This window comes from Lysinibacillus sp. NPDC056220 (assembly GCF_049315265.1).
GTDB lineage: Bacteria > Bacillota > Bacilli > Bacillales_A > Planococcaceae > Lysinibacillus > Lysinibacillus pinottii.
This window is the reverse complement of record NZ_JBMOXD010000002.1, coordinates 461374-922746: the sequence shown is the minus strand read 5'-3', so window position 1 is coordinate 922746 and position 461373 is coordinate 461374. Positions and strand designations below refer to the sequence as shown.

General features: G+C 37.6%; 443 protein-coding genes, 6 pseudogenes, 6 riboswitches and 3 other annotated features (1 of these 458 only partly in view). Of the genes and pseudogenes, 107 read left to right on the top strand and 342 right to left on the bottom strand.

Features of this window, described 5'->3' with window-relative positions; genetic code table 11:
• Positions 1 to 101 precede the first annotated feature (101 nt).
• Together hutG and gltS are read left to right on the top strand one after the other, a co-directional pair.
• On the top strand, positions 102 to 1070 hold the full coding sequence (hutG, locus tag ACOZBY_RS09530; RefSeq protein ID WP_031417889.1) for a formimidoylglutamase: 969 nt from the start codon (positions 102 to 104) through the stop codon (positions 1068 to 1070).
• Positions 1067 to 2251 carry a sodium/glutamate symporter gene (gene gltS / locus ACOZBY_RS09525; RefSeq protein WP_012294804.1) on the top strand — a complete coding sequence of 395 codons (1185 nt, stop codon included), beginning with the start codon at positions 1067 to 1069 and terminating at the stop codon, positions 2249 to 2251. The genes hutG and gltS overlap by 4 nt, the downstream gene beginning before the upstream one ends.
• A 155-nt stretch (positions 2252 to 2406) precedes the next feature.
• Here the strand turns inward: gltS and ACOZBY_RS09520 are convergent, their stop codons facing one another.
• From ACOZBY_RS09520 to ACOZBY_RS09480, 9 genes are all read right to left on the bottom strand, one after another.
• Positions 2407 to 3675, bottom strand: coding sequence for a polysaccharide deacetylase family protein (locus ACOZBY_RS09520; RefSeq protein ID WP_036161931.1), 1269 nt, complete (start codon positions 3673 to 3675; stop codon positions 2407 to 2409).
• Positions 3676 to 3955: 280 nt separating this feature from the next.
• Complete coding sequence (locus tag ACOZBY_RS09515) at positions 3956 to 4351, bottom strand: VOC family protein (protein ID WP_012294806.1); 396 nt, start codon at positions 4349 to 4351, stop codon at positions 3956 to 3958.
• Between the two features lie 36 nt (positions 4352 to 4387).
• Entirely contained in the window at positions 4388 to 4777 is a 390-nt protein-coding gene (locus ACOZBY_RS09510; RefSeq protein ID WP_206700975.1) for a GNAT family N-acetyltransferase, read from the bottom strand.
• Between the two features lie 154 nt (positions 4778 to 4931).
• On the bottom strand, positions 4932 to 5768 hold the full coding sequence (locus tag ACOZBY_RS09505) for a D-alanyl-D-alanine carboxypeptidase family protein (RefSeq protein WP_036163942.1): 837 nt from the start codon (positions 5766 to 5768) through the stop codon (positions 4932 to 4934).
• 88 nt (positions 5769 to 5856) lie between these two features.
• Positions 5857 to 6471 (bottom strand): histidine phosphatase family protein, encoded by a 615-nt coding sequence (locus ACOZBY_RS09500; protein WP_036163945.1) that lies wholly within the window; start codon positions 6469 to 6471, stop codon positions 5857 to 5859.
• Between the two features lie 55 nt (positions 6472 to 6526).
• Positions 6527 to 6946, bottom strand: coding sequence for a DUF3995 domain-containing protein (locus ACOZBY_RS09495; protein WP_031417895.1), 420 nt, complete (start codon positions 6944 to 6946; stop codon positions 6527 to 6529).
• A 104-nt stretch (positions 6947 to 7050) separates the two neighbouring features.
• Positions 7051 to 7557: a TetR/AcrR family transcriptional regulator gene (locus ACOZBY_RS09490; RefSeq protein WP_036161940.1), complete on the bottom strand. Its 507-nt coding sequence runs from the start codon at positions 7555 to 7557 to the stop codon at positions 7051 to 7053.
• A 273-nt stretch (positions 7558 to 7830) separates the two neighbouring features.
• A complete protein-coding gene (locus tag ACOZBY_RS09485; RefSeq protein ID WP_012294813.1) occupies positions 7831 to 8322 on the bottom strand; it encodes a DinB family protein in 492 nt (163 codons plus the stop codon).
• A gap of 159 nt (positions 8323 to 8481) precedes the next feature.
• Positions 8482 to 10170 (bottom strand): AAA family ATPase, encoded by a 1689-nt coding sequence (locus ACOZBY_RS09480; RefSeq protein ID WP_422762103.1) that lies wholly within the window; start codon positions 10168 to 10170, stop codon positions 8482 to 8484.
• Between the two features lie 93 nt (positions 10171 to 10263).
• Between ACOZBY_RS09480 and ACOZBY_RS09475 the strand changes: the two genes are divergently transcribed.
• The 3 genes and pseudogenes from ACOZBY_RS09475 to ACOZBY_RS09465 form a co-directional block, all read left to right on the top strand.
• A complete protein-coding gene (locus tag ACOZBY_RS09475; protein WP_422762102.1) occupies positions 10264 to 10695 on the top strand; it encodes a hypothetical protein in 432 nt (143 codons plus the stop codon).
• 78 nt (positions 10696 to 10773) lie between these two features.
• A complete protein-coding gene (locus tag ACOZBY_RS09470; protein WP_422762100.1) occupies positions 10774 to 11142 on the top strand; it encodes a hypothetical protein in 369 nt (122 codons plus the stop codon).
• 356 nt (positions 11143 to 11498) lie between these two features.
• Positions 11499 to 11815, top strand: a pseudogene (locus tag ACOZBY_RS09465) (transposase); the annotation flags it as partial.
• Positions 11816 to 11950: 135 nt separating this feature from the next.
• Here ACOZBY_RS09465 and ACOZBY_RS09460 read toward each other — a convergent pair.
• From ACOZBY_RS09460 to ACOZBY_RS09450, 3 genes are read right to left on the bottom strand one after another with little or no spacing between them, the layout of a single operon-like run.
• Positions 11951 to 12265: a YbjQ family protein gene (locus tag ACOZBY_RS09460; RefSeq protein ID WP_025117383.1), complete on the bottom strand. Its 315-nt coding sequence runs from the start codon at positions 12263 to 12265 to the stop codon at positions 11951 to 11953.
• A 17-nt stretch (positions 12266 to 12282) separates the two neighbouring features.
• Positions 12283 to 12756, bottom strand: coding sequence for a nucleoside 2-deoxyribosyltransferase (locus tag ACOZBY_RS09455; RefSeq protein ID WP_031417905.1), 474 nt, complete (start codon positions 12754 to 12756; stop codon positions 12283 to 12285).
• Positions 12757 to 12766: 10 nt separating this feature from the next.
• Positions 12767 to 13201: a GNAT family N-acetyltransferase gene (locus ACOZBY_RS09450; protein WP_012294821.1), complete on the bottom strand. Its 435-nt coding sequence runs from the start codon at positions 13199 to 13201 to the stop codon at positions 12767 to 12769.
• Between the two features lie 241 nt (positions 13202 to 13442).
• On the opposite strand from ACOZBY_RS09450, the gene ACOZBY_RS09445 reads away from it, so the two are divergent.
• The gene (locus tag ACOZBY_RS09445) at positions 13443 to 14477 is read left to right on the top strand and encodes a YdcF family protein (protein ID WP_031417906.1); all 1035 of its coding nucleotides are present in this window, start codon (positions 13443 to 13445) and stop codon (positions 14475 to 14477) included.
• A gap of 182 nt (positions 14478 to 14659) precedes the next feature.
• Here ACOZBY_RS09445 and ACOZBY_RS09440 read toward each other — a convergent pair whose 3' ends face one another.
• The 11 genes and pseudogenes from ACOZBY_RS09440 to ACOZBY_RS09390 form a co-directional block, all read right to left on the bottom strand.
• Positions 14660 to 15133, bottom strand: a complete 474-nt coding sequence (locus tag ACOZBY_RS09440) for a DUF4259 domain-containing protein (protein WP_012294823.1) — start codon at positions 15131 to 15133, stop codon at positions 14660 to 14662.
• Positions 15134 to 15261: 128 nt separating this feature from the next.
• Positions 15262 to 16062 (bottom strand): hypothetical protein, encoded by an 801-nt coding sequence (locus ACOZBY_RS09435; RefSeq protein ID WP_422762190.1) that lies wholly within the window; start codon positions 16060 to 16062, stop codon positions 15262 to 15264.
• Between the two features lie 16 nt (positions 16063 to 16078).
• Positions 16079 to 16774 (bottom strand): DUF4274 domain-containing protein, encoded by a 696-nt coding sequence (locus ACOZBY_RS09430; RefSeq protein ID WP_099806252.1) that lies wholly within the window; start codon positions 16772 to 16774, stop codon positions 16079 to 16081.
• Between the two features lie 13 nt (positions 16775 to 16787).
• A complete protein-coding gene (locus ACOZBY_RS09425; protein ID WP_422762097.1) occupies positions 16788 to 18446 on the bottom strand; it encodes a DUF6138 family protein in 1659 nt (552 codons plus the stop codon).
• 60 nt (positions 18447 to 18506) lie between these two features.
• The gene (locus tag ACOZBY_RS09420) at positions 18507 to 19565 is read right to left on the bottom strand and encodes a suppressor of fused domain protein (RefSeq protein ID WP_422762095.1); all 1059 of its coding nucleotides are present in this window, start codon (positions 19563 to 19565) and stop codon (positions 18507 to 18509) included.
• A gap of 251 nt (positions 19566 to 19816) precedes the next feature.
• Positions 19817 to 20365, bottom strand: coding sequence for a hypothetical protein (locus ACOZBY_RS09415; RefSeq protein ID WP_012294828.1), 549 nt, complete (start codon positions 20363 to 20365; stop codon positions 19817 to 19819).
• A 585-nt stretch (positions 20366 to 20950) separates the two neighbouring features.
• A pseudogene (locus ACOZBY_RS09410) lies at positions 20951 to 21294 on the bottom strand (IS3 family transposase); the annotation flags it as partial.
• A gap of 56 nt (positions 21295 to 21350) precedes the next feature.
• The gene (locus ACOZBY_RS09405) at positions 21351 to 21551 is read right to left on the bottom strand and encodes a transposase (protein ID WP_031417914.1); all 201 of its coding nucleotides are present in this window, start codon (positions 21549 to 21551) and stop codon (positions 21351 to 21353) included.
• Between the two features lie 169 nt (positions 21552 to 21720).
• A complete protein-coding gene (locus tag ACOZBY_RS09400; RefSeq protein ID WP_012294830.1) occupies positions 21721 to 22737 on the bottom strand; it encodes a choloylglycine hydrolase family protein in 1017 nt (338 codons plus the stop codon).
• A gap of 989 nt (positions 22738 to 23726) precedes the next feature.
• Positions 23727 to 24398 (bottom strand): serine/threonine protein kinase, encoded by a 672-nt coding sequence (locus ACOZBY_RS09395; protein WP_012294831.1) that lies wholly within the window; start codon positions 24396 to 24398, stop codon positions 23727 to 23729.
• A 532-nt stretch (positions 24399 to 24930) separates the two neighbouring features.
• On the bottom strand, positions 24931 to 25248 hold the full coding sequence (locus tag ACOZBY_RS09390; protein ID WP_197224314.1) for a hypothetical protein: 318 nt from the start codon (positions 25246 to 25248) through the stop codon (positions 24931 to 24933).
• A gap of 326 nt (positions 25249 to 25574) precedes the next feature.
• Here ACOZBY_RS09390 and speG point away from each other — a divergent pair, with 326 nt between their 5' ends.
• Positions 25575 to 26099: a spermidine N1-acetyltransferase gene (gene speG / locus ACOZBY_RS09385; protein ID WP_036161962.1), complete on the top strand. Its 525-nt coding sequence runs from the start codon at positions 25575 to 25577 to the stop codon at positions 26097 to 26099.
• Between the two features lie 212 nt (positions 26100 to 26311).
• On the opposite strand, the pseudogene ACOZBY_RS09380 reads toward speG, so the two are convergent.
• The 6 genes and pseudogenes from ACOZBY_RS09380 to ACOZBY_RS09355 form a co-directional block, all read right to left on the bottom strand.
• A pseudogene (locus ACOZBY_RS09380) lies at positions 26312 to 26645 on the bottom strand (IS5/IS1182 family transposase); the annotation flags it as partial.
• Positions 26646 to 26879: 234 nt separating this feature from the next.
• Positions 26880 to 27302 carry a GNAT family N-acetyltransferase gene (locus ACOZBY_RS09375; RefSeq protein ID WP_012294834.1) on the bottom strand — a complete coding sequence of 141 codons (423 nt, stop codon included), beginning with the start codon at positions 27300 to 27302 and terminating at the stop codon, positions 26880 to 26882.
• Positions 27303 to 28263: 961 nt separating this feature from the next.
• Positions 28264 to 28983 (bottom strand): YetF domain-containing protein, encoded by a 720-nt coding sequence (locus ACOZBY_RS09370; RefSeq protein WP_012294836.1) that lies wholly within the window; start codon positions 28981 to 28983, stop codon positions 28264 to 28266.
• A 251-nt stretch (positions 28984 to 29234) separates the two neighbouring features.
• Complete coding sequence (locus tag ACOZBY_RS09365; RefSeq protein ID WP_031416146.1) at positions 29235 to 29600, bottom strand: hypothetical protein; 366 nt, start codon at positions 29598 to 29600, stop codon at positions 29235 to 29237.
• A 78-nt stretch (positions 29601 to 29678) separates the two neighbouring features.
• Entirely contained in the window at positions 29679 to 29894 is a 216-nt protein-coding gene (locus ACOZBY_RS09360; RefSeq protein WP_422762188.1) for a hypothetical protein, read from the bottom strand.
• 154 nt (positions 29895 to 30048) lie between these two features.
• On the bottom strand, positions 30049 to 30210 hold the full coding sequence (locus ACOZBY_RS09355) for a hypothetical protein (RefSeq protein WP_012294839.1): 162 nt from the start codon (positions 30208 to 30210) through the stop codon (positions 30049 to 30051).
• 136 nt (positions 30211 to 30346) lie between these two features.
• On the opposite strand from ACOZBY_RS09355, the gene ACOZBY_RS09350 reads away from it, so the two are divergent.
• Both ACOZBY_RS09350 and ACOZBY_RS09345 read left to right on the top strand, forming a co-directional pair.
• Positions 30347 to 31297: an SDR family oxidoreductase gene (locus tag ACOZBY_RS09350; protein WP_207890076.1), complete on the top strand. Its 951-nt coding sequence runs from the start codon at positions 30347 to 30349 to the stop codon at positions 31295 to 31297.
• A gap of 632 nt (positions 31298 to 31929) precedes the next feature.
• A complete protein-coding gene (locus ACOZBY_RS09345) occupies positions 31930 to 32154 on the top strand; it encodes a hypothetical protein (RefSeq protein WP_207889208.1) in 225 nt (74 codons plus the stop codon).
• 120 nt (positions 32155 to 32274) lie between these two features.
• Here ACOZBY_RS09345 and ACOZBY_RS09340 read toward each other — a convergent pair whose 3' ends face one another.
• Positions 32275 to 32598: a transposase gene (locus ACOZBY_RS09340; RefSeq protein WP_422762090.1), complete on the bottom strand. Its 324-nt coding sequence runs from the start codon at positions 32596 to 32598 to the stop codon at positions 32275 to 32277.
• A gap of 321 nt (positions 32599 to 32919) precedes the next feature.
• On the opposite strand from ACOZBY_RS09340, the gene ACOZBY_RS09335 reads away from it, so the two are divergent.
• Together ACOZBY_RS09335 and ACOZBY_RS09330 are read left to right on the top strand one after the other, a co-directional pair.
• Positions 32920 to 33057 carry a YjcZ family sporulation protein gene (locus tag ACOZBY_RS09335; RefSeq protein WP_080695212.1) on the top strand — a complete coding sequence of 46 codons (138 nt, stop codon included), beginning with the start codon at positions 32920 to 32922 and terminating at the stop codon, positions 33055 to 33057.
• A 681-nt stretch (positions 33058 to 33738) separates the two neighbouring features.
• Positions 33739 to 34215: a GNAT family N-acetyltransferase gene (locus ACOZBY_RS09330; protein ID WP_012294844.1), complete on the top strand. Its 477-nt coding sequence runs from the start codon at positions 33739 to 33741 to the stop codon at positions 34213 to 34215.
• A gap of 106 nt (positions 34216 to 34321) precedes the next feature.
• Here the strand turns inward: ACOZBY_RS09330 and ACOZBY_RS09325 are convergent, their stop codons facing one another.
• A complete protein-coding gene (locus ACOZBY_RS09325) occupies positions 34322 to 34663 on the bottom strand; it encodes a YolD-like family protein (protein ID WP_031417090.1) in 342 nt (113 codons plus the stop codon).
• Between the two features lie 249 nt (positions 34664 to 34912).
• Between ACOZBY_RS09325 and ACOZBY_RS09320 the strand changes: the two genes are divergently transcribed.
• The gene (locus tag ACOZBY_RS09320) at positions 34913 to 35611 is read left to right on the top strand and encodes a cupin domain-containing protein (protein ID WP_012294846.1); all 699 of its coding nucleotides are present in this window, start codon (positions 34913 to 34915) and stop codon (positions 35609 to 35611) included.
• Between the two features lie 107 nt (positions 35612 to 35718).
• Positions 35719 to 36195: a DUF3231 family protein gene (locus tag ACOZBY_RS09315; protein WP_012294847.1), complete on the top strand. Its 477-nt coding sequence runs from the start codon at positions 35719 to 35721 to the stop codon at positions 36193 to 36195.
• A 183-nt stretch (positions 36196 to 36378) separates the two neighbouring features.
• Here ACOZBY_RS09315 and ACOZBY_RS09310 read toward each other — a convergent pair whose 3' ends face one another.
• The 6 genes from ACOZBY_RS09310 to ACOZBY_RS09285 all read right to left on the bottom strand — a co-directional run bounded on the left by ACOZBY_RS09310 (position 36379) and on the right by ACOZBY_RS09285 (position 43934).
• A complete protein-coding gene (locus ACOZBY_RS09310) occupies positions 36379 to 38985 on the bottom strand; it encodes a cation-translocating P-type ATPase (RefSeq protein ID WP_036163968.1) in 2607 nt (868 codons plus the stop codon).
• Positions 38986 to 39231: 246 nt separating this feature from the next.
• Positions 39232 to 39519, bottom strand: coding sequence for a hypothetical protein (locus ACOZBY_RS09305; RefSeq protein WP_012294849.1), 288 nt, complete (start codon positions 39517 to 39519; stop codon positions 39232 to 39234).
• A 90-nt stretch (positions 39520 to 39609) separates the two neighbouring features.
• Entirely contained in the window at positions 39610 to 40800 is a 1191-nt protein-coding gene (locus ACOZBY_RS09300) for an MFS transporter (protein ID WP_031417087.1), read from the bottom strand.
• Positions 40801 to 41017: 217 nt separating this feature from the next.
• Positions 41018 to 41117, bottom strand: a riboswitch (purine riboswitch).
• A 698-nt stretch (positions 41118 to 41815) separates the two neighbouring features.
• The gene (gene lepB, locus ACOZBY_RS09295; RefSeq protein WP_031417085.1) at positions 41816 to 42376 is read right to left on the bottom strand and encodes a signal peptidase I; all 561 of its coding nucleotides are present in this window, start codon (positions 42374 to 42376) and stop codon (positions 41816 to 41818) included.
• A gap of 161 nt (positions 42377 to 42537) precedes the next feature.
• Positions 42538 to 42648 carry a hypothetical protein gene (locus ACOZBY_RS09290; protein WP_031417084.1) on the bottom strand — a complete coding sequence of 37 codons (111 nt, stop codon included), beginning with the start codon at positions 42646 to 42648 and terminating at the stop codon, positions 42538 to 42540.
• A 347-nt stretch (positions 42649 to 42995) separates the two neighbouring features.
• Positions 42996 to 43934, bottom strand: coding sequence for an LCP family protein (locus tag ACOZBY_RS09285; RefSeq protein WP_012294853.1), 939 nt, complete (start codon positions 43932 to 43934; stop codon positions 42996 to 42998).
• Between the two features lie 303 nt (positions 43935 to 44237).
• Here ACOZBY_RS09285 and ACOZBY_RS09280 point away from each other — a divergent pair, with 303 nt between their 5' ends.
• Together ACOZBY_RS09280 and ACOZBY_RS09275 are read left to right on the top strand one after the other, a co-directional pair.
• Positions 44238 to 45323 (top strand): M24 family metallopeptidase, encoded by a 1086-nt coding sequence (locus ACOZBY_RS09280; RefSeq protein WP_036216691.1) that lies wholly within the window; start codon positions 44238 to 44240, stop codon positions 45321 to 45323.
• Between the two features lie 14 nt (positions 45324 to 45337).
• Positions 45338 to 46552, top strand: a complete 1215-nt coding sequence (locus tag ACOZBY_RS09275) for an aminotransferase class V-fold PLP-dependent enzyme (protein ID WP_036161980.1) — start codon at positions 45338 to 45340, stop codon at positions 46550 to 46552.
• A gap of 22 nt (positions 46553 to 46574) precedes the next feature.
• On the opposite strand, the gene ACOZBY_RS09270 is transcribed toward ACOZBY_RS09275, so the two are convergent.
• The 3 genes from ACOZBY_RS09270 to ACOZBY_RS09260 all read right to left on the bottom strand — a co-directional run bounded on the left by ACOZBY_RS09270 (position 46575) and on the right by ACOZBY_RS09260 (position 48875).
• Complete coding sequence (locus tag ACOZBY_RS09270) at positions 46575 to 47348, bottom strand: IclR family transcriptional regulator (protein WP_012294856.1); 774 nt, start codon at positions 47346 to 47348, stop codon at positions 46575 to 46577.
• Positions 47349 to 47659: 311 nt separating this feature from the next.
• Entirely contained in the window at positions 47660 to 48094 is a 435-nt protein-coding gene (locus tag ACOZBY_RS09265; RefSeq protein ID WP_031417081.1) for a MarR family winged helix-turn-helix transcriptional regulator, read from the bottom strand.
• Positions 48095 to 48119: 25 nt separating this feature from the next.
• Entirely contained in the window at positions 48120 to 48875 is a 756-nt protein-coding gene (locus ACOZBY_RS09260; protein ID WP_012294858.1) for an SDR family NAD(P)-dependent oxidoreductase, read from the bottom strand.
• A 228-nt stretch (positions 48876 to 49103) separates the two neighbouring features.
• On the opposite strand from ACOZBY_RS09260, the gene ACOZBY_RS09255 reads away from it, so the two are divergent.
• Positions 49104 to 49472: a hypothetical protein gene (locus ACOZBY_RS09255; RefSeq protein WP_031417077.1), complete on the top strand. Its 369-nt coding sequence runs from the start codon at positions 49104 to 49106 to the stop codon at positions 49470 to 49472.
• A gap of 180 nt (positions 49473 to 49652) precedes the next feature.
• Here the strand turns inward: ACOZBY_RS09255 and ACOZBY_RS09250 are convergent, their stop codons facing one another.
• Positions 49653 to 51386: an ABC transporter ATP-binding protein gene (locus tag ACOZBY_RS09250; RefSeq protein ID WP_036163974.1), complete on the bottom strand. Its 1734-nt coding sequence runs from the start codon at positions 51384 to 51386 to the stop codon at positions 49653 to 49655.
• Positions 51383 to 53125, bottom strand: coding sequence for an ABC transporter ATP-binding protein (locus ACOZBY_RS09245; RefSeq protein WP_422762082.1), 1743 nt, complete (start codon positions 53123 to 53125; stop codon positions 51383 to 51385). The genes ACOZBY_RS09250 and ACOZBY_RS09245 overlap by 4 nt, the downstream gene beginning before the upstream one ends.
• 892 nt (positions 53126 to 54017) lie before the next feature.
• Between ACOZBY_RS09245 and crcB the strand changes: the two genes are divergently transcribed.
• The 3 genes from crcB to ACOZBY_RS09230 are packed head-to-tail and all read left to right on the top strand — an operon-like array spanning position 54018 to position 55068.
• Positions 54018 to 54380: a fluoride efflux transporter CrcB gene (crcB, locus tag ACOZBY_RS09240; protein ID WP_036161984.1), complete on the top strand. Its 363-nt coding sequence runs from the start codon at positions 54018 to 54020 to the stop codon at positions 54378 to 54380.
• Positions 54377 to 54706, top strand: a complete 330-nt coding sequence (locus ACOZBY_RS09235; protein ID WP_012294862.1) for a fluoride efflux transporter FluC — start codon at positions 54377 to 54379, stop codon at positions 54704 to 54706. Before crcB ends, ACOZBY_RS09235 begins: the two co-directional genes overlap by 4 nt.
• A 14-nt stretch (positions 54707 to 54720) precedes the next feature.
• On the top strand, positions 54721 to 55068 hold the full coding sequence (locus ACOZBY_RS09230; protein ID WP_012294863.1) for a hypothetical protein: 348 nt from the start codon (positions 54721 to 54723) through the stop codon (positions 55066 to 55068).
• Between the two features lie 324 nt (positions 55069 to 55392).
• Here ACOZBY_RS09230 and ACOZBY_RS09225 read toward each other — a convergent pair whose 3' ends face one another.
• The 13 genes and pseudogenes from ACOZBY_RS09225 to ACOZBY_RS09165 all read right to left on the bottom strand — a co-directional run bounded on the left by ACOZBY_RS09225 (position 55393) and on the right by ACOZBY_RS09165 (position 84913).
• Positions 55393 to 56145 (bottom strand): class I SAM-dependent methyltransferase, encoded by a 753-nt coding sequence (locus tag ACOZBY_RS09225; protein ID WP_031416151.1) that lies wholly within the window; start codon positions 56143 to 56145, stop codon positions 55393 to 55395.
• A gap of 14 nt (positions 56146 to 56159) precedes the next feature.
• Complete coding sequence (gene ablA, locus ACOZBY_RS09220; protein ID WP_012294865.1) at positions 56160 to 57548, bottom strand: lysine 2,3-aminomutase; 1389 nt, start codon at positions 57546 to 57548, stop codon at positions 56160 to 56162.
• Complete coding sequence (locus tag ACOZBY_RS09215; RefSeq protein WP_012294866.1) at positions 57538 to 58326, bottom strand: thioesterase II family protein; 789 nt, start codon at positions 58324 to 58326, stop codon at positions 57538 to 57540. Before ACOZBY_RS09215 ends, ablA begins: the two co-directional genes overlap by 11 nt.
• Before the next feature lie 2 nt (positions 58327 to 58328).
• Positions 58329 to 61526, bottom strand: coding sequence for a condensation domain-containing protein (locus ACOZBY_RS09210; protein WP_031416154.1), 3198 nt, complete (start codon positions 61524 to 61526; stop codon positions 58329 to 58331).
• Positions 61527 to 61548: 22 nt separating this feature from the next.
• Positions 61549 to 66405, bottom strand: a complete 4857-nt coding sequence (locus ACOZBY_RS09205) for a non-ribosomal peptide synthetase (protein WP_099805339.1) — start codon at positions 66403 to 66405, stop codon at positions 61549 to 61551.
• A 22-nt stretch (positions 66406 to 66427) separates the two neighbouring features.
• Positions 66428 to 67681: an ACP S-malonyltransferase gene (gene fabD, locus ACOZBY_RS09200; RefSeq protein WP_051563268.1), complete on the bottom strand. Its 1254-nt coding sequence runs from the start codon at positions 67679 to 67681 to the stop codon at positions 66428 to 66430.
• A gap of 41 nt (positions 67682 to 67722) precedes the next feature.
• Positions 67723 to 71571 carry a beta-ketoacyl synthase N-terminal-like domain-containing protein gene (locus ACOZBY_RS09195; RefSeq protein WP_416277607.1) on the bottom strand — a complete coding sequence of 1283 codons (3849 nt, stop codon included), beginning with the start codon at positions 71569 to 71571 and terminating at the stop codon, positions 67723 to 67725.
• Positions 71549 to 72862 carry an MFS transporter gene (locus tag ACOZBY_RS09190; protein WP_036161991.1) on the bottom strand — a complete coding sequence of 438 codons (1314 nt, stop codon included), beginning with the start codon at positions 72860 to 72862 and terminating at the stop codon, positions 71549 to 71551. Before ACOZBY_RS09190 ends, ACOZBY_RS09195 begins: the two co-directional genes overlap by 23 nt.
• Positions 72859 to 80256: a condensation domain-containing protein gene (locus ACOZBY_RS09185; RefSeq protein WP_422762077.1), complete on the bottom strand. Its 7398-nt coding sequence runs from the start codon at positions 80254 to 80256 to the stop codon at positions 72859 to 72861. Before ACOZBY_RS09185 ends, ACOZBY_RS09190 begins: the two co-directional genes overlap by 4 nt.
• Entirely contained in the window at positions 80249 to 80971 is a 723-nt protein-coding gene (locus ACOZBY_RS09180; protein ID WP_230584443.1) for a 4'-phosphopantetheinyl transferase family protein, read from the bottom strand. The genes ACOZBY_RS09185 and ACOZBY_RS09180 overlap by 8 nt, the downstream gene beginning before the upstream one ends.
• A gap of 477 nt (positions 80972 to 81448) precedes the next feature.
• Positions 81449 to 81698 (bottom strand): annotated as a pseudogene (locus ACOZBY_RS09175) (TRIC cation channel family protein); the annotation flags it as partial.
• A gap of 781 nt (positions 81699 to 82479) precedes the next feature.
• Positions 82480 to 83211 carry a hypothetical protein gene (locus ACOZBY_RS09170; protein WP_012294873.1) on the bottom strand — a complete coding sequence of 244 codons (732 nt, stop codon included), beginning with the start codon at positions 83209 to 83211 and terminating at the stop codon, positions 82480 to 82482.
• Positions 83212 to 83992: 781 nt separating this feature from the next.
• On the bottom strand, positions 83993 to 84913 hold the full coding sequence (locus ACOZBY_RS09165; protein ID WP_036161993.1) for a helix-turn-helix transcriptional regulator: 921 nt from the start codon (positions 84911 to 84913) through the stop codon (positions 83993 to 83995).
• A gap of 158 nt (positions 84914 to 85071) precedes the next feature.
• On the opposite strand from ACOZBY_RS09165, the gene modA reads away from it, so the two are divergent.
• A complete protein-coding gene (modA, locus tag ACOZBY_RS09160) occupies positions 85072 to 85854 on the top strand; it encodes a molybdate ABC transporter substrate-binding protein (RefSeq protein ID WP_031416164.1) in 783 nt (260 codons plus the stop codon).
• A gap of 3 nt (positions 85855 to 85857) precedes the next feature.
• Complete coding sequence (modB, locus tag ACOZBY_RS09155) at positions 85858 to 86514, top strand: molybdate ABC transporter permease subunit (protein WP_012294876.1); 657 nt, start codon at positions 85858 to 85860, stop codon at positions 86512 to 86514.
• Positions 86515 to 86551: 37 nt separating this feature from the next.
• Here modB and moaD read toward each other — a convergent pair whose 3' ends face one another.
• From moaD to ACOZBY_RS09130, 5 genes are read right to left on the bottom strand one after another with little or no spacing between them, the layout of a single operon-like run.
• Positions 86552 to 86785: a molybdopterin converting factor subunit 1 gene (gene moaD, locus ACOZBY_RS09150; RefSeq protein ID WP_012294877.1), complete on the bottom strand. Its 234-nt coding sequence runs from the start codon at positions 86783 to 86785 to the stop codon at positions 86552 to 86554.
• Positions 86778 to 87257 carry a molybdenum cofactor biosynthesis protein MoaE gene (locus ACOZBY_RS09145; protein ID WP_031416166.1) on the bottom strand — a complete coding sequence of 160 codons (480 nt, stop codon included), beginning with the start codon at positions 87255 to 87257 and terminating at the stop codon, positions 86778 to 86780. Before ACOZBY_RS09145 ends, moaD begins: the two co-directional genes overlap by 8 nt.
• Positions 87254 to 87778: a molybdopterin-guanine dinucleotide biosynthesis protein B gene (gene mobB, locus ACOZBY_RS09140; RefSeq protein ID WP_012294879.1), complete on the bottom strand. Its 525-nt coding sequence runs from the start codon at positions 87776 to 87778 to the stop codon at positions 87254 to 87256. The genes ACOZBY_RS09145 and mobB overlap by 4 nt, the downstream gene beginning before the upstream one ends.
• Positions 87742 to 89028 (bottom strand): gephyrin-like molybdotransferase Glp, encoded by a 1287-nt coding sequence (gene glp / locus ACOZBY_RS09135; RefSeq protein ID WP_031416169.1) that lies wholly within the window; start codon positions 89026 to 89028, stop codon positions 87742 to 87744. Before glp ends, mobB begins: the two co-directional genes overlap by 37 nt.
• A gap of 16 nt (positions 89029 to 89044) precedes the next feature.
• The gene (locus ACOZBY_RS09130; RefSeq protein WP_031416171.1) at positions 89045 to 90061 is read right to left on the bottom strand and encodes a thiazole biosynthesis adenylyltransferase ThiF; all 1017 of its coding nucleotides are present in this window, start codon (positions 90059 to 90061) and stop codon (positions 89045 to 89047) included.
• A gap of 175 nt (positions 90062 to 90236) precedes the next feature.
• Between ACOZBY_RS09130 and ACOZBY_RS09125 the strand changes: the two genes are divergently transcribed.
• The 3 genes from ACOZBY_RS09125 to moaC are packed head-to-tail and all read left to right on the top strand — an operon-like array spanning position 90237 to position 91793.
• The gene (locus tag ACOZBY_RS09125) at positions 90237 to 90731 is read left to right on the top strand and encodes a MogA/MoaB family molybdenum cofactor biosynthesis protein (protein ID WP_031416173.1); all 495 of its coding nucleotides are present in this window, start codon (positions 90237 to 90239) and stop codon (positions 90729 to 90731) included.
• A complete protein-coding gene (locus tag ACOZBY_RS09120) occupies positions 90728 to 91318 on the top strand; it encodes a molybdenum cofactor guanylyltransferase (protein ID WP_031416174.1) in 591 nt (196 codons plus the stop codon). The genes ACOZBY_RS09125 and ACOZBY_RS09120 overlap by 4 nt, the downstream gene beginning before the upstream one ends.
• The gene (moaC, locus tag ACOZBY_RS09115; protein WP_012294884.1) at positions 91311 to 91793 is read left to right on the top strand and encodes a cyclic pyranopterin monophosphate synthase MoaC; all 483 of its coding nucleotides are present in this window, start codon (positions 91311 to 91313) and stop codon (positions 91791 to 91793) included. The genes ACOZBY_RS09120 and moaC overlap by 8 nt, the downstream gene beginning before the upstream one ends.
• Positions 91794 to 91838: 45 nt before the next feature.
• Here the strand turns inward: moaC and moaA are convergent, their stop codons facing one another.
• From moaA to ACOZBY_RS09100, 3 genes are read right to left on the bottom strand one after another with little or no spacing between them, the layout of a single operon-like run.
• A complete protein-coding gene (gene moaA / locus ACOZBY_RS09110; protein WP_036163988.1) occupies positions 91839 to 92855 on the bottom strand; it encodes a GTP 3',8-cyclase MoaA in 1017 nt (338 codons plus the stop codon).
• Positions 92856 to 93674: a formate dehydrogenase accessory sulfurtransferase FdhD gene (fdhD, locus tag ACOZBY_RS09105; RefSeq protein ID WP_031416178.1), complete on the bottom strand. Its 819-nt coding sequence runs from the start codon at positions 93672 to 93674 to the stop codon at positions 92856 to 92858.
• Positions 93675 to 93687: 13 nt separating this feature from the next.
• Positions 93688 to 94035: a DUF2294 domain-containing protein gene (locus ACOZBY_RS09100; protein ID WP_031416179.1), complete on the bottom strand. Its 348-nt coding sequence runs from the start codon at positions 94033 to 94035 to the stop codon at positions 93688 to 93690.
• A gap of 583 nt (positions 94036 to 94618) precedes the next feature.
• Here ACOZBY_RS09100 and fdhF point away from each other — a divergent pair.
• From fdhF to ACOZBY_RS09085, 3 genes are read left to right on the top strand one after another with little or no spacing between them, the layout of a single operon-like run.
• A complete protein-coding gene (gene fdhF, locus ACOZBY_RS09095) occupies positions 94619 to 97555 on the top strand; it encodes a formate dehydrogenase subunit alpha (protein ID WP_036216709.1) in 2937 nt (978 codons plus the stop codon).
• 4 nt (positions 97556 to 97559) lie between these two features.
• Entirely contained in the window at positions 97560 to 98039 is a 480-nt protein-coding gene (locus tag ACOZBY_RS09090; protein ID WP_031416181.1) for a DUF1641 domain-containing protein, read from the top strand.
• A gap of 11 nt (positions 98040 to 98050) precedes the next feature.
• Positions 98051 to 99097: an Mrp/NBP35 family ATP-binding protein gene (locus ACOZBY_RS09085; protein ID WP_012294890.1), complete on the top strand. Its 1047-nt coding sequence runs from the start codon at positions 98051 to 98053 to the stop codon at positions 99095 to 99097.
• Positions 99098 to 99225: 128 nt separating this feature from the next.
• On the opposite strand, the gene ACOZBY_RS09080 is transcribed toward ACOZBY_RS09085, so the two are convergent.
• The 4 genes from ACOZBY_RS09080 to ACOZBY_RS09065 all read right to left on the bottom strand — a co-directional run bounded on the left by ACOZBY_RS09080 (position 99226) and on the right by ACOZBY_RS09065 (position 101947).
• Complete coding sequence (locus ACOZBY_RS09080; RefSeq protein WP_281487082.1) at positions 99226 to 99513, bottom strand: hypothetical protein; 288 nt, start codon at positions 99511 to 99513, stop codon at positions 99226 to 99228.
• A gap of 126 nt (positions 99514 to 99639) precedes the next feature.
• On the bottom strand, positions 99640 to 100752 hold the full coding sequence (locus tag ACOZBY_RS09075) for a PA2928 family protein (protein WP_036162004.1): 1113 nt from the start codon (positions 100750 to 100752) through the stop codon (positions 99640 to 99642).
• A 26-nt stretch (positions 100753 to 100778) separates the two neighbouring features.
• On the bottom strand, positions 100779 to 101609 hold the full coding sequence (locus ACOZBY_RS09070; protein WP_012294893.1) for a CbrC family protein: 831 nt from the start codon (positions 101607 to 101609) through the stop codon (positions 100779 to 100781).
• A gap of 35 nt (positions 101610 to 101644) precedes the next feature.
• The gene (locus tag ACOZBY_RS09065) at positions 101645 to 101947 is read right to left on the bottom strand and encodes an antibiotic biosynthesis monooxygenase family protein (RefSeq protein WP_281487081.1); all 303 of its coding nucleotides are present in this window, start codon (positions 101945 to 101947) and stop codon (positions 101645 to 101647) included.
• Between the two features lie 86 nt (positions 101948 to 102033).
• Here ACOZBY_RS09065 and ACOZBY_RS09060 point away from each other — a divergent pair, with 86 nt between their 5' ends.
• Positions 102034 to 102720 carry an ArsR/SmtB family transcription factor gene (locus ACOZBY_RS09060; RefSeq protein ID WP_422762069.1) on the top strand — a complete coding sequence of 229 codons (687 nt, stop codon included), beginning with the start codon at positions 102034 to 102036 and terminating at the stop codon, positions 102718 to 102720.
• Between the two features lie 26 nt (positions 102721 to 102746).
• On the opposite strand, the gene ACOZBY_RS09055 is transcribed toward ACOZBY_RS09060, so the two are convergent.
• From ACOZBY_RS09055 to ACOZBY_RS09040, 4 genes are all read right to left on the bottom strand, one after another.
• Complete coding sequence (locus ACOZBY_RS09055) at positions 102747 to 103622, bottom strand: DMT family transporter (protein WP_036164006.1); 876 nt, start codon at positions 103620 to 103622, stop codon at positions 102747 to 102749.
• 141 nt (positions 103623 to 103763) lie between these two features.
• Entirely contained in the window at positions 103764 to 104744 is a 981-nt protein-coding gene (locus tag ACOZBY_RS09050) for an alpha/beta fold hydrolase (RefSeq protein ID WP_281487080.1), read from the bottom strand.
• Positions 104745 to 104920: 176 nt separating this feature from the next.
• The gene (locus ACOZBY_RS09045; RefSeq protein ID WP_422762067.1) at positions 104921 to 106279 is read right to left on the bottom strand and encodes a HAMP domain-containing sensor histidine kinase; all 1359 of its coding nucleotides are present in this window, start codon (positions 106277 to 106279) and stop codon (positions 104921 to 104923) included.
• Positions 106276 to 106950 carry a response regulator transcription factor gene (locus ACOZBY_RS09040; protein WP_012294898.1) on the bottom strand — a complete coding sequence of 225 codons (675 nt, stop codon included), beginning with the start codon at positions 106948 to 106950 and terminating at the stop codon, positions 106276 to 106278. The genes ACOZBY_RS09045 and ACOZBY_RS09040 overlap by 4 nt, the downstream gene beginning before the upstream one ends.
• Positions 106951 to 107155: 205 nt before the next feature.
• Between ACOZBY_RS09040 and ACOZBY_RS09035 the strand changes: the two genes are divergently transcribed.
• Positions 107156 to 108031 (top strand): hypothetical protein, encoded by an 876-nt coding sequence (locus ACOZBY_RS09035; protein ID WP_281487079.1) that lies wholly within the window; start codon positions 107156 to 107158, stop codon positions 108029 to 108031.
• Positions 108032 to 108139: 108 nt separating this feature from the next.
• On the opposite strand, the gene ACOZBY_RS09030 is transcribed toward ACOZBY_RS09035, so the two are convergent.
• From ACOZBY_RS09030 to ACOZBY_RS08985, 10 genes are all read right to left on the bottom strand, one after another.
• Positions 108140 to 108928 carry a lipid II flippase Amj family protein gene (locus ACOZBY_RS09030; protein ID WP_012294900.1) on the bottom strand — a complete coding sequence of 263 codons (789 nt, stop codon included), beginning with the start codon at positions 108926 to 108928 and terminating at the stop codon, positions 108140 to 108142.
• A 327-nt stretch (positions 108929 to 109255) separates the two neighbouring features.
• On the bottom strand, positions 109256 to 110524 hold the full coding sequence (locus ACOZBY_RS09025; RefSeq protein ID WP_036162013.1) for an MFS transporter: 1269 nt from the start codon (positions 110522 to 110524) through the stop codon (positions 109256 to 109258).
• An 84-nt stretch (positions 110525 to 110608) separates the two neighbouring features.
• Positions 110609 to 111259, bottom strand: coding sequence for an ArsR/SmtB family transcription factor (locus ACOZBY_RS09020; RefSeq protein WP_036164014.1), 651 nt, complete (start codon positions 111257 to 111259; stop codon positions 110609 to 110611).
• 154 nt (positions 111260 to 111413) lie between these two features.
• Positions 111414 to 112601 carry an MFS transporter gene (locus ACOZBY_RS09015; RefSeq protein WP_422762064.1) on the bottom strand — a complete coding sequence of 396 codons (1188 nt, stop codon included), beginning with the start codon at positions 112599 to 112601 and terminating at the stop codon, positions 111414 to 111416.
• 228 nt (positions 112602 to 112829) lie between these two features.
• Positions 112830 to 113699 carry a metal ABC transporter permease gene (locus ACOZBY_RS09010; RefSeq protein WP_031416198.1) on the bottom strand — a complete coding sequence of 290 codons (870 nt, stop codon included), beginning with the start codon at positions 113697 to 113699 and terminating at the stop codon, positions 112830 to 112832.
• On the bottom strand, positions 113696 to 114568 hold the full coding sequence (locus tag ACOZBY_RS09005; RefSeq protein WP_031416199.1) for a metal ABC transporter permease: 873 nt from the start codon (positions 114566 to 114568) through the stop codon (positions 113696 to 113698). Before ACOZBY_RS09005 ends, ACOZBY_RS09010 begins: the two co-directional genes overlap by 4 nt.
• Before the next feature lie 12 nt (positions 114569 to 114580).
• Positions 114581 to 115309 carry a metal ABC transporter ATP-binding protein gene (locus ACOZBY_RS09000; RefSeq protein ID WP_031416200.1) on the bottom strand — a complete coding sequence of 243 codons (729 nt, stop codon included), beginning with the start codon at positions 115307 to 115309 and terminating at the stop codon, positions 114581 to 114583.
• A 9-nt stretch (positions 115310 to 115318) separates the two neighbouring features.
• On the bottom strand, positions 115319 to 116233 hold the full coding sequence (locus ACOZBY_RS08995) for a metal ABC transporter solute-binding protein, Zn/Mn family (RefSeq protein ID WP_012294907.1): 915 nt from the start codon (positions 116231 to 116233) through the stop codon (positions 115319 to 115321).
• Between the two features lie 166 nt (positions 116234 to 116399).
• The gene (locus ACOZBY_RS08990) at positions 116400 to 116555 is read right to left on the bottom strand and encodes a hypothetical protein (protein WP_172799064.1); all 156 of its coding nucleotides are present in this window, start codon (positions 116553 to 116555) and stop codon (positions 116400 to 116402) included.
• A gap of 186 nt (positions 116556 to 116741) precedes the next feature.
• Positions 116742 to 117383: a TetR/AcrR family transcriptional regulator gene (locus tag ACOZBY_RS08985; RefSeq protein WP_012294908.1), complete on the bottom strand. Its 642-nt coding sequence runs from the start codon at positions 117381 to 117383 to the stop codon at positions 116742 to 116744.
• A 135-nt stretch (positions 117384 to 117518) separates the two neighbouring features.
• On the opposite strand from ACOZBY_RS08985, the gene ACOZBY_RS08980 reads away from it, so the two are divergent.
• Both ACOZBY_RS08980 and ACOZBY_RS08975 read left to right on the top strand, forming a co-directional pair.
• Positions 117519 to 118256 carry an SDR family NAD(P)-dependent oxidoreductase gene (locus ACOZBY_RS08980; protein WP_012294909.1) on the top strand — a complete coding sequence of 246 codons (738 nt, stop codon included), beginning with the start codon at positions 117519 to 117521 and terminating at the stop codon, positions 118254 to 118256.
• Positions 118257 to 118381: 125 nt separating this feature from the next.
• Positions 118382 to 119410: an S-layer homology domain-containing protein gene (locus ACOZBY_RS08975; protein WP_422762060.1), complete on the top strand. Its 1029-nt coding sequence runs from the start codon at positions 118382 to 118384 to the stop codon at positions 119408 to 119410.
• A gap of 22 nt (positions 119411 to 119432) precedes the next feature.
• On the opposite strand, the gene ACOZBY_RS08970 is transcribed toward ACOZBY_RS08975, so the two are convergent.
• From ACOZBY_RS08970 to ACOZBY_RS08940, 7 genes are all read right to left on the bottom strand, one after another.
• Positions 119433 to 120332: a LysR family transcriptional regulator gene (locus tag ACOZBY_RS08970; RefSeq protein WP_036162017.1), complete on the bottom strand. Its 900-nt coding sequence runs from the start codon at positions 120330 to 120332 to the stop codon at positions 119433 to 119435.
• Between the two features lie 147 nt (positions 120333 to 120479).
• Complete coding sequence (locus ACOZBY_RS08965; RefSeq protein ID WP_325881595.1) at positions 120480 to 121049, bottom strand: flavodoxin family protein; 570 nt, start codon at positions 121047 to 121049, stop codon at positions 120480 to 120482.
• A gap of 223 nt (positions 121050 to 121272) precedes the next feature.
• Positions 121273 to 122376 carry an alpha/beta hydrolase gene (locus tag ACOZBY_RS08960; protein WP_230586015.1) on the bottom strand — a complete coding sequence of 368 codons (1104 nt, stop codon included), beginning with the start codon at positions 122374 to 122376 and terminating at the stop codon, positions 121273 to 121275.
• Between the two features lie 115 nt (positions 122377 to 122491).
• The gene (locus tag ACOZBY_RS08955; protein ID WP_422762058.1) at positions 122492 to 123889 is read right to left on the bottom strand and encodes a DUF1565 domain-containing protein; all 1398 of its coding nucleotides are present in this window, start codon (positions 123887 to 123889) and stop codon (positions 122492 to 122494) included.
• 32 nt (positions 123890 to 123921) lie between these two features.
• The gene (locus tag ACOZBY_RS08950) at positions 123922 to 124536 is read right to left on the bottom strand and encodes a DUF2306 domain-containing protein (RefSeq protein ID WP_036164028.1); all 615 of its coding nucleotides are present in this window, start codon (positions 124534 to 124536) and stop codon (positions 123922 to 123924) included.
• Positions 124537 to 124797: 261 nt separating this feature from the next.
• Positions 124798 to 126543 carry an adenine deaminase gene (ade, locus tag ACOZBY_RS08945; protein WP_198694990.1) on the bottom strand — a complete coding sequence of 582 codons (1746 nt, stop codon included), beginning with the start codon at positions 126541 to 126543 and terminating at the stop codon, positions 124798 to 124800.
• A gap of 95 nt (positions 126544 to 126638) precedes the next feature.
• Positions 126639 to 127061, bottom strand: a complete 423-nt coding sequence (locus ACOZBY_RS08940) for a pyridoxamine 5'-phosphate oxidase family protein (protein ID WP_012294916.1) — start codon at positions 127059 to 127061, stop codon at positions 126639 to 126641.
• Between the two features lie 163 nt (positions 127062 to 127224).
• On the opposite strand from ACOZBY_RS08940, the gene ACOZBY_RS08935 reads away from it, so the two are divergent.
• Positions 127225 to 127851 (top strand): YczE/YyaS/YitT family protein, encoded by a 627-nt coding sequence (locus ACOZBY_RS08935; RefSeq protein WP_012294917.1) that lies wholly within the window; start codon positions 127225 to 127227, stop codon positions 127849 to 127851.
• A gap of 83 nt (positions 127852 to 127934) precedes the next feature.
• Here ACOZBY_RS08935 and ACOZBY_RS08930 read toward each other — a convergent pair whose 3' ends face one another.
• Complete coding sequence (locus tag ACOZBY_RS08930; protein ID WP_036162019.1) at positions 127935 to 128570, bottom strand: 50S ribosomal protein L25/general stress protein Ctc; 636 nt, start codon at positions 128568 to 128570, stop codon at positions 127935 to 127937.
• A gap of 142 nt (positions 128571 to 128712) precedes the next feature.
• Positions 128713 to 129414: a YjjG family noncanonical pyrimidine nucleotidase gene (locus ACOZBY_RS08925; protein ID WP_036164040.1), complete on the bottom strand. Its 702-nt coding sequence runs from the start codon at positions 129412 to 129414 to the stop codon at positions 128713 to 128715.
• Between the two features lie 274 nt (positions 129415 to 129688).
• On the opposite strand from ACOZBY_RS08925, the gene yfkAB reads away from it, so the two are divergent.
• Positions 129689 to 130801, top strand: a complete 1113-nt coding sequence (gene yfkAB, locus ACOZBY_RS08920; protein ID WP_031416214.1) for a radical SAM/CxCxxxxC motif protein YfkAB — start codon at positions 129689 to 129691, stop codon at positions 130799 to 130801.
• Between the two features lie 401 nt (positions 130802 to 131202).
• On the opposite strand, the gene ACOZBY_RS08915 is transcribed toward yfkAB, so the two are convergent.
• Positions 131203 to 132195 (bottom strand): LLM class flavin-dependent oxidoreductase, encoded by a 993-nt coding sequence (locus ACOZBY_RS08915; RefSeq protein WP_031416215.1) that lies wholly within the window; start codon positions 132193 to 132195, stop codon positions 131203 to 131205.
• A gap of 76 nt (positions 132196 to 132271) precedes the next feature.
• Entirely contained in the window at positions 132272 to 132697 is a 426-nt protein-coding gene (locus tag ACOZBY_RS08910) for a hypothetical protein (RefSeq protein ID WP_036162020.1), read from the bottom strand.
• A 202-nt stretch (positions 132698 to 132899) separates the two neighbouring features.
• Between ACOZBY_RS08910 and ACOZBY_RS08905 the strand changes: the two genes are divergently transcribed.
• The 5 genes from ACOZBY_RS08905 to ACOZBY_RS08885 all read left to right on the top strand — a co-directional run bounded on the left by ACOZBY_RS08905 (position 132900) and on the right by ACOZBY_RS08885 (position 137977).
• Positions 132900 to 133667 (top strand): TSUP family transporter, encoded by a 768-nt coding sequence (locus tag ACOZBY_RS08905; RefSeq protein ID WP_036162021.1) that lies wholly within the window; start codon positions 132900 to 132902, stop codon positions 133665 to 133667.
• A 156-nt stretch (positions 133668 to 133823) separates the two neighbouring features.
• On the top strand, positions 133824 to 134342 hold the full coding sequence (locus ACOZBY_RS08900; RefSeq protein ID WP_012294925.1) for a sigma-70 family RNA polymerase sigma factor: 519 nt from the start codon (positions 133824 to 133826) through the stop codon (positions 134340 to 134342).
• Positions 134335 to 135228 (top strand): RsiV family protein, encoded by an 894-nt coding sequence (locus tag ACOZBY_RS08895; protein ID WP_036216742.1) that lies wholly within the window; start codon positions 134335 to 134337, stop codon positions 135226 to 135228. The genes ACOZBY_RS08900 and ACOZBY_RS08895 overlap by 8 nt, the downstream gene beginning before the upstream one ends.
• Positions 135229 to 135371: 143 nt before the next feature.
• Complete coding sequence (locus tag ACOZBY_RS08890) at positions 135372 to 136496, top strand: endospore germination permease (protein ID WP_422762052.1); 1125 nt, start codon at positions 135372 to 135374, stop codon at positions 136494 to 136496.
• Positions 136496 to 137977, top strand: a complete 1482-nt coding sequence (locus ACOZBY_RS08885; protein WP_198694986.1) for a spore germination protein — start codon at positions 136496 to 136498, stop codon at positions 137975 to 137977. The genes ACOZBY_RS08890 and ACOZBY_RS08885 overlap by 1 nt, the downstream gene beginning before the upstream one ends.
• A gap of 38 nt (positions 137978 to 138015) precedes the next feature.
• Here the strand turns inward: ACOZBY_RS08885 and ACOZBY_RS08880 are convergent, their stop codons facing one another.
• Both ACOZBY_RS08880 and ACOZBY_RS08875 read right to left on the bottom strand, forming a co-directional pair.
• A complete protein-coding gene (locus ACOZBY_RS08880) occupies positions 138016 to 138435 on the bottom strand; it encodes an SRPBCC family protein (RefSeq protein ID WP_422762050.1) in 420 nt (139 codons plus the stop codon).
• 165 nt (positions 138436 to 138600) lie between these two features.
• Complete coding sequence (locus ACOZBY_RS08875) at positions 138601 to 140361, bottom strand: ABC transporter ATP-binding protein (protein ID WP_036162023.1); 1761 nt, start codon at positions 140359 to 140361, stop codon at positions 138601 to 138603.
• 419 nt (positions 140362 to 140780) lie between these two features.
• Between ACOZBY_RS08875 and ACOZBY_RS08870 the strand changes: the two genes are divergently transcribed.
• Both ACOZBY_RS08870 and ACOZBY_RS08865 read left to right on the top strand, forming a co-directional pair.
• Positions 140781 to 141542 carry a TerC family protein gene (locus ACOZBY_RS08870; protein WP_031416224.1) on the top strand — a complete coding sequence of 254 codons (762 nt, stop codon included), beginning with the start codon at positions 140781 to 140783 and terminating at the stop codon, positions 141540 to 141542.
• Positions 141543 to 141857: 315 nt separating this feature from the next.
• Entirely contained in the window at positions 141858 to 142367 is a 510-nt protein-coding gene (locus ACOZBY_RS08865) for a ferritin (protein ID WP_031416225.1), read from the top strand.
• 134 nt (positions 142368 to 142501) lie between these two features.
• On the opposite strand, the gene ACOZBY_RS08860 is transcribed toward ACOZBY_RS08865, so the two are convergent.
• The 17 genes from ACOZBY_RS08860 to ACOZBY_RS08780 form a co-directional block, all read right to left on the bottom strand.
• Positions 142502 to 143683, bottom strand: coding sequence for an iron-containing alcohol dehydrogenase (locus tag ACOZBY_RS08860; RefSeq protein WP_031416226.1), 1182 nt, complete (start codon positions 143681 to 143683; stop codon positions 142502 to 142504).
• Positions 143684 to 143700: 17 nt separating this feature from the next.
• Positions 143701 to 144546 carry an AhlS family quorum-quenching N-acyl homoserine lactonase gene (ahlS, locus tag ACOZBY_RS08855; RefSeq protein WP_373561624.1) on the bottom strand — a complete coding sequence of 282 codons (846 nt, stop codon included), beginning with the start codon at positions 144544 to 144546 and terminating at the stop codon, positions 143701 to 143703.
• Positions 144547 to 144567: 21 nt separating this feature from the next.
• Positions 144568 to 145989 carry an aldehyde dehydrogenase family protein gene (locus ACOZBY_RS08850; RefSeq protein WP_422762046.1) on the bottom strand — a complete coding sequence of 474 codons (1422 nt, stop codon included), beginning with the start codon at positions 145987 to 145989 and terminating at the stop codon, positions 144568 to 144570.
• Positions 145990 to 146095: 106 nt separating this feature from the next.
• The gene (locus tag ACOZBY_RS08845; protein ID WP_012294935.1) at positions 146096 to 147094 is read right to left on the bottom strand and encodes a LacI family DNA-binding transcriptional regulator; all 999 of its coding nucleotides are present in this window, start codon (positions 147092 to 147094) and stop codon (positions 146096 to 146098) included.
• A 64-nt stretch (positions 147095 to 147158) separates the two neighbouring features.
• Complete coding sequence (locus ACOZBY_RS08840; protein WP_422762044.1) at positions 147159 to 148376, bottom strand: RtcB family protein; 1218 nt, start codon at positions 148374 to 148376, stop codon at positions 147159 to 147161.
• 101 nt (positions 148377 to 148477) lie between these two features.
• Positions 148478 to 150328: a dynamin family protein gene (locus ACOZBY_RS08835; RefSeq protein WP_422762042.1), complete on the bottom strand. Its 1851-nt coding sequence runs from the start codon at positions 150326 to 150328 to the stop codon at positions 148478 to 148480.
• A gap of 269 nt (positions 150329 to 150597) precedes the next feature.
• Positions 150598 to 151482 carry a ribokinase gene (gene rbsK / locus ACOZBY_RS08830; protein ID WP_031416235.1) on the bottom strand — a complete coding sequence of 295 codons (885 nt, stop codon included), beginning with the start codon at positions 151480 to 151482 and terminating at the stop codon, positions 150598 to 150600.
• 444 nt (positions 151483 to 151926) lie between these two features.
• On the bottom strand, positions 151927 to 152517 hold the full coding sequence (gene leuD / locus ACOZBY_RS08825; RefSeq protein WP_031416237.1) for a 3-isopropylmalate dehydratase small subunit: 591 nt from the start codon (positions 152515 to 152517) through the stop codon (positions 151927 to 151929).
• A gap of 31 nt (positions 152518 to 152548) precedes the next feature.
• Complete coding sequence (gene leuC, locus ACOZBY_RS08820; protein WP_422762040.1) at positions 152549 to 153958, bottom strand: 3-isopropylmalate dehydratase large subunit; 1410 nt, start codon at positions 153956 to 153958, stop codon at positions 152549 to 152551.
• Positions 153959 to 153975: 17 nt separating this feature from the next.
• Positions 153976 to 155076 carry a 3-isopropylmalate dehydrogenase gene (leuB, locus tag ACOZBY_RS08815; RefSeq protein ID WP_036162816.1) on the bottom strand — a complete coding sequence of 367 codons (1101 nt, stop codon included), beginning with the start codon at positions 155074 to 155076 and terminating at the stop codon, positions 153976 to 153978.
• A gap of 174 nt (positions 155077 to 155250) precedes the next feature.
• Entirely contained in the window at positions 155251 to 156786 is a 1536-nt protein-coding gene (locus tag ACOZBY_RS08810; protein WP_012294942.1) for a 2-isopropylmalate synthase, read from the bottom strand.
• Complete coding sequence (ilvC, locus tag ACOZBY_RS08805) at positions 156773 to 157807, bottom strand: ketol-acid reductoisomerase (protein ID WP_012294943.1); 1035 nt, start codon at positions 157805 to 157807, stop codon at positions 156773 to 156775. The genes ACOZBY_RS08810 and ilvC overlap by 14 nt, the downstream gene beginning before the upstream one ends.
• A gap of 94 nt (positions 157808 to 157901) precedes the next feature.
• Positions 157902 to 158417, bottom strand: a complete 516-nt coding sequence (gene ilvN, locus ACOZBY_RS08800) for an acetolactate synthase small subunit (RefSeq protein ID WP_031416242.1) — start codon at positions 158415 to 158417, stop codon at positions 157902 to 157904.
• Positions 158414 to 160180 (bottom strand): biosynthetic-type acetolactate synthase large subunit, encoded by a 1767-nt coding sequence (ilvB, locus tag ACOZBY_RS08795; RefSeq protein ID WP_036164059.1) that lies wholly within the window; start codon positions 160178 to 160180, stop codon positions 158414 to 158416. Before ilvB ends, ilvN begins: the two co-directional genes overlap by 4 nt.
• 480 nt (positions 160181 to 160660) lie before the next feature.
• Positions 160661 to 162331 (bottom strand): dihydroxy-acid dehydratase, encoded by a 1671-nt coding sequence (ilvD, locus tag ACOZBY_RS08790; RefSeq protein ID WP_031416245.1) that lies wholly within the window; start codon positions 162329 to 162331, stop codon positions 160661 to 160663.
• A gap of 370 nt (positions 162332 to 162701) precedes the next feature.
• Positions 162702 to 164024 (bottom strand): D-arabinono-1,4-lactone oxidase, encoded by a 1323-nt coding sequence (locus ACOZBY_RS08785; RefSeq protein ID WP_012294947.1) that lies wholly within the window; start codon positions 164022 to 164024, stop codon positions 162702 to 162704.
• Positions 164012 to 165187, bottom strand: a complete 1176-nt coding sequence (locus tag ACOZBY_RS08780) for an amino acid deaminase/aldolase (RefSeq protein WP_031416246.1) — start codon at positions 165185 to 165187, stop codon at positions 164012 to 164014. The genes ACOZBY_RS08785 and ACOZBY_RS08780 overlap by 13 nt, the downstream gene beginning before the upstream one ends.
• Before the next feature lie 784 nt (positions 165188 to 165971).
• On the opposite strand from ACOZBY_RS08780, the gene ACOZBY_RS08775 reads away from it, so the two are divergent.
• Positions 165972 to 166229, top strand: a complete 258-nt coding sequence (locus ACOZBY_RS08775) for a GlsB/YeaQ/YmgE family stress response membrane protein (RefSeq protein WP_004231402.1) — start codon at positions 165972 to 165974, stop codon at positions 166227 to 166229.
• A gap of 35 nt (positions 166230 to 166264) precedes the next feature.
• On the opposite strand, the gene ACOZBY_RS08770 is transcribed toward ACOZBY_RS08775, so the two are convergent.
• Positions 166265 to 166963 carry a lytic transglycosylase domain-containing protein gene (locus ACOZBY_RS08770; RefSeq protein WP_031416249.1) on the bottom strand — a complete coding sequence of 233 codons (699 nt, stop codon included), beginning with the start codon at positions 166961 to 166963 and terminating at the stop codon, positions 166265 to 166267.
• A 193-nt stretch (positions 166964 to 167156) separates the two neighbouring features.
• On the opposite strand from ACOZBY_RS08770, the gene mscL reads away from it, so the two are divergent.
• The 3 genes from mscL (at position 167157) to ACOZBY_RS08755 (ending at position 170149) form a co-directional block, all read left to right on the top strand.
• Positions 167157 to 167546 (top strand): large conductance mechanosensitive channel protein MscL, encoded by a 390-nt coding sequence (gene mscL, locus ACOZBY_RS08765; RefSeq protein ID WP_008180473.1) that lies wholly within the window; start codon positions 167157 to 167159, stop codon positions 167544 to 167546.
• Positions 167547 to 167870: 324 nt separating this feature from the next.
• Positions 167871 to 168986, top strand: a complete 1116-nt coding sequence (locus ACOZBY_RS08760; protein ID WP_012294952.1) for a methionine biosynthesis PLP-dependent protein — start codon at positions 167871 to 167873, stop codon at positions 168984 to 168986.
• 2 nt (positions 168987 to 168988) lie between these two features.
• Positions 168989 to 170149 (top strand): aminotransferase class I/II-fold pyridoxal phosphate-dependent enzyme, encoded by a 1161-nt coding sequence (locus ACOZBY_RS08755; RefSeq protein ID WP_422762034.1) that lies wholly within the window; start codon positions 168989 to 168991, stop codon positions 170147 to 170149.
• A 51-nt stretch (positions 170150 to 170200) separates the two neighbouring features.
• On the opposite strand, the gene ACOZBY_RS08750 is transcribed toward ACOZBY_RS08755, so the two are convergent.
• The 13 genes from ACOZBY_RS08750 to ACOZBY_RS08690 all read right to left on the bottom strand — a co-directional run bounded on the left by ACOZBY_RS08750 (position 170201) and on the right by ACOZBY_RS08690 (position 181933).
• Positions 170201 to 170632, bottom strand: coding sequence for an NUDIX hydrolase (locus tag ACOZBY_RS08750; RefSeq protein ID WP_012294954.1), 432 nt, complete (start codon positions 170630 to 170632; stop codon positions 170201 to 170203).
• Positions 170633 to 170918: 286 nt separating this feature from the next.
• Positions 170919 to 171146: a hypothetical protein gene (locus ACOZBY_RS08745; protein ID WP_099805316.1), complete on the bottom strand. Its 228-nt coding sequence runs from the start codon at positions 171144 to 171146 to the stop codon at positions 170919 to 170921.
• A 54-nt stretch (positions 171147 to 171200) separates the two neighbouring features.
• Positions 171201 to 171737 carry a hypothetical protein gene (locus ACOZBY_RS08740; protein WP_031416254.1) on the bottom strand — a complete coding sequence of 179 codons (537 nt, stop codon included), beginning with the start codon at positions 171735 to 171737 and terminating at the stop codon, positions 171201 to 171203.
• 134 nt (positions 171738 to 171871) lie between these two features.
• Positions 171872 to 172024, bottom strand: coding sequence for a YpzG family protein (locus tag ACOZBY_RS08735; RefSeq protein ID WP_004231380.1), 153 nt, complete (start codon positions 172022 to 172024; stop codon positions 171872 to 171874).
• Between the two features lie 266 nt (positions 172025 to 172290).
• Positions 172291 to 172434: a hypothetical protein gene (locus ACOZBY_RS08730; protein WP_012294959.1), complete on the bottom strand. Its 144-nt coding sequence runs from the start codon at positions 172432 to 172434 to the stop codon at positions 172291 to 172293.
• Between the two features lie 244 nt (positions 172435 to 172678).
• Positions 172679 to 172993 (bottom strand): DUF3784 domain-containing protein, encoded by a 315-nt coding sequence (locus ACOZBY_RS08725; protein ID WP_012294961.1) that lies wholly within the window; start codon positions 172991 to 172993, stop codon positions 172679 to 172681.
• An 11-nt stretch (positions 172994 to 173004) separates the two neighbouring features.
• Entirely contained in the window at positions 173005 to 174288 is a 1284-nt protein-coding gene (locus ACOZBY_RS08720) for an alpha/beta hydrolase (RefSeq protein WP_180276564.1), read from the bottom strand.
• Between the two features lie 1126 nt (positions 174289 to 175414).
• Positions 175415 to 176797 carry an argininosuccinate lyase gene (gene argH / locus ACOZBY_RS08715; RefSeq protein WP_031416256.1) on the bottom strand — a complete coding sequence of 461 codons (1383 nt, stop codon included), beginning with the start codon at positions 176795 to 176797 and terminating at the stop codon, positions 175415 to 175417.
• An 80-nt stretch (positions 176798 to 176877) separates the two neighbouring features.
• Positions 176878 to 178071 carry an argininosuccinate synthase gene (locus ACOZBY_RS08710; protein WP_036162036.1) on the bottom strand — a complete coding sequence of 398 codons (1194 nt, stop codon included), beginning with the start codon at positions 178069 to 178071 and terminating at the stop codon, positions 176878 to 176880.
• Between the two features lie 350 nt (positions 178072 to 178421).
• Complete coding sequence (locus ACOZBY_RS08705) at positions 178422 to 179231, bottom strand: CPBP family intramembrane glutamic endopeptidase (RefSeq protein ID WP_099805313.1); 810 nt, start codon at positions 179229 to 179231, stop codon at positions 178422 to 178424.
• Positions 179232 to 179317: 86 nt separating this feature from the next.
• Positions 179318 to 180112 carry a MerR family transcriptional regulator gene (locus ACOZBY_RS08700; RefSeq protein WP_031416259.1) on the bottom strand — a complete coding sequence of 265 codons (795 nt, stop codon included), beginning with the start codon at positions 180110 to 180112 and terminating at the stop codon, positions 179318 to 179320.
• 73 nt (positions 180113 to 180185) lie between these two features.
• Positions 180186 to 180935 carry an SDR family NAD(P)-dependent oxidoreductase gene (locus tag ACOZBY_RS08695; protein WP_012294969.1) on the bottom strand — a complete coding sequence of 250 codons (750 nt, stop codon included), beginning with the start codon at positions 180933 to 180935 and terminating at the stop codon, positions 180186 to 180188.
• A gap of 8 nt (positions 180936 to 180943) precedes the next feature.
• Positions 180944 to 181933: an MBL fold metallo-hydrolase gene (locus ACOZBY_RS08690; RefSeq protein ID WP_051800271.1), complete on the bottom strand. Its 990-nt coding sequence runs from the start codon at positions 181931 to 181933 to the stop codon at positions 180944 to 180946.
• 86 nt (positions 181934 to 182019) lie between these two features.
• Positions 182020 to 182233 (top strand) — a binding site (T-box leader).
• 46 nt (positions 182234 to 182279) lie between these two features.
• On the opposite strand from ACOZBY_RS08690, the gene proC reads away from it, so the two are divergent.
• Both proC and namA read left to right on the top strand, forming a co-directional pair.
• On the top strand, positions 182280 to 183083 hold the full coding sequence (proC, locus tag ACOZBY_RS08685; protein WP_197225259.1) for a pyrroline-5-carboxylate reductase: 804 nt from the start codon (positions 182280 to 182282) through the stop codon (positions 183081 to 183083).
• Positions 183084 to 183131: 48 nt separating this feature from the next.
• Positions 183132 to 184142 carry an NADPH dehydrogenase NamA gene (namA, locus tag ACOZBY_RS08680; RefSeq protein WP_012294973.1) on the top strand — a complete coding sequence of 337 codons (1011 nt, stop codon included), beginning with the start codon at positions 183132 to 183134 and terminating at the stop codon, positions 184140 to 184142.
• Positions 184143 to 184198: 56 nt separating this feature from the next.
• Here the strand turns inward: namA and ACOZBY_RS08675 are convergent, their stop codons facing one another.
• On the bottom strand, positions 184199 to 184483 hold the full coding sequence (locus tag ACOZBY_RS08675) for a DUF1450 domain-containing protein (RefSeq protein WP_197225260.1): 285 nt from the start codon (positions 184481 to 184483) through the stop codon (positions 184199 to 184201).
• Positions 184484 to 184884: 401 nt separating this feature from the next.
• Between ACOZBY_RS08675 and ACOZBY_RS08670 the strand changes: the two genes are divergently transcribed.
• Positions 184885 to 185910: a DUF2332 domain-containing protein gene (locus ACOZBY_RS08670; protein WP_031417511.1), complete on the top strand. Its 1026-nt coding sequence runs from the start codon at positions 184885 to 184887 to the stop codon at positions 185908 to 185910.
• Between the two features lie 109 nt (positions 185911 to 186019).
• Positions 186020 to 186484 carry a DUF2691 family protein gene (locus ACOZBY_RS08665; protein WP_012294976.1) on the top strand — a complete coding sequence of 155 codons (465 nt, stop codon included), beginning with the start codon at positions 186020 to 186022 and terminating at the stop codon, positions 186482 to 186484.
• A gap of 57 nt (positions 186485 to 186541) precedes the next feature.
• Here the strand turns inward: ACOZBY_RS08665 and ACOZBY_RS08660 are convergent, their stop codons facing one another.
• The 24 genes from ACOZBY_RS08660 to ACOZBY_RS08545 form a co-directional block, all read right to left on the bottom strand.
• A complete protein-coding gene (locus tag ACOZBY_RS08660) occupies positions 186542 to 187108 on the bottom strand; it encodes an NADPH-dependent FMN reductase (RefSeq protein WP_031417509.1) in 567 nt (188 codons plus the stop codon).
• Positions 187109 to 187123: 15 nt separating this feature from the next.
• A complete protein-coding gene (locus ACOZBY_RS08655) occupies positions 187124 to 188179 on the bottom strand; it encodes an LLM class flavin-dependent oxidoreductase (RefSeq protein ID WP_012294978.1) in 1056 nt (351 codons plus the stop codon).
• 16 nt (positions 188180 to 188195) lie between these two features.
• The gene (locus tag ACOZBY_RS08650) at positions 188196 to 189137 is read right to left on the bottom strand and encodes a ring-cleaving dioxygenase (RefSeq protein ID WP_012294979.1); all 942 of its coding nucleotides are present in this window, start codon (positions 189135 to 189137) and stop codon (positions 188196 to 188198) included.
• Positions 189138 to 189190: 53 nt separating this feature from the next.
• Positions 189191 to 189595 carry a MarR family winged helix-turn-helix transcriptional regulator gene (locus ACOZBY_RS08645; protein ID WP_206700972.1) on the bottom strand — a complete coding sequence of 135 codons (405 nt, stop codon included), beginning with the start codon at positions 189593 to 189595 and terminating at the stop codon, positions 189191 to 189193.
• Between the two features lie 140 nt (positions 189596 to 189735).
• Positions 189736 to 190356 carry a sporulation-specific diadenylate cyclase CdaS gene (gene cdaS, locus ACOZBY_RS08640; protein ID WP_080695213.1) on the bottom strand — a complete coding sequence of 207 codons (621 nt, stop codon included), beginning with the start codon at positions 190354 to 190356 and terminating at the stop codon, positions 189736 to 189738.
• A gap of 229 nt (positions 190357 to 190585) precedes the next feature.
• On the bottom strand, positions 190586 to 190816 hold the full coding sequence (locus ACOZBY_RS08635; RefSeq protein WP_008178293.1) for a hypothetical protein: 231 nt from the start codon (positions 190814 to 190816) through the stop codon (positions 190586 to 190588).
• A 143-nt stretch (positions 190817 to 190959) separates the two neighbouring features.
• On the bottom strand, positions 190960 to 191892 hold the full coding sequence (rnz, locus tag ACOZBY_RS08630) for a ribonuclease Z (RefSeq protein ID WP_031417506.1): 933 nt from the start codon (positions 191890 to 191892) through the stop codon (positions 190960 to 190962).
• 97 nt (positions 191893 to 191989) lie between these two features.
• On the bottom strand, positions 191990 to 192826 hold the full coding sequence (locus ACOZBY_RS08625; protein ID WP_012294984.1) for a class I SAM-dependent methyltransferase: 837 nt from the start codon (positions 192824 to 192826) through the stop codon (positions 191990 to 191992).
• Entirely contained in the window at positions 192823 to 194322 is a 1500-nt protein-coding gene (locus ACOZBY_RS08620; protein ID WP_422762023.1) for a cobyric acid synthase, read from the bottom strand. The genes ACOZBY_RS08625 and ACOZBY_RS08620 overlap by 4 nt, the downstream gene beginning before the upstream one ends.
• Positions 194323 to 194465: 143 nt before the next feature.
• Positions 194466 to 195002, bottom strand: a complete 537-nt coding sequence (locus tag ACOZBY_RS08615) for a cob(I)yrinic acid a,c-diamide adenosyltransferase (protein WP_012294986.1) — start codon at positions 195000 to 195002, stop codon at positions 194466 to 194468.
• A gap of 13 nt (positions 195003 to 195015) precedes the next feature.
• Positions 195016 to 195576 carry a nitroreductase family protein gene (locus tag ACOZBY_RS08610; protein ID WP_012294987.1) on the bottom strand — a complete coding sequence of 187 codons (561 nt, stop codon included), beginning with the start codon at positions 195574 to 195576 and terminating at the stop codon, positions 195016 to 195018.
• Positions 195577 to 195609: 33 nt separating this feature from the next.
• Entirely contained in the window at positions 195610 to 196377 is a 768-nt protein-coding gene (cobA, locus tag ACOZBY_RS08605; RefSeq protein WP_031417498.1) for a uroporphyrinogen-III C-methyltransferase, read from the bottom strand.
• Complete coding sequence (locus ACOZBY_RS08600) at positions 196374 to 197012, bottom strand: precorrin-2 dehydrogenase/sirohydrochlorin ferrochelatase family protein (RefSeq protein ID WP_012294990.1); 639 nt, start codon at positions 197010 to 197012, stop codon at positions 196374 to 196376. The genes cobA and ACOZBY_RS08600 overlap by 4 nt, the downstream gene beginning before the upstream one ends.
• Entirely contained in the window at positions 197005 to 198372 is a 1368-nt protein-coding gene (locus tag ACOZBY_RS08595) for a cobyrinate a,c-diamide synthase (protein WP_036164068.1), read from the bottom strand. The genes ACOZBY_RS08600 and ACOZBY_RS08595 overlap by 8 nt, the downstream gene beginning before the upstream one ends.
• 11 nt (positions 198373 to 198383) lie before the next feature.
• Positions 198384 to 199505 (bottom strand): cobalt-precorrin 5A hydrolase, encoded by a 1122-nt coding sequence (locus ACOZBY_RS08590; RefSeq protein ID WP_012294992.1) that lies wholly within the window; start codon positions 199503 to 199505, stop codon positions 198384 to 198386.
• Positions 199498 to 200283, bottom strand: a complete 786-nt coding sequence (gene cobM, locus ACOZBY_RS08585; RefSeq protein ID WP_012294993.1) for a precorrin-4 C(11)-methyltransferase — start codon at positions 200281 to 200283, stop codon at positions 199498 to 199500. Before cobM ends, ACOZBY_RS08590 begins: the two co-directional genes overlap by 8 nt.
• A complete protein-coding gene (cobI, locus tag ACOZBY_RS08580) occupies positions 200283 to 200990 on the bottom strand; it encodes a precorrin-2 C(20)-methyltransferase (protein ID WP_012294994.1) in 708 nt (235 codons plus the stop codon). Before cobI ends, cobM begins: the two co-directional genes overlap by 1 nt.
• Positions 200983 to 202203, bottom strand: a complete 1221-nt coding sequence (locus ACOZBY_RS08575) for a bifunctional cobalt-precorrin-7 (C(5))-methyltransferase/cobalt-precorrin-6B (C(15))-methyltransferase (protein ID WP_036164072.1) — start codon at positions 202201 to 202203, stop codon at positions 200983 to 200985. The genes cobI and ACOZBY_RS08575 overlap by 8 nt, the downstream gene beginning before the upstream one ends.
• Positions 202160 to 203293, bottom strand: coding sequence for a cobalt-precorrin-5B (C(1))-methyltransferase (locus ACOZBY_RS08570; RefSeq protein ID WP_012294995.1), 1134 nt, complete (start codon positions 203291 to 203293; stop codon positions 202160 to 202162). The genes ACOZBY_RS08575 and ACOZBY_RS08570 overlap by 44 nt, the downstream gene beginning before the upstream one ends.
• Entirely contained in the window at positions 203293 to 203952 is a 660-nt protein-coding gene (locus tag ACOZBY_RS08565; RefSeq protein WP_012294996.1) for a precorrin-8X methylmutase, read from the bottom strand. The genes ACOZBY_RS08570 and ACOZBY_RS08565 overlap by 1 nt, the downstream gene beginning before the upstream one ends.
• A 12-nt stretch (positions 203953 to 203964) precedes the next feature.
• The gene (gene cobK / locus ACOZBY_RS08560; protein WP_031417486.1) at positions 203965 to 204726 is read right to left on the bottom strand and encodes a precorrin-6A reductase; all 762 of its coding nucleotides are present in this window, start codon (positions 204724 to 204726) and stop codon (positions 203965 to 203967) included.
• Entirely contained in the window at positions 204723 to 205652 is a 930-nt protein-coding gene (locus tag ACOZBY_RS08555) for a sirohydrochlorin chelatase (protein ID WP_422762018.1), read from the bottom strand. The genes cobK and ACOZBY_RS08555 overlap by 4 nt, the downstream gene beginning before the upstream one ends.
• Before the next feature lie 14 nt (positions 205653 to 205666).
• A complete protein-coding gene (cobJ, locus tag ACOZBY_RS08550) occupies positions 205667 to 207334 on the bottom strand; it encodes a precorrin-3B C(17)-methyltransferase (protein ID WP_198694964.1) in 1668 nt (555 codons plus the stop codon).
• A gap of 4 nt (positions 207335 to 207338) precedes the next feature.
• Positions 207339 to 207710, bottom strand: coding sequence for a (2Fe-2S) ferredoxin domain-containing protein (locus ACOZBY_RS08545; protein ID WP_031417481.1), 372 nt, complete (start codon positions 207708 to 207710; stop codon positions 207339 to 207341).
• A 142-nt stretch (positions 207711 to 207852) separates the two neighbouring features.
• Positions 207853 to 208034, bottom strand: a riboswitch (cobalamin riboswitch).
• 258 nt (positions 208035 to 208292) lie between these two features.
• A riboswitch (cobalamin riboswitch) is annotated at positions 208293 to 208477 on the top strand.
• A 145-nt stretch (positions 208478 to 208622) separates the two neighbouring features.
• On the opposite strand from ACOZBY_RS08545, the gene ACOZBY_RS08540 reads away from it, so the two are divergent.
• The 5 genes from ACOZBY_RS08540 to ACOZBY_RS08520 all read left to right on the top strand — a co-directional run bounded on the left by ACOZBY_RS08540 (position 208623) and on the right by ACOZBY_RS08520 (position 214943).
• Positions 208623 to 209369, top strand: coding sequence for an energy-coupling factor ABC transporter permease (locus tag ACOZBY_RS08540; RefSeq protein ID WP_422762015.1), 747 nt, complete (start codon positions 208623 to 208625; stop codon positions 209367 to 209369).
• Position 209370: 1 nt separating this feature from the next.
• On the top strand, positions 209371 to 209643 hold the full coding sequence (locus ACOZBY_RS08535) for an energy-coupling factor ABC transporter substrate-binding protein (RefSeq protein WP_008178258.1): 273 nt from the start codon (positions 209371 to 209373) through the stop codon (positions 209641 to 209643).
• A gap of 2 nt (positions 209644 to 209645) precedes the next feature.
• Positions 209646 to 210422: a cobalt ECF transporter T component CbiQ gene (cbiQ, locus tag ACOZBY_RS08530; protein WP_422762013.1), complete on the top strand. Its 777-nt coding sequence runs from the start codon at positions 209646 to 209648 to the stop codon at positions 210420 to 210422.
• Positions 210419 to 211267 carry an energy-coupling factor ABC transporter ATP-binding protein gene (locus tag ACOZBY_RS08525; RefSeq protein ID WP_422762011.1) on the top strand — a complete coding sequence of 283 codons (849 nt, stop codon included), beginning with the start codon at positions 210419 to 210421 and terminating at the stop codon, positions 211265 to 211267. Before cbiQ ends, ACOZBY_RS08525 begins: the two co-directional genes overlap by 4 nt.
• A gap of 157 nt (positions 211268 to 211424) precedes the next feature.
• The gene (locus ACOZBY_RS08520; protein WP_422762009.1) at positions 211425 to 214943 is read left to right on the top strand and encodes a S8 family serine peptidase; all 3519 of its coding nucleotides are present in this window, start codon (positions 211425 to 211427) and stop codon (positions 214941 to 214943) included.
• A gap of 81 nt (positions 214944 to 215024) precedes the next feature.
• On the opposite strand, the gene ACOZBY_RS08515 is transcribed toward ACOZBY_RS08520, so the two are convergent.
• Positions 215025 to 215465 carry a GNAT family N-acetyltransferase gene (locus ACOZBY_RS08515; RefSeq protein WP_012295006.1) on the bottom strand — a complete coding sequence of 147 codons (441 nt, stop codon included), beginning with the start codon at positions 215463 to 215465 and terminating at the stop codon, positions 215025 to 215027.
• Between the two features lie 113 nt (positions 215466 to 215578).
• The gene (locus ACOZBY_RS08510) at positions 215579 to 216673 is read right to left on the bottom strand and encodes a glycosyltransferase (protein WP_036162046.1); all 1095 of its coding nucleotides are present in this window, start codon (positions 216671 to 216673) and stop codon (positions 215579 to 215581) included.
• A gap of 256 nt (positions 216674 to 216929) precedes the next feature.
• Between ACOZBY_RS08510 and ACOZBY_RS08505 the strand changes: the two genes are divergently transcribed.
• The 3 genes from ACOZBY_RS08505 to ACOZBY_RS08495 are packed head-to-tail and all read left to right on the top strand — an operon-like array spanning position 216930 to position 219455.
• Complete coding sequence (locus ACOZBY_RS08505) at positions 216930 to 217529, top strand: glycosyltransferase family 2 protein (protein WP_012295008.1); 600 nt, start codon at positions 216930 to 216932, stop codon at positions 217527 to 217529.
• A gap of 46 nt (positions 217530 to 217575) precedes the next feature.
• The gene (locus ACOZBY_RS08500; protein WP_036162823.1) at positions 217576 to 218604 is read left to right on the top strand and encodes a polysaccharide biosynthesis protein; all 1029 of its coding nucleotides are present in this window, start codon (positions 217576 to 217578) and stop codon (positions 218602 to 218604) included.
• The gene (locus ACOZBY_RS08495; protein ID WP_422762006.1) at positions 218601 to 219455 is read left to right on the top strand and encodes an SDR family oxidoreductase; all 855 of its coding nucleotides are present in this window, start codon (positions 218601 to 218603) and stop codon (positions 219453 to 219455) included. The genes ACOZBY_RS08500 and ACOZBY_RS08495 overlap by 4 nt, the downstream gene beginning before the upstream one ends.
• A gap of 46 nt (positions 219456 to 219501) precedes the next feature.
• Here the strand turns inward: ACOZBY_RS08495 and ACOZBY_RS08490 are convergent, their stop codons facing one another.
• The 3 genes from ACOZBY_RS08490 to ACOZBY_RS08480 all read right to left on the bottom strand — a co-directional run bounded on the left by ACOZBY_RS08490 (position 219502) and on the right by ACOZBY_RS08480 (position 223290).
• Positions 219502 to 220254, bottom strand: a complete 753-nt coding sequence (locus ACOZBY_RS08490; protein ID WP_197225276.1) for an alpha/beta fold hydrolase — start codon at positions 220252 to 220254, stop codon at positions 219502 to 219504.
• A gap of 170 nt (positions 220255 to 220424) precedes the next feature.
• Positions 220425 to 221660: a DNA polymerase IV gene (locus ACOZBY_RS08485; protein ID WP_012295012.1), complete on the bottom strand. Its 1236-nt coding sequence runs from the start codon at positions 221658 to 221660 to the stop codon at positions 220425 to 220427.
• Positions 221661 to 221892: 232 nt separating this feature from the next.
• Positions 221893 to 223290, bottom strand: a complete 1398-nt coding sequence (locus tag ACOZBY_RS08480) for a PLP-dependent aminotransferase family protein (protein WP_012295013.1) — start codon at positions 223288 to 223290, stop codon at positions 221893 to 221895.
• Between the two features lie 129 nt (positions 223291 to 223419).
• On the opposite strand from ACOZBY_RS08480, the gene ACOZBY_RS08475 reads away from it, so the two are divergent.
• Complete coding sequence (locus ACOZBY_RS08475; RefSeq protein WP_012295014.1) at positions 223420 to 224583, top strand: PLP-dependent aminotransferase family protein; 1164 nt, start codon at positions 223420 to 223422, stop codon at positions 224581 to 224583.
• A 47-nt stretch (positions 224584 to 224630) separates the two neighbouring features.
• Here ACOZBY_RS08475 and ACOZBY_RS08470 read toward each other — a convergent pair whose 3' ends face one another.
• Positions 224631 to 225185 (bottom strand): helix-turn-helix domain-containing protein, encoded by a 555-nt coding sequence (locus ACOZBY_RS08470; RefSeq protein WP_031417460.1) that lies wholly within the window; start codon positions 225183 to 225185, stop codon positions 224631 to 224633.
• Between the two features lie 113 nt (positions 225186 to 225298).
• Between ACOZBY_RS08470 and ACOZBY_RS08465 the strand changes: the two genes are divergently transcribed.
• Positions 225299 to 225886 carry a LysE family transporter gene (locus ACOZBY_RS08465; protein WP_207889234.1) on the top strand — a complete coding sequence of 196 codons (588 nt, stop codon included), beginning with the start codon at positions 225299 to 225301 and terminating at the stop codon, positions 225884 to 225886.
• A 50-nt stretch (positions 225887 to 225936) separates the two neighbouring features.
• On the opposite strand, the gene ACOZBY_RS08460 is transcribed toward ACOZBY_RS08465, so the two are convergent.
• The 5 genes from ACOZBY_RS08460 to bioD form a co-directional block, all read right to left on the bottom strand.
• Positions 225937 to 226059: a hypothetical protein gene (locus tag ACOZBY_RS08460; protein ID WP_008178200.1), complete on the bottom strand. Its 123-nt coding sequence runs from the start codon at positions 226057 to 226059 to the stop codon at positions 225937 to 225939.
• A gap of 370 nt (positions 226060 to 226429) precedes the next feature.
• Positions 226430 to 227425: a biotin synthase BioB gene (gene bioB / locus ACOZBY_RS08455; protein WP_012295017.1), complete on the bottom strand. Its 996-nt coding sequence runs from the start codon at positions 227423 to 227425 to the stop codon at positions 226430 to 226432.
• Complete coding sequence (locus tag ACOZBY_RS08450; protein WP_031417456.1) at positions 227422 to 228015, bottom strand: biotin transporter BioY; 594 nt, start codon at positions 228013 to 228015, stop codon at positions 227422 to 227424. Before ACOZBY_RS08450 ends, bioB begins: the two co-directional genes overlap by 4 nt.
• Positions 228016 to 228017: 2 nt before the next feature.
• Complete coding sequence (gene bioA, locus ACOZBY_RS08445; protein ID WP_422762183.1) at positions 228018 to 229385, bottom strand: adenosylmethionine--8-amino-7-oxononanoate transaminase; 1368 nt, start codon at positions 229383 to 229385, stop codon at positions 228018 to 228020.
• On the bottom strand, positions 229366 to 230070 hold the full coding sequence (gene bioD / locus ACOZBY_RS08440) for a dethiobiotin synthase (RefSeq protein ID WP_012295019.1): 705 nt from the start codon (positions 230068 to 230070) through the stop codon (positions 229366 to 229368). The genes bioA and bioD overlap by 20 nt, the downstream gene beginning before the upstream one ends.
• Positions 230071 to 230333: 263 nt before the next feature.
• On the opposite strand from bioD, the gene ACOZBY_RS08435 reads away from it, so the two are divergent.
• A complete protein-coding gene (locus ACOZBY_RS08435; protein WP_012295020.1) occupies positions 230334 to 230798 on the top strand; it encodes a hypothetical protein in 465 nt (154 codons plus the stop codon).
• Positions 230799 to 230841: 43 nt separating this feature from the next.
• On the opposite strand, the gene ACOZBY_RS08430 is transcribed toward ACOZBY_RS08435, so the two are convergent.
• Complete coding sequence (locus ACOZBY_RS08430) at positions 230842 to 231882, bottom strand: hypothetical protein (protein WP_036216777.1); 1041 nt, start codon at positions 231880 to 231882, stop codon at positions 230842 to 230844.
• A 123-nt stretch (positions 231883 to 232005) separates the two neighbouring features.
• Entirely contained in the window at positions 232006 to 232890 is an 885-nt protein-coding gene (locus ACOZBY_RS08425) for an AraC family transcriptional regulator (RefSeq protein ID WP_243432600.1), read from the bottom strand.
• Positions 232891 to 232991: 101 nt separating this feature from the next.
• Here ACOZBY_RS08425 and ACOZBY_RS08420 point away from each other — a divergent pair, with 101 nt between their 5' ends.
• Entirely contained in the window at positions 232992 to 233909 is a 918-nt protein-coding gene (locus tag ACOZBY_RS08420; RefSeq protein WP_012295023.1) for a DMT family transporter, read from the top strand.
• 165 nt (positions 233910 to 234074) lie between these two features.
• The gene (locus ACOZBY_RS08415) at positions 234075 to 235127 is read left to right on the top strand and encodes a Cj0069 family protein (protein WP_012295024.1); all 1053 of its coding nucleotides are present in this window, start codon (positions 234075 to 234077) and stop codon (positions 235125 to 235127) included.
• Positions 235128 to 235157: 30 nt separating this feature from the next.
• On the opposite strand, the gene ACOZBY_RS08410 is transcribed toward ACOZBY_RS08415, so the two are convergent.
• The 3 genes from ACOZBY_RS08410 to ACOZBY_RS08400 form a co-directional block, all read right to left on the bottom strand.
• Entirely contained in the window at positions 235158 to 235790 is a 633-nt protein-coding gene (locus ACOZBY_RS08410) for a LysE family transporter (RefSeq protein ID WP_031417445.1), read from the bottom strand.
• Positions 235791 to 235906: 116 nt separating this feature from the next.
• Entirely contained in the window at positions 235907 to 236650 is a 744-nt protein-coding gene (locus ACOZBY_RS08405; RefSeq protein WP_036216791.1) for a tetratricopeptide repeat protein, read from the bottom strand.
• An 87-nt stretch (positions 236651 to 236737) separates the two neighbouring features.
• Positions 236738 to 238453, bottom strand: a complete 1716-nt coding sequence (locus tag ACOZBY_RS08400; RefSeq protein ID WP_031417441.1) for a methyl-accepting chemotaxis protein — start codon at positions 238451 to 238453, stop codon at positions 236738 to 236740.
• A 206-nt stretch (positions 238454 to 238659) separates the two neighbouring features.
• On the opposite strand from ACOZBY_RS08400, the gene ACOZBY_RS08395 reads away from it, so the two are divergent.
• The 3 genes from ACOZBY_RS08395 (at position 238660) to nspC (ending at position 241459) form a co-directional block, all read left to right on the top strand.
• Positions 238660 to 238866, top strand: coding sequence for a hypothetical protein (locus tag ACOZBY_RS08395; protein ID WP_012295028.1), 207 nt, complete (start codon positions 238660 to 238662; stop codon positions 238864 to 238866).
• Between the two features lie 227 nt (positions 238867 to 239093).
• Complete coding sequence (locus tag ACOZBY_RS08390) at positions 239094 to 240323, top strand: saccharopine dehydrogenase family protein (RefSeq protein WP_012295029.1); 1230 nt, start codon at positions 239094 to 239096, stop codon at positions 240321 to 240323.
• Positions 240320 to 241459, top strand: coding sequence for a carboxynorspermidine decarboxylase (gene nspC, locus ACOZBY_RS08385; RefSeq protein WP_031417437.1), 1140 nt, complete (start codon positions 240320 to 240322; stop codon positions 241457 to 241459). The genes ACOZBY_RS08390 and nspC overlap by 4 nt, the downstream gene beginning before the upstream one ends.
• 131 nt (positions 241460 to 241590) lie before the next feature.
• Here the strand turns inward: nspC and ACOZBY_RS08380 are convergent, their stop codons facing one another.
• The 5 genes from ACOZBY_RS08380 to mce all read right to left on the bottom strand — a co-directional run bounded on the left by ACOZBY_RS08380 (position 241591) and on the right by mce (position 246408).
• Positions 241591 to 242079: a chemotaxis protein CheW gene (locus tag ACOZBY_RS08380; protein WP_008181662.1), complete on the bottom strand. Its 489-nt coding sequence runs from the start codon at positions 242077 to 242079 to the stop codon at positions 241591 to 241593.
• A gap of 27 nt (positions 242080 to 242106) precedes the next feature.
• Complete coding sequence (locus ACOZBY_RS08375) at positions 242107 to 243222, bottom strand: M20/M25/M40 family metallo-hydrolase (protein ID WP_200990476.1); 1116 nt, start codon at positions 243220 to 243222, stop codon at positions 242107 to 242109.
• Positions 243223 to 243359: 137 nt separating this feature from the next.
• Positions 243360 to 244313: a hypothetical protein gene (locus ACOZBY_RS08370; protein ID WP_012295033.1), complete on the bottom strand. Its 954-nt coding sequence runs from the start codon at positions 244311 to 244313 to the stop codon at positions 243360 to 243362.
• A gap of 128 nt (positions 244314 to 244441) precedes the next feature.
• Entirely contained in the window at positions 244442 to 245989 is a 1548-nt protein-coding gene (locus tag ACOZBY_RS08365; protein WP_200990477.1) for an acyl-CoA carboxylase subunit beta, read from the bottom strand.
• Positions 245990 to 245994: 5 nt separating this feature from the next.
• Positions 245995 to 246408 (bottom strand): methylmalonyl-CoA epimerase, encoded by a 414-nt coding sequence (gene mce / locus ACOZBY_RS08360; RefSeq protein ID WP_012295035.1) that lies wholly within the window; start codon positions 246406 to 246408, stop codon positions 245995 to 245997.
• A gap of 125 nt (positions 246409 to 246533) precedes the next feature.
• Between mce and prli42 the strand changes: the two genes are divergently transcribed.
• A complete protein-coding gene (gene prli42 / locus ACOZBY_RS08355; RefSeq protein WP_150907189.1) occupies positions 246534 to 246629 on the top strand; it encodes a stressosome-associated protein Prli42 in 96 nt (31 codons plus the stop codon).
• Between the two features lie 21 nt (positions 246630 to 246650).
• Here the strand turns inward: prli42 and ACOZBY_RS08350 are convergent, their stop codons facing one another.
• The 10 genes from ACOZBY_RS08350 to ACOZBY_RS08305 all read right to left on the bottom strand — a co-directional run bounded on the left by ACOZBY_RS08350 (position 246651) and on the right by ACOZBY_RS08305 (position 259796).
• Complete coding sequence (locus tag ACOZBY_RS08350; protein WP_332289964.1) at positions 246651 to 247613, bottom strand: aromatic acid exporter family protein; 963 nt, start codon at positions 247611 to 247613, stop codon at positions 246651 to 246653.
• Positions 247614 to 247819: 206 nt separating this feature from the next.
• Entirely contained in the window at positions 247820 to 248260 is a 441-nt protein-coding gene (locus tag ACOZBY_RS08345; protein WP_031417430.1) for a BrxA/BrxB family bacilliredoxin, read from the bottom strand.
• A 165-nt stretch (positions 248261 to 248425) separates the two neighbouring features.
• Positions 248426 to 249511, bottom strand: a complete 1086-nt coding sequence (gene meaB, locus ACOZBY_RS08340; RefSeq protein ID WP_012295038.1) for a methylmalonyl Co-A mutase-associated GTPase MeaB — start codon at positions 249509 to 249511, stop codon at positions 248426 to 248428.
• Entirely contained in the window at positions 249511 to 251664 is a 2154-nt protein-coding gene (gene scpA / locus ACOZBY_RS08335) for a methylmalonyl-CoA mutase (RefSeq protein ID WP_200990478.1), read from the bottom strand. Before scpA ends, meaB begins: the two co-directional genes overlap by 1 nt.
• Positions 251661 to 253364, bottom strand: coding sequence for a methylmalonyl-CoA mutase family protein (locus ACOZBY_RS08330; protein WP_197150125.1), 1704 nt, complete (start codon positions 253362 to 253364; stop codon positions 251661 to 251663). Before ACOZBY_RS08330 ends, scpA begins: the two co-directional genes overlap by 4 nt.
• Before the next feature lie 121 nt (positions 253365 to 253485).
• A complete protein-coding gene (locus tag ACOZBY_RS08325) occupies positions 253486 to 254829 on the bottom strand; it encodes a dihydrolipoamide acetyltransferase family protein (RefSeq protein WP_036164099.1) in 1344 nt (447 codons plus the stop codon).
• Between the two features lie 167 nt (positions 254830 to 254996).
• Positions 254997 to 255980 (bottom strand): alpha-ketoacid dehydrogenase subunit beta, encoded by a 984-nt coding sequence (locus ACOZBY_RS08320; RefSeq protein ID WP_012295042.1) that lies wholly within the window; start codon positions 255978 to 255980, stop codon positions 254997 to 254999.
• A complete protein-coding gene (locus tag ACOZBY_RS08315) occupies positions 255980 to 256996 on the bottom strand; it encodes a thiamine pyrophosphate-dependent dehydrogenase E1 component subunit alpha (RefSeq protein WP_012295043.1) in 1017 nt (338 codons plus the stop codon). Before ACOZBY_RS08315 ends, ACOZBY_RS08320 begins: the two co-directional genes overlap by 1 nt.
• An 87-nt stretch (positions 256997 to 257083) precedes the next feature.
• Positions 257084 to 258511 (bottom strand): dihydrolipoyl dehydrogenase, encoded by a 1428-nt coding sequence (lpdA, locus tag ACOZBY_RS08310; protein WP_207889237.1) that lies wholly within the window; start codon positions 258509 to 258511, stop codon positions 257084 to 257086.
• Between the two features lie 190 nt (positions 258512 to 258701).
• Positions 258702 to 259796, bottom strand: coding sequence for a Leu/Phe/Val dehydrogenase (locus ACOZBY_RS08305; RefSeq protein ID WP_422761993.1), 1095 nt, complete (start codon positions 259794 to 259796; stop codon positions 258702 to 258704).
• A gap of 382 nt (positions 259797 to 260178) precedes the next feature.
• Between ACOZBY_RS08305 and ACOZBY_RS08300 the strand changes: the two genes are divergently transcribed.
• Complete coding sequence (locus ACOZBY_RS08300) at positions 260179 to 260415, top strand: DUF2627 family protein (protein ID WP_008179922.1); 237 nt, start codon at positions 260179 to 260181, stop codon at positions 260413 to 260415.
• A 46-nt stretch (positions 260416 to 260461) separates the two neighbouring features.
• On the opposite strand, the gene ACOZBY_RS08295 is transcribed toward ACOZBY_RS08300, so the two are convergent.
• The 16 genes from ACOZBY_RS08295 to nusB form a co-directional block, all read right to left on the bottom strand.
• The gene (locus tag ACOZBY_RS08295) at positions 260462 to 261190 is read right to left on the bottom strand and encodes a glycerophosphodiester phosphodiesterase (protein ID WP_031417420.1); all 729 of its coding nucleotides are present in this window, start codon (positions 261188 to 261190) and stop codon (positions 260462 to 260464) included.
• Positions 261183 to 262754 carry a DUF342 domain-containing protein gene (locus ACOZBY_RS08290; RefSeq protein ID WP_207889238.1) on the bottom strand — a complete coding sequence of 524 codons (1572 nt, stop codon included), beginning with the start codon at positions 262752 to 262754 and terminating at the stop codon, positions 261183 to 261185. The genes ACOZBY_RS08295 and ACOZBY_RS08290 overlap by 8 nt, the downstream gene beginning before the upstream one ends.
• 332 nt (positions 262755 to 263086) lie before the next feature.
• Positions 263087 to 263272, bottom strand: a complete 186-nt coding sequence (locus ACOZBY_RS08285) for a hypothetical protein (RefSeq protein WP_198695896.1) — start codon at positions 263270 to 263272, stop codon at positions 263087 to 263089.
• An 82-nt stretch (positions 263273 to 263354) separates the two neighbouring features.
• The gene (locus ACOZBY_RS08280; protein WP_031417416.1) at positions 263355 to 264347 is read right to left on the bottom strand and encodes an S-layer homology domain-containing protein; all 993 of its coding nucleotides are present in this window, start codon (positions 264345 to 264347) and stop codon (positions 263355 to 263357) included.
• 262 nt (positions 264348 to 264609) lie between these two features.
• Entirely contained in the window at positions 264610 to 265401 is a 792-nt protein-coding gene (spo0A, locus tag ACOZBY_RS08275) for a sporulation transcription factor Spo0A (RefSeq protein WP_031417414.1), read from the bottom strand.
• 392 nt (positions 265402 to 265793) lie between these two features.
• Positions 265794 to 266741, bottom strand: coding sequence for a SpoIVB peptidase S55 domain-containing protein (locus ACOZBY_RS08270; RefSeq protein ID WP_031417413.1), 948 nt, complete (start codon positions 266739 to 266741; stop codon positions 265794 to 265796).
• 124 nt (positions 266742 to 266865) lie between these two features.
• Complete coding sequence (gene recN, locus ACOZBY_RS08265) at positions 266866 to 268557, bottom strand: DNA repair protein RecN (RefSeq protein ID WP_036164101.1); 1692 nt, start codon at positions 268555 to 268557, stop codon at positions 266866 to 266868.
• A gap of 33 nt (positions 268558 to 268590) precedes the next feature.
• Positions 268591 to 269040 carry a transcriptional regulator AhrC/ArgR gene (ahrC, locus tag ACOZBY_RS08260; protein ID WP_031417410.1) on the bottom strand — a complete coding sequence of 150 codons (450 nt, stop codon included), beginning with the start codon at positions 269038 to 269040 and terminating at the stop codon, positions 268591 to 268593.
• A 100-nt stretch (positions 269041 to 269140) separates the two neighbouring features.
• On the bottom strand, positions 269141 to 269959 hold the full coding sequence (locus ACOZBY_RS08255; RefSeq protein ID WP_012295056.1) for a TlyA family RNA methyltransferase: 819 nt from the start codon (positions 269957 to 269959) through the stop codon (positions 269141 to 269143).
• Positions 269959 to 271860, bottom strand: coding sequence for a 1-deoxy-D-xylulose-5-phosphate synthase (dxs, locus tag ACOZBY_RS08250; RefSeq protein ID WP_012295057.1), 1902 nt, complete (start codon positions 271858 to 271860; stop codon positions 269959 to 269961). Before dxs ends, ACOZBY_RS08255 begins: the two co-directional genes overlap by 1 nt.
• A gap of 161 nt (positions 271861 to 272021) precedes the next feature.
• Entirely contained in the window at positions 272022 to 272903 is an 882-nt protein-coding gene (locus tag ACOZBY_RS08245; protein ID WP_012295058.1) for a polyprenyl synthetase family protein, read from the bottom strand.
• A 3-nt stretch (positions 272904 to 272906) separates the two neighbouring features.
• Positions 272907 to 273140 carry an exodeoxyribonuclease VII small subunit gene (gene xseB / locus ACOZBY_RS08240; RefSeq protein ID WP_008179899.1) on the bottom strand — a complete coding sequence of 78 codons (234 nt, stop codon included), beginning with the start codon at positions 273138 to 273140 and terminating at the stop codon, positions 272907 to 272909.
• A complete protein-coding gene (gene xseA / locus ACOZBY_RS08235; protein ID WP_031417408.1) occupies positions 273137 to 274495 on the bottom strand; it encodes an exodeoxyribonuclease VII large subunit in 1359 nt (452 codons plus the stop codon). Before xseA ends, xseB begins: the two co-directional genes overlap by 4 nt.
• Before the next feature lie 231 nt (positions 274496 to 274726).
• Positions 274727 to 275542 (bottom strand): undecaprenyl-diphosphate phosphatase, encoded by an 816-nt coding sequence (locus tag ACOZBY_RS08230; RefSeq protein ID WP_012295060.1) that lies wholly within the window; start codon positions 275540 to 275542, stop codon positions 274727 to 274729.
• A gap of 131 nt (positions 275543 to 275673) precedes the next feature.
• Positions 275674 to 276528 carry a bifunctional methylenetetrahydrofolate dehydrogenase/methenyltetrahydrofolate cyclohydrolase FolD gene (folD, locus tag ACOZBY_RS08225; RefSeq protein WP_012295061.1) on the bottom strand — a complete coding sequence of 285 codons (855 nt, stop codon included), beginning with the start codon at positions 276526 to 276528 and terminating at the stop codon, positions 275674 to 275676.
• A 31-nt stretch (positions 276529 to 276559) separates the two neighbouring features.
• Positions 276560 to 276943 carry a transcription antitermination factor NusB gene (nusB, locus tag ACOZBY_RS08220; protein ID WP_012295062.1) on the bottom strand — a complete coding sequence of 128 codons (384 nt, stop codon included), beginning with the start codon at positions 276941 to 276943 and terminating at the stop codon, positions 276560 to 276562.
• A gap of 211 nt (positions 276944 to 277154) precedes the next feature.
• Here nusB and ACOZBY_RS08215 point away from each other — a divergent pair, with 211 nt between their 5' ends.
• The 3 genes from ACOZBY_RS08215 (at position 277155) to ACOZBY_RS08205 (ending at position 279517) form a co-directional block, all read left to right on the top strand.
• A complete protein-coding gene (locus ACOZBY_RS08215; RefSeq protein WP_012295063.1) occupies positions 277155 to 277319 on the top strand; it encodes a DUF2197 domain-containing protein in 165 nt (54 codons plus the stop codon).
• A gap of 15 nt (positions 277320 to 277334) precedes the next feature.
• A complete protein-coding gene (locus tag ACOZBY_RS08210) occupies positions 277335 to 278171 on the top strand; it encodes a MerR family transcriptional regulator (RefSeq protein ID WP_036164103.1) in 837 nt (278 codons plus the stop codon).
• Positions 278172 to 278347: 176 nt separating this feature from the next.
• Positions 278348 to 279517 carry an MFS transporter gene (locus ACOZBY_RS08205; RefSeq protein WP_031417405.1) on the top strand — a complete coding sequence of 390 codons (1170 nt, stop codon included), beginning with the start codon at positions 278348 to 278350 and terminating at the stop codon, positions 279515 to 279517.
• 91 nt (positions 279518 to 279608) lie between these two features.
• On the opposite strand, the gene ACOZBY_RS08200 is transcribed toward ACOZBY_RS08205, so the two are convergent.
• The gene (locus ACOZBY_RS08200; RefSeq protein WP_031417403.1) at positions 279609 to 280019 is read right to left on the bottom strand and encodes an Asp23/Gls24 family envelope stress response protein; all 411 of its coding nucleotides are present in this window, start codon (positions 280017 to 280019) and stop codon (positions 279609 to 279611) included.
• A 330-nt stretch (positions 280020 to 280349) separates the two neighbouring features.
• Here ACOZBY_RS08200 and ACOZBY_RS08195 point away from each other — a divergent pair, with 330 nt between their 5' ends.
• Complete coding sequence (locus ACOZBY_RS08195; protein WP_346728906.1) at positions 280350 to 280517, top strand: DUF4181 domain-containing protein; 168 nt, start codon at positions 280350 to 280352, stop codon at positions 280515 to 280517.
• A gap of 367 nt (positions 280518 to 280884) precedes the next feature.
• Here ACOZBY_RS08195 and ACOZBY_RS08190 read toward each other — a convergent pair whose 3' ends face one another.
• The 14 genes from ACOZBY_RS08190 to ACOZBY_RS08125 all read right to left on the bottom strand — a co-directional run bounded on the left by ACOZBY_RS08190 (position 280885) and on the right by ACOZBY_RS08125 (position 290972).
• Positions 280885 to 281802, bottom strand: a complete 918-nt coding sequence (locus ACOZBY_RS08190; RefSeq protein WP_332289685.1) for an HNH endonuclease — start codon at positions 281800 to 281802, stop codon at positions 280885 to 280887.
• A gap of 219 nt (positions 281803 to 282021) precedes the next feature.
• Positions 282022 to 282240, bottom strand: coding sequence for a hypothetical protein (locus ACOZBY_RS08185; protein ID WP_332289683.1), 219 nt, complete (start codon positions 282238 to 282240; stop codon positions 282022 to 282024).
• 97 nt (positions 282241 to 282337) lie between these two features.
• The gene (gene accC, locus ACOZBY_RS08180) at positions 282338 to 283696 is read right to left on the bottom strand and encodes an acetyl-CoA carboxylase biotin carboxylase subunit (protein ID WP_012295083.1); all 1359 of its coding nucleotides are present in this window, start codon (positions 283694 to 283696) and stop codon (positions 282338 to 282340) included.
• A 13-nt stretch (positions 283697 to 283709) separates the two neighbouring features.
• Positions 283710 to 284207, bottom strand: coding sequence for an acetyl-CoA carboxylase biotin carboxyl carrier protein (accB, locus tag ACOZBY_RS08175; RefSeq protein ID WP_012295084.1), 498 nt, complete (start codon positions 284205 to 284207; stop codon positions 283710 to 283712).
• Between the two features lie 199 nt (positions 284208 to 284406).
• The gene (locus ACOZBY_RS08170; RefSeq protein WP_008179871.1) at positions 284407 to 284961 is read right to left on the bottom strand and encodes a SpoIIIAH-like family protein; all 555 of its coding nucleotides are present in this window, start codon (positions 284959 to 284961) and stop codon (positions 284407 to 284409) included.
• Complete coding sequence (locus ACOZBY_RS08165; RefSeq protein WP_422761983.1) at positions 284962 to 285381, bottom strand: hypothetical protein; 420 nt, start codon at positions 285379 to 285381, stop codon at positions 284962 to 284964.
• A 207-nt stretch (positions 285382 to 285588) separates the two neighbouring features.
• Positions 285589 to 286500, bottom strand: coding sequence for a stage III sporulation protein AE (locus ACOZBY_RS08160; RefSeq protein ID WP_031417399.1), 912 nt, complete (start codon positions 286498 to 286500; stop codon positions 285589 to 285591).
• A 12-nt stretch (positions 286501 to 286512) separates the two neighbouring features.
• Positions 286513 to 286890, bottom strand: a complete 378-nt coding sequence (locus ACOZBY_RS08155; protein ID WP_012295088.1) for a hypothetical protein — start codon at positions 286888 to 286890, stop codon at positions 286513 to 286515.
• Between the two features lie 5 nt (positions 286891 to 286895).
• Entirely contained in the window at positions 286896 to 287105 is a 210-nt protein-coding gene (locus tag ACOZBY_RS08150; protein WP_012295089.1) for a hypothetical protein, read from the bottom strand.
• Between the two features lie 90 nt (positions 287106 to 287195).
• Entirely contained in the window at positions 287196 to 288203 is a 1008-nt protein-coding gene (locus tag ACOZBY_RS08145; RefSeq protein WP_012295090.1) for an NAD(P)H-dependent flavin oxidoreductase, read from the bottom strand.
• Positions 288204 to 288409: 206 nt separating this feature from the next.
• Positions 288410 to 288967: an elongation factor P gene (gene efp / locus ACOZBY_RS08140; RefSeq protein ID WP_031417398.1), complete on the bottom strand. Its 558-nt coding sequence runs from the start codon at positions 288965 to 288967 to the stop codon at positions 288410 to 288412.
• Between the two features lie 17 nt (positions 288968 to 288984).
• Positions 288985 to 290046, bottom strand: coding sequence for a M24 family metallopeptidase (locus ACOZBY_RS08135; RefSeq protein WP_012295093.1), 1062 nt, complete (start codon positions 290044 to 290046; stop codon positions 288985 to 288987).
• A 2-nt stretch (positions 290047 to 290048) separates the two neighbouring features.
• On the bottom strand, positions 290049 to 290483 hold the full coding sequence (gene aroQ / locus ACOZBY_RS08130) for a type II 3-dehydroquinate dehydratase (RefSeq protein WP_031417397.1): 435 nt from the start codon (positions 290481 to 290483) through the stop codon (positions 290049 to 290051).
• A 63-nt stretch (positions 290484 to 290546) separates the two neighbouring features.
• Positions 290547 to 290972 (bottom strand): hypothetical protein, encoded by a 426-nt coding sequence (locus ACOZBY_RS08125; protein ID WP_012295095.1) that lies wholly within the window; start codon positions 290970 to 290972, stop codon positions 290547 to 290549.
• Positions 290973 to 291081: 109 nt separating this feature from the next.
• Between ACOZBY_RS08125 and ACOZBY_RS08120 the strand changes: the two genes are divergently transcribed.
• Entirely contained in the window at positions 291082 to 292053 is a 972-nt protein-coding gene (locus ACOZBY_RS08120; RefSeq protein ID WP_012295096.1) for a DUF1385 domain-containing protein, read from the top strand.
• Positions 292054 to 292184: 131 nt separating this feature from the next.
• Here the strand turns inward: ACOZBY_RS08120 and ACOZBY_RS08115 are convergent, their stop codons facing one another.
• The 6 genes from ACOZBY_RS08115 to ACOZBY_RS08090 all read right to left on the bottom strand — a co-directional run bounded on the left by ACOZBY_RS08115 (position 292185) and on the right by ACOZBY_RS08090 (position 299112).
• Positions 292185 to 292667, bottom strand: a complete 483-nt coding sequence (locus ACOZBY_RS08115; protein ID WP_281487057.1) for a hypothetical protein — start codon at positions 292665 to 292667, stop codon at positions 292185 to 292187.
• Positions 292667 to 292873 carry a helix-turn-helix transcriptional regulator gene (locus ACOZBY_RS08110; RefSeq protein ID WP_012295098.1) on the bottom strand — a complete coding sequence of 69 codons (207 nt, stop codon included), beginning with the start codon at positions 292871 to 292873 and terminating at the stop codon, positions 292667 to 292669. The genes ACOZBY_RS08115 and ACOZBY_RS08110 overlap by 1 nt, the downstream gene beginning before the upstream one ends.
• A 246-nt stretch (positions 292874 to 293119) precedes the next feature.
• On the bottom strand, positions 293120 to 294058 hold the full coding sequence (locus tag ACOZBY_RS08105; RefSeq protein WP_422761978.1) for an alpha/beta hydrolase fold domain-containing protein: 939 nt from the start codon (positions 294056 to 294058) through the stop codon (positions 293120 to 293122).
• Positions 294059 to 294537: 479 nt separating this feature from the next.
• A complete protein-coding gene (locus tag ACOZBY_RS08100; RefSeq protein WP_031417391.1) occupies positions 294538 to 294822 on the bottom strand; it encodes a hypothetical protein in 285 nt (94 codons plus the stop codon).
• A 700-nt stretch (positions 294823 to 295522) separates the two neighbouring features.
• A complete protein-coding gene (locus ACOZBY_RS08095; protein WP_031417389.1) occupies positions 295523 to 298093 on the bottom strand; it encodes a vitamin B12-dependent ribonucleotide reductase in 2571 nt (856 codons plus the stop codon).
• Positions 298094 to 298281: 188 nt separating this feature from the next.
• Positions 298282 to 299112, bottom strand: coding sequence for a lipoate--protein ligase family protein (locus ACOZBY_RS08090; RefSeq protein WP_031417388.1), 831 nt, complete (start codon positions 299110 to 299112; stop codon positions 298282 to 298284).
• A 204-nt stretch (positions 299113 to 299316) separates the two neighbouring features.
• Between ACOZBY_RS08090 and ACOZBY_RS08085 the strand changes: the two genes are divergently transcribed.
• Together ACOZBY_RS08085 and ACOZBY_RS08080 are read left to right on the top strand one after the other, a co-directional pair.
• Complete coding sequence (locus ACOZBY_RS08085; protein WP_031417387.1) at positions 299317 to 299703, top strand: rhodanese-like domain-containing protein; 387 nt, start codon at positions 299317 to 299319, stop codon at positions 299701 to 299703.
• Positions 299704 to 300127: 424 nt separating this feature from the next.
• A riboswitch (glycine riboswitch) is annotated at positions 300128 to 300203 on the top strand.
• 163 nt (positions 300204 to 300366) lie between these two features.
• Entirely contained in the window at positions 300367 to 301704 is a 1338-nt protein-coding gene (locus ACOZBY_RS08080) for an amino acid permease (protein ID WP_031417385.1), read from the top strand.
• A gap of 34 nt (positions 301705 to 301738) precedes the next feature.
• Here the strand turns inward: ACOZBY_RS08080 and ACOZBY_RS08075 are convergent, their stop codons facing one another.
• The 50 genes from ACOZBY_RS08075 to comGA all read right to left on the bottom strand — a co-directional run bounded on the left by ACOZBY_RS08075 (position 301739) and on the right by comGA (position 354001).
• On the bottom strand, positions 301739 to 302701 hold the full coding sequence (locus ACOZBY_RS08075; protein ID WP_207889262.1) for a glutaminase: 963 nt from the start codon (positions 302699 to 302701) through the stop codon (positions 301739 to 301741).
• An 84-nt stretch (positions 302702 to 302785) separates the two neighbouring features.
• A complete protein-coding gene (locus ACOZBY_RS08070; RefSeq protein WP_012295108.1) occupies positions 302786 to 304201 on the bottom strand; it encodes a M20 family metallopeptidase in 1416 nt (471 codons plus the stop codon).
• A 22-nt stretch (positions 304202 to 304223) separates the two neighbouring features.
• The gene (locus ACOZBY_RS08065) at positions 304224 to 305447 is read right to left on the bottom strand and encodes an MFS transporter (RefSeq protein WP_012295109.1); all 1224 of its coding nucleotides are present in this window, start codon (positions 305445 to 305447) and stop codon (positions 304224 to 304226) included.
• Between the two features lie 324 nt (positions 305448 to 305771).
• Positions 305772 to 307073: a hypothetical protein gene (locus ACOZBY_RS08060; protein WP_012295110.1), complete on the bottom strand. Its 1302-nt coding sequence runs from the start codon at positions 307071 to 307073 to the stop codon at positions 305772 to 305774.
• Between the two features lie 144 nt (positions 307074 to 307217).
• Positions 307218 to 310088 (bottom strand): hypothetical protein, encoded by a 2871-nt coding sequence (locus ACOZBY_RS08055; protein ID WP_012295111.1) that lies wholly within the window; start codon positions 310086 to 310088, stop codon positions 307218 to 307220.
• A 241-nt stretch (positions 310089 to 310329) separates the two neighbouring features.
• Positions 310330 to 312684: an ATP-binding protein gene (locus ACOZBY_RS08050; protein ID WP_200990494.1), complete on the bottom strand. Its 2355-nt coding sequence runs from the start codon at positions 312682 to 312684 to the stop codon at positions 310330 to 310332.
• Complete coding sequence (comX, locus tag ACOZBY_RS08045) at positions 312657 to 312815, bottom strand: competence pheromone ComX (RefSeq protein WP_031417376.1); 159 nt, start codon at positions 312813 to 312815, stop codon at positions 312657 to 312659. The genes ACOZBY_RS08050 and comX overlap by 28 nt, the downstream gene beginning before the upstream one ends.
• 261 nt (positions 312816 to 313076) lie before the next feature.
• Entirely contained in the window at positions 313077 to 313451 is a 375-nt protein-coding gene (locus ACOZBY_RS08040; protein WP_422761973.1) for an SMI1/KNR4 family protein, read from the bottom strand.
• Positions 313452 to 313477: 26 nt separating this feature from the next.
• Positions 313478 to 314425 carry an ADP-ribosylglycohydrolase family protein gene (locus tag ACOZBY_RS08035; protein ID WP_422761971.1) on the bottom strand — a complete coding sequence of 316 codons (948 nt, stop codon included), beginning with the start codon at positions 314423 to 314425 and terminating at the stop codon, positions 313478 to 313480.
• A gap of 169 nt (positions 314426 to 314594) precedes the next feature.
• A complete protein-coding gene (locus ACOZBY_RS08030) occupies positions 314595 to 315179 on the bottom strand; it encodes a replication initiation protein (protein ID WP_422761969.1) in 585 nt (194 codons plus the stop codon).
• Between the two features lie 684 nt (positions 315180 to 315863).
• A complete protein-coding gene (gene cdiI, locus ACOZBY_RS08025) occupies positions 315864 to 316223 on the bottom strand; it encodes a ribonuclease toxin immunity protein CdiI (RefSeq protein ID WP_422761967.1) in 360 nt (119 codons plus the stop codon).
• Positions 316224 to 316242: 19 nt separating this feature from the next.
• Complete coding sequence (locus ACOZBY_RS08020; protein ID WP_249659484.1) at positions 316243 to 316368, bottom strand: CdiA family toxin C-terminal domain-containing protein; 126 nt, start codon at positions 316366 to 316368, stop codon at positions 316243 to 316245.
• Positions 316369 to 317175: 807 nt separating this feature from the next.
• Complete coding sequence (gene cdiI / locus ACOZBY_RS08015; protein ID WP_422761965.1) at positions 317176 to 317559, bottom strand: ribonuclease toxin immunity protein CdiI; 384 nt, start codon at positions 317557 to 317559, stop codon at positions 317176 to 317178.
• Between the two features lie 20 nt (positions 317560 to 317579).
• Positions 317580 to 318431: a CdiA family toxin C-terminal domain-containing protein gene (locus ACOZBY_RS08010; RefSeq protein ID WP_422761963.1), complete on the bottom strand. Its 852-nt coding sequence runs from the start codon at positions 318429 to 318431 to the stop codon at positions 317580 to 317582.
• Between the two features lie 624 nt (positions 318432 to 319055).
• On the bottom strand, positions 319056 to 319364 hold the full coding sequence (locus ACOZBY_RS08005) for a hypothetical protein (protein WP_048016398.1): 309 nt from the start codon (positions 319362 to 319364) through the stop codon (positions 319056 to 319058).
• An 8-nt stretch (positions 319365 to 319372) separates the two neighbouring features.
• Positions 319373 to 319720 carry a hypothetical protein gene (locus ACOZBY_RS08000; RefSeq protein WP_422761961.1) on the bottom strand — a complete coding sequence of 116 codons (348 nt, stop codon included), beginning with the start codon at positions 319718 to 319720 and terminating at the stop codon, positions 319373 to 319375.
• A 159-nt stretch (positions 319721 to 319879) separates the two neighbouring features.
• The gene (locus ACOZBY_RS07995; RefSeq protein WP_422761959.1) at positions 319880 to 320071 is read right to left on the bottom strand and encodes a hypothetical protein; all 192 of its coding nucleotides are present in this window, start codon (positions 320069 to 320071) and stop codon (positions 319880 to 319882) included.
• Positions 320072 to 320447: 376 nt separating this feature from the next.
• Positions 320448 to 320861 carry a hypothetical protein gene (locus ACOZBY_RS07990; RefSeq protein WP_422761957.1) on the bottom strand — a complete coding sequence of 138 codons (414 nt, stop codon included), beginning with the start codon at positions 320859 to 320861 and terminating at the stop codon, positions 320448 to 320450.
• Positions 320862 to 320878: 17 nt separating this feature from the next.
• A complete protein-coding gene (locus ACOZBY_RS07985; protein WP_422761955.1) occupies positions 320879 to 321751 on the bottom strand; it encodes a hypothetical protein in 873 nt (290 codons plus the stop codon).
• 394 nt (positions 321752 to 322145) lie between these two features.
• On the bottom strand, positions 322146 to 322598 hold the full coding sequence (locus ACOZBY_RS07980; protein ID WP_197148322.1) for a hypothetical protein: 453 nt from the start codon (positions 322596 to 322598) through the stop codon (positions 322146 to 322148).
• Between the two features lie 24 nt (positions 322599 to 322622).
• Complete coding sequence (locus tag ACOZBY_RS07975; RefSeq protein ID WP_422761953.1) at positions 322623 to 323600, bottom strand: hypothetical protein; 978 nt, start codon at positions 323598 to 323600, stop codon at positions 322623 to 322625.
• Between the two features lie 14 nt (positions 323601 to 323614).
• Positions 323615 to 325177: a hypothetical protein gene (locus ACOZBY_RS07970; RefSeq protein ID WP_422761951.1), complete on the bottom strand. Its 1563-nt coding sequence runs from the start codon at positions 325175 to 325177 to the stop codon at positions 323615 to 323617.
• Positions 325177 to 326706: a contractile injection system protein, VgrG/Pvc8 family gene (locus ACOZBY_RS07965; RefSeq protein ID WP_422761949.1), complete on the bottom strand. Its 1530-nt coding sequence runs from the start codon at positions 326704 to 326706 to the stop codon at positions 325177 to 325179. Before ACOZBY_RS07965 ends, ACOZBY_RS07970 begins: the two co-directional genes overlap by 1 nt.
• Positions 326707 to 326739: 33 nt before the next feature.
• Complete coding sequence (locus ACOZBY_RS07960) at positions 326740 to 327147, bottom strand: DUF4280 domain-containing protein (RefSeq protein WP_012295135.1); 408 nt, start codon at positions 327145 to 327147, stop codon at positions 326740 to 326742.
• Positions 327148 to 327252: 105 nt separating this feature from the next.
• Positions 327253 to 327810 (bottom strand): hypothetical protein, encoded by a 558-nt coding sequence (locus tag ACOZBY_RS07955; protein WP_012295136.1) that lies wholly within the window; start codon positions 327808 to 327810, stop codon positions 327253 to 327255.
• A 24-nt stretch (positions 327811 to 327834) separates the two neighbouring features.
• Complete coding sequence (locus ACOZBY_RS07950; protein ID WP_332289991.1) at positions 327835 to 328965, bottom strand: pentapeptide repeat-containing protein; 1131 nt, start codon at positions 328963 to 328965, stop codon at positions 327835 to 327837.
• Positions 328966 to 328996: 31 nt separating this feature from the next.
• Complete coding sequence (locus ACOZBY_RS07945; RefSeq protein ID WP_332289993.1) at positions 328997 to 330421, bottom strand: hypothetical protein; 1425 nt, start codon at positions 330419 to 330421, stop codon at positions 328997 to 328999.
• Complete coding sequence (locus tag ACOZBY_RS07940) at positions 330418 to 331095, bottom strand: hypothetical protein (protein WP_236249555.1); 678 nt, start codon at positions 331093 to 331095, stop codon at positions 330418 to 330420. Before ACOZBY_RS07940 ends, ACOZBY_RS07945 begins: the two co-directional genes overlap by 4 nt.
• Before the next feature lie 49 nt (positions 331096 to 331144).
• A complete protein-coding gene (locus ACOZBY_RS07935) occupies positions 331145 to 331930 on the bottom strand; it encodes a hypothetical protein (protein ID WP_036216870.1) in 786 nt (261 codons plus the stop codon).
• A 38-nt stretch (positions 331931 to 331968) separates the two neighbouring features.
• Positions 331969 to 334587, bottom strand: a complete 2619-nt coding sequence (locus ACOZBY_RS07930; protein WP_036165572.1) for a molecular chaperone — start codon at positions 334585 to 334587, stop codon at positions 331969 to 331971.
• Positions 334588 to 334639: 52 nt separating this feature from the next.
• A complete protein-coding gene (locus ACOZBY_RS07925; protein WP_012295142.1) occupies positions 334640 to 335335 on the bottom strand; it encodes a hypothetical protein in 696 nt (231 codons plus the stop codon).
• Positions 335326 to 336603 (bottom strand): normocyte-binding protein, encoded by a 1278-nt coding sequence (locus ACOZBY_RS07920; protein ID WP_422761946.1) that lies wholly within the window; start codon positions 336601 to 336603, stop codon positions 335326 to 335328. The genes ACOZBY_RS07925 and ACOZBY_RS07920 overlap by 10 nt, the downstream gene beginning before the upstream one ends.
• A 37-nt stretch (positions 336604 to 336640) precedes the next feature.
• The gene (locus ACOZBY_RS07915) at positions 336641 to 338251 is read right to left on the bottom strand and encodes a serine/threonine protein phosphatase (protein ID WP_230591317.1); all 1611 of its coding nucleotides are present in this window, start codon (positions 338249 to 338251) and stop codon (positions 336641 to 336643) included.
• Between the two features lie 26 nt (positions 338252 to 338277).
• A complete protein-coding gene (locus ACOZBY_RS07910; RefSeq protein WP_012295145.1) occupies positions 338278 to 339117 on the bottom strand; it encodes a PP2C family protein-serine/threonine phosphatase in 840 nt (279 codons plus the stop codon).
• A 6-nt stretch (positions 339118 to 339123) separates the two neighbouring features.
• Complete coding sequence (locus ACOZBY_RS07905) at positions 339124 to 339651, bottom strand: FHA domain-containing protein (protein ID WP_031416938.1); 528 nt, start codon at positions 339649 to 339651, stop codon at positions 339124 to 339126.
• A 36-nt stretch (positions 339652 to 339687) separates the two neighbouring features.
• Positions 339688 to 340263, bottom strand: coding sequence for an FHA domain-containing protein (locus ACOZBY_RS07900; protein WP_031416939.1), 576 nt, complete (start codon positions 340261 to 340263; stop codon positions 339688 to 339690).
• A 32-nt stretch (positions 340264 to 340295) separates the two neighbouring features.
• Complete coding sequence (locus ACOZBY_RS07895; RefSeq protein ID WP_422761943.1) at positions 340296 to 340733, bottom strand: J domain-containing protein; 438 nt, start codon at positions 340731 to 340733, stop codon at positions 340296 to 340298.
• Positions 340734 to 340821: 88 nt separating this feature from the next.
• A complete protein-coding gene (locus ACOZBY_RS07890; protein ID WP_012295149.1) occupies positions 340822 to 341247 on the bottom strand; it encodes a hypothetical protein in 426 nt (141 codons plus the stop codon).
• Between the two features lie 226 nt (positions 341248 to 341473).
• A complete protein-coding gene (locus ACOZBY_RS07885; RefSeq protein WP_012295150.1) occupies positions 341474 to 343642 on the bottom strand; it encodes a hypothetical protein in 2169 nt (722 codons plus the stop codon).
• A gap of 575 nt (positions 343643 to 344217) precedes the next feature.
• The gene (locus tag ACOZBY_RS07880; protein WP_031416942.1) at positions 344218 to 345141 is read right to left on the bottom strand and encodes a serine/threonine protein kinase; all 924 of its coding nucleotides are present in this window, start codon (positions 345139 to 345141) and stop codon (positions 344218 to 344220) included.
• Between the two features lie 130 nt (positions 345142 to 345271).
• On the bottom strand, positions 345272 to 346735 hold the full coding sequence (gene gcvPB, locus ACOZBY_RS07875) for an aminomethyl-transferring glycine dehydrogenase subunit GcvPB (RefSeq protein WP_012295152.1): 1464 nt from the start codon (positions 346733 to 346735) through the stop codon (positions 345272 to 345274).
• Positions 346728 to 348074: an aminomethyl-transferring glycine dehydrogenase subunit GcvPA gene (gene gcvPA, locus ACOZBY_RS07870; protein WP_012295153.1), complete on the bottom strand. Its 1347-nt coding sequence runs from the start codon at positions 348072 to 348074 to the stop codon at positions 346728 to 346730. The genes gcvPB and gcvPA overlap by 8 nt, the downstream gene beginning before the upstream one ends.
• Before the next feature lie 25 nt (positions 348075 to 348099).
• Positions 348100 to 349203 carry a glycine cleavage system aminomethyltransferase GcvT gene (gene gcvT / locus ACOZBY_RS07865; RefSeq protein WP_031416946.1) on the bottom strand — a complete coding sequence of 368 codons (1104 nt, stop codon included), beginning with the start codon at positions 349201 to 349203 and terminating at the stop codon, positions 348100 to 348102.
• A gap of 264 nt (positions 349204 to 349467) precedes the next feature.
• A riboswitch (glycine riboswitch) is annotated at positions 349468 to 349561 on the bottom strand.
• A gap of 144 nt (positions 349562 to 349705) precedes the next feature.
• Complete coding sequence (locus tag ACOZBY_RS07860) at positions 349706 to 350221, bottom strand: shikimate kinase (RefSeq protein ID WP_031416947.1); 516 nt, start codon at positions 350219 to 350221, stop codon at positions 349706 to 349708.
• 198 nt (positions 350222 to 350419) lie between these two features.
• Complete coding sequence (gene comGF, locus ACOZBY_RS07855) at positions 350420 to 350848, bottom strand: competence type IV pilus minor pilin ComGF (protein WP_289449583.1); 429 nt, start codon at positions 350846 to 350848, stop codon at positions 350420 to 350422.
• On the bottom strand, positions 350841 to 351158 hold the full coding sequence (locus ACOZBY_RS07850) for a hypothetical protein (RefSeq protein WP_012295157.1): 318 nt from the start codon (positions 351156 to 351158) through the stop codon (positions 350841 to 350843). The genes comGF and ACOZBY_RS07850 overlap by 8 nt, the downstream gene beginning before the upstream one ends.
• Positions 351151 to 351591 (bottom strand): competence type IV pilus minor pilin ComGD, encoded by a 441-nt coding sequence (gene comGD / locus ACOZBY_RS07845; protein ID WP_012295158.1) that lies wholly within the window; start codon positions 351589 to 351591, stop codon positions 351151 to 351153. Before comGD ends, ACOZBY_RS07850 begins: the two co-directional genes overlap by 8 nt.
• Positions 351591 to 351923, bottom strand: a complete 333-nt coding sequence (gene comGC / locus ACOZBY_RS07840; protein WP_289449584.1) for a competence type IV pilus major pilin ComGC — start codon at positions 351921 to 351923, stop codon at positions 351591 to 351593. Before comGC ends, comGD begins: the two co-directional genes overlap by 1 nt.
• A 10-nt stretch (positions 351924 to 351933) precedes the next feature.
• Positions 351934 to 353007: a competence type IV pilus assembly protein ComGB gene (gene comGB, locus ACOZBY_RS07835; RefSeq protein ID WP_012295160.1), complete on the bottom strand. Its 1074-nt coding sequence runs from the start codon at positions 353005 to 353007 to the stop codon at positions 351934 to 351936.
• Positions 352982 to 354001, bottom strand: coding sequence for a competence type IV pilus ATPase ComGA (gene comGA / locus ACOZBY_RS07830; protein ID WP_012295161.1), 1020 nt, complete (start codon positions 353999 to 354001; stop codon positions 352982 to 352984). Before comGA ends, comGB begins: the two co-directional genes overlap by 26 nt.
• 327 nt (positions 354002 to 354328) lie before the next feature.
• Between comGA and ACOZBY_RS07825 the strand changes: the two genes are divergently transcribed.
• On the top strand, positions 354329 to 355039 hold the full coding sequence (locus ACOZBY_RS07825; RefSeq protein WP_012295162.1) for a helix-turn-helix transcriptional regulator: 711 nt from the start codon (positions 354329 to 354331) through the stop codon (positions 355037 to 355039).
• 117 nt (positions 355040 to 355156) lie between these two features.
• Positions 355157 to 355399: a DUF2626 family protein gene (locus ACOZBY_RS07820; protein ID WP_004231035.1), complete on the top strand. Its 243-nt coding sequence runs from the start codon at positions 355157 to 355159 to the stop codon at positions 355397 to 355399.
• Between the two features lie 59 nt (positions 355400 to 355458).
• On the opposite strand, the gene ACOZBY_RS07815 is transcribed toward ACOZBY_RS07820, so the two are convergent.
• Complete coding sequence (locus tag ACOZBY_RS07815; RefSeq protein WP_289449586.1) at positions 355459 to 356103, bottom strand: MBL fold metallo-hydrolase; 645 nt, start codon at positions 356101 to 356103, stop codon at positions 355459 to 355461.
• A 168-nt stretch (positions 356104 to 356271) separates the two neighbouring features.
• On the opposite strand from ACOZBY_RS07815, the gene ACOZBY_RS07810 reads away from it, so the two are divergent.
• Positions 356272 to 356451, top strand: coding sequence for a DUF2759 domain-containing protein (locus tag ACOZBY_RS07810; protein WP_031416957.1), 180 nt, complete (start codon positions 356272 to 356274; stop codon positions 356449 to 356451).
• A gap of 67 nt (positions 356452 to 356518) precedes the next feature.
• On the opposite strand, the gene tyrS is transcribed toward ACOZBY_RS07810, so the two are convergent.
• From tyrS to rpmG, 5 genes are all read right to left on the bottom strand, one after another.
• Positions 356519 to 357733 carry a tyrosine--tRNA ligase gene (gene tyrS / locus ACOZBY_RS07805; RefSeq protein WP_289449587.1) on the bottom strand — a complete coding sequence of 405 codons (1215 nt, stop codon included), beginning with the start codon at positions 357731 to 357733 and terminating at the stop codon, positions 356519 to 356521.
• A gap of 126 nt (positions 357734 to 357859) precedes the next feature.
• Positions 357860 to 358100, bottom strand: a binding site (T-box leader).
• A gap of 129 nt (positions 358101 to 358229) precedes the next feature.
• On the bottom strand, positions 358230 to 360125 hold the full coding sequence (locus tag ACOZBY_RS07800; RefSeq protein WP_036162118.1) for an LTA synthase family protein: 1896 nt from the start codon (positions 360123 to 360125) through the stop codon (positions 358230 to 358232).
• A 279-nt stretch (positions 360126 to 360404) separates the two neighbouring features.
• On the bottom strand, positions 360405 to 360614 hold the full coding sequence (locus ACOZBY_RS07795; RefSeq protein WP_036162123.1) for a YqgQ family protein: 210 nt from the start codon (positions 360612 to 360614) through the stop codon (positions 360405 to 360407).
• Positions 360607 to 361200, bottom strand: coding sequence for a 5-formyltetrahydrofolate cyclo-ligase (locus tag ACOZBY_RS07790; protein WP_012295168.1), 594 nt, complete (start codon positions 361198 to 361200; stop codon positions 360607 to 360609). The genes ACOZBY_RS07795 and ACOZBY_RS07790 overlap by 8 nt, the downstream gene beginning before the upstream one ends.
• Before the next feature lie 86 nt (positions 361201 to 361286).
• The gene (gene rpmG / locus ACOZBY_RS07785; protein ID WP_008408521.1) at positions 361287 to 361436 is read right to left on the bottom strand and encodes a 50S ribosomal protein L33; all 150 of its coding nucleotides are present in this window, start codon (positions 361434 to 361436) and stop codon (positions 361287 to 361289) included.
• A 150-nt stretch (positions 361437 to 361586) separates the two neighbouring features.
• Between rpmG and ACOZBY_RS07780 the strand changes: the two genes are divergently transcribed.
• Both ACOZBY_RS07780 and ACOZBY_RS07775 read left to right on the top strand, forming a co-directional pair.
• Positions 361587 to 362045 (top strand): hypothetical protein, encoded by a 459-nt coding sequence (locus ACOZBY_RS07780; protein WP_289450035.1) that lies wholly within the window; start codon positions 361587 to 361589, stop codon positions 362043 to 362045.
• Positions 362046 to 362048: 3 nt separating this feature from the next.
• Positions 362049 to 362534, top strand: coding sequence for a hypothetical protein (locus ACOZBY_RS07775; RefSeq protein ID WP_036162126.1), 486 nt, complete (start codon positions 362049 to 362051; stop codon positions 362532 to 362534).
• Positions 362535 to 362582: 48 nt separating this feature from the next.
• Here the strand turns inward: ACOZBY_RS07775 and ACOZBY_RS07770 are convergent, their stop codons facing one another.
• From ACOZBY_RS07770 to ACOZBY_RS07725, 10 genes and pseudogenes are all read right to left on the bottom strand, one after another.
• Positions 362583 to 363155 (bottom strand): anthranilate synthase component II, encoded by a 573-nt coding sequence (locus ACOZBY_RS07770; protein ID WP_012295171.1) that lies wholly within the window; start codon positions 363153 to 363155, stop codon positions 362583 to 362585.
• Positions 363152 to 364537, bottom strand: a complete 1386-nt coding sequence (gene trpE, locus ACOZBY_RS07765; RefSeq protein ID WP_031416965.1) for an anthranilate synthase component I — start codon at positions 364535 to 364537, stop codon at positions 363152 to 363154. Before trpE ends, ACOZBY_RS07770 begins: the two co-directional genes overlap by 4 nt.
• A gap of 67 nt (positions 364538 to 364604) precedes the next feature.
• Positions 364605 to 364813 (bottom strand) — a binding site (T-box leader).
• Positions 364814 to 364852: 39 nt separating this feature from the next.
• Entirely contained in the window at positions 364853 to 365923 is a 1071-nt protein-coding gene (locus ACOZBY_RS07760; protein WP_031416966.1) for a mechanosensitive ion channel family protein, read from the bottom strand.
• Positions 365924 to 365997: 74 nt separating this feature from the next.
• Positions 365998 to 366870, bottom strand: a complete 873-nt coding sequence (locus ACOZBY_RS07755) for a hypothetical protein (RefSeq protein WP_031416967.1) — start codon at positions 366868 to 366870, stop codon at positions 365998 to 366000.
• 366 nt (positions 366871 to 367236) lie between these two features.
• Positions 367237 to 367521 (bottom strand): annotated as a pseudogene (locus ACOZBY_RS07750) (IS5/IS1182 family transposase); the annotation flags it as partial.
• A 280-nt stretch (positions 367522 to 367801) separates the two neighbouring features.
• Complete coding sequence (gene phoU / locus ACOZBY_RS07745; protein ID WP_012295176.1) at positions 367802 to 368461, bottom strand: phosphate signaling complex protein PhoU; 660 nt, start codon at positions 368459 to 368461, stop codon at positions 367802 to 367804.
• A 13-nt stretch (positions 368462 to 368474) separates the two neighbouring features.
• A complete protein-coding gene (gene pstB, locus ACOZBY_RS07740; protein WP_012295177.1) occupies positions 368475 to 369308 on the bottom strand; it encodes a phosphate ABC transporter ATP-binding protein PstB in 834 nt (277 codons plus the stop codon).
• A 12-nt stretch (positions 369309 to 369320) separates the two neighbouring features.
• A complete protein-coding gene (pstA, locus tag ACOZBY_RS07735; protein ID WP_036216886.1) occupies positions 369321 to 370199 on the bottom strand; it encodes a phosphate ABC transporter permease PstA in 879 nt (292 codons plus the stop codon).
• Complete coding sequence (gene pstC / locus ACOZBY_RS07730) at positions 370200 to 371147, bottom strand: phosphate ABC transporter permease subunit PstC (RefSeq protein ID WP_025116033.1); 948 nt, start codon at positions 371145 to 371147, stop codon at positions 370200 to 370202.
• Positions 371148 to 371211: 64 nt separating this feature from the next.
• The gene (locus ACOZBY_RS07725; RefSeq protein ID WP_031416968.1) at positions 371212 to 372186 is read right to left on the bottom strand and encodes a PstS family phosphate ABC transporter substrate-binding protein; all 975 of its coding nucleotides are present in this window, start codon (positions 372184 to 372186) and stop codon (positions 371212 to 371214) included.
• A gap of 563 nt (positions 372187 to 372749) precedes the next feature.
• Here ACOZBY_RS07725 and ACOZBY_RS07720 point away from each other — a divergent pair.
• The gene (locus tag ACOZBY_RS07720; protein WP_031416969.1) at positions 372750 to 372941 is read left to right on the top strand and encodes a hypothetical protein; all 192 of its coding nucleotides are present in this window, start codon (positions 372750 to 372752) and stop codon (positions 372939 to 372941) included.
• A 56-nt stretch (positions 372942 to 372997) separates the two neighbouring features.
• Here ACOZBY_RS07720 and ACOZBY_RS07715 read toward each other — a convergent pair whose 3' ends face one another.
• From ACOZBY_RS07715 to ACOZBY_RS07700, 4 genes are all read right to left on the bottom strand, one after another.
• Positions 372998 to 375202: a peptidoglycan D,D-transpeptidase FtsI family protein gene (locus tag ACOZBY_RS07715; RefSeq protein ID WP_036162131.1), complete on the bottom strand. Its 2205-nt coding sequence runs from the start codon at positions 375200 to 375202 to the stop codon at positions 372998 to 373000.
• 238 nt (positions 375203 to 375440) lie between these two features.
• Positions 375441 to 376046: a superoxide dismutase gene (locus ACOZBY_RS07710; protein ID WP_012295184.1), complete on the bottom strand. Its 606-nt coding sequence runs from the start codon at positions 376044 to 376046 to the stop codon at positions 375441 to 375443.
• 174 nt (positions 376047 to 376220) lie between these two features.
• The gene (locus ACOZBY_RS07705) at positions 376221 to 376700 is read right to left on the bottom strand and encodes a DUF456 domain-containing protein (protein ID WP_422761931.1); all 480 of its coding nucleotides are present in this window, start codon (positions 376698 to 376700) and stop codon (positions 376221 to 376223) included.
• Positions 376701 to 376767: 67 nt separating this feature from the next.
• A complete protein-coding gene (locus tag ACOZBY_RS07700; RefSeq protein ID WP_031416973.1) occupies positions 376768 to 378399 on the bottom strand; it encodes a Na/Pi cotransporter family protein in 1632 nt (543 codons plus the stop codon).
• Positions 378400 to 378593: 194 nt separating this feature from the next.
• Between ACOZBY_RS07700 and ACOZBY_RS07695 the strand changes: the two genes are divergently transcribed.
• The 4 genes from ACOZBY_RS07695 to ACOZBY_RS07680 all read left to right on the top strand — a co-directional run bounded on the left by ACOZBY_RS07695 (position 378594) and on the right by ACOZBY_RS07680 (position 381304).
• Entirely contained in the window at positions 378594 to 379112 is a 519-nt protein-coding gene (locus tag ACOZBY_RS07695; RefSeq protein WP_008178344.1) for a DUF1189 family protein, read from the top strand.
• A 52-nt stretch (positions 379113 to 379164) separates the two neighbouring features.
• Entirely contained in the window at positions 379165 to 379506 is a 342-nt protein-coding gene (locus tag ACOZBY_RS07690; RefSeq protein ID WP_012295188.1) for a hypothetical protein, read from the top strand.
• Between the two features lie 97 nt (positions 379507 to 379603).
• On the top strand, positions 379604 to 380719 hold the full coding sequence (gene ispG, locus ACOZBY_RS07685) for a flavodoxin-dependent (E)-4-hydroxy-3-methylbut-2-enyl-diphosphate synthase (protein WP_012295189.1): 1116 nt from the start codon (positions 379604 to 379606) through the stop codon (positions 380717 to 380719).
• A gap of 12 nt (positions 380720 to 380731) precedes the next feature.
• A complete protein-coding gene (locus tag ACOZBY_RS07680) occupies positions 380732 to 381304 on the top strand; it encodes a 5' nucleotidase, NT5C type (protein ID WP_012295190.1) in 573 nt (190 codons plus the stop codon).
• A 123-nt stretch (positions 381305 to 381427) separates the two neighbouring features.
• On the opposite strand, the gene ACOZBY_RS07675 is transcribed toward ACOZBY_RS07680, so the two are convergent.
• The gene (locus tag ACOZBY_RS07675; RefSeq protein ID WP_012295191.1) at positions 381428 to 381556 is read right to left on the bottom strand and encodes a hypothetical protein; all 129 of its coding nucleotides are present in this window, start codon (positions 381554 to 381556) and stop codon (positions 381428 to 381430) included.
• Positions 381557 to 381754: 198 nt separating this feature from the next.
• Here ACOZBY_RS07675 and ACOZBY_RS07670 point away from each other — a divergent pair, with 198 nt between their 5' ends.
• From ACOZBY_RS07670 to ACOZBY_RS07645, 6 genes are all read left to right on the top strand, one after another.
• Complete coding sequence (locus ACOZBY_RS07670; RefSeq protein WP_206700956.1) at positions 381755 to 382246, top strand: hypothetical protein; 492 nt, start codon at positions 381755 to 381757, stop codon at positions 382244 to 382246.
• Positions 382247 to 382388: 142 nt separating this feature from the next.
• Positions 382389 to 382793, top strand: coding sequence for a MerR family transcriptional regulator (locus ACOZBY_RS07665; RefSeq protein WP_306552461.1), 405 nt, complete (start codon positions 382389 to 382391; stop codon positions 382791 to 382793).
• 32 nt (positions 382794 to 382825) lie between these two features.
• Positions 382826 to 384166 (top strand): hemolysin family protein, encoded by a 1341-nt coding sequence (locus ACOZBY_RS07660; RefSeq protein ID WP_036162133.1) that lies wholly within the window; start codon positions 382826 to 382828, stop codon positions 384164 to 384166.
• A gap of 99 nt (positions 384167 to 384265) precedes the next feature.
• Complete coding sequence (locus tag ACOZBY_RS07655; protein ID WP_008178358.1) at positions 384266 to 384670, top strand: hypothetical protein; 405 nt, start codon at positions 384266 to 384268, stop codon at positions 384668 to 384670.
• A gap of 128 nt (positions 384671 to 384798) precedes the next feature.
• Positions 384799 to 385248, top strand: a complete 450-nt coding sequence (locus ACOZBY_RS07650) for a helix-turn-helix transcriptional regulator (protein ID WP_031416980.1) — start codon at positions 384799 to 384801, stop codon at positions 385246 to 385248.
• Between the two features lie 269 nt (positions 385249 to 385517).
• Positions 385518 to 386252: a metallophosphoesterase gene (locus ACOZBY_RS07645; protein WP_281487046.1), complete on the top strand. Its 735-nt coding sequence runs from the start codon at positions 385518 to 385520 to the stop codon at positions 386250 to 386252.
• A 16-nt stretch (positions 386253 to 386268) separates the two neighbouring features.
• Here the strand turns inward: ACOZBY_RS07645 and cyoE are convergent, their stop codons facing one another.
• The 5 genes from cyoE to ACOZBY_RS07620 all read right to left on the bottom strand — a co-directional run bounded on the left by cyoE (position 386269) and on the right by ACOZBY_RS07620 (position 390170).
• The gene (cyoE, locus tag ACOZBY_RS07640; RefSeq protein ID WP_036162134.1) at positions 386269 to 387219 is read right to left on the bottom strand and encodes a heme o synthase; all 951 of its coding nucleotides are present in this window, start codon (positions 387217 to 387219) and stop codon (positions 386269 to 386271) included.
• Positions 387220 to 387497: 278 nt separating this feature from the next.
• On the bottom strand, positions 387498 to 388151 hold the full coding sequence (locus tag ACOZBY_RS07635; RefSeq protein ID WP_012295197.1) for an alpha/beta hydrolase: 654 nt from the start codon (positions 388149 to 388151) through the stop codon (positions 387498 to 387500).
• 42 nt (positions 388152 to 388193) lie between these two features.
• A complete protein-coding gene (locus ACOZBY_RS07630) occupies positions 388194 to 388751 on the bottom strand; it encodes a hypothetical protein (RefSeq protein WP_031416987.1) in 558 nt (185 codons plus the stop codon).
• 140 nt (positions 388752 to 388891) lie between these two features.
• The gene (locus ACOZBY_RS07625) at positions 388892 to 389593 is read right to left on the bottom strand and encodes a tetratricopeptide repeat protein (protein WP_197149955.1); all 702 of its coding nucleotides are present in this window, start codon (positions 389591 to 389593) and stop codon (positions 388892 to 388894) included.
• 97 nt (positions 389594 to 389690) lie between these two features.
• The gene (locus ACOZBY_RS07620; protein WP_012295200.1) at positions 389691 to 390170 is read right to left on the bottom strand and encodes a thioredoxin family protein; all 480 of its coding nucleotides are present in this window, start codon (positions 390168 to 390170) and stop codon (positions 389691 to 389693) included.
• A 193-nt stretch (positions 390171 to 390363) separates the two neighbouring features.
• On the opposite strand from ACOZBY_RS07620, the gene ACOZBY_RS07615 reads away from it, so the two are divergent.
• Positions 390364 to 392658, top strand: coding sequence for a YhgE/Pip family protein (locus ACOZBY_RS07615; RefSeq protein ID WP_422761927.1), 2295 nt, complete (start codon positions 390364 to 390366; stop codon positions 392656 to 392658).
• Between the two features lie 80 nt (positions 392659 to 392738).
• A complete protein-coding gene (locus tag ACOZBY_RS07610) occupies positions 392739 to 393251 on the top strand; it encodes a PCYCGC motif-containing (lipo)protein (RefSeq protein ID WP_012295202.1) in 513 nt (170 codons plus the stop codon).
• Between the two features lie 546 nt (positions 393252 to 393797).
• On the opposite strand, the gene ACOZBY_RS07605 is transcribed toward ACOZBY_RS07610, so the two are convergent.
• The 6 genes from ACOZBY_RS07605 to ACOZBY_RS07580 all read right to left on the bottom strand — a co-directional run bounded on the left by ACOZBY_RS07605 (position 393798) and on the right by ACOZBY_RS07580 (position 401243).
• On the bottom strand, positions 393798 to 395837 hold the full coding sequence (locus tag ACOZBY_RS07605) for a cellulose biosynthesis cyclic di-GMP-binding regulatory protein BcsB (protein WP_281487044.1): 2040 nt from the start codon (positions 395835 to 395837) through the stop codon (positions 393798 to 393800).
• Positions 395837 to 397108 (bottom strand): glycosyltransferase family 2 protein, encoded by a 1272-nt coding sequence (locus ACOZBY_RS07600; protein ID WP_036162843.1) that lies wholly within the window; start codon positions 397106 to 397108, stop codon positions 395837 to 395839. Before ACOZBY_RS07600 ends, ACOZBY_RS07605 begins: the two co-directional genes overlap by 1 nt.
• Positions 397101 to 398543 carry a hypothetical protein gene (locus ACOZBY_RS07595; protein ID WP_422761924.1) on the bottom strand — a complete coding sequence of 481 codons (1443 nt, stop codon included), beginning with the start codon at positions 398541 to 398543 and terminating at the stop codon, positions 397101 to 397103. Before ACOZBY_RS07595 ends, ACOZBY_RS07600 begins: the two co-directional genes overlap by 8 nt.
• Positions 398533 to 399390, bottom strand: coding sequence for a diguanylate cyclase domain-containing protein (locus tag ACOZBY_RS07590; protein WP_031416996.1), 858 nt, complete (start codon positions 399388 to 399390; stop codon positions 398533 to 398535). Before ACOZBY_RS07590 ends, ACOZBY_RS07595 begins: the two co-directional genes overlap by 11 nt.
• Positions 399371 to 400432, bottom strand: a complete 1062-nt coding sequence (locus tag ACOZBY_RS07585) for a hypothetical protein (RefSeq protein ID WP_422761922.1) — start codon at positions 400430 to 400432, stop codon at positions 399371 to 399373. The genes ACOZBY_RS07590 and ACOZBY_RS07585 overlap by 20 nt, the downstream gene beginning before the upstream one ends.
• 274 nt (positions 400433 to 400706) lie before the next feature.
• A complete protein-coding gene (locus tag ACOZBY_RS07580; RefSeq protein WP_031416998.1) occupies positions 400707 to 401243 on the bottom strand; it encodes a hydrolase in 537 nt (178 codons plus the stop codon).
• A gap of 513 nt (positions 401244 to 401756) precedes the next feature.
• On the opposite strand from ACOZBY_RS07580, the gene serC reads away from it, so the two are divergent.
• Together serC and ACOZBY_RS07570 are read left to right on the top strand one after the other, a co-directional pair.
• Positions 401757 to 402845: a 3-phosphoserine/phosphohydroxythreonine transaminase gene (serC, locus tag ACOZBY_RS07575; protein WP_012295210.1), complete on the top strand. Its 1089-nt coding sequence runs from the start codon at positions 401757 to 401759 to the stop codon at positions 402843 to 402845.
• A 268-nt stretch (positions 402846 to 403113) separates the two neighbouring features.
• Complete coding sequence (locus tag ACOZBY_RS07570; protein WP_031417000.1) at positions 403114 to 403473, top strand: hypothetical protein; 360 nt, start codon at positions 403114 to 403116, stop codon at positions 403471 to 403473.
• Between the two features lie 70 nt (positions 403474 to 403543).
• Here the strand turns inward: ACOZBY_RS07570 and ACOZBY_RS07565 are convergent, their stop codons facing one another.
• Genes ACOZBY_RS07565 through ACOZBY_RS07555 form a run of 3 tightly spaced genes read right to left on the bottom strand, consistent with a single transcriptional unit; the run spans position 403544 to position 405593 of the window.
• The gene (locus tag ACOZBY_RS07565; RefSeq protein WP_012295212.1) at positions 403544 to 403972 is read right to left on the bottom strand and encodes a Fur family transcriptional regulator; all 429 of its coding nucleotides are present in this window, start codon (positions 403970 to 403972) and stop codon (positions 403544 to 403546) included.
• Positions 403969 to 404832 carry a metal ABC transporter permease gene (locus ACOZBY_RS07560; RefSeq protein WP_031417001.1) on the bottom strand — a complete coding sequence of 288 codons (864 nt, stop codon included), beginning with the start codon at positions 404830 to 404832 and terminating at the stop codon, positions 403969 to 403971. Before ACOZBY_RS07560 ends, ACOZBY_RS07565 begins: the two co-directional genes overlap by 4 nt.
• A 14-nt stretch (positions 404833 to 404846) precedes the next feature.
• Positions 404847 to 405593, bottom strand: a complete 747-nt coding sequence (locus tag ACOZBY_RS07555) for a metal ABC transporter ATP-binding protein (RefSeq protein ID WP_012295214.1) — start codon at positions 405591 to 405593, stop codon at positions 404847 to 404849.
• 164 nt (positions 405594 to 405757) lie between these two features.
• Between ACOZBY_RS07555 and ACOZBY_RS07550 the strand changes: the two genes are divergently transcribed.
• A complete protein-coding gene (locus tag ACOZBY_RS07550; RefSeq protein WP_012295215.1) occupies positions 405758 to 405994 on the top strand; it encodes a Nif11 family protein in 237 nt (78 codons plus the stop codon).
• A 49-nt stretch (positions 405995 to 406043) separates the two neighbouring features.
• On the opposite strand, the gene ACOZBY_RS07545 is transcribed toward ACOZBY_RS07550, so the two are convergent.
• Positions 406044 to 406937 (bottom strand): deoxyribonuclease IV, encoded by an 894-nt coding sequence (locus tag ACOZBY_RS07545; RefSeq protein WP_031417006.1) that lies wholly within the window; start codon positions 406935 to 406937, stop codon positions 406044 to 406046.
• A 12-nt stretch (positions 406938 to 406949) separates the two neighbouring features.
• The gene (locus tag ACOZBY_RS07540; RefSeq protein WP_031417008.1) at positions 406950 to 408251 is read right to left on the bottom strand and encodes a DEAD/DEAH box helicase; all 1302 of its coding nucleotides are present in this window, start codon (positions 408249 to 408251) and stop codon (positions 406950 to 406952) included.
• Between the two features lie 293 nt (positions 408252 to 408544).
• Here ACOZBY_RS07540 and ACOZBY_RS07535 point away from each other — a divergent pair, with 293 nt between their 5' ends.
• The gene (locus ACOZBY_RS07535; RefSeq protein WP_036216916.1) at positions 408545 to 409600 is read left to right on the top strand and encodes a 2,3-butanediol dehydrogenase; all 1056 of its coding nucleotides are present in this window, start codon (positions 408545 to 408547) and stop codon (positions 409598 to 409600) included.
• 49 nt (positions 409601 to 409649) lie between these two features.
• On the opposite strand, the gene kdpC is transcribed toward ACOZBY_RS07535, so the two are convergent.
• Genes kdpC through kdpA form a run of 3 tightly spaced genes read right to left on the bottom strand, consistent with a single transcriptional unit; the run spans position 409650 to position 414080 of the window.
• Positions 409650 to 410294 (bottom strand): potassium-transporting ATPase subunit KdpC, encoded by a 645-nt coding sequence (kdpC, locus tag ACOZBY_RS07530; RefSeq protein ID WP_031417011.1) that lies wholly within the window; start codon positions 410292 to 410294, stop codon positions 409650 to 409652.
• A 12-nt stretch (positions 410295 to 410306) separates the two neighbouring features.
• On the bottom strand, positions 410307 to 412370 hold the full coding sequence (kdpB, locus tag ACOZBY_RS07525) for a potassium-transporting ATPase subunit KdpB (RefSeq protein ID WP_099806042.1): 2064 nt from the start codon (positions 412368 to 412370) through the stop codon (positions 410307 to 410309).
• A 15-nt stretch (positions 412371 to 412385) separates the two neighbouring features.
• Positions 412386 to 414080, bottom strand: coding sequence for a potassium-transporting ATPase subunit KdpA (kdpA, locus tag ACOZBY_RS07520; protein ID WP_031417013.1), 1695 nt, complete (start codon positions 414078 to 414080; stop codon positions 412386 to 412388).
• 367 nt (positions 414081 to 414447) lie between these two features.
• Here kdpA and ACOZBY_RS07515 point away from each other — a divergent pair, with 367 nt between their 5' ends.
• The 4 genes from ACOZBY_RS07515 (at position 414448) to ACOZBY_RS07500 (ending at position 419551) form a co-directional block, all read left to right on the top strand.
• Positions 414448 to 417135, top strand: a complete 2688-nt coding sequence (locus ACOZBY_RS07515) for a DUF4118 domain-containing protein (RefSeq protein ID WP_422761916.1) — start codon at positions 414448 to 414450, stop codon at positions 417133 to 417135.
• Positions 417136 to 417143: 8 nt separating this feature from the next.
• Entirely contained in the window at positions 417144 to 417848 is a 705-nt protein-coding gene (locus tag ACOZBY_RS07510) for a response regulator (protein ID WP_012295223.1), read from the top strand.
• 153 nt (positions 417849 to 418001) lie between these two features.
• Entirely contained in the window at positions 418002 to 418505 is a 504-nt protein-coding gene (vrrA, locus tag ACOZBY_RS07505; protein ID WP_036162144.1) for a VrrA/YqfQ family protein, read from the top strand.
• A gap of 74 nt (positions 418506 to 418579) precedes the next feature.
• Entirely contained in the window at positions 418580 to 419551 is a 972-nt protein-coding gene (locus tag ACOZBY_RS07500) for a 4-hydroxy-3-methylbut-2-enyl diphosphate reductase (RefSeq protein WP_012295225.1), read from the top strand.
• A 46-nt stretch (positions 419552 to 419597) separates the two neighbouring features.
• Here ACOZBY_RS07500 and ACOZBY_RS07495 read toward each other — a convergent pair whose 3' ends face one another.
• Both ACOZBY_RS07495 and ACOZBY_RS07490 read right to left on the bottom strand, forming a co-directional pair.
• The gene (locus ACOZBY_RS07495) at positions 419598 to 420299 is read right to left on the bottom strand and encodes a response regulator (RefSeq protein WP_012295226.1); all 702 of its coding nucleotides are present in this window, start codon (positions 420297 to 420299) and stop codon (positions 419598 to 419600) included.
• 27 nt (positions 420300 to 420326) lie between these two features.
• Positions 420327 to 421907, bottom strand: coding sequence for a sensor histidine kinase (locus tag ACOZBY_RS07490; protein ID WP_031417016.1), 1581 nt, complete (start codon positions 421905 to 421907; stop codon positions 420327 to 420329).
• A 112-nt stretch (positions 421908 to 422019) separates the two neighbouring features.
• On the opposite strand from ACOZBY_RS07490, the gene ACOZBY_RS07485 reads away from it, so the two are divergent.
• Together ACOZBY_RS07485 and ACOZBY_RS07480 are read left to right on the top strand one after the other, a co-directional pair.
• On the top strand, positions 422020 to 423069 hold the full coding sequence (locus ACOZBY_RS07485) for a TRAP transporter substrate-binding protein (RefSeq protein ID WP_012295228.1): 1050 nt from the start codon (positions 422020 to 422022) through the stop codon (positions 423067 to 423069).
• A 264-nt stretch (positions 423070 to 423333) separates the two neighbouring features.
• A complete protein-coding gene (locus tag ACOZBY_RS07480; RefSeq protein WP_012295229.1) occupies positions 423334 to 424593 on the top strand; it encodes a dicarboxylate/amino acid:cation symporter in 1260 nt (419 codons plus the stop codon).
• A 66-nt stretch (positions 424594 to 424659) separates the two neighbouring features.
• On the opposite strand, the gene ACOZBY_RS07475 is transcribed toward ACOZBY_RS07480, so the two are convergent.
• Complete coding sequence (locus ACOZBY_RS07475) at positions 424660 to 424923, bottom strand: hypothetical protein (protein WP_051890904.1); 264 nt, start codon at positions 424921 to 424923, stop codon at positions 424660 to 424662.
• 54 nt (positions 424924 to 424977) lie between these two features.
• On the opposite strand from ACOZBY_RS07475, the gene ACOZBY_RS07470 reads away from it, so the two are divergent.
• A complete protein-coding gene (locus tag ACOZBY_RS07470) occupies positions 424978 to 425514 on the top strand; it encodes a tubby C-terminal domain-like protein (RefSeq protein WP_012295231.1) in 537 nt (178 codons plus the stop codon).
• Between the two features lie 66 nt (positions 425515 to 425580).
• Here ACOZBY_RS07470 and ACOZBY_RS07465 read toward each other — a convergent pair whose 3' ends face one another.
• Positions 425581 to 426204 (bottom strand): hypothetical protein, encoded by a 624-nt coding sequence (locus tag ACOZBY_RS07465; protein WP_012295232.1) that lies wholly within the window; start codon positions 426202 to 426204, stop codon positions 425581 to 425583.
• Between the two features lie 229 nt (positions 426205 to 426433).
• On the opposite strand from ACOZBY_RS07465, the gene ACOZBY_RS07460 reads away from it, so the two are divergent.
• On the top strand, positions 426434 to 426613 hold the full coding sequence (locus tag ACOZBY_RS07460; protein ID WP_012295233.1) for a hypothetical protein: 180 nt from the start codon (positions 426434 to 426436) through the stop codon (positions 426611 to 426613).
• Between the two features lie 137 nt (positions 426614 to 426750).
• Here ACOZBY_RS07460 and ACOZBY_RS07455 read toward each other — a convergent pair whose 3' ends face one another.
• The 7 genes from ACOZBY_RS07455 to ACOZBY_RS07425 all read right to left on the bottom strand — a co-directional run bounded on the left by ACOZBY_RS07455 (position 426751) and on the right by ACOZBY_RS07425 (position 434089).
• A complete protein-coding gene (locus tag ACOZBY_RS07455) occupies positions 426751 to 428076 on the bottom strand; it encodes a purine-cytosine permease family protein (protein WP_036216906.1) in 1326 nt (441 codons plus the stop codon).
• A gap of 58 nt (positions 428077 to 428134) precedes the next feature.
• Complete coding sequence (locus ACOZBY_RS07450) at positions 428135 to 428452, bottom strand: cupin domain-containing protein (protein ID WP_036216908.1); 318 nt, start codon at positions 428450 to 428452, stop codon at positions 428135 to 428137.
• A gap of 3 nt (positions 428453 to 428455) precedes the next feature.
• Positions 428456 to 430210, bottom strand: a complete 1755-nt coding sequence (locus ACOZBY_RS07445) for a hydantoinase B/oxoprolinase family protein (protein WP_198695408.1) — start codon at positions 430208 to 430210, stop codon at positions 428456 to 428458.
• Positions 430210 to 432252 (bottom strand): hydantoinase/oxoprolinase family protein, encoded by a 2043-nt coding sequence (locus ACOZBY_RS07440; protein ID WP_036216920.1) that lies wholly within the window; start codon positions 432250 to 432252, stop codon positions 430210 to 430212. The genes ACOZBY_RS07445 and ACOZBY_RS07440 overlap by 1 nt, the downstream gene beginning before the upstream one ends.
• Before the next feature lie 26 nt (positions 432253 to 432278).
• The gene (locus tag ACOZBY_RS07435; protein ID WP_422761911.1) at positions 432279 to 432824 is read right to left on the bottom strand and encodes a helix-turn-helix domain-containing protein; all 546 of its coding nucleotides are present in this window, start codon (positions 432822 to 432824) and stop codon (positions 432279 to 432281) included.
• Positions 432825 to 433075: 251 nt separating this feature from the next.
• Positions 433076 to 433615, bottom strand: a complete 540-nt coding sequence (locus ACOZBY_RS07430; protein WP_422761909.1) for an NADPH-dependent FMN reductase — start codon at positions 433613 to 433615, stop codon at positions 433076 to 433078.
• 225 nt (positions 433616 to 433840) lie between these two features.
• Positions 433841 to 434089 carry a DUF2164 domain-containing protein gene (locus tag ACOZBY_RS07425; RefSeq protein ID WP_012295235.1) on the bottom strand — a complete coding sequence of 83 codons (249 nt, stop codon included), beginning with the start codon at positions 434087 to 434089 and terminating at the stop codon, positions 433841 to 433843.
• Positions 434090 to 434215: 126 nt separating this feature from the next.
• Here ACOZBY_RS07425 and ACOZBY_RS07420 point away from each other — a divergent pair.
• Positions 434216 to 434495: pseudogene (locus ACOZBY_RS07420) on the top strand (IS3 family transposase); the annotation flags it as partial.
• A 59-nt stretch (positions 434496 to 434554) separates the two neighbouring features.
• Here ACOZBY_RS07420 and ACOZBY_RS07415 read toward each other — a convergent pair.
• The 9 genes from ACOZBY_RS07415 to ACOZBY_RS07375 form a co-directional block, all read right to left on the bottom strand.
• Entirely contained in the window at positions 434555 to 434779 is a 225-nt protein-coding gene (locus tag ACOZBY_RS07415; protein WP_012295236.1) for a hypothetical protein, read from the bottom strand.
• Positions 434780 to 434794: 15 nt separating this feature from the next.
• Positions 434795 to 435916 carry a Nif3-like dinuclear metal center hexameric protein gene (locus ACOZBY_RS07410; protein WP_031417021.1) on the bottom strand — a complete coding sequence of 374 codons (1122 nt, stop codon included), beginning with the start codon at positions 435914 to 435916 and terminating at the stop codon, positions 434795 to 434797.
• Positions 435917 to 436609 (bottom strand): tRNA (adenine(22)-N(1))-methyltransferase, encoded by a 693-nt coding sequence (locus ACOZBY_RS07405; RefSeq protein WP_031417022.1) that lies wholly within the window; start codon positions 436607 to 436609, stop codon positions 435917 to 435919. It lies immediately after the preceding gene.
• Positions 436610 to 436773: 164 nt separating this feature from the next.
• Positions 436774 to 437133, bottom strand: a complete 360-nt coding sequence (gene cccA / locus ACOZBY_RS07400) for a cytochrome c550 (RefSeq protein WP_012295240.1) — start codon at positions 437131 to 437133, stop codon at positions 436774 to 436776.
• A 313-nt stretch (positions 437134 to 437446) separates the two neighbouring features.
• The gene (locus ACOZBY_RS07395) at positions 437447 to 438010 is read right to left on the bottom strand and encodes a hypothetical protein (protein ID WP_036162150.1); all 564 of its coding nucleotides are present in this window, start codon (positions 438008 to 438010) and stop codon (positions 437447 to 437449) included.
• Between the two features lie 232 nt (positions 438011 to 438242).
• Positions 438243 to 439370: an RNA polymerase sigma factor RpoD gene (rpoD, locus tag ACOZBY_RS07390; RefSeq protein WP_012295242.1), complete on the bottom strand. Its 1128-nt coding sequence runs from the start codon at positions 439368 to 439370 to the stop codon at positions 438243 to 438245.
• Positions 439371 to 439402: 32 nt separating this feature from the next.
• On the bottom strand, positions 439403 to 441235 hold the full coding sequence (dnaG, locus tag ACOZBY_RS07385; RefSeq protein WP_012295243.1) for a DNA primase: 1833 nt from the start codon (positions 441233 to 441235) through the stop codon (positions 439403 to 439405).
• Positions 441236 to 441442: 207 nt separating this feature from the next.
• On the bottom strand, positions 441443 to 442255 hold the full coding sequence (locus ACOZBY_RS07380; protein WP_422761904.1) for a pyruvate, water dikinase regulatory protein: 813 nt from the start codon (positions 442253 to 442255) through the stop codon (positions 441443 to 441445).
• Positions 442256 to 442272: 17 nt separating this feature from the next.
• Positions 442273 to 442905, bottom strand: coding sequence for a helix-turn-helix transcriptional regulator (locus ACOZBY_RS07375; protein WP_008178461.1), 633 nt, complete (start codon positions 442903 to 442905; stop codon positions 442273 to 442275).
• A 679-nt stretch (positions 442906 to 443584) separates the two neighbouring features.
• Here ACOZBY_RS07375 and ACOZBY_RS07370 point away from each other — a divergent pair.
• Positions 443585 to 444970, top strand: a complete 1386-nt coding sequence (locus ACOZBY_RS07370; protein WP_012295244.1) for a glycine--tRNA ligase — start codon at positions 443585 to 443587, stop codon at positions 444968 to 444970.
• A gap of 50 nt (positions 444971 to 445020) precedes the next feature.
• On the opposite strand, the gene ACOZBY_RS07365 is transcribed toward ACOZBY_RS07370, so the two are convergent.
• Positions 445021 to 446739, bottom strand: a complete 1719-nt coding sequence (locus ACOZBY_RS07365; RefSeq protein ID WP_031417025.1) for an HD-GYP domain-containing protein — start codon at positions 446737 to 446739, stop codon at positions 445021 to 445023.
• Between the two features lie 749 nt (positions 446740 to 447488).
• Between ACOZBY_RS07365 and ACOZBY_RS07360 the strand changes: the two genes are divergently transcribed.
• Positions 447489 to 448892: an S-layer homology domain-containing protein gene (locus ACOZBY_RS07360; protein WP_036162156.1), complete on the top strand. Its 1404-nt coding sequence runs from the start codon at positions 447489 to 447491 to the stop codon at positions 448890 to 448892.
• A gap of 24 nt (positions 448893 to 448916) precedes the next feature.
• On the opposite strand, the gene recO is transcribed toward ACOZBY_RS07360, so the two are convergent.
• From recO to rpsU, 13 genes are all read right to left on the bottom strand, one after another.
• Complete coding sequence (gene recO, locus ACOZBY_RS07355) at positions 448917 to 449705, bottom strand: DNA repair protein RecO (protein ID WP_036162158.1); 789 nt, start codon at positions 449703 to 449705, stop codon at positions 448917 to 448919.
• 191 nt (positions 449706 to 449896) lie between these two features.
• Positions 449897 to 450814 (bottom strand): GTPase Era, encoded by a 918-nt coding sequence (era, locus tag ACOZBY_RS07350; protein WP_036162160.1) that lies wholly within the window; start codon positions 450812 to 450814, stop codon positions 449897 to 449899.
• Entirely contained in the window at positions 450801 to 451214 is a 414-nt protein-coding gene (locus tag ACOZBY_RS07345) for a cytidine deaminase (RefSeq protein ID WP_008179431.1), read from the bottom strand. Before ACOZBY_RS07345 ends, era begins: the two co-directional genes overlap by 14 nt.
• A gap of 65 nt (positions 451215 to 451279) precedes the next feature.
• On the bottom strand, positions 451280 to 451630 hold the full coding sequence (locus ACOZBY_RS07340; protein WP_012295251.1) for a diacylglycerol kinase family protein: 351 nt from the start codon (positions 451628 to 451630) through the stop codon (positions 451280 to 451282).
• Positions 451631 to 452104 carry an rRNA maturation RNase YbeY gene (gene ybeY, locus ACOZBY_RS07335; protein WP_012295252.1) on the bottom strand — a complete coding sequence of 158 codons (474 nt, stop codon included), beginning with the start codon at positions 452102 to 452104 and terminating at the stop codon, positions 451631 to 451633.
• An 8-nt stretch (positions 452105 to 452112) separates the two neighbouring features.
• Complete coding sequence (locus tag ACOZBY_RS07330) at positions 452113 to 454233, bottom strand: HD family phosphohydrolase (protein ID WP_012295253.1); 2121 nt, start codon at positions 454231 to 454233, stop codon at positions 452113 to 452115.
• A 268-nt stretch (positions 454234 to 454501) separates the two neighbouring features.
• A complete protein-coding gene (locus tag ACOZBY_RS07325) occupies positions 454502 to 455458 on the bottom strand; it encodes a PhoH family protein (protein ID WP_031417032.1) in 957 nt (318 codons plus the stop codon).
• A gap of 2 nt (positions 455459 to 455460) precedes the next feature.
• Positions 455461 to 456573 (bottom strand): sporulation protein YqfD, encoded by a 1113-nt coding sequence (locus ACOZBY_RS07320; RefSeq protein WP_422761899.1) that lies wholly within the window; start codon positions 456571 to 456573, stop codon positions 455461 to 455463.
• Between the two features lies 1 nt (position 456574).
• Positions 456575 to 456823, bottom strand: a complete 249-nt coding sequence (locus ACOZBY_RS07315; protein WP_012295256.1) for a hypothetical protein — start codon at positions 456821 to 456823, stop codon at positions 456575 to 456577.
• 55 nt (positions 456824 to 456878) lie between these two features.
• The gene (locus ACOZBY_RS07310; protein ID WP_422761897.1) at positions 456879 to 457358 is read right to left on the bottom strand and encodes a hypothetical protein; all 480 of its coding nucleotides are present in this window, start codon (positions 457356 to 457358) and stop codon (positions 456879 to 456881) included.
• A 25-nt stretch (positions 457359 to 457383) separates the two neighbouring features.
• The gene (gene floA / locus ACOZBY_RS07305; protein WP_008179446.1) at positions 457384 to 458388 is read right to left on the bottom strand and encodes a flotillin-like protein FloA; all 1005 of its coding nucleotides are present in this window, start codon (positions 458386 to 458388) and stop codon (positions 457384 to 457386) included.
• Positions 458389 to 458391: 3 nt separating this feature from the next.
• The gene (locus ACOZBY_RS07300; protein ID WP_422761895.1) at positions 458392 to 459720 is read right to left on the bottom strand and encodes an NfeD family protein; all 1329 of its coding nucleotides are present in this window, start codon (positions 459718 to 459720) and stop codon (positions 458392 to 458394) included.
• A gap of 301 nt (positions 459721 to 460021) precedes the next feature.
• The gene (gene rpsU, locus ACOZBY_RS07295; protein WP_004227078.1) at positions 460022 to 460195 is read right to left on the bottom strand and encodes a 30S ribosomal protein S21; all 174 of its coding nucleotides are present in this window, start codon (positions 460193 to 460195) and stop codon (positions 460022 to 460024) included.
• Between the two features lie 256 nt (positions 460196 to 460451).
• A riboswitch (cyclic di-AMP (ydaO/yuaA leader) is annotated at positions 460452 to 460591 on the top strand.
• A 113-nt stretch (positions 460592 to 460704) separates the two neighbouring features.
• Here rpsU and ACOZBY_RS07290 point away from each other — a divergent pair.
• Positions 460705 to 461373: the 5' portion of a TrkH family potassium uptake protein gene (locus ACOZBY_RS07290; protein ID WP_036164226.1), read on the top strand. It continues 669 nt past the right edge of the window; only the first 669 of its 1338 coding nucleotides appear in the window; it begins with the start codon at positions 460705 to 460707; the stop codon falls past the right edge of the window.

Below are 461373 nucleotides of genomic sequence, written 5' to 3'. Positions count from 1 at the left end.
TTGATATTAATTATATATTAGTAATTATAATTATGTGAATATATAATGAATTACAACAATATTTTTTCTACAATAATATTTGCAATGGGGATGATAAGATTATGTACACAATGACAGATCAAAAACAATGGAAAGGCCGTATAGATTCTACAACAAATAGAAGCAGTTTCCGTTTACATCAACAAGTCAAACGAATCGCGATGAATGATGTAAGCGCTTCAGATAAGAAAGGTGCTGCAATAATTGGCTTTATTTGCGATGAGGGTGTACGTCGAAATCAAGGTCGAGTAGGAGCAGCAAATGGACCAAACGCACTACGTGAAGGACTATCTAGTTTACCGTGGACGTTTGAGGAGGAGCAACAAATCATTGATGTAGGGAACATCATTTGTCTCAATCACGCACTAGAGGAGGCACAGCGAGAGCTTGGTGATGTTGTTAGCACTCTCCTACAAAAGAAATTACAATGTGTTGTGCTCGGTGGTGGTCACGAAACACTGTACGGTCATTATTTAGGTGTTCGTGCGGCATTACCAAAGGACGCAAAAATCGGCATTATCAATATCGATGCTCATTTTGATTTACGACCATATGACGAGCAGCCTTCTTCTGGTACAATGTTCCGTCAAATTTTAGAGCAAGATCCACATGTCGATTATTTTGTTGTTGGCATACAACGCTATGGCAATACAAAAGAGCTATTCGAAAAAGCAGATGAGCTACAAGTGAAGTATGTAATAGAAGATGACATGACATCAGCGGCCAATATTCAGCCGTTAATGGATGATTTACAGCATTATATGGATCAACACGATTATGTGCTTTTAACATTATGTATGGATGTTTTAAACGCAGCAGCAGCACCAGGCGTAAGTGCACCTTCACCGTTTGGACTTGAACCGACAACTGTGCGTACGATTCTTCAAAAAGTGACTTCGCATCCACATACACACTCTTTTGATATTTGCGAGGTTAATCCATCATTAGATGAAAACGGACGAACGGTTAAATTAGGTGCCTATTTTGTCTATGAAGCACTGAACAACTTACTTGGGGGGCAAGGTTCATGATCGAAATTAATCAAATTACAACGGTGTTTCTAGCCGTAGCACTCTTTGCATTAGGCGGCTTTCTCATTAATAAAATTGGTTTTTTAAAACGATTTTGTATTCCAGCACCAGTGGTCGGTGGCTTACTGTTTGCTGCACTAGCGACCATTTTAAAGACTACTGGAACTTTAGAAATTTCACTGGATACATCATTACAAAGCTTGTTTATGATCACGTTTTTCACAACCATCGGCTTAGGAGCAAGCTTTAAGCTCGTTAAGCTTGGCGGAAAATTACTTATTATATACTGGCTAGCGTGTGGCTTCCTTGCCCTCATGCAAAATGTAATTGGTGTTTCTCTGGCATCATTAATGGGGATTCATCCTCTGATTGGTATGATGGCTGGTGCCGTGTCTATGGAAGGCGGTCATGGTGCCGCAGCTGCATTTGGACAAACATTAGAAGATTTAGGCATTTCCTCAGCGATGACAATTGGTGCTGCAGCTGCAACTTGTGGTTTAGTGGCTGGTGGTTTAATTGGTGGTCCAATCGTTAAATATTTAGTTGGAAAATACAATTTAACACCCGATGAACAAGAAGCTGAAGAAATCGAATATGAAAATAAACATGAACAAATTACATCCGATTCATTCTTTACTCAAGTTTTATTAATTACGTTCTGTATGGCTGTCGGTACTTATGTTGGAACATTATTCTCAGAAGCGACAGGCTTCGTTCTGCCAGGCTATGTAGGGGCTATGTTTGTAGCTGTCTTAGTCCGCAATATTATGGACAAATTTAAACCTGAAGCAATCAATATGAAGAGTATCTCATTAATTGGCGATGTGACATTAGGTGTTTTCCTTTCAATGGCACTGATGAGTATTAAATTATGGGAAATTGCTGATTTAGCGCTTCCATTATTTATCATCGTCTTTGCGCAAGTATTCTTTATTGTTGTATTCAGTACCTTCGTCTTGTTTAAATTACTCGGCAAAAACTACGATGCGGCCGTGATGGTTGCCGGTTTCGCAGGGCATGGACTAGGCGCAACACCGAATGCCATGGCCAATATGTCAGCCGTTGTCTCACGCTTCGGTCCTTCTAAAAAAGCATTTCTCGTTGTACCAATTGTAGGCGCCTTTTTAATCGACGTGTTTGGTATTCCTATTATTATTACAACTATTAATTTATTTAAATAAATAAAAGCCGTGCTTTGTCTCTAAAAGACTAGTACGGCTTTTTCCATTATGGTAAGGTCACTACTCCAGTTCCACTCAAAATTCATTGAAAGAATTCACCCAACAAAAAAATCTAAATCCTGAAAAATGATCGGATTTAGATTTTAGATCGTATATTATTGTAAAATTTCACTAACAGTAACAAACTCATAGCCTTGCTTTTGTAAATAAAGAAGGACATTATCTAAACCATTGGCAGTCGTTTGATGGATATCATGCATTAAAATAATACTGCCATCTTTTACAGATGCTTTCACATACGCTAAAATTTTATCTGGATTATGATGCTTCCAATCAAGCGTATCAATGGACCACAAGATTGAAGGAATTGTCATTACCGAACGAACTTGTTCATTTGTCGCCCCATATGGTGGACGGAAAACAGTTGGATACTGACCAATCGCTGCATAGATGGCATTGCTTGTGCCATTTACTTCTTGTCTGACACCCGAGATAGATAAAGCAGTTAATTTTTTATGGTTTGATGTATGATTGCCAATTTCATGCCCAGCGTCATAGATTTGCTTGACGATTGTAGCGTTTTTTGGAACATTTCTCCCAACCATAAAAAATGTTGCTTTTGCATCGTATTTTTGTAAAGTAGCTAATATTTGCGGTGTTACTTTGGCGTCTGGCCCATCATCAAAGGTTAAAGCTACACGTTTTTTTGAACCCTTTGGTGCTGGCACACCTTTATTATAAACTTTATTATTAGTAAGCTGGATATTGGCTAATTCAGAAGCTTTGACATACCCTTTTTGGTCGCCCGCTTCTACATAAGCCCAGCCCGCAAGCGTTATGTAATGCTGTACAGTCAACTTATTTGACAACGTTCCTAAAACTTCTCCACTTGGACTAGCCGTCAAGCGTAAAACAGCACCATTTGGAGCATAGATTTGCTTCTTTGTTGGTACAGGTTTCTTGAGAGCATTTGTTGCTACATAGCCTATATCTTCACCGTATTGGGCGAAAGACCAGCCTCCCGGTGCTGTGCCATATACATATACCATACGTCCTTCGTATAGTTGACCAACATGCCGAGCATTTTGACTTGGCTCCGTAAATAAAGAAGTGCCACCCTTCTGAATGACTAAATATCCCTCCGATTTTACCTTAACTAAAACGTCGGTTGTCACATAGCCGGCCTGTTCGGGCGTTTGAATATGTGTCCACCCTTTACTTGCTTGGGTTACTTGGATGAAGCTGCCCTTCACCACTTCTCCGATTGGCGTGCTATTTATGGATGGCTCCTCGAAAATAACCGCATCTTTATTAACCTTTTGAATCTTTACTGATCCTTCAGCACTTGCTGTCAGCTGCCCCATCATTAAGCCTAGTAAAAACGTCAAACAAAAAGCATAAGCATAAGGTAAAAATTTTTTCATTATTTACACCGCCCTTGATGTCTTTCCATGTCTGTAAAATTGCTAAGATTTAACTTTCATTATAGAGTAATCGTCTATACCAGAAAATAGTTATAATCAACTAGATTCCAAATTCAAGTTTTTTAGAAAGTCATGGATACAGTACTCCTACCCTATTTTCTATAAAACTATGCATCCATCATGTTGATTTCTGCACCAACATTTCTTGCTTCAAGTGATTCCCAATATTAGAAGCGTTTTAACAATACGAACAACGTATGCCATGCTGTAAGCATAAAATTTATGGTGCTACTAATTCAACCTTTATTCTATCAGGGTCCTCAAAATATACAGCGTAATGCTCTTCTCCCCCTCCAAAAGGATGCTTATTGGCATAAAGAATAGTAACACCCCTTTCTCTTAGTTTCTTTGTCATATCATCCACCTGTTGACGGGAACTTGCATGAAACGCTAAATGATTTAAACCTACACGACTTCGATGATAAGCGATATCCATAAACCTTTCTTTCGTTTGGACAAAAACAATATAGGTGTCGTCTATTTTCCAGCTCCGACCACTTTCCCATTCCTGAAAAGGTTGATAACCTAATTCCTCTAAAAACCATCCCCAAAAATGAATAGTGTTGTGCAAATTAGAAACATTTATTTCTATATGGTGAATAAGTCCTTGTGACAAATGGATAAGCTCCTTTTCAACAAATTTTTTACCTATTCATTTATTTATCCATTCATATTGAATATCCGGTAAATTCTCTTCATTTTTATACCCTCTTCCAATAATAGTAAATCCATTCTTTTCATAAAACCGTTGTGCGTTTTTATTTACTTCAAACGTAAATAGTGTTAATCTCCCATTCGACTGTTTTTTTACTTTGTCTAGTAATGTTTGGCCTACCCCTAATCCTTGATAATCAATATGAATATATAGCTGACTAATTTCACTTTCATTATAAGCAATTATTCCAATGACTTGATTATCCATTAGCGCTATATCTATTTGAAATTCTTCAAGTAATATATGGTTTAAAAAATAAATATGGCTTTCCATGCTATGCCTTTCTTCCTGGCCAATAGCCTGCTTCTTGCTGTCTCGCCACATCATCACGGTTTGTTCCGCATATGTGGGGTTATACGGGATAATTTTAAATGGGTGTTGGTTCACTATTCCTCTACCTCCATGGTATTTGGCAACTGTTATTTATTTATTTCTTTCATTCCCTCACAAACATTTATAGTTTAACATAAATAACCAACCATTATAGAGCATCGTAGGCTGTCAAAGCATCTTCGATATGCGGGGGTGGTGTCCAAGCATAGCCTGGAGCATTTGTCGTAATAAACAGAAATTTCCGCCCATCTTTTTCCATTAAAGATGCTAGACATAACCCTGCCTCTGGCGTATATCCCGTTTTTCCGCCCAAGATTGTTCCATCCATGCCAGGCATTCTCGTAAATAATGAATTAGATATTAGCAATGCTGTAGGAACATGTGTCGTGTATGTTTTCGAAGTAAATATTCGATAAAAAGTAGGGTTTTCTAACGCATAACGGAGAAGCTTACTAATATCCTGTAAGCTTGATACATGTGCCTCATCATGTAGGCCACTTGTATTGACAAAATGCGTAGTGTCCATGCCAAGTTCCTGCGCTTTATTATTCATGTAAGTGACGAATTCATCCTCACTGCCAGCGATGGCTTCAGCAAGAGTACCCGATGCATCTGCTCCTGATGCAAGCAATGTGCCATATAATAAATCTTCAATCGTGACAAAATCACCTGCATGAAAGCCAGCCATAGAGGCATTTTGAGCTGTATATTTGGCAATTGTTTGTGGTTTGACAATTGTTTGCATTTGTAAATCATCCGTCATTTCAATCGCAACAATTGCAGTCATAATCTTAGTTAATGAAGCAGGATAAATAATGGCATCCGCATTTTTTTCAAATAATACCTCGCCCTGTTCATTCAGTAGCAAAGCATTTTTACTATGTAAGGATGGTAGCTCCAGCTGTGCAAACTCTTGTGTTTTGTTTGTATAATAGAAAACGAAAATCACGATAATTATACAGCAAAATAAGACCGATTTTTTCATAAAAAACGCCTCCTACACATTATAATAGGCGGCAATTTTGAATATTCCTTAAGTTTAGAAGAAAAAAGCTCCAATACGCTTTTATCCGTTAATAATCATCTTCGAAATTAGAACAAATTCTTGTCACTTCTTGATTAGCTAATTTAAAAAACACATCTTGAGAAACCTCTAATTTAAGTGCATCTTCTTTATGAAGTCCTGCATAAATCCCTCGTAAAATACGTCCCGTTAGACCGTGTGAGACAACAATCACTTTTGGATGATGCTGCTGAATCTCTTTAAGCCAAGAGGACAATCTGTTTACTACCTGTTCATAGCTTTCCCCATCTGGCGCATGGAAATACCAATTAAAGGCATCTGTGTTCAACAATAAATTAGGCCAAGTTTGCTGAATCTCTGACATTTTTAATCCAGCCCATTGCCCAACTGCCACTTCTGTTAATCGTTGATCAAACTCCACATTATTCTTATCGTAATCAATCGTTTCACAAAGTATTTCTGTGCTCTCCACGGCTCTTCCGAGTGGGCTTGATATAATTTTCCAATCATGAGCATGACCGATGAAGGCTTTCAGCATCCGAGCATTTTGTTGCACTTGCTCTCGACCAAGCTCCGTAAGAGGTGAATCTAGTTGTCCTTGATATCTTCCCTCCGAATTATATTCAGTCTCCCCATGACGAAGTAAGTAAATCAATTGCTGCATTAATTGGTTCCCCCTATCAATAGCTTACTCTCATCATGTTAGAGGATTCATACTTTTAAAGCAATAACATGATATAAACGAAGCCCAAAAACAAACATAAGGGACTGTATAACTTCGTATCATGTTTAGCAAATTGAGAATGCTTGATGGTTTTAAAAAAACCAACATATTTGAAATCACCAATTGCTCGTATACTAAAAACAATAGCACAGATGATACATCCCACTTTTGAATAGGTGGAGGCAGGGATGGCAGTTATATACCCCCCTTGGACAAGAATGAGAACACTCGCTGTTAGAACGAGCATCGCCACACTGAGAGTTCCCCATCTTCTAGGACTGAAAACTGCTTGTTGACTGCCTTCTTTCATGGGAATAACAGCTCCAGCCCCCCAGCCCCCGCCGAATGCCCAATATACATGAATAATACTTATCAACGATAATAGACACACTGAAACTAGTGATAAAATAAACATAGTCGTTCCTCCCTTTCTAGTAACAACATACGCCATCGTATGTTTAGAGGATAAATATAGTCCCTAGAAATTTGTTATTTACCTTCTTAGGGACTCATCAATTGCTATAACAGCAGCTTCACCATTTTCTCTAAATCAAAATGAGGGTTGGCTTCATATCGAGTCATCCAGCCAACATAGGTTAAATAAGCAAGCCTTGCTCGATCGATTGATTGTTCTCCATCCATACCCTTTTTTTGATAAAGCTTGGCAACACAGTCAATTCGTTGTTCCTCAATTTGAACAATGCGAGTAGCGACATGGGCATCATATTTAGACCAAGCATAGATGCCCATTTCTATTTTCTTATCTTTATGAAAACTTATACGCAAGAGCTCTTCTAATGTAGCTCCTTCCTGCTTCATACTTTCAATAATGGCCTTTGTTGCATGTGTTTCCCAATAATCGAGCATGGCCTCTAATAGTTGCTGATGATCACGAAAATAATGATAAAAGCTGCCTTTACTAATGTTTAAGGATCGAGCTAGTGCCTCGATACGTACTTTATGTATACCGTCTTCTGCTAATTGTTGTAGGCCAGCTTTTATCCAATCATCTCTCGTTACTTGCATGATCATCCTCCTGTAAAATACGATAGCGTATGTTTTGTCTTATATTACCACTTTAGTTATGACTCTTCAACTTTTCTCGCCTTTATGATGAACATTGATATGGTTATTCACTGTAAAATTGATGGTGAGCACACGTGGTAAAATAGCACAAACTAGAATAAAGGCTATGAGCTTTTTCATTCGCTTCCCCCTTTTCTTTCGGCATTGTCATTGCTCTGGTATAAAATATAGGAACATCCGAGTTGGACGTTCCTATGCTCTACAGAATCCTTTTTAACAGTCGCGTTGCCCTGGCCAGCCCCCTAGCATTTTACTTAGACAGACGATTTGTCCAATATGATAGGCGTCATGCATGGCTATACTCTTCAGTTCAAGTACTAATGTTCGTTCTCCACGGACCTCCCTCTCCAATTCCTCTTGTGTTGATTTTGCTAATATGTTTTCAAGTTCACGATGTACATACAAATATTCCTCTTTTGTATCCTTCCAATTTTGCAACGTCAAAGTTGGTAAACGGAAAGTAGCGTCATTATTTTCTGCCTGCGGTTCATTCTCTGTTTCACCAAAATATCGCATGAGGAGTCGCTTTTTATAGAAAAGTAAATGACAAACGATTTCCCAAATGGAATTCGTTGTCCCCTCAATCGGTTTCCAGATTGCCTGTTCAAGCGTAATATCCTCTAGCACTTTTTCAAGCGGTGGAAACCAGTCTTCCTGATCTAAGCAGCTAGTCCATTGTTGTAATAAAAGTGTCTTTACATCCATTTTCTTTTCCCTCCCATTTGGTGAATACCCTTCCTATGTTGAGAACTATTAGACTAGTTGTTTTCTTTTGCTTATTTCGCTCTTTATTCCAGCTAAGGCTTTTAATTTAATTATCGACTAGCCGACTCACACTAGAGCAGACCCACAACCATATTATTTTTAAAAAGTATTATCAAATAAATTTTCCGCCATGCCCAATAAGATGTCATGCTCCTCAAATGTCATCAGCTGTTCCTTTGTAATCGTTGCCTGTTGGATTAGCCGGTTTGACTGAATGGTTACTAGTTTTTCAAATAAGTTTCGAATATAACGACCGTTCGAGAAATTAGAGATGTTTTCTATTGGTATTTGATTCAGCTGCCTTTTCATATGATGGGCAAAGGATTCACCATAATGATAGTCATTCGTTTGACAAAGCATAGCAAAAATCTCATAGAGTTCCTGCGTACTAAAGTTATCAAACTGTACAAAATGATTAAAACGTGATTTAAAGCCTGGATTTGATTGTAAAAATTCATCCATAAGCTCTGTATAACCGGCTACGATGATCACTAAGTCATCTCGTAAATCCTCCATCGCTTTTAATAAACTATCAATGGCTTCCTTGCCAAACGCATCTTGTTTATCATTGATCAAGGAATAAGCTTCATCAATGAAAAGAACACCTCCTTTTGCTTTATGGACCACTTCTTGAACCTTTAATGCTGTCTGTCCCACATATCCTGCTACAAGTCCTGCACGATCAGTTTCCACAAAATGACCGCTAGATAGTACACCTAGATACTTATAAATTTGACCGATAATACGTGCCACTGTTGTTTTTCCTGTGCCCGGATTGCCAGAAAACACAAGATGATAGGTAATAGGAAAACTTGTTAAGCCATGGTCCACCCGCAAACTTTGAATTTTTATAAAGTTAATTAAATTATGTAGTTCCTTTTTGGCATTTGGCAGACCTACAAGGCTATCCAGCTGCATTTGTAGTTTCTCTATCTCTTGCTCGATTTCAGGCGTAATCCGCAACCGTTCATCATCGATAAATTCGCCACTGTAAATAAGCTTTCCTTCTTCATTATAAAAGTCACCACGTCCATGCTTTTTGCCCTGCACTAGCTCCCCTATATAAGAGGCCTGTCCATTTGCATAATAAAGTACTCCTTGTCCTGTCATCGCATCCTCTTTAAACTGGCCTTCAGCTTGTAGGACCCCTTGTCGAGAATAGATTTTTCCTTTACCATGCTTCATATCTTCAAAGAAGTAGCCTTCATATTGGAGCGTTGTCACACCAAGAGAAAGCTCCTCAGCTGTCGGTGATTCCGTAGAATAATAGAGCTTCCCCGCCCCCTGCATATGATGCCAAATAAAATCACCTTCGTACTGTAAAAAACCATTTGGATAGTATTGTTTGCCTTTACCCTTTTTCATGCCATGAACAAAATCACCCTCATACTGTGGCTGATTTAAATGAGGATATTGTTCTCGCAAAGAATGATAAGGGGCAATGAGATCTTCTTTATAATATAAAACGCCATAACCATCCATTAAATCGTTCCGAAAATGCCCTTCATAATGAATGAAACCATTCTTATATAAAATGCCATGACCTTGTTTTTTATTTTGAATAAATTCGCCCTGATAAATAAGTTGCCCTTTTAAATACATCCTGCCATTTCCTTGTTTCATATGATTGACGAATTCACCCTCGAATAATCGTTCACCATCTTGGTCAAATAATATGCCTTTGCCGTCATAAATATCGTGACCAAAATCATTCTTTTTGACACCACCTTGATACATGATCGTTCCATCTGGATAAAAAAGTTCTTTTTCTACATGATTATGTGTCATTTTATTGCCTTCCTTTATCATTTCAGTATATGCTCAATTATAGCGTGGATAAGAATACATATGTGCGAATTTTTAGAATTTAAGGAGAAGAGCATGAAAAAAAGATATAAAATAGTTCTAGGCATTTTACTACCACTACTTATTCTGTATATCTCTACAATGCTGTTAACACGTGACACGGATTTTTCAACGGAGGTTACGGAACGACTTGATGTAGAGGAAATTAAGTCGATTGAAATTATTCGTGCCTCAGATGAAAAGACAATAACGATAACAGATGCAACAGAAATGAATCAAATCATGCAGCAACTGAACGAGCAACCATTAAAAAAAGTATGGTTTACTAAATCTAATTTTACAGAGGCTTATTGGATAACATTGGAAATTAACAGCGACCGTGAAGTTGGCTTACGTTTAGATGATGCCGAACATTTATTTGTTTATTTATATAAAGAAAACTATATGAAGGATTACAAACTTACAAGTGATTTCGATATGTCATTCATAGAAAAGCTTTTTCAGTAAAAAAACATAGACACACTCCATGCTAATGGATATTCCTATCCGTGATATAAGTTCCCATACCTTTTGAAGGGGGTAAAGATGAGGATTAAACTTTTTATTAGTTCCCTTTGTATGTTGTTCTTATTTGGTTGTATACCAAAGGCTTTGACTTTTTCAGGTGAAAATGAGAACTGGGAAGTACAGTTTGAGGTAACCTATCACAAAATGAAACAAGAACATTGTGGTGCTACAAGTGGTACTATTCGGTATATAGGCGATAAACCTCTTCCTAAGCAAATTGACTATACACTCCAGCATGAAACAGAAACTTCTGGTTCAGATTCATTGGATAAAAATGGTGTTTTCATAATGGCTAACGGATGCTCCAATGCAGTTGAAAGTACAGAGGTTGAAATCACCATAAACTGGGATAACCAAACAGAAACGATACCTTTAACAGTTAGATAAAATAGAATGGTTTGTCCATAACAAGAAAAAGAGAAATCGAAGTCCGATTCCTCTTTTTTATCTGCTAATGATCATTTTGTTGCATAGACTGAAACAAAATTTTATATTCAAAAATGGAGACTCGAAAAAAGGACATTCATTCATTTGATTAAATAAAGTAAAGCCGTTGATTTCCACTATGGGCGGACGCTTTCCGCGGGCGGGGTCGAGCTGCTTCCCTCGCTTCGCTCAGTCCAGGATCTCGACTTTCCCGCTTTTCCCACTGGAGTCACCGCCCTTCGTTCCCATCAACTTCTACATAAAGTACCCCATCTACATAGGTAAATTTTTGAGAAACATCGAAACTTTTGAATGGTGCGAAGTGTCCAAGCCTTTCCCAATGTATAGAAAGTAAGAATCACAAAAAGCTCATTCAACGCCATATTGGGGAACTGTATGTGGAGGAAGCTGAACATTTACGCCATTCCTATGACATCAAACAAATTTATGCAAGCGTAAAGAAACGATTGAGCATGTCTTTGCCGATGCAAAGGAAAAGCATGGTATGCGATGGACAACCTAGAGGTCTGAAAAAATTGTCCATGTAGGCGATGCTTACTCTCTTGCTACCATGAATTTAAAGAAACTAGCTACTTGGACGTGGCAGGCGGCTTCAAAGAGTTGTTATACTTGAAGAGTCTGTTTTATTGGATATCAAATTACCATTTTTAAACATAATGAAAGAGAAAAAAATGACAAAAGGAATTGAGTGTGAACTTCTCAATTCCTTTTGTCGACAGTCTGAAAGGACTTTAATTCATTTACTATATTATTTTAATCTGACAGCTGTGCCATATACTAATACTTCTGATGTACCATCCATCACGGAAGACGTTGCATAACGAACGCCAACAACAGCATCTGCGCCTAATTGTTTGGCCTCTTCCTCCATTGCCTGTGTGGCTATTTCACGGGAGCGCACTAACATTTCAGCATACTCTTTCATCTCTCCGCCCACAATATTTCGAAGTCCAGCCATCATATCACGCCCAATGTTTCTTGACTGCACAGAATTCCCCTTCACTAAACCTAATGTTTCAATCACTTCTTTTCCAGCTACAACATCTGACGTTGCTAATAGCATCATTATTCCTCCTCGTGTTACAATTTTTGTATAGCTTCCACAGCCTCTTCAATAGAAGATGTAATAACCCCGTTACGTTTAATTAAACCAATTACAAATAAATTACGGTAGACAAACTGATTCTCAAGCCCATCTCGTACCAATGCCTCTATTTTTTGCATATTATCTCGTCCTTGTTGGCGAACATCTGTCAGTACACCAATAATAGGACGATTCAGCATGGAGAACGCCCCAATTTCCGCAGCCACACCAGAATCAATCTCAACCCCATCTAATACGGCAATTAATACATCACTATTTTGTAGCATCTCTAAGTCTGCCTGAGCAATTGCTAAACTATCCGCGTAAGCCGATTTATCATTGATGGCATCATTCTCCTGCGGAACATATAAGGCAATGTCTGGTACTGCTTCACGAATTGCTGCTGCTAGTTGTTCATTTACTAAACGATCTCCTAAAGAAAATAATCCATTTGCTAAATATGCTTTCATGTTGAACTCCTCAATCTATTGTTTTTTCGAAAATGATTTTATGTCTTCCCTTTTTATCCACAAATGTTGAAGTAATATCAAAACCATGCTTAAGATTGGCAATGAGCATAGCTTTGCGAGTATTCCTGCCATATGTACGAACCTTGTCAAAGCCTAATGCTTTAATATGTTCATGCTGTTTTTTCATTAATTTTCCAGCAATCCCCTGACCTCTCTTTGTGAAATGAACACCACCCAACCAGCTATAAAATACACCATCGGGATGTGGATATCCTAGTTTAAAGCCGATTACATGTGCATCCTCTACCGCCAGGAGGCAAAGAAGGCCATTTTTCATCGCTAGCTTTTCAGCAGTTAGTATAGCACCATCAAAGACATGGGCATGTAGTTCTTGCAAGGACTCGAGCCAATCATAGGGTAGACCTTCTATCGCTACAATATACATGTTCATCACCTCTATCTGTTTGATAGTATAACAGAAATATTTTATCTTCGTGATGCTTGAACAAATAGTGTGAGAGCAAGAATGGTTTGATCTCTATGTATTTAACGCAAATCGATACTATTCGATTCCTTATTTGAAGGTCTATGTTATTGCTCTTGCTGGAAGTTAGTTGATTTCAGCTAATAATTCCTTATAATAGAAAGATATCATCCATCCACAACATCACTAGAGGTGTATTTTTATGTATTTTGGCATTATTCCACTAATTCTATTTTTCATTTTTCTCTTTTCTTATTGGAAAGATCCGAGAAAGATGATCAACGGACTACTATTTAATATGTTTGTCTGTTCATTTCTGTTATTCTGCTTTATTGTTTCCTTTTCATCTGATTTTTACTTTTTAAGAATGGCTGTCGTTATTCCACTAATTGCCCTATTTCTTCTCATCCCCTTTGCAATTATTGCTTTAATGTTCGGTCTGTTTTTAAATGCTAGAGTATTAATGAAACGGGAAGGTAGACGCTTGGCTAATTCTTTAACCTTGCTAGTGGCTCTTGGTATTTTATTATTTATCCTGCTACCGATTATCTATCCTGCTAGCTTGTTTTCAAGCCATCTCCAACCGATATTTGCTGGAGTATCCCTTATTACGTTTTATTTCTTTATCCATTTATCTAATTTCTTATCAGCTTATTTTCTATACCAATTTAATCGCCCCAAGTATAATCAAGATTTTATCATTGTGCTGGGGAGTGGCTTAATTAATGACAAGGTGCCGCCCCTGTTAGCTAGCCGCATTCAAAAAGCAATCGATTTCTATCATAAACAAGCAACAGTGAGCACCCCTCCTACCATCATCTTTTCTGGTGGTCAAGGATCTGATGAAAATTTACCAGAGGCAGAGGCCATGCAAAGGTATGCAATTGAAAAAGGCATTCCTATTGAGCATACGCTACAAGAAAATCGTTCTGTTAATACGTATCAAAACATGTTATTTTCGAAACAAATCATGGACGATATCAAACAAGGCGAAGCATATAACAGTATCTTTACAACAAATAATTTTCACTTGTTCCGTGCAGGAATTTATGCCAGACTTGCTGGCTTAAACAGTCAGGGCATTGGATCGAAAACAGCCTTTTACTATTGGCCAAATGCCATGATTCGTGAATATGTGGCAATTGTTGTTTTAGAACGGAAACGACATATGAAATTGATCGCCCCAATTATTATTATTTCCATCTTATTTGCCCTATTCAGCTTTTTCTTTGTCTAATCTGTTGAAAGGATTCCATACACTATCGTGTTCGAATCCTTTCATGGTGTTTTCATACTAAGCACCTCTGCACGTTGTGAAAAAACAATGTATATGTGTAGGACAGAGCCTAAAAAGTAGAGTCATCATTGTCCTCCATAGCCTATATCTTAATAGAAATTACAAGTAAAAGGCATTTACTATCATTCCTTTTGTTGCAAACGGCTAATATCGAGCTCGATTCTCTGTATGAGATAGGCAAGATTAGATGACCATTCAAGCCAATTCTCAGACTCACGCCATAGTTCTATCATTTCTCTCTCTCCGTATTGATCTGGCATCTCATCCCGAATGTCTTTTAAATAGTTTAAAATAAATGCCAAGGAGTCTTCGTCTGCCATCAGTTGTTTTTGTGAATGGATGCTTTTATGACCACAAAATTCCCCATTATCAAGATAATCTATATACAACTCGGCTAACGCCATTGCACTAACATCATAGAAAAAGTCAACATCCTCTATGGTCTCCCCAAAAAATCCTTTACTTTTCATTTTCTGTACAATGTTCGATAATGGAATATACGTTAATTCTTGATGATGTTCTATATAATCCCGTACCATGCCAACTACATCTAATCCTTCATCACTTTCCAATGCTTTATAGCCCCATGCGCCCATCCTGTCGCACCTCGCCCTTCATATAGGATTTTAGTGCTTGTTAAGCTAATGAAGCCGTCATGAAAAAGAGCCACGGCAAACAATCAACTTCTGAGCACTCTATAATCATTGCAAAAAAAAGCTTCTTTTTATAGATAAGAGCCAAAATAAAATTTCACTTTTTCCTCTGAATAACCGTCCTGTCCTCTCCAAGTTGCCATAGCCAAAAAATCTGTTCCCCGTCCGCGTTCCTTGCGATAATCATCTGTCGATACTAATAGGCCAGCATACCCCCATATTTCCATAACTGCATCTCTTTCATATTGGTTGGACTTAAAAACATCCTTCCAACGCTTTTCTAATTGTCTGGCAGCATCCGTATCTTTACAGGACTTTATAGCCTCTAGCATCTGTTTGACAATCTCTATATCTGCCGCACAAACTATCAATGACTCTTGTTCTTTGATTAAACATTCTAGATCGAGCAAACAATACACTAGCCAATTTAAGCGAACACCTCCCCACTTCACTCGTTCAAAATTAAGGACATTGACATCTTCGTTAATATAATCTTCATTCGACATTAATTTATGTTCGTTACAAAAGCCACAGGCACTATAGGATACCAGCTCTTCCGGCCGCTCATGATACGTATGGATCGGTAGTTGTGCAGTTAGAGCCCAGCTTGATAACGCACTCCGTAAATATACTTTACGTGTTGAGAGACTGTGCAAAAATGCCTTCACTACAAGATCCTTAGTTATCACTTCATCATGAAGCTGCCGGAGTCTTTGTATACACTCATCATGGGAAATCGTTAAGCGATCAAACATTAGCCCCATCCTTTTCGCATACTGAAAATCTCCCTCTGTATACGTGTATTCCCCGTCTCTCCATCTACCAGATTGCCAATATGTTTGCATTAAAATTTTCTTTGCCTTTTGATCCATCAAAAATCTCCTCCTACTAAAGACCTAACTTAACCTTTAGTTTTTCCGCCATCTCTCTCCACGGCTGCTTCCAAGGTGAACCCTCAAGTTCATCTTCTGTTTGCGCCAGCCAATAATCACCCTCCATTAGCTCAAATATTTCCATAAAGGTGATCACCGTACATACTGGATTGTTGAATGCCGCTATCATCGGCTCTGGCCCATCATCCCAGTTGTAACGATTGACTATGGCATGCAAAATAATAGACGATGAAACTTCGCTAATGTGTTGACACATCTTATTGAGATTTTCTTCATATAGGATGGTATCTACTTGTCGCTGCTCTTCCGAATTCAAGGTCAATCTGATGGCACCAGGTGTATCCAACAGTAAATCGGCTATTTCGCTATGCGCTCTTGCAGCATACCAGGCAGTCGCTGTCATTCCTTCTGGATCCTGTAAAGGAACCCCTCTGGTAAGCAGTAATGAAATAACTTCTTTTTGCTTAAATTTCACAGCTTTTTTGAGTGCTGTATCACCCAGCCTATCTTGTACCTCCAAGTCAATATTTTGCGCTAGCAGGAGCTCAATCCCTTCCGTTGTCATTCGGTTTGTGATAAATAGCATTAACGGTGTTCTTCCTCGCGCGTCGCGTTCATTTACATCAAGCTTGTTCACAGCATCTCGCACCATCTCCAGATTGTTGGATTTGCTAACCTCCGCCCATCCCATTTGGTTTTCCCTCCTAAGTGATCCATTTTTGTAATTTCTCAAGCTCCTCCTTCCTATCAGAGGTTTCTTGTTTAATATGCTGAGCAAGCTTCTTAGCACCGCCAAATAATTGGTACAAAACAAATTCACGCTCATAGCTTTCTTTATTTTCTAATTCCTGAACGAGCGCCTTTAGCAGGTCTACTTTCATCATTTCAATCCCTTTTAGCGGTTTTGCTGATTCATTGGCACCAAGAAGAATGGCCACGAGCACAGGAATAAACTCAACCGATAAGCCATGAGCTTCAATAAAAGCCTCCCCATAGGAATCCTGCACGGACTGATGTTCAGAATCGACGAGGGTCATGTAGCTTTGCACAAGCTGAAAATAATCCTTACTGTATAGCCCTAATCCCAAAATCGCATAAGTTCCAGGCATAGCTGATTTTTCACTTGGCTCTACATCCTGGTACCATGCATATTCCTCCATCGCCACTTGTGCATAGTCTGCTAATAAAGGAAAAAGGCTAGGATAGGATAGGCAATTAGCAAAAAACTGATGGAGCTTTGATTTGGCTAGCTTTTTTAGTGGAAGAAAATTTTTCACTTTTGTTTTTAACATCATTTTATAGCCCTTTGGAAAGCCTTCCTGTAAAAGATGAATGATATAATGAAGTGCTTCACGATAAGCCGCTTCTTCTTCCTTTTTTATTCGTATATCTATAGTTTGCAAAATATCATTTGCTGCGCCCTCAAAAAAATCACTTTTGCGCTTACTTTCAAAACGTCCGCTTCCTTTTTGTAAATACTCCGTTGCCTGCTGTGAGCCAAGCTGTTTAGCAAGGTGGAGGTATTCTAAACGAGTAGCTGGTTCTTTATAACCGATTTTGACCGCCACATAAAGAAAGAAATCTAGCTTTTTCTTCTCCATATAAGGTTCTATTTCTTCATTTTTAAGTATCCACTCATTGCTATAATCACTTGTTTGCTGAAAATAGCCCTTTAAAAAGTGGTCTTCTGCCCATTGTTTAAAAGCATTTGTAAAATAATAGTTCCACTTTTCTAAACGCTCTTTATTCGCCAGATGTTTTTCCTGTAGCTGACGAATAATTGGTTCGATTTCCTCTGCTGTTTGTTGAAAAAAATGGGGATTGACTAAATGCTGTGCTAAGAAAAACTCATCATTGTCACTTGGACGCACAGGAAGCGCTGCCATCACCTTCTTTTCAAGAAAAGATGCTAACTCTTGTTTCATTAACGCTAGTTTCTGATGATTAAGAAGCTCCTTTTGAAACCGCCACTTAGTCTCACCAAACTCACTTTCAAGCATCACTTGAAAGTGGTAATCAAAAAATCGGGGTCCATATGGCTGTGCCTGAAACATTTGCTCCATTTTTGTACATAAAGCCGAAAAAAGATCCTCAGCATAGTTATGTTCTATAATTTCCTGTATGTATGTCCCTGCATTTACCTTATAAGCACTATCACTCCAGCTAAATGGTTCATAGATATCTATACAAATAGTCCCATATTGACTTTTTCCTTTTTTCCATGTGACTTTTAAATAATTAAAGATACCTGCTTGTAATCGGCTTTGATGTTGAATGCCTTCAAGACGCTGACTTTCTTGCTGATAGACGGTGGTAAGTTGATCCCACACATCCGCTAAAAAATATTCTATAGATGGCTGCATATGCTTCACCCTTTCTTAGAGAAAAATCTCTCGCCAAAAATTATTTAGCGAGAGATTACCTTATCCGATTGTTTTCACAACCGCTCCTTCTTGATCTTTTATATATGTTTTCATAATTTCAAAACTGACATCTTTTAAAGAAGATATGGCAAATTGTTTTTCTAGCGGTACTAACTGTTGACTTAACTCCTCAACCGCCTCTTTATTCAAGGTAATGGTAATTTCCTGTTCATTTTGCTGATAGTCTACTAGATTATCTGGTTTAAATACGATAGTTAACTCTTGACCGACTAAGCTAAGATTCCTGTCCTTTAAAATCCGTCCACGTAATAATTTGCCAATGACATCCGCCTGTTTCGCTCCTAATTGAACAACATTGGATTGTTTGTTAAACCAGCCCTTTTTCCCTGCTTGCCAAGCCAGTTGATCAACAAATAAAAAACCTGTACTTGAACCATCTTCCATCATTCCTTGCTCAACCGCCTCTACAATTTCAGGGTTTCCTAAAAGTGAGGAGCGTGTTAAGTCAGTAACATAGCTTGGAATGTGGTTGATGCCCGCCTGTAGCACACCGAGTGTTTTCCATGTCTGCATCGCTTCTAGTTCATCCTCTGTAATACCGACCATTTGGATAAACTCCACCCTGCCATTCGGCGTATCCATTTCAGCAAGTTCAGGATCATGCGTAAAGGCTAGCGCTGTTAATTGTGTATCAGCATCCAGACAGATGGGACCATTAGCATCCAAATAATCACCTGCTCTAAAAACATTCCCACTATTAAAAACATATTTCCCCATATTCTGTAATAAATTCAACGCCCACGCTGGGGGCTCCTCTTCATCTTCACTGCGCACTAAGCGAAACGTCAATTCAAATCCATAGCCACTATAGTCTTTATTCTCAAGCTCTTTTTCATATAACTCCGAGAATCCATATGTGACAAAGTGCCAATGTGGAACCGGTGTTTCACTTTTATAGGCACTTATACCATCCAAAGGATCTTGTCCACCTAAAGAATAAGGAATCATGGTGCCGTAATGCTTTGGCCCCTGTTCCCCATACACCTGTGATACTGCTTCATCAATCGCATCCCAGCCTACCGTAACCTCTTCACTCATCTACGTATCCTCCTTGCAGCTGCCACTATCAGCTCTACTAACCTAATTATTATGATACCAATTTTATGGTAGCCAATTAACAGCAATAGGACTCATTTTCACCTTCCGTGCAACTAGGTTTATTTTCATTCCGTACGAGGAAAATATTACTAACGCAAAAAATCAGGCCATCTTCTCGATACCCAAAAAGATTGCCTGAATAACCTACTATTCTGACATTTTAATATATACGTTCTATCAATCGAAAGATGTTAGCCATACATCATAACTGGCTCACGTACAACATGTAAATAGTCTGCCAGTTTCCCAGCAAATACTTGCTCTAAGTATGGTAATTGAGCTAGGCAGTGAGGTGTCATTAATGCTGGATTTTGGTAAATCTTTAAACCTCCAACTTTTAATAGCGTGGCTACAAACTGGGAACAAAAATAGGCGCGTTCTCTTCTTACTTCCTTCTGCATCATCACACCAAAAAGCCCGATAAAGTTGTATTTATAACGATCTCGATTCCAATACATATAACGCACGATTTTAGCCATTTCTAAATATTGATAATGAGAAATTCTACAACGATAAATGACACAATCCGCTGACTCAAATAGCCCTCTTTCAGCATCCTCTCGCAAAAAACCACCACTTAAAGGATTGTTTAATTGCCTACGTCCAAAGCTAAACATTTCGTATAGCCCCTCATCAAATGCAATTGATGCATGATTCATCTCTCTACCAGTATACATACCTATTGCTTTCGATAATAATGTCCCTGTTTTAGTTAATACTATGTAAATCGTATGTGCCATTTCTTCACCTACTCCAATATTCTTTCTACAACTACCAATACGTTTTAAAACTTCAAATGGTTTCGTGAATTTCCTTTTTTTATAAGTATATACTATTAATCTTAAATATTTCCTTAGCAGAACCTGAAGAATTTCTTAAGATTTAGGTTTGTTTGCTAGTAAGTTGAGGAACTATGATGATATCAACGTTCTAAGAAATCAACTTTTGGACTACCTTTATATATATGCCTTTAATTGTATTCTTATGTGGGGTACAAATGGGGTACAGAAGATTTTTTGCTGGGGTTACTTGGAGTACTGAAAAATAGACGGACAGGTAACTAAGAACAATAAAAACATAATATCTAATTTCTTTATGTACTTATTACCAACTAACAGCTTAGAAGCTGCCGTACCTATTTTATACATTAACTTAAGCTTATATAAGGCTATTAAAATAACAGTTTTGATTACTTCAGTATTTAAATTTGTTTGTGTTATCTACTTATCTAGTTTTATATCAACTTGGGCAAATAGTAATGTCTTGCTGACAACACCTATCAGTATTGATACAATTTTATTGTATTGCCACCATGTAATGGAAAAGAGGAAAGCAGTCTCACACTTCAGTGTGCCCCAAAATGATTCGGTTGGTCCGTTATCAATACATCGACCAACACGGGACATACTTTGTGCCATATTGGCTGTTTCCACAATTCGCTTAAATTCCTTCGATATATATTGAAAACCTCGATCATTATGTATTAATGGCTGATTGTCATGATTGAATAGCTGATTTTATTGTTTTGAAAACAAGGGAATTATTATTCGAATGACCGAACACAAAACTCACAATTAAACGTGAATGCTCGATTTAATACGTTCTCAGCCACATGATGTACAGGGGATTTATGATAAGGCTTGCGCTTTCTACGAATAACAGACTTCAATACTCATTCCTTCTGTGAATAATTTCGTTGAATGTAGTCCTCCACAGCTGCTAATTTTAACTCTTTTGAATAGAACTTACATGAAGTAGCTTCTTGTAATCCTTCACGTCCACCTCCTCAAATTTCATTTTCCATCTATGAAAAGTTTGATGATTTAATGAAAATTTTTCACACAATTCGTTGATAGAATAGTGACCTTCTTCAAACAATTGAAGGTTATGTAGTTTTAACTCGAGTGGATGTTTGCTTCGCCCCATAAAAAATACTCCCCTTAGATAAACAGATTTTATTTTTTCATCTGTCTACCTAATAGGGAGCATATCACAATTGAGCGCCTGGTCTTTATTTTGGTGACTTATTAATAATTCTGTAGCTACTTAATGAAAACAATAGAAATGGAGCTCACCTATACAACAGGTGCAGATATCAACTCATAACATTTGCTTGGTTTAACTGTTTTATATCTTGTTTACGATCCCACTCGAAGGTAATTAGCTCTTTGCCATTCAAATCTTCATTCATTAAAGAAACAGCTGAGATTCGGCTATTATCATAAAGCTTGAAGTAATAGTTTTTACTTTGTGCACACATAGTAGCCGTGTAAATCGTATAGTCTGTTTTCCCTTCTTTTGTCATGACAACTCCTTTCGGGATATTAACAGAAGATAGAATGTGGAACAAGTTTGTCACACCTTCTGTTTCATTTTTCGCTTGTTGCGTATATTTCTTCCAATAAGCCACGCGAAGAAAGCGTGCAGATGGTGTGAAATCACCTGGTAATCCCAATCCACCTGCCCCTTGTCCAAACGGTGTTAATTCAAACTCTCCCATTGTAATGTCTTCTGGTGGATTAGGAGTGACACCGATGTAAGCTCTTAAGTTTGTCTGATGCCATTCATAACCAGGGCTATTTGTCATGACCCCAATCGTTGGTCGATGAATGGTAATTCCTGTTTTATCTGGTTCAATCACAATCGATTCACCAGTAGAGTCTGTAAATGTATAATGAAGGGGTGGTGCAAAGCCAAGTATTTCGTTTGGTTCATTTAATAATGTAAATGAGGCTAATTTCTCTACGACATCATTGATTGTTGCGCAGCTTCCTAATACTTGTGAAACGACGTAAACCGGATTAATGCCTCTTGAGCCTTCTTTCGGTTCGTCCGCATAGGTCGCAAAAGTTGCATAGTATAGCATAGCACCCATCAATCCTTTTTCGTTCACCCCATCATAGAGAACTGGTGATGAGATGTCAGTACTTCCCATTCCGACAAATGCATATGGATTTTTGATTACCTTATTATCTTTCTCTAACAATCGAATTCCATAATTACGTGGCACAATAATCACTTTACTATCTGGTTCCATTGTAAAATCCATTGTACGAGCGAATAAACTTTTCTCATCAGTTGTGTGAATTGATAAACTACTGCAGCCTAACATAAAAACACTCCTTTGAAAAAAATAATTTAATCTAACGGAATCATTTTTAGATTAACTAGTAAATCTTCATCTAAACAATTAGCATCGCTAGAAGTTACAAAGTACATTTTTACTATAGTATTTGGAACATATTCAACTTTTGTTGCTATTCCGTTTCTAGATCAATTACATCCTATCATTACCATCTATGGTATATCAAGGTAAAATTAACGCCGGTTTTTTGGCGTTCTTCCCGTCATTTTTTGGCGTGTTTTTACAACACCTTTACAATCACCGCCACATAATGCCGTTTGTTACGCCATATTTTGGCGGTTCTTATATAAGAAAGCGATACTAAAGTTACATTATCAACGTTTATTAAACATATTGTTTGACCTTCATTACATTGTAGTAACTGTTCATTTTGTAATCATAAATTTACAATTTGTACTTAAATATCTATTGACATTATATTGACTTTCAGAAAATTAGAAAAAGGCGATTTATAAATTATACCGAGCCATGAGGTTAAGATACCTTATGTAACTATCAACAAAAATTGGGAAATGACTGCTGAAGAAACTTCTTTCTGAAGTGTAGGCATTCTTTCAAAAGACACTTTTAAAGGTTTTATTAAAAGAAATGCTGCTAGGGGTCTTAGTGGTTAAGCAATGAAACAAAACGAGGAGAATTAACTATAAAATTAGAAAACAAAGACTTTTAACCAAGATACTTCTACATTAAAAGGCGACATTTGCTACATATTAAACATGTATAAGGACCACCATTCATCCCCTGCCGATAGAAAAACAGAAAGAAACAACCAGACACAAAAAAACATAACAGCATTTATAACACAAAGGATTATTTTTATTATATCTTTCATGTTGCTCTCCTTATTTTTGCAACTTTACTTTGAAATTTAACACCCTTCTTCAAATAACTTGCTTCGTTTGTTTAAGTAGAAAAGGCTCTACTCCATGCATGAAGTAAGGCCTCGATTAGTTCAATTATTTTTTATACAGAAATTTAGAAATATTTTTTGTAAGCTCTTCATATGAAGAATTCTTTCCCCGCTGGTTATACCACTTTCGAATCGTTTCTACTAACCAAAACGGCACAGAATTTCCATCTATTAAATGATAGTATTGCTCATATCCTTTTTTTAAATGCTCCCATCGAAAATCATTACCTTTTAGTGTGTATTCAGAAACATCAATTATTTTTGCTCTTCCATTTTGTAGTAAAATATTTTTCAAATGGATATCACGAGGGTTAAGGCCCTTATTCCGAACATATTCTCTTGCATCCTCCACTTCATTTACAACCTGTTCTGGAATGTGAATACCTAGTAATATGCAGTCAAAGAGAGTTTTTCCTTCTTCGTAACTTAAAACAAGGAACTCGTCATATGAAGCAAAACACGTTGGAAAGAAAGGTGAATTTTGTAATATTCGGTAAACATCAGCTTCAACTTTTACTTTGTGTACTTTGTCCTTGGCATATATTTTAAATGCATAAGCTGGGGAGGAAAGGGACTGAAAAACAGCCGCATCTGTTCCGACACCTATACACTTCAAATCATTAGCTTCACCACTTATAGTTACTGGCTCGTTATTTGGATTTGAAAAAACTTTAATTTTAGAAAGAGAATCTATAGCTTTGTCCCAGTCGTTTTCCATATAATCTCCCCTTCATTAACATTGAAGAAAATTACAATACCCAATTACTTTAATAGTGGCTAAATGCTCAAGGGATATCATTTTCATCATTATTTTGAATACATATTCTTAGACTTTATTAGATTACTGACCATCAAACTTTGCTAATTCCTTTAAAGTGTAACATCCATTTGTTCTTTTACTAATTCGTTAGTTAAAGTACATTTCTTCACAATATTCAAATTAATTTCAAATAAACATTCAACAATAAAATCAGCTCTAAGAAAAACTAATGAGGTGATTTATATCAAACTTTATTATAAACGTTTATCTTTTTTTACAAAACTACATATGATTCAAATGTTACATATAGTATTTTCATTATATTCCGTCCTTTCTTAGGCTTACTAAATACGATGCAGTCCAATTCAGTGTCTCCTACAACTTTCTTATTTAAATTTTTAACAGCAGCCTTAAGAGCATCACCAAGTCTTGAAATATCTACGCTTTTAAACCTAGGAGCATTGGAATGATATCCCTTTTCTAATGACCGTTAAAAAAACTTAGTTGCTGCCTCAGTAATCTCACACAACGCTAGGTCTGTTTGTTGTGGGCTTTTAGCACAAAAACTTATCTCTACATTGACTGTAGAAAATCCGTGGTATTGAACCTTAGATTCGTTGGCTGTTAAACCTAACCATTCTACATGCTTCCAATCTGCTCTGCCTCGTCTATACTCTGGTAGCTTGCCATTCACCCTATAAATCGTATGGCAACGACCCTGAATATCCATTGATGCAATGCCCCAAAGCCTCGGTGCTTTTGATTTCCAAGTTCCGTAATGATAGTAGCCATCTTGAATCATCTTCATCCATTCCCATTCCTCGATTATCGCGAAACGCATGTTATTGAACATTTTAAAATGACTTTATGGAGAAAAATAGCGAAGGTAAGCTAAATGACTTTGTATTTGACTACTTCCAAAACATGAAATATACATAACGTGGTGTCGATACAGTAGAAAGTGAAATCGTAAAATAAGTTGAAGAACAAATGAATAAAGCTCTTTTAAAGAAATATATGATTAGCCACTAAACGAGTGGCCTTTTTAATAGAAACAACTATATAATTACTTGACTATATAGTTACTATACAGTCTAAAATTCTTGAGAAATCTATTTTTAGGAGAGAAAAAGAATGCTAGATAGTATAAAATTAAGACCTTTAGAACGAGAAGATTTAAAATATGTTCATAAATTAAACAATGATTCTAAGATAATGTCTTATTGGTTTGAAGAGCCCTATGAATCTTTTGTAGAGCTGCAAGATTTATTTGATAAACATATTCATAAACAAAGTGAAAGACGCTTTATTGTGGAAGATGAAAAGAAAATTATCGGGCTAGTTGAGCTAGTAGAGATTGACCTAATCCATCGTAACGCGGAATTCCAGATTATTATTGATCCTAACTTTCAAGGAAAAGGGTATGCTTTCACTGTTACTACACTCGCTATGAAATATGCTTTTAATAATTTAAATCTACACAAAGTTTATTTATTAGTCGATAAACAAAACGAAAAAGCTATTCATATTTATAAAAAAGCTGGATTTAGTATAGAGGGAGAACTTAGGGAGGAGTTTTTTACTGGTGGTTCTTATAGAGATGCTCTTCGTATGTGCATTTTTCAAAACGAGTTTCATAATAAAAAATCGTATGCTTAACTTATACATGTAAGATACTTTTATTATTTTAAATTTTAAAAAAGCCCAAGCTATTCTGAACTGAACACGATAAAGTAGACAGTTGAATAAGAGACCATTCTCTTCATTAAACAGCGATTAAATGACTACGGTTGCTGCGGGGGCACTGAAAAACTTACATTCCTATGACGGCTTAACTTTTTTAGATAAAAGTAAGGTACATTTTGGTTCAATCAAATAGATGTACCTTGTTTTTTGTCTATTCCTTCTTTTTCACATAGAAGTTTCAATATTCGTTTCAGATTGACGGCGAATATTGTTGCTCCTTGTATTTCTATGCCAAATAAGCCCGCTGTTTTAGCCGTATTATAGCCCTGTAAATTTTTAAATTCATTATTTTTCGCTTCAATTATATCGTTCTTTCGCAAGTATTTTAAATTCATCCATTTCTTAAAAAATAATTGGTCTTTATGTTCCATAAATTTAATTCTGATAGAGTATGTTTTACTTTTGGCTTCTTCTTTATAGCACCTTCCACTTACATTTTTCTATGTCAAAGGAGTATGTTTCTGCTCTGCTTGATTAGCACCCTGATTTCATATCATCTTTCTATTTTAGACACAGGAAAAATCACTCATTATTTTGAGTAACTTTCATTTTTCACTTAATATTGTTTAGGTTCTTCTTTTGAAATAATTTTTATTCCTTCAGAATAATTTTTATTTCCCCCCCATCTATTGCACTGATACAAATGTTTATAGAAGATATTAGCCCCTACGATCTATGCCCACCTTTTATCCATCATTCTAAATACTCTTGAGCTAGTTTCTGGTTTTTATAGATTGCCATACCTGTTTTTAATTTTTTAAAACCCAATTTTTCATAAAAAGAATCATTTCCTGTTGTTGCGATTAATTGAATGCAAGAAACATCTTCTAACTGTTTAATGATGTCATTTAATAGAATTCGTGCAATGCCTCTTCCTTGGTAATCTTTATGAACAACAACATCGTAAATAGCAGCATTAAATACACCGTCAGAAAGGGCTCTACAAACACCAACAATTTTGTTGTCTTTTAATCCAATTACCATATGAGTACTGGCGTTGAAAACTTTTTTTATTATACCTTCGTCATGCTTCATCCATCCAACCGATTGATAAATATCTTTTAACATTGGTAGATCACTTTCTTCTAATTCATATTTAAGTTTAAGCAAAACCATTTTGATTCCCACATCCTCTTTGTATCTATTATTTTCATACCATTTAACATATAATACCATAATATAGAATGATATTTTTTAATGGTTGCATTCAGCAACTCTTTCATGCCACGTCCTTTTTACGATATTTTCCTTACCGCGCTTAATAGTTGATGCTGATAAAGCGATGTGTGAGGCTATCCAATGCTGTTTTTTCCATCTAATCACCCAGTTTAGAATTTGAACCTCTCTATCACCAGCAACCCTTTCTGAATCCTAAAGCATCTGCTGTATTCATTAGTATGCTTTCTTTTACGATAGGTTTAACATCCTAAATTAGGAAATGCTAATGACAAAGTCATTATCCAAAGGGCAAAACCCATTTCGAGCAGTAGCATTTGTACAACGGCGGCTATAATTAATAAGACTTTCCAAAATGAATTATAATGGAATATCTACTATATGGCCCTTTATCTTTTTTCTAAGTACCACACCCCTTTACTTTAGATAGCCAATAAAAATAATTTCCCGTATAAATATTAAATTAAAAGCCACTATAAAGTTGCGTAGTGCGCCACTACTTAAAGGAGCTACAGAGTTATTCATCCTCTGTGGCTTTTTTGTTTTATAATGTTAATCGCTCAGCTAAATGCTCGTTTGAGACACAAATAATAGGAACCACTTTACGTATGGGTGGCTCCTTTTTTCAGCTTGATCATTTTCTAAACAGAAAGTGGTCCTGTAAATTTTTCATTTTTTCAAATTCTCCTTAAGCCATTTCCTCCTTTGGAAATGGCTCATTTTTTAAAGTTCCACCTATACATCAGACCGTATCTTCATGCTATTCACCAGAATCATCTACCTAAAATGATATGGATTATAGCGAGTTATTTTTCTTCATCCTCCAGCGACTAATAATGAGGTCATTTCTCATGTTTCGAAACTTTATGCTCTAACTAAATGAACAGCTAGGAAAAATGTATTAAAGGTCTGCTTGTCTCTTGTTATCTTTCAGGCTAATATACAATGAGCCATTTGTTTGAATCTGGGCAAAATAAACATCCTCAATATTATGAACTTTTTGTTTTTTCAGCTTCTTCATAAGCCACTCTTCTGTTAATTCAAGTTCAACTATATTCTCATAAATAAGCTGGCCATCTGAAATAACCTCTGTTGGCAAGTATGTTGGAGGTGCAATGTTTGCATGTACATCTTGCTTAGTAGCTGCTTGTGCTGAAGTCTTTTGTAAAACGCTCAACTTACCATCAGTCTCCAGTATTGCAAATTGTATATCCTGGACAGAGAAAATTGCTTGCTCCCTTAACATCATTGTAAGTTCGTCCATATGCAACCGATTTTTCTTTAAAGCGAATTCTAGAATTCGGCCATTTTGAATGACAATCGTTGGTTTGTCATCAAATAGTACACGTGCTTTTTTAGATTTCAAAGAAATGATGGTTACTACAAATGTTAAAAAAGCCCACCAAATTAACGATATCATTCCATTCAAAAAAGGTGTTTCAGCTACTGCAGCAACCTGAGATGCTATTGAACCAATCGAAATACCGGTTATATAGTGGAAAAAAGTAAGTTGCCCAAGTTGTTTTTTTCCAAGGATTCGCGCCAAAATAAGTAGTGCAAAAAAAGAAAACAATGTTCTAACAGTCATTTCACCAAAATTAAGTGCAAAAAAGTGGTCCATACAATACTTAGCTCCTTAAAACGTTGTTGAATAATAGCATGTACAAGAAACTCCTTCTAATGCTAAATTTCCGACAATTTGTTTAATTCGAACTGTAGCGTGTGTGAGATGCTGCGGCTTTTAAATGTATAGGTAACTTTAATGTGTACAGATTAATATAAAGTAATAACAATCCTCAGCTGTCCACAATTTACAAAAAGTTACACCTTAATGTACATAAAAAGACATTCCTTCAAGGAATGTCTAAGCATTTATCTATAGATATCTAATAAATTTAATAGGTACATTTCAGTTTCATTGATCGAAAGCATTATTTCTTTATGCAGTTGATCCTCCATATTTTCCTCAGAAATAAACTGTAAGTATTTATTTACTTCCAAAAAGAATTTTTCAAACTCTTGTAAGAACTCATCAATTTTTTGATCGCCAGGTGTGACTGATAAATAAATAGTTTTGAATAAATTAAAGTCACTATATGCATTACTTAAAAAATAGATGGCCAATATTTTATCGCTCGTGACATATGATTTTACAAAGGTCAGATTTTGTTTTAATTTTTTCAATGAATTTATAAGATTTGTAGTTTGTTTTAGCATATTAGCAGTATTACTATACATCTAATAAACACCTCCAATTTAATAATAAGCAAAAAATCACCAAATTGGAATAATATTCTACATTTTTCATCTTTTAAATTACAAGATCTGCCATTTGATGATGGCATCTGTCCAAACACCAATGATCAGTAATACAAATACCCAGCCTACAAACTGAATGTAGACTTTTAATACTGGGCTATCTGCAAATCCTCTTGAAAAGGGGCTCACCTTTAAAACATCATGAGGATATTTCAACAATATATATGAAAAACTGCCAAAAATGAACGTTACCCATATAGCGGTCATGAACATGTCCAAGTTTCACTCCTAAACATCAATATTCAACTATCGCATACTTATTATATTTATCCCCCTACTCTCTTGTGCCATCATTGCTGTAATGCCTGCATCCTCATTTAAAACAAAATAAAATGAGCTCGATCAAAACTTGAGCTCATAGATTCTTTTATCCTAATGGATAATAAGGTTCATAAATTGGATGCCAATAATATGGGGGTCTAACACCAATACTCGGTGTAAACCAGCTGTCATTTACATAATGAATGTTTAATGGATTTACGTTATTTTCTAGTAACCGTGTCACTTCTGGGAAAAATTCAATCTCCATGCTAACAATCCCCCTGCGATTATAGTCGTTTCCTTGCTTTAACATACGAAGGTAATCAATCATAGTATATGTTGAAAAGGAGGGATTGGTTATTAACAATCCAAGTGGCGGGCAAGCTAAAGATAACCAAGATTTAATGGAACAAATTCGTTTTTATCAAAAATGGTTTGAGGACAATAAAAAAGAAGATCCATACCCTCAATATCCTGTCTATGGAAAAATTACGCAATATAAAGAAGTACCCCTTACCCAACCCGAACAAAGGCAGCTTCGTCAACCTGGTCTCGAAAGCTTAATGGTGCCGAAGCCTATCATTGAAAACCCTCATTATAAAGGTAGTGGAAAATTAAAAGGGAAAGTTGCCCTTATTACTGGAGGTGATAGTGGTATGGGTGCAGCTGCTGCGATTGCCTTTGCGAAAGAGGGGGCTGATGTAGCAATTGCTTATTTAGATGAGCATGAGGACGCTACTCGAACTAAAAATAGAATTGAGGAACTAGGAAAAAAATGTTTACTCCTTCCAGGGGATCTCCGTGAAAAAAAACAATGCGAAGATATTGTTTTTGAAACCATTCATACGCTTGGACGCTTAGATATATTATGTAACCATGTTGGCATTCAGTTTCAACAAAATGACCTGACTGACATTACAGATGAACAATTCGATGAAACGTTTAAACTTAATATTTATTCACATTTTTATACGACAAGAGCAGCCCTCCCTTATTTACAAGCTGGTAGCTCCATTATTGGTACCGCTTCAGTTGTAGCTTATGCTGGGGAGTCTTTATTAATCGATTACTCTGCAACAAAAGCAGCTATCGTCGGCTGGACTCGTTCTTTAGCAAAAAGCATTGCTAAAAAGCAGATTCGCGTCAATGCTATTGCCCCTGGTCGTATTTGGACACCACTGATCCCCTCCAGTTTTTCCTCTGACGAAAACGCATTACATGGAGGAAATCTTTTTAACCGAATGGCACAGCCCTTTGAGGTGGCCCCTACATTCGTTTATTTAGCATCGGATGATTCTAGACATGTAACGGGGCAAGTTTTACATGTGGATGGTGGAGAATCCACCCATTCGTAGCTCTGAAAGAAAACTCAGGCAACAATTAATCGTATGCTGAGTTTTTTTAATTTCTCTCTTCAAAGGTTTAAAAAAATATTTTAACAACTTTTCCTCTTTATTTCATTTACTTTTCAATTTATTGACAGTGGTTATGTTCATAACTACGACAACATACATTAATTGCGGGATAGCAACTTTAACATCGCCCCCAAGATGTTTTTGTACAACGCTATCCCACCTTTACAGCGTGTATTTGCTTTTTTAACCCGTTCTCTTCGTTGTTATCCCTTCCATAGTAAAGAATAGCTCAACATATCTCTACATTCGCCAGTCACACTTGGACATACATATTGTCTTAAATAGCTCTCTTCTTTAAAATTGAATTTGGTTAGTAACTGCTATGTTTTCTTCAGCAACAATGGCTTGTATCCTCACCAGTCCTAACGATAGCCATTGCTATGCAAACATCATATATTCCCTCACTACTATCACCTCTCCGTTAACCAATAAATCAATTATTCCCATATCATATACACTAATTGATACAGGCGTAATTGATAGTCCGCTCTTAAAGTCATCCCTACCTAGGCATTACCCTATGCACCATCGACCATTACATTCATATAATTGTACTGAAGGGAGTGGCAATAGTGCCTTGGCAACATAAAATTTACTATTTAATTGGGCAACCGGTCGGTATTTCGTTGACGAATGGGCAAGGGACATCTGGTGTTCTTTGTGGCGTTTCAGGTGGGAAGCTTCTTGTTCTCGAATATTTGTATCAAAGCCAATTTGCTTTAAAGCAATATGATTTTCATATGATTCAAGATGTTAATGGTTTTCCGCCTTGTCAAATGCGGCAGCCGTTATATTAAAAGTATGTTTCAGACTGTCGACAAAAGGAATTGAGAAGTTCACACTCGATTCCTTTTGTCATTTTTTTCTCTTTCATTATGTTTAAAAATGGTAATTTGATATCCAATAAAACAGACTCTTCAAGTATAAGAACTCTTTGAAGCCGCCTGCCACGTCCAAGTAGCTAGTTTCTTTAAATTCATGGTAGCAAAAGTAAGTATCGCCTGCATGGATAATTTTTTCAGACCTCTAGGTTGTCCATCACATTCCATGCTTTTCCTTTGCATCGGCAAAGACATGCTCAATCGTTTCTTTACGCTTGCATAAATTTGTTTGATGTCATAGGAATGGCATAAATGTTCAGCTTCCTCCACATACAGTTCCCCAATATGGCGTTGAATGAGCTTTTTGTGATTCTTACTTTCTGTACATTGGGAAAGGCTTGGACACTTCGCACCATTCAAAGGTTTCGATGTTTCTCAAAAATTTACCTATGTAGATGGGGTACTTTATGTAGAAGTTGATGGGAACGAAGGGCGGTGACTCCAGCGGGAAAGCGGGAAAGACGAAATCTTGGACTGAGCGAAGCGAGGGAAGCAGCTCGACCCCGCCCGTAGTGGAAATCAACGGCTTTACTTTATTTCATTGAGTTTGTCTACAGTCTGAAACATTCGTGTAGGATGTTTGTTTGATGGCACCATTTTAATACTAGTTACTTGGATGATGATCGCTCCTCCATTTGAATCTTATACATACAATAGATAGGGAGAGAGGGGGTGTCCTTTGTGGGATACTGTGGAAATATAGGTAATTTTAATAACTATTGTGGCGGAAATGACGGCAATGGTAACAGTTCAACTTTCGTGCTAATCGTTGTACTATTTATTCTACTTATTATTGTTGGCGCAAGTTTCATTTGCTAATGGTCATCTTAAGGCTTTAGCTTCTGGTCATTTCTAATGATGAAGAAGCTCAAAGCCTTTTTTATTTCCCTCCCTCTCATGATATACCTATCATGAGATAAGCAAATTATATTTCTTATGCCATTGAAGATAGATAACTATATCCAATTGATAACTTAACATAATAATAGTATTGTAAAGTTCTTTCTACTTTACATGACACTCCTTTATTGGTTCTAGGGGTCACTTACATCCAAGTGGCCTCTTTTTGCATCCTTTACTCTATTATAGATTTTATAGAAATATCGTTTTAGTAGAGAGGAGGAAACAAATGGGAATTAATTTAAATTTCTGGTCCTTTATTTTATCTTTAGGTTGCATCTTATTATTTTTTCTGTCCGGTTCCTTAAAAGACTTTTTTGTTACCTATGTCCATCTTCACCCATTGACACTGACATTGTTATTGTCAATCGTATGTTTCTACCTAAGTGTTGTAGGAATGAAAGATGTCAGAAATTTAGCGACCTTGCTGAGAGGTATAGTGACAATGGCTTTAACACTGATTCTAATTGTGAGTGTTTCTTTTATTTTATTTTTTGGTAATTTATAGTGTAAAAGAACTCTGGCTCGCATGATGATTAAACAAGCTCCCTTGACGAACGTTTGTTCTATATATACAATAATAAAAAAGGAGGCTTGTTTATGCAAGACACAATTAACATTGAATTAGTACATTTTTCAGAAGACTATGTAGAGCAGTTAAATGAGTTTGAATTGCCTGCAGAACAGCACCGATTTACTGCCTTACCAAAAGAGATTACAATCGAAAAAGTTGGACAGTACCCTATTGTGATTTTAAGTAATACAATACCTGTTGGTTTTTTCGTACTTCATGCCACTGAAAGAGTACAGGAATATTCTAGTAATCCTCAGGCGATGTTACTTACTGCTTTATCTATGGACCATAAACAGCAAGGAAAGGGTTATGCAAAAAAAGCAATGCTGTTACTGGCTGACTTTGTCAAACATGAATTTAAAGAATTTAACGAAGTAGTGTTAGTGGTAAATCACAAGAACATCGCTGCGCAGAATTTGTATACCAACGTAGGTTTTGAAGATAATGGTGAAAGACGAATGGGACCAATTGGTGAGCAAATAGTGATGCAATTGCACCTATAAGGAGACAGTCACTCATTTGCGATGTTCAAATGAGTGACTTTGTCATCCGCTGGAATCGTACCATTCATACGATGATCTGCACGAATATCATTTACTTGATTTTGCATTAAATACCGTTATTGCCATCCACTTCTATATATGCAGCATAAATATGTTTCAATGCGATATGCTTCGTTGTTGTAATTGTTTCTAGCAGAAGCTCCAACTCGTTCATCCCTTTAATTATGCCACCATATTGTACAAAATTAGCCTCTTCCCAAATAGTTAACATAATATAGTTACGTTGCGATAATGCATGCGTGATGGTTTGCTGTAATTCCTCCAGTTCCCATTCTGCACGTTCCCTTGGCGGTTCTGTCAGTACCTCTTGTTTCCACTTTTTCAAAAGCATTAAATGCTCTGGAAGCATCATCGATGTCCATTTCATGGCTCCTCGATCTTTGATCAAATTGTCTCATCCTTTCTACTATGTTTCGGGGGACGTTTGCGAGAAAACTTCAACATTGAAAGTCATGGCTACTATGCTAAAATTTCCATTCCCCACAAAACAAAACATACGTTCCTTTTAGTATACGCACATACGTTCTTTAATAGCAGTGGTAATATCATACAATTTCTCTAGCATGTGCTTGCGAGGAGTTCTAGACAAACGCTAGGCATTTGTATAAGTCTATAAACATTTCAATCATAATCTGTGATGATGATGAATATCACAATTTTAGTGAGAAAGGATGTAAGTATTAACACAAATGTCGATTATACATCGCCTTCTGCAGAGTTCACCTTTGATGTCAACAAAAGTACGCTTTTTAAAAAAGATGCACGAAATTACATTAATATTCTTGGTGTTGAGCAATTAAATACGTTAGAAAATACCTCTTTACTGGATATTTTTTTAAGCAAAGATAATGTTATTGAGCCACACTATCACCAAAATGCAGCTGAGCTTGTCTATTGTATTTCTGGTGCAGCAACGGTTTCCCTATTAAATCCCTTTACAAAAAAACTTCAAAACTACCCGATTAAGCCTGGCCAAGTAGCCAATATCCCACAGGGCTGGTGGCATTATGAGATTGCCACAGAAGATAACACCCATTTACTAGCTATTTTTGACGCTCCAACACCAGAGGTTATTTTAGGCTCCGATATATTGAAATTTACACCAGCGAATATAATGGCGCACACCTATTGTTTAGATGAGGAACAATGGAAGAAAACTATTGCACCGATTGTTCCATCTACTTACATTGGACCACCAAAAAGCTGTAATCGTGTAGAATCAGCAACTGATAATTCTTCGTGCAAGCAAAAGAAGCCGAAACCATGCCAATACCCTTATCCATATCCATACCATTACCCTTCCCCACATATGTATCCGTATGGCACGTATTATTAAAATGCCCCTTGTATTAAACTTTTATTGTAAAAGATGAATAGAATGTCATAAACTGTTCCATCCTAATCTTAGATAAATACTAGGAGTTAGGAAGTGTCACAATAACGATGATAAATGACAATCTAGCATCATTACAGTTTAAGGAAATGTTTAGACTTTGGTCGCAGCTCGGTGTCAATCAAAGCTATATTGCCTCAAGCCATGGATTTTTTAATCATACCCGGGATAAAAAATTAAAGATTATGATTTTGGAATTTATTCAATGTTTAAAAGAGGAAAATAAACAGCTGACATTGTTATTAAAGGAAAATGGCGTGCTTGCCCCCACTCCAACTTTGGCATTCAGTAAAATGAAAATAACGGATATCCGTGGAAAATCCATCATTCATGATAGCGAAATTAGTGCCATTATATCTATGAATATTGCTTCCTCTTTAGTTGCTGTAAGCCAAGCATTGGAATTGTCAGTGAAGCAAAAGCACCTTGCCAAATATGGTGAACTCCATATGCGCTATGCTATACTTGGGTCTAAATTGATTGAACTCAGTAAGAATAAAGGCTGGCTACTAGCGCCAGCCCAATAAAAATGGCATGATGGATGATGCTAACCATCCATTACGTTGCACATTATTAAATCAATTTTTAATAGTGTGTTTTTTTTTGTACATTTTAAGCTTGTGCATCTCACTTAACATCTCCGATCTCATTAAACAATAGCAAAACCACCTACTCGTTATATGTAGGTGGTTTTAACATCCAATCTTCTTCTATCGACTTCTTACAAACAGGAGCTTATACCATTGATTTACGAGGAACGGTAACACGGATAGACTATAAATAAAGCCTAATTGGGCCATTGTTAATGGAGCCACTTCAAAGACCGTTGTTAGCATTGGCATAAACAATACAATATGCAAGCTTAGGACACCGATTAAAAATGCAATCCATGCATATTTATTCGAAAATACACCAATCGTAAAGATCGATTGTTTGGCTCTGGAGTTAAAGCCATGCACTAATCTTGATAAACAAAGTGTTGTAAACGCCATTGTACTTGCCGTTAATGTATCGCCAGTTGATAATCCAATTTGAAAAGCAATGATGGTGGAGATGGCAATTAAAATTCCTTCAAGCACCACCTGTGTCGTAAATGATTTATTTAATAGAGGGGTATGAACATTTCTAGGCTTGTCCTTCATCGTTTTCTTATTATTCGGCTCTAATCCGATTGCGATTGCTGGAAGGCTATCTGTTAATAGGTTAATGAATAATAGATGGACGGGCGCAAAAGGAACTGGTAAGCCAAGGACTGTGGCATACAACACTACAAAAATAGCTCCCGCATTTCCTGATAATAAGAACAAAATGGCATTTTTAATATTTGTATAAATGCTACGACCATTGGCAATAGCCTTGACAATCGTTGAAAAATTATCATCAGTTAAAATCATAGACGAGGCATCTTTTGCTACCTCTGTACCAGTCACTCCCATTGCCACCCCGATATCTGCTTGTTTTAATGCAGGTCCATCATTGACGCCATCCCCCGTCATTGCGACAACATGTCCCTTATCCTGCCACGCCTTGACGATACGGATCTTTTGAGCAGGTGTCACACGGGCATATACAGAGTAATCATCTACTTTTTCCTGTAGTTCTTGATCTGTGAATCTTTCGAGAGCATGTCCTTCAATGGCTTCATCTGGATTTTTTAATATCCCAATTTGTTGGGCAATCGCTGTGGCCGTAATTTTATGGTCACCCGTAATCATAACTGGCTTAATGCCTGCCTTAATACAATTTTCCACTGCCTCTTTGGACTCTTTTCTTGGAGGGTCCATCATAGCCACTAGGCCGACAAATATTAAATCCTTTTCCACTCTTGTATCAATTGTTTGCTGTGGTAAAACATCTTTATAGGCAATGGCTATCACCCGTAAACCATTCCTCGAAAAATCATGATTGACCGCTTCGATTTTTTGACGATGCTGAGCTGTCATCTCAAAAATGCCTGCTGCCGTTTTTATTCTAGTCACTTTAGGTAAGAGAACATCTAATGCCCCTTTGGTAATCAGAACAGGCCGTTTATCTATTTGATTTACAGTACTCATAAGCTTTCGCGCCGAATCAAATGGAATTTCAGCCAGTCTTGGATATTGCTCGCGAATCATCAATTCATCTAAGCCGTACTGCTTCCCTAATTTTACAAGCGCTATTTCTGTCGGATCACCAATTTCCTTCTGATCACGCTCAACAGCATCACTACATAAAAGTGCCTTAACCATCAGCTCTTTTTCCACTGGATTTGTTGGGTTTAGCCAATCATGAGGAATTTTTTTCTGATCGACAAAGACTTCCTGTACAACCATTTTATTTTCTGTTAAAGTACCCGTTTTATCAGAACAAATAACAGATACACTTCCTAAGCTTTCAACCGCATAGAGCTTACGAATAATCGCATTTTCCTTGGCCATCTTCTGTGTGCCGAATGCTAAAACGATTGTAACGATGGAACTCAAAGCCTCAGGAATAGCTGCGACAGCTAGAGATACTGCAAACATAAAGGATTCTACTAAAGCTCGTCCGCGAATAAGGTCAATTGTAAAAATGGCTAAGCAAATGATTGTAATACCTAATGCTAATTTTTCACCAAATTGGTCCAAGCTAATTTGTAAGGGTGTTTTCTTTTCCTTTGCTGTATCGAGTAAATTTGCGATTTTCCCTATTTCAGTCTGCATCCCGATAGCTGTAACCATTACAATCCCTCGTCCATTGGTGACGAAGCTACCTGAATACACCATATTTTTCTTATCTGCAATCGTAACATTGTTTTTTCGAATAGGCTCAGTACTTTTGGCAACGGCAATTGATTCTCCGGTTAGAGAGCTTTCATTGATGTGCAAATTATGACTTTCCAATAGTCTGCCATCCGCATTGATGTAATCGCCAGCCTCCAAAATAAGAAGATCCCCCACCACAATCTCCTCAGAAGGAATTTCCATAAGCTGATTATTCCTCATTACTTTGGCAATAGGTGAGGTTAGTGCCTTCAGATTGTCTAAAGATTGCTCTGCTTTAACATGCTGTACCGTGCCTAAAATAGCATTTAGAAAGACAACAATCATAATGACAATTGTACTTTCTACCTCTCCTAGTAGAAAGGAAACGAAGGCAGCAACTAGTAAAATAATGACTAATAAATCTTTAAATTGGCCCATAAAAACTGCCCATGTACTAATCTTTTTACCTTCCTCTAATACATTATAGCCATAGACTTGTTGTCTTTTTTGAACGTCCCCATCGGACAAGCCTTCTGTGGTGACATTCAATATCTTCATGACTTCAGTAGACGATTGTTGATGATATTCAGTCATAGGGTTCTCCTTCCATTCACAAGATTTAAAGGTGGTATACTATTTTCTGGAAAATAATAGGCACCTTATAATCTCAAACTTCTTAAGTCTGTGTGAAATTCATTAACTACAACAATCTATTCCATAGATAACTAGAGTATGATAATAAACTAGTGAGAAATTAATTTTTAAAGAGAACACTCAAATAGATTCATTTAAACAAAAAAAGCACCGGGAATGGCTTTCCCAATGCTTTTATAAAAGCAGTTATGATTGTATGGGTCTCTCTTTATGGGCCACTAATAAGTAATCCAAGGCACTCATGCGTGTAAGTTTGTGCGTGAACTTAATGGCATCAGCATGAGAGGCAAACGTAAAGTGTTCGAGTTCGTCTGTTGGTATATATTGATCGACTGTTTTTCGTGTCAATTTTCGTACAGATAATGTGTGTGAATCCTCCTCATATAGTATGATAGCACCAACATTTCTATAAAAAGTTTGATCAATCGTTGCGATGACTTTGACATGTTGAAAATCGGTTAAATCTACTTGCATCTATTACCAACCTCCTCTATCCTTATATTCGCTATCAAACCGCTATTGTCCTGCTATAGCAGAATCATTTTTGGATAATTCCACCATTTATTATGAAGGGTGCTGCGCTGACGGATATTCCGCAGAATGCTCTTGTGAGACTGGCGCTCTTTTAATGGAGAAGATAGCACATCCTAAAGCACAGAGAACTAATAGAGTTCCGAAACTTGCTAAATGCATGACAGATCCAGTAAAGGCAAATACGGCACCACCTAGCGCTGAGCCAATGGAAATCCCAATTTGGAGCGCTGCTGTATTTAAGCTTTGCTGTATATCGGATGATTGAGGATCTGCTTGAATTAAATAATTTTGTAATGGTGGTGTTAAAGCCCAACTTAATGCCCCCCATAAAACGGTAAAAAGTAAAAAGACCGGTAAGGCAATGACTGTGTAAGGAATACTGAACAGGACAACCGCAAATGTAGAGACGATTAAAATAAGGGCTTTACTTGTCCCGATTTTATCGCTCACCCAGCCACCTACAGCATTACCACTGACAGAGGCAATACCAAAGATTAAGTAACAAATACTAATCCATGAAGCATTCATATCAAAGGCTTCGACTAAAAATGGTGTTAAATATGCGTAGAGCATATAATGACCTGCTAGCATAAACAAAGTCGTTAATTGTGCTGTAAGAATTTTTAAATTCGCCAATGATTTCATTTGCTTCTTCAGTGGTACGACTTCTCCGATTGGCATTTTGTCTAATAACAAAGCTATTAAAACCATTGAGATTGTCGAAAGAATGCTAATGCCTAAAAATACGGCTCTCCAACCGAAAGCTTCCGTAATAAATATCCCCATTGGCACACCGATAACAAGTGCAGAGCTTACGCCCATAAAAACAAGCCCCAGTGCTTTTGCACGATGTCTTGGCTCTACAATTCTCGTTGTAATGGTTAATGATAGCACGATGACCAAGGCTGTACTCATCGCTGTAAAAATTCGTGCAATTAAGACAACGGTGAACGTTGTGCTAAAGAAGGTCATTAAATTACCTAATGTGAAAATAAATAAAGATATAAGAAATAAGCGTTTCCGTTCTATCTTGGCTGTCAAAGATAGTAGGACAGGCGCAGAAATCGCATAAACAAGTGCAAAAATAGTGATTAATTGCCCTGCAGTTGCTAACGAAACGTGCAAATCCTCTGCAATATTGGGTAGGATTCCACCTACGATTAATTCAACTAAACCTACCGCAAAGGTAGTCACTGCAAGAATATAAACTCTCCAATTCATTGTAATCTCCCTTTCGTTACATTTTCATTTTTATAGGAGATTTTTTTAATAGCCTTGATACCTCTACATCATAGGAATCCAAATTTTGCATAGGGACTTGCCACAATAAGCTCCTTTGTAAAATCTATTTCCTATGTCCGAGGCTGCATAAGCCTGATACCGAAGACGTTTCTTTATCAACATCATAGGCTCAATCAAATAAAAAAATCCTGACTACAAAAATGAAACAAAGTTTTGTAGTCAGGATTTTATGGTTCCTGGTAGAGACCCTCAATCCATATTATTGAGGTTATACAGTTCAAATATTTACTTTAGCTATAGTAGCACACCAAAATTTCATTGACAATACTTTTTTTCATAGAATCAGTCTCATAAAAATTTCGATTGCTAGAGAGAAAATTTTGATTTTTTGCTTATATTTTGATGAATTTGACCATACATAATAACATACAATATCTATTTTACGAGGTGATTGTTTGCGAATAGTAGGATTTTTATGCTATTTTTTATTACTATTTTATGGTGTTGAATTAGTAGCAGAAGAGCTCACAATCGAAGAACCCGCTCTCAGTTCTCCTATAAAAAATAATCAACCCCCTATTAAAGAAACCGTTGAAAATTCAATGATATGTGTCTATTATCCTTCTGACAAAATATGTAAAGATGTACTATCAAATAAAGAAAGAGGCCACTATTAAGTAACCCCTTAGACTGTAGACTAGCCATCGAGACGTTACTCTCAATGGCTTCTGTTTTTTCCTTCATTTCCATTATTGAGAAAATTACGGCTGAATTCAACATACTCTTTGAGCATAGCTTCTCTCTTCATCTACTTGCCATGTCCAAGTAGTTGTCACTCAATGATTTTTAGGAACTAATGGATTTCGCCTGTAGTGTATAGCAACGGATTACTTTAATTCATGGTAAAAGAAAAAGACTATAGGCAAGCTCAACATTCATTGAGCGTTTGTCTATAGTCTGAGAGACCACTATGAAGTGGCCACTTACTTATTTCTTATTTTGAGCCAACGTGAAAATGCTTAAATGGATAGACGATTAGCTTTGACTCACCATAAACAGCATCCTCTGAAATTAAACCGTAATGGCGACTATCACTACTTTTTAGGCGATTGTCTCCAAGCACAAAATACATGCCCTTTGGCACCTCTTTTTCATTCACTAATTGCTCTAATGTAAAGTTTTCCGTAATGCGTAATTGGTTAGGATCATCTGTTTCACGATTGACGTAATCTTCATTGTAGGCTTTGCCATTCACATACAATACATCATCTTTCATTTCCACCTTATCACCTGGTAAACCGATGACACGTTTAATATATAGCTCATCTTCTACAGGTGATTGGAAAACAATTTGATCGAAACGCTCGATTTTACTTGTTTTACTGACAATTATAATATCTTTATCATGGTAGGTTGGGTACATCGATGCCCCCTGTACTTTAATGGGCGCAAATAAAAATTGCTTACAGCCTAATACGACAATTGCTGTAATAACAATAATTTTGATGTAGGATAGTATTTCTTTTTTAAAGTTTGTTGTTTTTTCCTCTTGCATGTTCATTCCCCGATACTGTTTTTTTAATAGTATAACATTTTCTATACTTCATTGACGAATGAATCACAGAAATTGTTTCATTCGCCATAAAAAATAGACAAGGCTACTAAGTAGCCTTGTCTATTAATATCTAATTGTATCTAATTCTGTTCATTTGACAATTAAGAATGGCTAGATTGTGAAGCAACCTGTTGCTGCTCGTTCAATAAATCTACTGCTAATATGATACCCACTGGTAATGCAAATGCTAACAATATTGTGCCTATAATCATCACAATCACTCCTTTTAACCACTTCTAATGTCAGTATACAACGAATTTTCAGATATTTCAAGAAATATAGATAAATGATTGATGTCAAAAAAAATCATTCAACTAGGCATGCACCCTACATGAATGATTTTTTAATGCACTACATAAACAATTTTAAACATAATACTTGTAGGCCTCTGATAGTTGATCGGACTGGATTTCTTCGCATTTTGCGTTTAGGTACATAGCTTTGCATGCAATGATTAAGAGCTGTATACCTAAGGACCTGGGTCCTCCCATTCATTCATCTCCCTCCCTTCATGGCCAAAAATTTTACATGTATGTTATCACTTGTTGTAAGCAAAAGCTTACTTGCTTTGTAAATGGTTTTTTAGATCGGCTTGTATTTTTTGTAGCTCTTCCTCGTTCGGAATGTAGTACCAAATGCGGTTAATTCTTTCACCATCACCCTTTTCAAACGATAATTGCTCAATATCCTTATCCATTTTCTTATAAATACCTTGAAGCTGAATAAGCTCTTTTACAGAGAAGTTCATGCGAACATTATCACCTAAAACCGTCAGCATATCTGTTGCCTTTAATAAGGTAGACGGAGTTGAAGCCTTTTTCATAACCGCTTCAATAATTTGACGTTGTCGAATTTGACGTCCAAAATCTCCTCGTGGATCCTCATAACGAATACGTGAAAAAATAAGTGCTTCATTACCATCTAATGTAATTTCTCCCTTTGGGTAATGATATTCGTCATAGGTTAAATCCATATCATTATTAATGGTTACGCCACCAAGCGTATCTATAATTTGTAAAAAACCTTCCATATTAATAAACACATAATAATCAATCGGTATATTTAGAAAATTTTCTACCGTATCTACAGCCATTGGAACACCGCCAAAAGCATAGGCATGATTAATTTTATCAACGGTATCATGACCGACAATTTCTGTACGAGTATCACGGGGAATACTAAGCATTTTCATGGTTTGCTTTTCAGGATTCACAGTAATCACAATCATCGTATCTGAACGTCCACTATCATCCTTTCGTTCATCTACACCGAGCATCAGAACCGAGAAAGGTTCTTTTTTAATCACTGTTTTTTCTTCTAGCTGTGCTGCATCTGTTGTTTGTAAAAGTGGTGTATTTATTTTGTTCATAGTTTTTTGGATGGTAAAGTAGGCAGTTCCTATAAAAATTAAAAAAATAGTTAGTAGGCTACCAACAATCCACAGCCATAATTTTTTCTTGCTCTTTTTCTCTTTAGAGCGTTTCATATTTTTTTCCATACGTTAGTCCTCTCTTGCTTAACAATTTTGCCCCTCTTTTTGACGTATTAAGTTGGAAAAAAGTTTATCTAGTCTACTTATATGCATATTCGACGAAAAAAAGACGTACACTAGTATTTACTTTATTTACTCCAATCTATTCCCACATTTGTTATTTCATTTCCTTCTTCATTATATGTTTCGCCATTTTAATAAATTGAAAATTCATTATTGTTGATTTATACTGTTTTTAAGGTACAACGTCTCTATAATAGAAACGATTTACTATAGATTTTATTGCTTACTTTTTTAGGAGGAATCACTATGTTCCAAACAAGAAGAGAGAAGTTAGTTTCCCGTATGCAGCAGGACGTGGATTTAGCTATTTTAGTACCCGGGCCAAACATGCATTATTTTACCGGTCTTCATCTCAAGCAAAGTGAACGTCTAACATTCGCTGTCATAACAGCTCATAATGATTTATATTTTCTTTTGCCACAAGTAGAACTAAATAAAATTGATCCTAGCTATGGTGGTGTTATTTTTTCCTATTCTGATGAGGAAGGGCCCAAACAGGCGATTCAGCAGCTAAAAAAAGAATTGGGACCATTGCAGACCATTGGTGTAGAATTTGACATTATGCATGTGCATGAGCAGAAATCGATTGAAATGCTTACATATGAAAATTTATACGATATTGGTGAGAGTATACGCGAATTACGCATGAAAAAAGAACTGCAGGAAATAGCCTTTATGCGACAGGCTGTACAAATTGTTGAGGAAAGTCTTGCAGCTACTTTACCAACGATTCAAGCCGGTGTGACAGAAATGGAAGTCGCAGCCCAATTAGAATATGAAATGAGACGTCGTGGCTCAGAAGGAACACCTTTTGGTACGATCGTTGCTTCAGGCTATCGTGGTGCACTCCCACACGGCAGAGCAAGTACTAAAAAAATTGAGGCGGGCGAATTCATTGTCATTGATTTTGGTGCTATTTATAAGGGCTATGTGGCTGATATGACTAGAACGGTAGCTTTAGGAGATGTATCACCAACGTTACAAAACATTTATAGCCTTGTTAAACAAGCCAATGAAGCAGCCATAGACGCTATTAAACCAGGGATGACTGCCCAAGACCTAGATGGTATTGCAAGAGGAATTATCCGGAATGGTGGTTATGGTGACTATTTCACACATCGACTTGGTCATGGCATTGGTTTAAGCGCACATGAAGAACCTTATTTAATGCAACGTAATTTAATAGTGTTAGAAGAAGGCATGGCATTTACTGTGGAGCCAGGGATCTATCTACCGAATGTTGGTGGAGTTCGTATCGAGGATAACCTACTAGTTACTGACAATAGTTATGAGAATTTAATGACCTTTTCAAAAGAGTTAATCATTTTATAAGGCTGGTGCATGCAATGATAAATATGAGGACCATTCAAAAGGATATGCCCCTTCTAGCGCAATATATTTATTTGAATACAGCTGCCGCTTCTGCCATGCCTCAGCCTGTAGTGAATGTGATGACAAGTTACCTTCAAAAACAGGCAAGTATCGGCCCCTATTTACCTTCTTTTCGGAAAGAAACGTATGAACAGGTGGAGCAAATTCGGGAAAAAACAGCTTTATTTATCGGTGCAAGAAAAGAAGAAATTGCCTTTGTACCAAATGGTTCAATGGCGATTAATTATATTTCAGGAGGCTTAGATTGGAAAATAGATGATGAGGTGATTGTACTTGATACTGAAATGTTAAGTAACCATGTACCTTGGCTTGCCCTTCAGCAACGAGGGGTTCGCTTAAAAGTTTTGAAAACGAATACGGACTATATGGTGGACTTACAAGAGCTTAAACAGCTCATCACGCCTCATACAAGATTAATAGCCTTTGCCCACATGTCAAACGCGGCTGGTGCTCTTCAGCCAGCAAAGGAAATCTGTGAGCTTGCCCAGCAATACAGTGTGCTTACCTTAATTAATGCCAATCAAACAGTGGGTTTACTCCCTATCGATGTGGCAGAGCTAGGCTGTGATTTTTTAGTTGCTAGTGGGCGAAAATGGCTACGTGGTCCAGAAGGCTCTGGTCTTTTATATGTAAGACAAGCTCTGATTTCAACCATTGATCCCATTATAATCGGCTGGGGTAGCACTAACTGGGATTATGAAAACAACGATTATTCATTTGTTGAAACAGCTAAACGTTTTGAGCCAGGCTGCCCTGTTATTCCAAGTATATTAGGGTTAGGGGCGGCCATCGATTACGCAAATGCCATTGGTTTACAACTGATCTATCAGCGTGTTCAACAGCTGACGAAGTATTTAATAGAGCAGCTTAAAACGATTCCAGGCATTGTCCTCTATGGCCCTCAAAATAGTGAATATCGATTATCGGTTACACCGTTTAATATTGAGGGAATATCTCCAGATGATGTGACAAATTTTTTAGCGGATCGAGGCATCATTATAGAAGCTGGGACATTTATGGCTAATACCATCATGGAGCGCAATCATATTCGTAAAATGGCTCGCTTATCTCCTCATTATTTTAATACGTTTGAAGAAATCGATAGCGCCGTATCCAGCATCAAGGAATTTATAGAACTAACCAAAACAAAGGCCCAAGATAGTCATTAACTATCTCGGGCTCTTTTTCACCCTATTCTTGGTACAATTTAAAGCTATATTGATCAAAATATCGCTGAATATTCATCGCGCCATACTGCAGAACATTAATCATTTCAGGTAGTTTTTCCTCCGTTGGTTTTCGATAAATAGGACCTGCAATAGTTAGTGAAGCAATCACCTCTTTTTTGCTATTAAAAAGAGGGACCCCTACCCCAAATACCGAGTGAGAATATTCTCCCGTCGTAAAGCACCAGCCTTGCTGTTGAATTTTCTCTAAGTCCGCTAACATTTGATCTGGATCTGTAATTGTTTCCGGTGTTACTTTTTTCATGCCATGATCCATTATCTCTTTTTTCTTCTCATCTGGAAGAAAAGCCATGATTGTTTTACAGGATGCTCCGATATGTAAAGGTGTGCGTGTGCCAATCGACACAGAAAACTTAATAGTTTGAGAACTTTCTGCAATCTCTACCGTCACACCATCTGTGCCATCTAGCCATGTTAAAAATACGGATTCCTTAATGGCTTCAGCTAGATTTTTCATAATCGGTAACACAAAATCAGAAAGATTTAATTTATCCTTTACCATTTGACCGTACTCTAGAAAACGAAGTCCAAGTTCATACTTCTTTGTTTCAGGGTGTTGAATTAGAAAACCCTGATGTTCAAATGTTGCTAATATCCTATAAATAATAGAGTGGCTAATGTTCATTTCTTTCGCTAATTCTCGAACACCCCAAGTAGGATTTTCTTTATTAAAATATTTTAGAACCTCTAATGAGTTATCTAATGTTTTTAATGTCATTTTACACCTCATATGTCTCTATAATAGAACCGTAATTGTATTATAAAATGAAGGCGGACAATTTTCAATAAATTCAACTATTTTACAATTAGATGTAAAACGGTGACCGGTTGAACTTCTAGCTGGCTTACTTTCATTCTAATTGGCTGTCTTGAGCGTATGCCTTCATCTTCATATGGGACCCCCATTAATAAACAAAATATTACCTACTATTTTTAGTATAAATAACCAATAAAAAAATCAACCCACCTCCATAAAATTAATCGAGGTGAGTTGATCTGGATAGATCTTCTTACATGAAACAACTTTTTCTATTCATTTTTATTTTGAATGCCCTGTACTAGCTTCTCTTGAATCTGTAAATACTGGGCAATTTCTGTATCATCTAATACTTCAAATAGTTGAACAAAGACTTCTTTCCCTATGGATTGAGCCTTTGATAAGGCTATTTTTCCCTCATCGGTAATATCAAGGCGAATAGTGCGGCGATCAGATGGATCATACAGCCTTTCTGCTAAGCCAAGTTTGACTAATTTTTCAGCAATGCTTGTCATTGCTCCTTTTGTATAGCCAATGGTTTCAGCTAGTTCAGCCTGTTTTTGAGGGCCTTTTACATGTAGCTCATTTAATACTAAAATTGGTGAAATTCCTAATGGATAAGGAAACGCTTTTGTAAAACGAATAATATTGGCGTTATTCACCTGTTCAATCATATGAATCAATTTAAAAATACTTGTCTGTTTCAAAAAATTCCTCCTCAAACGCCTAGGATTAATGAAGCATTAATGAACCACCATCTACCATAATCGTTTGACCTGTAATGTATTGTGAATCGTCGGAAGCTAAGAAGACAGCTACTCGTCCAATATCCTGTTCAATATGACCAAAACGACCTAGTGGGATTTTACTTCTCACTGCTTCATAATACTCTGGCTGTGCTTTTGCCCATGCTTGTACACCTGGTGAATCTGCAAGTGGGCTAATGATATTGACGTTAATACCAAATCTGCCCCATTCATTTGCAGCAACTCGAGAAATGCCTCGGATCGCTTCCTTAGCAGCAGCATAGGCTGCCTGTGTCTCATGGCCTTGAATACCTGCCCCAGATGCAAAATTAATAATATTACCTTGTGTTTCTTTTAAATGTGGTAATGCCGCTTGCATTAAATAGAATGTCGGATAGAAACCTGTTCCAAAAGATAAGTCAAGATCCGCTTGTGTTGTTTCTTCTATTGTAACTTGTTTCGCAGCATGAGCGTTATTAACTAGCACATCTAGTTTACCGTATTTTTCTACAACTGTATCAATAATTTTTGGTAATTGATCCCGTTCCATTAAATTTGCTTGCAAAAACATAGACTTCGGAGAAATTTGTTGTAACTCTTTCTCCATTGCTTCGCCTGCTTCTGCATTTAAGTCAACAATCGTGACAATGGCACCTTCCTTTGCCATTGCTTTAGCCATACCACTACCAATACCACCTGCACCACCAGTAATAATGACTACTTTGTTATCTAATTTACCCATTCATAACACATCTCCTTCATGTCTATTTAAATATAGTTTAACATTAAACTATTTATTTTTAAACCAATTTGTTCGCTCCGTTCTCTTCGTCATAGGGCCTATTCCACTCCTGTAAAAAAACAGCAAACAACATTTATTTTCAAATACATCCAAGCATCATTTTTATTTGACACGAATATACTGTAGCAGCTAGCTAAGTTCACTTTCAGGAAGGGAGTTGTTAAAAAAATGGGTGCTAAATGGATTAAGCTCTCAGTCTTGTATTTATTGATTGTTTTTGCTTTTGGACTGTTTATGCATTATACTGTTCAACTTCAATGGAAAACGACACATGCTCATATTGGTGTGGTAGGTTGGCTGACTACTGGATTCATAGGTTTCATTTATTCGACTTATAAAGATGCTGCGGAAACAGGTCTCGCCAAAGCACAGTTCTGGCTATACAATATTGGCCTACCATTCCTATTAGTTGGCATGATGATGGTCTATCTAGATGTGCCAAGGTGGTTATTTGAGCTATTCGTTTCTGGTGGTGGCATTGCCGTAGCCCTTTCCGTCTTATTATTTTTTATCAATGTCTTGAAATATGTGAAATGAATAAAATACCCTAATTTAATAGAAGTTAGACTATAGATCAAACCTAAAACGTTTGAGCTGCCTATAGTCTTTCTTTTTTCTTTTCCATGAGCGTCTTGAGAGAAAATGACAAAAGCCATCGAGAATGCATTCTCGATGGCTCCTATCTACGGTCTGACCCGCAAGATTTTATTATTTAAATTATTGTAAGGAATTGGCTTGCATTTGATACATCTTTTCATAAATACCGCCAAGCTCAAGCAATTCATCATGTGTGCCATTCTCGACAATTCTCCCTCGATCTAGCACTAGGATTCGATCTGCGTTTTTAATCGTAGAAAGTCGGTGGGCAATAATAAACGTTGTCCGTCCTTTTTTCAGGACATCCATTGCATGCTGAATAATTTCCTCTGTCTCTGTATCAATATTGGATGTTGCTTCATCCAGTATTAAAATAGCAGGATCGAAGGCAAGTGCTCTTGCAAAGGAAATGAGCTGACGTTGTCCTGAAGATAATGTGCTTCCTTTCTCGATTACAGGCTCATCATATCCGTTTGGCAAATTCGCTAAAACCCGTTCTCCTCCAACAGCATTCAAAGAATCTTTAATCTTCTGTGGAGAAATGTTTGGATTATTTAAGCTCACATTGGAGGCAATGGTTCCTGTGAATAAATAAGGGTCTTGAAGCACAATTCCCATATGCTCCCGCATTGTTTGTCGAGGAACAGATGTAATATCAATGCCATCAATGGAAATCTTACCTTTCGATGGATCATAGAAGCGGAACAATAAATTCATAATCGAACTTTTCCCTGAGCCTGTATGACCAACTAAGGCAATAGTTTCGCCTTGATGTGCCTCGAATGATAGGTTCTTAAGTACATATTCATTATCTTTATAAGCAAATGAAACATCCTCGAAAAGGACATTGCCCTTATATCTTGGTAAACTTTTTTCTGAGACAGGCTCACCATCTGTATCTAGCACCTCAAACACCCGTTTCCCTGCAATAAGGGATCGTTCAAGCTGAGAAAATTGGTTCACGATATTCGTAATAGGATTAAATAGCTTTGTTAAATAATCGACAAACGCATATAATGTCCCCGCTGAAATGATTTCTGTGGCTGTGTATGATTGTGTACCAAAATAGACAATAAAGACAGTAAACATAATAAGCCTTAAAGTATTGACAAGGTTAAAGGAAGTAGCGGAATCAAGAACTAACAGCTTTCGCTCATATGCGTAATGCTCGTTATTCATATCATCAAATTCCTTTGTCATTTGTTGCTCACGTCGGAATGCTTGAATAATTGTCATCCCCTGGATAGATTCATTGATCATGGCATTAATATCAGCAATTTTCGTACGGATAACATCATTATATTTGGAAGCAACTTTTCGATATAAAATCATCCATAAATACACAATAGGAATCATCGTTAAAGCAAGCATTGCCATTTTCCAATTTAAAATAAAGAGTGCTATATAAACGCCAAAAATGGATATGAAACTCGTCACAAAATTGGAGAGTACCTGTACATATAAATTTCGAACCGCCTCTGTATCATTTGTAACACGCGCAACAATTTTGCCAGCTGGTAGATTGTCAAAGTACTGGATCGGTAAAGTTTGTATATGCTCAAAAACATCTTTACGTAATTTTTGAACAACCCGATTTGCACCAATTTGTAAATAAATATACATAAAATAGCGTAATATCGCCGTAGCAATGGCTAATAGTAAATAAACAATTAGTAACCACGTAATCGGTTTGATTTCAATATGACCAATCGTCATGTAATTATCAATAATATGTTTAGCAATAAATGGCCCAACAAGCTCCGTAAAAACGGCGATTGTCAGGAAGAATAAGCCTAGAAAAATAGGCTTTTTAAAATACATTGCATAGCGCATTAAACGTTGACTCGTACTCATGAGGCACCTCCTTCTAGCTGCTGACGGTCAAATTGCTCCTTGTACCATCCTTGTCGTGAAAGAAGTTCCTCATGTGTTCCTTGCTCAACAACTTGCCCATCATCCAACACGATAATAATATCAGCATGTTGAATACCCGATAATCGGTGTGTGGTAATAATCGTTGTTTTTCCATCACGCTCTCGCTGAATATTTTCAATAATTCTTGCCTCTGTCTTCGCATCAACAGCAGACAGTGAATCATCAAGCATTAAAATTTCAGGGTCCTTAATTAGCGCACGAGCAATAGATACACGTTGCTTTTGACCGCCTGAAAGAGATACACCTTTTTCGCCTACAAGCGTTTCAAGACCCATTGGTAGATTTTCTAAATCCTTTTCAAAATATGCAGCCCGTATCGCCTGCTGTAATTCTGCCTGCGTCGCATCTTCTTTCCCGAATAATATATTTTCACGAATGGTACGGGAGAATAACACATGATCTTGTGGAACATAGCCAATCCAATCAAGAATTTGCTCCTTCGTTTGAGCAGTAATATCAATACCGTCAATGGAAAGCTGTCCCTGACCGATTGGATATTCTCGTAATAATTGACGGAGGAAGGTAGTTTTCCCGGCGCCAGTTTTTCCAACAATTCCAAGTGTTTGCCCTTTTTTCAATGACAGTGAAATTTGTTGTAGGTTTTTCACTTGGCTCATAGGATATTGGAAAGTTAAATCATCAAAGCCAATTGCTTTAGGTGTCGCAATCATTTGTGGATTCGGAATATTTCGAACATCCACCTCGTAGTTTAACGTTTCCTGCACACGATCGAGTGATGCATTCCCTTGTTGCATGACATTGATCAGCTCGCCAATGGCAAATATTGGCCAAACCGCTAATCCTAAATAGACATTAAAGGTTACAAGTTGCCCTACTGTCATGGCCTCTGTCGCTACTAAATGAGCACCATACCCAAGCGCAACAACATAACTGATTCCTGTACCCACTTTAGTAATAGGGCCAAATAAAGCGTTAATTTTAGCTGTATGAATATTTTTTGCATAAACGATTTCACTCATATCCGCAAAATTAGCCTCATCCTTTTTTTCCTGCACATAGGCACGCACTACTCGCACACCTGCTACTGATTCAAGGACACTATCGTTCAATTCCCCAAAAGAATCCTGAGCCTTCATATAACGTTCATGTACAATTTTCCCTAAATATTGAATGAGGATGGCCATAATAGGAACTGGTAGCATGGCAAATAGTGTTAACTTCCAAGAAATCATATAGCCCATCGCAAAAATGATAAACCCCATATAAATCGTTGAGTCAATCAACGTCATGATCCCAAATCCAGCAGTAGTGGAAACGGCATTTAAGTCATTTGTTGCCCGAGCCATTAAATCCCCTGTGCGATTTTTTTCATAAAAGGTTGGAGTCATACGTAAAAAATGCTGCATCAAATTTCGACGTAAAATTTTTTCAAGGTTAATAGCCCCTTCAAATAGTCGGAATTGCCACACAAAATTCAGCAGATAGCCCCCAATAATGATCCCGATAAAAATAAACACATACTTTGTTAAAATTGCTGGCGTCATTTCACCTGCTGTCAAAATATCAATAATTGAGCCCAGTAAATATGGAGGAACAACCTCTAACCCACTAGCAATCATCAATAGCACAATCGCGACTGTATATTGTTTCCAATAGCGTTTAAAGAACCAGCCTAATTTACTTAAAACATCAAACATACATAATTACCTTCTTTCTTCCGTGCTGTTGTGGCATTGCTACCCACTTTCTAGAAATTCCTTTTTGAAAATCATTCGACGTACAGTGTTTCGCATAAACATACACTCCTTTTTTGATTTTTACTATAACCTTTTTAGGCACCAAAAAAGACACATACCCCTCAAAAGAGCATGTGTCTCTTATAAAAGGCCGGATGAAATCCATACCTTTGTGTGCAATCTTAAATAAGCGTTAGGCATGGACAATGTATGTAGCTGTGATTAAATATGATACTGATAAAATTAACATTGTCATGCCCTCCTTTAGTTTATTTGTTATAGTGTTCTTGAAGATTATCACACTATAGAAATAATTGTCAACTATCACACTGTTATTTTTTATCATTTCCGGAAAATAGTTAACGCTTTAAAGCACTAAAATACAATTTTACACCTATGCTCAAAAGGAAAGCATGTTCGACATTTATTACTTTTAACATTACATCATTTTTTTAAAGCTGACATTAACCTAAAGTCTGAAATGAGCAGCCCCAAAAATGCTGCTACGCGCTCAGCATTCGGATAAACCGTAAGCGATGTTTTATGATGTATTTCCTATCACTTTTTTTAGCTAGAATCTCGACTACACTTTCTCTCAAAACCTGCTGTAAATCTATTTTTATATACTATATTTATATATTATTTTGTTACAACAAAATCGTTCACCCTACTAATAGTACTAGCTATAAACTAGCTAAGTAATTAAATAATAATTAGAGACATATTCGTTCATTTGTTAGCATTGAAAGTTGAAAACTCGATTTAATAATATTCCCAACATCGAAATATTTCTAAAATTTTCTTCTCGTGATACACTTTTTAATAATAGTCATTTTAGTAAGGGGTCTTTACGTTGAAATCATTTTTCACTGTTGGGATTGGTGGCATTCTTGGAGCCATTTGCCGGTATGGGCTGAGTCTTGCCATTCCAAACTCGGAAGGATTTCCATCCACAACATTATTGATAAATTTACTTGGCTGCTTTTGCCTAGCATGGCTTTTCACTACTTTTACAAAGCGCACACCTATTGTCCTTGGGATTGGCACTGGTTTTTGTGGGGCCTTTACAACCTATTCGACATTTTCCTTAGAGACATTATTACTCGTTCAACAAAATGAGTGGCTCCTAGCAGTTCTCTATGTTGTCATAAGTATTGCTGGTGGTTTATTCTGCGCCTGGCTGGGTATACGACTAGCAAGGGGGCGACTGGCATGATTCTTGTTGGAATTGGAGGATTTTTAGGCGCCATTTCAAGGTTTTATTTAGGTAAATTATTGGCCCATCCTTATCCGTGGGCAACTTTTATCATCAATTGTACAGGTTCCTTTGCACTCGGTCTTGTTTTTGCCCTCCATCTCCATGATTGGTTATGGCAGCTGATCGGCATTGGTTTTTTAGGAGCCTATACGACATTTTCAACTTTTGGATTTGAATCATTACAGCTAATTGAACAGCAAAAATGGGGGCAAGTTATAGGCTATATAGCTAGTACCCTGTTGTTTGGCATACTATTTGCCACTATTGGTTTTATAGCCGTGTAAAAGAGGTGATATGGATGACACAGCTATCCAAAGAGCTACTACTAGAATTGGAACTTGAAATTGAACAAGCACTATATTCCCTAATCGACCTAGAATTAGCAGAAAATTATGCAGCTATGAATAGACAATTTGCTCAATTACTGGCAAAGGTTCAGGCAGCACAGCTAATCGATTATAAGCTTGATGTTCTCGTAGAGCCTCAAGCCTTTGCAACGGAGACTTGTATTCTACTACAAAGCTTAATAGAAGCGAAGGCAAGGCCTAATAAGCGACATAGATTATTAACACATCGGATGATATTAAAAATATGGTTACGTAAAAATCAACGATTCATGAGGGAATTTTTACCTCAAATGTTTTAGGCGTCTCTTAGTTTTATAAGGGCGCCTCTTTTAAATGTATAGGTTCTTTTATTTTCCTATCCACTGTCGAATCAAATACAGTTGTCTATTGTGAATCTTAGCCTTTTTCCTTCTGTCATCATGTGCAGTTGAATGACGTGATTTACCTCAAAACTTGACCCAATGTATTCTTTTGCCCTTGACCTACTGAAAATTGGTCTCATACTACTTTCAACAAAAAAAGAAAAAGTTCGATTTGGTAAACAAATCGTTTACCAATCGAACTTTTAAGGACTTGAAGAACAAACACTTTTTATTGCGGGGTTCTTTCATTATTAAGTGCTATTATTTTATTGCTTCATACGTAAATACCTGTGAACCATCTGTTGGATATTTATTATACTCATAATCTGAAGAAATTGTTACATCCTTAAATCCAATATCTTGTAAAATTCCTCTAAACTCTTCTACTCCATACCACTTTAACGGGAAGATCTCTAACTCAGTATCAATTAGTTTAGTGTTTTCCCATTTCTGATATTTATTGTGAGTAATCGTAAATTGATTAATGTAATCCACATCTACCAATACTTCTTCCAATGTTATAGAGTCACCGTCTTGATTCTTAAATACTCTAGTTGAAACATACCCCTTCTCAAACGAATCAGGAAGGAAAGTGTCTACTATTAAACGGCCTCCATCCTCTAAATGATCATAAAAACACTTTAAGGCTTTTAAAGAATCTTCTCTTTGATGTAATAATAGGAATGAACCAGTCGGAATAATAATCGCCTCATATTTTTGTTCCAAAGAAAAATTGCACATATTTAATGAATATAGATTTGGTGTAAGCTCACTTTCTGCACAATTTTTTTTGCATAATTGTAACATGTCATCAGAAAGATCAAAACCTTCAATATTTAGTCCTTTATGCAATAAAGGTATTAGGATACGACCATTACCAACGGCAGGCTCTAATATCTTTCCCTTTACACCTTCTAACCTTTTTGAATAATACTCTACATCTCCAAATGATTTACCAATATATTTATCTATATCATATAATTCTGTAGATAAACTACCATAAAAGCTTACCATCACGATTCCCCTATCTAACATTTATTTGTTTTCTGTGCTTGTAATATTTTCTTTTGTTTTAACACATCTCTATTTTCTCTTTTATCCTTTAATGTCTCCGCTCCCTCTTCTTTATATCTTTCTCTTAATTTATATCGTCGAAGATTTGTAGGAACTAAGCTTTTCGAAGGTTCAGTCTCTAAAAGCTTTGAAACGCCTGTTGAGTCATATGATTTTAAATCATAAACCTCAGAAAAATAACTATCGGCTGTACCTGATTCATAGTGCTTTATCTCTGGATAAGAAGAAATAACGCCTTCATAATTTCTTAAAACTACTTTCTCAGGACTCTGGGAAATTATATAATTTGGCTGTAACGCTATCTTCCCACCTCCGTTTGGTGCATCTACCACGAATGTTGGCACAGCATAACCAGAAGTATGTCCTCTTAAAGATTCAATTATTTCCAATCCTTTAGAAATAGGTGCTCTAAAATGGCTAATCCCCTCAGACAGGTCACACTGATAAATATAATATGGTCTAACTCGGATTTTCACTAAATCATGCACTAATTTTTTCATTATTGGCACACTATCATTTATCCCTGTCAGTATAACAGACTGATTCCCCACTGGAACCCCCGCATTGACTAACTTCTCGCAGGCTTCTTTCGCCTCATCAGTTAACTCGATCGACGTATTAAAGTGTGTATTTAGCCATACAGGATGATATTTTTTTAGAATCGAACACAACTCAGTCGTTATTCTTTGAGGAAATACGACTGGTGCTCTAGTACCAATTCGAATTATTTCAACATGCGGTATATCTCTTAAACTGCTTAAAATATATTCAAGAATTTTATCGTTAATTAATAAGGCATCTCCGCCAGACAATAAAACGTCTCTAATTTCTTCATTATTCCTAATGTAATCAATAGCTCTATCAAGCTGCTTTTTAGGTACTGCCATTCCCACCTGTCCAGAAAATCTTCTTCTTGTACAATATCGACAATACATGGAGCATTGGTTGGTAACTAGGAACAATACTCTATCAGGATACCTGTGAGTTATACCTGGTACAGGGGAATCTTCATCTTCATCCAATGGATCCTCTAGATCATAGTGACTCTTCATAATTTCAGCAGATAATGGCACTGACTGCATACGTATTGGACATCGTACATCATCAGGATTCATTAAAGATGCATAATAAGGAGTTATATTTAAAGGAATCGTTTGTAGAGAAATTTTGACTCCTTCTTCTTCTTCCTCAGTTAAGTTTACAACTTTCTTTAAATCATCTAAAGTTTTAATAGTGTTCGTTAATTGCCAATGCCAATCATCCCATTGCTCTTTGGTAATATCTTTCCAAAGTTCAATTTCCCTATAATGTCTTCTTTCCCCTGGTTTAAGTTTAGTTTGCATGAATCACCCCTCCTTTGATGTTGGTATAAATATTCATGAGTTCCTGTCTCAATTCTTGAGCAGGCTCCTCACTCTCATTCAAGTAAAAATGACCACCATTAAAATACTTACACTTATAGTCATTGAGCGCCATTTTCTCCCACAGTTTAACTTCCCCATCAGGAACTGCTGAATCTTGTGTACCTAACCAAAGTTCCATTGGATAGTTGACCAATGCTTTATCATCGAATTTAAATGTATCGAGCAAATGAAAATCTCTGCCTGTAACATCCACTATTGAATTGAATAGCCTCGAATCAGACTCAAGCTCATTTGGCACTCCACCTAGCCTTCTAATATCTGCTATAATACTTTCCCTCGTTCGCCTCGTAAACGGAGCTTCAGGATGCGTCGCATGATTAGCTACAGTTATGGGGGACCTAGCAGCTGAAATAATTAATTTTTTAATATATTGACTTTTCTCATCCAATAAACTTGATAAAGCATAGACAAATAGTCCTCCCAAACTATGACCAAATAAAACGGCTGGGCGATCAATATAATGAAATACTGTTTTAAATAGATATTCTTTTGCCTCACAAAATGTTGATAGGAAAGGTAAATCATTTGTCATTCCTCTACCAGGTAATTCAAACAAACATACTTCTACATCTTCAGATAAATCTCTCACTAAAGGAACCATTGAAAGTGCTGAACCTCCAGCATGATGAAAACATAGCAATTTTAATTTTGCATGTGGATTTGGGTTATATACTAAATAGCCTTTTTCTTGTTTCATCTTCACAATCTATGACCACCTATTATTTTCATAGCTTCCTCTACTGTAAGCTCGCCTTGTTTCACTTTTTCAAGTACTTCAATTTTGCTGTAAGATGGTATAGTACTTTCTGCAATAGGCTCTGCCTCTTTTCTAGCCGTAATTTCTTCTACAAACCGATTGATAGTTGGATATCGGAAAAGATCACCCACTACAAACTCATAAGAAGGTAACACTTTTCGAAGTAAGTTATATAATTTCAGTACAATTAAAGAGTGGCCACCTTGATCGAATAGACTCCGATTCAACTGTACTTTCTTTCCTAAAACTACTTCCCATGTCTCTCTTACCATATCAACCATATCGCCTGACATTGAGATAGTCGACGTAGCGGTTAATTGATTCAGTAATTCTTCAGCTTGTTTCCTTAGCGACACTCTATCAATCTTGCCATTCGTATTGCGAGGTAGCTTTTCTAATGGAACGATTACATTCGGAATCGCAAAATCCGGAAGTATCTTAGAAATCCTACTATTAATGGTCTCAATACTTTGGTCTGTCCCACTAACAAAGGCAATTAAAGTATTTTCACCGTTATTACTTGGAAGACAGCTAACAAAGCATTCCATGCCAGGTTGAAGTGATAATAACGCGTTCTCTACTTCACCTAATTCTAATCGATAGCCTCGAATTTTTACTTGCTGATCACTGCGTCCATAAAATTCAATCACTCCATTAGCATTTAATCTTACTAAATCACCAGTCCGGAAGTAGCTAACACCATCCAGAGTATAACAAGTGGAGGTAACGAAACCATCCTCGGTTACATAGCCTTTTGTTACTTGTTTCCCTCCAATGTGTAGTTCGCCTATCATGCCAGGGGCTACAGAATTACCTGATTTATCAACAATTCTCAGCATGGTTCCCGGTAATGGTTTACCTATTGGGCAAAGTCCTGATTTAGAACTATCCTGATTGTTATTACACTTATAAACTAGAGACTCAATTGTACATTCACTTAGACCATAGCCATTATAAAAATTGATACCTTCCCAAAGCATGTCACATATTTCATTCTTTTCTTCAAGTCTGAACGTATCAGCACCTACTACGATTGTTTTTAAATCTTTTAAGACCCTATTTTCTTCATTTAAAAAGTGGATAAATTCCCTTACTAAAACAGGGGTTGACTCTAAAAATGAAATATTATATTTAGCTGCCATTTCTGCTAAATAGGCCATATCAATTCTTTTTTCTTCCTCGCAAATAAACAAATATCCATTCGTTGACCATGCCTTCAGCAAATCACCTAAAAAAACATCCGATGTCCAGCTCCCTAGTTGAAGAACATACTGTTCACTATCAAGGTGATAAAATTGTTTCCAGCTTTGTATGATTTGTAACAACCCTTCTGCTTTTAATGAAACGATTTTAGGTTCTCCTGTACTACCAGAAGTAGAAATATAATATGCCACATCTCCTGGGTTAAACTTGTAGGCCTCACTTATTATTTCTTTCTCATCCGTACTACGTTCAATAATAGCTGGAATGTTATCTAGGAATAATAATGTTTTTGGCTGCAATATCTCTAATGTACGTTTAGTTCTTGCTTCAGGTATACTCGTATCAATAGCACACCATGCAGCGCCTATTGTCCAAGCAGCAAAAATACCGATTGCTGTTTCAATACCTTTTTTTCCTACCAATGCAACAGTATCCCCACTCTGTACTCCTTCTTTGAGTAGTTCATTAGCCACAATATTGATATATCTTTTCACATCTTGATAGCTTAAATTTCTTTGATCATCTGAAATGGCTAAAGAATCTTCCCTGTAGTCTCCTAAAATAGAGTGAATCGAAAAGTTTTCAGACGTTGCAGAAACATCTGTCGTTAAAACATTTTTTAAATATAGCTCTTCGATTTGTGTTAAGTTAATATTTTTAACCAACATATTATTATAGTTATCTATATTTTCAAATATATACTCAAGAGAATCTAGAAGTCTCAGAAGCTCTGTTTGCTCATAACGTTGTTGATCCCAACCTAATCGTAAGCATATAGAGCCTTGTGTAATATCAAATGTTACTGATAAAGGATCAGAGCTTGTTCCATACTGGTGAACCAAATCACCATTCTTTTTATTAGTTAAGCTTCCCTTGAAATTTTGGAAAATGACAGAGGTTTTAAAGATTTCTGTATTTCCAGATACACCACCAAACTGTAATAATTTAGAATACGGAATTCCGCTATTTTCAGAAACATCTTGCAGATGATCCATTGTCTGGAGGCATACTTCTTTTAATGTTAGTTCATCTTCTATACCTATTTTGACTGGTAATGTGTTTATGAGCATCCCGTTCATATCACTCGACTCTAGTAATTGATACGGCCTTAATGCAAAAGTCGAACCTACGTATAGATTATTCGTATGTTGATATCGATTAATCAACACGCCCCATATTGTTAAAGCGACACTTGAAGTAGTCACTCTGTTCTTTATGCTATAGGCATGAAGATTTTCTGCCGCTCTCTTACTTAACTCTTTATCCAAATACTTAAATAATGGTTTTTGACCCATATGTTGCGATTTTTCTATCGCTAATGTTTCTGCTTCAGCTAAATCACTTAACACATTTCCCCAATATTTTTCCAGCCCTTTTTGATACATTGGATCATTAATATAATGTAAATATGGTTCGATATCTGGACGAATTGCTAATGAAGTGACATCCTTATTTAACAGCTTAAAGAAATCCTCAAGTGTCTGAGCAATTGACCAACCATCCATAATAATATGATGATGCACCCATACTAATAGGTTTTTAGAAGGTTTCCAGTTTTGAATAAGGTAAAATTGTTGTGTCTTATTTAGCAACGTTCGCTGTAGCCTACCAATCTCACTTTTAAACCAATTCTCTATATTCATAAATTCATCTTGAATCCATAAATAATTAACCTCTAATACATTAATTTCTTCTACATTGCTTTGAATAATTTGGATTGGTTCTATCTCTTGCTCCCACTCAAATTTTGTTCTTAATGCTGGATTAGCTCTGGCAGTATTTAACCAAGCTTCTTGAATCTCTTTGAATGTAAATGAGTTAGGAATTTCATAAGACAAAATTTGCCAATAAGCTTCTGACGCTGGGTCTTTTAATGTTTCCATTAACATAACTAATTGCAATGGTGTTAACGGGAGTTTTTTTTCATTTTGTACCATTCTACGCTAACCTCCTTCCACATTATTTAAGTATGAGAGACATCTCTGATACCGTAGGGTGCTTCAAAAAGTCTTTCGGAGTAATATCAATACCATTGGTACGCAATTTAGATACTATTTGAAGTGATTTAATGGAATCTCCACCGATTTCAAAAAAGTTATCATCGATACCTATTTCGTTAACCTTTAGCACTTCAGCCCAAACCTCTACAATTGATTTTTCCAGTTCAGTCGTTGGCTCCCTAAATGTATTTTGAGCACCGTCTGCAAGGTATTGTGAAGCTTCTAAGCTAAGTAGTTTTCTGTCTCTTTTTCCGCTAGATGTTAATGGTAATTTTTCTAACTCAACGAACATCGATGGGATATACGTTACTGGTAAGTCTTTAGACACTGCTTTTTTCAAATCATCTCTACTCAGACTATCTTTCACATTTAAAGTGTAGAAGCAGACTAGGCATGGTTTGTTATTTTGATCATGCCCTAATACGACTGCTGTATCGTTAACTTGTGGTTGCTGTATAACACAAGCTTCAATTTCTTCTATCTCAATCCTTACACCGTTTACCTTAACTTGTGAATCTTTTCTTCCTAGAAAATCTATACTGCCATTCGCTGAAATTTTTACCAAATCGCCAGACTTGTAAAAGGTTTTTCCATTTCGCTTTACAAAAACTTTGTTCGTTTCGATTTCATTCTTGAAATAACCTTTTGCTAAAGAAGGTCCTCCAATCATTAATTCACCTGGAAAACCTTTTGGAACTGGTAGCCCGGCTTCATCGACCACTTCCATTTCTACATACGGTAATGGAAAACCAATATTATAATGATCTTTTGTTACCTGTTGAACAGTAACTTCAATTCCCGCCTCAGTTGGACCATATAAATTGAATGCTTCGACTTGTGGTAACAACTCATTTATTTTTTTAGCTAATGGAGCTGGTAGTGCTTCCCCACTTAAATGAAGATACTTTAATGGCAATTTGTAATCTTTTTGAGAGTCCATTTCATTAAGCATTAATTGCAACACAGAAGGGACAAAATGACACAAATCAATTGACTCATTACAAATAAATTTCAATAAACCTAAAGGATCACGATGCAAGTCTTTAGGAGCAACAATTAACGTAGCACCCGTACAAAGGGTATAAAATATTTCCCAAACAGATACATCAAATGTATATGGCGTTTTAAACAATGTTTTATTACCAGGTTTAAGTTTATTTTGGTTTTTTTGCCATTCTATACGTAAAGAAGCCCCTAAATGTGGACATACTACACCTTTCGGCTCACCCGTCGAGCCAGAAGTAAACATAAGATATGCTGGATCATCGACAGAGACAGGTCCCATTGCTTTTACATTATTTTTAACTATATTTTTTTCTAGAGTATTTACAACTTCCCATTCTCCATATGGTATTTCATCTATTGTATTTACCATTAAAACCTTTGGATTTAATCGCTCTAATAATTTCTGTGTTCTTGCTATAGGATGCTCCGTATCTAAAGGAACATATACTGCGCCTGCTTTTAGAGCACCTAGTATTACTGCAATGGCATCTATTCCTCTGTCCATATACATAGGCACGTAATCGCCTTTTTCAATACCCATTGATAGCAGTAATGAAGAATATTTTTCTGCTTCTTGATTGAGTTGTTCATATGTTAATGCTCTATCCAGCTCTTGAATGGCAATATAATCCTTATATTTTTTCGCTGCCTCTTCAAATTGACAGTGGAGTGGCTTAGCCTTTTGTAATAGTTTCCCATTATCATTGGAGGATATAATAGAACCTTTAGTAAATGCAGTACCCCATAATTGATCTGGTTCATTAATTAATGAGGCTAGTAAACTCAAATAATTCTTCGCCAGCAATTGAATCTCTACTTCAGTAAAATGGGCAAATGAATATTCTATATGTCCTTTTACTTCTCCATTTTCTACATTGAAGAAACAACTTAAAGGAAATCTTGATCCACCAGTATCTTGCTCGATAAAGCTTGTGTTGATATTCTTTAAATCCATTTCAAGATTCACTTTAAGACTGAATGTATTATTTACTACATCAAGATACTCTCTTTTATCAATGTTAGCCGCAATATCAACAATTGAGAAATCTCCATGAGCAATATTTTCATGAACAGTGTTACTAATTTCAAGCAGGAGCTCTTTAAAAGAGGCCTTTTTATTTAAGGAAAGCGTTAAAGGAACTAAATTAACAAACATTCCAACATCATTTAAATTTTCATTAGTTCTGCCATGATAAGGAATTCCTATCGTTATTGTATCTTGCATGCAATATTTTGCTAAATTTAGTGCCCAAGCAGTTAGTAATATTGTAAACTGACTCAATTTCATTTCCTGTGAAAATTGATCAATTTTTTTACCTAGCTCTCTATGGCTTTCAATCTCTAAAATCTTTCCAATTCTTATATATTCTTCGGATTTCTCTTGAATAGGTAGTTGGGCAAGTTTAAATGCCTTAGATTGCTCAAACCAAAAATCCTTCAAATTTTGATCCTCTGATTTATTAACCAATTTATTGATGTTATTATATAGATTTTCAGAACTACTTGATTTTATGTCATCTATAGTAATTTCCTCATTATAAACTTTAGCTATATTTTGCAGTATATTTTTTAAAGATAAGCCATCACATACAATATGATGAGATACAAGTACAAAAACAGCTCCTGCATTCTCTGTATGAATGATTGCCCCTCTAAACAATAAATCGCTCTCTAACTGGAAAGGCTGATTATAAATTGTCTTTGCAAGAGTGTGAGCCTCCTCCATATTTTTCACCTGTAGGATTTGTATGTGATGATCTACATGCTCTCCTATTTCATCTATATTTCTAATTTTTTGTTCAATTCCATAGGAAGTATTTTCTCTAAAATTCACAAAAAAGGCGGCATTTTTCTTTATGATATTGACAAAGGCGCTATAAAACTTATGTTCATCAAAAAGACCGTTAATCTGAAAAGTAGCGCCTACATTATAAAATGGATTTCCTTCATTTGTTTTCCACAAATACCAAAGACCTTTCTGCATACTCGTTGCAGGAAACCACTCGTTTTGATCAAACATAGTAGGTTCATTATTTGATGATAAGGCTGGTAAAGTAGAAAGAATATCCAATAAATTACAAGGTTTTCTCTGCTGCTGTACTTGCCATGGTAAACAATCAACATTAAACGCTTTTGAAACGTTCATAGCAATTTGTGCTGCGTCTAAGGAATTTCCTCCAACTTCAAATAAATCTGTTTGTGATGAGCATTTTAAGTTTAAGGTAGAAGAAAAAATATCAATAATCTTTTGCAAAGATTCACTTATATTCGTTGAAGATTCAAGTAATTGTTTACTATTAAAATATTCTATATGCTGTTTGTTCAACAATTCACGATCTATTTTACCGTTTCTAGTCAACGGTAAATGTTGATGAAAAATAAGTTGAACGGGTATCATATTTTTAGGCAGCTTCTCTTTCAAATAGCTAAATAGTTCAAGTTCTGAAATCGAGGATTCCTCTTCTAATACAATGGATGCTGTCAATAGCGTATTTGAAGCTATATGTAATGGTAGTGCTATAGCTTGACTTACTCTATTATGTTTTTGAAGAGTACTCTCAATATCCCCTAATTCAATTCTCACTCCATTAATGCTTAATTGAAAATCTTCTCTACCATGGAAATTAAAATTTCCTTGAATATCTCTACTTACAACATCTCCGGTGTTGTAGGCTCTTACATTTTCACCGTCAATTTCTAACTGTTTAAATTTTTCATTTGTCTCATGCGGCAAATTAATATACTCTCGTGCTAATCCATCACCAGATATCCACAGTGTTCCTTTTCTATCTATCTCATGAATGATTTGTAAATTTCGATCTAAAATAAAACACTTTACATAAGGTAAAGCGGAACCAATATGAGGTAGCTTTTTCACCTTGCCATCTGCTCTCTCTACAATCCCAGAAGTACTTACAACAGTCCCTTCACTTGGTCCATAATTGTTTACCACATGAAAAGGTAAATCTTTTGAAGGGTATTTTGTTAGTTTATCTCCCCCTACTAAAAGATATTTTAAAGCTACGTGACTATTATCCCAGTCCAGTTCCATTAGTCGCTCAGCAATAGGGGTAGATACAAATGAATGCGTTACTTGGTGCTTTATCCACGTATTTTTTAGAAGCTCTGGATTAAGTCTTTCATCTAATGTCGTCATATATATAGACGCTCTTGAAGCTATTGCACCCCAAATCTCCCAAATGGAAGCGTCAAATCCAGGTGAAGAGGTTAAAGATACTATTGAATCTTTGGTCACATCAAACGTTTTTGTATGCCAATCGATTAAGCGATTTAAAGAATTCCATTCAACGACTACACCCTTAGGTTTGCCTGTAGTACCTGATGTAAAAACTATATAAGCAGCTGATTTCAAAGAAAAATGAATATTTATGTTAATTTCCTTATGATCCAGATTAAAATGCTGAAGAACATCATCAAGCTTAAAAATGATCTGATCTTGAAAAGCATTTGCCTCATAAATATCTGGATGCGTAATGATGATGCTAGGTTTGATATCGTCAATGATGTTGTCGATTCTGTCCCTTGGTGTTTCTGGATCAATACAAACAATAACCCCACCAGCAATAAATGTTGATAAATGTGCAACAAGAAGAGCAGGTGACCTCCTAAGAACAATTAAAACCTTTTGTTCACAGCCCGGTATAATCCCATTTTCTTGCATAGCGGTTGCTAACTTAAACGATTTATGAGTCAATTGTTTTAAACTGTATTTTTTTTGATTGAACCATAAGCTTTGTCCATCATAGTAATCGATTTCTTCACTAAAAAAACTTTCATAGAAATTTGACATTCTATTACCCCAATCTAACAAATTATTTAAAACTATTAATTTTTAGATATTTAGAATATAAATTCGGATTTGCGATTGATAATTTTAAAATTTCCAATGTTTCATTTTTATGAAATCCTTTATGCGTTAAAATAGAGAAAAATTGTTGAGATAAACTTGCCACTCTATGAGAATCTACTGTAATCTGTTTGCTCTCTTTCATCTCTTTCAATTCCTGTTTAATAAGCTGATAAGGAGAATGGATTTCTCTTTCAAAGTCTTGCTTATCGATTTTCGCTTTAAAAGGTGTTCCAATAATAACTCTTAAACAGGCTTGTAAAAAGTGGATAGTCTCTTCTACTTTTAACATATTCTCATTAAGATTATTTAAAATAGAATGGATGCCATTTTTCTCGTTAACCGGTATCGCTCGATAATCAGGATATTCCATCTTTATAATATCCGTTAGAATTGTTTTAGGACCCATCTCAATAAATGTGTCAACATCTTTATTAATGAGAACGTCCATAACTTTTGGCCATCTAACACTTTCGGTAAGTTGTTTACTTAATTGATCTGCTATTTCGTCAGCCTTACTGTATAGTTGACCTGTAGCGCAGGAAAATATAGGATATTGACAATCATTCATCTGTGTTTGTTGTAGAGCTGCTTGAAATCTTATTTCTGCAGGCTTCATGAGTCTACTATGAGCAGGAACACTAACAGGTAGTATCTTTGTAACGGCTCCCTTTTTCTGTAACTCAATGGATGCCAGCTCCAATGCGTTTTTATGACCACTTAGCACAATTTGATTTGTCGAATTAAAGTTTGCAACAGTTACATGATTATCGTCCGTATCTAATCTTCGACATACTTCCTCTACTTCTTCTCCACTAAGTCCAAAGCAAACAACCATACCGCCTTCTTGAGTACATTCACTCATAGCAGTTGCACGAAGCTTTACTAATTCAACGGACTTTGCAAAAGGGATACCGTCGGCAGCAACTACTGCCGACAGTTCACCTAGACTATGTCCAGTTAAATAGAGTTGTTTTACATCGTTATTCTTTTTAAATATCTCCCAGCAGGCAATACTATAAACTAGAATTGCAGGCTGAACTATGACCGTATTACGAAGCTCTCCATTTTTGTTTTCACATGCTTTCAATAAATCGTAGCCCAAAATATCGCTAGCCTCATTATACAAATCGCGAGCTATTTGGTAATTCTCGCATAATTCTTGTCCCATAGAATCATATTGTGAACCTTGACCTGGAAATACAATTGCAGTGTTCAAACGATATCCCTCCAAATGTTAATAGTCATTTCCCTTTCAACTCAATGCTTATTCAATAATAGAGACAGTGCCTCTTCTGATGAAATATCATCACTTTCAAATGCATCTAGAATATCGCTTAATTCATCTTTTGCGTTATAAAAATGATCACAGTATACAATTTGGTCTTGGAATGTAGGATTGCTATATAAATCAGAGATTTCAAATTTTAAACCAATGAATTTATTTTTAAATAAATGAACAAATCTTAGAGCACTTAAAGAACTTCCTCCTAAACTAAAGAAATTATCAATTTCTTTAATAGTTGAAATGCCTAAAACTGTTTTCCAAATTTCACGTATACTTGCTTCAATCTCAGATAGTGTAAACTCACTTTTCACTACTTCTTCTTCCATCGAAATACTTTCGTTTTGATTATTTTTTGAATGATTAAAGTGTTCTACTTCGCTCCAGAAACTCTCGCCAAATGGGATTTTAATGACTGGTTTAAGATAATGGACTTGCTCTAAATCAAAACGTGAAATTAGACTCCATTCATAGCCCTTATTGAAGAATAAGTTCAATGAATTTTGGAAATCTACAAAATCAATCGGAGGTATGGCCGTATCACTTCCAAAATCTTTTTTATCATCTAGTATTAACGTAAAGTTCATCGTTTTACCTTTTATTCCTTTTTGATTCAAATACCCAGCCATTGAGTCTAAATATTGATTCACAGCGCAGCATTCACTTGCAGATTTCGTCCCCATTAAAGAAGAGATTGAAGAAAATAGGATAAAGAAATCTAATGGTTCTGGATTTAATTCTTTTTCTACTAAATAGGTGCCGATTACTCTGTTATGAATGCCTTTTTTGAATTGACTAAGCTTTAACTCTTTTATCCATAGATGGTAAAGTTGTTTGACCAACATAAACGCACCATTGATTTCACCGAAATCCTGTCTAATTTTCGCAAATGTTTCTTTAACAGCGTGTTCCTCAGTCACATCACACTCCATGATTGTAACTGTAGAACCTCGACTTTCAATTTCCATAATTGATGTCAGCTTATAAATTAACATGTCATCTTTTTCTTGATTATTCTCAATAATTTTTTCCCATTCCATTCGGTCTGGTAATAAATTTCTAGCCAATAAAATGATATTGACGTTTTGCTTTTCACTTAAAAACTTTCCTAATTGAACACCTAAATATCCTGTACCACCGGCAATAACATAATTGCCATTCTCTCTTACTATAATTTCATTGCCATTAAAGTCATCGCTTTGTCTTTCAATAACTTTTGTATATCTTTTTGATTGTCTAAATGCCACTAATTCTGGTCTATGATCTTTATCTTGTTGTAACTCTTTTAATAATTGGGAAGCAATGTCTTGAGAGCTTCCGTCCAAATCATGATCGATAGAGTAGGATGAAATAGTCGGTTGTTCCTGCGAGATAACTTTCGCTAAGCCAAAGGTTGTTACCCTAGCAGGAATTATTTTTTCATTGTCCTTAACTTGCTCCGTTAATGATGATATGACATTTAATTGAATTGGATGTGTAACCTCAAACTCTAATAACATTTTTGTTATATTGAATAGTGAGAAAATACCTTCTTCTTGGGATTTTTCCATATTTTCTTTTGATTCCATTGTTTCATCTAAATGCTTAAATGTGTAAGAGTGGATAATCCCTTTTAAATTTCTTAATTCTTCCACACCTATGTGTTCAAACAACTTATACATATCTTTTTCAGAATTGATGTCAATACCATATTGTTCAGATGTATATTGCACAAATTTATCTGCTTCAAGTACTTCAATTATTTTTATACCTAAAGCAGTCATTCTATTCTTTAGTGCAACGATATTTTCATCATCTTTATTCATAAAGTATAGCCAAGTCGTTCCTTCTTTTAATGCTTCATGTGTAGTCTCATTATCATGTGGATAATGTAGCCATTTCTTTTCAAAGAACAGCTCTTTCGTCTGATTTTGGAATGTCTCTTTACTAGATGGCCATATTCTTTTTGTATTAAAAATACTGACTGGTAACGGTAGTAATTTCCCATTATTAAATAATTCGCGACACTCCTCCATAATATTGTTACCTTCTAGGTATCGCTTAATAAGTGCTTTATTTGCTGGAGATGTAGCGGTAAATTCATCTAAATTTTTAATACTATCAACTTTCGTTTCATGTTCATCAGCTAAAAATATACCTTGTGTATAAAAATTACTCGGTACCTTTTCAAATGTTCTTACATTTAATAATCTTTCGACTTTTCGAAGTAGTTCATGACAATTGCTTGCAAAAATACATACTCTAGACTGCTCATGACTTCTTCTATTATTGAATGTATAGGCTAAATCTTGAATACTGTAATTTTCATTATTTTTAAGGTGAATAGCTAAGGTTTTTATTTGATCCCATAGCGCTCTACGAGTTTTACTTGAAATAAACAATGGTGTCAATTTTTCAGTTAATTGCTCCTGTTTATTGTGTCGATACTCCTCTAGTATGACATGAACATTCGTACCACTTATGCCTATAGAATTCACACCTGCGCTTAAAATTTTATGTTCATCAAACGTTTTATTTTCTGAGCTAACTTTGAACGGCGTTTCTTTGAAGTTTATTTTAGGATTTTCTGCTGCAAAATGATTAAGACCTGGAACTGTTCTTTTCTCTATGGATAGTACAGCTTTTATTAATCCTGCAATACCTGCTGCATCACCCATATGGCCAAAATTCGACTTAATTGAGCCTAATTGACATTCCGTTGTCTTAGTTGATTTTTGTAGATAGGCCTTTTTAAGCCCCTCTACTTCGAGTAAATCACCTACTTGAGTACCTGCGCCATGCGCCTCAACAAAATCAATATCATTAAATGATAACTTTGCATCGTCCAGAGCATCCATTATTGCTTTAGATTGAGCGTCAGGATTAGGGACTTGCATGCCATTTGATGCACCATCACTACTAATACTCGAACCCTTTAACACAGCATGAATGTGATTGTTGTCCTTTATAGCATCCGATAATCTCTTTACAACAATAGCAGCAACCCCTTCACCTCCGATAATCCCATCTGCACTTTCATCGAATGGTGAACATCTATATTTTGTGCTCCTTACAACATAATCAGGTGCTTCCTCTTCCCAATACGGAAATAAATTCAAATTCACTCCCGCAACTACTGCTAAGTTACAATCCCCCTGCTTAAGCGCATTTTTAGCAACATGAACAGCAGCTAAAGAAGAGGAACAACTCGTATTAATGGTCATAACTGGACCTTTAAGATCAAATGCATATGATAAATGATAGCCCAGATTAGCAGGTATGTTTGAAATAAAAGCTCGTTCATCTTTTTCTTCAAATAAATTTAAATAATCAAATGCAGGATGAGGTGTATGTGCTATAAATACGCCAGTATTTGAATCCTTTAGATCATTTTCCTTGTAACCTGCCATGTATAAGGACTCTAATGCCACCTGTAAAAACAGACGCTCTGCTGGTCCCATAAATTGAGCTTCATGTTCATTCAATCCGAATTGTTCAGGATCAAACTGTTCAATGCTAGATAGCCACGAGCCATACGATCTTGGATCATTCGTTATATTATTTTTTAAATGGCTATACATTTCTTGCAATTTAGGATTAGAATTAACAATCAATTCAAAACGCTCTTTCGAAAATTCAGTCACAAAATCCTTTTTATTTATGAGACCTGTCCATAAATCATCCAGATTTGAGACATTAGGAAATCTTAAAGACATACCAACAATTGCAAGTGGTTCACTTGTTTCTTTTTCTATTTCATCTAGTAAATTTAATGCTAAATTTGTATCCAATTTATTTTCTTCTACTAAACTTAATATTTTTTTAGACATTGTGCTGTACATCATTTTCTTCTCTCCTATCCAATTCTTTAATGTATTTTAGTTGAGCGAAAATTGCCACAGTTAATATAATTAAACCTCCAGCTAGTAAGAGTAGCGTCCCATACACTCCTCGTTCTCCACTACCTAAATAAGGGATAATATTTACGTTTGAGGCAACTAATTTATCAGCAAGTATTCCTCCTATAATATAAGCGAGGGGTAATGAAATCCAAGCGAATGTTCTAGCAATTGAAAAAACTCTTCCTAGTAATTTGGGTTCTGTATGGAGTTGAATTAAAGTAAGTGTACCTGTATTAACCACTGGCAGTAATAACCCTAAACCACCCCAAAAAACTGCAATGAGTAGCATATTATTGAATAACCCTGTGAGCGTTATAAATACACCAATACCAAAATTTGAAATCAGTACTAACCATATTATGTGCTTCTTCAGCTTGATGAATGACATTAGTACCCCACCTAATACCATTCCTCCTCCATATATAGAGCTTAGTAAGCCAAATTGTTCAACAGTTCCAAAGCTCAATATATATGGCTGTCCAACTACTTGATTGAACCCTAGTGCAAAATTTAAAACCGTGAATAATAGCACTAAAGTTAGAAGAGATTTATGCTCGATTAAATAATTGAAACCATATTTTAGATCACCTAAAATGGAGTTATTTTCATGGCTATCTTCATTGTCATTGTTCACTTTTACACTTAATTTTGTCCAAAGTATTAAGAGAATAGGAATGGCAATACAATAAGTAACTAGCTCTGCACCAATGATATAAACAATACTTCCAAACCCCATTATTACTCCACCAATTACAGGACCCAGAACATCACTAGTCGATGATGCCATAGAAAATACACCATTTGCTCTTGATAACATTTCTTTAGGCACTAGATTAGGTGCTAATGTTTGTAATGCTGGCGTTTGCATTGAGCTCACTATCGAAAGCGATATAGCACCTGCAATTACATGAACCATACTTATATTCCCTAATAAAAGGGAGGAGAAAATTATTGAAGAAATAATTAGTCCAATAATATCTCCTAATAATATTAATAATCGAGGACCTTTCCTATCTATCCATATTCCTATAAAAGGCGATAACACAATTGCCGGAAGAAATCCTGCAACTAAAACGACCGCAAAACTAGATACTTGACCTGTACTTTGGTAAGCCCAGACACCAAGTCCAAACCTTGCAACAGAAGAACCTAATAAAGATATAAAGTGAGTAGCTACAACCATTAAAAAGATTGTAAATCCTCTGTTTGTTGGTTTGCTAAAAGAAGTTATCATGTATTTTGGGGCTCCTTTGCATTTCCACTACATTCAACCAAAGCTTCTTCAAATTTTGATAAGAGGAGTTGAGCTTTTTCATTACTAATCACTTGTGTATCTACCTCTAAGCTTAGATTAAGTTTTCCATCCAAAATAAAGATGTTTATTTCCAAAATATTAGAAAGCTCATTATCTGGATGAATAGCAGGAGCCTGAGGAAGATTTGAGGAGTATTGTAGCACCCCGTTCCCTCCATTTTTACTATTTGTAGAAGTACTAATATCGTTATCAAAATCTCCTAAATAATTGACCAATATGGATGGTTGAATATGCGTAATGTTGTTATTTTCTTTGATCCATCTTGCTATCATAAAGTCCAATCCACTGCCTATTTCGCTCAATGATTGTCCAACTGTGTAAAGCATTTCTTCTAGCGTACTAATTGTCACCTGTAGTGGATACATCGTAGTAAACCAACCTATTGTTCTACTAAGATCTATCGCTGATTGGCGACTATCTCGTCCATGCCCTTCAAAGTTAAATAACACATCTTGTTGACCGAATAGTTGACTAAACGCTTGAGCAAATGTTACTGCAATAAGAACATCAGGTTTATAAATTTCTGAATGTTCTCTAGCATGTAAAAATTGCTTTGTACTTTCCTCACTCAGAGTTTTGGTTACATGATATCGATCCTTAAATAAATAATCTTTTCTGACAGGCTGCATGCATAATGGATGTACATTTTTCACATCTATATTTTCCCAATATGAATGATTCGTGTGTAATTCTTTGTTATACAATTCTCCTATCCAATCAGAAAACTGCGTCATAGGGAAGCTGATTTTATCTTCACCATTTACTATAGCTAAATAATTATTTTCTAATTCCTCTAATAAAACCCTCCATGAAACCCCATCAACAACTAGATGATGAATAAAGAATGTCAAAATAGGCTTCTTAGCTGTTAGGAACACTACTGCTCCTATTGGTAATACCTTTCCAAAATTAAAGTTATTTTGTAATTGGAATTGAATGTTCTCAATTTCCTCTTTTATCCTACCCGGAGGTGTTAATTTTAGATCCTTCACAATGAGCTTAAATGTGTTAACTAAGCTTGGTTCAACAAAAGCCTTTGGTTTGCTCTCATTCACATCGAACCATGTCATCAAGCTCTCATTAACCGAAATAATTGATTGGAAAGACTTTTCTAAAGCAGCTACATCCACTTTCTCAGGCAGCTCTACTGACATTAATAAGTTCCAATAGTGGGCATGTTTAAATGTTTGTTGGAAGAACCATCTTTGCATTGGAGCAAGTTGAATCTCCTTAGAACTTAATTCCTGCCATTCTTTTTGAGTGTCCATTTCTTTAGTAGTGTTCATAGCTATTTTTCGAATACTTCTACAATTAAAGATATGGTCAATTTTCAAATTAATATTTTTTTCCTTTGCCTTTGAGATAAACTTTAATGCCTTGATGGAGTCCCCTCCAATTTTAAAGAAATCAGAATCAATGTTAAATTGACGGTCACTTAAAATTCCTTTTAGTATGGACAGCAATTCTCTTTCAATCTCTGTCAAACTACTAATATCATCTGTCTGAACTTTTCTATCGTCGTATAATTCAGGACTTGGCAGTGAAAGTCTATCTACTTTCCCACTATTAGACATTGGAATTTGTTCTATTTTTTGGTAATACGTTGGAATTAATGATTCTGGTAAATATCGTAAAAGATGTTTTTCAATATCCCTTTGATTAATATCTTGTTGACTGACTAAGTAAGCACAAAGCTGTTCACCATCTTCATTTTTATATAGTTTAACTACGGCATCTTTAATACTTGGAATTTCTCGTAAATATCTTTCGATTTCTTCCAGTTCCACTCTGTGGCCGCGAATTTTAACCATATTATCTTTCCGTCCATAACAAACAATTTTACCGTTCGGCAATACTTGTCCTAAATCCCCTGTCTTATATAAATATCCTGATTGTAAATGATTAATATGGTTAGCTATAAACTTATTTCTAGTTAAATTAGGCTCTCCCAAATAGCCTAGGGCAACACTCTCACCACTTAATACGATTTCTCCAACCCCGTATGAAGGGACTAGCTGATTCTGATTATTCAAAATGTAAACAGACGTGTTATGAATTGGTAATCCGATTGGCGCATGACTATAATCTGATTGTAAATCTTCCTCTGTTACTTCATGATAAATCGTTCCAACAGTTGCCTCAGTTGGCCCATATTCATTAATGATACGAGCATGAGGGAATCGATCTCTCAACGTTTTACATAAAGTTATATCTAAAGCTTCTCCCCCTAGGATGAAGCATTCTACATTTGGTGCAAATCTCTCATCCTCAACTAAATATTGGATCTGTTTAGGTGTACCCTTTATCGTTATGGTTTCTTTTATCTTGGCTACACTTTCAAAAGCCTGATCAATTTCCCCTTCACAGCAAATGATTTTTCCGCCCGTTATCAATGGAATAAACATTGAAGTAATCGTTAAATCGACAGATATGGAAGTGAAAAATGGCATATCTAGCGATGTTCCAGTAGGTGAATAGTATGCAGTAGCCCAGTTTAAATAATTATTAAGATTTTTACCTGAAACAACTACACCTTTTGGTTTTCCAGTACTTCCAGATGTAAAGAGAATATATGCAGGGGAAGTTTTAGCAAAAGAATTTAACTCAATTTCCACATGCTCATCTAGATGAATACCTTCACTTAGCATATTTTTAGAGCTGCTTCGTTTATATTTTTCGCCCTTATCTTTAACAATGATCACAGCATCAAATCTATATTGATTGAGTTCATTGCTTACAGTGTATGTCTTCTCAGAACATTCAATTTGTATATCTGCTCCTACATCACTGAGAAGCTCTTTTAAAATTTCTTCATTAATAAATAAATCTGTATCCCAATCTAATTTAGTATTTTTATCCATATTTTCTTCTTTAAATGCTTGTAAAGAAGAAACAAATTCATCTTTTTTATCAATATTTAATAAATCCCCCAAGAAAATTATTCCGCCCTCTTTTAAAGAGTCAATAGCTTTTTTAAGGACTACCTTTAAATAGCCATAGCTTGGGAAACAATGAATAACACTATTAATGACAACTGCATCTAATGCTGTTTCAAACTTCTTAAAGGCATGAGCCTTCGAAATGTCAAATTTAATATTGCTAAAGTTAGATTTCTGAGCAATCTGTTTATTCCTCTCGATAATAGAGGAAGATAAATCCATAGCTGTATACGTTTTTGTATATGGAGCAAGTGCAAATGTTGTCAAACCTGAGCCACAGCCAAGCTCTAATACATTTGAATCTTGAGGTAGGTACTTTCTGATTTTGTTTACTGCGTTTTCCGCATATTCCTGCATTTCTAAGGCACTGAAAGCTTCACCTGTATAACTACTATTCCAACCACTAGCCTCTATTTCTGTTTTCTGTCCTTCTGCAAAATAGTTCCACAATGATTCGTTCATTAAATCACTTGAATCTACAACAGCACACTGATCTAAATCTGTTTCTCCTAACACCATAACCGTTTGAATATTCTTATTTTCAAATAACAGCCTATTACATAAGGAATAGAATTTCTTTTCCGAAATAATAAAGTTAGCTTGACTTTGTTTGATAATAGATTCAATTCTAGCTCTTGGGTTTTTAGGTGATACAGGTATAAATGTGACATTACTCATTAAACAAGATAAAATACCTAAAATAGCCGTTCTATTATTGTCAGAAATAATGACAGCATTTTTAACTTCACTGTTGCTGTTCAACAATTTTTCTGCTATTGATTTACTTCTATCTACTAACTCTTGATATGTTAATGAACCTGCGCTATCTTCCAATGCTGTTTTTTGTGGGTTCTTTTCTGCCATCATTAATATAGTAGTTAAAAAGTTTTTGCCATCCTCGACAAATTGACCATTTATAGCACTTTTACTTTTTTCTACATCAATATTAGTTAATTCATGCTCATGTAAAATCATATCTAGTATTTTTAAATACGTTTCAATTAATGAATCAATAAATCTTGATGAATAGACACCGTCGTAGTACTCAAGATTACAGAATAGCTCTCCATTTGGTAATTCAACAAATTCGAATTCAAGATCCCATTTACTCGTTTTGTGTTCAGAAAGAATAGGTGTTAATTCTGCTTCATCAAAAGCTGATGTCGTATTTTTAAATTTAAAGTTTTGAAGTGCCACGTTTATATTAAATAAAGGAGAACGACTAGTATCCCGAGGTAAATCTAATTTCTCCACTAATAAATCGAAAGGATATTCTTGATGTTTAAAGCTATCCAATAACATGGTCTTAACATTTCTTAATAAAGTAAGGAAATTATCATGTTCTTCATAATTAACCCTTAATGGGATAGTATTCGTAAATAAACCAATGATTTTTTCTAGTTCTTCATTTACTCTTCCAGATACCGGTGTACCGATTACCATATCTGTATCACCAGTCATCTGATTAATTAGTTTAAATACACTCGACACTAAAACCATGTATAATGTACTTTCATTTGTATTTGCAAAAGCTCTTAATTTATCTGCTAAGCTAGCACTAATATCAAATCTTTTAAGCCTTCCAGTATATCGGAAAGTGCTTGGTCTTAATTTATCGCCCGTTATTTCTGTAATAGGTAGACTTCCTCTTAATGTTTCAAGCCAGTAATCTTCATGTTGTTTAAACCTACCACCTTCTATATTTTCACGTTGCCATGCAGCAAAATCTACATACGTATTTTCTATTTCGGGCAAGGCTTCATTATTACTACTATTGTACAAAGTGAAAAGTTCATCCGATAATAGTGATAATGACCAGCCATCTACAATAATATGGTGCATCATTAAAGCAAACAGACTTTTATTTTTTTCTGTTTTATACACAAATACTCTTAAAAGTGGTCCCGCTTCTAAATCATACGGAGTTTCTTTCCAACGATTGAGTTGATCCATTGCTTTTGCTTCTGCGTTATCTTCTATACTAAAATCTTTGTATTCAAATAAATAGTTTGGTTTTTGCAGTATTTTCTGTTTATTTCCATCCTCATGCTTTACAAATACTGTTCTTAAAGATTCATGTCTTTGTGAAAGTACATCAAATGTTTGGCGTAACCTCTCAATGTCAACTAACCCGTTAACTTTAAAAATAAACGGAGTATTGTAAACCATTTTTTGGTCTGTTAATTGTTCTATAATGCTCAATCTGTTTTGACCATATGATAATGGAAATTCATGGTTTTCTACACTAATTTGAGGTATGACTTCTGTCGATTCTGAATGATCATTGTTTACTTGTTTACTTAGTTGTTCAAATGTAAGAAATACATCATCTAAGACAAAGTCTCTATTAAATTGTTTTTTCAAACGGGTAATAAATTGTAGTCCTGAAAGAGAGTTTCCACCTACAGAAATAAAACTATCCGTTTGCTTAATATTCTCAGTTTCTAAGATTATTTCTGCTAAACTAATGATTTCTTCAAGAGCTGTTTTTCCTTTTACCTCTATAGCTTTTACGCTAGCATCACTCTGTAACCAATAAGATTTTTCATCAAAGTAGTATGTAGGTAAAGAAATTTTATGATTATTCTCATCCTGAAATTGTTTATGCCAACTACATTTTTCACCTGTAATAAAATTTTCTGCTAAGTTCTTGATAGTGTTATCGTCATCGGTTGTCATATCAATAATTTTTTCCCAATTAGTCATATCAAGATTGACTAAATTTTTACAGGCACCTATTAGATCGTCCATTGTCTCAGCTATAATAGCTAATCTTATTTCATGATGCTCCCTACCTGTACACATCGTATATGCTAAATTACTTAGATTAATCGTATCCCCAGATAAATTAGAGAAATGTTCAATCGTACCTCGCAAAGATAATTCAGATTTTGCTGAAAAAGGAATGACATATGCTTTTCTTTTATGATCTTTCTTATGAATTTCAGCCTTCGTTGGTGCTCCCTCTAATAATAAATGAACATTCGTACCATTAAAGCCAAAGCAACTTACACCAGCTATAATAGGTTCGTTTTCTTTTTTATTCTCTTTAATATTAAATGGTACTGTCGGAATAAAAACTGGAGAATTTACAAAATCAATATGTGTATTTGGTTCAACTAAATTTATTGTAGGTGGAACTATTCCCTTTTTTATTACATGTAGTGCTTTGATTACACCCGATAAACCTGCAGCTCCATCAAGTAAATGGCCAATATTACCCTTCACAGAACCAATTGGTAAAAATTGTTTATCGTTATTACTTCGTTCAACTGCTTCTTGAATGCCTTTTATTTCAATAGGATCACCTAAATGAGTACCTGTGCCATGCGCTTCAATGTAGTCAATTTGCTCAGGCTTAATGCCCGCTAAATCCCATGTTTCAGCTAATAAATCTGCATGTGCTTTAGGATTTGGCGCCGTAATACCCGCTGAAGTCCCATCATTATTTACCTTAGAGGCAATTATAACAGCGTGGATATTATCATTATCTTCTATTGCTTGATCTAAAGGTTTTAATAACAGGGCTACTGCCCCTTCTCCTCTTCCAATCCCACTAGCTGAGTCGTCAAAAGGTTTACACTTTTGTTGCTCAGACATAATACCCGCAGCATTCATAAACAGTTTTTCACTATTTATTGGATAAGGGAAAATATTAACACCGCCGACTAATGCCGTTTCACAATCATTATTCATTAAACCCACACAGGCCTCATGAATTGCCAACATGGAGGAGGCACAGGTAGCATTCACAACATAAGACGGTCCTTTTAAATTAAAAATATAAGAAATTCTTGAGGCCGTAAAAGCAGGAATATTTCCTGGAACACTTAATGGTGTGAATTCAGCCAATCCTTCAGAGTAATTGGTCATTGCTGCTGAAATGTAAACACCGGTATTTGAATTTTTTATTCGACTCCCTGCGTAACCAGCATCTTCAAAACATTGATATGCGATTTGAAGAAATCTACGCTGTTGTGGATCCATTACTTTTGCTTCAGCAGCTGAAATATTAAAAAATCCAGCATCAAATTTATCAACTTCATCTAGCCACGCTGCATCCCAAAACGGCTTCTCTTTTGAAATTTTAAGTTTTTCCATATTATTAACAAGGAATCCCTCACACAACGATCTCCTACTATCACTTAATTCTGTTATTTTGTCCTGTTCATTGCTTAAAACATTCCAAAATTCATCAAAATTTTTAGCACCGGGTAATTCTGCAGAAATGCCGATTATGGCAATTTTTTTATCAACTTTCGGTTTAGACTCACTTTTAATTTCATTCACCGATTCAATGATTTGCTTCGCTGCGTCTTTTGTTAGTTCCTTATTTTTAAGAAGATTTAAAACTTGAGGTATTAATTTACTCATAATATTTATCCTCCTCTAATATTAGATTATTCAAAAAAATTTTTTCTAAGGCCGAAAACTCTTTTATCTTTAGTTGTTGCTCTGATGGAAATTCATTCATTTTACTACATACGGAAATTTTATAACCATTAACCAAGTTATATTGCTTGAAATAATAAGGATACGGACTAATATCTTGTACAATTGAAATTTCATTATGACTAGTCTCGATGGAGAAAGAATCTAAAGGAATGCTTAAACCTAGTCCAATATTTTTCACAAAAGCTTCCTTCAAAGTCCATAAGTCATAAAAACGTTCTTTTTTCATTTCAGTTGGTGTTTGATTGTACGAAGTGTATTCTATACTCGAAAAATAATTTTTAATTATTTCATCTTCGTAATTATCTTTCATTTCTTCAATATCAATTCCTACATCACAATTGCCAATGACACCTATAACCCATTCACCTGAATGAGAAATGTTAAATTCATAATCCCCATTGATACAATATGGCTTCCCATATGTATTCGTTTGGATATTTATGTCGGAAGGATGACATTTCAAATGCTTCATCAATAAATATTTCATCAACAATTCGGATAGTAAGGACCTATATGCATCTATTTTATTTAAGTAAGCTTCTATTCTTCTTGCTTTTTTTGTACATACAAAATTCATTAGTTCAGAATAATTTGAAATATGTACAGGTACTTTAATTAAACAAATTTCTATCACATATCACGCCCCCAAAATTTTCTTTATAACCTCAGAGTATAAATCCCTTTAAATTACATTAAAGGATATTAACTTGAAAAAATAAACCTATTTTCCATTTATAATATTAAACACCATGGAATAAATAGTCAATAAATAACCTACCATAATTTATAAAAAATACCAATTCAGTTATATTTACCATTCATTACTCTTAGTCTACGAGTATTTCCATAGAGTCATGTTAAAACTCTAAAAAATCACAAAAAAAAAGGATTCTACTCATATAGAATTCCTTTTAAAACAAAATTGTACTATGTTGAAAGTGATAAGCATGTTTGTTTATTGGACAAATATTCGAATGTTCGATGACTAAAATCAATTACCAATCCAACTCCAGCAGAGAAGTATCCTTGATGATGAAAAACAACATCATAAATTAAAAGTTTACACCTCCCTTCTTAAAACCATTTGTACTAGATGCAGCAAACCATTCTTTCATTTAAAGCCACAAGAAAATTTAGGCTCATGCAAAAATGTCCAAGGAAGCTTCCATTTATTATTCACAAATAACATCGGAGGACCACAATCAAGATAACAATAGCTGACAATTCAAACGGGCTTTCCACCCTACCCAGATGGAAAGCCCACAAAAAAATGTCAAAACAGCATGGATTTCTTCTCTTAGTGCGAGCGGCGTTCTACCTGCTAACAAATTTCGGATCATGCCACCACCAACACCGGTAAAACGTGGAAGCTAGAATAAGAGAATATAAAAACGCTTGATAACATTTTATTTTTCTATTCAATTGTCATCCATTTTAAAGCGTATAAATTTAGTTTTGAATAGAGATTGATTAAAAATGATAGACGAGTTGTTTTCTCACAAATAACAACAACTATTTTTATTCCAAATAAGCACCCACAGTTTGCCAATGTGGAACATAAATAGTGTGAGGAAATGAGTAAAAAGAATTGAAAGTATTGTGCTTTACCATGCAGAAGAGTTTGAAACCAATAAAATATCCAACAGAAGAAAGACCTGCTATTCTACTGGATCCAAATAATTCTAACAATCGAGAAAGGTATGAAAATGCTGAAGATTATGTTGGGTAAAATTTCAAGGGCTTATCGTGAAAGTGACGAAGGAATAGATAGAAAATAGCCATTATTAGTGGTTCATAGTTAGTTTGCGAAATACATAAACTTGTACCACTTCTATTTAGAATACAAATTACTTTTTCAAGGTATAGAAATATCCCCTTTCGGTAGAATGTTATCTACAGCGTACTGTAGTTTTAAAACATTTACTACTTAAAAGGGGATACTGAATACTGTTACTCTTTACATTTTGGTATTGTCTTTTGGGGTGAATAATTTATATATAATTATTATACCGCTAAAAACGATAATTAATGAATAAATTAAGTAAAAAATATCTTTTTCAACACCTATTTTATTCATGAAATAAATGTATATAAATACCCAGAAAAGGATTACTAACGTTCTCGTCAGAATCTACCTCCTATTTAAAACTCATAAATCTCAATCCAACCATTATTAGGTTTAGAGTCTTTACTATCTAAATATTCTGCGATTTTAGCCCCTATATCACTATAGTCTAAAGCGATGGCTACTGCTGCACCTACAAAAATAGCAAGCTTAGGAGCTCCCCATTCTGTAAGTTTACTTGTAACTGTCTTAGTGAAGATTCTTTGTGCCTCTTTTTTACCTTTAGCGACAATAAAACCTTGAATTGCACCAACTCCACCACCAACAGCAACACCAATCGCCACATTTAAAATAGAGCCTGCTAAATTAGTGCCAATTTTAATATCTGGAATCCAGTCCCAACCCATTGTTGAAATGTCATTATTTATTAGCGTCTTATTTTCAAGAACATTAGCCGCATAATTTAAATCTCCTGCATGACCTGAAGATTCATCGAAAAAATCTGTTAATACTTGCTTGTACAGTTCAGGATTAGCTTGTCCATGTTTTCCTACTTCCTCGTTCACTAATTCGTCAAATAATTTCTTTTCTTCCACTGTCATTTCATGTACAGATGGCAAAGAGTCGATTTCTTTTTCTAAATCAAAATCTGTAAAATCTATCCTATCATTTTGTTGTATATTTTCTAATACTAAAGTATTTTGTGTAACTTGAATAGTATCATTTTCATTAGCGAAAGTAATATTACCTGGAATAGTATATCCTAATAATACTGCACCAACAATAAACGTTATAATATGTTTTTTCATACATCCCAATCCCCTTTTAATTTAATTTAATTTAATTTGAAAATTGTACTTTGTTATAAATCAAATCTGTTCCATCTAAAATTTGTGAAACAATCATCCCTCGAATAATTTTCTAAAGATTAAAAATTTTATAATTAATTAGTATGCACTAATTAATTACGTACGGTTTATTTACCCTCCTTTCCTCAATCTCAAATTAATAATAATCCAGAAGTTTAATGTAGAACTCACGAAATCTAACACTCTTGTCTCACCCCCCTAATCTTTATATTTCTGCTTCATTTTGTTGTAAAATATTTACATGGTTAATATAACCAATTAAATAGTACCATTGTTAAACTTATTTGTAAATATATAGGATATTTAAAGATCGATTTTGAGGAATAAAACATATGCTAGGTGATCGAAAAGTTTGGAAAGTGTAGATTTAAAATAAAGTTGCGATATTTATAAAAAGTATAAAAGAATACTTGGCCTGTAAGGTACAAATGCGCCGCTAATAGCGTAGGCAATACTACCAATAATGTGTAATACTGTCCATGTCACGTTATCCAACTCCTTTTTATAAACGAAAAAAGGCCCGCCATCAAATAGTTGCGCGTTATTACGCAAACTATTTGATGGCGGGCTAATATCTTAGCAGTTGTTTTACCTACTAAATTATCCATCTCACCAATTCTACATTCAAAATTTCATAGATGTTCTGCAATGTTTAGATAACACAACAACCATAAAATTTCCAAAAATTATAAATCCTTTTATTTTAGAAATACAGTTTGAATTACAGTGTTTCATAGATAACCTGTCCCATTTGGGAGACATCATAATCTCCTAATGCGATCACTTCGGATTGGAAGTCTGTTGATGTCAAAATTCCCTTTACCGCTTCAATTAACCGTTGATTGTCAGGTGTTTTTAATAGCACAATATCATAGCGCTCTCTCATAACAGGAATAAAATCAACGTTGACAAGCTTGGCGGTTTTCTCAATCCCTATCCCAACATCTGCATGCCCATTTGCTACAGCTGATGCGACATCGAGATGGCTCATCTCTTCTTTGTCATACCCATTAATTGTAGACGGAGCTATGTGATGAATACGCAATTGTTCATCTAATAAGGTGCGTGTACCTGAGCCTTTCTCACGATTGATGAATGTAAATGACTTTGTTTGAAAATCCTCAAATGAATGGATCTGTAACGGATTACCCTTTTGAACATAGAAACCCGCCCTACGTGATATCACATTGATGAGAACAAAAGGAAGGCTCACAAAAATCTTTTTTACATAAGGTGTATTGTAATCCCCTGTATCCCCATCAAACATATGTAAACTCGCAATGTCACAGTCTCCATGGTACAACGCCATGACCCCATTAAAACTACCCTCATGTGAACGTAATACTTTTATTAATTGCCTTTTCTCTAGATATTTTGCCATTAAATCCAATACGAAATCTTGCCCACTAATAATAATTTTTGAATGATTTTTAGGTGAAATAGCCACGGGTGACATAGCAGGAGTGGTACCTGTCTTCCGTTTTTGTATATAGCCTTGTAAATCAGTACGGTCCACCCGCATTTGGCGTCCTACTCGGAAAACGGGCAAATCCCCTTTTTTCACTAAATCATAGACCGTTAATTTCGATACCTTTAATAATTGTGCAACCTCTTCAATTGTATAGGATTGTTCTTGTGACATCTCTTTCCCCTCCTATAAGCCTCTTCTTACATGGTAACTTATTTGTTTACATGTGAACATCTTGAAATTTTCTACCAATTCCAGGTTTCTTTTTCACTTATAACTTATTATAATTAGTTATGTCTTGTTATAACGAGTTATAAAAGGAGAAAAACGAAGTGAAAAAATTTTATCGTTTCTTTGCATCCATGCTTCTAGTTGGCCTATTAGCTGCTTGTGGTAATGAAGATAAAGATCCGCACGTAAATGAGCCGATTGAATTAACCATTTCTGCGGCTGCTAGTTTACAAGATGCCTTAGAAGAACTAAAAACAACTTATGAAAAAGAACACAATACCATTAAAATCCTCTATAACTTTGGTGGTTCTGGTGCATTGCAGCAACAAATTTTACAAGGGGCCCCTGCAGATCTTTTCTTTTCGGCAGCCGAGGATAAATTCGATGCTCTTGTAAAAAACGAGATTATTGATCCAAAATTGGGGATGGATCTTTTAGCAAATGAATTAGTATTAATTGTTCCAAAAAATAATGAAAAACAAATCCAATCCTTTGAAGATTTAAAACAAGCAGGGAAAATTGCACTTGGTACACCTGAAACAGTCCCTGCTGGACAATATGGGGTGGAAACGTTAAAAAATAGCCAACTATGGGAGTCACTTGAGTCCAAGGTAGTGTATACAAAAGATGTACGTCAAGTCCTTACTTATAGTGAAACAGAAAATGTAGATGCAGGAATTGTTTATAAAACAGATGCTCTTGTATCTACTAAGGTCGAAGTTGTTGCAACTGCAGATGAACATACACACACGCCGATTATCTATCCGGTTGGAGTCATAAAAAATAGTAAGTATGTACAAGAGGCTGAAGATTTTTATCACTTCTTACAAAGTGATGAGGCGATGGATGTCTTTAAAAAGTATGGGTTTAAAGGAGCACAATAAAGGATGGGTACCGATTTTTGGTCTCCTCTTAGGCTTTCGATAGAAATTGCCTTTGTTGCGGGTATCATTGCTATATTGACAGGTATTTTAATGGGTAAATGGATGGCGACACATCACTTTAAGGGGAAGCTATTACTGGAAACGTTATTGCTAATGCCCCTAGTATTACCTCCGACTGTAGTAGGTTTCCTGCTTATCGTTCTATTTGGGAAGAATAGTATATTAGGGAATCTGATTATCTGGCTTTTTGATCAGCCTGTCATGTTTACTTGGTGGGCCGCCGTCATCGCCTCAACCATTGTTGCCTTTCCATTAATGTATCAATCCGCCAAAACGGGCTTTGCCTCGATTGATCGAGATATCGAACATGCAGCACGTGTAGATGGGGCTAACGAATGGCAAGTCTTTATGTTCGTTTCCATTCCATTGGCACTAAAGGCTCTTGTTTCGGGAGCAATATTGAGCTTTACTCGTGCATTAGGTGAGTTTGGGGCTACGCTGATGTTTGCGGGTAATATTCCAGGGAAAACACAAACAACCCCTTTAGCGATTTATATGGCCATCGATTCGGGGAACATGACCCTTGCCTGGACATGGGTCTTGTGCATGATCACTATTTCATTTCTGATGCTTCTTAGCATTCATGTCCTAAAAGTATAAAAGAGGTAGCTAGTTTAAACTAGCTGCCTCTTTTTCGTCATCCCCCACTAATAGGTGGAATAAAGGCGATTGTGTCGCCCGATTTAACAATGGTAGTATCCGTTGCAAATTCCTCATTAATGGCTGTCATCATCTGCTGTAATGTCAATTGAGGATAGTGCTGTTCCATCCACTCTTTCACTTGAGCAACTGTCACATTTGACAGATCTACTGATAGCTGTGACGCACCAACCACCTCTTGTAAATGAGCGAATAATAAGATGTTAATCACAATTTCCCTCCTCATCTATCGCTGGTTTTCCTTCAGGATATGGGACATTTTCTAATTGATCTCCCATCCATTGCGTACCATCTTCCCAATGTTCTTTTTTCCAAATAGGCACAATCTGCTTAATGCGGTCAATTGCATATTCATTTGCCAAATAGGCTACTTTTCGATGTGGGGATGATACGGCAATGACTACGGCAATATCTGTAATATCCAATCGCCCTACACGATGTGTAATCGCTATTTCTGCTTCCGGCCATAGCTGTTTTAGTTCTTGTGCAATTTGCTCAAACATTTTAATTGCCATAGCCGGGTATGCTTGATATTCCAAATACAATGTTTTCTTCCCTTGGGTGATTTCACGTACAGTTCCGATGAATAGCGTTATCGCACCAGCGTTTCGACTTAGTACCTTGTGCCTTACTTCTTCCACATCAATTGGCTTATCAATAATTTCAAACATTGCTGTCGTCATAGTTTTCCCCTCATTTCATTCAACAAAAACTCCATATATTCTGTATCTTCATAAATAGAAAAGGCTGGGCTCGGTAAATTCTGATCAATTGGATAGCTTGGCCAATATATGACACAAAGGATATTAGAAATTTGTTGTAGTAACACACGGTCCTGTGCTGTTCGTAGTAACACGACTTTTGGGTAATGTTCTCTCTTATATCCCTCAATCAAAATAATATCCATTGAAAGGGTAGCATAAATCGTAAGTATATCCGCAAGCCGCCAGCTATGTTGGTGAATACTTAAACGTAATGTTCCGCCCCCCTCCACTGCTGAAACACGGGCACCTGCCTGTTCGTGTCGATTACTATCCTTTGAAAGATTTTCTACCGGCGCCCCACCATGCCCATGGTGTTTAATGGTCCCTACACGCAGCCCTTCTTTCGTGGCGTGCGTGATCAATTGCTCCATTAAAGTCGTTTTTCCGCTATTTTGATAGCCAACTATCTGTATGATTTTTCGATGTTGTTCCAAGGCCACTCACTTCCTTGCAAATCTTCTAGCAATAAAACTGCTACTTGCATGTTTTTTTCATAGCCGCGAGAGCCACCAGGTAAGACGATAAAAGCATTAGCTGACGCTAATGAAGAAACAGCGCTCGATTTATCAAAACCAGATGGTACAGCCATTAGTTGACCATTTTCATAGTATACTAGAGCTCTTACAAAGCGAGTAAATGGATTGGGCTTTGTAAAATCTGCCCCTAAAATAGCCTGCTCTCTGCGGACATGCGGTTGTTGATTGCCAAATGCTGTGCGAATAATGGGACGTACAAATAGCTCAAAACCAACATAGCATGCTGAAGGATTACCAGAAAGTCCAAATAATAATTGATTATCACGAGCAGCAACCGTTGTCACACTCCCTGGACGCATCGCCACTTTATTAAATAATACCTTTGCGTCAATAGCTTTGTAGATAGCTGGTAAGTAATCATAGTCTCCAACGGAAACGCCTCCCGTTGTCAATAAAATATCGACTTCCTGTAATGCTTTTTCAACAATATGAATACATAAATCAAGATCATCGCTAAATTTGCCAAAGTATCGAACCTCTGCACCTGTTCGTTCGATTTGTGCCATGATCATATAAGCATTGCTATTTCGAATTTTTCCTGGCTGTAAAGATTCCTCTGGCTCTAGTAACTCACTGCCAGTAGCAATGACACCCACCACCAATTTACGATATACAGGCACTTCCGCATAGCCAAATGTAGCTAGTAATGCCATAATGCCGGGGTTAATATATTGTCCTCTTTCAACGAGAACAGTATGTTGCTGCACATCTTCACCTTTATAGGAAATATTAGTGCCAGCTACATACGCCCGTTTAATCGACATACATGTTTGCTGATTTTCTTCAAATGTTTGGGTTAATTCTAGCATTACAACTGCATCACAACCTTTTGGTATTGGCGCACCCGTCATAATGCGTACGGCTTGCCGATATCCGACTACGTCCTCGTAAACAAAGCCTGCTCCAATTTCTCCAACGACTTGAAATATGACTGGCTGTGCTGAGGACGCTTCCTGACTATCAATAGAACGAATAGCATAGCCATCATAAGGGGATCGATCAAAGGCTGGTACATCATGATCGGCGACAATATCCTCCGCAATAAAGCGACCATATGCTTGCGATAATGGCACAAACTCCTTTTTGGCTTGAAAAGCATATTCCATTACACGATGTACAGCTTCCGACACTGGAATTGGTTGTCTCTTTTCCAACATTTAGCACACTCCTTTATCCTAATAAACGATAGTAAATGGTTTTTGCTTTTTGTATCTCCTGAATTCCATGAATCACTACGCGCCCATCCTGAAAAATGACAATGCGATATTCTTCTGTTTGGCAAGAAAGCAAATAAGGATTCATGTGAATATCCCCATAGGGACGAAGTTGGTCTGCCAACTGCTCTAAATTATAGTGAGCCGGATTTGGCGGTCGGATTTGTACAGCATCACGACCACAAAGCACCTCTAGTTTTGTTTGATTTTCATAAGCTAAAGATGGATATGTAGGGTGGTGACCACAGGTTGGACAATCATCCTGACGTATTTTATCTACGTTGATTTCATAATGTTGATTTTGCCAAACATCAAACGTCAAATAGCTTTTTCGTAAGGCCTTGTCATCGCCAACTAGCAATTTTAACACCTCTGCTACTTGATATGCCGCTACTATTTGGACAGGAGGACTAATAATTCCTACTGTATCACAGGTCATCCCTGTTTGAGGCATGACCTTCAGCAAACAGCGTAAACATGGTGTTTTCCCTGGCACAATCGTATAGGTAGCCCCATAACTACTCACACAAGAGCCGTACACCCATGGAATACGATGCTGTTGTGCAAGATCGTTCATCAGAAAGCGGACATCAAAATTATCAGTGGCGTCTACGATGACATCTATATCGTCTAGCAACGGTAGCAATGATTCTGTGCAGGCTTCCATAATGGCGACATGAATGGCGACCTCTGTGTTAATTTGTTGTAGTCGATTTTTGGCTGCGATCACTTTTGGCAATTTCTCTTGTGCGTCTTGCTCAGTATATAATTGCTGTCTTTGCAAATTACTCCATTCCACATAATCTCGATCAATCAGCGTCAATTTTCCAACACCTGCCCGCACGAGTGCTTCTGCGCTAGCACTGCCCAAGGCACCAACCCCTACGATTAGGACATGTTTTTGTTTCATTGCCTGCTGCCCTGCTTGTCCAATAGGGCTAAATAATTGTTGTCTCGAATATCTATTATTCATGAGCATTTTGCCTTTCTTTCTATGAATTTTCGTTTGACCTTTTCATTGATAGCATTATAATAAAGTGAAACTTACTTAGAAATTTTTTTCTATTTCGTGCTCATTCTTCACTTCATGAATGGAGCATTTTTTATTAAAAAACTCCCATAACGCAAGAAAAGGAGGTCGTTCTACCTTGCATCCTACACATCTTCAACAACCCATCCATGCTGCCATTTTAACCGTGAGTGATACACGGACAAAGGCAGAGGATTTAGCTGGTCAGCGCATTCATTCTTTACTTTTGGAGGCTACTTTTGAAGTAGTGGACTACCAAATAACAAGGGATGAACCGCTCGATATCTCAGAACATATTCATACATGGTGTAATCATGCCAACATCAATGCTATTATCGTCACTGGTGGAACTGGTTTTACACCAAGAGACCAAACCTACGACACCATTTTGCCTCTTTTTGAAAAAGAAATGATGGGGTTCGGAGAATTATTTCGAACGTTAAGCTATGAGGAAATTGGCCCCAAAGCTATGTTTAGTCGTGCCACAGCAGGTAGTCGCCATCAAACAGCTATCTATGTTTTACCAGGTTCTACTAACGCTGTGACATTGGCCATGACCAAGCTTATTTTACCAACCATACAACATTTCGTTGGAGAATTGAATCGCCTATGAAAGTTGCTGGTGTTGTCTTAGCTGGTGGTCAATCCTCTCGATATGGTCAACCGAAAATGTTTGAGACGTTTGCAGGACTACCCTTATATAAGCACAGCCTCAATGCCCTCCAAGAAAATCAATTAAATCCTTTGGTGATTGCTACAAACGCTAGCCTGCAACCTAGGTTTGCATCTGAGAATGTGCAATGGATCATTGAACAGCAGCCGCATCAAGGGCCACTTTTTGCCCTTCATCAAATTCTAGCGTCTTTTCCTGACATTGAATGGTTTTTTGTCGTCGCCAGTGATATGCCCTATATGAACGCAGCGTTTATTGAAGAGCTGCTAGGCTATATAAATGATTCTTATGATGCGATTGTTCCTAAACAAAATTTACACTATCAGCCATTAGCGGCCCTATATCGCCACACGGCATTACCCATGGCGAAACAATTGACGGAACAAAACAAACGGAGTATGAAAGTGCTTTTAGATCAACTTCGTGTATGTTATGTTCCTTTTAAGGAGAACTGTCCAACATTTATTAATATCAACGCTCAACATGATTGGCTACAAACAGTGACAAAGGAGTCTAACAATGAATAATTTTTCCCACTGGAACGAAGCAGGTCGTCCTAAAATGGTCGACATTTCTGAAAAAGAAATAACAACGCGTACAGCCATAGCACGCAGTACCATTACATTATCCAATGAGGTCTATCAGGCCATCCAACAAGGTGGTATAAAGAAAGGTGATCCTACACAAGTCGCTCAAATCGCAGGGATTATGGGCGCTAAAAAAACAGCTGATATCATCCCTATGTGCCACCCTATTATGCTACAGGGCACAGATCTGCAATTTGACTATGAGAAAATCGATAATGGTTATGCGCTACACATTCAAGCTACTGTCAAATGCAATGGAAAAACGGGTGTCGAAATGGAGGCCCTTACAGCTGTCTCCATTGCCGCCCTCACCTTTTACGACATGTGTAAGGCGGTTGATAAAACGATGGTCATTAAAGAAACCTATCTTGTAGAAAAAACAGGCGGCAAAAGCGGTACCTTTACGCATAAATAAACAGAAAAAATTCGGCATCTTGCCGATTTTTTTCTGTTTTTATGTTTACCCTCCGATATGGGACATTTCAACTTTAGCCTTTTTCCTATTTGCTATCGTCTGTTCGTTCCGCTCGTCTGAATAGCGATCATTTCTTTCTGTCCAGACACTCTTTATACAATTAAGAATTGCTGTATCATCTTGGCCAGATCTTAATAGCTCTCTTAAATCCGTCCCCTCTGTAGCAAACAAACAAGTATATAATTTACCCTCTGCTGAGAGGCGTGCACGTGAGCAAGACGTGCAAAAAGAATCTGTGACTGATGATATAATACCAATCTCCCCTTGATTATCCTTGTATTGGTAACGAGTCGCCACTTCCCCTAGATAATTAGGAGCAATCGGTCGCAGCGGTGAATGCTGATGGATTTGCTCAACGATGTCTTTTTTGGCCAACACATCATCCATGCGCCAACCATTCGAATTTCCAACATCCATATACTCAATAAAGCGTAAAATATGTTGTTTTTCTTTAAAAAATCGTGCCATTTCTATAACATCTTGGTCATTTTTTCCCTTTTGAACGACCATATTAATCTTTACTTGTAAACCGGCTTCCGCTGCCTTTTCAATACCCTCTAACACAGTTGACACCTTCCCGCGATGTCCGTTCATCTCAAAAAAACGCTCGTCGTTTAGTGAATCTAAACTAATTGAAACGCGGGATAAGCCTGCTTGTGCCAATGGCTGTGCATATTTTTTTAATAAAGTGCCATTTGTTGTTAAAGCGATATCTTCTACACCTTCTAGGCGATGAATTCGGGCAATTAATTCCGTTAAATCGCGGCGTAATAAAGGCTCCCCACCTGTAATGCGGACCTTTTTGACACCTAGTGAGACGAATATTTTGACTACTCTTTCAATCTCATCGAAGTTTAAAATTTTATCAGATGATAAAAATGCATAATCAGGACCAAACACTTCAGCTGGCATACAATATCGACAGCGAAAGTTGCAGCGATCTGTCACGGATATTCTTAAATCTCTTAACGGTCTTTGTAGTTGGTCTTGTAGATCCGTCATTTAATCTCCTTCTTTCCGTACATTCTGAGCTGGTATGATGATGCGTTGTGGATGTGTATAAATATTCAATGTTTGTTGTCGAATAAAGCCTACCGTCGTAATACCAAGCTGCTCGGCCAATTGCAAGGCTAATTCGGTTGGTGCCGATTTGGACAATACTATTTCACAGCCTATTTTGGATACTTTTAGTAAAATCTCTGATGATATTCGTCCACTAAAAACAATAATTTTATCTTGTATACTAATATTATGACGTAAACAATAGCCGTAAATTTTATCTAAAGCATTATGGCGACCAATATCCATGCGACTTAAAACAATGCCATTGACATCGCAAAGCGCTGCATTATGCACACCACCTGTTTTTTTAAATATATCAGCAGTATCCTGCATGGCATGCATTAAGCGAAAGCAATCCGCAGCAGTAATTTGCACATGAATATCTTCCATTTTTTTTGCTACTAAAGCATCGTTTGTAAAAACAAAGCCTTGTCGACTCATTCCACAACAAGATGTTATATAGCGTTTGTTTTGTGTTTGCTGATAATAAGGATTGACATGCTTTGTTTTAATGTGCACAAAGCCTTCTTGTTCTTGATGCCAAATGTCCTCAATATCCTCGTAACTACGGATCACCCGTTCGGACGCTAAATAACCGATAACCATATCCTCGACATACTCCGGCGTACAAACCATCGTGACAAATTCTTGTTGATTAATTTTCACGGTCACAGCATATTCTGAGACAATTAAATCATCCATTTCCTTCGCTTGCTGCCCTTCAACTCGCACAATCTTCCTCGTAACGGCTCTCTCCATAAGGCATCCTCCTTTATTCACTTATAGGTTTTTCAAAAACAAAGACGGAAATCGCAAAATCCTCTTCAATTTTAATATCTGAAAATAAGTGGAGTAATTTACTGCCCATTAATTCTTCCATGCCTTCCGGTGGGGATTGTGCATATAAATCTTGAATCATGCTCGTCCTTGCGGCATGAACCATTTTTAATCCTTCGGGTGAACCCGCAATAAATTTTTCAGTTGGAGTGATATTCCCATATAAAGTGGAGACAGCCATATTTTCAACAAAAACCGTATGAATACGTTCTGGTCCTTTACCAAAAACTTCTTTTCGTAATTTACGAATCATATCGTTAAATTCATGAACTTTTTTAGACATAGTAACGATTCTCCCATCATCATTATACTTTTTTAGGCAATCACTATGGGGGTCACCCTTACAGTTTGTTAATCATATAGTAACTTTTAAAAAAATAAAAGAGAAAATATTTTTGATAATTATTCTCATGTAAAAATATTGATAATTCATATTGTTCCTTTTGCAGGAAAGGGCTATAATAATAGCACAAATGGAATTTATGTATTTTGATCCCTATGTCTTCCTCTACTTAGAAGTCGCATAGTGTTTATAAATATTTGAATTCTATGATGACCTAAAAATAAAAGTTGATTGAGTTTTTAGCAAGGCCTGCTAAGAATTTTATCCACCATGAATGTATTAGCATGTCTTAGACGTGCCATTTCATGGTGGATTTTTTTTATTTTTTAACCCGAGACATGGATAACTTGTTATGTTCTAACAATTACTCTATTTTGAGGTAGCTTCACGTCGATTTGGGAATTACAATGATAACAAGACAATCTTTTCATCATTTTTGGAAAGCTCTTATTGTAATTCCCTTTTGTCTTAAGCCGTAACAGGTTGTCCGAGTAGTCTCATAGTGTAAAAGGAGGAAATTACCTTGACTCAAATTCATATTAATGGCGTAACGTACGATGTAAAAGAAGGCGCTACAATCCTTGATACCATTAATCAACATGACATCCCTCATCCACAGATTTGTCATGTACCTACCGTCGATCCAATCGAAACGTGTGATACATGTATCGTTGAGGTAAACGGCCAATTAGTTCGATCATGCTCAACAAAAGCAGTCGATGGCATGAATGTATTATTAACCTCTGACAAAGCAAAAACGGCGCAAACAGAAGCGATGGATCGTCTTCTTGAAAATCATTTATTGTACTGTACAGTTTGTGATAATAATAATGGGAATTGTACGTTACACAACACAGCCGAGTTAATGGAAATCGAACATCAAAAGTATCCATACAAACCAAAAGTGGAGCCACATGAAGTGGACATGTCACACCCATTTTACCGCTATGATCCAAATCAATGTATCGCATGTGGACAATGTGTAGAGGTCTGTCAAAGTTTACAGGTGAATGAAACACTATCTTTGGATTGGGAAGCAGAAAGACCTCGCGTAATTTGGGATACCGGCGTTGCGATTAATGATTCTTCCTGTGTCAGCTGCGGTCAATGTGTAACCGTTTGCCCATGTAATGCGTTAATGGAAAAATCCATGCTTGGAGAGGCTGGATTTATGACTGGTCTTAAACAGGATATGTTAGATCCAATGATTAGCTTGATAAAAGAAGTAGAACCCGGCTATAGTGGTATCTTTGCTGTTTCTGAAGTGGAAGCAGCGATGCGTAGTAAACGGACGAAAAAGACAAAAACAGTCTGTACATTCTGTGGTGTAGGCTGCTCATTCGAAGTGTGGACAAAAGATCGTAAAATTTTAAAAGTACAACCTTCCGATGGTCCTGTAAATGCCATTTCTACTTGTGTCAAAGGGAAATTCGGTTGGGACTTCATCAACTCTGAAGAACGTATTACAAAGCCATTAATTCGTAAAGATGATGCCTTTGTGGAATCTTCTTGGGATGAAGCACTTGATTTAATTGCCGCTAAACTGGGGGGGATTCAACAACAATATGGCCCTGGTTCTGTGGGCTTTATCTCTTCTTCTAAAATTACAAACGAGGAAAATTACTTAATTCAAAAAATGGCACGCCAATTGTTTGAGACAAATGATGTAGATAATTGCTCCCGTTATTGCCAATCACCGGCAACGGACGGTTTATTACGCACAGTAGGTATGGGTGGGGATGCAGGAACCATCAAAGATATTGCCAATGCTGGTCTTGTCATTATTATCGGGGCTAACCCAGCTGAAGGTCATCCTGTTTTGGCCACTCGGGTCAAACGTGCCCATAAATTACATGGTCAGAAACTAATTGTTGCCGATATACGTAAACATGAAATGGCTGAGCGTTCTGACATATTCATGCGTCCGAAACAAGGTACGGACCAAGTATGGTTAATGGCAGTAACCAAGTATATGATGGATCAGGGTTGGCATGATGAAGCCTTCATTCAGAAAAATGTCCTACACTTGGATGAGTTCAAACAAGTTCTTGAAAAATACACACTTGATTATGCACAAGAAATGACTGGTATCTCAAAAGAAACCTTAATTCAGGTGGCAGAAATGATTCGCGAGGCAGACGGGACTTGCGTTCTTTGGGGTATGGGTGTCACACAAAATACAGGTGGTTCATATACGTCAGCTGCCATTTCTAATTTACTTTTAGCAACTGGTAACTACCGTCGTCCAGGTGCAGGTGCCTACCCTCTTCGCGGCCATAATAATGTTCAAGGCGCTTGTGATATGGGTACACTACCGAATCTATTGCCAGGCTATCAAAAAGTAACAGATGATGAAGCGCGAGCTAAATTTGAAAAAGCATACGGTGTTAATATTCAACCACAACCAGGTCGTAATAATATGCAAATGTTAGATGCGATTATGGAAGGTAAAATGAAAGCAATGTATTTGGTAGGTGAAGATATGGCACTTGTCGACTGTAATGCTAACCATGTAGATGAAGTTCTATCCCAATTAGACTTCTTTGTGGTCCAAGATTGTTTCCTATCACGTACGGCACAATATGCGGATGTTATTTTACCAGCTGCTCCTTCCCTCGAAAAAGAAGGTACATTCACTAATACAGAACGTCGCGTTCAACGACTGTATCAGGTTTTACCGACGCTGGGAGAGTCAAAGGCAGATTGGGAAATCCTGCAAGCAGTCGCTTGTCGTCTAGGTGCTGACTGGCATTACAATCATCCAAGCGATATATTCGATGAAATGGCTAGCCTATCTCCCCTTTTCTCACAAGCAAACTACGATGTACTGGAAGGCTGGGGTAGCTTCTGCTGGGGTAGTCATGATGGGAAAGATACACCTTTACTCTATGAGGACGGATTTAACTTCCCTGATAAAAAGGCACGCTTTGCATTAAATGACTGGGTGGAACCAGTTGAATTTGAGGCACAGTATGATTGCCATATTAATAACGGACGTATGCTTGAACACTTCCATGAAGGCAACTTAACGAATAAATCAAAGGGTATACAATCAAAAGTTCCTGAGATTTTCGTAGAAGTATCACCAGAATTAGCGAAAGAACGAGGCATTGAGGATGGAGCCCTACTACGCTTAGTATCGCCATATGGTGCATTAAAGCTAAATGCTCTTGTCACAGATCGTGTACAAGGTAACGAGTTATTCTTACCAATGAACTCTGTTAGCAAGGATTCAGCTATTAATTTCTTAACAGGTCCAGCCGCAGATGTGAATACGTCAACACCTGCTTATAAACAAACGAAAGTCCGAGTAGAAGTGCTAAAAGCAAAAGGAAAATCACCACTTCCTCGAACAAACCCACGTTATAAAAAGCGCCATCCTCAAAATGGCGTCGAGGTACAACGGAAATGGAATCGTCCTGGCTACGTTCACTTAACAACTACTAATGAAAGAGAGTGAGAGCATGGCTGTCCCGATTACAAACATAAAAAAGCAACCATTTACGGAAGAACAACTAAAAGAACAAAAAATAGACAATCTAAAACAATTACTTTCTGAACATGAAGAAGCAGTTCAGCAAGTATTTACCATTATGTCAGAATTAAATGATATTGGTGCATTAGAAGCCGCTACTAAGTTACTTGAAGCGAAAGAGGATGTGGCTCATATAGCACTTGGACAATTAACACGAAAGCCTGTGACGAATATTATTAATAATTTGATGGGTGTTGCAGGAGCCTTGACAGAGCTAAATCCTGAAACAACAGCAAAACTTATTGAAGGCTTACATGCTGGAGTGGACGAAGCCAATAAAGCTCTAGAGACTGATGAAAAAGTGAGTGCTTTTAAGCTAGTTAAAATGTTAAATGATCCAGATGTTAATCGTGCACTCAATTTTGGTGTCCATTTCTTAAAAGGACTTGGCAAAGGCTTGAAAGATTAGGTGGTGCCTTCATGTTAACGAAAGAAAATATACTAAACACCTTGAAACAGGTAGAAGATCCAGAGCTTCACCAAAGTATCATAGACTTAAATATGGTGCGAAATATTCAAATCAACGGTACACAAGTATCGCTTGATATCATTTTGACTATTCCTGGCTGCCCTTTAAAGGCAAAAATCCAACAGGATGTGGAGGAGGCGTTAAAAACGCTCGGTGTCTCCCCTGTTGTCATTAGCTTTGGGGCAATGACCGAACTGGAACGTCGCACCTTAACTGCCTCTCTACAAGCGGAAAAGGTGACAGACACAGGTATGCCCAAAATGCTGTTGCCCCATTCTGGCGTTCAATTTATCGCAGTAACTAGTGGTAAAGGTGGTGTTGGTAAGTCTACCGTAACCATCAACCTAGCTGTTGCTCTTGCCCGTCTTGGAAAACGTGTCGGTATTTTAGATGCAGATATTTACGGCTTCAGTATACCTACGATGATGAATGTTGACCAAAAACCAACCATGCTGGACCAAACTGCAATTCCTGTGATGGTTCATGGTGTTAAAATCATGTCGATGGGCTTTTTTACACATGACAATCAGCCTGTCATGTGGCGTGGGCCTATGCTTAACAAATGGATTCGAAATTTCCTAGTCAACACACATTGGGGAGATTTAGATTATCTCCTCATTGATTTGCCTCCAGGTACAGGTGATGTGGCAATTGATATGGCAGCGATGATCCCTCAAGCACAGGAGGTTATTGTTACAACCCCACATCTTGCTGCATCTCACGTTGCTTCCCGTGCAGGTTTAATGGCTCAACATACCAAACACACCATACTTGGCGTGGTCGAAAATATGGCCTATTTTGAAGGGGCAGATGGTCAAAAAAACTATCTTTTTGGACAAGGTGGGGCTGAGCAATTAGCCGAATTACTGAATACGAATGTTTTAGCACATATTCCTTTTGCTCAACCTGAAGAAAATACAGGCTCCTCCGTGTATGATGCAGATACAATTATTGGTGAAATTTTTACTCACCTAGCAGAGGATTTGCTCTATCAATAAAAAAATCCCTTGATTTGCATATACACAAATCAAGGGATTCTATTTATTCCCCGCTATTTTTTACAGCTCTGCCCAAATAATCACAAACGAACGTGATCTTTCGAGCATTCACCGTTTTTAATGGATTACTAATAGCCAGCCTTTTTTAATTCTTGCATGAAATAAAAACGATACGTATTGTGGACAAATGTATCTAATGGAAGCCCTACATTCACCTGATATTTTGTAAAAATAAAATAAAATCGTTTATCCCATTTTAAACGCAATAATTCTCCCGCTTCTTTACCATTCTTACATGTAAATTCCACAATTAAAGGTTCAATCATCCGAAAACAATATTTTTTTAAATGAGCGAGAGCTTCAATATCTTTATCCCTTTGAAAGCGTGTAATCCAATCTAATATTTGCTCGTTCATTATCTTGCTCCAATCTTATCATTCAGAGTTTCTTCCTATTAAATTATACTCTTATTTAGTAGAAGCGAAAAATACTTTCCCGAGCTTCATCATTTTTTGCCTCAAGTTATATCATCACACTGTCATTTACATTTCATCAACAGGACGATTCCAACGTAGGTGATATTGAACAACTTTATCCCTTGACTGTTTATCTAGGACTAAAAGCTGATCACCCGTCTGGATGATATAGCCCTTCTCTAGCGTTCTTACTTTAGGCTGCTGTTGATAGGAATTAATAGCACCAATCTTTTCTTCCCATAGCAATTGATGCTTTTTCATATCGTACAGCACAAGCATATGATCTGCACTCTCTCGCTGGGTCTGTCGATAGGAAAGGAGGGCAACGCTTTCCACAATATCTATAGCCATCACTTTTGGCTCTAAATTTTGATAATTTCGTATAGCAGGCTCTGACAACACTTGTTGACTAAAATCTTGAATCTCTTGATAATTCTCTAAAGGCTGCTGATGAGTAGCAAAATAACCTGGCAAATCCGATTCAATAAAAAAACGTGCAGATATATAATTTTCAGCTTTGGTATCTTTGTTTAAGGCCTTGCCATCATAATGATAAAAATGGCCATCGACACCTTCTAGATAAAGTTCGTTTTGTAACGCTATCATTTGTTGCGCACCACTGCTCAAAATATCTATTAAAGGCTGATGCTGTTGGCGAAATTCCTTTTCAGAAAGTATTTCTTTTCCCGTTTCTATATCTAAAAGTGACAATTGCCCATACTCCCCATCTCGATGGTGAACAAGTAAGCCACCCATAAAATTCCCAATCAGTGTTTCTTTATAAGAAGCAGATTTTGTCCATTGTTTTTCACCTGTCTCCAAATTCACAGCTACAATAAGATAGTGTGAAATCAAATGTGTAATGCCATTTGATGAACCATTATTTTCATAGCCCTGTACCATTTGTACAGCTATTTTTTGTGATTCATCTGTATAAATAGAGGAGTCCGATTTGATTGGAAAGCTTCGTCCTGCTAAACCAAAAACTATCATGAGTCCATTACTTACTACTAAATAAATGACGAGCAAGCTGATAGAAATAACTAGACGCTTCCGTTTAATAGCTATAAATACTAACAATAACAATCCCAGTCCAAAGATAATCCCTAAAAAAATATCGTGAACAAGCCAGCCATTGAAGCGCCAGGAATACATATACCGTTGAAGAAATTGTTCCACTTTACTACCTCCTCTACTAAACAACCTTAGCTAAAATCAGAATAAAGCACATAGCGATCACATTCCAGGCATTGAAATAAATACCCCTGATGATGACCATTGTTCATTAAGGAAGCAGAAACCTCTTCTAGCGAAAAGCCCGTATAATTGTCAAACTGATCGTCAATGCCTAGCTCCACCATATCACTCCAGCCAACATAGCCAATAAATGCACAATAATCTGAGCAATGGGCTACCCAATTATTCCCTTGCCAGCTCACATAGCCTGGCGTTCGATATAGCACTTCCTCCGCCAATCTAGGATTTGTAATATGTTCATCATGAATTAAATCTTGCTGGTAAGAGCCATCATATTTTTGCGCCGCTTCCCCACTATGGATACATGAAGGGCAAAGATAATCTACATCCTCTATCGCGTAAATACTGCCAGTATAATAGACATCCACTTCCTGTTGACAACAATCGCATACAACGATGTCATCTGTCTCAAAAATTTTCGCCTCTAATGGCTTTGGTAAATATTTAAACGTAGGGATGAACGTTTTAATAGGCCGTTGATCTCGTATTTTTTGTGGCATCAACGGAACCATTGAATTTGGTTGATTTATGTAGGTTTGTAGCGTTCCAAATTTTTTACGATCTTTTTTATCATTATTATTCATAATAGCAGTAAATAGTTGATAAGCTTCTGGATACATCCTTAGTAAACAATAGACCTCGACAAGTATTCTCAATGTTTCTTGCGTTTGTGGCTCATTCTTTAATTGCTCTTTAAAAATATGCATCCGGTTAACCGTGATTGGTTGAGAAGGATTGAAATTATTTCTAAGCTCTTGCCATTCTTCAGCAATTGTCATCAAAATCTGCCTCCTTCGTTTGCCTAATTTTAATATTAAAAAGAATACTCTTTCATGACTTGGCAAATTTCAACTTGATAATGCGTGTACCATTTCTCTTTTCCTAATTGCTGGGCCGCTAAATGCTTGGCATTAGCTTTCCATGCTTGAATAGCCTCTAGTGATTCCCAATAGGATACGGTCATGCCCTTCCCTTCCTCATCCCTTACACTTTCAACACGTATGAAGCCAGGCTGTTGCTTGGCTAAGGCATCTATTATTTCGGCCATCTTGCCATAGCCCTCCCCATCATGTTTGGTTCTTTGTGAAGTAAAGATCACTGCATAATATGTTTCCATTTATTTCTCCCCCTCTATAACTTTTATTGTAAACGATAATGACTTTGACTAAAATCAAAATATAGCAAACGAAAGGATTGTGACATATGGGAATTAATCCAAATATGGCTGAAGTCGCAGCACTCCTCGGCGAAACTTCAAGAGCTACTATACTCGCTAGTATGATGGACGGTCGCCTCCATACGGCTAGTGACCTAGCCTATATGGCCGCTATTAAACCTCAAACAGCTAGCTTCCATCTAGCTAAATTAGTAGAAGGAAAACTAATAAAGGTGGAAAAACAGGGTAGACACCGCTATTTTCAATTAGCAGACGAGGAAATTGCTCAATTTCTTGAATCCTTCCTAGCCATTTCACCTCCTCCTGAAATACGATCTTTAAAACAATCTAGCCAAATAAAATTGTTGCAGGAGGCTCGAACTTGCTATGACCATCTGGCTGGTAAATTAGGTGTTCATTTGACAGAATCGATGATGCGAGCGGGCTATTTAAAATTAGAAGAAAAGCAGTTTGTTTTAACAGATGAAGGCACATTATTTTTCACATCATTTGGTATCGATTTACCTGCATTAAAAAAGAAAAGAAGATCCTTCTCACACGCCTGTTTAGATTGGAGCGAACGGCGTTATCATTTGGCTGGTGCTCTTGGTAGTGAGCTATTCAATCATTTATTCCAGCTTGGCTGGCTTACTCGTGTCCCTGCTATTCGCGCCATTCAGGTGACGGAGAAAGGTAAAATTGGATTGAAAGACGTATTTCAAATAGAGATGTAAACTAATATTGGACTTGAGGCAAAACATTATGACCTCAAGTCTTTTGTTCGACTAAACGTACGATTGACTAGGTAAATTCCGACTAGTATGAATAATCCCCCTCCCATGAAAGATGGTTGTAATGGTTCATCTAATAACAGCCAGCCCGTTAACACGCCAAAAAAAGGAGCTAAAAACAAATAGGCGCTTGTTTTCCCAGGGTCACTATTTTGCAGTAAATAATACCAGCCTGCAAATTGGATAATGGAGGAAAAGAGGCTAAGCCATAATAAAATCAGCAATGAATGCTGATTGACCATAAAAAACGGTTGCTCTAATAATGTACTCGCTAGGAAAAGAAGCAAGCCCCCAAACAGCATTTGATAGGCTGATAAAACCCAAGTATCAAATAACGCCCCCCATTCTTTCGCTAATAATGTGGCAATCGCCCAAAAAACAGCCGATAAAAATCCAAATAGAAGTCCTATTTTCCATTCAACCTGAGCACCCATCGTAATCATCACACCGATTAAACCAAGAAAAACACCTACCCATTGATGAACATGGTAACGTGCTTTAGTAAAAAGGGTGGCAAATAGGACAACAAGTAGTGGGTTTGTAAATGTTAAAATAGAGGATTCACTTGCTGTAATGGTACGGAGGCTTAGAAATATACACCCCATCACTCCCGCCGTTTGAAATCCGCCAAGGATTAATAGCTTCCCCCACTCTTTCCTTGTTGTTGGATGCGGTCTTTTCAAGAGGATAACGATAATAGCCATGATGATTCCTGCCAATATAAATCTCAGGGCAGCAAGCAATAAAGGGGATGAATAAGGTAAACCTAATTTTACGACTGCGAAAGATGAACCCATTAAAAAGGTTGTTACTACTAATAAAGCTATAAATTGATAGTTTTTCATACAACATACTCCTTAGCTGATTTTTGATCATTCTATTTGAATTATAAACAGGCAATGATTCAATATTCATCGAAGTATGGATTACATCTAGTTTTGAAACATAAAAAAACTTACCTCCATCATGATAGAGGTAAGACGCTTTCACGATTCATGATTCATAAATTTTTTCAGATTTTCAGCAATTTCTCGTGATTTTGTATGGTGTAAGTAATGATCTCCATCCATTATAATGACTTTGCCATGCACTGAATTTTCAACCTGCTCCTCATGGAGTGGTATCCAGTTTTTCTCAATTCCATCACTGTTGTTCGCCTGAACAAATAACAAAAGAGGTAAATCTTTAGGGAATGTAAGGTTTTCTGCTTCTTTAAACTTTTGATATATCCCCTTCAGTTCATTGGAAGTACTCGTATTATAAAAGTTTTTAAGGGTAATCATCCTAATTTGCTCTTTTGTTTCATCGTCATAAGGTAACCCAGCATATGGATCAGTACCCGATAGTTTTAGAGCTACTCTAGCAATGCCTGATTTTTTCAAAAGCTGTAGCGACTTAATGGGGAATTCTGTATCCATACCACCCTGAGTTGGAACACTGCTATCAATTCCGATAAATGCAGTTACCTCATCCGGATATTTATTGACATAATTGAGTCCATAGATCCCTGCTATCGAATGTCCCATTAACATATACTGGTCAATTTTTAATGTCTGTAGCGCTTCATGAATCTCACTTACTATATTCTCTGTGCTGCGCTCTTTCTTAGTATCATCGCTTAGCCCATAGCCAAAAGGCTCTACAGAAACTACCTTATAGTTTGGAGCTAGTTCTTCAATCAGTGGCTGAAAATCAAGCGTTGGAGCTGCTGTTCCGAAGCCTGGGAGTAAGACAATGGTTTCTGTCCCCTTACCTTGAATAGTAATATTCATATTTTCTCCATTAACAGCAACGAGCTGACCATAGGGTTCTATTTTACCTTGTTCTATTTTGTTGAAAATAATGTTAACTGTAAAAACAATAGCGAGTAGTAGCACTCCTATTGCACCTATAATCGCTATCGATTTCATTAATATTCTAGTAAATTTTTTCATGTTTGACGCACGAGGGGGTTCACCTTTACTCATGCCTGCCTCCTTTACACTGTTGTTAACAGCTACCTTATGAGCCGTTAACAACAGTGTAAAGGACGAAGATGTCTTCCCAATGACGGTAATATGAACGCAATATGAACAATAAAAAAATGGTACGATATCCTACATGAAGAATCACATAGGAATCGTACAATCGTACCTTTTATTTTTTAATTAGCTGTGGTTGGCAATGTAACAATAAATGTCGTTCCTTGTTCAAGTTCACTCTCCACCCGAACGTCCCCTTTATGCAAGGAAACGATTTGTTTCACAATAGCAAGTCCCATCCCACTTCCCTCATATTTTCGACTGTGGGAACGGTCCGCCTTAAAAAATCGCTCGAATACTCGCTTCTTATCTTCTTGAGAAATGCCAATGCCCGTATCTGTTATGCGAACTAACACATGATGAGCCTCTTGTGACATGCTAATCTTTATTGTGTCGCCATCCTTTGAAAATTTAATACTATTCGTAAGAAGATTTGTCCATACCTGATTTAATTGGTCGTAATCTGCCATGACATAAACCGATTGCAACTGGAGGTTAAAATGGATGTTTTTAGCCATCCATTGTGGCTGGATTGCGACGATTACACGTCGAATTTGTTCATCTAGGCTTAACGATACAAGCTGCATCGGTGGTGCCTTTGATTCAAGCAAACTTAGTTTTAGTAGGCTATCACTCATTTTAGACATTCGTTGAGCTTCAGCCATAATAATATCAAGATAACGGTTTTTTTCCTCAATCGTTAAGTCTACTTGCTTTAGTGCCAAAGCATAGCCAGATATCGAAGTAAGTGGTGACTGAACCTCATGGGACACATTCGAGACGAATTCTTTCCTCATTTGCTCTAATTGCTGCAAATCGGAAGCCATTTCTTCAAAGCTTCTGGCTAAAACACCTAATTCTCCTGATTGTTTAATGTTGAGCTCGACATTAAAATCTCCACCTGCTATATGTCTCGTCGCTTTTGTTAATTTTTTAATCGGTCTGACTAAAAACATAGCCGCTATTAGAAATACTACACTGCCTATAACTAGCGCATATGTGGAAAAATTTAAAATTAACGTGAGCGCAAATGAGACCGAGGAGACAGCTTTTGGTTCGATAAACATCGCTTTGGTTCCTTTGTCAGTTGTTAAAGGCATACCGACAAGTCCTGAAGAAACGTTCGGATTCACTTGCACAACTTTACCATCCAACACGTCTCGAACCTGCTTCTTAGTCACTTTATTCAATGTATCACTTTGAGCGTCTCCATAAGCCTTCATCCCCCCTGCTTCATCATAAACATAGACATCATACGATTTCAGTTGATTCATTTGGCTAAGTAAATGGTCTGCCTCCTGAAAAGGCATTGTGTCAAAAATTAAGACAATGTCCTGTCCAAAATTCAGCAAGGGGATTTGTAAGTATTCATTCAATTTATCTTTAAATAACCATGTGGCTACGAAGAAGGAAACGACTGTACCACCAATGACCGCAACTAGAAATGTTAACACGACGCGTGTATATAAAGATTTGATCATTCATCAACCTCTAGCCTGTAACCAAGACCTCGTATCGTCTCAATATGAAAATCAGCTATCAAAGCGAAGCGCTCACGCAAGCGCTTTATATGTACATCAATTGTTCGATTATCACCAGCATAATCAATTCCCCAAATTTGATCGATCAGCTGTTCACGTGTATATACCTGTCCAGGTGTTTCGGCTAACTTATATAATAATTCAAACTCTTTAAGTGGCAGCGTAATAGCATCCGTTCCGGTCATAATTTTAAAGGTCTGACGGTCAAGAGTAATAGCTCCGAGCTGAATGGTCTGCGAATAACCAATTCTGTAGCGCTTTAATAAAGCCTTTACACGTACCGTCAGCTCTAAAGGATCGAATGGCTTGGTCAAATAATCATCTGTCCCGAGCTCAAAGCCTTTGACTTTTTCCCACGTCTCACCTCTTGCTGTCAGCATGAGTAATGGGATTTCAGCATTGGCTCTCCGTAGCTCCTTACATAGAGTCCAACCATCCATCGTTGGCATCATAATATCAAGCACTACGAGATCAACAGGTGTTGAGTGATAGATGGATAATGCTTCCTTACCATCTTCGGCTTCCACTGTTGCGAATCCTTCCTTGCGCAGAAACAGGCATACAAGCTCGCGAATATTCGGATCGTCATCAGCAACAAGTATAGTTGTCATACATCCGTTCCCTCATTTCCAATATAAAAGTCAACCCTATTATACTATAAATGAACTTCACTTCTCACCTTCATGCCTCTCCTTTCAAGGGAACTCTTCCTTAAGACCCGCAGCTTTTCTTCATTTCTTCTCTTTTTACATAAAATGAAACTTTTGGGTTTTGAATCCGTACTATTTAGAAAATATTGATTTTTCTGGAGGTCATATGTTTAAAATTAGAGGCTTTACCCTTATCTTTATATGCTTTTTAACAGCCTGCTCTCAGAATACCGCAATTCCTAAAGAGCAAATACAAGAAGAAAAAAATAAAGAGAATATCGTGGTAACAGCAGATGGTAAACTTACCTTTGAGCTTATTAATAACATGGAGGCTCCCCAAGAAACTGTAGATACGATAAAAGATGAACTATGTAAGGCTTATGAGAATATTTTGCAATCCATCCATACATCCTATGTTCCATCTGAGCATATAACCGTATTTCTAAATGATGGTACTCCCTCATGGGGATTAGCATCAAAAATCGTGTTAGATCTCAGCTTAGAAAATCCCCCACTTGTCCATGAATTGACACATTCCTTACTTGGTTACGGGGGCAATTTTGATACCGATAACGGCTACTTTACGCAGGAAGGTTATGCGATTTATATGGACGATCAATTCGGTAAAAATGAATTAAATCTTGAAAAGTATATGAAGCATTTTCTGGATTCAGACAAATTAATTCCCATTAGCAAATTAATAGACCCAAATCAAGATGATCATTATTTTCGCGCAGAGCTTCCAAACAAAGAAGAACAGAGTGTCCTTTGGGGGATGAGCTATATACATGCTGCTTCATTTGTTAAATATTTAGTTGAAACGTACGGGATAGAAAAGTTTGAACAAATCTATGATAAGAAAGACCTGGCAAAAAAAATAGAAGTAGTATACGGAAAAAGCGTTAGTGAAATTGAAATGGATTGGTTAGCCTTTATTAACAATCAACCACGGTTTACCTATGAAGAAAAATTAAAATTGCCTGATTTCTATGATACTAATACAATTATTCTCCAGCTTGATCCTACATTTTTTGAAAGGTAGTAAAGAGACCCACGTCAGCACAAAAAATCTAAGTTCGGACCATACCGGACTTAGATTTTTCCTTTTTCCCTATAAGTAAAAGTATGCTCGTAAATCTAGCAACCTCAATTAGGCAATCAGCTTTGCAAACCATGCCACATAATGAGCTCCTGGGATGAATAATAACTGTGCCACAATCGTTCCTAAAAATCTTGAAAACATCATCATGACCGAGGCTCTTTTTAAATCTATATAGCTCCCCCTTTTATTAATTACATCATCGGCGAGAATGGAGATTTTTGGATCAATGAATAGAATTAATAGAATGGTCGCTATGCCATTAATTAAACCAGATGCCATAACGGCAGTTGTTTTTAATTCTGGGACTAATAAAGTTGCATACAAAGCTGATAAAACGCCAATCGTATAGATTGCCGTAATGACTATATTGGTAATAAATAATTGCAGAGGGATATCTCCCAATCCTATATCTTTTAAATAGGTAAAGCGTGGCTTATGAATATGCTTCAAGCTACGTCTCACATATTCAAATGTAAAACCCTTTTTCAGTAATGCTGGGATGGAACCCCTTTCCTCAGCCAGATGGACGATAGCTCTTGAAAAAATGGCCACGAAAGTTGGGATGAGTAAGATGCCTACTAGTGTTCCAACTGATGCCGCTCCAATAATTATACGAAACTGCTGTTCTACATGTGTCAAGGCATCGCCCACAGGTGCAGTATCGACCAAACTACCAGTAAATGGTTGTTGCATCATATTAGCGAGCCGTGAAACCATGACCATTACATTAAAAAGTGCTAAAGCAGATGCTAGTAATCTGACACGCGCTCCTGATAAACGTACGGCATAGGCAAGCGTTTCAATGGCATGAATGATTAAAATAAACAAGGCAATCATTATCAATTTATTTGTTATTAAATCCACACTGTGTACCTACTCTTTGCTTTCTAACGATTTTACATACTGACGCAAAACAATCAAAATAGTTCCGATTGAAAAATCTTATGTACCTTAAATATAAAAAGCATAGGTAAGGTTTTTTATCCATTAAAAACTAACAACGCCCTTTCCCTTAATCCCTCTCTATCATGAACCATAAACATAGTACGCCAAAAAACATCCCTTTGAAGCAGAATGACCATTGCGAAGATTTTTCGCAATGGTCATTCTTCCACTAACAGATTGGAATTCTAGCGTAGTTTCCATTTTCCTTCTCTCATTATATTAAACTGCTCTTCTAGACCAAATGACTACTGGAATGAGCAGCAACGACATTAGGCCGCCTGCTAAGGACAATGCCGCATAACTAGCATTCGCAACGACCATCCCAGATAGCGCTCCCCCAGATGCCCCTGCCAATGCCACAAAAACATCCATTTTCCCCTGAGTTTTTGCGCGGGTAGACGGCTCCGTTGCATCAACGATTTGTGCAGTACCACTAATTAAACCGAAATTCCAGCCTAACCCAAGTAAAGAAAGTGCCACTATAAGTAAAACCATCGAATCGCTTGGAGCAAATGCCGCTAATAAACCCGCTAGAAGCAAGGTAACACCGGCAGCAATACTCATGACTGTTCGTCCGACTTTATCAACAAGAATACCTGTGACAAGCGATGGCAGATACATAGCACCTACATGAAATCCAATCACAATACCTACTTCCGATAAACCATGTCCATGGTGTCTCATATGTATGGGTGTCATCGTCATAATCGCTACCATGACAATTTGTGTTAAAACCATCACGGTTGCCCCTACCGCCAAACCACGTTTATTAGCTGTTGGATGTGTGGACGGTATTTCATTTTCTATAGCATATTTTTGCTTAAGCGCCTCAATTCCTTTAGCGATTTCTAAGGGATCCGGACGCAGCATCACAAATAGGACAAATCCTGCTACTATAAAAGCGGCAGCAGATAGCAGAAAAGGACCAGCAAGCGCAGGAATACCAATCGATAATGCCACTTTCCCCATCAATTCTACTAAATTCGGACCTAAAACAGCACCAAATGTTGTCATAAGCATAGTCGTACTTATAGCTGTTGCACGTTGTTTGTCATTCGCTAAGTCTGTACCCGCGTACCGTGCCTGTAAGTTGGTTGCAGTTCCTGCTCCATAGATTAATAGAGATATAAACAGCATAATAACACTATTAAATATCGCAGCCATGACGACTCCAATGGCTCCTAGCCCCCCAACAATAAAACCAGTGGATAACCCTGTTCTACGGCCATGACGTTGTGATAATTTACCAACAATAAAAGCTGCACCAGCTGACCCTAATGTAAATAATGCCGATGGTACACCTGCATATGCATCGGTTCCAAGCATTTGTTGGGCTAATAAAGCACCTACTGTAATACCAGCCGCTAGCCCTGCTCCCCCAAATATTTGAGATAGGCTCACTACTATTAATACACGCCTATATAAGCTTTTTAATTTTTCTGGTGACTCCATATATGATTCTATCGAAAATTCCGCTTTTCCAGACATTCTCTTTACCCCTCTTTCTAGTTGCATAAGATAATACATGTAGCCATTTTATGTATCCTATAAATCGTTCCAACTGGCTCTACGTTATTCTCTAGCCAGCCTCTGCCATTCTAATACACCCTCTTCTAACCGGAAAGCATTGATCCCTTTTGCTTTCAACATTTTTACAGCTTCGGCTGACATTAAGCAATAAGGTCCTCTACAGTAAGCTACAATGTCAATATGTGTTGGCAGGGTAGATAGTTGATTCTCTAATTCTTCAATAGGCATAGAAACGGCTCCTGGAATATGTGCTTGTTCAAATTCTTCTTTTGGTCGAACATCGAGTAATAGCACTTCTCCTTTATCCATGCGTAATACGAGATCCGAAGGCGTTACTCCCTCTATGCCAAGATGCTCATTAAAAAATTCTTCTTTTATTTGTTGAACCTGAATCAATTGTTTTTCAGATAGCGCATGTAATGTCGTTAAAAATTTAGCAATCATTTCATCTGCTAATTCGTAGATAACAAAATTACCTTCCTTTGAAAATTTGACTAATCTGGCATTAAAAAGTGTCTTTAAATGCTGAGACACATTAGCTACGGACATATCTGTACTTTTGGCTAATGCATCAACAGACTTTGGACCTTGAGAGAGAATATCAAGTATTTCTAATCGTTTAGGGCTTGATAAACTTTTTCCAATTCTAGCGAATTCTTGATATAACAAATCCTTTAAATGTCGTTCATGCAATGTTGAGTACCACCTTTCAACTATTCAATTAATTTATTGAATAGTTGAATATTAATTCTTTATTTTACCATTGTCAATTACTTAATTTTACGAAAAAAACCATTTTTTAAGCACAAAAAAGAACATGTTTTAAAAACATGTTCTAGCAATAGGACTAAAGGGCGTGCATGACGACTTTCTTTTTCTTAGAATAAAATAAAAATGTCGTCGTTAAGCTCAAACTAATAATGCCAAATACAAGCCCCATCCCACTTAAGCCAATTACATCTAGCATCATACCTGTAGACAATAGCACGACTTGAAAGACGACCGAATCAATCATATTTCGGAAAGAGAAAAAACGTCCATGAAATTGTTTTGGAACCTGTTTCTGAAAAATAACCATAGTCGTTGGGAAGAAACAGCCTACTGTAAAGCCAAATACTCCAAAGGCTACTAAAGCAAAAAGTTTGATATCTGCTAGTAATAGCAAGAGCTCCATGGACCCAATAATAAATGCCAATGTGAAGAGGAGTGTGCCCATTTGTACTCGATCAGCTATTATTTTTAAGCCTGCCGCACCAAGCATAAAGCCGATACCTTCCACTGTATACAACAAACCTGAAATCGTTGTCGATTGATGCATTTCAGAAATTTTCATAATAACTAAATTAAAAGAGCCTAAAAATAACGTTGGAATTAACATAAGCACCAATGTCATTAGAACCATTGGATGCTCTTTCACCATCGGTAATACCTCTTTAAAGTTTCCTTTTTCTTTGTTTGTTACTGTTGCATTTGTCACTTCATCTAATTGCAATAAACTAGTAATAACAAACATGACGATATATACGATAAATGAAATGATATATAACCATTTTAATTCAAAAAAGCTTAGCATGAATCCTGCTGCGGCTGTACCGATGATTCTAGAAATAGTTCTAGCGTTCATTTGCCAGGCATTCAATGTAATTAAGTCTTGCTCCTTTGCAATCATTGGAATAATGGATTGCAGTGCAGGCATATAAAAGGCAGCTGCTATTTGCAATGTAATTAAAAATAAAATCATCCATACAACCGAATTTGTATAAAGTGCGATAAACATAAATAATACACTCACTATTCGCCCAATACTCGCCATTTGTACAACCGTTTTTTTCTTCGATTGATCGATAATACGACCAGCCATAGGCCCTACGACCAAGCCCGCTAAAATACCACAAGAAATAATTAATGATTTGTGAAAGTCTGAAGGTACTACCTCTTGCATAAAGGCGAGATTTCCAATAATACCAGCCCACAAGCCTAGACCTACGATGAATTCACCTAATAAAATAATCCATACATTTCGATTTCGCCACATGCTGTTCTCCTCGTTGTTCCTACAATGTCATAAAACCTATCGTAACAAAATTTAAAATATTCGTACACAGTGATATAAAAAAATATTACTAGGTTCTATGCCATTCCACCCTTTTCTATCTTTTTTTAAGAAGTATACTATTTTTCCTATAAAGAAAAATCATCCAAAAGTTTGAATTATATAAGCAAAAAAACACCGTTTGATGAATTAATCAAACGATGTTTTTTATTATGATAGCTCCAGCTTATGCACAAGCGCTTTTCTTCTGCGCTCGATTATTTTTTGACTAATTAATGTAATGATAAACAACAAGCCTACAGTTGTGGCCATCATCCCTGCTATAGAGGTATCCCATAGCTTCGCTAAATAATAGCCGATCACGGAAGCTGCAGCCCCAAAGAGCATGCTGTAGATAAACATTTGCTTAATCGTTTGACTAATTAAATAAGAAGTTGCTGCTGGACCAATTAGCATGGCCACGACTAAAATAGCTCCTACGCTATCAAAGGCTGCAACAGTTGTAAATGAAATCGAGGTCATAAATCCATAGTGGAGAAAGACAACAGGTATACCAATTGTTGCGGCATAGACAGGGTCAAAGGTTGCAAGCTTCATTTCCTTAAAGAATAGTAGCAAAAATCCAATATTGATGATTAAGACAAGTAAAAGCATCCATACTGCCTTAGGCATTGCTAGACCTAAAATCGTCCATCGATCCCATGGAACGAAAGCAATCTCTCCCATTAAGACATGCTCTACATCCAAATGAACATTACTTGCAAATAATGTAATTAGCAGGACTCCCGCCGCGAATAACGATGTAAATACCACCCCTATCGCTGCATCCTCTTGAATACCAGAAGAATGTAATAATTGCACAAGATAAGCAGTTAAAATACCCGCAACTGCTGCACCTATCAACATCCAAAAGCCATTTAATGATTGGGTAATGATATAGGCCATCACAATCCCAAAGAGTACAGTATGACTAATGGCATCAGCTATCATGGACATTTTACGCAAAATAAGAAAAACGCCTGCAATCCCACATGTTATACCCACTAATAAGCCAGTTACTACCACCCAGAATTCTATCATCCTACATCACCCTGCTTTCGAAATTGCATTTTTCTACGATATTTATTAATTTGACCAGCAGGACTTATAAAATAGGAGATCAAGAATATACCTGCCGCCACTAGAACGATAATAGGACCGGTTGATAATCCTGTTCGAATCGCGCTAATAAAAGTACCTGTAACACCTGAGATACCTCCAATCGCTGCACTCAAGAGGAGCATCGTACTCAATTTTTTAGTCCATAATTTGGCGCATGCAGCAGGAATAATTAATAAAGCTGACATTAAAATTACGCCTACAGCCTGGATCCCTGTAACAATTGTCATGACAATTAACACTGTTAGCGTGGCCTTTAAAGCTTCAATCGGTAAGCCAATTCCTTTTGCATAAACAGGATCAAAGATGAGTAATTTCCATTCCTTATAAAAGAAAAGACTAACTAAAATAATTATGGCTGCACTGATGAACAGCCACATTAAATCAGCTTTTGTCATCGTTGCGGCTTTGCCAAATATAAAATTATTAAGGCCACTCTGGTTTCCAATTGGACTTCTGTTGACAACTGTTAAAAACACTACTCCGACACCAAAAAATACGGTCAGTACTAATCCAATAGCTGCATCCGCCTTCAATTTTGAAAAAGATACAATCCATTGTATACAATACACAGATAAAGCAGATGTAATACCCGCTCCCAGCATTAAAATCGGTAATTCCTTTTGCCCTGTGAGCAGGAACGCAAGTGCGATACCTGGTAATGCTGCATGTGCCGCAGCATCGCCCACTAAGCTTTGTTTTTGCAAGAAGGAGAAAGTTCCAGTTATGCCTGCAGCTATACCCAGTAACATAGTGCCACTAAGTACCCACAATAAGTTACCACTTAACATCTTGAACCCTCCTTATGCATGCTGCATCATGAAAAGTTTACCACCATATGTTTTTTGTAATTGTTCTGGTGTAAAAACATCTTCTGTTGCACCTGATGCTAATATCGTTTTGTTTAGTAGAATCGTATAATCAAAATATTCCTTGACCGTTTGAAGATCGTGATGCACAACAAAAATACTTTTGCCCTGAGCCTTTAATGCTTTTAAAATATCAATAATCGTTTTTTCTGTTGCAGCATCTACCCCAGCAAATGGCTCATCTAAGAAATAAATATCTGCATTTTGTGCTAGAGCTCTTGCTAGGAATACACGCTGCTGCTGTCCGCCCGAAAGTTGTCCTATAGAACGGTCTGCAAAGTCCAGCATCCCTACACTTGCTAATGCTTGCCGAGCGACCAGTTTATCTTGCTTCGTCGGTCTTTTAAATAAACCTGTATGGCCATATCTCCCCATCAACACGACATCGAGGGCATTCGTTGGAAAATCCCAATCAACGGCATTTCGCTGAGGTACATATCCAACTACTAAACTTTTTGGCTCAAAGATTTTACCAAGAATCTCAACTTTCCCCACTTTATTAGGAAGTTGATTTAATATAGCCTTTAAAAACGTTGATTTTCCGGCACCATTTGGCCCGATTATCGCAGCTAGATGACCTTTAGGAACCGTCACACAGGCATTTTCCAATACTGTTTTCTTATCATAAGCTACTGAAAGATTTTCCACTGTTAATGCATCCATTTTATCCACCTACTTTAATGCATCGACAATTGTGTCGATGTTATATTTATACATCCCTATATACGTACCTTCTGTAGTGCCTTCCGCACCCATCGCATCCGAAAATAGTTCTCCACCGATCACGATGTCATGTCCCTTTTCTTTAGCCCCTTCAATCACGGCCTTCATCGCTTTATCAGACACACTAGATTCGATAAAAAGGGCCTTGATTTTATGAGCGACTAAAAAATCAACCATTTCCTGTACGTCTTTGACTCCGTACTCTGAATCCGTACTTAGTCCTTGTAAGCCACGCACTTGGAAACCTCGGCTTCGACCAAAATAATTAAAAGCATCATGGGCAGTAACTAGAATCCTTTGCGGCTCTGGAATTTCTTTGACACGCTGTTGCGCATAGCTTTGTAAATCGTCTAGCTTGTTTAAGTAAGACTCTTCATTTTCTTGAAAATCTTCTTTGAATTCTGGGTATTCTTCTTGAAGTTGCAAACTGATTGCTTGGACAACGCCCTTCCATAGCTCGATATCAAACCAAATATGAGGATCATGTAGCATGGCATCGCTATCACTTGCAAGTAACTGCTTAGTATCTAACGTTTCCCCAACAGCTAACACGGTTTTATCCTTTGCCATTTGTTCAAAAATATCGAGCATCTGTCCTTCTAAATGTAAACCATTGTAAAAAATAACTTCAGCCTTATCCAATTTCGATAAATCACTTTGCGTAGCCTTGTATAAATGGGGGTCTACCCCAGGTCCCATTAATGCTGATACTTGTAAATGATCGCCACTAATTTCTTTTATGGCATCTGCAATTTGTCCTGTCGTTGCGACAACAATTCCTTTTTTTTCTCCATCTGCTTCAGTTGAACAACCGAATAACAGAAGTGAGAGTGATAGTACGAATACACCTAACCATTGTTTCATTGACTTACCTCTACTTTCATTTTATTAGCCATTGCTTGAAAAAAAGCAGTCATGATACACCGATAAAGGGGGTGGCGGACATGCCTTATTAAATCTTTTGACTACGCCCGCCTTGTCAGACTTGCATCCTTAAATGCATTGCTCTTTCTCATACAGCCTACTTTATTTATATAATTTTCCGAATAAACTGGCGCCAGCTCATCCAGAAAAGGATTAATATTATGCCCGCTCCTACAGACTCTGTAAGTTTCCAAAGAATCGTAAGAAGTAATAAAACAACCATTGGAAGAATCGTCAGCTTGAAATCACCTAACTCTTTCATTCACGCACTCTTCTTTCTTTAGAGATATTTTGTTTCCCTTAGGAAAAATATATGCTTAAAACAAAAATAATTCAACTACTTTATGAAAATTTCTTTTAAAAAATTTTTTTCTAGAGGAAAATTTACTTTCGCCCAAACAAAAAATCTCTAATGCTATGATTAGAGATTTTTTATAAAATAGTGATATTACATGCGTTTATCATTGATTCCAAGTGGTTTTCCTATAAATTCAAATGCATAAATATGCGTTTTAGTTAATTCAATAATGTCTTTTATTAAAGCTTCTTCTGATTTTTCATAGTTGCTTGCAATCCATTGCATCATTAATCCGTAAAAACCATAAGAGGTATAATGTTTGAACATATCCATATTCACTGGTTGATGGTTGATGGTCTCAAAGTTAAATTGTTCTTGATAAATTTTTGTTATCGTAAGAGGCATCCGGGTATGCAATCCAGGAATCGTATCTTCAAAGTTTAATAGCTCAAAAAATGTACGATTCTTATAAATGTAATGAATAATATTAAAAGAAGGAGCTTTTAGCTTCGTTGTATACACTCTTTCTCCAAACAGGTATGGTTCCCCTACCGCTACTTCTAGGCCATTTAACATCTGCTCTAGCAAATTTTCTGCTAGCTCAAATTTATCCTGAAAATGCACATAAAAGGTACTACGATTATAGCCTGCTTGTTCTACAATATCTTTTACTGTAATTGCCTGAAATCCTTGTTTTTTAATTAAATCAACTAAAGCGCTATAAAAATGACGACGGGTTCTTTCCTGTCTTTGTGTCCATTTTGTCACTATTCCTTCCTCCCTTTTAGACATTTTACATAGATATGTCTACTAGTTAGACACTTGCCATGACATTAATGATTGTTTCCGTTTTATAGAGTTTTACAATAAAAGTACACCGTAATCGACGCAGTGTGCAAGAAAATTACTTTTAAGGGAGTGTCATGTATGGGGAAATTACAAGATAAAGTAGCAATTATTACTGGTGGTGCTTCTGGAATTGGAGCAGCAACTGCTGAATTATTTGTAGCAGAAGGTGCTAAAGTGGTACTTGTGGACCTTAATGAAGAAAAAGGTCAAGCATTTGCAGCTCAACTGCAGGCAAAAGGAGCAGAGGCTATCTTTATGAAAGCAAATGTAACAGATGAAAATGAAGTAGCCGCCATTTATCAAACAACACTAGGGACATTTGGCAAAGTCGATGTTCTTTTTAATAATGCAGGAATTGGGCGAGTAACGCCAACTGAGGATTTGCCTTATGCAGAGTGGCGTCAAACAGTGAATGTGGATTTAGATGGCGTATTTTTAATGGCACAGGCTGCCATTAAGGAGATGCTAAAAGCGAATGGCGGGACAATTGTCAATACTGCCTCCATGTATGGATGGGTTGGTTCACCAGGGTCTGCAGCCTACAATGCAGCTAAAGGTGGCGTCATCAACTTAACACGTTCACTAGCATTAGAGTTTGCTACACGCGGTATCCGCGTTAATGCACTTTGCCCTGGTTTTATTGATACACCGATTATTCCTGAGGAGAGCAAAGAGCCATTACGTCATGTAACACCTATGCAACGTTTAGGTCAACCAGAGGAAATGGCAAAAGCCGTTTTATTCATGGCGTGCGATGATTCAACATTTATGACAGGCAACACATTAACGGTGGATGGTGGCTATACTGCCCAATAAATAACACAAAATAATCGCTTCCTCTGTAGAAGGAAGCGATTATTTTTTATTGAGAAAAATTTGCAGTTTTTATCCATTTCCTGCAAACTATTAACATATCGAGCAAGAAAGGATGAAGATGACAAATGAAAAAATTAATAGGTATATTATTATTTTCCATTCTTATCGTAGGCAGTGCAAGCAATGCACAAGCTGCTGGTTTCAAAGATGTGTCTGAGGATCATTATGCCTATGAAGCAATCTTATGGGCAGAAGAATATGATATTGTAAATGGTTTTGCAGATGGTACATTTAAACCGAATGCTACTATTACCGAGCAGCAATTAGCTAAACTTTTAGCTATTTTTTACGAGCTTGAATCTCCCATTGATGAATTAAAAAAACAGACCCCTTCTGCCATGTGGTCGGATGAATTTTATAACCAGCTTGCTAGCTATGGTGTCCCTTTAAACGGCTATTTCGATAATCGGCTACGAGCTGCTACCGTGAAGCGTGGTGTCGTGGCACAAGCTATTACTCATTTAGCTAGTGGCAAAAAAGGATTAGATTCATCTATTCAATTTTTACTTGATTACTATATTTCATCTGGGCAAAATCCACAGTATGAAGACCGTAATTTACAAAAGTTTTATGGTGTGACCAACAATATGACACGTGCACAAGTTGTGACAATGCTGTATCGCATGGATGAACGAAATTTTTATGAAATTTCAGGGGATGCACAAGCTATTCATGACAATGCCAACAAATTATCGTTAAATACACGTGCTAAAAATGCCCAAAATCAACTCGATAAATCATTGCAGCAAACTACACCTAGCAAGAGTGCATGGGAAGGCGTTTATACGTATTATTATAAATGGGGTAAAGGAACAAATGACTTTAACCGTCGAGATGCTGTTATTTCAAACGCCACAAGCAACAGTTTTTCCATTGCTTTAACTGCAAATGATGGGACAGCTTCAGGGAAAGTCAACGGAACTGCCACGATAACAAGTTCAAATAAGGCATTAATGAATAAGTCCTCAAACGGCAATCGATGTGTCGTCGAGCTAGAGCGATTAACGAATAATGCGCTGAAAGTTACGGAAGTCGATTGTCGTGCAGAGCGTAGTGAAGGCACCAATTTTTCTGGTACGCTAAAACAACAATAGTTCACAAGAGAGTCTGATTCGTTCAGGCTCTTTTTTGAGCGCCCAAAATTTTATAGTGCTGCTTGGCTATGGTAATAAAATCGAGAAGGAAAGGCTGCATATGTTTATCTTTATGCCAAGCAATGTCTGTAAAAATTGGTGCTAAGCTGATTGTCGAGGGAATTTCCTCTAATTGTCCATTTGCTAATTCCTTTTCTACGACCATTCTCGGTAAAAATGTAATACCTAAACCAGCTATCACACATTGCTTAATCGCTTCTATGCTCGCAAATTCTATCATTTGTAGCGGCATACTATTTTCCTGCTGTAGCTGTGCTTCTAAATGATTGCGATAGGAGCACCCTGTTTCCGTTAGTAGCATGGTTTCAGTAGAAAGATGAGAAGCTACAAGAGGCTCCCTTCTATCTTTCGAAGTACTCACAAAAATAAGCTGTTCTTCGAGTAAACGCTCTCGATGTAGCATCGCTGTTTCCTGATAAATATCTGTAATAAAGGCCACATCTAACTTACCTGATTGCAATAACTCCTTGGCAATGTCAGTCGTATGCACAGGCTTAAATATAATTTTCACATGGGGATGCGCCTGTTGAAAATGCTGTAAAATGCTTGGCAGTCGATAAACACATTGACTTTCCTGTGCCCCTACTTTTAACACCACTTGTTCTTGTTCATTGGACATTGCTTTTTTCATTTCACGATCTAGCTCTAGCATTTTTTCGGCATATTGTTGTAAACGCTTGCCTTCCTCTGTTAAAATGATCCGCTTCCCAAGCCTCTCAAAAAGTATAACCCCTAACTCTTGTTCCAAAGTTTTAATCTGCGCAGTAATACTTGATTGAGCATAGTCTAGACGCTGTGCTGTTTGTGTAAAGCTTAATGTTTCTGCTGCTGTTAGAAACGTTTGGAGCTGCTTTATATCCATTTCCTCACCTCTCTAATCATTTTTTTCGATACATTTTTATGGAAGATTCACTTTTATCGATATTAAATCCAGTTTACACTAGCTTAGCAAGAGTGAACAATTTTTCAACCAAACGAGGTCCATTAAACAGAAAAGGATTTGGAAACTTTATCGTCCAAATCCCTTTTTAATCTCCTGTAATTGTAGCTCTTTTCTAAGACATTCAGCTGCTGCCATCGCTTTTAAATCTTGAACTATATCTCCGGGTTTATTTCCTTCTCCTAAAATATACCCTTCAAATGATGTCCCTATAAAGTCAAAGATATGTTGAAACTGCTGGATCATTGGTAGCCCTTTTATATAGGGCATATCACCACCAACTGCTATGACATACGCTTTTTTAGAAGACATGTTGTCCTTGAAATTGGGGTAAGTTGAATCTCTTAAAGTTTGTGACCATCGATCAATAAAGTTTTTCATCGGTCCTGCCATGCTATACCAATAAATAGGTGTAGAAAATAGTAGAATATCATGTGGAAGAATACGTTCAATGATGGAATTATAGTCATCATTGACTTCTGAAAAGCCCTCCTCTGTATGGCGCTTATCTATTATAGGTTGAATTGAATAATCCTTTAGATAAATTTCTTCAACTTTTAAATCTTGAGTGACTAATTTTGTTAAAGTTTCTACGTTCCCATTCGGACGATTTCCACCATAAATAACGGCTATTGACATGTTGGTGATCCCTTCTTCCTTAAAGTTTTCTAGTATTGTTCCCGAATAGTTTTATCTTATAATGATTTCACAAATCGATAAAGATGATTATTTCGATAAAATGAATCGAAAAAATCGATTATAGAGAAGTGACTAGCGTGGGAATTACACCATAAAAACCTCCAGAAAAAGGTTTTTTATTCAAATGCGGGAAGTAGCCATCTTCATGGTCAGACCCACCACATTATAAAGAAGCAAAAATTTTCTTTACCCATTCAAGATACTCACGCATATAGTATGGCTGCTTAAAACCATGATTCTGACCTTCTGCTACAATTACAGTGACATCCGCACCTGCAGTTCGTGCGGACTGAATATATTCCTGTGGTCCCTTTACGCCAACAGCTGAATCCTTCGTTCCATAAGCAATAAATTGAGGAATATGTGCAGTTCTGAAATGCTTGGACAAATCAGTTTTATTCAAAAGTTCTTCACGCTCTTCTGGATTTCTAACAGCTTTATCATCAAAAGAAGCAAAAAGCATGGGGACATTATAGCGGTACGTCAATGCAGGATAAATCATGGCTGCAGATGCTACTTGGTCATCAACTGCATCGATAGCATCAAGCTGATAATTTTTGGGAAGCCGTTTTTCTCCCTGTATGAGATTAATAAAACTCCCCGTTTGAAAACCACCTGCGCTAAAGCCTATCAATCCAATTTTATTAGGATGTATACCATAATCATTTGCATGATAACGTAGATAACGGACAGCACGCTGCACATCCAATTGGGGAATGGGCCATTCATAGGGGTTGGAACGATAGTGTAGAACGAACGCATTAATACCTGCCTTATTTAATGCTTCCGCGACCTCTTTCCCTTCAGTAGTTCCGCCATCCATTTCCTTAAAGCTATAGCCACCACCGGGGATTACAATGACCGCACTATCACTATTTGCCACGGTATAAGGAATCAAATAAGGTTCATCCTCATAGGTGGTCTTTTCATAGCCTCCCTCCATTTCATGGACATATGTAAACGTATCAATGGCAGCCTCATTATCTTGATAGTCTTCTCCTACAATATTAGTGAAAAATTTGACTGTAGCTAGCAGTCTATTAGGGTTACCTTTAATATTCATATCGTCTAGCTTACTACCAGAATGATTACCTGCGACTTCTTCTCCCCAAATTTCAACCTTTCGTTCAATATCGGCAACTGGCTTACCTGGTTTATTACCAAAAGGATTGATCTCAAGAAAAGCATAGCCAAACCCTATCATCAAAACCAATATAGCTAGCAATATTCCCACAAACTTGGCTGTTTTCTTCATTATTTTCATCATGATTAACCTCCGTAAGTAGAGAAAAAAGTTTGTCACTTCCACAAAATTACCTTTAGTTTAACAAATGGTTTCTCGACAACTCGATTGTCTTTTTAGCCTTAGCCCTCATATTTTTTTACTTCACTATATGTTCCGCAGGTGAATCTTTTTCAAGTCTAAAATCAAATTTATCCATGTTTTTATATTGAGGATCTAGGTAACTAGATGTCGAATCACTATTGGATGCGATTTTAAACTTTTTAAACGAGTCATATTCCTTATCCTTCCATATCCAAATGCCATCCTCCCCTTTTTCTTTATGAAACACATTCCTAACCAACTTGTTTTTTTTATTACTTGTAAAATAATTGGCTATAAATATTCGAGAAGATCCAGCTGTTAGTATATTTTTTTCTATAACGTTATTGTGGGTATCATACTGTAATAAAAGCTGTCCTCCATCTAATCCCTTTGTATCATTACGGTATATAATATTATGAGAAATGGTTGAATTTTTCGTCCCCCCTCTTTTTTCATCATACCCGCCAATCGATATTCCTGTAAAAAAATTATTATATACTGTATTATTTAGTACTTTTATATTGTCTGCATACTTGTTTGCATGTTCAGATGTTACTTCAATTCCGATATCATTCTTATAAAGGGTATTGTGCTCAATCGTTATATTCTTACCACCATCGACATATATTCCCCCAGCAGAATAATTCTCGCCATATGCTGGATTCCCATAGGAGGAAATTTCATAAACGTAATTATTTTTTACAGCACCGTTTCGTACATAGTCCCTTTTTTTATCCTTTGAAATTCCTTCAAACCCAATCAGATCAATTCCGATATTATTGCTCCGTCGAACTATATTATTTTCTATTTTAAATCCATTAATATTCCCATTAAGAACTATAGATTCACTTGCACCTAACACTAAATCCTCCACTGTATTACCTACAATATTTATATCTCTCATTGACCCTGTTCCGTAGACAGCGATCCCATGACCATTTCCATCCTCAGCAAAGGTTTTTATTCTTTTCACATGATTATTCGCTAGGGTAATATGGCTACTGGAGCCTGTTACGTAAATTCCTATCACTGTTTCATCTAATTGTTTCGTCGTTAAATCCTGTATAGTGAATCCACTAATGGTAATGTAATTTTTATTCTTTATTGTTACAAGAGATGCATCACCATCCGTATTCTTCATGGACTCTCCACTAAGAATAACTTCTTCATTTTCATACGCCTTGAAAATAATGGGGTTTGATTTTGTACCACTATGTATAACAGAAAGCTTTTCCTTATAAATGCCTTTCCGTATAAATACGGTTGACCCTGCTTCCGCTTCTAATGCCGCCTTTTTTAGCGTACGGTATGGGCTTAATTTTGAACCATTATTTGAATCATTTCCATTACTATCTACAAATATAGTCTTAGCCTGTTTTATTTCCGAATCATTAATCGTTAGCATAATTATCAAAGCAGCTATAAACCCCAAAAATAGTATCCATTTTTTCATAAAATCTTCCTTTTCAAATTAATTCTATGGCGTTAAATGGTCGATTTTCTAATCACCATCTCTGCTAATACTAAATTAATAGTAAAGGCTAACCACGCTCCTAACGAATACGACAACCCATATGGAAGATTCGCTCCATAATGCAGTATCGTCATAACTATGTAAATGGTTAGATTGGCAAACGTTAAGAAAAAGCTTCTTAGCATCCAACTCCGATGGCTATTTACTTGTCCCTTTTTTATAAAACGAAAACCGTTTATCGTCGTAAGCAACCACAGCGTATTTAAAATGAAGAAACCAATCGTACTCCACATGCCCCCATTTGCATAGAGCGCTATATAATATCCTGGAAGTATATTGACTACAATCACTATTACATAGATTCGACCATTCCAGCGGTGTAGAATAGGTTTTTCCATTCTTATTGTTCTCGAAAGACCTAATGGCCCCGTAATTAAGGCAATAATGGCTAAAATGATATGTAGTTGGATCATCATAATCCATACATTTGCATTCGGAAGTTCTATTTCCTTGTTCGAAAGAAATGTCGAAAATGTGGGGTCGACCACAAAATTTTTAGATGTTGTATGTAATATCCACAATACAGCAATTACTGCTAAACTAATGACTAAGCCTTTCCTTCTCATGTCTTCTTTCCTCTCCGTTTGTAAAGTGACCTTAAAGATTGCTCTTCGCTGGATAGATTAAAATGGTAAATCTATCTATCTCAAAGTATCTAAAAACAGTCTATCATTAATGCCCCTTACTCGGTTACCAATCATTATAAAGCCGCTTTATAAACTTTAATTTGATTTTACATTGAGACAGCTTTCTATCCTCTGTTATGAGACATTTTTAAGCGAATAAAAAAGACCTAATCGCTTTCCGCAACTAGGTCGTTTTTTTGTCTATGCTTCCACTTCTATATGCTGGAAGGTTGTCACATCAAATAGCCCTGTATCTGTTAATTTTAAAGCAGGAATTACGGGTAATGCTACAAAAGAAAATGTCAGTAGAAAATGAAAATCTAAAGTTGGATTGAGTTTCTGTAAAGCATTGTGCAAGCCCGCTAGCTGTTCCTTCGCTTGCTGTGCTGGCACATCTGTCATTAAGCCACCGATTGTTAAAGGCATCTCCGCGAGTATTTCACCATCGGCTACAATAACGAAGCCACCTTGGATTTCCTGAATGCGGGAAAGTGCCAGAATCATATCCTCATCATTTGTGCCAACGACAAGGGCATTATGTGAATCATGGGCTACGGTAGTCGCAACCGCACCTTTTTGTAAACCAAACCCTTTCACAATACCTAAGCCCGTCGTATGCAAATGATGATGGCGTTCGATGACTGCTAGTTTCAGTAAATCTTGTTCGATTGAGGGGACAAATACGCCTTCTTTCACAGGTACATCTATGACTAAATGATTGGTAATCAGCTGATTCGGCACAATTTCCATGACATTCGCTCTTGTCCCCTTTTTGAATGATAGTTGTAAACTATCCTTTGTGATGCTTGGTAAATGAACAGAGTGATGAATATGGGCAGGAACCTTTGCCTCTTGACGACTTGTCAGCATTTCCCCATTTTCAGCCACTTTATGACCATTTTTCCAAACCGCTTTTGCCTGCATCGTCGATAAATCGTCTACTAGTACAAAATCAGCCTTATAGCCTGGTGCAAGTACCCCTCGATCAAATAAACGATAGCATTCTGCGGTATTTACGGTTGCTAGCTGAATTGCCTGCAAAGGTGTCATCCCTTCGGCTATTGCCATTGCAACATCATAATTGATGCTACCTTCATCCATCAATTCATCGACATATTTATCATCCGTACAAAAACCAAAACGACGCGCATTGTGTGACTGAATGGCTGGCAATAAATCACGCAAATTTTTCGCTGCTGATCCCTCTCGAATAAGGACATACATCCCCTGCTCTACACGATCAATGGCTTCTTCGGCTGTCACACATTCATGATCCGTTTGAATACCTGCAGCTCGGTAGCCTGTTATTTGCTCACTTTGTAAGCCCGCACAATGCCCATCAATTACTAGGTTCGCTTCCTTTGATAATAAAATTTTTTGCAGCATTCCCTCTTCTCCATTTAAGACGGCTGGGAAATCCATAACCTCCGCTAATCCACGAACTTGTTCATGATGCAGAAATGGCTCCAAATCCTGTGCTGTTAATGTTGCCCCGGCGTTTTCAAACTGTGTCCCTGGTACACTTGAAGGAAGCATCACAAAAATATCCATATCGGCCTTTTGTGCATCATCCAGCATAAATTGGATTCCTTCTGCTCCTGCTACGTTAGCAATTTCATGTGGATCAGTAATCACGGTTGTAATCCCATGTGGAATTAAGACACGGCTGAATTCTCCAGGTGTTAGCATCGAAGATTCAATATGTATATGACCATCAATCAATCCAGGAATAACATAGCTCCCCGCTGCATCCTCTACCTCTTTTGCATGAAATCTATTGCTGTGATCCAGTGCGACAATTGTGCCATTCTTCACAACAATGTCCGCTTTCCTCCACGTTAATGTATAGACATCGGCAACTTGTGCATTTTTAAGAATAAAATCTGCCTCTAACTTACCTTGAGATGATAAAATATTTTGCGTTAACTGTTGTAATTTTGTCGTCATAGCCAATACTCCTTTTTCTTTTAAGAACTATCATGCCTGAAAGATGTCTGTTATTGCAACTATTAATCGTAAAGTCCGTAAAAAACGACCATTGATTAATGGTCGCTCGAAAATTCTAGTTCTTTTGGTGGTTGTCCTTTTTTATTCATTAAACGCATACGAATAGGTTCAATTTTTAGGGTCACCATTTCATCCTGATTGCCAATAAAAATACTCGTAAAAAATTCTGCAATTTTATTTTTAATGCCTTCTTCGTGTACTTCAGTGAGCTTTCCCTCTATTTCCACATAGGAATCACCAAAGCCCCCATTTTCATAGCCATACAATATATGGGTATATGGATTTTTACGGAGCTCTTCCATTTTCTCAGAATGCTTATTCGTCACAGTATATAACACAAAATCCTCATGCTGGAACGTCATATAGCGCGAATATGGCTTCCCGTTTTCTACAGTAGCCATCGTTCCGATCTTTTCACGGTTCAAAACTTCTAAAATTTCATCACGTACTGAAGTCATTTCATCCCATCCTTTCTTCTACAACTATATTTTGCCCTCTCTACCTAAAGCTAAACTGTTTTTTTTGAAAAATATGAAATGACAAACTTCTGGCAAATTGAAAATATCTTGTTATAATTATTTGATGGACAATAGGAATTTACGGATGAATGAGGGTTAAAAAATGAAACAAGCTTTTTATACACGCTGTTTATTTTTCATAACAGGCATTATCGTGCTATCTTTTGGCGTTACATTAACAATTAAAGGGCAGCTTTTTGGCGTAGGCTCTTGGGATGTTTTACATATTGGCTTAACTAAAACACTCGGATTAACGATCGGTTCATGGTCAATCATTTTAGGACTGGCAATTTTAGCGTTTGATATGCTAATAACGAAAAAATTCCCATTACCAGGAACTTTTATCGATATGTTTTTAGCTGGCATTTTTATTGATATTTTTAATTATTGGCTACCTGATATCGACGGCTTTTGGATGCAGCTTGTTTCTTATCTAACAGGGTTAGTATTACTTGGCTGGGGCTGTGGTATGTATATGGTGGCTAATTTAGGAATTGGTCCGCGCGATACCTTAATGCTAATGATGGTTCATAAACTTGGCTGGAGTGTCACACGTTCCCGGACGACAATGGAAGTTACAGTCGCTGTAATTGGCTTCTTACTTGGTGGTCCTATAGGCATCGGTACGGTGATAATGGCCTTTGGACTTGGACCAATCGTACAATTTGCCTTAACCTATAACGAAAAATTATTTATGAAATGGACTGGCGTGAAAAGCGCCGTCATATAAGTTTTCTGACAATGAAATGCATTGTCTTTTTATGGATAGAATAAACAAGGAGCCATTTTGGAAAATGGCTCCCTTTTTTCACGCTATGCTTCTGGCTCAGAGGTATTTTGCCCTGTTGCTTCAATTACTTCGGGCGTGTCGTCCACAGTGTCATCTTCTTGTACGTTTTCAGCAGATGGAGGTGTGATCGTCACTAGTGTAAAGTCATCTTCTTGTAAAATTTCAAATGAAAATTGTTGACGTATATCTCCCACATATAGGGATGTTCCGATTGCTATATTCGTGACATCGATTTCGATCGTTTCGGGAATTTCTGTTGGTTTTACTTTAATGCGAACCTCACGATTAGGCTGTAATAGGAAACCTCCATCTGCTACTCCGATGGCATCACCGATTACTGTTACTGGAATCTCCACTTCCAGCTCTTGTGACATGTTGATCGATTTAAAATCAACATGTTTAATATTCCCTTTTAGAGCACAACGCTGAACTTCTGATAAAACGGCATTAATACGCTTTCCATCCACATCTAATTGAAAAACACTTTTTGTACCATGCGCTGCTAGTATTTTCGCAAATGTTCTTGCGTCTAATGTAATGGCTGTTGATTCCATTTGGAAGCCATAGACAACACCAGGAATGGCACCGTTTTGTCGAAGCTGTGTTAGTGAAGATTGTCGTCCTTTTTGGCGTTTACTGGCTGTTAGTATCGTATTCATCGAATATTTCCCCTTTCATGGAAACTAGTCTCAACAATGGTTTTGCCCTTTCCTCGTTTTTTTATACCTATAAACCTGCTCAAAAAATGAGCAAAAAAAGCACCTCCCTGTCTACAAAACAAAGAAGGTGCCTCATGCTTACTTAAAGTGCAATTTTTTGATTCAGTAAATCATGTAAATCCTGCAATTTTTTAATTTCATAATGCGGTTCAATGCCACTTTTATTTTCAACATTGCGGATATTAAACCAACAAGTATCTATTCCGGACTGTAAACCACCTTTTATATCAGATGTCAAAGAGTCTCCAATAATTAGTGCTTTTTCTTTATCAAAATTATCAATTCGTTCAAACACATAATCGAAAAAGGCTGGCATAGGCTTTTGATAGCCCGTTTGCTCTGAAATAAAAATGCCTTTAAAATATTGCGCTAAATTCGCATCCACAAGACGTTTATTTTGTGTAACCGTTATCCCGTTGGACACTACATATAAATGATAATGATTGGCTAGGTGAGCGATTACCTCATAGGCCCCCTCTACATAATGGTGGGCCTCCCGTAAATATTTTTGGAAAAGTGATTCAAAGTATGTCCCATCGACTTCTATGCCAAATTCCTTTAAAGCAATCGAAAAACGTGTATTATGTAAGGTATTTTTCGTTACTTCTCCACGCTCAAAAGCTCGCCACATTGACTCATTAATTTCTTTGTAACGTGCAATCATGTTGGGAGTAACTTGTATATTTTCTTCTTTAAACATGCGGTCAAGTGCAGCATTTTCAGCTAAATCAAAATCTAGTAACGTATCATCCACGTCAAATAATAATATTTCATATTTCGTCATGTCCGTACCTACTTTCTATGATGCATTGTGCTATTTTCTCTATCCATGATAACGTTTTTTTAGAAAAATAACAGTAAATCCACCTTTTTCAGAATAGTAGGACTTGTAAGCATTTTATCTTCATCCATTTCGATACAAATGAATTGGCGAACATTTTCCTTTAAATGGGTAAAAATGTTTAACTAGTCATAAAATAGCCCTTTCAGTAATTTCATATTTGAAATTATCGATGAATATGAGACAATAGAATGCTAGAAAGGAAGATGTACGAAAGATGACGACCTTACAAAAAATAACGCCTGTCTTTGATCCATGGGAAGCTTATATAGACGTGGAGCAACATGGACAGATGACACTCTCAAATATTGAATTTACAACAACTACACTTTGTAATATGCGTTGCGCACACTGTGCGGTTGGCTATACGCTACAAAATAAAGACCCCGAGGCATTGCCGATTGACTTAATTCTCCAACGGCTAGATGAAATACCTCATTTAAAAACGCTTAGTATCACAGGTGGCGAACCGATGATGTCTAAGAAATCCGTTCAAAGCTATGTATTGCCTTTATTGAAATATGCGCATGAACGAGGCGTGCGAACACAAATCAACTCCAATTTAACATTGGAGCCTGCACGTTATTTACTAATTGCCCCTTATTTAGATGTCCTTCATATTTCACATAACTGGGGTACAATCGATGAATTCGTGGAAACAGGCTTTGCCATGATGGAGCGCAAACCTACTTATGACCAACGTGCAGCTCTTTTTCAACGCATGATTGATAACTCAAAAATGCTTGCGGAACATGGTGTAATGGTTTCAGCTGAAACCATGCTAAACAAAAAAACTTTACCGTACTTAGAACATATTCATAACCAAATCATCCATGAAATGAAATGTGCACGTCATGAGGTACATCCAATGTACCCATCAGATTTCGCTAGTGCTCTCACATCTCTGTCACTGGAGGAAACACGTGAAGCGATCCATCATCTACTAGATATTCGTGATGACAATACATGGATGTTATTCGGAACACTTCCATTTTACCCTTGCAGTGCGAATGAAGAAGATCAACGATTACTTCAACGTCTTCGTACAGCGAAAAATGTCACATTGCGTAACGACCCAGATGGCCGTTCACGTTTGAATATCAATATTTTTACGGGCGATGTCATCGTTACTGATTTCGGTGATACACCTGCTTTAGGTAATATTGTACATGATGAGCTTCCAACTATCTTTGATAAATGGATGGCAACTGATTTAGCTAAAACACTCAATTGTCATTGTCCAGCTGTTAAATGCCTAGGTCCTAACGTTTTAGTGAAAAATATGTATTATCGAGATCACGCGTTTGTTAGTGGCTCTGCCCGCGTTTAAGCAACTCATAAAGTTAATAAAGAAAGAAACTCCCTTTTGAAGAATCTGTATCAAAAGGGAGTTTCCTTTTATTGTTTTAAAAAAATTTCTTAACTATGTATAAAAAATATGGCGCGGTCTATACTATTAAAGATTTCACTTCAAATCCTATGACTAGGAGGGTTAACCCGATGAGTGCGATTGATCGATAACTCAAAAGGACCATCAAAGCTGAGTAAAGTACAGTTCTTAGGAATATCTTAAGATTCTATGCAGAAGCGAGGCAGAGTGTCATGGAGTATTTAATGTAAGTGGTAATCGAACCCGGAAATTTATTTCCGGGTTTTTCTATTTTATGTACGTTAAAAAGCGTCAATCCTAATAAAAATCACCTCGAAGAGTTACAACGAGGTGATTTTGTTCTATAATAATTCCTCCGCTAGGAATTTATAGGTGTTTAAACGACTTGCTAATTCATATTGATTACAGTTCAGCATGACTTCATCAAAGCCATAATGTTCTTGTTCTTTCATTAAAAAAGCAGCAATATCCTTCGGTGTGCCTACAAGATTGGCTTTGCGATTATTGGCAATTGTCATTTTATCCATTTCAGTTAATGGATAATCCTTTGCTTCTTCAGGCGATATAGTTTGAATAATTTGCCCTTTCATAAGCTGAAGACGAGAAATATCGATTGGTTTTGCCAAGTACTCGGCTTCCTCTAAAGTAGGTGCCACCGTCGCCGCATAGGTCACAATGATTTGTGGTTTTTCCATATAATAAGAAGGCGTAAAATAGGCTTTGTAGGCATCAAAAATATCCTTCGACATATTACCCGTGAAAAACTGGGCATAGGAATAGCCTACACCTAGCTGTCCTGCCTGCATTGCACTTTGACCACTTGAACCTAGCAGCCACGCCTCAGGTAATGAACTATCAACTGGTGCCGCAACGACTTGATCATAGACATGCTCACCCGTTTTTTGGTTATTCATGAGCTTTAGTATAATTTCAAGCTTATCATATTGCTCAGTGAAGCGTTGTCTTCTTCCCTCTGCAAGCGCATAAATAGAGGCATGATCACCACCTGGCGCTCTCCCCACTCCGAAATCAATTCGATGAGGTGCTAAGCCTGACAATGTTTTAAAAACCTCTGCGATCTTATAGGGTGAATAATGCATCATCATGACCCCACCTGTCCCAATGCGCAGGCGCTTCGTTTTCGCAGCTAAAAAAGCAGCGGTTACTTCGGGAGCTGAGCTTGCTAGCGACTGACTATTATGGTGTTCAGCTAGCCACATACGATGATATCCAAGTTCTTCCCCTAATAACGCTAGTTGTTCTGTACGTTGGAAGGCTTCCTCTGCCGAATGACCTTTTGGTATAGGCATTTGATCTAAAATACTTAACTTCATTCAAAACATCCTCTCTGTCTGTAAGCTCCCCCTTTTAACTGTAATATAGTTCTGCTCATTTACAAAGCAAAAAACCTTACTCATAAGCTAGTTGTTTCATTTCCCATGTTTGATAGACCATGCCGACGAGTTTCTGTTTTTGTTCAGCATTTAGAACATTTTCATTAAACTTCATCGCACGAAGGGAAAATTGTTTTGTTTGTTCGTCAACAACGAATTGTAATATAGCATGTCCTTTTTCACCTTGAAACGTAATTTCACCTGATAATTCTATAACTTGCTCCCCTGTTTTCGCTTGATAATATCGCCAATATGGTTCAAAGAATGCGTAGTTAAATGCATTACGAACTGTGACGTCCGAAAAATTCTCCAAATAACCTTCTTTGACGATATCAATATACTCATGATCTGTTATATCTTTTTTTGCATTAAAGACATATCCAACAAGCATCCCCATAAATACGACACAGAGAAATACACGTATATGATTTGCTAAACTCATGTCATCACGTCCCCTTTACGTAAAAACACTATCATTTACATAATACATCAAATTTCTAACTCTAAGCAGAAAATATTTGATTTTTATAGAAATTATACGAAAACCATTCGTTCAAAATCCGCAAAACTTTATAAAGAGTATTTACAGCCCAACCTCAGTTCGCTACTATCAGATTACTATGATAGAAAAGAGATGACCTGTTGTGCCATTTGATTTAGATCTAAATATTTTAGTCATTCTTATTGTATTTGGTTTTTTAGCAGCATTTATTGATTCAGTTGTTGGCGGTGGTGGACTCATTTCTTTACCAGCTCTTATGTTTGTAGGTCTCCCACCTTCTACAGCGGTGGCAACCAATAAATTAGCAGGTACAATGGGATCACTTACGAGTACTTTGACATTTTATCGCTCTGGCAAGCTTGATATTAAAGCGGTCTATAAGCTATTCCCCTTTGTCTTTTTCGGGTCTATGCTAGGTGCGTGGATTGTCCACTTAATGAATCCTAGTGTCCTAAAGCCGCTCATGCTCATTATGCTGGCTGCCGTAGCTATCTATACGATTTTTAAAAAAGATTGGGGAAGCATCACTACCTATAAAAAATTAACACCAAAACGTTATCTATTATTTGTAGTAGTTATTACAGTCATTGGTTTTTATGATGGCTTCTTGGGTCCTGGTACTGGTTCATTTTTATTATTTGCCTTTCTCATGGTTGGTTTTGATTTTTTACAATCAGCCGGTAATGCGAAATTTTTAAATTTCGGTAGTAATGTGGCAGCCCTTCTTATGTTTATATACTTAGGACAAATCAATTATGCCTATGGTTTACCAATGGGTCTTGCGCAAATTGCTGGGGCCATAGTCGGGTCAAAATTTGCGATTAAACGTGGCAGCGGTTATGTACGTAAGTTATTTATCGTTGTGACCATTCTATTACTCTTGAAAAATACATATGACTATTTCTCATAATCATCTGTTATGCTGACGTATGCCAACAGTATAGAAGGATAAAACTTATCTCATATTGGGGTAAGTTTTTTTTATGGTCATCAACTTTTTCCCTCATTTCGTACGTCTAGTACATGTATACAATTTGACAATGTTAAAAAAGGAGCTTCTTTGGACATGAAAACAAGAAATGCATTTCAACATGAAGAGGTGTTTGTCCAATTCATTCGTGAACAAAAAGAGCGTTTTTATTTGCTCGCGTATAGCTATACAAAAAATGAACAGGACGCACTAGATGTTGTACAGGACAGTATTCAAAAGGCCATGCTGTCATTAGATCGACTAGAAAATGTTGATTATATGAAAAGCTGGTTTTATAAAATAGTCGTTCGTACTTCCATTGATTTTTTACGAAAGCATAAACGCTTACAAGTAACTGATGATGATACTTTGCAATATTTAACCCCCGCTCAAGAGGATGTCTATGAAAACGTAGACCTAGAACATGCATTGGATGAGCTCCCGCAAATGTATCGAGAGGTTGTGATTCTTCATTATTTTGAGGATTTAAAGCTCGCAGACGTTGCGAATATCCTCGATATTAAGTTAAGTACAACCAAATCGCGTCTTTATAAAGCATTAAAACTATTGAAAATACAATTGGAAGATGTGAAGGGAGAAACTGCACATGGATAAAAAATTAAAAAATATAGAAAAACAATATACGGATGTTTCCATTCCTAAGGAATTAGACTTGGTGGTTGAACGAGCTTTGAAGCAAGGTCGGAAAAAGAAAAAGAACCGTACTCCTCAATGGTTGCTTGGCTCGGCAGCTGCAGCTATGCTATTTACAGCTAGTTTAAATGCGAGTCCAGCAATGGCTCGAACGCTATCTGACATACCTGTTGTAGGAAGTGTGGTCAAAGTATTAACTTGGACTGAATATGAGGTTGCAGAAGATAATTTTGATGCCAATATTAAAGTACCTGCTATTGAAAATCTAGATAATCAAGATCTTGCAAATTCGTTAAATGAAAAGTATCGTGCAGAAGGAAAAGCTCTCTACGATGAATTTATTACAGAAGTTGGTGATTTAAAGGCCAGTGGTATTGGTGGTCATTTAGGCGTTGATAGTGGCTTTGAAATTAAAACCGATAATGACCAAATTTTATCGATTGGTCGTTATGTAGTTAATACTGTCGGCTCATCCTCCACTGTCATGGAATACGATACTATTGATAAAGAAAACGAAATTTTAATTACTTTACCTATGCTCTTTAAAGATAAGAACTATATTGAAGCTATTAGTGAAAATATTAAGGAACAAATGCGTACACAAATGGCTGAATCCAATCAGGATAAAGTTTACTGGGTAAAGGGAGCTGGCCTGGCTGACGAAGAGTTGATGGAAGACTTTACAGCTATTCAACCAGATCAACAATTCTATATTTCCGATAAAGGTAAGCTAGTGATTTCATTCGATAAATATGAAGTGGCACCAGGTTTTATGGGCGTTGTGGAATTTGAAATCCCAACAGACGTCTTAAAAGATGAGCTTGTTAGCACAAAATATATCCATTAATTAAATAGGACTTAACGAGGTATTTGAAGATAACACCATCAAATACCTCGTTTTTTCATGGCCATTAACCCATTTTTTGCTTATAAAGCTACAGTTTTTTGTCTAAGCTTATATGTATCAATCAATGTTAGAGGGTTTTCATCATGAAAAGTGTAGGATCCATCAGTATTTTACATGTAATCTTCTTATCCATGACCGTTATTGGCTTAAAAAATCATGTGACTATTATTCCTCCACTGCTAGATGCCGCCAAAAGAGATGGCTGGCTTTCTGTACTATTTTCTGGGGGTATACTTTTCTTTTGGTTATTTTTATTAGTTTACATCCAAAAAAAATCAAAACAAGAACCTATTCGAGACTGGCTCAACGAAAAAGTGGGAAATGTCGCTTCTTCTATTGTCATCTATATTGTTGCCATTTTTTTATTGATTATCGCAGCTTTTACAATGGTAGAAACATTACAATGGGTAAATACCACGTTTTTACCACAGACACCGGTCCTAATATTACTGTTTGTTTATACCATTCTTTGCATTTTACTAGTGACAACTAGCTTACAAACCATTGTTATTGTCAATGTTTTTGTATTATTTGGCGTTGTCATCCTTGGCTTTTTTGTTGCCTTTACCAATATACAAGTAAAGGATTATAGTTTGTTGCGCCCCTTTTTTGAGCATGGTTTTCAGCCCATTCTACATGGTATGATTTTTCCTGCTTCAGGGTTTATAGAGCTATTATTGCTATTATTTTTACAGCATCAATTTAAAGAACAACTTCGTTGGTATCACTTCACTATCATACTGGCTATCTTAATTGGTCTTACATTAGGTCCGTTAATTGGAGCCATTACTGAATTTGGACCAAGTGAAGCAGCGAAGCAACGTTATCCCGCTTATGAAGAATGGGGATTAGTGACCATCGGACGTTATATTGAGCATTTAGACTTCTTCTCTATTTACCAATGGCTAACAGGGACCTTCATTCGTGTAAGTTTCCTTTTATACATTGTGGTAGATTTATTAAAAATGACTGGTGATCCAAAGCGTATTTGGCAAATGATCGCTCCACCCTTTTTCATCATTTGTTTACCGTTAATTATGTTAAATGAAAGCTTATTTTTAAAGGTAAAGGGACATTATATTTTAAGTGCTACTTTTATTTTTTTATTTGCATTATCTATTTTTTTCATTGTCGTTGCTTACTTATCGGATAAATCTCCTAAAAAGGGGAAAACTGAAAAACAAGACATGAAAAGTGGTGAATCATAATGTCTCAGCAGGAGCATGAGTTAGATTTAAAGACAATAAAAAAACTATTTCAAAAATCCGCAGATATACAATTTCAGGAATATAGCTTTAATGAACAGAAGGTACAATTTATAACTTGTGATGCCATGATTGATCAACAAATGCTGAACGGCGTTATTATTCAGCGGATTCAGTATTTATATGATCATTTGGATGAAGTTTCTTTTGAGGAAAATATAGCGAGGCATCTCCATATTCCAAGCCTTCAAAAAATCCAAGATAAGGAACAGCTTATTTCATCAGTTTATAGTGGCTTCCTGTTGCTGTATTTTGAGGAAGCTAATCTTTTATATGCAAGCAATATCGCTAAAAAACCTAATCGTAAGCCGGAAGAAACGCGTATGGAGGTTCTTGTTAAAGGACCCAGAGATAACTTTATTGAAGATATCCGCGTCAATATTGCTTTAATTAGAAAACGATTACCGACCAATTCATTTTGTGTAGAAAAGGTGGAACTTGGAAAACGCTCAAAAACAACTGTGGCCATCTTATACTTTGAAGATATTGTAGATATGGATATTCTGCACGGTATTAAGAAACAGCTAGCTGCGGTCGATACGGATATCGTTTTTAGTGGTGATTTATTGATGGAACGTGTTAATAAAAATTCAAAGTTATTTCCAAAGTTCGATTATACTGGGCGACCCGATTATGCCGTCCAAGCATTAGCAAGGGGACGCTTTATTATTTTCGTAGATGGTGTCGCATATGGCATTATCACACCTGTAAATCTTTTCTTATTATTGAAATCTGCCGAAGATAATGAGTATCCGATCATTTTTAGTTCTGTAGAACGAGTACTACGGATAATCGGTATTCTTATAGGGTTGCTACTACCTGCCTTTTGGCTTGCTTTAACAACCTATCATCAAAATCAATTACCATTACAATTACTAGCAACCGTTGTACAGGCCAAGGCTGGATTGCCTCTCCCTTCTTCACTTGAGATGCTCCTAATGCTTCTGATGTTTGAATTGTTCCGTGAAGCAGGGTTACGACTTCCTTCAGTTATTGGTGGAACCATCAGTGTTGTAGGTGGAATTATTATCGGAGATGCTGCAATTCGAGCAGGTGTAACAAGCCCCGAAATGATTGTTGTTATCGCCATCTCTACCATCGCTTCATTTACCTTGGTCAATCAATCACTTGTGACATCAGTCAGTATATTACGTATTGCTTTCATCCTAGCAAGCGCCTTTTTCGGATTATTTGGCTTTTTTGTTTCTTTATATTTGACACTTCTGTACTTGTGCAATATTCGAATTTACGGCTATTCTTACATGAACCTTGCGACAGATTTAAGGTGGTCCACCATCAAAAAATCTATTTTTCGCCTATCACCAAAAGGTTACGCGGAGCGTAATAAAGCCCTTGCACCTCAGGATTCAACCCGAACAGCCAATGGCCATCACGAAGAAAGTAGAGAGCAAGAAAATAACTAGCATCCCCTCAAATGTTGAGGAGATGCTAGTATTTTTGGCTACATCTTTTGTATGCTAACTTCAATGGTTTCTAAAATCGCTTCCCAATATCGCTTCATTTCGTCTCTCACTTGTTGATTGGAAAGATGTTCCTGATGGAAACTTATGGTCGTTTTATTACTTTCTTTAGAGAGGATTCGAATTTGTACGGTAGAAGGTCGTTGCCACCCCACTTTTTGCCAAGTAAATCGAAGTTGCAGAAGTGGTTTGACAATCCGAATTTCTCCAATTCCAGCCTTTGTATGATACTGACAACCAGGTACAAGAATTATATTTTCTCCTCCTCCAAACCATGCATTCAAACCTTCCTCTGCTGTAATAATTGACCATGCTTGCTGTTGTGAGATTGGGAACGTTTTTCTAACCCCTACTTGATATCCAACGGTTTTGGTAAGTCCTATACTTCTTTGTCTATCCATGTCTTAACCCCCATCTATTAATCTGTCATTAACTATTCACTACTAATAGTTCCTCCCCTCTTCTAAAAAATCCTTGTACAATTTTATTTATTTGATAAGTATATGAAAGCAGAAAAAGGCAGAAATGCTATCACACATTTCTGCCTTTTGTTGAATTGATTAACTTTAAGTCATCTCTACATAATCATTTTGAATGCTTTGTTTGTTTTGTCCCTTACGGAATTGGATGTGATGGAGCTTAGCAAAAATACCATTATGAGCCACTAGCTCATCATAAGTACCATCTTCCTCAATACCTTTTGGCGTCACGACCATTACCCGATCTGCGTTCCTTATAGTTGCCAGGCGATGGGCAATAACTAAAGTAGTACGGTTTTCAGCTAGTTCTGATAAAGATTGCTGAATAATCATCTCTGTTTCTGTATCTAACGCAGAAGTCGCTTCATCTAAAATTAAAATTGGTGGGTTTTTCAGGAACATACGAGCAATGGCTAATCGTTGTTTTTGTCCACCGGATAATTTCAAGCCTCGTTCCCCAATTTGCGTATCATACCCCTCTGGTAGCTCTGCGATGAATGCTTCTAAATGGGCCTTTTTTGCCGCTTCGCGAATTTCTTCTTCACTGGCGTTTAGCTTTCCATAGGCAATATTCTCACGAATTGTCCCTGTAAATAAGAAGACATCCTGCTGTACAATACCAATTTGAGATCGTAAGGAAGCCTGGGTCATATTGCGAATATCGATGCCATCAATCGAAATAGCACCTTTTGAAACTTCATAGAAGCGAGGAATTAACGAACAAATGGTCGTTTTACCAGCACCCGATGGACCGACAAACGCAATGGTTTGTCCAGCCTTTACATCAAATGAAATATCTTTTAACACCTGTTTTGATGCATCGTAATTGAAGTGAACATTGTTGAAGGAAATATTACCATCTAAATGGTTAATAACCTTCGCATTTTCACGATCTTGAATTTCTGGTTCCTGCTCAATTAATTCACGGAATCGCTTGAAGCCAGCCATTCCCTTTGGATAAAGCTCTAATAAAGCACTAATCTTATCTATTGGTTTAATGAGTACATTGGTATATAAAACAAAGCTCACTAGCTCCCCGTAAGATAATTTCCCATTAAAGCTGAGCCAAGCGCCGACCACTAACACCATTAATGTAAGGAGACGTGTCATCATGTAAATAGTCGAGTTAGTTCCTGCCATTATTTTATAGGCATATAATTTAGCCGCACGGAAAAATCCATTTTGCTCCTCAAAGCGTTTAATTTCAAAATCTTCATTTGTAAAGGATTTCACAACACGGACACCGGATACACTATCCTCTACACGTCCGTTAACATCAGCAATTTTGCCATACATCGTTTTCCAAGCATTGTTCATTTTTATATTACTAAATGTCACAAGCCATGTTAAAAATGGCACCATAATCGCTGCAATTAAAGCGAGTGTTGGATTCACATTAAACATAATGGCAAAGGCCCCAACAAAGGTCATAATGGCAATAAATAAATCCTCAGGTCCGTGATGGGCAAATTCCCCAATGTCAAATAAATCATTAGTAATGCGGCTCATTATATGACCTGTTTTAGTATTATCAAAGAATCGGAATGATTGCCTTTGTACATGCGTAAATAATTCCTGACGCATATCTGTCTCAATATTAGTCCCCAATTTATGACCTAAATAGTTCACGATAAAATTTAATAATGTACTTATTGCATACACTAGCAGCAATAATACACTTATTTTTACAATCATTCCCCAATCGCCGGTTGGTAATAATTCATCAATAAACCACTGAACGGCTAATGGAAAGGCAAGCTCTAAAATGGCTACAATGATTGCACTTGAAAAATCGATGACAAACAATCGTTTATGCGGTTTATAATAGGAAAAAAATTTTCTATACATGTTTGTCTCCTTTCTAAGTTGTAAAAATTTCGCCTATCTTTTAATAGTACCATTTGTGCAAACGTAACGGAAAAGTATTTTTTCTCCATAGCAGTATATTTTTATTTACTTTCAATTTTTCTCATGCTATGATTGGTGTAAGAATTGAATAGCTTTTGACTTTATTGTCAAAGGGGAGTAGCTAGCAGATGCGATCGAAGCATCTGATTCACATTCGTCATTACATGGTTTCGTACCATCGGGTGTGATGGCATAATTTGTCTCACAGAACAATACTTTCTGTGCAACGAACAGTAAATTGCTTAGCAAGACCTTTGCCTATTTTTTAGGCAGGGGTCTTTTTCTTTTGCTTAAAATTGGGAAGAATATGTTAGAAGCAACCATTCATTTCTGTTCAACAATTAAAGGAGGAAACAAATTTGGAGGCAATTATTTTAGAATACGCATGGGTACTCGTCGTATTAATTGTATTAGAAGGTTTGTTGGCAGCTGACAACGCAGTCGTAATGGCAGTTATGGTTAAGCATTTACCAAAAGCACAACAACAAAAAGCTTTATTATATGGATTAGTGGGGGCGTTTGTTTTCCGCTTCGCCGCATTATTCCTTATTACAACGCTCGTTAATTTCTGGCAGATCCAAGCAATAGGTGCTGCTTATCTATTGTTTATGTCTATTAAGCATATTTATGATTCACGGAAGGCATCCCAAAACTCCGAAGAAATCCAAGAGCCGAAGAAACAATCTGGCTTCTGGATGACAGTTGTAAAAGTGGAGCTTGCTGATATCGCGTTCGCGGTGGATTCTATCCTAGCTGCGGTTGCTATTGCCGTAACATTACCACATCTCGGCGATTTTGATATTGGTGGCATTAATGCAGGACAATTCGCCGTTATGTTCTTAGGTGGCCTTATTGGGGTCATCATGATGCGATTTGCGGCTCGTTGGTTCGTAAAAGTTCTTGATAAATTCCCTTCATTGGAAACGGCTGCCTTCCTAATCGTTGGTTGGGTTGGTGTGAAATTAGCCGTGCTAACATTGGCACATGAAAAACTAGGGGTTATTCCACATGAGTTCCCACATTCTACAATTTGGAAAGCGATATTCTGGATTGTCCTAGTAGCAATTGCCCTAGGTGGTTACTTAGTTGGGGTCAAAAATCAAAAGACTCAAGCACAATAGTGATGAAAAAAATCGCCACGACCTATGTCGAGGCGATTTTCTTCTTTACGGGTAAGATTTTATTTTATAGCCAGTCCCTCTCCTATGCCACAAATCTACACATCTTTGCTACCTCACTAGTGGCCCTATCCCACTACCCAACTAACACTTGACTATACATACGACAAATAGGAAGAAGTATAAATTTTCTAATTGAGAACTAATATCAATTAAGTTTTGCACATTTTCCCATGAAATTTAAAATTTTTGTATGAAGAACTAATAACGCTGTATACTAGTGAAGAAGGCATTTACTGCAAAAGGAGGAAAACTTTTATGTTATCTGAAAAACTACACACAGCACTTAACGAACAAATGAATTTTGAATTTTACTCGGCTCATGCTTACATGGCAATGGCGGCTTATTGCACAGACCAGGATTACGATGGCTTCGCTAACTTCTTTTTAGTACAAGCCGAAGAAGAACGCTTCCATGCGATGAAGTTTTATAACTTCTTAAGTGATATGGGCTACCGTGCAACAATTCAAGGCTTTGAGAGCCCAGGCAATCATTTTGAATCGATTTTAGATGCCTTTAAAACAGCTCTTTCTCATGAAAAAGAAGTGACGCGCCGTATTTATAATTTATCAGATATCGCTTTAGATGAACGTGAGCATGCAACGATGGCGTTTTTAAAATGGTTCATCGATGAGCAGGTGGAGGAAGAATCTACATTTGATACATTAATTCGTAAAATCGAACGTATTGAAAACGACTCCAACGCTATCTTTATGCTAGATGCAGAATTAGCTACGCGTACATTTACGCCTGATGCACAGGCATAATATATGGGAAAATTTAGCTAAAAATAACAATGGCTACGAAGTTTCATCCAAGATACTTCGTAGCTTTTGTTATTTTAGGCATTAGATATACTAAAGCTATAGCTATTTTTTATAAGAAACATGTCTTTTCTTCTTTATGATGCATCGGGTTCTCGAACTTCTCCATCAAATGCAGCCCGATAAATAGCATAAATATCTTCTCGTTCTAATGGCATCGGACTTCGAGCTAAAATTCTTGTTTGCTTTGTTGCATCATCTGTTAATTGTTCTAAAGCTTCTTCTGGAATATCAAATCCCTTTAATGTGGAAGGAATATTCACATCTTGAACGAGCTGTTGTAAGGCATCCACACATTTATAGGAAGCCTCTTCTTGTGATAAGTAGGCAGATGATAAACCCATGGCATCTAAAATATCTTTCATTCGTTTTTCACAGCTTTGACGAATATACCCCATGACATAGGGTAATAGTACGGCGTTGGAATCGCCATGAGCTATATGAAATTGTCCTCCCAATGGATAGGCTAACGCATGAACACCGGCTACTCCAGCATTGAAGAAGGCTAATCCTGCTAAATAACTACCGTAGCTCATATCTGAACGCGCCTGCTTATTTTCCCCTTCCAGTACAGCAGTACGAATAGAGCCACTGATTAAGCGAATGGCCTGCAATGCAAGGGAATCTGTTACTTCATTGGCATTGACTGAAACATATGCCTCAATGGCATGTGTTAAAGCATCAACCCCCGTTGCAGCTGTTACCTTTGGTGGTAATGAAATCGTTAGCTCTGGGTCTACAATCGCACTGTCCGCCAATAAGTAGTCATGTGTCACAACGTCTTTTGTTGTGTCCAGGGACAGGACAGAAATATTTGTCACTTCTGAGCCTGTTCCAGATGTAGTTGGGATTAAAATTTTAGGTAATCCTTTTTGTTCAAGCGCCTTTGTGCCTGTTAAATTTAAATAATCCGCTACTTTCCCATCATGGACTGCTAAAACAGCAGCAAGCTTAGCTAAATCAAGAGCACTTCCTCCACCTAAACCGATGACAAGATCAAATTGATGTTTTCTAGTAAAATCAACTAGTTTTTCTCCAATAGCAAGTGGGGGCTCTGGGGCAATATCTGTATAAATGGTCGTCGCATATCCTTTTGAAAGCAAGGGCTGTTGAACTTTATCTGTTAGCCCTAATTCCTTTAAAAATGGGTCTGTGACAATTAAAATATTTGTAGCCTTCAATCTTTCTACTTCAGGCAGAAGCTGATTTAAACATCCCCAACCTGTATAGCTTACAGGCGTAAAGGTTAATTTATGCATGGCCTCTCTACTCCTATCTATTCATAATATCCTTCTGTCGATTTTCTAAATGATTTAAATTGGACAGGATCATGGCCAAACCAAACCTGTGAATTCGTTTCATTGGCAAGTCGGCGAATGCGTTCAACTGTTGAATTATAGCCAACCGAATCATAAATAATGCCTGGTGGCTTAACAGGTGGACCAAAGCTTTCTGCAGTGTAGATGGCATCTGACGCTAAAATAATTCCACCTGATTCTGGCATCTGAATATGCAGACCAAGCATCCCCCAAGCATGTCCACTACCAAAATTTAATACTTGAATACCTTCTGCCAGCTTCACATTATCTTCACCACGTTTAATAAGACGCCATTGTAGATTATTTTTAATCCACATATCAATGTCTCCCCAAATATAGGCACCGTCTTTGACATTTCTTGCATATGTTTGTAATGTGCCGTTAAACTCATCTTCTTGCACAATGATCGTCGCATTCGTAAATAATTCTAAGCAGCCTGCATGGTCGAGATGCAAGTGGGATGCCACAACAAATTTGATATCTTCAGGGCGAACGTTTAATTCTTCTAATCGATGATGTAAATAGCATTCTTCTGGCATATTAATAGGGAACGCTTTTTGTGTAAATTCCCCCCAACGTCCATCGGGCCCCATAGCATTTGGATTACACGCCGTATCAAATAAAATTTTGCCCTCTGGATGATCGATAAGTACTGTGTAAACGGGGAATTCTACAAATTCATTTGGTTGATTTGGATGATCGATTGTTGCTGGATTGTGCATGGCAATCATATAATTCTTATCCATTCGCATCGTACCGTTGTCCATTACATACAATTTGGGGTGTTGTTTGATCATTTTCATGTTTCCCATCTCCATTCGTGATTATTGGTTATTCCAAATAATGAGCTTCATTTCTGTCATTTCTTCCATTGCATATTTAATGCCTTCACGACCTGTGCCACTTTCTTTCACGCCACCATACGGCATATGATCTACACGGTAAGTTGGCACGTCATTAATAAGGACGCCTCCTACCTGTAATGCTCTGGACGCTTTAAAAGCTGTCTCAATCGATGGTGTAAAAATACCAGCCTGTAGTCCATAATGAGAATCATTAATAGCTTCTATTGCCTCCTCAATAGTAGATACTGCATTCACAATAACAACTGGTGCAAAAATTTCCTCACAGGATACCTTGCTATATGACGAAACATTCGATAACACTGTTGGCATTAAAACCTGATTGTCAATATAACCACCAGCAATGATTTTAGCCCCTTCAGCAACCGCTTCTTCAATCCACTCATGAGCTCGTTGTTGTTCATCTGCTGAAATCATCATGGCTACATCGGTTGTTTTATCAAGAGGATCGCCGATGACTAGCTGTGCTACTTTAGCGCTGAGCTTGTCTAAAAACTCATTTAACATACTTTCCATTACATATATTCGCTGCAACGAAATGCATACCTGACCCTGATTTGAAAATGCTCCCATAATCATTCGGTCCATAATCTGATCAAGTTGAACGCCTTCGTCAACAATCACCCCTGCATTTGAGCCTAATTCTAACGTAACCTTTTTTAAACCTGCTCGGTTTCGTAATGAAATCCCTACGGCAGGGCTTCCCGTAAACGTTATCATTTTCACATGAGGATGTGCTAAAAATACATCTCCTACCAATTTTCCCTGCCCGGTCACTAGATTAAAAGCTCCAGCCGGTAAATTAGTTTGTGCTAATAATTTTGCTAGAAAATGAGCAGATAAAGCCGTTTGAGTAGCTGGCTTTAGCACAATTGTATTGCCCGCCGCTAAAGCAGGACCTACTTTATGCGCAACTAAATTTTGTGGAAAATTAAACGGTGTAATTGCTGCAATTACGCCGATAGGCTCTCGTATTGTATAGCCAAAGCGCCCTTCCCCATTTTTAGAAGCGTCCATCGGAATCATTTCGCCCGATAATCGTTTGGCTTCCTCTGCGGCAAATTTATAGGTTTCAATGGTGCGGTCAATTTCAGCGTAGGCATACTTGAGCGGTTTTGCAGATTCTAGTGAAATAATACTAGCTGCCTCTTCTCGGTTTTCCAAAAATAGTGTGGATAAATGCTCCAAAATTTCTGCTCGTTGAAAAGCAGTTAAGGAAGCCATGCTCTTCGCTGCTGCCTGTGCACTTGCAATGGCCTCCTGTACATCTTGTTCAGTGGCCATTGCAAAATGTGCAATCACCTCTTGTGAATGCGGGGCTTGAACCTCCATATAATCTGCCGTCATCTTCCATTCTCCATGAATCCATAAGCCCCTTTTCAAGACTTATCTCACTCCTTTCGTTATGGTTACGTATTCATTTCTGAAAATAAAGAAATGAATACGTAACCATTTTAGTGTAAAAAATAAACTGATGTTAAAAATCAGTTCATTTTTTACACGTTGTATTTCTTGGGAAAAGTTTAACAGACTCTGTTTGCTGAATGCAAGTACTTTTTTTCTCCATGACCTCAAATAATTTTTCAATCGCTAAAAACCCCAGGTTTTCTTCTGTTGATATCCCAACTGTTGTTAAAGCAATGGAATGATGTTTACTGAGTTCCACATTATCAATACCAATTACATTGAAATCCCTAGGAACCTGAAAGCCTCTTTCTAAACAAAGGTTCAAAATTTCTATAGCGATGGCATCTGTTGCTGCACAAATTGCTGTAGGTTTTCTGTCTAGTTTTAACAGTTCCTCAAAAGTCTTTTCGATATCTTCCTTATTCGTATTGGTAAAAAATGTAGGTACGGATTTAGCTTTTATTCCATGATCCTTTAATGCCTTTTCAAATCCTTGGTATCGTCCAAAAAATGTACTCATTTGATGGGGACCACCAATCCAGCATAATGATTGATGCCCTAAAGACAAAATATAATTGGCCGCAAGATATCCTGCTTGCACATTATCAATTTCTACAAAATGTCTATTTTCTTGATGCTTACGATTAAACATAATAAAAGGGATTTCGAGTTTTTCTAATTTAAAAAATAAATCGTCTTGATAAAGCATGGAAGACAATATAATGGCATCCGCCTTCGTTTCTAAAACTGCATTATAGATTGAGTGTAAATTATCTTCTGTACCAAAATAAACATTAACTTTATAGCCACGGGCGTTGACATAATTAACGATAGCTGTCGTCGTATCCACAAAAAAAGGATTGTGTAAAGGACCTGATATTAATGTGATAATGCCTGTCTTTTTCTGAACAAGCGATCTAGCTATATCATTTGGAATATAATTTAGGTCCTCAATCGCTTTCATCACTTTTTCAACTGTTTTTGGCTTTACCAGCTCTGGTGTATTCAACACTCTTGACACGGTTGTTTGAGATACACCAGCATGCTTTGCCACATCTTTTGAAGAGACCAAAAAAACCACCCACTTCGTTTTTGTAAAGCTATATTATACCATATATGTCTACTAGTTATAGGGAGTTCGGGGGTCACTTTCTCTCATAAGGCTTTGCCGCCTCACTTGCTTTGAAATTATAGACAGGTTTAATCACCTTAATAATATCTACTGTTTCTCCAATGACAGATGTTATTTCTGCCGTAGGCTTATAGGCCATTGGTGCCTCATCTAATGTTTCTTCATTGACTGACGTTGTCCAAATCCCCTGCATCGTCTCTTTAAAATCTTCCATATTCAATGCTTTTTTAGCAGCACGACGTGAGTACATACGTCCTGCTCCATGTGGTGCTGAATGATTCCAATCAGCATTGCCCTTCCCTATACAAATAAGTGATCCATCTCGCATATTCATAGGAATGACGAGTATTTCTCCTTTATTGGCACGGACAGCTCCCTTACGTAGCGTCATTGTCTCCGTCTCAATATAGTTATGAATCGTATCAAATGTATCTATCAGCTGCCAATCCATATGTTTTGCAATGGTTTCAGCAATCGTCCAACGATTCATTTGCGCAAATTGCTGCGCGATTTTCATATCATGAATGTAGTCATGGAAATATTCGCCCTCTAAATAAGCTAACTCTTTCGGAACCGCAGGATGTTTCTTTTTATAGGCTTGGATCATCGCTTGAATTTCCTTTTCTCGCCCCTGTTGTTTAAAGTCCTCTATTTTTCCAGTCAAATCTTGCTGACGCAAATTTTCATAGGCCCTTTTTTGATGCCAGTTTGCTACTTTTGCCCCTACATAACGTGAACCAGTATGAATCAGTAAATAGTACTGATTCTCCTCATCCTTAGCCAATTCAATAAAATGATTGCCTCCACCAAGTGTCCCTAATGATAGATTCGTATACTCATCCTTTAGGCCAGTTGCTTTGAACTGTTTACCTTCAAACGCTAAAAAATGTCGATCAGGCGATAGTTCCTTATGAACCTCTTGACCACTCGGTATATACGTTCGAATGATAGCATCGAGTTTCTCATAATTAACCGTCGTTACATCTAATTGCGCTACAAATACACCACATCCCACATCCACACCGACCAGATTTGGTACAACCCGCTCCTGTAGGTGAATGGTCGTGCCAATAACACAGCCCTTCCCTGCATGATAATCAGGCATAATACGTACCTTTGTGCCTGTCATAAACGCCTGATTTGTCAATTCTTGAATTTGGTCGATGGCGGATGGTAATGCTGTTTCAGCATAAATTTTAGCCTCCGTGTAACGTCCCTTAATTTCAATCATGATTATCCCTCCTTACCATTTATACGTACAAATGGAATGATATGTTTCATTCCATAAAAAAACGCCCTAAAAGATTCATTCTTTTAGAACGTTTTGTGAAGTTAGTCTGCATATTGTATGGCTAGTTTATTTGGTATTACTGGAATATCATTCGATTTCACATCTTCTTCTTGTAAGGATAGCATTTGCTGCGGATACATTTCCTCGACATCAAAAGGAATAGCAATACTTTCCATTTTATTATTCATTTGACTACGTGCCAGTAAGCCATTCTTTGAAAGATCAATGCTAAGAATAGCCTCCACAGTTTCTTCAAGCATTTCAAGATCCTTTGTTTTCAATGGCATCTGTTCCTGCATTAAGAAGGGTTGAAGATGTTCCTTAATATAACCCTGTGCTTCAATTAAACATGAAAATTCATTTAGTTTATCAGCATAACGCTTTAATTGTCGCTTCTCTTTGGCACGTTGTTGATTTAGTTCAAGCACTTTTTGTTCAATACGACTCATACGCTCCTTTACTAAATTGACTAAGTAAGGCTGGATGTCTCGAACTGCTTGTAACATCGAAGCTTCTGCTTGTAATACTTTATCGTATTGAGCGACACAAACCACTTGTTGGTCATTTAATTTTTGCACACGCTCTTTAAAAAATTCATTTTGGTTATGCTGACCAAAAATAGCTTTCATAAGCCCTTTACCATGAATTTTTTTATGCTGTGCATCTAAACGCTCATATTCTCTTGAATATTCACTGTGCATATTACGATACTCTCGTAACATTTGTTGATAGTAAACAGCGATTTCGGTAAATGTCTCTACCTTATCATCTTGTAAATAATCATGTTGTGAGATGGTTTGTAATAGCTGGTAAAGGGTTTGAACATGTTTAAACGTATTTGCCACCTGCTCATATTCTTGCTCATATTCCTTAACTATTGCTAAGTCACGCTGATAGCGAGAAAACTCAAATTGGGTATCGCCTGCATATTTTTCAATATTCTCAACAGCAGATTGAAATGGGTCACGTCGTGGAATAACAGTTAATTCGAAGCGGAACCGTTCAAGCCATTGCAAGAAACGAATTAAAATGGCATAGGTTTTTTTTTCACTATTTTCGGCCACACGATGTATGTGGGCTATTAATTGGTCATATTGACTTTTTTGCCAAAGCTCAAGGTTGTCCGTTTGCTTAGCTACCAGGGCATTTGTTGCGGAAATAGCTATAAAATCACTCATCAAATGGCCAATACGTTGTTGTTCTGAAATGATAAATGCATCTGCATGCTCATCAGCATCAATTCCATTGATGACACATAAAGGTACCACTCCTTTATGATTTAACGCATCCATTAATAAAAGCTCAGCATCTATTGCCCTAGAGCCGGCACGTAAAACCCAGAAAATTTCATCTACACGGTTCATAAGTGCTTCAGAGAAATAGGCCATTTCACCTCCCCCTGCTTCTAAGGAAACAGAGTCAATGATCGTCACAGATTTTAATAAATCATTTTTCAAATATACTTCTAGGTAATCCAAATGTTCACGTAAAATCTGAGAAGCAAACGTATCACCTGTTGTCAGTAGCTCTAATTTGCTAAGATCAAATATGGCTACAACACCATCTAAAAAATAGGCTTTAATCTCCTCTTGTTCGCCATATCGAATAAATGTATTGACACCTGTCGGATGTCGATCATTTACAGATAGTACCTCACGTCCTAGTAATCCGTTAACTAGTGTTGTTTTGCCTACTCGTTCTTTTCCGACGATTAAAATCATCGTTTGGTTATTTGCATCTTGAATAATACGGTTTAAATGTTTAGCTGTATCTTTCACATATGTATTTTGGACAATAATACCGTACAATTGTCGCAGTTGATCAACAAATTGTGGCAATATATTATTCGCTGAGGTTGTATATTCGATTGGCGTATGGTCAATGTTCGTCATCCTCAAAACCTCTTTTCGTATGCATCTATAAGACCATTATAAATGAAACTAATGCTTTACTAATATATAGATCAACGAAAAGAGGACAATATACTTATGCATTTATAAGGCAAATAGGAATTCATCCTTATATCACTACAATGTTCACTTCACATTTCATTCACAATTCAGACTAAAAGAAATAGCCCATTTTATGAATTTTACTAAAATTGCCATCAAAATTATGCTTTATTACAGCTATCCAGTTCTCCCTTATTCCTATAGGCATACTATTCACCTAGACCCGCCATACGCGCGTATACTTCCCCAAGTGTAGGCATCCCTCCTTGTGCACTAAACTTTTCAACAGACAATGAGGCAGCAAGATTAGCAAAGTACACTGCCTCATCCAATGATTGACCCTCTACTAAGGCATGAGCTAGTGCACCGTTAAAGGTATCACCTGCACCTGTTGTATCCACAGCTGTCGTCATATAGCCTGGGATATGACTGGGAAATGTACCATCAAAATAACGCGCACCATCACTACCTAGCGTTATAATAAGCTTATTAGGATACTTTTCTAGTAGCTGATCGACGGGCTCATTAAAAATTTCTGCACATTCTGTTTCATTTGGTGTTAAATAGGCGATATCCTTCATCCACTGTTTATCAAAATTTGCTGCTGGTGCAGGATTTAACAATACTGGCACTCCTGCTTCTTTACAAAGTTGAATGGCATATGCTGTTGTTTCTTTTGGAATTTCCAGTTGAATGATCACCATTTGGCTTTTTTGTATCAGCTCTTTTGATGCCTCTATATGTGAAGGTGCTAATTCATAGTTTGCACCAGGCACTACTACTATACGATTATCTTGATTGTAAATAAGAATATTAGCAATGCCTGTTGGAGCTGTAGCACTATGAACAATGGCTTCTGTGTTTACTCGCTCTTGCTGCAAACCCGCACATAATGTTTCACCAAAACTATCCTGACCGACGCAGCCAATCATCGCCACGTCACTTCCCAGTCGAGAAGCAGCCACTGCCTGATTTGCCCCCTTTCCTCCTGGAACTGTTTGAAATGCATGACCGAGAATGGTTTCTCCTTGCTTTGGAAAAGCATTCATTTGTACAACTAAATCCATATTTAGACTTCCTATAACTGTAATCATTGATTTCCCTACCTTCCTTCTAAGCTCTATTTTAATGGAGAACCAAGGTCAGGGACAGGGTATGTTAAAGGCCTTTTTAAAGTTTTCCTAACAATCCTTTTCTAGCCTCATGTTCAATTCTACTATCACAATCCTCGCAGGAGAATTTTCCTTTCATATTCCTTTTATACAAGGTATATTTCCTTGTCCCTTCCACAACCTCAAACGTCTTTTTACAAAAAATACAGGAAACTGAATAAGTTATCATTATCTATTCTCCTTTCAAATAACTTGCTACTTCCACATTATCAAAATATACCATTTATTCACAATGTTTATATTCAGAATATTCTTGTTAAATTTACTGTTATTCACATTCTATCCATAAATGCTAGGATGGATATTTGCTAACGCATAAAAAAACTGAAGACAACGCTCAGTTTGTCTTCAGTCTACAAAAATATATTAATAGGCTACCCGCTTCTCTTCATATGCAGCAATATGGTCTTCGTATTTAAACGTTAAGGCAATTTCATCCCAACCATTTAGCAAGGTTTCCTTATAGTACGGATCTATTGTGAAATGATAGACTGTCCCATCACCATCAGACACCGTTTGTGCCGCAAGATTCACTTCCACTGCATATGGATTTGCTTTACCCTTGGCTAGGATTTCATCACATTCCGCTTCTGTTAGCTTAATAGGAAGAATGCCATTTTTAAAGCAGTTATTATGGAAAATATCTGCAAAGGAAGGCGCAATGACAACATTAAATCCATAATCCAAAATGGCCCATGGTGCGTGCTCTCGCGAAGAACCACAGCCGAAATTATCCTGTGCCACTAGAATTTTTGACTCTTTAAATTCTGGTTTATTTAATACAAAGTCTTTTATTTCATTACCATCTGCATCAAAGCGCCAGTGATAAAATAAAAACTGTCCAAAACCTGTGCGCTCAATACGCTTTAAAAACTCTTTTGAAATAATTTGGTCGGTATCAACATTTTTGCGATCAAGTGGTGTAATGACACTATTTACGATATTAATTGGTTCCATTTTCAACATCCCTTCCATGTAAAAACAAGCTTCACACAGTTTCCTTTACAAATTCACGTACATCTACAAAATGGCCTGCAATCGCCGCTGCGGCTGCCATTGGTGGCGATACCAAATGTGTACGAGAACCCGCTCCCTGACGTCCTTCAAAGTTGCGGTTGGACGTTGAAGCACAGCGTTCACCCGCTGGGACTACATCATCATTCATTGCTAAACACATAGAGCAACCCGACTCCCGCCATTCAAAGCCGGCATCTATAAAGATTTTATCCAAACCTTCTGCCTCTGCTTGTTTTTTCGTAGAATAAGAGCCTGGTACAACGATTGCTGTAACATCGCCATGTACCTTTCTTCCTTTAATAACATTTGCAGCTGCACGTAAATCGCTCATACGCGAATTTGTACAGGAGCCAATAAAGACATGCTGGATATCAATGGACGTTAATGGTTGCCCTTCCTCTAAGCCCATATAATCAAGTGCTTTTTGAAGCGCAGCTTTATCGGATTCATCCTTATAGTCTGCTAGTGTTGGGACGTGGCCAGAAACACCCGTACCCATCGATGGATTTGTCCCCCATGTAATGATAGGTTCGATTTCTTCTGCATGAATAATACGGACTGTATCGTAAGTAGCATCTTCATCAGAGGCAAGTCTTAACCAATAGTTAGCCGCTTCCTCAAATTGTTCGCCTTGTGGAGCATATTTACGACCTCGAATATAGTCTACAGTTATTTGATCAGGAGATATAAGCCCTGCCTTGGCACCAGCCTCAATCGACATATTACAAATCGTCATCCGTTCTTCCATGGACAGTTTGTGGATAGCTTCTCCAGTAAATTCCACAATATATCCTGTGCCAACGCCAATTCCGAACTTTGCAATAATGGCTAAAATAATATCTTTAGCGGCAACTCCGACTGATAGCTCCCCTTCAACACGAATTTCCATTGTCTTTGGCTTATTTTGCCATAACGTTTGCGTCGATAATACATGCTCTACCTCAGAAGTTCCAATACCAAAGGCAATCGCCCCAAATGCACCATGTGTAGATGTATGTGAATCACCGCAGACAATTGTTTTACCTGGCTGTGTAAGTCCTAGCTCTGGTCCAATAACATGGACAATTCCTTGATCAGGATGGCCCATACCTGCCAGCTCAAAACCAAACTCTTCAGCATTTTTGGCTAGAGTTTCAATTTGGTTGCGTGCAATCGGATCATGGATTGTTGGTAGATTTTTTGTTGGAACATTATGATCCATTGTCGCAAAGCTTAAATCTGGACGACGTACTTGACGACCATTCATCCGAAGCCCTTCAAAAGCTTGCGGAGAAGTTACTTCATGAATTAAATGAAGATCAATATATAACAGGTCCGGTTTGCCCTCTTCCTGATAAACAACATGTTTATCCCAAATCTTTTCAATTATATTTTTGCCCATTATCTTCACCTATTTCTTTAAATATATGTTGTCATAATACTTTGTGAAACAAAACTAGTATCAATTTCATTCATAACCTTGTCTGTCCATTCATTCGTTGATAAAACTCGACTGCCATTACGAGCAAGATCTGCTGTAAAATAACCATCATCAAATACCGCACTTACAGCACGTTCAATTTCTGATGCCTCTTCCTTCAAGCCAAATGAGTATTGAAGCATCATCGCTACAGAAAGTATGGTTGCTGCAGGATTTGCCACTCCTTGACCAGCAATCTCAGGTGCTGACCCATGTACTGGTTCATATAAGCCAAAATTATCTCCACGAATAGATGCCGATGGTAATACACCTAGAGAACCTGTAATGACTGATGCTTCATCACTTAAAATATCCCCAAACATGTTTTCCGTAACTACTACATCATAGTGTCCAGGATTTGTAATAAGTTTCATCGCTACAGAATCCACTAGGTTATGCTCTACTACTACATCTGGATAATCTTTTTTCTTTGCTTCTACGACTTCTCGCCATAAACGACTTGTTTCAAGAACATTTGCCTTGTCAACAGAGCATAACTTGCCTCCACGTAAACGTGCTAGCTCAAAGGCATTTTCAACGATACGCTCAACTTCCACTTTCGAGTAAACAGTTGTATCAATTGCGCCATTTTCAGTACGCATACGTGGTTCCCCGAAGTATACGCCCCCTGTTAGTTCACGAACAATCACTAAATCAACGTTTTCTGCTACTTCACGCTTCAATGGAGAAGCATCTAGTAAACTCGGGAACGCCTTTACAGGACGCAGATTAGCAAATAAATCAAAGTGTTTGCGGATTCGCAATAATCCCTTTTCAGGGCGTAATTCTGGTGGATTCTGATCCCACTTTGGTCCACCAACAGCTCCTAGTAGAATCGCATCACTATTCTCACACATCTCAATTGTCTCATCTGGTAGTGGATTATTATGTTGGTCAATGGCAGCGCCCCCGATTGTTCCATACCCTAAATGGAAAGTATGATTAAATCGTTTACCAATCACTTGTAATACACGCACAGCAGAAGCAACAACCTCTGGCCCAATTCCATCACCAGGAAGTACTGTAATTTTTTTCTCCATCATCAAAACACCCTTCTTTGTATAGCGCATTCGCTAATTTAGTAAAAACGCTCACCAAATTAATGGGTGGTGAGCGTATTCAATTTTTCTTGATTAACCTATACGCCATGATTATTGCATCCGACTTGTGAATGAACCTCACACATTTCACTACTTATAAAACAGGACGATTATTTAAACTGGATGTGCACGAAGACTTTCTTTTATTAAATGACGGTTAATAGCATTTAAATAAGCTTTTGCCGATGCTTCCAAAACATCCTGAGAGGAGTTGCGGCCAGTCGTCGATACATGATCATAACGAATATTTACGACAGCTTCACCAAGTGCGTCACGGCCTTTACCGACTGATGTCACACGGTAATCAATCACATGAACAGCATTTGGCACTAGCTGCTCTAGTGTGTTAAAAATGGCTTCTACTGAACCAGCCCCAGTGGCAACTACCGTTTTCTCTAATCCTTCTGGTGTTAGCACAATGGCTGTGGCCGTCGGAATATTTTCTGTACCGTATTGCACTTGAACCATTTTCAATTCAAATAGTGGTACATCTTCTAATTGGATTTGCTGTTCTGTAAGTAAAGTCAGTAAATCTTCCTCTGTAATTTCCTTTTTACGATCCGCCAATTTTTTAAATTCTACAAATGCCTTATTTAACTTTTCATCTGATAGATCAAAGCCCAATGTTTCAGCTCGATCACGGAAGGCTGCTCGACCAGAATGTTTTCCAAGAACTAAAGGTATTTCTCCCTCACCGATAAGTGCAGGTGAAATAATTTCATAAGTTTCTGGATTTTTTAACACACCGTCCTGGTGAATACCAGATTCATGTGCAAATGCATTTCTCCCAACAATCGCTTTGTTTGGCTGAATCACGACGTTTGTCAATTTACTGACTAATTGGGACGTACGTTTAATCTCTTGCAGCTGTATCCCTGTTTCTACCTGATAATAATCCTTGCGAATATGAAGTGCCACGGCAATCTCTTCTAACGCTACATTCCCTGCTCGCTCTCCAATGCCATTAATTGTTCCTTCCACTTGTGCAGCACCATTTTCAATTGCCGCCAACGTGTTGGCCGTTGCCATTCCTAAGTCGTCATGACAATGGGCAGAGAACTTGACTTTATCAGCACCTTTTACGTTTTCCAGCAGATACTTAAATAGAGCACCATATTCGTATGGAGAGGCATAGCCGACTGTGTCAGGAACGTTAATCGTTGTTGCACCTGCGGTAACTACCTCATTCATAATTCGTACTAAAAATTCACGATCTGAACGGAACGCATCCTCAGCGGACCATTGTACAAGTGGAAAGTATTTTTTCGCATATTTAACCGCTTCAACCGCTTGCTCAATCACTTGTTCTGGTGATTTTTTCAGCTTGTATTCCATATGAATAGGCGAAGTAGCTAGAAAAATATGAATATGTGGCTGTTGAGCACCTTTAATAGCTTCCCATGTCGTATCAATATCCTTTTGAATACACCGGGCAAGACCCGTTACGACTGAATTTTTTACTGTTTCAGCAATGCGATGGACTGCATCAAAGTCACCTGGTGACGAAGCAGGAAACCCTGCTTCAATAATTGTCACACCAAGGCGCTCTAACTGCTTAGCTATCTCTATTTTCTCTGCTGTATTTAAATTAATCCCCGCAGATTGTTCACCATCGCGAAGCGTAGTATCGAAAATATCAATTTTTCGCACTTGTCGCCACTTCTCTTACCACTTTTTCTTTACCTTCGTTGATGAATGGCATCATCTCACGTAGTTTTGCACCTACTTCTTCGATTTGATGGTTTGCACCTGCTTCTTTGAACTTTGTATATTCAGGACGACCATTTTCATTTTCTTGAATCCAGCGGCGAGCAAACGTACCATCTTGGATATCCGTTAACACGTCTTTCATACGAGCTTTTACAGACTCATCGATGATGCGCGGTCCTGCCACATAATCTCCCCACTCAGCTGTATCTGATACTGAGTAACGCATTGTTGCCATTCCACCTTCAAACATTAAGTCAACAATAAGTTTCAGCTCATGTAGTGTTTCAAAATATGCTAATTCTGGTTGGTAGCCTGCTTCCACTAATGTTTCAAATCCTGCTTTTACTAGCTGCGTTGCACCACCACAAAGTACTGCTTGTTCGCCAAATAGATCTGTTTCTGTTTCTTCTTTAAATGTTGTTTCAAGAAGGCCACCACGTGCGGCACCAATGCCTTTACCGTAAGCAAGTGCTAAATCTTTTGCTTGGCCTGTTGCATCTTGATGGATAGCGAATAAACCTGGTACACCAGCACCTTCTTGGAATTGACGACGAACTAAATGCCCTGGCCCTTTTGGTGCTACTAAAAATACGTCTACATCTGCTGGTGGCGTAATTTGCCCAAAGTGAATATTGAAGCCGTGTGCAAACATTAGGGCTTTCCCTGCTTCTAGATGTGGAGCAATCTCTGCCTCATATACAGCTTTTTGTCGCTCATCTGGTAGTAAAATTTGGATCACATCTGCTTCTTGTGCTGCTTCAGCCACAGTTTTTACGTCAACGCCATCTGCTTTAGCAGCATCGAAAGATCCACCTGGACGAACCCCTACCACTACGTCAAAGCCTGATTCTTTAAGGTTTAATGCATGTGCATGACCTTGTGAGCCGTATCCGATAATAGCGATTTTCTTTCCTTTTAAAACTTCCTCGTTAATATTTTGTTCATAGTACATTGTAGCCATTGTTGTTTCCTCCTAGAATTTAGTTTATTTTCATAGCTCTAGATGCAGCCCATTTAAGAAGCCAGCATCTAAAACCTTCAATTTTATAGGCAAACTATTTTAAAATAGAGAGCTGTGGATTTGAGATTTTTTGCGTTTCACGAACTGAGGCTGTTGCTCCTGTACGTGTAAGTTCTTTAATGCCATATGGTCGAATGAGTTCAATAAAGGCATCTATTTTGTCTGGGTGTCCAACTACCTGATATGTCACAACATTTTTAGCTGTGTCAATTATTTGAGCGCGGAACGGTTCGACAATCGAGTTCATTTCCAAGCGTAAATTTGGCGGTGAAATAACCTTTACTAATGCTAGTTCTCGCAGGACAATCGATTTGTCAGTAATGTCATTGACCTTTAATACATCAATTTGTTTGGATAATTGCTTCACCAGTTGTTCAATTTTGCGTTCATCCTCTACATTGACAACAAAGGTCATTTTTGAAAAATTCGGTTGCTCTGTATGACCAACTGTAATGGATTCAATATTAAACTGACGTTTCATAAGTAAACCTGTTAATCGGTTTAACACACCACTTTGGTTAATCACAGTTACGGTAATTACTCGTTTCAATTCTTTTTCACCCCAATCATTTCATGTAAGCCTTTGCCTGGTGCTACCATTGGGTATACACATTCAAGCTGTTTCACACGACAATCAATTAACACAGGCTCATCAGAAAGTAGTGCCTCTCGGAAAATAGCTTCCGCTTCATCCATTGTGTTAATGCGATAGCCTTTAATACTATACGCATCCGCCAATTTAACAAAATCCGGTTGGATTGGCATAAGTGAGGATGAATAACGCTCTTCATAGAATGTTTCTTGCCATTGGCGAACCATTCCTAAACAGCTATTATTCAAGATCACTATTTTTACTGGTAAGTTAAATTCCTGTAGGATAGACAGCTCCTGTGCAGTCATTTGAAAGCCTGCATCTCCTACAATCGAAATAACTTTTTTGTCTGGCTTCGCAAATTGGGCACCAATTGCGGCTGGGAAGCCGAAGCCCATCGTACCAAGTCCACCAGACGTTACCCATGAATGATCGTTGTTTAAGTGATAATATTGCGCTGTCCACATTTGATGCTGACCAACATCTGTTGTCACAATGGCATCACCCTCTGTAATCTCATGAACTAATCGCAATGCCTCTTGTGGTAAAATTTCTTGATCATGATCATTCTTGCAATACCATAATGGATAATCATTGGCATGAGATTTTAAAAAGGCTAGCCAATCGGTTGTATCAGGACCGTCAAAATCCTTTTTCAGTACGGCTTTCAATGCTTCTTTTGCGTCTGCCACAATTGGGATATCTGTCGGTACGTTTTTACCAATTTCTGCTGGATCAATATCGATATGAACAATTGTCGCATTTGGTGCAAATGTAGCTAAATTACCTGTTAAGCGATCATCAAAACGAGCACCAATATTAAGTAATAAATCTGCCTTTGTTATAGCTGTGTTTGCTGTTGCCGTACCGTGCATGCCGGCCATCCCTAGGAATAATTCATGTTCACCGTGAATGGAGCCTAAGCCTAGTAATGTATTCGTTACTGGAATACGATATTTTTCAGCAAATGCCGTTAATTCTTCACGTGCGTCAGCAAAAAGAACACCTGCACCAGCTAAGATGACTGGTTTTTTTGCCAAAGAAATAGCTTGTATCGCCTTTTGAATTTGTAAATAGTTAGGTTTATAGGTTGGTTGATAGCCTGGTAAATAAATTTCATCAGGTGCTTGCGGTGGATTCTCTACATCAAATAACATTTGTGAAACGTCCTTTGGGAAATCCACGACCACTGGTCCCTTACGACCTGTGCTGGCAATATGGAAAGCTTCTTTTACTATACGTGGGATGTCATTCACATCTTGTACTTGATAATTGTGCTTTGTAATGGGTGTAGTAATACCCATAATATCTGCTTCTTGGAAAGCATCCGTACCTATAACAGATGTAGCAACCTGACCAGTGAATACCACTAAAGGTATAGAATCAATCATGGCATCGGCTATCCCTGTGACAAGGTTTGTTGCACCTGGGCCACTTGTAGCAATAACAACACCCGTTTTCCCTGAAACACGCGCATAGCCTTCCGCCGCATGGATGGCACCCTGTTCATGTCTTGTTAAAATATGACGGATTGGATTTTTATACATCGCATCATAAATTGGTAATACAGCACCACCTGGATAGCCAAAGATGATTTCAACACCCTGATCATGCAATGCCTGCACTAGTACATCGGCCCCGTCCTTTGCTTGATAGGTTTGCTCAACTGTTGCAGTTGTTGCTAATTGTTCTTTTTCATTGATTGAAACATTCGCACTCATCAATATGCCTCCTTTATTTCTTTCAAACTCACACATCAGTGTTGTAGATTAATGAAGTGTCACTAGCTGGTTAGTCTATGCTCTCCTCCTGAAGAAAGAGAGTTAGCACATGCCATTATGAAAATAATAAAAAGCCCTTTTCTCCACACGCAAAGAACTACCTTACGTAGGGATGAAAAAGACTTTCCATGGTACCACCCTTTTTTATAGCAAATAATTGCTACCTCGCGAATAAATGACAGCATTTATGCACCAATGCGGAATATATCGCATCCAATAGGGTGTCATAAAATATTTATTCATTAATAACGAGCACTTTCGAATATGCCCGAAGCTATCTAATGGTGTAAACACGTTTAATAGCTCACTCCGAGGGGATGTCGGATCTAGTTGTATCGCCGGCTTCCAGCACGACCGGCTCTCTGGTAGATACAAGGCTCTAGAACCTTTAACCTCATCAACGTTTTCATTTATCTAGTTTTAAATCTTCATAACGCCACCAGTGGAAGCGTTCGTCACTAATTTTGAATATCTAGCGAGCCAACCTCGTTTGATTTTAGGCTCAAAGACTGGTAATTTCGCACGACGTTCAGCTAAAATTTCCTCTGAAACTTGTAAATTAATCGTACGATTTGGTAGATCAATTTCAATCATATCTCCATCTTCTACTAAAGCAATTGGACCACCTTCAGCAGCTTCTGGTGAAATATGCCCGATTGAAATACCACGTGATGCTCCTGAGAAACGACCATCTGTAATCAATGCCACCTTTGTACCAAGGCCACGACCTTGAATCGCAGATGTTGGTGCCAGCATTTCCGGCATTCCTGGGCCACCTTTAGGACCTTCATAGCGAATGACGACTACATGGCCCTCTTTCACTATTCCATTATCAATATTTTCTTGTGCTGCCTCCTGTGAATCAAAAACGATGGCTTGACCTTTGAATACTTGGATGGAAGGATCTACTGCACCAACTTTAATCACTGAGCCCTCTGGTGCGATATTACCGAATAACACCGATAAACCGCCTACAGCACTATATGGATTTTCTTTCGTTCGAATGACTTGATTATTCGTAATGTGATGATCTTTGACTAATTCACCCATTGTCAGCCCTGCCACTGTTGGACGATTAGGATGTATAGCACCTGGGATAGACACCAATTCATTAATAATGGCACTAACGCCACCAGCTTTATTAATATCATCCATTGAAATATCGGAAGCAGGCATGATTTTTGCTAAATAAGGTACTCGTTCTGCGACCTTATTAATATCCTCAATGTTGTAATCTATTTCCGCTTCATTGGCAATGGCTAATGTATGTAGAACCGTGTTAGTAGAGCCACCCATAGCCATATCTAATGCAAAAGCATCGTCGATTGCTTCTTTTGTAATAATATCGCGTGGCTTAATGTCTTCCTTTACCATACGAATTAATTGTTTCGCCGCTTCTTTAATCAGCTTATGACGCTCTTCAGAAGTAGCTACGATTGTTCCGTTACCTGGTAAAGCAACACCAAGCATTTCCATTAAACAGTTCATAGAGTTTGCGGTAAACATTCCTGAGCAGGAACCGCAAGTCGGACAAGCATTATTTTCAATATCTAATAGCTCTTCAGCAGACATATTTCCTGATTTATGAGCACCTACACCTTCAAAAACAGAAGTTAATGAAAGCTGTTTACCTGATGCAGATGTCCCGGCCTCCATTGGACCACCGGACACAAAAATCGATGGTACATTAGTACGAACTGCTGCCATAAGCATACCTGGTGTAATTTTGTCACAGTTTGGAATATAAAATACGCCATCAAACCAGTGTGCATTAATAACCGTCTCAGCTGAGTCTGCTATAATTTCACGACTTGGTAATGAATAGCGCATACCAATATGCCCCATTGCAATACCATCATCGACACCAATTGTATTAAATTCGAATGGAATACCACCCGCTTCAATAATGGCTTCTTTTACAACATCAGCGAACGTACGTAAATGAACGTGACCTGGTATTATGTCGATATAAGAGTTACAAACCCCAATAAATGGCTTTCCTAAATCTTTTGCTTTTACTTTGCCTGTTGCATATAAAAGACTTCGATGTGGCGCTCGATCTACGCCTACTTTTATCATGTCACTTCTCATTTTAAACGCCCCTCATTTATTGCTTTCCATACTATGTTCGTTGCTATATACAAAAATCACAATCTTCTGTCTTTTTATTTTTTGTTTATAGATAACAGCTTTCTAAAGTATTACTGCTGTAACGAACGTGTTAAATTGTTGTTATCATAGTACGAAAAAAAGGTCTCGTCAACACTATTTTTTGAATTGTTTAAACAATTCAAAAAATCTGTCAAAATTGAAATCGTTTACATGCTGATTAAGCATCAGTTTTATCTCGCTTTGATAAAAATTTTGACATTTCGTTCAAATTTTAATTTTTTTAAAATATAGAACAATAGTTTTCTAAATATGAACAGAGAGTTGGAAAGGAAAGTAAAGGAGATAGCGCTTACAATAGAAATAACTTTTTTAAATATCCTGTAAAAAACACATGATCGGGATCATATTGGTGGCGAATGTTTATAAATTTTTCAATTTCAGGATATAATTCATAAACCTTTGGAGCCGTTAAATGATGTTGTTTTCCCCAATGTGGGCGACCTTCATATTTTTGCATTAGAGTATGCACCCATTTAAAATAGGGCTCCTCTGACATCCCTTTATACATATGAAAGGCGATAAAGGCGGACTCTCGCCCCTGTGTAGGGCTTAAAAAACCAGCTTCCCCTGCCGTTGTTCGACATTCTAATGGAAAATGAACATTATAAACGCCCTTTTTAAAGGTTGCATGAATTTCCTCTAAACAAGCTTCAAATTGAGATAATGGGATAGCATATTCACTTTCCTGAAACTTCACACTACGAGGTGAAGGATAAATTTCATAGCTTATACCTATTCTTTCACTTTCCACTACATTAGCTGCTGCTATTTTACTCATGGCACCACTTAAAGCTGGTTTCCACCTACAAAGCTCAGACATAGCAAAAAAAGCACCATTTTCTACAATTTGTAGCTTGAGGTTTTCTATTTTCTTATTCCATTCACTTTGATAGATAGGAGCAACAACATTCATTCGCTTCACCTGTATCGTCTCACTACCAGGGAAATAAAACCATTCCACATGACGATGTTGTTGGATATCCTCCGAAAACCCGATGAGTCCATTAGCTAATGTATCTCTTGCCCCCACATAATGAAGACCATATAATGGCATGACTTTAATAGTTACTTTGACAAGAATACCGAGCATTCCTAGCGAGACATGAAGCGCTTCTGATAAATCGTCCAGTCCTCGTCGATGCTCCTGATAAGTTCCCGTCCCATCCACAAACCCCCACGACATCACGGTCGAGGACAAGGAACCAAGTGTAACCCCTGTGCCGTGTGTACCCGTTGAAACTGCACCTGCAATGGTTTGCTCCTGAATATCTCCCATATTAATTAATGCAAATCCATGCTTTGCTAGCATTGGTCCAATTTCATATAAATAGGTTCCCGCCCACAATGTAGCCTCCTGCTTTTCCTCATTCACAGCGATTAATCCGCGCATATTATGTAAGGAAATAGCTATATGCTCCGGCATTGCCACAGCGCTAAATGAGTGTGCGGCCCCCGTAACACGAATCGTCTTTACTGATTCCCGGGCATGTTTTACAATCATTGAAACCTCCTCAATGGAATGAGGTAAATACATTTCACTTGGGTAAGAAATAACATTCCCAGCCCAATTTGTCCATTTTTCTCCATTCTTCCACTTCTCTATAGAAAACATTGTCCATCCCCCCTGTATGTTGTAAATGGTCCTACATACTTGTCCCCTCGTACACCATGTAATAATGGAAATCGCTCACAAAGCTCCCCAGCCTTTGCATGTCTAAAATAAATGGTGTCGCCAATTTGAATGTTTTTCCCCTTGACCTTAATGGGTGTTTGCACCTCTCCTGCCCCTTCTAAGCTAAGATATGCAAACTTGGCAGGTTCATAGAATACAGGTAACCGATCGCTACCAATCGCACCTGAAGCGGTATATCCTCCACCATGACAAACAACGATATTTTTTTCAGGCTGTCTTGTGACACGTAAGGCAAATCCGGCTGCTTTTTCAAGTCGCAAATGGGTAAATTGGTCAAACAGAGCAGGGGCATAAAATGCAGAGCCTACCGTAATTTCAGTTACTTCTTTCTGTTTAGTTGTGTAGGTCATACTACCTGAGCCTCCTCCATTTACAAAACGTAAAGTTGGAAAATAGGCCTTGATATGAGCGATAGCTAATCGACGAAATTGGGTGACCTGCTTTTTCGCCTGTGATTGCATGACTTCTATTACTCTACCTTTTATAACATTCGCTGGACGATTACCAACACCAGCGATTTGCGCCTCATAGCCCATAGCCCCGACTACTTCAATAGAAGGACTATTTTTGATGGCTTGCAAAAATGGCGTTAACGTCTCAAGGGAATATAATGATGAACGTTTCGTACCAAAATACAATAATTTAAAATCATTTGAAACATTAATATCAATGCAGACTGGGACGCGCACACCCACTTCATTCCCTAACTTGGATAATAGTTCGATATGTTCCTGTCGATCAACCATAAACGTAACGGTTTTCCCCTCTTGAACAAAATACAATAATTGACGTATAGCCGCCTCTTCCATTACTGGATAGCCCAGTAGTAAATCATCAAATTGCTGTTGCAATAAAAAAACCGTCTCTGCTGCTGTAAAAGTCATAAACCCTACTACATTCGGAAGTTTTTGTTGAATATAACGAAGCACCTCTACTGAACGAATCGATTTTGTTGCTAGACGAATTGGCTTTCGCCCACATGCATCCTGTATAATTTGAATATTTTTATCAAGTGCATCAAAATCCAACCAAGCAAATGGCCGTTCCAAATGACAAAACAATTCATCCCACCTTGTTGTCATTTAATCCCTCCCTTTTAAGTACTAAGTATTAGACATGAAATAGAATAATTCCTTTCATTAAAATAAAAACAACCGTGAGCAATTAACTAACTATGCCTACACGGTTGTTTTAAAATGGGACAAACATTTCATTCACCTTTCTATTAAATTGATTACGATGCGTAAAGGAAATCCGCTGCTAGATTTAATAAAACTAACAAATGCAAGCCCGCAATTAGTAGTCCTTGACGATTTAATCGTTTCATTACAGCCATATTCATATATAACACGCTCCTTTTTCTCATTATACTCTTTTTTAGTTTATTTTTCAAACTATTCAAACAATATAAAATTACCCATTTAAAAAGACTTCCTATAAGGAATGTGCTACATCAAATTATGGATGGGCGATTGAGGAGATGAGTCAAAAATATTTTTACGAATGAATAGACTGTTTTTGCAAATAATTTTAGAAAAGGCTCATTCATTTATTTCGAAAGGTGGTGAACGTATTTTAGGTACGATTTGAAGACGCAAACATACTATAGAAGTAAGCGATAATCGGTGTATGTATTATATAAAAGCTGTTCTATGTAATGTAGGCATTTTTGCAACAATTTATGCAGATGATTTGGCTGTCACTTTAGCTAACGATTCATCGACATGGTGAAGAGCTGCAAGGTTTAACGACAGCCTGATAAAAGCATGTAATTATTACTAAAAAAGATGGCAACGTTTAATCTGCTTCATTCAGGGTATAACTAAGTAATCGCCATTATATCTTAACTTTAAGGAGATGAAAATTATGATTAGTTTCATTTGGTATTTAATCATCGGAGGGATTCTTGGATGGTTAGCAGGCGTAATTTTAGGTAAGGATGTTCCTGGTGGTATCATCGGTAATATTATTGCAGGGATTGTCGGTTCTTGGATTGGTAGTATGGTTTTAGGGAACTGGGGTTGGAGAGTTAGTGATTTCTACGTATTCCCTGCTTTAATCGGTGCTATCGTGCTGATATTTATCGTAAGCCTTATTCTAAAAGGTATGCGTAAAGCGACTTAAATATGCGATGAAGAGCCATCCAATGTGATGGCTCTTTATTTTTCTTGATGTAAAAGAACTGCCGCTTTTAACTCATCATGATAAGCGTTGTACAATTGATAGTAATGCAACACATTTTCCACATATTCCTCACTGTGATTATATTGAAAAACTGCCTTTTTAATCTCTCCTTTTGCTGCACCATATTTCGACAAGTAATTCGCTGCACTAAAGACTGCATCCTCTATGTCATATGGATCTGCTATACCATCCCCATTTGCATCAACACCATAGCCCCCATATTTCGCAATGGTTTGCGGGCTCATCAACTCGTTTTTGGAAATGTTTCCCTTCCCTAAACCTGAACAAGTAGGATGCTTCCAACCAACAAATGTGCAAGGCATGAATTGCATATGCCCTTCTGCTCCCGCTGACGATACCATTGTTTTTACCGTAGAAAAACGAGTCTCAATGCGATGATGTGCAGCAAGTAAGGTCCACGGTACACCATACTTTTCCTCCGCTGCTATGTAAACGGGAATAAATTTCTCAGGAATGCTTATATCAAATTGCTCCTGAATTTCTTCTATGGCCTTTTCCTGGGCAAGCTTTTCAAAAATCGGTAAGGTTTGAAGCTCCTTCCAAGCGAAAAAAGTAAGGACATATACGGTTATTGCTATTGGTATTAATAATGCTATCATACCCAATTTTGTGGCGGGTGATAACATCGGTTTGTTATTCTTTTTTTTAGCCATAAGTCACACCTAATCTAGTATTCTACTTCCATATTACCAAATTTTTCGAAAAAAGTAGTGAATTTTTTTATGTCATACAACCTAGCATCATAGGACATCATTTCCACTACGAAAGCAGTTGAAAGACTTGGGAAAAATATAGTAAAATACAAATTGATTAATTTTAAGGATAATAATAGGGAGGAATTTTATTTTGTGGAAAGACTTTAAAGAATTTGCGATGAAAGGCAATATTATCGATTTAGCAGTGGCAGTTGTCATTGGTGGTGCTTTCGGTAAAATTGTTACCTCCTTAGTTGAAAATATCATTATGCCATTAGTCGGTGTGTTAACAGGTGGTATTGATTTAACAGCAAGCTTTGTCTACGGCTCAGGTGACGCACAAATCAAATTAGGCGTATTTTTACAATCAATTATTGACTTTTTAATTATTGCATTTGCCATTTTTATGGCTTTACGAATTATGACGAAGCTTACCAATAAAAAGGAAGAAGCTGTCGTGGAAGAACCCACTCCTGAACTGGATGCTAAGGAAGAACTCCTAAAAGAAATCCGCGATTTATTAAAAAAAGAACAAGCCTAATCTATCACTAGATTGAATCTGTCTCATTCTGATGGGGCAGATTCTTTTTAATTTGAAAGAAACATACTCACAAGGCTTCCCCTCTGCTCCATGAATAATTATATACTACCATAAAGCCTCCTTGGTAGAACCGGTATTTATCTATCCCCCACCATTCCCTACTATTCCTACGTGATTAACATAAAATAATCTAGCTAATTTTCTGAAATCACCCTTGTTCTTCTTGAATATCCATGTTAAATTGGTAACAATTATTGAGATTACTATTATTAAATGAAAAGCGAATAGCATGCTTTTCATCATAATGGAGAAAAGAGTGACGTCATGACATTAAACAGAAGCATTGAAACAAAACTTGTACAACTAGGCAATTTAAGTGACCCAACCACGGGAGCAGTTAGTCCACCTATTCATTTATCGACTGCTTATAAACATGCTGGAATCGGGGAATCCACAGGCTTTGACTACACACGCACAAAAAATCCAACTCGTGCTCTTTTAGAAGCAGGCTTTGCTGATTTAGAGGGTGGCGATATGGGCTTTGCCTGTAGCTCTGGGATGGCTGCCATTCAATTAGTATTATCCATTTTTAAACCAGGCGATGAATTAGTGGTGCCAGATGATTTATATGGCGGTACATATAGACTATTTAACTTCTTCCAAGAGACATATAATATCAAGCCTGTTTATTCAAAATTTGAATCGGTTGAACAGGTAGAAGCATTAATAAATGAACATACACGTGCATTATTCATCGAAACACCAACGAATCCGCTTATGCAGGAATTTGATTTACAAGTATATGCTGAGCTTGCACATAAGCATGGTGCATTGCTAATTGTTGATAATACATTCTATACACCATACTTCCAACGCCCTATTGATTTGGGAGCAGACATTGTGCTTCACTCTGCAACAAAATATATTGGCGGACATAATGATGTCTTAGCTGGAATCGTAGTGGCTAAAGGTACCGAATTAGCTGAACGCATTGGTTTTATTCATAATGGTAGCGGCATGGTTCTTGGTGCTATGGACTCTTGGTTACTTATTCGCGGCTTAAAAACAATGCACCTTCGCTTAAAGCAACATGATGCCAATGCCAAAGCTATTGCTGCTTATTTAGAGGAAGAGGCACTAGTTACAGACGTCCTTTACACAGGAAAAGGTGGTATGCTGTCATTCCGCTTACAAAAGCCTGAATGGATTGACCCATTCCTTCGTAACTTAAAGTTAATTACTTTTGCAGAAAGTCTTGGTGGTGTAGAAAGCTTTATTACCTACCCAGCTACTCAAACACATGCAGATATGCCTTATGAAGAACGAGTTGAACGAGGAGTTTGCGATCGTTTACTACGTTTCTCAGTTGGGATCGAGGAAGCAGAAGATTTAATTGCAGACTTACGACAAGTATTTGATATCCTTAGAAAAGAGGCATAATTATGACGCAACATATTGAAACTAGCCTCATTCACGCGGGTGTCCGTGATGGCTACTCAAATAAAAAAGGAGCAGTCAATGTTCCTATATATCTTTCCTCTACTTTCCACCAAGAGAGTATAGATGAGTTTGGCGAATATGATTATGCTCGTTCAGGTAACCCTACGCGCGATGCTCTAGAAAAAGCGATAGCAGAGCTTGAAGGTGGAGTACGTGCCCATGCCTTTTCCTCAGGGATTGCTGCTGTTTCAGGTGCTTTAATGCTGTTGTCACAGGGCGATCATATCGTGATGACAGAAGATGTTTATGGTGGAACATATCGTTTTGTGACGAAGGTTTTACCGCGTTTTGGGATTTCCCATACTTTTGTAGATTTCTCAGATTTATCAGCCGTGGAGGCCGCTATAACACCGACTACTAAGCTGCTTTATATAGAAACACCATCTAATCCAACGTTAGGCATTACTGATATTCGTGGTGTAGTAGAACTGGCCAAACAACATCAATGCCTCACATTTTTGGATAATACCTTTATGACTCCATTACATCAACGCCCGTTAGAGCTTGGTGTTGATGTCGTGATTCATAGTGCGACGAAGTTTTTATCAGGGCATTCTGATATTATTGCAGGATTAACAGTAACAGCTGACGAAAAGCTAGGAGAGGACTTATACTTTATCCAAAATTCATTTGGCAATATTTTAGGAGTACAGGATTCATTCACACTCTTGCAGAACATCAAAACGACAGATGTACGCTTTAGCCGTTCTGCACAATCTGCTCAAAAAATTGCTGAGTTTTTAGCAACACATACACTGGTTGAACAAGTCTACTACCCTGGCCTCTCGTCACATCCAGGTTATGACATCCATCAGCGTCAAAGTACAAGCTCTGGAGCTGTTTTATCCTTCCGCTTACCGAACTATGCTTCCGCAAAAGCTTTAGTCGAGGCAATGAAAATTCCAGTTTTCGCTGTCTCACTCGGTGGTGTAGAATCCATTCTTTCGTATCCAGCAAAGATGAGCCATGCCGCTATGGAGGCTGAGGAACGTGCCAAACGCGGAATCACAGATGGACTTCTACGCTTTTCTGTAGGACTCGAGCATGTAGATGATTTAATAGCCGATTTCGCACAAGCTTTAGAGGTCGCTGCAAAAGCATAATGGAATAGACGTTAAAAACCGCGCCCATAATGACGCGGTTTTTCTGCATGCTCAATACTTCACCTTAGCCAACACGCGATATAAATAATCGCCATGCCCCTTAGCTAACTTAGTATCTTGCTCAGCTGATATCCAGTAAAAAGAAAAAAGTAAATCTGCTTCATTCATACCCGTAGGATGATGTTGCCAGGTTTCCCTTGTTTCCTCAGAAGTGGTTAAATGATAAAAATAGCGTTTCTGTAAAACACCTGATGGATGGTTAAAATAATCCTGTGCAATAAGCCCTTGGACAACAAGTGTTGTTAGGCCTGTCTCCTCCAACATCTCCCTCTTTACGGCCTCTAATGGTGTTTCTCCTTCTTCTATCGTACCTTTGGGAACTTGAATACCTGCCCCTATTGTATTTTGTTCAAATACGAGAACTTGAATTTGTTCCTCATGCTCTCTCGTAATATAGCCAAATGCTTTTTCAACTACTTGCATGAAGTCTTCCCCCTATCTAATTGTGTGTTACATAAATACAAAAATTGGAATAGCAGGTGAAAAGTGTTGACACTTATTATACGTTAGATGCAAGAAAATGACATTACTTTTGTACAAGAAATGACCAGTCAAGGCTGGCATCATACATATGAAGGAATCATACCTCACGAAACATCAGACTGTGTCATACAAATCGCTTCTGTCACCGATTTCAATGGGTCTCATTGGAATATTTTTATCTGGCAACGATTGACGTATATTTTTCAACCATAGGATTCTGCGTTGCCTAGTGCTTTTCCCACACTTTTATTGATGTAAGATTAATTTGTTTGCCCTGAATAACAAGTGCTGTTAATCCTCTTGTACTGCCAGATTCATGTGCTTGTCCTTGTCTCCAAAGAACATCATCTCCTGTTTGAATATCGACACTATTTCCACCCTCACCACAAACCCAGCCTTCGCCTCGGATAACAATCAATAATTGGGGTTCAGGGACTTCATGCAAGCCTACCATACCATTTGGCTCGATATAAATAAATCAGTTGCATCTAATTTGATTCTTATCACGCTATGCTAATTCTTCTTGTGCAAATGCTAATAACGTACCATCCTCTTTCTTGTAATAAAAAATAAATGCATCATAGCCATTTCTTTTTACCGTCTCCCAGTCTGTTATTTTACCATTCATTAACTGAACATTTCCTTGTTTATCCACCTCATAGTCATCTGCTTCTTCGTCATAATCAATATTGTAGAAAAATGATAAGACAACTTCAGTGGCGGGCATATTATATTGCTGAAGAGGACGGTTGCTACGATGTTCTTCAGTATAGTCATCGCAAAACAACGCATTATAACCATGTAGAGTCGCATCAAAAAGTAAAATCTCCTCTGCTGACAAAGGGTCCTTGGCAATTATTTTAGCAGTCGAACCTGAAATGAATGGTAAAACCTCTCCTTCTAAGGTTAATAAATCACCATAGTACCAAATTTCAAATTGTGTGTTATTTGAACTAGAGCAAAGCTGTAATTGTGATTCGACCACTTCTGATGGTTGAATCCTTTTGGCAAAATACTGTAAATAGGTAGGAATAGGATTATTCATAGTTGCTTCTCCCCTTTTTTATTCGATAAAATCCTCATACCTCTTATACCGTATTATAATTTAATGAAATTTTACACAAAAAGAAAAGCCCAGAAATTTTTCTGGACTTGATGACACTTACTTTTCTAGCATGATTAAAACTGACGGGCCTTTGCTTCGCTTCGCAAGAGACGGTTATGAAGGGTTATCTCCGTTTCCCCGTTTACTTGCGATTTTGATCGCTTAATCCTTGACCAGTTGCGGTGGATTTTTTGAGATTTGGGGTCTAATTGTTCGAACCTACTCATTTTTCATCCTCCTCATCATTATAGATTTCATAAGTGAAATCTTTTATATTATGACCAGCTAGGATGGAATTATACAACCCCTCTAATAGTCGCTTATGGTTTTCCTATTATTTATTTTCTTTTAGTCAAGTTAAGGCATATTGCACATCTCATTCTGCTCCAATGCGTAAACCATCTTCGTCAATATTAAAATGACCATATGATGTGCCCAACGAGTAGCTTTTTCAGTATTTCCAGCGCCTACTAATGCAAAACAGCCTCGCATTTCATTTCAATAAAAAGCTGAAATCCTCGCCACCTCTTGTTGGAACGTCTAAATGATAGGCTTCGGCATCAAAATGCTCAATCGCTAAACGTTCAACTAAGTCGGCACTAGCTTTACCATTGATGACGACTAGTACCGTATTCATAAATTACCTGTGCTGTACCAACTTGATCAGCATAATGACGAATTTGCCCCTCTAAATGCATACGAACTTCTTGAGAACCATGCTTCATAGGTTCTACTTAAATTCGTATATTCGATGCTACTAATTTCCCTCAAGCACTCCTTCTAGTTTTACCATTGACATCGCTCTTGTTTAACAGAATTTCTGATAAATAATAATGATTCTCATACAAAATCGCTTTTGCGATCAAGCCCCTTTTATAATTTTATCTTTTAAATCGATTGCCCGTGTTCATATAAATCATTAAAAACATCGTAAGTACTACGAAAAGAATAAGACCTACAATAAATAACCACTGTGTTTGAAATATTTCATTCAGCACCCATAAAAGTACACAAAAACAGTAGCCATACATCATCTTCCCCATAAATTTTGCAAGTGCTACTTCGTCATATTTATCTTTTTTATCTGATGACATGGTGTTAAAGCCAGCAATTAAAAATATCCCTTTCCCCTGCGATAATACAAGGGCAAAGCTAAGAAACGGGAGCATAATGATTAGATATACAAAGACACCCACAGTGAATCAGCCTACTTTCCGTGAATAAATTGTTGAATAGTCGGTAGTAAATCCTCATGTAATGGAAGTGTTGGATCTGCATAGGTTGCTAAATTCGCGGCATAGTCTTCTGGTGCCTTTTTCAACACATGGTTCATCCCCTTCATATAAAGAAGCTTTGCATTAGCGTTACCTTTCTTTAATGCCTCTGCATCGACTTCCTTCACTTGTAAATCAGTCGTTCCTTGCACAAGTAGTACACGACTCTTTACTTTCCCAAGCTCTACGGCTGGATTATACTTGAACATTGAAATAAGGAATGGCTGTACAGAAGGACGGAAGACTGCTTGTAATTCTGGCGAAATACTTTCTACTTGCTTTCCTTGCTTAAGAGCTTTCAAAATGTCCTTGGATTCTTTGAATAAATTTGGTGCTAGTTGACTTTTTAATTGCTCCATCAATACTTCATCCATTGGACGCCCAGCACCCGCAATCGAAACAAAGGATTCTACTCCTGTTTGTTGAGCAGCTAATAAACCAATTAATGAACCTTCACTATGCCCAATTACATGAATATTTGTATAGGCTTTATTAGCCTGCAAGGATTGAATGATTTTCACTGCATCCTCCACATATTGGTCAAACGTCACATCTTCTTCTTTTGTCAAGAGTGCTTGATTATCCCCAATACCGCGCTTATCATAGCGTACAGTTGTGATGCCCTCCTGAGCTAAACCTTCAGCAATCATTTTTAAGCTATTATTTTTACCAGCTAAAACTGAATTACCATCCTTATCTGTTGGCCCAGAGCCAGCTATAATAACTGCAACTGGTGATGGAGATGTTGTATTAGCTTTTTGAAGAGCCACCATTAGGTCACCTTGCTGAACTGGAATTTTTAATGTATCGTAGGTGACTGGTTCCTCTTTATATGCTTTTAAGATAAGTGGGAATGTCCCCCCATTTTGTTGAAATGTTGCTTCAATTTGTTCATTTTTGAATGTACCATCAATATCTATAAATGAGCCATTTAATTGAATGGACACAGTTACCTGATCACCTGTATATTTCACACTCTTCAACGGAAAATTGGATATTCCCTGTGCTGGCACGGATAGAGTACCACCATCTTTCTGTAAATCAACAATGATTGGTAGCTGTCCATTCGGTGTTTCAATATTGCCTTCCCATTTTCCAATAAACTGTTCGCTCATGGCACTTCCCCCCTTTGTTTCATTGTTTTCTGCAATCACTCCCTTTTGCCCACAGCCAGCTAAAAGTAAAAGCGTACAGCATAACACAAACAATTTCTTCAATACAATCTCCCTCCCTATGTGAAAATTACCAATATTTTTGGCAATACTGCCATACTGATTCATAAACACTATTTGTTAGCATAATTAACTATCCAACCAATGCCTTATTTTTTGAACTAACGAGGATGTATCCCTATGTACTGTCATAGCAATCGTGAAATGGTAGTGCCATAGCATCAAAAATGTCTACTATTTATAAGCATAATACCCCTACTTCCATTGTTTTAAAATAAACAAGGACAAATTTGTCATGGCTCTTTTTTTAAACACCTGGTACTTGCCACCCTAATAGGTATATGGATTAACTAATTGTAACAAAGTAAAATCTGTTCTACTAAGAGTAGTACAGACTTTTTTCGTTGTCAAATGTAGGTATTTTTTGGTGTCCGTTTTGTTATCTTCCCCCATTGAAAAGCAGCAATAAAAAAGGACCCAGAATAATTCTGGATCCATGGACACTTATTGCTTCTAGTTGATTTTTTACTGGAATGGTTTACGCTTCACCTTAATCTATAGTGAAACAGATCTCTGCTTCACCTTTAGCCTTAAGTATTAAGAAGCTTCAACCCTCCACAGCTGTGGCGGACTTTCCTGAGATTCTTGGTCTTTGGGTGTTTGACTATTACTCATTCTGCATCCTCCCCATCAGTTTAGATGAATAAGTGTTTCCAGTCTTATTATGAACCATTGCCCTTCTGTTTATGCATGATTATAATGTTTTCTTTGGCTAAGAAACTATGCCAGCCATGGTGAATTTGTATTTTGGTCTTGTGGCGTGCAGCAACAGTCATTAAGTCCTGATTGATCGTGCAGCGAAATCCAATCATTTTCCGTAAACCAACTCTACATCTGCTAACGCATTGGATTCCGTCACCTTTGCTGCATCTTCCTTTGTCATCTATTGATTAATCGATTCATCACCCATCATTTTGTTCCTCCCACCACGTTTTTATACAAAAACCCCAATTCCGCGTCTCCAGAATTGGGGATTGTCCTTCACGTATGTAAGGTACTCTTTTTCACGTCACCCACTGGCTCTGTTGAAAAAGGATAAGGTTTTCATAGTGCCTCACAGGACAGCTTTAATGAATATCTATGCAAAGGTCACGAGGACATGCACGCAAAATTAATGTTGGGCAACTAGACAAGCTTGGGCTTTTTCAATTTGAATTTTGACTTGGTCAAAGCCAGTGCCCCCAAGAGAGTGACGACGTCGAACGGCCGCTTCTGGCGCTAACACATCGTAAATATCCGAATCAATTAACTCGCTTTCATGCTTCATCTCATCCAATGGTAAATCTAATAGGTAAATGCCTTTTTGAATACAAGTGAAGACAAGTTTACCTGTTACCTCATGTGCTTCACGGAATGGCATACCTTTTGTAGCAAGGTAATCAGCTAGCTCTGTTGCGTTCGAAAAGTCAGCATGGACAGCCTGCTGTAAGCGATCCGTATTGACGGTCATCGTACGAACCATACCTTCAAAGATTTTCAGAGAGCCAAGAATCGTATGCACTGTATCGAACATGCCTTCTTTATCTTCTTGCATATCTTTGTTGTACGTTAATGGTGTTCCCTTTAAAACCGTTAACAAACCCATTAGATTTCCATAAACACGCCCTGTTTTGCCTCGAATGAGCTCAGCCATATCGGGATTTTTCTTTTGTGGCATAATGGAAGAACCTGTTGAAAAGGCATCATCCAATTCAATAAATTTAAATTCATCTGTAGACCATAAAATGATTTCCTCAGCAAAGCGCGATAAATGAGCCATTAACAAGGATGCATTACTTAAAAATTCTACAATAAAGTCACGGTCACTTACAGCATCCATCGAGTTGGCATAAACCTCACTAAACCCAAGCAATTCTGCTGATTTTAAACGGTCTATTGGGAATGTTGTCCCTGCCATCGCTCCTGCCCCTAATGGCAAAATATCAATGCGTTTGATGGATTCTGTGAAGCGTTGCTTATCACGCTCTAGCATCCAAAAATAAGCCATTAAATGGTGGGCAAATGAAATGGGCTGAGCTCGTTGTAAATGTGTATAGCCTGGTGCAATCGTTTCAATATGCTCCTCGGCTTGGACTAATAAAGTTTGTTGGAATGTAGCAATTAAATCAATCGTTTCCTGGACACGCTTTTTCAAAAATAGATGCATATCCGTCGCAACTTGGTCATTGCGGCTACGCCCTGTATGAAGTTTGCCACCAACAGGACCAATTAAATCAATGAGCATCTTTTCTAAATTTAAATGTATATCTTCATTAGCAATGCTAAATTCAAGCTCACCTGCTATTGCCTTATCTTTCAGTTGGGCAAGACCACTCAGTATGGCCTGTACATCAGCTGATGGTAAAATCCCTGTTGCGCCAAGCATTGTGACATGTGCAACACTACCTTCAAGGTCCTCTAGCACAAGTTGTTGATCAAAGCCAATGGATGCACCAAATTCATCTACCCATGCTTCTGCTGATTTTTGGAAACGTCCACCCCATAGTTTTGTCATGTCAGCTCACCTTTTCCTTTATTACTTTTCAAAAGGTGTAGGTCAAGCACAAATGCTTCACCCCACCCTGCTTATTACGATTACTTTTTATTAACAGCTGAGTTCACTACAGTTGGTAGACCCCATAGTTCGATAAAGCCTACAGCGGAAGCGTGGTTGAATTGATCTTCCTTCGAATATGTGGCTAATTTTTCATTGTATAGTGAATTTGGTGATTTACGTCCTTCTACAATGGCATGCCCTTTGAATAATTTCACACGCACTGTACCATTCACATATTGCTGTGACTGGGTAAGGAATGCCTCAAGTGCATCACGTAATGGAGAGAACCATAAACCATCATAAATTAATTCAGATAGTTTTTTCTCAATGACTGGCTTGAAGTGGGCTAATTCTTTGACAAGTGTTAAATCCTCAAGCTCTTTATGAGCCGTTAACAACACCTTAGCACCAGGAATTTCATAAACCTCACGAGATTTAATACCGACTAAACGATTTTCAACGTGATCGATACGTCCAATGCCATGTGCACCTGCTACTGCGTTTAATTCCTGTATTAAATCAGCAAGCTTCATTTCTTTGCCGTTTAAAGCAACTGGTTTACCAGCCACGAATTCGATTTCCACGTACTCTGCTTCATTTGGTGCATTTTCTACTGAAACCGTTAAGCCATAAGCTTCTTCTGGTGGAGATACCCATGGATCTTCCATAATGCCCGCTTCATTCGCACGACCCCATAAGTTTTGGTCAATTGAAAATGGAGAATCTAATGTCGCAGGAATAGGTACATTATGTTTCATCGCATATTCGATTTCCTCATCACGGCTCCAGCCCCACTCACGTACTGGTGCTAATACCTCTAAATCAGGATTCAATGCTTTAATAGAAACTTCAAAACGTACTTGGTCATTTCCTTTTCCTGTGCAACCATGAGCTACAGCATCCGCACCTACTTGGTTCGCAATCTCAACTAATTTTTTCGAGATTAATGGACGAGAAAGAGCCGACACTAATGGATACTTTTGTTCATACCATGTGTGTGCTTGTAATGAAATTAATGCATAGTTTTCAGCAAATTCATCCTTTGCATCCACCATATAAGATTCAATCGCTCCTACTTGTAGAGCTTTGTTTTTTACAAACTCCAGATCTTTCCCTTCACCAACGTCAAGACATACTGCGATTACGTCCCAACCTTGTTCTTTTAACCATGGAATTGCGACCGAAGTATCAAGTCCACCTGAATATGCTAGTACAACCTTTTTATTTGCCATAACTAAATACGCCTCCATTGCTCTATAGATATGTATGTTTATACATTCAATTAAAAGTTTATACACGAATAGTATCATGTTATAAAAATAAAAACAAGCGTATTTTTATAAATTAATAGACTTTTATTTTTCTTATAAAAAGTCCGTTTATCCATACATCACTCTGAAGAAAATCAATGATATTCACTCGGAAAAACACTTTTCTACTATAGACATAAATGTATACTATATAAATTACAACAAAAAAGAATCCAATGTATAAATTGGATTCTTGTGCGCCGCTATTACTGGATAAAAAAACGAACTATTGCTTGGAACAGCTCGACCACGCGTAATGGAAATCTACGCGTTTACTTGCATTGGATAGATTTATTTGACCAAACCTTCTTTGGATTCATCAGTATAAGTAGAAAGGCTGCTATTGAATACAGGATAGCGTTATACATCATTAAAATAATTAAATTCTCGTTTATTATGCCAATAAAAAAATTGAAGAATTGATGAATGATTATAGGAATTATTAAATTTTGATTAATTGAATAGAAGGCTGTCATAATGATGGTCGTAGAAATGATGGAAAGCATAAAGAATACGATGTATTTCAGTAGCTCCAACCCTGTAAATCCAGTTGTAAACCAAATCGGTAAATGCCAAATCCCCCACCAAAATCCTATGATAATCGCACATTGTAATGACCCATATTTCTTTTGAAGCTCAAGCAAGGCAAAGCCTCTCCACCCTAATTCTTCTCCTATAGGTCCTGACAACAGATTTTTAAAGAAATAATAACTAAGCATTCCCCAGGATGAAATAGTAAAAATTGCGTCAGCTTCAGCATGATTCATAGCTAGAAGTAAGATGATGATAAAGATGGTGCCTTGAATGAGCAAGACAGAAAGAATGACAGAAAATTGGAGTTGATGTTTAAATTTTTGTTTCACGAAATGTAAAAAGTGCTGCCCTGGATAAATTTTTGGAAATAGTATGGCAAAGGCAAAAGTCGATGACCATGCTGATAGACAGCGGACTATATCGAATACCCATGTAGGAAGCCCTAGCATTTTGACAGCGCCTACAAGGCAAAAAAGTGGTAAAAAGATGATATTAGTGAGGATAACGAAGCTTGCTACTGGTCTTTTTAGCTTCTTTTTTCTGTTCATATAATAAATCCCCCGTTTCGTTCTGAATACCTTCAGCTTAAACCTGGGGGTTGCTCACAGGTCAATACATATTTCTGGCCATCACTCTATTTTATTGGGACATACATTTCTAAAAAAATTCGTTCTAACCCTCCCTCGTAAGTCGCTAGTAATAAGTTAATATAAACGAGACCTAAAAGTTTATAGCCATTTTCTTTTGCTACTCTTCTAATAGTCGCTTCCACTTGGTCATCTGTATTTTTGCCCCCGGTTGACCATCTTCCGTCTTCAATTACCGTATATAAACATTTAGGATGATATAAAACTTGCTCTTCTAATGTTTTCTCGTTTTCTTCTAGCTTTCGCACAATCATAAATTTATCTTTCTGCATGCCCTGTTCATTAAAGTGAATGACCCTTCTTAATGATGTCAGGATCACCGCTTTTTTTAAACTGTCTGTATTTTCTTTGAGTGCGTCATACTCTTCATAAGCTGTATAATGGTCTATTACGCCTAACATGGCTAGAGGTTTCATTTCTTTTATCGTAAAGGTACCTACATATTGTTGAATTTTTTGGCAATCTTCTTTAGCATTTTGGAGTTTTTTTAACAGTAGTTTTTTATAGGCTATCTCCTCTAACACTTGTTGTTCTTTCTCCTCCAATACGAGTTGGATTCCCTCTATGCTCATGCCCTTTCTCACTTCTTGTATTCGTTTAATTTCTAAATCCAATTCTCGATAAAAATTGACGGTTGTCAAATTATAAATATCCAATTGATTATACGTTCTATAGCCATTTTCGCTATTTTGGTGAGGCTTGACCAATCCCTTTTCCTCATAATATTTGATCGTATCTCTAGAAATGCCTAAAAATTTTGCCACTTGTCCAATTGTATACATATTACCCCCCTTTTCTTTGCCAGTATGAAAAAACTGTAGACATGCCAAGAACATGTTTACAGCTAGATGTTCATTATTTTTTATGGAAGAATGACTTCCCTAGGAACTCAATTGTTGCAGGTGCCAATGCATACAGTTTACTAGACAGCCCCATGATTTTTGGGAGGTTGACCTCTCGAACTGGGCGTTCAATTGTTTTAATTGTCGCCTGTGCTACTTCATCAGCTGATAATAAAAATCTGCCTAAAGATGCGCGATAGCCACTTTGATCATTGACCTTGTCTAAAAATGGTGTATCGATTGGACCAGGGTGAATGGCTGTTACTTTTACATGATATGGTGCAAGCTCCATGCGTAGTCCATTGGTAAATCCTACAATTGCATGTTTAGTAGCTGCATAAACACTTGCTTTCGGAGTGGCGACCTTGCCAGCCTGTGAACCAATAAAAATCAAATGCCCTTGATTTCGCTTCATCATCGTGGAAGCTAACCGTTTAGCAAGATAAATGGGTACACCAATATTCAATTCAATCATTTGTGCAATATCTTCATCCATTAACTTAGGAGCCTCAGCAAACTTTCCAACACCAGCTGAAAGGATGGCGACATCAATAGGAGGAAGCTGGGCACAAACAGCGTCGAGTGTATGTAAATGGGTTAAATCAGCTTGGATGACTTTGGCTCCCAAACGTTCTAAAACTTTTAATGCTACAGCATTGCGGCCTGTGGCATAAACGGTATGACCTTGGGCTACTAGCAACTCTGTTATTTTTAAGCCTACACCACTTGTGGCCCCTGTTACGAAGATCGTCTTCCTATTCATATATAGTCCTACTTTCTTTTAAATAAATAAATACCTTCTTCTGTCTTCGATGAAGTAATATAATTATTTGCCTCTAAATAATCTAAATGCCCCAACGTTTTAGACAAGGTTAATCCAAGCATATGCTGGAAGATAGCTGGATACAATCGTTTCGTCACTTGCACAACCGTTAATTGATCATCCCCTAGTAATTCACAAACTTTCATGGATTGCTGATGCTGTCTTTCTAGTCGTTTATCAATTAATATCGGAATGTCTTGTAGTTCAGCCCCATGTCCTGTATACATCATTTTGACAGGCAATTGGCGTAAGATTTCGAGGGATTCATTATATTGTAATAATGACTTTGTACGTCCCAATGAAGGATCTAATGGTGGTTCAATTAAAGGGTTTGGGGTGATTTTTTCAAGTAATAAATCTCCGCCAATCACATGATGTGTTTGTTCATCCCAAAAAATAAAATGGCTTTGTGCATGCCCTAATGTTTCAATTGCCTTTAATCCTGGATGCCCAGGTACTTCATCTCCATCGGTCAAAATTTGTGTCAATGGACGTTCTCCTACAAGCTCTAATTCACGACGTACATGCACGCTTTTAGCAATATACTCTTGTGGCACCCCATGTTCAAATAAACATGCACTGTAAAATTGCTCGTGATAACGTAAAAACTCTTCGTCATGACGAAGCCATTTATCATTATAGGCATGGCCTAAAATTTCAGCATATGGAAAAGCATCGACCCATCCCGCATGATCAGGGTGATGATGGGTGAGTACAACTTGTTCAATATCTCGCATATCATAGCCCGCAGCGCGAATCCCCCATTTCAGAGCATCATAGGCTTCTACTGTTTTTGGTCCAACATCAAAAATGCTAAGTGCATCACCTTTCACAATAAATGCATTGACATCTCCTACTTCATAGGGTGTTGGTATTTCTATTTTGTATATAGACAAAGTTGTCTCCCCCTTTTTACTCGCTAGTGAATACTGATTCATTCTATTTTACAAGTTTTTTCTGTTTTCGTCATCTTCCTGTTGACAGGTTGCTTTTCCATCACTATAATTTTGAATAATCTAATTATTAATGTGCGTTGAAGAAGCCGAGTACGTAATTGGTGAAGGTGTTAGAGAGTGTTACATTTGCTGAGAGTAACATCACCCACTCCCATTACCGAACCTATTTCTGAGCAGTTATGCAAACATAACCGTCTCCCTTGCGATAAGAGGGCTAAGAGTTGTGCCAATATTGGCAAACAAAGGTGGTACCGCGGAAACAAGAGCGTTTTCGTCCTTCTAAATAAGGACGAGAGCGCTTTTTTATTTTGAACTGGAGGTTTTATTCATGAAAAAAATTCTATTTATCGGTGCGGGCTCAATGGCAGAGGCATTGATTCAAGGGTGGATAAAGCAAAAGGTATTTTCACCACAGGAAATTTACGTCACCAATCGCTCTGATAAAGAACGTCTGCATTTCTTACAAGAAACATATGGCATCCACTGCATGTTTGATCAGGCCATTTATCGTCAGGCAGATCTAATTATTTTGGCGATGAAGCCAAAAGACGCAATTGCAGCGATGCGTGAGTTAAAACCCAAAATTACAGCACAGTCTGCGATTCTGTCGATTCTAGCGGGTATTGGCATTGGGACGATTACTGAACTTTTAGGGAGCCGTCCAGTCGCACGGGTGATGCCTAACACGTCTGCCACTATTGGTATGTCCGCAAGTGGCATTTCATTCAATAACGAAGTGTCTACTGCACAGCGTATTCTTTTTCTCCAGTTATTAGAGGCTGTTGGCTCTGTTATTGAAGTCGATGAGGATCAATTACATGCAGTCACAGCCCTTTCAGGTAGTGGCCCTGCTTATATTTATTATTTAATGGAGGCGTTCGAGCGTGTAGGGACAGAGGTAGGCCTATCTAAAGATACCGTACGATTATTGATGACACAAACACTTGCAGGTACTGCCGAAATGCTCAAGCAATCCTTAGATGAACCAGATGTTCTACGCAAAAAAGTAACAAGCCCTGGCGGGACAACAGAGGCTGGAATTCAAGCGCTAGAGCAATATCAATTTAATAAGGCGATTGAAGCTTGTATCAAAGAAGCTGTAGCACGATCTCGTTCACTTGCAAATGGATAACATTCGGTGCAAAATAGAGTTTATCACTAGGAATTAGGGGGCTTTATTTTGAGTAAATTATTCGAACCTTATCAATTACAATCCATTTCCTTAAAAAATCGTGTTGTCATGGCACCCATGTGTATGTACTCAGCTGAGGATGATGGTCTGGTCACACCTTTCCATCAAGTCCATTATGCGACAAGGGCAGCTGGGCAAGTAGGATTAATCATTTTAGAAGCTACTGGTGTTGTTCCAGAAGGTCGTATCTCCAATAAAGATTTAGGCATTTGGGATGACGCGCATATTGATGGCTTACGTCAATTAGTAGAGGGTATGAAAGCATATGGGGCTAAAACAGGCATCCAGCTTGGTCATGCTGGACGTAAAGCAACCGTAGAGGGCGAAATTTTTGCCCCATCAGCCATTGCCTTTAGTTCAGACTATCAAACACCTACAGCCATGTCTGAAGAGAACATTCAACATGTGATTGAAGCGTTCAAACTTGCTGCTATTCGTGCGGCAAAGGCAGGCTTTGATGTACTCGAAATTCATGGGGCACATGGCTATTTAATTAGTGAATTTTTATCGCCTGCTACGAACAAACGAGAAGATCAATATGGTGGCTCACAGGAAAATCGCTATCGCATATTACGCCAAATTATTGATGCCATTCGCAGTGTTTGGGATGGGCCATTATTGGTACGTGTTTCTGCAGAAGATTACGCAGAAGATGGCACTACAATGGATGACTTCATCGTCTTTAGCCGCTGGATGAAATCACAAGGAGTAGATTTAGTAGATGTATCAACAGGTGGCGTTGTCCCTGCTACTATCAATGTCTTTCCAGGATACCAAGTTTCTCATGCTGAAGCCATCAAACATGGGGCTGATATCGCTACTGGCGCAGTAGGCCTTATTACAACAGCCATACAAGCCGAAGAAATTTTACAAAATAACCGTGCAGATTTAATTTTCTTAGCTCGTGTTTTACTCCGTGAGCCGTATTGGCCGCTCCATGCAGCTAAAGAATTAAGTGAAGAACTACAACCACCCGTACAATATGTCCGTGGTTGGTAAACTTATTTCCATAACAAAACAGCTTGTGCGTTCACAAGCTGTTTTTAATTATTTAATTAGAAAAGTGGATTTTGCTTTATTTCTTCATCAATAGCCTCTATTAATGCCGCCGCATCATCCGCAGTGATGATTTCTCCGTTAACTATAGCAAAAATACCTTGCTCACAGATTTCACAATGCGATGTACACCCCGACTCCTCGATGTCAAAATCATCACGTTCTAACAAAACATCATATGCATCTGCGGCACCAAGCGATAAATTCGTCATGCAAAACTCGACTCTATTTTTTAATTTTAATGGCTGTGAATCTTTCTTCTTTTTAAAAAGAGAAAATACCATGTTTATTCCCCCTTACAAATATTTCACTCTGATCTTTCTCATTTTTGAACATCATGTGAATTATAAATAATTTCTAGTGCGTAGTAACTCTAATAGGCGATTTGAGACATTTGTCGACTCTTTATAGAACAAGTATACGGGTACATTTGGCAATGAAAAATCTTCAAATGGCACAATATTAAAACGTCTCTCCAACTGTTGAAATACGTAGCTGTAAAAGATGAAGTTTTTGTGTCCTGTTCGGAAATTACAAGTTTGAGCCGCTATAATAAAGGACTGTCACCATTTATACTCCATGCTTCATGATTACTATTTTTTCATTAAAACATATATTTAATTTACTAAATTATACAATACTATTAGACTGAAAAATAAATAGATGTGCAAAAGGAGAGATATACATGTCATATGCTACATTAAGTCGTCAATTTCGACTTTTTGCCGAACAGGAATGCGTGAACTCTAGCCCTCTGTATGAACATTTAGCTAATAAAATGGCTGCGGATGAGGAGCTATTGGAGATTGCCTCCCTGATTCCACCAAATCAACCAGCACCCAATCTATTGTTGGCAGCTGTTCAATATTTATTGATTTCCTTGAAAGATCCTTTAGCTAAGTATTACGCGTCTTTTACGGCAACTCCACATCCCATTCAAGGGGTTTACCCTGTCTTCAAAGCATTTGTGATGGATCATGCAAAACAATTAAAGTCATTATTTCAAGAAAAACTTGTCCAAACCAATGAAATTCGACGTTGTGCCTACCTCTATCCTATGATGACTGACATTTATCACAAGCACCAGCGACCATTGGCCTTCATAGAAATAGGAGCAAGTGCTGGACTTCAGCTTGGTATGGATCACTACAATTATTGCTACAATCATCAATTATCCATTAACAATACGAACAATGGAAGTATCATATCTTCAGAAAACCGAGGGGAAACACTTCCTAAGTCTGTGTCAAAGCCACCCGTTGTTTACCAAAGGATTGGCATCGATTTAAATCCCATTGATCTCCGACAAAAGAAAGAAAGTCAATGGCTGCAAGCTTTAATCTGGCCTGAACACCACGAACGTCGATTGTTGTTAAATGAAGCTCTCCCTATCTTCAGTCAATTAGAAATTCAGTTAATAAAGGGTGATGCAATCCAACTAATAAAGGAGATCAGTCAAACCATTGAGGAAGAAGCCATGTTAGTCGTTTATCATACACATGTTGCCAACCAAATGTCACTCGAATCACGACATTCATTAATGGAGCAATTAAAAGAGATTAGCATGAAACGCCCACTCTACCATTGCTATAACAATTTATTTGACGTACAGCTACACCAGGATTTTCTGAATCAGGGCACCATACAATCTATTCGGACAATGGAACGTCCTGACGGCCATGGACGATGGTTTCAATGGTCAAATAGTTAAGGTGGCTACTGAAACCAAGAGATGCGTGTTTTTTTCTATGCAGTTGTGGTTATGGAGCGCCTTCAATTTAAACCTTATAAATCGATTCATCAGTAGAAAGGACGTTAAAATGCGAGGAATTAGCTTTGAAATAAAAAATGAATATGGCAGATATATATTGGATATTTTAACAAATCTAATTAGTGCGACTTGGCATTGGTCTATAGGACCTGGAGAATCTTACAAGATAGAGAATGGAACACTTGGTGCAAACCTTTTCCCCGATGATACCATTTTAAATGGCCTATCATTTTTAAACTGTATATCAGTTGATGAATACTATGTAATATTTGCTGACTTGAAAGCCTTTCCTCAACGTGAAGATGTTGTGGAAATTAAAAGCTATGAAGATTTTTTAAAAAGCTCATGTGAAATGGTACTATTAATCATTGATTCAAGCTATGTATCCCTTTTTGTCAAAGAAGAATCTATTATTGATAAGTTGTTCGAACGTGCAACAGCTTCCTATTACACAAACATTCAATTGATCACTGATGAAAATGATACACGTTCTTGTTTAACGGTATGGGGATAAAGATCATCATCTACAAAACGCTGTGGCAGCCTAGTGACACAGCGTTTCTACTACTCTTTAAAAATCGTATTCAGCATCTTTTTTCGCACGAATTTCTGCAAATGCGTCTGTTACCATTACAGTATCCTCTGCTAATCGTTCAAGACGGAAACGGACATCATCATTAACAATTTCTTTGCGTAAAAAGTCTTTTTCTTCTATAAATACATAGGTTGGCACAATATGGGCCTTCATGTAGGCAAGAATCGGCTTTAATTGCTGCTCCACCATTAAATAGTGCTTTGACGTCCCTGCGGTAACAATGACGCTGACTACTTTATCGCGAAAGGCATTGACTGGTAATAGGTCAAAGATATTTTTCAATGTTGCTGGAATAGAAGCCTGGAATGTTGGCGTCCCAATGACAATAGCATCCGCAGCCATGATCGTTTCTGTGACATATTTCGTATCGCCCTCATAGTCAAAGTAATTACGTCCATCACTAAATACTAGTTGATAGTTAGCAAGATCGAGAAGCGTCACTTCATGCTCCGGGTATTTTTTTTGGACAATCTCGGCAAATTTATGCATTGCTGTTCTTGTTTTTGAGCCAATAATGGAACCGGCAAGTGCGACAATCTTCATATGATGGTACACTCCTTATTTTGCTGTATATTTTTTCATTGCTGGGATAATATCGTTGCCGATGATTTCAATATTTTTCATGATTTTATCGAATGGGACCCCGCCAAAATCAATTTGTGCCATAAAACGCTGCATCCCATATAATTCATATTGATAGAGTAATTTCTCAATAATTTGTTCTTTACTACCGACCATTAAGGCATCTCGTGTATCTGTAGCTTGAGCAAATTGTTGTTTAGGATAGCCTCCCCCACGAATCGCTTGGAAACCACCGTTTAAATGTGGATACATCCCTTGTAATGCCTCTTTTGTTGTATCTGCTACATAAAACAGGCTTGTTGTGGCAACTGGCAATTCATTTGGAACAAAACCTTGTCGCTCTGCCGCTTCTCGATAAGCATCAACAGATGGCTTAAAGTTTACAGCGGGCCCACCTAGAGTCGTTAACATCATGGGAATTCCCATATACCCTGCTTTTATCGCACTCGCTGGCGGCCCACCAACTGCACGCCAAATCGGTAAAGAGCCGTTTTTTGGCTGCGGTAATATTTGAGCATTATGAAGTGGGGCACGGAATTGGCCTTCCCATGTCACAAGCTCTTCATCATTGATTTTCATAAGTAGCTCTAATTTTTCTTCAAAAAGTTCTTCATAATCCTGTAAATCTACACCAAGCAAATGGTATGCTCCTACTCGTGATCCGCGTCCCGCCACAATTTCGGCACGACCATTTGATAATAAATCAATGGTTGCAAAATCCTCATAAACACGCACAGGATCTGAAACACTTAACACAGTGGCAGAGCTGGATAGTTTAATTTTAGAAGTTGCTTGCGCGATAGCCCCCAACACAACAGTATGTGCCTGTGTTGTAAAATAAGATTGATGACTTTCACCAACTCCAAATACATCAATGCCTGCTTGCTCCGCTAATTGGCTAGCTTCAACCAGCTCTTTTAGTCGTTGCTGCGCAGAAATTCGTTCTCCTGTTAATGGGTTGGGAATATGGTCTCCTAAAGAATACAGCCCAAATTCAAGTCCTTGTGATTGATCAATACGATATTTTTCCATTATGAATTACCTCTCCTTATTCAAGCGGCTCTAAAATCGCTTCAATTTCTGCTCGTTTTTCTTCTAAAAATGGTGGAAGATCTAGCTCTTTTCCTAGTTCATCTACCGAGGAATCTACCGTAAACCCTGGGCCATCTGTCGCCATTTCAAATAGAATTCCGTTACGATCTCTAAAATAAAGACTTTGGAAATAATAACGATCGACAACACCTGTGCTAGTTAAACCTAGCTCTTTAATTTTTGTATCCCATTCTAGTAGCTCATCGACCGTTGCTACACGTATAGCAAGATGGTGGATACTTCCTTTACCTGGTTTTTCACTTGGTCCTTCTAATTCTTTGACAAGAATCTCTCCAAGCACTTCCCCCTCTATCGATTGCAGAACTGCCTCTTGGTCATTTTCTGCAACAACGGTATAGTGAAATAAATCTTGTAGTAAATTCACTGTCCGTTGTAGATAACGCACCGTCATTTCAACTGTACCCATCCCTAAAATGCGATGCTCTTCAGGGATTTCATTGCCATCCCATGGTTGCCATTGCGCTGGTGTTTCTTGACCATGATGGTTTAATAACACCATTCTCAACCCTTCATGATCCTCAAAAAATAAGGCGTCTTTCCCCGCATATGTGGAGATGTCACTATGTTCTACCTTTAGCTCTTGGAAACGAAATTTCCAATAAAGTAAACTCTCATAGCTTGGTACAAGTAGACCAATACGTGTTATCGCATTGGTTCCTCGCACAGTACGTCCCGCAACAGGCATCTCAAAAAATGTTAATTCTGTACCCGCCGACCCTGTTAAGTCCCCATAAAATAAGTGATACATGGATGGGGAGTCTTGATTCACGGTTTTCTTTACACGTCGTAACCCTAAAATTTTAGTATAAAAATGATTATTTTGTTTGCCATTTTTCGTTAGCATCGAAATATGATGATGTCCACTTAATTTGTTCATTGTATGCTCCTCCTCGAAATCACTTGACTAAGCAAGTGATAGGGTAAAAAAAATTACGCTAGTGGTAATTTTTTTTCCTGACTATGCTTTTCCAGCTTTGTCATCAATTTATATAAAGTTTTCATTTCTTCATCTGTTAATACATCTTCAAAAAATGAGGATTGGAAGTGAAGCTGACTAGGTGTTGCTGCATCAATCATTTGCTCCCCTTTTGCCGTCAACGAAATCGTTTTCGTCTTCCAATTTTGCTTACGCTCAATCAGTCCCTCTTTTTCAAGCCTTGCCAGCATGCGAGACATTCCACCTTGTGTGACCGTTACTTTTTCTGCTAGTTGACATTGTGTAATAGGTGCATAGGTTTTTATTTGGATTAGCACATCAAATTGTGCGGTGGTTAGATCAAAACGTTTTAAAAATTCATTGGATAATTGATTACTTTGGGCTGTAAAGCGCATCATGCGAATCCAGGTTAAAGTACCTAATGTATGATTTTTCACGACTTTATCCTCCCTTCTGTTATCACTTTACCACTCAAGTGATAAAGAAGCAAGAGAAATATCTCGAATTTGAGATATTAAATACATAGGGAATATCATCCCTATATAATGCCATGTGTGGTAATAGGGTATAAGTTGCCTTTAAAGGCAAATGATATTCTCCCTGTTTCTTCGGATACGACCATAACGAGTGCATCACTTACCTCACTTAATCCCAATGCAGCACGATGTCTTGTGCCTAATTTCCTTTCCCCTGTATAACGCTCTGACAGTGGTAATACATTTGCCGCCGATTCAATTTGATTATGGTTGACTAATACTGCGCCATCATGAAGAGGATTGCCTGGGAAAAAAATTGATTCTACTAAAGAATGGGTTAAGTCAGCACCTATATGAATACCAGGCTGGACTAGCTTCTCCAAAGCGTCTTCTCGCTGGATCACGATTAAACCACCGTGTCTTCTCAGTGACATATTTTGTACACTATGCGACAGTTCAGGATACTTTTCTGTAAACGGGGAAAGATAACAATTTAAATAAAACGTGGCTGCTTTCATTTCAATTGCCACAAATCTTTCTTTAATTTTTTCAAAATTGCCAAGGAGACAATTTGTTTCTGTATCCATCTGTTGAACACTTTGCTGTAATGACATAATCACGTGGAGAAGCTCATCTTTTAATGTTTCTTTCATTGGTGAAAAATCACAATTTATTGGATTCACAAAAGGCACCTCTCTTTTTTATAAAAGCTTTCCTCTCTTAGTTTCCCTGGAAAAGCTATTTTTATGCGTCACTGAAAGCTAGTGCTATGAAACGTTCTTGTTTTCTAATAAGAAAGACAAGACAAACTCCTATGATACTAACAAAAATACAGATGATTTTCTTCTCCTTGTCAAAAAAAAAACGCATTACCTGTAGAACTAATTTTCTACAAGTAACACGCATAAGCTCTTACATATGTCCAGCCCTAATCTTTCTCACAATACTAAAAGTCGTATATGTAGCAGCTGGTGCTAAAACGACAATAAAAATGATCCAGACTGTTAGATTATTTGTTGCTTTTAACGTTTCATAATTTGTTATGACAAACATGATGAGACCGAATAGTAATAAATAGCTCAGCACATTTGGAAAGATCACGATTAGTCGTAATAGTGCTGGCGGCATCTTTTGCTGATTCATTTTAACCACACCCCTTTTTTCAATTATACGGGAAATAAGTGATTGATCGTACTATATTTTTCCTTTTAGACGCTATAAATATATAGCATCAATACAAAAAACATCTATTAGCTGTCATTCCAATTAATAGATGTTTTTCAGTATTAAAGTAATGTATTATTTTGCCAAGTATAAATAGCTTGATCGGCAGTTAGAAATGTTTGCGGGAAAGTTTCCTGAGCCTCTGCCAAAAATGGAGGTAAATCTTGTGGAAGAAAACGAGCACTTAAATGATTTAATAGTAAATATTGTGCTCCTGCTTGCTGTGCAACCTTGGCTGCCTCCACATTAGTTGCATGACCATAATTGGCTGCTAAATCCGTTGTTGTGCCGTCAAAGGTTGCTTCATGTACAATGATATCAGCACCCATTGATAGCTGAACAGCCTCCTCACAATATTTCGTGTCGCCTAAAATAGTTAGTGTAAAGCCTTTTTTGGCTGAAGCTACAACATCTTTCGCTTGAATGACATCACCATTTTCAAGTACGACATCATGCCCTCTTTTTAATTGTCCTAAAAGAGGACCCTTGGGAACACCTAAATCCTTGGCTTTTTCAATTAATAATTCACCAGGTAAATCCTTTTGTTCAATACGATATCCATAGCATGGAACAACATGACGCAATTCCTTCGCATAAACCGTAAAACAGGCATCCTCGTATACAATCCCTTCCTGAACCTCTACAAAGTGCAAGGGATATGTTAAATGAGTCTTTGATAAAGCAAAAGTTTGTTCAATCCATTGCTGTAAGCCGACTGGACCAAAAATCGTTAGAGGTTCATCTCCTCCTTGAAATGAACGAGAGCTTAAAAAGCCCGGCAATCCGAAAATATGATCACCATGAAGATGCGTTATAAAAATTTTGGATACCTTCCGGGGCTTTAGCGAGGTGTGTAAAATTTGATGTTGAGTCGCCTCTCCACAATCAAAAAGCCACATTTCGCTTATTTCGTCTAATAGCTTCACCATCAGGGCACTCGTATTTCGTTCTTTGGAAGGCATGCCTGCGCCTGTTCCTAAAAAATGTAGCTGCACAAATGCCACCTCAATTCATGTTTTATCGTTTTATTGTACCTTATTGAGTCTCATAAGAAAAACCTTTGGTAAAAGCTTTATCCAAAGGTTTTGTCGTTTATTTTGGTTGCCAAGAAACAAGAGCTGCATGAAAATCATGACGATAGTAATAGCGTCCATCTTTTTCTTCAATAAAAGGCTCCAGAGATTCCTCAATATGTGCTTGTAGGACATCTGTATTTAATATTTTTTTACTTTGTGCCGTCACTAGCTGCTCATAGCTTTCATAAGTATATACGCGTTCTAAAGGGATGATTTGGCAATCAGCGTAAATATCCATTTCGTACAGTAGATTTAAAAACTCAATATAATCTCTTCGAGGGAATTTAATTGTATAGCCATACTTTTCATATAGTCGTTCATAGTGTGGCTGAATAGGCCCTGTCGTCATCCCTATGATGGCACGTTTCGTCGCCAGTCGATTCATATGCCCTAAAGCAGCTTTAATTTCATACATACGGTAAAAACAATTCACGCCTAAGACGATATCATGGGGCTCTATATCATCTTTTTCTAAACGTTCCCATTTTGCATGTACATATGAAACGTGCTTCTGATGAGGCATGCACTGCTGTAAATACTGTAGCATACTTTCAGAGCTATCCACACATGTGAGCTTGTCTACTCTATCTGCTAAAGGAAACGTGTAATTGCCCCAGCCAGGACCAATTTCTAATACAGAATGTTGGGGGTCAATACTTTTTTGAAGCTCCTGAAAAATACGTGCAGCATATGGATCCGTTTGCCCCATATTTTTCCGTGCCACAGATTGAGCCCAAAATTGCTCCTCTAGCTGATCATTCACCATACGCTCAGGCATATGCCCTTGCCAGTCTTTCATACCTTCTTGCCATAATGCTTCAAAATTAATGGCTAATGGTCCTTTTCTTGTCATACAGATACCTCTATAGATAATAATTCATATATTTTTTTCATATCAAGATTTGCTCGTACATGACTAGCTAACATGTTATAGGCATCTTCTCTTCGTTCAGCATCACTTTTTACTTCACGTGGTAAAGCAGCTAAACCTTTTTTCATACGGATGTCATTGGTAAGCTGACGAGTATAGGTACGATTATGAAATAAACCATGGAAATACGTACCAATTACCTGTTCGTCTTGACTAACAGCCCCATCTTCACGACCATCTTCAAGCAGTAAAAACGGTGTAACTTCTTCACGTAAAATTTTTGTTCGCCCTAGATGAATTTCATAGCCTGTCAAAGTATCCTGTCCTCTTGTGCCAGTCATTTGAACCGTTTTTTTATTGCCTACGAAAGTAGTTTCCATCGGCAATAAGCCAAGACCATCAGCAGATTCACCATTTCCCTCCACTGCATCTGGATCTAATAGCGTCTCACCAAGCATTTGAAAACCACCACATATTCCAATAATTTTGGTGCCATGCTCCCTTAATCGGGCAATGGCTTGATCGAAGCCTTGAGCCTTTAACCAGGCTAAATCATCGATGGTACTTTTCGTTCCTGGGAGAATCAGCAAATCTGGCGTACCGAGTTCATGAACTTTTCCAATTAATCGAACTCCCACTTCAGGCTCATCAAAAAATGGATCAACATCTGTGAAGTTTGAAATACGGGGTAAACGAATCATCGCCACATCGACAGCAAATTCCCCTGGTTTTGGCTTTTTAAAGCGTAATGATGATAAAGCGAGCGAGTCCTCCGCTTCAATATTGACCTCTAAATAAGGCACAACACCTAGTACGGGAATGCCTGTTTCTTGCTCCACCCATGCCAAACCATCATCCAATAATTCACGCATGCCTCTAAATTTATTGATGATTAACCCTTTCACTCGTGCTCGCTCCGCTTCATCTAGCAATGCCAGTGTACCAACAATCGAGGCAAAAACCCCACCACGATCAATGTCGGCAACAAGGACAACCGCTGCATCTGCTAAATGAGCCATTCGCATATTAGCAATATCACGATCCTTTAAGTTAATCTCTGCTGGGCTTCCTGCCCCCTCTAAGACAATGACATCATATGTATTTTGAAGCGAACGAACTGATTTTTCCACAATGGGCATGGCTTCATGTACAAAATTATTGCGATATGTTTTGGCATCCATATTTAAAAAATGCTTCCCGTGGACAATGACCTCAGACATCATATCTTGCTTTGGCTTCAGCAAAATAGGGTTCATATCAGTCGTCGCAACAACACGGGCAGCTTCAGCCTGTACTCCTTGTGCTCGACCAATTTCTCCGCCATCTTTTGTTACAAATGAATTAAGCGCCATATTTTGCGATTTAAAGGGGACAACTTTAAAGCCATCATCTGAAAATATACGACACAACGCCGTACAAATCATACTTTTTCCAACATCGGAAGCTGTTCCTTGAATCATGATTGATTTTGCTGGCATAATCAATTATCCTCCGTCATTATAGGTGTCACGCTGTTCCACGAGACACAGATATTTGCCTTTCTTTCGTTAGGTTTTCTCTCCTATCCATCATGCGTTACCTAGCTCAGGAGTAAATCCTCCACCCTAAAGGTAAAGGTATATTAAAATTCAAGCCCCTTCACAGCTGGAATACCTTCATCATAATAATGCTTAGTAGCATCAATCGTAGAAACTAAATCCGCCATTGCTAGCAACGCGGGGTTGGCACTGCGTCCAGTCACCACTAGATGCATGGTCGAAGGACGTTGCTGAATTGCTTCTATGACTTCTGCCAGTGGTAGAACATCATCAATTGGAAACTTACTTATAGCCAATGCATTATTTAGCTCATCTAGCACTAATAAATCAATGCTGTCATCTTGTAGAGCTGCCTTCGTTTTTTTCCAAGCCTTTGCTAAGGCTACACGATGCTCCTCAGGTGTTTTGGTCCAAGTGAAGCCAATGCCCATTTGTTCCATTTCCACACCAAGCTTACGCAGGGCAATTTGCTCTCCATACGTACGCTCAGGTGATTTAATAAATTGCATATAGCGCACATTTAACCCACGACCGATCGCACGTAATGTAACACCTAGGGATGCTGTCGTTTTGCCCTTTCCTTCGCCTGTATACACTAAAAACAAGCCTTTTCTTGCCATGCTGTTAGCCTCCTTATAGCCAAGTTGTCTTTTCTTCAAATGGCGTACGCTTCTTGTCGGTGAACTCCTGCACTTGTGGGTAGCCAATAAAAATTGTCCCTACCACTTTCTGTGCTTCACTTGCACCGATAAACGAATGCATGCGTGAATCATGTACAAGACCAACACCACGTGTACGCCAAACAAAGCCAAGACCTAGCTCCTCTGCTGTTAACCACATTGACATAATGGCGCTACATACAGCAAAAACGTTGTCCTCTGTCGCATCGGTATCCCCTTCCACCACATCTGCTGTTACAACAATAGCGACGGGGGTTGTTTGTACAACCTTTAATGAGCTTTCCACTAAATTCGGCTTTGTCGGAAAGCGTTCTTGTAAATAAGCGCTTGCCATTTCCTCATAACGATCCATAGCTTCACCTTGAATGATGTAGAAATGCCAAGGCTCTCTCATTCTGTCATTAGGGGCAAATGTAGCAGCCTCTAAGATTTGCTCAATTTTCTCTTTTTCTACTGGTTGTGCTGTGTAATTTCGAATAGCTCGACGCTTTTTTAGTGCTTCGATGACTGTCATGTTGCTTCCTCCTTCTGCTCTCTTATGAGATGATTATGAAAAAGCAAGTCCCTGCTCTTCAAACCATTGTATTTTTTCACGTACATTGACGACATCGCCAACTACAATCATGGAAGGATTATGATACCCTTCACGTTCAATAATGTTCGCAATTTCATCTAGTTGCCCTGTTATAGTTCGTTGTTGAGCAGTTGTTCCCCATTCAATAACCGCTACTGGCGTTGTGGCTTTACGCCCATTCTCGATTAATTTTCGAGCTATATAGGCAATATTGCCAACGCTCATATAAAAAGCGACAGTATCAATGCCCGTTGCTAATGCTGGCCAATTCAAAAAATCCTGGCCTTTTTCTTCTCGGCCATGTCCAGTCACGAGGGCAAAGCTTGTGGCAAAGTCTCTATGTGTCACAGGAATCCCAGCATAAGCTGGAGCCGCAATACCTGCAGTTATACCCGGCACAATTTCATAGGAAATGCCATGATTTTTTAAGATTTCAGCCTCTTCTGCACCACGACCAAAGACGAATGGATCGCCACCTTTAAGACGTGTAACAATTTTTCCCTGCTGCGCCTTCTCCACAAGTAATGCATTAATTTCATCTTGAATTAGGTGGTGCTTTCCTGGTAATTTCCCACAATAAACGAGTTCCGCATCCTTTTTCGCGAAGTCTAGCAATGCTGGATTCACAAGACGGTCATATGCAATAATATCAGCCTTTTGAATACATTCCAGACCATAAACCGTAATGAGCTTTGGATCTCCAGGTCCTGCGCCAACGATATAAACTATTCCATCCTTCATTGCTTTGCTCCCATCAATAGTTGTTGTAAATAAGCTTCACGTCTATCCATCTCACCTTGACGTGTCCATTCTAGGATGTTTGGCTCTAGCAAGGCCTGTAATGCCTCACGTCTTTGTGGGCCTTTATCAAACTTGGCAACAATCATTAAACGAGCTTGCTGCAAAAAGCATACGTAATCTTCATAGGCATCATCAAATTGATCCTCTAAATCTGCTTTAATTTTTCGTGCTAGCCCAGGACTTGCTCCCGATGTCGAGACAGTTAACACTAAAGGACCACGACGAACTGTCGCGGGAGTAATAAAATCACTTTCACTTTGTCTATCTGTTCGATTCATTAATTGCCAATGCTGTGCCGCCTCTTGCACGGCTTCGTTAACAGTCGTCACATTTGTGGCAGCAATAATAAGGATTGCATCATCCAAATCACGTGGTTCAAACTCTTTTCGTTTCCAAGTAATTTGCCCCCACTCGACTAGTGGCTGTAAATCTTCATGTAAGGTCGGACTAACGATGACGATATTCGCCTTCGCTGGTAAAAGGGATGCCACCTTTTGTGTGGCTACGTGACCACCGCCTACGATTACAACTGTTTTATATTCTAGATTAATATGAATAGGAAAATAATTAGTCATCATTCTTCACCTTCTTGCAAGCTGTTAACCAATTGTCAACTAGCTTTGGGTTTGATACAAAATGAAAATGCGTATAACCAGCCACCAAATTCCCTACTTGATAGCCTTCTTGTTTTTTGCCAAAGCGACCAATCGTTTCGTAGGCCGGTGTGTGATGGGAGCCATTATATTTGGAATAGTGGAATTCATGTCCCTTTGCCTGTTCCTCTGAACCGATTAAGAAATTACCTGCTGTACCAAAAATTTCACGATAGCCAAGTGCTGCTAGCTTTGTTTGCATAGCTACCTCCCCTGGGATTACACCTATCATGTCATAACGCTCTCCATGGCTATCTGTAATAGCTTCTGTTAAATACATGAAGCCCCCACATTCAGCCAATGTCGGTAGACCTTTGTTTATGGCTGCACGTATAGATTGTTTGGCAATCGTATTTGCAGCAAGTGTCTGTGCAAACTCTTCAGGAAAGCCACCCCCTATATATAAGCCATCAGCCTCACTTGGTACTGGCTCATTGGCAAGTGGTGAGAAAAATTGTAATGTCGCACCTTTCGCCCGTAATAACGCCAAATTTTCTTCATAATAAAAATTAAATGCCACATCTTTTGCTACAGCGAGACAAATATTTTGTGTAGGCTCCTCTGTAAATAATTTGCCTGATTCCTGAAGTACAGGGGCCTTAGTGATACGGAGTAATTGCTCTAAGTCAATGGTCTTGGCCATTAGTTCTCCTAGCTTGTCAAAAAATGAATGCAGCTCTCCTCTTTCAATAGCAGGGACTAGTCCTAAATGACGACTTGGAATATCAATCCCTTCCTCGCGCTTTAAGTAGCCGATTACAGGAATACCACATTCTTGTTCAATAGCAGCCTTAGCAATTTCATAATGACCCACACTACCCACCTGATTGGCTATCACACCAACGATATTTGGTTTATCTGATAATAATTGAAATCCTTTGACAACTGCCGCAACACTTCTAGCCATACTTGCACAATTAACGATTAAAATAACAGGACTCTCTGTCACTACACTGATATCTGCGGCAGAGCCAGCATCTGATAATGGACTTTTGCCATCATAAAAGCCCATCACCCCCTCAATAATAGATACATCCGCATCCTCACTAGCGCGTGCTACAATATCACATACTGCTTCATGCGAGAACATCCAACTATCAATATTGCGTGATATTCTACCTGTTACGGCCGTATGATAGGTTGGATCGATATAATCAGGTCCGCATTTAAAGCCCTGCACGACTTTCCCTTTATTTTGTAAAGCCTTCATCAGTCCAATGGTAAAAGTAGTTTTGCCTACCCCACTGCCTGTCCCGGCTAATACAAAGCGATTGGTTTGCATGGACTTCCTCCTTAAAATTGGTATCTAGCAACTGAAATCGTAGCATTACCTGATTTTTTCTTTTCTAAGATAAGTGATTTGGCCTGAGCATAACGCATTGCCGCAGGTTCACTGACACCGTATGCCCCTGTATATTTAAAGACTGTTTCCGAAGGTGATGGAAACTCAATTTCATTTAATTCTGATGGTGAATAGGTAACGAACTCCCAATCATATTTTTTTGTAATATCGAGGAAGCATTGCTCATCTTTCTTCAAATCAATTGTACAAAGTGCCTTCACACTTTTTTTCGAAAGATTAAGCTCTGCCAGGGTTTCATCAATGACTTGTTCAATCTCCTCAATAGATGTACCACGATTACAGCCCATGCCTAAGACAATTGATTTTGGTCGATAAATGACACCATTTTCAAGCAAAACTTCTTCTTCTCGTTCGATTATACGGTCCGTTATTAACAATGTTGCATGAGGCTTAGCCTCTATGGCCGTCTGTGTAGATGGATAAATTTTAATTTGCTCTGGCATTGGTGTATCACGCATCCACCAATCCCGTTCACCAGTTTCCTGTACAATAGCCACATGTTCCTCATTGACGACAGAAGCACTGACAGGCGTTAATTTATCGGCACTATCCCAAACCCAGCCAAAGCGTGCACCAAATAAATCGACAGGAATAGTCTTTTGCACATCGGAAGCTGTTGTAATAATAGGGTTGGCACCAAGAGCTGCCGCTACCTCATGCGTTAGTTCATTGGCACCTCCAAGATGTCCTGACAAGACACTTATTACGTTTTCGCCTCGATCATCAATAACTACAACACCTGGATCAGTCTTTTTATCCTTTAAAATGGGGGCAATCATTCGTACAACTGCTCCTAAAGAAATAATTAAAATCAAACCTTTGTATTGTTTAAATAGAGTTGGCAAAAGCAAACGCACTGTTCCGGTAAACAGTTGAATATGCTTTTCCTCCTCATCACCCTGTTCAAATTTACTCATATAATACAAATCACTTGCTGCAAACGTTTGTTGGAGTCGTCGTCCTATTTGAACACCGTGCTTTGTAATCGCTACAACAGCATATGGATTGCGCTGATCAACTTCTGGTAATATCCCCTCTTGTAACTCAATCACTTGTCTTCACACCTTTTCTGAAGCCGTGTGTAAAGGTTGCATCATATAATTTCGAGCGATATTGATCCTTATCATGAATATTAGGATCTAGCGCCCAGCCTGCTAGAATCATCGCATGCTTACGAATTCCATTCACACGCATCGCTTCATCTAATTCGATTAATGTTGTACGAACAATTTTTTGATCTGGCCAAGAAGCACGTTGAATAACTGCTACGGGTGTGTCATCAGCCCAACCAGCACTTTGAAGTTCCTTGACAATTTTCTTTGTGAGCGTCGCACTTAAGAATAGAGCAATTGTACAATGATGGCTTGCTAAATCACGTAATTTTTCAAATTCGGGTACAGGGGTACGCCCTTCAGCACGAGTTAAAATTAAAGTTTGTGTTAAATCAGGAATCGTTAGCTCAGCCCCAATTGCCGCTGCTGATGCAAAAACAGAGCTAACCCCTGGAATAACTTCGTAGCCAATGCCTTGCTTTTTTAAGAGTGCTACTTGTTCCATAATCGCTCCATACATAGCCGGATCACCTGTATGCATGCGAGCTACTATTTTCCCCGCATGGACCCGATCAGCCATCACAGCGACCATTTCCTCTAAATGCATCCCAGCTGTTCGAATAATTTCCGCATCTGGTCTAGCTTTCGCAATGAGATCTTCACTCACTAATGAATCTGTATACATCACTACATCTGCTGTCTGTAACATATGTAAGCCTTTTACTGTAATTAAATCTGGATCACCAGGACCAGCGCCGACTATATAGATTTTTTTCATTATTTACGCACCACCATTAATGTTAAATATTCTAAATCGACACCATCCAACTCGCGTACATCCCAAATGACTTCTTCGTCAGATGTTACCTTTGTCACAACAGATGCTTGATCCAGTAAATCTAAATCACGTAGTACCTGTAGCATTAAATCAATTACTTTTGCTACTTTAATAAAGACTACAGCATCATGACTTTCAATCGCTTCTCGCATTGCCGCATAATCATCATAGGCAGGAATGATCGCCACACGATCATCACCATCAGCTAATGCAATGCCCAGGCGAGAAGCGGAGCCATTAAATGAAGATATCCCCGGAACCGTACGAATTTCTACATCTGGATGCATGTCCTGCATTAACTTCATCATATGGATAAACGTACTATATAATAACGGATCACCTTCTGTAACGAAGGCCACATCCTTGCCCTCCTGTAATTTTTCATATACAAGCTCGACTGACTTTGTCCATTCACGCTCAAGGACAGCTTCATCCTTCGTCATAGGAAATACAAGACCAAGCATATCTTTTTCCTCTGGATTAATATAAACGTCTACAATACGATGGGCATAGCTCTTACTGCCTCTCAGCTTTTTGGGATAAGCAATAACAGGTGACTCTTGAATCACACGAAACGCCTTCACTGTAATTAATTCTGGATCGCCAGGACCAACGCCCAAGCCATATAAAACACCTAAATTAGTCATGATTTTCTTCCTTTCGATAAGCCGAAATAATATATATTGGATTTAATGGCACAAAGCGTGTCATATCTAAAATCGGTTTGCTACGCGCAAGCTGTGCCTGTAAAATATCAACCGCAAAATCACAAGCCTTAAACGCTTCCACTGCTTTATATAAATTTTCAATTGTCGCTGCATTTAAAACAATGCGACCATTTGGTTTTAAGCGGTTACAGCACAATTGTAGTAATTCGACCATTTCACCACCAGTCCCACCGATAAAAATGGCATCAGGGTCTGGGAAATGTTCGAGTCCCTCTGGAGCTTTACTATGAATGGCTGTTAGATCCACACGGAATTTTTGCTGATTGTGTAGACAGTTTTCTAAATCAGGTGCATTTTTTTCAACGGCGTATACTTGCCCCTCAGGTGCAAGCTTACCTGCTTCAATGGCCATAGATCCTGTACATGTGCCAATATCCCAAATAACACTATCCTTTTGAAGTTGCATCGCCTGTAAGCTTAAAACACGAATTTCCTTTTTGGTAATGAGTCCTTTATCTGGCTTTCGTTGAGAAAATTCTTCATCATCAATACCGAGCTTGTAGCGTTTTGGTTCAAAGGTTTGTTGTAAAATAACTACGTTGAGAGGGGAAAAATGTGTGGTCTCCATTTCATCTAACGAATACCAACCATATTTTTCACCTTCACCCTGTAGATTTTCGGCTACAAATGCTCGATATTCGGTCATTCCAAAATGCTTTAAATAACGTGCGAGCGCATTTGGGCTATTTTCAGCATCTGTTAATAGAGCTATTTTCTTGTTCCCATCGATGCGCTGTGCCAAGCCTTTCATAGGTCGTCCATGAATACTTGTGACATAAGCATCCTGCCAGCTTTCTCCCATTTTCGCGAAGGCTAGTTGTATGGAGCTCATGTATGGATAAACCTCCAAATCTAGCTTTTTCGCTAAATAGCCGCCAACGCCGTAAAATAATGGATCTCCTGATGCGAGAATAATCGTATCTCTTGTTTCCTCTGACAATCTCTCAACAAGTGCTGAAAGACCTCCTTTGATCTTGATTTTTTCCCCTGTAAAATGTGGAAAAAAATCAAGCACGCGCTCACCACCGACAAGTACCTCACAGTCTTCAATCCACTGGTGGTATTGTGGTAATAAGCTTGCTAATCCGTTATCCCCGATTCCAATTAATTTCATCGATCGATGCAATGTCATCAGCCCTTCCTAATAATTGTCCCTGCATCGAATAAATCGATGTGGAAAGCGTTAAACCGCCCTTTATATGATGAATGGAGGAATAGCAGCAGGCCTCACACAAACGATGGAAAAATGATTCATATCCTTTTTCCATCATAATTTCACCTACTTGCGACGCTGTGTTGGCCTCTCGTATTTCGGCTATTATGTCTGCATCTGCCCCTACATCTTCGGCAAGTTGTGCTAAAAAGTTAAAATCAATCGGAGCACTTTTGGAATGCACCATCATTACCCCTTGTGCCACCTTTGAAAATTTCCCCATCATCCCAACAAGGGACACTTGTTTAATACCGAGTCGCTTACAATGCTTTAAAGTAAAGCCAACAAAATCACCCATTTCCACAAAAGCTTCTTCAGGTAAATGGGGGTATTGTTTCATCGCAAATTTTTCACTGCGACCACCTGTTGTCACTACTAAATGCTCACAGCCAGCCTCTTTAGCGACGCTAATGGCCTGTACAATACTAGCCATATACGCAGAACTTGAAAAAGGCACGACGGTTCCCCTTGTGCCTAAAATAGAGATGCCTCCAAGTATACCAAGACGACCATTTAACGTTTTTTTTGCAATCTCCTCGCCCCTAGGTACGGAAATCACTACGTTAACCCCTCGCGTAATTTGAAATTCATCCAATACACCTTGAACAGTGCTGTGAATCATTTTCCGTGGGACAGGATTAATGGCCGCCTCTCCAACAGGCACTGGTAAGCCGGGCTTTGTGACACGCCCGACTCCAATCCCTCCATCTAAATGAATACCAGGTATCTCTGCCCAGCTCACAGTACCGACGATGAGTGCCTGATGTGTGGCATCTGGGTCATCACCAGCATCTTTAATCGTTTCACAGCTGACGGCATTGTTTTCAAATAGGCATTTTTCAATAGTAAAGGTCGCATCCCTACCTATTGGCAAATGAATCGTGCTTGTTTCTTGCTCTTCATTTGTAATAAGGGCAAGTAAAGCTGCCTTTGTTACTGCCGTTGCACAGGCTCCTGTTGTATAACCGTGACGCATGTCCTTAGGATCCTTTTTTGGCTTCCGCTCCATTATTTTTTCGCCTGTTCATCCGCTAAAAGTGAAATGGCATTTAATGCGGCAACCGTCACTGTACTACCGCCTTTACGACCAACATTTGTAATGTACGGAATACCTTCAAGTTTTAGCAACTCCTCTTTCGATTCAGCCGCAGACACGAAACCTACAGGCATACCAATAATTAAATCTGGTTTTGCTAAGCCTTCCTTAATTAAACGAATCAATTCTAGTAATGCAGTTGGGGCATTACCAATAGCATAAATACCGCCTTCATGTAATTTTGAGGCTTTTTGCATCGATATAATGGCACGCGTTGTATTTTGCTTTTTCGCTTCTACAGATACATCCTCATCCGCAATATAGCAATGTAAATCGCCACCATGTTTTTGGAAACGTTTTTTACCAGAACCACTTTCAATCATTTGCACATCCGCAATTACATGACGCCCTGCCAGAATAGACTTAACACCTGCTTCAAGTGCTCCTGGTGTAATAATAACGCTACGACCTAGCTCAAAGTCAGCAGATGCATGGATAATACGGCGCACAACCTTCCATTCATCCTCTGAAAAGTTATGCTCCCCCATTTCTTCTGCGATAATTGAGAAACTGTAATCGTAAATTTTATCTGGGTCTACTGTTAATGGTTTGAAATCAGTTTTAAAATCCATTGTTATTGCCTCCTAAAGTGTATGTTTTACAGCCTGTAACACTTCTTCAAAAGTGGAATATTGTTGGCCATATTTAATATTGGGTCTTGCAATAAGAATTGTTTCTATAGAACAGGCAAGGGCTGCCTCTAGCTTCTCGTCTACCGAGCCCACTTTGCCGCTTTCTTTAGTGATCATTAAGGTCACTCCATATTGACGGAATAATGCTTCATTTAATTCCTTTGAAAATGGGCCTTGAATGGCTACAATATCTCGCTGTGCGACACCGAGCGCCTCACATTTTTCCATATTGTCAAGTCGTGGGAGCATACGAGCAATGACTCTTGTGTTTTCTAAGCCTTGTAAAACTTTCGTAAATGTAGCAAGCGTTTTACTGCCTGTTGTCAGCATAATGACACCACGCTTTTCAGCTGCTAACTGAGCCGCCTCTTCATAATCCTTTACAACTGTAATAAGTGGGTGAGCATAATGCTCATGGGCACGTTCATAGCGGATATATGGTACTTGCGCTTTTTCAGCTGCTGCCATAGCATTTTTCGATGCCTCTTCAGCAAATGGATGAGAGGCATCTACGACCAATTGAAAGCCTTGTTCCATTATAATAGTCGCCATTTCTTCCGCTGTTAGTCTCCCTATTAAGGAAGGCAAGCCAACGTCAGCAAGACTAGAGGCTGCCGATTCCGTCACAACAGTGGCAGTTACAGCATGACCTGTACTTTGCAATTCAAGGCCCAGATTTCTTGCATCACTCGTCCCTGCTAACATGAAAATCATTTAACGGGCTCCTTTTCATGATGATGATGGTCATGGTCGTGGTGGTGGTCATGTCCATGATCGTGATCATGATGGTCATGTCCATGATCGTGATCATGATGGTGATGATGATGTGCATGTCCATGAATAGCAGCGTAAGCACGATAATCTTCAAGATCTTGCATACCTGTAGATGTACCATTCATCGCTTGCTCAATACGCTCTAATAAAACATTTTGTAAACGTTCGTGGTAGCCAAAGTAGTTGGCAATTTGAATTTCACATGCAGGAAATTGCTCATTGAATTTCTCACACATAACATGCATACGCTCCATTAAAATACCAGTGAATAAAAAGTAAGGAAGCATGATTATTTTCTTAGCACCTAGTTTGACGCAGCGTTCAATGCCTTCTTCAACACGTGGGTCCGTTACACCCATAAAGGCACTTTCTACGTATTTAACAGGTAGTTTTTCCCATAGCAATCGTGTGATTTTATAAAAGTCCCCATTTGCATAAGGATCACTGCCACCTCGAGCAATTAATAAAACGGCTGTATCTTCCTGTTCTTGTTCTGTATTAAATCCAATTTCAACTAAACGATCTTGTAATATCGCAAATATTTCTTCATGAATGCCAATTGTTTGACCATATGTGAATGTGATATTCGGATAATGCTCACGGGCATGCTCGATTTCTGCCGGGATATGTAGCTTGGAATGACCTGCATGAAGTAATATAATCGGGATTACATGTACCTCTGTAGCACCCTTTTTCACACAATTTGTAATACCTTCTTCAATGTTAGGAGAAGCAAATTCTAGGAAACATGTTTCTACTAGATATTGTTCATCAATGCGAGATGTCATTTGCTCGATAAATGTACGTACCTCATCATTTCCTGCTGCTAAACGGCTACCATGGCCAACAAATAATATAGCTTTCATCTCTTTTCTCCTCACTAGTCGCCGCACGGAGCTGGCTCTATTTTTATTTTGGAAGACATATCTTGATACGTAAAATGCAATATCTTTTTCACACGCTTGAAGTATTTAAATAAGCGTTCGTTTGGATGCGCATTGGCTTTATATTCTTCAATAATATCTGTAATTAAAGGAATCAATTGTTCAGGCTCCAAGCCTTCTACAACAGGCTGTGCTGCATGAGCCGTACGTCCGACTGGTTTCGCTCCAATAAAGACATCAAATTTACTTTTACGATAGACAATCCCAATATCGTCAAATACTGCTCGATAACAAGCCATCCCACAGCCATTAAAGCCAATATTTAATGTTTTCGGTAAAGACAGACCACCAAGCTTTTCTTGAATTTCCTCCGCATATGGTATGGAATCTGCTTTTTCACCGTAGCAAAAATCGCAAGCCTTCAACGACAATACATCACCAATTGGTGCTAATAAAAAGCCTACTTGCTGTAATTTTTCAGTGATGCGTTCAGGCGTAGTTGTAGGTATTTTTAAATGGATTTGATGATCTGGTGTGTATTCCATCGATCCATCTTCGCCTACGACCTCTGCTAACGTCATCATTTGCTGTGGTGTAAAAAATTTATTGGCCACTCCAGGGCTCACTGCTAATTCAAAAATGGATTCTATTTTTTGTTGTACAAGCTTTGGAGTAACCTTGATAGCATTTGTTCCCTTTACCATTGCAAGTGCCGCTGTAGCCATTTCAAGTGCCGTTTTTTTCGGCTTTGGCATAACGGCTACACTGGGTTTATTCATTCGCCCTGCATTGGGGTCTGCCGCAAAGTCATTGCGTGCTGTTCCTGTCTCTTGATTCATCGCCCATGGCTCATTTTCTTCCCGTAAACGTTGATGTGGACGTAATGGCTGCTTTTCCTCGCCAAGTGTATATTTACGTTGGTAGCCACGTGGCGTAATCATTTTATTATCATAGAAAAACGTAGATGAGTTTCCGATAATGACGGTTGTCAGCATACCGATATCATGTTCCAACATGTCTGCCAATGTGGTCATCGTCACTTCTTGACGTTCTCGATAGGCACTTTTCACAAGCCCTACTGGAGTGTCAGGTGAACGATATTCTAAAAGAATTCGCTGTGCTTCGACAATTTGTCTTGTACGGCGACCGCTTTTAGGATTGTATAGAGCAATGACAAAATCGGCCATTGCTGCAGCTTCCACACGCTTCGCAATTAAATTCCACGGAGTGAGGTGGTCACTTAAACTAATGGTACAAGCATCATGCATAATCGGTGCACCAAGTAAACTAGCACATGAATTGATAGCTGAAATACCCGGGACAATCTCGACTTCAATACCAGTTGCCTCTGTCCAGCCTAGCTCAATTAAAACTTCATACACTAATCCCGCCATACCATAAACGCCCGCATCTCCACTCGAAATGACCGAAACTATACTTCCTGCCTCTGCTTGACGAACTGCCTCCTGAGCACGGGACACTTCTTCTGTCATGCCTGTACTGACAATAGATTTTGCACTCACTAAATCTTGAATCAGCTCAACATAGGTTTTATAGCCTATGATCATATCACTTTGTTGTAAAGCCTCTACTGCACGTGTCGTAATATGCTTAAAGTCTCCAGGTCCAAAGCCTACTACGAAAATTTTCCCTTTTTGCGCCATGTTTTTACCCCTCTTTCACCTTTTCAATCCCTTTAATGGCTGTCGTTTGCGCTGTTCGCTGCAATGTCCCTTCCCGAAGTGTATAAACATGATCGTTATGTAAGGATTCATGATGCAAATCCTGTACAAGTGTTCTAGCATGCTCCGTTGATGGTACACGGTACCAATTCCCCTGGGGGTAAGCAATAACCACACAAGCATCCTTACATCGTCCATTACAGCGTGTTCTTGTCGTATGTATTTCTTTATCTAGTGCGTTTCGCTGTATTTCGTCCCGTATAGCTTGGGTAATTTCTTCTCCATCCTTGTTCATACAGCTACTGCCATTGCAAATAAAGAGATGTGTTTTCATCCCCTCTAAATTCCACGTTGTCATTTTATGTCTCCCCTCTTTTGCTTTTGGAAAAAGAAAAACCTTTACTCTCCCGAAGAGTAAAGGTTTGTAGAAGCCAAATAAAAACGAATAGACTGAAAGACAGATCCTCGCTTTTGCTTCAACTTCTCCCTCCGAAAAGTTTGCATGCACAATCTGATAAGCAGGTTTCCTGACTTAAGCTTCATTTTACTGTCGCACCTTCCCTAGTTTGCACAGGTGGCATTGCGATTTCATCAGCTATTACAGTAGCGGGGGCTGTATTGGACTTTCACCAATTTCCCTATTATCTCGAGTTTTTCGAGCACTTATCGACGTTTTATATGAAATTTTTAATTGTATATTTAATAGAAAACTGTCTTAATCATATCTTATTATTTTAAAATTTCAATATTTCTTTAAAAATTCATGACAAATTTATCAATTTTATCAGAGAGTTTTTGGTTATTTAAAATTGGTGTTGTTCCCTTTTATTCTCAAAATCCTTAGTAATCAGAATTTTCGACATTGATAGTCTATTTCAAAATTTTTATAAAAAAGTATAGCATATTTATGGAAATTCGTGGTACACTTTGTCGTGAAATCTCACAACTTACTATTTTTGGTGTAAAATGCTCGTCATTTTACTTAAAAGGGAAGCCGGTTCAAGTCCGGCGCGGTCCCGCCACTGTAATAGGGAGCTTTATAGAAAATGTCACTGTCCAATGGATGGGAAGACCTATAAAGTGTTGAACTAGAGCCAGGAGACCTGCCGAAAATATGTGATCGTTTCATCCTACGAGGATAGGTGTGCGGCTTAGCAGATGAGAATGTTATTTGCTTTTTTAGCTATGCACTTTTCCAACAACGGAAAAGTGCTTTTTTTATTACGCACGCTACATTCTAAAAATCTATTTATAGTTTGGAGGAAGAAAATTGAAGCTGTCTTGGTGGAAACTTAGTTATTTTGTATTGGCTTTTTTAATGGTGCCAAAACGTGCCTTCGCCATGCATATCATGGAAGGTTTTTTACCAATCGAATGGGCTATTTTTTGGTGGGTAATCTCCGTCCCATTTATTATTTTAGGATTGCGCTCTATTCGTAAAACAATCGAAGAAAACCCAGAAACAAAAATGATTCTGGGACTGTCTGGTGCGTTTGCCTTTGTTCTATCAGCCTTAAAAATCCCTTCAGTTACAGGGAGCTGTTCACATCCAACAGGGGTAGGTCTCGGAACAGTCTTATTTGGACCGTTAGCGATGAGTGTCATCGGGACAATTGTTTTATTATTTCAATCTTTACTTTTAGCACATGGTGGAATCACAACATTAGGGGCTAATGCATTTTCGATGGCTATCGTAGGTCCGTTTATCGTCTACTTTGTATTTAAAGGGGCGCAAAAAATGGGGTTATCGTTTTCATTAGCTATTTTCTTTGCGGCTATGCTTGGGGATTTAGGTACATATGTGGTGACTTCTATTCAATTAGCACTTGCTTTCCCATCTGAAGTCGGTGGCTTTATGGCTTCATTTACAAAGTTCGCAAGTATTTTTGCCTTAACACAAATCCCGTTAGCTGTGAGTGAAGGGATATTAACAGTTATTGTCATGAACTTCATGAAAAAATATAATATTAGCGAATTAAAGTCTTTACGTGTTTTCTCTACAAAGGAGGCGCACTAATATGAAACGAAATTTATTACTATTAGCGATTGTAGTGCTATTGGCCATTATCCCGCTCTTCGTCCAAAAGGGAGCAGAATTTGGCGGAGCTGATGGTGAAGCCGAAGCTGCCATTGGAGAGATTAATGCAGAGTATGAGCCATGGTTTGATAGTTTATGGGAACCGCCCAGTGGTGAAATTGAAAGCTTATTATTCGTGCTACAAGCAGCTATTGGTGCTGGTTTTATCGGCTACTTTATCGGCTATATGCGTGGCAAGCATAAAGAAGGTTAAGAATGATGTTACTCATTGATAAGTATGCGTATCTCAATAAGCTAGCGTACGTTCATCCTCTAGAAAAAATGATATTTTCATTAGGACTACTTTTATTCACGCTTATTATGAGAGAGGAACGACTTTCACTCATTACATTTTTTGTAATGAGTGCTTTTATCATTTGGGGTGCGACAATCCCACTAAAATACTATGCGAAGCTATTATTACTACCAGGATTTTTCTTATTCACAAGTCTCATCTCCATCCTAATTTCGATAGCGCCAGCAACGCATGTATTACCAGCCCATATGGGATCATTTACGTATATGAGCTGGACAATTTTTATTGGGAGAGCCAGTATCGCTACCGCACAGCAGCTATTCTTTATCGTACTCGGCAGTATAAGCTGCTTATATTTTTTAATTTTAACAACATCTGTACAAGAGATTTGTTATGTGCTTCGCCAATGGAGGCTCCCTCCTTTATTAGTTGAGTTAGTAGAACTCACCTATCGTTTTATTTTTATTTTTTTCGAAAGCATGCAAAAAATTCATTTAGCCCAGCAAGCCCGCCTTGGCCATCATTCACCCATGCAATGGTTACGTTCGATGTCTATGCTGATTACAGCGTTGTTTATTGAAATGTTTCAGCGTAGTCGAGAGCTTAACAATGCCATGCAGGCACGTGGCGGTGAAACGGTTTATTGGCACGAAACGGCCGTCTATAATAAAAAAAACTGGCTCGGCATGATGGCTATTTTTTTATTCCTTATCGTATATGGAGGATACTTCTCATGACAGCATATTATTTTCAACTGACTAATTTGTCTTATACCTATGCAGATGGAACAAAGGCTTTGACAGATATTTCACTAGACATTCCAAAAGGGAAAAAAATCGCTATACTCGGTCATAATGGAGCAGGAAAATCCACTTTATTTCAACATCTTAATGGCATTTTGAAACCGACAGCCGGAACCATTTCATTTAATGGGAACGAACTTCAATATAGTAGAAAAGCATTAAAAGCACTTCGCCAACAGGTGGGAATTGTCTTTCAAGATGCTGATAATCAGCTTTTTTCAGGAACCGTTAAGCAAGATATAGCCTATGGTCCATTGAATTTAGGTTGGTCTACGGAAAAAATTGAAGAAAAAATAGCCTGGGCTGTGGCACAAACTGAAGTAACAGAGCTACTTGATAAACCGATTCACTTCTTAAGTGTAGGACAGAAAAAACGTGTGGCAATGGCAGGTGTATTAGCGATGGAACCGGCTGTCCTTTTATTAGATGAACCAACGGCTGGTCTTGATAGCTATTATGCTTCTCAGGTTTTTCAGTACTTAGCCAAATTAGAAGACTGTGAACGAACGATTATCGCTGCTACTCACGACATTTCCCTTGCCTATGAATGGGCGGATCACATCATCGTCATGGAGGCAGGAAACATTATTTATCATGGTGATCCTATCGCCCTGTTCTATGAAGAAGAATTGCTAAAACGGGCACATCTTGAGCGACCATGGGTCTTTGAAATGACCATGGCTCTACAAAAAAAGAAATTATGGCAAGAAAATATTTCAGTTCCTCGCTCTAAGCATGACTTATTACAATTGATCGAACAGCTACCCGTTCAGGTTTAATAAGCATTATTAATAATAAAATAACGGACAGCTCATCCCTTTACTGTTCGATTTTTCAAATTGCGAAGAAAAATTTTCCTCATTTACGAAACTTTTCTATCGCTTATCCGTATTAGTATAGTCGAGACCTATTATAGAACATCAAGGAGAGATACAATTGAAAAGTTGGTTTAAAAAATCAGTCGCTGTCGCAGCATCCGCTGCGCTAATGGTTCCTGTGGCTTCAGCTTTTGCAGAGGAGGCACCACATCAAACAGCGAAGAACGTATTAGCAAGCAATTCACAACATGCAGGTAAGAATCTTAAAACTGAAGACAAATGGATGAGTAAAGATACGATTATTATCAAGCATTCCGGCCTTGATAAAAGCGTACATAAAAAAATTGGCTCCAAGGTCATCCGCTCTATTCCTTCATTAGGCTATGATGTGATTCAACTTAACAAAGGTGTATCCATTGAAAAAGCCGTCTCTTACTATTTAAAGCAGCAAGGGATTACAAGTGTATCCCCTAGTTATGTCTATCATTCTTTCAACAAAGAGGCTGACCCAAAGATAAAAGATATGTATCATCTAAGCCTTTTGCAAATGGATCAGGCATTAGCATTAGCTGGGGAAAATGACGTAACAGTAGCTGTCATCGATTCGGGTGTTGATTTTAAACATCCCGACCTAAAATCTCAAGTACTCACACCTTATAATGCAGCTGCTCCGGCAAATACATCTTATCCAGGTGACCATGGGACACATGTTGCTGGGATTATTGCCGCAGCCAAAGACAATGGTATTGGTGGACATGGAATTAATCCACAAGCGAAGCTACTACCTATTGATGTCTTTAACGGAAAAGAAGGAGCAAATGATTTTATCATTGCACAAGGTATTCTGTACGCCATTGAGCAAGGTGTGGACGTCATTAATATGAGTCTTGGAGGCTATGGTGAATCCCCACTTATGCAGGATGCTGTTCAAAAAGCTATTGATAGTGGAATTACGATTGTTGCAGCCGCTGGAAATGAGTCGACGGATGACTATTCCTTCCCTGCTTCCTATGAAGGCGTTATAAGTGTTGGTTCCACGAATGATCGAAATAAACTATCCAGCTATTCCAATTACGGTCCTTCTGTTGATGTCGTGGCTCCTGGCGAAGACATCTACAGTACCGTACACGATGAGAAAAAAGGATCATCTTTTGTCAAGTTTAGTGGTACTTCCATGGCATCTCCTGTAGTGGCAGGCATCGTCTCCCTACTTAAATCAAAGCATCCGAATTTAAAGCCACATGAGATTGAAGCAATTCTTGAAATGACAGCACAAGATTTAGGTAAAAAAGGTTATGACCTTACTTATGGTCATGGGCTTGTCGATCCTGTGAAAGCCTTACAGTTCGATTTAAATAAATTACCTAAACATTATTCTGAATCCAAAGAAGAGCGTATCAAAAATGCCAAAGTTCTTGCCAAAAATACATTAAATATCGAACAAGGTGTTTTCGAGCAGCAAGATGAAAAAAAATGGTATAAGGTTGATTTAGAGGCAAATGAATATGCACAGCTAACTTTAAAAGGTGCTGAACAATACGACTATGCCTTTGATTTATACTTCTACCCTACTAACAAGCAGGGTGAAGTAGAGCCAATTAAAGTTAATGATGTTCGTGTAGGAAAAAAAGAAGGTCACCTCTTTAAAGCAGACCAAAAAGGAACATTGTTAATTGGTGTGAAAGATCATAATGGTAGTTATAGCTTAAAAGGCAAATCTACTTATATCTTTACAGCACAAACTACGAAAAACTCAGATTTACCAATCGATGCATTAAATAAGTCTTCAATGGAGTCTATTAAAAAGTTCCCATACAATACGGCAGGAAAAAACTATACCCTACTGTCTAAAGATCAACAAAAGGATCAAGATTATTTTACGTTTTCTGTAAAAAAACCGACAACATTGAAGTTTGATCTATCTGGTATACCAGGTGTTACTGCCTCTATGGATTTATACTTAAAAGAGGATTTCAATCCGATTCCACCAGAAGAGGTAAAGCAAGCTAAAAAAGAGGAAAGCGAAGAAGAAGAAGCCTTCCCAATTCAAAGCTCCTACGGTGCAGCTAAAGGTGAAGCAGTGAGCATGATCATCGATGCTGTACCCGATCAAGAGTACATTTTAAGTGTATCTAATGAGAGTAATAGCGAGTTTTCAATGGAGATGTTTTTCAGTGGTGGCATTGAAAAAGAGGAAACAGTCAGTGAGTCAATGATCCCATACACATTAAAAGGTGAGGTTGTTACGCTCCCACCAGATGAGGATGGACTACCATTAGAGGATGCCATGTATGACGAAAATGTCTCGGTCGACCAGTTACCAATAACACCAAGTACAACAAAAAAACGGAATGAAATTGAAGGCATGATGAATATGCTCATGAATTCCTTTACGACGGACAATTTAGAAAATGTTGATCCGATTATTAAGCAAGCTATTCGCTTCAACATTGGTGAGGATCAAAAAGCTTATTTCCAAACAGAATATGATGAGGACTACTTCTTATTTAAAACAAAAGAAGACGCTCTTTATAGCTTTAGCTTTAACAAAGATGCAAGCCAAATGCCTGCCGGTACTGTGTTTGAATATGATGAAAAAGCCAAGGAACTAATTCCTGTGTCGTCCTTAACCAATGACCTAGGCTTACTTTCGTTACTTCTTGGCTCTGCCGGTAATGAAAACGATGCAAAAGTAATGGCATTGAAGAAGGATAAAACCTATGTAGTAGCTGTTGTAAATGCTGGTGAACGTTCAACTGAGCCTTATACGTTGAAAACAAGTAAAATAGGTGATATTCCGAAAGATTATAATCCAGAGAATTATGAAGAAGCAAAGGCGTTAAAAATTCAACCTGGCACAACTTATAAGGATCATCTAATTTATCAAGACGATGAGGATTACTATTATTATAAGCAAGAGGGCAATGATGAAATTATGAGTTTATTGCTTTCCTCTGTTCCATTTACCAATGAACAATTAAATCAACTGCCAAAAGAGCTACAAAAGGACTTAAAATTTGCAGGTTCGATTATTGAGGATACAAACGGCAATATGAAAATTGATCCGAAGGAAATGGAAACAGCCATTCCATTTGGACTGAGCGATAATATTCTTGAGATACTCCTTGGCATGATAGGAACGACAGACGTAAATACATCCTTTAAGGCTAAAAAGGATCGAGGTTACTTTATTCAAGTCAATAGCACGGGTCTTGGCCAAATGTCCATTCAGCCCTATACATTAACTTTGTTCGACCATAAACGAGCAGACGAAGATGCAGATTCCAAATTAGTGAATGGTGTACCAAGTAAAACGTCTGCCCTAACGAAAGAAGACGACAAATGGGTTGCCACACAATATTTAAATGCGGGTATTCCATTTGGAGATAAGGATTACTTTGAATTTAACAACGTTCAAAAACGTAATATCTTCTTCTCACTTCAAACAGAAAAAGCACTGGATGGTGTGATTCGAGTGATAGATGCCAACGGAAAAACAGTTAAAACTTTGGATCTTTACGGAGCTGGAGATGCTGAAGTAGGTACTGTGGAGCTGGACGCAGGCAAATACTATATTGAAGTTAGTGAATATTATGGCCAAGCAAGTACACAGCCATATACGTTAGAAATTAAATAATATCAATAAACTCCCCTAGATAACGAAATATCTAGGGGAGTTTTGTACAAAAAGCATATTCATCCTAAAATAAAATGCTGATTACATAAAATATTTGACATAATTACAGTATTCATCTTGCTTCATATGAAGCCTTTCATACAGCTTACGCGCATTCACATTATCAGCTGCTGTTTGCAGTGTCACATAGCGCGCATTCTGTTGCTCACAATAGTGAAAAACTTTTTCCATCAATGCCTTGCCCACCCCTAGGCCTCTTGCATCTTCCGTGACATAAATATCATTCAAAATATAGGCTCGCTGTAAAGCTATAGAAGAAAACGTTGGATATAATTGTGTAAATCCAACCATCTTGCCGTCTACTAACGCCATAAAAATGACTGACTCTTTGAGGGCCAATCGTAATTGTAAAAATGCTTTTGCGCTACTTTCGTCCGATTCTATACCATAAAACTGACGATATTCATCAAATAGCTTCGTTAACTCTTCTAGTTCGTTCATCGATGCTTGTAGTATTTCCATTCTTGTCTCCCCTTGTGTCTTCCCCTGATTGTTTCTAACATTATAAATCTAGTTTTATTATATAGGAAAAAATGGCACTAAGAAAAGAATACTCCTCTTCATCGAGAGAAGTTCTACTTAATTTCATTTAAATATGCTGCGACATCTTTCACGATATGCTGCCAGTTCAAATCCCTCCGCGCATCGGCTTGTAGCTGTAGACAAGTATTTGCCAACATTTCTTCCTGCTGAGTGACTTGCTGTAACGTCCGAGCTATACTTTCCCAATCATGTGTTGGATGAATACAGCCAAAACGTTGTTGCTGGGTAATATCTGCAGCCCCATCCACATCAGTTGTCACAATATAACAACCGTTTTTAGCCGCCTCTGCAAAAACATGTGCAAAGCATTCAACTGTGGATGTTAAGCAAAAGATTTTTGCCTTGCGATACTCCTCCTCTAGCTGCATCTTGTCTGAGATTGGCCCTACCATTGTGACTTGCGCAGGATAAGGATGACTGTCCAGTAATTGTTTTATTTCCTGCTGAAACGATTCAGACATAGGTCCTACCAAACGAAGCTCCCAGTCTGTCAGCTGTGCTGCTAGAAAGGCTTTTATTGTAAAAGTGGTCTGCTTCTCTGGTGCATCTAATCGGCCCACTGATAGAATTCTATTTTCTTTCTCATGAAATTGCACGGGCTCTGTGTGAAAATACTCATAAAAGCCATTTGGGATATGTTGAACATCTAATTGTGAAAACTCTCGAATGTCAGTTTGAATCGATACACATTCGGAGGTCAGAAGATCACAAAGCTGTAGCAATTCTAGAAAGTATGGATAGGTTTTTAATCGACTTAACCAAAATCGATTAACATCTAACTTCATATAAACTTTGCCATTAGGATTAAACTGCTTATACGTTTGAAGAATGGAAAGATAGGATGGGTAAGGTCCTATAGCAAAAACTAGATCAATGTCCTTGGCATGCTTGACTAAATAAGCATTCATATTGGCAACATAATCAATCCCTATTGGAATTCGCTCGAATTTAACAGTCGGAAAAGATTGTTGCAGCAGCGCTTCATTCATCTCTGCCGTCACTATACTAACTTCATAGCCTAAATACTCCCCTAGTAAAATAGGCACTAAACATAGATCTTTGAAGATGTGTGCATCGGAAAGTTTAGCTGATTCCACGCTACAAATAAATGCGATTCTTTTTGTCATTGAATCCCTCTTTCTTAAAAAGCGCTCTTTCCTAGTTTATGCCCATACCTGTCAAACGTGTATAACTTAGTAAAATGTCACCCCCTTCTCCATAGTTCTCTAGCAAAAATAAATGCAATCCATAAAATTACTCTCTTAAAAAACTTATGTTAACAAGCAATTGCCTACAATAGACCTCTATCCCCGCATATTGTAATAAAGAATCTGTTCAGTGAACCTGACAAACTAAACTACCTAATCAGGATGGAGGGATAAAATGAAAATAAGCTTTTTATCACCTGCGTTTAATAGTGAAGAATGGATCTTAACAATGCTTGACAGTATTCCTAAAGAATATGCCTATGAAATTATCGTTGTAGATGACGGCTCCACAGACAATACGTTAGCCATTTTACAGGACTATCAAAAAGTCTGCCCAGCTTTAAAAATTATCGTTCATCCAACGAATCTAGGTGCAAGTGTTGCCTATAACCGATGCATTGCTGAAGCAACAGGTGATTATATTGCCATCATCGATAGTGATGACCATTATTTGCCTGCCATCCGCAATGTATTAGCACAGGTGGATGGTGAATTTGATATTTACTACTACAACATGATTATTAAGAATGGCTATGCGTTTATTAAAGATGAATCAAATCGTTACTCATTGCCAGGACAATTTAAAATTATTCGAAGAAGCTTCATCGGGGATGCGAAGTTTACGATACGTAAGGATATTGCAGGAGATTGGGATTTTAATTGTGCGCTTATGGACAAAAATCCAACCAGCAAGTATACCCATGAATACGCTTATTGGTACAACTATCCACGAGAAAACTCAGAATGTGATTTGCATGAAAGAGGATTGAAATAATATCATGAACGGACGTAAGCATGTGGGAGGTGTCACAAACCATACAATGTTTAAAGATAAAACTTTACTGATTACTGGAGGAACAGGGTCTTTTGGTAATGCGGTATTAAATCGATTTTTAAATACGGATATTAAGGAAATACGCATTTTTTCAAGGGATGAGAAAAAGCAAGATGATATGCGAAAGCTTTATCAGAATTCTAAAATTAAATTCTATATCGGGGATGTACGTGATTTACAAAGCCTCCACCCTGCTATGTATAACGTAGATTATGTGTTTCATGCTGCTGCGCTTAAGCAAGTGCCCTCTTGTGAATTCTTCCCTTTAGAGGCAGTGAAAACAAATATTATAGGAACAGACAATGTTTTAACTGCGGCTATTCAAGCTGGCGTTAAAAAAATTATTTGTCTATCAACAGATAAGGCAGCATACCCTGTCAATGCAATGGGGATATCCAAGGCGATGATGGAGAAAACATTTATTGCTAAATCGCGGATGGTCGACCCTAAGCAAACATTGATTTGCGGCACTCGATACGGTAATGTGATGGCTTCAAGAGGTTCGGTCATTCCACTTTTCATCGAACAAATAAAAGCCGGCAAACCTTTAACCATTACCGATCCTCACATGACTCGTTTTATGATGAGCCTTGAGGAAGCAGTCGAATTAGTATTATATGCCTTCTTACATGCCCAAAATGGCGATATTATGGTGCAAAAATCACCCGCTGCTACGATCGAGAATTTAGCACAAGCTCTCCTTGAAATTTTCCAAGTGAACAATGCCATTCACATTATCGGCACAAGGCATGGGGAGAAACGATATGAGGTATTATGTACTAAGGAAGAAGCAGCAAAGGCCATAGATTTAGGTCATTTTTATCGAATTCCAGCAGATAATCGGGATTTGAATTATGGAAAATACCTGGATGAAGGCTCTCCTAAGATTACGTTATCGGATGAATATAATTCCAATAATACACAAATGTTAAACGTGGTGGCCATTAAAGAAAAGTTACTAACCTTATCTCTAATTCAGGAAGAGCTGCTCCATTGGACTGGAGGAACACCATGAAATTTTTAGTGCTAGGTGCTTCTGGCATGGCTGGTCATACCATTTCCATCTATTTGCGAGAGCAAGGACATGATGTGACCACGTATACGAGAACTGCTTTCCCATTTGGACAGAATATTACTGGTGATATTACGGACCTAAACTTTTTATGTTCACTTCTTCAAGACCATCATTATGATATCGTCGTTAATTGTATCGGTATATTAAATAAAGCCTGTGAGGAAAATCCTGAAAAGAGTATTTTCTTAAATAGCTATTTACCACATGCGATCGTATATCTCCTTGAAAACCGCCAGACGAAGCTTATTCATATGAGTACAGATTGTGTATTTTCAGGAGAAAACGCACCCTATTATGAAAAAAGTGTACAGGACGGAACTACATTTTATGACCGCACAAAGGGTTTAGGCGAAATTAATCATAAGAAGCATTTAACTTTCCGTAATTCAATTATTGGTCCTGATTTGAAGAAGGATGGAATTGGGCTTTTCAATTGGTTTATGCATCAAAAAGGCCCTATTAACGGCTATACTGGTGCTATTTGGACCGGGGTTACAACGCTCACCTTAGCAAAAGCCATCGAGCAAGCGGCCCAAGAAGGAATATCTGGACTCTATCATCTTGTAAATACATTACCTATATCTAAATACGATCTTCTTCAGTTATTGAATAAGCACTTTATGGACCATACAATAAAGATTACTCCTCATCCGCTTGTTAATGTTAATAAAACATTAATAAATACTAGAAATGATTTTTCCTTTACAGTCCCTAGCTACGAAGAAATGATCATCGACATGAAAGAATGGATATTGCAGCACAAGGATTTATATCCTCACTATATTTCTTAAAAACTTCAACTCTATTATGAGTATCGTTATTCATAATGGAGTTTTACTATTGAATGACTGTGCCCACTGGCAATTGTCCTTCTTTTATCCAATTAGCTACAAAACAATTGAAAAATGCAGGCTGAGCAAATGATACTCCATGTCCTATGTTGTTTAAAATGACCCCTTTCGCATTTGGATGGCTTTGTACAAGCGCTTGTGCGGACTTTTTCATTATTTTTTTCTCTTGATTGCCAACAGTAATTAAAATATTCCCCCGTGCATTGTGGAAATTGTGCGGGATTGAAAACGTCATGTTCTCTTGTAAAACCTGAATTAATGTATCGTATGTCATTTTAGAGCTATCATGATAATAGTCGTTAAAATAGCGATCATCGATGTATAACGTTTTCGCTTGAAGCTTTGCGAAGGCTTTATTTTTAATAAGCGGGAATGAGAATCGCAGAAGCGGCCGAATCATCCATGCTGTAGTAGGAGAAGGGATAACAAGAGCACTATTAATTATCGAAAAGTGGATTAAACTAGGCTTTATACTTAACATTTGTATGGCAATTTGAGCACCTAATGAAAAACCAATCACAATGATCTGCTTGCCATTCCCCTTTTCCTCTAAAAGCTGTACGAGATGTTGTGCACACTGCTCAATGGAAAATGGATGATTGGACATAAGCTCAGGTACCACACAGTGATAATTGAAGAAGTACTGAATTTGTTGTTCCCACATCCATCCCCCGACACCACCCCCATGAAGAAACATCATTACCGGACCGCTGATATCACCATACTCTTTATACTGCATAATGGAAGTACACACCTACTTTCGTTGATTTTCATCTGGTTAAAAAGCTATCTTGTATTTCCTGGGAAATTGTCATGCATGCCTGATTAGCTCTATCATCTCCATATAGCTCTCATCAACCGTTGCAGTATACCCCTAAATCCTTTAATCCCGTGAAAATTGACCATCTTTTAAATGTGATCATCCCAAAAGTCCTTACTAAAACTGGTGTTTGCCTGATGTTTCCCTCCTGGCTTTACAATATCGGACCCTCTCAAAATAACACCTTTTCCAAATTTCTGTTCAATTTGATCTACCAATTTAATAATCGGTTCATCTTTAATATGTTCTTCAAAATCAAAAAAAGTTAACTGCTGTGTCATCTCTTTAATGTCACTAACATTTGAAATAGTCACACCAAGTAATCGGACAGGTTCCTCATTCCAATTTTTATTAAATAGATTCCATGCCTGTTCAACTATATCCTCTTTTAAAAATATCGCGTTATTGACTGATTTACTCCGAGTATAGGTTTCCCAAGAAGCTGTACGAATTATAATACTCACAGTCACACCAGCAAGTTTTTTAGCTTTTAACCTCTCTGCTACCTTTTCAGAAAGTGTTGTCAATATTTTATATAATTCATCTCGGTCAGTCGTATCATGTGAGAGTGTTGTTGAATTTCCTACACTCTTCGTATCATATATTGCTTCTGGATCAACAGGTCGATCATCCTCGCCATTGGCCTTCTGTTTCAAACGAAGTCCGTTGATGCCAAATTTCTGTTTTAATGTGTATTCATCAGCCGCAGCTAACTCTCCAATTGTTTGTATACCTAATTCTTTTAATTTTTCTGCAGTGCTCTTCCCAATTCCATGCATTTCTTTAACATGCAATGGCCATAAAACTGATGGGACATCACGTTTACGTAATATTGTGATGCCCATCGGCTTTCTCATATCACTGGCCATTTTTGCTAAAAACTTATTGGGCGCAATGCCTATTGAACAAGGCAATTGTAGCTCGTTCCAAATTCGATTTTGTATACCATGTACATGCTCTAACACATTTTGTCCTTCGATTATAGGCAATTGTATATAACCTTCATCTATAGAAACTGGTTGAAGTATGTCACTATACTCTTTCAGTAATCCAAAAAAGGATTTTGAGGCAGCTCTATATCGATCAAAATTTGGAGGTAATACAATTAACTCTGGGCATTTTCTTCTTGCTTCACCGACATTCATGGTAGTATAAACACCACTTTTTCTAGCCTCATAGCTACATGTAATAACGATACCCCTACGTTCTTTTGGATTACCTGCAATGGCTATAGGTTTTCCTTTTAATGATGGATCATAAATTTGTTCTACTGAGGCATAAAAGCAATTAAGGTCAATATGTAAAATGATTCTTCCTTTATGCAATTTCTTTCACCTCATTTTAACTTTAATGTTAGCTATATTTTATCACATGCGAGTCCTTTTACACTTAATCTACTGACTTAGCAAAGCATGTTTTTGTATACCTCTTTGTTATATTGGCATCTCATTCACATTAAAACATACATGAATCATAGCCAAAAAATTATATACATTCTGCGGGATTACATTGATACCTGCCATAGCTATAGGCTTGCTCATAAAATAAATAGGACGGTTAATCAACAAATGCATAGTCACCATTACTTTCGAGAATATCCTTTAAGATAATTAATGCTTGCTCCAGCTGATATTCGGGAGCTGCTATAGCCATACGCACAGCATTTACTGGCTTTGCATTGCCGACTGCAAATCGTTCTGCTGCATATACCTGTACACCGGCTTTCGAAGCCAGCAATTCAAATTGTACACCTGTGAATTTGTCTGGCAAGAGGAGCCATCTAAAAATACATTCCTCATCACCTAGAATGTGATACTCTGCTAAATAATGATTAACTAGTGCATTTTGCTGTTTTGCATATGCTCGATGTTTTTCCAATATCGTTTGTGCGACCCCCTCATGTATCAATCTTGCTGCAAGCTCTAGCATAATTGGAGAGACTGATATATTGATATTATAGAGAGTCTCCATTATTTTTTTACGAAGAGCAGGAGGTGTGACAATAAAGGAGAGTCGTAACCCTGGTGAGATGGTTTTCGATAGGCTAGCAATATAGATTACTTTATCAGGTGCATAGGAAGCAATCGGTGCATATGGTTTTTCCTTTAGAAAACTATAAATTGCATCCTCAATGACCACCAAATTTTTCTGTCTAGCTACTTCCGCAATCATTTTTCTTGTTTCCACCGACATCGTATGTGTTGTTGGATTATGAAAATCAGGGATGACATAGATACCTTTAATATGTTCATTTTTACAAGCATACAACAGTCCTTCTTTTGTCATTTCGCCCCGGCATTGTTGAATAGCAACAAGCTGTATGCCTAGCATATTCGCGGCCGTTTTCATCCCAGCGTAAGTAATGGGATCTGTCCCAATTCGATCCCCTGGCTGGAATAATGCCGCAAGTGTTCCGACAATGGCATTTTGTCCGCCCGCGCCAAGCAAAATGGGCTGATCTGTTTGAAAGTTCACCCATTCGAAGAGCTTTAGCACGGCCTCATTTTGCCATGCATTGCCCTCAGGTCGTCCATATTGAAATAGTTTATTGAAGCTAGGTTCACCTACCATTTTTTTCATATAGCGAGTAATATCCTCATTGACAAAGTTGTCTGGTAATACGGAGCCCATTTCAATCATGGGGGTCGTACGGTTTGTTGGTAATAAAATTTTATTGCTAGCTGCATCCGTTGAAACAAATGTACCACTACCAATCGAGGCATATATTAATCCCTTTTGTCCACAGAGCTTAAATGCACGTGTAATCGTGCTTAAATTCACATCTAAAAAATCGGCTAATTCGCGTTGTGGTGGTAATTTTGTTCCTGGCGTTAGCTTTCCTTCTTTAATGTCTTCCTCTAGCTGTTGTGCAATGGCTATATATAATGGAGCCGTGCTATTACTAATATCTGGCTTCCAACTCATAGGATACGCATCAAATGAATTAATAGGCATTCGCAAAGCGCCTTCTTTCTATTAATTTGCATACAATAGTTTAATTGTCTTGCATACAATGATAATATTGTATGCAATCGATGACAATGATATAATTTTTAAAAAATCAGAAAAAAAGGACCGATCATTATGCAATATTCTGAAAGAATCTTAAATACTCCATCCTCATTTATTCGAAATATTTTAAAAGTGACAGATGCAGAGGATGTCATTTCCTTTGCAGGCGGGCTTCCAAATCCTATCTCTTTCCCAATTGATGCGTTAAGAGCATCAGTAGATCACGCTATTACAAAAAACGGTAGCCGCCTATTTCAGTATTCTTCAACACAAGGTTATGCACCATTACGAGAGTACATTGCTGCTAAATATCAACGTGTTCACGGACTTGATATACATGCTGACGACGTCTTTATTACAACAGGTTCACAGCAAGCACTTGAATTAATTGGAAAGGTGCTTATTAATAAGGGCGATGGCATTATTATTGAAGAGCCTGGTTACTTAGGAGCTATTCAAGCCTTTACATTAGCTGAACCAACCTTCCATGGGGTAACACTAGAAAACGATGGTCTTAATCTAGAAGAATTAGAGCAAGCCCTACAACAACCAAATGTAAAATTTATTTACACCGTTCCAAACTTCCAAAATCCAACTGGTCTCACATACTCGAAAGAAAAGCGTGAGCAAATTTACGAATTGGTTGCCAAATACGATGTTGCTTTAATTGAGGATGATCCGTATGGGGAGCTTCGTTTCCAAGGCGAGCCACTTCCATATATCGGTGCTGGTAAATTAGAAAATAGTATTTTACTAGGTTCTTTCTCTAAAACAGTCACACCTGGCATGCGCCTTGGGTTTATCATTACAAAAAACAAAGAGCTTTTACAGCATATAGAAACTGCTAAGCAAGCCTCTGATCTTCATACTAATATTTTCTCGCAATATGTTATCTATGATTATTTAGCAAGTAATGATTACACGGAACATGTTAATAAAATAATTAGTTTGTATAAAAATCAATCAGAAGCGATGCTTGCTGCGATGCAAGAATTTTTCCCTCCTCATGTTGAATATACACGACCAGAGGGAGGCATGTTCATTTGGGCGACAATGAAGGATGGTACACCAGCTCTTGATGTATTCCATAAAGCGATGGAACAAAAGGTGGCCTTCGTGCCTGGGGATCCATTCTATACATCTAAAACGAACGTGAATACTATGCGATTAAACTATACAAATGCAACACCTGAAGTAATCCGCGAGGGTATCAAACGTTTAGCAAGTATACTGTAAAAAAATGAAACCGTATAAACGCTCTGAAAGGCGTTTATACGGTTCTATTAATGTGGATAGTATATGGTCATGCTGAGACGTGTTAAAGTCTTCCCGGGGTTGATATATGTGTGGGGACAATCAGCTTTAAAACGGATTGCATCACCGCTTGCTAATCGATAGTCCTTTTCCTGTATTCGAATCGTTAACTCACCATCAAAAACGGTTAAATATTCCACTGTTCCTTCTCTATGCGCCTCAGCGTGTAATGTTCCCTTCTCCTTTATCTCGATACTATAAATTTCAAAGCGACTATCCTTTTGAAAAGGAAAATGAGGGTAGACGACATATTTCCCATTATCTCCCTGTATTGCATGAATGTCCTTGCCTAAGATGAGCTCTGTCTCTGCCTGCGGTTGATGAATGAGCTCTGTAAATGAAACCTTTAACCCATTAGCTATTTTCCAAATGGTCGTTAATGTCGGGCTCGATTCCCCTCTTTCAATTTGCCCGATCATAGCTTTACTTACACCGCTAAGTTGTGATACTTTCTCTAAACTTAATTTCTCTCTCTCTCGAATAGTCTTTAAATTTCGAGCAAAAATCAGTTGAATATCCTCCATCATCTAACCTCCGTTTATATACAATATAACGTACGTTATGTATAATAAAACAAACAACATTATAATGTCCATTTCGGACATTATAACATACAACATAAATGAGGTGATGGTATTTGCCTGTATTTTCCTTTTTAGTATTTATTACGATTACAAGCTTCACCCCTGGTCCTAATAACTTTATGGCTATGGTATTTGCCAAACAGCACGGCTTATCAAAAACTTTGCCCTTCTGTTTAGGTGTAGGGATTGGTTTTTTTATGATTATTACTTTGAGTAGCTTTTTCAACATAATCATGCAGAATATTATACCGATTATTAAATTACCCTTAACCATTTTTGGTGTCGGCTATATGCTATACTTAGCCTTTAAAATTGTGACAAGCAAAGAGCAGGACCCAAACAACGAGGTCGAAGAAAAGCGGAACTTATTTTTTGTAGGAACCTTCTTACAATTTATCAATCCAAAAGGAATACTATTTGGGATTACCGTTGTTGCCACTTACATCCTTCCTTACTATTCTTCCTACATAAGCTATCTGCTTTTCTCACTCCTTTTAGGTTTCGTAGGAATTATTAGTACGTTCAGTTGGGCATTATGTGGGTCCGTTTTCCAAAAACTATTGCAACAGCATCGACAAATATTTAATATCATCATGGCTTTATTACTTGTGTATAGTGCCATTTCAATTGTTGTTCATTAAAAAAACAGCCCTCAACTGTCGAGGGCTGTAAGTAAAAAAGAACTGAACTTTTATTTTGTATATGTTAAAACTGCATTTTTTTTGAATTTCGCCAAAGCTTCCGTTGCCTCATTTTTATTTGCATACTCAAAAATACGAACATCCTTTTTATCAAATACTGTAATAACCCACATGTAAAAAGCTCCCTTCTCTTATTTTTCTGTACTATAACAATCACCAAAATTTGTGCGACTTCTCGTCAACTGTTTTACAACAATCCCTTACTTAATACTTATTTTACGCTGAATTTTAGAAAAAGAAAGCTTTATGTGAAGGTCTTCACAAACTGTTCAATTTCAAACCGCTTACATTGAACAATTTGTGAATTTCTTTATTTTTTAGGTATATAAAGGATATGGGATGTTAGGTTTATCCGTCACTTTTTGCTTTCTATCCTCTACATTTCGCTCTTTATCCATCGCCATTATAGCTCTATCCATCTCCTAAAAAAACCGTACAAGCGTACGGTTTTAACTGTAGTAGTAGATTTTATTTCTATAGCCCCTAGCAAAATGCTGCTTCTTGCTTTTGTGTTAATTCAATCTCAAAGCCTAAATCCTCCAACATACGATAATCACTATTTGCTTCCTGACCAGCAGTTGTTAAATAATCCCCAACAAATATACTATTCGCTGCATAGAGGCCCAGCGGCTGTAGACAGCCGAGATTGATTTCACGTCCACCCGAAATTCGGATTTCCTTTGTTGGATTGATGTAACGGAATAACGCTAAGACCTTTAAACAATAGCGTGGATTTAAGTCCTTAGTCCCTTCTAGCTTTGTCCCATCAATCGCATTTAAAAAATTAACAGGAATAGAATCGGCATCTAATTGATGGAGAGCACGCGCAATATTGACGACATCCTCCTTTGTTTCCTTCATCCCAATAATGGCACCCGAACAAGGAGAGATACCATGTTTTTTAACAATCTCTACTGTATTAACACGATCCTCATACGTATGTGAAGTTGTAATGAAGGAATGGTGACGCTCAGAGGTATTCAAATTATGGTTGTAACGATCCACCCCTGCCTCCTTTAATTGCTGTGCCTGTTCTTCTTTTAGCAAGCCAAGGCAGGCACAAACTTTCAAGCCATACTTTTCTTTAATTTCTACAACTGCCTCGCTTACGACATTGACATCCTTCCGTGTGGGCCCTCGACCACTTGCCACAATACAATACGTTCCAATCTTGTTGTCAAATGCTCTTTTTGCACCAGCCAAGATTTCCTCTTTCGTAATAAAAGGATATTTTTCAATAGGTGCAGTTGATTTAGAGGATTGAGAACAATAGCCACAATCCTCTGGGCAATAGCCGCTTTTAGCATTCATAATCATATTGAGCTTTACTTTTTTACCATAATAATGCCGACGAATAGCAAAGGCACCGTCCATGAGTTGTAATAGCTCATCATCCTTACTATTTAAAATAGCAAGTGCCTCCTCATTGCTAATGATTTTGCCATCAATTACTTCCTGTGCTACCTGTAAAAAATTCATATCATAGTTTCCCCTTCCCCTTGAGAAATACTTACTCTTCTAGCTGACTGAAATACTTTATACAATTTCTCAGCTAATAAGCCGGCTGAAATAGCTAAGCCAAAATCAGCAACGATACTGCTTAAGAAGCCAACAACTAAAACATGTGACCAGCTTGTTTTCATATCTAACCAGAAGTTTAAAGCTATATATAAATATGGAACAGCTACAGCATATACAATGAAAAGCCCTAAGATTGTCGCTCCAATAAAATGTTTCTTCGTTGGCTTCTCTATTCTTTCAACGATTATTCCAATTACATAAGCGGCAAGAGCAAAGCCAATAAGATAGCCAAATGTCGGCTGTAAAACATACGTGATGCCCCCGCCCTGCGTAAAAACAGGTAGCCCTACTAAGCCAACGCCGATATAAACAAGCTGACTATAAAACCCATTGCGGCTACCTAGTAAACAACCTGCTAAAAAGACGAAAACAATTTGTAAGGTAAACGGTACAATGGGTAAAGGGATTTTAATAAAAGCTCCTATAGCCGTTAAAGCAGCAAACATGGCAATCATGACTAATGCTAATGTGGAGTGCCGTCTAACCAACTTTATTCCCCCCTGTCTTTGAAAAATTGTTCAATCGTTTCTTTCGTTGTATTAATCATGAAAGTCATTTCTTCATTTGTAATGATGTAAGGTGGCATAAAATATAAAATATTGCCAAGAGGTCGTATGAGTAGACCTTTTTCTAATGCTTGCTGATAAATTTGGTAACCAATTCTCTCTTCACTTGCAAATGGCGTTTTCGTCTGACGGTCTGCAACAAGTTCAATAGCCCCCACTAAACCAACTTGTCGGTATTCACCCACATAAGGCATATGACCAAATGCTTCCATTGCTAGCTGACGCATTTGTTGCCCCTTGCGTTGAATCATGTCCATTATTTGTTCTTCTTCAAATATTGTTAATACTTCAAGCGCCACACGACATGCCAACGTATTGCCAGAGTAGCTATGAGAATGTAAAAATGCTTTCATCGTTCCATATTCATCATAAAATGCGTTGTAAACTTGATCACTTGTTAGAACAGCGGATAATGGTAAATAACCTCCTGTTATGCCTTTTGATAAGCACATAAAATCTGGTGTGATACTGGCCTGCTCACAGGCAAACATTGTCCCTGTACGGCCGAACCCAACAGCAATTTCATCTGCAATTAAATGAACATCATATTGTGAGCATAATGCTCGTAGCCGTTGTAAATAAATGGGTGGATACATTTTCATCCCCGCTGCTGCTTGAATAAGTGGTTCTATAATAACAGCCGTGATTTCCTCATGATGCATCTTAAGCTGTTCTTCTACAAAATGACTACATGGTGCATCACAGCTTTCTGGTAGTTTTTGGAACTGGCAACGAAAACAATCCGGCCCCTGGGCACGTACAGTATCCAATAAAAGTGGCTCAAATACTTCATTGTAAAGCCCTACCCCTCCTACAGATAAAGCACCAACGGTCTCACCATGATACGCATCTGTAAACGCTAGAAACCGAGTTTTTGTTTGTTTTCCAGTCTGCATATGGTATTGAAAGCTCATCTTCAATGCCACTTCGACGGCAGAAGAGCCGTTATCCGCAAAAAATACTTTATGTAAACCAGGTGGTGATAAAGCGACTAATTTTTCAGCTAATTGGATAGCCGGTTCATGTGTAAAATTAGCAAAAATCGTATGCTCCAATGTAAAGGCTTGATGACTTAAGGCCTGACTAATACGCGGATTGGCATGTCCAAATAAATTTACCCACCAGGAGGAAACAGCGTCCAAATAGCGTTTGTCATGCTCATCATAAAGCCACACACCTTGTCCCTTTTTTATAACGATAGGTGGAAATGCTTCATAATCTTTCATTTGTGAGCACGGATGCCAAATATGCCGTAAATCTCTAGCCTGTAAGTCAGTTATTTCTCGGATCATTTCCATAAAGCCTTTCAAATAATGTTGTGTGTGTAATGTTGATATTCGCTAGTTCTGAAATATCCTGAAGACGTGGGATAATCGCATAGGGCAATGGATGGTACTGTAAAATCGTATGAATATTATCCTGTTCCATCATACTGCCCGTGTCACCGTTAAAAACAATACCAAGAACGTCAATCTGGCGTGATTGCAATGCCTCCATTGTTAACAAGGTATGATTGATTGTCCCTAAGGTTGTCCTTGTAACAAGCACTACTGGCAATTTGCTGCTCACAATGACATCAAGCAGTGTGATGCTTTGTTGAACATCTAAAGGCACAAACAATCCCCCTGCTCCCTCAGCTATAACAACATCATAGGATTCTTGTAAGAATTGAATACGCTGTAAAAGATTTTCTACATCAATTTGCTGTCCCTCCAGTTGAGCAGCAAAATGTGGCGATGCGGCCTCCTTAAACGAATAGCCATTCATATGCTCTTTATTTAACACTTGCAAGGAATACTTTTCATACATAGCTGTATCTGCATAATAGCTATGCAAATTGTCGTATATCTCGCCTGTTTGAACTGGCTTGAAAGGTATAATTTCCAACCCCAACCTTTGCAATTGACACATCAACAGTGTCGTGACAATCGTTTTACCAACATCTGTATCAGTACCGACTACCCAAAAATGTTGCATCGTTAACCTCCCCCTCTTTTTAAGTTAACCTAAGACACTTTAAAAGTTAACACATTTATTTTCTTTTTGTAAATGCCTATTCTTTAATTTCTCAGAAACTTGTACAAAAATAGCAAAATCTTGTCATAGCTTCTTGAAAATTTAACCCTTTCAAGGAATGCGCTAACTGAATTTGCTTTCTCATAAAATAAAGCAGGAGATACTTCTTAAATGAAAGGAGTTTTATCTAGTTGTGTAGTATTACACTATATGGGGGTGGTTGTATGTTTGGGATTTTTAAAGACGCAGAAAAAAGCATTGATACATATGAACAAGTGCATTCAATTTTAAAATCATTGCTTACCTATGAACTAAAAGAATTACCAACTCGCTATGAATTTTGGTATCGTGTAGCTATTCGTCAGGAGGAGTGTCGAAGTCTTCAAGCGGAACATCGTGCAAAAATTTCGATGACCTCTGCAGTAGGACGCTTTCATCAAAAACAATATGAAGCGATGACAAAAAAACTAGCTAAACTTGAGCGCCTAGCTGATATTTATAAATTATTTTGTCTGGAGGAAGAACGAGCGAACCTAAATCATCGACTGTCCTTCCATCAAGAAGACATTGCCGCTCTATACGATCACATTCAGCATAAAGAGCTTTATACGTATTGTGACTCGGTTCAGCTGCAATTTTGGGAAGCCATCCGCGATGACATTTTACATGCAATCGCAGACCTTGATTAAATAAAAAAAGCCAACGTTTTTATTCAAAACGTTGGCTATCTATTTAGGCAAAATACTTTGACATTCTTAGTTGAAGCATTTGTTTAAACTCTTGTGACTGGTCAACTTTAATCGCTACTTGATTATAATGTTTTTTAATGCCTAACATAAAAGTCACTTCCACTGGCTCTTTCATTTTTAAAATGACGTGCGGATAAGCCTCACCAAAATCACGTGCCACGAAATCTATCGTATCCTTCGATAATTTTCCTTCTAACTGACCCTTATCCTCTATAACCTCTTCTATTTTATTAAAATCGATTTCTGTACGCTTCATTAAACCTAGCGAAATATATATTGTTTCGTCTGTTACGTATACAGGATTTAATCGAATCGCCTGCATATCTGCGATCAAAAAGATCACTGAATATATATTAAGAATGAGCAAAACAATGGAAAGAATCATGGACTTCTCATGTAGCCACCAGTGAATGCCAATCGTTTCAATCGCAATACCGTGGATAATCATAAGTTGAAAGGCGATATAGCTTGAATTTTTATGCAAAGTAAAACCGAGGCGTTCTTGTCGCTTCCAGCTAGCAACCCCATAATAAAGGACAAGTAAATCCGAACAAATCATTTGAATGACAGGATGCTGCGGAAATTGTTTTTCTACAGCTTTTGAAAATGAAAATATATCTGGTAATGAACTGGCACGTACATCAGCTAGAACTCTTGGCAGATAGCGGACAAGTGTAGCAATGAGTAAAATTTCTAACACGATCATAATACCTTCAAGAGCAAAGCCTGCCCACGTGACTGCCACAAATGGCTGAAGATGCTCAATTGGAATGATAAAACGTGCGGCAATACAGCCAATTGCGACTAACAATATGGACTGCTTTAATGAGAACTTCCCTTTATAAAGCATCCATAATATAGGTATGACAACTACTAAATCAATGAGGGAACCTAAAACAACTCCATTTGTTTCGATAGGCAAGATGACCGAACCAAGACCCGAATTATAAAGCGTATAATTGCTGACTAGCACGATGAATAAAAGAGCTAGCCATATATTTTGCTTTTTCCTTAAAACCATCATTCTAACGCCCCCTACACACTATTAATTACACTTTATTGTAAATGGTGAATTATGTATATATTACAGGCATAAATGATTATATTTTTTCCATTGATGTTCAATGATTTTTCACATTTTAAAACTTTACAGAAATTTCTTGCGATAAACATGTGGTGAATAGCCTGTATATTCTTTAAACTTCTCAATATAGTAACTGACAGTACTAAAGCCTGTATTGGCAGCAATAATAGTGACGTTTTGCTCGTCATCCCTCAATAATTCAATACTTTTGCGAAGTCGATATTGTAATAAATAAGTAAATGGGGTCAGTCCAATTACTTTCTTAAAATACCGACTGCATTCAGCCCTACTTAAATACACGTGCTTCGCTAAATCCTCTAGCGTTATTTTTTGCTGATAGTGGGTATGTAAAAAATTCAGCATCGCTTTAGCCCGTTCTTGTTGCATAATAATTGAGGGGTCCACAATTTCCTCCGTCAGCAAGGATTGGGTTAACATCACTTCCCAAATGTATAGTAGCTCTCTCCATACTTTAAGTTGATAAAAGGCCTCTTGCTTTTGTAATATATCAGCCATACATGCCACTTTTTGAGTTAACTCCTTCGTAAGTTTAAGGTAGGGCTGTCGATGGGTAGTTAAATAAGGTTGAACATAATTAGTCATAAAAATACTGCCATCATGCCCTCCAATGATTATTGGGTCCACGTTTATACAGTAAACAATCGCATGCTCCATTTGAAAGGGCTTCGCCTCATGTAATTCTGAGGTATTGATGAATAGCCCCTCCCCCTCCTCTAAGACTAAAACATTCGCTCCTACCCGATACTTAGCACATCCGCTTTTGAGATAAACAAATTGAATTTCTTTATGCCAATGGAGCGGTAGAAAATCCATACTATCCATGTTCATGGTCGTTTCATACAAGGCAACTGGAAATTCTTTTGATCCGTGCAATGTTAGCTCTTGCAAATCTTTCGCAATTTTTATATGGGTTAAAGGCAACCTCATCACCTCAATATTTTGATATTTTTAATGTGTTAACACGATATTTATTCTGTTCCGGACATCTTATAATCACCTTATATTGATAGTTTAGGAGATGTTCGTCAATGAATCAAATCATCAAAAAAAATCGTACCCTCGGTTTTTTACTAGTAATCCTTGGGGCAAGTTTTTGGGGAATCGGTGGAACCGTAGCCCAAAAACTATTTCAGGAGGAGCAAATAGCTGTAGAATGGCTAGTTTCTAGTCGTCTACTTTTGTCTGGTCTATTACTCATAGGAATATATAAAATTACCCATCGACATGAGTCAATCTTTATCATGTGGCGGACAAAACAAAATGCCATGAGACAATTATTATTTAGTTTATTAGGCATGCTTGCTGTCCAATATACGTATATGATGTCTATTTCCATTGGAAATTCAGCGGTAGCCACGCTTCTACAGTATTTAGCACCTTTGTTCATCATGGCATATTACTTTTTATCTAAGCAAAGCCCTTTGACAAAACAGGATAGTATTGCCGTTACACTTACACTTGTTGGAACTTTTTTATTATTAACAAATGGGTCCTTTTCAACTTTGTCAGTACCTTTTATGGCCGTATTCTGGGGTGTAGTATCAGGACTTTCAGTTGCCTTTTATACACTATATGCTGTTCCCCTTTTACAGCAATTCCATTCCTTACTTGTTGTAGGTTGGTCCATGGTCATCGGTGGGATTGTTATGAGTTTCTTCCATCAACCATGGTCTATTGATGTATCGAACTGGACATTTTCTACGATTGCCTATTTTCTTTTTATTATTATATTCGGCACAATGCTAGCGTTTTGGTTTTATATTGCTAGCTTGCATTATTTATCCCCAAAGGAGTCAAGCTTATTAGGAAGCTTAGAACCACTAATGGCTGTCATCACAAGTGTATGGTGGTTAAAAATAAGCTTTGGAGGTTACCAATTTATTGGTACTTTACTAATTCTTCTAATGATTCTATATCTCACAGTGTTTCAAAAGAAACAGGCTTAAACACCTTAATATCTGATTTTTCTGACTGTCAGTAGTCAATACCTCCTATATTAAATATTGGTTTATATGAATTAATACATAAAATTTACATATTTCATATATCTTTTCTCCTTGTTTGTCTACTATACTGAAAATAAATGACAAATAAAAAGGGAGGTATTAGTTATGAATAAAAAAGTTATTTTTTTTGAGGTTGAAGGTGGCACAGACAAAGGATCAGATGGCTATCGTCCAGATACAATGCCAATGGTGGAAGCTTTAAAGCAACGTGGGCAAGATGCAGAGGTGTTATTTTTTGATATTGCAAAAAAACAGCAAATTTTTGACTACGTAAAGGAACATGGTGCTGCCTATGTATCCCGTATAAACCCCGGCAACTTGCAGCATGAGGAAGAATATTTCGCGATGCTTCGAGAACTTTGCCAAGTAGGCGTCATCGGCATGCCACATCCCGATGCGATGATTAGCTATGGCTCTAAAGATGTATTATCAAAGCTTACTGCTACCAATTTAGTACCTGATGATACATTTGCCTACTATACAATCGAAGCATTTAAAGCACAATTTCCTACTTCTCTAGCGTTAACAGAACGTGTTCTGAAGCAAAATCGTGGTTCTACGGGTGAAGGTATTTGGCGTGTAAAATTAGTAGAGCCTCTAGCCGAAGGAATTACCGAAGTTCCATTAGATGCACAAATTAAATGTACCGAAGCAAAAGATAATCATGTTGAATATTGGTCTCTCGGAGACTTCATGACATTTTGTGAGCCATATATTACTGGATTGAATGGTATGTTAATCGATATGCGATTTCTTCCACGTATTACAGAAGGTGAAGTTCGCTTATTGATGTTGCGCAATCACCCCGTTCACGTGGTACATAAAAAACCTGCTAATACTGAGGATGCCTTTAGTGCAACATTATTCTCAGGTGCACAATATCGCTATGATCAACCAGAGGATTGGCCTGAGCTTGTCGAAAGCTTTTTATCACAGCTACCTCAAGTAACGAACCTGTTAGGAGGATATGACTTACCTCTTATCTGGACAGCTGATTTTATGTTAGACACAGATGAAGCTGGCAAGGATTGCTATATTTTAGGTGAAATGAATTGTTCATGTGTGGGCTTTACTTCAGAGCTCTCCTTAGCACATCAAGTAGCAGAAGAAATTTTGGCTTGTCTCCAAGAGCAGACAATTGTAGTTACTCCATCATAAAAAAAAGTGCGATCTGAGAGATCGCACTTTTCATATATAAATTTTAATTGCTTGTATAAATTCATATATAAAATAACCAGCAAAGCCAAATAACAAGAATCCTGCGACAATCGTAAATGTTTTAATCATCTTCCGATTCATCGCTTTACGCGTAACTGAGACAATAGTTAGTAAACCGATATCGTGGAGTAAAATTCCACTCAGGACACCAGCAGCAATAATTAAAAAGCTTGTTTGCTCCCCTTGTCCGTAAGATTTAGCTAGAACAACGCCGAATACATTGACCCAAAAAACAAGGTTACCAGGGGATATAGCTACCAATAATCCATTCAAGTAAGAAGCAAAAAAGGACTTGGTTACTTTTTCTCCTGCCAATGTAATATCATGATCGGCATTCTTAATAGAGTCATACCCTAACAAGAATAAAAAGCCCGCTCCAATGATCCACATCGGAAGCTGTACCATAGGCATAGCCAAAATGGAGGCTAATCCCATATACAAGGCAAAAACTAATACGATGTCAATGGTCATGCCACCAAGCCCTACAGCCCAGCCGTGCAGAAAACCATTTTTAAGTCCTTGCTTTGTCATTTCGACTGTAATTGCACCTACAGGCATGGCAATGGCAAGTCCCACCAATACATACGCTACATATAAACTCAAAAAAACACTTCTTTCATGTCATCGATAAGCTTCATACGTCCGTTTATACTTCTACATTAGCATAAATATACTTAAAAGGAAATAATTATTAATAGTTTAACGTCTCTTTTCTAGATTTATAGCATTTGTTTTTTCCATTGTCTTAACACATCATTCGATTTCACAAGATCCATTTTCAAGGTGATTTGCTTTGTAGAACAGCGTTTTTCAGCTCTCTTCCAAGCCTCCTCTAAAGCAGGTAAATAGCTTAAATTTTTTGTAGTAGCTACAAGCTGTAAAAAAATATTACCTTGAATATAGTGCCAGCGAGGATTCATACCATCTAGCTTTATAGCCTCCTCAATTAGTCTAAGTGCTAAATAAGGGCTTCCCTCATGACGATTTAAAAATTGAGCAAAAGCACCCCAATACAGACCTTTGTTAGGCTGTAATTTAATAGCCTCTGCAAATTGAACCATCGCTTTGTCTTGTTCTTTAGTAAGGACGTAATATTCAGCCATCGTATAATAAGCGTTTGCCTGTGCTTCAATGGGTCCTGCTAATAATTCTTCTATTACTTTCCCAAACTGTTCATCATCTTGAGTACCGATATAGGCTGTAAGAACATCTCGCTCTGGGTACGAACCATCTGTACGTTCTTTACTTTGCATTATTTTTTCATCAGTCGTTTCAGGCATATCGGCATATCCATTTGCCTCCAGTAATGCAACATGTTGCTGAATAAGTTGATGGGTCTCGTCAGTTAAATTTATTTGGCTGGCAAGTATCTCCTTTGCTAGCTGGTAGCTCTCTTTTACTTGACCACTTAAAAATAAGTCATTTATTTGCTGTACTTGCTCATCCATTTGTTTTACCACCATTAAATCCTCACCTTCACTAAAAGAAAAATCTTATGGATAGTGTACCATCTTAGACAGGCAAGCAAAAGATAACTTATCCTAATTTTTCTACAATTCTTTTAATTTAAATGCTTTTACGTGTTGCTCTAGTGTATGTGCCATATGGGTCGTTTCATTCGAACTTTGTGCAACCTCATCAATACTTGCTGTTGTTTGCTGGGCTGCTAAGGTAATTCTATTCATGGCTTCCTCAATGTCTCTAATGGATTCTGTTAGTTGTTGTATCATCTGGACAATTTGAGCTGACTTTTCATTTTCAGCAGTCACTGCATGAGAAATACTTATTATTTCCTCAACTGTCTTCGCTACAGCGCTTGAAATATTTCCTAAGGATTGTGCTGTCAAACCAACTGTCTCTGTTCCTTTTTCAATATATTGCGTATTATCATTCGTTGATGACATCACTTGCTGAACATGTTTCAGCATATCCTGAATAAGCTGTTCAACCTGTAATACTTCTGCATTGGACTGCTCTGCTAGCTTTCGCACCTCCTCAGCAACAATCGCAAAGCCTTTTCCATGCTCTCCTGCCCTAGCCGCCTCGATAGAAGCATTCAGGGCTAGTAAATTCGTTTGTGATGCAATACTAGCAATCGATGTTGTAATTGCCTGTATTTTAGCAGCAGACGTAACTAAGTTTTCAACAGTATGCTTTACTTCATCTGAACCACTTTGAATCGATACCATATCATTGTTTATATCTTTGGCTAGCCTTTCTCCATCTGTTGCTAGTTTCATAGTTTCTCGTGCATTATGAGCACTATCAGTAGCATTGTTCTGGATTACCTGCAAGTCCTTAGCTAAGGAGGTTAACACTTCGGTAGCATTTTCAGCGTGATGCATACCTGCCGTCACAGTGCTTGTTACTTCTTCGATATTATGAGCGACCTCTTGAATTGTGTTCGTCATATCGTTTAAGGTGCAAGCGGTTTCATCTGCATTATTAGCAAGTGTATTAGAGGTAGAACGCATGGTCATGATCATACTTTGCAGGCTAGCTGTCATACGATTTAATGTCTTCGCTAAATCCTCAACCTCATCCTTGCTGTTTATTTTTGTTTCCGCTACCGCTAAATTGCCATTTGCAATTTCTTTGGCTTGTTGAATAAGGACACTAATTGGCTTCACTTTTCGCCGGATTAAAAACCCTGTAATAATTGAAGCAATTAGCATAGGGAAAATACTAATTAATATGCCGCTCCGAACAACATCCCATGTACGTTCCTTAACAATATTGGCATCAAAATCGATGACACTGATGGCAATAATCTCTTTACTCGAATCGTGGTCTTTGAAAATGGGGGCATAGCCTGATAAGCGATCCATGCCAGCAAATGTATAGGGCTGAGAATACGTTGGATGCTTATCTTGTAACAGCCTATCAATCGCCTCTTTATCAAGATAGAAAGAATCCCCAGGTGCAAAACCTTTCTCGGCTAAATGGTCATCCAGCGCTAACAATGTTCCATCAAGGGACAGAATATATTGAGTTTGAAAAATATCTTTGTGTCCAGTTGTCCAGTTTAAATCATTCCCAATACGTTCCCGAGCAGCCTGGTCCCCACGCATGGCCTTGTCCATCTGCTCAGGAGATAATAAACCGGTTGTAATATTGGCACATCCATATGCCTCCACACCAGCAGCATCATAAAGTTTATTGTAAGCAGTTATGTATGTAGCGAACGATGTAATCCCTAGCATGACCACTAAAATACCAGCAATAATCGTTCCAAGTTGAAAAGTTAATGAATTTCGTAATTTCACGATTCATCTTCTCCCCCTTTCTTGTAATAATCTAAAAATTTTCCCCTTATTTTTTCATCATACTATAAAAAGATGTATTTAAAAAGCATCTTTATTTTTCCTAAAGAAACAAAAACATTGGATAAAAGTTCTGAATTATGCAATAATTGGGGTTCACTAACTTAATTATGAGGCATTCAATAAATCATCTACTAGGGGGGCTTACAATGAATAAACGTTTTCATTTTGTATCGCTTATTACTGGAAATTTGCTAACAATAGGAGCTATCTTCATTTATGCTATGCAAAGCCAAGTACATGTAGCCCTCAGTACGTATGGACTAGTAATGGGATTTCTAAGTACTTTACTTGTGATTTTCTTTTATGTATGGGGAGATGAAAAGCAACAAATATCAAGTCGATTTTTAAAATAAAAAGAGTGATGCGCAGTTCTGATGTTTCAAGCAATGATGTCCCTTGCTACCTTTGTAGAACAGGGATTTTTCCATGTTTTCCAGGCTATTTCATTATGATTACGTCTAATTGATGTAGAAAAATTAAATTTTTTGTAGAAAATTTTAAAACAATGATTGAGTACTATATCAAATTTCTGTATAATCAGCTTGTTTGACAATACTTTTATGAACTTGGGGGTAGACAATTGGGTAAAGCATTGATTATCGGAGCTGGCGGAGTTGCCAGTGTTGTGGTACACAAGTGTGTTCAAAATTCGGACGTATTTGAGGAAATTTGTATCGCAAGTAGAACTGTTTCAAAATGTGACGCTCTAAAAGAAAAACTAGACGGCGGAAAAACAAAAATTCATACTGCACAGGTAGACGCAGATAATACAGAAGAGGTTATTGAGCTTATTAAAGCTTTTGGACCAGATGTAGTGATTAACGTTGCCCTACCTTATCAGGACTTAACGATTATGGATGCTTGCTTAGCGACAGGTGTGCACTATGTGGATACTGCAAACTACGAGCCACCTGAGACGGCAAAATTTGAATATAAATGGCAATGGGCTTATAAAGAAAAGTTTGAAAAAGCTGGCTTAACTGCATTACTTGGTAGCGGTTTTGACCCAGGTGTAACAGGGGTTTTCACAGCTCATGCGCAAAAACATGAATTTGATGAAATCCACTATATTGATATTGTGGATGCAAATGCAGGAGATCATGGTTATCATTTCGCAACAAACTTCAACCCAGAAATTAACATTCGTGAAATTACTGCGAATGGTCGTTACTGGAAAGAAGGCGAGTGGGTTGAAACAGCACCACTTGAGAAAAAAGAAGTTTATAACTTACCAGAAATCGGACCAAAAGATATTTACCTTCTATACCATGAAGAGCTTGAATCTCTTGCAAAAAATATTAAAGGTTTAAAACAAATCCGCTTCTGGATGACGTTCTCTGAAAAATACTTAACACACTTAAAAGTATTAGAAAACGTTGGTATGACATCTATCGAGCCAATCGAATTTGAAGGTCAAATGATTCAACCAATCCACTTCCTAAAAGCGGTGTTACCAGACCCAGCTTCTCTAGGACCTCGCACAAAAGGTAAAACAAATATCGGCTGTATCATTCGCGGTCTAAAAGACGGTCAAGAAAAAACGTATTATGTGTACAACGTATGTGACCACGAAGAATGCTATAACGAAGTGGGGTCACAAGCGATTTCTTACACAACTGGCGTACCTGCTATGATTGGTGCAATGCTTGTAATGAACGGAGAATGGCGTAAACCAGGTGTTTGGAATGTAGAAGATTTCAATCCAGATCCATTCATGGATGCATTAAATAAATGGGGTCTACCATGGCAAGAAAGCCATAACCCAGAGTTACTTGACCTTGATTTAGATGCAAAGGAATTAAGCCGATGAAACCAATTGATTTTTCAAAAGTTCCATCCCCTTCTTATGTAGTGGATGAGCGATTATTAACAAAAAATCTTGAGCTTTTAAAATCAATTCAAGATCGTACAGGCTGCCGTATATTACTAGCCCTGAAAGGATTCTCTATGCATTCAACATTCCCACTAGTAGGGGAATATTTAGCAGGCATTACAGCTAGCTCCCTGCATGAGGCCCGTCTAGGCTACGAAAAAATGGGCAAAGAAGTTCACGTTTATGCACCTGCTTATATTGAGCATGAAATGGACGAGCTTCTAGGCTATGTGGATCACATTGTATTTAACTCATTTAACCAATGGGCTCAGTTCAAGGATAAAGTGAAATCTGCTGGTAAAACAATTGAATGTGGTATTCGTGTGAATCCTGAGTACTCTGAAATTGAAACAGCTCTTTACGATCCTTGCTATACGAATTCCCGTCTTGGAACGACTTTGGCTAACTTCGATAAATCTCAACTTGACGGCATTGATGGCTTACACTTCCATGCAATGTGTGAACAAAACTCGGATACGTTAGAGCGTATTATTGAAGTAGTTGAAGAAAAATTTGGTGATGTCTTACATCAAATGAAATGGTTGAATTTCGGTGGTGGTCACCATATTACACGTGAAGATTATGATGTAGAGAAGCTTGTGAACATCATTAATTATATCCAAGAAAAATATAACCTGCTTGTGTATTTAGAGCCAGGTGAAGCAGTGGCCCTTAATACTGGCTATTTAGTAGCTACAGTGTTAGATATTCAAGAAAATGGGATGGATCTTGCTATTTTAGATACGTCGGCAACATGTCATATGCCTGATGTACTTGAAATGCCATACCGTCCAATGATTATTGGTTCTGGTCAAGCTAATGAATTTGCCCACACGTACCGCTTGGGTGGACTAACATGTCTTGCTGGTGATGTTATAGGCGACTATTCATTTGAACAGCCATTAAAACCAGGAGATCGTCTGGTATTTACGGATATGGCGCATTATTCCATGGTCAAAAACCATATGTTTAACGGTGTTAACCTACCTTCTATCGTTTCATACAATGATGAAGAAGGTATTAAAATTATTCGCGAATTCAAATTTGAAGACTACAGTGGTCGTCTTTCTTAAGAACATGAAAAAGCCCTTCCGTTTTTTTTGCAGGAAGGGCTTTTTTAGCTGTATAGTCTTCTAACTTTCAACGTTGTGATAGCCATATTGGGGTGTGTTCACAATTACATTCTAAAGGAAAACGTAGAAGCCTAAGCCTCTACGTTTTCCTTTTCATTCTCGAGCATTTTGTGTAAATAATTAATAATTTCACGTATTCCTTCTAATGAATTGACGAGTATTTTTGGGTCAACATACGTAATCATTCGGTTTTCAAGATTAGCCACAGCTGTAAAGTAGCGAGTTTTACTATAATTCACAAGTCCTAACTGTTGAAGTATTGACTCATCTAAATCAAGAATTTCACGAGCTTCCGTAACAAGTAACCCATAGTTAACAACATCAGTATTCAATACAATTACCCGAGCAGTTGCTGTATTGGAAGAGCGATTATATAATATTCGTTCAAAGTCTAGAACAGGCACAAGTTCCCCACGAATTCTTGTAAAACCTAAAAGATAGTTAGGTAAGTGAGGAATAGGTGTTACCTGCTCTAATTTTTCAATTGAAATCGCTTGCTCTACTGGCACTGCATATTCTTCTGTACCACAAGCAAAAACTACTGCTTTTACACTTTCCATATGGTCACACCCTTCAAATTCAACTCATTATTTTTTGGCAGATTCTTTAACAATCTCAACTAGTAAATCTGCTAATTTCTCTAATTCTTCAACGGGAATTTTTTCATTTGTCGTATGAATATCCTCATACCCTACAGATAGATTAACGGTTGGGATACCAAAGCCTGCAATTACATTTGCGTCGGACCCTCCACCTGAAATTCCTAATGTAGGTGTACGATCTATTTGACGTGCAGCAGCCATTGCCACTTGAACGACTTTGTCTGACTCGGTTACACGGAAACCTGGATACATAAGCTTCACTTCAACTTCAGCTCGTGCCCCTAATGATGCAGATACTTGTTCAAATGTTTCTTGCATATGCTTTGTTTGAGCATCTAATTTAGTTTTATCAATCGAACGCGCTTCAGCTAGAATCGTAACTTCATCGCAAACAATGTTTGTCGCCTGTCCACCCTCAAATCGTCCAATATTGGCGGTTGTTTCTTCATCTAATCGACCTAGCTTCATTTGTGCAATACATTTTGACGCGACTGTAATAGCTGAAATTCCTTTTTCTGGCGAAACCCCAGCATGCGCAGTTTTACCGATAATCTTTGCGAAAATTTTAGCTTGGAACGGAGCTGCTGTGACGATACCTCCAACTTTACCATCACTATCCACAGCAAAGCCATATTTTGCTTTAATCATAGATGGGTCTAATTCTTTGGCACCAACAAGACCGCTTTCTTCACCAGCTGTAATAATAAACTCAATATCCCCGTGCTCAATATTTTGCTCTTTTAAGCGTTTGACCATTTCTAGTAATGCTGCTAGTCCAGCCTTATCGTCCGCACCTAAAATCGTTGTACCATCAGATACAATATAACCATCTTCACGTAATGATGGCTTTATGCCTTTACCAGGAACAACCGTATCCATATGAGAGGTAAAATAGATTGGCTCAACATCTAATGTGCCTTTTAAAGTGGCAATAATATTGCCTGCACCATGTCCGTTACGTGTATGTGCGTCATCTTGGACTACTGTAAATCCAAGTGCTGATAACTTATCGACTAATATTGGTGCAATTTCTTGTTCATATTTTGTTTCTGAATCAATCTGAACGAGCTCAAAAAACTCTTCCACTAAACGACTTGTCATGTTGTAAAACTCCCTTAGTTTACGTGTTTTTCCACGTTATAGTATAGGTATTATTTTAGCACAACGTCAGAAGAGTTGAAATCATTCCACAACACTACCCACATAAAAAAGTCTGAGACATTCATCTCAGACTCAGCTTAAGCATTCAAAATCGCTCCTTGCTCTTGTTCAATTGTTTGTAGATAGTTCGATGCTTTATGATGTTTATCCTGTAAACGCCAAATTGTATTATGTACATCATCTTGGATACGTGACACCTGTTCTCTTGCGGTTGAAATTTTGGAATGGACCGACCAAGCTGAAAAAAGATCATCGAAGAAGTAATCAGCAAATTTAACAAAACCATCTGTTTCGATCTGTAGTGTCTTGGTAGACATCACATGAACATCTAATAACTCATTATGAAAACGCTGTAACGCTATTTGGGCACTATGTATATAATTTTCTGAGTGATTAAGCGCATCATGTTTTAAGTGTGTTGCAATAATTCCACCGCCAAAAAATGTATCCCACGTCGAATATCCGTTAGCCGAATGGAGGGAAGCAGCTGCTTGCCCCAACTTTGTCAGAGCCACCTCCCCTGCCTCCTCTGCTTCTTGAATTTCAGCAATCAGTTGCTTTGTGAGTAATTTTTCCTCAGCTAAATGCTCCAATCTCTGTGCTTGTATAGAATCATGCCTTTGTAAATAGCCCTTCTTTTTAGCGTGTATCTTCTGAAGCTCATCCTGTAATGCTATTTCATCAATCTGAGCTAATTTCTGGGTTACATGAAACTTATCTTCGCTTAAATCCATCTGCATTTTCTTCGCTTCTTTAATTTTTAATTCAAGCACGGCCGCTTTATCAATTTTCTCAGCCCGTAATTCATCCTGTTGCCCCGTCCAAGTCCGAATCATATTCATAAATGAGAAACCCTCTAATTTATGGAGCTTTGACCGAATTTGATCGAGTGCCCTAGAATGTTTATTGATTTCCTGTTGTGTATAGTCAATCTGCTTGTCAATTAACAGTCCTTGCTCGTTTAGCCTTGCCGATTTTCTTAGTTGTGTATGAATCTTTTCCTGCTCTTTTTGTAATTGCTTCCATTCCATTCATATCAACTCCTTATATATCAGTACGGTTGAAAAAGAAAAATGTTTCAACTTTCATTGATTATCTGGCATACCAATTTTTGAAAAGTAAAAGCCTAGTAACTATATAGCTACTAGGCTTGGACATTTTATAATGGAATATTACCATGTTTTTTCTCAGGACGCGTTTCCTGTTTAGTAGATAACATATCAAGTCCTTGAATCAGTTTGATACGTGTATCTCTTGGATCAATAACATCGTCTACCATACCGCGAGATGCTGCAACATATGGATTGGCAAATTTTTCTTTATATTCTTCAATTTTTGCGGCACGTGTTGCTTCTGGATCATCTGATTTCGCAATTTCACGGGCAAAAATGATGTTTGCAGCTCCGGCAGCTCCCATAACTGCAATTTCAGCATTTGGCCAAGCAAATACAAGGTCCGCACCGATTGATTTAGAATTCAGGGCCACGTAAGCGCCTCCATAAGCTTTACGTAAAATCACTGTAATCTTTGGTACAGTTGCTTCTGAATAAGCATAAAGAATTTTCGCACCATGACGAATGATTCCGCCATGTTCTTGTTTAACACCTGGGAAGAAACCAGATACGTCTTCAAATGTAATGATTGGAATATTGTAAGCATCGCAAGTACGGATAAAACGAGCCGCTTTATCGGAAGAATCAATATCTAATCCTCCAGCAAGTACTTTTGGTTGGTTACAAACAAGGCCAACTGACTCACCAGCAATACGTGCAAAGCCAACGACAACGTTTTTCGCAAATTCTGCATGAACTTCCATGAATGAACCTTCATCCACTACTTGCTCAACGACTTTACGTACATCGTAAGGACGTGTTGTTTCAATTGGCACTGTATCCACGATTTCTGGACGGTAGTCATCTCCCTCTGGTCGAGCTTGACGAGGTGCTTTTTCTTTATTGTTTTGTGGTAAATAGCTTAATAGTTTTCTTATTTCTTGAATTGCCTCTTCTTCAGATGGTGCACGGAAATGGGCATTTCCACTTACTGCATTATTTACTTTCGAACCACCTAAATCTTCAGCAGAGATTTTTTCGCCTGTCACTGTTTCTATTACTTTAGGTCCTGTTATAAACATTTGAGATGTTTTGTCTACCATTAAGATAAAGTCTGTAATTGCAGGAGAGTATACTGCTCCTCCAGCACATGGCCCCATAATCACTGAGATTTGCGGAATAACGCCTGAGTAAATCGCATTACGGTAGAAAATATGACCATAGCCATCTAGTGAAAGAACACCCTCTTGGATACGGGCGCCACCTGAATCGTTAATACCGATAAATGGTGTGCCATTTTTTGCAGCGAGATCCATAACTGTTGCCATTTTTTTTGCATGCATTTCACCTAGTGCTCCACCAAACACTGTAAAGTCTTGAGAGAATAAGTATACTGGACGCCCGTTAATTTTACCGAACCCAGTTACAACACCATCCCCAGGGCCTTCCATTTTCTCCATTCCGAAGTCTACTGTACGGTGAGTAATAAATGGGTTAATTTCAAAAAATGTACCTTCGTCTAGTAATAAATCAATACGTTCACGAGCTGTTAATTTCCCTTTTTCATGCTGTTTTTCGATGCGCTCATAGCCACCACCAAGTTCAATTACCGTCTTACGATCATACAAGTCATTGATTTTGTCGAACATATCCATATTAATCACTTATCCCCTTTTCCACTTTTATCACATAATTCATATAACACCCCGAAAGAAGATTTAGGATGCATGAACGCAACCTCTGCACCTCCAGCACCAGGTCCTGGCTCTTCCGATAAAAGACGTACACCTTTTTCACGAAGCTCAACCATACGCTCACGAATTCCTGTCACACCAAAAGCAATATGGTGAATACCTTCTCCACGTTTTTCAATAAATCCATGAATGGCACTTTTTTCACTCATTGGTTCTAATAGCTCCAATTTCACGTTGCCTGCGTCGATAAAGGCAACTCGAACTTGTTGTGAGTCTACTTCTTCCACTTTTAACAACTTTAAACCTAAAGTTTCTGTATAATATGTAATGCGTTCATCAAGATCGCGCACCGCAATCCCAATATGGTCTACTTTCTCCATGGTGACATCTCCTTCTGTTATGGTACATACTCTATTTTACAGACTTTTTTGTCAAAACTCTACTACTTGAGAAATTTTTCAGATTTGATAAACTATTTATAAGAAAAGAAGGAGCGAACGAGCATATGAGTAATAAAAAGTTTCAAAAAATCGTTGTTTATACTATGGTCGCAATCATGCTAATTTCATCTCTAGCATTTGGCTTATCGATGCTAGTTTAAGGCAAGACCATAGCGTCCACACTACTGTGGGCGCTCTTTTTTTACCTTTAAACCCTTAAATGATTGCTTTATTTCTAAATACCTGTCCATTTCCTCGATAAACTGATAGAGTGCGGCTTGTGCGATGAATTGCTCATGATTTTGCGGTAATGGTAGCTGCGAGAAATCATGTTTCACCTGCTCTAGCTTTTCACGATAGTGACTTGCTGTATTTCCAGAATGAATATGTCCTCCGAGGTCTTGTAAAAAATCTGCCACAATTTCAGCCTCTTGTACTATAACAGGTAATGTTGTAATTTTTGGCAACACTCTTTCGATTATTTCTAGTTGCCTTTCTCGCATATCGAAATACATATAGTAATCATTTTTACGTCTCGTAAAATGGTTTTCAACATCTTTAAATGCTAAGGACTTTGCATCATTTAAAGTTCGAATAGCTTCAATGATCTCATGCCCATCCCATAACGTATCCCCTTGCCGTAAATAGCTAGCAATTTCTAAAAATATCTTGCTGTATAGTTCCTCAATTTTAACTCTATAGTAATTTAATTCCTTTTGAATATCTGGCATATACATATTAATGGCTATACCGGTTCCATAGCCAATAGCCATTAACGCCAATTCATTATAAACAAGCGCCATCGAAAAACTTTTAGCGGCGTAAATGTGCATAATAATAACGACACTAGAAATAAATCCGTCTGCAACTCTCAAGGACACAATCGTTGGAATAAAAAGTAGTAACATACCCGCAAGTGTAAGTGGCTGATAGGAAAAAAGCTCAAAGCTCATAAAGGCAAACACCATGGCCACTATACTAGCAACCAATCGAGTGTAGGCTGCGTGAATGGATTTTTTCTTTGTTGGCTGTACACATAATATCGTTAGAATACCAGCAGAGGCATACGAGGCTAAATGAAAATATTGAGCAATGGCAATAGCAAGTGCTGCACCAATAGCTGTTTTTAAAGTTCGATAGCCGATTGAAAACTTCTTCAGGTCGACTGCCTCCTATCTTTTAGTACTCTTCAGTAAATACCACAAATTATTTAGCCAATATTACAAAAATTTTAATGGTAGTGCTGAACTATCTGTACATGATAATAAGTAGGAAGCCTACATAGATTAACTAACATTCTATGAGGCTTTTCTACTTAGTTATAAAGGATTGTTCTTATGCAAGAATTGTCTTAAAGCTCGTCACAATACTCTTCAAAGTTTGCTTGTAAGTTTGTTACAACTGACATCGGGTCATGTCCTTCAATTTCATAGCGCCCGACTTCAGCCACTACTTGTCCATCTTTTAATAAAACAAATGATGGTGAAGAAGGTAGGTGATCTTCCCCAAAATGATAACGTGCCGCTGCAGTCGCTTCTTTATCTTGCCCTGCAAATACTGTTACTAAGTGATCCGGGCGTTTATCGTAATGTACACATTGCGCTGCAGCTGGACGAGCAATACCACCCGCACAACCGCACACTGAGTTCACCATAACTAATGTTGTACCTGGGCGAGCAAATGCCTCTTCAACAGCCTCTGGTGTTTTTAGCTGTTCGTAACCAGCCGTTTCAATTTCAGCACGAGCTGTTTTTAAAATTTCCTGCATAAATAAATCGTAATCCATATTCATATAGCGATAGCTCCTTTCAAATCGCGTCAATTCAGCTTTTATAGTAGGTATTTGACGCACATACATCTCTTATCATAGCAGTTTGCAACGAATTTGTGCACCCACTTGCTCATACAAGTCAGTTGAATTTTCTAAGCTTTTAAAGAAACTAGTTTACTTCTCTACCTATTCCTCGCTAAATAAACGATCTACACCTTGTGTAACCGTTAGTTGGCCACTTAAGATTTGACGTTCCAGTAGCTGTACCTGTGCTTTACGTTGTGGATTCCCATAAAACATATCTATTAAATGATCAGTAATCATGGATTGGAACCACTCTTTTGTTTGTTTTTGACGTCGAGTAGCCCAATAATGATTTGTTTCAACAATTTGTTTGAATTCCTTTATGGTTCCCCAAACCTTATCGAGACCCCGTTTTTCCAGTGAACTAACGGGCATTGCAGTAGACATCCAGCCTGGTGTTGCCGGCTGTAAAAAATGTAGAATCTGTTTATATTCTGCGACAGTTTTTTTGGCAAGTCGCACATTATCACCATCTGCCTTATGCACAACAATGGCATCTGCTAATTCCATAATGCCCTTTTTCATGCCCTGCAATTCATCCCCGGCCCCAGTTAAAACTAAAAGCAAGAAGAAATCTACCATGCCTCGGACATAGGTTTCGCTTTGTCCCACACCAACTGTTTCAATGAGAATGACATCATAGCCAGCCGCTTCACAAACTAACATCGTTTCACGTGTTTTTTTGTGAACACCCCCAAGGGTACCAGCCGATGGTGAAGGGCGTACAAAAGCAGTCGGCTTCTTGACGAGCTCTTCCATACGCGTTTTATCTCCTAAAATACTGCCTCCGGATAAAGAGGAGCTTGGATCAATCGCAAGAACTGCTACTCGTTTTCCCATGTCACAAAGCATTGTTCCGAAAGCCTCAATGAACGAGCTCTTCCCTGCTCCTGGAACACCCGTAATGCCGATTCGAATACTCTTTCCTGTATGTGGTAGAAGTTCCTGCAAAAGCTCTTGAGCTTGAACTTTATGAGTGGCATTCGAGCTTTCAATGAGGGTAATCGCTTTTGACAAATGTGTGCGAGAGCCTGCACGTACTTGTTGTGCAAGCTCTCGAATATTAACAGTGTCGGCTTTTTTCTTTCGGAATTTTTTAGGTGTACCATATTGCATACCGTCGTGAGTCGCCTCGACTCCGTCCATCACAAACAGCGCACTTTCTTCCATTCCTTTGTTGTTGTCCATTATTCAGACACTTCCTCATAGCCTAAACGTTTGTAAATTTCCTCAATGATTTTCTGTGCGGATACAGGAATCACGGTACCCGGTCCAAAGATAGCTACTGCTCCAGCATTGTAAAGGAAATCATAGTCTTGTGCAGGTATAACACCACCCACAATGATGATAATATCTTCACGCCCTAACTTTTCTAACTCCGTAATCAATTCGGGCACTAATGTTTTATGACCTGCTGCTAACGAAGAGACACCGATGACATGTACATCATTTTCAACGGCCATTTGCGCTGCCTCAGCAGGCGTCATAAATAACGGAGAAATATCTACATCAAAGCCTAAATCGGCATAGCCTGTTGCGACGACCTTGGCTCCACGGTCATGTCCATCTTGTCCCATTTTAGCGACTAAAATACGCGGACGGCGGCCTTCGTTTTCAAGGAATTCTTCTGTCATTTGTTTCACTTCTGAAATTTGCTCCTCATCAGAGAAGTTGGCAGAGTATACACCCGAAATAGAACGAATTACGGCTTTGTGTCGTCCAGAAACCGCTTCAATTGCATCTGAGATTTCACCTAAAGAGGCACGTGCACGAGCCGCATCAACCGCTACAGCTAGTAAGTTTTCCTCGCCATCTTGTGCGGCTTTTGTCAAACGAGCTAAATGTTTTTGAACCTCAGCTTCATCACGTGCTGCTTTCATCGCTTCTAAACGTTCAATTTGCTTTTGTCGAACAATGGTATTATCAATATCTAGAATGTCAATTGGCTCTTCCTTCGTCAGGCGATATTTATTTACACCGACAATCGTCTCTGTCTTGGAGTCAATTTTCGCTTGACGTTTAGCAGCAGCTTCTTCGACTTTCATTTTAGGAAGACCTGTTTCAATTGCTTTCGCCATCCCTCCAAGTGCCTCAATCTCTTCGATTAATGCCCATGCAGATTTGGTAATTTCTTCTGTCAATTTCTCCACGTAGTATGATCCACCCCATGGATCAATTACTTTTGTCATTGCTGTTTCCTCTTGTAAAAATAACTGCGTATTACGTGCAATACGTGCGGAGAAATCCGTTGGAAGTGCAATGGCTTCATCCAATGCATTCGTATGCAGTGATTGTGTATGTCCCATTGATGATGCATTTGCTTCAATTAACGTACGTGCTACATTATTAAACGGATCTTGCTCTGTTAATGACCACCCAGATGTTTGCGAATGGGTACGTAAAGCTAAAGTTTTCGGATTTTTTGGATTAAACGTTGACATCATCTGTGCCCAAATACGGCGTGCCGCGCGCATTTTAGCAACTTCCATATAATAGTTCATGCCAATAGCCCAGAAGAACGATAGACGTGGTGCAAATGCATCGATATCAATGCCTGCTTTCAGTCCTGTACGAACATATTCCAAACCATCTGCTAACGTGTAGGCAAGTTCTATGTCATTCGTTGCCCCCGCTTCTTGAATATGATAACCAGAAATCGAAATAGAGTTAAATTTCGGCATATACTTCGCTGTATATTCAAAAATATCTGCAATGATTTTCATCGACATAGCTGGTGGGTAAATGTATGTATTACGCACCATATATTCTTTTAAAATATCGTTTTGAATCGTCCCTGCTAATTTTTCTGGCGTTACTCCTTGTTCCTCTGCTGCCACTATATAAAATGCAAGAACTGGTAGCACTGCGCCATTCATCGTCATAGAAACAGACATTTGATCTAAAGGGATTTGATCGAATAGAATTTTCATATCCTCGACAGAGTCAATAGCAACACCCGCTTTCCCCACATCTCCTGTAACACGTGGATGATCAGAGTCATAGCCTCTATGAGTTGCTAGGTCAAACGCTACAGATAAACCCTTTTGTCCCATTGCCAGATTTCGCTTGTAAAAGGAATTGGACTCTTCAGCTGTTGAGAAGCCAGCATATTGACGAACTGTCCATGGGCGAGCCACATACATGGTAGGGTATGGTCCACGTGTATTTGGTGCGATACCTGCTACATCATTTAAATGTTTAGCATCCTTGATATCTTCTTTTGTATAAATATCTTTAATTTCAATTCCTTCATTTGTCATAAACTTATCATCAGACGCTTGAGGCGCATTAGCTGATAAAACTTTTTCTATTTCAATTGCATTAAAATTTGGCTTACTCATCGTTGGACCTCCTTCATGCTCGCAAACACTGACTGTAATTTTTCAATGATGTTCTGTCCTGCGAAAATAAAACCGTTTAAGCCATTTGCTAACCAAGCTTCTTCTTCGTCTTTAAATTTCCCAGCTACATCCACAAGTACATCCGCTGGCTTGTCTGCTAAAATGGCATGGACAAATTCTTTTGTATCTTCGTCATTACCTGCAATGACAACATATTTAGCCTCTGTTGCCTTTAACCAAGCAATTGCCTCTTCAACAGTCGTCGCTGGTTCACTTTTTTCAGGAACAAGACCAACCGTATTTAAGAATCCAGCAATAAAATCTGCTCTTGGCTTGGAGCTTTTTAAAGTACCTAATGTTAAAATGCCTGTTTTCACATCGGCTGCCGTCATTTCAGCACGCAGCTTTTCGAATGGAATAGCACTTCGTTTAATGCTAGCAAATAACGGATTTGTTTCACATTCAAATGCGTCTGCTGGATTAGCATAAATATTTGTTCCAATTAATGATTGCTTACGTGTTTGTGCAGCGTGAATACGAGATTGATACGATTTCTCTACTTCTTCAGCGAGCTTGCCAGATGCTGTGTATTCATCAATGCCTCCAGCTGCCTCGATTTCTAAGAATAATGCCCATGCTTCTTTGACAAAATCTGCCGTTAACGACTCGATAAAGTAAGAGCCACCTGCAGGATCTATAACTTTTAAGACATTTGTTTCTTCTTTTAAAATCAATGACACGTTACGAGCAATACGTACTGACTGTTCTGTAGGCTTTGTTAATACATCATGTGGATGAACTGTAAAGAGATCAGCACCGCCTATTAAGCCAGAAAGCGCTTCATTGGAGGATCGTAATAAATTCACGTAGACATCCAATTTAGAGAAGCTTCTTAATGATGTTTCAGCAACTGTTGGTATTTTTACATTTTGTGTAACACCATAGGCAGATGAGAACGCTTTCCAAAGTACTTTAAAAGCACGGAGTTTTGCAATCTCTGTAAAGAATTGTGTATCAACTGCAAAGGATACAAAAAATTTCTTGGAGAATGCCTCGAAGCTTTCTTCCTGTTCTACCCATTTTGCTGCTAATGCAAGTGCATAGGCTAATTCTTGAATGGCGTTGGCACCTTCATTATGATAAATAACTGTGTTAGCGCCGACTGAGCGCACGCTCGGAAATGCATGTAAAGAGATGGGTTGGGTCGAAACGATGAATCCTTGCACAGCTTCTCGTTGATCCAAAGCAATTTTGTCAAACACTGTTAATAATGGGTCTTTTGTATCTTTAATAGTAATTTTAAATGAATATTCTGAGAAATATGATGCTAATTTGACCAATACGTCTTCTGTCCAATCAAAATTAACACGACTGTCAATTGTAATAATTTCATTACCCCTAGCTAAACTGTCATCAAGCTGTGCAAAAAATGCTTCACTCGTATCTGCATGAACTTGCTGAGCTACTTGGAATGCTTGACTATTTTGTAGAGAACGGATTGTGGCAACTTGTCGATCGAGCTCATCACCAAGCTTAGCTACTAAACTTTCTTGTGTGTAAATGGGCTGTAGTGTAACACCCTCATTTGTTTTCGTGAATAGAGACTCAAATGGTTTCCCCTTTAAAGCTTTGATTGCTGCATCTTGCCAGTCAGAATAGGCCGGCTTTTCAAATTCAATATTTTTCATGTTGTTTGACATGCGGACGCTTAATCAGCTTCCCCCCTTAGTAGTTTCTATTTGTTATTCTACATGACAAATTGCGACTCGGAAAGCATAAAAAAAATCGGAAACCCTTATACAGCAGGTTTCCGACAAGTCATCAGTAGACTGACGTCGAAGATTTATTTGTATTTTCGAGTATTTCTTTTACTCTATTTAGGAATTTACCACATACTAGTCCATCCAACACACGATGATCTAATGATAAACATAAATTCACAATATCACGAGCGGCAAACATTCCACCTGGTAAAATGACTGGTTTTTTTACAATACTTTCCACTTGGAGAATGGCAGCTTGTGGATAATTAATGATACCCATTGATTGAATAGAGCCAAATGCTCCCGTATTATTAACGGTAAATGTACCACCTTTAATATCATCCATGGCTAATTTTCCAGTTCGAACTTTGTTAGCAAGCTCATGAATTTCTTTAGCAATTCCTTTAATGGATTTTTCATCCGCGTGTTTTATAACAGGTACGAATAGTGCATCATCCGTCGCTACTGCAATCGAAATATTGATGTCATGCTTTTGAATAATTTTATCCTCAGCCCACATAGAATTCATCATTGGGAATTCCTTCAAGGCCTGAGCCACTGCTTTTACAAAGAAGGCGAAATATGTAAGATTAAAGCCTTCCTTTTGCTTAAATTCACCTTTTAGGCTATCTCGATAAGCAACTAAATCTGTTACATCCACTTCCATCATCATCCAAGCATGTGGAGCTTCATGGACGCTTCTTACCATGTTATTAGCAATGGCACGACGGACCTTTGTCACTGGGATTTCAATGTCCCCAGGCTGTATAGGTGGTACTGGTGCTGCAGGCTTTTCTGCAAGCTGTGCTGGTGCAGGAGCTGGTTGTTCAGTTGTTGTTTGAATCGCTGCTGGCGTTGGTGCCGCAGTAGTTGCTGTTGGAATATTGCCCGTTTCTATAAGTTTTAATAAATCTTTTCTTGTAATGCGACCACCCTCGCCCGTTCCTGTAACTTGATCAAGGGCAATATCATGCTCCTGTGCAAGTCGTAGAACAGCAGGTGAATAGCGTACTTTGTCCTTACGCGCTTCTTTTGGAGCGACTGAAGAAGGAGTAGAAACGGGTTGTGATGCTTCTTGTTTCTTTTGAACACCTGCATTTAAAATGGCTGTGCTTACTGCCGATTTTTTTTCAGGTGGTGGTGGTGGTAACTCACTATCCCCTGCAATTTCAATCGAGCATACGACTGCGCCCACTGGTAATGTTTGACCTTCTTGTGCAATTAACTCCGTAATAACCCCTTCAAACGACGATGGAATTTCTGCATTTACTTTATCTGTCACAACTTCTGCTAAAGAATCATATTTCTTTACTGTATCGCCAGGCTTTACAAGCCATTTTTCAATTGTACCTTCTGTTACACTTTCGCCGAGCTGTGGCATAGTAATATTTTGAACCGCCATCATTTATTCCTCCCATCAATTAAGCCTAGGCGTCATTGTACCTGATGCAGCGCTATATTAGTAAACGTAGATAGGCAAATAGACAGATTTTGACTTTCAAACGGCTAAGTCAAAATCTGTTCTTCCGTCTGAGGCTTTCATTTTTTCAATCAGCCTTGCTTGGTATGTTAAAATGCCGCAAGTTCTCGCATCGCACGTTCCACTTTATCAGGATTAATCATAAAATATTTCTCCATGGTTGGTGCATATGGCATTGCTGGCACATCGGGTCCTGCTAGACGTTGAATCGGTGCATCAAGCTCAAATAAACAATGCTCCGCAATAATGGCAGCAACTTCACTCATGATACTGCCTTCTTTATTATCCTCCGTAACAAGTAATACTTTCCCTGTTTTAGTCGCCGCCTCGATAATTGCTTCCTTATCAAGGGGATAGACTGTGCGTAGGTCAAGTATATGCGCAGAAATACCATCTGCAGCAAGACGTTCTGCAGCTTGTAGCGCAAAGTGGACAGCTAACCCATAGGTAATAACCGTCACATCATCCCCTTCACGCTTCACATCTGCCTTGCCGATTGGTAATGTATAATCGTCTAGAGGCACCTCACCCTTAATTAATCGATAAGCACGCTTATGTTCAAAGAATAATACAGGATCTTCATCACGAATAGCTGCTTTTAGCAATCCTTTAGCATCATATGGTGTTGATGGGATAACTATTTTCAACCCAGGTGTACCCGCAAAAAGGGCTTCAACAGATTGAGAATGGTAAAGAGCCCCGTGAATTCCTCCGCCAAAAGGTGCACGGATTACCATTGGACAAGTCCAATCATTGTTAGAACGGTAACGGATTTTGGCTGCCTCAGAGACGATTTGGTTGACAGCTGGCATAATGAAATCAGCAAATTGCATTTCTGCGATTGGACGCATACCATACATTGCTGCCCCAATACCGACCCCTGCAATAGCACTTTCTGCAAGTGGCGTATCTAGTACACGGTATTCGCCGAATTGATCATACAGACCAGTAGTTGCTTTAAATACACCGCCCTTACGGCCAACGTCTTCCCCTAAAATGAAAACTCGTTCATCACGTTCCATTTCTTCTTTCATTGCTAATGTAATCGCATCAATATAAGACATAACTGCCATTACACGTCACCTCCGTCCACTGGTGCATAAACATATTTCATGGCATCCTCTGGTTGTGCATATGGAGCCGCTTCTGCATAATCAGTAGCTTCATTTACTTCTGCCATAACACGTTCTTCGATTTCTGTACGTACTTTTTCAGTCATGACGCCTGCATCAGTCAGATACTTTTCAAATAACACAATCGGATCTTTTGCCTTTCCTTCTGCAATATCTTCAGCCGTACGGTATTGACGATCATCGTCGTCCGAGGAATGGGCTGTTAAACGATATGTGACTGTTTCGATTAAGCTTGGGCCCTCTCCATTACGTGCACGATCGGCTGCTTCTTTCACCACTTTGTAAACTTGTAATGGGCATTTTCCATCAACTGTCACACCTGGCATACCATACCCAATCCCACGATCAGAAACCTTCGCACAGCCTAACTGACGTTCTACTGGTACAGAGATGGCATATTGATTGTTTTCCACCATAATAATAACTGGCAATTTATGAACACCTGCGAAGTTGGCCCCTTCATGGAAATCCCCTTGGTTAGAGGAACCTTCACCAAGTGTCACAAAAGAAACAAAATCCTCATTTTGTAGTCGTCCAGCAAGTGCAACGCCAACTGCATGTGGCACCTGCGTAGTAACAGGTGAAGATCCTGTTAAAATACGGTTTTTCTTTTGACCGAAATGGCCAGGCATTTGACGTCCACCAGAGTTTGGATCTTCCGCTTTTGCAAATGCAGATAGCATCAACTCTCTTGGTGTCATACCAAAGTGTAAAACAACCCCCATATCACGATAATATGGCGCAATATAATCTTTATCTTTATTTAACGCAAAGGCCGCCCCTACTTGTGCTGCCTCCTGACCTTGACAAGAAATTACAAACGGAATTTTACCAGAACGGTTTAATAACCACATACGCTCATCTAATCTTCTGGCCATTAACATTGTTTCGAACATAGCAAGTACATCTTCATTTGACAAACCTAAATCTTCATGTTTGATTTGAACATCTTGCATACGAACACCCCTTTCGTATTATAGAGAAATAACTATCTTATCCTATATCCCCACATTTGGATATGTTAGTTATGAAATTCAGAAAATTTAAAAATGGATAGCACGACCATCAACTGCTAAAGCAGATTCCACTAATACCTCGTTTAATGAAGGATGTGGATGAATTGCCTGACTAATTTCCCATGGTGTTGCATCCAACAATTTAGCTAAAGATGCCTCTCCAATTAAATCTGTCACGTGCGGCCCTACCATATGAATACCCAAAATATCATCTGTTTCTTCATCAGCAATTATTTTTACAAAACCTTCTGCTTCCCCATTTACCAATGCCTTACCAATTGCCTTGAAAGGGAATTTACCGATTTTTAATGAAAAGCCTCGCTCTTTGGCAGCACCTTCGGTTAAGCCAATGCTAGCAACCTCTGGATATGAATAAACACATTTCGGTACCTTCAGATCATCGATATGCTCTGCTTTACCTGTCGCTATATGCTCGATTGCTGACAGTCCTTCATGAGAAGCCACATGCGCTAACTGTAAGCCACCAATCACATCACCTATGGCATACATATGTGATTCCTTCGTTTGATAAGAATCATTCACTTTAATGAAGCCATTTTCCACTTCGATTTCTGTATTTTCCAAGCCAATGTCTTGCGTGTTGGCTTCACGACCAACACAAAGTAAAAGTTTATCTGCCTCAAAGATTTCTTCCTGCTCATTCACTTTCGCAGAAATGAAAACGTTATCATTTTCTATTTTGAATGTATCTGCATCTAAACGGGCATTTGTGACAATGCGAACTCCCCTCTTTTCAAGCTGCTTTGTTACTTCTTTGACAATATCAGCATCCTCTGCAGGTAAGATAGTTGGTCCGTATTCTAGAACTGTTACATATACGCCAAAATCGCAAAGCATAGATGCCCACTCAATTCCAATGACACCACCGCCAATGATTAACAATGATTTTGGTAAATTGTCAAGCTCCAACGCATGATCTGAATTCATCACATATTGGCCATCAACTGTTAATCCTGCCATACCTCTTGGCTTTGAGCCAGTTGCAATGACAACATTCGTCGGTACAAGCATTTCATTTTCTTGCCCATTGGACATTTCTACGGAAATAGTTCCTGGCATAGGAGAGAAAATAGAGGGACCTAAAATTCGTCCTGTACCATGATAAACATCTATTTTGCCTTTTTTCATCAGTGTATTCACACCTTGGCTTAATTGCTCAACGATCGCTTGCTTCCTAGCTTGCACTTTGTCAAATTGCAGTGTCACACCTTCAATGTCAACACCATACTCACTAGCCGTTTTATTAGCCATTCGATATACTTCTGCACTTCGAAGTAAAGCTTTACTTGGGATACAGCCTTTGTGCAAGCATGTTCCACCTAAACGATCCCGCTCTACAATAGCTGTTTTCAAGCCTAGTTGCGCAGCGCGGATGGCCGCCACATAACCGCCTGTACCTCCACCTAAAATGACAACATCATAATTTTGAGCCATGTTTATTCCCCCTTTTGAGAAAAGTGCTAAAGTATTCTATCTATTAAACCATTACCCTACCAATTAGCTTGCGGTCTATTTTTGCTTAAGAAGAACAGAACTTTAGCTTTACTGCAACGGTGCTCTTATTTGTTGGTAAAATTAGAAGAAGTCGACAATGCGACTTCTCCAAATTTTCAAACCTTGTATATTAGCGACCGTGTAAAATATTTTTTTCATTTTTTAAGAATTGGCTGCGAGATTTCGCCACACGCGCAATGCGTTCTTCAGCTAAACGATTCGCTGCCACATATGTTGGAATGCCATCTCGTTTTGAAATAGCAAAGATCTTTTCAATACTATCATATATACCGTCAATGCGTTTCAGAGCACGTTCACGATTATAACCATATAATTCATCCGCAACGTTAATAACGCCACCAGCATTAATGACATAGTCTGGTGCATAGACAATACCTAATTCATGTAGGAAATCACCATGACGTGAATCTTTTAACTGATTATTAGCAGACCCAGCAATTACTTTTGCTTTTAATTGTGGAATTGTTTCATCATTTAATATAGCACCTAAAGCACAAGGAGAGAAAATATCAACTTCTTGCGCGTAGATTTCATCTGGAGCTACTGCAATTGCGTCAAAGTCATTCACAACTCTATCAATTGCTGCTTGATTGATATCTGTTACAACAAGTTTTGCCCCTTCATTATGTAAATACTCGCAAAGCTTGTAGGCTACATTTCCTAGACCTTGTACAGAAATTTTTAATCCCTCTAATGATTCTGAACCAAATGCTTCTTTTGCAGCCGCTTTCATACCGCGGTAAACACCATACGCCGTTACTGGAGATGGGTTCCCTGATGAACCGAATGCAGGTGAGATTCCTGTTACATAATCTGTTTCCTCATGGATTAAATCCATATCTGTAACTGTTGTACCTACGTCTTCTGCCGTGATATAACGACCATTTAAGCCTTGGATGAAACGACCTAATGCACGGAACATTTCTTCGTTTTTATCTTTAAATGGGTCACCGATAATGACCGTTTTTCCACCGCCAAGGTTTAAACCAGCTGCCGCATTTTTGTAGGTCATACCTCGTGCTAAACGCAATGCGTCTTCCACTGCATTTTCCTCTGATGCATATGTCCACATACGTGCCCCGCCTAATGCTGGTCCAAGTGTTGTATCATGGATAGCGATAACCGCTTTTAACCCTGATGCTTCATCTTGGCAAAATACCAATTGTTCATAATCATACTTTTCCATATACTTGAAGATTTCCATGAAACTCGCCCCTTTGCTTTGGAAAGTGCATCCCCAAATGCCCGTCCCAATCAAGTTTTATCTAACAATCTTACCACTTGTTGTCCTCGCCTCAGCTATAATACTGAGCCCCATTTTTCAGTAGGTGTTTAGACCCTAGGATAAAAATTGTTTAGTAATGGATAATATTGCTCCACTTATTTTTACAATACTGACAAATTCACAATTTCGCAACTATTATTACATATTCTTGTTTAAGTAAGAATTTTCTAAACATTCAGTAACAAAAACTACTATATGCTCCGTCTAGTTTTGACGAACAATTATTATATTGATTACTAGCCTTTCTTGACATTCCCCCATCCACAGGTACAATTAATCATAGGAATAAGGAGGGGTATATATGGCCCGTTTAGCTGCATTTATTGTAATGCTTATTCCAGGTCTTATGGCTGCAGGCGGCATTAAATTTATGCGTGATACATTATTTGGGAAGCTTCTTTCGCCTTTCCCATTTTTATGGCTACAATTTGTAGTAGGTGTTATATTCTTTGTTATAGGCTTTGGCTTTTTCGCAGGATTTTTACTACATCGTGACCGCAAAAATGGAAAAGTAGCACCTCGCTTCCAAAAAAAATAAAAATAGCTATCCAAATAAGTCACATGGACTTACTGGATAGCTATTTTTATACACGCTGCTGTGTAGTGATGACTTTATCAGGGTAATCTGTTATCCAACCTATTACAGCATGGTGAGGATTGGTTAAGAATGGTTCATTACCATCAATTGCATAAAAACGACAGGCTTTGCCGCTTGTTACGCATGCCTCTAAATATCTTGGCTTGTAGTACCTTTTATGCATATGGACAGTATCAGCAGCTTTGTAATCAGCTAACAGATCCCATTTTAATTTTTTCGTGGCTATTAGAGCCGTTTCATATTCAGGTCTTTGCTTTTTCACATATTCCAGTATTTCGTAATGGAACGACGAGAAGTGGCTCCCTGCTGGTAACGATAGCCCTTGAAGAAAGTCATTCAGCCCACTTTGATTGTCTAAAATGGTTGATTTTAATTCAATATTTAAAGGGAGCTTATGTGTTTTAGCCCATGCTAAAACTGCATCAAATGCTGGTATTTTAGCCGATGAAAAAAGACGCCTCCAAGGCTTGCCGAGTTTAAAACGTAATAACTCTTCCATCGTACAATCACTCACCAGTTTATTGATACCTACTAATCTTGACAATTGTGGATCATGGTAGACGATTGGACAACCATCTTTTGAAAATTGGATGTCTAACTCAATGCCATCAGCCCCAAGCTCCAATGCCTTTTCAAAAGCTTTAAAGGTATTTTCTAGCGCATAGGCCGATGCTCCTCGATGTGCAAACACCGGAATATAGGACGAATTAGACATTTAACTCACCAAACTCTAGCAGAAATTTACCATTGGTCATTTTGCTTAATAAAGATGATTTTTTACCAATTTGAATATACGTCCCCGGATGCGCTTCCTTTGTCACAACAATCTCTTCTTTACCAATATGACGCATTTCGTCCATTATTAGCTTTATTTCACGATCTAATGTAACCGCTTCTGCCTTTAACTTTGTTAAAGCTTGCTTTGTCTCTTCAAAGGATGCTGTTTGTTCTTTAGACATTTGGTTGAGAAATGGCAATAAACTTTTCATTTTGGATTCATGGGCTGCAATTTCTGATTGTAACTCTTTAAGCTGGACAGCTTTTTCCTGCATGATCGAATTATTCTCTTGTTTATTGACACTTTCAATAATCAAATCCGTTCGCCGTTCCAATCGATTACCAGATATGGCCGTGACAATCGTATTTTTAGCTACAGCACGCCCTCCAATAATTTTACCTTTTCGTTCATCCACTAAAATGGAATGGGCTGAAAGCTGTGAACCTAATGCATAGAAACCAATATGGATACTTTCTGCTGCCATTAAATTTGCTTCATTGACATGTTTGACAAAAATATTGCCACCCGCTTCCACAACTGTTGACCCAAGACCAAATATGCCACCGCGAATATAAACATCTCCTTCGATGGATTTAATCAGTTTGGCACCGCTTACACCTTCAGCGCCATCAATAGAAATATCACCAGTTGCAATAACTGTATAGCCATTTGTTACTGTTCCTTTAATACTAAGAGAACCATTAAATTCTAGATTACCTGTTTCAACGCCTACATCACCGTTAATAGGTAGGTGTCTGTTTACACCAATCATACCTTTCACATCATCTAGAACACCAGCAATTTTCGAGCGGATCACAATTTTCCCGTCCTCTTCCACTTCATATGCTGATTTTGTATCGTATCGGATTGGAAAATCCCGTCCTGGTGCGGCAGCCACTACCTCACCTAGCACATTTTTCCCTGGTTTACCTAATGTAGCAGGAATCTTTTCACCTAGCCATGAGCCTTCCGAAATTTCTGAGATAAAATTCATATCAAAGTAATCCGCTTTTCCATCATCACGAATGACCGGTTTTCTCTCCGGCTTAGGTAAGTATGTAATTTGTGCATCCGTGCCTGCTATCGGTGGTTGCCCCTGAGCAATTAAAAATGCTTTTCCTGGTTCAGCCTTCGAAATATCAAAATCTAAAATTCCATGCACAATTTCATTTTCAGCAAGTATTTCTTGAATTTGCTGTGTCAGCTTTTCTTTATGATTGGCAATATATTCGTTTGTTTCATAGATAAAAATAGAGGCTGACATTTTATCACGGGCAATTTCAGCTTCAATATTTGGAAGCCAGCGGCCAATTTCTACTGGACTTGTATTTTGAGTAGACAGCACGTTTTTTAAAATTGAAAAATTAGATAATTTAAGTCGCGGATGACTACGTAAAATGCTATCAAATTCTTTTAATGGGAATCCGGCACTAAAAGTAAGCATAAATACCTTGCCATTTTCTTCAGAAATTTCGAAGTTTTCATTTCGAACTAGAATCAAGCTACCTCCTCCTTCCCTCTATATGTAAGTATATACAATCCACTTACATTTGTTTAGAGACCATTGTCACTAACGAGAAAGAAAATAGTACTACTTAATCATTAAAACATCGAACTATTTTTTATTTCCATTAAATATAAATAGGTTTATAATACTAAAAAATGTTTATTATTTTATTTTTTTAATAAAATTACCCTTAATTACATGGATATTCTATTAGGATCATTTGAACAAATAGTATTCCCTAGATATATATTATAGGATGGGATCGTCATAAAAAATAAATAATAAAAGGTCTTTAGAACTATAAAATTTTCAGATATTAAGGCTCTTTATTCAAGATAACTCTTTATATTTCCAATTTGGAAGGTCGAACCAAGTTGTTCTAATTCTTCCTTAGTCATATATCGCATATTTATTTTACCGTCTACTACGAGACGGACTTCAAATAATTGTTCATCTATTTGTATAATTTCTATTGAATTCATTACATCTAATTGAAAATTGACACTTTTCATTTGAATCACCTGCTTCTAGTTATTTAATCTAACAGTATGTAATAAAAAACTACCCCAAAAAAACAGGGTAGAAAAGGAAGTATTACCAAGCAGTATAACCAAAGTCATTACTAAAATCTACTGTTGTATTATTCGTAATTTCTATGTTTTTAATTTGATGTTTATAAAGGAACATTGTGTTATCTTCAAAAACTTTATAATTATAATTACCAAATATAGATTTAAGCTGACTATGCGAATTTAAAGGTTCAGAAATATTCCGTTTTGCATTTTTCGATGAGATTACTGCGATATAATTTCCAGAGGGAATACTATTAATACTATAATTCCCATTCTTATCTACTAAAGTTCTATATACATTTTTCAACTCAGTTTTATTATCAAGCCAATCGAATAATTCTTGTTTAGTGTAACTTGGATATGTTGCAGTTGTTGAAAATAGATAAACTGTAGCACCTGTATCTCCTAAAGTACCAATGAAGTCGTTATACTTCCAAACAACCGTACCCTTTATAGCACCGTTTCCTCTGCTGGTGTTGGATGTATTTGGATTACTAGAAACTTTACCAGATTTTATATATTGCTCTGTTCTATTTATAAAAGCTTTTAGGTGCGTTTGAGTCAATTTATTATTAGGCTTAAATGTACCATCAGAATAACCAGCTGTTATACCAGCAGCTACTAATTGTTGAATCGCATTATATGCACTATTTTCTCGAGGGACATCTTTAAACGTAGCATTCCCTGTAGGTAATTTTGAACCAAAAGCTCTTGAAATAAAAATCGCAATATGTGCTCTTGTTAATTCTTGCGAGGGCTTGAATGTACCATCTGAATATCCACTTACAATTCCTTTATCAACTGCTGATTGGATATAACCACTTGCGTAGTGACTTTTCGGAACATCTTTAAATTGTGTTGCTCTTTGAGTACCATCCAATCCTAAAAGCTTCCCAATTTCAACAATTGATTCGGCACGATTTGAAACCTTTTCTGCAGCATTCACTTCTGAACTATTAAATGAAAGAATAGACAAAATTAATACAAAAAACAATGAACATAACACTTTTCTCATATGTATACCTCCACATTCTATTCTAGAATCCACCCTTTAATACTAATATCTAAACCTAAATTGCATTACATTAGTATCACCCCTATAAGATAAGATTACCACCAAACCAATTTTTTTGAAATATTTTTATAGTAAGGGATTAAGGCATAAAAAAATACGCCCTTCTAAACAGTGATTCCACTGTCTAAAAATGGCGTTATAAAAACTCGAAGTATAATTGCTATTTCAGTTTTTCTATCATTTATTGCTAAAAGCTGTACGTTTAGCTAGCCATCATGTCAATACGGATTTTGTCTGCTATCATAGCAATGAACTCACTATTCGTCGGCTTGGATTTCAAATGATGGACTGTGTAACCAAACATCGACGAAATGGATTCATAATTGCCACGATTCCATGCCACTTCAATAGCATGACGAATAGCACGTTCAACGCGTGATGGTGTTGTGTTGAATTTTTTTGCAATTTCCGGATATAAAATTTTTGTCACAGATCCTAATAATTCAATATCTTCGAATACCATTTGAATGGCTTCGCGCAAATAAGAGTACCCTTTAATATGCGCAGGTACACCAATTTCTTTAATGATGGCTGTAATTGTGCTGTCTAATTGATGCTGATTTAATTTTTGAGGCACTGTTGGTTGTAAAACGCTTGTCTTTTTAGGAAGTGTCGCCTTCTGTCCAGCACAGTGTAAAATCTTTTGTACCAATTGGTCAAATTCAAATGGCTTTAGCATGAAATAGGAAGCCCCTAAATCTACAGCCTGCTTCATGACATCTTCTTGGCCAAAGGCTGTTAACATAATTACTTGGACTGATGACATTTTCTCATTTTGATACATCGATTCTAAAACAGCTAAGCCGTCAAGATGAGGCATAATTATATCTAGAAGTAAAATATCAGGTGTAAATTCCTCAAGCATTTGTAGACAAATTTTTCCATTCGAAGCTGTCGCAATAATTTCTATTTCGGCATGTCCCTGGAAATATTGCTCCATTGTTTTTAATAACTCACGATTATCATCTGCAATCGCTACTTTTACCTTTGTCATTTCAATTCCTCCTTCTGGACTTGCTTTGAACACTCCAAAGCGTTAACCTAACCCCTAAATGCCGTTTTTGGCACACTGTGGAATTTTCGACATTTTTGTTTAAAAACCTTTTTCATTTCCAAAAATGAGTATGTAGTCCGATACTTTCTTTTAATATCGACAAGTTGCGCTAAATAATGGCAAACTGTCGAAATGCTCTTATTACCTATTTTAGATAAAAAAATAAGATAAAACTACAGTTTTTTTAAATATCATGACTCCTTAAGGTTATTATGAGAAATACTTGTTGAATTCAAGGTCTTTTTAACAAAAAGGTAAAAATCCGCAAGTCTCCAGCGGCACCTGTTCTGCCTGCGGAAAATGCGGATTTTTACCAAATGCCATCCCTCTTTTTAGGAAGACTTTCTTAACATTTCAGCTACCGTTAGAGCTGCTCCCTTTTTCGGCTCCTCCACAAACATATGTGTCACAGCACCGACAAACCGACCGTCTTGAATGATAGGACTGCCACTCATTCCTTGCAAAATTCCACCCGTTTTTTCAATGAGCTTTTCGTCAGATACTATAAATTCAAGTCGTTCATTTTCAACCTTTGTTATTTCAATGGAAAAAGTTTCGACTTTACGGCCTTCAATCGCCGTATATATTTCCGCTTTCCCCGTTTTTATATCCTTTTCATGCATAATTTCAATCGCTTTGGGTAATCTTTGTGGATAGCCTTCTTCCCAACGGCCAAAAATTCCATAAACAGTATTTTTATCTATACTCCCTAAACGTTCCTGATGTTTTTCAATGGAGGAGATTTTGTATCCCGGTTGGCCAGGCATACTTTTACGGATTTGTTGAATGGAAGCTAAAAAAATGGAGCCAGCTCTAAATACAGGGGCTTCTTGTAGGGTTGAATCAACAATTTGATGACCTAGTGCGCCATAGTTTTTTGTCTCTGGATCAATATAAGTCAGTGTTCCTACTCCATCTGTTTCATCTTTTAAAAAGGATATGATGTGCTCTGCTTCTTGATTTTGTAATTCAAGTGTAACTTGTTTTCCGTCATTATTGATCGTCCATTTCTGTTGGCCTTCTTTAGCCATAGCTTGTTTGGCATCTGCCAGCGATTTTACAGGTATATCATTAATTTTTTCAATCACTGCGCCGCCTTTCATCCACTGATTGGAAGCTAACAGTACATCATGCGCTACAAACACATGCGATAATTGAAGTTGGATTCCAATGGCTTCTCCCATCGGTATAAGCTTTTTGGCGGCTAAAGCTTGTATAGGCAACACTAACAAAAAGATGAGCATAGGCAAAATGACTAATTGACGCCAACGACGATTCATACGACACCTCCTTTTCATTTTTGTCTTTTTACTATGTGTTGTTGTGGCATTCTTATAAGCGGTAAATATTTGTGCAAAAAGAAAAAAACCAGAAACAGTATCAACAACTGTTTCTGGAATATGCTTAACGCATTTGTTTTTTACGTTCTTCTGCCATGGTTAATAACTCTGTTGCATGCTGTAGCGTTAAAGCAGTAATTTCTGTTCCAGACATCATACGGCTGACTTCTTCAATCCGTGCCTTCTGATCAATTTCTGATAAAGAAGTAAATGTTCGATCATGTTCGACTTCTTTTTTTATAAAGTAATGATGATCAGCCATTGCTGCAACTTGAGGTAAGTGTGAAATGCAAAGCACTTGAGAATTAATGGATACTGCAGCAATTTTTTCTGCAATGGCCTGCGCTACTCTTCCACTAACACCTGTGTCCACTTCATCAAAAATGATGGATGTAATACCATTCGAAGAAGAGAAAATGGTTTTCAGCGCCAGCATCATTCGTGATAACTCTCCTCCCGAAGCAATTTTCGGTAAGGACTTTGGTGGTTCTCCAACATTGGTAGAAATATAGAAAACAATTTGATCTTTTCCATTTGCATCGAAATATGACAATTCTTCAAAATTGACAATGAATTTAGCTTTTTCCATATGTAATTCACGTAACTCTGCCATAATGGCTTCACTTAACTGTTGGGCAGCCGCTTTACGCACGGTTGAAAGTTCTGCAGCAAGCTCATTGAGCACCGATTCCATTTCAAGCACTCTTCGCTCTTTCACCTGCAAAATTTCATCACGATTGAGCAGTTCATTTAACTCTATTTTTATTTTTTCAAAATACGCTAAAATGTCCTCCACTGTCGAACCATATTTGCGTTTTAAATTTTGGAATAAAGCTAACCGTTGCTCCACCTCATTTAAACGTGCTGGATCAAACTCTAACTCATCTAATACATTTTTGACCTGATAAGCCGCATCTTGTAGCGCATAAAATGCCGTTGTCACTGCCTCGGAAGCTTCTTTGAATTGTTCATCCACTGTTGCTGCATCGTCCAAAGCTCCCATTGCATTACCAATCCAATCAAGACCTTTTGATTCTCCCTGAATAGCCTCATAGGCAGCACTAGAGCGCTCAAAAATTTTATTGTAATTCATGAGTCGACGGCGTTCATCAAGAAGCTCATCTTCCTCACCTAGCCTTAAATTGGCTTCTTCTAGCTCTTTTATTTGAAATTGATACAAATCAATGCGTTGTGCCATCAATTGTTCATCAATAGAAATTGAAGCCAGGTCCTTTTTCAGCATTCGATATTCTTCATATTGTTCGCTGTATGTTTTTTGAATAGGCAACAGCTGTTCTTCTGCAAACTGGTCGAGTAAATTGATATGTTGTTTTTCATCCATCAGCTCTTGATTTTCATGTTGGCCATGAATATCAATAAGACTCGCACCAATTTCCCTCAGCACTGATAATGGCACAAGTTTACCATTTACACGGCAAATACTTTTCCCAGAATCATTTAAATCACGACGTAAAATAACTGTATCTTCTTCAATTTCAATGCCTGCTTCTTCTAATTTTTTCAGCACTGGATGCGTGGAATTCGAAATTTGAAATAAACCACCTAATTCTGCTTTCCTTGCTCCATGACGAATAAATTCAGTATTTCCCCGCCCACCAGCAAGTAAATGAACAGCATCAATGATAATTGATTTACCAGCACCAGTTTCCCCAGTTAGCACTGTCAATCCTTCTGAAAAACTTACAGTCAAATCCTCAATGATAGCAAAGTTTCGGATACTAAGCTCTCTTAACACTAATTGTCACCTCTGAATCCATTTCCCCATTTTTTAAAGCATGTCTAGTAAGCGATTTTTTGTATTTTCCCGCTCGTTTTCATCTCGACAAATAATTAAAATGGTATCGTCTCCAGAAATTGTACCTAAAATTTCTGGCCAATCTAAATGGTCTAATAAGGATGCAATCGCATTCGCATTTCCAGGAAGAGCTTTCATCACTAAAAAGTGCGAAGCTCCATCAATGCTGATAAAGGCATCCGCTAATGCGCGATGTAATTTTTGTACTGGGTTAAATCTTTGATCTGCGGGCAAGCTATACTTATAGCGGCCGTCCTGTAATGGTACTTTCACCAAATGTAGCTCTTTGATATCACGGGATACCGTAGCTTGTGTCACATTATAGCCTGCATCTTTTAGAAAATCGACTAAATCATCTTGTGTTTCAATTTCATGATTAGCAATAATATCCCTAATCCGTATATGTCGTTGTCCTTTATTCATCATAGCCACCTCTAATAAATAATTAATTATGTGTATAATCACACTACCATTTTCAACAAAAAAGCACAAGAAAAAACACGGCTCTATAAGCGAGCACGTGTTATTTTAAAGAATTATGCGCTTCTTCTACGAGTGCATTAAAAGCTGTATATGCAGGAATGTCTTCTTCTCCAACAGGATTCACTAAATGGAATAAAAATTCAATATTTCCTTCTCCACCTGTTATCGGGGAATAAGAAGCATCCTTCACCACAAATCCAACTTCTGTGGCCATTGCTGCCGTTTTTTCTAATACTTCAAGATGGACTTTTTTATCACGAACGATACCTTTTTTTCCAACCTTATCTTTTCCCGCTTCAAACTGCGGCTTCACCAATGCCATGACATCGCCACCTGGTAGCAATAATGTCTTTAACACCGGTAAAATTAATGATAAAGAAATAAAACTAACATCTATTGTTGCAAAATCAGGTAACCCTTCAGATAAATCTGCCGCCGTAGTATATCGGAAATTAGTTTTTTCCATGACAGTCACACGTTCATCCGACCGAATTTTCCATGCTAATTGATTGGAGCCAACATCCAGCGCATAGCAATGTCTTGCTCCATGCTGCAACGCACAATCTGTAAATCCACCTGTAGAGGAGCCAATGTCAAGCATCAGCTTCCCTTCTACAGACATATCAAAAATTTGTAGGGCCTTTTCAAGCTTCAGACCACCACGACTAACATATTTTAAATCGGAGCCTTTTACTTGTAGAGGGGAATCGATAGCAATTTTTTCTCCTGCTTTATCGATACGTATTTCATTTGAAAAAACAAGTCCTGCCATAATGGAACGTTTTGCTTTTTCTCTTGTTTCACATAATCCACGCTCTACTAGTAAAATATCCACGCGTTCTTTTGGTTGTTTTGTCATTATTTATTCAAACCTACTTGCTGTTTTTGTTGAAGTAATACCTGCATACGCGCTACCGCATCCTCTGCTGTCATATGAATTTCTTCAAGCAGCTGATCGACATTACCATGCTCGATATATTGATCTGGAATACCCATACGATCAACAATTGCATTAAGATAGCCATGGTCATGAGCAAATTCTAATACGCCGCTGCCAAATCCACCTTTTAGAACCGCTTCTTCAATCGTTAAAATCGGTTTATGATTAGATAAAATTCGATGTAGCATATCCTTATCCATTGGTTTGATAAAGCGTGCATTGACCACCTCAATATCAATACCTTGCTGTGCTAACATGTCTGCTGCTTGCATGGCCATCGGAATCGTTGTGCCAAATGTTAAAATGGAAGCGTCTTTTCCTTCTCGTAAAACTTCCCAGCTACCAATTGGTAATGCCACAAGCTCATCATCTAGTGGTACGCCAATCCCATTACCACGTGGATAACGTAACGCAATTGGACCTCCATCATACTCAATAGCTGTTTTCACCATATGCTGCCCCTCATTCTCATCCTTAGGCATCATGATCGTCATGTTTGGAATATGACGAAGGAAAGCGATATCAAATACGCCCTGATGTGTTTCCCCGTCTGCCCCAACTAAACCAGCACGATCAATACCGATAAAGACATTTAGATTCGGACGTGCAATATCATGTAAAACTTGGTCATAAGCACGTTGTAGGAATGTGGAATAAATCGCTAAAAATGGCTTCATATTTTGTGTAGCTAAACCTGCTGCCATTGTTGCTGCATGCTGCTCAGCAATCCCCACGTCAAAGAAACGATTTGGAAAATCCTGTTGAATACCTTGTAATTTTGACCCGACAGGCATAGCAGGTGTGATCGTCACGATTCGCTCATCTTCATGAGCAATTTTACGAACAGTTTCTGCAATTAAACTACTCCATGCTGGCCCTTTTGTCTCTGACTTAACAAAGGCACCATTTTCAATTTTATAAGGACCTGTTCCATGCCAATTACCAATTGTATCGTCTTCAGCAGGTTTATAGCCCTTCCCTTTTTTCGTAATCACGTGAACCAGGACTGGCCCTTTCACTTTTTTTGCATGGGATAATGTCATTTCCAATGCTTCAAAATCATGACCATCAATAGGACCAAGATATTTAAAGCCTAGTTCTTCAAAAAAGACCCCTGACACCACTAAATATTTTAAGCTATCCTTCAAGCGTTCCGCAGTAGATGCAAGCTTCCCACCTAATACCGGAATTTTATTAATCAGTGATTCGAGCTCTTCTTTGGCTTTTGAATACTCCTTGGCAGTACGCAAACGTCCTAAAACACTGTGAAGCGCACCAACATTTGGAGCAATGGACATTTCATTATCATTTAGGATGACAATCATATTCGTTTTCGCATGTCCGATATGATTTAACGCTTCAAGCGCCATACCGCCAGTTAAAGCGCCATCCCCAATAATAGGAATTACATAGTTATGTTCTTTTTTTATATCACGTGCTGCTGCCATACCCATGGCTGCTGATAAGGAAGTTGAGCTATGACCTGTTTCCCATTCATCATGTTCACTCTCCACGCGCTTTGGAAATCCACAAAGCCCTTTGAACTGACGTAGTGTGTCAAATTGACTCGCACGACCTGTTAAAATTTTATGCACGTAAGCTTGGTGGCCAACATCCCACAAAAACTTATCTTTTGGACTGTCAAACATTTTATGCAACATCATCGTAAGCTCGACTACTCCTAAATTCGGCCCGATATGTCCACCTGTGACAGAACATTTTTCGATTAAGAAGGTACGAATTTCTTGCGCTACCTGCTCAAGCTCCTTCTTATTTAAGTTTTTTAAAAAGGATGGACTAGTTATTTTATTTAAATCCACCTTTCTCACACACCTTTTCAATAAAATATTCACCGCATTTGTTTTCACTATTATAGCAGTGTTATCAATATGCTAAAAGCACGAGCACTTCATTGTTTACAATTTGTAAACGTTCCCACCTATTCTAGCATATTCTTTTCCTTCAATGCCTTGATTTTCTCTTAGTTTTTACGATGAACAATATATGCCGCAAAGTCTCGTAACAAGCTAGCATCTATTGGTAATTGATCGAGTGCATTAATGGCATGTTGATAATGCTCCGCAAGCTTTTCTTTCGCTCCATCTAGCGTTAAAAGTGCTGGATAAGTACTCTTATCACTAGCTACATCTTTGCCCGCCGTTTTCCCTAGTTCTTCTGTTGTCCCTTCGATATCTAAAATATCGTCTTGGATTTGGAAAGCTAGGCCGATGTGATGGGCATATTCCTTCAATGTAGCACGGTCTTGTTTAGACGCGTCTGCTAATACGGCTCCCGCTTCAATACTAAATCTTAATAAAGCACCAGTTTTATTGACATGGACTTGTTCCAGTTCCGTTAAATCAAGCTGACGCTGCTCACCCTCCATATCGAGTACTTGACCACCAACCATGCCTTCAGCACCTGCGGCAACGCTTAATAACTGCACAAGCTCTATACGCTTTTCAGCCGTTACATCCATGCGCGCTAAAATACCAAATGCCAATGTGTTTAATGCATCACCAGCTAGTGTTGCAAGTGCTTCTCCATAAACTTTGTGGTTTGTTGGCTTTCCTCTTCTAAAATCATCATTATCCATGCTTGGTAAATCATCATGAATTAACGAGTACGTATGAATGATTTCAATAACAGCCCCTACAATTAAACCATCCTGTAAATTTTTTCTGTAAAGCTCAAGGACAGCTAATACAAAAAGTGGTCGTATACGTTTTCCGCCCGCCTTTAATGAATATAGCATGGAGTCCTTTAAATCTACTGGAGCATCAATTTTTGAAACAAGTGCAAACATCGTTTCTTCGATTTGTGGTATGTTGCTTTCAATAAAGTACTTTAATGGCTCATTCATTTCCTAATTCTCTCCCTTTAGTGGATCAAATGCTGTTGTTTCACCTGTCTCTTGGACAATAGATACTAGCTGCTCTTCAGCATGTTGCAGCTTACTATGGCAAAACTTTGATAGCTCCATTCCTTGCTTGTATAAATCAATCGCATTTTCCAATGGCACATCGCCTTGTTCTAGCTGGCGAACTATTTCTTCCAATGCCGTCATAGCCTCTGCGAAAGTCTGTTGCTTTTCTGTCACAACGATTCCCCCTCATTCTTTGGCAAAATATCCTTCACTTCAGCCACAACCTTCCCATCATGGAAAGCTAATGTCAGATAATCCTGCTCTTGTACTTCAGTGGATGATTTGATCATATGTTGATCTTTATAAGCGACTGTAAATCCTCTTGTTAAAATGGATAGTGGATTTAATGCTTCTAGTGTTCGAATGGTTGCCTCAAATTGTTGTTGCTGCTTCGCTACATAATACGTTGCAGCACGTGTTAACTGTTGCATGCGCGCTTCTAGCTCTCGTTGATGGAAAGCAAGTGCTTTTTTTGGTGAATGTTGTGCCACCGTACTATGTAATTGTTGAAGCTGTGCACTCTTCTTCATCAAATCTACTTGCATGGCTGTTTGCAATCCTGACTCGAGCTGTGCCAATCTTTCAGTAAACGGTCGATAAAGTCTTTCTGGCATTGACAATGGATAAGACTGTTGGAGCTTATTAAGACGTTGTCGTTCAGCCATAAGTTGCGACCTAACCATTTGGTGAATTTGAGATTTTTGTGAAAGTACCCGCTGGAATAGCTCCGTTTGATCTGGTACTGCCATCTCTGCGGCTGCTGTTGGTGTAGGTGCGCGTAAATCAGAGACATAGTCGGCAATTGTCGTATCTGTTTCATGACCAACTGCGCTAATAATAGGGATTCGACTTTCAAAAATAGCTCTCGCTACTATTTCTTCATTGAATGCCCATAAGTCCTCGATAGAGCCTCCCCCTCGTCCGACAATCAACACTTGACACGTAGCATCTTGATTGGCACGTTGAATATTTTGCACAATATTTGGTGCCGCCTGTGCTCCTTGAACGAGTGTAGGGTAAATCAGAATTTCAGCTAGAGGGTAACGTCTCTTTAAAGTCGTACAAATATCTCGAATCGCTGCTCCTGTTGTTGATGTTAGCACACCAATTTTTTCAGGAAACTTTGGGATCGATTGTTTCCAATCTAATTTAAAAAGCCCTTCTTTTTGTAATTGTTCTTTTAATTGATTAAAGGCAACAAATAGACTACCGATACCATCCGGTTGCATTTCTTGGACATATAGCTGATAAGTCCCATAGCCTTCGTAAACGTTTACATCCCCACGAATAAATACTTGCATACCTTCTTTTGGTTCAAATGCTAATTTCGTGGCAGCCGCTTTAAACATCGTGGCAGCAATTCTTGCCCCATCATCCTTCAATGTAAAGTAAATATGGCCAGATTGATGAATTTTCACATTTGATAGTTCGCCTTTCACATACACTTCGCGTAGGTGAGGGTCCGCATCGAATTTTCGTTTAATATATTTTGTTAATGCTTTTACAGTTAAATAAGAAGCAGAGGACATGTTTTCGGCTCCTTTACTAAGATCAAGTTTTTCACAAAAACTACACCTATCATAACATTTTTTACTGGTGTTGACGCGTTTAAATGCAGTTTCGCTAGAAAAAATGCCTGTCTTTTATCTATCAAAAAACAACTATAACATATTCATACACGTTCTAACTAATAGAAATTGACTATTCAATGAATAACAAAAAAAGGTCTCATAACAACAGTTGTTATGAGACTTTACATTTTAATAGAATAATAATAATAATGTTCCTACAATAAAACAGTAGTACGTAAAATAGCTAAGTTTACCACTTTTCATAATGCCCATAAACCAACGCATGGCAAAGTACGTCATAATAAGTGTAGCTAGAAAAGTGGCTGCATATGGAAGCGCTAACGCACCTTTATTAGGCTCACCTAAAAAATCAGTTATTCCTAATACAACCCCACCTAAGCTTACTGGAATATAAAGCATAAAGGAGAAACGTAATGCCGTATCCTGTCTCATACCTACTGCAATAGCTGAAATAATCGTAGCACCTGATCGGCTAATACCTGGTGTGAGAGCGACTGCTTGCCCTAACCCAACAATAATGGCATCCTTCGTACTTAAATCTGCATCTTTTTTCTTCCCACGCATATTACGAATCAACCATAATGCCGCACCCGTAACAAACAACATGAGTGCAATTGTCGTCATGCTCACATTGTCTCCAATAACATCACTTAATAATACTCCTAAAACGCCCGCCGGAATTGAACCGATAATAATATACAAAGCAAAACGAAAATCAGCATTATAGCGCTTCTCACGTGTTTTCAAGTACAAGAAGAAATGGGAAATCAATCGCACTATATCCTCACGATAAATATAAACAATAGCAAGTAACGAAGCTGTATTGGTTAGAATGGCGAACGTAAACCCTTGTTCACCAAGCCCTAGTATTTCGCTGGCAATCATCACATGTCCACTTGAAGATACGGGAATTGGTTCTGTAAACCCTTGGACAAGGCCAATAATGATATGCTTCACAATTAACACAATATCGATATTTTCCATAAAAACCTCCTACTAAGTATGTATGTCCCAAACGTTACATTAGACGTCAAAATTAGCATAAAAGTTCTGGCATCGATCCATAAAAAAAGTCATCTCAACACGATATTGAGATGACTTCTGGAAAAGGCTATTTAATTAGCAAGCTTATTTTCAGCTGCTTGCACAGTGTTGAATAGTAACATGGTGATGGTCATCGGTCCAACACCGCCTGGAACAGGGGTGATATGAGACGCTATACCATCTACTTCAGCAAAGTTTACGTCGCCGCATAATTTATTGTTGTCATCACGATTAATGCCAACATCAATTACAACAGCCCCTTCTTTCACATGCTCTTTTGTAATAAAGTTTGCACGTCCAACAGCAGCAATTAATATATCCGCTTGTTTTGTAAATGAAGGTAAATCTGGCGTTTTGGAATGTGTATACGTAACCGTAGCATCTTTTTGCAATAGTAGTTGTCCCATTGGCTTACCAACAATATGACTACGTCCTACGATTACAGCATGTTTTCCTGCAATTTCAATTCCTGAATACTCAAGAAGCTTCATTACGCCAAAAGGAGTACAAGGTAAAAATGTTTCTTGGCCAAGCATCATTTTCCCAACACTGACAGGTGAGAAGCCATCAACATCCTTCTCGACAGCAATTGTCGCGATGACTGTATCCTCATCAATATGTTTGGGAAGTGGTAATTGTACTAAAATACCGTGAATATCTTCACGTTGATTTAATTGTTGAATTTGTGTTAATAATTCCTCTTGCTTCGTTTCTTCTGGTAATTTAATCAGTTCCGAATACATACCAATTGCTTCACAAGATTTTTGCTTATTTCTCACATATGTAGCTGAAGCTTGGTTGTCCCCAACTAACACAACCGCTAAACCAGGTGTTAACCCCTGTTCTTTTAAACGAATTACACGCTCTGCTACAGCATTACGAATTTCTTGACCAATCTCTTTACCATTAATAATTGCACTTGACATAAACCTTCGTTACTCCTTCCAATTCAACACATTATTCTTGTTCTGTAAATTTAGAAAGTACACCATTGACGAATTTAGATGAACTATCATCGCCAAATGTTTTACATAACTCGATTGCTTCGTTTAGTACTACTCTTTTTGGTGTTTCTGGCATGTATAACAGCTCGTATACAGCTAGGCGTAAAACAGTTCTTTCAATTTTGGGTAAACGGGCAAGTGACCACTTTTCAAGATGCTGTTCTAATGTAGCATCAATTTCCTCCAAATGTTCAGCTGTTCCAGTAACAATTTTTTCGTAGAAGACATTTGTCGGTTGGCCTTTAATATGACCCATTGCTTCTTCAACTGTTAAATCTGTATTGTCTAGCTGAAACAAAACTTGCAACGCTTTTTCGCGTGCTTCATGTCGTTTCATGTAAAGCTCTCCTTCTTAAGTGGCATTAAGGTTTATAATAGCATAAAATCGCCCGAGAAACACGATTTCAAGCAAGTTTTCAATAATCTGAAACCTTTTTCAAGAAACTTTTTGCGCATCTAACAATTCATGTTAAGCATTCCAAAATGATTGTTTAAATCACAAAATGTTATAATAAAGAAAATTGAAAGAATCTTCAGAGGTGTTCACAATGCAATATGAAGCTATTTGCACAAGCTGTAAAAAACCATTCAAGCTCCGAGAGGGTGAAGCACAATATAAACAAATGAAAGAACGTAAAGCTCACCTATTTTATTGCGAAGAGTGCAAGCATAAAATTCGCTTTGATGCCATCCGAAACTTCTTTAGCTACTAGTGGAGGCAAGTAAGTATGAAGGAACATTATTATACAATCGGTGAGGTTGCCAAACTGTCGAATCTATCTGTTCAAACTTTACGCTATTATGATCAGATTGATTTATTTAAGCCTGCATACACTGATACTTATACCAATTATCGCTATTATAAAGATAGTCAAGTTTTTTATTTAGACATCATTAAATCACTTAAATATATCGGTATTTCACTAGAAGATATAAAAAAGGCGCTCAAATTAACGTCTGAAGAACTGCTTGACTTTTTAGCACAGCAAGAGCTAAGAATTGATGATAAAATTTCACGATTGAATGAAGTAAAAAACACATTATTAAAAACCAAAAAGCAATTACAGGAACAAATTGATATCCCCTTCTTTGGTGAGGTATATATACAGGTAGAGGAAGCGATGCCTATTCTACAAGTGACAACTAACAAATTAACACCAACTTCTAGTACCAATACATATTACGCAACCCTTACAAAAATTATTGAGAAAGAAGGCAGTGTATTAAATAGTCGCTATGGTTGTATATATCCACTCGCTCCCTATGAAGATGTGAATGCAATTATTTATGATGCTATTTTCACCCCGCTATTAACAGAGCGTATTTTTTCGAAGCTATCGTCAAACATTGAACAAACAATTATACCTGCAGGTACATTTGTATGTATCGCATTTATCTACCATCCGGATACCTATTTTTCTTTTTATGAAAAATTAAGAAATTATGTGATGGCTCAGTCAGAGGCTTTTGAATCCCAAGTTTATGAGCTCTATATGCCAGCTACTCTTACTATAGAGCATGAAAAGAAATTCATTGTTGAATTAAAGGTTCGCAAAAAACAATAAGATATCATCTTCCTTTATGTATAACTCTCTACATTAATTTCCAAACTGATAAAAAACATTAAAATTGAAAACAAATCTTTTGACCCTATAGTTACTATAGGGTTTATCGTATTACATGGAAATATTCTAGTAGAATGTCAATTTCATGTATCGTGAACGAATAAAAGGAGAACTTTATGAGCAAGAAACAAAATATAACATTAGCAATTTTACTATCGAATCTATTCATTGCCTTTTTAGGTATTGGTTTAGTCATTCCTGTTTTACCAACCATCATGAATGAGCTTCATATTTCGGGCTCCGTCGTTGGGTATATGGTTGCAGCCTTTGCCATTACGCAACTGATTGTGTCACCTATTGCAGGTAAGCTAGTCGATAATATTGGCCGCAAAGTCATGATTGTTGCAGGGCTTTTTATTTTTGGACTTTCAGAGTTTTTATTTGGATTAGGACGTTCCATTGAAATACTCTTTATCTCTCGAATGCTAGGTGGAGTCAGTGCGGCCTTCATTATGCCTGCCGTCACTGCTTATATTGCCGATATTACTACACTATCTCAACGCCCAAAAGCTCTTGGCTATATGAGTGCAGCAATTAGTACAGGCTTTATAATCGGTCCTGGAATTGGAGGATTTTTAGCCGAATATGGTACGCGGGTACCATTCTATGCGGCAGGTGTCCTTGGCCTTGTAGCAGCCATCTTTTCCTTCGTATTATTAAAGGAACCAACACGAGCTGGAGATAAGGAAGATACACCAACATCCATGTTAGGTAGTGCAAAGCGAGTATTTAGCCCGCTTTATTTCATTCCATTTATTCTTATTTTCGTCCTATCATTTGGCTTAGCAGCGTTCGAATCATTATTTAGTTTATTCGTCGATCATAAATTCGCCTTTACGCCTTCGGATATCGCCATTATCATTACAGGCAGTGGGATTGTAGGTGCATTGGCACAATTATTACTATTTGATTGGCTGACAAAGAAAATGGGAGAAATTAATGTCATTCGTTACTCGCTAATCCTCTCAGCCGTTTTAACATTTGCTATGACCATCGTCAATCATTATTTTGCCATCTTATTTGTCACATTCTTTATTTTTGTCGGTTTCGATTTAATTCGTCCAGCTGTCACTTCATATTTATCTAAAATTGCTGGTAATGAGCAAGGGTTTGTTGGTGGCATGAACTCTATGTTTACAAGCCTAGGTAATATTTTCGGTCCTATTTTAGGCGGGATACTGTTTGATATTAATTTGAACTATCCCTATTACTTTGCGACAATTGTTTTAGTGCTAGGTGTCATCCTTGCGTTATTCTGGAGAAAGCCAAAGCATATTGAATTATAAACTTACAGCGATACAATATTATGAATGAATTTCCAAATAACAAAGGATTGCCCAAAGATGAATGAATCATCTTTGGGCAATCCTATTCGTTTTATTCATGTACCACAGTTTCTTCTTTTTCGAAGTGAATCCCTGTAATATGCACATTTACTTCTGCTGTTTCCAGTGCTGTCATATTAAAAATAGCTTGGCGTATCTGTGTTTGTACCTCCTTCGCAACCTTAGGAATGGCATATCCATATTTCACAGAGCAAAATACATCAATAGCGATTTCACCCGTTTCTGTTACACCTGATTTAATGCCTTTATTGTGTACTTTTTTACCGAAACGTTCCACGACACCTGTCGCAATATTACCACGTGTTGCAGCAATGCCTTCGATCTCATTTACAGCGATTCCAGCCACAACTTCGATAACCTCTGCCGCTACTTCAATTTTTCCAAGCTCTTCTTTTCCAGAAGGTGTTGGTTGTACGAAAGATTGTCCTACTTTCTCTGCCATACAAATATCATCCTTTCCCTTACACATCACAAACAAATGCTGTACTTACGCTTATTATACTATAAAAAGGAAGGTTTGGCTGTCGAAAGCCGTTTTAATTTATAAAGAAGCTTCATGAAATGATCTTTATTGCTCCTCAACATTTATTAATTCACACTGCTATATCAGTTAATTTATAAAGTTTACATTTTCCATTTTTATACCAACTAATAATTTACTATGATATGCTCTCTATTATGAATAAAGTTATAGCTAGTTAAGAAAAAGCAGATTTGAGAGGTGAATAAATTGACAAGAATGAAATAGGAACATTATTACTATTTTTAAATTGTGTTAGTGTTAGTAATTAGTATTTTTGGATTTGTAATTAGAAAATTGTTAGGTGTCGAGAGAAAAAAATGGTTTTCTTATAATCATCATAATGAAAGACATAAAAAACTTGATTGGTCAGTAAGAATATTTTTTATAAGTCTATTTTTTTTAGTACAGTTTATATGAATAACAACGATTCATTTGTCGTTTATCGAAATTTTGAAACACGGATTATCTTAATTGCTTTTATAATAACTTTTACGATAACAACTGATTTTTTCGGCCTATTTAATAATTAAAATTTTATCAAGTTCATGAGTGCTTGGTGGAATGGTTGTTTTACAAAAGACTAGTAACGTTAAAAATCCTGTCAATGCCAACTCCCTCAAGCTTTAACGATATATCTAAGAATAGAAAAATTTCAGAACGCTCTTCTATTACCATCTTTTTTCATAATTTTACTTTTAAATTACTTTTAAAAAGGCTTGTAAAATCTATTCTAGTAACATACAAAAAGAGAAGCATATTAATCCAGCTTCTCTTATGATTACTACTATACAAATACATGCTTCTTATGCCATTTAAAATACTTCTTATTTTCCTCATGGCGATTCACGCGCATTTTAGGATGAATACCGTACTTCACATAATCCTCCTCATCAATCCGTTCAGAGATATGAATCTTACCTGTCCCATCAAATGCAATATAGCCTTTGTCATATAATGCATCATGATTACAGCATAACAATAAACCGTTATAAGCATCCAATCTTTCTTCATGTGCGCTATCCTTCCAAGGCTTTGAATGACTTGCTCTTAGCATTGCAGGTAAATCTATGCCACACAATGCACATTGATGATTCCATAAAGGAGCTAACGCCTCTTTATATCTCTGCTGACCTTTACGAATTTTCACTTTTGCTTCCGCTTCTGTCTCAGCTAGGATTGGTACAAGTTTATTACTTTCTCTACTTACAACAGAACCAATTGCAAACTCTAATTGCTCCTGATTTTCTTCATAGATATTTAAGTCACTAGTCAATTCTAATAATTTAATTGCGAGCGTTTCATTACATGGGTATAAATAACCTTGATTGCCATTTCCATCTTGCTGGAAAGGAGAATACTTTATGGGTAGAAGCGGTAAAATCACATCAAAACTTGCCTTTATATTTAGTGGTATATCTAACTCATGATATTTTAAATCTACTAAATAACCTGCATCTTCCCATTGTGAATAACTTTGCATCTCTCCTGGTTTTGAAGCTTCATAATAATTTGACTGTGCGATACTAATAGCAACTAACTCTCCACGTACATAATGAAATATACAATCCCCTTTTAATATCTCTTTCATCCGATTCCATGAGTGTGGTACTTTACCAGATTTATCTTTTTGCGGTGACCAAATAATGCCCGCTTCTTTCTCTTCTAAATAGGTGTGCCCTTGCATTACAATATAATAATTCATCTAATTATCCCTCTATCTTGATCTGTTCTATATTTGAGTGTAAATGACGTAATCTTTAGTAGCCCCTTCAGGTATGAATAATTATAATCTATTTTATTAAAGATAGTTAAGAATTAAGGATTTACACAATTCATTACGGTTTGCAGGGATCGTAGTGCTACTACATTTCCATATAGTTAACTTGATAAATTTGGTTTTAATGTACCCGCTTTTTTCACATTACTTACCCTTCCATAGCCGCATTTGTTCTTTTACGATTAGTAGTGCATTAACGACTTTGATGCCCTTCTTCACCTCAGTTACGTCCACTATCATTTTCGGAGGTGCAATTAGCTCTGTGTCATCCTGTTGAAATGCCCCATTAAAGTTTGGAAGCTGTATACTCCCTGTAATGTAATTCAAATCATATATCCCTGTTCTCTGTTTATTTTTGGACATAAAAAACCTCCTAACTAATAAAAGTTAGAAGGTAATAAAATTGCGAACTTTGATAGGTGTTCTATTCCCTATTCGATTCCCTAAACCCACAAATCAATTACTTGCTTGTCCCCAATACATCATTCTCTTCAAGGAACTTCGTATTGAATTGTGCTGATTTGAACACGTCGTTGTTCATGAGTGCTTGGTGGAATGGAATCGTTGTGTTGATTCCAGGTCCAGATACTTCAAATTCACTTAGCGCGCGATTCATTTTCGCAATCGCCTCTTCTCGTGTATTGGCATGTACAATTAGTTTTGCCACCATTGAATCATAGTATGGTGGAATTGTATAACCTGCATAAACAGCAGAATCAATACGTACACCATAGCCGCCTGGCGTTACATACGTATCAACAGTTCCTGCTGAAGGCATGAAGTTTTTGTAGGCATTTTCTGCGTTAATACGGCATTCAATTGCCCAACCATTTAATTGTATATCATCTTGAGTGAAAGGAAGTTTTTCACCAGATGCAATCTTTAATTGTTGTTGTACAAGATCTACACCAGAAATCATTTCTGTTACTGGGTGCTCTACTTGAATACGAGTATTCATTTCCATGAAGTAGAACTTGTCTTCTTGATAGTCATAAATGAACTCAATTGTTCCAGCACCTTCATAGTCACAGGCTTGAGCTGCTTTTACTGCAGCTGCGCCCATTTCAGCTCGGCGTTCAGAAGAAAGAGCTGGAGATGGAGCTTCCTCTACTAACTTCTGCATACGACGTTGAACAGTACAGTCACGCTCGCCTAAATGCACGACATTACCATAGCCATCCGCTAAAATTTGGATTTCACAGTGACGGAAGTACTCGATGAATTTCTCTAAATATACGCCAGGGTTACCGAATGCAGCAGCAGCCTCTTTTTGCGTAATATCAATACCTTTGACAAGATCTTCTTCTGTACGTGCTACACGAATCCCTTTACCACCACCACCAGCAGTTGCTTTGATGATTACAGGATAACCAATTTTAGCAGCCCATTCTTTACCTGTTTCGATATCTGGCACAATACCAGTACCAGGAACAAGCGGAACTCCTGCTGCTTCCATTGTTGTACGTGCTACGTCCTTGATACCCATAATTTTAATGGAATCAGATGATGGACCGATAAACTTAATGCCAGCGTTTTCACAAGCTTCTGCAAAATCAGCGTTTTCCGATACAAAGCCATAGCCTGGGTGGATACCGTCAGCACCTGTTTTTTCAGCTACACTAAGTAGGGCTGGGAAGCTAAGATAAGAATCTTTTGATAGCTTCGGACCAATACAATAGGCTTCGTCTGCTAATTTCACATGTAATGCGTCTGCATCTGCTTCAGAGTACACAGCAACTGATTGAATGCCTAACTCTTTACAAGCACGAATAATACGCACAGCGATTTCGCCGCGGTTTGCAATTAAAACTTTTTTCATGGATTTGCACTCCTTACTCAGCTTTTACAAGGAATAATGGTTGGCCGTATTCTACTAATTCGCCATCTTTCACAAGTACTTCAACGATTTCCCCTTGCACTTCTGCTTCAATTTCGTTGAATAATTTCATTGCTTCTACGATACATACAATTGTTTCGTTCCCTACTTTGTCGCCTGCTTTTACGTAAGCTGGTGAATCTGGGTTTGGTGATTGATAGAAAGTACCAACCATTGGAGATACAATTTTATGTAGCGATGGGTCGTTAATCGCTGGCGCGGCTGCAGCTGGTGCTTCTTCCACTTTAGCTGGCGCTGCTACAGGAGCTTCTGCTGGTGCAGATTGTTGTACAACAGGTGCTACTACTTCTTTTTTAGGTGCTACAGTTTCTGTCACAACAATATTATTCTTTTTTAACTTAACTTTTGCGCCATCTACCTCATACACAAACTCGTCAATTGAAGAAGAATCTACTAATTTAATAATTTCGCGAATTTCTTGAATTTTGAACATTTCTAACTCTCCTTATGAAATAAAATCTACTACAATAACTATTTTATATTTTTTCGAATCAATTTGAAACAGTTAAATGAAAATTAAGTAAATATGAACAAAATAAAAGGCTTTCCTTTACTAAGCGAAAGCCTTTTCATAACGCTGATATATAACAACGCCCTTTGAATAAACTAAAAATTTATTATTTTCTATATTTTTAATAATTATTCGCGCTGAACTTTACTTGTACATCATTTGCGCCTTCCATCTCTGTTCTCACTAAGTATATAATTTCATTTGCTTGGGATTTTGATAATTCTTCAGCCATAACTGTAACAGAAACTTTCTCTCCTTCAGCGCGAACAAATGCATCAGAATAACCTAATGATTTAATGAGCATTTCAAGCATCGCTTCTGCTGATTCTCGTTTAATAAGACCATCCATTTCATTGAATGCCTCATTTTTTTCGTCAGCGGAAGATTCTTCTGAAGCAATTTTTTGTGTTAGCTGCTCACGAAGTTGACTTCTCTCATCACTAACTTGCATACGCATTTCTTCGAATAAATGACTCGGTGAAGAAACTTCTTGTGTCACATCATTCGTTGCTTTCTGATCTGTAACACCACTTACAGCTGTTTGTTGTAATGTATCATCCGTAAAAATAGTAAGGCCATTGAACTGTTTTGCTGGATCAACCAAATAATACACTGAAATGACTGCTACTAAACTTAATAATGTCATAAACCAAACTGTTCTTCTACGTACGCGCATTTACTTTTCCTCCTTATTTTCCATTGGAACGATAATAATTCGATGAATCGGCAACTGCATCACTTGACTGACGACTGCACGAATTTCATTTTTCACAAAGATATCGGATGCACCTTCTGAAACAACTAGCATTCCTGATACGTTTTTCGCGCCTTGCTCAGTCCCTCGAAAATATTGGCTGAATAGTTTATTGGCATCTTGATCATCTGTCATCTCTCCATAATAAAAATAGACTTTAACCTCCCCAACACCTTGCATTGCTTTCAGTGTTTGCTCAAGTTTTTCTTCATTAGAGAGCGGTGAACCTTTGTCGTTCGTTGAATTCGTTTGATACATAGGCAAAATGATGAAAATACCCACGGAGGCAGCTACCAGTATTAAAACCATTAATGACGTTGTTTTTTTTCGTGTCTTTTCCACATCACTTGTACATTGCCTCCTTTCATCTTCTCTTTTTCAAGTGTATGTACGCTTGTTTCTTCCTATGAATTGATAAATGGAATCTTTAATAGCAATTGCAAAAATACTAACGTGATGACCAATTTTGTGAGCGAAATTATTTCCTTATCATCCGTTAGAAACACAAAAATCTGACAAACAAACAGCAATGCCAATAAAAGAATCAATTTATCTCCCCCCTGCCATAACTTGTACGAACACAATGAGGAAAAAACAAGAGAACATAAATGAAAAAGCAATCAGAAATGATACAGCACATAAGGTAAATAGGGATTTACTAATTTGATCGAGTAGTCTACAAATATCATCAAAGGCAATTGGTTCTAAAATAGCTGCCAGCATTTTCAAAGAATAGGCACTGACAACAAGTTGAACAGTTGGAATAAACGATACGGTAATAACTGCAATAAAGGCACTAATGCTTGTAAGGGAGGATGTAAATTGTGTCATATGCTGAAACATCGAAAAACTATCAACTATAAACGAACCAACAACCGGAATATTTTCTTCAATTAACTTTTTGACCGGCTCAGCAACAGCTGCATTGACGCTAAACGCTGCCACCCCACCTGCGGTCATCAATAGGACATAGCAAATAACAGAGGCAGAAACGATACTCATAATGGTAAAACGAATTAAATCTGCGATTCTTGTAAAAGAAATTTCCTTGACAATCACACTGCACACATCAAAGACAATGGCTAATAAAACACCTGGAATAAGCCACTTACTACTAATAATGGTGAGAACTTGTACAAAAAACAGCAAAAATGGCTGCCAGGATGCAATGGCTGTAATACTACTAGATAACATAAAGCTTGAGGTCAAAATAGGATAGAACGCCGTAAATAAATGGGCTAGTCCTTGTGCAATTTCATCAATTAATGTAAAAGATTTAACAACAACTGGTCCTATCGTCGCTAAGACAATTAGAAAAAAGAGGATTCTTGTCCCTTTTTCAAATTCTGGTAATAGCATATTGATAATTAAAATAATGATGACATAACTACAAAGCAACAGTGTCATCTTGAGCAAGAGAAAGAATGGGTCGATTAAAAACGAAAGTATTTGCTCCTGCAATGGCTTCGCTCCTTAGTTTAGCCTTTGTAAAATGGCCGACACCTCCTGTAATACAGCCAAAAATTCTTTGAACCAATACAATAAAATAACAATTTTCACCGCTGCAAAAACAATGCTCCCGAGCACTTTATAGTTATGTTCTACAAGCAGCAATGACACCCATTGCCCGACATAGAACATACTTGCACTAATTAAGATAGCCTTTGCATAAGGCAAAAACGCAAGCGTTTCTAAAAGTTGCTTGACGAAGGGCAATAAAAGTGTCGAGAACAGCATGCCAAAAAGCAAAAAAGAGAACATCACACTTATTAGCGCGTGGAGTGGCTGTATGACTTCTTTTATTAGCAATAATAAAAGCAGCATGACAACAGCAACGATAACAATTTCCATTTACCCTACCCGGAAGATGTCAGCCATTGGAAGAATGTGAGAATTTCATTAAAAAATAGACGTAAAAATCGGAGTAATTCTGCTGTCATATATAAGTAGGCAATGAAAAATAGGAAAAATGAAAATTCCTTCTTCCCCGTTTGATCGAAGAAAACATGAAGAAGCGCAACTACTAGTCCCACTCCAGCAACTCTTAATACGTCTTGTAATTCCATTCCTACGCCCCCTCGTGTACAGCAATATATGTTGCTCTACCAAAAAAAAGACCTCTATACAGTTGTATAGAGATCTTCTATCTAAAAATTTTATAGCCATTTATCTACAATACTTTGGACCGTACCAGCATGTTGTACAAGATGGCTATTTTCGCCCATCCACATCGATAAATATTCGGCATTGCCCTGTTTGGCACTTTCCTTACGAATAGTTGTCGTTAAATAATTTTGCAACGGATATGGTGCAACTGTCGCGTCCTTCATACGTTTAGTAAAATCATTGGCTATGCCTCTTGCTGGTTTTCCCGTAAATGCGAGTGTAATGGTTGTTTCCTGCTCTTTTGATGCCAACACCGCATTTTTATAGAGCGGAGAAATTTCGCATTCTTCTGCCACCAGTAAAGCCGTCCCCACTTGAACTGCTTGTGCACCGCTCTCTAAAGCCTTCTGAATATCCTTCTTCGTCACGAGGCCCCCCGCTGCGATAATAGGAATAGCTATTTTTCCTGCTACCTGCTGCAGCAAGTCATATAAAGGGATTAATTGGAGCGGGGCTGTAAAGGAACCTCGATGACCGCCAGCTTCTCCACCTTGTAGGACCACTGCATCCATGCCAGCCTGCTCAACTAGTTGAGCCTCCTCTAATGTAGTGGCTGTCCCAATTGTATATACCCCATGTTCCTTTAACTGTTTCAGTACCTCCGCTGACGGAATACCGAATGTAAAAGAGCAAATCTTCACCTTCTCCTCAATAACCGCTTGTACTTGTCCAGCAAAAACTTCCTTGGATACAACGCTTTGTACAGGCGACAGTCCAAGCTCATCATAAAAAGGTTGAAGTGCCATGCGAGCCTTTTGTAAGACCTCGATATCAATTTGTGGCTCCTCTTGTACGAAAAGATTGACCGCAAAAGGCTTGGTCGTTAGCTTCTTTACTTCCTGAATAAATTGCTTAGTTTGTTCACCATCTAAGTAACCTGCACCTATGGAGCCTAATAACCCTGCCTCGGTACAGGCTACCACGAATTTAGGTGATGTTACACCTGCCATAGGTGCTTGAATAATAGGATGTTGACTATCTAGTATTGTTTGTAGCATAACTCTCACTCCTTATGATTATTGTAGACATTTCTCCCAATAATGACCATCTATCTGATGGTAGAAACTTGGAGGGAGACACGAAAAAAAGAGACCGTTTCTCTATCCATTATCACAATGTCCCTGTCCTTTCACAAGAAATGTATAAGAAAAAAATAAAAACCTACTCTTTCAATAAAAAAGAGTAGGTTGAGGATTAATAATAATTAGGCACGAGAAACGTAAGAGCCCTCTTCTGTGTTAATAATTAGTACATCACCTTGGTTGACGAAGAAAGGTACTTGTACAATAAGACCTGTTTCAAGTGTAGCAGGTTTAGTGCCGCCTGAAGCTGTATCACCTTTAATGCCTGGTTCTGTTTCAGTTACCTCTAATTGAACCGTGTTTGGTAATTCAACACCTAGCATTTCACCTTGGTAAGATTGAATATGAACTTCCATGTTTTCTTTTAAGAATTTCAATTCATACTCGATTGCTGATGAAGCTAGTTCAGTTTGCTCGTATGATTCTAGGTCCATGAATACATGCTCGTCACCTTGTGCATATAGATATTGCATTTTACGGTTATCGATTTGTGCCTTTTCTACTTTTTCACCAGCACGGAATGTTTTTTCATTCACTGAGCCATTACGTAGGTTACGTAATTTAGAACGTACGAAAGCAGCACCTTTACCTGGTTTAACGTGTTGGAAATCTAACACGCGATATAATTGGCCATCAACAACAATTGTTAGACCTGTACGGAAATCGTTTACTGAAATCATTTGTGTTCCTCCAAAGTTTATAAAATAATGAGTTCTTTTGACGAATGTGTGAGTAATTCATTCCCCGTCTCAGTGATTAAAATATCATCCTCAATACGGACACCACCGATACCAGGTAAATAAACACCCGGTTCAATCGTCACGGCCATACCTGGCTCTAGCACTGCATCAGAACGCATCGATAAGCCAGGGCCTTCATGTACTTCAAGACCGATACCGTGTCCTAAAGAATGACCAAATGCTTCGCCATATCCTTTTTCTTTTAAGTAGTCACGTGCAATAGCGTCCGCTTGAATACCTGTTAATCCAGGACCCACTTTTTCAAGTGCTAACAGCTGAGAAGCAAGGACTGCATTGTACATATCTACTAATTTTTCAGATGGTTCTCCAACAGCCACAGTACGTGTAATATCCGAAATATAGCCATTGTATAGCGCACCAAAGTCTAATGTAACAAAGTCGCCTTTTTCAATCACTTTATCCGTTGCAACGCCATGTGGTAATGCTGAGCGAAGACCAGACGCAACAATTATGTCAAACGAAGACTGAGTCGCTCCTTGTTTACGCATGAAAAATTCTAATTCATTCGAAACTTCAAGCTCTGTTTTACCAGGCTTGATGAAGCCTAAAATATGTGTAAATGCGTGATCTGCAATTTCACACGCAGCCTTAATAATATTAATCTCTTGTTCCGTCTTAATCAAGCGAATTTTTTCAATTAGCCCAGAAATCGGCACTAAATCAGCTTGAATGTTCGATTTATACAGTTCATATGTGCCGTAGCTTACAGTATCTCTCTCAAAGCCCAGTAATTTGATGCCCATATTTTTTACTTGTGTAGCAATCTCTTCAATAATGGTTGCTTCATGCTTAACAATTCGGAAGTCCTGAATTTGTGTGGCAGCTTGTTCTGTATATCGGAAATCTGTAATAAAAACAGCATCATTTTGGGACACAATTGCTACGCCCGCTGTCCCTGTAAAACCAGTCATATAGCGGCGGTTATACCCATTCGTAACTAAAATGCCATCGATATTTTGTTCTTGAAGTGCTTTACGTAGCTTTTGTAATTTCAACATAATCAATTCTCCCTCTCGATAAATGTACGTAGTGCCAGTTCATAGCCTTTCGTACCTAGTCCACAAATTTGACCAAGGCAGGCCGGAGCAAGATAGGAATGATGACGGAAAGCCTCACGTTTATGGATATTGGAAATATGTACTTCGATTACTGGCACCGTAATCCCTGCAATGGCATCATGTAACGCGATGCTTGTATGGGTATATGCACCAGGATTAAAGATAATGCCATCATACTTTTCGTCTTCTGCTTCATGCACCCAGTCCACAAGTACCCCTTCGTGATTGGATTGACGAAATTCAACAGTGGCACCTAAAGAAGCCGCAAGATTTTGAACATTTTCTTTAACATCATCCAATGTTTCATGTCCATAAATATGTGGCTCTCTTTTTCCAAGTCGATTTAAGTTAGGTCCATTCAAACATAATAACTTCACGCTTCTATTCGCCTCTTTCTATGTACTTGCCATTTATTTTATCATACAAGGCGCATACAGCAACTAATTTCCTTTTTGCGCCGTATGCTCCCGCTGATGAAAATTAGCTGTTTCTAACAAGAACCGTAAAAGACAAACCACCACAACTATGAATGGAATCGAAAGCTTTTTAAAGGAAGAAAGTTGTAATGGTAAATCTAATGCAATCCACTCTAATGTAATTGTTACAAAAAGCCCTAGTAGTAGTGAAGAAAAGACAGCCGGAATAACATAGACATAGCGCATTGTCATATATACCAATAATCCGATAATGAATAAAAGAAGTATAAAGAAGGTCCAATGAAATAGCTTAGAGCTTTCTTCAAACCATCCCCATTTCTTATAAAACCCAATCGGATGCCATTTAATGAGATTAAAATAATGTAAGCCTTTTAAGCACAATGCTAAAACAAGAGCATTTACCAGTGCCGTTATTGTTCCTATTTTCACAATTTTTCCTCCATTGCGTACTAATCATTTCCTAAAATGTACGATTAGTGTAGCCATATAGAAAATTTACTATGCGTAACTGTAGAGGTTTTTGACTAAATTTAGTACAATGGTACAGTTGAAATATATAAAGAGAGTGGTGTTAGCCTTGAGCAATTCACCTGTATACGGGGGACAAGCACAATTAGAAGGTGTGATGTTCGGAGGAAAGGATCATACAGTTACTGCCATTCGTCGTAACGATGATTCCATTGATTATTATCATTTTAAAAAAGTACAAAAACCTATTTTACAAAAGCTTAAAAAAATCCCATTTGTTCGAGGCGTGGTCGCACTGATTGAATCAGCAGGCTTAGGTTCTCGTCATATGCAATTTGCTGGGGATCGTTATGATGTGGTACCTGGCGAAGAAGAAGAAAATAAAGAAGAAGGCTCCAAACTTCAAATGATACTTGGCGTTGCTGTAGTAGGTATTCTTTCCTTCTTATTTGGAAAATTTGCCTTTACACTAATTCCGGTTTTTATAGCTGATTTTTTCTCTAAATGGATTGAAGGAAAAACGGGTCAAATTTTACTTGAAAGCGGTATTAAACTATTATTACTGCTCACATATTTATATTTTATTTCGTTAACGCCTCTCATTAAACGAGTATTCCAATACCATGGGGCGGAGCATAAAGTCATCAACTGCTATGAAGCTGGTTTAGACATTACAGTGGAGAACGTCCAAGCACAATCACGTCTACACTACCGTTGTGGTAGTAGCTTTATTCTTTTCACAGTCTTTGTCGGCATGTTTTTATATTTCTTTGTGCCAACGGACCCGCTGTGGCTACGTATTTTAGATCGTATATTATTAATTCCCGTAGTACTAGGAATATCATTTGAAGTATTACAGGCGACAAACGCCTGCCGTAATATTCCAGTATTACGTTTCCTTGGCTATCCTGGTCTATGGCTTCAATTGCTAACAACTCGCGAACCAAAGGATGATCAAGTGGAAGTTGCCATTGCATCCTTTAATATGCTACTTCAAGTAGAGCAACAGCCAGAAATTGCAGCAACATTAAATCATGATTAAGGAAAAGGCAGTCCCAACGTATGTTGTTGGACCTGCCTTTTTTATATAGATGCGAGCCTTGCATTTTTCGTTTAAATGCCATAATCGCAGCTCGATAAACCTATCCAAAGGGATGAATCGGACAACTAAATTTATTTAGAATCTTTCCTACGGACTGTAAGTGCAGTAAATATACCCATCATACTAGGCAAAATACTAAATAATAAAAACAGCCAATTATTTGTTAGAATCGAGATAATGGTAAAAATAAGTAGTGATGCGACATTGATGCTTATACCTAACTTCACATAAGAAGGCTTAAAAGGTATTGGTCTGTACATGTTGATAGTCAAAATGAGCCCAATGATCGCCCAGCTCCCTAAGTGTACAAATAAAAGGACAGCTAAAACCATGGCAGTGCTTAATTTAATCCCAAACACTACTAAAGAAAAGAAAATATAAATTGCTGCTAACGTCATATACCATGAATAAGCTTTCGCCCTTTGCCAAATATGGTCGTGTAGCTCATCTAAGCCTCGATTTTTCTTCGCTTTTTTCCTTCCAAACCACCAGCCAAGGATGCCAAAAATCATCCCGCCGTATAGTCCAACAATACCGCCTATAGAAAATTCCATTATGCCATTCCCTCCTCTTCGAAAATAAAAACTTCCTCAATCGTGCAGTTGAAAGCTTTTGAAATATTGTAGGCAAGCTCTAGTGATGGATTGAATTTCCCTGATTCAATTGCAATGATTGATTGGCGTGAGACACCCACTAATTTAGACAAATCCTCCTGCGTAATCTTCCTCGATTTCCGCAATTCACGAATTCTATTTTTCATAATGCCTCCTCATCAAATGTAAAGTAAACTATACATTTAGCAATAAGTAAAGTTTACTTTACATCTTTTGATATGTCAAGTTAGCTTTACATTTTTATGTTCGTTTAAACAATGAAATAGGACAGGATTAGAGGCGACTGGTTTCTGAAAAAAAATCCCCTATCCAAATTGGACATAGAAAAAGCGTGTATTGAAAAATCAAAACACGCTTAGGATAGTCACACTATTTTTATTTAGTGTCCTTCTCTATTTCATTCCTTTACTATCAATAATATTAATAATTTTCTGTTGAGCGTCTAAAGCTTCTGGGATGGGCATTACAACAAACACATGGTTCATTTTAGGATAAACAAAGGTTGTTATATCAATTCCTTGCTCGGTTAGTTGTTCATCAAATTTTACAGCATCAGGATATAAGCTTTCATGGGTACCAATAAAATGGGTGATTGTCGCAAGACCCTGAAAATCACCGTAAATGGGACTAATTAATGGATCTTTTAAATCCTTATCAGCTGCCCATAGCTTTGTGATGACTCCCATTCCTTCACTAGCTAGCATTGGGTCCTTTTCTTCATATTCAGGAATAAGAGGATTTTCTAAACTTAGGTCAACACAAGCAGATAATAAAATAATATTTTGTGGCTGCGGCAAATGGTTTTCTTTTAAAAGCTGGACCAAACCAAGTGTTATATTGCCTCCTGCAGAATCCCCTATAATAGTTAATTGACTGGAGCTTTCAATTGTTTCTAAAATTCTAGTATAGAGATTGAGCATTTTTTGGTACGTATCCTTATGATTAAAATGAGGTACTTTTGGATAAATCGGAGCAATAACTTTTGCCTGTAATGCTTGCGCCATTTTATCCATAAACAGCCAGTGAAAAGGTAAAGGCTGATTCGTCCAAGCGCCACCATGAATATAGAGAATCACTTTTTGTTTCGAGGACTTTTGATCATTTAAAGTAAAAACTTGCATATCCTGAAAAGTTTGTTCGTCCTTAACACTTAAAAATTGAACTTCATCTTCAATAACATAGGGCTGATTATTCACCGTTGCCCTTTGTTTGATAAGCTGTTTAGCATTTTCAACACTAGAAAAACTCACTTTATTACTTTGGGAAAATAACAACTGTTCAAATTGGACACTTTCTTCAGAACGTTCTCCATTAAAAAGTACTACACTCATTTCTTTCTCCCCTTTCAGCATGTTCATCTAGGTGGATGTACGAGAAACTCAAACAAACAACCCTTAAAGTGAACAAATACCATCTTCAAGCACTTTACAAAATAGATTTTGTAACCAATCTTTATGACAAATTACAATTGACCAGACATTTATATTTTAATTCCACATATGGCTATAGACTCCTTCATTTAATCAAACTTTCTTCATAAAGACAGTCTTTTTTATTTGCACGATTGTGAAAGATTGTTTTCAACTAAGGCCCCTGCAATTCAAGTATAGGAACGAGTTCAGATAGCCTTCAGATGCCTTTTTATTTTAATCATGCAGCAAAAGCCTGAGGCCTTGATAGACCTATCATGCATCGTTTACCTCTACCTTCATATTTTTAGGATTAAGATTTTTTATTAAAAAGAAGTCCCCAAAGCGTTGTTTGAGAACTTTATGCTGCTTACCATATCGGTATGAGCTCGAGTAAGCGTCTATTTTTTATTTTTCGGTTCTAAAAGTATAGGTGCTATATTTAGTAAGATAGAAACAATTGTTAAAAACCATAATGCCCTTTCCATACCAGGTACTACATCCTCTAAAGCTGCCCAATCCTCCACTTTTACCCATCTAGATACAAGACTATACTCTGAACAAAGTGTCAATGCTGTAAATGATACCCCCATTGCCATCGCAAGCTTATAATCTTTACCTGTTTTATACATATAAAGATTTATAAAGGTTGCAACTATAGCAATAATTCCGAATATGAACCACATATTGATACCTCCTTTTTTCAATATAGACATAAATTGTAATTAAGATGTTCCCAAACCTTCTTTTCGGAATTTTGTACTTATTTTTGTAAATCCCGATGCCGATGCTCCCTATAAGCGTTTTTTTGATGGCACTCTATTTTACTAGAGTAGCGATTCATGAAGACTAATCGACACTGCACCACAGAAAATTAAGAAATGTTAAATTGGTAATTTTTTCTAATAAAGATTTTATCATAATGTTATATATTCTAATTTTACAAATTAAACCATTAGTTTTTTAGTTATTTCTTCATCTACTATCCACCATTATTCTTATTCCTCATCATAGTCCTTCTACAAAATAAATACGTTTTTTTATGATGGAAAAGCACCCATTTCGTTAACCAGTTGCACGGTTCTTGCTTTATATTCATGATTTTAGGAAGGGTCTAGTAGCTGAAAGGACTCAGTTCGTTTTTTTACTCCTGTATCTGTGAACTTCATTGTTCATAGGTAACAGTTGAAGTAACAGAATCCAACGAGGCTTTTGTAATACCTGCTATTGGAATATAGGGGTTATTTGCGGTTATATAGATACCCTATAATTTTCAGAAAAAATAAAAAAGTAACCTCTTACGGTCATCATACCGAAGAGGTTACTTTAAATTTTTATGACTGAAATTGTTTATAGAACGCTACAATAACGTGGTATAAACAATATTTACAGGCCGCATTTTAACTGTGCGCCACAGTTTGTACATGTATTACAGCCACCCATTTCTTCGACTGTTCCTTTGCGGCAAACCGGACATGTATTTCCTACGTCTGAGCCAATTACCGTTGTGGACTCTAGTGCTTGAATCGTATCCACTAATACGACTGGACGTTTTGTATGTTCTTCCACTAATTCTTCTTCAAATGATAATTGATCCATATCATTTTCCTCAGCTTTTAGCGTAAGTACCTGTGAATCACGGCTACCATCCACATAGACCGTACCACCTTTAGCGCCACCTTTATACAGTCGCTCGTAAACTTTTTCAACTTGTTGTACAGTGTAGCCTTTTGGTGCATTTACTGTTTTAGAGATTGATGAATCAATCCATTTTTGAATAATACATTGTACATCAGCATGTGCCTCTGGTTTTAGCTCCATTGCCGTTACAAACCATTCTGGAAGCTCTTGCTCATTAGCTTCTGGATGACGGTCTAAGTATTCTTTTACGATTTCAGCTTTCACTTCAATGAACTTACCAAGACGACCAGAACGGTAGTATGTGAAGGAGAAGTATGGTTCAAGACCTGTCGCTACACCTACCATCGTTCCTGTTGAACCAGTTGGAGCAACCGTTAATAAATGGGAGTTACGAATACCCGTTGCTAAAATTTGCTCCTTGATATGAGCAGGCATTTTTTCCATAAAGCCTGTTTCTGTGAAAGCTTTACGTAAACGAGCTGTTTCTTCGTCAGTAGCACCGACTAAGAATGGGAAGCTACCACGCTCCTTAGCAAGCTCTGTAGACGCCTCATACGCTGTTTCAGCAATTGTTTTAAAGATTTCATCGACTAAAGCATTACCTGCTTCAGAACCATATTCTTTCTCACAATAAATAAGTAAATCAGCTAAGCCCATTACGCCTAAACCGACACGACGCTCACCTAGTGCTTGTACACGATTTTCTTCTAAGAAGTATGGTGTGGCATCAATAACATTATCCTGCATTCGAACACCTACACGAACCGTTTCACGTAGTGCTTCGTAATCTACAGTTTGGTTGTCTTTATTAGCAAATTGTGCAAGGTTTACTGCTGCCAAGTTACACACTGAGTATGGCGCAAGTGGCTGTTCCCCACATGGGTTTGTCGCTACAACGCTTTGACCATATGCCTTTGCATTCGTCATATCATTGGCATTGTCGATAAAGAAAATTCCTGGCTCTGCGGAGTAAGTTGCACATACGTTAATTAAATTCCACAATTCTTTCGCTTTAATCGTGCGATATGTGCGGATTTTATAGCCCATCTTCTCCCACTCACGAACGTCACCAACATTATGCCATTCTGTATTATAAGCACTCATTTCCTCTTTTGAGTATTCTTCCACCGCTGGGAAACGTAGTTCGAAATCATCATCGTTTTCAACAGCTTCCATAAATTCTTTAGTTAATGTTACGGATATGTTTGCACCCGTTAAAAACTCTGGATTGTGAACGGTATATGTGCCACCATCACGTAGTTTATTTTCAGCCTCTCGAATAATGGCTGTATCGAATCCACCTAAACCTTCAATGCTTTTATAGTTTACAATGCCTTGATACATAGCTTCTTCTTGCATAGAAAGCGGCTTGAAGTTTAATTTTTCTTTGGCTAGACGAATGATTGTTTCATCCGTTGTATTTTCAATTAGGTAACGAAGAATACGTGGGTTTTGCATTTTAGAAATAATAAACTCCACAATATCAGGATGCCAATCTGCAAGCATAATCATTTGTGCTCCACGACGTGAGCCACCTTGCTCTACAAGATGTGTCAATTTAGCAATATCATCTAACCAAGAAACAGAACCAGATGATTTGCCGTTTACACCACGTGCCAGTGTGTTGCGTGGACGTAATGTAGAGCCATTTGTTCCTACTCCACCACCACGGCTCATAATTTCCATTACTTGCTTACGATGATCACTAATACCTTCACGTGAATCAGCAACAAAAGGCATTACGTAGCAGTTAAAGAATGTTACATCTGTTTCAGACCCTGCTCCGTATATCACTCGTCCTGCAGGAATGAATTTTAAGGACACTAATTGATCATAAAATTTTTCAAACCATTCTTGACGTTTTTCTGGCGTTTTTTCAACAATTGCAAGACCTGTTGCATTTCGTTTAGCGATTTGTTCATAAAAAATCTCAAGAGGCTTCTCTAGCACGTCAATTGAACGCGTAATCACACCCGTTTCTTGCTCTTTTGGATCGTCTAAAGCGCTACGATAATCTTCCTCAATCAAAATATCTGCTGTTTTTGTAGTCATGTCCAGCTTTTGAATGGTCCCTAAACCACGTGCAGGGAATTTTGGATCAGCTTTGACCGTTAAAACAACAAAGTCACCAGCTTTCAGTGTTTTCTTTTCTGTGTCTTTAAACGAGTAGCGATCGATCATGACAAGTCTAGATACACCTTTGTGCGTGATGTGCATATCAGGCGTTACAGGGTGTACCTGCGGGAATTGTTCGATATCTTTGTTTAACTGTTCAAATTGATTGTTTACATCGGGTTGATGATTTGTGAGTACCATCGTTTTGCCTCCCTTACAAAATAAATACACAATATCATGTGTTGTTAAACACTACATATTGTGTATATGTCTTTAAAAAAGATACTATATATAGATTTTCAATTCAACTCTTGCTTTTTTCAATAGAATCGGAACTACTTGTAATAGCAAGGATTGAAAGCTTAAAAATATTTTTTTTATACTATTTTTTACTTTTTGAAGTTCCACTCATCACATGCATATTTTTTTTCTTCTAATGCACGGACATATTCTAACTGCTCCTCAGAAAGTGTAAATGGTTTTAATTCAATTTGCAACGATTTTGCAAATCCATCTCGAAAAGCTGTCACACATTGTTCAACTGTCACAGGCTCATCCACAAGACTGTTAATCGCTACTGCTTTCTCCGGTAATTTTCTGCGCATACGATCCTTCGCTTCTTCACTCGAAAAATTAAAGACCGATAATAGCTTCTCTTGATCTAAATCTAATAAAATGGCACCATGCTGCAATATAACGCCTTTTTGACGTGTTTGCGCACTTCCAGCTATTTTTTTCCCTTCGACTACCAGCTCGTACCAGCTTGGAGCATCAAAGCATACAGCACTTTTTGGACTCTTTAAGTCTGCTCTTTTTTCCTCTGTATCCGGGACACTAAAATAGGCATCCATTCCTAAGTTGTGGAAACCTTGCAAGATTCCCTCACTTAGCACACGGTACGCCTCTGTCACGGACTCTGGCATATCTGGATAGCTTTCTGTTACGATGACACTATATGTAAGCTCATGCTCATGCAGCACAGCTCGTCCACCAGTAGGTCGACGTACAAAGCCTAAGCCTTGTTCTCGTACAGCGTCTAAATTTATATCCTTTTTGGCCTGCTGAAAATAACCAATTGATAGTGTTGCTGGTTCCCACTCATAAAAACGAATGACTGGTGGAATTAACCCCTCACTATGCCAATCAAGTAATGCTTCATCTAGTGCCATATTAAAAGACGGACTACATTTCCCTGAATTTAAAAAATACCAAGTTGTCATTTGTTCATCTCCTACAATTTATAAAAGTACCTCAGGCCCCACCTGTGGTTCAACCTTAACGAAGATTACGTTACCGTTCAAGTTGTTGCTTTTGAAGCGAGATAGACGAATTCGCCACAATCTAGTTAATTTTATCAAACTCATTGGACTATCGCTAGCGCATCTTTTATAATAATAAAGAAGATAGAAAGGGGTAAGAAAATCTTGGACATACTTATCACAATCGGTGTCGTTTTAGTAGTCATAATTGCATACATCGGTATTAATGCACTACGACTCAAAAAAGCTGTAACCAACTTAACACAAGAACAATTTATTGAAGGCTATCGTAAAGCACAGCTAATCGATGTTCGTGAACAAAAAGAATTTGATGCTGGTCACATTCTTGGAGCACGAAACGTTCCTTCCACAACACTACGTCAACGTTATAAAGAAATTCGCCCAGATTTACCAGTATATTTATACTGTCAAAATACAGGCCGTAGCTCACGTGCTGCACTATTTCTTAAAAAACGTGGGTACAACCAAATTTACCAACTTCAAGGCGGTTTCAAAACTTGGACAGGTAAAATAAAAACCAAAAAATATTAATATTTCCCTAAAAAAGTCGTCTCAAAGAACTAGGAGACGACTTCTTTTTATACAAAAAATTCAGAGTTTCTACTATATTATATCTATTGCAAAATTTTAAGTGTCTATTTATGGTGCTTGTTCATACTATGCCATCCGCTTCCTCGTCCCACCTTATTTGAACCTACTTTGAAGGTCTTCATCATTCTTCCCAGAAGCCTTTCAAATTTATTCATTTTCACATAATAGGAGAAATTTTGTATGTCCAAAAATACTAATTTTCGTTAGTATTTTTCATGTATGCACTGCATTCTTCTATTTTTCTGAAAATAATATAAATTTATAGTTGAATAATTGGAATAGCACTGCTAGGATATATAATATCTTAAAATAATATTAAGTATAAAAATTAATTAGCTATGAATGCTATGGATCAAACTATAGCAGGAGCAGTTCTGGAGAGAGCGCATTTGCGTCGCCGAAGGGTTCACTATCTCAGGCAAAAGGACAGAGGAGTAATAACAGCTTTTTTAAGCGATGCCACACAAAGATTAAGATGATTTGATGAAGCATCCGTGGTCAAATGGTATTTGTTATTCTGACGTTTTTCCGAGACTAGTGTCACAACTAGTCTCTTTTTATTTTTCCAGTCATCATTTTTTATGCATCTTTGGGGGGATTAACGTGGAACAGCAACAATTAAAACGTGAATTAAAAAATCGTCATGTGCAGCTTATTGCCATTGGTGGAACAATAGGAACCGGTTTATTTCTAGGCTCCGGGAAAGCCATTGCGTTAGCAGGGCCTTCCATCATTCTTGCCTATTTAATTGTCGGAACGGCACTCTTTTTTGTTATGCGTGCATTGGGCGAACTATTATTATCGAATTCTGGATATACATCATTTACGGATTTTGCCTCCGAATACATAGGACCATGGGCAGGATATGTAACAGGCTGGACATACTGGTTCTGTTGGATCATGACAGCGATGGCAGATATTATTGCTGTAGGAGTCTATACACAGTATTGGTTTAATATTCCCCAATGGGTTCCCGCTATCGGTTGTTTAGTATTATTGCTACTACTGAATTTATTGACGGTCAAACTATTTGGGGAGTTAGAATTTTGGTTTGCAATCATTAAAGTGATTACCATTGTGGCACTCATTATCCTTGGGCTTATTATGTTAGTGACAGGCTTTCAAACAAGCTCTGGAACAGTTTCAGTAGATAATCTTTGGGTTCACGGCGGCCTGTTTCCAAATGGCGTATATGGCTTTTTAATGGCCTTTCAGATGGTCGTTTTCGCTTTCGTCGGTGTGGAATTAGTAGGCGTATCGGCAGCCGAGACTGCAAACCCACAAAAAAACATTCCTTCAGCTATTAATAAAATACCGTTTCGAATTTTACTCTTTTATGTAGGGGCACTATTTGTCATCCTATGTATCAACCCATGGTATGAAATGTCTGCCGCAAGCAGCCCATTTGTCCAAGTATTTACGTTAGCAGGTATTCCAATTGCTGCAGGTATTATTAATTTTGTCGTGCTTACTTCAGCCGCATCTGCTGGTAATAGTGGTTTATTTTCAACAAGTCGCATGCTCTTTAATCTTGGTAAAAATAAACAAGCATCACCTGCTTTTGCTAAGCTCAATAAAAATAGTGTTCCCAGTAACGCGCTAGTTATTTCCGCAATTGTTGTCTCTGTGGGGGCGCTGTTAAGTAAGCTAATGCCAGAGAATGCCTTTAGTATCGTTACGACTATTAGTGCGATTTGCTTCATATGGGTGTGGAGTATTATCATCATTTCTCACATTATCTATAAACGGAAAAATCGTGCCCTTCATGAGGCCTCAAGCTTTAAAGCACCGCTGACACCTTTTATCAACTATGTAGTGCTTGCGTTTTTTACTTTTCTATTAATTGTGATGTTTATTTCCGAGGCAACACGTACAGCTCTGCTACTAACACCTATTTGGTTTATTGCCTTATTTATTCTATATAAAATGAAAAAAAGATGACTTCAGACTAAGCTCTGAAGTCATCTTCTACTTTTTAAAAAATGGTCATATCCCATTCTGTCGCTAAATGTTTCAGTAATTGGACACCTGCGACACTATTCCCGATTGGATCAATGGCTGGTCCATAAATACCTATCCCGCAGCCAGCAGGAAAGGGTGAATCTAGTCCTGCATGGCCAGGCACAGCTGTAAGAATGGCACCGGAGACACCACTTTTAGCAGGAAGTCCAATAAATGCTGCAAATTTTCCTGAAGCATTGTACATACCGCATGTCACCATTAAAGCCTTTGCTAATTTCGCCACTTGTTTAGGAAATAACTTTTTCTTTAATAGCGGATGATAGCCATCATTGGCAATAACTAAACCAATCATCGCTAAATCGGATACATTGACTTCAATCGCACATTGCTTTAAGTAAACCTCAAGAGCCGCTTCTACTGGGCAGTCTAAGAAACCAGAATCCTTGAGGTAGTAGGCTAGTGCTCGATTACGGTTCGCTGTTTGCCACTCTGATTGAAACACTTCCTCATTAATACTTAAAGGTTTGCCTATGATTTGCTCTAAAAAATGCAGGATTTTGTCAATTTTCTCTTGTGGTGAATTTCCCATCATCATAGAGGAAACAGTAATCGCCCCAGCATTAATCATTGGATTAAAGGGCTTTCCTGGTTGATGACTTTCTAAACGAATAATGGAGTTGAATGTATCCCCTGTCGGCTCAACATCTACCCTTTCTAATACATATGGCAATCCTCTGTCCATACAGGCCAATATAAAGGTGATTACTTTAGAAACACTCTGAAGCGTAAATAGTTCAGTCGTATCCCCGGCTTTCATTTCGTGCCCTTCAGTTCCGATAATAGCTATAGCTAATTGATTCGGGTCTTTTTTAGCTAATGCAGGGATATAGTTAGCGCACTGTCCTTCTTTAGCAGCAGTGCGAAACTGTGTTACCCATTGTGCCACAAGCTGATCGTGACTAGGTTGTGTTGTCATTACTGTGGACTCCTTTCAAAATGTGCAAAAACAGAGTCTTCATAGTTCTCCTATGAAGACTCTATCCATATTTTTGCTATTCTTTTATAGCTTTGGAGGCATTGTCCCCTCCGGAATTAACGATTTATACGTCTCCCCATCAAGACGTTCTTGCCATTCCTTTTTAGCTTCTTCAATTAGTACTGGATTAGCCAATAACTCAATCGCTGTACACGCCATAATTTTAGCAGCTTGTAGCATACCTTTATGGGCGATTGGCGTGACACCTTGAGAAACAACTTGCCAAGTATGCAATGGTGTTCCTAATGCCATACATACTGTTGTACATTGAACAGTTGGCACATTCCAGCTGACATCTCCCACATCAGTAGAGCCACCCATAATAAATTCAGGGAGTATACGAGGAATATGATCAGCAATAACTTTTCCTTGTAATTGTTGTACATCGCCTTTATGTAGACCGACCAATGATGAGGCTTGTACTTCAGGAGAAAACGTATGGAAAATAGCCTGAGCATACTGTTCATCTTCTATTGTATAGTCTGGCATGCCAATTTCAAGTATTTGTTGATACATGACATCATAAAGTGTCTTATTTGTTATTAAATTAGAAGCAGCACCTTCGAAATCAATTTCTAGGGAAGTGCCTGTCATAAGCGTTGCACCCTTTGCAATATTTTCAACGCGCTGATAGATTTCTTGCACTTGTTGCTTTTTAGGTGCTCGCACTAAGTAGGTAACTTCGGCATATGGTTGAACAACATTCGGAGATGAACCACCAGAGTTTGTAATAGCATAATGCACTCGTGCTTCTGGAATGATATGCTCTCGTAAGTAGTTTACCCCAACGTTCATAAGCTCAACAGCATCTAAAGCACTTCTTCCAAGATGAGGAGCAGCTGCTGCATGAGCACTTTTACCTGTAAACTTAAATGTAACGGCATAGTTTGCAAGAGAGCTACAAGTCATCACCGTTGAAAAAGTACCAGGATGCCAGGAAATGGCGATATCTACATCATCGAATAAGCCAGCTTTCGCCATATAAGCTTTACCAGATCCATTTTCTTCGGCAGGGCAACCGTAGAAACGGATGGTTGCAGATTGCTGATGTTGCTCTAAATAATCCTTTACTGCAACAGCTGCTGCAAATGCTCCTGTTCCTAACAAATTATGGCCACAGCCATGACCGCTTCCGCCATTCTCTAGAGGCTCATGATTGGTAACACCACCCTTTTGGCTCAAGCCTGGGAGTGCGTCGTATTCCCCTAAAAAGGCGATAACTGGCTTTCCTGAGCCAAATGTTCCGACCAGCGCCGTATCAAGGCCAGCCACGCCAACCTCAGTTTGAAAACCCTCTTTTTCTAGTGCCTCTTTCATATATTGCATCGATTGTTTCTCTTGAAAATGAAGCTCCGGTACTGCCCAAATCGCATCGCTTAAGGCCACACTCGCTTCCTTCTTTGCCTCAATCAATGTAGAAATTTTCTCTTGAAATCTCATAATTGTCCCTCCAATTTGTTCTTTATGCTTTCAATAATGCTCCCTTTTGATCGTTTAGCGTCACAAGCGACACAATACAAATGAGTGCGAATCCAATCAGCATCCAAAAGGCTGCATCAAAGGAACCATTAAAGGCATCGACCATAAAACCAATAGCCATGGGCGTAACAAACCCCGCTAGCTGTCCGCCTGTATTCGCAATCCCCATCGCTGAGCCTGTTATAGACGAAGGCAATTTCTTTAAAACGATTACGGGTAGTAGCGTGATGACAAATGCGATAAAAATAGAAACAACTGTTTGATAGCCAATAAATAATGTCACCGTTTTCGCAGTAAACATTAAATACAGTAAAATACCGATCACTGCACAGGAAATGGAGCCTAACACCTTTTCCATTCCTTTTGGAAGCTTATCGATGATATAGCCACTACCATACACCCCAATAATTGTTGTAATGGCAGGAATCGTTTGTGCCCAACCAATGGACATTAAATCTAGTCCACGATTTTTTTGAAGATACGTTGGAATCCACGATACTAATCCCCAGTTCACCGCATAAATACAGAAATAAGCAATAATCAAATTCCACATCAGCGGTGTTTTCAATAGTTCTTTAAAGCTTACCTTGACTGTCGGACTACCTGTCTCAGCAGCATCTGCTGTTTCAGCTTTTGGTAGCTGAATGTATTTCCAATATAAATAAGCAATAATGGCTCCAATAGCCCCGATAATGATAAACATCATACGCCAGCCAATTGTTCCTAATAAATACGCGGCTAACAGTGGTACAATTAGCGAAACAATCCCACCAGAGGTAAGCATAATCGACATCGCTCTTCCTCTTTCTTCTTTCGGAAAAATCGTGGCAATAATTTTAGAGCTAGACGGCTGGAATCCACCCTCGCCAATGCCGAATAAGAAACGAATAACAATCATTGCTGTTAAAGACCAGGCAATAGCCGTTAGTCCCGTAAAAATAGACCACATGATGACTGCCATTAGTAAGATTCGTTTTGCGCCAAATTTATCAGCTAGCCAGCCTCCTGGTATTTGCATAATGGCATACCCTAAAAAGAAAGCGCTTAAAATGATACCCGTCGAAGATGCATCCAATTGCAAATCACCTGTAATTGAAACGACCGCGTAGTTCATAATATAGCGATCTAAGTTCCCTAAAGACCAGCCTAAAAATAATAGTGCAAGGATGACATTTCTAGATTTTTTCGTTACGTCATTTGTTGTCATTTATATCCCTCCCATGATCCCTTTTTATGGCAGTGATTGCATCACCGCTACGATTACTCTTTAAGATTCTTGCCCCCTTGTAAATCTAGTAAAATCAAAACCCCTTTTATATACCGACATTTTCGTTATATATTCGTATAATAATCAAAGTAGTCAAAAAATACAATATTTTTTTGAAAATTTCTAATAGATAATCGCATCCTTCACTATGAATGATTTCCTCAAAAAGCTCACAACTCATGAACTGACCTTTGTTTTCAATCCTAAAATTTGAGAAAAAAAAATGCCCAAACCATGGGCTGGTTTGGAGCATCTTTTTAGTTTCTAGACAAGCTGATACATTTTTATTGGTCTACCACGCGTATGCTGTAACTCTTCACCACAAATTCTTGCTAAATCCACACTACATAAATCAGCAACAATACGCTGTGCGTTTCTTTCACTCATTTGAAGCTGTGTCGCTAAATCCTTTGTCGTAAAATGTTTCCAGCGCATTTTCTGCACAAGCGCATGGATTTTCATATACGTTTTAATACTAATATTACCCTTTTTTAGCTTTTCTAAAATATCAGGGTCTTCTGCTCGGTAAGAATAAGACAGTTCTTCTATATGTCCAACCGACTCAATAATCGTACCATCATCCTGAATCATCACAATATCGACGGCCTCATTTTCTTTGGTCTGTCTAAGCCCACGATGAGCATGTAGCTCCGCATTGAATACGGTTTGCGCAAAACCAATACCTGCTGTTACTTTGGCCTCCATTTCAATTGATAGTTGATACATTTTTTCCTGTAGAAATTTAATTTGCCCTTCAATGGCTCCCCTTGTACTAAAAATTGTATATTTTCCATTCCCTTCTTCAATGAGGGAACCGTCAATTTGTTCACAAAGTTGCAGTAGATGTTCCTTGGTACGTAGCTCTAAATATTGAATACGATACCCTTGCTTCATACGTTCCTTTAAGGAATCGAAGTCCTTGATTTCAAGCATCACAGCACCAATTTGGGTTTCTTTATAGTAGGATGTTTTGATTTTTTCGGTAAACAGCTGGACTGTATGGTAAATCTCTGTTTTTGTAGGAGATACCCAATAGGAAGGAACCCCTCGACCTTTCAGCTCCTCATCTACGGAAGGATAGCAAGTGATAGCAAAATCAATCTTTCCCTCCTGCCAAAGAGTATAGTGGAAATCAAACAACTCTTTTGGATCAATCGCTACATCAAATTCCTTTAAATACATGTTATTCACATTTTTTTGGATCTCCGCTAAACCCTCTGAAGCCATTTGTGAGGGAGAAGGGATAAGGTCGATACTAACATTTTCAATAAACTTCTTTTGTCGATAGGATTGCTCTAAAAATCCTCTGTAAATAGCCGCCTCCGAAAAAATGATATGTGCCAATTTATCGTGCGAAACTGTTGTTTGACACGCTATCTTATAAGGGATGTAGCCAGAAAACAGCCAGAAATCCACATCTTGGTTATATGTCTCCACAAGATGCTTTGTCTCTGTCGCAATAGAATAAATATACGGAATAAATTCCATATCCTGTTCAATCTCTCTGGCTAAAGCGATAATTCTATTGACGGATTTGACAGGACCCACAACACCTATTTTATACATCTATTGTTCCTACCTTCTTTGTGAAACTACAATGGTTATGTAAAAAATTTCTTTACTCTTCTGTTCATAGTATAGCGGACAACCAATTTACTAGACAAATAAAAAAATTTATAAAGAAAAACCCCGAATTTCTCGGGGCTTACCTCATTTCATATCCTGTGGATACATGTTTTTATAAAGTAATTCTAATTTTTTGGAAAGCTTCCCATAAGCTGATTGCCAGGCCTTACGAGCCGCCTCGTCGCCATCCTCTTTGTATAATGCATGGACATCGGCAACCTTCTTCAAATCAGTTTCGGCTTGCGTAAGCTTCGAATAGTTTTTGATGATCTTTTTATCACTAGCGCTCAATGCATCATATGCCGTACGAATTTCTTTTACTTTACCCTCTAGATCAACTATATACTCACCATTGACGAGGAGAGAATTGATTGATTCAATTAATGTCAAAGCATTTTCATTCGTTTGTTGTTGACCTTGTTGCTTTTCGCTAATTAATTTTTGGATATCTGAATGAATAAGGCTCACTTGCTTAGACGTAAGCTTTTCAAAAGCCTTGATAACAGTACTTGGGTTAGCGCTAAACGATTTATCATAGGTCTTCATAAAGGACTCTACTTTTTTCACATCTGCGATGGCCGCTTTTAAAATATCATAATTGGTAATTAGCTTTTTATCACTTGAGCTTAAGCTACTGTATTGCTTAGAAAGTGTATTAATTTTATCTATTGACACTAAATATTGATCATTGGCAACAATCATAGCTATTTCATCATTCAATTGCTTTATATTTGGTGCATTTTCATCAATAATTTGATTCTTTAACAATGCTTCGTATTGCTCTTTTGCTAAATGCTGTTGATTAGCAGGTAATTTAGCATACGCTTTTTGCACAGACTCTATTTTTTTAGCTTGTTTAGCTGCATCTGTTTCTTCTTTAGCGGCTTGAATTTTTTTATAGAAAGATTTGACACCTGTAATATCCTTCTGAGCACCTGTTAGTAAATAGTTATTGGTTACATATTTTCTTGCACCAGATGACAGCTTTTTATAGGACTGCGCCGCCGTATCAACAGCTTTTTCTAATTGATTGAATGTAAATTTAGTGACATCCGCAAATTTGGCGATATCAGCTTTCAATGCCTCTGCCGCAGCTTTATCAGCAGGTACTTTCCCATCCACTGAAACTTTTGGCGTATTTAGTAAAAACTCTTCAGCATTATAGACAAGCGATTGCTGTAAAGACGTCAGTTTATTATAAGCTTTTAATGTATTCGTATAGCTTGAATTCAATTTACTTTCAGTTACACCCGTTACGCCAGAAAGCTTTTGATAAGCATCCATATCTTTTATGACTTTTTCAGCCGTTTTTAAATCCTTTTGTAAAGTAATAAGACTGTCATATCCCTCTATTTGTGCTGCTGATGCTTTTGTTAAGCTCTTATATTCTTTTACCATACGAGCCACATTATTGACATGACTTTGCCAAGAACTAGCAGATGGGTTTATTGGATAAATATCATCCCCAATATAGCTATCTATATCATTGTTTAATGTGGCAATTTGACTTTCTTCCGCACTCTCTGCTGTCGCTAAAAGCTGTCCGTACTTGTCTGGCACCAATTTTAATTGCTTATACGTTAATTTTTCATAGTTGGAACGAATAGACTTGGCAACCGTGACCTGCTTGTTCGGCGTATTATTGGATGATAATTTATCAAATGATTTAATAAATTGCTCCACTTTTTTAATATCTGCTTTAGCCTCATTAAGAATCGTTAGGTTTTGAATAGCGCCACGATAATTTTGGGATAATTTGGCGATATCTGCCTCAATCGTATTCACGACACCTTGCAAGGAATCCTTATCAGAAGGGACATATTGGGCAATACCATTTGTGTAGGTTAATAAATTAACGATGGCCAGATTAAGTCTTCTGACTTCTTTAATTTCCTCAAGATCATTTGGCTCATTTAAAAGGTTCTTAATGCTCGTATATAAAGCATCATTGACATCTAAGCTACGCTGTAATAAATCGAACTTATCGTATGCCGCTTCAATCTCCTTAATGTAGGTAGGCAAATCTTTGTCGTTAATTCCACCCACCTTGTCCACTTTTTCATTTAACTTATTGATAAGGTCCACATCTGCAAGTGCTCGTTTGAGGACAGCATAATTCGACACATTCCCTTTAGCTGGCTCTGATAAAGCCTGATACTTACTTTCTAATGCCTTAATTTTTTCTTCGAAAGACTTTATATCAGTAACATTGTATTTGTTATCATTCACTAATAGATTCTTAATATCATTTGTTAATGTATCTGTTGGTTCTTTTGATATAGAAATCACTTCAGAACGTGGAGATTCCACAAAAGAAGTGCCTACCTGAGCTTTGACTTTAACAATAATATCTTTGATGCCCTTTTCTATCGCATCTTTCGGTATGGTATAGGTGCTACCTGAAGCTCCCTCAATAATAGTAAAGGAATTTTCACCCTCACCTAGCTGATAAAACCATTGATAACTATATGTAATTTGACCACTTGTTAATGTCGCTCCTGCCTTATCCGTAACAGTAATACCTGCTACTTTCACCGTTTCGCCAGGTGCAACAAAATCTGAAGTTGAAAAACCCTCTAACGTTGGCGTTGTAATAGCAAGATTCAACGCATTAATGGTTCTTGGTTCACTTTGATATTTTTTTCCCTCAGTTGTAGTGGCTTCCACAAAAATAGTTTTACCCGCTGCTTCTACTGGCACCTTTAGCGAAGCAGAAGTAGCTCCTGCAATCGGTTTATTCGTGGACGTTTTTGAACCGTCTTCACTAGCCACCTTTTCTAGATAATACCATTGGTAGGCATTAACTATAGCATTATTGGGTAATTGATGAACCGTTAATGTTTCATTGACAATATTCTGCCCCGTGACCGTCACCGTTTCCTCTGCACTTGCAACAGCCGGTACAATAAGCGCTACGGGTAGTGCTGCTGCTGTTAAAAATAATTTTTTATTCAAATTAGTTGACCTCCTCAATCCTTCTATTGAATTATATCGGCCACATCTCCCTGATTTCCTTTATTCAGGGGAAAGAATTCAAAAAAGTGTATATTCTCCTGTATTCTTATCTCTACAATAACAATATTTTGATATTAGTTTATACTCAAAAAACAAAAGCCTTCTAATCCACATTCATAAAAAAACATGAAGAGATTAAAAGGTGAAAATTGTATTGGATATATGCCTTCTGTTCATCTACTTATCCTCGAATCATATAAGTAGGGCGGTTCAGCGTACTATACGCATAAGGATACGGATGTTGAGTTTCACTTACGCATATACGAATCATCATCCCTTCTCCTACCTTACTGTTTAATGTGAATTTCCCATTAAAAGCCTGAACCCTCTCTTGCATACCTTGAATGCCCATTGATTCGGCCAGCATAATGTCATCTAAATTACACCCTACCCCATCATCACTATACAAAACTTCAAAGCCTTCTTCCGTGCTTAATAAATAGATGGTAACGGTATTGGCATAGGAATGTTTTAACGCATTGTTTAATAATTCTTGAAACAGTCGATAAATCATTAAATTTAAACGCTCATCCTCTAAGTAAAGTCGATCTATAGTATATAACAATACAAAATTAGCCCGTTTTTGAATTTTTTGAATCAGCTTCTCAAGTGCAGCATTTAAGCCCAATGTATCTAACAAAGGGGGCTTTAAATTTTCACAGTATCCTCGTAAATCATTCAGAGAGGTAATCATATGCTCGTGGAGCTTCCTCAGTTTAATGGGTATATTTTCTGAATCCTTCATGTGCATCAGGACATCCATTTCTCTGGCAATATGAAGCTGCTCCTGTAATATCGTATCATGAAGCTCTTGGGCTAACTGATACTTCTCCTCCTCAAAACGGAGCCAAAGTAATTTATTGAGCCAGGGCAGCTGACGATTATCTGCCTCTTTCATATGCTTTAACTGATCTAAGAGGTCCTCGACCATTTTAGTATTTTCAATAAAGTTATTTAAATATAACAGCAACAATTCCAGCCATAGCAATTCCTCATCCTTCAGATAAATAGATTTATTATGATCCACCACAAGGATTCTTTTATAATTTGCATCTTGATGAATAAAGGCTATATAGAAATGATCTGTCTTTTTAATATCCCCTAAAACTAATCGCTCAAGTAAAACCTCATCAATTTGATGTTGATTGTATTCCTTGGATTTGTTCGTTAATGTAACTTGGTGTGTTTGAAAATCATACGTGAGAACATAAACGCTCTCCATCTCAAGCTGGAGCACAACTTCCTGGACAAACTTCTCCAATAAATCCTCGATCTTCACAACTCTGCCTATACTATCGACGGTCGTATATAAGCGATGGATATAGTCACCTTTCGTAGAAAACAAAATCTTTCGCTTACGATAATCAACCCGCTCCTTAATGTAAAACAACGCCATTAAGGAGAGAAACGTAAAAAAGAATAGCTCCGTCATACGTGTAATCGATAAATCCGTCAATAAATACAAACCACCCAAAAGCCAAATGGTAAAAGCAAATGAGAAATTAAAGTAATAGCGTATTCTCGATATAAAGTACTCCATATCAAATATACGTTCTGTAAGTTGTGTGAACAAGAAGCTTAAAGGAATGAGCATGAGAAATAAAGAACATATATCAGCTTCTAATAATTGTTTATGAAATAGTATTTCAGGTAGTGCATAAAGAAATAAAAACGGCAAAAATGGAATGATAATACTACTTAACAATATTTTTAACTGTGGCGTTTTATATTTGATGTATCCTAGTATTATTATTCCTAGAATCACCAGCAATAAAAAGAAAAAAAGGCTTAAAATAATGAACGAATTTTCAAAATGAGTAGAGGGATACAGATTGCTAAAGACACTTAATACCACACCTGCAATGGGAATCGTATAAAACAAATTAATTTTTTTAGTAAACAACCATTTTAAATCCATAAACTCAAAATATATTTTTAAAAAGTGTAATAGTATAACTAAACAAAGTAGCATACTGCTTCGATTGATTATTATTCCTAAAAGATTTAACCTAGCAGATGCTCCACTACTAACATAAGCTAAGGAAACCGTTAAGATAAAAAGAATCAATAAATTTAAAAGAATTGTATTTTTTTGTTTATAATACAAATATAAAGTGATAAATAACGTAAGAAGGAAATAACAAAAAGGAACTATTAAAACATAAAAAAATTGTTCAGGTATATCATATAACTTAATATTTAGGTTTATAACAGCCCCATTATCTTTCATTATTGTCAATTCTCTAGCGGCACGAATCACAGGTTCGTACTTTAAATCACGGAGACTATCAATCTGTTTTCCATCAACTTCTAAAATAATATCGCCTTTTTTTATTTTATGTTTTTCAGCCCATTCTTTATAATATGGCTCTATTAAAATCCATTGTCCATTCTCGTTTTGAACATCCATACTTAAAATAGGCTTGCTGTATGTAACATTTAGTAAATAAAGCCCAATTACCAAATATGTACTTACAGCAAGCCAAAACCATTTTTTATAATTAAAATTTAATACCAAATTGTACTTTCTAAACATACATCTTCATCAAACGAATCCAAAATTGCCTTTTGTTCCAGTTCTGTTACACCAACAAGAGAAGCTTTCTTTTCTTTTAACAATGTTACCAACGACGGATTTTGCTCTAAATATTGAACCATGTTAATCATAAAATCGCTCCATTTCATTAGTTTTTTATAGTTACTATTATTATCCAATAAAACCTCCACACAAAGGAATTATTAACCATATTTGTAACTATAAATTGATTATACCATCATTCACCTACAATTCAACATAATTTTCTAAAAAATACAATAATATAATAGAATATGTAATGAATTTGCTTAGTTCTCCATAGTTTGACATAGAAAAAGCTTGCTCCTAATGCTAGGAACAAGCTTCTTCATTTTATACTTTTTCAATCCGTATTAACCTTCTTGTAGCCACCTGTTTAATTGGGAAGAGACCAATATAGCATGCTGCGGATTCATATCGCCAACATCCACAACAAAAACCTGACAAGCTTCTTTCTCTAACGCCATTAAAAAGACCATTCCGCCACCATCATCCCCTATGGCAACATAGCCTTTTGCATATTCACTCACTTCCCAGGTCTCATTTCTTTCCATTATTTCCTCGGTACCATATATTAAAACACCATTCGTAAGTGCAAAACCATTGGCCTCTTTCAGAACATTTTTATATTCTTGTGGAAGTTGAATAGCCATCGTCTGTTCTATTAGCAGAATATCATGCTCACTTGCTGGAGGATTGCCAGTAACAATATTATGTAAAGGAGACATTTTGTCACCTCCTCTTTGAAGATTCTTCAATTCTTTACCAAACAAAACTCATAAAAAGCTTCGATTAAATCATCAATCTCTTGTTTTTTTACAATTGCGTTCAACCAATCAGCTGGAATTCCCTCCAGATGATAGCACATACCCGCTAAAGCACCCGTTATTGCCGCTATAGTATCCGTATCTTCTCCTAAATTGACTGCCTTTAAAATAGCTTCTTTGAAGGTAGCTGCATGACCAACACTCCATATGGCTGCCTCAAGTGAGTGCACAATATAACCACTTGAATAAATTTCGTCTTCAGAGATACGTAAAAAGTTCTCATCAAAGATTCTACTGTAGGCATTTAACTCTGTATGCAATTCACGCTGTAAATTACTTTGCAGCAAGTTATATACCTCATTTAATGCAAGCTCCAGTGAATTATTTCGATATAAACTTAATAATAACTCAATATAAATGATAGACCCTACTATTGAACGTGGATGACCATGCGTGATCATGGTATATTCCTGGACCAACGCTTTTCTTTTGTTAAAATCACCTTCATTCATCAATACAAAAACTAAAGGTGCAATCCTCATCAGCGTTCCGTTGCCATTATCAAACTCGCCCGTTTTTCCACATTGCTCAGGCACAACTCCCTTTTTATAGCTTGACACAGCTTCAGCAGTCGTGATGCCAATATCAAACATTTCCCCAAAAGGTGTCAAATAGCCTTGCTCCATATATCGTACAAACTTATCCATTAAGCTTCCTGTATCGCCTTTTTCAATCATGTTTTCCACTAAACATAGCGTTAAAGAAGTATCATCTGACCATGTTCCCGGTGGTTGATTGTAAGTTCCATATCCTATCACATTTTCTACACGGAAAGTCCCCCGCTTCTTAAACTCGACAGGTACGCCCATCAAATCACCAACTATCCCACCATATAAAGTGGCAAACAATCGTTCTTTCATATTTGCATCTACCATAGGATTACATGTCCCCCTTCTCTATCTAACATACTATAAAGTAGACTATAATTGCAGATGCGAATTTCCCCCATCTTCTGTCCTAACTTGATAGTAATGCCTCCGTTCATGATATTTTTTTCTTCAATTCTTCCCAATCTATGACTATCGCCGCAAAATAATATCCATTCTATTTCGGCAGATGTTTGATTAGGGCAAATACTTGCTCTATTACCTTATACACAACTTCTCTTCGACTTAATTCATGTGCTAAATAAATTCCTTTATTCCTTGCTAGTTCTAGCCGTTTATCATAAATCCTACAGAAACCATTCCGTTTACGTTGGTCGCTTCTACCAAGATACCGTGTTGTATCAAAGTGTGTCATATTCCTCCGTATATCTGTCGGTATCACCACTATATTTTCTAACCCCGTTTGTATATCATACGCAACATCACAGCTCACAAATTCTACTCGACTTGCCCGCTTCCCTATCATCTCTAGTATTTCTCTAAAATGTGAGTAATGCTCTGGCCTTGTCTCAATCCTTAGGGTATGTAAGTGACCTTCTGTTTCTCTAAAGTTTTTAAAATACATATGAATGTATACATCGTCACTTTTCCACATGTGCAATTCATAGCTATATGTTCCACTATAAATCTTCATTTTCACTTGATATTTCTTCACCCCCAACATATAAACCCGTAAAAATGCTGAATGTGGTACATCCTTATAATCTATAATGAACTTATCTATCGAAACCTCTATTTCCATTGCCTGTTCTTCCCCTTGTATGCTAATACTTGTATAAAATTTAACACTTAGTACACTAATTAAATAAGCGAGCTTTTCAATTTACGTATTTAAATATGAAAAAGCACTTGTCGCCTGTTATAGACAATCAAGTGCTTTAAGTTTATAAATTTTCTAAGTTTATTAATATATTTGCAAGTTTTATAAGTTATTTTAGTATTGATAGTATGACATCTTTGTTACCACATGGCAAGTGTAACGTTTAAACCCTTTAGCTTGTTTAATCTCGTGTGTTTGTTGCTTATGCCATCCATAAGTGGTCCCTTGTAAATAAATTGTCATCTCGCCTATTCTCGCTCTTATTGCTTAATTGTTAAAATAGCACTCCTTGATGGTCTAGCCTTCATGGGTTATTAATTCAAATTCAAGGATATCTTTAACTGTACACAATTAAAATCTATTTATATCCTTGTTCATCGCCACGAGCTTTGTCATTATCGTTTATTTAGTCACTATTCCATACAAAACTATCTCCTGCATGTAAAATGTCACTCGCACAATTTTTACTTTATCTTATTTTTACAATCAAACTTCATGATGGTACTACCATCATGAACTCTTGATTCAAAAATATTTATGCAACTTATTTCAGAATGTTTTATAGTGTTAAAGAAAAGTCTAACTCTTCTGAAACACATTTTTCTTCTATTGCTCTATCTTATATCTCTCTTTAATTTTAATCATGTAATCACCTATCTCTAACTCATTTTCTGGGTGTTTTACTAGGTAGCTATCTGCAATTTCTCTTAAATATATATATAAAGTTTCATAGTCTAATACTACTTCCTCATCTTCTTCTACTGCAGGATAATCGAAATAAAAAGCTATCCCTTCATCGCCGAAGTAATCTTCTTCCCATTCTTCATAGTCGTCTGCAAAAACACACCACACATGTTCAATCCCATATCCTTCTCGATTTGCATACTTTTCTAACACAGTCAAAAATCTTTCGTCTCCCATAATCTGAAAGAAGTAATTGACTAGTTCCTTGTTTTTATCTTCCATTGTCTCACTCTCCAAACTATTAATCAGTTAAAATTGGGAAAAAATTTGTAACTTCTCCTGTTGCTTCATCAATATACCCTTGAAACTTCAAACCGTTTTGAGAAGTACCGGTAATCTTCCTCCCAACTACTTCTCCATTCTTCATCGCTTCTTCACCCACTTTAATATTTGTTCATTTGAAATTATTTTTGGATCATATACAGTCTTTGGAGTGCTAACTTTTTTTAGTTCACCAGGGATATACCGTCTCATTTAGGCTAAGGCAGAGCCGAAATACCTTTTTAAGTTTCCCGTTGTTTATCGCCACGAGCTTTGTCATTTTCGTTTATTTAGTCACTATTCCATACAAAACTATCTCCTGCATGTAAAATGTCATCTCGCCTAATTCTCACACTTTTCTTCCTAGACCACTGTTTACATAGCACTCCTTGATGGTCTAGCCTTCATGAGTATTAATTCAAATTCAAGGAATCATTAACCGTAAACAAGTTTTAAATGACTCTGTCATATTATACCTTGTATTTATCGCCACGAGCTTTGTCAGTATCATTCGTTATTAACCATTCCCCGCCCCATATACCCTCGCCATGTAAAATGTCATCTCGCTTACTTCTCACGCTTTTTATCATCGGGTAACACTCTTGATAGTACTGCCTTCATGACATATTGATTTTGTAAATGTGGGAGCTTTATTTAACACCTACACTGTAAACCACAAATTCTCACAGTAAATATGGGTTGTCTTCCTAAAGTCGTATTGTTTTAACCATAACAAAAAACCTTGAAAGGTAGTTAGCCTCTCAAGGTGATAGTTAAATATTCAAAAAATAATTTTATTCCTACTCCAAATTTAACATTTAACCCACTTCTTCTCACATATATACTAGTACTTTTGATTAATCTAAAATCTGGTAAATGTGTCTTGAAATATCTATTTCTTCTCCATCTTAAATTATGATAAATTTAAAATTTCTTTTAGTTCTTTTAAGGAAACTTCAACTCTTGTTCGATCTTGAGGTCGTCTTGTTAAATAGTCTTCCCCAGCCTCTGTTAAATATTGAAAAAATACATTTTCATCTACAATAGCATTTTCCTCAACTTCAGCCATAGGAGGTTGTATACTGAAGTTAACACCAGTTTCACCAAAATACCCCTCTTCTCCTGGCTGATATTCATTTGCAAAAATACAACATACTGGATCAATCCCAAAACCTTGTTTGTTTTTGAAATTTTCAATCGCTTCCATAAACTTCCCATCACCTATTATTTTGTAATATAGACGCATCAACTCAACTTTTTCTGTAAATTCTTCAACAATAAAAACTTCCTCACTCATAACAAACACTCCTTTAACATTTAATCTAGAACTGGGAAGAAATTCGAAATCTCACCTGTATTTTTGTCTTTAAAGCCCATAAATTTCAATTGTTTCCCATTTACATTGACATACCCTTCTACCATATCACTTGGTGACCTATCTCCACCTTGAATTATCCTATTATTACTAATACCTTCTTCCATTGCTTCTCTACCCAACTTTAATATCTGTTCATCAGAAAAAACCTTTGGGTCATATACTGTCTTAGGATTCTTATACTCTTTCCACTGTCCAGTAAAGTTACCTTTTCCACCATTTTCTTTACTCAATCCATCATAAACAGGAAGCTTATATTTTACCTCATAAATTCCTGAAATATCAGGATGAGACGTTTTAGTAACAGCTTGATTAATATCCTTAACTTGATTACCAAAGTTATCTAAAATAAATTGTTCAAAGTTCTCAAGATTGTGACCACCCTTTATTCCAATATTCGGTTTTGCTTTAAAACCCTCCACTTCGGTTAAATGTGTATCATAACCCTTTTTAAAAGTAACATCTTTTACCGTACCCTTATCCTCAGCAGGCTTTTTATTCGAGCTATTTTGTGATGGTTGGGTATTAGATGGTTTCGGACTTGGAGTTGGTGTGTTTCTTCCAACTGTTCCTGTATCCTCTATGTATCTAACGTCTCCACCTGCTAATGCAAAATTCTGCTGCTGTGATTGTACCATCTGACGCAGTTGCTGTTTGACTTCGGCTACTTTGGATTGTATCTGGGTTTTCACGTTCACTACTTGTTTTTTGACTATTTCTTTTACACTGCCTAAGAGACCTTTATTCGCATTTTGAACACTTTTATTGATGCTCTTAAATCGTAATCTTTTCAATTTACGTACTTAAACATGCATAAAAGCACTTGTCGCCTGTTATAGACAATCAAGTGCTTTAAGTTTATAAATTTTCTAAGTTTATTAATATATTTGAAAGTTTTATAAGTTATTTTTATATCGACAATATGACATCTTTTATACTACTTGGCAAGTGTAACGTTTAAACACTTTAGCTTGTTTAATCTCGTGTGTTTCGTCCCTATGACATCCATAAGTGGTCCCTTGTAAGTAAAATGTCATCTCGCCTATTCTCGCTCTTATTACATTAGCGTTAAAATAGCACTTCTTGATGGTCTAGCCTTCATGAGTTATTAATTCAAATTCAAGGATATCTTTAACTGTACACAATTAAAAAACTATTTATATCCTTGTTTATCGCCACGAGCTTTGTCATTATCGTTTATTTAGTCACTATTCCATACAAAACTACCTCCTGTATGTAAAATGTCATCCCGCTTAATTCTCACATTTTTCTTCCTAAACCAATGTTTACATTGTACTCCTTGATGGTCCAGCCTTCATGAGTTTTCGAATCAAATATCAGATTACTTTTTAACCACAAACTTCTTTGAGTTAAGAAAAAACCTTGAAAAGTATATAGCCAGTCAAGGTAATAAACTCTCAAAGAATTATTTTATTTTCGACCTTATAATTATCGCTTAATTTGCTTTCAATCGAGTTGGCGGTTTCGCTAACTAAACGTAGAAAATGTTCTCTATCTTGTTCCTGTGCAAAACCCTTAAATTCAAAACTCACTTCGTTATCCTCAAATAAGTTATCATACGTTTCTTGAATTGCATCTAGTGCTTTAACAATCGATTGCTCATTCATAAGTTCACTAGCAATATCATTATCAACTAGCTCACCGTCTTCATCGTAAATCCACATTGGATAGCACTGATATTCCAAGTATAGTTTTATTTTTTTCATGTTTCCTCCTATTTTATAGAGACTGGATTTGCGCCTACAATAAATCCATTGCTACCCGTAGTTATTGCAACCCTTTGCGTTTGTCCATTAAAGTTGATTTCGTAAATAGGTCTTCCAGTGCCCTTTCCTTGATATCCAACGATTTTACCTTCACTTACCGCCTTTGTAATAAATTCAGGCAATTGACTTTGATTAATTCCTTTGGTGGCAAATTCATCAGCATGATTAAGAATATGATTAAACCCTGCCTGTGAATTTCCATTTTCAAGCCATACTATTTTGCCATCAGCGTTTTTAGTTACGGCAACTACATCATTAGGATTATACTTTACACCACTATTAGCAAGTTCATCCATAAGACCTTGTGGTTTAAGGTTACCCGTACCCTTATCCTCAGCAGGCTTTTTATTCGAGCCATTTTGTGATGGTTGGGTATTAGACGGCTTCGGACTTGGAGTTGGTGTGTTTCTTCCAACTGTTCCTGTATCCTCTATGTATCTAACGTCTCCACCTGCTCATGCAAACTTCTGCTGCTGTGGTGGTCGCACCATCTGACGCAGTTGCTGTTTGACTTCGGCTACTTTGGATTGTATCTGGGTTTTCACGTTCACTACTTGTTTTTTGACTGTTTCTTTTACACTGCCTAAGAGACCTTTATTCGCATTTTGAACACTTTTATTGATGCTCTTAAATCGTAACCTTTTCAATTTACGTACTTAAACATGTATAAAAGCACCTGTCGCCTATTATAGACAATCAGATGCTTTAAGTTTATAAATTTTCTAAGTTGATTAATATTGGCAAGTTTTATAAGTTATTTTAGTATTGACAGTACGACATCTTTTTTACTACATGGCAAGTGTAACGTTTAAACACTTTAGCTTGTTTAATCTCGTGTGTTTGTTGCTTATCACATCCATAAGTGGTCCTTGTAAATAAATTGTCATCTCGCCTATTCTCGCTCTTATTGCTTAATTGTTAAAATAGCACTTCTTGATGGCTCTGCCTTCATGAGTTATTAAATCAAATTCAAGGAAATCTTTAACTGTAAACCAGTCACTTTTTCATTGCCAACAAATATTCTTAATCCAAAGTCGAGTAAAATTCCTCTAAAGAGAGTGCTTCAATAGAACTACAATAAAATTCAATGAAATTATATCCATCATTTTCTCCATAACCGCTATCATCATGAACATGGTATCTTTTATCACTATCCCATCCTAACTCCTTTTTATCATGGATAATTAAACTATTTGTTAAATATAGATTTGTTACCTTGTCTAAAGAAAAATTAGAAACATTGTAATATCTTTTCTTCAATTTAAACCATTGCTTTGTTTTTATTACCTCTACTTTGAAAGTAAGATCAAGTACCGTTATAAAATTATCCTCATAATCTTGTTCAATATTGTATTTAATTTCAACTATTTCTTCATAAGCCCATGAGCCCATACAATTCAACTTTTCTGTCATATTTTGGTAATTCTTAATATGCAACTTAAATTTCCCTCCTATTAATCAATAAATTCAATACTGTTTGTTTTTATGTTTATTTTCCCTTTTCTTAATCTTCCATTTTCTGGATCTATGAAATACTTAATTTCTCTAGCACTTTTTCCACCATCTTGCCAAATATTTTCATGCATATGTGGGTTTGTATGATGTAACGAGTTTCCATGATCTGAATAATCAATTCTAAATTTCTGTTTCCCTGCTTGGTCATAAATAACTCTTGAATTCTCAATCTGTCCACTTGAACCTAAACGACTAAAATCAAATCTAGCTCCTGGAGTCCCATCATCAGGAGCATAATTATTTTTGTAGTACTTATCAGGCAAGAATGGTTCTTTAGCAAAATCATCACCTTTATCCATACCCTTATCATGCTTCTTCACATACTCGCCTAGTTGATCGATTTCTTTTTGGGTTGTCTTTGCATCCTTTGCCTTTTGGATATTATTGGCAAGATCGTAGGTTTCTTCTATTACCTTTTCCCAATTTCGTACGTTTTCTAATACTTCTTCACCCTTTTTCACTTTCCGAACAGGGTTAATTAATGAGACCGCTGCTTCAAAATTTTCTTTAATTGGCGCATTTGCATCAGACACTTTGAGATAATCCTCAATAAACAGAGCATATGACATTTTGGAGCCTAGCATCACATAAGGATATAGGCCATCTGGAGTGACAGTTGATTCTGCACTTAAGACCTTGCGTTTATCTGCAAGTGTTGTGATTGGTTCACCATCACTGCCGATAACTCTCGTTTTTCTGTGCTCATCTAATAGGGCTTTTAGTTCGGCTTCACTTGTTATCCTGTTTTTATCCCCTGACGAAGTTTTTACCTTTGTAATTGAACTATTCCTAGGTCTCAAGCTTTTTAGCATCGGGTAACACTCTTTGATAGTACTGCCTTTATAACATGTTGATTTTGTAAATGGGAGCTTTATTTAACACCTGTACTGTAAAGCAGATATTCTCACAGTAAATATAGGCTGTCTTTTTATTTAACCATAACAAAAAACCTTGAAAGGTGGTTAGCCAATCAAGGTTATAATTAATATATCGAAAAGTTTATTTTGCTCTTACTTCAATTGCTCATCACTTCTAACCCTATACATAATTGTTGTGAACAGAAAAATCCACTTTCTAGCATCGATACCTACTAGAACATTTGGTCGTTTTGGCGTCCAAGCAACAATTCCACCTTTAAGCTATCTTCTTATTTCCACAAACAATATTCTTTCTGGATATACTAAATCGTTAAGACTATAAACAAAACTATTCATACAACTGTATATATCTTTCTCGTAAAGGTACATTTTCATTCACCAGTAATTCATCTTGAAGGAGTTCTTTTTTATTTGCTAGAATCGAAATGAACAATGCATAATAATCACCTGTAGTTGGAAATGAAAATAATCCATACCCTTTAGAAGAAATAATTTTGTTCACTTCTCTTATTTTTTCTTGTAAAAACTCATACTCATATTCGCCAAGTTGCCCAAGTTCTTTTTGTGAAGCTAACTCGATATCATATTTACTTTCATAATCTAAGATAAAGTTCACTATTTCATAGTCTTCTTCCCCTCTAAAATCAAGATAGAGAAACCTTTTAGTGGACATCCCATGTTCTAATATCCATTGATAAATATCTTCCTTTTTGTCTAAATCATTTAGTCCCCTCAATTCACTCTCATCAAAGATTATAGACACTATATCTTTAAATCCCAATTTCGATTTCCCCCTAAAATGCTTTTAATTTTGAAAAAGTTCTCCATGTTGATTAGGAATATATTCTGGATAATTTTTTCGATAAAAGCTATCGATAATTTTCAATAAAGGATCCCAGTCAGGGTAAGGTTCAGGATCCATTATTTGTATTTTAGCTTCTGGTGTATTCATTAAGAAATCATTGAATTCTTCAGGGATAAGTAATCCATTTTTCTTCCTCACAAAAAGTAAAAACAAAATTTCGTATGGGTAAAATCCATAACCAAAATCTCCAAATTCGATAGATTCCCCTAGCTCTGAAGCAAGTGCCATATGGAATATAGACATTTTGTTAATTAAAGGTTCTATTTCTTCTAATTTAGTTGTTGACCATTGTTTTAATACCTCACTATAAATTTCTAACTCCTCGGGTATTAAGCCATATTCTAAATTAGTTTCTTTCAGCTGCTCTCTCACTACAACATTTAAGTTTTGATTTGTCCCCAATAAGTTTTTTTCTTTAAATTGGAGGTATAACTCTAAAAGGAACCATGTATGTTTATTAAAATTATTCACATTTATCCAACGACTTTCTAAATGCTCTTCAATAAATTTAAATAATATATCCTCCTCTTTCTCCCAACCAAACATTGTAAAATGAATTAAGGTCATAATAACGTCTTGAAAGGAATATTCCAAAGACATTTTAGGATATTTACTTTTATAAAGGTCTTGCCCCATACATTGATGAAAAGTAATCATCATTATTTTTTTTAGTTCGTGAGAATTTTCTTGATGATTTACTAATACATTCTGTTTCCATTTTGCCAAATAATATGATTTTATTGTTTCTAAATTTATTAATAGAATATGATCCTTTTCAACTTCATTGAGCTCTATAATATGGGTACTTTCCTTTAAACTATCCATATACTCTTCTTCTACTTCCTCAAATTTTATTCCCTTGACAAAATTCTCACAATATCTATTGTATGATAATTTTAATTTTTTAGGGTTTATCAATATATTCACCTCGTTTAATCAAGTTGTTTATTCCAATCTTTTATTTTTAATTCTTCTACGCCAAAGCCTTTTTTCGTAATTTTAATATCTGTTTCTACCCTTATAAAATCTAATTCTAATCCTGGATTCTCCTTTTTAAGTTTCTTAAATTGCTTTTTAAAATCAGAATATCTTGAGTCGTTGCTATTTAACATGCCCTCAAAATACTCTTTTCCACCTAATTTTTGTTTTTCTGAATAACTAAAAATTGCAGAATCTGAAGCCTTTGATTCTATCATAGTTAACTTAGGTGGTGGTCCTTTAGATAAAAACGTACCATCAATACCATTTCTGCCTACTTGGAATATTTCTGATATATCTTCTCCTAATTCATTTTTCTTAGCTACTATTTTAGAAACTTCTTCTCCAAAATCCCCCTTTTCATGTGAGAAATATTTAGTATTATCAATTTTTCTTTCGTAGTCCTTTGCCTCTGTCAAATTAAAATTCTTGCTTAAATCATCCGGAGTATCAAGTTTATTGGCTAATTTATTTCTTTCACGTTGTAATTTTTTTATTTCGTCTATATTTCCTGCTTTCTTCAGATCAGTTATTTGTTGGTCTAATGAATTTATTTCTTTTTTAATTGAATTATTTTTATTAGAATTATTAGACGGTTTCGGACTTGGAGTTGGTGTGTTTCTTCCAACTGTTCCTGTATCCTCTATGTATCTAACGTCTCCACCTGCTAATGCAAAATTCTGCTGCTGTGATTGTACCATCTGACGCAGTTGCTGTTTGACTTCGGCTACTTTGGATTGTATCTGGGTTTTCACGTTCACTACTTGCTTTTTGACTTGGTCTACTACACTTCCTACTGGACCTTTCAGCACGTTTTGAACACCTTCAGCGACACTCTTAACTACTCCGGCACCTTTATTTACTAATTTTCCGCCTGTTGCCGCCCAGCCCGCAAACGGAATCATCGCGCCAAAGGAAAGGGCCGCATTGACCTTGTCACCTCTAGCCAGATAAATAATGCCATTCACGCCATCCGCTATTTCGCCAAAACCTGGGATTAACCCTACAAGATCTAATCCTACTTGTAGCGTATTCAACAGATTTTTAGGTTTTACAGCATTTTTCACTGCCTTGGTCGTTGCTTGCGCAGCTTTTTTCACCACTGGTAGTACCTTTTCCTTCACTACCTGCTTCGTTTGTTTGACAGCGGCCTTTACCTGTTGCTTGGCTTTTGTCACAGCCGCCTTTGCTTTTTTCACAACCTTTTTCGTGGTCAGAATCGCTTTTTTAATGGCCTTCTTCGCCCGTTTCACCAATTTACTCTTGGATAAACTATTTTTTAGCTTCCGGGCCTTGGTAAAGAATTTCCCCCACTTTTTCTTTTTCTTCTTGCGTTTTTTCTTTTTCTTCTTTTTACTCGATTTCTTTTGTTTTTTCTTAGTGGAGCTTTTCTTTTTGGAGGATTTCTTGGAGCTCTTCCCTTTCGATCCTCCGCTCTTTCCTTTTTTCGCTCCGCTTGGGGAGCCTACTTTCGGAATCATCCCCAGTAAGCTTCCTGCTAATCCTAATAGACCCATTAAGCATCACCCCCACCAACAGGGATCATCCCCATCATGTCTAGGGCGGAATCGAGGTCTGCTTCTTCTTCCTGTGAAGCGACTGACACAGGGGCTTTGATGGACCCTTCCATCGTGACCGCTTGTCCCTGGATATCCGTAATGCCGTCAAACACTATACTACTGGAGCCGCAGGTGAATCGCATGGATTCGGCTGCACTCATGGACACTCGCTTCCCTGCGAAGGTGATCGTGTCATTCGCTTTGACTAGCAGGGAGGGCTTACTATGCACAGTGATGCCGCTGTCCTGATGAAGCTGCAGAAAAACAGCACCCTCCTTGGCCGTAAATGTCACGGATTGTGGATCTAGCTTCATGTCCTTCCCTTTTGGCGTACCCCAATAAGACGTTTTCGGATCAGCCGTTTTTGGGTTGGCCTCGCCACCTTTTCGTACACTGTGGCGAACAATCGCAGCTTCCTCGCGATGTGTCGGGAAGGCAAGATGAACATGATCGCCCACCTCTGGAGGACTGTAAAAACCACTGTGTCCTTCTGCTGTATATGGCGTAGCCAATGGGAACCAGGTAGCTTCTTCCTTTTTTTGCGCCTCATCCATGCTGAGATGGAGTCGTACCTGATCCTTTTTGACCTCTAACACCTTTCCTTCAATTGCAGTACCTGGTAGAAACGGAATACTTCGTCTGTCTTGACGTATGCCTTTTTTGAACAGCAAATGATACTCATAGGTAAGAATGCCTTGCTTCATTTGGGCGATGGATTTGGCTACCACCAGCTCCTTACCTTGGAGCTGCACACGATCACCTAGCTTTAAAGTCTTTTTAGACTCGATCACATAGGCGACGGTATCCCGCTCCTCTATTGGCTGATCGATGTCATTATGCTTACTATGTAAAAACTTAGAGCGATCCTTTAAAATTTCATAATTTGCCACTGATAGCTTTTCCATTCGTCCTTCAGGTAGCCCAAACCAGAACTTCGGCTTATCCGCATCCACTGCAGGGATTAGCACTGTCCGAAAATGGGACGCCATACGTTGTAAAAATTGCCAATCCGTCTCTTTATATTGTAATATAAACTGCTTGAGAGGAGTAGCCTTCGACACAGTATCAATGACATCTGCACCTGAGTAGTCTTTCAAAACCTTTTTTAACAGTGCCTGATAAGTCATTTTATTATGCTGAAAGGAACGGTATTTTTGTTTACAGTCTAGGGTGAACGTAGATGATACAGCCTCTAGTTCAATTTGATATACTCCCCTCACCATACGTACAGCCATTTCTGTAACCTGACCTTTAAAAAGTGTGCGTATTCGTTGCCCTTTATTTTTTTGAAACAGCTCTATTCGATCTGACGTACTAGCATGTCGCATACAACTGTCTTTCTTTTCAGCAGGGATGAACCCCTTTATAGTTAACCTTGCGTGGTCATTCACTGTTTGGGTCAACATAAGATGATGCAACGTCTGGACTTCATAGGGGGATACGAGTTCAAGCTCACCGTATCCGATTACTTCCTCGTATGTGTTCACATGAATTCCCTTCTTTCCTCAAGGGACAATGGATTATTCTTGTCCATCATCTTCTACTTTTATCGTTCCACAATACATACACATATTAATAGATTGACTAATTAACGCTGGATGATTTTCAATTAGTTGATCATTCTTGCCATTAATCCAAGGCATCGTGATGACTGGTGTACAGGGCATCGGCTTTAAAACACCATTATTGTCAGCAGTGGCCGCCGCAACTATTGGATTCGCTAATGTTTGGCATAAGCCAAATGGTTGAATATTGACATGAGGCTTATAATCCATCGTATTCATCTGTGCCTTATTTTTCGTATAAACCCCATGGCTGACTGGCATTTTTAATATACTTGTTTGATCACCTTGCGAGCAGGATAATTTGGCACCAGCTACTACATAGCTCCGTTGGTCGCCACCCTTTGTCTGCAATTCTTCTGACATCGAAAAACCATCCTTTCTATACGTAAGCTGTTGTAACTTTTACTAAACATCGTTGACGATGATTAGAAAATAATTATTTCCTTTTCGCTTCTTGCCCTTTTCAACCTATTTTCCTACTGCCAGAATATCGTTCCATCTTCCTTCAGTTTGTATTTTCCGTAATCGTATTCCCCTAAAATCTCGGCGAAGAATGCTCTCGGCTAATTCAATATTAACTACTATATAATGTTCTTTAATTCCCTCAATTTGAAAGATCGGATAAGGGGCTGCTAAATGCTCGTCTATTACTAATTTTTTTAACGTTCCATCCAGATGAAATTCAGTTTGAGCAGAGAGACAAGGAACTTTTGGTGGAATAACTAGCCAATATAACGTTTGCATTACTTTAGGTATATCCATGAGAACAACCGCTTTGAATGGCATTTGTGGTTCATATTTTTCCACTAATTGTTTAACAGCATCAGAAAGGAGCATGATTGGCTTTTCAATCAAATCTGTATATACCATCTCGCCTTTCTCTAATACAGGAAATTGGCGTTCGAGCTCCTCTAATTCCTCCATTCTTTCAATTGTAAGTAGCTCTTTTTTTATCACTTGGGCTATACCAACAGGCTCGACAGCATTTGAGATGCGTTCATCCTGAGATAGAATAAAATAGTTCATTTCTCTTCTCCTTTTTCACCATGTCTACTTCCAAATGACACTTGCTGATTGGAATGGATCCAGTTTTAAATATTGCTGAGCCTCCCTAGAAAACATGGCCTTTTCTAAATTTGCCCCTGTAAAATTCGTATTCCTTACATTTGCTCCCATAAAGTTGGCCCCTCGTAAATTTGCTAGCTCAAAATTAGCGCCTTCTAAATTCGCATTTGTAAAACGAAGCGGTAAATAGCCTGGTGTTTCCCATTTCTGGCGATCTAGCAAGCCACTGGCTCCCTGTACTTGTTGAAAATTGGCTCCCTGTAACTGGCTATTGCTAAAATCCGCCTCATGAATGGCACTGAAGCTCAAATCCGTGTCCATTAGCTGACTTTCCCTAAAATTGGCGCCTATCAACAGACATTCACGCATACGACAGTTGGTTAAATTGGTTTTCTGAAAAAAGGCATAGCGCATGTCCACGCCCTCATACGTTCCGTCAGCTAAGCGTAATTGATTAAATACCTCATATGGATATGCATCCTCTAGCTTTTCTTCTAACCAAGCCTTTATTTCATCACTATCCTTCGATGAAAAGTCCTCGCTATAAACTACTTCGTTCATATCCATAAACTCACCTATACGGATTTCGACAGCCACATCCCGCTCCAGTGCTAAATATTCTGGACATCTGATGATGTCGGGTAGCGCATATCTAGCAAGACTTATTAAATATTGGTGAAAATGATTGGCATCCTGGAGTCTAATGCGATCAATATCTGCTTGCGTAATTGCCCCCATAAAGGTTTTGCTATACAAACTTAGCTCTTGGATGTATTGCTCTAAATAATGATGCACCCAGCTAGCATCATAGGTAGTTAAAAGAGGTTGTAGGTCAAAAAACCATTCGTCGTCCGTAGCCTCTACTAAATAGTGCGGATTTCTCTCCAATAGCTCTGTCCGTAGCATCGAAAATGTAATATGGGCAATTGGTCCTTTCTGGTGAAGCGATTGCTGCTGGGCTAGTTGCTGACATACCTTTTGAAAGGACGACCTAAATTCCTCGGCTAGCTTGTCTTTGGAGGCTTGGAAAAAATCCTCGAGCAGCAAAAGATAGTTCAATCTTCTTTTTTCTACTTCTGTGTCATAAAAATGCTGTAAAATTTCCTGTGCCTGCATTTGTGACTCCTTCTTTCTCTTTTGTTCATCTTTAATTGGCTTTTACTTCTTTTCCAAAAATTTGCACACTGCCATTCATAGTAATTTTACTTTCTTTACATTGTAATGAAATTTCTTCCTCTGCAGACATAAGGATTTTTTTGCTAGCATTCACCGTAATATCTGCCTCAGATATAAGCTTAATCTCTTTTTTGCTATAAATTTCGATACCGTTTGCTTCATTTAAACGAATAAAAATATCGCCATCCTGTGCGGTAATGAGAATTTCTGTTGGACTTAATTTAATCTCTTTACCAAAGGCTGTCCGATAATATTTCGTCGAAGGATCGTCTAGTTTATTAGTGGCCGTTGTATCCAAGTTTTTTCGTATTGAGGTACTAGCAATCCCCTCTTCCTCACGGTGAGAAGGAAAATAGATGTGGACAAAATCATTGATTTCCGGCATACAATACCAGCCACTATGTCCCTCAGCTGTATAGCCCGTTGAGTAAAGGAACCAATGTGCCTTTCCCTTATCCTGCTTGTCATCAATGGCTAAATGTACCTTAATATGATCCTTTGCGACTTCTAACACTTTTCCTTCTAAGGACAAGCCGGAAATATCCGTGTTAAATAGCTCACTTTTTTTCATGCCATTTTTCGTTGACAGTGTATAGTAATGTTTCAGCAAGCCATCCTTCATAGTTGTATATACTTCATATATATACAGTGTTTGCTTATTAAATGTAACGTGGTCTCCTATTTGAAGTACCTTGTCACTTTCCACCTCATAGTAAAGGAAGTCATGCTCGCCCATTCCTTCATTACCATTCTCTGTATATAGTAGATAGTCTGCTATTTTTTTTCTGGTCGTGTAATGATAATCTTCTAGCTTTCCTTGAGCACTTCCAGCTGGAACACCAAAATGGAACTTTGGCTTGTCAAAGGTAGCAGCAGGCACGAGCCCCGTATTAAAACGAGAGGCTAGTCTTTTTAAAAATTCCCAATCTGTTTCGTAATATTGAAGAGTAAACTTTTCTAATTTAGCACCTTTTGTAGCTTCATCAATAACATCAAGACCAGGATAAACAGGATTTAACAGTTTGAATAAAGCCTTATAGGTCATTTCCTTATCCTGATAGGAGCGATTTTTCTTTTTAATATCTAGCTGATGGGTACTAGAAGCCGCTTCGACCTCTATATAATAGATGCCACGCACTGAGCTAACCTTCACATTTAAAATAACACCTTTAAATAAGGGAGAAGGGACACCGAGATGGTTAAGCTGGTTTACTTCAATGGCAGATTGTGCCTCTGTCATTTCGACATATGTATCTCTCGCCTCTTCAGGCACAATCCCAGTAAAACGTAACATAGCATGTTCGTTCATTTTTTTTGTAAGGCTTAGCTCTTGAATGCTGACAAGCTCAAATGGCGATATTTTTATATGATGATAAGTCGTCACTGCACCACTCATAGAACTGCCCCTCCTTTCCCTTCACTTGAAGTGAATTGTAAGGATTCCATCATAGCTCTCGCGATAGGGCGCCAAGTGTCAAGATCATCCTCCATACAATTAAACGTTCCAATAAGTGCTCGCCCTTCTACGGAGGCAAAGAACATTAAATTAAAAATTTCTCCATCAATGGCAGGTGTAATGACCTCTAAAAAGCCTACCGTTTTGCCATCGATCTTCTGAACATCTGTATCCAACCAATCTGCTGAAGGCTGAGCTTGTTCAAGGATGTCCATCATATTTTCTTGAAATGCAGCGACTCCGTCCTCGTTTAAGCGATGTGGTGTCAGATTGAAGGCAAGATTGATTGATGAGGAGGTATCTGTATAAATTAGATTTGGTCTACGCTCTGATGGGTACTTTAAGGACGCTAGTTCAGCAGACATAATAGAAAATAGCTTTGGCATTCGTATAATCATTTTGCCGTCCAATAATGGTTGCTCTATCACCTGGACTTCCTCATCATCAATGGTGATAATATTTTGGTAAATATCGACTTCTTGTAGATTGTCCTGTTCGTCTTGTTCAGGCTCCTGTTCCACTTGTAATGCCGCTTGCTGCTGGGCTAACTCATGTCGTTCCTGATCTCTCATTTCGTTTCTTAATGCAATAATCTTTTCATCTAAAAATTTCATCCCACTCACCTTCCGCTTCTTCAACGTTTTTTCACTGACAACTTTTCAACTAATCAACGATCATTCGCTTTGGTCGACTTGGACTAGGCATTTGACTAGCCCCAGTTCCACGACCACCATTTTTGGATTCAATTAATATACGATACAAATATTTGTGAATTTGACTATTGGAAAACGGTTGAAACTCTAGCTCTAACCGATTACTAATGTACATTTCAATGACATCTCGCTGTACTCGTTCTTCATTTAAACACGCTAGGGCAAATGTTATGTCGTAAGCATTGCTTGGACGATTTTTTAATAATTCCTTTGCAAAACATTGTAAAACCTTAGGATGATAGGTACTTCTTTGTACTCCAGCATATTCACAGTGAAGATAATTAACGGTATTGTATTCAGTGGTATAATCCGAAAAATCTATGGGCTCTGATCGTAGCTTTGCTCCCACCTTTAATTTAAAACGCACTATTTCCAATTCATTGGGGGCAAGATACATGGAGTTATCAAGAACAATAGTCGTTGTAAATTGCGTGAAATCCAAATGATTTACTTCTTCAGCAAAACGCACCTTTACTATCGTTTCATTTCCCGTTGCCTCATAAGGCAGCTCATAGCTACTATGTAGCATATAGAGTCTTTTATTATGTTTCAGGATGCCCTTGGTTAGAATAATGCTTGTATCTGTTACATGAATATGACAACCTGCTATAATGCCGTTCGAGTATTCCTCGAAGTATAGATCTAAAAACTCTCTCGGGAAATCTCGCAGGTTCTCTAGCATTTCCAGCTTTAAAATTCTTCCTTTTTGAAAATGTGGATATTGATTTGTAAACATCTGTTATTCTCCTCTTTTATTTTTTAGCAGATGCCTACTTACTTTAAACCATCAAAGAAATCTAACTCTGATAGATCCGTTTCAAAGGCAAAGAATTCCTTGCTGCCAATAAACAGCTGCTCCTCTTTCCTAGCCACTGGTACTACATGGAAGCCCCAATGATCCTCTCCTGCGAAGACGAAAAATTTCACTTCACCATTGGCTATTGAATCAGTCTCGTCCTGTGGGATTTTATTGGAATAGAACGACACAATACTCTCATAAAGCACGGGTACAAAATTTTCCTGCCTATTGAAATAGGTGTACTTTTGGGTTGTCTGATGATCACTTCCAGTTAGGAAAAATTCGACCTCTGTGACTCCCCATGGGCGTGAAATAGTTCCATGAATTTGATTCAATCGTTCTAAGCTACTGATAAGAAGTTTTTCTTGCCGGTTATGTGTAAATGCGCTAACGGAATAGGGTACTATAGGAGCATCATTCGTAACAGTAGTTTCAATCATGCCAATTTTTTTCGCATTTAAGTAACGCAACGCTCCTCTTAAGCAGGCAAGCTTTAATTCTGGCACTTTCCCTACATTTTCAGCCTTTTGCCTAAATTCAATGCTACGGCCTGGCACAAACTCCTTTAAAGCCTCTCGGAAGGCATCAATTTTACAGGATTGTCCAGTCAGCTTAATAATGGAGTATTCACCAAGCATGCCACTTTCATAAAACTCCTCTAAAAATTCGCGTACAATATCATAAATATCTGCTTTTATAAGATGATTGATTTCTTTAATATTGAAAAAAACATTTGGATAGTCGTAAACATCTTTAAATTGATGATGTTCTAATAACGATAAGCACCAGCGATCTACTGTTGTGATATTCAAATCACTATCCTGCTGTGTATCGTTTTCTGAATAAAAACGGCTTCTCAAAATACCCGTTTTTCGGAAAAATTCCTTCTTCATTTCCTCTGCCATTTCCCATAAAAAATAATGATTATTGCGAACTCTTAGATACTCATCACGAGTCCGATTTTCATATTCCTTAAAGCGTGTAGGAATGATAGATTCAGCATCTTCAAATGCTTCTTCGAATTGCTTGTAGACTGCCTCTACGCCATAATCATCTACATATCGATAAATATCCTTTCCGGGGATATCAATTAACGCATCAATGTCATACGCATTTTTCCCTCGGCTATAATAGTTCGCAAAAACAATTTTCATAAATTGGAAAATGCGGTATGTAATATTATTACCTCCAAAATTGGTATCACCATTTTCATAGGTTGTATGAATATCAATTTTGTAGGAAATGTGGCCGTCCTCTATGCGAAATTTACAGGAAGAGAGGTCTGTCGTTCCCCCACCACAATCAATGACAAGTGCTTTGTATTCCTTACTATCCATAAAGCTTTGATTCTCGATTTGATTGGCGATCGTGTTATATAGAACAGACATCCCTTCATCGAGAGCATGCTCTGTTTCAATTTGATATTCAGGTAATATGGCTTGAAACATATCTAAAAATTGTGTTTTCAGCTTGACAGGACTTGAAATATGCAAATGTTTAAATCGACACTTAAATTGATGCTCAGCCATGCGTATGATATAAAGTAAAAATTCTCTGATGATTTGACTACGCGGGATAAGTGCTGTATTGCCATTCGCATCCATCACTTCTTCTAATTTTGCATAATTACTAACCCAACGCTTGATTCCCTGAAATTTAGTAGCCAAAGATGTATAACTATTTTTTTTCATCACTTTAAGCGCTTCATAGCCAAAATGATAGCTGACATGCTCGGTGTTTGAGCAATCTGCTACTGAAAGCACTGTGGGCACTACTTCAATCCATTCATTTTGATGGAGTGCGTCTGGGAATTGGACAAAATTAATGCTATTAAGCTCAATTCTCTTGTTTAAAAGGTCATGGCTACAAGGAGATGAGACATAATCACTATCCAAAAAAACACCGGCTGTTGTATTTGTTGTACCAAAATCAATCGCAAGGATAGCATTTGTCGTCTCTAATTGCTTCATCTCTAAATCTGGTATCGGTACTTTGTAATAATGTAAATTTGTTGGTGGTAGCGGAATTTCCTGATAGTACGTTTTATACATATACTCAGAATCTTGCTTCCGTAAAAAAATAAAGCTATAGTTTTTATTTTTTGTCTCACGTATGCCAAGTGCTTGATCGGCAGTTAAATAATAACTTTGTGGTCTTTCATCATCCTTGACAATATTTAAGATTCCACATAACTCTAGCTGCTCATTCACAAGCAATACATTGGATTCCACTAGAAACCCGCCTGTTTCAACTAAATATTGATCGGGTTTATCTATTTTCATACCTTTATAGATATTCATTTTGGCGGGGATTTTAATACCCCCATTATCAGAAAGCGGCGTCTTTAAATATTTTCGCAAAGCCTCTTCTACTCTTTCAAAGCCCCCATCTTGGTTCTCTTTTATGAGAAGATGTTCCTCAGCCCCACGATATCTTAAAATCTTTTCAATTAATTCGTCCCTTGTCAGCGTGTTAATTAAACCTGTTATGAGCTTTTCCTTATAACAAATATTTCTAAGCTGAAAGGTCGTCATTTCCATTAACTCTACACGTGTATAGGTCATATATTTTTTTTCTGAATACCGCTTATTCATATTCAATTTATACGAGTATTTGGTCGTCACCTATAGCCCTCCCTTGCTCTCTTTAATAAAGAGCTATTCGATCTAGCTTCATGGTCTCTTCTACTCCCATAATGCCAAAGTGATATTGCCAATAAACTTCCATATGGTAGCCAACTGGTAGAAAAATCTCTTGAATGAGCTGAACCATTTTACTATTTTTTTCAGTCTTTCTTTGCTGAATGTAAAGAAGTAACTCAGCTTTTTCCTCTGACTTAACGTAAATGAAACAATTTTTAAAAATATTTTTCAGTGTATCTTTGATCAGGTATATTTCCTCGCCTGTTTGATAGAGTCTAAGCATGTTTAATGCAACAATTTCTTGTTCTTTTTTTGAAAAAAGCTTGATATTATCGCGGACCCGATTTCCAAATACATTTGCCTGAATATCCCTCAGGATAAAGCGAATATAAAATTCTTTTTTATTCATACCTTGCATGCGATCAATCTCAGCTAAAAAGTGTAAGGTTATATCTAATAGGCAGTCTCTAAACTCTTTATCTGATGTATGATCAGGATGAAACAGGTCTTTAAAGATTTGAAAATAACGATAATAAGGATTTACTTCAACATGCTGCTCTACTACCTGTGAATTTAATAGCTGTGGACTAAGCTCCATATACGGTGAATAAATTTGAGCCAGGTGAAAGTAAATATCCTTGGTTTGAAAGCCTTCATCTTCTGTTTTTATAAGTAAATCCCAAATATAATTCATAGCCATTTACCCACACATTTATATTCCATAAAATGTCTTTGTATTTCAGCAATCAGGAAGCTTAATACATCATTCGCAATAAAGTCTCTATCTTGTTTAGATATGAATTGCAATAGCATTGTTTTTTTATAACTGTTTCCTTCTTGTCTATCCATTAAAAATGGTTGAATAAGGTTACGACTCCCTATTGTTTCTTGTTCCTCGAAAACATCAATTTTCACTAGTTCAAGCATATCTGCTGCCTTAAAGGAATTTATCAGCCGAATAATTTCTCCTTTTGTAGAAACATTTTGATTATTTTTATAAGAAAGCTTGTGCATAAAATAGTCATTACAACTATTTGAAACTAGTGCAAAATTTAATTTGCCAATTTGCTCTTGCTCCACTTTAGCAATTTTTAGTAATCGCCATTCTCCTGATTGCTCTAGTGGCGAAACAATTGTCAGTTCATGGTCTGAACGTTTGACATACCTAACATTTTCCTCTTCCGTATCAATGACATAGCCATGTTGATTACCTGTTTTTCGTAATGATAAGACATGCTCAAAATTGACTCTATCTATAGCAGGGAAGGGAAAACCACTATTTTTCACCACATGGGGTTGAATATTCCAAAGCGGCACCATGTTTAATCGTTTGTGTTGCTCATATTCCTCTAAATCAATCGACACTTCTTCTATTTCCACATCTTCATGTAACGGTGGGCAGTCTACAACGATGACGTCCAGAAATTTATGAACAAATGGATGATTAATTGTTTTCCAAGGAAGGCCATTTATTTGAAAAATAGAGTATAGCTTTTCGATTTCCCTTAAATACCGATTATTCTTTATGAGGGCAACTTTAATCTCAGCTTGTCCCTCTGACGTCTTTAAACTTCCCCTAAATAATCTTTGCTGTGCAAGTAAATGTTGAATCTCATCCGAATTACACGCTAAAAATAAAGTCATGAGCGTCGTTGGTTCGTCCTTTTTAATGGACCCAAGAAGCTGATCCGTGTAGATTTTTTTCTCCTCTATATCTGTTGGACATATCGGAAATAAACAGTCATGGATGGGATCGACATCCTCCCTTGGAAGCAGTGTTGCGTAGATATCATATTTATTATCTATATCATCCATTTCATTGAAAATACGCTCCTCAAGCTTGCGGTTCATATCCTCTTGATAGTCGATGAGATTTACAAAGACACCACTTACAATATCCTTTAGTAATTGACGTTGCTCTAAATCTTCTATTTTTCGTATACGTTCGAACATGAGCTCTTTTAACAATTTACTTTCCTTCTTTCATAAACCCAGAATTGGATTGCTAACTTGCATCAGGTGCTTCATCAATTGGTAAGTCTGCGTCGTTTTGGACAGCATTTTCCGGTGCTTGTCCTTGTGGAATAGGATTCAATTTATCATTTACATTCATAATTTTTCTCTCTAGTCCTAAAACCTTTGCCAATAATTCTGTTTCCTGATAGATCTCTTGTGCAAGCGTATAGGATTCTATTGCTTTTGCGTATTCCTGACGGGCATAGCTCTGATCGCCATTCTTTTCCAATCCCTCTGCCTTTAATTCTTTCTGGGCCTTTTCTAATTCTTTTATTTTTTCCTCTGTGTCTTCTATTTTTGTTTTAATTTGTGGCTCGCCAGTAAATGAAATAGCCAGCGCTTTTTTCCTAGCCTTTTGGTAGATTGCTAAAGCACCATTGTAATCCTCAGCCTCAAAGCGAAAATCGGCATCTTTTATGGCGTCAACAATCTCAACGATGGAATCCATATTGTCAATTCTTTGCACTACCTCTTCCTTACCGAATCCATGAATGAGTTTTCCTTCTTTTTTCGCTTTTTCATAGTGTTCCAACGCCTCAGCAAATTTCCCAGTCTCCGATGATTGATCACCATTGATAATAAGTTGTGTCACTCTTAATTTTCTAGCTAGCAAATTTCTATGTATAGGATCTTTCAATTTCTTTGCCGCATTTCGGCCCTCACTATATGAAAGGAGTGCTTCATCATAATTTCCATCCTGAAAATATTGATTGCCGCTCTTTTCATGGTCCTTCATTTCTACTGTCAGCTCAGCAATTTTTTTAGCTTGTTTTGCTTGATAGAAAATAGTGCTACCACCTACAACCAACGCTACTACTAATGCAGCAGCAATCATTTTTATATACTTCTTCTTGTTTTTATTTGTTTCCTGATACACTTTATTGACAAAAATTGCAGCAACTGTATAATTTTCTACCACTTTTCTTTGTCTACTTAATAAAATTTCTTCTAATAAATCGGTATATTGTTCTGAATCCTTTACACCTTCAAGTGCATCGGCCATCTCAATCTCACTAACATCTTCCCAGAATCCTGCAGTACAAAGTAATAAGGCATCCCCATCCATGAGTTTCATTTTCTTAGACACAAATGGTTGAAAATTGTTTGGCTTACCCAGATAATTTAGCAAATTCCCTCTTTCTTCATGCTGGCTAATATCTAAGGAGCGATTTCGATTGTTCACAATTTCCTGTGCTAAACTTTGGTCCGTACTTTTGTAGGTTAAGGTGCCATTACGGAAATGGTAGAGTCGTGAATTTCCCGCTACTGCCACAATCATCTTTGAGTAATCTGAAACAACTATGACAACACTAGCCTTCAATCTTACACGTAAACTTTGAGCTTGAAGTATATTTTGCGCATGCTTGAGGTATTTTTTTATACTTCTTCTCGACATAGTTGGTTTTTCCATAAAACGTTCTAAAATTGCCTTTACAGCAAGTTCCGCACTACTAATTTCCTGATCCGCATCTAAGCCCTTTATGGCTACCCAACAAGCAATATCATCGAGTTCTGTATAAGCAAAGTAATCTTTATTTTGCAGAAAGGACCCGGCTTCAGATAGAAAACTAGTTTTAAAGTCACAATTTTCCTTTCTCATAAGTCTCCTCCTTCTCTATTCCCCCGTCACCATATCTTTTCCAATATCAAGATGGTTGCATTGTCTTGATTCTTTAGGCGTTTTTGTTCAACGGCTTTTATAATATTCTGTGCTAAATCATAGGGTGGAGCTTGCTGAGAGAGGATTTTTTCCATTTCAACCTCTGTTAAAGCATCATAGATTCCATCACTAAATAGGCAAACCTTGTCTCCTTTATGTAGTTGAATAGGATTATTTCCTGTATCTAGATTTTTAAAGCCTGCATATCCCAAATAATTTATCAATCGTTTTTTCAAAGGATTTTCCTGCACTTCAAGTTGCGAAATTTCACCCGCAATATAACGTTCCGTTAAAACCGATTCAAAAATATGTTTTTGGTTAATCGCTAAAAATTCACCGTTTCTAAAAATCGTGATAACACTATCACCAACCGCACCCCAATGTAGATAACCATCGTTATCAATAATGGCGGTGACTAATGTTGTTCCTCCATTTGAGCCATTCAAGTTTTCTACAATCATATGATTACTATCTTTAGCTGCTTTCTTTAAAAAGTCCTGTAGATGATTGAGGCTACTAAGCTTTTTAAATTCCTCTATAAATGTTGTCACTGCGATTGTACTGGCCATGCGACCATTGGCTAACCCACTAATCCCATCTGCAAGTACCGCGATTGTGCCTTGCGTCGTCTCAGCGGTTGAGAAATAATCATCCTGTTCATCACGTCTTCCTATTGTTTGACCATTTCCAACGTAAATTTTCCCTTTTTCCATTTTTTGAGCAAGCATGCCTCGTATGATGAGTAAAAAAATAAGTACGACAATAAAAACTAATGCAATTATGTAAGGTACTAGCTTATGGTCCATTCGTCATCATTCCTCACTTTGATTGTTTTCCCATTCAAAGTGGACACCACAAAGCGGAATAAATAAGAACATACTTCTCCCTAACTGAATAACATCATAGGCTGCCAATTCAGTTGGTGTATAAACCGCTTCATTATTTAGATAGGCTAGTCCTGATGCATCTCCGGGTAGCAAGTAAAAGTTACGTTTTTTAGGATCATATACAATGACTGCATGATTACGCTTAGAGATTGAATTGTCTCCAGCAATACGAATATGCATGTCTTCTGCTCTACCGATAAAATTCTTTTCCGATAAGATGCGATAATCTCTCCCCATTTGAGGCCCTTCAATACAAACTAACCATCCTGTAACAGGATCAATTCCATCCATTTCTCCTAAGTAAGGCAAGGTTTTATCATCTGCTTCAATGACAGGTGTGGATGGACTATTTTGTCTTTGCTCCTGCTCCACCATGACGTTACAGTATGGGCAAATATTACGGTGTCTCCTTGAACTAAACATGTGACCATTTGTACATCTAATTAAACTCATTGCTAAATCCCCCATCTATGTTACGAATTTTTTTCTCTATTTCACCAAAATTCGTGTATTTGCTATGTATATCGTATCTCCATTACCTAGTGGGTATGGAATCTCTTGTTTTAGTCTATTTTTCACTCGCTTATGCGCCTTTTTTAGGCCTACACCATTAACAGAATCAATATCCTCTACATACCAAATACCAGCTACACAGTTGAGTACTGCATGTTCATAATTAACAAGAGATTCATATTCTGTTCCACTTAAATCAATATCTGCCTTATATTCAGCTGAGCTTTTTCCTATAAGTAATGAAATTTGATCACCAAGTTCCCATTCATCCACTTCCATCCCACTTGCATTTAGGAGAACAAGCTTAGAAATGTCCTTGTTTGTCATAGTCTGAGTGATTGCTTTTGCCTCGTATTTGAGAGAACCGTAAATAATAGCAAGGATGACCATTACTGTGCCAATAACAAATTTTAAAAGAACCTCCTGATTCATAACAAACACGTATAAAATGAAAAAGAAGGCAATGGTGACAATAATAATATCGATAATTTTTATAAACATTTTTTTTCTTGCATTTTCACTGTAAGCTTCAGTTGAATATTGATCATACATGTATTCACACTTCCTCACTTTATGCCATTTGATTATTTGTTAAAAAAGCGCTCAAATAAATCCGTAGTATCAAGGGGATTTTTCTTCGCATTTTTATGTAGGGTTGAGGACATTTCTTTTGTTTTCGGATTAAAGCCAAAAAAGTGTTCAAAGTTTTTTTCAATATTATTTATATTAAAATCTGGTTTTTTCTCTGCAGATTGATGTCCGTTTGAATGTCTTTCATCCTTTTGCTCAGTTTGCCAGCTTTTCCCTAGATCATCGAGGCGGGCATCATAAGATTCTCTCAATGCTGGATCTTTCAGAACTTTATAGGCCTCTGTAGCTTTTAAGAAAATATCTTCTGAATCTTTGTTTCCTCCGCTTACATCTGGATGGTGCTTTTTGGATAGCTTCCGATAAGCAAGCTTTATTTGATCTTGTGTAGCGTTTTTGCTAACACCTAAAATTTCATAATGTGTTTTCATCATTTCAACCCCAATTTAGGATTATTAAAAATTATCTAAGGAACTAAATAAGTTCCTTAGATAATTAGAAGAGTTTTATCAAGCAACAACCTTAGACAGCGTAGCCGCCCTCGATTTTTGCCAAGTCTGTTTTGTCTTTCTTTTGTTTAATGAATAAGAAGAATTCACCAATACCTTCAGTGTCACCATATCTTTCTGTATAGTCCACAACGAAAGCATTTGGGAAATGAATTTTTCTAACTACTTGATCAGCTGAGATCACTTCAAGTGTCACTTTGCGGTAGCAATCAGCTTTTTCAGCTGGTACTAATGACCATAATCCTAATTTCATCGTATCATCAGAATTATCACCATCAGTGGCAGTTAAAATTTTACCTTTCACTTTTAAAGTTGCCCCAACATCTGTAGAGCGAGCGTTAGAATCATTCGGTGTATCTGTCTCATATTCGACAGTCATAATGCTTTCTAACCCTAATTCAATTGCTTCAGATCCTTCTACTTTTAATACAAAACCCATTTTTAGTTCCTCCTAATTTTGGTTGAATGACTCCCATCTTTTCCGATGAATGAAGTTTAAGCATAGCTATCTCATTTCACAGGGCAGTGTTTTAAAACAAGCTTTATGAAATATGTAATTTTTCATCTGAATGATGTTAGTCGATTCATATTTATGTTAAAAGACTTATGATTCATAAATCTTAAACATACTACGTAAATTTTTAATGATTGAAATAAATAAATTGTTAGGCTTTAACAGCGCTTGTTCCTTTAGTAATCGTGACTTCAAGGTTTTTGACATTCCCATTAAACACAAGATCAATCTGACAAAGACTTGTTTTCTCATCAATGATGTAGCCGATATCGTCTCCATCATGGATAATAGAGTTTACATGGCCTTTATCATTGAGCCACTTACTTTTTTGACTGCTTGGATTATTACTAAAGAAACGAACAATATTTTCATGTTTAAAGTCCCCTGATTGGAAACGAAGGATTCTTTCAATATACGTACTAACTTGAGTTTTGTAGATTGAATCAAACCCATCTTCTTCCATTGCAAGACTTCTTGCTTTATAGACAGTAATACGTCTAATATCTTTATCCTGTAGTTGAGCATTTTCAGAAGAGAATACAAAACCAAAGCTTCTGCTATTAATAGCATCCTTAATATTATTCGTAAAACCGGAAATCTCTTTTGCCATAGTTGTTACTGCTCTTAGTGAATTATCTCCCGCTTCAATATCGAATCGAACTCCCGGATAATTTCGTTTAACATTTTTAAATGATTCCTTTAAATACTCTGGACATTGGTAGGCAGATACGATACCTGCTGCAACATAGCTAGCATCCACATAAACGCCTTCAATCCATAGCTTTAGGATATCTTCTTTCTCCTTCGATAAACGTGCTCCATTTTCAGTAGTATGCATACGCGTATCTATAACGACTCCTGATTTATCTTTCGGAATTATCGTGAAGTTTGGTAAACATGGTATAGCAAACTCACTATAATCCTTTCTAACCAGTACAGAGCATTTATCGATAAGACGATCAATACCAGCTGTTGCAATCCCATTAAAGGTTGTTTCTTCTTCAGCCATAAAGTTAAAGAAAATTTGCACCTTATAATCTTTTATCGTGTCCAAGAGAATGGATAACGATTCCATCGTGTTCCCCTCTTGCTTAGCCACTTTATCGTTTCCTTTGAACCTAGATCGACTTACTTTCATTTTTCCAGATGCTTCAAGTTCAAGGGCTGGTACTATTCCATACCATACTGTATCTGTAAAGTCATTTTTCGAGTTCACAGTGTTTAAGTAAGTACGTAATCTTGGTAGGTTATTACTTTTTACCAGCATATCTAACTTAGTGTTAGTGACAATTAATGAAGGTTGCATACCCTTGTTTTTAGTTGCATATTGATCAAAATACATTTTGATACCTAATAATTTTTCAACTAAAGGTTTAACGGTTTTAACAAATTCATCCTTTGCATCCTTATAGAATTCAAGATATGTATTGTAGTTTTGAACTTCCGTTTCTACATCGAATTCAGCTTTAATCGCTGGAAGCGGCGAAAACGTTCTGACTACTAAATCTTTTACATAAGAAGATGGTGATTCAGTTATCGCTTCGTAATCTTCCTCAAATACAGTACTTAAGCCATAATTACTATTTTCCTCAATGACCATTAATTCAGCGCTATTTGTTTGTGGTGCCTCAATGATTTTCAATTCACCATTGTCACCAATTGTAAGAGTACCTATTTGTAGCTTTTCAGATTCTCCCTCATCTTGACTAGCACCCAATAATAATCTTGTTTTAATATCTTCGATTGCTAATGGTAACATCGCCATCACATTGTTGTAGTTTCTACTTGCTACTTCAAACATAAGATTAAGCTTGTCACCTGTATCTAATTTCTTAGGATCACCTTCATCTAGCTTATCGTATTCACCATACAGGTAATGAATCTCTTTACGCACTTGGCGAATGTCATCCATGACTTTTTTAGGCGAGATCATATCAAGTAAATTTTCAAATTTAAAATCTACATTGGTAATGCCCTGACTTCTTTTTGTATCAATGAGCGTAAATAGCATTTTTAAAAAATCATTATTTTGGTCAATTGCTATTTCAGATATACAATCATCTTGGATTCCTTCTGGTTTTTTTAAGGTATACATGACTTTTTGATTTGCGGCATTGTAAAATGAGTAAACCGTGGGAGAAAACTTATCTAAAAATTCATCGAAACTTTTTACAAGAAGACTTTGATTTATTTCTTTAATTTTTTCATCGCTTAGACTATCAATGTCTTTGACGTCTCCAACGAGCGTAATTAAATCCAATTTCTCAGGATTTATTTCTTCAAAGAGCATTGTTCTGTTTGTTTGACTAATAATCTCCATTCATTTGGCTGCATAATTCTACAGCCATCCCTCCTTTTAAAACGAATTCGAGTAGGCATAAGCATTAGTAAGTAATTAGAACATACGAGCATAATGAGTACAGGGTTGGATATTACAAAACCACCTCAAATACTATTGTTTTATGTACTAATTATCACTGTTCTACACATAGTAATATAGAATAATAAAACAAATTGGTTAAAATATACCAACATAATACAAAGCTATGTAGTGAAATTGAAATTAATTTATAAGAATCTCTGTCCAACTTTATGCATCTTTCTTACAAACTTTACTAATGATTAATGTATCACATTGGTAACTATACAATATCTAAAATCAATGTCAATATTTTCTATAGAATATATTGTCACGAAAAACATTTATAAGTATCTTTAGTAAAAATATTACATGGCAATAAATATGATATTTTTATACAATTTCTGGCTTTTATAATATTTTTTTATAAAAAAAACAACTTATGGTCTGTTTTACCTTAGGCCATAAGCTGTTTTATGATAAATACTCAATATAGTAAAAATGGATAAATAGTATGAAGCGAATAGTAAATTTGGTCATTTGGAATCAAAAATCTCAAAATAGTTCTTTTTGCATTTGAACTTGTATTCAATAGCAATCATATTTTTAATAAATTTTAGGGAGGAACACCTTTTTTTAGTTTCTATTTGCAGCCCCCACATAATAGTGAGTGACATAAAAATACTTACTTTCGGATTATATTTTCTCACATTCGCAATTTTATCCTCAATTAACCTCTGTGAAACATCTACTGGTATTTTATTAGTTAATGCATAGTATAAGGTTGCCATCAAGCTATAAATATCGGTATAGATTCCTTGCTCTCCTTTCATGGAATACTGTTCAAGGGGCGAATAGCCTGGACTAGTAAATATCGGATATTTTGTTAAGGTTCTATAGTATACGGCAGATCCAAAATCTAATAAATGGGGCTGTCCCTTGGCATCAATCATAATATTACTAGGTTTAATATCACGATGTATGATCCCCTTATTATGTAAATAAGTAATTGCATCTATTAAAGGTAAAAATATTTCTTTATAGAGAAGATGTCTCTCACTCAATGCATATCTTTGTATATATTGCTCCAATAGAACTCCTTCATAATAATCTGTAACAAGATAAACGGAGCCATTTTCAAAAAAATGCTGTCTATACTTAACAATATGTTGATGGTTCAATTGCTGGAGCATGCAAGCTTCACTTAGAAATCTCTCCTTTAATTCCTGAAATTTTTCCTTTGTAGAGGGTAAACGATTGATTACTGATTTGTTATCCAAATCTCGTAAAGCAATCTCTAAAGGGTAAAACTCTTTTATAATAATTTCTTCTCCAGTGCTTATGTATTCAGCTATATAAACAAATGATAATTTACTCGTTGCAAGAAGGTGTTTGACTCTGTATGTATTATTTAATAGACTATTCGTTGGTAAACTCAATTCAGACGATGTCGTTTGCATTTTAATCTCCTCCTTTCACAAACCATCTCAAGGGAATTATAACAATTAATTGATTTTTATGTAAATATTATCATTACTTAAAATATTCATATAAAAACCGCTCACCAAAAAAGTGAGCGGTTTTACAATATTAAGCTTTTTGATAGCGCAGCACTGGTGTACGAGCAGCGCGTGTTTCATCAAGACGAGATACGACTGTTGTATGTGGTGCTTCTTGAACGATGGATGGATTTTCTTCTGCTTCTTTCGCAATTTGAATCATCACATCGCAGAATGCATCTAATGTTTCTTTAGATTCTGTTTCTGTTGGCTCAATCATTAACGCTTCTTCCACATTTAATGGGAAGTATGTTGTTGGTGGATGGTAGCCAAAGTCTAACAGACGTTTTGCGATATCTAGTGTACGAACGCCCAATTTCTTTTGGCGATGACCAGATAAAACAAATTCATGTTTACAATGTCGGTTATATGGAAGATCGTAGAATGGCTCTAAACGACGCATCATATAGTTGGCGTTTAATACAGCATATTCCGTAACAGCTTTTAGGCCATCTGGACCCATTGTACGGATGTACGTATAAGCACGCACATTGATACCAAAGTTACCATAGTATGGTTTTACTCGTCCGATAGATTGTGGACGGTTGTAATCGAAATGGTATGCTCCTTCTTCCGTTCTTACAAGGACTGGCTTTGGTAGAAATGGAATTAAATCTGCCTTTACGCCTACTGGACCTGAGCCTGGACCACCACCACCGTGTGGACCTGTAAATGTTTTATGCAGATTTAAGTGCACACAGTCAAAGCCCATATCGCCAGGACGTGCTTTACTCATAACAGCATTTAAGTTTGCGCCATCATAGTAAACTTTCCCGCCTACAGAGTGAATAAGCTCTGCCATTTCGATAATGTTTTCTTCAAATAACCCAAGCGTATTCGGGTTTGTTAGCATTAATGCAGCTGTATCAGCACCAACGACTTTACGAAGGTCTTCGATATCAACTAAGCCATTATCATCGGATTTAACAGTGATTGTTTCAAAGCCTGCTACTGTTGCTGAAGCTGGGTTAGTTCCGTGAGCAGAGTCAGGGACGATAACTTTGTTACGATGACCTTCTCCATTTGCTTCATGGAAAGCACGAATCATCATTAATGCTGTCCACTCTCCATGCGCGCCTGCTGCTGGCTGTAATGTCACTTCATCCATCCCAGTAATTTCCACTAACGACGTTTGTAGATCATAAAGGAGCTCCATAGCACCCTGTGCTGTTGATTCATCCTGCAGTGGGTGAACATTGGCAAAGCCAGAAAAACGAGCAACCGCTTCATTAATTTTTGGATTATATTTCATCGTACAAGAGCCAAGTGGGTAGAAGCCAGAGTCTACTCCATGGTTTCTACGAGAAAGTGCTGTGTAGTGACGCATGATATCAAGCTCAGATACTTCAGGTAATTCTGCTGCCTCTGAACGTACTAGATTGGCAGGTAATACATCTGCTAAATCTACTTCAGGTACATCAAGCGCTTCTAAGCTATAGCCAACGCGGCCTTCTTTTGAAATTTCAAAAATGAGTGTTTGATTTTCGTTATGCATGAAGAGCCCCCATTTCTGCAACTAGTGCATCAATTTCTTCTTTTGTGCGTAATTCAGTCACTGCGATTAGCACATGATGTTTAAGAGAGTCATAATTTTGACCTAAAGGATATCCACCGATAATACCTTTTTCAATCAAGCCTTTATTGATTTCCTTCACACATTTATTTGTTTTCACTACGATTTCATTAAAATGTGCACCTTGGAATGCTACTGTAAAGCCTGCTGCTTCAAAGGCATTTTTTGCATAACGTGTTTTCGCAATATTTTGTGTAGCCATCTCGCGAATACCTTGTTTCCCTAGAGCTGTCATCGCTACAGAAGCTGCAAGAGCAAGAAGCGCTTGGTTCGAACAGATATTAGAGGTTGCTTTATCGCGACGGATATGTTGTTCACGCGCTTGAAGGGTTAATACATAACCACGACGACCTTCACCATCGACTGTTTCACCAACAAGACGTCCTGGTACCTTACGCATTAATTTAGTTGTGACTGCAAAGAAACCACAGTGTGGACCACCAAATGCTTCAGAGATACCGAAAACTTGTGCATCACCTACACATATATCAGCACCTAGTTTGCCTGGAGGAGTTAAAATACCTAGGGCAAGTGGGTTAGACGACACAACGAATAAGCTTTTTGCTTCATGCGCGATATCTCCGATTACTTGAATATCCTCAACTTGGCCAAAGAAGTTTGGATATTGAGCAATAACTGCTGCAGTGTTGTCATCAATTAGCTCTTTTAAAGCTGCAATATCTGTCACACCATCTTTATGTGGAATTGTTACGATTTCAATAGATTGACCGTAGGCATATGTAGCCACAACATCACGATATTCTGGGTGTACCGTTTCAGATACTAAAATTTTCTTACGACGTGTATGACCTGCTGCCAACATCCCTGCCTCAGCCAATGCTGTACCGCCATCATACATAGAAGAGTTGGCAAGATCCATACCAGTAAGCTCTGCAATCATTGTTTGGAATTCAAAAATAGCTTGAAGCTCACCTTGTGAGATTTCAGGTTGATAGGGTGTATAAGCTGTATAGAACTCTGAACGAGAAATAACATGATCCACAATTACTGGCTTATAGTGGTTATAAACGCCAGCACCTAAAAATGATACATTCGCATTTGTGTCTTTATTTTTAGCAGCAAGTGCTGTTAACTCTTTTAATAAAGCAGATTCCGATTTCGCTGCTTTGATGTCATAAAGGCCTTTAAAACGTACTTTCTCTGGAATATCCTCGAATAATTCATCAACTGAGGATACACCGATTACGTCTAACATTTCTTTTTGGTCTTGCTCCGTCATTGGTAAATAACGATGTTTCATAAATGTAGGTCCCTCTTTTCAACTATTATTTTGAACGCTTATAAAACGGTGTTTCAACTGTAACTACTTTTAGTTGCTTTCCACGGATTTCAATTTCCATTTCATTTCCGATTGTTGCGAATTGACTGTCAATTAACGCGTGACCAACATTACGTTTTGAGGAAGGAAGCTGTGTTCCTGTTGTAACTTCACCAATTTCCTTACCATCCTTAAACACCTTATAGCCATGGCGTGGAATCCCTTTATCAATCATTTCAATGCCGACTAGTTTGCGTGGAAGACCATTTTCCTTCTGAGCTACTAATGCATCATGACCAATAAAATCTTCTTTATTTAATTTCACAGCAAAGCCGATACCTGCTTCAAGAGGAGAGATGGTTGCTGATAATTCTTGACCGTAAAGTGGCAGACCCGCTTCAAAACGTAGTGTATCTCGACAGCCTAGACCTGCAGGGACAACCCCTTTGTCTTGACCAGCATCTAAAATTTTACCCCATAATGCTTTAATGTCTTCGGGTGCTCCATATAATTCGAAGCCATCTTCTCCTGTGTATCCACTACGTGAAACTAGTACTTTATGTCCTGCGACTTCTACATTCTCTTGGAATCGGAAAAATTTAATAGCACTAACATCAGTTGAAGTTAAGGATTGAAGAACTTCCTCTGCTAAAGGTCCTTGTAGGGCAATTTGTGCATAGGCATCTGATTGATTGTCAATTGTCACATCATATTGATGTTGGTTTTCCAGCATCCAATCGTAATCTTTTTCGATATTAGCTGCATTCACACACAATAAATAGTGGTCATCAGCTAACTTATACGTTAGTAAATCATCGACTACACCGCCGTTCTCATAGCACATAGCTGTGTATTGTGCTTGGCCAGTAGCTATTTTTGAAACATCATTGGATAAAAGATTTTGTAAAAAATTTAATGCATCGGGACCTGTTACTAAAATTTCACCCATATGGGATACATCAAATAATCCCGCACGATTACGTACTGCATCATGTTCATCTTTAATAGAAGAGAATTGAACTGGTAATTCCCATCCACCGAAGTCAACCGTCTTAGCACCGTATTTCGCGTATTCTTCAAATAGAGGTGTACGTTTTAATTCATTCGTCATTCTTTTTTGCCCCCTTATTGTTAGTTACATTTTTACTGGTAGTAGTTCGTCTGCTTTTTGTATTGGTACAGTCATGACTCGGCAATGTAAAGCTTTTACAGAGTACCTATAGACATAAAAAAAGACAGACGAACCCCTTTTCGGGATTCTCTGTCCTTGCACCTGAAAGTTACACCAGACTAACTCGCATGGTTGATACTGCCAATTAGTCGGCTTTCCCCTTTGGTGGCTGCTATTGTTATACTACAGCTCTCTCCAGAGTTGCGTCTTATACGAGTCCTTTTACCTGAGAGATTCATAGCCATTGCTACTTGCTCCTTCGGTGGCGTCTAACCACGCTCTCTCCCCGTACAATCATCCGCCCAAGATACATCTTGGTACTATTTAGTATTCAATGAACATTTAGTTACTTATTTGTCTATATCCTAACATTAAATGCATTGAAAAGGCAATCATTTTTTAAAAGATAATAAAAGACGAACATTAAACGGCTGTTAATTATTTATCGTTCGTTTTTAAGCCTTTTTACTTGAAACACTAAATACTCTAAAATTTGACGAATGGTTCTGCCCTCTGTCAAGACCTGAATATGCCCTGCATCACGATAAAACTTTCTCCTGTAATGATACAGATTTTCTAGCTCCTCTTTAGTCGAACTTTGTACGATTGGTCTATTGGGATCATGCTGAACTCGTTTATAAATATCCTCAAACGAAGCATCTAAAAAAAATACTAAGCCACTACGCCTCATAATTTTTCGATTTTCAGCATTGATCGCAACTCCACCGCCCGTAGAAATAATACAAGCCTCGTCACGGAAACTTTTCAAAAATTCTGTTTCTATTTTTCGGAAATGGGCCTCTCCGTACTTTTCAAATATCTGCGGGATGGACATTCCTTGCTGTCTCACTATTTCATGATCCATATCATAATATGGCATCTTTAATAAAAAGCTTAAACGTCTTCCTAAAGCACTTTTTCCACTGCCCATAAAACCAACCAAATATATTTTTCGCAATTCGAATCACCTTCTTATAACTACGATTCTACACTGTCTGACAAAATTTGTCCCAATAAATTTATCGTAGCTTTAACATTCAATTTTTCGAGCCCGTCATAAGTTCGAAATTGCATTTCATATGACATACAATACGCAAGAAGAAAAGTAGTTACAAGAAATAATAATGCAATTGCGATTAAAAATATAGCCCCTCTGTCATTTTTCAATAATTGGCACATAGAAGGTTCGCTCCTTTTTCATACCACTAGGCATTTCCACCGACACAGTCAGCCTATTTTCGCTATAGGTAAAGTGACATTTATGGATGCCATTTAGCATGGGAACATGTCCTCCATTTACTTGTTCACGAATAATAGTACGATAGCAATCAATATAGTGGACTGTTTCCCTAGTCTGAAAAGATATTCTTTTTTGATCCTCTCGTACGGAGAACTCTAAAATATCCTTTAGACCTTTATTGAAATCATACACAAACAGCTCCCATTTCGCCTGTTCATCCGATTGCATAGTTGAGGTCATTTCAGCATACCACAGCATAATTAGGACAAAAAGATGAGAAATAAGCGTAAACACAATTAATTGAAACATCGCTTCTAGTAAGGTATAGCCCTTCTCATTATTCATTGCTATTACCTGTAAGGAGAATACATTTTTGTCGTTGCTTGAGTATATTGTGAAAACGAACACAAATCTCTTCACCATTAAACACCCATTGATACTCAACTTCTTCAATGATTCTTGTACCCTCAGTTTGTTGTACAGCTTGAAATAGCTTCATGCCCTCGTAAGCTGTTTCAGCTGCAATCATTTCCATTTTTTTATTCATAAGATTCGTTTTCATCGTGTAGCTAATGGGCAATAAGGAGCCGCAAAGTAACATTAAGATACCCATAGCCAAAATCGATTCAACAAAAGAATAGCCTGATTCATTCAATTCTTGCTCTCCCTCGCCCTAATGTAATGATGACCTTTTTCTTTCCCTGTGGTGTGTGAAAGGCAATAGTGCCCGCGGACCTGACATTGCCATTTACATTATAAACAATCGTATAAATAGAGCTCTCATCGGGGGAAAATTCAACTCCTTTTGGAAAGGGTCGGACATATAGATTGGAAAAAGCATCTTTTTGAATAACGTAGCGCCTTGTAGAGCTTTCAAATTTCATCGCGATATATTGTCGCTGGTTCATGCTATAGGTTTGAATATACTGAATATCTAGTTGAATTTGTGTAAAAAAACGGTCTAATTCCTTTGACTCCGCTAATTTTATAGAAAATTTGCTCACAATGGCTGTTAGACTCATAACAAGGAATAAAACAATTAGCATTTCGAGAATCGTAAAGCCCAACTCATTTTGTCGCTCCCTCATTATCCTTGAGTACCTGCATCAGCATTTGCTAAGCGTACCTCTCCTTTAATCGTAATGACTATTTCTTCTTTATTAGGGCAAGTTGTTTCATTTTCTTTCAAATAGCCCTCCTTCACTAAATCCTCAAGGGTCGGAAATGTCATAAAATCCACTCTATAGGCCTCTACTTGCCCCTGCACCATATTAATATAGGCCGCACAGCCCTTCTCATCAATCGTAGCAAAGTGCTTCGTAACATTTGGAATTGTAATTAAAATAAGGATTGATATAATTAACAAAACAATCAGCATTTCGATTAAAGTAAAGCCATTTTGTTGTTTCATTTGTTTCATCTTGCTCCTCCTAAACTAAATCAATCATCTGATAAATTGGTAATAGTAAACTAACATAAGCGGCTAGAATACATATAGCAATAACAATAAAAAAGCTTGGTTGAATGAAGGCTAGTAACTTATGCAATAGAAGCTCCTGCTTTTCCATTAGTAATTCGCTATACAAAGTAAGTTCCTTCCCTAAATAACCACTTTGTTCTCCATGCTCTACAAAAGTAGCAAAATCCCTGTGAAAAATAGACACAATCTGTACTGCTTGCGTCAATGATTCTCCAAAGATTACCCTTTCTTTAATTTGCCGCGACAAATACTGTAGAAAAGGCTGAAAGGATTGTTCCTCTAGAATTTGAAGACTAGCCTGCAATGAAAAACCACTCTGTAGTAAACTCCCTAAATAAGCAGCAAATTGTCTTGTCCACGACAATCGAATATAGAATTGATAAAGCGGGATTTTTAATCGTATTGATAGTTGTAGAGGAATGGGTTGGCGCTTAAGAAAGAAATGTACTATTAATAAGCTGACTATCACAATCGAAGATGTTAGCATCACGTAATCGGGGACATGCAGTAATATTTTAGATAGAGCCAAGCTTGACTTCTCACCTTCAATCGAACGGCTTGACACCATTTTTTCAATATTAGGCAAGAAAATTGTTCGGAATATAAAAAATAGTATCAATAAAAATGAAATTAGCATGACAGGATAGATAAGCAATTTGATTAGCTTTTTCTTTGTCTGCTCACTGACAATCATTTGCTTTGCCACACCTTTTAATACATCAAGCATACGCCCGTTGTTTTCTGCCACTTTAATCGCTACTAGATGATGTTTAGCAAGGTGTAATGTTTCCAATATGCTTGTTACCCCCTCCCCTTGTCTTAGTTTTTCATTAATTTGTTGCTGAATAATTTCATGATCTTCTATATGATGAGGTAATAGCATCGACATAGCCTGTGGAAATAAATAGCCCTCCTGCATTAATACAGATAAACGTTGAATAAATCTTGCTTGCTCCTTTACACGCCACTTGGTAGCTCTGTTGTAATATAATTGGAATTTACCGATATATGTTTGTAGCAGCATAATGGCTCTCCACTAATTCTTTTTGTCCCTTTAATGTTAATTCGTGGGGTAGTCGAAAATTCCCCTTATTTTGAATAGCGGTTATGGCCTGATTGAGATGAACATCCGATAAAATCTCGTACAACGCACGACGTTCGTCCTGTAAATCTGAAGACTGAAAAAGAACTTGGGCAACAATACCGATGACAGTTTGCCTAATCTCATCTATTGATACCCCTAAGTCCATTAAACGGTAAAGACAGCTAAGAGAATCCTTCGCATGAATGGTTGAAACGACTAAATGCCCTGTCAAGCTTGCCTCGATTGCAACTTTTGCTGTTTCTTTATCACGAATTTCTCCAATCATGATTACATCAGGTGAATGCCTTAATATAGCTTTTAATCCCGAAGCGTATGTAACGCCTGCTCGTTCATTCACTTGAATTTGAAGTAAATTTGCTTGGTTATTTTCTACTGGGTCTTCCAAGGAAATTGCATGCCTATTTAATTCTGTAGAACAGTAATGTATTAAGGAATAGAGAGAAGTGGACTTACCAGAGCCTGTCGCCCCTGTAAAAAACAAAAGGCCTTGTCGATTTTGCACAAGTTCCATTAATTTGTAAGCTGAGCTTTTAAAAAAAGATAAGGAAGTTAGTGGAAAAGAATGATTTTGGAGAAGCAAGCGGATAATGAGGCTTTCTTTTAAAAATACGGAAGGCAGTGTAGATACTCGAAAAGCATATGGCTGTTGTTCCATCGCCTTTTGGAAGGAGCCGCTTTGGGGCTTACGACGCTCACTTATATCTAATTGTGCAAGAAACTTATAATAGGATATCATCCGTTCCGTAAGATCGTTGGGAAGTTCACCTGCGTGAAGCAGCTTATCATATTTACGAAAATAGACCTGATAATTCACGTTGCCTGGCACCAATAATAAATCGGTTGCCCCAAAATGATAGGCTTTTAGTAAAAGTTGCTCACATTTTTGTTCAACCACTATTTCAAAATTCTGCATATATGCACCCCTTTTCTAGTTCATTCGAATATGACCGCACTATTCGTTATTTCCTAGTATAAATAGGATCTTCCTACGAGAAAAGCCCTTTTCTGAAAATAAAAATTTGTTATAAAATTTCCCATCATTCATGTTTTTTGCTATAGAAATGTGGATAAAGTGCAATTTCCCACTAAAAAAGAAGATACATACATGAAAAAATTAATATTTATGTCGAAATGAACTGTATCTTTTTCAATAATGGAATATAATAGAATGAACATGATTATTTTCCTAACACTTGGTAGACGAACATAATTTTATAAAAAAACTAATGAGGTGAAGCATATGATCCATCCATTGAAAATTACCAGCACTTTAGCTGATGAAACAAGATACTCTATTTATGAGTACATATTGCAAGAGAAAAAAACAGTGACCGTCCAACATATTGCTGATCAGTTTAGCATCCATCCAAATGTCGCTCGACTTCATTTAACAAAGCTTTCAGAAATTAATATTATTTCCGCAGACTATGTGAAAACAGGTAAGGGTGGAAGACCTGGCCGTGTGTATAAGGCTTCAGAGAAAGGTGTATCATTATCATTTCCTAGACGTGATGAAGACCGTTTACTGAAATGGACGATTCAATTAGTGGAAGAGCTTGGACCATCTGTCTTAGAAAAATGTCAGGAAATTAGCTATCAAGATGGTTATCAGCAAATGAAACAAAATATGAACGCTGAATTGACCATCAATAATTCCCTTTCCTTCGACGAGAAGCTTCAACTATTAACTGACAATGCCGCATTAATTGGCTATGTTCCACAAATTCAACAAACAGAACATGGCAAAAAGGTGATATTCTCCATTTTCAATTGTCCATTCCAAGAGCAACTTACAACTTATTCGGAGATAGTCTGCTCCTTACATGAATCCTATTTAAAAGGGCAGTTAGATGCGTTATTTTCAAACAATGAATTTGTACAAATTGAGAGTATGATACATAATTGTGATTTATGTAAATATGAAATAAACGTGACAGAAATCGAAAGCTAGTTAAAAAATCCATTTGTTTGTCACAAAGACGCATAAGTTCCAGTTTACAGACACCTTTCATATCATTTATAATTAGTAAGAGATTATTGTGTCGTGGGCAAAAGGAGGGGAAATTTCATGGATAATATGTATAAAGTTATGGCATTCTGGACAGGTATTTTTGCCGTTATGTTCTACCTTGGTGGTATGAACGAGGTATCGCTATTATTCTTAGGTAATACAGGTTTATTCTTATTATTAGGCTTCTTAAACCTTTCAGAACGTATGTACATGTACATTTTCGGAGCATATTTAACTGTATTCTTCGCTGGCTTCACGTACTATACAACATTCATTCACGTACCTGGTGGCGGTCATTAATACAACTAAAAAAGCGTATCTCATTTACGAGATACGCTTTTTTTATGGGCATTGGTATTTTAAAACCCATTTAAAAACGGATTAGTTTCCATTTCTGCACTGACAGTTGTATAATTCCCATGACCAGGATAAATGATTGTATCCTCAGGTAGTGTTAATAATTTGTCATGAATAGATGCTAATAATATTTTGGTGGACCCACCAATTAAATCCGTCCGTCCTACGCCCTGTTCAAATAATGTGTCTCCCACAATCGCAAAGCCGTCTTTTTCAAATACATAAGAAATGCTACCAGGTGAATGTCCTGGTGTAAATACTGCTTGAAAAACAAAATTGCTTATTTCGAATTGTTGCTCTTTTTTAATGATAGTGTCTTGAGCAGGTGCAGCTACCCTATAATCTGGTAATGCAGCATATTTACTAGAGCCGTTCTTTTCTGGATCTCCTAGCCAGCTGACCTCTTTTTCATGAATCCATACAGGTATATTAAATGCTTCCCGAACCGCATCCACCGCACCAATATGGTCAAAATGTGCATGTGTTAAGAAAATGGCTAGCGGCTTTAGGCCATTGCTACGGATTGTTTTAAGAAGACGCTCCGCTTCTTCACCTGGATCAAAAACGATACATTCTTTGTCTTTATTCGATACGATATAGCAATTCGTTTGGACTGGACCAAGAGAATAACTTCGTACGTTCATCATAGATATCACCTCATTTTTCTATTATACAGGCTTTGCCACAATTTGACGATAAATGTTCATAGTTTGCGCTATATTAGTTCTCGACAAAAACAGGTAGAACGTTTACAATTAAGGAGGAATATTGTTTACGACATTCATTTTCTGATGTCGAAAGGAGTGTCTATTTTAATGAACTTATTAATGGTTATTTTTGGTCTAGTAGCGATTTTAGCTGTAGTTGGTACATTCCAAGCAATTAAAGAAAAGAACCTTTTAAGCGTTGTTTTCAACTTATTAAGTGCTGTCGTGTTTGGATGGTTTGTCATCATGACAATCGTTCATAGCGGTTACCCACCAAAATTACACTAAAATTTAGACAGAAAAAAGAGCAGTCTCGATTTGAGATTGCTCTTTTTTTCTTGAATATTATCTGATTTTACTTATTTAATTTTAGAAATCTCTTCTTACCAATTTGTAGGACATCCTCATTCATTAATACGCGAGATAGATCGTCCGCAGCAATTTTTTCTCCATTCAAGGAAACCCCATTTTGCTTAATGAGCCTTAAAAAATCACTTTTGCTCTGAATAAAATGGATAGAAATTAATTGCGGAATGATATCCTCTATTCGTTCTTTATCAATTTCAAGTAGCAATGTAGGAATGTTAGTTGGAATAACCTTCTTTTGAAAAGCAGCTTCAAAATAGGATTTTGCATCCATCGTAGCAGCGTGACCGTGATACAAGGCTGTCACTATTTCTGCTAAGTGTAGTTTTAAGTCACGAGGGTTCTCCCCCATTCGAAGTCTTTCTTGAATGGCCTGCACTTGAAGTGGATGCTCATCTGTTGCTAATTCAAAATATTTGATAATGAGCGAATCTGGTATTTCCATTATTTTTTTAAACATAACTTCGGGTGCTTCATGGATACCAATATAATTCCCCAAGCTTTTACTCATTTTTTCCACACCATCTAACCCTTCAAGTAATGGCATAAAAATAGCAATTTGTTTTTCTAGCCCACGATGCCTTTGCAGGGTGCGTCCCATGAGAATATTGAACGTTTGATCGGTTCCCCCTAATTCAATGTCAGCTTTTAATTCTACAGAATCATACGCCTGCATGAGGGGGTAAAAAAATTCATGCATACCAATTGGTATTTGCTGATGGTAACGCTTTTGGAAGTCTTCACGCTCTAAAATACGGGCAACAGAGGTAGTGGCTGCCAGCTGGATAACTTCTTCAAAATTTAATTTTGCTAACCATTCACTATTGAATCGGATAGTCGTTTTTTCTTCATCTAACACTTTAAAAATTTGCTCACAATATGTTTTGGCATTTTCCCCCACCAATTCATCACTTAATGCCACACGTCCCTTAGATTTTCCTGTAGGATCACCAATACGGCCGGTAAAATCGCCAATGACAATGACAGCATGATGCCCTAAATCTTGCAGCTGTTTTATTTTTCGTAACACAACTGCGTGGCCCAAATGAATATCTGGTGCGGATGGATCGAGCCCTAACTTAATTGTTAAGGGTTTTTTCTCTTGAAATGAGCGCTCTAATTTTTGTAGTAGCTCGAGTTCATCAACAATTTTGTTAGCACCCTTTTTTATAATGGCTAACTGCTCCTTTGGTGTTAAAAACATACAAAACATCTCCTTGTAATATTAAAAATTAATATTGCAAGATCTATAAGAGTTTCTAAAAGGACTGCTGTCGCCCTAATGTCGTAATAGGACGTCCAGATGCAAAAAACGCCCTTAGGATTAAATCCTAAGGACGTTAATGAACGTGGTACCACCTTTTTTCGAGAGCTACTCAAATAGCACTCCTCCATTAGTACAGCCGCGGCGATACTATTGCAATGATTACGGATGCAAACCCGTCGTAGCCTACTAGAATTTCGGTACGCAGCTCCAAGATGTATTCACTTTAATATCCCTTGCGCCTCTCAGCTACCGGCTACTCTCTGTCAGTTCTATTAAAGTTACTTGTTCTTTTCCATGCCTTTGACTCTTATACTCCGAAATGTGAAAAACAAATCTTCGTTATGCAGATATTTACACTAATTATAATCACTTCAACAAATTTGTCAATTGTATAAAGTAAAAAGAGAGATCTCATAACGAGATCTCCCTTTGTTTACTTAACGGATTCTTGTTTTAAATTACCTGTCTTCTCATCATAGAATCGAAGAAGGTCTCCATTGATAATGGCGTCGGAATTTTCTAGCTCCATTGTTGCACGATCAGCGTATGGCTGACATGGCTCAACTTCTATTTCTTCGCCAGTTGATTTATCATAGCAAGCTTCTCCCGCATACACATATTTATCTGTGATAAAGCGTCCATCACGGAACACTACGAAGTTTTCATGCTCTGGAGAGAATAAATCTGCACCCATTTGCATATCTTTTGACGTTTCAATGCCTAGTAGGTGTAAAATCGTTGGACGTAAATCCATTTGCCCAGCTATTTCAGTCATTTCTTTCCCATCGTCAGATCCTGGGATATGGATGAATAAAGGTACTTCCTGTAGTAATGCATTATCAAATGGTGTAATTTGATCTTTTCCTAAATATTGTGCCATTGCTTTATTATGGTTTTCTGAAATACCGTAGTGGTCACCATACATGACAATAATTGAATTATCATAAACACCTTGATCTTTCAATTGTTGGAAGAAATCTTTTAAAGCTTCATCCATATAGCGTACTGTTTGGAAGTAGCGATTTAATGTCCCTGAGTTCGAATCATACTCAGGAATCATAATATCTTCCGGATCCAATGTAAATGGATAGTGGTTCGTTAACGTAATAAGTCTTGAGTAGAATGGTTGCGGCATATCTTTCATTAACGCTGCAGATTGCTCTAAGAATGGCGTATCCTTCATTCCCCAGTTCACAGCTTGCCCTTCTTCTACCGTATAAGAATCTATATCGTAGAACTTATTAATTTTTAAAGATTGATACATGATGTCACGGTTCCAGAATGATTTATTATTAGGGTGCATGACATTAGTAAAGTAACCATTTTCCCCAAGGCGCTCTGCCATTGAGTTATACGTATTTCCACCGTGTGTGAAGAATACTGCTCCACGTCCTAAACCAAACAATGAATTTTCTACAATAAACTCAGAGTCAGATGTTTTTCCTAGACCTGTTTGGTGGTAGAAGTTACTGAAATAATACGTATCTTTATCTTTTGTTAAAGAGTTTAAGAATGGCGTAACTTCATGTCCATTCATATCATTGTTAATAACAAAGTTTTGTAAAGACTCCATAGACACAACAATTAAGTTGCGACCTTTATACTTCCCAAACATTTCTGGGTTAACTGCTGCCTGATTAGAGCGAACATAGTTGTTTACTTCAACTAATTCACTACCGTCCGCTAGCGCACGTTGGGCAGATGATTTTGTTTGAATATAAATATCATACAGATGGTAATTGTACGTACCAATATTTTTTACAAGTAATTCGCGGTCAAAACTACGTGTTAATAATTGTGGACGCTCTGTTTCAGCTAAACCTAAGTTTAAGAATGACATAGCGATTGCCAGCACAAAAAATGCACGACGGAATTCCACATTTACTTTAAACGAATTTTTCATTTTTGGTATAAATTTATTTGCTAAGATTAAAATAAGTACATCAACAAAATACAATACATCCCAAGGCTCTACAATGGCTGCTACTGAAGTTCCTAAGTCACTAAAGTTACTTGTTTGGAATAATACCGGTAGTGTTATAAAGTCATTATAAAAACGATAGAACGCTACATTTCCGTAAAGGACTATTGATAAAATAATGCTGACTGTAATTAAATAACGATTTCTAGCTTTTGCTGATTTAAAGAAAAGTGCTAAACCATACGTAAATAGCAAAAAACTTAATGGGTTAATAAACAAAATAAATTGTTGCATTGCATTTTCAATTTTCATCTCAAAGCTCGTGTGGTAAACAATGACCGTTTTGATCCAAGTTGCTATAATTGCTAGTATCATAAATGAATGTTTAGGCCACTTTATTGATCTCATTCCTAACATCCTCCCTACTTCCTTACAAAAAAATAATAATTTTTTACATTTTGTTACTGAAACAAAATATATCTTAATCCTTTTTTTACAGATAATCAACACATATCTTTTAGAAATTTTACTCTCCTTGCTCGTATATGCACCAGATATCTATATATACGTTTTACATTGTAAAAAGTTTCGTAAAAACATAAAAACAGCGGAAACCCACTGTTTTTAAGAATATTACATACATGTTACATTAATTTTACAATACCCCATTACATTATATTTCAAACATTACTTTTTATTCTCTTCCATACGAAGTCTTGTCGTTTCTTGTCGAATTAGTAATAATGCCATTTGGTAATCTTTTATGTCTAGTACATTCGCTTTATAGAGCTCTTTTATTTCATCCTCCATTAACATCAAATCGCCAATAGGGTCCCTTGTATAAATATAAGTACCATAGGTTTTCAAGAGTTCATAAATATCTAACATTTTATCCATTTTCGCTCGCTCCTCGATGTGCTAGACAGTCAATGCGTTCTGTCGGTGTCACTATGATGTCTACAGGGCAATCATGTTCTTCCATAGGAACACGATTAACGATCTGCTCGTCAAAAAGTAATGACATCAATTTACCCTTTTTATAGTTTAATACATAGCGATCATAATAACCACCGCCATATCCTATTCGATAGCCTAATCGATCAAAAACAACTCCTGGTACCAAGATAATATCCATCTCATTTGCGTCAACTAACTCACATCGTTCGGGAATAGGCTCACGCAAATGCATATATACTGTTTCAAGCTGAGCAAACGATTCAATGGCGTAAAATGTCATTTCTCTTGTTTTGGGGTGGCACTTTGGCACAGCGACCTTTTTCCCAAGCTGCCAAAGTTCTTCAATTAAAAGAATTGTGTCGACTTCTGGCTGATTTGAAATGGTAATGCCGATCGTATTTGCTTCTATTATATATGGTTCCTGTAGCACCCTTTGCACTACAGCTTTAGATTGTCTGCGATAAACTTCTTCATTTATCATCGCAAGTGTTTCTCGTACCTTGTTTCGTAATGTTGTTTTATCCATGCAGGCTACCTCCTATATAGTAAAACCTCAATCATTCATAAAATGTAGAAAGCCAAAACCACTTGTGGTTTTGGCTTAATGAGCAATTACTTAGTTTCACGGTGAAGAGTGTATTTCTTCTCGCGAGAGCAATATTTTTTAAGTTCAAGACGCTCTGGATTGTTACGCTTGTTCTTTTTAGAAATGTAGTTACGTTCGCCGCAATCTGTGCAAGCTAAAGTAATGTTTACGCGCATCATTAACCCTCCCACTCTATATCAAGAATTTAAATTTGAGCATGATTTATACGACTAACCTATTATAACACAAACTGAAAAAAAATCTACCTTCATTTCATATTAAGTTTGCATATGGTAAAATATCTTATAATTACATACTACAACGAGGTGAAACTATTGGATTTATCCATTATACTAATGATTTTTGGGATTCTTTTGATGATAGTATCGTTCTTTTTCAAAAATAGCTCGAAAAAAGTCGAGAAAGATGTCGAAGAATTATCTATCTCCATTTTCCAAGAAACGAATAATTTAAAGCGCCGTTTAAAAATTGTAGAGGAAGAGCTACTATTAGAGCCAGAGTTTCAAGTAAAATCAAACTCAACACCTAAACCTAATCCTAGCGTCCAAAGTCCTAAAGTACAACAAGTCATGCAAGCCGTCCAACAAGCGGCACAAGCTTCAAAAGTTGCGCCTAATCCATCACAAATAAAGCCGATTCATCAAATAATTGTAAGTCAGGTGCTCGAATTGAATAAACAAGGACTTTCAGTAGGCGATATTAGTATCCGCTCAAATTTAACAGAAGAACAAGTTCGTCAAGTGATTGCAAATGGGGGGCGTTAATGTATGAATACGTCTTCCATTCGCTCATTTGGCCTAGCCATTTTTCTAGTCGGTGCCTTACTTGCTCTTGCAAGTCGATTTGATGTGAACATTGGACTACCTGAAAAAGATTCTTCCAACCAACAGCAAGTTGAAGAGCTACAAAATAAGCTTCATCAGGCCAATCAAGAAATTGCTACGCTGAAAAAACAAGTCAAACAAGTACATACTACTGAAGAAACTACTACTGCTGTTTCTTCAGAACCATCTGTTAAAGAAGATACAAATGCGGATGGTACAACAATGACATTGCAAATATATAGTGGAATTACACCATATATTGTCGCCCAAAAGCTTGAAGACGGTGGTATTATTTCTAATAGCGTTGAAATGGAGTTACTACTCGCAAACGCAAAATATGCACGAAGCTTACAAATTGGATCCTATGAAGTAAATTCCTCCATGTCTTTAGAGGAAATTGCGAAATTAATTACAGGTAAAAAACAATAAAGAAAAGCTGTCGCTAGATCCAAATTAGGAGGCGACAGCTTTTTTTATTTAAGCAATACTTTCAAAGAAGGCTTGCATCATTCTACTTCCCTCTTTTGTACCGATAGATTCAGGATGAAATTGCAAACCGTAAAGAGGATATTTTTTGTGTTGTATAGCCATAATCTCCTCGTCATCACCTGCTGTTGCGATAATGTGAAAATCACTGTGTAATGAAGGTTCTTCAATAACGAGAGAGTGGTAGCGCATTACTTGAATATCTCCATCTAATTGTGCAAACAAACCCGTTTGTTCATATTGTAGATGTGACAGCTTGCCATGCATGATGGTTTGAGCCTGCACGATGTTTGCTCCAAATGCGTACCCAATGGATTGATGTCCAAGACAAATCCCTAATATAGGAAATTTTCGATATAGCTCCTTAATAACATTAACTGTAATACCTGCTTCCGCTGGTGTTCCTGGTCCGGGAGATAAAACAATAGCTTCCGGTGACATTTTTTGAATTTCTTCTATTGTAATAGCATCATTCCTCACAACTTTAACGTTTTTCCCAAGCATGCTTATTTGTTGAAATAGATTGTAGGTAAAGGAATCATAATTATCAATTAATAAAATCATTTTTTTACCTCCAATAGTGCTCGAGCTTTATTCAGCGTTTCCTCATATTCAGATAATGGAACAGAGTCGTGAACAATACCTGCACCTGCCTGTACATGAGCTTTCCCATCTTTAATAATCATGGTACGAATAGCAAGGGCTAAATCCATATCACCTGTCGTAGATATATACCCAACAGCTCCTGCATAGACGCCACGCTTTACAGGCTCTAATTCATTTATAAGCTGCATCGCACGAATCTTTGGTGCTCCTGACACTGTGCCCGCAGGTAAACAAGCACGAAGGACATCCAAAACTTGGAGGTCGTCACGTAGGTCTGCTAATACCTCAGATACAATATGCATGACATATTTATAGCGTTCAATATGCATGAATTTCATCAGCCTTACAGACCCCACCTTTGCAATGCGACCAAGATCATTGCGACCTAAATCCACGAGCATACGATGTTCTGCCACTTCTTTTTCATCCTCCAATAGCGCATTGGCAATGGCTTCATCCTGCTCCTTTGTCACACCACGCGGCTTGGTACCAGCGATTGGATTTGTCGTCACCTGCCGATTTTTAACTTTTACAAGGCTTTCTGGAGATGTTCCTAAAATAATATAGGACCCATAATCCATGTAGAACATATATGGAGAGGGATTGGAGGTCCGTAATTGTCGGTATAGCGCAAAAGGTGAGCCTGTAAACGAGGCTGAGAACCGTTGGGATAGCACTATTTGGAAAATATCCCCTTTCAAAATATGTTGCTTCGCACGCTCCACTAAAGCGACAAATTGCTCCTTCGAAATCATTGGCTTAAAATCAAGACTATCTACTTTGAGGGCAGCAAAAGCTGTCCCCTTGTATAGCTGCTGCTCCATCTTTGAAATAGATGCTTTCATCTCTTCGAAGGAACGCCCTTCTCTAAATAAATCTATTGAAGCCAATGTAATTTTCTGTGTCATATGATCAAAAACAATAAATGTGTCATAGAAAAAAACATGGACATCAGGCATGGCTAATTCATCCTGTAAATATTCACCGATTTTTTCTGTATAAAAAGCTGTTTCATATCCAAAGAAACCGATAGCGCCTCCAAAAAAATGGAATGGATACGTTTCTTCATGGAACGGCATCACTCGCTTTAAATAATCGAGTACATTCCCATTCGATTTTTCCTTTTCCAGTCCTTTAATAAAGGTATACCCCTCATTATTTCCTTTTAATTCAGCCACTGGATCAACTGCAATAAAGGAGTAACGTCCACTTTCCTCATGCTTGGCTGACGATTCGAACAGCATTTTATGCTGCCCCTTCAATGATTGATAGACAGAGATAGGGGTCATCATATCACCCTGTAATACTTTCATGGCATACTTTCTCATCTCAACTGTCATTCTCTTCTCTCCTTCTCTAAGCTCTGCTCTTCTACACCAAAATCCATATAAAAAGGCCTTTCCATCACAAAAGGACGGAAAAGCCGTGGTGCCACCTTCATTGGTCAATAAAAAGACCCTCTCTAAGCCTTATAACGTAGGCATACGCTAATCCATACTAGTAGTTCAGAATTAGAGCTCCGAAGTCCATTCACTATTTATTTGTACTAGTTTCCACCAACCACTAGCTCTCTATGACAAATACTAATAGCTACTACTCTTCATCAACGCTGATTACTAGGTTATATTGTAATGCAAACTATCTTACAATTCAATTTATTTTTTCTTTCTCGGTCCTTCATCGTCCTCTGGGGCTGCTAAAGTAATTGATAGCTCTTCCACAATTTGGCGAATGGCAAAGAAAATTTCCTGGCGTACCTCTAGCATGACTGCTGTATCGTTCGTAGCAACGAAGAAGCGAATAAGCACACGATACCTGTCATAATGAAATTCATCAATATAAACATGGATCATGTCTTTCTCTGTGTTAGCATGTAAATAAATTTCCTTATGAATAGCTGTTAAGGCACTGCGTATTGTGTCTTCTTCATTTGTAGCAGCTACATATAAATATTGCTCACATTTACGCTTCTCTCGTCTCGATAAGTTGTAAATGGGACGATTAACCAAATAAGAGTTTGGCACATAGACAAGGCCTTTGTCTCCTGTTTGAATTAAGGTACTGCGAAGATTAATATCTTCAATCGTCCCTTCGATTTTTTGATCTTCGGTCGCAATCCAATCGCCAATTTGAAATGGATTATCAAGTGCCACGGACATACCACCAAACACATGGGCTAACGTATCTCGAATTCCAAAAGCAATCGCTACTCCCGTTAAGCCAATCCCTGTTAAAAAGCCATTCAGATTAAAGTTCCAAAATGATGCGATGGTAAACATGGCAAAAATCATAATGAGTACTTTACCAATTCGTAGGAAAAAAGGTAATAGTACATTTTGGTCCTCTTCGCTAGTTAATTGAAGTGGCTGCTTTGTATAGAAATTTAAAACGTCATATACGCCCTTAAAAGCAAAAAACACCATAATAGACAATACAAAATTTTTCGTTGATTTATGCGTAAATAAAGGAACTTCTATTAAATAAGATAAGCTAAGCACAATGACTGCTGTCATAAATGCATAGCCAATGGCTTTACTAAATTGTGCAAGCACATTGGCTTGGAAATTTCGGTGGCGATTTCTTAAAAAGATGACTAGGCGATTAATGATCTTTTTTATGATAAATCGTTGAATCAGCCAACCAACTATACAAATAATAATCGCTACTAAGACATCCATCCAAGTTGGGACTGTAAATTTAGGTATAATCCAATGTAATGAATCCATGTATATCTCCTTTTAGTACCTATGTATCTCCAATAAAAAGGAGCTGACCTTCCGTAAAGGTTAGCCCCTTTCTGTTATTGTATGGCATCATCCGCAAAGAAAGCCTTATTGGCAAACCAAAATTGTTGTTCATTAAAATTATCTTCATGCATTGCAATGACCGAAAATTCAGCAAGGTATTTTCGTTTCATTTCCTCCAGCATCACTTTGGCTTGCTTACTGACGAGATGCTGTCCATCTATAGGAGTGCCCTCTGTAAATATAATGACTTCTGCTTCGGTGACTAGTTGATTTTCATGCAATATTGATCTGACAAACTGTAGAACAGGCAAAAGCTCAGCTTCTCCTTTAGCTTTATATTCAATAAAGCTCTTAAAATCAGCTAAATTTAAATGACCATTTTCAAAGCGATAGTGAACATTGATTTGCCGGTCATATGGGATGATATATAAATCGCGATTTTCGCGATGGGCATTCATAAATAACGGTAAAATCATGCTTTTACATAGCTCTGAATAAGCTTCCATCCCTGTCGTCTGCTCTAAACAAATAATTATGGGCCCAGGATCCTGTTTGTAGTCGTGAAAGGGTATATAAAACACATTGCCATTTTTTGTTGTTTGCTGTTTGAGCTTTTGACGTCTTAGCTCTGACCATTTCCGTTCGTAATACAAACGCTGCTCCTTGCCATTAGCCAGTCTCTCAGCCTTTTCGATAGCGGGAATATTTTCACGAACTTCATGCAGAATGTCTGCTAATTCTAATGCAAATGCTGCCATTTTTCGTAATGGTTCACTCTTTAAAAAATAGTCAATAAAATAATGTTGTTCCCTGCTGCTTAATTCCTCAAGATGTAAGTTTTCATAGAGAAAACGTAAATAATTACGTTGTTCTAGTGACATATCTTGATTAAACTTTTCTATGAGTGATTCTATCGCGTCTTTCACGAAGCAGCACCTCCTAAGCACCACGTTTTTTTGGATATTGTCTATAGTATAACCAAAAAATTTTTTTGACAATACAAAACGCTCGCTATATAGACGCCACATAAAAACACAATGTTGCTGCTTCTCATTATTTTTTTCAAATGAAAAGAAGAGCTAGCAAATAGCTCTTCTCAGACTGTAGACAAAAGCCGTCGAGAAGTTCATTCTCGATGGCTTTTGTCATTTTTCTTTCTCTTTCATTTTCAATATTTGGTAAATCATTGCTGTATCCAACATACTCTTCGAGCATAGATGCTCTCTTAAGCTGTCTGCCACGTCCAAGTAGCTAGTTTCTTTAAATTCATGGCAGCAAAAGTAAGCATCGCCTGCATGGAAAGAATAGGCAAGCTGTTTCGTACGTTCATCCTTCACGTAATAGCCACTTTCAGGATCTGTCGTACTTTCCTTTATTTCTTTCCATTCTTCCTTTTCAAACTTCTTCAGGGGAAAGGGCTTTTTTCCGTGTTCCTCACGATCCATATTTACCTCTAATTGAAGCTTCTCTTCATAAGCCCGTGTTTCTTTTCGCACAACCTTTTTATCATACTTCCGTCTATTCGCACTCGCTTTCACATGCGGGGAATCGATAAATAAATGGTCTGCAAGGAGAATTTATTTTTCAACACCCTATGTAGATAAAAGTAAGTACTTTATGTAGAAGTTGATGGGAACGAAGGGCGGCGACTCCTGCGGGAAAAGCGGGAAAGTCGAGATCCTGGACTGAGCGAAGCGAGGGAAGCAGCTCGACCCCGCCCGCGGAAAGCATCCGCCCGTAGTGGAAATCAACGGCTTTACTTTATTTCATTGTAAAAGAAAAAAGACTGTAGGCAAACTCTCAAATTTTTTGAGTTTGTCTACAGTCTGAGAAGAGCTAGCAAATAGCTCTTCTTCTTTAATTATTTAATTCATAATGCTTGCCTTTCACTAAGTAAAAAAGATGCTCCGCAATATTAGTAGCATGATCTGCAGAGCGCTCTAAATATCGGCAAATAAATGTTAGATGGGTAATTTGAGAAATATGTGCGGGGTCTTCCACGCCTGCACGCAGCAAAAGTGTAACCGTAGCTCCGTATAAATCATCCACATAATCATCTAATTCAGCGATTTCTTTAGCACGAACGGTATCTTCCTCTGTAAAGGCCTTCATAATGCTCTCTAGCATTTCTACAGTTTTATTGCACATTGTTTGTAGATTTGTCATAGGGAACACAATCGGTTCTTTTCCAATTCGAATTGCTTCTTTAGCGATATTCACAGCATAATCGCCCACTCTTTCCATATCTGCTGCTGCTTTCACAAGGACCATGAGACGACGTAAATCAGTAGCTACAGGCTGTTGCTTAGCAATCATAAGAATCACATGATCATTTATTTCTTCTTCTAGCCGATTTATGATTAAATCGTCCTCAAGTATTTTCAATGCTTTTTCTAAATCCTGTTCGACTAATGCCTCAAAAGCTGTTTTTAATGCAAAAATGCTGCTATTGGCAAGTGCAATAAATTGCCCCTGAACTTCTTTTAACTCCTGTTCAAAACGCTCACGTACTACCATCGATTGCTCCTCCTTAGCCGAAACGTCCTGAGATATAATCTTCCGTACGTTGATCGGATGGTGTTTGGAAGATGATATCTGTTTTATCGTATTCTACCACTTCTCCACTCAGGAAGAACGCTGTTCGATCAGAGATACGTGCAGCTTGCTGCATATTATGCGTCACAATGATAATGGAATAGTCTTTTTTCAACTCTTGCACAAGCTCTTCCACTTTTAATGTAGAAATTGGGTCTAATGCAGATGTTGGCTCATCCATTAAAATGACATCCGGTTCAATCGCTAGGCATCTTGCAATACAAATACGCTGCTGCTGACCACCAGATAATCCATAGGCATTTTGATTTAAACGATCTTTGACCTCATCCCAAATAGCTGCTCCTCTTAGAGACTTCTCAACGATTTCATCTAAAATCTTTTTATTTTTAATGCCATGAATTCTTGGTCCATACGCGATATTATCATAAATAGATTTTGGGAACGGGTTTGGCTTTTGGAACACCATTCCTACGCGTGTTCTTAATTCCTCTACCGTATAGTTTTTATTTAAAATATTACGCTCACGGTATAAAATTTCACCAGATGTACGAACGCTAGGAACAAGCTCTACCATTCTGTTTAATGTTTTTAAATACGTAGATTTACCACAGCCAGAAGGACCGATAATCGCCGTTACTTCATTTTCATAAATACTTAAATTAATATCCTTTAGGCCTTGATGATCACCGTACCATAAATTCAAGTTACGTGTATCATAAACAATATTTTTCGCTATATCAGCGGAAGATTTCGTCGTCGCTTGATTCAATTTGACAATTGTTTTTTCCTCTTTTAAATCTAGTACCATAAGGTCACCTCATTAATAACGTTTTTGGAATTTATTTCGAATAAAGATGGCAATAGAGTTCATCAATAGAAGAACAGTCATAAGCACTAAAATACCAGCTGCGGCCACATACTGAAATGCTTCTTGCGGACGTTTTGCCCAATCATAGATTTGCATCGGTAGGGCTGTGAATTGGCTTAGTAAACCATTCGGCAAAAATTGTAGAATGACTGGAATTCCGATGACAACAAGTGGCGCTGTCTCCCCAATGGCACGGGACATAGCCAAAATACTTCCTGTCAAAATACCGGGAATAGCGGCTGGAAGTACCACTCGTAAAATCGTTTGCCATTTTGTTGCGCCCATCCCATATGAAGCTTCTCGTTGCTCGTTGGGTACAGCACGAATGGCCTCTTGTGCCGCTACAATAATGACAGGTAGAATTAATAAACTCATTGTTAAGCCAGCAGCTAAAACGCTTTTTCCTAAACCCATCATGCGTACAAAAATAGTTAAACCTAGTAATCCAAAAACGATGGAAGGTACACCCGCTAGATTTGAGATATTCATACGAATAAAGTCGTTGATTCTATTTTTCTTTGCGTACTCCTCTAAATATATTGCCGTACCTACACCTAAAATAATGGATACTGGCGCTACAACTGCCATTAACCAAAGTGAACCAATTAGGGCAGCTTTGACACCTGCTTTATCTGCAAAACGTGATGCAAAATTCGTTAAGAAATCAATATTTAAATAGTCAATTCCTTGTGTCACTATGCGGTAAAGCAAAATAGCTAAGGTAACAAGCGCAAACGTAGTAGCTAAGAAAAATAAGGTTTTCCAAACTTTATTGAATGTAATACGCTTTGTCATTCGTTTCATGACGACTGTGTCATCCATATAGCGCATCTAGTAAACCTCCCTGAAGCGTTTCGAAATATAGTGAGCCAGTAAATTCATTACTAGCGTAAAGATAAATAGTGTAAATCCAACAGAATAGATGGAGTAGTAAATAGTAGTTCCATAACCTGCATCACCAGTTGAAACTTGTACAATGTATGCTGTCATTGTTTGGATAGAATCCGTCACATTGAGATCAAATTTCGGTGTTGATCCACCTGCAAGCGACACAATCATCGTTTCTCCAATTGCCCGGGAAATAGCTAATACTATAGAGGCGATAATGCCGGATAGGGCAGCAGGCAGAACTACTTTAATGGCTACCTCAAATTTTGTTGCACCTAGAGCTAGAGCCCCTTCGCGCATACTATTTGGTACTGAAGACATGGCATCCTCAGATAGAGATGTAATCATTGGTAAAATCATAATACCTACAACAATCCCTGGGCTAAGTGCATTAAATAATTTAAGTCCAGGTACAATTTCTTGTAATAAAGGTGTGACAAACGTTAAAGCAAAGAATCCGTAAACGATAGTCGGTACACCTGCTAAAACCTCTAAAATAGGTTTCACAATACGTCTTGTTTTTTCACTTGCATATTCACTTAAATAGATAGCTGAAGCAATTCCAAATGGCACGGCTACTACAACTGCAATAAGTGTCACTTTTAATGTACCAGCGATTAACGGCAAAATTCCAAATAACGGTTCATTCCCCGAAAACGGTAACCACTTCGTCCCAAAAAGGAAATCCGTTATCGACACACGTTTGAAGAATTCAAACGTTTCAAAAATAAGGGTGAAAACAATGCCAAATGTCGTTAAAATAGAGATAATTGCTGCAGAAAATAATAGAGCTGGCATTGCTTTTTCCACTATTTTCTTAGTTTTATGATTGCGCGAATTTGCAATTAATTGCTGCACAGATGAGGTCTTATTTTCCTTTTGAGAAACCATTGGGAGCTCCTTTCAAATAAGGGAGGGAAAGAGCATACATCTCTTTCCCTCTATGCATGTCTACTTATTTTAAGCCTTCTAAAGTTTTTAAGCCTTCAGTATATTTTTCTTCAGGTAAACGAACATAGCCAACAGCCTCAGCCATATCACCTGCGTTTTCTAATGTAAATTTAATGAAATCATATGCTGCTTCGTTATCTTTCATAGCGCTATTTTTCACATATGTGAAAAGTGGGCGTGAAAGTGGTGTATATTCACCAGCTTCAATTGTTTCATTATTTGGCTCTACACCATTTACTTTAACGATATTTAATTTATCTTTATTTTCTAGATAGTAAGCATAACCGAAGAATCCGATCGCGTTTTTGTCACCTGATACACCTTGAACTAGCATATTATCATCCTCTGATAATGTTGCTGAGCTTACTAGATCAGCTCCATCTAAAATGATTTCATCAAAGTAATCGTATGTGCCTGAATCAGTACCTGGTGAATAGTAAACGATTTTCTCATCTGGCCAAGATGGATCAATGTCCGACCATTTCTTCTCTTTTCCATCTTCAATCCATATCTTTTGTAATTGTTCTACAGTTAAATCTTTCGCCCAATCATTTTCTGGATTCACGACTACTGATAAACCATCATATGCTAGAGCTAGCTCTGTATAATCAATACCAGCTTCTCCTAGTTTCGCTTTCTCTTCATCTTTTATATTACGAGATGCATTTGAAAAGTCTGTTTCACCTGCGATGAATTTTTCAAAACCACCACCTGTACCAGAAACCCCTACTGATACTTTGACATCTGGTTGTGCGCCTGCATACTCTTCAACAACTGCCTCAATAATTGGTGCAACTGTTGATGAGCCATCTCCAGCTACAGAGCCTTGTAGCTTTTCATCAGCAGCTTCTTGTCCTGAACTAGCAGGTGCGTTCGTTTCAGTATTGTTTCCATTTTGTGCAGAATCGCTACCACATGCACCTAGCATTAATGCAGAACCCATTACTGCTGTCATCGTTAAGTACTTCCACTTTTTCATCTCATTTGCCTCCGTCATGAACTGTTTTATAGTTATTTGTCTTACAATCTTTACTATAATGACTGAATGTTGAAGTCGTATAAACGGTTCGTAAAAGAGATGTAAAGGAATGTAATGCTTTGTAAACGATTGTAAAGATACATTTACAATTCATTTTCACCTTGCCATGGCTGTGCCCAGATTTTAAATTCATCTACTCTTTTCATTCAAAATCCGCGACGTTCCCCGAAGGATTTCTCCACATACACTGAGTGACTGGATACCCATCGAAAGGGCAAATCCTCTATATATTTCACTCTTCTATATTTGGAGGAGCGCATACTTCTAAATGAAAAGAAGTTAAAATTTGCTTCCGATTGGAAAGATGCTATAATAATCAATTGTGTCAGGAAATACTTTATCTTGATTCAGTAAATATTTTTGTACCAACCTCTAAGCTAGGTACAGTCCCTATTTTTAGAAAAGGGAAAGATAAAGCCTTCAGAGGATGTCACAGATTTTCAACGAGAAAATATGGACATTATATGGATAAGGCGTAATGGATGAGGAGTTTTACCTTTGTCATGAAACATGCAAACGTACAAAATGCCGATTATTTTAAAACCTATCTAACTTTGCTTATGGACCATCGCGAATTAACACTACAAGAAGCGATTGATTTTATGCTAGCTTCGTATTTCTATCATAATTTAGAACTGTATGGCGTAAAACCAAGAGAACAATTTGAATTAGCCATCCGACAATTATCTGCGTGATGCTTACCTTCTTCCAAAAAAATAACCGCTAGGCATCCCAGTGCCTAGCGGTTTTCTTATTCTTGCTCATCCTCACCAATTTTTTCCTCTGTAATAGCTGGTAAAATCGGTTGTTTCACATTATTTTCTGTTACTTTTTCAGCTTCATATTTTGCTTTTAATTCAAAGTATTTGTCTAAAGAACGTCTAGCAATAACATTGTTATTGACTAAATGTTGATTCATATTAGTTGTTGCCCATGGAATAACAACTGCATAAGCAATTTCAGGATTTTCGTACGGCGCAAAGCCAACATGTGTTAATGTAATCGTATTTGTACCAAAATGTTCTCGTAATGGACCATAGTAAACTACCTCTGCAGTACCTGTTTTCCCTGCTGCGGTATAAGGTGCATCACCAAATTGTCTTGTAGCCGTACCATATGATCCAGTATATACACGACGAAGCCCTTGTTTTACATAGTCAATCTCTTCTTTAGGATTATCTATTTGATTGAGGATAGTTGGTCCTATTTCAGTCACTAATTGCCCTAACTCCTTGCCATCCTGTGATGGATCACGTACCTCTTTCACAACATGTGGCTGAATACGATAACCACCGTTAGCAATCGTAGAAATATATTGTGCTAATTGTAAAGGTGTATACGTGTCATACTGACCAATCGCTAAGTCTAATGTTTTACCACCCATTGTTGGACCTGATGGACCACGCACGCCACTAAATTCATTTGGTAAATCAATGCCTGTTTTCACACCTAGCCCAAATTGTGCAAAATTATTGCGCATTTTTGGGAATGTATCATCCTTTAAACGTAATGGCATACCATAGCTGTAAGGTGTTTTATTAATCAATAGTGCAATTTTAAACATATAGGAGTTAGAAGAACGTTCCAGGGCCATTAAATCGTTCATTGGCACATAGCCGCTCCTGTTAAAAATGGAACTTTTAAAATCCGTACCTGCCAATTTAATCGGTTCATCCCCCATAGAGGTGCCCATTGAGATAACGTCTTGATTGTACCCCGTAAGAACTGTTGCTCCCTTAATAGATGAACCTGCCTCATAAGCTGTCGTAAATGTTCCGTATCCATAATCAACAATTTCACTTTTCCCCGTCTCAGGGTTTTTTTCTATTTTCTTACCAACCATAGATAGGACATCCCCTGTATGAGGGTCCATCATAATTAAAAAGGCACGATCTAATAAATACGATCCAGGAAGAGCTTTTAAATTAAGCAGTTCTTCTTCTACAATCTTCTCAGTTTCAGCCTGTAGCTCACTATCCAGTGATAAAACTAAATCTTTACCTGGCTCACCTTCATAAGTTGTAATAGTATCGACTACCTGCCCTTTTTTATTGGTAATATTTTTGACAACTGTTTTTTGACCTTGGAGTAGTTCTTCATACTGCGCCTCAATATAACTTTCCCCTACTCGATCATTTCGTGAATAATCACGGGCTAAATAATAATTCAGCTTTTCTTTTGGTATCCCTTTTGTTGGGACAGTTGTACGACCAAGAATCGATAGAGAAGATAGTTTTACGCGTTTCCAATCTGTTGTTGTGTTAACTCCTGGTAGTTCCGTTAAACGCTCGGAGACACGTGCAAATTCATCTGCCGAAACATTTTCACTTTTTATAATTTGAGGTGATAAATTATAACCAGATGTCATCTCCCTAAAGATTGCTAATACTTCTAAATCTTTCTCTGACAATTGCAATAGCTCTTCATTGGTAATGCGTTCACGTACTAGTTTATCAACCTCTGCATTGATTTGACTTGTCGTAATATTTTCTTTCGCTCGAATTTTAGCTTCTTCTGCCTTTGTCACTTTTTCGTAGGCCGCGTCATGATTTTTGATAATCCAAAAATCTTGTTTATCACGCAATGTGACACGATTTGTTGGTTGTTCAATTAATTGTGCCAGCTTTTCAGCTATATTTAGCATTTCATCTGTTGTAGTCGTTTGCATTTTCGTATACGTAATCGCATTTTCTGGGTGATTATCTACTAAAATACGACCGTAACGATCATACATTCTACCCCGAGGCACACTCGTATTGACAGGAACTTCTTCTGTACTCTCTAAAAGCCGTACATACTCTTCCCCTTTCACGATTTGCATATACCCCAGTCTAAAAATCAACATTGAAAATACGATAAATATTGCAAAGAAAAGGATATTCATACGAAATGTTAAATTAGAGTGATGTTTTGCTTTAACACTCGCTGCGCGATTTTTCCCTGGTGCTTTGCGCATATGTATTCCCCTCCTTATCTTTGTTCATTTCAATACACGATACTTAGTATACCATTCGTAGGTTTGACAGGAAAGCATGCACTTGACAATTATTACGGAAAACATCATTTATTTGACGGTATCAAAAGTGGAAAGGTTGCCCTATTTGTTCTATCCATTTCTTTTTCATTTTTATCCAACAAAAAAGGCTATACCTTAGTGATTTCTCACCTTAGCATAGCCATTTACTATTCAATCATTATTTAGCAGCTTGGAATTTAGCTTCTACTACATCCCAGTTTACTACGTTCCAGAAAGCACCAATATAATCTGGACGACGGTTTTGGTAGTTTAAGTAGTATGCATGCTCCCAAACATCTAGGCCTAGAATTGGTTTTTTACCTTCCATTACTGGAGAGTCTTGGTTTGGAGTTGACGTAACAGCAACTGAGTCACCATCCACGATTAACCATGCCCAACCTGAACCGAAGCGAGTTGTAGCAGCTTTTGCAAATTCTTCTTTGAAAGCATCGAAAGAACCGAATTTCGCATCAATTGCTTTTGCAACTTCGCCTACTGGAGTATTAGAACCGCCTGGAGCGATTACTTCCCAGAATAGTGTATGGTTAGCATGTCCGCCACCGTTGTTGCGTACAGCAGTTTGTTTGTCAGCTGGAAGAGCGTCAAGGTTTGCGATTAAGTCGTTAATGTCTTTTTCTGCAAATTCAGTACCTTCTACTGCTGCGTTTAAGTTAGTTACATAAGTATTGTGGTGTTTAGAATGGTGAATTTCCATAGTTTTTGCATCGATATGTGGCTCTAATGCGTCGTAAGCGTAAGTTAATTGTGGTAATTCGTAAGCCATTGTTAAGTTCCTCCCTAAAATAAGAAATATTTAGTACATCAATAGATTATCAAAATTGGTCAAACCATTCAATGAAAAATACTTCATTTAGAAGATTTCAGCCTTTTGACTGAAAAACCAATACGTTAACTATCTTACCCATTAGCTTGATTCATTAAACCCCACTCGTAGACATTAAATCGCGAAGAAAAATACCATAATCATCACAATTTGAATGACAGCCTTTGCAATAGTAGAAGTTAAAAAGCCTACTAACGAACCAACACCACTTTTCACAGCCTCACTAAATGTTCGTTTCTCCACAATTAATTCGGCTATGACAGCCCCTAAAAATGGGCCAATTAATATTCCAGCCACAGGAATGACGAATGGGCCAAATAATAATCCAATGGTGCTTCCCCACATTCCTGCGCTAGAGCCACCAAACTTTTTAATGCCAAATGCATTTGCCAATGTATCTGCGCCAAATAACAGCACTACAAATAATATTTCAATAATCCAGAACCACCAGCTTAACTCTGCGAAGGAGAAAAATAAGCCATATAGTAGGAATCCTCCGACTAAAAATAAGACACCTGGAATGATCGGATAGACTAAACCAACAAATGAAATAATAAAGCAGGCTACTACTAAAATCCAGCCAACAACTTCCATAAAATTTCTCTCCTTTTATCGTACGTTGTCTTTCATACGGACAAACAAAGTGAAAAGTTTCACTTTGTTAATGGCGTATACCCAAAATAGAGTCTGCAATATTGACCGCATGGTCACCAATACGTTCCAGGTTACTTACAATGTCCATATAGACAATCCCAGCCGCCCCACTGCATTCATTCGTATTCAGACGTGCAATATGTTTCTGACGAAGTTTATCCTCCATATCGTCAATCAAGCTTTCTAGCTCCGTCACCTCTTGAGCTAAACTTAAGCTAGCTGTATCCAAGGCCTCTATACTTTTACGGACAGCCTCAATGGCTAAACTAAACATGCCAATTAAATCTTGTCGTGCCGATTTACTTAGGGTCACTTCATGATGGTCCTTGTATTGTAAAAGCTCTAAGATATTTTCAAAGTGATCACCAATTCGTTCGAAATCTCGTACATTTGTTAATAGTGTATGATGTCTTACTGAGTCTGCACGAGAAAGGGGCTGCTTAGACACCATCACTAAATAATCGGTAATTTCATTATCTAAATGATTAAGGCCAGCCTCTAATTGTAAAACTGTAGGAATATGTTCGGCTTCCCCTGATTTCATATAGAGAAATGTTTCTTCTAAGCCTCGTAAAGCATGTTCACCCATTCGTAATACTTCCTCTTTAGCTTGACCAAGTGCAATTGCTGGGGAGGAATCAATAAAAGATGGATCTAAATGCTTTGTTGTGACATTGATATGACCATCATGTCCTGGTATCAATTTCGTTACTAATGCTGCCAATCCTGCAATAAATGGAAGTTGAATCATCATATTAAGTACATTGAATGAGCCATGGGCAATTGCAATTTGCATACGAGGCTCTAAATGAAATAATTCGCTGACCCATTGAACATAATGCATAAATGGGGTAAAAAAAATCATGAAAATAATCGTACCGATCACATTGAAGAGTACATGTGCTGCGGCTGCCCGTTTCGCATAAATAGAAGCGCCCAGTGACGCTAATACCGCCGTAATCGTCGTTCCGATGTTTTCTCCAAATAAAATCGGTAAGGCATTGTTCAAACCAATCAAATGCTCAGCATATAAGCCTTGAAGCACACCGACTGTGGCCGTAGAGCTTTGTACAAGCAAGGTAAAAACGGTACCTAAAAATATACCTAAAATGGGTTGATTACTTAAATGAAGCGTGAGCGATGCAAAATCTGCCAGTTGATGTAGTGACTGCATACTTGCACTCATTAGCTCTAGCCCTAAAAATAAGCCACCAAAGCCAAACAAAATTTGACCAATATGTTGGTATGTTGCCCTTTTGAGGAAAAATAAAAAGCCTGCCCCGATTGCTAACAAGGGATAAAAATAGATACCGATATCAATGCCAATAATAAATGCTGTAATGGTTGTACCAATATTTGCTCCCATAATTACGCCGATTGCTTGACGTAACGTTAAAAATCCGGCACTCACTAACCCTACAGTGATGACTGTCGTTGCAGAACTTGACTGAATGCAAATGGTTACAAATATGCCTACTAAGACTCCCATGATCGGGTTAGTTGTAAAGCGATTTAACCATTCACGTAATCGATCATCCGCTGATTTCTGAAGCCCATCACCCATAAATTTAATGGAAAATAAAAAGACTCCTAACCCACCTAAAAACTGAAAGAGTATGCTTTGCCAATCTATTGTCAATTATTTTCGCTCCAATTCCTACGTCTCTACTACTCTAATTCTAATCTTTAATTGATTACAAACAAAAAGTAAAGAAATCCTTTAACTTCTTTACATAATGTTAACATTTTATCATTAAGTGTCCCTTCATTCATGCTTCTTTCATACCCTATGTTCTTTGAACATGTTAATATATTGATTGGAGGAGATATAGTATGAAACACTCACAGCTATTTATCGATAGTCTTATTCATCCTAAAAAACTAGCAGCCTATCGATTACTACCTATCGGAAAAGTTATTCAATATACTTTTCTGCTCATTACCCTTGTAACCGTATTCTCTTTAGGTAGATTTGCAGCAGGTATGTCTGTTGATACGATTGATATGAATAGTTTAAATGGTTTAACTGAATACATAGATGGCATTAAATGGCTCTTATATCCATTCACATTCTTAATGCTTTTTGTCTTTACAACCATGCTGATTTTTGCCCAAATTGCTCTCTATGCTTTAGCCGGTTTATTTATTTTAAAAGTCATGAAACGTCGTGGTGAATACCGTCATATTTGGCGCACAACAACTTTTGCCATCACGTGGGCAACATTATTGTCGATGCTAGCAGAATATTTACCGATTAACAGTACAATTATCTCTGTTTTTTCTTTATTACTGACTATTGTTCTATTAATTGTGGCCTTTACAAAATATCCTAAACAACCAATATCAAAATAATGTGCATGAATCCCCCCTCTTCTAAATATAGTGTAGAAAAGGAGGGGTTTTTTTGCGGGCATTCATCTTAACAGCTATCATTATTGTCATTGCTTTTGTCGTGAAGGTAGATTTAACTGAGGGATCGATCCCACTTGCAGCTTTACAAACAAAAAGTACTAATAGCCAATGTGTACAGCAACGTGAGCCAAATTATATCACCGTACAAACTATTGAAGGAGATACTATTCATAGTTTATTTGCCTTACACCCTGCAAAAGTTCCCATGACATTCCCAGAACGCTTACAATTATTTTACAACTTAAACCCACACTTACAATTACAGGAATTAATTCCTGGTGGAAATATTAAGCTTCCTCTTACGTTTGAATTCGAAAACAAATGTGGAAAATGAAAAGTTAACGTTTCTTCCTTGTCCTTATTTTCTTACACTGCTAAAATAAATGACAGTGACGGCTGAAAATAGTGGCCCGAAAAGGAGAGAAAGTTAAATGAGTGAAATTTGTCACCGTTCAAATACACGTCCTGTACGTGTCGGTAACTTAACAATTGGTGGTAGTAATGAATTATTCATTCAAAGTATGTGTACAACAAAAACACATGATGTAGAAGCAACAGTGGCAGAAATTCTTCGACTTGAAGAAGCAGGCTGTCAAATAGTTCGTGTTGCAGTTCCAGATGAGCGTGCTGCAGATGCAATTGCCGAAATCAAAAAACGTATCCATATTCCATTAGTAGCTGATATTCATTTTGACTATAGATTAGCATTAAAAGCCATTGAAAATGGTATCGATAAAGTACGTATTAACCCTGGTAATATTGGTCGTAAAGAGAAAGTGGAGGCTGTCGTGAATGCAGCTAAAGCAAAAGGTATCCCCATTCGTATTGGGGTAAATGCTGGTTCATTAGAGCGTCATATTTTAGAAAAATACGGCTATCCTACTGCTGATGGTATGGTTGAATCTGCACTTCACCATATTAAAATTTTAGAAGACTTGGACTTCCACGATATTATTGTATCGATGAAGGCATCTGACGTAAATCTTGCCATTGAAGCCTATGAAAAAGCTGCTAAGGCCTTTAATTATCCGCTACATTTAGGTATTACAGAATCAGGAACACTATTTGCTGGTACTGTAAAATCAGCGGCTGGACTTGGTGCCATCCTATCAAAAGGAATTGGTAACACGTTACGTATTTCACTTTCAGCAGACCCTGTTGAGGAAATCAAAGTAGCACGTGAACTATTAAAATCTTTTGGTCTAGCTTCTAATATGGCAACACTAATCTCTTGTCCAACATGTGGGCGCATTGAGATTGATTTAATTTCCATTGCTAATGAAGTAGAAGAATATATTTCTAAATTGAATGTACCTTTAAAAGTAGCGGTGTTAGGCTGTGCGGTAAACGGTCCTGGTGAAGCACGTGAAGCGGATATCGGTATTGCGGGTGCGCGTGGTGAAGGCTTGTTATTCATGAAAGGGAAAACTGTTCGTAAAGTTCCTGAAGAAACAATGGTTGAAGAGTTGAAAAAAGAAATTGATAAATTAGCGGCAGAGATGGAAGAAAAGCGCGCAGCAGAAGAAGTACAAAAAGCGAATGCCTAAGGAGGTACTAGCATGAAAAAGCCCCGCTTTGGTATTGATATTGATGGGACTGTAACATGTCCAAGTACACTCATACCACATATTAATAAACAATATAACGTAAATATTACGCTTGATGATGTTTGTGAGTATGATTTTTTATCGGCCTTTCCTCACCCTGTAGATCGAAGTGCCTTTAATACATGGTTTAAAGAAAATGAGCCTTATATGTACGAAGTGTCAGAAGTAGCAAAAGATGCAAAAAATATTCTAACTGCCTGGCAAAATACGTTTGAGCTCTATTATATATCGGCACGAGGCGAAAATGTAGCAGACATTACAGTAAATTGGTTTGAAAATCAGGCGATTCCTTATGACCATATCGAACTTTTAGGCAGCCATGATAAGTTAGCGGTTGCTAAAAAGCATCATGTAGATGCTTTCTTTGAGGATAAGCATGATAATGCAGTGATGCTGGCAGAGGAGCTAAAAATACCTGTCGTGTTGTTTGATACGCCCTATAACCGTCTTGCTGTTCCTGACAATGTAGTAAGGGTGTATAACTGGCAAGAAGCCAATCAATTCATCACAAATTATTTCAAATAAAATAAAGGAGAGTCGTGTTCAAATAAAGAACACGACTCTTTTATGTGCCTCCTACGATTGGCATAGTTTTGAGCAACCGCCGTTCAAACAAGCTTGTTTGACGGTAGGTCTGCTTATTTTACTCTATACTTCCAAAATTCCCCGTATCCAACGCTCCACAAAGTTTTCAAAGGTAATCCCATAATTATCGTAGACGGCATGATAAACAAAATAAGTTCCTAAACGATCAAGCATTTCATCATTAATTTTCATCACAAACCGCTCCCTTTCTCCTTGGTTTTTACCAAATTTCCATACTTCTATACTTCCCAAATGACGAACAATCGAGTGGAGGTCGCATCGTTGCAAAACCGTCACAATCTACCGCTTTCATGCCCTTTCTTCGTATTTTTCTTTTCGATAAGATAGTAGTAACAACTTGCTAGACTGGAGGGACTACTTGTGAAATGGATGACAAAATTAGCTTGTATGACTTGCATCTGCGCACTACTGACAGGCTGTGGTGGTCGATTATCAGAAATCAAAGATGCAGCTTCTGGCATCAATACAGCGGCAAACTCCGCGGCTAGTGCAGTTAGTCGAGATGTTCATGCCATACGCGCTATAGACATTAACTATAAAGAAACAACTTTTACGGTTAATGACCTATTTAAAACTATTTTACGTGACATACGCTGGGATTATGACCCTGAAAAAAATGAGCTTCATGTGAGAGGCACTTGGCAACCCCCACTATTTTCTGATCAACAATGGAATGATGAGTTGAAAGAAAAGCTTGCTGAGTCAGGCATTGTATACGTTACATGTAAAATTATTGATGATAAAATTGATAGCTCTCAAACTACAATCACAGTTATTTTTAATAATGAAAATCTCCTACAAAAAAATGGAGAAGAAGCACTTCATCACCTATATGATACCTATTTAATTTCAACACACTAAAAACGTTTCTGCCAAGAAGACTGGCAGAAGCTTTTTTTTATAATAAGTCTTACAATTTTGAAATATTAGGTGCTTTCATTTGAATAAAATAAAACCATCACGTTATAATCAAAGTACAACGTGATGGTTTGGAGGTGTTTGCATTGGGACAGAAAAATTAAAAATTGGCGAGCTTGCTGAAAAAACTGGCATTACAAAACGAACAATCGATTATTATACAAACATAGGCTTATTGGTTGCAGAACGCTCTGCAACAAATTATCGATACTATGATCCCGTCATGATTGAACGACTTCAATTCATTGAACAGCGCAAACAACAAGGGCTTTCACTCGTGGAAATCCAACAGGAATTAAACATCACACCCTATGAAGAAATCGATGTACAAATGCTTCGTTTGAAAATGCAAGATTTAGAGCATGATGTAGCTTCTCTGCTAGAACAAATGAACAAGCAAGATGATAAAAAAATTGAAACCATAAAAAAAAATGTTTCGCCTGAAAGCATTGCATTAATGCAATCCTTACTTTTACTTATTCATAATTAGGAGGTGACGTTCTGTTTTTACAGAACGACTATTTGGATACCATAATAAACTTATCGATTTTTACCATTTTAATAGCTTTAACAGGTTTTTTCGTGGCAACAGAATTTGCCATTGTAAAGGTTCGTTCCTCAAGACTTGATCAGCTTATTGCAGAGGGCCATAAAAAAGCCATTGCTGCCAAGCAAGTGGTCAATCATTTAGATGAATATTTATCTGCCTGTCAATTAGGGATTACAGTAACAGCTCTTGGTATCGGTATGGTTGGTGAAAAAACGTTTGAATTTATGCTGCACCCTCTTTTCGAAATGATCGGTATTTCAGATAAATATATGACCATCTTTACCATTGGTACAGCCTTTGCAATCGCTACATTTTTACATGTCGTTGTCGGTGAATTAGCCCCGAAAACAGCAGCTATTCAAAAAGCAGAAACAATTACCCTTCTTTTCGCAAAGCCAATCATGTTTTTCTACAAAATCATGTACCCATTCATTTGGTTCTTGAACGGCTCTGCACGCGTTTTGATTGGTTTATTCGGTATGAAGCCTGCAAGTGAGCATGAGCTTTCCCATACGGAGGAAGAACTACGACTATTACTGTCTGAAAGCTTTAAAAGTGGTGAAATCAATAAAACAGAGCTTAAATATGTAAATAACGTCTTTGAGTTTGACGAACGTATTGCTCGTGAAATCATGGTTCCTCGAACAGAAATTGTTGGGATTGAACGAAATGACTCGTTTACAACTATCATCCATCATTTTGCCGCTGAAAAATATACACGTTACCCTATTTATGAGGGCGACCGTGACAATATTTTAGGGTTTATCAATGCCAAGGAATTGTTTACGCACGGTTTACTTGAACAGCTTACAGATGAGACATTAGTCATCGAAGATTTTATTAATCCAGTTATTCGAGTGATTGAAACAATCCCTATTCAAGAATTACTTGTACGAATGCAAAAAGAACGTATTCATATGGCTATTTTAATGGATGAATATGGTGGGACATCTGGTCTGGTAACTGTTGAAGATATTTTAGAAGAGATTGTTGGTGAAATTCGAGATGAATTTGACGATGATGAAATTGCAGATATTCGAAAAATCACAGAAAACCATTATATATTAAATGCTAAAATGCTTGTTGAAGATGTTGAAAATCTACTAAATATAACATTAGAATCTGAGGAAGTTGAAACTTTAGGTGGCTGGTTCTTATCTGTGAATAATGGCATAAAAGCATCTACTAATATTGAGCTTGCCTCTTATATCTTCAGTATCTATGAACAACAAGGACATCAGATACATTATATCGAGGTTCGACCTCTACGAATTAGTGCACCGACACCTGTCATTACAAAGGCACAGCTATAGCCCTATTATCTTAAAACCATATTTTCTCCATTCCATTATTAGCCATTTCAAGCTATAATGAATATAGGAATATGATTCTAGTTTCAGGGGGCTATACACATGACATTGTTTAAACTATATCATTCAGATGGTATACACATTATTACAGACGTAAAAAAACATAAAACAAATATTGAATTAAAAACAATTACAGGTGAAGTATTATATATTATCGTCGTAACAGATGAAAACTACACAGTGTACGACGATCGTTTTGCAGGTGCCTCTAAGCAGTTAAATTCTGTAGAAGCATTTGATATTGATGGCAGTTTCCGTAGCCTAGATTTCGATAATATGCGCGCTTTATTTAAAGAAGCCTTTACAAAGCTATTACAACAAATCGCTGAGTGCGTCCAAAGTAAAGACGAGCTAGTTGATATTGACACACTCCGCCATAAAGTAAGTGCACAAATAAAAGGCATCCATTTTCGTGTCATTTCTGATACGAAAAAATATGAAATTTAACCTCTCACAGACTGTTTATTTTGGACAGTCTGTTTTCTTTTCCCGTTCCTCTCTAGTGGAAACAAAAACACGCTTCTTGACTTTCATGTATAATGGGACATAACAATCTGAAAAAAGGGGTGTTTAGAATGAATCGTGAACAATTAATCACACTCATTTCAGAAAAACTGAAATTAATCCGTACTGAAAGAGCTTTTACTCAGGATCAAATGAGTGACTTACTTGGACTATCCAAAAAAACACTTGTCCAAATTGAAAAGGGGCGTATACAGGCTGGATGGACAACTACTGTTGCCGTATGTACTTTGTTTCGTGACAGTACGATTTTGCAGCATGAACTAGGTGGAGATCCATTAGAGGTAGTGGATTTAATCGCGAATAATGGAACATTACAGCCTAAAGATAAAACAATGGGTGGATACATATGGTGGAAAAATATACATGAGCAAGGAGGGTTTCGACTACAACAAAATATCATTAGCCTTCATTTCCGCATTTTAGACAACAATAATTTTCGTTTAATCTCAACATTTGATGAACAAGTAGCAAAACAAGCATGGGAAAAGCTACAGATGTAACTCTACCGCCATCTACTAGACTCTAGCATAACAGTAGAAGCAGCATTCTTGCTTCTGCTGTTAGTTGTTTGTTTGCCCTCCTCCCCCTCTCACACCCATACACTATAGACAAATATATAAAGCAAAGAAATGACTTGCCATATGATAGAGAGAATGAATTCTGTGAAATTTCTATGAAGGATAGATAGTTGAAGCTAGGAAGGTCGAAATTTGCAGAAATATTTCCTATACTTAATAGTAACCGCTGTGATATTGAAAGGATGGCATACATGAATAGAATTCTAGCAATAAGTGATATACACGGAGAATTAGCGCTTTTTGAAGAATTATTATTAAAAGCAAGCTATAATCCAGAAGAAGATCAACTTTTTTTACTGGGTGATTACATCGACAGAGGCCCTGCTTCTAGCGGCGTGTTAAATTTAGTGAGTGAATTACAAGAAAAAGGAGCACGAGTTCTCCTTGGCAACCACGAGGCGATCATGCTTAATGCATGTCGTTCAGGTCTTGCTAAACCATGGAACCATTGGGTAGGACTTTGTGGTGGAGATGCAACATTGGCAAGCTATGGTTACCAGCTAAGCGATTTTGAGGATGCCATTGCTACCCAAACATTGCCTAACTTTATCAAAACGCTGCCAAAGCTAGAGGAACATTTACAATTAATTGAAAACTTCGAAACATACATTGAATTAGAGGATGCTATATTTGTACATGGCGGAGTTGTACCAGGCGTTGCGATGGCAGAAACAGACCCCATGCAATTACTGTGGATTCGAGAAGAATTTCATGCAGGCTATGAAGGAGATAAAACCGTTATCTTTGGACATACACCTACGTATAGGCTTCACCAAAATCCAACAGATTACAGTGTCTACTTTGGTGAAAACAATATTATCGGTATTGATGGTGGTGCTGTATTTGGTGGCCAATTACACGTATTTGAATGGCCCAGTCGTCAAATAATATCGGTCGAACATAAAAAACCAACAAGTGACGATTAACTTGTTGGTTTTTCCATTAATATAACTTGAAGATAACACCTACTAAAGAGTACACAATAACTGTTGTGAATAATATGGTCATATGGAACAGTGAGAAAACAAACATTTTGGTTGCCCACTTCACTTGATCTTTATTACTATGATAGCCATATATACTCATTACTAGCCATGCAATACTTAATAGTAATGCAACGAGCATAATTCCCACACTTAGGGAACCAAATAAAAAGCTTGATAGAATTAATAAAATTAGATAGAAATTTGTTTGATAATACGTACGGCGCATACCTTTAACAACAGGAAGCATCGGCACGCTTGCTGCTTCATAATCTACACGTTTGCGAATTGCAATGGCATAAAAATGCGGCATTTGCCAAATAACCATAACAAAAAATAAACCTAGTATTGCAGGGTGTGTAATATCTGTCGATACGGCAGACCAGCCAATTAATGGCGGGACAGCACCACTTATACTACCAATTTCTGTATTATAAATCGTACGACGTTTTGTCCACATTGTATAAGGGACTACATATAAAAATACTCCGAGCAAACCAAATGCCGCTGCTAATGGTGACGCAAGCGCCAATACAGCTAAGCCGATGATTAACATAACTATCGCTAATGATAGAGTCGATTTTGCTGACATTTCCCCAGTGACGGTCGGTCTGCTTTGCGTACGAGGCATGATTGCATCGATATCACGGTCATACACATTATTAAAGGCCCCTGCTGCTCCAATGACAAGGGCAGAACCAACTGTCGAAAAAATCATTTCTGGTATATTGTCTATGAACGTCATTTTATTTTTGTACATCCCTAGCGTTAAACCAGCCCACATTGGTATTAAATTGGATTTGATAATTCCTGTTTTGACTGTTTGCGCTAAAATAGTAGAGCGGGACGATTTCCCTCGTGGTTTTGCGGAGGATTGCGGTTTCTGCTCCGAGTTCAGATTTTGTTCCATTTATCTTAATTCCTTTTCTCCATAATTTCGACACGCCACAATCGATAGAAAGCGACAAAATTTGCATCTAGCACATCAAATTATTATTTTACCCCTTTTAGATCTGTTCTGTCTCTAAGTTCACATAAAGTACATGTTTTTATCTAGTAAAGCACGCTCATTCACAACATCTTCTATGATACCACCGACTGGCATGAATTTGAACCTTCTTGCTCGATTCTTATCATTACTATTCAGGAAAAGAAAAAAGCCGAGGCAGAATTTTGCCCCGGTTTCTATTATTGAAGATCTCCTTGAAGTTGCTGGGCCAAAAACGCCACTAGATCACGCATATTATCAGGTGTTACTCCATGCCCATCTGGATATTGCTTAAATGTCACAGTTGCACCAAATTGTTCGAAAACCTCTTTACTTTCCATTCCCCATTGCGACGGAATAACATAATCATAATCGCCATGGGAAATAAAGGCTTGTAAATGTTCAACGGAGCGAATAGAATATTCCTCTGTTACAAATTTAGGTGTATAGCCACTTAATGCGACAATGCCTGTCACTAAATTTCCCATCACAAAGGCTAATGATTGTGCTAGCACAGCCCCCTGACTAAAGCCTAATAAAAATACTTTATGAGGATCCACTTGATATTCATCAATTGCCTCTAATATAAATCGTTGCAATGCCACTAATACTTTATCAAAGATGGCACGATCTGGTTGTCCTACCTCTTGAATAGTGAAAAAAGCATACCCTGGTTTTTGTGTAATGGGTCCACGCAAACTAAATATATGACATTGTTCTTGAAAGTCCTGTACTAATTGTGGTAAGTCCTCTTCATTACTCCCCATCCCATGCAATAAAAAAATAGCTGGGTATTTTTTTGTAGTATCCATATTTGTAGGTGGTGTATGCTTAAAAGTAAATGGTGTATTCATATCTTCAAATTCCCTTCACAGTAAATCTTTGTAACAATGAAGCTACAGTAATTTTGTTTTATTGATTAATCCATCTGTATGGTAGGCAATATATCCATTGACAACACGAATGGTCTCTAGTGGATTTGCGTCAAAAAGTACTTGGGATTGCTCAGGTGTGGACACAAGAACCGTTAATAAATCCATACGCATAGAATGACCAGCAGAGCTATATGCATAGTCGTAGATAATTGCTTCCTCTGTCAGGCCCTCTGTCTCATATTGTTGATGGAACAATTCCTTTACAGTATCCATTTGCTCTGCAACTTGTTGTCGGATACGCATCTGATGCATCAATAATTCCTCTTCTAAAGTTGAGGGCTTCAACCACTTTTTAGCCTCTAGCATGTTCAGAAATTCTTGCTCCCATGCCTGTTCATTCTCAGTAAAGTAGAGCATATTGATCATTAGCATGTCCCAAAAATCAACGGCCGTAGCTGCTGAATTTCGTTGCATTGCAATAGTTTCTTTAAAGTGTTCTTCTACCTTTGTAATATTCATATGTCGAACTAAATGATTACATACGTTTTCAATAAACTTATTTGCCACTTCTTGTGCCATAAAAAATCCGTCCTTTATACTACAAATCATTTTTTCCTATCTTATCATACCATGATTGTGAAATATGGCAACGAAGCCCTCTCTATAGTCATTTTCACAAAAGGATGTCTCCGTTTGTATAGGAAGACATCCTCAATGAACTACGAGAAAACATAGCTATCCATAGTATTCATAGTGTTTTGAATGGCAGCTTTCAATGATTGTTGATGTTCACCACAGGAAGCCAATGCCTCCTCCAAAGCGATTGCAGCATTCGCCATAAACGGTGCCATTTGCAAATCCTTGGCCAATTGAATAAGAACTAATGCCTTATTCCATTTCCAACGAGGGTTTGTTGGATCTAAATTGATCGCCTGTTCCAAATAACCAAGCACATCAAAAGGCATCCATCCAAAGCGGTGCATCGTCTGGCCCGTTATCCCCCAATATACGGCCTTATTTGGATTTTCTTTAACGGCTTGTTGAAAGCAATGTACACTTTCATTGTATTGATGAGCAAATAAAAACAACTCTCCTTGCGTAAAGAAGGATTGAGCTTTTTCATTAGCTGTTCCTGTCTTTGCCACTTCTTCTAATTGCTTAATATTGTCTGCAAATGCTTCTTCAACTTTGATTGATCGTATTTCTACAACCTTATCGGATTCTGGATAGCTTTCGTCCGCACGTTCTACATGCTGCATTTCTTCATAAAGAGTTGGCTTTGGATAATGAGCGAAATCATACTCTTCTAATAAAGCTATATATTTCTGCGCGTATGCTTTTTCCTTTTCATTTGTCACCATTTTTGCCGCCTCATAACATTTCATTAGTTCGCCATTGTAAAAATAATCATCCATTGACATTAAAAATCCCCTCCAGTGTATAACTATTCAGTATTTTTAGTATACACTACAACATAAAAAGAGACTGATCAAAATTTTGATACAGTCTCTTTTAGTGCTATTTTTTTAACACTACCGTGTTTAAGAAGTTGCGTAAGTCCTCTTCTTTAAGTGCCCCTACAAAACGGTTCACTTCTTTTCCATCTTCAAAACGGATAAACGTTGGTGTTGCTTCAATATGATATTTATCCCATAGATCTTCATATTCATAGACGTTCAATTGAGCAATGTCGACACCCAGTTCATCTGCAATTGGCATTAACTCAGGAGTAAATGCTTGACAGTGTACACAAATCGGGCTGAAGAAATAGGCATTGACAGGTTCACCTGCTTTAATTTTTGCCTCTAATTCGTCTGGTAACATAATGTTTTGATAGTTTTTGTCATCTAATTGATCAATTGTTTCTTGTTTAAGCTTTTTATCGCCATAAGGGTTGTTTGCGCTTTCTAGTTTACTTTTGTTTGAGACATTGGTAAGTACAATGATTGCTGCAAATAATACAACAATAACAGAACCAATAATTAATAATTTTTTCACTAGAATAGTGACCTCCTTTTTTACACTAAAATCCTAATTTTAGTGTATCCGGATTGATTATAAAGTGTTTTGAAAACCTAGTAAACTAATTCGCCTTTAAAAAAAGAAATTTCACATTTATAACATAATTTTAAGTATATTTGGGAACATACATATTGAGAGCTCATGCAAAATTTGAATGTGGGGTGATTATATGAAAAATTCGTTTCAGCATGTATTTCAAATTTACACGAAGGATATCCGGAATATTGTCACAAACTGGGTCGTAGCTGTCATTGTAGGCGGATTGATTTTTCTTCCTTCACTCTATGCCTGGCTAAATATCTATGCCTCTATGGACCCATATGCCCACACATCCAATATGAAAATCGCGATTGTTAACGAGGATACAGGAACCACCGTTCGAAATGAAGCGATTAATGTTGGCAATGAAGTCATCGAAAATTTAAAAACCAATGAAAGCTTTACTTGGGAGCTTGATAACGAAAAGCAAGCTATGGAGCATTTGAAAAATGGAGATTATTTTGCCATGATTGTTATTCCTAGTGACTTTTCACAAAAGCTCACCTCCATTCTAACAGATCAACCGACAAAAGCTCATATTGATTATTATGTAAATGAAAAAAAGAATCCAATTGCTCCCAAAATTACAAGTAAAGGAGCAAGTGTCCTCACCCAGCAGGTATCTAGTGAATTTGTATCGACGGTGAATGGTACGTTATTCTCCATTTTTAATACCATTGGTCTCGAAATGGAACGTGACATTCCTGACTTTCGAAAATTTGAAAACTATGTCTTTACCATAGAGCAGCATTTACCTGATATCAATTCATTTTTAGGTCAGGCTTCCCTTGAAGGGAAGGAGGCCGATCAATTACTCAATCGTGCGCTCACACAAATTCCACAAGTGGAACAATTAACAACGAATGGTTTAACTACCATTCAAAAAGGTCTAAATCTTGTGAACGAAGCAGATGCTCTGTTTAATGAACTATCTCCTCTTATCAAAAAGGATGTACAAGCTGTTCAAAATATTGCGCAGCACTTCACAGATATGATAAACAAGCTCAATAGTATTGATCTTGATTCAAGCTCTATCGCCCAAACAAAAGAAGCACTAAAAAATCAATTGTCGACGTCCAAAGAAAATATAGCACATAGTATCCAAACACTTGAGGCACTGCAGAAGTTGATTCAAGCAGATACTTTAACCCGAAATCAGTTACAGGATTCCTTAGACAATATCATCACATCCTTACAGCAAAGTAATGCCCAAGATAATCAGCAAATTATAGAGCAACTTACTGGCATCCGTGATGCCTTGCAAAATAATCCGAGCTTTACCGATTCAACTTTAAACGCCTTAAAAGATCTGCAACAACTAAACACTTTACATGCAGATATCCTTACAAAAATTGAACAATTACAGCCAATTGATAAAGAAGTTATTCAACAAGACATTATAGCGATTCAGAAGAGGGCACAAAATGCCACGGCTAATTTGCAAAAGTTTTTGGTCTACTATAACGATCATCTGGAGCCACAAATCCGCTCAACATTGTCTAGTGCTAAAAGTACATTATCAAGCGCATCTTCCATGTTGACGGATGTAAAACAATTCATACCCCAGGCAACTGATAAATTGACACAAGCAAAAAATACGTTAGGAACGGCTAATAATGCGCTACAAAAAATTCAAGGAGAGTTCCCTACGCTGAGTACAAAAATCAAAGACTTAGCCACTAAACTTCGAACTTTAGAAAATGAAGCTGATATTTCTGAGATTGTGCAATTATTAAAGAATGATGTCAATGCCGAGCGTGATTTCTTTGAAGAGCCCATTAAACTAAAGGAACATCGAATATTCCCTATTGCAAACTACGGAACAGCGATGACACCATTTTACACAGTGCTGTCCATCTGGGTCGGTTGTTTATTATTAATTTCACTATTATCCGTAAATCTTCATGAGAACTCACCTTATAGTATTCGTGAAATTTATTTTGGTCGCTTACTAACATTTGCAACTTTTTCTATTATTCAGACCCTTATTATTACAATTGGTGATACTTTTTTAGTTGACGGCTCTATTCAGGCACCCACTTATTTTATCTTGTTTGGACTTTTGATTAGCGTAGTATTTGTAACAGTTGTGTATACATTAGTCTCAGTCTTTGGAAATGTTGGAAAGGCTTTAGCGATTGTCATGCTTGTTTTACAAATTGCGGGCTCTGGTGGAACATATCCTGTTGAATTACTGCCAAGGTTCTTCCAAATTATTAACCCATTTTTACCTTTTACGTATGCAATTGAAATGATGCGTGAGGCTGTGGGAGGCATTATTTGGTCAACGGTATGGATAGATCTCCTTTTCTTAGTTGGTTTCTGGTTTGTCTTTATCCTATTCGGCTTTTTCTTAAAAAAGTTACTGAGCGAAAAAATAGAACATTTTATGAACAAAACACGCGGGCTAGATATATTTCATTGAGCTTCAACTAGGCTTCATGTAAATGTTTATGAGAACGATGTTATAATGGAAGTATTGTAAACATGTAGGAGGCGCTATCGTTGAAGAAAAGGGTTTCTATTTTTATTGTTTTGGCGTTAATGTTATTAAGTGCTTGTGGAGAAAATACGAAAAATGTTGAAAATGAACATGTAGCTACAGAGGGGGAAGCGTCCCACGAAGGGGATAGTCATGCTTCAGGTGATATTCAGGAAGAAACAGCTTCAGCAAACGTTCTTCCATCGTTTTTAGAGGATAAACAAGAAAATATTCGCTTAGTGTATCAAGTCGCTGGACAATCTACAGAAATTCTTGAATGGATGCCATGTTATTGTGGATGTGGTGAATCTTCTGGCCACAAAAGTAATTTAAACTGCTTTATTCAGGAAAAACGTGAGGATGGATCCATCGTCTGGGATGATCATGGCACTCGTTGTTTAGTCTGTTTAGAAATTGCTGTACAGTCAGCTAAAATGCATCAGGATGGCAAGAGTCTAAAAGAAATTCGCCAGTTTATTGATGAGACTTATAAAGAAGGCTATGCAAAACCAACACCAACTGATATGCCAGCATAAAAAAAGCAACGTCCATCGAGAAATTCACTCTCGATGGATTTTGTCATTTTTTCTTTCTTTTTTATTTCCGATATTCGGTAAATCACTGTCGATTTCAATATACGCTTCGAGCATAGTTGCTCTTCTTAAGCTATTTGCCATATTTTCTTTCAATTCATGGCAGCAAAAGTAAGCATCCATCGCCTGCATGGACAATTTGTAAGGAAGATAAATGAAAAATCTATAGCAGCTTCGAGTTTTCGCACTAAATAATCTTTGGGAACTCTTTGATCCTCCGTTAACAGTTCTAATGGTTCACATTCATTGATTGGATTATTCGTCATTATGGGTGATTGGAACGAAGGGCGGCGACTCCTGCTGGAAAGTCTAAATCCTGGACTGAGCGGATGTTTTCTGTGCAAAAGCAAAGCGGTAGCATCAAGCAACTCACGTCCGCCTCTAGTGGAAATCAACGGCTTTACTTCATTTTTAAAAAAAAGACTGTAGGCAAACTCAAAATTCAATGAGTTTGACTATAGTCTGACGCAAAGTCGCTTAACCTCGCTTTTATTGTTTCACTTGATTTTTCTTTCTTTTCCGAAGGCTGACATATAAAATCACTGCAATGATCATTATTAATCCTACAAATTCTGCAATTAGGATAAATGAAATTTCTCCTTTTTTATCCGTTTTTACATCATTTTTATTAACGTTTTGATTTACTGCTACGACAAACTGTCCTTCTTTTGTTTCAATCGCTGCACCTGCTTGCGAATCAGTCTCTTTCAGGTGTGCAAAAAAGTCCCCTTTTACAGAAGCATTCTCTAACGTTTGAATCCACAATAACGGCCGCTTTTTCTGCCAGAAGTTCCTAGTCATATAAGCATATTGTCCAATTGCCTCAGGTAAAAAGCCTTGTTGGATTAACTGCTCCGATGAATGTGGAATATGGGTACCATTTTTGGAAAGCCATTTGAGCTGCTTCATGTCCCCCATGAAAATGACCGCATGCTTTTGTAAATCTTCTTCTGTGACGTCTTTGTCATTCATAAGCGTGATGTTAGCCATTTTACCATTCATCATTAATGCTTTATACATTGATACCATCGTGACATCATCCATGCTTTCATTATCAGGAACCACCATTAATGTATGATCATGAAAGGAATTCGGAAAATCACGTAGAGTAAAGGTCGGTTCAGCTACATCTTTAGTAATAGATAAAGTACTATCACTATCTATATATAACCAATAACGTTCATTCGTCGTTTCACATGGATCCTCTAATTGAAAGCCTGTTACTTCGAACTGAATATCTGTCATGGATTGTTGATTAAGAACATTGGTTTGAATAGGTAGTAAAGCTTCATACATATCTGTAGTAGTTTGCTTTATCTTTCGTACATCTACCGAGTGTGGGACATTATTAATATAAGCAATCAATTCAAGCTTCCGATCGTCATCTTCATAATGGTCCGGTATACTGGCTGATTTCTTTAATATTAATCGCATGACCGCTTCTTTATTAGCCTCTAATTGTGGCAAGGAAACATAATAACGCGGAGTCATCGTTAATTGACTAGACAATGTTTGGCTTTCAAAGCCAAACTGCTTAAAGGAAATCGTTGTATCTGAAGTGCTGTCTATTTTCGGTAAATCTTTAATAGCTAATGTATTTCCGATTAATTGCTCGGATAATCTAGACTCTGTTAAAAAGGATAATCGTTCCTCAATCGCTTTAGCACTCTTAGAAGTCACAGCCAAAATAGGGAGCCGGCGATTGGAATTTGTATTTAGTAATTCCTGTATAGATAATGTCATGGTGTCGTCACTAACATTGATTTTAGCTAATACATTTTTAATTAAGCTTGTACTAAATTCCTGTTGTGAGCCTACGATAACAATAGGACCAGACACTTGATTGACCGCGTCTTCCCGTTGTATCTGTACATTCGTATCACCATGCTCCGATAAATAAGCAGCGAGCTGGTATCCACTATTTAAAGTCGCTCCAGAAGCTTTCTTTGGTAAAATAACTGTTGTTTCATATCCCTCATAGCCCAAAAATGCAGTTGGATAATTAGCTAAGGTCCATGCAGGGTTCTCCTCGCTAAAGGCGGAAATGGAAGATAGGATATCGATACGTAACCAATTACCTGCATTACCAGGTGGCACACAAATACCTTCTTTTAAAATCCCATAAAAACTTGCAGTAATCTTGTGAGTCCCTTTTAATAAAGCCTCTTTCGGAAGATTTACCACAATGTTTTGCTTGAGCGAATCGGCTTTTAATGGCACCGATATAATCGCTACATCATCCACTTTTACGGTAAAGGAGGATGGTGCTATAAGTAGCTCTGAATGTTGAATTTGAAAGGTTACCTGCTGGCCATTTTGTTTCACATCATCTACTAGATTATAATAAAAATCTCTCGACGAAGAAGGTCCCTGTAATTCAATGGGCTGTGATAATAATGGCTTGTTTTGCTTCTGATTACCTTCTATTGCCATTGTATTATCATCTACGGTAATGGTAGCCGCAACAGCGTCGTTTGTAAAACATAAAAAGCCTATAAAAGTAAGTAGATAGAAAAATTTGGCTCTCATTATTCCGCTCCTTTATCTGTTTGCTTTGAAAATCGTTCAGTTTTATACCATTGCACTTCTTGTCCGGTAAACATGCGCTTTATTTCTAAAAATAATGACCATACGACTAATACGATCCACATTTGAGAATAAGTAAAATACATAAGAATGACATATAAAAAATTCTTTTTATTCATTTCAGTTTTTTCAATACTTAAAGTAATCATTACTTCTCCTAGAAATAGTAAAAAGGCTAGTACCCATAAAACAAGAGCAATATCACCTACGGTTAAACCAATGTCATAAAATAAATTAATAACAAATAAAGCATTGGATAAAATAACGCCAAAGAAAAATAAGAAATATGTGAAGAAGAAGTAAAATAAATCAAATATAATACTTTTTCTTTTTAAGGTGAAAAATTGGCTTAAAAACTTCAGAACCACATATTGATTGCCCCTTGCCCACCTTGTTCGTTGTTTCCACCAAACTTTTAATGTCTCTGGCTCCTGCTCCCAAGTAATAGCTTTTGGGAAAAATCGAATATGATAGCCTAAATTATAGACACGGATGGTCAGCTCAGTGTCCTCTGCTAATGCTTTGACATCCCATCCACCTAACTGCTCTAAAACTGTACGGCGGATTGCAAAATTAGTACCAGGAATGGTCGCTACTTTAAACCACTTCCAACGACCTCCCTGAGCCATCCACTGGAAGCAAATCGTCTCTATATTAATAAACCTTGTCAACCATGTTTCAGCCGCATTGATGACACGAAACTTCCCTACAGTTGCAGCAGCTTTAGGGTCATTCATGAGACCCATTACTAAATACCAAACTGCCATGCGTTCAGGTGTATTATCGGCATCATAGACCACTACAATGTCTCCTGTCGAATCCGCTAACGCAGAATTTAATGCCGAGGATTTACCCTTCCCTTTGTTCGGCTCCACGGTTTCAATGACTCGCATAAATGGAAACTTTTCAGCATACTGCAAGGCAATATTTCCAGTTTCATCAGAGGAATTATCATTAATAACAATCACCTCTAATTTATCTTTTGGATAATACAAACGAGACATAGCCCGTAAAGTTTGCTCAATTACGAGTGCTTCATTATGAGCAGGAATAAAAACACTGACAGAGGGTACATCGGTCATTTTTTTAGACCATTCATCGATCGGTTTTTCAAATAAACGAAAATGTAAATAGCCTCCCTCCATTAAAAACATATGGTAGAGCAGCATAATCCAAATGAGGAAAAGTGAAATAAAAAATAAAAGATTAGCCAGTTGTCTTCCTCTCCTCAAATAATCTCTTACGCAATGTGATTCGTAAACGTAAGGTGCTTATAAAAAATAATGTAACAAACAAAGAAACAATAAGGACAAGTACCCATAAAATTAATTCGAATGGCCGTTCATCGAATACAATATTTAAACGCTCTGTTTTAGAAAAAGTTAGGTCAATGGTCTGTTCACCATCTTTATGTTGGACGATTGTAACATTCTCTGACTTTACTTGTTGGTTTGTTTGTCGGAAATTCATGAGTTCTAGCTGAGGATGCCCTTTTAGCACATCAACGAGTTCTTGAACATAGGATGCATTTACATAAGCAGGGTATTGAATGCCGATCATTGAACTGGGAACCTGTAATAAATAATCTATTTTTTGTTTCACAGTATACAAAGGATTGATGTCTGTATCAGAAATGCTTCCCACCGTCATTGGATAAATGGTCCGGTTGTCCATTTGTTTAATATAGAAGGATTGACCTTCTTCCTCGATACTTCCTTTAAATAGGCTACTCTCTTCACGGCTTATCGCCGGATAAATTTTCCGGAGTGCTAAATATTCAAGACTTTTTTCAGGTGATGTAGAGGAAGAAAGGATAAAAGGATAACCTTCAATTTGTAGCTTTTGTAAATAACTTAATAATTTTTTATTATCATGTAAATAATATATATTTTTTTCAAATTTATCCAATAATATAGGTGTTACCTCAAGAGCAATAGGCACACTATTTCTAGTGAATTCCTTTACTACCTTTTCTAACTTTTTCACATCTGTTTTCATATTAATATCTGATAGTACAATAAAAGCAGGATGTGACTGAGGCTTGGGTAATTGCAGCAAGTCACCCATAACACTAGGCCATTGATATTGTAAAGTCCCTCTATTGACAAAATCTCCGATATAAGCCCAATTGTTCTTTTTAACGATGAAAGGATACGATTCATTCATGGAAGAAGCCCTATTCATGACTTCGAAATCAGCAGATGGTAGAACACTTTTCCATTTCACAGGATTGTCTAAACTCTCTCCCCCAATTGTTCGTAGCTCCACTATTTGACCTTGCTGCCATTTAGCAAAGGGACTGAATTGAAGAGCATTCTCACCAATTAGAATCGCAGAACCCTGAAAACGATTCACCGCTGCTAGAGCCTTTCCAGGAATAGCTGTTGGATAAGCATTTAAAATAACCAGGCGTTTATATCGTTGTAGCATCTGTTCATCTATTTCTTCAATCGCTAAAACATCCACGGACGTATATACTTGAAGCATTTCTTGCAATGCCATTACATCAAGATTTGGTTGTTGAGTACTTGTAACAAAGATTAATGCTATATCTTTGTCATCTTGGACAGCAAATACAGTCTCACTTGATATGAAAGTATAAAAACAAAGCATTCCAATGGCGAACCATAAGTTGTATTTAGAGCGCACTTGTTTTCATCTCTCTTTCTAATTCTGTTAAAAAATCATCAAATGTTGCTTCCATCAATGGACGATAGGTAATAAAGCTTGTTTTATAATTAAGTGTTACCCATTTGCCATTGACCAATTGATGGTTTTTTAATGCTTGATCTAGTTTGTCATAAATAACTTCCATATGCTGTTCTGTTGTATCGATTAATAGCAAACCTATATGGTTTTCACGAAAACGAAACTTTTTATCAGTTTGTCTGACCGTTTGTTGAATTCGTTGTGAAAGCTGTTGCCATAAATGCTGTACCTCTTTCGCACCATACAGCTTTTGGAATTTATCATAATTTTCAAGCTTTAAAATCATAAAGACAAACGTATGTTTATGTCGGTCTGACCTACGCATTTCTTCATTGACACTTATACGCATTCTCGTTTCATTATCAAATCCTGTTTCCACATCAATGGCTACATAATTTCTAACATCGTCTTGCAGTTTTTTTAAATAGTTTCTCTGTTCTCTCATTAATTCATGCACCTTACCAGCACAAAGAATGAGGATCAATAGCAGAATCCCATAAGCGAAAAACATTTGCATGGAAAAAGTAGTGTTTAGAAAAATGACGGCTCCTGCTATTCCTGTATATAGTAATGTAGAGCCCGTTATAAAAATAAAGATAAGGCTACTAACAAGCCCAAATACAGTCCCCCTCCAAAGGGTAAGTACAATGAGAATCATTAAAAAAATATATAATAATATGCCTTCAGCATCCTGACGGAGTAAAAAATAAGCTGGTATTTGTAACAATAAAATGAGTAACGTTCCATAAAGCAAAATAGCTCTATTTCTATTCATTGTGGTACGCATTTTTTACCTCCCTTTCTGCTAATAGTGGTAGCAAATTATCAAAACTATGCGTTAACTTTGTATTTTTATCGACATAACCTGATGAAGGATCTTTTAGTGCTATCATCTTCTCCATGAACTGCTGAGCTAATTGCTGTTCATTTAACGCCAGCATATATCTTGCTGCCATGGCATAAACAGCGGGCGATTCAAAGGTAACGGTCGGTTGATTTGTTTGAGCACTATAACGACCATAGAGTCTGCCATCTCTTTTCAAAAGCTTTAACAGCCAGTTTTTAAATGGAATTGTGTCCCCATCCATCGAAGCAAGATGATAGGCTGTATATAATTGATCAATCATATGCAATTCCTCGTCGAACACATAACTTTTGGAGGAAAGGTCAAAATATTTTGGGAAAAATCCTGCCTCAGCTATAGGAGCATTTTGTAAAATATCTAACTGATATTGAACTTGTTGTGGAGATAATAGGTCATGCTGTTCCATCTTCTGAAAAGCAGAAGGCATAATATAGCTTATGGTTAAAGTAGTTGCTTTATCATGACTGCTGACATCCACAAAATCGACAAACAGCTCTTGATTCATCCCATACTGAACCAAATTTTCTCCAATTTTTTTACCCAATTGTTCATAATCTGAATCATGCCACTTCTCACTTGCATCTAGTAACACTCGAATAATACGTAGATCATCGATTAGTGCATTCACAGAAGCTTTTTTAGTATCTTCTAATCGCCATACAATAAAGTCATTTGACAAAAAATACAATTTCAATACATCAACCTGTTCATCAAAACGTGCATGATCACCTTTTTCTACTAGATAAGCAAGCCATAGCCCAACCGATTCAGATAAAAATACATCCTTTTGGTTAGCTAAATCTGTGCGTAACAATCCTTTTTCATTCATTAAATCTTCAATGACAAATTGTTCCGTCTGCGAAATTGCGGGTTCTTTTTGTAATGCTACCTCATTTCCATTACAGCTTATTAAAAGAAAAAGAACACTAGTTATTAAAAAAAACCCTTTAAAAATTTTTATCATTGTTATCTTCCTCATTAAGAGTTATTTTTCTATAATGAAATCCAGATTTTATCATGTAGTATACTACAATTAGAATGGCTAAGATTTTATATGAATAGAATCATACTTTAAATATACTCTAAAAAAAAATGCCCAAACGAGGTCTATAGACCCATCAGGCATTACACAATTATTCTACAAAAACTATATTTTTTTAATTTCCTTTTTAAAGCAAGATTGTAAATTGTCATTCCTATTATTTTTGATACAGACCAATGGGTACAACTTATTGGTATCACTTCACAAGCTGTAAGATTGTTTTAAAATGTTCATGGTCTGCTCGTTGCAAAAGTTCATATAAAATCATTTCCATACTCGTTGGATAAATACCTAGGGCACTCATTTTAGCTAATCCGACTTCCTTATTGGCCTTTGTTCGTGAAGAAACAGCATCTACCACTACTTCAACTTCAAATCCTTGTTCTTTCAGTTGTCTAGCTGTTTGGTATACGCAAATATGCGTTTCAATGCCCGTAACAATAAATTGAGAACGTCCACTTTCCTTTATTGCTTTCACAAATTCGTCTTCTTCCCATGCACTAAAAGCCATCTTAGCAATAGCTTGTCCTTGTAAATGTTGTGCTATATCGAGTGCCGTACCGCCTAAACGACTTGGGTTTTGTTCTAGCCATAAAACAGGGACTTTCAGTGCTTCCATTGCTTGTATCAGCTTAGCAATATTGGCAATCGTTGCTTCATTTTCATCAACAATCGTTGCTAGCTTTCCCTGCACATCTACGACTACTAAACAAGCATTTTCTACTGTAAACATTATGAACACCCCTTTACTATTCTCAATCTATTATACAAAAACTTACTAGGTAATGGGTTAATTTCATACATTTTCATGCATCGTCTTCATAAATAATCGTTTTATTTTCTAGTCTATCCTTTTCTATAACTCCAACAAGAATGACTTTTTCTACAGATACAAAATCCGAACATTAAACCGTTCGCAATCGACTGAATTTATTTTAATTACGAAAATTCTAACTTTATTACCTATGAAATTATACTTTTTGTTCGTATTTGAATTAAAAACGTCTGTTAATTGTGTACATTTTGTTGCGAGGCTGTCGCTATTCTGCTCAAATATTAAGAATTTTATTTTTTCTCTTGAAAATTAAGTTATAATCCAGTAAAGTTCTGTTATCCCGCTTTAATGGTCCTATTTGCTAATGATTGTTCTTAGACGATTAAAGCCCGATCAGTACAGTGTATATTCAGCAGTTCATAGCCACTGGATAAAATTTCACATATTAACCAAACAAGGAGTGTACCCACTTTGACACAACGTGCATACAATTTCAACGCAGGTCCATCTGCTCTGCCCCAAGAAGTATTAGAAAAAGCTCAACAACAATTAGTAGACTTCCGTGACTCAGGTATGTCGATTATGGAAATGAGCCATCGTAGTGCCATTTTCGATGAAGTACATAACGAAGCTATCGCCTTATTGAAAAAGCTATATGCAATACCTGAAAATTACGAGGTGCTATTTTTACAAGGGGGGGCTAGCCTCCAATTTACAATGGTGCCAATGAACTTCCTATCTACTGACCAAAAAGCAAGTTATGTATTATCAGGCTCTTGGTCTGAGAAGGCATTCAAGGAGGCTAAATTTTTCGGTACACCTGTGGAGGCTGCTAGCACGAAAGACAACCAATACCGCAATATTCCTGCCCTAGCAGACATTCAGTTCGATGAAGATGATGCCTATGTGCACATCACTTCTAATAATACTATTTACGGTACACAGTGGAGAGATTATCCAGATACGGGAAATGTACCATTAGTTGCCGATATGTCTAGTGATATTCTTTCTAAACCAATTGATATTCAGAAATTTGGACTTATTTATGCAGGTGCTCAAAAAAACCTAGGTCCTTCAGGTGTTACAGTTGTTATTATACGCAAAGATCTTCTTGAAAAAGCAAATAAAAGTATTCCAACAATGCTTAAATATACAACACATGCTGATAGTAATTCTTTATATAATACACCACCTACATTTGGTATCTATATGCTAGGCGAAGTGTTGAAATGGGTAGAATCTAATGGTGGAGTCACTGCAGTTGAGAAGCGCAATGAATTAAAGGCTAAAGTTATTTATGATGCGATTGACAATAGCAACGGCTTCTATAAAGGCCATGCCACTCCAGAGAGCCGTTCACTTATGAATATTACATTCCGTGTAGCCGATGAGGAGCTTGAAAAACAATTCCTAGCGGAAGCAAAAGCAGCTGGCTTTGTAGGGCTAAATGGCCATCGTTCTGTAGGTGGCTGTCGTGCGTCAACTTATAATGCTGTGCCATTAGAGGCTTGTGAAGCTTTAAGAGACTTTATGGTCGATTTCCAACAAAAACATCAATAATGTTATGAAAAATGACGATGAGTTACGTTTCTGTAATGACTCGTCTTTTTTTTTGTTTCCAATGATAATCTATCCCCATACAAATATCATTATTAGATTTTTATAGCAAAATTTACTTTTAGGACTTTGCACAATGCCAAAGTTTTAGAGAAAAATATAGATTTTTATGCGGACTATCGGACAGATTACCAGCCTCTATCTATTTACTAAACATAGATTATTACTGTAAGGATACTCTTACGAACATAGAGGAAGGGAGGTCTGAACGATGGAGGATAGACGATATACAACACAGATGAACTGGCAAGGTTGTAAATGTCCAAAAAAGGAAGAGAAATGTTGTCCACGAAAAGAAGAAAAATGCCCTTGTCAAAAAGAAGAAAAATGTACACCGAAAATGAGCAGCAATTGTAGAGGCTGTATTTGTCAGCAATTAAGAAAATTAGAGCTAGCTACTACACTAGACATCTTCTTATCTGGAGGTATTAGCTTCTTAGGTGTGACTTTCATTTCTTTCGATCCAAGAAATTGCTGTGCTTACTTCCTTGAGCCAGGTGCGGCTGCTGCTTCACCTTTAATTGTAGACTGTAATAAAATTGTTGCGATTCGTAGAGTAGCAGTAGCTTAATAAAATTAGAGAGGGTACATTCCTATAAGGAACAACCCTCTCTTTTACATAAAAAAACTCTGTCCATTTTTTAAGGTGACAGAGTTTCTTGCTTACAGTCCGGGCATTTCCCATATATTTCAAACTTATGATTTTCAATTTCATAGTCAGGTAGTTTTTCTCCTAACATTTCCATCGGACAAAGATTGAGCTCTTTGACATTTCCACAATCCATACAAATAAAATGATGGTGATGATGTGCGGATTCACAGTGCATTCGGAAATTACGTTCTCCAGATAGCTCTGTTTCCTCTAAAATCCCTAGCTTCACAAATGTAGCAAGGTTGCGGTAAATGGTATCAAAACTCATTCCCGGAAAATCCTTCTTTAAAACATCCAATAAATCACGGGCGGTTAGATATTTATCTGTTGCTGCAAACATATCTAATATTAACTCCCGCTTATCTGTTTTTTTAAAACCATTTTCTTTTAAAATTTCCCACGCTCTTGAAACATTCATTGTGCTACCTCCCCTTGCTTCGCAGCCATTTTAAATGCTACTTTCTTTCCAAGAATCACAAGTAGCAATATCAAAATCGAAGTGACAACAATTGTACCTCCCGGCGCTAAATCCAAATAAAACGCACTAATCAGACCGATTAATACAGCCGTTTCACCAAAAACAATAGCATAAAAGATAGTTTGCTTAAAGCCTTTTGCTAATCGCATAGCTGCTGCAACCGGTAACGTCATTAATGATGATACAAGTAAAATACCTACAATGCGCATACTTGCAGCAATGACAAGGGCAGTCACAATCATAAACAATAGATGCACCCATCGTGCTGGAAGGCCGCTTGCTTTTGCATACTCTTCATCAAAGGATAAAACAAATAATTCTTTAAAAAATAAAAACAAAAAGAGGATGACGACAGCAGCAATTCCAATCACTACCCAAAGATCTTGGCGGGATACAGCTGATACTGAGCCAAACAGATAACTCATTAAATCTGTGCTAAAGCCGCTGGCAAGCGATATAAAGATAGCGCTTATACCTATACCGCCTGACATAATGATGGGTATAGCTAACTCCTCATAGTGCTTATATAAACGTCTTAGACGCTCAATTAAAATAGAACCACTAACAGACGCTAAAATCCCTAGATAAATAGGGTTGAGCAACGCTAAGGCGGTCACAGATTGGCTAATATATAAGCTCCCTGCTATTCCAGCAAGTGTGACATGTGACAAAGCATCGGCAATAAGCGATAGCCTTCGTACTACAATAAAAACGCCTAATAGTGGGGCAAGTATGCCAATTAATAATCCAGAGAAAAAGGCGTTTTGTAAAAATTCATAATGTAAAATTGCTTCAATCATTGTGCCTTCTCCTTCTAATGAATCTTTCTCACAGAATGGCCATACCAAGCATCTAGCGCACCCTGGGAAATATTATCAAATTCATTTTTGTAGCCATGGAAGTGAATCGTTTGATTTAAACAAGCCACATGGCTAATGCGATTAGATACGGTATCGACATCATGTGTGACAAGAATCATTGTAATTCCCTGTTCCCGATTTAATTTCGCCAGCATATCATAAAATGACTGCACGTTCTCGTGATCAATACCAACAGTCGGTTCATCTAAAATAAGTAATTTGGGATCACTGACTAAAGCTCTCGCAATAAACACTCGTTGCTGTTGTCCACCTGATAATTCACCAATATTACGATGTTCAAATGCATCCATACCAACTGCCTTTAACGCTTCTTGAACTTTTCCTTTAGCTTCTCGTCCAGGTCTTTTAAATAGCCCTAATTTTTTCGTTAATCCACTTTTCACGACCTCTTGCACGGTTGCTGGGAATCCTGAATTAAAGGCATTGGATTTTTGTGAAACATAACCGATCCATTCTCGATGTTTAAACGTTGCACTTGGTTCACCAAAAAGCTTTATTTCTCCCGAAAGAGGCTTCAATAAACCTAAAAGGATTTTTAATAACGTTGATTTCCCCGAACCGTTTGGGCCGAGTAGCGCTAAAAAATCGCCCTCTTCTACACGAAAGGAAATATTTTTTAAAACTTGTGTATAGTCATATTGAAATGACACATTTTCAATGTCAATTAATGTTGTTTTCATGCATGATCGCTTCTTTCTAATTCAAAATCATTACGATTTACAAGTTGTAAGTATATAGGAAAGTGCAGTTTTTGTAAAGAAAAGAAGATGTCTATTCTTTTTGAATGAGGAAATGGCGACCGTTTAAAGCATTTGATTAACCATATCATAAAGGAGGATTGACTTTGAGTATTCAATTTTTACAGCAATTGGCACAAAGCACGGATAAGGAAATTGTCGCGATTGCTCGTGAAGAGGGCTTTGACATTACAACTTCTGAAGTAAAAAAACTTCGGCCTTATTTGGAGCAATTCTCATTTTCCTGGCTTTTTTTAGGCATTCCTAAAGATATTTTAGTTGAAGTGGAGGCTGTTTTAGGAAGAAAGCGCTCTCGTCAGCTAATCGCACTTTTTACAAAATAACGTAATAAGGCCCAACATCAGCACTGTGGCTGGATGTTGGGCTTCTTTGTTAGCCTTTTAAAGCCTCGATAAGCTCAGGCTTAAATGTACTGCTGCGCAGCATATCAATTTCAGCTTTGTATGGAGCTGATTTTGATTTGGCATCACTAGCAAGTGGAACGAATGGTGTTTCTAAAATTTTAGGAATCGCCATTAATTGTGGATGGTGCACAACATAGTTCAAGGCATCAAAACCAATGTGACCAAAGCCGATATTTTCGTGACGGTCTTTAGCAGCGCCTCGCACATTTTTTGAATCATTAATGTGCAGAACTTTGATGCGATCAACACCTATTAATTTATCAAATTCGTTGAGAACACCATCGAAATCCTCGACAATGTTATAGCCAGCATCGTGTGTATGACAAGTATCAAAGCATACAGAAAGACGTTCGTTATGAGTGACACCGTCTATGATTTTAGCTAACTCTTCAAAGGAACGGCCACATTCTGTTCCTTTCCCTGCCATTGTTTCTAATGCAATTTGGACGGGATAATCTTGCGACAATACTTCATTTAAGCCTTCAATAATTTTGGCAATCCCTGCATCTGCCCCAGCACCCACATGTGCACCAGGATGCAAGACAATTTGTGTTGCCTCTAATGCTGCTGTACGTTCAATTTCCGACTGTAAAAAATCTACACCGAGTCGAAAAGTTTCTGGTTTTTCCGTATTGCCAATATTGATGATATAAGGAGCATGAACAACAATATTAGTCATGCCATGCTCTTTCATATGAAGGAGACCATTCATAATGTTCAGATCGGCAATCGCTTTCCGACGTGTGTTTTGTGGCGCTCCTGTATAGATCATAAATGTATTAGCTCCGTACGATAATGCCTCTTTACTAGAGCCAAGTAACATTTCTTTCCCACTCATCGAAACATGTGAGCCAAGTAGCATGTAAAAGCCCCCTTATTTTTTTCCTCTCGCTTTTAAGCGGCGTTCGCGTTTTTTAATTTTTTCCATTTCCCATTTCATATTACGCTTATAGCCTGGTTTCACCTTTTTAGGTTTACGCACCAACGCCTTCGCTTTCACATCTATTTCATTCTCTTGTTTAACACGATTTTTACGGGCATGACGCTCTTTTAACTCAGACCATTCTCCATTTTTAACGTCCATTTGCACAAATGGAATACCCATTTTTTCCACACGTACTACTGCATCCTCTTCAGATGGCTCAAATAATGTAATGGCTGTTCCTTTATTACCTGCACGAGCAGTACGTCCTACACGGTGAATAAAGAATTCTAAATCCTCAGGGATTTCATAGTTAATGACATGAGAAATTCCTTGAATATCAATTCCACGTGCCGCCAAATCTGTTGCAACAATATATTGATATTCGAGATCACGAATTTGCTTCATCATTTTCTTACGATCACGTGGGCTTAAATCACCATGGATTTGTCCACAACGGATACCATGCTCATTTAAATAACCAGCAACATGCTCAGCCGATTTACGTGTATTTGTAAAAATAACAGCCAAAAATGGATTGATGCCTTCAATGACTTCTAATAAACGTTTATTACGTGATTTAGAACGAACAGGTACAAGCATAAAATCAATGCCCTCTGCCACAGGTCGTTTATCGTTCATGTGTACATGGACAGGTGCGTCCATATATTTTTTTAAGAAAGGCTGTAGCTTTTCTGGGATTGTTGCTGAAAATACGAACATTTCAAGTTTCTCTGGCATTTGAGATGCAAATCCATCAATTTCCTCAATAAAGCCCATATCGAAAGCTAAATCTGCTTCATCAACAACTAGAATTGGTGCCGTATGCACAAATAACGCTTGTGCTGAAACAAGGTCACGAATACGTCCAGGTGTTCCAACAACAATTTGAGGTTGCGTTTTTAACTTATCAATAGAGCGTTGTTTGTCCGTACCCCCAATAAAAAGTTTTGCCTGTATAGCTGTTCCTTCTATTAATTGATTCAATGCATCATAAATTTGCTGTGCCAGCTCACGTGTAGGAGAAGTAATAACGGCCTGTACTTCCTGTTTCTCTACATCAATACGTTGAACAATCGGAATTAAAAAACTATGTGTTTTCCCTGTTCCTGTATGTGCCTGTCCAATGGCACTCTTCCCTTTTAATATTAATGGAATAATTTCTTTTTGAATTGGTGTCGGTTCTGTAAAGCCAAGTTCTGCAATGGCGTCCTGCAAAAATGGCTGAAAATTATAATCAGTATATTTTGACATCATTCGTTCCTCCTAACATCTTTTTTCATTGTACCATGATTCGAACTTTAAGGTATATTTACATCCTATTCTTACAAGCATAAACATAATTTTATCGTTTTATGATCACCGTAACAAAGCCCTTATCAAAGGTACTTGAAATACGGAGAATATGCAATCAAAAAAGCGCTGTATCAATACTCGAAAAAGCTGGGTATATGTAAATTTTATGTCAATTTATAGGGAGCTAATGATTAGCATTATTCCCACATGTTATGATAGAGCTGTAAGATATTATAGGAGGTTGATAGATGATGAAAGCAGCAAGATGGTATAAAGCAAAAGACATCCGTGTAGAAAATATTGATGAACCAGTCATTGCACCTGGAAAAGTAAAAATTAAAGTACATTGGACAGGAATTTGTGGTAGTGATTTACATGAATACGCAGCTGGTCCAATCTTTATTCCTGTGGAGCAACCTCACTATGTAAGTAAAGATATCGCGCCAATTGTAATGGGACATGAATTCTCAGGCCAAGTAGTTGAAATTGGTGATGGTGTAACATCCGTAAAAGTGGGAGATCCTGTCGTAGTTGAACCGATTCTTTCCTGTGGCGAATGTGCTGCCTGTAAAAAAGGTAAATATAATATTTGTAAGCATTTAGGCTTCCACGGTCTTTCAGGCGGTGGTGGTGGATTCTCTGAATTTACAATGGTAGACGAAAAATTGGTTCACAAAATGCCCGAAGGACTTTCCTACGAGCAAGGCGCATTGGTCGAACCTGCAGCGGTAGCCCTACACGCAGTACGCCAAAGTAAATTAAAAGCAGGCGATAAAGCAGCTGTCTTTGGAACAGGTCCAATCGGGCTTCTTGTCATTGAAGCGTTACGTGCTGCAGGCGCGTCAGAGATATATGCCGTAGAGCTTTCAGCAGAGCGTGCCGCTAAAGCATTAGAACTAGGTGCTACAGCAGTGATTAATCCTAAAGAGGAGGACGCGGTAGCTCGTCTACATGAATTAACAAATGGTGGCGTTGATGTAGCATTTGAAGTAACAGGTGTTCCAGTAGTATTACAGCAAGCTATAGATTCCACAACTTTTGAAGGTGAAACCATTATTGTTTCTATTTGGGAAACTGACGCATCTATTCTGCCAAACAATATCGTACTAACTGAACGTTCTGTTAAAGGTATTATTGCTTATCGCGATATTTTCCCAGCAGTGATGGAATTAATGAAGCAAGGTTACTTCCCTGCTGATAAACTTGTAACAAAACGTATAGCTCTTGAAGAGGTCGTAACAGAGGGCTTTGAGGCATTAATGAAAGAGCGAAACCATATTAAAATCCTTGTTAATTCACAAGCTTAATATATAGAAAGACAGGTGGAGAAGCTTTCTCTACCTGTCTTTCATTTTTTTAATCCTTAGTACTCTCCATTTTTTTCATAATATCTATATTCGCCATAAGGAAGTTCACCTTATGTTCTCCCAATACTCCAAATGTACGTTTTTCTATATTTGCCTCTATAATTTTATTAATGTCTTCCTTAGAAAGCCCACTTGCTTGGGCAATTCGATCCACCTGTATTTGTGCTGCCTTCACACTAATATGGGGGTCCAACCCTGAACCTGAGGCAGTCATTAGATCCGATGGTATATCTTGCCGTTGTACGGTTGGATTTGCAAGTAAAAACCTCTCGATATCCCCCTCTATTCGTTTCTTCAATTCTGGATTGGTTGGTGCATAGTTAAATGTACCTGAGCTTACACCACTATAGTTCACCTGGTCATTGTCATCAGGTAGCGTATCCTCTGTCGTATAAACATTATAGTTAACGGATGAGACACGCCCCCAGAAATATTCTGGAGCGGTAAAGCTTTGACCAATTAATACAGAACCAACCGCTTGATCGTCCATTTCTATTAAACTGCCATTTGCTTTGTGAGGAAACACCCCTTGAGCTAAGGCTGTCACGGCAAACGGATATATTAAACCACATATAATGAACATGGTTATTGTCACAAATAATGCCTGCTTGGAGTTCTCAATAATTTTTCGCATACAGCTTCCTCCCTATAATCCAACTATACGAAATAGTGGTCCTACTAGTAGATCAATGATCTTAATGCCAATAAAGGGGGCTATTATTCCACCCATACCATACACAAGTAAATTTTTATTTAATAATTTTGCAGCACTCATTGGCTTATACTTTACCCCTCTCATGGCAATTGGAATAAGCAATGGAATAATGATTGCATTAAAAATCAAGGCAGAAATAATGGCACTTGTAGGTGAATTGAGATTCATAATATTTAGTGCCTTCATCTCAGGCACAGCGACCATTAGCATAGCTGGAATAATGGCAAAATATTTTGCGATATCATTTGCAATACTAAATGTGGTTAAGGCACCGCGAGTCATTAGCAATTGCTTGCCAATTTCTACAACTTCAATAATTTTAGTTGGATTTGAATCTAAATCTACCATATTCGCAGCTTCCTTTGCTGCATTTGTTCCTGAATTCATAGCAAGCCCTACATTCGCCTGTGCCAGTGCAGGCGCATCATTCGTCCCATCACCAGTCATAGCTACAACCTTACCCTGTGCCTGCTCATCTTTAATCACTTGAATTTTATCCTCAGGCTTACTTTCTGCAATAAAGCTATCTACTCCTGCTTCCTTTGCAATAGCTGCAGCAGTAAGTGGATTATCTCCCGTACACATAACCGTTTTAATCCCCATTGCACGAAGCTGGTCAAATCGCTCCTTCAGTCCAGCCTTGACGACATCCTTTAAGTAAATTACGCCTAGAATTTTATCATTTAACGCTACTAACAGTGGTGTCCCCCCAACAGAAGAGACTTGTTGAACCAATTGATCTAAATTGCTAGGAATGCTATGCCCAGCTTTCATACTTTCTTTTTTGATCGTATCAGAGGCTCCTTTTCGAACTTTTGTGCCATCGACTTTATCTAAACCACTCATGCGTGTCTGTGCTGTAAATGGAACATGCTTACTTGACTTAATAATCATTTCTTCACCGTCTGAATTGACCCCTAATTCGCAGGCCAGTGATAAAATAGATTTCCCCTCTGGTGTATCGTCTGTTAGTGAACTAAGCCATGCAGCTTGAATTAAATCCTGACTTTCCACTCCTTTAACGGGTAGAAACTCAGCCGCCATACGATTTCCATAAGTGATCGTTCCTGTTTTATCTAAGATTAACGTATCCACATCTCCACATGCCTCTACCGCTCTGCCAGACATCGCTATAACATTAAATTGTGTTACGCGGTCCATTCCTGCAATACCAATCGCCGATAATAATCCACCAATCGTTGTCGGTATTAAACAAACGGTCAGGGCAATTAGCGTAGCGATAGAAATCGGTACATTTAAATAAGTTGTCATAGGATATAGTGACACCACAACCAAAAGGAAGATAATTGTTAAACTTACTAGAAGTGTATTGAGTGCTATTTCATTTGGCGTTTTCTTTCGACTGGCTCCTTCAATAAGCGTTATCATTTTATCTAAAAATGATTCACCAGGCATGGAAGTGATTTCAATCATCAGCCAATCACTTGTTACCGTCGTCCCCCCCGTCACTGACGAGAAATCTCCTCCCCGTTCTTTCACTACAGGAGCTGATTCACCAGTAATTGCGGATTCATCTACAGTAGCAATTCCATCAATGACTTCACCATCATTAGGAATGATCTCTCCAGCTTGAACTAATACAATATCTCCTTTTTTTAATTCATGGGCCAATTTAAAAATTTCAGAACCATCATGAAGCAAAACACGTGCCTGTGTCACTGTCTTTGTTTTTTTTAATGTTTGAACCTGTGCTTTCCCTCTCCCTTCTGCAATCGACTCTGCTAAATTTGCAAATAGAATCGTAACAAAAAGGATAATAGCTACAATCCCATTATATAATCGTGCATGTTCTCCCCCCTCATCACCAAACAAATTTGGAAAAAGAACTAACAGTAACACAAACAAAAACCCTACCTCTACGACAAACATAACAGGATTTTTCAGCATATATAGGGGGCTAAATTTTTTTAAAGCTTCTATTAATGCTCTTTTTAGTATGATGCCAGTCATAAAACTTTTTCTTACTGTTTCCATATGTGTCTCTCCTCATTAAGAATAAAGTTGTAAATGCTCGGTAATTGGACCAAGTGCTAAAGCTGGTAAAAAGGTCAGCGCACCAATCATCAAAACAATAGCAACTAGTAAAAAAGTAAAGGTAGTCGTATCCGTTTTTAATGTTCCTACTGAATCACTATGCCTTACTTTATTAGCAAGTAAAGAGGCTATAGCTAATTGAATAATGATGGTTAAATAACGACCAAAGAACATAGCCAGCCCTGTAGTTACATTCCAAAATGTTGAATTATCCGCTAACCCTTCGAAGCCAGAGCCGTTGTTGGCAGAGGCGGAGGCGAATTCATATAGTACTTGTGATAATCCATGTGCCCCTGGATTCGTTATTCCAGCTATTCCAGATGGTGTCGCAACCGCAAGTGCTGAAAATAGCAAGATAATAGCAGGATGAATTAGAATACAAAGAGCAATTAATTTCATTTCTTTTTCTTCAATTTTTTTACCTAAAAACTGTGGAGATCGACCAATCATTAAACAGGCAATGAAAATGGTAAGTAAAACATACATCATCATGTTCATCAGGCCAACTCCTTTACCACCGAACACAACATTGAGCATCATATTAAACATAGGCACTAGACCACCAAGTGGCGTTAATGTATCATGCATGTTGTTAATTGACCCTGTAGTAAATGCGGTCGTAACGGTCGTAAATAATGCTGATTGCGCTACTCCAAAGCGCATTTCTTTGCCTTCCATACTCCCAAGCTCCTGCGTAATGCCGAGTTCACTAATGAATGGATTACCTGCCTTCTCTGCTATGTACACAGTCACTAATCCCACGAGGAACAATATACTCATCGCAGTAAAAATAGCTAGCCCCTGTTTTCCAAAAATAGTTTTCTTTTTTCTGTAGGCGACCATCAGACTAAAAGCAACGACACATGCCCCTGGTAATAACATCATAGATAATATCTCTACTATATTTGATAGAACAGTTGGATTTTCAAAAGGTGTGGTTGAATTTGCTCCGTTAAAACCGCCACCATTTGTCCCTATATGCTTAATAGATTCAAGAGAAGCAATAGGTCCAAGTGCAATATCTTGTAACTTGCCCTCTATTGTTTGTACTGTTTGATTGCCCTCAATGGTTTGTGGTGATCCTTGTGATACTAAAATAAGAGCCACAACAATGGAAAAAGGCATTAAAATGCGAGTAATAACACGAACAAAATCGACAAAAAAATTACCTATCGTATCTGTTTTAGCAACCAATCTACGACAGAAAGCCATACAAGCTGCATAACCAGTAGCTGCTGATGTAAACATCATAAAAGTAATGACTAGCATCTGTGATAAATAACTGAGTCCAGATTCACCACTATAATGTTGAAGATTTGTATTCGTTATAAAGGAAATAATCGTGTTAAATGAAAGGGTAGCTTCCATGTTGTTAATGTTATTTGGATTTAAAACTAGTAATGCTTGAATGCGTAGAATGATATACCCTACAAACACCATCATGGCATTTGAAATAATTAATGAAAGTACATATTCTTTGCCCGTCATATTAACGCGTTTAATGCCGCAAACTTTATAAATTGCTGCATCGACTTTATCTAATAGAGGATCGAGCCATGTTTTTTGTTGCAACGTTACCCGATATAAATAATGACCCGTTAAGATAACGAGCGGTAAATAAATTATGAATACGATGGCTATTTGCCACATATTGTGTCCCTCCTGCCTTTAATAATCTTCTGGATAAAGTAATGCATGCCCTAAATAACCAAACAGAAATACGAGTACAACTCCCATAAAAATCCACATTTGCTATCCTCCTCATGACTCTTCTACTAGTTTGTAGCACCATACTGTTAACGCTAAAACGCAAGCGAAGCTTATAATCAATAAGCCCATCATAAAAAAATCCATCAATCGTAACACCCCTTCTCCTTAAGGATGCTCTCATCATACTGACTTTCAAATTAATGTAGTGTTAGGAAATCTTCTTTTCTATTAAGAAAGGATAAAGAAGTAAAATCTTTACACTTTCTTTATGAAAGTTAAGGCTATAATACAAATGAGGTGAAAGAGGATGGAAAATACACGTCCAACTCCAGAGATGTTTCTTGCGAGGCTTCAACAGGAGGAACATTCTATAGGGAAATTAAAAATCTTTCTCGGCTATGCTGCTGGGGTAGGTAAAACTTACGCTATGTTGGATGCGGCACATCAGGCGAAAAAACTCGGTAAAGATGTAGTGGTTGGCTATGTGGAACCGCACCCTCGTCCAGAAACGTTAGCATTACTAGAAGGACTTGAGCAAATCCCTACAAAGAAAATAACCTATAAGGGGAAAATTTTTCAGGAATTAGATATAGATGCGGTATTGCAGCGCAAACCAGAAATTGTCCTGATTGATGAATTGGCCCATTCTAATGTTCCATCAATGCGACACAAGAAGCGTTTTGGAGATGTTGAAGAACTACTTGCTAAAGGAATTCATGTTTTTACAACTGTAAATATTCAACATATTGAAAGTCTTCATGATTTAGTGGAAGAAATCACTGAGATTAAAGTGCGGGAGCGTATTCCTGATTATTTAATCGATCAAGCCGCGCAAATAAAGGTTGTCGACATTGAACCAGACGAATTAATTCAACGTCTGCAAGATGGGAAGGTATATGTCAAACAACAGGCAGAGAAAGCTTTAGATTCATTTTTCCGTAAGCAAAATTTAGTATCGCTACGGGAAATCGCATTACGGCGAACAGCCGATACCATCAACTATCAACAATTAAACAGTAATGAATCTGTCAGAAACTATGTACAAATCGAAGAACACTTACTTGTAGGTATAAGTAGTTCTCCTACAAATGGAAAAGTGATTCGGACTACTGCAAGGCTTGCTCAAGCATTACATGGCAAATTTACCGCTCTTTATGTTCAAAACACGCAGGCGCATGAAAGAAATCATGCTGATTCTGAACGCCTACAACAGTATATCAAGCTAGTAGAACAGCTTGGCGGTCATGTTGTCATTGTTCAAGAGGATGACATAGCTGCAGCCCTTGCCAACTATGCTCAAATTAGTGGTGTTACTAAACTTGTCATCGGTCGATCAAGTATGAGAAAAAAATGGTGGCAGCCTAACGCGAAAATTAGTGACCGTCTGAATGAATATGTGCCCAACTTATCTATACACATAGTACCTGATCAAGAAAATGAACAATTTTACTTTCCTCGTATAAAAAATAAACTGGCATTTGAATGGCTGGATCTTTTTAAAATGTTTATTGTATTTAGCGTAATATCCATAGTCGGCTTATATTTATATTCAATTGGTATTAGTGAGCCAAATATTATAACCATTTATATTCTAGGTGTTCTCATTCTTGCTATATGGTCATCAGGTTGGCTCATGAGCATCATTAGTTCCATCGTTGCTGTCTTACTTTTTAATTATTTTTTTACTGAACCACGGTTTTCATTTGATGCGTATCATCGTGACTATCCTATGACTTTTTTTATCATGTTTCTTTCTGGAGTAATTACAAGTAGCTTAACGAAGAAGATCAAGGAGCAAACGATTATAGCTATACGGAAATCTTATCGAATGGAAGTACTCCTTGAAACAAATCGTAGACTCCAACATGCGAAGTCAATTGAGGAAATTATTACGGAAGGTATGTCTCAAATTGTCAAATTAGTAGAAAAACCTGTGCAATTTTTTGAAATAGACAATCGGGTAATTGGGAAATCTACTTTTTTTCGTAACGACAAAATATCTACGATTGAAAATCAAAAAATAGCTACGCTTTTCAATAACCCAAACGAGCATGGCGTTGTGAACTGGGTGACGAATAATAAGCATGTAGCGGGTGTATCTACTGATATATTTCCTGAAGTACATGCTTACTATATACCCGTTATTTCTAATGGAAATGTTAGAGGGGTGATTGGTATTGCACTGTCTAAACTACTACCATTACCTGCATTTGAACGAAATATTTTACACGCTATCATTAATGATTTTTCATTCGCGATGGATAAATGGTATTTACAGAAGCTCCATGAAGAAGTAGCGCGAGAAGCTGAAATGGAACAGATGCGTGCTAACCTTTTACGGGCAATATCCCATGACCTTCGAACACCACTCACTGCTATTTCTGGAAATGCGGATATCTTACTGAACAACGCACCATTAATACCCGATATTGAAAAAAACAAATTGTATGAGGATATTTTTAATAATTCGAAATGGCTTGTACAAATGGTAGAAAACTTATTAGCTGTTTCTAGGCTAGAGGATGGACAATTTGCTTTAGAAATGCAGTTGGAATTAGTAGAAGATATCATTCAGGAGGCTCTTTCCCATGTTGTTCACCAAAACAGTTCACATAAAATATCTTATCAAATAGAACCAGAATTTTTGCTAAGCCTAATGGATGCTAGATTGATGATACAGGTTTTCATCAATATCATCGATAATGCATTGACTTACACCCCTCCAGGCAGTGATATAACTATTTTGGTGAAGGAATGTGATGGTTTAGTAAACTTCAGTATTTCAGATAATGGACCAGGAATTGATGATTCCTTAAAAAGTAGCTTGTTTGAGCCGTTTACAACTGGCAAGGTACAACGCAGTGATAGTAGACGAGGGCTCGGTTTAGGCTTAGCACTGTGTCAAACCATTTTAAAATTACATGGTAGTCAGATAACTGTTTCTGATAATAAACCTCAAGGAACCATTTTTAACTTTTCACTGAAAAAGGAGTAAGAAATTTGATGAATAAACGAATTCTTGTAGTAGAAGATGATGTGGCCATTGCCAATTTAATTAAAATGACATTAGCTACCCAGCATTATGAATTCGACATTGCCCAAGATGGGAACAGCGCACTTCAAAAGGCTATTACCATGAAACCAGATGTTTATATTTTAGATTTAGGACTACCGGACATAGATGGTGTAGAGCTTATTACAAAAATTAGAAGTTGGACGCAAACGCCCATTATTGTCGTCAGTGCGCGCGGAGAAGAATATGACAAAATTAACGCTCTGGATGCAGGTGCAGATGATTATGTCACAAAGCCATTCAGTGTGGAAGAATTATTAGCAAGAATTCGTGTTGCCTTAAGAAGAGCAGCGTATGAATATCCACCTGAACAGGAAAATGCAACTTTTACCAATGGCTATCTTCAAATTAATTACGTAGATCAAACGGTATTAGTGAATGGAAAGGAAATACATGTCACACCTATTGAATATAAACTTTTAGTTGTTTTATCCAAGCATGTTGGGAAAGTTTTAACCCATAATTTTATTTTAAAGGAAATCTGGCACAACGCTCTGCAATCAGATATTCCAAGTTTACGAGTGTTTATGGCGACACTTCGAAAAAAGATAGAAGATGACCCAGCACAGCCTAAACTAATACAGACACATGTGCGAGTCGGCTATCGAATGCTTCGCTATCATGAAGATGAATAAGATAGGAGAATTGTAGCAGAAGGCTTATTCGCCCTTCTGCTCTTTCATGGATGAATTCGTCTTATAAATTATCGCACCCTCCCATTAGCCTCTGCATATCATAGCTATAATCAGGTATGTCATCAATGAAAAACAAGTAGAAAGGAGATCATTATGGTATTTCGACCACCTTATCCATACCCTATGTATCCCGGTGGCATGAGAATGCCCATGCCAACACCACCACAGATGTCACCGCAGTCCTTTTTCCCGCCTGGAGGCTTCCCTGCTCAACCACGAATTCCAGGCGGCTTTCCAATGGCAAATGGAATAGGTTCCTTTGGAGGACAAATGCCGATGCCACCTGTGCAAGAACCATCTAAAATCGGTTCATTCTTACAACAAGCAAACAGTCTATTTAATTCCGCTAAAACTTATACACCATATATCCAACAAGCGATGCCAATGGTTAAAAATATACCGTCCTTATTAAAACTATATAAAGGATTCCAAGGACTACCTTCGACGGGAGGCGGAGCGGCTGGCGCTGATCGTGGAGGCAGTGAAAGCAAGGCTGCTGCTGGAAATAAACGATCAGCGAGGCAAAATACATCAGCATCATTTTCGCCTCCTGAACCAATTCCATCTAAACCACGTATTTTCCAGCCACCCATGTAAATGAACGTTTCTTTGTATTCGCCGCCCCTGTCCGTTATAATGTAGATAGGTAAAGCTTGAAAGGAGTCACAACCATGCAAGTATTAAAAATTAATCCACGTGGCTATTGCTACGGTGTTGTTGATGCGATGGTCATCGCACGAAACGCCGCACTCGATAAAACATTACCAAGACCTATCTACATTTTAGGAATGATTGTCCATAATAAACATGTCACAGACGCGTTCGAAGAAGATGGTATCATCACTTTAGACGGCGATAATCGCTTAGAAATTATCGAACAAGTTGAATCTGGTACTGTGATTTTCACAGCACATGGTGTTTCACCTGAAATTCGTGACATTGCGAAGCGTAAAGGCCTAGTGTCCATTGATGCTACATGTCCTGATGTAACAGTTACCCACGATTTAATTCGTGAAAAATCTGCAGAAGGCTATGATATTATTTATATTGGGAAAAAAGGACATCCGGAACCTGAGGGTGCCATTGGCGTTGCACCTGATCATGTCCATTTAGTTCAATCTTCCAATGATATTGATTCGTTAAATTTAACGAATGATAAGTTGCTTGTCACAAATCAAACGACAATGAGCCAATGGGATGTTGCCCATTTAATGGATAGTTTAAAAGAAAAGTTCCCACATATTGAGGTACACAAAGAGATTTGTTTAGCTACTCAAGTCCGTCAAGAAGCTGTCGCTCAGCAGGCAGGAGAAGCGGATCTATTGATTGTTGTAGGCGACCCTAAATCGAATAACTCCAATCGTTTAACGCAAGTTTCTGTTGAAATCGCTGGAACACCTTCCTATCGTATTGCGGACGTTTCAGAGCTTAAAATAGATTGGTTAAAAGGAATTAATAAAGTTGCTGTTACAGCAGGAGCTTCAACACCAACACCTATTGTCAAAGAGGTCATTTCATTCTTGGACCAATTTGATGAAAATGATCCATCCACACATGTTATCAAACGTACGGTGACATTAGATAAAATTCTACCGAAGATTAAAACACCTAAACCAGTCGATAAGATTATGCCCCATAAATGACGATAAAAAATCCTGATTGCTATTATGACAATCAGGATTTTTTTCTTTATTTACTAAAATAATAGTTTATCGGACGACCAATTCCACCATAATGGACATCCATCGTAATTTTTTCCTGTTTCTCTAAATAATCTAAATATCTTCTAGCTGTAACTCGGGCAATCCCGACCCCACTCGCTACATCTTCTGCTGATGCGCCATCTACCGATTGCAAAAAGTGCACCACCTTATCAAGGGTTGTACGATTAAAGCCTTTCGGAAGGTTTTTTTCTGTTTGTAACAAGATAGTCTGTTCCAAAGGTTTTTGCCCATCGCGATAATGGAATAATTGATCCAATTCGCCTTGTGTTAGCTCGCGTTCCGTTTGCGTTTGTTTTTTAAAGTGTAAATAATTTTCTAGGGTCCCTTTGACACGTTCAAACGAAAAGGGTTTCATAATATAATCAAAGACACCTAGGTGTAGTACTTGTTTCACCGTGTCCATATCATTCGCAGCCGTAACAGTGATGACATCTACTGGTAAGTCCAGCTCGCGTATTTTACGTAAACTAGTGATGCCATCTTGCTCCGGCATAAATATATCCATAAATACTAAGTCAGGCTGATGTTGACGAATTTGCGTAACCCCATCTAAGCCATTTGATGCTTGTCCAATCACTTGAAATTGATCTACCTTTTCAATAAATTGTCGATTTACCTCACGCACCATTGGATCATCCTCAATTAATAATACCTTAATTTTTACCACTATCAGCCCTCCATTCCAAATTAATGCTTACGCATAGTAAAACGTTATTAAAAAACTAGTCCCTTTATTTGGTTCACTGATGACTTCGATATCACCTTGTCCTTTTTCAACAATCTCTTTTATTAAAAATAGCCCTATGCCTCGGTAATTTTTCTCTTTTGTTGAATAGCCATTGTCAAAAATATGACTCTTGATCTCATCTGTCATGCCAACACCATTATCCGTCACAAGAATGGCTAATACATCCTCATCCTCATCGACAGAAACATGAATGACCTTCTCCTCCACCTGAGTATCCCTTAATGCATCAAAGGCATTTTCTATTAAATTCCCAAATAGAATGACGAAATCATGATGATCTAAATTAGGTGGAAAGGATGTTAAGCGACTTTCACGGTCAATTTCCAATCGAATCCCTTGTTCTTTGGCATAGGAAATTTTACTAAGCAATAGCCCTGAAATATTTTCATTTTTAATGCGTTCATTTAAAAAGTTAGTAATTTCATCATGTTCTTCCTTTACCTGTGTCAAGTAGGATAATGCCTGATCATGATGTCCAAGTTGTAAAAGCCCAGCTATCGTATGCAATTTATTTTTATGTTCATGAGTTTGAACACGAAGCGCTTGGACAAATGCTCGTACTCCTGTCAGTTCTTCAGCAAGCCTTTTCACTTCTGTACGATCTTTAAACATAGCCACTGCTCCCACAGTTTCTCCATTTACCTGTATGGGGATACGATTACTCATAATACTATGATCATTTATATATAGCTCACGGTTAAATAGTGGCTGATCAAGCTCTAAAATTTCAGGTAGCCTTGTATCCGGTAGGACGTGAAATATTTTCTGACCAATTAATTTGGATGGCTTTTCGTGAACCCCAAGTATTACACAGGCTTTCTCGTTAAAAATGGTAATGGTCAAATCATTATCGATGGCAATAATACCTTCATGCATCGCATTAAAGGTTTCCGTTCGTTCAACATACATTTTGGCAATTTCATGGGGCTCTAATCCAAACATTTGCTTTTTCATATGAAGCCCTAATGTTCGCGCACCCCATACGCTAAAGATTAGTGATAATAGTAACGTAATGATAAGCTCGGTCTGCATCGATTGCAGTAATTCCGCCACCGTCAAAACACTATATCCAACGACCGTAACACCTATTTGTTGTCCTTGATTGTTCATGATTGGTACAAACGCGCGAACCATGTTACCATGCTCCCCATGCGCGATTGATGTATAATAATGTTCAGAAAAAGCGGCATTTAAATCAGCCGATTGCGAAATGCTTCCAAGTTCCTCCCTGTTAGGGTGAGAATATTTCCGTCTTTTCGTATCCAAAACAACAATATATTGAGCACCATTTATATCTCGGATTTCTTCAACTACAGGGTTAATATGTTGTATGGCCATTTCCATGTTTTCATGGGCAATATAGGTTTTGATTTCGGGAAGCTGCGAGACTGTTTTAGCGACTAGTAACGCTTGGTCACTAAGCTTGCTCTTTTGCTCATTCATTACATATCCCAACAAAAAAGTACCACCAATACTAAAGGAAAGCATAAGAATAAAAAAAGTTAGCGACATAATTTTTCTTTGCATCGATAACTTCTGAAATTTCAAGATGCTCGCCTCCCCCCTACTATATTTTAGCTTACTCCATATGTTAGAATAACAAAAACAATAGAAAATACGAATTAATTGGGTGTATTCAATGAAAAAATTTATTATTGGAACGATTGTAACTGTCTTAATTTTAGTGATCACTATTAGTGTTCAACAAGGTTTACTTTTTGCTAAGCCGCTTCCCTACGATGATGAGCAGAAGGGATTAGACACACAGATTACCATCCATTTAAGTCATGTAGTAGCTGAAAATACGCCAAAAGGACAGGCTGCCAATAAATTTGCTGAATTAGTAGAAGAAAAGACAAAAGGGAAGGTCAAAGTACATGTTTACTCCAATTCCTCTTTATTTAATGATGAAAATGAGTTTCAAGCTTTGCAAAAGGGAGAAGTCGAAATGATTATCCCTACCTTTTCTAAAATGACCACGTATGTACCGAATTGGCAAGTTCTTGACTTACCCTACCTGTTTAATACAAATGAAGAAGTACAAGAAGTTCTGACAGGAACGATAGGTGATCAATTATTAAACGAGCTAGAAGCTATTCATATTAAAGGACTTGGCTTTTGGTACAACGGCTTTAAACATCTAACCTCTGTTGATCACCCCATTCATACATTTGAAGATTTACAGGGTTTACGCATCCGCACAATGCCTAGCAAAACATTGGAAAAGCAATTTGAAGTATTGAAAGCAACACCTATCCCGATTTCCTTTAGTGAGGTTTATACAGACCTAGAGAAACATGCCATTGATGCACAGGAAAATACAGCGTCAAATATTTATTCAAAAGGCTTCTACAAGGTTCAAAAACATATGACCATCACACAGCATGGTATTTTAGGATATGCGGTATTAATGAATGAAAACTTTTGGGATTCCCTACCCGTGAAAATTCAACATCAATTAGTGGAGGCTATGAAGGAAACAACAGATTGGCAGTTTGAACAGGCTGCCCGTATGAATGAACAAGATATGTTAAAGCTCAAACAGCAAGATGATTTTGATGTTTCTACAATGAGTCTCAAGGAAAGACAGCGCTTTAAGGAGCAACTCGCCCCTGTCTATGATTTTTATAGGGCTCAACTACAAAATGATTCCATTTTGACGGAGATTGAAAAAATTGTTGCACCCTAATACTTTTGTTCATTAATGATAGATCCTTACTTTTCGTAGGGATCTTTTCTTTTGTATTATAATAGATTCCGAAAAATCAAAACTACTATAAAACAGCTTAAAACCATTGCTATTACTGCATTTACCATCCCTATCATTGAAAAATGAACAAAATGAACAATAGAAACATTACGGTCATAAAAACTATTGTCGGAAAATTTCAGCTATGATAACGACATGAAAGCGTTCACACAATCTTCATAGATGTTGTAGGGGGAGAATTATATGCGTATAAATTTCAAAAACTTAACAGTACAAGTATTGATTGCTATTGTACTAGGAATTATAGTAGGTGCTACGTTCCCAGAATTTGGAGCAAAGCTAAAAATATTAGCGGATATATTTATTAAACTTATTAAAATGTTAATAGCACCAATTATCTTCTTAACAGTTGTAATTGGAATTGGTAGTATGGGAGATGTCAAAAAGGTAGGGAAAATTGGGGGAAAAGCCTTAATCTATTTTGAAATTGTTTCCACATTTGCCTTAGCGATTGGACTTATAGTTGTCAATATTGTAAAACCAGGTAAAGGTTTTAATACGGAAGCTGCCAATGGAGCAGATGTCTCTCAATATACAGACGCGGCGGCGGCAGAGCACGGTCTGGGTGCATTTATTATGCAAATTATCCCTGATAATGTTGTGGGTGCTCTCGCAAATGGTGAATTATTACCTGTCTTATTCTCAGCCGTATTATTTGGTTTAGCAGCAGCAGCGATTGGAGAACCAGCTAAACCAGTTATTAAATTTTTTGAGCAAGTTGCGGATATCTTCTTTAAAATCGTTAATATGGTCATGAAAGTTTCTCCTATTGGCGCATTTGGTGCCATGAGTTATACAATCGGAAACTTTGGACTTAAATCTCTTGGCAACTTAGGATTTTTAATGCTATCCGTCTATATCACAATGTTTATTTTTATCGTTGTTATTATAGGGGCCATTACACGCTACTTTGGATTTAGTATTTTTAAATTTATTAAATACATTAAAGATGAAATTTTCATCGTGATTGGTACATCTTCTTCTGAATCAGCATTGCCTTCCATGATGCGTAAATTAGAAAACTACGGCTGTTCTAAACAAGTTGTGGGACTAGTTATACCAACAGGTTATTCGTTTAACTTAGATGGAACATCCATATACTTATCGATGGCAGCTATATTTATTGCCCAAGCTTACGGGGTTGATTTAGATATTTGGCATCAAATCACATTACTAGCCATTCTAATGCTTACATCTAAAGGGGCTGCTGGCGTAACCGGCTCTGGGTTTATCACACTTGCTGCTACATTAGCGGCATTCCCGATGATTCCCGTAGAAGGGATTGCATTATTAATCGGGGTTGACCGATTCATGTCCGAAGCCCGAGCTGTTACCAATCTAATTGGTAATGGTGTGGCGACAGTGGTCGTTTCAAAAATGGAGAAGGAATTTGACACAGAGCAGGAAAAGCGGGCTCTCTCAGGTCAAATCGCGCAATCTTAAATAGTTAAAAAGGCTACTGAAAGCGAGATACTTGTCTCTCTTTAGTAGCCTTTATATAGTCCATTTTTAGAAATTCATAGACACCACCATTTCCTTGCATATAGGTATGGTCATCATGCTAAAATAAGCAACTAATTCGTGTTTTGTTGTGACAGCAAAAATAGAATTCCCTCTTATATTCGTATTGAGAAATGCTTGTAAATCCTCCTGATCAGCCTTCATATCATAGAAAGAATAGTCGCCATTATAATGCCAGTTATAGGCAATATCTTCTGCTTGTTCTTGTGTAATTGTTTGAAATCGATAGTTCAAAACTTCCCCTTCTGTCATTTTGTGAAACCTCCTGGATGACCTACTCGTATATATAATGAATGGAGGTTCTTTATGGCAACATTTACACTTACCTATCCAAAGGGCTTTAAAAGCTTTTCCGCTATTCCAATTATGAATGAACACAACGAAACAGTGTGTATGCTTCAAAAAGTAGAACGTTCTTCTACTGGAAAAGTTTTAAACGCCGTATTATTAGTCGCGACACAGCAAACTTTACCCTATCGTTATGAAACACGTACAACTCTAGGTGCCCCGCTTTTTCAAGTACAATCTACTCTATTAACAAAAGGGGTTAGTCATCAGCTCGTTATGCCTGATGGTAGCATCATACCGATTGTCCGAAAAACAGTTCAATTATTAGAATCCTCTTACACCTTTACAATGGACAACTTGGCATTTCGTTTTGAGAAGGATTTTACTTCTACCGCCTATTTATATTGTAATGATGTGAAAATTGCGAGTGCAAGCCCAATAGAGACTGAGCTCATACGGACGGGACTTATGTTTAAACTTTTCCAAGCTGACGACATGCACTTTGTTGCACTACTGGCAACACTCTATCAAGCTCTATTTGCCATGAATAATTAATGTAGATTCCCATAAATAAATTACCTAGCAAAAAGGAAGGCATCTAGATTATAGTCTCGATGCTTTTCAATTAATTTTTTCTCGTTCCTCATTTAGTATATGAATGATATAGGAATCACTTTGATTCACATTTGTTTGGACAATCTTTTTTACTGCCCCTTCCATCTTAGTCGCTAATTGAAGTGCCTCCTCATTGTCACCATTTATAGTTGTTTGAATCGTAATGGTTGTACGATTCTCTAGTATTAAGTATTCATATACATCAAATGCCTGTAACCCTTTAATTAAATCTTCGATTAATAGATTAATATCATTGCCTATCGTTTTATTACCATCGAGCAAAGTAGTAAATTCCCATCTTTCAAAAACAATGGAATAATCCTTTAATGCCGAAGTTTTTAAAGCGCTTTTAGCAATAGCCTCCATGTCTTTTTTAACCGACTGTACATACTCTTCTCCTCCTACAATTTGGATGACCAATTCCTTGTCCGCAGTTGTTTTAACATCAATACCAACGTATTTTTCAAGGAGCTTATCTTTCAATAGTGATAAACTCAGCTCTTCTTTCGTAATAATTGGACCTTTCTCGATATTCGCTTCCACAGGCTTGCCATCTACATATTTATTAAACAGGATGATGATCGCGATAATGACCAGCATTAATCCTGTAACGACTCCAATCCGTTTCACATGAAATCCCCCCTGTTAGGAAGGTATGAACTCTGCAAATACAATATTCACCGTTTTCTATCACTGTTTTATAGTTACTATGCTATGGACCATTTCTGGTATTGCTAAATTTCTCTCACATATTCCGGAACACGAAATAAATTTGCTATGTTTTGTCCTTTCTGTGTCATGATTCTAAAATAGGAGTACACTAAAGGGGTAGTAATTCTATATTTTTGGAGGGTTTTATATGGATGCAAAAGCAGCGGAAATTAAAAATATTATGACCTTGAATCTACTCGTACAAATTTTAAAAGAACGTGGCATTATGACGGATAAGGAATTAAAGGAACGTCTCTCAAATACGGTCAAGCTATCCTCTATGGATGCAGATTTGAAAGAAAAGGTTATCGAAGAAATCGAACATTAATAGGAATGATCCAAACAAAAACAACCGCTTCCATGCTGTGAATATAGCTGAAAGCGGCTGTCTTATAATCCATGTATTTGATGTTAAGGTAATAATTACTCAAGGAAAAACTTCAACCAATAGCTTTAAACGTATATCTAATTTGTAAGATTGTTTCCTGTAAATTGATCTGGGGCCACTTGTTTCTTTACTTTCATTGCGATTAAATAAACCACGATCGAAACAAATAAAGATAGTACTGAAGGTAAGCCCATTGGATTTACATATTGAAAATAGTACCCAATCATAACAGCTGCAACAACTGCAATCGTAGCCATCCAATTCCATCCTTTTATTTCAACCCATTGTTTTTTACGGATGAAAAAGAAGTCTGCAAACATAACACCTGCTATTGCTGGATAAAGCAAAGCCGTTAAATACAGGAAGTCTGTAAAGTAATCTAGAATGCCCATTAAAGCAATGATTATGGCAATTATCGTACCAATAAATGTGAGTAACGCACGACCCTTACCTGATGTCACATTTAAAACATTGGCTAACGCTAATCCCATACTGTAATTGTTAACCAATTGAGATGTCCAAGTAGCTAACCATAAGATGAGGAAACCCCAAACTGGAAAACCTAAATTCATCATAACATTTACGATATCTGGCTCTCCCACACCCACAGACATGATAGCTCCTACAATAAATAGAGGGAATCCAATTAAAACTATCCCACTTGGAATAATAAAATTGTCTTTCCAAGTCGGCTTTGCATAACGGGTGTAGTCAGAAGCAATTACCCATTGTGACACATTGACACCAATTACAAGACTAATAGCTGCCATTATGGTCATCGATGGTTCAGGACTCCAAGATGTGATAGTCTGCCAGCCTGTATTTTTTAATGCTAAATAAATACCACCAACAATTAACAATAAACCCGACGGTACTGCTAAATAATCTGTCCACTTCATTGAACCATAGCCAATAATTGAAGGTGCAGCAAAAAGAAGACCTGCCACTGTCGTAACTATTGCCCAAGCTAGCCAGTCGTGTTTATAATCAATCCCAAACATGGCAGCAATGGCATTCCCAGCAACAGCCGTTTGTAATGCCCACCAGCCAAGTGAAACAATAAATATTGTCAATCCAACTATTAACTTAGCTTGAACCGTTCCAAAGCTTGTTTTAGCAATTACTGAAGAAGGTAGTCCGGTTTTAGCTCCGATATATCCTTGTAATGCATTACCAAGCCATTGAAAAACAAATAAAGCAATAATCAAAATTAAAAATACCTTACCTAATCCGAAACTAGCTGATAAACTTGCTCCAACCATTAAAACAGGAATCGTAAATTCAAGCCCTCCAAATATCATCGTTGGTGTAATCCAATGTTGGCGATCATTCTCTGGTATTGGTGTTAATGCAGGATCTTTCCCAAGCATAGATGTTTTTTCTGTGTTGACTTCATTTTTCATTTACCTAACCTCCCTTACTGTATGTGTTCATTCATAGCTTGTTTCCTATTAAATCTCTTTATCTTATATCTAATAACGCATAGATCAGTTCAACCATTTCATCACTATCATTTTTACACCAATGAGGTTCTCCAGCAGGAATATAGGAAGCTTCCCCTTGTGAAATTCGGTAATTTTCCCCACCCGATTCACCTGTTAAAGTACCTTTTACAATAAAGGAGTACTCATTTTCTAAATGAGAGGTTGTCCCTTCTAGTGGTAATCGCTCCCCTGGTTTTATTTTGACAAAGCCAAATTTTATTTGGCTATTGTTGTATTTGTCTTGAAATAGGTTCTGTTGAACAATATCTCTCTGTGACACTTCTTTAATAATCATAGGTTATTCTCCCTTTACCACGTGATTTCTTTCTGGCATTTCTTCAAAACTGTAGTCTGACTCATCTACAAGAACATGAAAAATAGTTTCTGCTTCTTTTTTTGAAAAATAGCCATTTTTCACATCATGCGCTACCTGTTCCGCTGTACGTTTAAGTGGATTTCCATAGCCTCCACCCGTACCAGTCATTAATTGAACCACATCATTTTTATTTAGTTTATACCTTGGATAGACACCGAACGGTCCATCCACCTGGCCATTCGCTTTTTTTACATAAAATTCATTCGGCGAGCCTTCATGTCCATTGTCAATCCCCCATGGTAAAAATTTATTCCTACCAAAGGTCACAGTTACTGCTTGATTATCCGTCATGGCTCTATAGGATCTGATTACTCCTTTACCGCCAATGTATTCTCCTGCGCCTGCTCCATTTCTATCTTCTCTTAAACAATATTCATCAATTAACACACCGTAGCGAGTTTCTGCTACCTCAATTGGCACATTATACGTTTCCCCATCCGAAAAACAGAATTGACCAGAGGCTCCATCAGCATCGTTTCCACCACCCCATCCACCTACAGATGGTTCAACAATTAAAAAAGGCTCTCCTGTATCATGATGTGTACCACTTAACGTTACAGCACAAACGGATAAAAATTGACCAGCAGTTAATCGACTCGGTATATGCGGTGCCAAAGCTTTCCATACTAAATCCAAGCTACCAAGCAAGGTCTCAAAATAATTGGACACAGGTACTGGTCTTTCCGCGGACATAATTGATTGAGGATCAACAATTATTTTTAATGGTCTAAACACACCATCATTTACATCCTGCGCTGGATTTGTAATAGCTAAGAAAATTGCACGTACAGCTGATGCTAAACCTGTATAGGAACAATTCATTGGTCCAGGTACTTGAGGAGAACTTCCTCTAAAATCACAAATAAATTCATCGTCTGATATTGTCACTTTCACTTTTATTGGAAATGGTCCGTTACCAATCCCATCTGTATCAATAAAATCTTCAGCGTAAAATTCTCCTTTAGGTAAGCTTGCAAGCTCCTGCTTGGCCATTGCTTCTCCATGATCTAAATGATATTCAATTGCTGCCAATATTGTAGCTAAAGTGTATTTATCACACAGTTCCCTTACTCGTTTTTCTCCTGTTCGAAGAGCTGCAACTTGTGCAAACATATCTCCTAAAGATAAATCTGGGAACCGCACATTTGAACGTATTATTTCAACAATTGCTTCATTCAATTTACCTTCGTCATAAAGTTTGATACATGAAAACTGTAGCCCTTCTTGAAATATATCAACAGAATCATTAGTAAATGAACCTGGATCCTTCCCTCCAACTTCTGTCCAATGAGCTTTATTAGCTGAAAAAGCAATTAATTGACCTTTATAAAAAATTGGCATTACGAGTCCAACATCTGAAAGGTGTGAACCACCCCCTTGATAAGGGTCATTAATTATAATGATATCTCCTTCTTTTAATTTATCTCCTGGATATTTTTTTAATGTTTCTTTTACCATAAATGTAAGCATGCCGATAAAACCTGTCACACCATTACCCTGAGTTAATAAATTACCTTCTGAATCTGTTAAGCCACTCGCATAATCCAGCACTTCATAAATAATGGGACTCATTGAAGTTCGTGCTAAAGCTACAAACATTTCATCTCCTGCAGATAGCAGCGCATCTTTCACAATTTCTAAAGTAAATGGATCAATATGTGGATTAATTGCAGTCATTACGCTTCCTCCTTCTCAATGACAATATTTCCATAAACATCTATATAGAGTGATTGATTATAATAAATGACGGTAGCTGCAGCTCTTTCTTCCACAATAGCAGGACCATTTATCTTCATTTCAATAGGTAAAAGTTCACGATCATATATATTTGTTTTAACCCAGCCATCATTTTCAAAATAAACATTGCGTTGTTCTATTAATGCATCTTGTAAGTTAGTTTGACGCTCAATCGTTTTTAATTTAGGTTTACCAACCTTCCCAAAGGCCGTCACATGAATATTAACGATTTCTGTCTCCGCTTCTGGTAGTTTAAATGTAAAATTCTTTTCATGTAATAAATTAAAATCTGCAATTGCTTTTTCTAACACTCGTTGATTCCATTCACCGCCCTCTACAGGTACCTTTACAGTATGCTCCTGGCCTAGATAACGCATATCTGCATAGCGTTGGAAAAATACATTACCTTGATCCATGCCTTCTTCCTGGAAGTGTTGGAATGCCTGACGTTCAATATTTACCCATATTGAATTCATTTTTGTTAAATCAAGATCATTCATACGTTTAATGTATGTTTGAATATAATCATGACGTAAATCTGTCATGAGCATCCCCCATGCGGAAAACACTGGTGAAGCAATTGGAATAATAACCTTTTTAACACCTAATTCCAAAGCTAAAGCAGGTGCATGCATGGAACCTCCACCACCAAATGCAATCATGGTAAAGTCTTGAGGGTTATGACCTTTACGAATAGAAATCAACTTTAGAGTATTTAACATATTGGAATTTGCAATACGAATAATTCCCAGTGCAGCTTCTTCAGCAGACATATGAAAATGTTTCCCAATTTTTTCTTCAACTGCATTTTTTACATTGTTTAAATTCACCTCATAATCAAAGTTCTTTGGTGATAATCTACCAGTTAATAAATTTGCATCCGTTGTAGTCGGCTCTGTTCCACCTTGGCCATATGCAACTGGACCTGGTCGAGCACCCGCTGACTGAGGCCCTACTTTTAATGAACCTGCACCATCAATCCATGCAATGGAACCTCCACCGTTACCAATCTCAACAATATCAACAACTGGTGTTTTAATTGGATAACCTGCACGTCGAGTATCTTTTTCGATATAGTAATCTGTAGAAACTTTTACTTCGCCATTTTCAATCAATGAACATTTTGCTGTTGTTCCACCAATGTCGAAAGCAATAATATTTTGTTCTCCTAGTAATTCACCGAGTACCGCTGCACCTAAAATACCAGCAACTGGACCTGATTCTACCATATTAATTGGTAAACGCTTCGCATTATCAAATTTAGTTGTACCACCATTTGACTGCATAATATAACTTTGCTCTATAACAATAGTATCTTGTAATTTTTGTTCAAGTCTATCAATATAAGTTGTTGCAGTTGGTTGTACATAAGCATTTAAAACTGCTGTATTAGTGCGTTCATATTCACGCCACTCTTGTGTAATTTCACTGGAAGCGGTTACCTGAACTTCTGGCCACAATTCCTTTATTTTTTCTACAGCTGCTTTTTCATGCTCGTTATTAACATAGGAGTGTAAAAAAGAAATTGCAATGGCCTCAACCTTTTCCTTCTTAAAATATTCAACTATTTCTTCTAGTTCATTAATTTCTAGAGCTGCTAATACTTGTCCCTTATAATTAAGTCTTTCAGTTACTTCTCTGCGTAAATATCGTTCTACAAATGGCTGTGGTTTTTGATATTTAACATTAAATAAATCAGGTCGATTTCCACGGGCAATTTCCAACACATCCCTAAACCCCTTAGTTGTAATTAGACCCGTTTTTGCTCCTTTGCGCTCAGTTAAAGCATTGATAATAACTGTTGTGCCATGGATAAACATTTCTAAATGCTGTTGATCCACTCCACTTTTCTTAATAACATCAATGACTCCTTGTTCAAAATTTGGAGGAGTTGTATTACTTTTTTCATAGCCGAAGTTTCCATGTTCATCAACATATACTAAATCTGTGAATGTACCCCCAATATCTGTTGCTACTCTCATTTCATCCACCCAACCTTCCACTTTTTTTAGAAAATCACTGGCGTTAACACACTTAAAACAATACTTTCTTCATTCAGAGGATTTTCCCATGAATGTGGAACTTCAGAAGGATAATGAATTGTTTCACCTTCTCTAAGAAAATATTCTTGCCCATCAACCTTAAATAGGACAGCACCCTTTAATACGTAATAAAACTCTTCCCCTGGATGACTCGATTCTTGGTTTTTATCCATTTGACCTGGGGCCAGCTTCACAAGCAACGGTTCAAGATTTCTTCCACTAAAAAGTCCATTAAGTCGTGTATATTCTATTGAGGATGCTTCTAATTTAAATGGTTTGCGATCAGTTTCTTTTACAACATACGTATTATTTGAATCAGACTCGAAAAAGTAGGTGATTGGAACTCCAAATGCATCAGCTATTTTTTTTAGAGATGTAATAGCCAGTGAAGATGACCCCCTTTCTATTTGCGAAAGAAAACTAATCGATAAGTTTGTTTTTTCACTTAAATTCTTTAATGTCATGCCTTGATCAATTCTTGTTTTTTTTATGGTTTGATGAATTTCTGACAAATTGCCACCTCTTTTTTTGACTACACTATATTTATTTGAAGTATTAGTGTATTTTTTTTAATAGTATCATATAATTTTTTAAATTAAAAGAATATTTAAAATTTTCTTTAAATAAAAAAAATCCATCAACTGTTCTCTTACTAATGTAAAAGGACAATTAATGGAGAAATTTAGTCTGTTGATTTTTTACTGATAAGCTTACATTTTATAAAAAAACAATATGCACATACAAAGTGCATATTGCCTCAAAATTAAGAACGAATTGTTTTTAAAGCTGTTGACCAAGGAATTAGCTGATCTAACATTTGATGGACGGAATCTGCCTGCACCACTTTTGGCTTAAAGACCGAGCCGTTTTCAAAATCAGTAAATAAAGATAAAGCAGGATGAACTCGCACATCAGCAACTAGTAATTCTCCTAGAATTCCTCGTAAATGCTCCGCAGCACGTGCTCCTCCAACTGAACCGTAGGAAACGATACCTGCGGCTTTATTGTTCCATTCTACTCGTAAAAAGTCTAATGCATTTTTTAGTGCACCTGTGATTGAATGGTTATACTCAGCCACAATAAAGACAAAGCCGTCACATGCGGCTACTTTCTCTGACCATATAGCTACTCCAGAAGTATCTCCTCCCGGCTCACCAAGAAACGGTAATTTAAAATCAGCGATATCAATTATTTCATATTCCGCATCACGACGTTTTTCAGCAACTTCCTTTACCCACGCTCCAACTTGTGGGCTAACACGACCTTCTCGCGTACTTCCTAAAATAATACCGATTTTTAACATATGATCCTCCTCGTTTTCCCATTCATTTTGTGTGAATCATCGTCATTCCCTGTACGCCAAACAACACTCGTAACCATTTTGGTCAGGTACATACAGTATTATTCATGACCTTTATGTTGTAGTCGCTAGTAATATTTCGAATTAAATAATCTTTAATTCAAAATTAAATTACCATATTTCTTTATTTTCTGTCAATTATTAAAATTTGAGGCTTTTTTTACTAGCTTACTTTAATTTAATGGGCTGCTCCAGTGCCTCTAATTCTTCTTCCATGGAGGTAAATTGTCTTTCCACTACATATTTTGCGTCAGATACTGCTGCGTTATAAATATATGGGGCGATATTTTCCTTGATAAAATCTAACACACGTTCTGCTTCAAATTCAGTAATATCTTCATCACGATGAGTATAGAAAAATCGCTGAATATCAGCTAGAATCATTTCTTGCTGCTCTTTAGATAAACGAATAAACAAGGCCTATCTCTCCATTTCTACTAATTGATTTCATGCTCATCTTATCATTTTCTATCTATTCTTTGCATACAAAAAGGCTGAACACTACCTAGTGAACTGACCCCCTTCGGGTTAGCAAGGTTATCTTTACACAGCTATCAGGGGTCGGTTTATACTTCAGCAGCGTACCAACAAGCAATCCAAGCAAAGGGCATTACCATGAGCATGTCCTGTAAAGGAACGCCCGCTGATAATCCCCCCATTGAATCGTTTCATGCGACACTCAAAGCAGAAACGTTTTATCTCGACAGATTAACTCGAACTACAACGCATTGTAGTTCAAACCGTAAGAGATTATAACAATACTCAAATTCAATTGAAATTAAACAACCAGTCTCCAATTAATGATCGGAAACTGGTTGGGTGATGCTTTTTTGAGACTGTCTTACTTATGAGGTTCAGTCCCTAGTAATGTTCAACCTTTTATTATTGTTTACATTCAAATGAATAACTCGTGGAAAGGAAGTTTTTTTCCTTTGATATAATGGCTTGACCGCCATCATCTTCACATTGTTCGGTCATGGCATCCATTTTCTTTTCATTCATCATATTCGTCATAATCGTCATGCCTATACCAAAAACAGCGATAAATAAACCGATTATAATCCACAGTTTACCAGCCTTATTGCCAGCAGGTCTTTCATTAGTCACATCTATTCCCCTCGCTTACACAAATAAAAATGGTTCTGTATTGATTGTTGATTGTACAAATTCAACCTCATATTTTTTATCCGCACATAGCTTCGTCATTTTTTCCGCTACTCCTGCAATCATCACTTTTTCGACATGATGACCTGGATCGACAATTTGCAGATCTATTGCTTGGGCATCCTGTGCTGTATGGAAGTACATATCTCCCGTTAAAAAAACATCTGCCCCTGCACGTTTTGCTGCATAAATATATTTATTACCATCTCCACCAACCAGTGCAATCTTCTTAATCTTTGACTGTAAATCACCTACGACACGAACCGCTGGAACCTGTAGCTGCTGCTTCACGTACTCTGCGAATTGTTGTAAGGTCATTTCCTTAGATAAGTAACCTACACGCCCTAATCCCATACTATTCGTTTGCTGATCAAGACGAATTACATCATAGGCTGGCTCTTCATAAGGATGGCTAATAAGCATGGCCTTTAAAACGCGGTTTTTGATGGATTCAGGAAATACGACTTCTACCTTAACTTCCTCTTCAACATGTAATTCACCAATAGTGCCAACGAATGGATTTGCACCTGCTAACGCCCGGAAACGCCCTTCTCCGGCAGTTGTATAACTACATGCTTCATATTCTCCAATGCGCCCTGCTCCAGCCTTTGCTAGCGTCTCGCGTAAATCCTCAGCATTTGCAGACGGGATAAAAACAGCAAGCTTTAAAAGATGTTCTGAGTAAGTTTCTTCTAGTATCGTACGGTCCTGTAGCTGAAGGGCATCTGCAAGTAAATCATTGACTCCACCTTCAGCTACATCTAAATTTGTATGCGCCGCATAAACAGCGATATCATGTTTTATAAGCTTTTCATATAATCGCCCTGCTGGATGGTCTGTACGAATATTTGCGAGACGTCTAAAAATAGGAGGATGATGAGCAATGATTAGCTCACATCCTTTTTCAATGGCCTCATTCGCAACAGCTTCATTGACATCTAAAGTGACTAATACTTTGCTAACAGGTTTATTGAGTGTACCAATCGCTAAACCAATAGGATCATTCTCCATGCAAGCCAGTTTTTTAGGTGACCATGATTCGAACACTTGAATAATTTCTTGACCGTTTACCGTCTTCATTTACAAAACTCCTTCTACTAATTGAATAAGAGCCAATAACTCTGCACGTTTTTCTTCAATTTCAGGTGTTTGTTCTGCATCTTTTATGGATAGTAATACACGTTGCCAATTTTCTTTTTCACGCGTCCATTTTTTTACAAACGCTGGTGCTTTACGTGTGCTTAGTTTTGGACCAAATAAAATCTCTGCTGTCGAAAGCTCCATTTGTGCCCTTTGCAACACAAGAATTTCATAGATTTTATCATCTTCCTCTAAAATCTCTTCATCGAGAATAGCCCAATTATGTGCTAAAGCCCATTCACGGATCACCTTGGCATGAATATTGGGTTGTAAAATAAGACGTGTAACACCTTGCAGCTTTTCAGGATGCTTCTCTAAAATAGAGACAATTAAGGGACCGCCCATTCCTGCAATCGTTACTGTATCCACATGGTCAGTTAATTCTATTGCGGCTAATCCATCTGCGAGACGTACCGTAATTTCATGGTGTAATCCTTCTTTTTGTACTTGTCCCACTGCGGATTCATAGGGCCCAGCTACTACCTCCCCAGCTATCGCTGAAGAAGCTACTCCTTGATGAATTAAATAGCAGGGTAGATAGGCATGGTCACTACCTATATCCGCTACTACCGCTCCTGTGGGAACAAATTTTGCTACAGTTTCTAATCGTTTCGAAAGTTTTTGTGCGTTCATTTTATACCGCCTACCTTAAATAGAGTCCATTACTAGTATGGAGGATGTCGTGAAAAAAAACAAATGGAGTTGTCTCACAATACTCATGTGGACAACCCCATTTCATGATTTTTTGCATTTAAAAAGTAGCTGTACTATTTCAGTACAGCTACTTGTCAGTCATACTATTCTAAAGTAGAAATGTATTCAGCAATAGCTTTTGCTTCTGCTTCAGTTTTCATGTTTGGTTGCATCGGAGTACCTTCGATACCCTTTGTTAAAACCTCAACGATACGGGCTTCATCTAAGCCATGTAGGTTTGGACCCATACTACCAGTTAAATCACCACCGTGACAACCGATACAAGATTGTACTAGTGCTGCACCGTCAGCATTTGCGTCTGTAGTTTCAGTAGTTTCGCCACCGCCCTCTTGTTCAGCAGCAATTTCTTTCTTGTTATCTGCACCTTGTAAAGACATGAAGAAAATAAGACCAATACCAAATGCCAGAATTAAGATGTAAGGAACGACTGGATTGTTTTTCATAAGTTTCCCCTCCTCATTTTAAGTCTACTTCTATTATAATATAGAATCAGTCAACATCTAATATTGTACTTCATTAACAAAGAAACGAAAAGCCCTATTCGCTAAGTTTTCCTTTGTTTGTAACAAATTCGACATTTCTGTATCTATTGGATAAAATATGTCTTGCAAACACCAAATTTTGGTCAATTTCATAGCTTTTTTTTCATACTGTTATCATACCCGTTGCATACATTCATATACTAAAAAAATAAAAAAATCTGCACACCATGGAAGTAGTGTGCAAATGTCAATCATTTATAAGTGCAAAAAATTACTATAAATTTATGATATAGTAGCCAATCAGTGCTAGTAATCCTAAAACACCGGAGACCGTGAAATAAAGGAGCTTCATTTTAATACCTGACCAAAGCCAAATAAGACAGTTGGCGGCAATCAAGCAAAATAAAACGATATTATCTCCACTAAAATATGTAGTACACAAACGTATAGACATACTAAATAATAGGATAGCGGCAAGTAAATGATATATAGGAGCTAGTAGATGTTTCTTTTGCGCCATTTGAAACGCAACGATAAATAATATACATGCACTAATACCTATGACAACGGTTAAAATCAATGTGAATGATTTTATTGTAAAATAGATTGCCAAAACAGCTATTATGGCGATACATAGACTTGCTATCAGAAGTATCATTTTTCTTTTTTCAGATGGTAAAATCGCTTGTTTAGGATCTTGCACAGGTTCTAACTCCTCTATATCAGCCCCCTCTGTATAAAGAGCTGCTAAGAAGTCACAATAGTGCTCTGGTAATAGTTTATTTTGCTTCCAAAACAGAATTTCATTGAGAATAATTTTTTTCCGGGGATTCGTCATAATGTTAGCTCCAAACATTGCTTAATAATGGTTGTATTACAATTTTATCTCACACTTTTGGGAAATACATCTGTATAAAGTAGCAAATCTCTCATTTCCTTCATTCTAATTATCTATTATTAGCGAAAACAAGTTTGCGGAATATCGAGGCTAATTACCTTTTCAATGGTATAAAAAAGGAGCTATCCAACTAGGTATTTTTACACTAGTTGGATAGCTCCATCTATTTAAATTATTCTAAGAAGTCTTTTAGACGTTTACTACGAGAAGGGTGGCGTAATTTTCTTAAAGCTTTCGCTTCAATTTGACGAATACGTTCACGTGTTACGCCAAAAACCTTACCTACCTCTTCTAAAGTTCGTGTACGACCATCATCTAAACCAAAACGTAAACGAAGTACGTTTTCTTCACGGTCTGTTAAAGTATCTAGGACATCTTCTAGCTGTTCTTTTAACAATTCATATGCTGCATGGTCAGATGGAGATTGTGCTTCAGAATCCTCAATAAAGTCTCCTAAATGAGAATCATCTTCTTCTCCTATCGGTGTTTCAAGAGATACTGGTTCTTGAGCAATTTTTAAAATTTCGCGTACTTTTTCTGGTGTTAGATCCATTTCTTCACCAATTTCTTCTGGCGAAGGTTCACGGCCAAGATCTTGTAAAAGTTGACGTTGTACACGGATTAATTTATTAATGGTTTCGACCATATGAACCGGAATACGAATGGTACGTGCTTGGTCTGCAATCGCACGCGTAATAGCCTGACGAATCCACCATGTAGCGTAAGTAGAGAATTTAAAACCTTTGCGGTAATCAAATTTTTCAACAGCCTTAATCAGCCCCATATTCCCTTCTTGAATTAAATCAAGGAATAGCATTCCACGACCTACATAACGTTTAGCGATAGATACTACCAGACGTAAGTTTGCTTCTGCAAGACGTTTACGTGCTTCTTCATCACCTTGTTCAATACGCTCAGCAAGTTTGATTTCTTGCTCTGCAGATAGTAAATCAACTCGACCGATTTCTTTTAAATACATCCGTACAGGGTCATTGATTTTAACACCCGGTGGTACACTCAAATCATTTAAGTCGAAAGTCTCTTCGTTTGCTTCTTCTTTCATTAGACTTTCTTCTTCAAATTCTTCTTTTCCAATAATTTGAATGTCTTTATGCTTTTCAAGATCCTCAGCAAAATGGAAAATTTCTTCGTTTTCCAATTCATAAGGTGTTAGTTTCTCTGAAATTTCTTTCATAGAAATTTCACCCTCTGTTTTTGCCTTTTCTTGTAGGAATTTTTTTGCATCATCTAATGTAATTTCTACTTCTATCTCTTTTGAACGTTCTGACTTGTCCGCCATAAACCTTCCTCCTTCTAAACAACCGAATCGGGTTAAATCGCCGATAACGATTTTCTTAAATGAATAATCTGTTGGGCGATTTCAAGTGCACGTGCATACTCATGCATCTTCTCCGCTTCCTTTGACTCATGCATCTTTTGATAAATTTCTTGCTCAATTCTATATTTTTGAAGCTGACGGATTGAGTCCACAACCTCTGCCTCTGCTTGATCAGGATCTCGCTCGACTAAAGCCGCTTCCATAACAATCTTCCGTAATTCAGCGTCATCCAAAATCTCCATAAAGCGTTGATAATCAGGATGACCATATTCCTCATAAAATCCTACTAAGCGAACAAAAACAGCCATATAAGCATCTCGTACAAATGGCTCTTTTTGCTCACTCCGTAATACCCTGTCCACTACATCTATATTATGAAGCATATGGGCCAGTAATAAACGTTCGGCACGTTCAGCTGCATCCATAGGCTTTTGTTGTTGCGTGACTGGCATTGAAGGCATTTGTGTCGGCATTTCTGGTTTTGCAGAACGTACCTGATTAGCCTCCAGCTTTCGGAATTGGGCATAAATGGCTTCTTCCGAGATATTTGTTTCATTTGATAGCTGTCGTATATACAAATCTCGTTCAACTGGCGAAGATCTACCTGTGAGCTGTTCAAGGACTTCTTGTATATATTGAAGCGTATCATTTTCAAATTGAAAGTTCTTATTTCGTCTAGCATGCATCATCATAAAAGCAATATACGCATGAGGGTTTTCCAAAATTTGTTCCTTAAATGCTTGTCCGCCTAACGTGCGAATATATTCATCAGGGTCCAACTTTTCTGGTAACACAGCAATATCTACTTTCATGCGCTCCGTATGCAAAAGCTGTGCCGCTCTTTTCGCTGCATCAAATCCAGCATTATCACCATCATAGCAAATCGTAACTTGCTCAACTAAGCGCTTTAGCTTTGTGATATGCTGATTTGTTAGGGAAGTACCCATTGTTGCTACGGCATTCATAACACCTACAGAGTTAGCTGCTAATACATCCATAAAACCTTCCATCAATACTACTTGACGATTTTTTCTGATAGAAGTTCGTGCTTTATCTAGGTTATAGAGCACTTCACTTTTTTGAAATATTGGTGATTCTGGGCTATTTAAATATTTCGCTTCCTCACCCGTTGATGAAAGTATTCGTCCTGAGAAGGCAATAATTTTACCATTCTCATCTCGAATCGGGAACATGATCCTTCCTCTAAAACGATCAAAATAACGTTCTTCTCCCTCTCGCTTAATAATTAACCCACTTTCCGCCATTTCTTGTAAGTTATAACCTTTTCTTTCAAGCAATATTGTTAATGCGTCAAAGCTGGGGAGAGACCAACCAATGTTATTAGATTCTATAAGCTCCCTTGTAAATCCTCTTTCTAGCAAATAATTTAAAGGTTCTTCGCCATCCTCTGTATTTAACAGTAGATGGTGGAAAAAATCTGCTGTAAAAGCGTGTGCTTCTTTCATCCTTTCTTCCGCTTTAGAAATCTTTTTTGTTCCTCCAGGAAAAGTTGGCTCAACATCTAAATGTATGCCAGCTCGTTCTCCAAGTTTCACAACTGCATCAGGAAAAGATATGCCTTCAATGTCCATTACAAAAGTAATGGCATTACCCCCTGCACCACAACCAAAGCAATGAAAAATTTGCTTGTCCGATGATACAGAAAAAGACGGTGTTTGTTCTCCATGGAATGGACAGAGGCCAAACCAATTTCGCCCACGCTTGGTCAGCTGCATGTATTCACTAATAACATCAACGATATCCGATTGTGTACGAATCTGTTCAATTACTTCCTCTGGAATCTTCCCTGCCAAATCCATCACCATCTTTAATAATTACGTTCTAGAAACACAATTCGCTATTCGTTTTAAAATTCCTTTATTTCTCGACAAAAAATTAGGATTTTTCTCTTATAAATATTTTTACCACAATTTTATTATTATAAAACAAAAATTAGTTTTTATCTATACTAATTTCAAAATCCACTCAAAAAAACCGCCTCTATGAACCGAGGTGGTTTATTTTTGTACAATTTATTTACAAGTCAAAATATGTTCAATGATGGTATTGGCAGTCTCTTCCACAGCTTTATTAGTCACATCAATTACTCGACAGCCTATCTTGCCGACAATTTTTTCAAAATGTTGAATCTCTTCTAAAATACGATTATGTTGTGCATAGATGGCATCATCATTTAATCCAAGAGACATTAATCTTTCTTTCCTTATAGAATTTAACTTCTGAGGAGAAATGATTAATCCGAAACATTTTTTAGGGTCCAACTGTAATAGCTCTTCGGGTGGTTCTACTTCAGGAACTAAAGGGACATTCGCCACCTTATATTTTTTATGTGCTAAATATTGTGAGAGGGGCGTTTTAGATGTTCGGGATACGCCTACCAACACGATATCGGCCTGTAATAATCCACGGGGATCTCGACCATCATCGTATTTAACTGCAAATTCTATTGCTTCAATTTTTTTAAAATAATCATCGTCAAGCATATGAACAATCCCAGGTGTCTCCAATGGATTTTCTTCCATAAAGGTTGCCATTGATTGTAATGCAGGACCTATTATATCGACAGCATGTATCTTTTCCTGTTCACATAAATCACGTAATAGCTTTCGCATTTCTTGACGAACAAGTGTGTAAACAATAAATGCTTGTTGTTGTGCTGCAAGGAAAACAATCTTACGAATAAGCTCCTCCGATTGAATATGTGGAAATCGTCGGATAACAGTATTCTCTAGACCGGGCCGAAACTGGCTAATCACTGCCTTCGCAACTTGGTCGCCAGTTTCACCAACAGAGTCAGATACAACAAATACGCGTAGTCTTTTCATGCAGCTCTCCTTCAAATTTAGTCATTTTGCGCAAGAGATAAGAAAGCTCGTGTAATCGTTGTTTTTGTAAGACGGCCTATAATCGTCAAACCACCCTCTTGTGGTTCGACTACTGGTAGCGAATCAACTTCTCGTTCAATGAGCTTGTTCGCGGCAACAACCAAAGAATCTGATCTTTCACAGTACGAAATATTAGGCATACGTGTCATAATTATATGTACAGGAATTTTATTTAAATCCTGCGTGCCAATACTTGTACGCAGTAAATCTTTGCGAGATAGTACGCCTGTCAAAAACTCATTCTTATCTACGACAAAGAGTGTACCAACATCTTCTGAAAACATAAAGCAAATTGCATCATAAACCGTCATTGTTTCTGGGACAACTACAGGGCCTGAATGAAAATCCTTTACTTTTAAATTGTGAATACTATCCATCAATGTAACGGATGCCTTTTTCCCTGAATAGAAATAACCAACTCGTGGTCTTGCATCTAAAAATCCCGCCATCGTAAGGATCGCTAAATCTGGTCTTAAAGTCGCTCTAGTCAGATTGAGACGTTCTGCAATATGTTCCCCAGTGATAGGACCGTTTTCTTTCACAATTTGTAAAATGTTTTCCTGACGTTTATTGAGTTCGATTGGACTCACCGCCTCAAATCTAATAGTGTTATACTTATGCTCAATTATTATATACTATAGAATGATAGGTATGCAAAGTATTACACTAATTCTATATAAAAGGTGTTATAATAATGCTTTGTATGATTAAAGCAATAGTTCAATTATACAACAGTCTGTATAAAATAGCAGTAATCTGTGGTGAATTATAGCTGATATGTGTACAGGATTTTAGATTAAGGCTAATTCCTTTCATTTTTTTTATTTGATTTTTGCTATGAAGGCTGCTGTCCTAGTCGGTTAAAAACCAACATCTTCGACCATGATAGTAAAAATACTGGTTTTTAATAATGATTGCGAATCAAAGAACTACATGCTACAATGTTGACACATACGCTTGCTCTATCTTTATATTCGAGCAAATTACGTTATACAGGCGATGATGGGAAAAAAGTATCTGTTCCATTCAAGAGCGAGTAGAAGATGGTGAAAGTCTACATAGTAACAGAGAAAAGGCACTCCCTGAGCTAACTTTTTGAAAAGAGGTTTTAAACGTTTTGTTTAAAACAATCAGGGTGGAACCGCGGGTATTAGCACTCGTCCCTGGGCATACATTGTGCCCGGAGACGGGTGCTATTTTCATTTAGTCTACACTGAATGAATATCTTTAGCGTTTTACCGCTAACAAAATTTTAAAGGAGGCTATTTTATGGCTAACAAATCAATGGAAACAATTGTATCATTAGCAAAACACCGAGGCTTTGTCTTTCCAGGCTCAGAAATCTACGGTGGTCTAGCAAACACTTGGGATTATGGTCCACTTGGTGTTGAATTAAAAAACAATATTAAAAAAGCTTGGTGGCAAAAATTCGTTCAGGAATCAGAGCACAATGTTGGTATCGATGCTGCCATCCTAATGAACCCAAAAGCTTGGGTCGCTTCTGGTCACGTTGGAAACTTTAATGACCCGATGATTGACTGTAAATCATGTAAGGCACGTCATCGCGCTGATAAAATCATTGAAGACGCAGCGTTAGCAAAAGGCGATGAAATCATTGTTGATGGTATGACATTCGATCAAATGAAAGAAACAATGATTAAATACGATGTAGTGTGCCCTGATTGCGGAAAAGCGGATTTCACAGATATTCGTCAATTCAACCTAATGTTTAAAACATTCCAAGGTGTAACGGAGTCTTCTACAAACGAAATTTTCTTACGTCCAGAAACAGCACAAGGTATTTTCGTAAACTTTAAAAATGTTCAACGTTCTATGCGTAAACGCACTCCATTTGGTATTGCACAAATTGGTAAATCCTTCCGAAATGAAATCACACCAGGTAATTTTACTTTCCGTACACGTGAATTCGAACAAATGGAACTTGAATTCTTCTGCAAACCAGGCGAAGATCTTGAATGGCACTCTTATTGGAAAGAATTCTGTAAAAATTGGTTATTAAATCTAGGCATGAAAGAAGATTCTATGCGTCTTCGTGACCACGAGGATGATGAACTGTCTCACTACTCTAACGCGACAACAGATATCGAATTTAAATTCCCATTCGGTTGGGGAGAGCTGTGGGGTATCGCTGACCGTACAGATTATGATTTGAAACAACATATGGAGCATTCAGGTGAAGATTTCACTTATATTGATCCTGTTTCAAATGACCGTTATATTCCATATTGTATCGAACCATCTTTAGGGGCTGACCGTGTGACATTGGCATTCCTATGCGATGCATATGATGAAGAGGAGTTGGAAGGTGACGATAAACGTACTGTTTTACGTTTCCACCCAGCAATTGCACCATTTAAAGCTGCTGTCCTACCTCTTTCTAAAAAATTATCTGATGAAGCTACAGACGTTTGGGCTGAACTTCGCAAAGCCTTCCCAGTTGATTTTGATGAATCACAATCAATCGGTAAACGTTACCGTCGCCAAGATGAGATCGGTACACCATTCTGTATCACATATGATTTTGACTCAAAAGAAGATGGTCAAGTAACAGTACGTCACCGCGATTCTATGACACAAGAACGTATGCCAATTTCAGAAGTGAAAGCATATATTGAAAAACATCTTCAATTCTAATCGTTTTAAATAATAAGGAGAGGGTCGCCATTGTAGGCAACTCCCTCTTCTTATGCTTTATAGGTTGAAAATAAACGCTCTTGCATTTTTTCCTCAAACGAAAACTTTTTCACGCTCATACCAATCAAGCTAACAAGTAATTCCTCTATATCCGCTAATGAATAATATAGAAAGGCTCCTTCTCGCATCGGACGAACTCGCTTTTCAACAGTTTGTTCATCCTCAATAAAATAAGCAACATTAACATCACAATGCCCCATTAGCTGAGTAATACGTTGATCATCACCTGGATTTATGAAGAAAGGTACAATTTTATCAATATACAGAATACTTTGCACAAGCTTAATGAAGAAATTTTCACGAAGGGTTGTTTCCACAACTAGAATGGTCGTTTTTTCATGCTGATAGTCCATATACAAAACGTTTAATTGCTCTTCTAATAGTTTCTTTAAAATAGAAATAGAATTTCTATATTTCGTCATATCCGTTTGTATTTCTCTTGTTAACAGACGTAATATGCGAAAAGCTGGTAAGAAAATTTTTAGGACAATTTCTTTCGGGTGTAAATGATCAATTAATTTACTAAAATGCATTCTTAAATTAGGCTCGTCACACCTGATTAATTGTTCCACGAATAGGTTGAAAATCTCTTCAAAGCTATTTGCACGATAATCAATCATTTTTGCGATTCTAACACTATAATTCAAGGGCAGGTTCATGGATTTTTGCTCATCCAATAATTTCACTTTGGGCAAGGTAGGAAATAAATCATAAACAAGCTCGACTTGTGCACTACGATTATCTGAAAGCATTACAACGGAGTTGACAGGGTAGATGCCTAAACATTCTACAAATTTATGCATAAATTTTTCGTTATACAAATGTCGGTCCTTGTATAAAACAGCTAGCGCATCCGTTGCTCCATAACCATCGTGATAGACTCGCTTAGACGTCATCGCTGAATACACATCAATGATTTGTAGCAACTGTACCCCTTCACTCATATCATCTGCACAGAGCTGATTAGGATAGCCTTTCCCAGCAAAGCGTTCATGATGATCTCGTGCTAAATAGGCGATTTCTTCCTCGTTATTTTCTAAAAGTAACTCATAGCCCTTAGTTGTATGTGTTTTAACAATTTCAAACTCATCTTCTGAGAGTTTTCGTTTTAAATTTAAAATTTCTTGGGGGATAAAGACCTTTCCAATATCATGGAACAAATAACCTCTTGCTAATGTTTCGATATCTGTCAAACCTAAATAACGAGCAAAAATGGTTCCTAATACAAATACATCAAATGAATGGACAAAAGAATATTCATCCCATTCCTTTAAACGCATAAGTAACTCATAGCGATGTTTCTCTTCTAAAATCTTTTCAAAAACCCCGCGAACATAAGCAGTGTCTTGTATGCTTTTTAGTATTTGACCATAACGCAATTCATGGACAACATTCTCTAGGGTTGTCATAAAAAGTTGATGGACAGTTTCTTTATAGTCATCGATTGGGTCTTTTTCCTCCATTAGTGGTGAAAATAAATCTTCGTATTCTCTCGTTCGCTGAGCACTTAAATCATGAACAATTCGAATCGAATCCGATGGTAGATAGACAGATAATTCATCCACTTTTCGAAGTTTAAGTAAAGCAATAATTCGCTCCGTTAACACTAAATCCTTTTTAGCCAATAAACGATAATCCGAAAAAATATCTTCCGCTAAAATATCATTCGCTTCAACTTCACGAATACTTAAGGTTACTTTTCGTAGCATATTTTCTGCCACATACGCAATGTACTAAGCACTATGTGACTCCCTCCTTCTTCCATAGGACTGCGTTATTCTGATAAACGTATAAAAATACGCTTTGCTGATAGAGGCTTGTTTTCTATTTCATAGGCATGTCAGATCTATATTAAGTACATTTATTTCGACAGGGGATTAAACGACTAAGTTATTTTAAAAAAATATAAATAAGAATATCTATACCAATTACAATATCATAGGTTAAAATACCTTTTCAACTAGTATATGGGACTTGAGTGATTAGTTTCTACTATTTATATATTGAAAACCGCATAAAAACACATGACTATTTTCACAATATTATATTCTTAGATAAAGAATAAAATGGAATAAAACGATATTTAGACTCACAAAATAAATATTTAAATTTATTATTTAATAAAAAAAACTAAAATTATGTAAAAATTTTATTTTGTAAAAATTGAAATTTTATTCATTTATAACATAGCTTAATAGGAACTGTTGGTTTAGGATTTTGATGATTCATGACCAATTACATAATACAAAGGATATAATTTCCTCTATTCGCCGCTCCAAAATTTTGGTATAAATAAGGTATTATAGTTAGTTTTAGCTGTTAAATATTGAATAATTAACAAGCTAAAACTATACCACCCTTTCCACATTCATTCGTCCGGAAGTCTGAACTGATACATAGGAAGGTCCGCAACATTCATACTATAAAATTTTTAATATTACCATTTGGAGGAATACTTTTGAAGTCTCAGCGTTTATTTCAACTAGCGATGGCATCAGCACTTGCAACAAGTGCGATTGTCATTACACCAACAGCACATGCAGCAACATTTTTCCCTGATGTCAATCCAGCAACAGAAGAAGGAAAGGCTATTATGGAATTAGCCGGACGTGGCATTATTTCTGGCTATATGGATGGTACATTTAAGCCAGCTAATCCAATCACACGAACACAAGCGGCTAAAATTTTAGCAGGTATATTGAAGCTAGATACGATTCATGTCAAAAACCCACAATTCAAGGATATTAAGCCGGGATCGGAAAACTACGGAGCCATTGCGGCCTTGGCAAATGCGGGTATTATTAATGGTGCAAATGGTTATTTCTACCCAAATCAAAATATTACACGTGAACAAATGTCAAAAATGATTGCAAAAGGTTTTGGCCTGACAAGTTCAACTAGCGCAAAGCTACCCTTTACGGATGTAAAGAGGGGAACTGAATTTGAGCCTTATATTCAAGCTTTGTTTGACAATGGCATAACAAAAGGAACATCACCAACAACCTACGGACCAAAAAGCAATGTGAAGCGTTCCCAGTTAGCCGCTTTTGTAGTTCGTGCTGAAAAGATGCTTGGAAATGCAACTGTTTATGCTAGCCAATTTAACCAAGAATATATCATGGCTGTATATGGTGGTATCGAACCTGCAGAGGCTATTTTCACATGGGATGAAAATGAGGATATGTCGGAAGCTATTACGATGAAGCCTCTAAAAGAAGGTACAGGAAAATTAGTGATAACTGGATTTTCCGATGATTCAGAGGATTTTATAGATATCTTTTATTTAGTACATGTTAAAAATGTAAATGGCAAATTGAAGGTAACTCTTGAACAAGTACAAGAAGGGGATTATACAGAAAATTTACCACTGGATTTATCTGAGAGCAAACTATCATTTGTCCCAACACAGGTCACTGTGCAAAATGCGAATGGGCAGGCACTTGCTTCTAATTTATATAATTTCAATACAACTGATCAAACTTTGTCTATTTTGCAAAATGGAGAGTTCATTGTTACCTTTTCAGATGGTGAGCATCAACAAAAGATGGCTGCTGATGTATACTCGCTTGATTTAGTTCGCTATATTGATTTGTACCATTTTACAGATGAATTAACTTTGACGACACAAGCATTGTCTTTTGAACCAGCTAGTGTGGCTCTAGAGGATTTAGGTTTTGAACCCGCCTCTGTAAAAGCTACAATTGTTAAAGGACAACTTCTTATTACACCTAAAGCGGAAGGCTCAGCTGTTCTCCATTTAACAGGTAAAAATGGAGAAACGGAGTACCTTTATATTGAAACTAAAAAATTCGCAGGTCAATGGGCATTACTATATAACCTAATGTCAGATGGAGAATTTTAAATCACATAAAATGCCAGAGGAATGTTAAGGTTCCTCTGGCATTTCTTCGTTTGTAGGGCGTATTTGTAATTCAGGGGTTCTTTCCAGTTGCTCGATGAATTTTCTCGTTTTAAAACGAATTCCGGTTTGTTCCTCATAGATAGTTGTTATAATTTTTTTGATAAAATATTTCGTTTCCTTTTTTAATTCTATTTTCCCAATTTGATCGATGGGAACGGTATAAAACATACGGATAAGCTTAAGCTGCGTTGGCGTTAAACGAATAATATAGGGATCATGCTGATAACAGCGATGACATAAAAAACCTCCTTGTGCAAAGGAAAAAGCAAATTCCCCATCTACAGCACCGCATGCAGCACAGGCATGTAATATAGGTTGGACTCCTGTATAGGGTAGCATCTTCCATTCTGCAAAGAGTGTGATGGATTCAGGGTCATAGCCATCCTCTATCGCTTGTAGTGCTTGCAGCAGAACATCAAAGGCGAAAGGCTCTGGTTTTCCTTCTTCTACGACTCGCTCCACAAGTTCCATAATATAGCTAGCATAGGCAGTAGCCATAATATCCTCTCGAATATGGCGCATTGAATTCAAATGCTCCCCTTGCTGTAATGTGCCCATACCAGTATGGTGTTGTACCATAAACATGCCATATGTAAAAGGTTGTGTGACCGAAGCTAATCTACTAGAAGGCTTTTTAGCACCTCTCGCCATAGTAGCTACCTTTCCTGCCTCTCGTGTGAGCAACGTAACGATTTTATTGGACTCACCATAAGCGCGTACTTTTAACACAATTCCTTCCCATTTATGAAGCATAGTCCCCCTCCTTTCCCGTAAACTGTCCATGAAAATAGAGCTCTCCAAAATGTTTTGGACAGCTCAAAGTAAAAACTATCAATTTTGTCTAGGTATAGAGAAATCTCTCACCATTTGGGAGGGTATTCACACCGCCAATGCCATAAGCTTATTTTTTGACGGTGTTTCCCTACCTATGTCAGCAAAGCCTGTTAATACTCATCATCTCGGAAGCCGAAATCACGTAAATGTGTTGATTTATTACGCCAATCTTTTTGGACCTTGACCCATAGTTCTAAATAGACTTTAGAACCTAAAAGCATTTCGATATCCTTTCGTGCACGTGTCCCTACTTCTTTTAATAGGGCTCCACGCTTACCAATGACAATACCTTTTTGTGAATCACGTTCAACCATTATCGTGGCTGCTACATGAATTTTATCATTGTTCTCCTCATCTCGACGGATTTTATCAATAACAACCGCAATAGAATGTGGAATTTCTTCGCGTGTTAAATGTAACACTTTTTCACGAATAAGCTCAGAAATGATGAAACGCTCTGGATGGTCCGTCACTTGATCTGCAGGGTAATATTGAGGCCCCTCTGGTAAATACTTCGGCAATGTGTCCAATAAGCTTTCTACGTTATTGCCTTGTAACGCTGAAATAGGAATAATTTCAGCAAATTCATAGCGTTCCTTATAGCTCTCTATAATTCCAAGTAATTCATCTGGATGAATCTGATCGATTTTATTAATAACAAGGAATACCGGCGTCGAATTTCCCGCCAACATTTCAAGAATAAATTCATCGCCTTTGCCAAGCTTCTGCTCAGCATTAACCATGAACATAATCACGTCCACTTCACGCAATGTATTTTTGGCAACTTTCAACATAAAATCGCCAAGTTTATGTTTGGGCTTATGGATACCTGGTGTATCAATAAAAATCATTTGGCTATCAGTTGTTGTCAGTACACCTTGTACTTTATTTCGTGTTGTTTGTGGTTTATCACTCATGATCGCAATTTTCTGGCCAATGACACGATTCAAAAATGTCGATTTGCCAACATTCGGGCGACCAATAATAGAGATAAAGCCTGACTTATAGCCACTTCTAGTTTCCAGCATTCTCTAAATCCTCCGTTGTAAATGCAAACGGTAATAATTCGCCCACTGACGTTACCGTAACATCACCTTTTAAATTCGTTAAATAAACAGGCATCGTCGGTGCGCAAAATTCCATCATCACCTGACGACATGCTCCACAAGGTGCGCATGGGCCTTCTGTATCTGCAACAATGGCAATAGCCTCGAATTCATAAGTACCTTCTGACACAGCCTTAAAAAATGCTGTACGTTCAGCACAATTCGTCATACTATAGCCTGCATTTTCAATATTACAACCGTGAATAACTTCTCCGGCCTTCGTTAAAAGAGCTGCTCCTACTTTAAATTTTGAGTATGGAACATATGCTTTTTCACGCGCTTTTTTAGATTCCTCTAGTAATGCATGCATATCAATTGTCATCTATAATATTTCTCCCTCACGTTAGTATAATACAGTTCTTTTTTCATATCAGATACTCACTTCGATTACAACCATTTGGGTAGGAAGATAAGTAATCCGATTATAGCACTGAATAGCGCAAATACAAGCACAGCACCTGCTGCGATATCTTTTGCCTGCTTGGCGAGTGGATGGAAGTTCGGCGAAGCCAAATCCACAACCCTCTCAATAGCTGTATTGATCATTTCCAATGCAAACATAAGTGCTATTAATAGTAGCACAATATACCATTCCGTTCGAGACAAACCTGTAAAATAACCAGCCAGTATGACAATGACTGCACTCACAATATGTGATTTAAAATTTTGTTCTGTACTTGCAGTTATAATGCCTTCAAACGCATAGCCAAATGATCGCAAGTATTTACGCAAATTCATTTAATCTCGTCCTAAACCAAAAGTTTGTAATATTTCATCTTGTTTTGTAAACATTACTTTTTCCTCTTCAGGCTCCATATGGTCATAACCGAGTAAATGTAAGAAGCCATGGACCGCTAAAAAACCTAACTCTCTTTCAAAGGAGTGATTGTATTCCTCGGCCTGCTCTTTTGCACGATCTGTAGAAATAATAATATCGCCTAGTACACGGGGCATTCCTTCAAAAGTTACTGCCATTTCACCTTCACCTAGTTCCTCCAATGCAAAGGAAATGACATCGGTTGGTTGATCTTTCCCACGATACTCGCGGTTTATATCTTGAATCGTGTCATTTGTGACAAACGTTACAGAAACCTCTGTTTCTGGTTCAATGCTTTCTACACTCGCTGCATGTTGCAAAAGCTTTTCTACAAGCTCTGTATGCTGTGCTGCAACTTCATTTGTTTCATCAGTAAAATCAATTGTTAAAATCATAGATCCTCCTACTTATCTGCCTTAGGATACTCAATACGTGAATGGAAAATTCCGTTCAATGTTTCGCAAAGTACTCTCTCTATACATTTTAACTCTTTTATTGAAATATCGCATTCATCAAACTGGTTATCTTGTACTCGATCGTCAATGATAGCTCTTACTAGCTTATGAATTTTCTCAGAATTTGGCTCTTTCATTGAACGCACTGCTGCCTCTACACTATCTGCCACACTTATTACGGCCGCTTCCTTTGTTTGCGGTTTAGGACCAGGATATCTGAAAGTAGCTTCTTCAATGGATTTCCCTTGTTCTTTCGCTTTAAACAAGAAAAACTTTAACAGACTTGTCCCATGATGCTGCAGCGCAATATCAATAATTTCCTGAGGCATTTTATAGCGTCTTAACATGTCAGCACCGTCAGTTGTATGGGCAATGATAATTTCTGCACTTGTTTCAGGAGGCAATGAATCGTGCGGATTAATACCTGACATCTGATTTTCAATGAAAAAAGCGGGTCTCTTCGTTTTTCCGATATCATGATAGTAACACCCTACACGTGCTAGTAAACCATCTGCTCCTATTTCTTCGCAGGCAGCTTCAGCTAAGTTTGCGACCATTACACTATGATGATATGTTCCTGGTGCTTCCATTAGTAATTTTTTTAGTAATGGATGATTCGGATTCGATAGCTCAATTAAACGTAATGACGATAATAAACTAAATGCTGACTCAAAGAATGGTAAGAGCCCCATTGTCAACGCTCCAGAAAGCAATGCAGATAACATGGCTGCAACAAAGTAAAACACTAATTCTGGTAAACCATAGGATGATTGTGTCATTAATAAATAAAAGGCGATAAACGCCATATTCACAAGGGAGATAACCGCAACTGCCTGTAAAATATGTGAGCGCTTTTCAACACTACGTAAAAAGAATAAACTTGCAAACCCTCCAAAAATGATATAAAGCGTAATTTCCATTTGCATAACGGATGAATAGCCTTCTTGAAAAATAACGCCAGCTGAAGCAGCAGTCATGACTGTAACAAGCACTGCGGCTTTATCATCTGCCAACAGGCGCACAAGCATTGTAGCCAATGCTGTTGGGAAAAGAAAGGCAATGGTCACATCAAACCCGCCAGAAACTAAACTAATGAATTTCATTAGCACAATGGACAAACTATAAACAATCACTGTTACCAACAATGCATTACGTTTTTTCCGTTCGTTAGCCTCCCAGCGCTCGAATAAAATATACATAAACACCATTTGGAGCAGTGTTAAAATTATGAGTCCTGCAATCGGTTTTAAGGAAGCTTGATTACTAATCATCCCTAAAAGCTCTAATTGTCGAAATGCCTCTTTATCAATAATCTGGCCTTCCTGCACAATAATCTGACCTTGTAAAATTCTTGTAGGCTCAACGCTTTCCTTCGCTTGCTCTCTTCTTATTTTTGTTTGCTCTTCGTTAACGGTTTCATTTTCAATGATACTTGTACGACCAATTAAAACAACCGTATTGAATATTTTATCGGGATACCCTCTTTGTCCTCTAATCTTCGTCTCAAAGTCATTTTGAGCGACAAAGACATTTTCAGGTCGAATGGATTTTTGTAAGTATTCCTCTACTGTTTTGGATAATTGGATACTTGTTCTATTTAAATCCTCATCGCTTTGCACTAATAGTCCTTCTAGCTGTGAATCCGTAAAGATGAGTGGCATTTGATCTTCATCGAGCGATTCAAATTTTTTGCGAAGCTGCCCTACTTGATCGGCAATTGCAATTGGTTCCTTGCTATTGGCCACATCCTTTTTTACCTCTAGTACATAATCAAATAACGATGTGACAATCGCTGCTCGCTGCTTGGCGACATCCTCCGAAAATTGATAGACCGGGCCTACTGCATTTGCGGCTTTTTCCCGCTCTTGTTGTGTCTTGTAGGTATCTTCTATTGTTTTAGTAGATCGTACGGTTTCAGGCGCTAGCTGTAAAGGTTTGAAATCATATGTAACTCCTTTAACATTGCCATACATCAAGCCAAATTGTAGGCATCCTGTTAAAATGAGAATGATGATAATAAAATAGCGAAAACCGATAAGCTCAGTAAATTTTCGAAGTTGTTTCTCCATCTGGCACCTCCTCTATCTACCTACTATCATACCAATTCAACATACATTTTTCTCGAAAAATGTATAAGAAAGCAAAAAACAGCTATACAAATTCGTATAGCTGTCACATTTTTTTCCATATTTTGATCATTTTCTTAATTCACAGTCATGGGGCAGACTTTTTTTAAACACGGTGCCCCTGTCGCTTCGCTTTCGGGGCAGACTTTTTTTAAACACGGTGCCCCTGTCGCTTCGCTTTCGGGGCAGACTTTAGAATGGCTTTGCCATTCTAAAGTTGCTGTTCTTCGTAGGCTTGGATGATTTTGGCTACTATTGGGTGGCGGACGACATCACCTTGTTCTAACACTTGGAAATGAATCGATTTTACATATTTTAATGTGCGTTCTGCCACGATTAAGCCAGACTCCGTATTTTTAGGCAAATCGATTTGTGTTTTATCACCTGTGATGACCATTTTCGAACCAAAGCCTAGTCGTGTTAAGAACATTTTCATTTGTTGATGAGTTGTATTTTGTGCTTCATCTAATATAACAAAAGCATCATCTAGTGTACGGCCACGCATGTAAGCCAATGGTGCAATTTCAATGGTCCCGCGCTCAATTAATCGTTGCGTCTGTTCAGCCCCGTAGATATCATTTAAGGCATCATAGAGAGGTCTTAAATAAGGATCTACCTTTTCCTTTAAATCACCTGGCAGGAACCCTAGAGACTCTCCTGCTTCAACAGCAGGACGAGTTAAAATAATACGCTTGACATGCCCATTTTTAAGTGCCTGCGTTGCCATGACTACCGCTAAATACGTTTTTCCAGTACCGGCTGGACCAATACCAAAAACAACGTCTTTATGACGGATTGCTTGTATGTATTCTCGTTGACCAATTGTTTTTGCACGAATGGGTTTACCTTTGGTCGTGCGTGCTATTTCTTCATCATAAAGCTCTGCGAAATATTCAATGGTACCTTTTTGAGTCATTTCAATAGCTGTCGTTACATCACGTTGATCAATATTAATTCCTTTGCGAATGACCTTCAATAATGCATGCAGCAGAAATGTTGCCTGTTCCTTAGCACTTTCTTCACCCGCAAGTTGAATTTGTTCACCACGGGTAATGATATGAACATTAAGTGCTTCCTCAACTAGCTTCATATTTGCATCAGAAATTCCGAGTAGCATAACCGCTTCGTTTGGATTATCCACTTGTAATACAGTTAACTGTTCTGACATAATCATTCTCCTTGTAGGCCATGTATTGGACTTGCAATGTTTTCATTGACTAAAAATAGAACTTTCCCTTCAACTGTACCATTACCCCACTTTGCCTGTAAAAGGTTTTCTTTTTTGATGATTGATTTGGCAGGTAACGAACGTATTACTTTTTCATGAAGAAGCGGGATAAGTAAAGACTCGATTTTCGATTCATCAAGCTCCACCTGCATCGTTTTCGTTTGCTGCTCCTCTACAATTGAAACATAGGGGTCTAGCCAATTCGGTAAATCCTTTTTTTGCACATAATCAACCTTTTCTTGATGAATACCTTTCACCAAAACGCGCCATTGCTTTTGTTGCAATGTTTCCATTGTAATTTTTGTAGGAATTTTAAAGGTACATTCAAGCCAATAATCTGCAAAAACCTCGCCCTTTGCGCCGACAAAAACATAATCCGCTCCACTTTCAATCACGCCACTAACAAGAACATCCCCCTCATAGGCTGTATCATTCACTGAAATTTTCCGCTCGCCATTTTGGATATCAAAGTGAGTAATAATACCGCTTTTGGTTGCTACTAATTGCGACGCTAATTTTTCATTTGCCTGCTTCGTTTGTTTAGGAGATTCCTGTGGCCTTAGTACAACTCGCCCTCCATTTTTTTCAATATGCACCCATGAGAGCTCTCGATGCTGTTCTAACAGCTTTTGGCGAATAACCGTATTAGACGGTAAATTTTTTTTAGAAAGCGGTGTTTCTATTTGAAAGGTATCATGAAACGTTTTACCTAGGCGCTGCTCCAGTTCTGGTGTTGCTGCTTCAATGTCTACCTTCCAAATCACCTGCGCACCAAGTATTGGAATGGCAATCATTAAAGCCAGACCAAGCAAAGTCCAAACCTGAGCTCGAAAAACTTGCTGCTCATCGGCGTAAAATACAGCCATTTTCAAGCGAAAGCCTCTTCGTAAACGACGAATTTTAGGTAAATGATGCATCGTTGTTTCAAACGAAACCTCTTGTTCTCTAAAGACGACACGCTTTAAAGGAACATGTTGTGCGTGCAATGCTTGAATAAAAGGATGAACATTTTCATGGCGCTTTATACGTATAATGATTGGCCGATTATTCCACATTTTAACTCACACCCATATTCTTTGTCATTTTCATATGAATCTCTTGTAAGTTTTCAACAGAGAGATGAAGCATTTCTTCTTTTAGTGCATGAATTTTCACCAAATCAGCCGTAACAGTAATATGATAATCTGCATAAGCAAACGAACAGGTCGTTGCATCTGCATGAATAAAACGGTAAGGTCCAATAATTTTTAATGATTCATATTCTGACAATTCAAGTAGTGGCGTTAATTGAAATAATTTTTTCATAAAAAAATGCCTCCTTCTTCGGCAATATATGCATCGAAAAAGGAGGACATGCTAGTTATTTTCTTTTTGCTTTTGGAGGGCCTAATATTTCAGCCATTACCACAGCCTGCATGAGAGCATTTTTAGATTGCGGGACTTGAAAAGGAGAATGTGTCCCAGTTACTTTCACTTCTTCTTTCCCAGCTGCTAATCGTCCTTTTTGCTCTCGGATAAACGAGCGCTTTGGCACATCCGCTGAAATGACAGGTGGCGCAACATAGCTTGGGACTTCCTTCGTCACTTGTTCCTCAACCAATTTCTTAGTCTCTTGAACCTTTTCATTTTCCGGAATCCAATCCCCTATAAATTCTCGAGCAAAATCTTCAAAACTTTGTGGTTTTTGATGATGCTGTGGAGTTTCTTCAAGCACAGGTGACTCTACACGTGTGTCCTTATTATTAAAAGGAGGCATTGATTTTTGTGGTTTTTTATTTTTTGATTTTCCGAAAATAGAGCTGACTATGGCAATTATTGCAAAAATAATTAATTGTTCCATATGTTAGTTCTGCTCCTTTCCGTTTTTAAACATTTGGTTCGTTTGTTTCTGGTTTATCGTTACTTACTTTTGAAATGGAATCACGCATAGCCGTATCAGCTTGAATATTACGATAGTTCATATAATCCATTATGCCAAGATTACCTGAGCGTAATGCTTCTGCCATCGCTTGAGGTACTTCTGCTTCTGCTTCTACTACTTTCGCTTTCATCTCTTGGACGCGGGCAATCATCTCTTGCTCATTCGCTACAGCCATTGCACGACGTTCCTCAGCCTTTGCTTGAGCAATGTTTTTATCTGCTTGCGCTTGTTCAATTTGTAATTCTGCCCCAATGTTTTTACCGATATCTACATCAGCAATATCAATGGATAAGATTTCAAAGGCTGTTCCAGAATCCAAACCTTTTGATAAAACGGTTTGTGAAATCATATCCGGATTTTCTAATACTTCCGTATGGCTAGTTGCTGAACCAATTGTAGAAACAATCCCTTCCCCTACACGGGCAATAACAGTTTCTTCACCAGCACCACCAACTAAACGCTCAATGTTGGCACGTACCGTAATACGCGCTTTAGCCTTTACCTCAATCCCGTTCATTGCTACACCTGAAATAAATGGTGTTTCAATCACTTTTGGGTTTACAGACATTTGAACTGCTTCAAGTACATCTCGCCCAGCTAAATCAATTGCAGCACAGCGCTCAAAGGATAATTCAATATTCGCACGGTGTGCAGCAATTAATGCATTGACAACTCGGTCTACATTACCACCAGCTAAATAGTGACTTTCAAGCTGGTTTATCGTTACAGGTAAACCTGCTTTATGTGCTTTAATCAACGGATTTACAATTCGAGACGGAATTACACGACGTAAGCGCATCCCAATTAATGTGAAAATACTAACACGGACGCCTGCAGCCAGTGCAGAAATCCATAGTGCTACTGGTACAAAGGTAAAGAATACCGCTAGTACAATAAATAAAATAACCAGTCCAGCTATAGGACCAATTAATGCTAAATCAAAACCCATTTCCTATTCCTCCATCTCTTTTTTTGTTTGTCTCACGACAATACGTGAGCCTTCAACTTTAATAATTTCTACATGTTTATTTGCATCGACATAGCCACCCTCTGATACAACATCAATGCGTTCACTGTCAAGAACCATTGTACCCGCTGGACGTAAAGGAGTAAGTGTAGTCCCTACTTTTCCTAACAATTCTGTGCGATTGACGTTGGAGACATAGCCCTCTTCTGTCGTAGTTGCATCCATTAACACCAGCCTGTTTAAGACATGCAGTTTTTTCCCGAAAAATTTCATCAGAATCACCATTCCTATAATCGCTATTACAAGCGCAATGAGAATTGCTATTATCATTTGCATAATATTTGCACCTGCCAGTAATAAACTTAGTATTATGAGCACACCACCTAAAATACCGACAATTCCACCAGGAACAAAAAACTCTGCCACTACAAGTGCTAAACCAATAACCAATAACAACAAGGATTCATAGCCAGCAAAGCCCGCAACCATATGTCCAAAGAAAAATAAACCAAGCGCTGATAATCCCATTATACCCGGAACGCCAAATCCTGGCGAATAGAGCTCCATGACAAGACCTAGACTTGCAATGGATAATAAAATTGGAACAATAATTGGATTTGTAATAAACCGAGCTAATTTCTCAGAGAATGTTGGTTCGATTGAAACGACATCACGATCTTGTAAGTCTTTTTTCTCTAAAAGTTCCTGAAAATTTTTCACGGTACCCTCTGAGTATTTGACCTTTAATGCCTCCGATGCTGAAAGCGTTAATAAATTTTTTCCCTCCGCACGATACTCTGGCAATTCATAATTGGAATCAGCCATTGCTAAAGCATACTTTGGATCTCGACCAGATGTCTCTGCTGCTGCTGACATTTGAGCAAGCCACGCACTATTTGCTTTCAAATCAGCTGTATTACCCGCTGAATCGATAACCGCTGCAGCACCGATTGTTCCATTGGGCACCATGTAGATTTCATCCGCATGTAAGGCTAAAAAAGCTCCTGCTGAATGGGCATCCTTATTAATAAAAGCAATTGTCCATATATCCGTTGCATCCATAAGCATGGCGATATCACTTGCTGCATTTACAAATCCGCCAGGCGTATGTATATCTAAGATAATCGCTTTCGCATTGTTTTCTTTAGCCTCATTAAAAGCTCGTTCTAAAAATGCGTGAAGCCCTCGCTCTACTTCATTATGAATAGGAACGTGGTAGACCTTACTGCTTGCAAACGCCGAAGTTAATGGAAACGCTAACAAAAAAGTCATCCATATTACTAGTAAATAGCTAAGGATTCTCCGTTTTCGCACCTTTTTCCCTCCCTTCTAACATGCTTCTCCTCTGTATATACGGTCAAACATGTAAAAAGTTTCACATATCTGAAAAATTATTTCGACTATTTGTACATGTTGCTTACAACTTAGTATTACACAAAAAAGCCGAATGAATCTAGTTGATATCCATCCGGCTTTTTCATATGTACGTAAATCGAGCAATGTAAAATACCTGGAATTAATTACAGCTGTAATTAATTCCAGGTATATCTTTGTCTGCTCAGTGAATCATACGATTGCGTGTTATGAACGTAGGGATTTTTAATGGGAAATTAAATTACCACTTACGTTTACGTGCAGCTTCTGATTTCTTTTTACGTTTTACGCTAGGTTTTTCGTAGAACTCGCGCTTTCTAACTTCTTGAATTGTACCACTTTTTGATACAGTACGTTTGAAGCGGCGAAGAGCATCTTCAAGCGATTCGTTTTTGCGAACGACAGTTTTTGACATCTCTCTTTCCCTCCCTCCGAACACACGTCAATACACAATTTAGGCAAATCACCTTCTGTTGTGTACTAAAAAATTATATCGTATTGTCTAATAATGGTCAATAGAAAGTGTGCGAAAATATCAAGTGAATTTTTGGTTTTATTTCTAATTGGAATTCGAAGAGCAAATTTGGCTCCCAATAAAAAAATAATTGTATTTTTCTATTCATATAGGGGTTTACAAAAAATAGAATATGGGCGTAGAATAATCACATTCAATTTAATACTGGCCAAATCTCAAACATTGAGAACGGAGGACCCAATATATTGGGGTTAATTCTGCACATGCAGAAAGGATGAGAAACTCTTTCGCCATCCTACCCGTCAGCTAACTTCGTCGGCTAAAGCGAAGGAGGTCCTATTCGACCACCTATTAGCATGTTTTCTCCTATTCTTTACATGCTTTTTTAGTTGGTCTTTTTTTATGCATATTTAAAATCAAGTAATTTAACATCTATAGAGGAGAACAAGATGAACACTTTTAGAAACACATTAAATCCTCCCAAAATTCTTGTACTTGGCTTTGCACTTATTATTATCATCGGGACTTTTCTTTTAACGATGCCTCTTTCTACAGAAGATGGAAAAGGACTTTCGTTTTTAGATGCATTATTCACCGCTACATCAGCAACTTGTGTAACGGGATTAATTGTTGTCGATACAGGTGATACTTTTTCAGTTTTCGGAGAAGTAGTCATTTTATGCCTAATCCAAATTGGTGGTTTAGGATTCATGACATTTGCAACATTGTTATTTTTACTACTCGGGAAAAAAATATCTTTAAAAGAAAGACTTTTGCTTAAGGAAGCATTTAATAATATTTCCATTGCTGGCCTTGTTAAATTAGTAAAGAGAATACTGCTCTTTACAGCATTGATTGAAATAATTGGTGGTCTTATTTTATCGATTCGTTTTTCTTTTGATATGCCTATAGGAAAAGCTGTATATTTTGGCTTTTTTCATGCAATTTCTAATTTCAATAATGCAGGTTTTGATTTAATGGGCGGATTTAATGGAATGACAGCTTATGTAGATGACCCATTCGTCGTTTTAACAATTTGCGCGCTCATTACAATTGGAGGCTTGGGGTTTATTGTCATGAATGAACTATATGAATATCGAGTTACTAAAAGACTTTCC

Bases quoted from the DNA above. Each gene is read 5' to 3' on its own strand.
- hutG (WP_031417889.1), top strand. From the start codon at position 102: ATGTACACAATGACAGATCAAAAACAATGGAAAGGCCGTATAGATTCT.
- gltS (WP_012294804.1), top strand. From the start codon at position 1,067: ATGATCGAAATTAATCAAATTACAACGGTGTTTCTAGCCGTAGCACTC.
- ACOZBY_RS09520 (WP_036161931.1), bottom strand. From the start codon at position 3,675: ATGAAAAAATTTTTACCTTATGCTTATGCTTTTTGTTTGACGTTTTTA.
- ACOZBY_RS09510 (WP_206700975.1), bottom strand. From the start codon at position 4,777: ATGATGTGGCGAGACAGCAAGAAGCAGGCTATTGGCCAGGAAGAAAGG.
- ACOZBY_RS09505 (WP_036163942.1), bottom strand. From the start codon at position 5,768: ATGAAAAAATCGGTCTTATTTTGCTGTATAATTATCGTGATTTTCGTT.
- ACOZBY_RS09500 (WP_036163945.1), bottom strand. From the start codon at position 6,471: ATGCAGCAATTGATTTACTTACTTCGTCATGGGGAGACTGAATATAAT.
- ACOZBY_RS09495 (WP_031417895.1), bottom strand. From the start codon at position 6,946: ATGTTTATTTTATCACTAGTTTCAGTGTGTCTATTATCGTTGATAAGT.
- ACOZBY_RS09490 (WP_036161940.1), bottom strand. From the start codon at position 7,557: ATGCAAGTAACGAGAGATGATTGGATAAAAGCTGGCCTACAACAATTA.
- ACOZBY_RS09485 (WP_012294813.1), bottom strand. From the start codon at position 8,322: ATGGATGTAAAGACACTTTTATTACAACAATGGACTAGCTGCTTAGAT.
- ACOZBY_RS09480 (WP_422762103.1), bottom strand. From the start codon at position 10,170: ATGACACATAATCATGTAGAAAAAGAACTTTTTTATCCAGATGGAACG.
- ACOZBY_RS09475 (WP_422762102.1), top strand. From the start codon at position 10,264: ATGAAAAAAAGATATAAAATAGTTCTAGGCATTTTACTACCACTACTT.
- ACOZBY_RS09470 (WP_422762100.1), top strand. From the start codon at position 10,774: ATGAGGATTAAACTTTTTATTAGTTCCCTTTGTATGTTGTTCTTATTT.
- ACOZBY_RS09460 (WP_025117383.1), bottom strand. From the start codon at position 12,265: ATGCTATTAGCAACGTCAGATGTTGTAGCTGGAAAAGAAGTGATTGAA.
- ACOZBY_RS09455 (WP_031417905.1), bottom strand. From the start codon at position 12,756: ATGAAAGCATATTTAGCAAATGGATTATTTTCTTTAGGAGATCGTTTA.
- ACOZBY_RS09450 (WP_012294821.1), bottom strand. From the start codon at position 13,201: ATGTATATTGTAGCGATAGAAGGTCTACCCTATGATTGGCTCGAGTCC.
- ACOZBY_RS09445 (WP_031417906.1), top strand. From the start codon at position 13,443: ATGTATTTTGGCATTATTCCACTAATTCTATTTTTCATTTTTCTCTTT.
- ACOZBY_RS09440 (WP_012294823.1), bottom strand. From the start codon at position 15,133: ATGGGCGCATGGGGCTATAAAGCATTGGAAAGTGATGAAGGATTAGAT.
- ACOZBY_RS09435 (WP_422762190.1), bottom strand. From the start codon at position 16,062: ATGGATCAAAAGGCAAAGAAAATTTTAATGCAAACATATTGGCAATCT.
- ACOZBY_RS09430 (WP_099806252.1), bottom strand. From the start codon at position 16,774: ATGGGATGGGCGGAGGTTAGCAAATCCAACAATCTGGAGATGGTGCGA.
- ACOZBY_RS09425 (WP_422762097.1), bottom strand. From the start codon at position 18,446: ATGCAGCCATCTATAGAATATTTTTTAGCGGATGTGTGGGATCAACTT.
- ACOZBY_RS09420 (WP_422762095.1), bottom strand. From the start codon at position 19,565: ATGAGTGAAGAGGTTACGGTAGGCTGGGATGCGATTGATGAAGCAGTA.
- ACOZBY_RS09415 (WP_012294828.1), bottom strand. From the start codon at position 20,365: ATGGCACATACGATTTACATAGTATTAACTAAAACAGGGACATTATTA.
- ACOZBY_RS09405 (WP_031417914.1), bottom strand. From the start codon at position 21,551: ATGGGGCGAAGCAAACATCCACTCGAGTTAAAACTACATAACCTTCAA.
- ACOZBY_RS09400 (WP_012294830.1), bottom strand. From the start codon at position 22,737: ATGTTAGGCTGCAGTAGTTTATCAATTCACACAACTGATGAGAAAAGT.
- ACOZBY_RS09395 (WP_012294831.1), bottom strand. From the start codon at position 24,398: ATGGAAAACGACTGGGACAAAGCTATAGATTCTCTTTCTAAAATTAAA.
- ACOZBY_RS09390 (WP_197224314.1), bottom strand. From the start codon at position 25,248: ATGAAGATGATTCAAGATGGCTACTATCATTACGGAACTTGGAAATCA.
- speG (WP_036161962.1), top strand. From the start codon at position 25,575: ATGCTAGATAGTATAAAATTAAGACCTTTAGAACGAGAAGATTTAAAA.
- ACOZBY_RS09375 (WP_012294834.1), bottom strand. From the start codon at position 27,302: ATGGTTTTGCTTAAACTTAAATATGAATTAGAAGAAAGTGATCTACCA.
- ACOZBY_RS09370 (WP_012294836.1), bottom strand. From the start codon at position 28,983: ATGGACCACTTTTTTGCACTTAATTTTGGTGAAATGACTGTTAGAACA.
- ACOZBY_RS09365 (WP_031416146.1), bottom strand. From the start codon at position 29,600: ATGTATAGTAATACTGCTAATATGCTAAAACAAACTACAAATCTTATA.
- ACOZBY_RS09360 (WP_422762188.1), bottom strand. From the start codon at position 29,894: ATGTTCATGACCGCTATATGGGTAACGTTCATTTTTGGCAGTTTTTCA.
- ACOZBY_RS09355 (WP_012294839.1), bottom strand. From the start codon at position 30,210: ATGGAGATTGAATTTTTCCCAGAAGTGACACGGTTACTAGAAAATAAC.
- ACOZBY_RS09350 (WP_207890076.1), top strand. From the start codon at position 30,347: ATGGAACAAATTCGTTTTTATCAAAAATGGTTTGAGGACAATAAAAAA.
- ACOZBY_RS09330 (WP_012294844.1), top strand. From the start codon at position 33,739: ATGCAAGACACAATTAACATTGAATTAGTACATTTTTCAGAAGACTAT.
- ACOZBY_RS09320 (WP_012294846.1), top strand. From the start codon at position 34,913: ATGATGATGAATATCACAATTTTAGTGAGAAAGGATGTAAGTATTAAC.
- ACOZBY_RS09315 (WP_012294847.1), top strand. From the start codon at position 35,719: ATGATAAATGACAATCTAGCATCATTACAGTTTAAGGAAATGTTTAGA.
- ACOZBY_RS09310 (WP_036163968.1), bottom strand. From the start codon at position 38,985: ATGACTGAATATCATCAACAATCGTCTACTGAAGTCATGAAGATATTG.
- ACOZBY_RS09305 (WP_012294849.1), bottom strand. From the start codon at position 39,519: ATGCAAGTAGATTTAACCGATTTTCAACATGTCAAAGTCATCGCAACG.
- ACOZBY_RS09300 (WP_031417087.1), bottom strand. From the start codon at position 40,800: ATGAATTGGAGAGTTTATATTCTTGCAGTGACTACCTTTGCGGTAGGT.
- lepB (WP_031417085.1), bottom strand. From the start codon at position 42,376: ATGCAAGAGGAAAAAACAACAAACTTTAAAAAAGAAATACTATCCTAC.
- ACOZBY_RS09290 (WP_031417084.1), bottom strand. From the start codon at position 42,648: ATGATTATAGGCACAATATTGTTAGCATTTGCATTACCAGTGGGTATC.
- ACOZBY_RS09285 (WP_012294853.1), bottom strand. From the start codon at position 43,934: ATGGAAAAAAATATGAAACGCTCTAAAGAGAAAAAGAGCAAGAAAAAA.
- ACOZBY_RS09280 (WP_036216691.1), top strand. From the start codon at position 44,238: ATGTTCCAAACAAGAAGAGAGAAGTTAGTTTCCCGTATGCAGCAGGAC.
- ACOZBY_RS09275 (WP_036161980.1), top strand. From the start codon at position 45,338: ATGATAAATATGAGGACCATTCAAAAGGATATGCCCCTTCTAGCGCAA.
- ACOZBY_RS09270 (WP_012294856.1), bottom strand. From the start codon at position 47,348: ATGACATTAAAAACATTAGATAACTCATTAGAGGTTCTAAAATATTTT.
- ACOZBY_RS09260 (WP_012294858.1), bottom strand. From the start codon at position 48,875: ATGGGTAAATTAGATAACAAAGTAGTCATTATTACTGGTGGTGCAGGT.
- ACOZBY_RS09255 (WP_031417077.1), top strand. From the start codon at position 49,104: ATGGGTGCTAAATGGATTAAGCTCTCAGTCTTGTATTTATTGATTGTT.
- ACOZBY_RS09250 (WP_036163974.1), bottom strand. From the start codon at position 51,386: ATGAGTACGAGTCAACGTTTAATGCGCTATGCAATGTATTTTAAAAAG.
- ACOZBY_RS09245 (WP_422762082.1), bottom strand. From the start codon at position 53,125: ATGTTTGATGTTTTAAGTAAATTAGGCTGGTTCTTTAAACGCTATTGG.
- ACOZBY_RS09235 (WP_012294862.1), top strand. From the start codon at position 54,377: ATGATTCTTGTTGGAATTGGAGGATTTTTAGGCGCCATTTCAAGGTTT.
- ACOZBY_RS09230 (WP_012294863.1), top strand. From the start codon at position 54,721: ATGACACAGCTATCCAAAGAGCTACTACTAGAATTGGAACTTGAAATT.
- ACOZBY_RS09225 (WP_031416151.1), bottom strand. From the start codon at position 56,145: ATGGTAAGCTTTTATGGTAGTTTATCTACAGAATTATATGATATAGAT.
- ablA (WP_012294865.1), bottom strand. From the start codon at position 57,548: ATGCAAACTAAACTTAAACCAGGGGAAAGAAGACATTATAGGGAAATT.
- ACOZBY_RS09215 (WP_012294866.1), bottom strand. From the start codon at position 58,326: ATGAAACAAGAAAAAGGCTATTTAGTATATAACCCAAATCCACATGCA.
- ACOZBY_RS09210 (WP_031416154.1), bottom strand. From the start codon at position 61,526: ATGGTACAAAATGAAAAAAAACTCCCGTTAACACCATTGCAATTAGTT.
- ACOZBY_RS09205 (WP_099805339.1), bottom strand. From the start codon at position 66,405: ATGTCAAATTTCTATGAAAGTTTTTTTAGTGAAGAAATCGATTACTAT.
- ACOZBY_RS09195 (WP_416277607.1), bottom strand. From the start codon at position 71,571: ATGATGTACAGCACAATGTCTAAAAAAATATTAAGTTTAGTAGAAGAA.
- ACOZBY_RS09190 (WP_036161991.1), bottom strand. From the start codon at position 72,862: ATGATAACTTCTTTTAGCAAACCAACAAACAGAGGATTTACAATCTTT.
- ACOZBY_RS09185 (WP_422762077.1), bottom strand. From the start codon at position 80,256: ATGAGTAAATTAATACCTCAAGTTTTAAATCTTCTTAAAAATAAGGAA.
- ACOZBY_RS09170 (WP_012294873.1), bottom strand. From the start codon at position 83,211: ATGAAAAAACATATTATAACGTTTATTGTTGGTGCAGTATTATTAGGA.
- ACOZBY_RS09165 (WP_036161993.1), bottom strand. From the start codon at position 84,913: ATGTCACAAGAACAATCCTATACAATTGAAGAGGTTGCACAATTATTA.
- modB (WP_012294876.1), top strand. From the start codon at position 85,858: ATGGGTACCGATTTTTGGTCTCCTCTTAGGCTTTCGATAGAAATTGCC.
- ACOZBY_RS09145 (WP_031416166.1), bottom strand. From the start codon at position 87,257: ATGACGACAGCAATGTTTGAAATTATTGATAAGCCAATTGATGTGGAA.
- ACOZBY_RS09130 (WP_031416171.1), bottom strand. From the start codon at position 90,061: ATGAATAATAGATATTCGAGACAACAATTATTTAGCCCTATTGGACAA.
- ACOZBY_RS09120 (WP_031416174.1), top strand. From the start codon at position 90,728: ATGAAAGTTGCTGGTGTTGTCTTAGCTGGTGGTCAATCCTCTCGATAT.
- moaC (WP_012294884.1), top strand. From the start codon at position 91,311: ATGAATAATTTTTCCCACTGGAACGAAGCAGGTCGTCCTAAAATGGTC.
- moaA (WP_036163988.1), bottom strand. From the start codon at position 92,855: ATGACGGATCTACAAGACCAACTACAAAGACCGTTAAGAGATTTAAGA.
- fdhD (WP_031416178.1), bottom strand. From the start codon at position 93,674: ATGGAGAGAGCCGTTACGAGGAAGATTGTGCGAGTTGAAGGGCAGCAA.
- ACOZBY_RS09100 (WP_031416179.1), bottom strand. From the start codon at position 94,035: ATGTCTAAAAAAGTTCATGAATTTAACGATATGATTCGTAAATTACGA.
- ACOZBY_RS09090 (WP_031416181.1), top strand. From the start codon at position 97,560: ATGGCTGTCCCGATTACAAACATAAAAAAGCAACCATTTACGGAAGAA.
- ACOZBY_RS09085 (WP_012294890.1), top strand. From the start codon at position 98,051: ATGTTAACGAAAGAAAATATACTAAACACCTTGAAACAGGTAGAAGAT.
- ACOZBY_RS09080 (WP_281487082.1), bottom strand. From the start codon at position 99,513: ATGAACGAGCAAATATTAGATTGGATTACACGCTTTCAAAGGGATAAA.
- ACOZBY_RS09070 (WP_012294893.1), bottom strand. From the start codon at position 101,609: ATGACAATTGCTGAAGAATGGCAAGAGCTTAGAAATAATTTCAATCCT.
- ACOZBY_RS09065 (WP_281487081.1), bottom strand. From the start codon at position 101,947: ATGGAAACATATTATGCAGTGATCTTTACTTCACAAAGAACCAAACAT.
- ACOZBY_RS09060 (WP_422762069.1), top strand. From the start codon at position 102,034: ATGGGAATTAATCCAAATATGGCTGAAGTCGCAGCACTCCTCGGCGAA.
- ACOZBY_RS09055 (WP_036164006.1), bottom strand. From the start codon at position 103,622: ATGAAAAACTATCAATTTATAGCTTTATTAGTAGTAACAACCTTTTTA.
- ACOZBY_RS09050 (WP_281487080.1), bottom strand. From the start codon at position 104,744: ATGAGTAAAGGTGAACCCCCTCGTGCGTCAAACATGAAAAAATTTACT.
- ACOZBY_RS09045 (WP_422762067.1), bottom strand. From the start codon at position 106,279: ATGATCAAATCTTTATATACACGCGTCGTGTTAACATTTCTAGTTGCG.
- ACOZBY_RS09040 (WP_012294898.1), bottom strand. From the start codon at position 106,950: ATGACAACTATACTTGTTGCTGATGACGATCCGAATATTCGCGAGCTT.
- ACOZBY_RS09035 (WP_281487079.1), top strand. From the start codon at position 107,156: ATGTTTAAAATTAGAGGCTTTACCCTTATCTTTATATGCTTTTTAACA.
- ACOZBY_RS09030 (WP_012294900.1), bottom strand. From the start codon at position 108,928: ATGATTGCCTTGTTTATTTTAATCATTCATGCCATTGAAACGCTTGCC.
- ACOZBY_RS09025 (WP_036162013.1), bottom strand. From the start codon at position 110,524: ATGTCTGGAAAAGCGGAATTTTCGATAGAATCATATATGGAGTCACCA.
- ACOZBY_RS09015 (WP_422762064.1), bottom strand. From the start codon at position 112,601: ATGTGGCGAAATCGAAATGTATGGATTATTTTATTAGGTGAATTCATC.
- ACOZBY_RS09010 (WP_031416198.1), bottom strand. From the start codon at position 113,699: ATGATAGAATTCTGGGTGGTAGTAACTGGCTTATTAGTGGGTATAACA.
- ACOZBY_RS09005 (WP_031416199.1), bottom strand. From the start codon at position 114,568: ATGTTAAGTGGTAACTTATTGTGGGTACTTAGTGGCACTATGTTACTG.
- ACOZBY_RS09000 (WP_031416200.1), bottom strand. From the start codon at position 115,309: ATGGATGCATTAACAGTGGAAAATCTTTCAGTAGCTTATGATAAGAAA.
- ACOZBY_RS08995 (WP_012294907.1), bottom strand. From the start codon at position 116,233: ATGAAACAATGGTTAGGTGTATTCGTACTATCACTCTCACTTCTGTTA.
- ACOZBY_RS08990 (WP_172799064.1), bottom strand. From the start codon at position 116,555: ATGAAAGAGTTAGGTGATTTCAAGCTGACGATTCTTCCAATGGTTGTT.
- ACOZBY_RS08985 (WP_012294908.1), bottom strand. From the start codon at position 117,383: ATGTCTAAAAGGGAGGAAGGAATAGTGACAAAATGGACACAAAGACAG.
- ACOZBY_RS08980 (WP_012294909.1), top strand. From the start codon at position 117,519: ATGGGGAAATTACAAGATAAAGTAGCAATTATTACTGGTGGTGCTTCT.
- ACOZBY_RS08975 (WP_422762060.1), top strand. From the start codon at position 118,382: ATGAAAAAATTAATAGGTATATTATTATTTTCCATTCTTATCGTAGGC.
- ACOZBY_RS08970 (WP_036162017.1), bottom strand. From the start codon at position 120,332: ATGGATATAAAGCAGCTCCAAACGTTTCTAACAGCAGCAGAAACATTA.
- ACOZBY_RS08965 (WP_325881595.1), bottom strand. From the start codon at position 121,049: ATGTCAATAGCCGTTATTTATGGTGGAAATCGTCCGAATGGGAACGTA.
- ACOZBY_RS08960 (WP_230586015.1), bottom strand. From the start codon at position 122,376: ATGATGAAAATAATGAAGAAAACAGCCAAGTTTGTGGGAATATTGCTA.
- ACOZBY_RS08955 (WP_422762058.1), bottom strand. From the start codon at position 123,889: ATGAAAAAATGGATACTATTTTTGGGGTTTATAGCTGCTTTGATAATT.
- ACOZBY_RS08950 (WP_036164028.1), bottom strand. From the start codon at position 124,536: ATGAGAAGGAAAGGCTTAGTCATTAGTTTAGCAGTAATTGCTGTATTG.
- ade (WP_198694990.1), bottom strand. From the start codon at position 126,543: ATGACGACAAAATTACAACAGTTAACGCAAAATATTTTATCATCTCAA.
- ACOZBY_RS08940 (WP_012294916.1), bottom strand. From the start codon at position 127,061: ATGACTTCAGTACGTGATGAAATTTTAGAAGTTTTGAACCGTGAAAAG.
- ACOZBY_RS08935 (WP_012294917.1), top strand. From the start codon at position 127,225: ATGAAACAAGCTTTTTATACACGCTGTTTATTTTTCATAACAGGCATT.
- ACOZBY_RS08930 (WP_036162019.1), bottom strand. From the start codon at position 128,570: ATGAATACGATACTAACAGCCAGTAAACGCCAAAAAGGACGACAATCT.
- ACOZBY_RS08925 (WP_036164040.1), bottom strand. From the start codon at position 129,414: ATGACGAAATATGAAATATTATTATTTGACGTGGATGATACGTTACTA.
- yfkAB (WP_031416214.1), top strand. From the start codon at position 129,689: ATGACGACCTTACAAAAAATAACGCCTGTCTTTGATCCATGGGAAGCT.
- ACOZBY_RS08915 (WP_031416215.1), bottom strand. From the start codon at position 132,195: ATGAAGTTAAGTATTTTAGATCAAATGCCTATACCAAAAGGTCATTCG.
- ACOZBY_RS08910 (WP_036162020.1), bottom strand. From the start codon at position 132,697: ATGAGTTTAGCAAATCATATACGTGTATTTCTCTGTGTCGTATTTATG.
- ACOZBY_RS08900 (WP_012294925.1), top strand. From the start codon at position 133,824: ATGAAAACAAGAAATGCATTTCAACATGAAGAGGTGTTTGTCCAATTC.
- ACOZBY_RS08895 (WP_036216742.1), top strand. From the start codon at position 134,335: ATGGATAAAAAATTAAAAAATATAGAAAAACAATATACGGATGTTTCC.
- ACOZBY_RS08890 (WP_422762052.1), top strand. From the start codon at position 135,372: ATGAAAAGTGTAGGATCCATCAGTATTTTACATGTAATCTTCTTATCC.
- ACOZBY_RS08885 (WP_198694986.1), top strand. From the start codon at position 136,496: ATGTCTCAGCAGGAGCATGAGTTAGATTTAAAGACAATAAAAAAACTA.
- ACOZBY_RS08880 (WP_422762050.1), bottom strand. From the start codon at position 138,435: ATGGATAGACAAAGAAGTATAGGACTTACCAAAACCGTTGGATATCAA.
- ACOZBY_RS08875 (WP_036162023.1), bottom strand. From the start codon at position 140,361: ATGTATAGAAAATTTTTTTCCTATTATAAACCGCATAAACGATTGTTT.
- ACOZBY_RS08865 (WP_031416225.1), top strand. From the start codon at position 141,858: ATGTTATCTGAAAAACTACACACAGCACTTAACGAACAAATGAATTTT.
- ACOZBY_RS08860 (WP_031416226.1), bottom strand. From the start codon at position 143,683: ATGCATAAATTAACCTTTACGCCTGTAAGCTATACAGGTTGGGGATGT.
- ahlS (WP_373561624.1), bottom strand. From the start codon at position 144,546: ATGAAAATGATCAAACAACACCCCAAATTGTATGTAATGGACAACGGT.
- ACOZBY_RS08840 (WP_422762044.1), bottom strand. From the start codon at position 148,376: ATGATTGAAATTAAGGGACGTTACACGGAGGCTAAAATTTATGCTGAA.
- ACOZBY_RS08835 (WP_422762042.1), bottom strand. From the start codon at position 150,328: ATGACGAACATTGACCATACGCCAATCGAATATACAACCTCAGCGAAT.
- rbsK (WP_031416235.1), bottom strand. From the start codon at position 151,482: ATGATTACAGTTATAGGAAGTCTAAATATGGATTTAGTTGTACAAATG.
- leuD (WP_031416237.1), bottom strand. From the start codon at position 152,517: ATGGAACCAATTAATATCGTAAATAGTGTCATTACACCACTTGATCGC.
- leuC (WP_422762040.1), bottom strand. From the start codon at position 153,958: ATGGGCAAAAATATAATTGAAAAGATTTGGGATAAACATGTTGTTTAT.
- leuB (WP_036162816.1), bottom strand. From the start codon at position 155,076: ATGGAGAAAAAAATTACAGTACTTCCTGGTGATGGAATTGGGCCAGAG.
- ilvC (WP_012294943.1), bottom strand. From the start codon at position 157,807: ATGGCTACAATGTACTATGAACAAAATATTAACGAGGAAGTTTTAAAA.
- ilvB (WP_036164059.1), bottom strand. From the start codon at position 160,180: ATGAGTGCGAATGTTTCAATCAATGAAAAAGAACAATTAGCAACAACT.
- ilvD (WP_031416245.1), bottom strand. From the start codon at position 162,331: ATGAGAAGTGACATGATAAAAGTAGGCGTAGATCGAGCGCCACATCGA.
- ACOZBY_RS08785 (WP_012294947.1), bottom strand. From the start codon at position 164,024: ATGTTTTCTATAGAGAAGTGGAAGAATGGAGAAAAATGGACAAATTGG.
- ACOZBY_RS08780 (WP_031416246.1), bottom strand. From the start codon at position 165,187: ATGACAACAAGGTGGGATGAATTGTTTTGTCATTTGGAACGGCCATTT.
- ACOZBY_RS08775 (WP_004231402.1), top strand. From the start codon at position 165,972: ATGATTAGTTTCATTTGGTATTTAATCATCGGAGGGATTCTTGGATGG.
- ACOZBY_RS08770 (WP_031416249.1), bottom strand. From the start codon at position 166,963: ATGGCTAAAAAAAAGAATAACAAACCGATGTTATCACCCGCCACAAAA.
- ACOZBY_RS08760 (WP_012294952.1), top strand. From the start codon at position 167,871: ATGACATTAAACAGAAGCATTGAAACAAAACTTGTACAACTAGGCAAT.
- ACOZBY_RS08755 (WP_422762034.1), top strand. From the start codon at position 168,989: ATGACGCAACATATTGAAACTAGCCTCATTCACGCGGGTGTCCGTGAT.
- ACOZBY_RS08750 (WP_012294954.1), bottom strand. From the start codon at position 170,632: ATGCAAGTAGTTGAAAAAGCATTTGGCTATATTACGAGAGAGCATGAG.
- ACOZBY_RS08745 (WP_099805316.1), bottom strand. From the start codon at position 171,146: ATGGTAGGCTTGCATGAAGTCCCTGAACCCCAATTATTGATTGTTATC.
- ACOZBY_RS08740 (WP_031416254.1), bottom strand. From the start codon at position 171,737: ATGAATAATCCTATTCCTACCTATTTACAGTATTTTGCCAAAAGGATT.
- ACOZBY_RS08735 (WP_004231380.1), bottom strand. From the start codon at position 172,024: ATGAGTAGGTTCGAACAATTAGACCCCAAATCTCAAAAAATCCACCGC.
- ACOZBY_RS08730 (WP_012294959.1), bottom strand. From the start codon at position 172,434: ATGAATACGGTACTAGTCGTCATCAATGGTAAAGCTAGTGCCGACTTA.
- argH (WP_031416256.1), bottom strand. From the start codon at position 176,797: ATGACAAAACTATGGGGTGGACGTTTCCAAAAATCAGCAGAAGCATGG.
- ACOZBY_RS08710 (WP_036162036.1), bottom strand. From the start codon at position 178,071: ATGGCAAATAAAAAGGTTGTACTAGCATATTCAGGTGGACTTGATACT.
- ACOZBY_RS08705 (WP_099805313.1), bottom strand. From the start codon at position 179,231: ATGAACAGAAAAAAGAAGCTAAAAAGACCAGTAGCAAGCTTCGTTATC.
- ACOZBY_RS08700 (WP_031416259.1), bottom strand. From the start codon at position 180,112: ATGTATACAATTGGACAAGTGGCAAAATTTTTAGGCATTTCTAGAGAT.
- ACOZBY_RS08695 (WP_012294969.1), bottom strand. From the start codon at position 180,935: ATGAATAGGAAGACGATCTTCGTAACAGGGGCCACAAGTGGTGTAGGC.
- ACOZBY_RS08690 (WP_051800271.1), bottom strand. From the start codon at position 181,933: ATGAATCAGTATTCACTAGCGAGTAAAAAGGGGGAGACAACTTTGTCT.
- proC (WP_197225259.1), top strand. From the start codon at position 182,280: ATGAAAAAAATTCTATTTATCGGTGCGGGCTCAATGGCAGAGGCATTG.
- ACOZBY_RS08675 (WP_197225260.1), bottom strand. From the start codon at position 184,483: ATGGTATTTTCTCTTTTTAAAAAGAAGAAAGATTCACAGCCATTAAAA.
- ACOZBY_RS08670 (WP_031417511.1), top strand. From the start codon at position 184,885: ATGTCATATGCTACATTAAGTCGTCAATTTCGACTTTTTGCCGAACAG.
- ACOZBY_RS08665 (WP_012294976.1), top strand. From the start codon at position 186,020: ATGCGAGGAATTAGCTTTGAAATAAAAAATGAATATGGCAGATATATA.
- ACOZBY_RS08660 (WP_031417509.1), bottom strand. From the start codon at position 187,108: ATGAAGATTGTCGCACTTGCCGGTTCCATTATTGGCTCAAAAACAAGA.
- ACOZBY_RS08655 (WP_012294978.1), bottom strand. From the start codon at position 188,179: ATGGAAAAATATCGTATTGATCAATCACAAGGACTTGAATTTGGGCTG.
- ACOZBY_RS08650 (WP_012294979.1), bottom strand. From the start codon at position 189,137: ATGAACAAATTAAGTGGACATCATCATATTTCGATGCTAACGAAAAAT.
- ACOZBY_RS08645 (WP_206700972.1), bottom strand. From the start codon at position 189,595: ATGATGCGCTTTACAGCCCAAAGTAATCAATTATCCAATGAATTTTTA.
- ACOZBY_RS08635 (WP_008178293.1), bottom strand. From the start codon at position 190,816: ATGAATCAGCAAAAGATGCCGCCAGCACTATTACGACTAATCGTGATC.
- ACOZBY_RS08625 (WP_012294984.1), bottom strand. From the start codon at position 192,826: ATGACAAGAAAAGGACCATTAGCCATTAATTTTGAAGCATTATGGCAA.
- ACOZBY_RS08620 (WP_422762023.1), bottom strand. From the start codon at position 194,322: ATGCCAGCAAAATCAATCATGATTCAAGGAACAGCTTCCGATGTTGGA.
- ACOZBY_RS08615 (WP_012294986.1), bottom strand. From the start codon at position 195,002: ATGGCAAGAAAAGGCTTGTTTTTAGTGTATACAGGCGAAGGAAAGGGC.
- ACOZBY_RS08610 (WP_012294987.1), bottom strand. From the start codon at position 195,576: ATGACAGTCATCGAAGCACTAAAAAAGCGTCGAGCTATTCGAAATTAC.
- cobA (WP_031417498.1), bottom strand. From the start codon at position 196,377: ATGAAGGATGGAATAGTTTATATCGTTGGCGCAGGACCTGGAGATCCA.
- ACOZBY_RS08600 (WP_012294990.1), bottom strand. From the start codon at position 197,012: ATGACTAATTATTTTCCTATTCATATTAATCTAGAATATAAAACAGTT.
- ACOZBY_RS08595 (WP_036164068.1), bottom strand. From the start codon at position 198,372: ATGCAAACCAATCGCTTTGTATTAGCCGGGACAGGCAGTGGGGTAGGC.
- cobM (WP_012294993.1), bottom strand. From the start codon at position 200,283: ATGAAAAAAATCTATATAGTCGGCGCTGGTCCTGGTGATCCAGATTTA.
- cobI (WP_012294994.1), bottom strand. From the start codon at position 200,990: ATGACTAATTTAGGTGTTTTATATGGCTTGGGCGTTGGTCCTGGCGAT.
- ACOZBY_RS08575 (WP_036164072.1), bottom strand. From the start codon at position 202,203: ATGACATTGCATCGATCGATGAAATTAATTGGAATCGGGGATAACGGA.
- ACOZBY_RS08570 (WP_012294995.1), bottom strand. From the start codon at position 203,293: ATGGAGCGGAAGCCAAAAAAGGATCCTAAGGACATGCGTCACGGTTAT.
- ACOZBY_RS08565 (WP_012294996.1), bottom strand. From the start codon at position 203,952: ATGGATTTTAAAACTGATTTCAAACCATTAACAGTAGACCCAGATAAA.
- cobK (WP_031417486.1), bottom strand. From the start codon at position 204,726: ATGATTTTCATGTTAGCAGGGACGAGTGATGCAAGAAATCTGGGCCTT.
- ACOZBY_RS08555 (WP_422762018.1), bottom strand. From the start codon at position 205,652: ATGAAAGCTATATTATTTGTTGGCCATGGTAGCCGTTTAGCAGCAGGA.
- cobJ (WP_198694964.1), bottom strand. From the start codon at position 207,334: ATGGCGCAAAAAGGGAAAATTTTCGTAGTAGGCTTTGGACCTGGAGAC.
- ACOZBY_RS08545 (WP_031417481.1), bottom strand. From the start codon at position 207,710: ATGACAACGTGGAATTTAGAGGGGATGAAAACACATCTCTTTATTTGC.
- ACOZBY_RS08535 (WP_008178258.1), top strand. From the start codon at position 209,371: ATGAAACGAAATTTATTACTATTAGCGATTGTAGTGCTATTGGCCATT.
- cbiQ (WP_422762013.1), top strand. From the start codon at position 209,646: ATGATGTTACTCATTGATAAGTATGCGTATCTCAATAAGCTAGCGTAC.
- ACOZBY_RS08525 (WP_422762011.1), top strand. From the start codon at position 210,419: ATGACAGCATATTATTTTCAACTGACTAATTTGTCTTATACCTATGCA.
- ACOZBY_RS08515 (WP_012295006.1), bottom strand. From the start codon at position 215,465: ATGGAAATACTACAAGCATCGATGAACGAACTAGAAGAGTTAACGAAG.
- ACOZBY_RS08510 (WP_036162046.1), bottom strand. From the start codon at position 216,673: ATGACAAAAAGAATCGCATTTATTTGTAGCGTGGAATCAGCTAAACTT.
- ACOZBY_RS08505 (WP_012295008.1), top strand. From the start codon at position 216,930: ATGAAAATAAGCTTTTTATCACCTGCGTTTAATAGTGAAGAATGGATC.
- ACOZBY_RS08500 (WP_036162823.1), top strand. From the start codon at position 217,576: ATGTTTAAAGATAAAACTTTACTGATTACTGGAGGAACAGGGTCTTTT.
- ACOZBY_RS08495 (WP_422762006.1), top strand. From the start codon at position 218,601: ATGAAATTTTTAGTGCTAGGTGCTTCTGGCATGGCTGGTCATACCATT.
- ACOZBY_RS08490 (WP_197225276.1), bottom strand. From the start codon at position 220,254: ATGCAGTATAAAGAGTATGGTGATATCAGCGGTCCGGTAATGATGTTT.
- ACOZBY_RS08480 (WP_012295013.1), bottom strand. From the start codon at position 223,290: ATGCCTATTAATTCATTTGATGCGTATCCTATGAGTTGGAAGCCAGAT.
- ACOZBY_RS08475 (WP_012295014.1), top strand. From the start codon at position 223,420: ATGCAATATTCTGAAAGAATCTTAAATACTCCATCCTCATTTATTCGA.
- ACOZBY_RS08470 (WP_031417460.1), bottom strand. From the start codon at position 225,185: ATGGAGGATATTCAACTGATTTTTGCTCGAAATTTAAAGACTATTCGA.
- ACOZBY_RS08460 (WP_008178200.1), bottom strand. From the start codon at position 226,059: ATGTGGGTTATTACAGTATTTGATAAAAAGGATGTTCGTATTTTTGAG.
- bioB (WP_012295017.1), bottom strand. From the start codon at position 227,425: ATGAATTTTTTACAGGTAGCACAGGAAGTAATTGATGGCAAAATCATT.
- bioA (WP_422762183.1), bottom strand. From the start codon at position 229,385: ATGATCCGAGAAATAACTGACTTACAGGCTAGAGATTTACGGCATATT.
- bioD (WP_012295019.1), bottom strand. From the start codon at position 230,070: ATGCAACATTTTTGGGTAGTCGGTACTGATACAGATGTTGGTAAAACG.
- ACOZBY_RS08435 (WP_012295020.1), top strand. From the start codon at position 230,334: ATGTTTGGGATTTTTAAAGACGCAGAAAAAAGCATTGATACATATGAA.
- ACOZBY_RS08430 (WP_036216777.1), bottom strand. From the start codon at position 231,882: ATGATGGTTTTAAGGAAAAAGCAAAATATATGGCTAGCTCTTTTATTC.
- ACOZBY_RS08425 (WP_243432600.1), bottom strand. From the start codon at position 232,890: ATGAGGTTGCCTTTAACCCATATAAAAATTGCGAAAGATTTGCAAGAG.
- ACOZBY_RS08420 (WP_012295023.1), top strand. From the start codon at position 232,992: ATGAATCAAATCATCAAAAAAAATCGTACCCTCGGTTTTTTACTAGTA.
- ACOZBY_RS08415 (WP_012295024.1), top strand. From the start codon at position 234,075: ATGAATAAAAAAGTTATTTTTTTTGAGGTTGAAGGTGGCACAGACAAA.
- ACOZBY_RS08405 (WP_036216791.1), bottom strand. From the start codon at position 236,650: ATGGTGGTAAAACAAATGGATGAGCAAGTACAGCAAATAAATGACTTA.
- ACOZBY_RS08395 (WP_012295028.1), top strand. From the start codon at position 238,660: ATGAATAAACGTTTTCATTTTGTATCGCTTATTACTGGAAATTTGCTA.
- nspC (WP_031417437.1), top strand. From the start codon at position 240,320: ATGAAACCAATTGATTTTTCAAAAGTTCCATCCCCTTCTTATGTAGTG.
- ACOZBY_RS08380 (WP_008181662.1), bottom strand. From the start codon at position 242,079: ATGGAAAGTGTAAAAGCAGTAGTTTTTGCTTGTGGTACAGAAGAATAT.
- ACOZBY_RS08375 (WP_200990476.1), bottom strand. From the start codon at position 243,222: ATGACAAGTCGTTTAGTGGAAGAGTTTTTTGAGCTCGTTCAGATTGAT.
- ACOZBY_RS08370 (WP_012295033.1), bottom strand. From the start codon at position 244,313: ATGGAATGGAAGCAATTACAAAAAGAGCAGGAAAAGATTCATACACAA.
- ACOZBY_RS08365 (WP_200990477.1), bottom strand. From the start codon at position 245,989: ATGGATATGTTCGACAAAATCAATGACTTGTATGATCGTAAGACGGTA.
- mce (WP_012295035.1), bottom strand. From the start codon at position 246,408: ATGGAGAAAGTAGACCATATTGGGATTGCGGTGCGCGATCTTGATGAA.
- prli42 (WP_150907189.1), top strand. From the start codon at position 246,534: ATGAGTAATAAAAAGTTTCAAAAAATCGTTGTTTATACTATGGTCGCA.
- ACOZBY_RS08345 (WP_031417430.1), bottom strand. From the start codon at position 248,260: ATGAATATGGATTACGATTTATTTATGCAGGAAATTTTAAAAACAGCT.
- meaB (WP_012295038.1), bottom strand. From the start codon at position 249,511: ATGGACAACAACAAAGGAATGGAAGAAAGTGCGCTGTTTGTGATGGAC.
- scpA (WP_200990478.1), bottom strand. From the start codon at position 251,664: ATGAGTAAGCCAAATTTTAATGCAATTGAAATAGAAAAAGTTTTATCA.
- ACOZBY_RS08330 (WP_197150125.1), bottom strand. From the start codon at position 253,364: ATGTCAAACAACATGAAAAATATTGAATTTGAAAAGCCGGCCTATTCT.
- ACOZBY_RS08325 (WP_036164099.1), bottom strand. From the start codon at position 254,829: ATGGCGGTTCAAAATATTACTATGCCACAGCTCGGCGAAAGTGTAACA.
- ACOZBY_RS08320 (WP_012295042.1), bottom strand. From the start codon at position 255,980: ATGGCAGTTATGTCTTATATTGATGCGATTACATTAGCAATGAAAGAA.
- ACOZBY_RS08315 (WP_012295043.1), bottom strand. From the start codon at position 256,996: ATGCAAGATGTTCAAATCAAACATGAAGATTTAGGTTTGTCAAATGAA.
- lpdA (WP_207889237.1), bottom strand. From the start codon at position 258,511: ATGGCTCAAAATTATGATGTTGTCATTTTAGGTGGAGGTACAGGCGGT.
- ACOZBY_RS08305 (WP_422761993.1), bottom strand. From the start codon at position 259,796: ATGGAAATCTTCAAGTATATGGAAAAGTATGATTATGAACAATTGGTA.
- ACOZBY_RS08300 (WP_008179922.1), top strand. From the start codon at position 260,179: ATGGCCCGTTTAGCTGCATTTATTGTAATGCTTATTCCAGGTCTTATG.
- ACOZBY_RS08295 (WP_031417420.1), bottom strand. From the start codon at position 261,190: ATGTCTAATTCGTCCTATATTCCGGTGTTTGCACATCGAGGAGCATCG.
- ACOZBY_RS08285 (WP_198695896.1), bottom strand. From the start codon at position 263,272: ATGAAAAGTGTCAATTTTCAATTAGATGTAATGAATTCAATAGAAATT.
- ACOZBY_RS08280 (WP_031417416.1), bottom strand. From the start codon at position 264,347: ATGAGAAAAGTGTTATGTTCATTGTTTTTTGTATTAATTTTGTCTATT.
- spo0A (WP_031417414.1), bottom strand. From the start codon at position 265,401: ATGACAAAGGTAAAAGTAGCGATTGCAGATGATAATCGTGAGTTATTA.
- ACOZBY_RS08270 (WP_031417413.1), bottom strand. From the start codon at position 266,741: ATGAATCGTCGTTGGCGTCAATTAGTCATTTTGCCTATGCTCATCTTT.
- ahrC (WP_031417410.1), bottom strand. From the start codon at position 269,040: ATGAATAAAGGACAACGACATATACGGATTAGGGATATTATTGCTAAT.
- ACOZBY_RS08255 (WP_012295056.1), bottom strand. From the start codon at position 269,959: ATGACAAAACAACCAAAAGAACGCGTGGATATTTTACTAGTAGAGCGT.
- ACOZBY_RS08245 (WP_012295058.1), bottom strand. From the start codon at position 272,903: ATGAATGAGCCATTAAAGTACTTTATTGAAAGCAACATACCACAAATC.
- xseA (WP_031417408.1), bottom strand. From the start codon at position 274,495: ATGTCCTCTGCTTCTTATTTAACTGTAAAAGCATTAACAAAATATATT.
- ACOZBY_RS08230 (WP_012295060.1), bottom strand. From the start codon at position 275,542: ATGGAAAATATCGATATTGTGTTAATTGTGAAGCATATCATTATTGGC.
- folD (WP_012295061.1), bottom strand. From the start codon at position 276,528: ATGTCAAGTGCAATTATTAATGGTAAAGAGATTGGTCAAGAAATTCGT.
- nusB (WP_012295062.1), bottom strand. From the start codon at position 276,943: ATGAAACGACATGAAGCACGCGAAAAAGCGTTGCAAGTTTTGTTTCAG.
- ACOZBY_RS08215 (WP_012295063.1), top strand. From the start codon at position 277,155: ATGCAATATGAAGCTATTTGCACAAGCTGTAAAAAACCATTCAAGCTC.
- ACOZBY_RS08210 (WP_036164103.1), top strand. From the start codon at position 277,335: ATGAAGGAACATTATTATACAATCGGTGAGGTTGCCAAACTGTCGAAT.
- ACOZBY_RS08205 (WP_031417405.1), top strand. From the start codon at position 278,348: ATGAGCAAGAAACAAAATATAACATTAGCAATTTTACTATCGAATCTA.
- ACOZBY_RS08200 (WP_031417403.1), bottom strand. From the start codon at position 280,019: ATGGCAGAGAAAGTAGGACAATCTTTCGTACAACCAACACCTTCTGGA.
- ACOZBY_RS08190 (WP_332289685.1), bottom strand. From the start codon at position 281,802: ATGAATTATTATATTGTAATGCAAGGGCACACCTATTTAGAAGAGAAA.
- ACOZBY_RS08185 (WP_332289683.1), bottom strand. From the start codon at position 282,240: ATGTCCAAAAATAAACAGAGAACAGGGATATATGATTTGAATTACATT.
- accC (WP_012295083.1), bottom strand. From the start codon at position 283,696: ATGAAAAAAGTTTTAATTGCAAACCGCGGCGAAATCGCTGTGCGTATT.
- accB (WP_012295084.1), bottom strand. From the start codon at position 284,207: ATGTTCAAAATTCAAGAAATTCGCGAAATTATTAAATTAGTAGATTCT.
- ACOZBY_RS08170 (WP_008179871.1), bottom strand. From the start codon at position 284,961: ATGCGCGTACGTAGAAGAACAGTTTGGTTTATGACATTATTAAGTTTA.
- ACOZBY_RS08155 (WP_012295088.1), bottom strand. From the start codon at position 286,890: ATGGAAATTGTTATCGTTGCTGTTGTCATGCTGCTTTTATTATTGCTA.
- ACOZBY_RS08150 (WP_012295089.1), bottom strand. From the start codon at position 287,105: ATGGAATTACAAGACGTATTAAGAGTTGCTGGAGTGGGACTAGTAGTT.
- ACOZBY_RS08145 (WP_012295090.1), bottom strand. From the start codon at position 288,203: ATGCTACAAACAATACTAGATAGTCAACATCCTATTATTCAAGCACCT.
- efp (WP_031417398.1), bottom strand. From the start codon at position 288,967: ATGATTTCAGTAAACGATTTCCGTACAGGTCTAACAATTGTTGTTGAT.
- ACOZBY_RS08135 (WP_012295093.1), bottom strand. From the start codon at position 290,046: ATGTTGAAATTACAAAAGCTACGTAAAGCACTTCAAGAACAAAATATC.
- ACOZBY_RS08120 (WP_012295096.1), top strand. From the start codon at position 291,082: ATGGTACAGTTGAAATATATAAAGAGAGTGGTGTTAGCCTTGAGCAAT.
- ACOZBY_RS08115 (WP_281487057.1), bottom strand. From the start codon at position 292,667: ATGGAATTTTCTATAGGCGGTATTGTTGGACTATACGGCGGGATGATT.
- ACOZBY_RS08110 (WP_012295098.1), bottom strand. From the start codon at position 292,873: ATGAAAAATAGAATTCGTGAATTGCGGAAATCGAGGAAGATTACGCAG.
- ACOZBY_RS08105 (WP_422761978.1), bottom strand. From the start codon at position 294,058: ATGAGTGTAGTACTTTTTAATGGAGAACGTTCTGAAGAAAGTGTCCAA.
- ACOZBY_RS08100 (WP_031417391.1), bottom strand. From the start codon at position 294,822: ATGTGGTTCATATTCGGAATTATTGCTATAGTTGCAACCTTTATAAAT.
- ACOZBY_RS08095 (WP_031417389.1), bottom strand. From the start codon at position 298,093: ATGGTACTCACAAATCATCAACCCGATGTAAACAATCAATTTGAACAG.
- ACOZBY_RS08090 (WP_031417388.1), bottom strand. From the start codon at position 299,112: ATGACAACTTGGTATTTTTTAAATTCAGGGAAATGTAGTCCGTCTTTT.
- ACOZBY_RS08075 (WP_207889262.1), bottom strand. From the start codon at position 302,701: ATGACAACACAACCTAGTCACGATCAGCTTGTGGCACAATGGGTAACA.
- ACOZBY_RS08070 (WP_012295108.1), bottom strand. From the start codon at position 304,201: ATGAGATTTCAAGAGAAAATTTCTACATTGATTGAGGCAAAGAAGGAA.
- ACOZBY_RS08065 (WP_012295109.1), bottom strand. From the start codon at position 305,447: ATGACAACAAATGACGTAACGAAAAAATCTAGAAATGTCATCCTTGCA.
- ACOZBY_RS08060 (WP_012295110.1), bottom strand. From the start codon at position 307,073: ATGTATAAAATAGGTGTTGTGGGTCCTGTCAAATCCGTCAATAGAATT.
- ACOZBY_RS08050 (WP_200990494.1), bottom strand. From the start codon at position 312,684: ATGTTTAGAAAGTACAATTTGGTATTAAATTTTAATTATAAAAAATGG.
- comX (WP_031417376.1), bottom strand. From the start codon at position 312,815: ATGATTAACATGGTTCAATATTTAGAGCAAAATCCGTCGTTGGTAACA.
- ACOZBY_RS08040 (WP_422761973.1), bottom strand. From the start codon at position 313,451: ATGTCTCCTTTACATAATATTGTTACTGGCAATCCTCCAGCAAGTGAG.
- ACOZBY_RS08035 (WP_422761971.1), bottom strand. From the start codon at position 314,425: ATGGTAGATGCAAATATGAAAGAACGATTGTTTGCCACTTTATATGGT.
- ACOZBY_RS08030 (WP_422761969.1), bottom strand. From the start codon at position 315,179: ATGGAAATAGAGGTTTCGATAGATAAGTTCATTATAGATTATAAGGAT.
- cdiI (WP_422761967.1), bottom strand. From the start codon at position 316,223: ATGGAAGATAAAAACAAGGAACTAGTCAATTACTTCTTTCAGATTATG.
- ACOZBY_RS08020 (WP_249659484.1), bottom strand. From the start codon at position 316,368: ATGAAGAATGGAGAAGTAGTTGGGAGGAAGATTACCGGTACTTCTCAA.
- cdiI (WP_422761965.1), bottom strand. From the start codon at position 317,559: ATGAGTGAGGAAGTTTTTATTGTTGAAGAATTTACAGAAAAAGTTGAG.
- ACOZBY_RS08005 (WP_048016398.1), bottom strand. From the start codon at position 319,364: ATGAAAAAAATAAAACTATACTTGGAATATCAGTGCTATCCAATGTGG.
- ACOZBY_RS08000 (WP_422761961.1), bottom strand. From the start codon at position 319,720: ATGGATGAACTTGCTAATAGTGGTGTAAAGTATAATCCTAATGATGTA.
- ACOZBY_RS07985 (WP_422761955.1), bottom strand. From the start codon at position 321,751: ATGCTAAAAAGCTTGAGACCTAGGAATAGTTCAATTACAAAGGTAAAA.
- ACOZBY_RS07970 (WP_422761951.1), bottom strand. From the start codon at position 325,177: ATGGGTCTATTAGGATTAGCAGGAAGCTTACTGGGGATGATTCCGAAA.
- ACOZBY_RS07960 (WP_012295135.1), bottom strand. From the start codon at position 327,147: ATGTCAGAAGAATTGCAGACAAAGGGTGGCGACCAACGGAGCTATGTA.
- ACOZBY_RS07955 (WP_012295136.1), bottom strand. From the start codon at position 327,810: ATGAACTATTTTATTCTATCTCAGGATGAACGCATCTCAAATGCTGTC.
- ACOZBY_RS07950 (WP_332289991.1), bottom strand. From the start codon at position 328,965: ATGCAGGCACAGGAAATTTTACAGCATTTTTATGACACAGAAGTAGAA.
- ACOZBY_RS07945 (WP_332289993.1), bottom strand. From the start codon at position 330,421: ATGAGTGGTGCAGTGACGACTTATCATCATATAAAAATATCGCCATTT.
- ACOZBY_RS07940 (WP_236249555.1), bottom strand. From the start codon at position 331,095: ATGAAATTTTTAGATGAAAAGATTATTGCATTAAGAAACGAAATGAGA.
- ACOZBY_RS07935 (WP_036216870.1), bottom strand. From the start codon at position 331,930: ATGTTTACAAATCAATATCCACATTTTCAAAAAGGAAGAATTTTAAAG.
- ACOZBY_RS07930 (WP_036165572.1), bottom strand. From the start codon at position 334,587: ATGAATAAGCGGTATTCAGAAAAAAAATATATGACCTATACACGTGTA.
- ACOZBY_RS07925 (WP_012295142.1), bottom strand. From the start codon at position 335,335: ATGGCTATGAATTATATTTGGGATTTACTTATAAAAACAGAAGATGAA.
- ACOZBY_RS07915 (WP_230591317.1), bottom strand. From the start codon at position 338,251: ATGAGAAAGGAAAATTGTGACTTTAAAACTAGTTTTCTATCTGAAGCC.
- ACOZBY_RS07910 (WP_012295145.1), bottom strand. From the start codon at position 339,117: ATGGACCATAAGCTAGTACCTTACATAATTGCATTAGTTTTTATTGTC.
- ACOZBY_RS07905 (WP_031416938.1), bottom strand. From the start codon at position 339,651: ATGAGTTTAATTAGATGTACAAATGGTCACATGTTTAGTTCAAGGAGA.
- ACOZBY_RS07900 (WP_031416939.1), bottom strand. From the start codon at position 340,263: ATGTATGATCAATATTCAACTGAAGCTTACAGTGAAAATGCAAGAAAA.
- ACOZBY_RS07895 (WP_422761943.1), bottom strand. From the start codon at position 340,733: ATGATGAAAACACATTATGAAATTTTAGGTGTTAGCAAAAACGCTACA.
- ACOZBY_RS07890 (WP_012295149.1), bottom strand. From the start codon at position 341,247: ATGGGTTTTGTATTAAAAGTAGAAGGATCTGAAGCAATTGAATTAGGG.
- ACOZBY_RS07885 (WP_012295150.1), bottom strand. From the start codon at position 343,642: ATGGAGATTATTAGTCAAACAAACAGAACAATGCTCTTTGAAGAAATA.
- ACOZBY_RS07880 (WP_031416942.1), bottom strand. From the start codon at position 345,141: ATGCAAACGACATCGTCTGAATTGAGTTTACCAACGAATAGTCTATTA.
- gcvPB (WP_012295152.1), bottom strand. From the start codon at position 346,735: ATGCATAACGAAAATCAAACACTCATTTTTGAAATTTCAAAAGAAGGC.
- gcvPA (WP_012295153.1), bottom strand. From the start codon at position 348,074: ATGAAACATCGTTATTTACCAATGACGGAGCAAGACCAAAAAGAAATG.
- gcvT (WP_031416946.1), bottom strand. From the start codon at position 349,203: ATGACGAATGAATTAAAACGTACACCTCTATTTGAAGAATACGCGAAA.
- comGF (WP_289449583.1), bottom strand. From the start codon at position 350,848: ATGAATAATGAGAAGGGCTATACCTTACTAGAAGCGATGTTTCAATTA.
- comGD (WP_012295158.1), bottom strand. From the start codon at position 351,591: ATGAGGGAGCGACAAAATGAGTTGGGCTTTACGATTCTCGAAATGCTA.
- comGC (WP_289449584.1), bottom strand. From the start codon at position 351,923: ATGAAACAAATGAAACAACAAAATGGCTTTACTTTAATCGAAATGCTG.
- comGB (WP_012295160.1), bottom strand. From the start codon at position 353,007: ATGCTGCTACAAACATATATCGGTAAATTCCAATTATATTACAACAGA.
- comGA (WP_012295161.1), bottom strand. From the start codon at position 354,001: ATGCAGAATTTTGAAATAGTGGTTGAACAAAAATGTGAGCAACTTTTA.
- ACOZBY_RS07825 (WP_012295162.1), top strand. From the start codon at position 354,329: ATGATCCATCCATTGAAAATTACCAGCACTTTAGCTGATGAAACAAGA.
- ACOZBY_RS07820 (WP_004231035.1), top strand. From the start codon at position 355,157: ATGGATAATATGTATAAAGTTATGGCATTCTGGACAGGTATTTTTGCC.
- ACOZBY_RS07815 (WP_289449586.1), bottom strand. From the start codon at position 356,103: ATGATGAACGTACGAAGTTATTCTCTTGGTCCAGTCCAAACGAATTGC.
- ACOZBY_RS07810 (WP_031416957.1), top strand. From the start codon at position 356,272: ATGAACTTATTAATGGTTATTTTTGGTCTAGTAGCGATTTTAGCTGTA.
- tyrS (WP_289449587.1), bottom strand. From the start codon at position 357,733: ATGTTTTTAACACCAAAGGAGCAGTTAGCCATTATAAAAAAGGGTGCT.
- ACOZBY_RS07800 (WP_036162118.1), bottom strand. From the start codon at position 360,125: ATGAGATCAATAAAGTGGCCTAAACATTCATTTATGATACTAGCAATT.
- ACOZBY_RS07795 (WP_036162123.1), bottom strand. From the start codon at position 360,614: ATGGATAAAATGTTAGATATTTATGAACTCTTGAAAACCTATGGTACT.
- ACOZBY_RS07790 (WP_012295168.1), bottom strand. From the start codon at position 361,200: ATGGATAAAACAACATTACGAAACAAGGTACGAGAAACACTTGCGATG.
- rpmG (WP_008408521.1), bottom strand. From the start codon at position 361,436: ATGCGCGTAAACATTACTTTAGCTTGCACAGATTGCGGCGAACGTAAC.
- ACOZBY_RS07775 (WP_036162126.1), top strand. From the start codon at position 362,049: ATGAATACGTCTTCCATTCGCTCATTTGGCCTAGCCATTTTTCTAGTC.
- ACOZBY_RS07770 (WP_012295171.1), bottom strand. From the start codon at position 363,155: ATGATTTTATTAATTGATAATTATGATTCCTTTACCTACAATCTATTT.
- trpE (WP_031416965.1), bottom strand. From the start codon at position 364,537: ATGACAGTTGAGATGAGAAAGTATGCCATGAAAGTATTACAGGGTGAT.
- ACOZBY_RS07760 (WP_031416966.1), bottom strand. From the start codon at position 365,923: ATGGATTCATTACATTGGATTATACCTAAATTTACAGTCCCAACTTGG.
- phoU (WP_012295176.1), bottom strand. From the start codon at position 368,461: ATGGTAGTACGTGAGCGTTTTGAACAGGAGTTAAAAGAAGTTCAGGGG.
- pstB (WP_012295177.1), bottom strand. From the start codon at position 369,308: ATGGTACTAGATTTAAAAGAGGAAAAAACAATTGTCAAATTGAATCAA.
- pstA (WP_036216886.1), bottom strand. From the start codon at position 370,199: ATGCGCTATATGGATGACACAGTCGTCATGAAACGAATGACAAAGCGT.
- pstC (WP_025116033.1), bottom strand. From the start codon at position 371,147: ATGGTTTCTCAAAAGGAAAATAAGACCTCATCTGTGCAGCAATTAATT.
- ACOZBY_RS07725 (WP_031416968.1), bottom strand. From the start codon at position 372,186: ATGAAAAAGTGGAAGTACTTAACGATGACAGCAGTAATGGGTTCTGCA.
- ACOZBY_RS07720 (WP_031416969.1), top strand. From the start codon at position 372,750: ATGAAACATGCAAACGTACAAAATGCCGATTATTTTAAAACCTATCTA.
- ACOZBY_RS07715 (WP_036162131.1), bottom strand. From the start codon at position 375,202: ATGCGCAAAGCACCAGGGAAAAATCGCGCAGCGAGTGTTAAAGCAAAA.
- ACOZBY_RS07710 (WP_012295184.1), bottom strand. From the start codon at position 376,046: ATGGCTTACGAATTACCACAATTAACTTACGCTTACGACGCATTAGAG.
- ACOZBY_RS07705 (WP_422761931.1), bottom strand. From the start codon at position 376,700: ATGGAAGTTGTTGGCTGGATTTTAGTAGTAGCCTGCTTTATTATTTCA.
- ACOZBY_RS07695 (WP_008178344.1), top strand. From the start codon at position 378,594: ATGAAACACTCACAGCTATTTATCGATAGTCTTATTCATCCTAAAAAA.
- ispG (WP_012295189.1), top strand. From the start codon at position 379,604: ATGAGTGAAATTTGTCACCGTTCAAATACACGTCCTGTACGTGTCGGT.
- ACOZBY_RS07680 (WP_012295190.1), top strand. From the start codon at position 380,732: ATGAAAAAGCCCCGCTTTGGTATTGATATTGATGGGACTGTAACATGT.
- ACOZBY_RS07675 (WP_012295191.1), bottom strand. From the start codon at position 381,556: ATGAAAATTAATGATGAAATGCTTGATCGTTTAGGAACTTATTTTGTT.
- ACOZBY_RS07670 (WP_206700956.1), top strand. From the start codon at position 381,755: ATGACAAAATTAGCTTGTATGACTTGCATCTGCGCACTACTGACAGGC.
- ACOZBY_RS07655 (WP_008178358.1), top strand. From the start codon at position 384,266: ATGACATTGTTTAAACTATATCATTCAGATGGTATACACATTATTACA.
- ACOZBY_RS07650 (WP_031416980.1), top strand. From the start codon at position 384,799: ATGAATCGTGAACAATTAATCACACTCATTTCAGAAAAACTGAAATTA.
- ACOZBY_RS07645 (WP_281487046.1), top strand. From the start codon at position 385,518: ATGAATAGAATTCTAGCAATAAGTGATATACACGGAGAATTAGCGCTT.
- cyoE (WP_036162134.1), bottom strand. From the start codon at position 387,219: ATGGAACAAAATCTGAACTCGGAGCAGAAACCGCAATCCTCCGCAAAA.
- ACOZBY_RS07635 (WP_012295197.1), bottom strand. From the start codon at position 388,151: ATGAATACACCATTTACTTTTAAGCATACACCACCTACAAATATGGAT.
- ACOZBY_RS07630 (WP_031416987.1), bottom strand. From the start codon at position 388,751: ATGGCACAAGAAGTGGCAAATAAGTTTATTGAAAACGTATGTAATCAT.
- ACOZBY_RS07625 (WP_197149955.1), bottom strand. From the start codon at position 389,593: ATGTCAATGGATGATTATTTTTACAATGGCGAACTAATGAAATGTTAT.
- ACOZBY_RS07615 (WP_422761927.1), top strand. From the start codon at position 390,364: ATGAAAAATTCGTTTCAGCATGTATTTCAAATTTACACGAAGGATATC.
- ACOZBY_RS07605 (WP_281487044.1), bottom strand. From the start codon at position 395,837: ATGAGAGCCAAATTTTTCTATCTACTTACTTTTATAGGCTTTTTATGT.
- ACOZBY_RS07590 (WP_031416996.1), bottom strand. From the start codon at position 399,390: ATGCGTACCACAATGAATAGAAATAGAGCTATTTTGCTTTATGGAACG.
- ACOZBY_RS07585 (WP_422761922.1), bottom strand. From the start codon at position 400,432: ATGATAAAAATTTTTAAAGGGTTTTTTTTAATAACTAGTGTTCTTTTT.
- ACOZBY_RS07580 (WP_031416998.1), bottom strand. From the start codon at position 401,243: ATGTTTACAGTAGAAAATGCTTGTTTAGTAGTCGTAGATGTGCAGGGA.
- ACOZBY_RS07570 (WP_031417000.1), top strand. From the start codon at position 403,114: ATGGAGGATAGACGATATACAACACAGATGAACTGGCAAGGTTGTAAA.
- ACOZBY_RS07565 (WP_012295212.1), bottom strand. From the start codon at position 403,972: ATGAATGTTTCAAGAGCGTGGGAAATTTTAAAAGAAAATGGTTTTAAA.
- ACOZBY_RS07560 (WP_031417001.1), bottom strand. From the start codon at position 404,832: ATGATTGAAGCAATTTTACATTATGAATTTTTACAAAACGCCTTTTTC.
- ACOZBY_RS07555 (WP_012295214.1), bottom strand. From the start codon at position 405,593: ATGAAAACAACATTAATTGACATTGAAAATGTGTCATTTCAATATGAC.
- ACOZBY_RS07545 (WP_031417006.1), bottom strand. From the start codon at position 406,937: ATGCTACTTGGCTCACATGTTTCGATGAGTGGGAAAGAAATGTTACTT.
- ACOZBY_RS07540 (WP_031417008.1), bottom strand. From the start codon at position 408,251: ATGTCAAAATATACTGATTATAATTTTCAGCCATTTTTGCAGGACGCC.
- ACOZBY_RS07535 (WP_036216916.1), top strand. From the start codon at position 408,545: ATGAAAGCAGCAAGATGGTATAAAGCAAAAGACATCCGTGTAGAAAAT.
- kdpC (WP_031417011.1), bottom strand. From the start codon at position 410,294: ATGCGAAAAATTATTGAGAACTCCAAGCAGGCATTATTTGTGACAATA.
- kdpB (WP_099806042.1), bottom strand. From the start codon at position 412,370: ATGGAAACAGTAAGAAAAAGTTTTATGACTGGCATCATACTAAAAAGA.
- kdpA (WP_031417013.1), bottom strand. From the start codon at position 414,080: ATGTGGCAAATAGCCATCGTATTCATAATTTATTTACCGCTCGTTATC.
- ACOZBY_RS07515 (WP_422761916.1), top strand. From the start codon at position 414,448: ATGGAAAATACACGTCCAACTCCAGAGATGTTTCTTGCGAGGCTTCAA.
- ACOZBY_RS07510 (WP_012295223.1), top strand. From the start codon at position 417,144: ATGAATAAACGAATTCTTGTAGTAGAAGATGATGTGGCCATTGCCAAT.
- vrrA (WP_036162144.1), top strand. From the start codon at position 418,002: ATGGTATTTCGACCACCTTATCCATACCCTATGTATCCCGGTGGCATG.
- ACOZBY_RS07500 (WP_012295225.1), top strand. From the start codon at position 418,580: ATGCAAGTATTAAAAATTAATCCACGTGGCTATTGCTACGGTGTTGTT.
- ACOZBY_RS07490 (WP_031417016.1), bottom strand. From the start codon at position 421,907: ATGCAAAGAAAAATTATGTCGCTAACTTTTTTTATTCTTATGCTTTCC.
- ACOZBY_RS07485 (WP_012295228.1), top strand. From the start codon at position 422,020: ATGAAAAAATTTATTATTGGAACGATTGTAACTGTCTTAATTTTAGTG.
- ACOZBY_RS07480 (WP_012295229.1), top strand. From the start codon at position 423,334: ATGCGTATAAATTTCAAAAACTTAACAGTACAAGTATTGATTGCTATT.
- ACOZBY_RS07475 (WP_051890904.1), bottom strand. From the start codon at position 424,923: ATGACAGAAGGGGAAGTTTTGAACTATCGATTTCAAACAATTACACAA.
- ACOZBY_RS07470 (WP_012295231.1), top strand. From the start codon at position 424,978: ATGGCAACATTTACACTTACCTATCCAAAGGGCTTTAAAAGCTTTTCC.
- ACOZBY_RS07460 (WP_012295233.1), top strand. From the start codon at position 426,434: ATGGATGCAAAAGCAGCGGAAATTAAAAATATTATGACCTTGAATCTA.
- ACOZBY_RS07455 (WP_036216906.1), bottom strand. From the start codon at position 428,076: ATGAAAAATGAAGTCAACACAGAAAAAACATCTATGCTTGGGAAAGAT.
- ACOZBY_RS07450 (WP_036216908.1), bottom strand. From the start codon at position 428,452: ATGATTATTAAAGAAGTGTCACAGAGAGATATTGTTCAACAGAACCTA.
- ACOZBY_RS07445 (WP_198695408.1), bottom strand. From the start codon at position 430,210: ATGACTGCAATTAATCCACATATTGATCCATTTACTTTAGAAATTGTG.
- ACOZBY_RS07440 (WP_036216920.1), bottom strand. From the start codon at position 432,252: ATGAGAGTAGCAACAGATATTGGGGGTACATTCACAGATTTAGTATAT.
- ACOZBY_RS07430 (WP_422761909.1), bottom strand. From the start codon at position 433,615: ATGTTAAAAATCGGTATTATTTTAGGAAGTACGCGAGAAGGTCGTGTT.
- ACOZBY_RS07410 (WP_031417021.1), bottom strand. From the start codon at position 435,916: ATGAAGACGGTAAACGGTCAAGAAATTATTCAAGTGTTCGAATCATGG.
- ACOZBY_RS07405 (WP_031417022.1), bottom strand. From the start codon at position 436,609: ATGAACGCACAAAAACTTTCGAAACGATTAGAAACTGTAGCAAAATTT.
- cccA (WP_012295240.1), bottom strand. From the start codon at position 437,133: ATGAAAAACAATCCAGTCGTTCCTTACATCTTAATTCTGGCATTTGGT.
- ACOZBY_RS07395 (WP_036162150.1), bottom strand. From the start codon at position 438,010: ATGACGAATCCCCGGAAAAAAATTATTCTCAATGAAATTCTGTTTTGG.
- rpoD (WP_012295242.1), bottom strand. From the start codon at position 439,370: ATGGCGGACAAGTCAGAACGTTCAAAAGAGATAGAAGTAGAAATTACA.
- dnaG (WP_012295243.1), bottom strand. From the start codon at position 441,235: ATGGTGATGGATTTGGCAGGGAAGATTCCAGAGGAAGTAATTGAACAG.
- ACOZBY_RS07380 (WP_422761904.1), bottom strand. From the start codon at position 442,255: ATGAAAAGACTACGCGTATTTGTTGTATCTGACTCTGTTGGTGAAACT.
- ACOZBY_RS07370 (WP_012295244.1), top strand. From the start codon at position 443,585: ATGGCTAACAAATCAATGGAAACAATTGTATCATTAGCAAAACACCGA.
- ACOZBY_RS07365 (WP_031417025.1), bottom strand. From the start codon at position 446,739: ATGCTACGAAAAGTAACCTTAAGTATTCGTGAAGTTGAAGCGAATGAT.
- recO (WP_036162158.1), bottom strand. From the start codon at position 449,705: ATGCTTCATAAATGGGAAGGAATTGTGTTAAAAGTACGCGCTTATGGT.
- era (WP_036162160.1), bottom strand. From the start codon at position 450,814: ATGCTGGAAACTAGAAGTGGCTATAAGTCAGGCTTTATCTCTATTATT.
- ACOZBY_RS07345 (WP_008179431.1), bottom strand. From the start codon at position 451,214: ATGACAATTGATATGCATGCATTACTAGAGGAATCTAAAAAAGCGCGT.
- ACOZBY_RS07340 (WP_012295251.1), bottom strand. From the start codon at position 451,630: ATGAATTTGCGTAAATACTTGCGATCATTTGGCTATGCGTTTGAAGGC.
- ybeY (WP_012295252.1), bottom strand. From the start codon at position 452,104: ATGATTTTAACAATTGATTTTACTGATGAAACAAATGAAGTTGCAGCA.
- ACOZBY_RS07330 (WP_012295253.1), bottom strand. From the start codon at position 454,233: ATGGAGAAACAACTTCGAAAATTTACTGAGCTTATCGGTTTTCGCTAT.
- ACOZBY_RS07325 (WP_031417032.1), bottom strand. From the start codon at position 455,458: ATGTCAGAACAGTTAACTGTATTACAAGTGGATAATCCAAACGAAGCG.
- ACOZBY_RS07320 (WP_422761899.1), bottom strand. From the start codon at position 456,573: ATGTGGAATAATCGGCCAATCATTATACGTATAAAGCGCCATGAAAAT.
- ACOZBY_RS07315 (WP_012295256.1), bottom strand. From the start codon at position 456,823: ATGAAAAAATTATTTCAATTAACGCCACTACTTGAATTGTCAGAATAT.
- ACOZBY_RS07310 (WP_422761897.1), bottom strand. From the start codon at position 457,358: ATGGAACAATTAATTATTTTTGCAATAATTGCCATAGTCAGCTCTATT.
- floA (WP_008179446.1), bottom strand. From the start codon at position 458,388: ATGGGTTTTGATTTAGCATTAATTGGTCCTATAGCTGGACTGGTTATT.
- rpsU (WP_004227078.1), bottom strand. From the start codon at position 460,195: ATGTCAAAAACTGTCGTTCGCAAAAACGAATCGCTTGAAGATGCTCTT.